We start from the raw sequence: 461,373 nt of genomic DNA, 5'->3' as shown, positions 1-461,373 counted from the left end.
TAATTTGTTTTAAAGGATACCTTTTGTGTAAACTTTACTCTTACAGGAACTCCTCTTAGTTTGCCAGGCGTCCATTTTGGCGCACTCCCTATCATCCTTTTTGCTTCTTCATCTAGAATGGGATGTACAGATTTATCTATTTTGATTTCAGAAATGCTTCCATCTTTTTCAATAGTAAAACTTGTATAAACTGTTCCGGTGATGTCGTTCTGAAATGCCTGTACAGGATACTTTGTATTCCTAGCTACAAAATCTAGCCAATCAGCTGGTCCACGTTTAAATACTGGCGGTTGTTCAATTTCTGTATAAGTATATTTCTGGCCGTCTACAATAGTCTCACCTGAAATGAATTTACCCATTGCAAACGTATCAATATATTCTTTTTTGTCGCCAACATATTGTCCCTTCCATAACCCATCCTTAAAACCATCTTTGTAATCTCCTTCTTCGATCAATTGTGATTTCCCAACCATAGATTTTTCTATCCAATGCCCGTTACCCTCCTTCACCATCACGTTACCTAAAGAATCAGCCAGATAAATTACTTTTTCTTTATCGCTCTTTAATTTTTCAGAGGTATAAATAGCCTGTTTTTTCATCTTACCATTAGTATAGTAATAATAGGCTGCACCACTTCTTGCGCCATTTTTATAATTGACGGCACTCGTCTTTACTCCATTGCGATCATAGGAAATCACATTCCCCTCAAAAACCAAATAGGGGTCAAATGACGAAACTTTGCCGAGTTTTTTCCTCTTATCGTCCATGTAAAATTCATACAGTACAAAATTGGTTTCACCAGAATCAGGTTCCTGTATAATCCGAATAAATTCAGCGCTATCTTTGGTCTTCGCTATTAGCCCTTTTTTATCTATTAGGTAGATATTTTGTTTCTTTTTTTGGGCATTTACCGTAAAAAATGCAAACAATAACACTGTTAACACGATGCTCTTCTTCATAAATTTTATTTATATTAAATATAGTTGATTATCGAATATCTGAAAGACTTTATATTAGTTAGATGAAAACTATTGTAAATTTGTACATGCCAAATGAACAAATTTCGGTTTTTGATATTTTTAAGATAGGGATAGGTCCCTCGAGTTCCCATACCTTGGGGCCATGGAGGGCTGCCCAACAGTTTACCGCATCCTTACAAAAACAAGATCTATTAGCCGAAGTAGTACAGGTTAAAATTTTGTTGTATGGTTCATTGGCAAAAACCGGGAGAGGTCATGGTACAGACATTGCCATTTTACTAGGTTTGGCAGGGGGAGATCCAGTAACGTTTGATGTTAATGCTATCGACAGTACCGTAGAAGAAATAAAGCAAACCCAAGAGTTAAATATAGGTGGCGCCCATAAAATTAACTTTTCATATAACGACGACCTCATCTTCCTATTTACCGAAAGCCTACCCTTCCACCCCAATGCGGTTACGTTTCAGGCATTTTTAGCTAGCGGAAAAGCTTTTTCAGCAACATATTACTCTATTGGAGGAGGTTTTGTGGTAAAAGATGGCGAAAATGGGAGCGAAAAAGAGCAGGTAGACCTTCCCTTTCCAGTAGAAAAAGCGAGCGAGCTGTTGCATTGGTGCCTATCCACGGGACTTAAAGTAAGTGAGGTAGTGATGGAAAATGAAGCTTCATGGCGGCCAGAAGCTGACACCAAGAAAGGAATTTTACAGCATTTCCAAGTGATCAAGGAATGTATTTACCGCGGCTGCCATACCGGAGGTTTTTTACCCGGCGGATTGGATGTGGCGCGAAGAGCTTCGAAATTAAATGAACGTTTAATAAATGGCCAAGCCTATACCGATTACGATTCGTGGCTTATTGCGATCAGAAATGGCGGCATGGGCTTTAATTATATTTTGGATTGGGTAAGCTGTTTCGCTTTAGCAGTAAATGAAGAAAATGCAGCTTTCGGGCGAGTGGTTACCGCACCTACAAACGGTGCAGCGGGGGTAATTCCGGCAGTACTTCAATATTTCATCGCCTTTTGTGATGGCTATAGCGATGAAAAGATTATACAATTTATTGCCTGTGCCTCAGAAGTAGGCAGCATTTTTAAGAAGGGTGCTACAATTTCTGCCGCAATGGGCGGATGTCAGGCCGAAATTGGCGTATCGTCTGCCATGGCTGCTGCAGCATTAACCGAGGTATTGGGTGGCTCGCAACGGCAGGTGTTGATGGCAGCAGAAATTGCAATGGAACATCACTTGGGCCTAACATGTGATCCGATAGGCGGTTTGGTACAGATTCCCTGCATCGAGCGCAATACAATGGGTGCCATTAAGGCCATAACCGCAAGTCAATTGGCGTTACAAAGCAATCCCGACAAGGCCAAGGTAAGTTTGGATGCCGTAGTAAACACCATGTGGGAAACCGCGTTGGATATGAACTCTAAATACAAAGAAACATCTGATGGTGGTTTGGCCACGAATATCCCGTTGAGCTTGCCAGAGTGCTAGGCGTAGTGAGATATGCGTATTGCGTAGTGAGACAAGATGCAAATAGTGTAACGACCGAACGAATTTTACAAAATTTGTTCCCTTAAGCGCACCGAAAAATCTTATTATCATCGTGTGTAGGTGGTAAATTGATTTGCGATCTGCCTCTGCTCCTTGTCTCAATACGCACTACGCTATACACAATACGATTAAAAGAAACCCGAATACTCCAAAACCACCCACCAAATCCCCGTGGTAATAAATGATAGTGCAATCCCAACTCCTACTATTAGATTAGAAAGTTTTGGGTTAAGGTTGTACTGATCTGCTACAATACCGGCAGTTACTAAGGTAGGCATGGCTGCTTCAAATATGGCGATTTTAGGGATCGTCCCTTTTTGTCCGAAAGCGATAGCAAAAATGGAAACGATTAACGGAGCCAACATTAACTTATAGATCAAAGCAAAGCTGATGTGTTTCACTTCGCTTAGCCATCCCCCAAATCTCAGTTGCAATCCGACAGAAAAGAGTGCCAGTGGCCCTACAGTAGATGCCAATTTATCAAATAGGATAGTTAAAGGCGACATATCAATATAATGGGGCAGTGTTAATGCCAAAACAAAACCCCAGATTGGGGGGAAGCTAACCACTTTCTTAATTAGTGTAGTTGGATTTAAGATATGGTTCTGGGATGATCTAATGGCTACAGTAATACCAATAGTAGATAATAGTGCAAAAGTAATCTGATCGCAGATAATGGCAATACCGATTTCCTTTTCACTAAAATAAGCGGTAATCAGGGCAAAGCCAACAAAGGATGTATTGCTTAGTAATCCGGTTAGTTTTAATCCGCCCAGCGTTGCCTTGCTAATCTTAGGATCTCTAGCGGCATAAATGGTAAAGTATACCCATCCAAAAACCCAAATGATAATCGGCGCGAAAATAGGCAGCAATAAATTGGAGGTAAATTCAATGTGGGGAAGATATTTAAAAGAAACTGCTGGCAGTGCAATGTTGATAATCCACGTATTAATGCCTTTATGTGCATCCTTTGGTAACGACCCAGACTTTCGGAAAAATATACCTGCAGTAATGCAGATTAGGATAAGCAAAAAATTGGACATCGCATTTTTTTAAGCAAATATAAGATTCAGAAATTAGATCTGTTGTTTAGCTTTTATGGCCAGATACCTGTTCACAACGTTTACCGTTAGTTTTTGCGGAGGGGTTAACAAGCTTAGGATCCCATGTTTGGTTAATTCTTTTACTATCAATTTCTTTTCAAAAGCAAATTTTTCGGCAATGGTTTTAATGTAAATACCTTCTACATCCTGAGCTGGTTCTTCACTCAGGGTTTTTAAGGTGGTATTTTCAAAAAATACAACGAGAAGCAAGTGGAATTTTGCAATTCTTTTGAGAAAAGGCAATTGCCTTTCGAGGGCGCTCATGCTTTCGAAATTAGTAAAAAATACAACTAAGCTTCGTTGTTTTAAGGTTGCTCTAACACTGATGTACAGAGCCTCCATATCCGTTTCCAGATACCGGGTTTTCTCTTTGTACAACACTTCCATAATTTTATTCAGTTGCATTGGCCGTCGATCGGCAGGCACCACACTCCCTGTTTTTTCGGCAACGGTAATCAGGCCAGCCTTATCTTGTTTAACTAAGGCTACACTGCTCAAAATGAGGGTGGCATTAATGGCATAATCAAGTAGGCTCAAGCCTTCAAATGGCATTTTCATGGCTCTCGATTTATCAATTACACAATAGATGTGCTGTGCTTTTTCATCGGTATAGGAGTTTACCATCAGATCACCTTTTCGAGCGGTCGCCTTCCAGTTTACGGTTCGGTAATCATCGCCCGCCACATAGGTTTTCACTTGGTCAAATTCCAGGCTATGGCCAATTCTTCGCATTTTTTTTATCCCGATATCGGTTAAGCGATTGGATATGGCCATCAATTCATATTGCCTTAACTTTAGAAAAGAGGGGTAAACGGGAATTATTTTATCTCCTACAACATTAAATCGGCGGCTAAGTAGGCCCAAAGGCGATGAAACATATAAACGTGTTAGCCCAAAATCATATTCACCACGTTTTGTTGGGCGCAAAAAATAACTGATTGCCTTTTGTTCGCGGGGCGATAGAGAGGTCTTAAACCATAGATCTCGCTTTTGGAACTGAAAAGGAATCTCGTCAATGATGCCAATCTTTACCGGAAAACTATAAAAATTCTCGAGATAGATTGTTAATTCGTTTTCATCACCATTACTTAATCTGTCTGGGACTTCCCTGCGTAAAAAAACTCCTCTTTGCGTACGATAAAGCAAAACTAGATCAACCCCTACCAGAACCATTAACACCCCAAAAACGTAATAAGGTAACTGTTTTAAGATTGGAATAAAGAAAGAAAACAAAAATAAGGCAACACAGCAGCCAAGGGCGATGAATAATCGATTGCCCAAAAACAGATCCGTATAGTAGTTTCTAAAGAATGATTTCACTTTTATGATTGCTCCGATGATTTAAACTAATTTTCACGTTGTGGTTGATTGCACCGATTAAAGGATTACACCCCTGCCTGCCGGCAGGCAGGGATTAATCTCTTCCAGCGCTATGCTCCATGCTCCCTGCTCAAAACTCCAAACTCCATGCTCCATGCTACCTCGGCACCTCAATTTTCTTAATAATCTGCCCTACCACATCAGCAGTGGTTAGGCCTTCCATTTCTTTTTCTGGGCTTAGCATAATGCGGTGTGCTAAAACTGGCGCGGCTACTTTCACAATATCATCTGGTGTTACAAAATCACGCCCAGCCATTGCAGCTATGGCCTTAGCGCCATTTATCATTGCCAGTGATGCCCGAGGTGAGGCGCCAAGGTATAGCGATTTATTGTTCCGGGTTTCGTGGGTAATCTGCGCTGCATAAGCCAATAATTTGGGTTCAACAACCAATGATTTAATGGTTGCCCTCAATGATTTCACCTGATCAGTAGAAAGTACAGGTTTGACCTCATTAAGCTGATCAACTGTCTTTAGCTGGTGCTGATTGGTTAAGATCTCTATTTCTTCCTCCAAGCTTGGATATTTAACCTCGATCTTAAACAAAAAACGATCAAGCTGTGCTTCTGGTAACCGATATGTTCCTTCTTGCTCGATAGGATTTTGAGTGGCCAACACCATAAATGGTTCTTCCAAAAGATAAGTGCTGCCATCAACGGTAATCTGCCGTTCTTCCATCGCTTCAAAAAGGGCTGATTGAGTTTTTGCGGGAGCTCGGTTAATTTCGTCAACCAAAATAATATTGCCAAAAATGGGGCCTTGACGAAATTGGAATTCTGCTGTTTTGGGACTAAAAACTGCCGTACCTAATACATCAGAAGGCATTAGATCGGGTGTAAACTGAATTCGAGAAAATTTAGCCGAGATGCATTTGGCTACTAATTTGGCACTCAAGGTTTTGGCAACCCCTGGTACCCCTTCCAATAAAAGATGCCCATCGGCCAATAAACCGGCGATCAAGAGATCGATGGTATCTTTTTGGCCAACAATGATCTTTCCAAGGGATTGTCGGATCTGATCTACTGCAGCGCTTAACTGGCTTAAATCTGTTCTTTGGTTAAACATTTCCTGTTCCATAGTTATTGGTCTTGTTTATAAAATTGTTCAATTATTTTATTAAGGCTAATCAGTTGCTTATCAGTTACCTGATAACCTCCTTTAAGATAGGTTATCTCTACAAAAAGTTCTTCTATCACCTCTGGTTTAACACTTGAAATTCTGATTAGCGATTCCTTAAATTCCTGATTAAGTTCTGTTGTTTTTATCCTGTACTTATTTCTGATATATTCAAAGAGATACGTCACCTTTTTCTCGGCAATGTCCCTGTTGTTGCGTTGTTGATAATATACCCTACCTACCACTTGAACAAATTCTACCGATGTATTTTTTAGCGCATTGATTACCGGAATGATGCGTTGTCTTCTTTTCATCTCAAAAAGTACAAAAACACACAAAGCAAATAGTGATATGTAGTAGGCCCAGCGCAATTGGTCGTAGTGAAAGAAAACCCTCAATACAGATTTATTTTGTGTATCCGGTCTTGTAAAATGTTCATCCCAGATTAAAGTTTCTGCCTTAGGCAGATAAGAAAGGGCTTTGGATGCATAATCTTGTCCATCTTCCCTTAACAAGCTGTAGTTGGTTAATAACTGAGGGTTTGGCAGAATAAATAACGACCCTTTTCCATACCGGTATTGTATGAAATTCACGCGATCATTATCTAATTTTCCTAAAACTATCGCTTTGTCGTTGGTCACATTAAAATACTGTTCACTAATTCCTTTGTCGAAATAATAATCTAACTCTCTTTTTAATACCGGGTTAACAAAGTTGATAGGGTAGTTACGTCTATTCCCAAAAGTAAAATCAGATGCGATATTTAGTTTAAGTGTATCGAGCAACACGCCCTGAATTTGGTATGCAGCTAAAAAAATATTTCCTCCTCCTCTCATATAGCTTACCATTTCGCGGTAATCAAGCTTATCTATTTTTAAGTTAGAGCCAATGATAAATAGATTAGAAGCTCCCTTTGCTTTTTCTTTTAACGTGTTGTAAATCGGATTTTGAACCGTTTTTATTTTAGTACCGGGGAAAATATCATGAATTCGCTGACGTAAAATGTATGTTCCAAAAGGGATTTTGTCTTCAGAAAGATAAGTGGGAGCCCAATTGGTTGGTTTGGGCTTAAAGTATTGCAACAGGAAATAACCGATCATAAGAAGGCTACCAAAAATTAGATATTTTTTGAAGCCGCTCATCTCGTTTGTTGGTTAAATTTTAAAAATGATTCGTTAACTACTTCAAAACTGCTTTTATCAATAAAGAACTCGCCATACCAGATATATTCAAACTGGTTGGTAAGCTTGGCAAATTCTCGTTGGATTTCTTGGTTTTCTATTTCTAAAACATAAGCCTGATTGGTTTTTTCCATCTGCCAATCGATAAACTGGGTATCGCTCAGCTTCTTCAAGGTTTTTAAGTATAACAATCTCACCGCTAACCGATAGTTGGAGTTTTGGAGCGCATTAGCGAGTTGTTCATCGAAATTAATTTCGTGAATATTTTCTAAACTTTCTTCGTAAGGAACCTCTATTGATTTTGATTTTCTGGCAAGCAACCTCAAATCCAATCCAATTATTTTAATTACGATAAAAGAAACAAGGCCAATCAGCACAACAATCAGAAACCACTTCAAGAAAACAAATAAAACTTTGCTCATTCCAGTGGCAGATTTACCTCCCCCACTAAAAATTTTATCGATGATGTGCCACACCCATCTCCAAAACCGGCCCCACCAGCTTAGCCCTTTTGGAGCTACATCATCATATATAAATTCTTTTTGCTTGCTGTATGCGTTTATTGCCTGTTCATTAAATTTCCTCAGTTCAACTTTGCTACTATCCAATTGTAAAACCACTCGTTTTTTCGTTTTCGCCACCTTTGACACTGGCTGATGTACAGCAGTTGCGTGCACAGCAGTTGTACAGCTAAAAAACATTAAAAAAACCAGCAAAAAGCGCATATTAATATTCTTCGGGTATGTTCTCTGTTGGCGGAGCTGAAGCATTCTGCCCCAAACCATCAATTCTTGAAAGCAAACCAACGCTCTCTTTACGTTCAACCAAATTAAAATAGATGAATGTTGCGCAAATAATCGGAATGATCATGAATATTTGGGAAACGTACTGTGAAATAGAGGTGACGATTACATACCCTTTAGAGATGGGCTGTTCCAAGTGCGTCAGAGAAATAGCCATTGCAATAATTACTGCAGGAATCTGGATTACCAAGGTACAGGCATAGGTGATTAACCAAATTACCAAAAAAGTAGCCGCAGTAATCCACCATTCATTCTTCAGTAAATTAAACGAACGATCAAAGGAATAACTTAGGCTTGCATTTTCCAAAATCATTATCGGATAGAACAATGATACTGCAGGGAAAACATAAACTCCTGGAAAAAAACACAACACAAAGCATAGCATTAAAAATAGGGTCATCACAAATCCACTTCCTAGCATACGCCAAAAGTAAAACTTAAAATACGACCACACTTCTGGTAATGTAGGGGCAATATTCCCTTTCTGGGTATAAATAGAGATATAGCTTAGCACTGTAACATACATAGCCGTATAATTAAGCATTACAAACAGTATGAGTAGTGCATAATTAAAACTGAAATTATAAAACATGTTAAAGGGCGAATTACTATATGAGCCTGCTATTCTTCTATTGCCCACATCTTCAAAAAAAGTTGACATTTGTAATTGGGCCATAATTTGGCTAATCATCGCTCCCAAAATAAAAATTCCGCAAAAAGAGAAAAATGCTTTTAATAAAGGTTTAAAATTTTGCTTAATAAAGAGCATGGTATCCCCAATAATTTCTCCAAAATCCCGGATTTTTTTAAATTCAATTCTTTCTTTCATAATGAGGCGTAGTGCTGCGTTTAAATAAAATTATTGGATAAAGGATAACATACCATACCATAAAAACCAGGGAACTTACCAAGATGGAAATACTTAACCAAATGGGCATATCGGTATGCCTCGTAATAAAACTTTCGAAAAATGCGGCCAACAAAATAATGGGCACAAGACCAAGGGCTATTTTTGAAGCGTCTTTTGCACTATTTTTAAAGGCAACCTTGCGTGTATACGTTTTCGGAAACAACAAACCGTGTCCCAGAGCCAGACCTGCACCCCCAGCCACGATAATCGAAAGGATTTCTAGCGTACCGTGGATCCAGATCACTAAGATAGACTGGGCTCCCAAACCTTTGCTAAAAAAATAATATTCGAAAGCTCCCAACATAATGCCATTTCTGAGCATAATAAATACTGGAGGGATAGCGAGCAGTACACCACTGATCACTGTTAATAATGTAACCTTGATATTATTGGTAGCAATAAAAAAGAACATGGAGAATTCTCCCTGTTTCTTATACACCCCGAATGGATCACCTTTTGCAATATTCTCATTGGTGCTGTTTACATAGCTATCGCCTAAAATTAACCGCAGAAAGGTATCGTCATATTTGGCCGATAAGGCGCCAATGGTTGCCGAAATAACAAAGAAAATTAGGGAATATAAAAGCTGTTTCCTGTATTTATAAAAAAGCAATGGCAATTCATATTTCCAAAAACGAATGAACCGTCCTTTTTCTTCCTTTTTGTTTTTATAGATGGCCTGGTGCAATAATGAAGCAATGCCATTTAAATAAGCAGTTGTTTGAGATTTTGGGTAAAATGTTTTAGCGTAGGCCAGATCGTTGGTAATATCGATAAAGCGATGTCCAAGCTCATCCGGATTCCCTGGTTCTCCAGTAGGACTGCCAGTGGCACTAGCTTCATAGCTCTTCCATTTCTCTGAATTCTGTTTTACAAACAGCGCCTCTCTCATAAACCAATTCGGGATTAATATTTCGTTAAAATAAAACAAAATTTCAATTAGTCAATAAAAAATAAAAAACCCTATTATATTTGGATGAGATGGAAACAGTTAAAGTAAATACCAGTCAGCACATAGATATAGATTATCCTGTGGCAGGACTTGGCGAACGTACCGCAGCAAGAGTAATAGACTTGGGGCTAGTTATTGTTTTTAGCTTTGTAGTGGGGTTCATTTTAATTTTAACTGGCTTGGCAGAATCCAGGATTGTGCTCATTGTTGCCGCAGTGGTGATTTATGGAGGCGGATTTGTTTTTTATGATCTGCTATGCGAAATCTTCATGAACGGTCAAAGTGTGGGGAAAAGGATTCTAAAGATTAAAGTCATCAGCCTTGATGGCGCACAACCTTCTTTAGGACAATATTTTATCAGGTGGGTCTTTAGGATTGTTGATTTTTCGCCCTTAACAGCAGGTGTGGGAGGATTTGTAGCGGTCGCGGTTACCGATAACAAACAGCGGATTGGAGACCTTGTAGCCGGAACAACGTTAATTAAAACTGTACCTAGAACTAAGTTCCAGCATATTGCTTTCCATCCAGTGGAAGATGAATATGTTCCTGTTTTTGATAATGTAAACAAGATGTCTGATCAAGATATCGAACTTATTCATGAAGTTTTACGCACTTATTATAAAACCTATAAACATGATTTGATTTATCATATGGCTGGGAGGGTAGCTGGTCATTTAGGTATAACCATCCCCACTGGAATGAATGAACTCGATTTCTTGAAGACAGTGGTAATGGATTATAATCAGATCACCTCAAGGAATTAATTATGGCTGTCAGTCTGAGCGTAGTCGAAGACATCAGCAAATCTTCGGGCGTACATAAATATACGGCCCTTCGACTCCGCTCAGGGTGACATTTGATTTAGTTCATCCCGGCAACTACTTTTGGTGCTACCAATGCCGCCCATTGGACATACATCTTCCCAGAGGGATGTAAGCCATCGTTTGCAATCAACGATGCGTCGGTTGCCGCTAATCTAGAGCCTGGGGTAATGTCGGTATAACTGATTCCCATTGCCAACGTAATTTCTCTGTTTACAGCATTAAAATCATCTATTTCGTTTGCGATTACCATTGGATCCCTGCCGCTTGACTGGCCAAAGGGCGTTACACCCCAATCGGGGATAGAAACCACAAAAACATGTTTTTTATTACTGCCCGCAAAGCTGATCGCGGTTTGCAACAATTCGGTAAATTCCTTCCGATATTCGTTTATCGAATTCCCTCGATATTGGTTGTTTACACCGATCAACAATGTAACGATATCATACTGAGCTGGAAGACCATTGTCTGCCTTGACCGCATATAGCAGCTCGCCCGTGGTCCAGCCAGTTTTGGCAATAATTTTAGGCGGCGAAGAAAACTTCAATCCAAGGCCATTCAATTGTTTAACAAGTTGATGAGGGAAACACTCTTGCGAACTTACTGATTCCCCAATCGTGTACGAATCGCCCAGGGCGAGGTACGTAAATGTTTTTTCGTCCGTTTTTGGCAATGAATCCATGCTATTGTCTATTGGTTTTTTACAAGCCAATAATAAGCAAATTGACAAGATAATGGTATGAAGTTTCATCCTCAATTTACGAGATAAGATGAGACGCGGTTTTTTGCCCTTAATGCAATTGATGAGTTAAAATTTTATAACCATAATTAATTACCACGATAGCCCCTGTTGTAAAGTAACAGATTTTCAAAAATTTCGACTCGGTTTCCCATTTAAAAAAAGTGGCCGATACACCCATGCCAGCACTGATCAGAAAGGGTATTGCCGGAGGATAAAGCAAAAAGCTTTGATAAAGATCTCCATGAAAAAGCGCAATAACCGCCCGCTGGAAACCACACCCCGGGCAATCCAAATGGGTAAGATATTTGAAAGGGCAAGGAATTAGAAACGAATCCGCTTTGCCTAAAATAAAAGACAAAACGGATTGAATATAAATTAATAAGTAGAGCAAAGGAATTAAGCTTGTGGTGGTGGGGGTTGATTGAAAGGGTTATTTGGACCAAAAGGATTGTTAAAGCTTTGAGCTTCTGCGGCTGACGGGCCTAAATACTTCGAATTGCCAAAAGCCAAAATTGGCCAGAAAACGAATGGTAAAAGGAGTAGACCTACTGTAAATCCTTCATCTTTGCCAAAGCTTTTACTCATTAAATTATGCAACCATATTACAAATATAAAATTAACGCAGGGTAATAAACACCATAAAAGCCAAATTGTGGGTTTTCCTGTAATTTCAATCATAATGTAGGTATTATAAATCGGAATAATTGCAGCCCAACCAGGTTTGCCCGCTTTTTCAAATACTTTCCACATAGAAACGACCACTAATACAAGAATAGCGCAATAAATAAGGATAAACACGATGCTGATGCCCGCAAAAATGCCAGCAGCACCCGCGTCATAATTTGAAGAATAGTCCATGAGAGTTTGTTTAGTTTAAGTTTATGTTAAAGATAACAGTTATCTCAAAAAAACAAAACGCATATCAAATTATTTACGTTAATAATTGACTATAAGCTGATTACCCCAATAGGTTAGTAATTAACTAGCCACAGGTTAAAAGGATTAATCATCTTAAATCTGTGGCTAAAAATTTTTAAGGCAAGTGATTAATTGGGGATTGTCTATGTCAAGGCGGACCCTACACCAGTTCCATCTTAAACAGATTAGCGATATGATTTTTCAACCTCCCTTTTACTTCCTCCATATCCAAGATCCGTCCTAATTCTCTTTGCATAGAAGTAACATCCTTATCATCAATACCACAGGGCACAATGTTTTTAAAGTATGCCAAGTCTGTATTTACGTTAAATGCAAATCCATGCATAGTTACCCACCGGCTGCACCGAACACCTAAGGCACAAATCTTACGAGCCTTATCATTATCGGCGTCGAGCCAAACTCCTGTATATCCCGGATATCTTCCTGCTGTAATTCCATAATCGGCCAAGGTTAAGATAACAGCTTCTTCGAGGGTTCGCAGATACAAATGGATATCCGTAAAAAAATGATCTAGATCCAATATGGGATAACCCACAATTTGACCAGGGCCATGGTAGGTAATATCACCTCCACGGTTAATTTTATAATAGGTTGCATGCTTTTCGATCAATCCCTGCTCATCCAGTAGCAGATTTTCTGGATGGCCACTCTTACCCAGGGTATATACATGCGGATGTTCGCAAAAAACAAGAAAATTAGGGGTAGCTATATGGCTGCCTTCTGTTCGGTTTTTAGTTTTTAGGGCTACAGTCTGATCAAAGATCAACTCCTGTTGGGTCCATGCTTGTTTATAATCCGTCAAACCCCAATCCATAAATGCAACCTTGACCCCGAAATCCCTTGGAGAATTATCCCTTACATCGTTCATGTTGATTTGACATTTAAAATTGAGCTAAACTGGAAACTGTTTATTGTAAACTGTTAACTAACAACATATCCCAACATATAGCCATCTTTGGTTTTAAAATAGTTAACCTCAAGTTCTTTGGTGCCTTCCGGTAGTTCTACTAGCGCACTTAATGAGCCTTCTTCCTTTAGTTTAAAGGGCTTGATATGGATGTGCTGTTTAAACTCCAGTCCTTTTTTACCATGCCACTTGTAAATCGCCTCCTTTGCACACCAACTTACGTACAACCCGTTGATATTATCTCCGATCTGTTTCTGCGCCAATTCTACATCAGATAAGAACTTATGCTTGATGCTTTTGATTTTCATCTTTATCAATTCGATATCTATTCCAACCTTTTTATCTTTACTGGTAATTACGGCGGCATAATCATATGAATGGCTAAATGAAATATGGGTATCAGAATTAACGAGGTATGGTTTGCCGTGTTCATCCATCTGACAGTCTATATAGTCTGCAGTATTTAACATTGTACGGAGTAATAACCTGGTGCTCAACCAATGTAAGGCTCTTTTTCCATTGCTTAACGAGGCGATTACATCAAGTTCATGCTGTTTAAGCTGTAAGCCCGCAAGCAGTTGTGCTTCGGTTTCTTCAATTTTCCATACCGCAAGTACGGAGTGATCATTAATTTTTTTGTTAAAAACTATTGGCATGTCTTATTTAGGAAATCAATGCAAAAGTATCTTAAATTAATCATAATTTAGTCCAAAATACTTCATAAAATGATCCTCTCTGATAAACGCATCCTCGAAGAAATAGATAAAGGCACCATCATTATCGAACCATTTACTATAGAGTGCCTTGGCACGAACTCTTACGATGTGCATTTGGGCAAATATTTAGCCACCTATAAGGACCGCGTTTTAGATGCTAAAGCACACAATAAAATCGAACATTTCGAAATTCCAAAAGATGGTTTTGTGCTTCAACCCGGAACGTTGTACCTTGGAGTTACGCTAGAGTACACCGAAACGCATGCACATGTCCCATTTTTGGAAGGAAAAAGTAGCACTGGTAGGTTAGGAATCGATATCCATGCCACAGCTGGAAAAGGTGACGTTGGTTTTTGCAACACCTGGACCTTAGAAATTTCTTGTGCCCAACCAGTTCGGATTTATGCGGGCATGCCAATAGGGCAATTAATTTATTTTGCCGTTGACGGGAGCATAACCAACATGTACAACACAAAAGAAGATGCTAAATACAACAATAAAACTACCAAACCCGTTGAAAGTATGATGTTTAAAAATACTTTTTAGTATGTAACTAACTTTTTAAGTGATTTATTTCCATTAAGCCTGAGGTTTTTGTAACTTGAGGCTTAATTGATTCGGTCACAACTGTGTTCCATGTTAAAGATTGGCCGAATAGTTTGAATAGAACCACACCAAATGAAAAGAAAATTCCTGATCCTCCCTCTTGCGCTCCTCACCTTTTTCTCTATATTTTGTTTTTCTGCCTTTGTTGTAGATGATGATCCTTTTTCAGCCTTACTTAAAAAGCTAGAAGAATTTGTCGCCAAAAATCCGCAAGAAAAGGTTTACCTGCACTTGGATAAACCCTATTATGCCATTGGGGATAACATTTGGTTTAAGGCCTATGTTATTGACGCACGTACTTCAGCACCATCAATGTTGAGCAGTATCTTATATGTTGAACTGATAAATGAAAAGGATTCGGTTAAAACTCAGCTCAAATTACCCATGCAAAGTGGCATTACCTGGAGTGATTTTAAACTTAGTGATTCATTAGCAGAAGGAAACTATCGCATCAGGGCGTATACCCAATGGATGCGTAATGCTGGGCCTGCGTTCTTTTTTGATAAGACTATCAAGATCGGTAATTCATGGGCAAATAAAGTCTTTACAAAAACAAGTAGTGTATATAGTCTCGAAAATACAAATCAAAAAGTGATCAGTACTATACAGTTTTCTGATAAAGCTGGTAAACCTTACGATAATGCCCCAGTTAGTTACGAAATACAGCTCAGCAATAGGAATTTAGGTAAAGGCAAGGGCGTTACCAATGCCAATGGCGAATTAAGTGTTACTGTTCTGAATACACAGCCAAACCTGTATAAATCTGGACGAATTATCGCTACCCTTACCTTACCGAATAAGCTTCAGGTAGTAAAAAGCATTCCTATTCTAAGTACTTCAACCGCTACAGATGTTCAATTTTTTCCCGAGGGAGGAAATTTGATCGAGGGACTTCCTTGTAGGATTGCCGTAAAAGCCGTAAACCCAAGTGGTTTAGGCGAAAACCTAAGTGGTTCAATCGTTGATAATGATGGGGTAGAACTTTCTAGATTTGAAACGTCATACTTAGGTATGGGTTCATTTATCTTGAATCCATTGCCCGGAAAAACGTATAAAGCAAAGATAAAATTTGCAAACGGTACCGAAACAACGTTGCCTTTGCCTAAGATAGAAAGTAGTGGTTATGTAATTGCTGTAAATAATATTGATTCGGCAAAAATGAACATCAAAGTAATGCTTTCTGCTGATTTGATGAACAAAGGCGACCTTAGAATGGTTGCGCAGCATAATGGCGCCGTATATTTCGTAACTAAGGTACCTACTTCTAAGCAATTGGTTTCGGTAGTGGCGCCAAAAGAAGAATTCCCCTCTGGCATAGTGCAACTTACTTTGTTTAATCCAGAAGGGCAGCCAGTTTGTGAGCGCATCGCGTTTGTGAATAATAACACTGATAAAATCGATTTAAAAGTCCAGAGCCTTAAATCAACCTACACCAAAAGAGAAAAAGTTCAATTGTCGTTATTGGCAACTAATACCAACAAACCCCTACAGGGAAGCTTCTCTATTGCCGTAACCAACGCATCTGTAATTACCCCTGATCCAGAAAATGAAAGCAACATTTATACCTCACTTCTGCTTACTTCAGACTTGGTTGGCTATGTAGAAAAGCCCAATCGTTATTTCTTAACTAACGACAAAAAAACTAAAGCCAATTTAGACCTGTTGATGCTTACCCAAGGATGGAGAAAAATCGAGTGGCAAAAAGTTGCGGCCTCACAATTTCCAATTATTACCTATCAACCGGAAAAAGCGATGCACATTAGCGGAACCATTACTAAAGGGGGCAAGCCAGTGTCTAGAGGAAAAGTATCATTGTTTTCTAATTCAGGTGGTTTCTTTGCGACAGATACGTTAAGCGATGCCAATGGACGCTTCAATTTTGATCAGATCGCCTTTGGTGAAAATGTGAAATTTGTTGTTCAGGCCCGTACCGATAAAAATAATAAGAATGTACAAATAGATCTTGATGTTGTACCAGGCCAGGTAGTTACAGCAAACAAAAACACTGGAGATATCGAAGTTAACGTTAACGAGGTACTCAAAACTTATTTACAACAAAGCGAAAGCTATTTTAACGAACAGGTTAAACGAGGGTTGCTAGATCAGACCATTTTGTTAAAGGAGGTTAAAATTGTAGAGAAGAAAAATCCTACACCAAACTCGCAAAATTTAAATGGGGCAGGTCGTGCCGATCAAATAGTTACCGCAAAAGATTTAGAGACCGCCTATTCCCTTTCTCAATATTTACAAGGGAGAGTAGCCGGTTTATCAATAATGAATGGAAGGGCTGTCTTGATGCGTGCAGGCGGTAGAGGATCAATGGCCATTGTTTTAGATGGAATGAACATGGGAAGCGAATTTGAATTGGATGATATAAATGTCCAAGACGTTGAAAGTGTGGAGATTTTAAAAAGCATCGGTAACACCGCCATATATGGTGGTGGTGGCAGTAATGGTGTTTTGGTAATTACTACCAAAAGAGGCGCTGGAACTAGCGATTATAATCGCTATTCGCCCGGCATTGTTACCTATTCCCCTAAAGGATATACTCAAGGGCGTGCTTTCTATTCGCCCAAAAATGATTTCAAACCAGATCCTAAAATTGATCTGCGATCAACCGTATACTGGAATCCCCACGTGGTATCAGACCCAACGGGGAAAGCCATGTTTGATTATTTTAATACCGACCAACCTGGCACCTATAGAATTGTAATAGAAGGGATAGATGCAATAGGAAATATAGTGCACAACGTCTCTACCTACCAAGTAAACTAATGAAAAAAACTCTCATCAACCTATGTATTGGACTAATAAGTGTTCTAAGTTTTTCTGCTTTTGTCTCAGACGATGACCCCTTTATCCAATTATTGAAAAAACTTGACGAATATGGGAAAGGGCAGCGCTTAGAAAAAGCCTATCTTCACTTAGATAAACCTTATTATGCTATTGGTGATGATATTTGGTTCAAGGCCTATGTTACCGATAGCAAGACATCCGCGCCTTCTACAATAAGCCATATCATCTATGTAGAATTAATAAATGAAAACGATTCGGTAACTAAACTGCTTAAACTTCCCCTGCTCGGAGGCGTTGCCAATGGCGATTTCAAACTAGAAGACAATTTAAGCGAAGGCAATTATCGAATCCGTGCCTACACTCAGTGGATGAGAAATGCAGGGCCGAGCTTCTTTTTTGATAAAACGATTAAAATTGGTAATTCATGGGCTAATAAAGTATTTACCAAAACAGATTATCAATTTAGCACGATAAATAATGTTGCATCAATAAAAGGGGTGGTAAGGTTTAGCAATAAAACCGAACAGCCCTATATAAATAATCTGGTTAATTATGACGTTCAGGTTGATGGAAAAAGTGTGTTAAAAGGAAAGGGCAATACGGATGCTAATGGAATATTAAATCTGAATATCACAACTGCCCAGTTAGAACAGAAAGCGGCCAAAATAATTGCCACTATCACCATGTCTGATGGGCAAAAAATTACGAAAATCATTCCCGTTAAATTATACCGCTCAGCACTCGATGTGCAGTTCTTTGCTGAAGGAGGGAACTTAATAGAAGGTCTTCCCTGCAAAATTGCGCTAAAGGCCATAAACGGGAATGGCCTCGGAGAGAATGTAAACGGCACGGTTATAGACAATGAAGGCAATGAAGTGGTTAGTTTTGAAACAGCCTACTTGGGAATGGGTAATTTTACGCTCACTCCTTCCGAAGGAAAAACCTATAGTGCTAAAATAAAACAGCCTAATGGTTCTGAAAGGCAATTCGCCTTGCCTAAAGTACAGAAAAGCGGATACGTACTTGCGGTAAACAATAGCGATACAGCCAAACTATCAATAAAGGTAATGTTAAGTCCAGACCTTTTGAACAAAGGCGAGCTCAATCTCATTGCCCAGCATGACGGTAATGTTTTTGTTAATACTAAAGTTGTCACCAGCAAGCAGGTTTCAACAATCGTTGTATCAAAAAAAGAATTCCCCTCGGGCATCGTTCAACTTACCTTATTTGCTCCAAATAATCTGCCCATAAGTGAGCGGATGATTTTTATAGAAAACAAATCTGATAAGATTGGGCTTGTTTCAGATAATATCAAACCGGTATATGGCAAAAAAGGAAGCGTAAGTATAAACATTTCAGCATTAAACAATAATGCCCCAGTACAAGGAAGCTTTTCTGCTTCAGTAACTAACTCAGACATCGTTGCCCCAGATCTAGACAATGAAACCAATATTCTAACGGGTCTATTACTGAGCCCCGACCTTGTGGGTTACGTAGAGAAGCCAAACCATTATTTTTTAAATGACGACATCAACACAAGAATAGAATTAGACAATCTCATGCTTACACAAGGTTGGAGAAAAATAGATTGGACTACTGTAAGCAATTGGCAGCAACCAGTTAGCAGCTATCCTGCCGAAAAATTCATGAATATTAGCGGCGTGGTAACTACCACGAATAAAAAGCCAGTAGTTGGGGGCAAAATTACCTTGCTTTCCTCTTCCAAAGGTATGTTTGTAACCACAACAACTACCAATCAGGATGGACGCTTTAGTTTTGATGATATTAGTTTTGGAGATAGCATTAGGTTTGTTGTGCAGGCAAGTACCAAAGAAGATAAAAAGAACGTAACGATTAAGCTCGATAAATTTCCCGAACAAGTGGTAAGCCAAAGTAAAAATACAGGGGATATCGAAGTGAATGTTAATGCATCCCTTTTAAACTACCTGAAAGAAAGCGAGGAATATTTTGATGATCAGAACAAAAAAGGATTTTTAAATCGGACCAACCAACTTAAGACGGTGAATATCGTTGCGCGAACGAAGCCAGAAGATTTAGCTGCTCCGAATTCATCCAACTTAAATGGACGTGGTAGGGCAAATTCAGTGATAACGGCTAAAGACCTTGAAAATTCGACTTCATTGGCGCAGTACCTTCAGGGAAGAGTGCCTGGCGTGGCCGTTTCTACGCTAGAAGATACTAGAGGTTATCCCATCCTCACTAAACCAAGACCAGCTGATTTGCTTAATCCAGCGCAGCAACCAGTAATGGCTGTATCTCTAGACGGTATGGTTTTACGGGATTTTTCGCTAGATAATATTGAAGTCTCAGATGTAGAAAGTATTGAAGTACTTACCGACGTGTCCTATTCAGCCATTTACGGCTTAGACGGCTATTTCGGGGTGCTTGTAATTACCACAAAACAAGGCAAAGGCCGAAAAATGGCTGATATTTATGCTCCCGGAATTGTTACCTTCTCTCCAAAGGGTTATGATATTCCGCGTAAATTTTATTCGCCTAAATACGATGCAAGCCCCGATAGCAAACCTGATTTGAGGACTACTGTATTTTGGGAACCTCATTTGGTAACGGATGCCAATGGCAAAACAAGCATTAATTATTACAATACGGATCAAGCCGGAAACTATCGGATTGTAATAGAAGGTATTGATGCAAATGGAAGTTTGGCAAGAAAAGTCTTTACTTACTTGGTAAAATAGAACCTATAAAACAGGTAAGAAGTTTCTAGCCGATTAGAGTTTTATCGATAAGGGAATTTAATTAATACGCTATGACAAACAGGTTAAAACTATATCTCCTTAGCCTAACTGTAATTGCTTTGTTAGGCTTCAGGACCGACGAAACGCCGCTTGAAAAACTATTGAAGCACCTGGCAAGGATTACCGCGGCCTACCCACAAGAAAAAGTTCACCTCCATCTAGACAAGCCCTACTATGCCATTGGCGAAGATATCTGGCTAAAGGCCTATCTGGTAACCACCGAAAAAAACGAGCCCTCACTGCTGAGCAGGGTACTCTATGTAGACCTGATCAACGACAAGAACGAAATCGCAAAAAAGCTAACACTGCCCGTAGACAATGGACTTGCATTTGGGAACATCAGTCTGCTCGATAGCCTTAGCTCTGGAACATACCGGATCCGTGCCTACACCAACTACATGCGCAACTACGGAAATGATTTTTTCTTTGAGAAAACCCTTGAAATAGGGAATGTACTGGACGGCCCAGTAACTGCAAAGACCGCCAAAGAAAAGAAACTGGAGCTAAACCTTCAGTTCTTCCCCGAGGGCGGAAACCTGCTTGTGGGCAACAGGACCAAGATCGGGGTAAAGGCGGTAACATCCAACGGGATGGGGGCCAACTTGAGCGGTTACATCCTGAACAGAAACCGGGAAAAGGTGGCCGAATTTACCACCGAGCATGCCGGAATGGGCGCATTTGCCTTCACGCCTCTTGCTGATGAAAGCTATACTGCAGCGGTAACCATAGCCGATGGCAGCACCGAGTCGTTCAGCTTCCCCAAGGCAATAGAAAATGGTTATGCCCTTGCAGTAAACAGCAATGAAGAATATCTTACAGTACGCATATTTGGAAGCCCTAACCTAATTAATGATAAAGAAGTCTTCTTGATAGGTCAGTCTAATGGAATTGTCTATACTTCTTTTGTGAGCAAAATGGACAGGGCAAATCTTCTGGCCCACATCCCAAAAAAGGATTTTCCTACGGGCATTGTTCATTTCACACTCTTTGATAGCGAAAGCAGACCTGTTTCAGAGCGGCTGGTATTCGTAGACCATCAGGACAGGTTAAAAATTGAGGTAAAACTGAGTAATGGCTCAACCGCCACAAAAAAGAAGGTGGATATGAACCTGCTTACCACAGACGTACATGGGAACCTCGTTGACGGAAACTTTTCGGTTGCCGTGGTAGACGAGGGAAAGGTGCCCGCTAACGAGGATGGGGAAGTGACCATCCTTTCCAACCTTTTGCTAAGCTCAGATCTAAAGGGCTTTATAGAACAGCCCAACTACTACTTCAATCCAGCAAATGCCGATAGGGAAAAGCACCTCGACCAGCTGTTGCTTACCCAGGGATGGAGAAGGTTTGTTTGGCAGGATATAGTGAACGATAAGGATCCCGTGCTTACCTTCAGGCCAGAAGAGAGCCTAGAGATCAGTGGACAGATCACCATGGGGAACAGGCCCATGGCGGATGCAAAAATAAACCTCTTTTCAACCCTTCCGACCTTCTTCCTGAACCTTGATACCGTATCCAATGCCCAGGGAAATTTCCTGTTCGACAGGCTGGAACTGCCAGACAGCGCTTCCTTTATTATCCAGGCCAAGTCAAAGAGCAACAGCAAGGACATCCTGATCAAGGTAAACCAGCGGCCGTCGGTTAGCCCCTCTACTTTTACGGCAAGCTCTATAAACATCCTCCCCTATTTACAGAGCACCAAGGAACTCTATGTGGAGCTCAACAAGTTTAATAAGCTAGACAAAGGCATTTCTTTAAAACAGGTAACAATAACAGCTCCCCACGTGCTTAAGCCAACTGTTAATGTGAAGGGTTCAACAAATGCAAGTGGCTCGGTAGATCAGGTGATTACTGCTAAAATGCTTGAAGGGGCAATCAATATTTTCAGTCCGTTTTACAAAACCCCGGGAGTAATGGTCAAAATGGTAGGCGGTAAAAGAATGATTTTTCCAACTAGGGCTCAAAAGTCGCTCACGGCAAATCCCCCCATGTTGCTCATCATAGATGGTGTACAAGTTAAACAGACGGAGGCCCCTGATTTTATTGAGAGTATCAATCCAGCTGATGTAGAGGGAATCGAGGTGCTAACGAGCTATTATAACCTTACTGTTTTAGGTCCTGATGCTTCTAGCGGGGCAATATACATTACCACTAAATCTGGTGGAGGTGCACCCATTGTTCCGGCAACAAACATTGCCAAGTTAACACACATTGGTTATACCGCTAAAAAAGAGTTTTTTTCTCCTGCCTATGATAATCCCAACACAAATCAAGAGATGCAGGATTTACGTAGTACGATTTATTGGAACCCCAAAGTTGGAACTAATGTAAAAGGAGAAACCAACTTAAGTTTTTTTAATGCCAGCGCCCCAGGAAAATATCGCATTACCATAGAAGGAATGGATGCATTTGGTAATCTTGGGAGAAAAGTCTTTACCTACGAAGTGTCCCAACTAAATTAATCTGTCCCTATGAACCAACATTTAAAAATAGGCCTTCTTAGCTTCGGAATAATTGCCCTGCTAGGCTTCAGGACCGACGAAACACCGCTTGAAAAACTATTGAGGCAGCTGACGAGGATTACTGCGGCCTACCCACAAGAAAAAGTTCACCTCCATCTAGACAAGCCCTACTATGCCATGGGCGAAGATATCTGGCTAAAGGCCTATCTGGTAACCACCGAAAAAAACGAGCCCTCGCTCTTGAGCAGGGTGCTCTATGTAGACCTGATCAACAATAAGAACGAAATCAGAAAAAAACTTACACTGCCCGTTACCAATGGCCTCGCTTCAGGAAACATCAGCCTAATAGACAGCCTAAGTTCTGGAACGTATCGGATCCGTGCCTACACCAACTACATGCGCAATTTTACCGACAATTTTTTCTTCGAGAAAACGATCGAAATAGGAAACGTCGTCGACATCAATAGTGTTAAAGCTCAGAAAAAAAGAGAAAATAAGGAGGCGCTGAACCTTCAGTTTTTTCCTGAGAGCGGTAATTTGTTGGTGGGCAATAGAACCAAGATTGGAGTTAAAGCGGTAACATCCGATGGAATTGGTGCTAACCTGAGCGGATACATTGTCAATAAAAATAAGGAAAAAGTAGCCGAATTTGCTACTGAGCATGCTGGCATGGGCGCCTTTGCCTTAATGCCCCTGGCCAACGAAAGCTATACCGCAATTATAACATTAAGTGATGGGAGTACCCAATCTTTCGGTTTGCCAAAAGCTGTAAATAGCGGCCACTCCATTGGGATAAATAGATTACCGGATAATATTAGTGTACAGATTTTCAGTAGCCAAGATCTTGTAAATGGTCAAGAGCTAAGTGTAGTTGCTCAATCTAATGGCATCGTATATGCTTCTTTCACTACCAAAATAGATGCACGAAGTTTAATTGCCCATATCCCATTAGAAAGCCTGCCAACCGGAATTTCCCACATCACTCTGTTTAATAAAGATAATGATCCATTGGCAGAACGGTTGGTCTTTGTAGATCATGATGATCAGCTTAAGATAAATATCAATAACGAAACGCCCCAAGCCTTGCCGCTAAAAAAGATGCAGCTCAATCTTGCTGTTACCGATCTCAATGGCAATCCAGTAAACGGTAGCTTCTCCGTTGCAGTTACCGATTCGAAAAAAGTAACCATTAACGAAGACGACGAAATCACAATCCTAAGTAACCTATTGCTAAGCTCAGACCTAAAGGGCTACATAGAAAGCCCAAATTATTATTTCAATACGGCAAATGCAGATAGAAAAAAACATCTTGACCATTTGTTGTTAACACAGGGATGGAGCAGATTTACATGGCAGGATATAAAAAACGGTAAAGAACCAATCCTTACGTTTAGGCCAGAAGAAAGCCTGGAAATAACGGGCAAGATTACTAACGAATACAATAAGCCTCTCGCTAATTCGAAAATCAGCTTAATCTCTACCACTCCAGGACTAATACTTAAAATAGATACCGTTACCAATGCTTTTGGCAATTTTATTTTTGATCGGTTGGATCTTCCCGATAGTAGTTCTTTTTTGGTACAGGCCAAGTCAAACAAAAATAGTAATGCAGTTACTATCCGCATGAATCATAGGCCTGAGGTTGGCCCTTTTGATTATGTTGGAGCTTCCTTAAACATTGAGCCCTACTTACAGAGCACCAAAGAAATGTACGTGGAACTGGAAAAATTTAACCTCTTGGATAAAGGAATTTCACTGAAACAGGTAACTATTACTGCTCCCCATGTACTTAAACCAATAGTTAACGTAAAAAATTCAACCAATGCTAGTGGCTCCGTTGATTATGTTATTACTAAAAAAATGCTGAAAGATGCTATTGATATTTTCAGTCCCTTTTATCGGGCCCGTGGGGTAATGGTTAAAAACGGAATGATTTTCAGAGCCCGCGCTTTAAGCTCCTTCACAGGCGGATCCCCCATGTTGCTAATAGTAGATGGAACTCAGATCAACCAGCTTCAAATGCCAGACTTCCTTAGAACAATTAATCCGGCGGATCTGGAAGGCATTGAGATTTTAACAAGTGATTATAACATTTCTGTGTTAGGACCAGACGCTGCGAGTGGAGCAATTTATATCACAACTAAAATGGGCGGGAGCGATCCAGAACTTGCTACAAATGTAGCAAAACTAACTAACGTGGGATATTCTACCGTAAAACAGTTCTATGTGCCCGCCTATAACGATCCCAAAACTAACAGAAGTATGCAGGATTTACGTAGTACCATTTATTGGAACCCAAATGTAAATACCGAAAATAATGGAAAGGCAAAGCTAACTTTTTTTAACCCGAGTAATCCAGGATCTTACAGAGTAACAATTGAGGGAATCGACTCTTTTGGCAACATTGGGAGAAAAGTGTTTACCTACGAAGTCTCCCAGTTAAATTAATCTACCCCTATGACCAAATTTTTAAAATTAAGCTTTCTCAGCATTGGAATAATCGCCCTTTTAAGCTTCAAGGCCGACGAAACACCCCTCGAAAAACTATTGAAGCAGCTGTCCAGAATAACAGCGGCCTATCCACAAGAAAAAGTTCACCTTCACCTTGACAAGCCCTATTATGCCATTGGCGAAGATATCTGGCTAAAGGCCTATCTGGTAACCGCCGAAAAAAACGAGCCCTCACTGGTGAGCAGGGTACTATATGTAGACCTTATCAACGACAAGAACGAAATCGCAAAAAAGCTAACACTGCCCGTAGACAATGGACTTGCCTTTGGGAACATCAGTCTGCTCGATAGCCTTAGCTCTGGAACATACCGGATCCGCGCCTACACCAACTATATGCGCAACTACGGAAATGATTTTTTCTTTGAGAAAACCCTTGAAATAGGGAATGTACTGGACGGCCCAGTAACTGCAAAGACCGCCAAAGAAAAGAAGCTGGAGCTAAACCTTCAGTTCTTCCCCGAGGGCGGAAACCTGCTTGTGGGCAACAGGACCAAGATCGGGGTAAAGGCGGTAACATCCAACGGGATGGGGGCCAACTTGAGCGGTTATATCCTGAACAGAAACCGGGAAAAGGTGGCCGAATTTACCGCAGAACATGCCGGGATGGGCGCATTTGCCTTCACGCCTCTTGCTGATGAAAGCTATACTGCAGCGGTAACCATGGCCGATGGCAGCACCGAGTCGTTCAGCTTCCCCAAGGCAATAGAAAATGGTTATGCGCTTGCAGTAAACAGCAATGAAGAAAACTTGGCTGTTCGCATATTTGGAAGCCCTAAGCTACTTAACAATGAGGTGTATGTGGTTGCGCAATCTAACGGAATGGCATACGCTTCTTTTACTGGAAAGATTGAAAAATCAAATCTTTTAGTCAATATCCCGAAAAAAACTTTCCCTACGGGCATTGTTCACTTCACCCTTTTTGATGCACAGAGTAAGCCTGTTGCCGAGCGCCTGGTGTTCGTAGACCATCAGGACAGGTTAAAGATAGAGTTAAAACTAGGTAACGCAGCCCCCGCTACAAAAAAGAAGGTGGATATGAACCTGCTTACCACAGACATTAACGGCAATCTGGTAGACGGGAATTTTTCGGTTGCCGTGGTAGACGAGGGAAAGGTGCCCGCTAACGAGGATGGGGAAGTGACCATACTCTCCAACCTCTTGCTTACCTCAGATCTAAAGGGCTTTATAGAACAGCCCAACTACTACTTCAATCCAGCAAATGCCGATAGGGAAAAGCACCTCGACCAGCTGTTGCTTACCCAGGGATGGAGAAGGTTTGTTTGGCAGGATATAGTGAACGATAAGGATCCCGTGCTTACCTTCAGGCCAGAAGAGAGCCTAGAGATCAGTGGACAGATCACCATGGGGAACAAGCCCATGGCGGATGCAAAAATAAACCTCTTTTCAACCCTTCCGACCTTCTTCCTGAACCTTGATACCGTATCCAATGCCCAGGGAAATTTCCTGTTCGACAGGCTGGAACTGCCAGACAGCGCTTCGTTTATTATCCAGGCAAAATCAAAGACCAACAGCAAGGATATCCTGATCAAGGTAAATCAACGACCGGAAGTTAGCCCCTATACTTTTACTACACGTTCTATTGATATCCTTCCCTACTTAAAGAGCACCAAGGAACTTTATGTTGAACTGAACAAGTTTAACCAGCTAGACAAAAGCATCGCGTTAAAACAGGTTACGATTAAAGCTAAATTAAAATTACCGCTCCCTTTAAACGTACCGGGTTCTCAAAATGCCAGTGGAGCGGCTGATTATGTGATAAAGGCTAAAGATTTAGTGGGCGCCATCAATATTTTCAGTCCGTTTTATAAGAGTCCAGGTGTTATGGTGAAAGTGGTGAACACCCATCATATGCTCTTCAGAACAAGAGCTCAGTCTTCGATTACAGCAAATCCTCCGATGTTGCTTATCGTAGACGGCGTACAGGTTAACCAACTGGAGGCACCTGATTTTATCGACGGTATCAATCCCGCAGACGTGGAGGGAATAGAGATTTTAACAAGTAATTATAATCTGACTATTTTGGGACCGGATGCAGTTGGCGGGGCAATATACATCACCACTAAATCCGGCCCCCGAGGAAATTTACCCCCCGCTACTAATATTGCTAAACTAACCAACGTTGGTTATTCTACTAAAAAAGAGTTTTATTCTCCGTCCTATGACAACCCCAAAGTAGATTTACAAATGCAGGATTTACGCAGTACGATTTATTGGAACCCTAATGTGATTACCAATATAAATGGACTGGCTAACGTAAGCTTTTTTAATGCTGGTACTCCCGGAAACTATCGGGTTACTGTAGAAGGAATGGACGCATTTGGAAACATTGGCAGAAAAGTTTATACTTACCAAGTACAATAACCAATTATATGAACACTATAGACGTAACCATCAAAGATCGTTTGGCAATAATTACCTTAAATCGAGGAAAATCAAATTCTTTAAACCGGGAAATGGTTACCGAACTTACAGATATGCTCCAAAATATCGAAACGGATGCAAACATTGGTGGCGTATTGATCACTGGAAAAGAACATTTCTTCTCCGCAGGTTTAGATCTAATCGAACTTTACGCTTATAATGAAGATGAGGCTAAAAGCTTTTGGTACCTCTTCTTAAATTTTGTCGCAAAAATAACCGCATTTAGCAAACCTTTAGTTTCTGCCATTAATGGACATAGCCCAGCTGGAGGTTGTGTTCTCGCTTTAGCCTGCGACGCCCGTGTAATGGCTGAAGGAAGATATATCATTGGTTTGAACGAAGTCCCTGTCGGAATTATCGTTCCTAATTCCATCTTCCAACTTTATTCTTTTTGGCTGGGAAAAGCGAACGCCACGAGAAGCCTACTGGAGGGAAAATTATTTAACCCAGAAGAAGCACTCACAATTGGCTTGGTTGATGAGGTTGTTAAACAAGAGAGTATATTAACGGCGGCCGAAAGAAAAGTGAGAAAATATATGGCTTTCGAAAGCCACACTTGGTCTCGAAGCAAATTAAATATAAGAAGGTCATTAATAGAAAGTACCGGGGCCGATCAGAGCGCTGATTTAGAAATTATGCTCAAACAATGGTGGTCGCCAAGTACACGCACTATCCTAAAAACCATCATTGATAGTTTACAAAAGAAAAATTAACTTAACCAAAACGCTTAACCCTAGACTATGTACAATCAACCGATGTTAAGAGACGATGCCTTAAAAGGTAAAACAATAGTTGTTACCGGTGGAGGTACAGGACTTGGTAGGGCAATGGGCACTTATTTTTTAAAACTAGGCGCCAATTTGGTTATCACCAGTCGCAAATTAGAAGTATTGCAAAAAACTGCCCAAGAAATGGCTGCCGAAACAGGTGGCGAAGTTTTAGCATTGCAATGTGATGTTAGAAATTATGAGCAGGTTGAACAGGTGCTTGCCCAAGCGTTGAGCAAATTTGGAAAAATTGATGGCTTAGTAAATAATGCAGCAGGCAATTTTATCTCTCCAACCGAAAGGCTTTCCGCAAATGCATTTTCTAGCATCATCGATATCGTTCTTAAAGGGTCCGTAAATTGTACCCTCGCTTTTGGGAAGCACTGGATTGCCCAAAAACAGCCTGCAAGCGTGCTCAACATCGTAACCACTTACGCTTTTACAGGCTCCGCCTATGTGGTACCATCAGCATGTGCTAAAGGAGGGGTATTGGCCATGACAAGATCTTTAGCCGTAGAATGGGGGAAATATGGTATCCGTACCAACGCCATCGCCCCTGGGCCCTTTCCAACTAAAGGCGCTTGGGACCGGCTATTGCCCGGAGATTTGGCAGAAAAATTTGATTTTAAAAAGAGAGTTCCCTTAAAACGTGTTGGCGAAAACCAAGAGCTGGCCAACCTGGCAGCATTTCTGATTAGCGATTTCTCTGGCTATATTAATGGTGAAGTAATTACCATCGACGGCGGAGAATGGTTACAAGGTGCAGGACAAATGAACGGATTAGAAGCAATACCTTCCGAAATGTGGGATATGCTTGAACAAATGACAAGAGCAGCAAAAGGAAGTTAGACCAACAGGAACCTAAATGTAATTTTAACGAAAACCATTTCAAAATGAGAATACTAAAAATCGCTTCTTTGTTTAGCTTATTTTTGGGTTTGATTCTCTTTATCAATACCACCGTTGTTTTTTCCCAACAACGAATTTCATTAATCGAACGAATAGAATCTTACGAAAAGAATTTTCCTAAAGAGAAACTATATTTAACATTCGATAAGCCTTATTACAATACAGGCGATACCATATGGTTTAAAAGCTTCCTGCTTAATGAAAATCTAGGACCTACTTCGTTAACTGATAGAATTTATGTAGAGCTTTTTAACGACAGTTCGAAACTGATAGAACGATTGGCTATTGCACTGAACAATGGCCTAGGTTATGGGGATATTCCTTTAGAAGCTAAATTGAGGGAAGGATCATATACCATAAGAGCATACAGCAATTGGCAACAGAATTTTGGTGAAGATTACTTTTTTCAGAAAAGTTTCTATTTAGGAAAAGTAGACCCTAAAACCTGGCTCATAACCACAAACCAACGGTTAACAACAGATGGCGCAAAACGTACATTAAACCTAAAAATTAAGCTCACAAATCTGAAGAACGAGCCAGCGGGACTAAAAGATTTAGAGGTCTCTTTTGTGAACGATCAAAAAAAATTGATGCGGTCGGATGTGCAAACAACACTCGATGGGTTAATAGAAACGAACATAACTATACCTGAAGGAAAAACCACAGGAGATTATCAACTCTATATTCTTGATAAAAAGGATAGATCTAGAAAGTTAATGGTGCCAATTAAACTGCCTGATTTATCTGAACTAGATCTACAATTTATGCCCGAAGGTGGATTATTGGTGAATGATATTTATAGCAAAATAGCCTTTAAAGCCCTTGGAACAGACGGATTATCAAGAAATATCACTGGTAGTATCGTTGATCACCAGAATAAAATCTTAGCTTCATTTGCTTCTGGACATAAGGGTATGGGCAGTTTTAATCTCTTGCCTCAAGCTGGAGAAACGTATACAGCTATCGTTAATAGCAATAACATAGAACAACGGTTTCCTTTGCCAACCGCAAAACCAAGCGGCACAACACTTCGGGTTGAATATCTTTCACATCCAGACTCAATGTATGTTTTCCTTAAAGCTACCGCGGATAAAAGTACAGACGGCTACCAATTAATTGCCCAATCTGCCGGAAAAATACTACTCGCACTGCCTATTAACTTAAAAAGGAGTTTTGTTAACCTTAAATTACCAAAATCAATCTTTACAAATCAAATAGTTCATTTTACGCTATTCTCTCCAGAGCAACAACCTTTGAACGAACGTCAGATTTTAATCAAAGGTGGCGAACACATTAACCTATCCATTGAACACTCAAATAACAGTTATCTTCCAAAAGACAGTATATCTTTAACCATTAATGCCACGAATGAGGATGGTTCCCCTTTAAGCGGAACTTTTGCCATCTCGGTAACTGATGATGGGCAAATTAAACAGCCACTGAACGAAGCTAATATTGCAAGTTATTTCCTGCTTCAAAGCAACCTAAAAGGAAATATTGAGGATGCAGGCTGGTATTTTAGAAATAACGAGCCACAAACATTTTTAGCATTAGATTATTTGTTGCTTACACAAGGATGGATTGGATATTCTTGGGATAACATGATGGATAAAAATGCTCTCCCAAAATTTGTCCCAGAAAAAGACAATTTAATTCATGGCAAACTCACTGGCTTATTCAATAAACCGGTTGAAGGAATCAGATTAATGTTACTTTCTCTTGGCAAGAATGTTTTTGCTTCAGATACCCTGAGCAATATAAAAGGAGAATTTACTTTTAAAAATCTGCCAACTCTAGATACTGCTTCCTACATCATCAAAATTAGAAAGGCTAAGGGAACTACCTCCAATGCGACTATATATGTTGATGAGTTTAATCCCGCTACAGAGACCCCTTTCCACAGACCTCTTACCCCATGGTTTTTTAACGCCGATAGCACCTTGTTAAATTATTTTAAAACAAGCGAAAAAAGAGTAATTCAAGCAGAGAAAGCGATGCAATTAGCAAATGGACAATTGCTTAAGCAAGTAGAGATATTTGCTCCGAAAAAAGATTTGTTAACCAACGAAACATGGGATGCCCGCTTTTTTAAGAGAGTTACAGAAGCAGAGCTGAAAAAAAATCCACGGAAAACAGCTTATCAAGTGTTACAAGAAGCCATGGAGGGGTTTACCATAAGTAAATATTGGCAAACATGCGGTAGTGGCACCAAACCTCATCCTAACGATAACTATGTGGTTGGAACACTGTTGGTTTCATGGATTAGAGTGGACAAGATTGTAACTGATTATGAAGAAGTCCATGAACTCATTAGTCGTTTAAATGCCGAAGATTTAAAGCAAATTGAATTCTATAAAGGGTGTAGCACCTATTACCTCGACATCACTACTAGAAGTGGTAACGGCCCCTGGTCAAGCAAACCTGCCGGAATTTATGTATACAGACCATTACCAATCCATGTTTCAAAAGATTTTTATAGTCCAAGATATACCATAACAAATTCCACGACCCCCGACTTCAGATCAACCATTTTCTGGGACGCAAATGTAGTAACCGATGAGAATGGAAAAGCTCAGCTTTCATTCTATGCAGCCGACAAACCAACAAACTACACGATAAAAATAGAAGGAACAGATCTGATGGGAAGATTTGGCTATAAGAAAGCTACTATCAAGATAATAAGTAGAACAGAATCTAAATAAACGATCATCCTATGAAACGTATCATCTTCCTTGCTTTATTGCTCTCAACAATTTCAATAGGTCTTCACGCACAAAGCAACGCCTTATCAACAAAACTCCAAGCTTACCAAAAGGCATTCCACATAGAAAAGATTTACCTTTCTTTTGATAAGCCCTATTACAATATGGGCGATACCCTATGGTTTAAAAGCTTTTTACTAAACGCCGACCTTACGCCTAGCATCAGAACCGATAAAATCTATGTAGAACTTTTTAACGACAGTTTGAAATTGGTAGAATATAGAGTGACCTTACTGAACAACGGATTGGGTTATGGCGATTTTGCTCTTAAGCCCAACCTAAAGGAAGGTACATATAACATTAGGGCTTATAGTAATTGGCAACAAAACTTTGGAGAAGATTATTTTTACCAAAAGAGCTTTTACATTGGCAAAGCCAATACTAAAACATGGCTCCTTGATTCATACCAAAAACTAACAATCAATGAAGCAAAGAAAACACTTGACCTAAAGGTCAGGATTACGACTATTCAAAAAGAACCCGTTGGATTGAAGCCTGTTGAAGTCTATCTCATGAACAAGGATAAAAAAGTGATGCATGCTAGTCTTCAAACAACTGTTGATGGAAGAATAGAAACTACCATTCCACTAGGCAGCACTAACCTTACAGACCGTTACAGCTTTCTGATTGTAGATAAAAACAACAAAACGCAAAATGCTGTCTTAGCCATATCACTTCAAGAAACCAATGAAGTAGATCTTCAATTTATGCCCGAGGGCGGTTATATGGTAAACGGCATTTATGGAAAAATAGGTTTCAAAGCCATTGGTGCGGATGGGTTGGGCAGAGAGGTGAGCGGCAATATTGTAAATAGCCAAAACGAAACAGTTATCCCTTTCAATACCGTTCATAAAGGCATGGGCAATTTTTTTCTATTGCCACTAAAAGGCGAAACGTACACAGCGGTATTAAAAATTAAGGGTACGGAAATCAGAAAACAACTTCCAATGGCCAAAGACCAAGGCACGGCATTAAGAATAGATCACCTATCTAATCCCGATTCGCTTATTATTTATGTTAAAGGCACTGAGCTTAAAAAAACCGATGGTTATCTTTTGTCTGCTCAAGCAACGGGCGAAACCCTAATGGAAGTTGCCATGGACCTAAAAAATGGTTTTTATATCCTTAAAATTCCTAAAAAAGATTTTCCAGATGGGGTAATCCACTTTACATTATTTTCTCCAGAAGGACTGCCCATCAACGAGCGGCAAGCCATGATTAATCATGCCCAAACAATTCAACTTAACATCACTCCCAACAAAAACAATTTTGCTCCAAGAGATAGTGTTAGTTTAGAAATTATAGCAACAAAAGAAGATGGTACTCCCTTGAGCGGAAGTTTTTCAATTGCAGTAACTGACGAAAGCCAGATTAAACAAGATCATCAGCAAGGAAATATTACTTCCTATTTTCTCTTACAAAGCGAAATCAAGGGTAATATTGAAGATGCGGCTTGGTACTTTTCTAGTAGGGGTGCCAGCAAATCTTTGGCATTAGATCAGCTTTTGCTTACCCAAGGATGGGTAGGCTATCAGTGGGATGACGTGCTAAAATTAGACCTGCTCCCGAAATTTAAAGCAGAAAAAGGCAACCTGATCGAAGGAAATGTGACCAAACTTTTTAAACAACCAGCACCTAATGTTAACCTCACTCTACTTTCTCATGGCAAGAATATTTTTGTAACCGATACCCTTAGCAATGAAAATGGAAGATTTGTGTTTAAAGATATGCCTTTGTTCGACTCAGTGGCCTATAGCATCAAGATTAAAAATGCAAAAGGTAAAACTTCTGCGGCAACAATTATGGTTGATGAGTTTGTGCGTGCAAAGGATATTACAACCATCGAGCCCCTTGTACCGTGGTACAATAATCCAGATAGTACATTGCTGAATTACTATAATACAGCTTCAAAAAAAGAAACTACATCTGTTTTTTCTCCTTCCGGAACTACTTTAAAAGAAGTTGAAATAAAGGGCCAGAAAAAATTGAAGGATTTTATCATGAGCACAGCGTGGGATGCAAGAGTTTTCATGAATATTAATGAAGAAGACCTAAAAAAGAACCCTAGAAAAACGCTAGTTGATTTGATCAAAGAAAAAATTCCCGCGTTTACGATAAGCACCTTTTGGACCAATGCGTGTAGCGCCAGGCCTGCACAACATACATTTAGAAACTATGTGGTGGGTGGTTCATTGGTTTCGCATATCATGATTGATAAGATAAATACCCATGTAATATCGGGTACCGAGGATGATTATAATGCCAGCCTAACCGGAACCAGTAGTACCGCCCTTAGTCCAGAGGTATTTGAGACAAATGAATATATCCTAAATCATATAACCGCAGGAGATATCTTGAATATTACTGTATATAAAGGCTGTGTATATTACTTCTTAGAAATAACCACAAGAAGTGGAAGTGGCCCATGGATAAGGCCAAGCCCAGGAATGTATGTATTTAGGCCTTTACCCGTTTACCGTTCAAAAGATTTCTATAGCCCAAAATACATGGCCGACAAAAGCGGGGCACTGCCCGATCACAGATCAACCATTTTTTGGGATGCAAATGTAGTGACCGATGAGGGCGGCAAAGCAACAATTTCATTTTACGCGGCTGATCTGCCCAGCACATATCTCGTAAAAATGGAGGGTACCGATCTAATGGGGAGGTTTGGGGTTGAGACAAAAAAAATACCTATTCTTCCTCAGAAAACAAATCCTTAACTTTAGGATAAATAATCAATTATGAAATCTCTCTTTAACCCCGCAGAACGCAATGAAATGATCCAACGCATTGCTAGCATTAACGAAAATAGTGAAAGACAATGGGGCAAAATGTCGAGTGCACAAATGTTGGCACATTGCCAACAGCCTATCAAAGTTGGAATAGGCGAGCTTAAGCTGAGCAGTAATTTGTTATTTATGATATTAGGTCCCTTTATTAAAAAGAAATTAATGAAAGAAGAGCCTTTCGACAAACATTTGCCAACTCATAAAGATTTTATAATTGAAGATGAACCTTCTTTAACAATCGAAAGACAAAAATTAATTGATCTGGTTAATAAACTTAACGACAAAAAAGATAGCCTTGCGCCTAAACATCCTATTTTCGGCAAAATGAGCCCGCAGCAATGGGATGCACTCAATTGGAAGCATTTGGATCATCACTTAAGGCAGTTTGGGGCTTAAACCTTAAAAATTACTTCCGTTGCACCAAAACCAAATTTTTCTTTGCGTGCATCCATAAAGGTTTTTACTTGGGGATGTCTGCCAATGGCCTTGTGGATATGATGCCTTAAGATGCCATTACCCACTCCATGAATAAAAATGATAGATGGCATCTGGTTTACAATAGCCGCATCCAGCATTTGCTGAAAATAGTTTAGTTGAATGGTGATGATTTCATTTTGCCCTAAAAATTGATGATCATCCCGTAATTTTTCAATATGTAGGTCTATCTCTGTTGCAGGCTTAGCGATAACCGTTTTTGGAGCCGGTGATTTGAAAAAACTCTCCTTCAATTTCTGGGCATCAATCAAGGGCACAGGTTCGTCTAATTGTAATAACCATCCGTACTTATTGATGGACTGGATCTGTTGTTTTGAGCTATTAAAATCTTTTGCCCTAAACTTTTTAACCACAACTAAAGGTTCTTGGGGTTTAAGATTAGAGGGGGTAAAATACAGTACCTGAAAAATAAATTCTGGCCATATTTCTAAGTCGCCTAAGTTTGCACTGTACACTTGAGTGTTGGTTTTAGGTTGTACAATACTGGCAAATTCTCCTCGATAAAGACCTTTTTTGTCGGTTTTTAAAGTTAGCAGCAACTGCTGAGAAGTTGAATTAACCAACGTAAAATGTACAACTGCACTCGCTTTTGAATCTTCGGCCACCGCTAAAAATATCCCAGTTTCTATAAACTCCTTCTCTATAAACTCTTCTTGCTTTTCTGAGGTTTTAATGGCTGGATTGGAGGAATGACCATGCACATGGGTCAAATTACTTGTCGCCACTGGAATCTCAAAGCCGTCTGTATCAGTCACCCCTAAAGTTAGTGGATCTATAATTCTGGTAATGTATCCTTCACGTTTTTCGTCAACAAAACGAACAAAATCTCCTAATTTAAAACTCATTTAAAATATGTTAGCAAAACTGACAACCGATAACTGTAAACTGATAACTGACAACTGATAATGATAACTTACCATCTTATCAAAGCACTGGCCCAGGTAAACCCCGATCCAAATGCAGCAAGGCAGATTAAGTCGCCATCCTTGATCTTTCCCGCCTCCCAGGCCTCACATAGCGCAATGGGCACAGAGGCAGCCGTAGTATTTCCGTATTTTTGGATGTTATTAAAAACCTGATCATCTCCCAAACCTAATAAGTGTTGTACATATTGGCTAATCCTTAGGTTAGCCTGATGTGGGATGAGTAGATTAATATCCTTTTCTGTTAAACTATTTGCTTTTAAAGCTTCTTTTATAACTTCAGGAAATTTAACTACCGCTTTTTTAAACACCGCTGGACCATCCATATAGGGCAAAGCTGCACCGCTCTCCAATTGCTCTGTGGTTAAAAATAGTCCTCCTAATTCTTGATCCGGATAGCCAGGTTTAGTGGGCGTCCATTTATTGGCATGAGATCCCGGATAAAACATGGCCAATAACTCGGCATCAGCGCCATCGCTATGTAAATGCGTACTTAAAATGCCCTCACCTTCTTTTTGGGTTGGCTGTAGAACTACTGCGCCTGCACCATCTCCAAAAATGACAGAAACATTTCGACTTCTTGTTTCAAAGTCCATCGCAAACGAATGCTTTTCGCTTCCTACAACTAAAATATTTTTGTACATGCCGGTTTTAATAAACTGATCGGCAATAGAGAGTGCATATAAAAACCCAGAGCACTGGTTGCGTACATCCAATGCGCCAACTTCTCTCATTTTCATTTCCCTTTGTAGCAACACCCCGCAGCCTGGAAAATAATAATCCGGACTTAACGTGGCAAAGATGATAAAATCAACATCTTGGTTCGTGATCCCTGCTCTTTCGATAGCAATTTTCGCTGCCTCAACCCCCATAGTAGTGGTGGTTTCTGTTAACCGATCGGCAAATCTTCTTTCTTTAATCCCAGTACGTTCTTGGATCCACTCATCATTGGTATCCATAAAACGAGATAAGTCTGCGTTGGTATATACATTTTTAGGCACATAATATCCGACACCGGCAATCTTAGAACTTTGCATATGGATTTGGTTTGAGAAGCAAAGATAGCCATTATAGATGATAGTCAATAGACTATAGTCCATGGTCTAGCTGATAAAGCTTAATACTAGAGTTGGCTTTGGTTGATGGTTGATGCCTGGGATGCCTTTGGCGTAATTACGAGATAAACCCGATGGATCCAAACCATGGACTATCGGCTATGGACTATGGACCATTGACTATGCACTATGGACTTAATTCCTTATTTTTGTACCATGTCTACAGAAACAAAGGAAGAAACATTTACGCTAGAAGAAATTCTCACTTCTTTAAAAACGGTACATCGGTTAATTTTATGGAATGATGATGTAAATACCTTTGAGCATGTAATCTGGTGCATGATGAAATATTTGGACTATAGCGAAACACAGGGTGAAAAAATTGCCTGGGAAGTACATAACAAAGGAAAATGTCCGGTATTAGAGGGCTCATTTACCGAGATGGAAGTATATCGCAAAATTTTGCAACAGGAAGGATTAACTGTATCTGTGGATTAGGGCTGAGCGTATGGCGTTAAGCGCTAGGCGCTATGAGCTATGCCAGTTGGCTTAGATATTCCGTAAGCTCAAGCTGAGTGGTTAACGTTTTATCCTTTGCATACCAGCTATGTATTTTTTCTGCTGTAATCGCATAATCCACTTCTTCCTTCTTCCATTCGGCTAATAAATGCTGTAGAACTGCTGGCCGTGGACCCCATTTGGGCAAAATAAGGTTCTTGTCTTCATCTAGCACCAGCACCACCGGGATGGCTCTTTTGCCATTAGTTAAATACTGGTCCATGATATCTAGATGTTCGTCCCTAAAAATCAGTTTCATGTTAAACTTTCCACGAGAATCCTTAACTATTTTATCTAATACAGGTAAAATCTGAGCGGCATCACCACACCATCCTTCACTAATAACCAAGAAATTATATCTGCCCTTAATATTTTTGATCAACTTGTAAATCTCATCCTTTAGTACCATTGTTTTTTCAATCCTGTTCATCCGCTGGTTATTCATTTTGGTATAGTGCAGCATGGCTTCAGAATGATCCGTTCCTGTCGCTTTTCCTTTTTGCATTAAAAGATAGATCACTTCACGATAGACTTCATAAACCATCGCATCATTATCAAAAATAGTACTGTAGTTGATCATAAATTGCTGTAATAAAATAGTTACCCCTTATTTTTTAAACCTTCATTGCCGAACTTTGTCTTCTTTTAAAGGACACCTGATGAATAGTTGATTAAATGAGTCAAATATTACATAAAGTTCTGTTATTAATGAATTTAATCTGCAAAACTTCTCATATCATTCGGTAAAACTGATATCAACTTCAAAAAAAACACAAAAACTGACGATCAAAACTTACGTCAAGACGAAGAATCATTTTAATATTTTATCTTTGCCCTATCTTGAAAAAACTGCTTCCCTATTTCTTCGTTATTATCTCGCTTGGTTTGTTTTCTTTCCGGGCTAAAAGTGCCGAAACCGGTATTATTAGAGGAAAGGTAGTAGAAGAAGTAGGCGCTTTACCTATTCCTTTTGCTATCATCTCGGTATTCGAGTCGGCTTCAGAACAACCTTTAACTGCTACACAAAGTGATGAAAATGGATACTTCAAATTCATCAATCTTAAACCCGGCACCTATAAAATCAAAGTTAGCTACATTGGTTTTGCTACCTTATTTGTAAATGAAATTATCATTACAGAAAAAGATTATGATAAAAATGTGGGCAATCTTAAACTAAGTAGTGAACAAAGTAATTTAAATGAAGTAGTAATTAGCGCCCAAAAACCTTTGGTAGAATTTGGTGCCGATATCATTACCTACAATGTGGGCTCATCTGTATTGGCCGAAGGAAGTACGGCAACAGACGTATTAAAGAATGTGCCAATGGTACAGGTTGATATTGATGGAAATGCCACCATTGCCGGCAAGAGAAGCACCCGCGTATTTATTGATGGAAAGCCGTCCGAATACATGTCTAGCAATATCGCAGATTTATTAAATGTACTGCCATCAGATGCTATTGATAAGATAGAAGTGATGACAAATCCACCATCTAAATATTCAGGCGATGGAGAAGGAATATTAAATATAGTGTTGAAAAAAGGTGTTAGAGTGGGCTTTAACGGCAATATTGGGCTTAATGCTGGATTGCAGGGCAACTATAATACGAATGCAAATGCTTCCTACCGTGGAAAAAACTATAGCGTTTTGGGTAGTGGTGCCTATCGTCAGAACATTGGCAAAGGAAACAGTGAAAGTTACAGAACAAACTTTTTTCCAGATACCACATTTTATTACAATCAGTTTAATAGCAACCGAAGTGATAATAACGGCGGGAACTTTAGGCTTGGCTTTGATTGGGACATCACTCCAAAACAGAGCTTAAGGCTTTCTACCAATTACAACCTCAGCAAGACCAGCAGCCTGGCAGGTAACGATTTCTACTATTTGGACGAGGCCCAGATTGCAACCCGGTTGCGCAACCAACAAAATTTAGGTGATGGCAATAGTGATAGTTTTGTTTTCAACGCTGATTACAGCCTCCAAATAGATACTACCGGGGCTAAACTCACCATGGGCATAACTGCAAATACCAATACCTATAATGATCTCAGGTCTTACGATCGTTCCTATGCTTTCCCCTCAAACTTGAGCCCTAGCTTGCAGCAAAACGACAATGAAACAGGAAATACAGGGCTAACCTTTAATTTAGATTTTGATAAACCTGTAGTTAAAAAACGTGATCAGTTAGAACTTGGTGTGGCCTACAGCTACCGTAAGAACGACAATGATCTCTTGGTTCAGAATTTCAATTTCAAGACCCAACAGTATGTTACCAATCTAAATTTAACCAACAAATTTTTCTATAACGAAAATATAGCCTCTGGTTATGCATCCTACAACTACCGAAAAAATGGTTGGGGCTTTAAGGGAGGGGTAAGAGCCGAATACACTGATGTTAACTTCGACTTAAACACCGGCGCTAGTTATCATGTGAAGCCTTACCTGAGCGTATTTCCTAATATTTCCATTAACCATTTCTTTAAAAAACGATATAATTATGGCGCTACCTATAGTGTACGGGTTAACAGGCCAAGAGAAAACACCTTAAATCCACAGGTTAACAATGCCGATACGTTGAATATTTCTTATGGAAACCCCGATCTAGATCCTTCCTATACTCACCAAATGGACTTCAGTTTCGGTGCTTTTGGGAAAAAATGGTCCTTTACCCCACGTATCTCCTTTTCTACCAGCGAGGGCGTGATAGAAAGATATCGAATAGTAGACAAAAGTGGGGTGTCAAAGAGTACATTCGATAATGTAGGTACCAATAATAGATTTGCCCTAATGTTGATCGGAAATTTTAGGCCTACCAATAAGATCTCTGCCAATGGAAATTTCACCGTTATCCAAAGTAAATATAGCTCAAAACTCAATTCTTCGCTAAATCGTGATGGCCTAAGTCTTACCGCTTCTTTTGGTTTCTCAATGCAGTTGCCCCTTAAAACCGCCTTCGAATCGAACCTCAATTATGCTAATATCATTAGTGCCCAAGGGCGAAATAAAAGTTCGGTTAACAGCAGTTTTGGCGCTAGAAAATCATTCTTTAAAAATGCATGGAGCGTTAGGATCAGTACAAATGATCCGTTCGGAAAGAAAAACAACAACTCCATCAGCGAAGGTCTTAACTTCTTCTCCCAGAGCCATTCTACCAACAATACCAGTAATGTGAACCTGAGCATCAATTATCGCTTTACGAATATTAAAGTTAAAAAGGTAGTTATTCCTCCACCGCCTAAGACTAATTGATTACACGGATTAACGTCCCGATAGCTATCGGATTATTATTTAATTCCTGACAAAATTATTCCAACGCTAAACGCTCAACACCTAACTCCAAACTTTTCTTATCTTTACCCCCCAACCATACAACAAGGGAAAATCTAGGAATGAGCAAGCTATTAGGATATTTTTTCGGGCCACTATTTCATATCGTATTCTTTTTGTTCTTATGCATCTTTCATCCCATACAATGGATTTGCTTTAGATTTTTTGGTTATAAAGCACATAAGGTTTCGGTAGATATATTAAACCTGTTCTTAACCTATAGCAATTGGGTTTTATTTAATTCGGTAACCTTTACCAATCATCAGCACCTTCCTTTAGACCGGCCAATTATATTTGTGGCCAATCATCAGAGTATGTATGATATTCCGGGAATTATTTGGAACCTAAAGAAACATCATCCAAAGTTTATCTCAAAAATTGAACTTACAAAGGGCATCCCATCTATTTCATATAACCTTAAGGTGGGTGGTGGCGCCAATATCGACCGAAAAGACAGTAAACAGGCCATTTCAGAGATCATTAAATTAGGAAAGAGAATGGCAGCTAATAATTGGAGTGCACTTATCTTTGCGGAAGGTACAAGGGCTAAAGATGGTAGGTTAAAACCATTTCAGGTGGGAGGAATAGCCACGCTCTTAAAAGTCGCACCGAGATCATTAATAGTTCCTATCGCCATAGAAAATTCTTGGAAAATTGTTCGTTACGGCATGGTTCCACTAACTGTTGGCAATGCCATAAAATGGACAGTTTTACATCCCATTGATCTAACCAATAAAAATGCAGAGGAGATAACTTTAGCTGCCGAGCAGGCCATAAGAACGCACCTCCATCAACCCCTTGAAAATGAGAAATAAAAATTATACCCTTCGCCAATCGCTGTTCGCCAATGGCGCATTGCCTAACCCCTTTCGCTTTTCGCCCAACGCTTTTCGCTTATCACTTATCGCCTTTCTCTTTATTATCAGCTTCACGGCTAACGCCCAAAAGAAAAAAGAAACAAATACATTATTTTGGGAGATTTCGGGAAACGGACTTACCAAGCCTTCCTATTTATTTGGCACTTACCATTTTGCCGATAAAGGTTTTGTAGATACTATGAATGTGGTAGAACAGAAGCTAAAAACAGCTGATGCGATAGTTGGCGAAATGCTGATCTTGGATAAAAGCCTTCAGATGAAACTTGCGCCATTTCTGATGATGAAAGATACTACACTCAGCACCTTATTTACTCCCGCCGAGTACAAGACCGTATCAGATTACATAAAGAAATTTCCTGGTTATCAACTCGAAATGTTTAATATGATGAAGCCTGTAGTTATCCAAACCATTATTTTGCAGCTAACCTCACCAAAAACATTTACAGCAACAAACCCCGCTATTGATGAATATTTTCAGCTTTATGCCACTCAAAACAATAAAAAAATAATAGGTCTGGAAACCGCGGAAGATCAGGCTAAAATTCTATTTGGAAGCAGCTTGCAACGCCAAAAAGAGTTATTGCTTAAATATATCAAGGAAGAAGACAAGAACTTATTGGAGAGCAAGAATCTATATCAGTACTATATTTCACAAGACTTAAAAAAACTAGAAAAGCTCTTTGCTGATAATGATAGCTATTCGGCCCAAGAAATGGATGGCATGCTCAAAAACCGCAATCAGAAATGGATGGACAAGCTTCCCGAATTGATGAAAGATCAATCCCTTTTTATCGCCGTTGGCGCAGGACATTTAATTGGGAAAGAAGGTTTAATTAAGGGCTTGCAGGCAATGGGCTATACGGTAAAACCTTTGCAGACCAATTAGTGGTTCATGGTTAATAGTCGATGGTTCATAGTTAATGGTTCATAGACATGATGCATAAGGCCCATCTATGCCATTAGCCATGTACTATCTGCTATATATTCTTTCCATCAATTAACTTAAAGAATTCGTCCCTATAGGTGTCACCTATGGGAATGATCTTACCTGTAATTGAAATCCGGCTCCTTTCGATACTCTCTATCTTATCTAGGGCAATGATATAAGATTTATGTACCCTAATAAATTCGCCCTTTGGCAAGGTCTCTTCCATTTTCTTCATGTTCTGTAAGGTAATTACCCGTTCTGATTTGGTGAAAATGGAGATGTAATCTTTAAGGCCTTCGATATAAAGAATATCATCTAATTGGATCTTTTGAATTTTATGCTCTGTTTTTACAAAAATAAAATCCTGCACTTGTTGGGCATGCGCCGATGATACAGGAGCGGCAATTGGCTCTATAGTTGAAGCCGCAGTTGGCTCAGATTTTTGCAATTGATTATGTACCTTTTCTACTGCTTTATAAAAACGATCAAAAGCGATAGGCTTCAATAAATAATCCGAAACATTCAGATCATAGCTTTCTAGGGCATATTGAGAATAGGCCGTGGTTAGAATATAATTTGATTTACCACTTGCGATCTTTAAAAACTGAATTCCTGTTAAATCAGGCATTTGTATATCCAAGAATACCAGATCAATGCCGCCGGCCTGTACCAATTGTAAGGCTTCTATTGCATTCTCGGTACGTTTAATCAATTGCAAAAATGGAACTTTTGAAATATAATCTTCAATAATATCAAGCGCTAAAGGCTCGTCGTCTACAGCAATACATTTTAATATCATAGATCTAACATCAATTCTGTGGTATAATGGGTTGCCGAATTTACAATATTTAATTTGTAACGTTCGGGATAAAGTAATTGTAACCTTCTTTCAACATTGTTTAATCCAACCCCGCCCATAGCATCCTTATTAGTTTTGCTTTTCTTATTACTTACACTAAAATGCAGTATTTTTTGATTGGCAATAATATTAATCCTTATTGGATCTTCTGGGTCGTTGGCCACACCGTGCTTAAAGGCATTTTCTACAAACGAGATTAAGATCAAGGGTACGATACGTTGCCCATCAATTTCTCCGTTGATCTTGATTTCTACCGCAGCTCCATCCTTAAATCTTAATTTTTGAAGCTCTACAAAACTCTGTACGTATTCTACTTCCTTGTTTAAGTCTACCCAGCTATCATTGCTTTCATAGATCATATAGCGCATGATTTCGGAGAGCTTCAAAATTGCATCGGCCGTTTTTTCCGACTTTTGATAGGCTAATGAATAGATATTGTTTAAGGAGTTGAATAAAAAATGGGGGTTAAGCTGAGATTTCAAAAACTGCAGTTCCATATCTTTTTTCTCACTTTCCAGATTGCGCTGGATCCGTTCGTTTGAGAACCAATCGGTAGAAAATTTCAGGAGTGAGCTTATAACAATAAAAAATCCTGTAATTAAGCAGGTGCTGATTAAAAACCCAGTGTAAGAAGCCGATTCACTTTCGCCACGGGGCCCTCTATGAGACAACATTACTTCTGGGTACATCAATGCGATGCCAAACTTAACCACCATGGTTACCGCAATCAAGCCCACAACCAATATAAGGTACAGCCATGATCGTTGCTGCTTTTGAATGATATTGGGAATAAGAATAAGATAGTTAATAAAGTAAATAGAAACATTTATAACCCCATAGTAGCCAAATTGCACCAATAGTTCAAACCAAGTTGCTTTTTCTGGACTATTTAAAATAATTAATGCTGTAAATGCTACGATTAATAACCAAAAAATCGCATTTACGATAATTGCACCTTTACTTTTCATGTTTTTTTATCCTTTATTTTGTGCTGTTAATGGATACAAAGTAAATATAGTATTTAATTTTTGGCCTCACTTTCGACGAACGGGCATTTTTTTTCTACCAATCGCCACAAATCGCCAACATCCGCTTAAAGTGCTTATTTACCCGTTTATCTAGAATTAAATCCACTTGGTCTAAAACATTTTAACAGTATTTTTTTAATTATTCTATTTGTTTCAACAAAACAAACAAATCAATCTAGAATAAAAAAATTATGAAAAAGTTATCAAATGTATCGCCATTCTTGCTTTTATTATTTCCAGTATTTATTATGATGGTATTGGCCTTCGCTACTAGCACACCTACAACTGCTAATGATGAAGTTGCCTTAAAAACTTCAGCGGCTGGGAATACTATTGTTAAAGCTACAGTTGCTATCCTAAAATAGATGAGCAATTACGCAATAGAAACTGTAGGGTTAACTTATAACTTTGGTTCGCAAACCGTAGTTAAAGATCTTTCACTCCAAGTACCCAAAGGAAGTATTTATGGTTTTTTAGGGCCCAATGGCGCTGGAAAGACCACAACCATAAAAATTCTGTTGAACTTGTTAAAATCACCGGCCGACCAAGTTTTCATTTTTGGTAAGGAAATAAATGCCAATCGCATTGCGAGTTTAAAACGAATGGGTGCCTTGGTAGAACAACCAGCTATTTATGGCCACCTATCGGGAAAAGAAAATCTGATTAACCGATGCATTTTATTAGGGATCAAAAAAAGCATTTGTGCTGAGATGCTAAGTTTAGTTGGCTTAACAGATGCCGCCGATAAAAAAGCAGGGAAATACTCACTAGGCATGAAACAACGTTTAGGCATCGCTTTAGCTTTGCTGGGAGATCCAGAATTGTTGTTGTTAGATGAGCCCACCAATGGCCTAGATCCAAATGGTATAATTGAGATCAGGAATTTAATGATCGATCTTACCACCAACCATGGCAAGACCATCCTCGTATCCAGCCATCTTTTAGCTGAGATCGAGAGAACAGCTACCTATGTAGGAATCATTAATAAAGGCGAATTGTTGTTTCAGGGAACGATTAGCGATCTACATAATTTAAGTAAGTCTACCATTAAAATAGAAACCAACAACCAAGCAAGAACCATTGAAATTTTAACAGGGGCAGGAGCTGAAATTATTCAAAAAGATAAACAATCAATTTCGATTACTTTTACCAGCAAAGAAGAAATGGGAATCCTGAACACCTTGTTGGTGCAAAATGGAATTACCGTTTATGGGTTAAGTAAGGAAAGAAAAGATCTAGAACATTTATTCTTAGACATCACCTCAAAAAATTAATAACCTATGCGCTCCTTCTTCATATCACTACAATCAGAATTTTATAAATCTAAAAAAACCCTGGCTTTTTGGGCCGCCATCTTATTACCCTTGTTAATCTGTGGCTCAATTGCTATTGGTTACTATTTTACGGATCAGGTGTTAAAGTCTAACCCACCATCTCTCCTTTTGTGGATGCAGTACATTGGCATTGCCTTAAATGTGATGGGAATGTTAATCATGCCGTTCTACGTAATCTTCATGTCCTTTTCTATCAATAACATAGAACATAGAAATGATACCTGGAAAACCTTATTTGCACAACCACTTAATAAACTCTCTATCTACTCGGCCAAATATATTTATGGGGTAGTGGTAATTTTTCTCTGCCTATTTTTATTTGCTCTCTTTACCTATGTTTTCGGACATGCTCTGGAGTTGATCAGACCGGCTTATAAATTTAGCGGCTACGATCCTTCTTTACTGTTGATCAAAGTTTATTTTAAAATGTTCTTGTCTACATTAGGCATATTATCCATTCAATTTATTTTAAGCCTAATTTGGGCCGATTTCTTGAAACCAATGGGCATAGGATTTATTGCCACCATTATGGGGATAATTATGGCAGGTATTGGATGGAAGTATGCTTACATCAATCCTTATAGCCACCCAACCTTAGCATTACAATTAACCAGAGGCAAAAAAGGAAGTTTAACCGACTTCCCAATTTTTACGCATGATATTTGGGTAGGAATTATTGTTGCAATAGCTATGTTCATCATTGGGTACTTCGTCGTCTCCAAAAAGACAATTAAATAGGTATGATTACATCGATCAAGAAGATTACACAGCTATTAACTAATTAACAAGTTAAACTTCCCTTTTCCATCTTACATCTTACATTTTTCCATCTTCCATCTTAGCTACCATCCTTTATTAATCAATTCTATTGCTTTGTCTAATAGTTCATCTTTACCCTCTCTTATTCCTTGTATTGTAGGTTTTAACGGATAATCAATTTTAACGCCCACCCGTTGTGTTGGCGTACCATCTGGATAAAAAACGCCTAATCCCGAAATCATGGTTGATATGCTCCCAGGTAAAATGATAGCCGAGACATTTCCATCAGCCCCTGCTGTGGTACTCCCGATTACTTTAACATTTGGTGAGCTTTGAAAGGCCATGGTAGTATATTCGGCGTTACTCTGGCTAGTCGAATTTACGATCACGATTACCTTACCTTTAAACTCTCCACCTCCTCCGTTTTTTATCGCCTGACCAAAAGTAAACAAGCCAGGATACGATGGATCACCTTTGGTAAATTTTACGAATGGTGTGCTCTGCTTTTTGATATATCCACCAAAGGAGAAAGGCATAAAATCTGAAGGATAGCAACGCATATCGATAACCATACCCTTTGCGTTTTCGAACATTTTTTTGATGGCTGGTAAATCCGTGTTTTTGTACTTGGCAGGATAAACATATCCGATATCATTACTCATCAGATAATATGACGTTAGTTTGGTATAATCTAGATTCTTGTAGGTTAAGGTATAATTAATTAAAGGAACGGATACTTCTATATTTTTATCCCATGCCTGTAAGGTAAACGAGAGCGACTTGTCATTGCTCCTTAACAAAAAATCCCTCGGAAGATCTCTTAGCTGGGTGTCATAGTTGGAGGCAGCGGTAATGGGCAAATACGTTTTCATCAGCTCTTCTACACTTTTACCATTTATAGCAGTAATTACATCGCCAATGTGAAGATTAGATTTTTCGGCTAATGAATCAACGTAAAAACCGGTAATTACTAAACTTCCTTCAATAAATCTGGCCTGAAAAGGAGCGGCATAAATCCCTTTTATTTCAGTTAATGTCTTGTTTCCTCCCCAAATATTGGCATGTGTATCGTTTATATTAGCAATTAAGCCTAATGTTGCCAATGTGTATTCTTTACTATCTTTTGCGGCTGTAAATTTAGGAATAAAATCACTCAACACCTTGTTCCAGTCCTTTCCAATTACATCTTTGTAGGGGAAATAGTAGTTGATCATTGCCCAATAACGATATAAGGACAATAGGCGATACCCCGCATCTGGATAAGTCATTGCTGGATACGCTCGCTCATTACTAAACTTTGGATTACCAACCATCTCTGTACCTATATAGTAATTTTCGCCAGTATTTCTGTTGTTCTTAATGTAGTCTATTTTACTAGTGAGCGATTTGCTCAAGATAGTTCCTATTAACAAAGAACCATAGTCGGGCTTAATTGCTTCTGCTTCAATTCTTACATCACAGTTTTTACATTTTGATGGAACTGGTAATTGGTCTAGGTATTTTTCAAGAGCGGCACTGAGTTCTTCATTATTTTTGGAAGCGATTACACTTGGCAAAAATCTAAATAGCTCTGCGTCCCAGTTGTAATCTCCTTTGGCAATTGCGGGATGATGGTATTTAAGAAATCCCCAGAACTGCCCTGCTAAAGTTAGATTTGTAACCTGCTGAGGAGTAATTGCGATCGAATTGATTTTTGATCCTTTGGCATAGGAGGTGTCGGTATCAGCCTTTTTCTGTACAATTAGTGCCTGTTTGGCCTTTTCGATAGGTTTACCATCAATAAAGATTTCAAATCCATCAAACCAAGCTTTACCTTTCCCAACCAACAATCCCCCAACATGAATTTCACGTGTAATTTTTGGATCGTATGCTATCTGAATGGTGTATTGCTTCCAATCTGTGGTACCCTCAACCTTTTGGTTGGCCATATTATCAATGGTTAACATTCCGTTTCTACCATCTAGCCTTACCCATAATCCGGCATACCCATTAGCTACATCTTGGGTTTTTATGTAACCACGCAGTTCGATTTTTTTTCCATCAAATTGTTGTTGTATCACATAATCTATTGCCCCATATTCAAATTCGGAACCAACCTGCTCCATAGATAGGCTATACTTACCATCATGCTTGATAGCGCTATCTAAATGTACAGGGTAGGCTTTCATCATTTGTAAATTAAAGGCATAAGCCCATCCAACCGGTCTTTGTCCAGAAGGATCAAGCTGTTCGATATTGCCATTAAACTTAAATTGGGCTTGTGCACATTGAACAAAGAATAAAGCGAAAATTAGGATGTATTTATTCATAAAATAATTCTGATGAGTGTTAATTAAATTTTTATCGTCCTTTTGGAATAATTACCAGGCTTTCATGCCCATTTTCATCAACGGCCTGAACACCGAAAAAATAATTATCTTTCGAATAATTTAATATAGCGGTATTTTCTTTAAAGAAGAACTTCTTCTCCCAAAACGGACTAGTGGTTTCTCGCATTAAGACATAATACCCTGAGGGTGCTTTTCCTTTAGGCACTTCCCATTTCAAAGTTGTTTTATTGGTTAATCCTGAGGTAACTATGGTTACATTTTCAGGTTCCTGAACAGACAAGCCTAAATTGCTCATCACAGATAGGTTCATTCGGGCTACTTTTTGCAGGTAGTTATAATCTACGTATTCTGGCAGATCCCCGTATTTGAATCCATTTTCTGTTCGCACATCCTGATGTTGCCTATTAAAATCTTCGTTCATTTCGGTAATCCGGACTGCCGCAAAACCTTGTTGCGAAAAAGGGGTATGATCACCTCCCCGTAGATAGCGGTCTCTACGGTAGATTAATTTCACCTCCAATTGGTCTACATATCTTTCGGCCACTTCTTTAATGTAACGGGCGGCTTGGCGGGCTTTCCCATCATTATCCGTACCTGCTGAGATCCGTGAAGCAGCCTGTTCCTTAGTTTCGGCAACAGAAACGCCTTCGCTAAAAACCCGCACACTTCGATTGTCCTTAAGATCGGTTTCCATACCATACGAGTTGCCAACAATATCATTATTCATTAACAAGTGTACATTCCAACCTTCTTCTTTAGCTCTTTTTGCCAAATTGGTAGCGCCGTATAGCCCTTGCTCTTCGCCTACCATGGCAACAAAAACAAGGGTGCAGTTAAAGGTCGACTTGCTCATCACACGGCACATCTCCAACACTGCAGCTACACCCGAAGCATCGTCGTTAGCACCGGGCGCAAAATCTTTGATGTTCATTACATCAGTTACCCTTGAATCATAATGACCAGAAACCATCAACATTCTTTTATCCGCTGGATCCGTCCCAGGTAAAACGGCAATCACATTTTTAAGTAGTACCGGATCCTTTATTCTACGGCCATCCGGAGCCTGTACAAAACTGTCGAAAGAAACCTGGAGCCTACCCTTACTTGCAGCTCCATATCGTTCAAATTCACTTTTTATCCAAGTTCTGGCGGCGCCGATACCGGTTGTTTTACTCAACGTATCACTTAGGGTATGCCGGGTTTGGAAAGAGACCAGTTTCTTGATCAGTTGCTCCAAATTGGATGTAGATACCTCGCTCACCATCGCACTGATTGCTGGGTCTCTTACCACGCTTTGTTGCGCCGAAACATTTATAGAAAAAAATAGAATGATTAATCCCGAAACCTTATAATATTTCATAAAAAGAAAGCATGTAAAAATATGAATAGAAAGGTACGATTATTTACCATTAACTGTAAATTCACCAAGAGTAATTATACTATTAACTTAACTAAAACTATAAAAATTATGATTAAAAGATTTACACTTAGTGCATTTGCTATAGGCCTATGTTTTTCTGCTTTTGCACAAGAGCCTATTAACACGGCCGCTGTACAAAAAATAAGGACCGAAGGTTTGGAGAAATCTAAAGCGATGGATATTGCCTATCACATTACGGATGTTTCCGGACCACGTTTGGCAAACTCTCCCGGATTAAAAAGAGCTCAGGATTGGGCTGTCAAATATTTCAATGAAATAGGCCTTCAAAATGTACATTTAGAGGCATGGGGAGAATTTGGTAAAGGTTGGCAGGTTGATAAATACTATGCGGCTACCACTCTTCCCTATTACCATGCCATTATTGCATCGCCAAAAGCATGGACGCCAAGTACCAAGGGATTAATCAAATCAGAGGTTATTTTAATTAAGGCTGATACCATTACCGATCTTGCTAAATACAAAGGAAAACTAAAAGGGAAGATTATCATGTTAGAATCTGCATTGATCCAGCCCCTAAAAAATTCATATACGCCAGACAATGTGCGTTATGCTGATGACAAATTATTGGAAATGGCCAATGCAGCGCCACAGACTGGTGGCAGGCCAGGAGGCAACCGTCAAGGTGGCGCTCCGGGGCAGGCAAATTTTGCTAATCAAAGAGCTATGATGTTGCGGATGCAAAGTATGCGTGCAGCAATCGACAGCATGTTAATGGCTGAACAAATTGGTTTAAAGTTAACTTATGCGCGTGGCAGCTACGGTACTTTCTTCACCAGTAATGGTGCGTCTTATAAGTTGGATGCTAAGCCTGTTTCGCCAGAATTAGAAGTAAGCAGCGAAGATTATCTTCACATCTTACGTTTACTGCGTGGTGGAGAACCGGTTTCGATGGAAGCAGAAGTTAAAACTTCATTTTATGACAAAGATCCAAAAGGCTATAACGTTATTGGAGAAATCCCTGGAACAGATCCATCGCTAAAAGATGAGGTAGTAATGTTGGGCGGACATTTTGATTCGTGGCACTCGGCCACTGGAGCCACTGATAATGCCGCAGGTTCTGCCGTGATGATTGAAGCAATAAGAATTCTAAAAGCAATAGATTTTAAACCAAAACGTACCATCCGTATTGCGTTATGGAGCTCAGAAGAGCAAGGTCTTTTTGGATCAAGGGGTTATGTGAAAGAACATTTTGCAGAAGTAAAAGACAAAGACACTGTTTATACCCTAAAACCAGAGCACCAAAAATTAACTGCTTACTACAACCTAGATAATGGAACCGGAACAATTCGTGGCGTTTATTTACAAGGTAATGCGGCTGTAAAGGATATTTTTCAAAGCTGGTTAAAACCTTTTGATGATTTAGGCGCAAAAACCATCACCATTGGTAACACAGGTGGAACCGATCACCAATCATTTGATGGAGTTGGCTTGCCAGGTTTCCAGTTTATCCAAGACCCAATGGATTACAATACACGTACTCACCACTCAAATCAAGATACTTTTGATCGTTTGGTTGAAGATGACCTGAAAAAATCGGCTACAATTGTCGCCTCATTTGTTTATCATACTTCTGAGCGTGCAGATAAATTGCCACGCAAGGCGATGAGCAAACCAAATGCGGGCAGATTCTAAGCTAAACTTACGAAGTTTGAAAACTTCGTAAGTTTGAAGAAATAAAAAAATCCATCACAATCGTGGTGGATTTTTTTAACGTGTATTTGAGAGCTTTAATAGATAGAGATTCTTATTCTGGTAATTGTTTTTAAACTAGAGAATGACTGCTAAGGGCGTAGCTTTTTTTTTCATGGTCAGCTGTACAACCAAATAGATTAGACTCTGCATAGTAACTCTCGGATCTCAGTGCGCCTACTTTGGCACCCAATACCTCCGAATAAGGTTCAACTCCCCCTTTCAATTGTATTGTTAATCTTTGATGTTTTACATGCCCTGACGTATTGGCGATTGTTGTGGTAATCGTTAATCTTCTCCCTTGTAGTGAAAGGTTGGTACCTAATGGATAATCGATCAAATTTCCACTTACTACATGCTTGAGCATATTGTTTAGTTTAATCAAACTGGTTGATGTTTGCTCTTCTGAGTCAACAAATAGACTTAACCTTACCATTTCGTTTGTTTGGTTGAGTATATATTTCCTCACGATTGTACTCTTATCTTCCATAGTGTTTGTTGCCTACTCTATTCACCCTTTTCGGCTTATCGGGTTATCTTGATGAGATAAAATTAAGACTATTGGCAGATGAACTGATTAGGGGAATTACCTTTTTTAATAGGGTATTTTTACGGTATAGAACCTAAGGAATTTTACGGTTGTTAATCCACTGATTATTAGCGAAGTTTATAAAAAATTAATCGCTCACAATTTAAATTTTCAACAATGTTAAAAAATGTAGAAGGCAACAGTGGCTCAGATGGTAAAGGCTTTGATAAAGCCACCTTAAAAGCAATGATAGATGCCTATAGAAAATCACCAGGGTATATAAAAGACAAATCTTTTAGGTATGCCCATTTTAATGCCTATAACGTGATTCAACTTTTGATTGCTAATGGGGTGCTAGACCAGGATAAACCAGTAAAAGATCAAGTAGCTACTATCCAACAACATGGATTAAAAATTTATTTGGGCAACCATGTTTCGCCTCAAACACTTCCGCATGGTAGTGAAAAGTACATGGGTTTTACCACCGCCATCCTTTGTAACACCATTATCAAAAATGGATATGAAGATATGTTTGGCGAACTGAATAAAGTTTCATTGGCCGAAGGCAGAGATGTAGGTCCAGGTGACGGGTTGGACCAAGCCGAATTAGCACCACCTTATCACGCTGTACCCGATGATGAAGAATATGATCTCGGATACCCAGAATAAAATATGGCCCTATTTACAATCCCCTTTTCAATTATTGCCGAATGGATTTGTTTTTTTGCATCCATTTTATTGCTAAAAGACACGAAGATTAGATTTTGGAAGTGGTTTATGCCTTATCTGGCAGTTACCGCCGGATTGGAGACCTATTGCTTTTACGTCGCGAAAACGTCAACTCAGTATATCAACAATCAGTGGCTGTACAACTACTTTTTCATGATCTATATCATTTTCCACCTGTATATTTTTTCAAAAATAATAAAGACCATACCAGGCAAAAAAATCTGTCTGGTATGCCTTTTAATTTTGATCGGCCTTTATGGGTTTGATTTAGGAACCCAGGGTATTTACAAATATTTTTACACTACCCTTACCGCTTTTGGGGCTATTGCGATTTTTCTCTCCATTTTCTATTACTACAGTCTGTTTAAACAGGAAGAATTTAATAACATCCTCGCAGAGCCCGGATTTTGGTTTGCTTCAGGGTGTCTCATCTTTTTTACCACCTCAACAGGAGTAATCGCACTGCATGAAAAAATTGTAGTTCAAAGTAATATCAATAAATTTCCAATACGATACGTGATCATCAATATTTTGAATGTGGTGATGTATGGATGTTGGGTTAAATCGTTTATATGTCTAAAGAAGAATCAGGCTTATTTTCAGTAATTATTTTAATATCACTGGTATTTTTTGTGGTAGCATTAGGTTTGATACTTTTAGTTACCATGTATAACCGTAGAAGGAAATTGCATTTCGAAGAAAAGCATTTAATGAATCAAAAGTTTGAATCCGAGCTCCTAAAAAGCCAAATCGAAGCCCAAGAACAAACGATGCAAACCATTGCCTCAGACCTTCACGATAACATCGGTCAGCTGTTAAGCTTAACTACCTTAACCTTGAACTCCATTAATTTAAAGGAGACAGAAAAATCTGAAAAGAAGATAACCACTTCCCTGGATTTAGTGAATAAATCGATCCAAGAATTACGAGACTTGGCAAAGCTTTTACAAGGCGAGCAAATTGTTGAGATGGGCCTGGGAAAAGCCGTTAAACAAGAGCTGGATAGATTATCAAGAATTGGCGAGCATAAGCTAAAGGTTAAAAATCAATTGTTGAATTCAGAAATATTTTCTCCCAATAAAGACCTTATTGTACTGCGTTTACTCCAAGAGATTATCAATAATATTATCAAACATGCTAAAGCAACCCACATCGAAGTGGAGCTTTCTTTGGCCAATGAAACCCTACGTTTAGTTGTTGCCGATAACGGGATTGGATTTGATTATGAAGTGATCAAAAACCAAAAAAAGGGACTTGGTCTTTATTCCATCCATAAGCGTGTTGAAATAATCAATGGCAAAATACAGATCAATTCTAGTCAAACTACCGGAACAACCATCCTAATTGAAATCCCCTATCCCTAATTATGTATCAAAATAAAATAGCTATAGCAATAGTAGACGATCATACCTTATTCCGTTCGGGTTTGGCTAGCCTGATCGCAGAATTTGATGAGATTGATGTTGTATTTGAAGCAACCAATGGAGTTGATTTTCAAGAAAAATTGGAAAAAAATGAAAAGGTACAGGTTGTTTTAATGGATATAAATATGAGGGTGATGGATGGCTATGCTACTACAAAATGGATCAAAGATAATTATCCAGACATCAATGTACTTGCCCTCAGCATGTTCGAAGATGAAAATGCAATTATTGGCATGTTAAAAGCTGGTGCATGTGGATATATGTTAAAAGAGTCAAAACCATCCGAACTATTATTTGCCATACAAAGTATCGTCGAAAAAGGTTTTTATATCAATGATTTAGTGTCTGGGCGACTGCTCATTTCTTTAAAACAAGAAAATATTAAGCCTGTCATTTCCGAAAAAGAACTGGTCTTTCTACAGTTATGCAGTACCGAATTAACCTATAAACAAATTGCTGACCAGATGAATATCAGTCCCCGAACAGTTGATAATTACAGGGAATCCCTCTTTTCGAAACTTAATATTAAATCTAGAACCGGCTTAGTGGTGTACGGCATCAAGCATAATCTGATTTCAATTTAGACTTACGAAGTCTACTTATAGTTCAAACTCCTCATGTCTGTCTGGAATTTCAACATTGAGAAACTCTTTTGCGATCAGTTTTTCTTTAAAAACCAGCTGGACGTCATAATCTCCATGTACCAAAAATACTTTCTTCACTTTTGCAGGGTCTTGGCAGGATAAAAAGCGAAGCAGATCCTCATAATCGCCATGCGCACTCATTGATTGGATGGATGTAACTTCTGCTACTACCTGAAACTCATCTCCATAAATATAGACTTCTTTAGCGCCGTTTTTAAGCTTTCCGCCCAATGATCGTGGTTCGCAATAGCCAACAATCAAAATGGTATTCTTGCTATCACCAATATTATTTACAATGTGATGCTTCACCCTTCCTGCTTCGGCCATGCCAGATGCCGAAATAATAATGCAGGGTTCGGGCTTCCCGTTCAGCGATTTTGATTCCTCTGCATCTTCTATATAATGTAATCCTTTAAATTCGAAAGGATGATCATCGATCTTCATAATGTCTAGCACTTCATCGTTATAACCTTCTGCATGCTGTTCGATAATTTTAGTGGCCTTGGCCGATAATGGGCTATCTACATAAACTTTAATATCGGGCAACTTGCCTTCAAGATCCAAATTATTTAAAATAAACAACAGTTCTTGAGTTCTACCAACACTAAAAGAGGGGATGATAATTTTACCCCTTTTTTTCACACAGGTATGGATAATTGTAGCTAAAAAAGCTTCTTTGGTTGGTTGAGCGTCAGCATGTAATCGATCTCCATATGTTGATTCCATTAAAATATAATCGGCTTGTGGAAAATCTTGTGGCGACCTTAGCAACATGTCTCCATATTGGCCTACATCGCCGCTAAAACTTAATTTCGTGGTCTTCTCTCCTTCGGTAATGGTTAGATGAACAGACGCACTTCCTATAATATGCCCCGCATCGATAAAAGTGACACTTACCTGATCGGACACCCTGGTTTCATTATTATAGGTTACAGATATGAAATGATCAAGTGCCTTAGCTACATCTTCTTCAGTATAGGGGGCTTCTATTTCTTGCTCACCTCTTTTTTTGCGTTTTTTGTTCTCAAACTTTAAATCTCCACTCTGGATTTTAGCCGAATCCAACAATAAAATCCTGCTCAGCTCTTTAGTTGCTTCGGTGCCATAAATCACACCCGTAAAGCCTTGGGCTAATAGTAGGGGAATTAACCCACTATGATCGATATGCGCGTGTGATAGGATCAAGAAATCTACGGTCGACGCGTCAAAACCGAGATTACTATTCAATTCTTCAGTTTCTGCGCCCATGCCCTGAAATAGGCCACAGTCTAATAAAATTTTTTGTCCATTGTTTAAAGTAATCAAATGTTTGCTTCCCGTTACGTTTCGGGCAGCGCCATGAAAGGCTATCTTCATATAGTTGGTTTTATTCAATAATAAGAAAAATAATTGTCAAAAAGTTTTGAAAACTAAAATATTAGTTTTAAGTTTAAGTAATCATATCCCTAATGGGTGATGAAATTGCGTTTAAGTTTTTAAAAAACGCTTATATTTTAGTAATAAACAACAATTATCATGGAAATTAAAGATTTAACGAAGGCAGAGGAACAAATCATGCAAATTGTTTGGCAACTGGAAAATTCATTTGTGAAAGAAGTTATGGATTATTTGCCAGAACCTAAACCAGCTTACAATACGGTCTCTACCATTATCAGGATTTTGGAAGTAAAAGGCTTTATTGGTCATGAAGCCTTTGGCAAGGCGCATAAATATTATCCGCTTATCAGTCGCGAAGAATATAAGCGACATGCAACCGAAAAATTATTGGGTAGTTATTTTGAGAATTCTGTAGAAAGTATGTTCTCTTTCTTCGTAAAGGAAGAAAAATTAGATTTAAGTGATGTGGATGAAATTTTAAAAATGATCAACAAATTTAAAAACAAACCAAAATGAGTTTGGCGCATTATCTCCTCCAGGTAAACATTTATTTGGTTATTTTTTATTGCTTTTACAAGTTGTTTTTAGATTCGGAAACCTATTTTGTGCTTAACCGTGTCTATCTTCTTGGCTCAGCTGGGCTTTCTTTGGCTATCCCGTTTTTACGATTCGAATGGTTTAGCAAACAAGAGGTAGCACAACCGATTTATATAGGGGTAGAGCAGATCAATAACTTTGTAACACAAGTTAGTGTAGTTGATGATACGGCGACAAGATTTAACTGGGGAAATTTTATTGTAATGGCATACTTGATGGGGATAGTGGTCTGTATTGGGCGGTTGGCATTCCAGTTGTTGGCGGTGCGTAAACTGATCACAACGCTAGGCAATGGTACCGCCTTCTCTTTTTTCCGTAAGAAAATTATTTCTTCGAATGTTCCGGAGCTGGCAACAGTTAATCTACACGAAGATGTCCATGTTAAGCAATTACATAGCATAGATGTGTTATTTTTTGAGGTTTTAGGCATTTTTTCTTGGTTTAACCCCATCATCTACGCGTATAAAAAAACAATAAAGAACATCCACGAATATCTTGCAGATGAAGCTGCGGCTAAATTCCAAGGTGATAAGGAAGCCTATGCCCTATTGTTATTGAGCCAGGCGTTTGGAGTGAGGCCCAATACGTTAACGAATGGGTTTTTCACCAAATCATTAATCAAGAAAAGGATTTTGATGCTTCATAAAAAACGGTCCAAAAAAACTGCCATTATAAAATATGGAATGTTTGTGCCACTTTTTGCATTGACCCTTGTTCTGTCTTCTGCTACCATCCGAAAAAACAATCAAATTTTAGCAATTGCCGACAAGATTCCGTTAGAGAATGCACGAACGGTAGTTAATGAAGCGATTGCCACCCCTTTAAGCATAGTAAGTTTTACCAAGCCAGCGTCTAAAATTGACGATAAAAGTGAGAACACGCAGGTGATTACGCTAGTGCCTACAAAAGATGTTACTACCAATGAACCAGAAAGCACCCGTTTTTTGAATGTGTTTTACAGCTATTTGGGCGCTCGGATCAAATATCCTACTGCCGCTATTGAGAAAAAAATCCAAGGAAACACCATTATCAACTTTACGGTGAAGAACGGTAGAATATTGGATGCAATAGTACAGAATGAATTACCAGAGGGCTGCGATGAAGAAGTTTTGGGGCAGATATTAAACTACCACGGTTATTTTCAAAAGGATGGTAATTATAGCTTAAAGGTTACTTTTAAATTAAGTGGATCAGACACAGAATTAAAGAATGAAAATATAGCTCCATCACCAGATTACACTGCGTTACAAAATATGGTAGTTACTGCTCTTCCACTTGTTAAAGAGAATGAAGCCGATCAAAATATTTACAGTTTTGTTTCGATGGAACAGCCTCCAACTTATCCCGGTGGAATAGAGCAGTTTTATAAATTTTTGGGCACTAACATTAAATATCCCCAAGCTGCCATAGACAACGAAATAAAAGGTAATGTACATGTTTCATTTACCGTTGAGAAAGATGGCTCGCTAAGCGATATTAAAGTTGAACGTAAATTAGGGTTTGGAACTGATGAAGAGGCACTACGCGTTCTAAAACTAACGAAGCGCTGGAACCCAGGTATGCAGAATGGCCGACCAGTTAGAGTAAAATATAACATCCCAGTTAAATTTGCTCTGGATCTTGATCAGAAAGAGCGTAAAGCGACGGTAATAGCTTCCATCCGACTTAAAACATATGCGGATAATGACGAGCCCATGGTAATCGTAGACAACGAAATTAAAAGTTACGATTATGTTAAATCAATGGATAGCAAGGATATTGAAAGTATTGACGTTTTATCAGCGGCCAATGCCGTTCAGATCTATGGAAAAGCTGCTGAAAAGGGTGCATTGATTATTAAATCAAAAAGTTATAAACCCAAAATAATTAGTGCCACTGTTATGAATAAAAACTAAACCATCAAGCCATGAAAAAATTATTTTTGTTTCTCTTCTCAGCACTTCTAACAATAACTACGATCACAGTACATGCGAATGCCCTTTTATCAGGAGGAACGGATGATCTATATAAATACTTGAGCAGCAACATTAATTATCCAGAAAAAGCAAAACTGAAAGATTTACAAGGGAACAGCATTATCCTTTTTTCATTAACAGAGGGGAAGATTAGCAATACGAGTATTTATACAGAACTTGGATCGGGATGCGATGTTGCGGTACTGAACCAAATTTTGGCCTATCCCCATTTTAGGGAGATTAAAAATGGCAGATATGCTATAAAAACAAGTTTCAGATTAAATGGTTCTACTTCTCCTATTGAAAACGAAAATGCTAAAATGCCCGAAGGATATATTGAGCTTAATGTTACCATAAACTCAATTGCTATAACCCATACAAACTCTGTTAATCTTATAAGGGCTGATTCTACTAATAATTCCTTTAAAGTTAACTGGAGTAGGAATGATAGCATAAGCAAAAACCCCAAATTGATTGTTGATGGCAAAGAAATTGCATATAATGATATAAACACCGTAGACCCTGATAATATATATTCAATAAACGTTTTGAAAGGCGAGACCGCAGTTTTAAAATATGGGACGTCTGCAGTTAACGGGGTTATTATTGTAGTAACCAAGAGTAATGTTACTCCAGTTTCCAAGAAGGAAAGTCAACCGGTGAAAAAAGAAAATTAAATATCAAGTTATTTTATAAAATCTAACCTAAAACCAAAACCCATGAAAAAAATTATTTTCTCATCGCTTATAGCGGTGCTAATGCTCGTGTCGTGCCAAAATGAGGGTAAAAAAGATTCGGGCAAAACTGACACTACAGTTGCACTCGCACCTCCTCCGCCTGTGCGCAACGACTCAAATGGAGAATCGTTACCTCCCCCTCCACCCATCGATAACACGGACCAAAATGTATATGATTTTGTAAGCCTAAAATATCCACCAACCTATCCTGGGGGGATTGAAAAATTCTATGAGTTTTTAGGAAAGAATATCAAGTATCCGCCAATGGCACAAGAACAAAATATTGAAGGTAACGTGCACGTTTCTTTCACCGTCGAAAAGGATGGATCAATAACAGACATAAAAGTAGAAAGGAAACTAGGCGCTGGAACGGATGAAGAGGCAGTAAGGGTATTAAAGCTAGCTAAAAAATGGAATCCTGGAATGCAGGATGGAAAGCCAGTAAGGGTTAAATACAACATTCCTATTCGATTCTCATTGAAAAAAATGTAATGAAACTTAAACTTCAAATACTATGAAAAAGATCTTATTATTATCGCTAATAGCAATCGTATTTAGTGTAAAACAGGTAAATGCACAACAAGATAATACCGTCTATAACTTTGTTAGTCTAGAAAACCCACCAACTTATCCTGGCGGAATGGCCAAATTTTATGAGTTTTTAGGTAGTAATATCCATTATCCTGCCGAAGCCAAAGAAGCACAGGTAGAAGGCAACGTGCATGTTTCCTTTACGGTAGAGAAAGATGGCTCTTTAACAGATATTAAAGTAGCAAGAAAACTTGGGTCAGGAACCGATGAAGAAGCTGTTCGGGTATTGACACTAAGTAAGCCATGGAATCCGGGCAGGATAAATGGTGAACCAGTACGTGTTAAATATAATATTCCGATAAAGTTTAGCCTACAAGGGAGATCGTCAGGCAATGCTGGTGGCAAAGTATTAAGCGATACCGCAATCTTTAGCTTTGTATCTGTAACCAATCCGCCCACTTACCCAGGTGGTATCGAAAGTTTTTATTCATTTTTAAATGCTAATCTGAAATACCCTAAAGAAGCAGCCGACCGTAAATTAGAGGCCACTGTTTTTGCATCGTTTGTGGTAGAGAAAGATGGTTCGATTACTAACATCAAGGTAATGGATCGTGATGGATACGGATTGGGCGAAGAAGCCTTAAGGGTGATAAAATTGAGCAAAAGTTGGAATCCGGGATTGAAAGATGGAAAACCTGTAAGGGTGAGGTACAATATTCCCGTTAAATTCTCATTAAAAAAATAACCCTATGAATAATTAATGCCTCTTAAACAAAGAACCCCAGCCATAACGGTCGGGGTTTTTCGTTGATATCTCCTGTGTCTCGGACATTTAAATCTAGCAAATTAAAAATAAAAAAACAAATCAGTTTTAAGATACGCGTTTGGCGGGAAGTGTTTGGCGAACAAAACGCCTATCGCGTAACGCCTAGCCCTGCTCACTAGCCTTCTTCTTCACTAACAAACTTTGCCGAATAGTAGTCCCTATTCATACGCGCAATATTCTCTAAAGAAATTCCTTTAGGGCATTCAGCTTCACAAGCACCTATATTTGTACAGTTACCAAATCCTTCGGCGTCCATTTGGGCTACCATGTTCTGCACACGTTTATAACGTTCAGGCTGCCCTTGAGGCAACAATGCCAACTGCGAAATTTTAGCTGAAACAAAAAGCATAGCTGATGCATTTTTACAGGTGGCAACACAAGCCCCGCATGCAATACAGGCCGCAGCTTCAAATGCAGCATCAGCTTGGGCTTTCGGAATTGGCAAGGCATTGGCATCCTGCGCATTTCCTGTATTTACTGAAATAAAGCCTCCCGCTGCAATTACACGGTCGAAGGCCGACCTATCCACCGTTAAATCTTTAATTACTGGGAATGCTTTAGCTCTCCATGGCTCAACCACAATGGTATCTCCATCTTTAAATGAGCGCATGTGCAATTGACAGGTAGTAACGGCATCCTTTGGTCCGTGAGGTCTACCATTGATAAACATAGAGCACATTCCGCAAATTCCCTCACGACAATCGTGATCGAAAACAATGGGCTCATCACCTTTGGTAATCAATTCTTCATTTAAAACATCAAACATTTCTAAAAAAGACATATCTGGCGAGATATTGGCAACTTTATAGTCGACCATGGCTCCTTTAGTTGTGCTGTTCTTCTGACGCCAAACCTTAAGCGTTAAGTTCATATTTCCTGTTTCTGTAATCATGATATTGATGTTTAATCGTGGGGCGTAGGGCATACAGCGAACAAAACGCTTTACGCGAAACGCCATGCGCTCGACTATTTATAACTTCTTTGTGCAATTTTAATGTTCTCGAACTTGAGCTCTTCTTTATGTAGTTCAAAAGTTCCATCGCCTTTATTTTCCCAAGCGGCAACGTAAGCATAGTTTTCATCGTCACGTAGTGCTTCTCCTTCTTCAGTCTGGTATTCTGTTCTAAAGTGTCCACCACAACTTTCATTACGGTTCAGCGCATCCATGCACATTAACTCGCCCAATTCGATAAAATCCGCTACACGACCTGCTTTTTCCAACTCTGGATTATATTCATCGGCTACTCCCGGTACACGAACATCACTCCAGAATTCTTTCTTGAGCTGTTGTATTTCTATAATGGCCGATCTTAATCCCTCAGCGCTGCGGGCCATTCCGCATTTTTCCCACATAATTAAACCCAATTTCTTGTGGAAATGGTCTACGGTTCTCGTTCCCTTTATCCCTATTAAGGTATCTAATATTCCTTTTGCCCTCGTTTCTGCTTCAGCAAACGCTGGATGGTCTGTAGGGATTGCCTTAACTGATATTTCTTTCGACAAGTATTGTCCGATGGTATAAGGTAGAACGAAATACCCATCTGCCAAACCTTGCATCAAAGCAGATGCCCCTAAGCGGTTGGCTCCGTGATCTGAGAAGTTGGCCTCCCCAGTACAGTATAATCCCGGAACAGTAGTCATGAGGTTATAGTCAACCCATAGACCGCCCATGGTATAGTGAACGGCTGGATAAATACGCATTGGCGTTTCGTAAGGATTTTCTCCTGTAATCTGCGCATACATATCGAACAGGTTTCCATATTTTTCTTTAACCACCTCCGTTCCGAGGCGCATGCAAGTTTCCTTATCAGGATTATGAATACCATTTTTAGAGGCTTCAATTCGTCCATAACGTTCGGTGTTCGCTTTAAAATCTAAATAAACCGCCAATTTAGAGGCCCCAACTCCGTAACCTGCATCGCAACGCTCTTTAGCGGCACGGGATGCTACATCACGTGGCACTAAATTGCCAAAGGCCGGATAGCGACGTTCCAAATAATAATCTCTTTCATCTTCCGGAATTTCTGAAGCTTTACGAGGGTCATCTTTCATTTTTGGCACCCAAATCCTTCCATCATTTCTTAATGATTCGGACATAAGTGTTAATTTTGATTGGTGATCCCCAGAAACAGGAATACAGGTAGGATGGATTTGTGTATAACAAGGGTTAGCAAAAAATGCACCCTGTTTGTTAGCTTTCCAAGCTGCGGTTACATTGCTGCCCATTGCATTGGTTGAAAGATAGAATACGTTTCCATATCCACCAGTTCCCAATATTACGGCGTGACCGAAATGACGCTCTAACTCTCCGGTTAATAAGTTGCGGGCAATGATGCCACGAGCTTTTCCGTCAATTTTAACTACTTCGAGCATTTCGTGGCGGGTAAACATTTCTACCTTACCCATTCCGATTTGTCGTTCTAGAGCACTATAAGCACCCAAAAGTAATTGCTGTCCCGTTTGTCCGGCGGCATAAAAAGTTCGTTGTACCTGTGTACCCCCAAATGAACGGTTATCCAATAATCCTCCATATTCTCTCGCCAAAGGAACACCTTGGGCTACACATTGATCGATGATGTTTGCGCTTACTTCTGCCAAACGATGAACATTAGCCTCTCGAGCACGATAATCGCCGCCCTTTATCGTATCATAAAATAAACGATAGGTACTATCGCCATCATTCTGATAGTTTTTTGCGGCGTTTATTCCACCTTGTGCAGCGATAGAGTGCGCTCTCCGTGGCGAGTCCTGAAAACAAAAGCACTTTACTTTATAGCCCATCTCGGCCAAAGTTGCAGCGGCAGATGCCCCCGCTAAACCCGAGCCTACCATAATTACTTCCAAAGTTCTTTTGTTTGAAGGATTTACCAAAGGAACCGACGATTTAAATTTCGTCCACTTATTGGTTAATTCTCCTTCGGGTATATTTGAATTTAATGCTGACATTATAATAGCTTTATTCGTTCAAAAATTAGATTATAAACTCCAGCCGAAATAAATGGCGATCGGCATCAATGCAAAAAGTAATGGAATGAGGATAGAGAACCAAACGCCTATTGCCTTGATAATTGGAGTATATTTTTTGTGGTTCCATCCCATTGTTTGAAAGGTTGAGGCAAAACCGTGCAATAAATGGTAAGCCAATGATATCATAGCCAAGACATATAAAATTACTCGCCAAAGCTCACTAAATTTTACATGCATCACCGCATATAAATCTTCGTGCCCACTTGCATCAAGAGGAGTTCCTCCGTTAAATTCTTCTATTCCGGTAAAACGAGAAACAATCCAGAAATCAGATAAGTGAACTACTAAAAAGATCAACAATAAAGTACCTAGTAAGCCCATAGATCGAGAATACCATTTGCTATTTGCATTTCCATCATTATATGCATATTTAACAGGCCTAGCTGCCTGGTTTTCGAATGTTAAGCGTGCTCCCTGCACAATGTGGAGCAGTAAACCTAACATTAGCACCACTTCCATCGCTCTGATAATCCAATTTGTTGCCATAAAATGAGCCCCTTCATTGAACAGAACACCAGTATTATCAAAAAAAACAAAAGAATTGAGGAAACAGTGAACTACTAAAAAAGAGATTAGAAAAAGGCCTGTAAGCCCCATTATTAGTTTTTTCCCGATTGATGAGGAAAAAGCATTTGCGATACTACCCATTAGCTTTATAATTTATTCAGTTAAGCAAAAGTATTTAAAATATGCCTTAAAATAGGAATGCTTTGCTTAAAAACACAAGAAAGAAGTTATTTAGAAACGTTCTAAGAAAAAATAGAATCTCTCTGAATTTTTAGAAAAAAATCTTTTAACTTTAGGTAACCTAAATTAAAAATATATGAAAAAATCATCCAAAGAACAAAAAAAGTCCCCTGGAATTATCCTTACCAAAGAACAACTTAAAAATTGTTTGGGTGGGGTAGCCGAAGACACTTATGTATGCACCGTAGAATGTGATGGGCAATATGCGTCATACTCAAGTAGCGCTCCTTGCCAAATCTACGTCGACTATGTACCTAATGGGTTTAGTAGCAACACTGAACTCGAAGTTAAGACTATTGTAGTAAACGGGCAAATTAAAAATGGATGTGCACAAGTTGTGCCTATTATTTTTTATGTCTAAACTATTGTTCCACAAAAAAGGCCAAATTCCGATTAGGGAATTTGGCCTTTTTTATTATGGCGTTTTAAACTAGAATACTTTTTTCCAGAAAACCCCTTGGTCTTTAACTCCAACTAGTGTAGTCATGCCATCTGCAGAAGTTGCCAAAGCTTTTTCTACATCAGCTGCATTGTTTACTGCTTTACCATTAATTTTGGTAATCATAGATCCTTTAGGAACATCATAATAGTCAAACAGCTTACCTTGTTCAATACCTGTTACCACAACACCACTTGAGATGTTATATTTTGCTTTCACAGCAGCTGAAGCAGGAGCAAAAGTTGCGCCTAATTTACTGATAGTAATTCCGGTAGTCGCTTCATTGCTTTTTGCGCTAGCTAAAGATACGGCACTCTCTGGCTTAAGTGTAATGTTCATATTTTTAAGGGTGCCATCAGTTCTCAATACCGTTAAGTTCACTTTATCACCAGGACGAAGGCGTCCAATTTTTTCTTGAAGATCTGGTGAGTCATATATTTCTATACCATCTACTTTTTTAATGATATCGCCAACTTTAATACCAGCGGCATCGGCAGCACCATTCTCTACTACACCGCCAACATACAGTCCGCTAATCTCCTTTGTCCCAATTTTCTCTGAATTATCGGCATTTAAAGCAGTAAAATTAACACCAATATAACCACGTTTTACACTGCCATATTGTTTAAAGTCTTCTAAAATCTTTTTGGCCAAGTTTACTGGAATTGCGAAACCATATCCTTCATTTCTTCCAGTTCCTGAAGCAATTGCAGCATTAATACCTATTAATTCGCCATTGGTATTAATCAAAGCACCTCCACTGTTTCCAGGATTAATTGCAGCATCAGTTTGAATATAAGATTCAATCGAAGAATTTGAAGGTCGTTCAGGCATTTTTCCAGTTCTTTGATATTCTTCGATTTCGGCCCTTGTAGGTTGTTGATTTTGATCTAGTATACCAATATGGCGTGCTTTTGCACTTACAATCCCTGCTGTAACAGTAGTTTGGAGGTCTAATGGGAAGCCCACTGCCAATACCCATTCGCCAACCTGTACATTATCAGAATTGCCCATTTTTACAAAAGGCAGGCCAGCAACGTCAACTTTGATCAGGGCCAAGTCTGTATTGGCGTCTTTACCAATAACGGTAGCCGTAACTTTACGACGATTTGATAAAACGACTTCGATTTTCTCGGCATTATCAACTACGTGATTGTTGGTTACAATATAGCCATCGGAGGTTAAAATCACTCCTGAACCCGATGCTTCTCTAGGAACATTGGATCTTCTGCCGCCTCCACCAAAGAAATCGAAAAAATCTTCAATTGAACCACCTTCATTATTTGATGATTTATTTCCATAAGTGGTTCTAATATGTACTACTGCAGGCGAAACCGCAGCGGCGGCCTGCACAAAATCCACCGCACCAGATGAAGCAATTTTTACTGGGTTGCTTGCAAACATCATGTTTTGTTTTTCAGCTAATGTATAGCTATCCGTATTGCGCTCCAATAGTTTATAAGCGCCAATTGCTACTGCACCACCTAAAAATGCAGCAAACACCGTTAATCCTATTTTTTTCATTTTCTAATTAGTTAAATGTTTAATTTTTATAACATAACCACTTGCCCCAATTTAAGATCTGACGTAATGATTTGTTTATTTTAAGTTATTAATTAATGTATTGTTCTTTTTTTCCGATTGATTTACCCAAATTTAATACCATATAAACGATATTTGTACACTTCGCACATCCTATTTTGTGTTAAAAAATGTTAAATCAAAATTAACCTGTGACTTATCATTCTTTTCGACAAATATTTAATACTAAAATGAAGAAATAATGAATATTAAATTCTCCAAATATCAAGGCGCAGGAAATGATTTCGTAATTATAGATCATCGCATGAGCCCGCTAAAAAACATCGAAAGCAGCCTTATTGCGCAGCTTTGTGACCGTAGATTTGGCATAGGGGCCGATGGGCTGATGTTTTTAACCAAGCATGATGACTATGATTTTGAGATGGTATATTACAATGCCGACGGAAAAATTGGGAGCATGTGCGGAAACGGAGGCCGATGTATTGTGGCGTTTGCTAAACATTTAGGAATAATTGACAGTGAAGCTAATTTTTTGGCAGTGGATGGACCACATTATGCCAAAATTACTGCCGATGGAAACTGGATAGAACTTCAAATGATTGATGTTGATGTGGTTAAAAACGATGGTGAAGCTTTTGTAATTAATACGGGATCGCCGCACTATATCAAAGAAGTAACCGAATTAGGTAAAATGGATGTCTTTACTCTTGGTAAAGAAATACGAAATAATGATACCTATAGGGAAAAAGGAATTAATGTAAACTTTGTTGAAGACAAGGGTGATCATCTATTTGTGCGCACTTTTGAACGGGGGGTTGAGGATGAAACCTATGCCTGTGGAACCGGTGTAACTGCTGTGGCGATGGCAATGGCAAAAAAGAACCGTAAAACAGGGCATATCCAAACCCCTATTAAAGCATTGGGTGATCGCCTCCAGATCAATTTCGATTATGATGGCCAAAAATTTACGCAGGTATTCTTATGCGGTCCGGCAAAAAAAGTTTTTGAGGGAGAGGTTGATTTGTAGTTGGGAGCTGGGAGTTGGGAGTTGCTAGCCAAACTTTTATTGCTTACCGCTTAACTTCTAATTATCTGCCAAATGCGCAGCAACAGCAATTTTGATCTCTCCGTAGGCGTAAGATTTGCCCAGATGCTCCTTAAGCTCGTTCAACTTTATTGATTTCAATCCATTTATCGCATCTAAGATCACATTCAGTTTATCTTCGGCTATCAGTTCATTTGCTCTGATTTCTTGCTTGGCCACAAAATGGGCGAGATGACCTTCGATCGTACTTTGCGTTACTTTCCGTTCGGCTGCAATCTCTTTGAGGTTTTTCCCTTCCCTAAATAATGCCAGAGTAACTTCTTTCGTGTCTACTTTTGGCTCCTTAGGTATTTTAGCCTTCCTCGAGCCGATAAATTTAGAATAAGAATCTTCACTAGCTGGATTAAACTCTTCTTTATTTGGCAACGTATATGCTTTTTGGATTTTGGCTGTTCGTGTTGGCAGGTCATGCAGTGCCATTACATCTTCTTTGGTAAGTTCAGTACCAGCATTTGCCGAAGTTAGCATAGCCTTTGCTTTCTTAATCTTTTTGACCTGCTCGTAAAACATGGCCTCCAAATCAAGTAATTCTGCCAAGTATTCTTTGGTTTGTTTTTGCAGTTTAACAACCTCGATAAGTTCAAAAATACGTTCACTTATGTTGGCAAGCTGTGGGTTGAAATAATTTTCGGCAGCCTCTGTTCTTTCCAAAAGTTGGTGTATACGCTCAGCATCTCCAATCACAAATAAACGTTCGATCTGCTTCATAAATTTATCCGCATTCAGTTTTAATCCCATCAGCTCTTGCTGCAGTTGGGCGGCCCAGTTTACATACGCCTGTTTGGTCGACCTTTTTTCATCTTTTGAGTAACTAAAAACATGTTCGAACACATAATTATCAAGAATAGTAAAGTCAAATCCCTTAATTAGAGATTGCTTAAGAAAGGTATTACTTTCTTTCTTGATCTGAATAGTTAGATCCTCTTGCTGATCCTTTGTTTTGGCAAAATAAGTTACATGCTGATCTTGTTTAATCCCCCTACTTGATATTAACGAGGTAAGGACTAAACCATCCAAAGAGCGCAAGCGAGATAGAGCTACATAAATCTGACCGGGAGCAAAAGCATCACCAATATCAATAATAGCTTTATCAAACGTTAGTCCTTGGCTTTTATGAACGGTAATCGCCCATGCCAATTTTAAGGGAAATTGGGTAAAGGTCCCTGCAATTTCTTCTTCTATCTCATTGGTGATCTTATTAGGTTTATACTTTATATTTTTCCAAGTATATTTTTCAATGATTAGATTTCTTGAACTACCATCAATTTGAACTTCGATAGTTTCGTTTGTTAATTTGGTAACCACGGCAATTTTACCATTAAAAAAGCGCTGCTCGCCCGTGGGATCATTTTTGATGAACATTACCTGTGCGCCTACCTTCAATTCTAATATTTTTTCGGCGGGATAGGCACTTTCTGAAAAATCTTTTTCAATACTAGCACTGTAAAAAAAAGAGTGGCCCTGTAGTTTATTTAAACTGCTTTTGTTTAATGTGTCGGCTTTAATGTTGTGTGTAGTAAGGGTAATGTAATTATCGGTTAGCAGTGGTTGATAATCTTCCCGATAATAGGTTTTCAAGAGCCTAACATCCTCTTCGTTAACCTGGTTATTTCTTAGATTGTTTAAGAGATGAATAAATGTTTCATCTGCTTGGCGATAAATTTTTTCTAATTCAATATAAACAGGCGGATTTTTTTCTAAGGCCAATGCATCAAAAAAGAAGGCGCTCCTATAGAAAGTACTTAGCAAATTCCATTCTTCATTTTTAACAACTGGTGGAAGCTGGTGCAGATCGCCAATAAACAGCACCTGAACACCGCCAAAACTTGCAGAGTTGTTTTTTCGAACATAACGCAACACCATATCTATCGCATCCAACAAATCAGCACGAAGCATGCTTACCTCATCGATAATCAGTAGTTCCAAATCGATTAAAATCCGGCGCTTTGTGGCATTCATGCTCAAATGCCGTATGATAGATTTTGGAGTATGATAATGTTGATACCCACCTGTATGATCAGATGAAAACGCTCTGGGTAAAAAAGTGCCAAAGGGCAACTGAAAGAGAGAATGGATGGTAACGCCTGCCGCATTTATCGCAGCAATACCTGTAGGCGCCACGATCACTGCCTTTTTATGGGTTAATGAAATCAGATTTCTAAGGAACGTAGTTTTGCCCGTTCCCGCCTTTCCTGTTAAAAAGATATGCCGCGAAGTTAAGTTGATAAATTTAGCAGCAAGCTGAGCTGGTTCTAGTTCTTCTATAGGTTGTAACATGGTGTTAGTTGATCACAGGTTGCTCAATATACGTCATTTGAGCATACATCAACAGTGTTAAATTGAAAAAAATAGTTTAACAAAAATAGTTTAATTTTTAGCTCTTCAATTATTCTTTACAGGCAAATGGAAAAAGATTCTCTCCGGTTGAACCGGAGAATGAAATGTTAAATTGTGTTATTTTATGTTAAAATTTTTGAACTAAGTTTTTAGTATTAAAGATTTAGTTATACATTAGGGAGACCAAACAAAAATCTAAATGAAATCAATAAGCCTGGCTATTTTGCTTTTATTATGCTCTTCTGCTACTCTCTTTGCTCAAAACCCATATGCAATAAAAGGGGTTGTAGCTGATACAGCGAACAAAAGTATGCTCCACAATGCAACAATTAGCATCTTAAATGCAAAAGATTCTACCCTCTACAAATTTACACGCGCTAATACGGCTGGTTCATTTGCAATAAACTCCATGAAAAAGGGAAATTTTATTCTTTTATTAACCTATCCAGATTATGCCGACTATGTGTCTTTATTCTCTTTGGATTCGGTTAAGAGTACTGTGGATTTTAATCAGATCAACATGAAGCTTAAAGCCACGTTATTAAAGGAAGTAATTATTAAAGGGCAGGGAGCCGCCATTAAGATCAAAGGGGATACCACAGAATTTAATGCTGCAAACTATACCATACAACCGAACGACAAGGTAGAGGATCTACTTAAAAAGTTACCTGGGATACAAATAGATAAAGATGGCAAGATTACAGCCCAAGGTAAAACCGTACCAAAAGTTTTAGTTGATGGGGAAGAATTTTTTGGTGATGACCCTACCTTGGTTACCAAAAATTTACGGGCAGATATGGTTGACAAGGTTCAACTGTATGAAAAAAGTAGCGATCAAGCTGCCTTTACTGGTGTTGATGATGGGCAAAAAACACAAACTATCAACATCAAGTTAAAAGAGGATAAGAAAAATGGCTACTTCGGGAAAGTGATGGGTGGAATTGCAACGGATGAGTATTTTCAAGGCCAGGTTATGTTTAATCGTTTTAAGGGAAAGCAAAAATTTTCATTTTATGGAACGAGCAGCAATACCGGCAAAACTGGTTTAAGTTGGCAAGATGGTGATAAATATGGAAGCAGTGGCGGGGGCGATGTTCAGTTTATTGATGGCGGAATGTATATTTCGGGCGGTGGAGGCGATGAGATTAGCGGTAATGGCGGTACTTATTATGGCGAAGGATTACCTGTGGCCCATAATGGTGGCGCACACTATGATACGAAATGGAATTCAGATAAGGAATCGTTAAATACAAACTATAAAATTGGCTCTTTGGGCGTAAAAACAACTAAAAATACCATAGAACAAAATAACATCATCACTGATATTAACAATTATAATACCGATGAGCAGAGCGATACCTATAATTTCCGTCAAAAATTGGATTTCACTTATCAGATTAAACTCGATACCACTTCCAATCTAAAGGTAAGTGCAGACGGTACATTGAGAAACAACACCAATAAATCCAATTATGCCCGGATCGGAAGAAGAGGAAATAATACATTATTAAATACATCAGATCGCGTGATAGATGGCAAAGGAAACGAAGAAGTTTTCAATATTTCGGCCTTCTATACAAAAAAGCTAAAAAAAGTGGGCAGAAATTTCTCGGTAACCGTAAGCCAGTACGTGAATGAGAAAGAAAGTGATGGTTTTTATAAGTCGAAAATTGATCTTTATAGTGAGGCCGAAGTTTTAACGAGTTCACAAATTATAGATCAGTTTAAGGAGAATACCACCAAAAGCAATGTCTTTAGCACCAACTTAACTTATTCCGAACCTTTCAGCAAGAAATTTTCTTTATTGTTAAACTATGGGATCAATATCAACAATAGCACATCCGCAAGACAAACTTTTGATCCATCCACCTCGGGCAAATATGATGTATTAAATAAAACCTATAGTAACGATTTTGAGGCTACTCAGTTTGCCCATCAAACAGGCGCTATTTTCAACTATAAAGCAGCTAAAACCACGCTAAACTTTGGCACAAAGGTAAATGCAATCAGTTTTGATCAATATGATGCCTTTGCCGATACGAAATTTAAGCGCAGCTTTATGAACTGGATGCCCCAAGCAAGATACCAATATCGTTTTTCGCAACAGAAATCACTCTCTTTATCCTATAATGGGAATACAACCCAGCCCAGCATAACACAGTTGCAGCCCGTTAAAGTAAATGATGATCCATTAAATGAGGTTTCTGGAAATGCGAATTTGAAACCATCTTATCGAAGCAATATTGGCGTTAACTTCAATTCTTACAAAGTGTTGAGCAACGAATCAATTTATTTGAGTGGGAATTTCGGGTTTACGCTTAACCAGATCGTCAATTTTGTAAGCACCGATGCGAGCGGTAAATCATTGTTTCAGGCCATTAATCTTAAAAGTAAAACGCCTTGGAGCTATAGCCTGTATGTTGACTATGGTCGGAAAATTAAGTTTTTAGGCGGAAATGGCGGTGTTGGTTTAAATAGCTATTCGAATACAAATTATAGTTATATCAATGGCGAATTAAATCAGAACACAACGAGTAACATGGATTTCAATTTTAGTTTTTATAAATCTAAAGAAAAGAAATACGATGTGCGCCTGTATGGAGGTCCGAGTTATAACCTAGAGAAAACAAAAACCTCAATTACGGTTAATAGTGATAGTTGGGGCGCAAATGCATCTGGTTATTTTAGCATTTTCTTGCCCGGAAAAACGAGCATTTCTGGAGATGCAGATTACAGCTTAACAGGATCCACCCCTACCTTAACTGGGTATTCGCAGGTAATTTTAAATGCCTCACTTAATAAAACTTTTTTTAAAACGGATAATCTAAAGATGAGTTTATCTGGAAACGATTTGTTAAACCAGAACCGCGGTTTCAGAAGAACATCTATTGGCAACTCCATTAAGCAATATTCTTACAACAATATTAAACGTTATTTTATGTTCTCTGTAACCTATGATTTTAACAAAATGGGCGGTACAGCTAAAAAATAAATCGATATGAAATTTAATACACTTATCATTTTCTTCCTGTTCCTGTTGGGGGCAGAAAAAAGTTATTCCCAAAATACCCACTTCACTACACAAGGAACGATAGAATTCGAAAGAAAGGTAAATATTTTTGCCCTGATCAAAGACTTGGTTAAGAAAAACCCAAATAGCTCATTTTATAGCAGGATGGCTGAAGAATACATGAAAAATCAGCCCCAGTTTAAGGTTATGAAGAGTACCCTCAATTTTTCAAAAGATCAGACCCTATTCAAACCAATTGAGGAAACCACAGCACCGAATATGTTTTTTGGGAATGATCCAGCTACCACGCAGATCAACGTTATCTATACCAATACTTTGGAGAGAACAAGCATTACTCAGAAAAAAGTATACGAAGAGTTGTATTTAGTAAAAGATAGCACCCGAAAGATAAATTGGAAACTTACCAGTGAAATAAGGAATATAGCGGGGTATGATTGTCGCCGAGCAAATGCATTAATTATGGATTCTATCTATGTTGTTGCCTTTTATACGGAAGAAATCCCAGTTTCTGGCGGGCCCGAAACTTTTAGCGGACTACCGGGAATGATTTTAGGAGTTGCGCTCCCTTACGAACATGTTACCTGGTTCGCCACTGCCGTTACCGACCAGCCCATTACAGACGATAAAATTAAAGCCCCAATAAAAGGTAAACCTACAGACAACAAGCAGCTGATTGCCACTCTTAAAACAGCACTGAAAGATTGGGGAGATTATGCCAAAGAAGCATTGAAGGCTTTCTTACTCTAAAATCGGTAGTTAACTAAATTAACTAGAACGCTTTGCAATTTTAACCCTTAAGTTAAGAAGAGTTAAGCATACCTATTATTTCTCCAAACTTAATGCCCTTAATTTCTTAATGGTTGATAAGTGATTTATGCTGACCGCCAAATAAATCTATCCTAATTTACAAGCAATTTATATCCTTTGCCGTGAACGTTTAAAATTTCTACTTTCGGATCTTCCTTAAGGTATTTCCTTAATTTACTCAAGAAAACATCCATGCTTCGTCCGTTAAAATAATTGTCATCATGCCAAATGCTAATCAGTGCTTCTTCTCTGGTTAAAACTGTATTTTTCTTTAAACAAAGCAGTTGCAAGAGCTCGGCCTCCTTAGTAGAGAGTTTTTGCTGTTGACCGTTAAAATTGATCAATTGTGTAGTATAATCAAATGTGTATTGTCCAATCTCAAATTGTGTTTGAGCGGGTTCATTTGAAGCATGATCTTTAGTTGCCACTCTTTTTAGCAGGGCATTGATACGGAGCAGGAGCTCCTCAATTCTGAAAGGCTTGGTAATGTAATCATCACCTCCCAAATCATAGGCTGATGCCTTATCTTCCATCATTGCTTTAGCAGTTGCAAAGATAATGGGAACCTGTTCATTAGCTTTGCGAATTTCTTTTCCCAGTGTAAAACCATCCTTTTTAGGCATCATTACATCTAAGATACAGAGGTCAAAACTTTGTTTGGTAAAGGCCTTTATACCTTCTTCGCCATCTGTACAAAGTACTACATCAAATTTACCTTTAAGTTGTAGGTAATCTTGTAAAAGCAAGCCTAAATTGGGGTCATCTTCTACCAATAAGATTTTTTTCATCGGGTTTTGTTTTTCGGGAGTATTTATTTAATGCATTTACCTTAATAGCAGTCTCTAACGTATTTTGGCAATTATTTTCATTTTTTAAATGGCAAACTCACTTCAAAAGTAGTTCCCTTATCTTTTTCGCTAACTACTTTAATTGTACCATTCATTTGTGTTACGATATCTTGCACATAGTTTAAGCCTAACCCGAATCCCTTCACATCATGAAGGTTTCCCGTAGGAACTCTATAAAACTGATCAAAAATTCGTTTTGTGTGATCTTTTGACATCCCTATACCCTGATCGGAAACTTCAATAAAAAGTCTCTTTTGGTTATTTTTGGTAGAAATAGTGATGTTAGGCTCGTCAACACTGTATTTATTGGCGTTATCGATCAAATTATAGATCAAGTTCGATAAGTGTAGCTCATCGCCTAAAATGGTATCTTCGGTTGCATTTAACGCTAACGAAACCACGGCATTGCGTTTTTGCAACTGGAGGCTCATACTATCAACTACGGCACTAACCAGTTCGTTAATTCGCACGGGTGCCATTTCTAATTTGATTTCTTTTTTCTCTGAACGGGCAACACTTAAGACACGTTCAATGTGATTTCCCAAGCGTACATTTTCATCATAGATGATATTCGCTAATCTTCCAATCCTGGTTTTATCTGAAACAATCTCAGGATCTTTTAAAGCCTCACTGGCAATCATAATTGTTGCAACAGGTGTTTTAAATTCGTGGGTCATGTTGTTAACGAAATCACTTTTCATCTCCGACAATTTTTTCTGCTTGATGATGGCATAAATTGTATACGCAAAGATAAAGATGAGCACTAGCAATAAACTGATAGAAGAAGTCATGCTCACAAACATATTGCTAAATATTAGCGAGTTTTTACTTGGAAAATACAGGTATAACATGCCCGGGTCTTTTGTGGCTACATCATTACTGAAAAGAATATGTGCATAGGTATTTTCTGGTAAAATCTCTCCTCCGGGGTTTGATACTTTTTGGTAAATGATATCTTTCTGGTTTTTCGCGGGGGTGAGCCAATAGTTATAATCCAACGTAATGTTTTTCCCTAGGAGCTCTTTTTTAATCAGTGTATCTAAGATCTCTTTTGATGGGATCCGCTCGGTTAAGGGCACGTCTTTATTTTGCATTTCCTTAGCCACATCTGCTACCAAACTTAAATTATCGCTGCTCAACAGAGTAGTGGTATCGGCATATAACTTATTTAGTTCCGTTTGATACTTATGATTTGCTTTTGCATCTTCAACTTTAAACTTAGCTGCCAAATCGGGATCCATGCTTGGGAGGAAAATCCATTGAGGAAGTCCATTAATGGGATTAAAAGCTAGGTACCTAATCGTATCTGGTAGTTTTCCATTAGATAACTCAGGGCCGTTCTTTGGTAAACGTGGCCTGATCTTCCTATCGATAACTTCCCCAGTTTTGGGGTCCCTATATTCAAGGACTTCTAATTTTAGATTTTTAGTGTTTTCTTTATTTGGATTAGAATAAATCTTAAACATTTCTTCCGAGATCATCTCGGGACGATAGTAGGTTGATCGGATTACGCTATCCTGAAAATTAAGGTAATCAATAATTTGTTGTTGCTGTTTAAACTTTCTAAGGCTTTGATTCTCCCTAAACTTTACTTTAAAAGCAACAATGGTATCGGTCTGGCTTTTTATTCCTCTCTCACGTTGAATTTTAATCTCTGTATCTTTTCTACCTATATGTCCTGCAACATTTTGTTTCTGGACTTTATTAACCACCGCATTAAGGGCCTGATTAACGTTTTGCTCGAAAAGCTGAGAATTTAGCTTATAGGATTCCCTGATGTAATACAGTTGCATTACAAATACGCCAATTAATGCCAGCGTCATTAATGCAGTAATTAACCAAAGACTTCTCTTTTTCACCCGTGATAGCTATGTTTTTTAGTGTCTAAGGCAATCATGATAGTTTATTGCCGAGGCGCTGTCATGAGAGTTTCCTTTACTTTCTCAAAAATAGCGAAGAAATAGGGAAATAGCCGTGTTTTAACACTTTTTAACACAGTAGCTATCAAAGGTTTAAACGCAAAAAAGCTCCCGAAACATAACGAGAGCTTTTTAACTTACGAAGTTTCAAAACTTCGTAAGCTTATTAAAATGGAAGATCGTCTTCTTCCCCTGCTGGAGCATTAAGATCAACTGGAGCCGCATATTGTGGTGCTGCAGCCGCACCTGCTGTATTTGTAAGGGCTGTTAAACGCCATACCACCAAACTGTTGAAATAAGAAGTAACACCCTCTTTATTTGTCCATGGACGACCCCGCAAATTGAAAGAAACCTCAACTTCGTCGCCAGCTTTCAATGTATCGAACAAAGCCGTTTTATCTTGTAACGCTTCAAATCTGATATACTCTGGATAAGTAGGGTTTTCTGCGTATTCTATAATTAAATCACGTTTCTTAAACGATTCGCTTACTTGTTGTACCGCACCAATTTCGTGCACTTTGCCTTTAATTTCCATTTCAAATACTAATAATTATACTTATCAAATCTCTAAAAATAATTTGATAAATAGGCATTTCAATTTATTTAAGTTTTCCACACCTATCCACACTAAAATCATTTAATTTACACCTTAAATTTTTGCAAAAGTAACTGGGATTCTTAACCTAAAAGACAGCGGAAAGTTAAATCTCTTTTTTATTGGTAACTTTGCCCCTAATATGATGCAAGTTTTCCAAACCAAAAGCAAGGTAATTATTACCTGCAACAAAAGACTTTCTCCCTACCTACAAGATGAAGTAACCGCTCTAGGCTATGAAATCGTTAGGGCTTTTCCAACGGGTGTTGAGTTAAATATTACATTAACAGAATGTATAAAGCTAAACCTGAATCTCAGGTGTGCAAGTCAGATTTTATATGCGATCAATAGTTTTAAGGCCAATACGCCAGATGAGTTGTACAACGCTTTGCTGGCCATGGAATGGGAAGAATTAATTGATTTTTCTGGTTATTTTTCAGTTACATCAAACGTGGATAATCCGACCATAACCACTCCTTTATTTGCTAATCTTAAAGTAAAGGATGCCATCGTAGATCGGTTTAGGGAGAAGAAAAATATCCGACCAAATTCTGGCTCGGATGCCAACAAAACCGTTGTGCATTTATATTGGAAAGATGATGAAGTTGACGTTTTTTTAGATACCAGTGGCGAAACGCTGGCCAAACATGGTTACCGTAAAATTCCGGGCAAGGCCCCCATGCTAGAGGCCTTGGCAACAAGTGTCATTTTAGCAACTCAATGGGACCAAAAATCACCTTTCATCAATCCGATGTGCGGTTCAGGAACATTGGCCATTGAAGCAGCTTTATTGGCCACCAACCGAAGACCTGGCCTATTTAGGATGAACTATGGTTTTATGCATATTTTAGGATATGATGAAGAAGTTTTCTTTGCAGAACGCAGGATATTGAAAGAACAGGTACTCAAAAATACCGATCTTCAGATTATTGCTACAGACCTATCAGAAGATGCGATAGATGTTAGTCGTAGAAATGCAAAAACGGCTGGTGTTGATACGCTTATTACCTTCGAGGTATGCGATTTCGAAGAAACAACTGTGCCCGAAGGTGCTAAAGGTGCAGTAGTATTTAACCCAGAATATGGCGAACGTTTAGGTGTACATAGTAAACTCGAGGTTACCTACAAACGCATGGGCGATTTCATGAAGAAAAAATGCAAAGGCTATTTCGGGTACATTTTTACCGGAAACCCTGATCTAGCTAAAAAGATTGGGTTAAAAGCAGATCGGAAAATAGAGTTCTACAACGGTAAATTGGATTGCAGGCTATTTGAGTATGAGCTCTACGATGGATCAAGAAGACCAGAAGACGAAAGACCTAAGGCAAGGGAGTAGAGTTTGGCGTGGAGAGTTGGTAGTTTAGAGTTGGGAGTTGGAAAGTTGAGATAGATTTTTACCTTTGATTATTCATCTCTAGGCACATAAATAACGCATATTTTAACTTAACCCTAACTTATTATGTCTAAAGAGTTCGATGATATGGATCACATGCCCGATTGGGATCGGATGTCAAATTTTTTCAAAGGAGACGATGGAGATGAATGGAAAAACCAGGCTAAAATTGAAAGAGCAAAAAAATTATATAATCAGGCCAAGGTTTTATATAAATATGCTGCCCTGTTTTGCGAAACTTTAAAAGGCGATACAGCCGAAATGACCAAAGAGCTTATCATGCAGAATGCACTGATGCTTGGTCCTAAAATTATTGGGGCCGAAGGCGGAGATTCTTATGTGATTAGGATGGAAAATGCCTCGATTATCCGCACAAATGCCCGCGAACTTGAAACTCAAGTAAAAGCCTCATTCCTTTATGGCGTTTGTACCGAAGCGGATAAAGACGTGGTAGTGGTTGAAATAGAAAGATTTCGGCAACTTTTTATAGAATGGGTTAAATATTTTGAAACGACAGAAGATGATTGGGCCGATGAATGGGGCTTGTATTAAGGCTAATGATTAAATCGGAAATTTTCTTAGTTCTCCAAATGTGCTATAAATTTCAGGTTTCTTAGGTAAGAAAAAGCAAATCCGGCTTTCTATATCTCCTTTTAATAAAGAAATCAAAACCTATAGTCGCCTTTTTACGTTTATAGAAAACATTAACCTATAATGTCCTATGAAAGACAACGTAAAAACGGAGGTGCAAGCCGTAGCGGGCACCATCAGAAAGGTAAGGGAATTTCGAAATTATACACAAGACTATTTAGCTGCAAAACTTAAGATCTCGCAAAATGCATATAGCAAAATTGAACTTGGCTACAGTAAAATAACTTTAGATAGACTATTCCATATTGCGCTAATTTTAGAAGTTGAAGTAACCCAATTGCTCTATTTTGATGCCTCAGTATTTGAGAAAACTGCGAAGTTTGCTTAATAACTTTTCAACACTATCAGGATTATCATATAATTCGGAATAAATTGCGGCATAAATTATTTTTATGCAGGATCCTATTGCTCAAACCATCAACTTCGTTAAAGAAACACTCAAAAATGCGGAAGCAGGGCATGATTGGTTTCATATAGAAAGAGTATATAGAACAGCCCACACCATTAATGCGGTAGAAAATGGCAACGAATTGGTTATTTCATTGGCTGCACTCTTACACGATATTGCCGATTCGAAATTTAATAACGGCGACGAAGAAATGGGTCCCCAGAAGGCAGAAGAATTTTTATTAAGCATTGGTGTTGCTGATGAAATCATATTCCAAGTCAAAAAAATCATCGAAAATCTATCTTTCAAAGCAAGTTTTGGAGAAATAAGTTATCAATCCAAAGAACTAAACATCGTTCAAGACGCAGATCGGCTAGATGCTATTGGAGCCATAGGCATTGCAAGGGCTTTTACTTATGGCGGATATAAAAATAGGATTTTGTACGACCCCACAATTGCTCCGAATCTTAAAATGAGTAAAGAAGAATATAAGCACACGGTTGCACCAACCATCAACCACTTCTACGAAAAACTACTGCTGTTAAAAGACCTCATGAAAACGGGCAAAGGAAGGGCATTGGCAGCAGAACGCCATCAGTTTATGCTTACCTACTTGGATCAGTTCTATGGAGAATGGGAAGGTAATAGATAGTGCCGAATAGTAAAGGACTAGATTTTGAATAAGTAGGTTCCTTGTAAATTCATTCTAAAAAGCTCTGCTAATTAACTAATATTTTTAGTTTTATTTACTATTTTTGTTAGTAAATATAAAACGGATGTCGGAAAGATTGAGCGAGAAATTAACTATTCTGGCGGATGCTGCAAAATATGATGTTTCATGTTCGTCGAGCGGTAGCGATAGAAAAAATTCAACTAAGGGTGTAGGCAATGGACATCATTCGGGCATTTGCCATACCTATACCGAAGACGGGCGCTGTGTTTCACTACTTAAAATCTTATTAACCAACCATTGCATTTTCGATTGTGCCTATTGCGTTTCCAGAAAAAGTAATGATATAGAAAGAGCTGCATTTACTGTAGATGAAGTAGTAGAACTTACTATGAACTTCTACCGCAGAAATTACATAGAGGGTTTATTCTTGAGTTCAGGTATTTTCAAAAATGCAGATTTTACCATGGAACGCTTACTTCGAGTAGTAAAAAAGCTACGTCTCCAGGAAAACTACAACGGTTATATTCACTTAAAGACAATTCCCGGCGCCAGCGATGACCTTATCAAGGAAGCGGGTTTATATGCCGACCGAATGAGCATCAATTTAGAAATGCCCACAGAAAGCGGGTTGAAATTATTAGCTCCAGAAAAAAGCCATCAAGATGTAATTAAGCCACTTCACTTTGTTCAGAACCAGATCATACAATTTAAGGATGAGAAAAAACTGATAAAAAGTGTTCCGAAATTTGTTCCTGCTGGCCAAAGTACCCAAATGGTAATCGGGGCCACTCCAGAAACCGACAAGGAAATTATGCATACCGCAGCAGCATTTTATAAAGATTTTTCCCTCCGTAGAGTTTATTATTCAGGCTATATTCCAATTAGTAACGATACACGAATGCCAATTCTGGGCACCAAGCCTCCCTTGTTAAGAGAAAACCGGCTTTATCAAACTGATTGGTTGATGCGGTTTTATGGCTTTAACGTAAATGAGATTTTAAATGATGCCAATCCCCATTTAGACATAGACATCGATCCTAAACTGAGTTGGGCATTAAGAAATCTCCATCATTTCCCGGTAGATATAAATACAGCGGCCTATAGAATGATCTTAAGAATACCAGGAATAGGTATAGGCTCGGCTAAAAAAATTGTTCAGGCCAGAAAATTTGGAAAATTGCACATCTATCAACTGCAAAAAATAGGAGTTGCATATAACAGGGCAAAACATTTTATCAAATGTGTAGATACCCCATTTCAATTAAAAGATTTTCAAGCAATGCAAATTAAGGCTTTTATCCTCGCCGAAAGCCAAAGCAAATACCTTAAAACAGATACTAACCAACTTATCCTGTTCTAGCATATGGCGACAATCCAACTGGCAACTGCAAACTGTAAACCGTGAACGGCAAACTGATCTATTTGTTCGATGGCTCTTTAGAAGGACTGCTTACTGCCATATTTGAGTGGTTTGAGCGTAAGCCGGGCGTTGTAGAATTAAAAACCCACCTTACCTTTCAACCAGATGCATTTAGTAACGCTTTTGAAGTGCATAATAGTAAAGAAAAAGCTGATCGTGTTTGGAAAGGCCTACAAAAAAGACTCGATAAGAATTGGATGAGAAAAGTATTTTGCGCTTACCTATCCGAAAAACCAGAAACATTTTCCTCCATTTTCCATTTTACGTGTTACCTCTTCCATAATCCACCCGGATGTGAAAAAAACTATGGCAATGAGCATGTTCTTGCCATTTCACAAACCGCAATAAAAGTAGAGAGGGAAAAACACAGAATGGAAGCCTTTATTAGATTTCAGCATACTGCTGATGGCATATTTTATTGCGGGATCGATCCTGATTTTAACGTCCTTCCCCTAATTTTAAACCACTTTAAAAATAGATACGCAGATCAAAAATGGATCATATACGATTTAAAAAGAAAATACGGCTTATTTTATGATCTGCTTAAGGTGGAAGAAATAACAATGGATCTCACACCAGAGGCATTAAAAAAACCTACCACACATCAACTTCATGGCAAAGAAGAAGTATATGCAAATCTATGGAGAGATTATTTTAAAAGCACAAATATCGTTCCCCGTAAAAATACTAAGCTTCATGTAAAACATGTGCCCAAACGATATTGGAAATATTTAACAGAGAAGGAAATTGGCTGAGGTAAGGAAATGGGGAATGGAAATGTAAAATAGAAAGCACAAATTATGCCTCTTCCAGCTTATTCCCTATTCCCTATTGCCTCTTGCCTTTCATAACACTAATTTAACATATAAACCGTAAATTAGTACCATGAAGCTAAGTGTACTCGTATTAATCACCGCTCTTGCTGTTGGACTTTCAATTGGGATAGTAAATTTCTATTTCCAACACAATTGGTATTATCTTTTAATTTCTTTTGGAGTTTCATTTATCACCAGCTTTTTCGTTTTCTATTATTTACTAGAGAAATATATCTATACCAAAATCAAGCTCATCTACAAACTTATCCATAATCTTAAATTGGGGAAAGATTTAAAAGAGGCTTTAGGTGAGTATGTAAGCTCAGATCCCATCAATGATGTAGAGCAAGAGGTAAAAGAATGGGCCGGAGCAAAAAAGCGAGAGATAGATCTTTTGAAAAAACAGGAACAATTTAGAAGAGAATTTCTTTCTAATGTTTCGCATGAGTTTAAAACTCCGCTTTTTGCCATTCAGGGCTATGTGGAAGCTTTACAAGATTGTATGCTTGATGATCCGGAAACCGCAGTAAAATTCCTTAAAAAAGCAGAAAGCAATATAGAAAGGCTTAGCTACTTGATCAATGATCTGGATTCAATCTCTAAATTAGAAACCGGCGAGATTCCAATTAACTTTGACAAGTTCGATTTTGTTGTTTTAGCAAAGGAAGTAATGGATAGTTTAGAAGATCGAGCTTCCGCACATAAAATTAAATTATCATTTAAAGATAAATATTCAGGCCCCACCTTAGTATACGCAGATCGAGAAAAAATTAGGCAAATCTTAATTAATCTTCTCCAAAACTCTATCAAATATGGCAATGATAACGGCTCTACTGCCATTAAAATTTTCGAGCTGCATGATCAATTTTTAATAGAAGTTACTGATGATGGGATAGGGATCGAAGAAAAACATCTTACACGACTATTCGAACGTTTTTACAGAATCGATTCGCACCGTTCTCGTGAACAGGGGGGTACAGGGTTGGGATTGGCTATCGTAAAACATATTTTAGAGGCCCATCAGCAAACCATCTCTGTACGGAGTACCCCAAACATTGGGACTACCTTTGCGTTTACCTTGCAAAAAAGTAATTAAATATATTGTTTAAGGTTGGTTTGTTAGATGGTTGAGGAGTAGGACATGACAACTAAACCACAAATAAAACAAAAGACTTAACATTAACTTAACATACTACCTTTAGCTTTGCACCATATTTAATTAACATGAATAGTATTTTTAGCTTCTTTACGCCTAAAGACAAAAAATTTCAGCCTCTTTTTGAGCAAGCTGGAACAAATGTTGTAAAAATTTCAGAAGCATTATTAATTGCAGTAACCACAAACGACCTAGAAAAGAGAAAAGAAGCCATTAAAGAGGTAGAACGTCTTGAGCATGTTGGAGACGACATTACCCATACCATATTCATTGAACTGAGTAAAAATTTCATCACTCCTTTTGACAGAGAAGATATTCATTCTTTGGCAAGTGCGATAGACGATATTGCTGATTATATCCATGCATCTGCAGGGAATATCGAACTGTACAATGTTACCAATATCGGCGATGCCATGGTAAAATTAGCAGAACTATTGGTAGAGATGTGCGGTGATTTAGAAAAGGCCATTAAAGAACTGCGGAACTTTAAGAACATTAGGGTAATCGCCGATGCTTGTGTAAGGATTAACAGCGCCGAAAATCAGGCAGATTATGTATGCAATCTAGCTATCGCGCGGTTGTTTGAATTTGAAACAAATGCTATAGAGTTAATTAAACAAAAAGAGATTTTACAGACGTTAGAAATTGCTACAGACAAATGCGAGGATGCTGCTAATGTTTTAGAATCTATTCTGGTTAAAAACGCATAAAATGACCTTAACCCTCCTTTTTGTCATCATAGGTCTGGCTTTGATTTTCGATTATATTAATGGTTTCCATGATGCCGCTAATGCCATCGCCACCATTGTAGCCACCAAAGTGCTTACTCCATTTCAGGCGGTGGTATGGGCAGCTTTTTTTAATTTTCTGGCCTATTGGGTTTTCGGATTTGGTGTAGCCGATACCGTAGCAAAAACCGCAAATACCATGGAAATCAACCTTGTGGTAATCCTAGCGGGAATTATAGCCGCAATCATATGGAACTTATTTACCTGGTGGTTTGGTATTCCTTCCAGTTCATCCCATACCCTAATTGGGGGTTTTGCAGGCGCCGCAATAGCGCATGCAGGGATTAATGCAGTAAATTGGTACCAAGAAGGTAAAAGCGGCGAAATGCCGACAGGAGTTTTGGTTATTATCGGATTTATTGTACTTGCCCCCTTTATTGGAGCTATTATCTCCTACTTCATTTCGATATGGTTGCTCCATTCTTCTAAAAAAAGCATCTGGCCAAAAATCTTTACCCTTACTTTAGTAGCAATAACTGCAGTATATATTTACAACCAGCTCCTGTTCTATGGAGAAATCAAACATCCAAGGTTTGATTCCCATTTTTTAAGCGTCGCTTTTGAACCCCATAACATTAAATGGCTATTAGTTGCGTTTATCATCTTTTCTATTAGTTTCTTCTGTCTAATCTTTAGCAGCTTAAACCAATCCCAATCAACAGCATGGCTCAGAAAAATGCAGCTCTTGTCTTCTGCTTCCTTTAGTTTAGGTCATGGTGGTAACGATTCTCAGAAAGTAATGGGAATTATTGCTGCTGCTGTAGTTGTTTATATCCATACAAGTGGGGTTTCGATGGGCGAATTGCCTTCGTGGCTTCACGTTGCATTACCTTCGCACGGACCAAATGGTGAAGAAATTGCCGCTCAGATGCCTACATGGATCCCATTAGCGTGTTACAGCGCAATCGCTGCAGGAACACTGAGCGGAGGCTGGAAAATTGTAAAGACCATGGGTTCTAAAATCACTAAGGTAACACCTTTTGAAGGGGTAACCGCCGAAACCGCTGGCGCACTAACCTTGTATTTTACCGAGCACCTAAAAATTCCCGTAAGTACAACCCACACCATCACGGGATCTATTATCGGATCTGGACTAACAAAAGGTGTATCGGCTGTAAAATGGGGGGTAACCGTTAAGCTTATCTGGGCGTGGATATTCACTATTCCTGTATCAGCTGTGCTTGCGGCTTTAGTTTATTACGTGCTTAGTGCGTTTATAAAGTAGCTATTAGTTCGGGTTTGCTATTTGAAAGAAGTATTAAACACTAAGCATTAAAGAGTTAACATTTTAAACCTTTAGGTTGTCAAATGTTCAAAACTCTTTGCATTTAAAAAGCCAATAATTCTTAATTTCCGCCTTTTAAATTTGTAATCTACCTACATGAAGTTTCGTTTACTTATCGCAGCATTTGCGCTCACTACCTTATTCCTCACCTCATGCACTTCTAAAGCTGAAAAAGCCAAAAAAGAAGCCGCAGACAAAAAGATCAGAACTAAAGAAGATGATAAGTCTGACAGTTTATTACTGGTTTACGATCCAAAAAAAGGAGATCAATGGATCGCTGATTTTGTACAGAACCTACATAAAAAATCAGGATTTAATGGCAATATGTTGGTGGCCAGAAAAGGCAAAATCCTTTATCAAACGGCAATTGGCTGGGCCGATTATCTGCATCGCGATAGTTTAAAAATCAATTCAGAATTTGAACTTGCATCCGTTACCAAAACCTTTACCAGTGTGGCAATATTGCAGTTAGTAGAAGCGGGCAAACTTAAGCTAACCGATACTGTCGGTAAGTTCTTTCCTAATTTCCCATACCATGGAATTACAGTTCAACTCCTGCTCACCCACCGAAGCGGGATGATGAACTACGTCTACTTTATCGATGACATTTGGAGAAAGGAAAAACGCGACCAGAAAAAAGGAGTATCAAACCAGGAGGTGATGGACATTATTGCCGAAAGAAAGCCTCATCCATACAGTAAACCGAATAATCGCTTCCATTACAACAACTCGAACTTTATGGTTTTGGGTGCCATTATTGAAAAAGTGACAGGAAAGCCTTATGCTGAATACATGAAGGATCATGTTTTTAAACCTGCAGGCCTGAAAAATACCCATGTTTATTCTACTACCGTCTATCCAAAAATTCCTGTTGATGTTGTTGGGCATGATAGGACATGGCGCTATTCGGTAGTCCAGAACTTTTTAGATGGCCCAGTTGGAGATAAAGGCATTTACAGCACGCTCCATGATTTATTACTCTATGACAAATATCTAAAGAATGGAAGATTATTAACACAAAAAAGTCTGGATAGTGCCTATACTGGGCATAATAAACCTGTTAATGGGCATTTTAATTACGGTTATGGATGGAGGATGTTTGACGGGGAGGGAATGGACAAAGTTGTTTATCATACGGGATGGTGGCATGGATTTCGCCACATCTATATCCGCGATTTAGATAAGGATCTTGTAGTAATTTTCTTGGGAAACTTAACAAATGGCAGTTTATTACATCTAGATGAACTATTTAAATATTTAAAAATGCCGATTATCCGTAAGGGGGCTTATACCGGTACGGGATCAATACCTGGAACGGATGAAGACTAGCGCTAAGCGTGGGGCGTTAAGCGCTAGCACACGGTTAACGCGGGACTCCTAACTTATCTTATCGAAAGCAATCGCTCTTGTTTTTTGGCCTAGGTACCTTTTAAGCAATGCATTTTCTGACCTTTCTAACATGGGGTCCTTTTCTAAAATATCGATTACGGTATTTCTTGCTTCCTGGAGGATCACCTGATCCTTGGCTAAATTTGCCATCTTTAATTCTAATACGCCACTTTGTTGTGTGCCTGTGATATCGCCCGGGCCCCGTAGTTGGAGATCAATTTCTGATATTTCGAACCCATTGTTTGTTTTAACCATGGTATCCAATCTTAATTTAGAATTGGGCCCTAGTTTATTTCCCGACATTAGGATACAGAATGATTGCTCAGCACCCCTACCTACTCTTCCCCTCAGTTGGTGCAATTGAGAAAGGCCAAATCGCTCAGCATTTTCTATAATCATAACGGAGGCATTTGGTACATTCACACCAACTTCAATTACGGTAGTAGCCACCATGATCTGGCTCTTTCCATCTATAAATTGCTGCATCTCAAACTGCTTATGTGCGTTGGGCATCTGTCCATGTACAATGCTGATTTGATAAGTGGGCAATGGAAATTCAAAGCGCATTTGTTCAACACCAGCTTCCAAATGTAGAAGATCAAGTTTTTCGCTCTCCTTTATTAATGGATATACAATATACACTTGTCTTCCTTTGGCTATTTCCTGTTTCATAAAGCCGAACATCCGTAGCCGCTGACTATCATATAAATGCTGGGTTTCAATCGGCTTTCTGCCAACGGGCAATTCATCAATAATCGAAACATCCAAATCTCCATACAAGGTCATGGCCAATGTACGAGGGATAGGCGTGGCCGTCATTACCAAGATATGAGGTGGAATTATATTCTTCCGCCATAATTTGGCACGTTGCTCAACCCCAAAACGATGCTGTTCATCAATTACCACGAGCCCAAGATTTTTAAACCTTACTTTATCCTCGATTAATGCATGCGTACCTACTAAAATGTCTATCTCCCCCTCTTCCAACTGTTGGTGCAACAGCGTCCGTTGTTTCTTGGTAGAGTTTCCGGTTAAGATAGCCACCTTTACTAAATCTTCTTTTAACAGGGAAATTAGGGATTGATAATGCTGACGTGCCAAAATTTCTGTAGGCGCCATCATGCAAGCCTGATAACCATTATCATTTGCCAATAGCATGCTCATCAGGGCTACTACTGTTTTACCGCTTCCAACATCTCCCTGCACCAACCTATTCATCTGGCTTCCCCTTTGGGTATCTAACCTTATCTCTTTAATAACTCGTTTCTGCGCGTTTGTAAGGGCAAAGGGAAGCATTGTTTTATAAAAGGTATTTACCTTCTCTCCAACAAGATTAAATAAGGCCCCTCTGAATTTTAGACTGCGCAATTGTTTATTGTATAACAACTGTAATTGGATAAAAAAAAGTTCTTCAAATTTTAACCGCCGCTCTGCGTGCTGCAACATGGAGATGTTTGCCGGAAAATGAACATGAAGTATGGCTTCTTTTCTGCCAATCAGTTTATATTTATCAAGGATGTAAGTAGGTAAAGTTTCCTTAACCTCATTGATATGAGCCTCTATGATGTAGTGGATTAGTTTTTGAATTCCTTTACTATCCAAAAAACTCTTCTTCAGCTTTTCTGTCGAATTATAGATAGGCTGCAAGGTCAAATTACCTGTTATCCCAGCTTGCCGGGGATATGTTTCCAAATCAGGGTGAGAAATACTAAAGCTACTATTAAACAAGGTTGGCTTGCCAAAGGCGATATATGTACTTCCCCTCATTATATTACCTTCTACCCATTTTAAGCTCTGAAACCACACCAAATCTATGGTCCCTGTCTCGTCTGTAAATTTGGCAACTATTCTTTTTTTATGCTTTTCGCCAATAACCTCCTTACTTGTAATCTTACCTACAACCTGAACCAAAGGTAGATCTGGATGAAGCTCGTTGATCTTATAAAATCGAGTTCGATCTATGTACCTAAATGGATAGTGATTTAAAAGTTGCTCATAGGTTGACACCCCTAACTCTTTATGCAAGAGTTCGGCGCGCTTAGGACCAACGCCTTTAAGGTAAATCAGTGCAGTATCTAAATTTGAAGCAAACAAGGAATCCTATTTTCGCTTAAAAGTAAAGATATCTTTTATCAAGTTCCAATTAAAAAGAAAAACGGCCGACAATAATAAGAGGTAAGCCAGTAGTTGGTGCATGCTAATGTGTTCACCGAAATATAAAACAGCTACGGTAAAAGCAATTATCGGATTTAGATAAATGATAATGCCCAGAGTTGAGGAAGGAATACCAATTAGCGCATACAAGCTTAAAAAAAGGGGAATAACTGTAAATAATACGGCAATTATTAAAATATTGCTCCAGAACCACATACTTGTTGGAAATCCTTGATGCTGGTGGATATAAAATGGCAGCATAAATACCACCGCCAGGGTTATTTGCAGCGCCAGCACATTTAGCTTGTCGAGATTTTGCATTTTACGTTGGATTATTAAATAGAACGCGTAAAGTGCAGCTATAATTACAGACCAAAGCACGTCTATAAAAGAGCCGGTAGCCAACATAATTATACTGAGGAGGGCAAGAGCAAGAGAAGCTAATTTAATCCCTGAAAGCTCTTCTTTTAAGATTAAAAAGCCTCCAAATGCCGTAATCAATGGGCAAACCATGTAGGCAAATGCTGCAGATTTTAAGCTTACATTATTTACGGCATAAATAAAGGTATACCAATTTAAGGTGAGCAGTATGGTAGCTCCGATAATCTGAAAAAAAATAATGCGCTTTTCTTTAGGCAGGGCTGATTTGATATAGAGCAGATCCGCTTTGAGCGCCTGTTTCCTGAACATTGCAATGGCCACCCAAATTACAAATAAGGAGGTAAATATTCGATAGTATAAGATCTCTTGAGCGGGAAATGACTTGAGGTTCCTTAATGGGATGGAGAAGAAACCCCAAATAGAAACCGATAAAAAAGCGGCTAATAGATAACGTGATTTTGATTTCAATTTAAGCTTTAAATGCTGTAACCGATATTTCTACATTAACGCCTTTAGGAAGGCCCTTCACAGCTACGGTTTCCCTTGCAGGATAGGCAGTATCAAAATAGGAACCATACACTTCATTTACTTCTGCAAACAAGCTCATATCAGAAAGAAAAATTGTGGTTTTTACAATATGCTCAAATTCATATTCTGCTTCCAACAATAGTGCTTTGATATTGCGCATTACCTGATGGGTCTCCTCGCCAATAGAACCCAGGGCAATTTCACCATTTTCGGGATTGATGGCTACCTGACCAGATGCAAATAAGAACCCATTGGCAATAATGGCCTGGCTATAAGGACCTATCGGTTCGGGAGCGCTGCTTGTATAGATTACTTTTTTCATTTCTTTTTAATTAAGGATGCGGTTCACTTTTTTAGCAGATACCACTGTACGATCTTCCAGGTTATTCCTCCTAAAAACATTAAGATGGCGATAGCATTAATTATATGCATTATTTTAATGTTAGTGTTTATTGGTCGATCCGGATTTTTCTTTCTAAAGAAGTACATAGGACAAATGTATAAAAAAAGAGCCCCGTAGCATAATGCTACAGGGCTCTTTTTTTATATTGAATTTAAGAAACTTAGTTTCTTGAAGTTTCAACACGACGGTTTTGCATACGACCTTCTTCAGTATCGTTAGAAGCAATTGGATTAGCTTCACCAAAACCTTTACCAGTTACTTGGCTAGAATTAACACCAGAGTTAACTAAGTAAGTTTTAACAGAATTTGCTCTGTCTTTAGATAATTTCATGTTGTATGCAGCAGTACCTTCGCTAGAAGCGTAACCTTTAACAGTTACTTTACTACCGTTTTCACGCAACATTGAAGATAATTTATCTAAAGTTGGATATGATTCAGTTTTTAAAACTGAGCTATTGAAATCAAATTGAATGTTTTCCCAACCTGATACCATTGGACCTGCAGGAGTAACTGTATTGTTGATTACTTGTGGAGCAGGAAGTGGACATCCTGAACCATCAACTTTAGTTCCAGCTGGAGTTCCAGCACATTTGTCAAATTGATCAGCAACACCGTCACCATCAGAATCTTTTTTCAAACCTTCAACAGATTTCTCAACGTTAGAAACACGGTTTTTCAATGCTTCAACTTCTTGACGTAATGTAGGATCTTTTAATTCATCATACATCATAGCAATTGGGTTAACCCAATCCAAGTTTGGTTTAGCTTTAGAACCTAATGAGAATTCTAAACCAGCATTACCATAAGAGAATTTATCTTTTGAAGTACCAGCGGCATAAAGACCATCTAATTGATCAGCATCTACAAAGTTCATTGTATAAGCTAAGTTAAATGATACTCTATCAGAAACTTTAAATTTAATACCAGCACCAACTGGGATGTAAGCACCTTTGATATAATCATGGTTATCACCTGGATCACCATATTTACCTGAGTTGTTAACTACATTACCATTAGCTAAAGATACAGTTGGATCATAAGCGATCAAACCATAACCAGCAGTAACGAAGAAGTTAACTGAATTCTCACGACGTAAGAAATCAACTGTTGCAACGTTAACAACACCTCTTAAATCTGCTGCATATTGAATGTCAGTTTCAAATTTAGTAGTTCCGTTTCTAACACCACCAACTGCATTTGCATTAGTAGCTTCTAATTTACCACGGAAAATGTTACCCTCTAAGCCAAATGCATGACCTAATTGTTTACGCAATGAAATTCCGTAACCAAGGTTTACTTGCCAGTTACTGAAATCATCTGTTCCACCAGTTACAACAGCTGGAGCTAAAACACCTGCGTTGAGACCTAATGACCAAGTTCTGTACTGTGCTCTTCCGCCAAATACTTTCGCAGAAGAAGTGGTTGCAGGAGCGTCCTGGGCGTTAGCGAGAGAAGTTACTCCCATTAATGCTACTAGACAGGCTACTACACCCTTTTTTAAAGTAGAATAATTCATAATTTTCTTTTTTAAGGTTAAACAAATATTAATTGTATAATTTTTTGTAAGACAAAATTACACAATTTTTTATAATCTCAAACACTTATACAAACTCTGTTCCAAACTTCTAAACAATTAATCATTTTATTACATTTGTCCAGGTGTTCTTAAATAAAGATAGTAAAATAATGAAATACAAGCAAATTAACAGTTCGCTATTCAAAAAAAATCGGACAAATTGTCAAAAACTACTTCCAAATAACGCTATAGCTATATTCCATTCAAACGATGAATTTCCACGCAGTGGTGATCAAAACTTCGTTTTTAAACAAAATCCGGATCTTTTTTATTTATCTGGTATAGATCAAGAGCAATCAATTTTATTAATTTATCCCGACTGTCCTAATCCGTTATACAAAGAAGTCCTATTTTTAAGACAGACTAATGACCATATTAGGGTTTGGGAAGGGCATAAATATACCAAAGCACAAGCTGAAGCAACTTCTGGGATAAAAAGTATTTACTGGGTAGAGGATTTTGACAATATCTTACACAGTATTATTCACTATGCAGATTATATTTATTTAAATACGAACGAAAATGATAGATACGCCCATACAGTGGCTTATAAAGATCTAAGATTTATAGATGAAATCCGCAGCAAATATCCTTTACACAAATATGAAAGAGCTGCTCCATTAATGCGCAAGCTCAGAGCGATAAAATCTGAAATAGAGATTGAACTTACTCAAAAAGCCTGCGATATTACCAAAGATGCCTTTGAAAGAGTTTTAAGATTTGTGAAACCAGATGTAATGGAGTATGAGATTGAGGCAGAAATAATCCATGAATTTATTAGACAATCTGCTACGGGTCATGCATACACTCCAATTATAGCTTCCGGAAAAAATGCAAATATTCTCCATTATATAGATAATAACCAACAATGCGAGGATGGCGAATTGATTTTGATGGATTTTGGCGCTGAATACGGAAATTACAATGCCGATCTAACCAGAACAATACCCGTGAATGGAAAATTTACCGCCAGGCAAAGAGAAGTTTATGATGCTGTGCTTCATGTGATGAAAGAGGCAAAAAAATTAATGGTTAAAGGTGCAGTATGGAACACCTACCATGACATGGTTGGAGAGATCATGACGGAGCAATTAATTAAATTAAAATTAATTTCAGCAGAAGATGTTAAAAACCAGAGCTCCACTTATCCAGCCTACAAAAAATACTTTATGCATGGCACTTCCCATCATTTAGGGATAGATGTGCACGATTTTGCAGGTAGATACACCCCTTTTGAGGTAGGCAATATCCTTACCTGCGAACCGGGAATCTATATCCCAGAAGAAGGGTTTGGAGTCCGTTTAGAGAATGATATCCTAATTACCGAAGAGGGAAATACTGATCTGATGGCGGCTATTCCGATCGAAGCAGATGAAATAGAGGATATTATGGCTAGGAACTAGGTGGTTAACTGTTTTAACTGGCTAATTGATAGTTGATAACTGATCTGGAGCAGAGCTAACTGAAAACTGACAGCTGTTAACTGAAATTGGCCACAAACTGATAGAGATTAAAATCTGGTCTTAACAACGCTTCATCTAGCTGCTGATGGAGCTTTGTTTTATCTACGTCTTTCATTCTATGATGTTGGATAAGTTTAAAGGCTTTTTCTGCCAATAATAAATGCTTTCGGTTATTAGGGGTTAATAGTGGGCTTAAAATCCAATCGCATAGTGCGCCAATCCCTTCCCCCTTATCGGCTACAGTTTTAAAAACCGGGATATGCTGATGTTGTTCATTTACGAGTTTCTTTAGATTATTAGCAAAGGTAGCGGCACCATCCCTATCTGCCTTGTTTACTATAAATGCTTGGGCTATCTCCATTAGTCCAGACTTTATGTTCTGTATTTCATCTCCAGATTCGGGTACCAGCACCACTGCAGTTTTGTCCGCTAAGCCCGCGATCTCTACTTCCGATTGGCCTACCCCAACGGTTTCAATAATGATCAGATCAAAATTTGACGCTCTCAATACATCAACCATTTCTAGGGTTTTTACAGAAATACCACCTAAAGCTCCTCTTGTGGCAATAGAACGGATGTAAACATTCGGATGATTAAATTGCTGTGCCATCCTTATCCGATCGCCCAGCAAAGAGCCGAAATTAAAGGGCGAAGTCGGATCAATGGCCAAAATGGCAATCCGCTTTCCTAAAGCTACAATCTCATTGGTAATTGCATTAACAAGGGTGCTTTTTCCGGCCCCTGGTGGACCGGTAATTCCGATTACGGGGATTTCATTATTGATCGGAAGTATAGTTAGCAAAGCGGATGAAGGTTCGATGTTATTTTCAACAAGTGTTAATGCCCGGGCCAAAACCCTGAAGTTTCCCGCCTTAATTTCACTAATTAATTTTTGCTGTTGGTTCATCAATCCAAATCTTTGACACAAATTAACATAATTTTATCAGTAAGTATTCATCAAAACTCAATCGCAAAGTTTATAGGATGTAAATTTATCGGTAGCAACAAAGCAGCCGCTAAAGCAATACACAAATTGCGTAACTTTGCACGTTATACTTTTTTAATGAAAACCTATTTTAGATTATTATCCTTCGCTAAACCAATAGAAAAGTTTGCTATCCCCTACTTGATTGCGACTATACTCTCCATTATTTTTGGCACACTGAATTTAGCCTTGCTGGTACCGCTTTTTGAAACTTTGATGCCTGCTCCCGGGAAAGGGGGAATGAGTTCGCTTACCAGCACTGCAACATCAGCATTTGATATTACCGGACAGCTACGGGATTTTGTAGCCCACTCTAAAATGGCCAATGGCGAGCAATTAACTCTTACCTATGTATGTTTAGTAATTGTTGGATCCGTATTTCTCTCAAATGTTTTCAGGTATCTTTCACAGCGCTATATGGAAGACCTACGTGTTCATACGCTGTTAAACCTTCGCAAAACCGTTTTTAATAACGTTATGGACCTTCATGTGGGCTTTTTTAGCAATGAGAGAAAAGGTGATATCATTTCTAAGGTTGCATCTGATGTGCAAGTGGTGCAGTTTACGGTTACCAATACCCTACAGGTGGTTTTTAAAGAGCCTCTAACCTTAATTTTTTATGTATTGGTTCTCTTGTCCATATCAGTAAAACTAACCTTATTTTCACTGCTAGTTATTCCAATCTCAGCATTTATAATTAGTAGAATAGTAAAACGCATCAAGCAACAAGCGAAGGAGGCACACGAATCATTTGCAAAAATGATCGGGTTTCTTGATGAGGCATTAAGTGGGATTAAGATTATCAAGGCCTTTAATGGAACGGGGAGATCGAAAGAGAAATTTCAGAAAGAAAATATTGTGTATTCTAATCTAAACCGGAAGATGGTAAGAAGGCAACAATTGGGATCTCCAGTTTCAGAGTTTTTGGGCGTGCTGATGGTGGCAATCATTGTTTGGTATGGAGGAAATTTAATTCTTAGTCATGAGCCAGACGCATTGTCTACAAGTCAGTTTATTGCTTACATCGCTTTGTTTTCGCAGGTAATGAGACCTGCCAAGGCCCTTACCGATTCTTTTAGTGCCATCCATTCTGGGATTGCAGCGGGAGAAAGAGTGTTAGATTTGATTGATACCAAACCAGAACTGGTTGATAAAGCCGATGCCCGAGTACTTCATAATTTTAGTAAGGAAATTGCTTTTGAAAACGTCTCGTTCAATTATGGCGACAAACAAGTGTTGAAAAACATCAGCATAACAGTTCCGAAAGGCAAAACCGTAGCATTGGTTGGACCATCGGGCGGGGGTAAAAGCACACTAATGGATTTGATTCCCCGTTTTCATGATCCATTAACTGGAACCATAAAAATCGATGGCCATGATTATAAAGATTTAACCGTCGAAAGTATTAGAGCTCAAATGGGAACAGTAAATCAGGAATCCTTTTTATTTAATGATACCATTTTCAACAATATTGCTTTCGCTAAACCCGATGCTACCGAAGAGGAAATAATTGCTGCAGCTAAAATCGCAAATGCACACGAGTTCATTTTAAATACTGATGAAGGTTATCAATCATCGGTTGGTGATCGGGGAAATAAACTATCCGGCGGACAAAAACAACGCATTTGTATAGCTAGAGCAGTTTTGGCCAATCCGCCAATCATGTTATTAGACGAAGCAACTTCTGCTTTAGATACAGAATCAGAAAAATTGGTTCAGGAGGCATTGAATAACCTAATGCAAAATAGGACATCTATTGTGATTGCCCACCGTTTAAGTACTATTCAACAAGCAGACCTGATCGTAGTAATCGATAAAGGTCAGGTTTCAGAACAAGGAACCCACCACGAGCTTATCGTTAAAGGGGGCCTTTACAAAAGGCTAATTGACATGCAAACCTTTAATGATTAAAGCTAATGTTGTTAGTATCCATCGCCCTGTGTACCTATAATGGAGAAAAATATTTAACCGAGCAGTTAGATACCCTGGTTAATCAAAATTATACCAATCTAGAAATTATAGTGGTTGATGATGGATCAACCGATAAAACGGTGACGATATTAAAAGATTACGAATCTAAATTCCCCTTCCTAAAAGTTTACCATAACGAAAAAAATTTAGGCTATGTTAAAAATTTTGAAAAGGCAATTTCTCTTTGTAGTGGCGAATATATTGCGCTGTGTGATCAGGACGACTTATGGAATTTAAATAAGATCAGCATACAGGTCCAATCAATAGGAGAAAATTTACTTTGCTATCACGATTCTGAATTTATTAATCAGGCTGGCGTGTCAATGCAAAAAGCACTGTCGGATGTGGTTAACATGTACGAAGGGGCTGATTTCAGACCTTTTTTGTTTTTCAACTCGGTTTCTGGACATGCCAGCCTCTTTAAAAAAGAGCTAGTTAACTATGCCTTGCCGTTTCCACAGCTTATATTCCATGATCGTTGGTTAGCCTATGTTGCCACGAATCTAGGAAGCATAAAATACTTGGATAAAAAACTAGTCCGATACAGGCAGCACGAAAATTCAGATACCAACATCCTAAAGCTTAGCCGCAAGAGAATTAAAAAAGAATTACATGGTACAGTTAAAATAAAGAATAAGATAGCTGAGCTCGAAATCTTAATGCAGTTCGAGTTTAACGCTAACCGGCCATTTGTTGAACAACTTTATCGATTATATAAAAGCAGGTTAAATTCTTATTTTTGCCCTAGGCTTGTGATTTTTATGTTTAGTTATTTTAGACCCCTGTTGTTTATTTCTAAAAAAGGTATGATCAGTAAGATCAATTTTGTTTTTAAGCATATTTGGGGATTTAAATTAAACAGAGAATAACAATCACAATTGCTTTTCAATAATGGAAAACCCAAAAGTTTCGATAATCATTCCGACATATAACTATGGTCATTTAATTGCCGAAACTTTAGATAGCCTGTTAAATCAGCATTGCCAAACCTGGGAAGCGATCATAGTTGATGATGGATCAACAGACGATACGGCCACAATTGTTGAACCCTATCTTGAAACCGATCATAGATTTAACTACATCAAACAAAAAAACCAAGGCGTTTCGGTTGCTAGAAATAAGGCAATAGAGGCCTGTACCGGAAACTATATCCAGTTTTTAGACGCCGACGATTTTCTTTCTCCTTCCAAAATTCAAAATCAGCTCGTATATCTGCAGGCCCATCCTGATGTTGATATTGTGCTAAGCGACACCCAATATTTCAGAAATGGAGATTTTGATAAAAAGTTTTCTGATTTAAGCTTAACCAACGAGGTTCAAACCACAAGAATAAATGGAAAGGGATTTGATGTCATTTCTGATTTTGTTCAACGTAATCAGATGGTGATCCAAAGCCCGCTATTTAAAAAAAAGATACTTAAGACAGTTGGTCTGTTTGATGAACGAATGCATTATTTAGAAGATTGGGATTTATGGTTAAGGTGTGCTTTCGCGAATTTTTCCTTTGCGTTTTTAAATGATCCTGAAAGCCTTTCGTTTGTAAGGGTTCATGCTATCAGTGCCTCAAAAAATTCAGATAAGCTCCAGGAGGCCGAGGCAACATTAAGAAGAAATATTACTACCTATATTTCAGCACATCCATTGTTGACCTTAAAAGAAAAATCGATTCTTAACCAACAAAACCAAAAAGAGCTTATTCGAACATTTAAAATGCTAATGGCTAAAACTCATTTCATCAATGTTAAGAGATGGATTTTCTTTTATAAACAGCTTCAAAATTTGCCTGCATTTTATTTATCGCTTCTCAAATCTTTAAATATTAAGCGTAAATTGAAATAAGTTTGCCCAAGGAAATTCTAATTCTCACCAACATGAAAACCCCGATTAAAATTGATATTATAATTTTAAGTTATGCTAAAGATGATGGTCTAAAACAAACAACCACGCAGGCGATAGATACTTTAATGGATTCGGAAGATAGTAAACATATTAACTTTAATGTAATTGTGATCGAATCTAATCATGCCCTAAAACCTTTCGAATACCCTTTCTCTAAAACAATCTATCCCAACGAAAAATTTGGATACCATAAATACATGAACATAGGCATTGGGCTTACCGTTAATCCCTATGTATGCATCTGTAATAATGATTTATTGTTCCACAAAAATTGGGCTTCAGAAATTTTAAACGTATTTAATGATGATCCTACCATTGAAAGTGCTAGCCCAGCTTGCTCTATACATCATCCAGAACATGGAATCCAATTAAACACAGGTATATATGTAGGTTATGAAATTAGAAAGGAGATTACGGGATGGTGTTTATTTTTCAAACGTGATATCCTGAAAAAAATTGGAAAATTAGATGAAAAATTCGGCTTTTGGTATGCAGATAATGATTATGCGAAAACCCTTGAAAAGAACCACATCAAGCATGCTCTGGTCACATCTTCAATTGTAGATCATTTGGAAAGTAAAACATTGAATTCGTTAAACCGCCAAGAACAATTAAAGATTACTGCCCGAGAGCGCTTCTATTATGAATATAAATGGGAGGGCAGAAGCTATCTCTCTTATTTGAACAGGCTATTAAAGTTTAGAAAGGAAATAAGACGTCAATCAAAAACTTCGTCTAATGATTAATTTTAAAACCTGAAAATACAGGTTTAAGAATAATCCGAAAGTCATTAGTTTAGACTTCCTACTGTTCCATACTACGTTAAAGAGCTCCTTTTTTGTAAATCCTTCTGCCAGCATCCTTTTAAAAATACTTTTGAAGGCTCTTTTTTCCTGTAAGTAAATTTGATGTCTGGGTAAATTTGCCAGATTTAGTGGAAGTATCTCGCTCCATTTTTTGTGGACCTTTAAAATCTCGCTCAACCACTTTTTATCAAATTTTCCTTCCGAAAAGTGTTCAATCAATATTTCGAATGTTACTGCTACCTCATACACTTGGTTAATTCCCAAAGAGAAATCAAGATCGTATCCATGAAAGCCCCGCAGTAAATTTTGATCAAAAGAATAGGTGAAATAGGCCCCTTTTGTACAACAAAACCAAGCTCCATCTATGCAGGCTACTTTTGAGAGCTTTACATCCCCAGGATTTGAATAATCTAAGGACGTTTCTTTGTTTGAAAATTTATAGTGCTGGATAATATTATAAAATTGGATATCCCCCATGATATCATAGCAATGCCATCCAGAAGGTGCGAGAGATTTATATTGGCTTCCCGCAATTCCGATAAGCCCATATGCTGGATTCTCAATAAATGTATCTTTAATGATTTTGCCCCAATTTGCGGTGTGGATTTTGATATCCTCATGCATAAAGCACAAAAAATCATATTTAGACAGCTGTGCACCCCGATTATATACTTCGCAAATCCCCATCTCTCCCTTCCTGTTATCCACGGAAATCAATTCATACTCTACCCCAATCGTTTGATCAATATTTGCAGATACCGCCGCTAATTGAGATTGGTTTACTGAAGAGATAATTATCGAGATCATTCGTTAATCCTTATATGCGAAAACGTTGATTGCCATATCAAAAGATTCACAAATGAGATTAGTATCTCTAAACGGACTTTTTCTGACACTTGATTCCTTAATGTAATAATGAAATCCTTCTTCCTTTAAAATTTCTAATAATTGATGAAGAGTTTGGTCCTTATTGATATCATTATGGTACTCAAAGAAGACAGATCCAACTTCTGAAAGTTTGGGTTTACAATCTTTTAAAACCGCGTATTCGGCTCCTTCGATATCAATCTTTAAGAAATCAACCTCCGCAGAAAGAAAATCTGCTAATCTTATAGCAGCTATTTTAGTAGGTTCTTGATTGGAATAGGAATCGAGTACTCTTCCGCCCATTCCTTTATCAGTGTAAAATTCCAAAACCTCCTCTTTTGTCCATACTGCTTTATCAAATAACTGAACATTCTTTAAATCAAATGCGGCCACATTTTCTTTTAATATTTCAAAAACAGCAGCGTCTGGTTCAAACGCCATTATGGTGTGTCCGGGATATTGTTGGGCAAAATAAAGCACGCTTAGGCCCATATTTGCGCCACAATCCAAAATAATAGTTTTGTTGGCCGAAGGTTTAAAGTTGTAGATATGATGTACAAAAATTTCCTTATAGGTATCTATGAAGCTATCAGGATCATGGAACTTGAATGGTTTATGAAAAATATGGGCGAAATCTGCAGTAAATCTTGGAAGCTCCGCTATACGCTCCAGTTCTTTCTGAATTAGCGTAAGCCTTGATTTTCTTATTCTTCTTTCAATTATACTTCTTAATCCCATAAATATGATTTAGCGCCTAAAGATACAATTAAGTAAACAAAAGCAAATATGATGGGTTTTTGAAAGAAATTTTTAAAATAAAAAAAGAGCGATAAATCGCTCTTTTTGTTATTGTTTACTAATAGTTAAGGATAGGCATAAAAAGGAATACCTACATATATCCAACCTACAAATGGTGCCGAAGCATTTCTATTGGTCGAATAAAAATGGTTTTTTGTAGATGCGTTAAAAAATTCATAAACCGGAACAGAACCTAGTACCTGCGTGCTGTGCGCATAAAACAAAACACCAGAGTTAACATAACCCGCCCACCCAGGAGCTGCGTTTGTAGTTAGGGCATGATCTCCCGTTGTTGGATTATAAAACTGATAAACTTGTGCAGTTTTAAAATATGGGGTAGAAAATGCTTTGAATGGCTGTCCATTATGGCTAAAGCTAGGGTATAAAAGTTGCATATTAGGATCTAGATTATACGCGTGTTTGTCTAGTGAACCGCTATAATATTCATATACATCTGTGGGCAACAAGTTTACTCGGTTATCTATCAAATATTGAGAAATATAGGCTTTAACAGCTGCACTTTTAACCGGATCGGTAATTAGATCCCAAAGAGGGATCAATCCATTTTCAGGTATATCAACAAGTTCGGCGTTTAATAAAGAAGAACTATTTTCCCAAGCTGTAGTACTGATCGCTGGCATGGTTCCTCCGATAGGAACATTACCAAATAAGCTGGCAGATGGCTCTCCGCCAATCGTTTCATAGAATAATCTCTGATTAACATTGTTTTGGATTTCTTGGGTAGTTACAGTATGTGAGCCATCAATATTGAAAATACCCTTGATACTGAATTCGATCCCATTAGTTGCCGCGGTTTTACGGTCTGAGTTAGTGGTTTCAGACCTGTACATGATATTTAACTTGGCACCTAAAATGATATCAGAAAGCACATGGGTTCCATATTTGCTTACGATAGACTGAGGTGTTTCATTCTGTACATCACTAATAAAACTAGGCTGCAAATATTGTTGCAATAACGCAAGGTTTGCATTAAATTTTACTCGCTTTTGTTGAATTTTTAAAGAGTAGCTACTAAATATATATTTAGATGAGTAAAAGTTAGTGCTACTGCCATCACTATTAATTGTTAATTTAACAAAAGGCACTTTAGCAATCTTTGGATCTGTTGATGGGGCTGCATTTGGATCCGGAACCGACAAACCTGAACCAAGCTTGTCTGTTAATGATCTCGAAAAACTTACCGCATCTTCGCCGGCAATAACTTCTCCAGTTTTTCTGCTAGAAAGATCCCATTCTACTCTTGTAGGCTCGGCAGCTTTCAAGGCAACAATGTTGATTACAGAAAATTTAGAAGCACTTGAGTTAGCGAATTCTCCAGTTACATCGTAACCGTAACCAAGTAAATCATTTTGTCCGTCGCCAGCGGATTTTAAGGCGTTGGGGTCTCTTGAACCGGTTAATTGATTTTCACCGCCAGAGCGAGAAGGAAGCATGTCTGTTTTAGAACACGCACTGAACAACAATGTCATTAATACAATGACATACAATAGGGGATTTTTTTTCATTGGATGATTTTTTTTTTGCAAAAAGACCAAAAACATTTTTCTTTTTTGAAAACCATTAGTTACCAAATATTAAACTACACTTATCCTATTTGAATTTCATAGTGATACTATTATCCCTAAAATAGATCACCACCTATTTGAACATCGCAATCAATTTGCTTCGAAAAATTTTTATATCTACCTTTGCACCAATTAATTGCATGGTTATACATGATAGTGATATTGGAAGGATAAAAAGAAAGAGATGATTGATATCGGCATAACACTCAGAAAACTTAGGAATGAAAAAAATTTCACCCAGCAATATGTTGCAAATTGTTTAGGGATAAGTAGAGAAGCTTATAAAAAGTGGGAAAACAACAGGGTTGATTTTTCCATTTCTCAATTAAAAAAAATTGAACAACTATACGAAATTCCCATTCCTAAGATAATCGAACTTTCAAGGTTATCAGAATTAAAATTTTTAAATAAGAGCGTTTGTTTAAAAAGCGTTTTAGTCGTTTAAAAAGATTTTTCGTTCCCTTTAACTAGAAAACCCAGCTTTCATTATGAAAACTGGGTTTTTATGCCTTATCAAATTTAACTAGAAAATTGTTTTAGTTATTATAATTTACGTTTAACCTCTACCTGTTCATAAGCTTCTACGATATCACCCACTTCGATATTATTAAAGTTTTGGATGTTCAATCCGCATTCGTAACCTTTGGCAACTTCTTTTACATCGTCTTTGAAACGTTTTAAAGAGGCTAATTCTCCAGTATAGATTACAACACCATCACGCACAATTCTGATTTTGCTGTTCCGTGTAATTTTGCCATCCAATACCATACAACCTGCAATGGTACCCACTTTGGTAATTTTAAAGGTTTCTCTTATTTCAACATTCGCTACAATCTTTTCTTCAAATTCTGGAGCTAGCATTCCTTCCATTGCCGCCTTAATTTCATTAATGGCATCATAGATGATTGAGTATAAACGAATATCAATCTGTTCAGCTTCGGCCAGTTTACGAGCACCTGGTGAAGGGCGTACTTGGAAACCAATAATGATTGCATCTGAGGCAGATGCCAACAATACATCAGATTCTGAAATCTGTCCAACAGCTTTACCAATAATATTAATCTGTATTTCCTCAGTAGATAATTTCAACAATGAATCTGCAAGTGCTTCGATAGAACCATCCACGTCACCTTTTACGATTAAGTTAAGTTCTTTAAAGTTACCGATGGCTAAACGTCTGCCAATCTCATCAAGAGTGATATGTTTCTGTGTACGTAAACCTTGCTCTCGCATCAATTGAAGGCGTTTATTGGCAATTTCTCTTGCTTCAACTTCACTTTCCATTGCATTAAACTTATCTCCAGCAGTTGGTGCCCCTTGCATACCTAATACTTGTACAGGTACTGATGGCCCAGCTTCTTCAACTTTTTGCCCACGTTCATTAAACAACGCTTTTACTTTACCGCTATAGCTACCTGCTAAAATCGGATCACCAACCCTTAATGTACCGGCTTGCACCAATACGGTAGTTACAATACCGCGGCCTTTATCTAATGTTGCTTCGATTACCGTACCGGTTGCACGTTTATTAGGATTAGCTTTTAATTCTAATAATTCTGCTTCTAAAAGTACCTTATCCAATAGTAGATCTACATTTAAACCACTTTTACTCGATATTTCTTGCGATTGGAATTTACCACCCCAATCTTCAACCAAAATATTCATGGTTGACAACTGCTCTTTTACCCTATCTGAGTTGGCTCCTGGCTTATCGATTTTTGTGAATGCAAATACCAATGGCACCCCAGCTGCTTGAGCATGGTTGATGGCTTCCTTGGTTTGAGGCATTACTGCATCGTCTGCCGCGATAACGATAATCGCAATATCGGCTACTTTTGCACCACGGGCACGCATCGCTGTAAAGGCTTCGTGACCGGGAGTATCTAAAAACGTAACCTGTTTGCCTGTGTTAGTAGTAACCTTATAAGCACCAATGTGCTGGGTAATACCACCTGCCTCGCCAGCTACTACATTCGCCTTACGGATATAATCTAGTAATGAGGTTTTACCATGATCTACGTGTCCCATAATGGTAACCACCGGCACCCTTGGCTCAAGATCTTCTGCCGCATCTTCTTCTTCGATAACGCTATCCGCCTCTTCATCTGCTTTTACAAACTGTATCTCATAACCAAACTCATCAGCAACTATGGTTAATGTTTCTGCATCCAAACGTTGGTTAATGGAAACAAACATCCCCAAGCTCATACAGGTACCAATAATTTTGGTAACAGGTACATCCATCATATTAGCCAGTTCATTAGCCGTTACGAATTCGGTAACCTTTAATACCTTAGATTGCAATTGCTCTTCGGCTGCTGCTTCTTCGGCGGTTAATGCTACATCATCACGTTTTTGGCGACGCAGTTTTGCACGTTGAGCAAATTTTCCAGATTTACCGGCACCACTTAAACGAGCCAGTGTTGCTTTAATCTGATCTTGTATTTCTTTCTCGGTAGGTTCTTCTTTTGGTCCGCCTGGTGTAGTACCACCCGGTCTGGCATTTCTAAAATTAGGGCGACCACCCGCAGTATTGTTTGTGTTGTTTCTAAAATCTGGCCTATTTCCAATTGGAGCTCCTGTACCTGCTGGTCGAGGTGCGCTTGGTCCTGGTTGTTGACCTTGGATGGGCTGTCCTTGCTGCTGTCCTTGTTGGCCTGGAGCACCTGGGTTTCCACCAGGTGTCTTCTTGCGCTTGCGTTTACGTTTTGCCGCCTCGCTATCTCCAGAAGAGGCAACGGGTTGGTTTCTACGATCTGGAGTAGTTGGTAAAACAATTTTACCAATAATATTTGGACCAGAGAGCTTTACTGAGCGTGCTTTGATCACGTCGTCGTCTCCGTTTTGTTCTGTTGCGTTGGCCACTGGCGCCACGGGTTCAACCGCTTTAGGTTTTTCTTCGATAGTTGTTTGAACAACAGGCTTAACCTCTTCAACAGGTGCTTTTACTTCTTCTACTGGAGCTGGCTTTTCTAAGGGAGCCTCCACTTTAGGTGTTTCAACTACTGTTGGCTCTTCTTTTTTGGCTTCAACTACTGGTGCTTCTTCTTTCTTAGCAGGGCGGGTTTTTGAATTTAGATCATTCAAATCTATCCTACCAACTATTTTGACACCTGGTAATCCGCCCTCTTCAGCTATTTCTTCTGGAGCTGGTGCTTTTGCGGGCTCAACAGGTTTAGCTTCAACCGGTTTTTCCTCTCTAGCTTTCTCAACTGGAGGAGCATAGGAGTGAAGGTTTTTGATTAGAATACCTTCGTTTTCGAAATCTTGTTTTTTTCTAGGCACCTCTGCAGCTTTTTCAGCTACTTCTGGCTCATCACGACGAATTTTACCTATAACGATCTGATTGGCTTCTTCTTTTACGATTTTATCCCCCTGAAACTCTCTCAATAATGCATCATACATATCTTTTGAAAGTTTGGTAGTGGGTTTATTTTCCACAGTAAAGCCTTTCTTACTTAGAAACTCTATAATTGTTGAGCTTCCAACGTTAAGTTCTTTAACTGCTTTAAATAAAATTACGGTTTTGTCGTCTGACATCTATTATCCTATTTTTTTTCTATTATATACAAAAGTAACGTTTATTCTTATTTATTCAAGCATAACACGTTATTCAAATTCCGATTGAAGAATACCTATCACCTCTTTAATGGTTTCTTCTTCAAGATCGGTACGTTTTACCAATTCATCTACCGATAAAGCCAAAACACTCTTCGCGGTATCGCAGCCGATCGCTTTTAGCTCGTCGATGATCCAGCTATCTATTTCATCCGAGAACTCTTCGATATCCACATCTTCATCTTCTTCTCCGGCTTCGCGGTAAACATCAATTTCATAACCTGTTAATTTACCGGCCAATTTAATGTTATGTCCGCCTCTACCAATTGCCAATGAAACCTGATCAGGCTTTAAGTAAACCGATGCATGTTTTGTAGTATCATCCAATTTAATAGACGTGATTTTTGCTGGGCTCAATGCACGTTGAATGTACAATGAAATGTTATTGGTGAAATTGATGACATCAATATTTTCATTCTTTAGCTCTCTCACGATCCCGTGGATACGAGAACCTTTCATTCCAACACAAGCTCCAACCGGATCAATTCTATCATCGTAAGACTCTACAGCAACTTTGGCACGTTCTCCAGGTTCACGAACTATTTTCTTGATAGTGATTAAACCATCGAAAATCTCTGGAACCTCAATTTCGAACAAACGCTGTAAAAACTCTGGTGCAATACGAGATATAATGATTTTTGGTGTGGCATTAACCATATCTACCTTTGAAATCACCGCACGTACCGAATCTCCTTTTTTGAAATAATCTGCCGGGATCTGTTCGGTTTTAGGCATCATTAGTTCGTTGCCCTCATCATCAAGAACCAAGGTTTCTTTTTTCCAAACCTGATACACCTCTCCTGTTACGATCTCGCCAACCCTATCTTTATATTTTTTAAAGATTTCATCTTTCTCTAATTCTAAAACTTTAGACACTAGAGTTTGACGAGCGGCCAAAATCGCCCTGCGACCAAAACTTTCTAACGTAATCTGTTCGATGTAATCATCACCAACTTCCATATCAGCATCTAGCTGCTTCACTTCGGCAAGCTCGATCTCTAGGTCATCATCTTCCGAAAAACCATCTTCCATTACTTTTCTGGTTCGCCAGATTTCCAAATCCCCGTTATCTGGGTTTACAATTACGTCACAGTTTTCATCTGTTCCATATTTTTTACGCAACATACTGCGAAATACCTCTTCCAGTACACTAATTACTGTAGGGCGGTCGATATTTTTGAAGTCTTTAAACTCTTGAAATGAATCGATTAAATTAATATTGCTCATTTTTCTATTTAAATGAAATTAAAACCTTTGTTTCTACTATATTATTAAACTCAATTGAGGTTTCTACTAATTGAGCTTTTTTTCCTTTTTCTTTAACTTTTTCTTCCAGCAAAATAGTTTTCTGATCAACAGCTAACAATATGCCTTCTTTTTTTTCGCCATCGGCCAGCTTAACACTCAGTTCTCTGCCTATATTTTTATGATATTGGCGATTTAACACTAAAGGCTCACCTACTCCAGGAGAAGAAACTTCTAGATTATAGGCTTTTTCTATCGTGTTTTCTTCTTCTAAATGAAAACCTACATGCCTGCTAATTGCTGCACAATCTTGAATACTTATGCCCTGATCTCCATCAACATGAATAATCAATTTGTTGGTGGGCAATAATTTTACAGCCACTAAAAACAGTTCAGGCCTATCCGCTATCTTCTCTTCAACGAGTGCTATAACTCTTTTTTCTACCTGCATATCCTAATTTGTTGCAAAAGAAAAAAGGGGACTCTGTCCCCTCTTCTTCCTCTATTACAGTGCAAATGTACTAAAAATAAATAAATAATAAAAACCTAGACTAGGATTAATAAGATTTAAGGATAAAGATTATAAAACTTACCAAGATTTAAAGGATTGAAAGATTATAGGATTATTTTAGAATGCCTATTAAGAAATAAGATGGCTAGGGATCGACCAAGACATTAATGCGCTCTAATCCTGTAATCCTAAATCTAGTCTTTCTTCTATTGTTTTACTACGATTTAACATAGCACTCCGATCTTAAAATCCTGTAATCCTAAAAATCCTAGTCCTTCTTTAGTATTTTCTGTTGCATTTTAACATGGTGCCCTACGTCTGACCTTAATACCTCTTCGGCTTTAGCAAATTTGGCATTAATGATGGTTTGGATAAGGTAATACTTGCCCTTTTTAAAAGCAGAATCTGGTGTAAAAATAAGCCGATCGTCTTTCATGTCCAGTTTCCCAGGCCATTCTATTTCCATGCTTGTTGAATCGTCTTCGGCAGGGGTTTGTAAAACACTAACCAGTTTTTGGTATGTTGTATCTGTTTTAAGATTCTTTTTAAGCTGGAATAGTCCTTCTCTATTGATATTTGAAATCACTAAGGTCTTGCCATCGGTAGAAAAATCAATCGACAAGGGTTGCTCATCTGTTGTACTACAAGCTAATGTAAAGACACATGCAATTGCTAAAAATAACTTTGTAAATTTGAACATCTTATTAAATATTATAATGAACCCCATTGATCAAGTAAGTAAGCGGGCTACACGTCTCGTTAATCATTTAACTCCATTTAATATTAAAAAATAAATATAAACAGATGAAATTAATATTCGAAATTTTGCTTATGGGTTTTGCCATGCTTATTGGAGCATATATAGTGCCCGGTGTTACAGTTGATGGTTATGGAAGTGCAATTATTGCTGCTGTACTTATTGCATTAGCTAATGCGACATTGGGTCTTATATTAAGGATTTTTACGTTTCCCTTAAATGTGCTCACGCTCGGACTCATATCCTTTATCATTACTATCCTGATGATTTTGCTTGTAGATAGCTGGATGGATGGATTTAATACATCAGGTTTTTTGGCAGCCGCCCTTCTTGCAATTGCTGTTGCGATAATTAAAATGGTGTTGGATTCGCTGTTTGGGGTAGAGAAGAAGTAGAAGTAGGGTAAAATGGAAGAGGTAAAATGGAAAATGTTGCACCATCACATTTCCGTCTTCCATCTTACATCTTCCGTTCTAACCTAGTATCCCTCTGCTGATCACCAATTTCTGGATCTCCGAAGTACCTTCATAAATTTGGGTTATTTTTGCGTCCCTCATCATTCTTTCTACGTGGTATTCTTTTACAAAGCCATACCCACCGTGTATCTGAACGGCCTCTACGGTTACTTCCATGGCAATCTTGCTGGCAAAGAGTTTGGCCATTGATCCCGCTAGGGTGTAGGGAAGGCCCTGGTCTTTTAACCATGCTGCTTTATACACCAATAGCCTCGCAGCCTCAATTTGCGTTGCCATATCTGCTAATTTAAAAGCAATAGCTTGATGGTCTGCAATGGCTTTCCCGAAAGATTTACGTTGTTGTGAATAGGTTAAAGCCAATTCATAGGCGCCAGCAGCAATGCCCAATGCTTGAGCAGCAATGCCTATCCGGCCCCCTTCAAGGGTTTTCATCGCAAATTTAAAACCGAATCCATCTTCACCAATGCGGTTTTCCTTTGGTACTTTTACGTCGTTAAACATTAGAGAATGTGTATCCGAACCCCTAATGCCCAGTTTATTTTCTTTCGGACCAACGGTAAAACCTTCCATGCCCTTTTCTACGATGAAAGCATTTATGCCTTTATGTCTTAATTTTTTATCGGTTTGTGCAATAACAATGTAAGTACTTGCCGTATTTCCATTGGTGATCCAATTTTTAGTGCCGTTTAATAAATAATAATCGCCCTTATCTTCTGCTGTTGTTTGTTGCGATGTAGCATCAGATCCCGCCTCGGGCTCAGACAAACAAAAGGCGCCAATTTTCTCGCCCGATGCCAAGGGCTTCAAGTATTTTTCTTTTTGCTCTTCATTACCAAACGCTTCAAGGCCAAAACATACCAGCGAATTATTTACAGAAACTACTACCGACGATGAGGCATCAATCTTTGAGAGTTCTTCCATTACCAATACATAAGAAACAGAATCCATGCCGCTCCCGTTATATTTAGGATCAACCATCATTCCCAGAAAACCTAATTCTCCAAGCTTTTTAACCTGTTCTGTTGGAAATTTCTGATGTTCATCCCGTTCTATCACACCCGGCTTTAGTTCGGTTTGGGCAAAATCCCGAGCCGCCTGTTGGATCATCAATTGTTCTTCGCTTAATTGAAAAAGCATAATTATAAGTTGTATAAGGTTAGACTTTCCAAATTTAGTATTTCTTTGCGAAATTACTATGGTTGCATAGTAAATTTTTGCCTAGAAAGCAGAGGGCAGGGGGCTTGGAGCTTTCAGAAGCATAAATCTAGTTTTCTAAAAATAGATTTATGGTCTAAACTGCCGAAGAGCAGCAGATAACACAATAACTAGATGTAATGAAGAGGGGGTGCATCCAAACGCCATGCGCCAAGCTCTATGCATAGACGGGTTTATTTCAGCAGTTTATTATTATCGTCTGGGAATACGAGGATGGGTTGGTATTTTTTAGCCTCTTCTACAGGCAATGAGCCGTAAGACATTATGATCAGAATATCACCAACCTGAACTTTTCGTGCGGTTGCTCCATTAAGGCAAATAGTCCCAGTACCTCGTTCGCCTCTAATGGCATAGGTTTCAAAACGCTCACCATTGTTGTTGTTAACAATCTGAACCTTTTCGTTAGGTATAATATTGGCCGCATCCAATAAATCTTCATCTATAGTTATGCTGCCCACGTAGTTTAATTCTGCCTGTGTTACTTTAACACGGTGTATTTTCGATTTTAAAATCTCGATAATCATTTCGCAAAGTTAGGACATATTATGGAAGATGTATCATGTAAAATGGAAAGATGGCTTGTAAACGACACATTTACTCATCTGATGACTTAAAGTCATCAGATGAGTTATAACAACATATTATCTATCAACCTTGTTTCGCCAACCTTTGCCGCTACTAAGGCAATCGGGTAATCGGAGTTGTCATTTTCAATGGGTAAAAGGGTTGCCCCATCTGCGATGGTAAAATAATCTAGCGTTACACCGTTAGTTTGATGGATCAATTTACTGGCCTCTGCAATCAATGCCGCTACCGGTAATTTATGGTAGTTTTCTTTAACCTCTTGAAGCGCTCTGCTCAATACTAGGGCATGTGCCCTATCTTTTGCTGATAAATGGATGTTTCTGGAACTCATGGCCAACCCATCTTCTTCTCGTATAATCGGACAAGAAATAATCTCGACAGGAAGATTAAAATGGCTAACCATCTTTTTTATCATCAGCACCTGCTGGAAATCCTTTTGGCCAAAAAAAGCCACATCCGGATTTACCGCATCAAAAAGTTTCTTTACGATTTGGGTTACCCCTTGATAATGACCTTTTCTAAATTCTCCTTCCAGTAGGAATTCGGCCGGACCCAAGTCTATGTGCCAGTTTTCTGGAACTGGAAATGAGGGGTACATTTCTTTAACCGAGGGCATAAATACTACATCACAACCTGCTTCTTCTAACATTTTAATATCGTGTGCTAATGGGCGGGGATATTTTTCTAGATCTTTGGGGTCTGTAAATTGGGTTGGATTTACAAAAATGCTACAGACTACACAATCGGCCTTTTGCTGTGCAAGCTTAATGAGAGATAAGTGTCCCTTGTGCAGCGCACCCATTGTAGGCACTAGTGCAACAACTGATTTTGCCTTTTTTAATGGGCCTATCAGCAATTGCAATGCTGAGATCGTATGTATGATTTCCAAATTATCAATTGGTTTTTATAGGGCCAAAGTTGAACATTTATCTAAAACTTACAAAGCCTATTGCATAAGTTATTGATAAATATTAATATTATACGTACCTTTGCACCTTGATAATCTTTAAATTAACATAATTTAATATACAATATGGAGATGGCAAAAACGAAGCTACTGATTGTTACACACGAGATGTCGCCTTTCCTGGAACTCACTAAAATTTCAGAAATTACCCGTCAACTGCCTCAGGCAATGCAAGAAAAAGGATTCGAAATCCGCATCTTAATGCCAAGGTTTGGTAACATCAACGAAAGAAGGAACAGGTTACACGAAGTAATCCGATTATCGGGAATGAACATTATTATTGATGATAATGACAACCCCTTGATTATTAAGGTAGCCTCCATCCCTGCCGCTCGAATGCAGGTCTATTTCTTAGATAATGAAGATTATTTTCAGCGTAAATATGTTTTCAGAGATAAAGAAAACAAATTTTATGCAGATAATGACGAGCGCACTATCTTCTTTTGCAAGGGCGCATTAGAGACAGTTAAAAAATTAGGTTGGGCACCAGATATCGTTCACTGTCATGGATGGATGACTTCGTTGGTTCCGGCTTATATCAAAACTACCTATAAAAATGATCCGACTTTTAAGAATGCCAAAGTAGTTTACTCTGTTTATGAGAACTGTTTTACAGAGACCTTAAATACCGACATGCACAAAAAAGCAGTAATGAACAACATGACGGAAGAGGATACCAAAGCATTTATCAAAGCAGACAATAGTAGCTTGCATATTGGCGCCATAACTCACTCAGATGCAGTAGTTTTAGCTGATGAAAAGCTAAATAATGATGTGTTAAAATTTGTTAAAGATTCTAATAAGCCAACTTTAGCCTTTAATTTAACCGAAAATTACGAGAACTTCTTCAACTTTTATGAAGAAATCTCTGATGAGGAATTGGTTTCAGTAGCTTAATAGAGCGCATTATTTTAATATTTAATATGAAATTTATAAAACTAGACTTATTGACCCTGTTGATAAGTCTTTTTCTTTTCGCTTCTTGCGAAAACACTTCTACAATAGGTTTACAAATAGATCCAACAAGTGCCATTCAAGGTGCATTAGTAGATACGGTAACAGTTGGTTCACGTACCATACAAGAAGATATTACATCAACTATCGGAGCGGCAAGATATCCATTGGGTTTTTTAAAAGATCCAATTTTTGGAACAACCGAGTCGAGTTTGGCATTAGCGGTTTCTCTTCCCTACAGCAGTTATAATTTCGGCGGAACTCCCGTAATTGATTCGGCTGTTCTTGTTTTGAATTATGGAGGACAATTTTATGGAGATAGCACAGCAACATATTCTGTTGAAGTGCATGAACTAGACGGTAACATAAGTCGCGAAACCTCATTTCCAAGCAATAGAAATTACACCTATTTTCCTGCTCTTCTAGGAACTAAAACTGGTAAAATCTATCCAACCACGCGATATAAGGTAACTGATGTTGTAGCTGGAAAAGCAGATACGCTTAGATCGGTTACACCTCAATTAAGGATCAGACTTGACAAAACATTTATACAAAATAATATAGCCAACACTAATACCGATAACTTAAAAAGCAATCCAGTTTTTACCCGTTATTTTAATGGCTTACATGTTCAGATTAACAAAACAGGCTCGACAGGGAATGGTGGCATAGCATTTTTTGACTTCGCTAATGTTTATTCTGGTTTGGTTATCTATTATAAAAGAACTAATGCTACCACTAGCTTAATTGATACACTACAAGAAAATTTTCCGATTGCTTCGAGTAGTGGCCCTACGGCGGCTACCATTAAGCATGATTATACCGGTACACCTGTTGCGGTGCAACTAAGCAACCCTACTCTCCAGTACCCAGTAACCTATCTACAGCCCATGGCTGGAGTAAGAAATAAGATTACCTTCCCCTATTTGAGCAAATTTGCCGCAAATGTTGGCAAAATAGTGATTAATAAGGCTGAATTGGTAATTGATTTAAGTGCAGGATCAGACCTTATCCCTTATGGCGCTGCGCCTCGACTTACTCTTTACAAGTATGACATTGCCGAAAGAAGACAAAATTTACCAGATAATAGCGTAAGTACCCAGTACGTAAATGGAGACAATAGAGCTGTTGGGGAAGCTGTATTTGGAGGATTTTATAATGCCGTAACCAGAAAATATACTTTTGTAGTAACCAGTTATATCCAAGATTTATTGGATGGAAAAACACTTGATTATGGTACTTTCTTAGCCCCAACCCCATTAACAGAGTTCGATATCTATCCTTCGATAGGTACTGCGGCTAGATCTGTAATTGGCAGCTTTAAAAAGACACCAGCCGCTGGAGACAACGTCATTAAACTGAATATTTATTATACCAAAATAAATTAGTCTAAAATCTTTTTAAATTTTATTGAATCCCCCGTGAATTAACTATTTTAGGGGGATTTTTATTAATATTATATGTGTGGAATTGTAGGTTATATTGGGTTCCGTGAGGCTTGGCCAATCGTTATAAAGGGACTAAAAAGATTAGAGTATCGTGGCTATGACAGTGCGGGTATCGCACTGATTGATCAGGATGACCTAAATATTTATAAAAAAGCCGGAAAAGTCCAGGAATTAGAAGATTACGCCCAGGGAAAAAACTTGGCCGGAACCATTGGCATGGGCCACACCAGATGGGCAACGCACGGTGTGCCTTCAGACCGTAATTCCCATCCTCACACTTCAAATAATGGTAGGTTGAGTATTATCCACAATGGGATTATCGAAAACTATGCAACTCTTAAGGAAGAATTGGTAACAAGAGGCCATACATTTAACAGCGACACCGACACAGAGGTGCTGATCCATTTGATAGAAGAGATCTATAAAAATGAACATACGGATTTGCTTGAAGCGGTGAGGCTAGCCCTTAATGAAGTAAATGGTGCTTATGCTATCGTGATTATGGACCAGGATAACCCCAATGAGCTTATTGCCGCACGAAAAGGAAGTCCGATGGTTATTGGTGTAGGGCAAGGCGAATATTTTATTGCTTCAGACGCTACGCCAATTATTGAGTATACAAAGAACGTAATTTATTTGAACGACAACGAGATTGCGCACTTACAACGTGATGAGCTCCTAATCAAAAGATTGGATAATGTAGAACAGACACCTTACATACACGAATTAGAGCTTAAATTAGAAATGCTCGAAAAAGGTGGCTATGATCATTTTATGCTCAAAGAAATTTATGAGCAACCGCGTTCGATTAGAGACTGTATGAGGGGCCGTATCTATCCCGAAGAAGGAAAAGTACAGCTAGGCGGGATAAAAGAGTTTGCTGATAAGCTAAAGAACATTGATCGCATCATTATTGTAGCTTGTGGCACGTCATGGCATGCTGGCTTAGTGGGCGAGTACCTGATTGAAGAATATGCACGTATCCCTGTTGAAGTAGAATACGCGTCGGAATTTAGGTATAGAAATCCGATCATTACAGAAAAGGATGTGGTTATTGCAATCTCACAATCTGGCGAAACTGCCGATACGATGGCTGCACTGGAAATGGCCAAAGAAAAGGGCGCTACTATTTTTGGTATTTGTAATGTTGTAGGCGCTTCCATTCCTCGAATTACGCATGCGGGAGTGTATACCCACGCCGGACCTGAAATTGGAGTAGCATCAACCAAAGCTTTTACAGCGCAGGTTACTGTACTAACATTGATGGCGTTTTACATGGCCCAACAAAGAGGTACAATTACTAATTCTAAACTTGTAGAGCTGTTAACAGAATTAGACTGTATTCCTGATAAGATTTCTATCGCATTACAATCAAACGATATTGTTAAATCCATATCAGAAAAATTTAAGGATTCTAGAAACTGCTTGTTTTTAGGAAGGGGTAGTGGTTTTCCTGTGGCATTAGAAGGAGCTTTAAAGCTGAAAGAGATTTCTTATATCCATGCAGAAGGTTACCCGGCTGCAGAAATGAAGCATGGTCCTATTGCATTGATTGATGAAGAAATGCCAGTAGTTGTAATTGCTACCAAAAATTCATCTTACGAAAAAGTGATCAGTAATATCCAAGAAGTAAAAGCCAGGAAAGGTGTTGTAATCGCTATTGTTACCGAAGGTGATGTTGAGGTGCGGAAGATAGCGGACTATTGTATTGAAATCCCAGATTCTAGCGAAGCATTTCTTCCATTATTGGCAACTATACCGCTTCAATTGCTATCCTATCATATTGCAGTTTTAAGGGGCTGTAACGTAGATCAACCCAGGAATTTGGCGAAGTCCGTAACGGTAGAATAGCTTACTCATCGGATGACTTTAAGGATACTCATCGGATGACTTAAGTCATCCGATGAGTGCTAGAACGGCAAATCACCGGTTGCATCAACTGGGCTCACAAAATCGTCTTCACTTTTAGGGGTTCCACTACTTACTGGGGTATTTTCGAAATCACTTTTTCTGCCCAACATAGTGAAATTTTCGGCAACCACTTCGGTTACATATTTTTTGATCTTTTCTTTATCCTCAAAAGAACGGGTTCGTAATTTGCCTTCTATATAAACCAGTTTCCCTTTTTGTAAGTATTTAGAAGCTACTTCGGCCAAACCCCTCCATAGCACTATATTATGCCATTCTGTTTGTTCTACCCGCTTACCATCTTTGTTGTAAGTTTCTGAAGTGGCTAATGGAAAGCTAGCTACGGTTACACCACCTTCTAAATGTCGAACTTCTGGGTCTTTACCCAAATGCCCAACTAAAATAACTTTGTTAATCCCGGACATATCAATAGCAATTTGGTTGGTTTTATAAATACATTTCGATAAAATTCTCGATTACTTTTGGGTGAGGTAATTCCTTAAATTCAGCCATAGGAACCAATTTAATATCGTTATGTAAACTAAAGTTAATCATATAATTGTCTAAAGCAAAAAATTGCACATATATAATTTGGTGGCTTAATAAATGCTTTTTATAAGAAATTTGTTTAATTTTTACCGCTTCTCCAAACATCTGTTTTATCTGGGATGTAAAATTAGTGCTGTTAACATCGGGGGATTCTGATGTTTCAATCAAGGGAAAATCATATAGCTGTTGCCAAACATCGCCAGCTTGGCGCTGCTTGATTAAAATGTGCTCATCAATATTGCAAACAAAGTAATTGAACCAGCGCTCTCTTACTTTTATCTTCTTCAGTTTAATGGGCAAAACATCCACTTTGTGCGTTCTAAAGGCAACGCAGTCTAGTTGTAATGGACAGGTGGCACACAAGGGGGCTTTTGGCTTACACTGCAGCGCCCCAAACTCCATAATGGCCTGGTTATAGAGTGCAGCAGGCTGATCATCGATCAGATGTTGAGCCAGGGCGGTAAATATATTTTTTCCCTTTGAAGAATTAATGGGCTCTTCTATTCCAAAATACCTTGCTAAAACCCGAAAGACATTTCCATCTACTACGGCTTTATTTTCGTTATTAGAGAAGGATGAGATCGCCGCCGCGGTATAATCTCCAACGCCTTTAAGATTAAGCAATTGATCATATGCAACGGGGAAAATACCATCATGTAATTCCAGAACTTGCTTTGCAGTATGAAGCATGTTTCTCGCTCTTGAATAATACCCTAATCCCTGCCAAAGCTTAAGCACCTGATTTTCTGTGGCATCAGCAAAGGATTTGACCGTAGGGAAATTTTCTAGGAACTTATTGAAATACGGAAGGCCTTGATCTACCCTTGTTTGTTGAAGTATAATTTCCGACAACCAAATTACATACGCATCTGTAGTATTACGCCATGGGAGCTCCCTCTTATTAATTTTATACCATTTTATCAGTTCATTTTGGAAGTTCATTAGGCCAAAAATACAATCAAATAATATCATTTTGGCAAAACTTGCGTTTACATGATAGATTTGATTATAAATAAATGATCTTTTATTTTCCTATCTCATTAAAAAGCAATACTTTTGCAACCCCAAAACAGTTATAATATTTAACAACAATAACTTAATAAATAGAAAAATATGACTAAGGCAGATATTATTTCAGAAATATCAACAAAAACCGGAATTGAAAAAGTAGACGTACAGGAAACAGTTGAGGCATTTTTCAAGGTAATCAAGAACAGTATGATCGGCGGAGAGAATGTATACGTTAGAGGCTTTGGCAGTTTCGTGGTAAAAAAGAGAGCACAAAAAACTGCTAGAAATATTTCTAAAAACACTGCGATCATTATTCCAGAACATTTTGTTCCTAGCTTTAAACCAGCAAAAGTGTTTGTTGATAAAGTAAAGAACAACTCTAAAAAAGTTAAGGCAGAAGCTTAATCATCATGTTAAACACTATCCGTTCAAAACAAGCCATTCTTATTTTTGCAATTGTATTGCTTGTTGGATTTTTGTTTAGTAGAGACGTGAAAGGCTTAGTAAAGCCTAAGGATGGGGCCAAACAAACGGCAATTAGCCAAGAGGCAGCCAACGATCAGCCTACCATTACAATAGAAGAAGTTTCAACCACTGCTAAGAGTACGATAAGTACTTTCACCGCTAAAGAAATTACCACTTTAGAGAGTGCTTATCAAAATGCTGATGATGCAGAGAAACCCATTGTTGCAAAACAGTTGGCAGAAAAGTGGAATGATGTTGAACAGCTCGCTCCAAGTGCGATGTACTATGAGCTTGTTGCCAAAAATGAGCCTACTTTAAAGAATTGGCTTACTACGGGAGGCCGTTTTTTAAAGGCCTTCGATGGCACCCAGGATAGTTTGGTCCAGTCTGCTATGCTTCAGAAAGCTAATTTAGCTTTTACAAACGCATTAAAGCTAGACCAAAATAACAATGAGGCTAAAACAGGCCTGGGCATTACCATAGTTAACGGAATGGGTGCTCCTATGCAGGGCATTGCGATGTTAATGGAGGTAGTGAAAAATGATCCTAAGAATTTAAAGGCAAACATGAATTTAGGAATGTTCGCCATTAAGTCTGGCCAGTTTGATAAAGCCATTGTACGCTTTGAAAATATTGTGAAAAACATTAAAGCTACGCCAGATGCCTATTTTTATTTAGCCACGGCTTATGAAAATCTAGGTAAGAACAATGAAGCAATAGACGCTTATTTAAATAGCAAAAAATTAGCAGCCAACCCAACTTTATCAACTTTTATTGATAAGAAGGTGACTGAGTTAAAGAATAAACGTTAATTAACAGATTAATAAAAACATTAAAAACTTAAAATTATGCCAAGCGGTAAAAAAAGAAAAAGACATAAAATGGCTACTCACAAACGTAAAAAACGTTTAAGAAAAAACAGACACAAGAAAAAATAGGATTCCCCTATTTGTGTATTTGCCAGAAATAAATACCAGATTAATCAGGTGTTTATTTTTGGATTCCATGTTTTTTAGTCCATGTGTAATAGGGCATTAAATTGCCTTAAAATCTATAGCTTTTGGTAAAGGAATTAATAATCGATTCGACTCCTACGGGGGTAACCATAGCTTTAATTGAAGACAAATATCTTGTAGAGCTTCATAAAGAACACATCAACAATAACTACGCCGTTGGCGATATTTATTTAGGTCGCATAAAGAAAATTATGCCTGGCCTAAATGCAGCTTTTGTTGATGTTGGTTATGAAAAAGATGCTTTTTTGCATTATTTCGACTTAGGCCCTCAAGTACAATCTTTAATAAAGCTCACAAAAATTAAGCGTAATGGTACAGTAAATGGAACTTTATTAGATAATTTTAAATTAGAGATCGATATCAATAAAGCTGGTAAGATCTCAGAGATTGTCAGCAAAAATTTGATCCTACCAGTTCAAATTGCTAAAGAACCCATTTCTACCAAAGGACCACGACTAAGCTCTGATCTTTCAATTGCAGGAAGATATATTGTTTTAGTCCCGTTCTCTAATGTGATATCCATCTCAAAAAAGATTAAAAGCAATACCGAACGTAATCGTTTAAAGAAGATTATTGAAAGTATTAAACCCAAAAATTTTGGGGTAATCATTAGAACGGTTTCTGAAGGTAAAGGCGTTGCCGAATTACAAAAAGATTTATTGGATTCTGTATCCAAATGGGAAAACTTTATAAAAAAGTTGCCCGATGCAGAGCCATCAAAAAGAGTTTGGGGAGAGATGGATCGTACTTCTACCCTAATCAGAGATATTTTAAGTGCCGATTTTGCAAATGTTTATGTAAACGATGCAAATCTGTTTGAAGATATTCGTTCTTATGTGCACGAAATTTCACCTGAAATGGAGAAAATCGTTAAACATTATAAGCATAAAGAGCCCATATTTGAACACTTTGGCGTAGAAAAACAAATAAAAAATGGTTTTGGCCGAACGGTTAACCTTGCTGGAGGAGCCTATCTTGTTGTTGAACATACTGAAGCGCTGCATGTAATTGATGTAAACAGTGGTAATAGAACTGCCAGCAAAGAAAATCAGGAAGAAAATGCCTTACAGGTAAATAAAGAGGCTGCAAAGGAGATAGCGCGTCAATTAAGGCTAAGGGATATGGGCGGTATTGTGGTAATCGATTTTATCGACATGCACAAACCTGCCAATCGAAAAATGCTGTTCGATTACCTACGTGAATTGATGTTATTGGACAGGGCCAAACACACTATTTTACCTCCAAGCAAATTTGGTCTGGTTCAAATAACCCGACAAAGGGTAAGACCAGAGATGAATATCGTTACGGTAGAGAAATGCCCTACCTGCGATGGGACCGGAGAGATCAAAGCCAGTATCGTACTTATGGATGATATTGAAAGTAATCTTACTTATATTTTACAGGAACAAAACGAGAAGAACATTACGCTTTGTGTACATCCTTACATCGAAGCTTTCATCAATAAGGGATTATTCTCCCTTAAATGGAAATGGTTCCTAAAGTTTGGTCAACGCATTAAAGTAAGATCAATTTCTTCTTATAATCTTACAGAATTTCATTTTCTCTCGTCAAAGGATGAAGAGATTAAGTTATAATAGAAAGCTTAAAGACTAAAGCAGAAAGCCTGGTTCAAATAGAATCCAGGCTTTTTTTTCACTCTTGACTTTGTCAATCTTCGTATCAAAAATTAGTGCTCATATAGAAGCAAAGGCATTTGATACTTGAGTTTAGATTTTCAGGGCAATTGAGTTTGTCAATCTCACACACTGGTTTTGTTTAAAACTTAATGCGATTTTCACTCTAAATAGATTTAAATTTGTCTCTCAACTCCTGCGAAAGAGCATGGAGTGCCCAAGATGAATTGAAAAATAGACTGTTTTCATTTATCTGTGTAATCATTTTTAATCAGTGAAATCATTTAATGGCGAAAACAAGATCAGCATATTTCTGTCAGAGTTGTGGGTACGAATCGGCCAAATGGCTAGGCAAGTGTCCGTCCTGTAATGAGTGGAATACATTTGTTGAGGAAATTATTGATAAGGGCGCCCAGAATGTCCCCACATGGAAATCAGGTTCGGGTACATCAAAGCTCAGCAAACCCAGCAAAGTAGAAGAAATCCTAAGTGCAACAGAAGAACGAACGTCAACGGGTGATTTGGAGCTGGATAGGGTTTTAGGTGGCGGACTAATCGCTGGGTCAGTAATCCTGATTGGTGGAGAACCAGGTATCGGCAAATCAACCCTGATGTTGCAGCTTGCCTTAACTATTGTAGGGAAAAAAGTATTGTATGTTTCTGGCGAAGAAAGTGAGCAGCAGATTAAAATGCGTGCCGAACGCATCACCACCAAACCAAGGGGAGATTGCTATATTTTAACGGAAACTTCTACGCAAAACATATTTAAGCAGATTGAGCAATTAGCGCCCGATTTAGTTATTGTAGATTCGATCCAAACGTTACATTCGGCCCACATCGAATCTATCCCAGGCAGCGTTTCTCAAGTAAGGGAGTGCACTGCAGAATTACTTCGCTTCGCGAAAGAAACAGCCACTCCTGTATTTTTGATTGGACATATTACGAAAGATGGGGCCATTGCCGGGCCAAAGATTTTAGAACACATGGTTGATACGGTTCTTCAATTTGAAGGAGATCGACATCACGTTTATCGCATCTTACGATCGATCAAAAATAGATTCGGTGCAGCAGCAGAACTCGGTATATATGCTATGCAAAGCACAGGATTGAGAGAGGTTTCCAATCCATCCGAAATTCTATTGTCCCAAAGAGATGAAGAATTAAGCGGCATCACCATTGGGGCTACATTAGAAGGGGCAAGGCCAATGCTAATCGAAACCCAGGCCTTAGTTAGCGTTTCGGCTTATGGCACGCCACAACGCTCTGCAACAGGCTTTGATACCAAACGTATGAACATGCTACTTGCGGTACTCGAAAAGAGATGCGGATTTAGATTGAGCGCAAAAGATGTTTTTTTAAATATTGCTGGCGGAATAAAGGTTGAAGATCCCGCTATAGACTTATCCATAATGGCGGCCATTATCTCTTCCCATGAGGATATTTTTATTTCATCCAAAACCTGCTTCGCTGCAGAAGTTGGTCTTTCTGGGGAGATCAGAGCTGTTAATCGGGTTGAACAACGTATTTCTGAAGCGGAAAAATTGGGCTTTGAAAAAATTTTTATTTCTAATTATAACCTAAAAGGCCTTATCCGCGACAAGTATAAAATACAGATCGTTACGGTGAGTAAAATAGAGGAAGTATTTTCATTACTGTTTGGATAATAAACATAAATGACAATTTCCCCAAATTGATGAAATAAATCCCCGATACGGGGTGATAGTTCCCCGTACATTGTATGGCACACTTTCAATAATTTTTAATTTAAAATCCATAACACATTGTATTTCAGTGATATAAATACGATTAAGGTCTATATGATAAAAATGGTTGGCTTATTGTCTTCTGTTAAGTGTTCTTGTCCTAAAGGGTAATAACAAAAACAATAGGGATGATTGGCCTCACTACTAATAAGTAGTGAGGTTTTTTTATATTAAAATCTCATTAAACATTCCTTTCTTAAAAGATTTTAGATACTTTTGTGTAATTAGTAGCGTGATACACAACATAATAACTATAAGCATGAAAAAAATTATTTTAATTCTTACCCTCGGTATGTTCACTTCCCTTGCTTTTGCACAGGACGCTACATCTTTTGAAGGAAAATCTTTTGGTGAAGGCGTAAAGAAGGGTGACGTAATTACTACCGCCCAAGTGGATGCGAAACTGGGAGAAAGTACCAAGAAAGATATGAAAGTTACTGGACTTGTAACATTGGTTTGCCAGAAAAAAGGTTGTTTTATGAATTTAGAAGCTCCAGACGGCAAAACCATCCGTGTGAGTTTTAAAGATTATGCATTCTTTATGCCTAAAGATTTAGCTGGTAAAAAAGTAGTTATAGATGGTTTTGCCGAAAGAACAATAACATCTGTCGAAGACCTAAAACATATTGCAGAAGATGCTAAAAAATCTCCTGAAGAGATTTCCAAAATAACAGAACCAAAAAAAGAAATTGTGTTTGAAGCAAAAGGAGTTGTAATTTTGGAAAATTAAGAAGGTTCTCCTTTTTAATATTGATTGATTTGAACCCTGCTCTCTCCGGAGCAGGGTTTTTTTTGCAGCAAGAGCAATCAACGAGCGTCTGTGATTGATTTATCCCTAAAGACAATTGTAACGTTTGGTTAGACTTTGCATCAAATATGCATAACGCAAAACTTTCTATATATTTAACTCACTCTTAAATCCAACCAAAATGATCATTGTAGCTATTATCGCCATTCTTGTCCTCATCTTCGGGATAGGTATTTATAACTCATTAATTAGTAAAAAGAACCAAGTTGCAAATGCATTCTCTGCAATAGATGTAATGCTTAAGAAACGGTTTGATCTCCTTCCAAATCTGGTAGAGACCGTAAAACAGTACATGCAATATGAGGGGGATACGTTAACAAAAATCACTAATCTCAGAGGCAAGGCCTTATCTGGAGATGTAAGCGAGGGCGATAAGCTGGCCTTAGATCAACAGATCGGAAGCGCTGTAAAGGGGTTAATGGTAAGCGTAGAAAATTATCCCGATTTAAAGGCCAACCAAAACTTTATTAATCTACAAAGTACATGGACAGAAAGTGAAGAACAGATTGCGGCCGCCAGGAGAAACTATAATGCCTCTGTAACCAATTATAACAATGCAGTAATGATGTTTCCAGGCAATATGTTTGCAGGCATGTTAGGCTATCAAACCATTGCAGTTTTGGCCACCGCCGAAGAAGAACGTAAAAACATTAGTGCTAAAGAACTCTTCAATTCGTAATGGCTAATACTTTCAGCGTCAGTTCGGCGGTAGAGAGCGTACTTTCCGAACTAGAGATTGAACGAAAAAAAATTGCCTCAAGTAAGGTTCAAGGCTGGGGCGCAGTTATATTGGGCATTACCTGTTTTGCTATAGGTTGTATTTTAAGTCAAGCTCTCATTGCCATTATAGGATTTATAATCGCTGTTCCAGGTGTAATTATATTGTTCCGCATTAGCGATACGGTTAAAGACTATAAATCACGTTTTAAGCAAGAAGTGGTGGGAGCAGCACTAAGCCATATCGATCAAAGCTTGATGATCCAGCCCCTTAAAGGAATTAGGGAGGACGAGTTCAGAAATTCGCAGTTATTTACTACCGAGCCTGATCGATACGCCACAGAGGATCTGATTACCGGTAAGACTGAGAAAACCGCTTTTTATTTCGCTGAGGTCCATGCCGAATATAAAACGGAAATCCAGACCAAAAATGGCAGGCAGGTTACCTGGCATGACATCTTTAAAGGAATTATTTTTGCTGCAGACTTCAACAAGAATTTTAATGGAGTAACCGTTGTGCGCCCCAAAGATGTGGGCAGTAGTATAGGTGCCTGGTTTTCAAAGCATGTCTATTCGTTTGGCGATAAAAATGTAATCGACCTTGAGAACGAATATTTTATGAAAAACTTTGTTACGTACAGCACCGATCAAGTAGAGGCGCAATATATTCTAACCCCTGCCATGATGGAGAAGATTAGCGACCTCAATAATCGTTCTGCTTATTGCGTTTCGCTATCATTTATTAACTCGAGCCTGTACATCGCTTTTCCGCTTGATCAAAATTATTTCGAACCGCCTGTATTCAAAACCCTGTTACGTCCTGATCTGTTGGACAATGACCTTTCAGTACTGCATTTTATGCATGACATTGTGCGGGAATTGGATTTGAATACTAGAATTTGGACTAAACAGTAAATTAAAGCCCCAAGCAAATTTTTGGTAAAGCATACATGGCATTCCATGGCAATGTTGGCCCCGCTCTTCGTTTTACTGCGTGTCCACTTCGATCGGGTTTAGAAGAGTTAGGTCTGTGCAGCTATTAAGGATTGCAAGGTGCAGAGAGATGATCGAAATGCGATACAATCGCAGTTTTCATGCATCCGCGTTTCAAACGCGGACGAGTACAAAAAATCTTTGCCGGCAAGTTTTCGGTTTGGTTTTGATAGCTCAACACCCCATGCCCTATGCTCTACGCACTATGCCCTACTTAGACAAGTACATCGATTTATCCTTAACTAATTTTCTGAAGTAAGGATCTTCTAAATCTTTGATAAAACGGATCGCTTCGCCTGTAGATTTCATTTCGGGACCTAATTCCTTGTTTACCTCAGGGAATTTATTAAAAGAAAAAACAGGTTCTTTAATAGCAAATCCTTCGAGTTTACGAATGATCGTGAAATCTTTAAGTTTATTTACGCCCAACATAATTCTTGCTGCGATGTTTATATAGGGTACATCATAGGCTTTGGCAATGAAAGGAACGGTTCTAGAAGCCCTCGGATTGGCCTCAATTACGTATACTTTATCATCTTTAACTGCAAACTGTATGTTAAGTAGTCCGATCACATTTAATGCCTTTGCGATCTTCTTCGAGTACACCTCCATATCGTTGATCACTGCTTCCGATAAACTAAAGGGTGGCAATACAGCGAACGAATCTCCCGAATGGATCCCCGCAGGTTCTATGTGTTCCATCAATCCCACTATGTGGCAATCTGTGCCATCGCTAATCGAATCGGATTCGGTTTCTTCGGCCCTATCCAAAAAGTGATCAATCAGCACTCGGTTACCAGGCAGGTCGCCCAACAATTTAACCACCGCCTTCTCTAGGTCTTCATCATTGATAACAATACTCATCCCTTGTCCGCCGAGCACATAACTCGGTCTTACCAAAACCGGATAACCTACTTGATTTGCTACTACAATTGCTTCTTCTGCATTTTCGGCAACTCCATACCTAGGGTAAGGAATGCCAAGCTCTTTTAAAAGATCCGAGAAACGACCACGATCTTCTGCAACATCCATATCATTGTAAGATGTTCCGATGATCCTTATATTATTTTCATGGAGTTTTTCGGCCATTTTAAGTGCCGTTTGGCCCCCTAACTGTACAATTACTCCTATCGGATTTTCTAGTTCGATAATTTCACGTACATGTTCCCAAAATACAGGCTCGAAATATAATTTATCAGCCATGTTAAAATCGGTTGAAACCGTTTCAGGATTACAATTGATCATAATAGCTTCGAAACCACTTTCTTTAGCTGCCAGTAAACCGTGTACGCACGAGTAATCGAATTCGATACCTTGCCCGATCCTATTTGGCCCAGAGCCTAAAACAATCACTTTTTTCTTGTCCGACACAATGGATTCGTTGGCTCCGAGCTCATCTCCATCCGAAAGTATTTCATTGCCAACCAAAGAGATTTGGATGGGAGATTCTTCAAATGTGGAATAAAAATACGGCGTTTGTGCCGCAAATTCGGCCGCGCAGGTATCCACCATTTTATACACCCTTTTTATGCCAAGGTCTTTACGTCTGTTATATACATCATCTTCGGTAACGTTGCCCAAAACCCAAGCGATCTGGATATCTGAGAACCCTCTCTGTTTTAGATTGAAGAAAAAATCTTTGGGAATGTTGTTTAGGGAATATCTTTTTAGTTCTACCTCAAGGTTTACGAGTTCTTGGATTTGAGACAAGAACCATTTATCGATTTTAGTTACTTTACGAATTGATTCTAGAGGTACCCCCATGCTCATCGCATCTTTGATCAGGAACAAACGGTTCCAGCTTGGATGTTCAAGGCCGTGCATAATTTCCTCGATGTTTCGTTTCTGACGACCATCGGCTCCTAAGCCGGCTCTACCAATTTCTAAGCTCTGGCAAGCTTTCTGAAGAGCTTCAATAAAGCTCCGGCCAATTGCCATTACTTCACCTACCGATTTCATTTGAAGGCCCAGTTCTGTATTTGCACCTTTAAACTTATCAAAGTTCCAACGTGGAATTTTAACGATTACATAATCTAAAGTAGGTTCGAAATAGGCAGAAGTTGTTTTGGTAATCTGATTTTCAATTTCATCTAGATTATAGCCAATTGCCAATTTAGCGGCTATTTTAGCAATAGGATAACCTGTTGCTTTACTGGCCAATGCCGAGGAGCGCGAAACACGAGGATTGATTTCGATAGCGATAATATCGTCATTATCTGGATTAACAGAGAACTGCACATTACATCCACCTGCAAAATTACCGATGGCCCTCATCATTTTGATGGCCTGGTTGCGCATTTCCTGATAGCAACGATCAGACAGGGTCATTGCCGGAGCAACAGTTATCGAGTCTCCGGTATGGATCCCCATTGGGTCGAAATTTTCGATAGAGCAAATGATAATCACGTTATCATTGCTATCTCTTAACAGTTCTAACTCATATTCTTTCCATCCCAAAACCGCTTGTTCTACGAGTACCTCGTGTGTAGGCGAGGCTTCTAATCCGCGTTTTAGTGCTGCGTCAAAATCCTCTTTTCTATGTACAAACCCTCCGCCCGAGCCGCCCAATGTGTACGAGGGGCGGATTACCAGAGGATAACCGATGGTTTGTGCAGCTTCTTTACCTTCTAAAAATGAATTGGCAATTTTAGACGGGGCAACACCAACTCCGATATCTACCATTAATTGGCGGAAGGATTCTCTATTTTCTGTTTTTTCAATAGCCGCAACATCAACTCCAATGATTTTCACATTGTGCGCTTTCCATATCCCACGCTCTTCTGCATCAACACACAAATTTAATGCGGTTTGGCCACCCATTGTGGGTAATACGGCATCAATTGTAGGTAGAGTGGATGAATTTGCATGTTCAGTTAAAATCTGCTCTATCGATTCTAAGGTTAAAGGGAGCAAATAAACATGGTCGCCGATTACTTTATCGGTCATGATAGTTGCAGGATTAGAATTGATAATCGACACAGCAATTCCTTCTTCTTTTAAAGAAAGTGCTGCTTGAGAGCCTGCGTAATCAAATTCGCAAGCTTGTCCAATAATAATAGGTCCGGATCCGATAATAAGTACTGAACGTATGGAAGTGTCTTTAGGCATTGTGGGTTTTTAAAAAAGTCTAAAGTATATGTCAAAAAAATGACGGATAGCCGGGAGATTCGGTGCTATGAATGAAGATTCCCAAAGCGCTGTCGGGATGCAAAGATAGGTTTTTGAACAGAGATTAGCTTTATTTTTTTAAAATTTATTGCAAGAAAAAAGAGGGCCTAAACCCTCTTTTATTTTAACACACAACTTTAAATTATTGCTGTAATTTGATTTCTCCGATGTCAGTAGTTGCGCTATCAGTAACTGCTACATTTTCGACCGAAGCATCCCTATATGGTGCATTTGCTTTTACCCAAATGGTATACGTTCCTTTTTTGACCTTAGCAAACACAAAAACCCCGTTACTAATTTGGCTTCTTAGAGTGTCAGTACCTGCAACCGCCACTACTTCTTTGGCGCCTTCAGCAGGGATAACCTTTCCTTGTATTCCACCTTCTTTAATTGATCCGAACGCAAGCAATCCAATAGATAAACCTGCAACGGCTAAAAAACTTAAACTACGTCTTTTCATGATATTGATTTTTAGTTCAACTTATAATTACTAGATGTAAATTTTTTTCATGAATGGTTATTAAGGATTTGGATTGTGGGCATTGCGAGCTTATCGCCCTGCGCACATCAGAAACTAACATAGATTTAACGGGATTGTTTGAAGGAATATTGCCCTTTGATAGAAAGGAGTCGCAAAATAGAACAATGTGTCTAAAATTAAATACACGATTATCAAAACCACAATTAATTCTATTTGTTTATTCTATATGAAAAAGATATCTCTTCTAATTGTTACAATTGCGGTAATTATGACTGGTGTGCTACGGTTCAGTCTATTATTAAATCAACCTTTCCCTATACTGCAAGTTTAATTATTCCAGCAAGCGGACAAGCGGGATCAAGTTTATCAGCAACAAGCACAGCAAGTAGTTTTGATCAGATCTTCGGAAATCAAACAGGAACTGATTATATTAAGGAAGTACGTGCGGCCTCTGTAAGATTGGACGCGAGTAATCCAAGTAACCAAAATCTAGGCGTGTTCAGGTCTATAAAGGTCTTTTTGGTAAATGGAAGCGGTGCAGAAGTCATGATAGCGTCACGAAATGATATTTCAGAAAATATTGGCAGCAATCTTGTACTAGATGTAGACAATTCGCGTTTTCTAGATGATTATATCAAAGGAAGCAATTTGAGAATAAGAATGGAATACGTGTTAAGAAGTAGTTTAACTACGGATGTGAGTGTGAGAGCGGCAGTTAATTTTAGTTCGGTGCCGAATACAAAATAGATCTAAAGCTTCCTCGGCAATATGTTGAGGATATTCTTCATAAATAGTTTGTTTGGTTTATTATCCGGTAGGGGTTGTTCCCTATCGGATTTTTTTTGTGCTGATTACACAGATTGGAAAGATTTCACCGATGCGAGCCCTACGTGTTGCGCACCACTAAGTAATCAATACTATTTCCTATTTTTGAAACATGCTATTACTTGCGAATGCCTTTACAGACAATGTGGTTCAATTTTTTAAGGCTACAACACCTTTAGAGTGGGCTGGTGTAATTACTGGATTGCTTTGTGTTTGGTTAGCAGCTAAAAATAACATTTGGAATTGGCCAATTGCGTGTATTAGCGTAATTATCTATGTGTTCATTTTCTTTGAAGGAAAACTATATTCTGATGCGGGTCTCCAAATTTATTTTTTGGTAATGAATGTATACGGTTGGTACTATTGGGCAAGCCAAAAAGATAAGAAAATTAAAGACACACCCGTTGTAAATATTACAAAAAATGAAATCATTGTTTCCTTTATTGCGGTAGTGGTATTTACGCTCGGTCTAGGTTTTACATTATTTAAAAAAACAGATGCATCCTTCCCCTTTATAGACAGCTTTTGTACGGCATGTAGTGTAGTTGCCCAGGTATTCTTGGCGAGAAAAGTTTTACAAAACTGGCTGATATGGATAGTTGTTGACATCATTTATGTGAGTGTCTATTTTTCAAAAGGACTTTATGCAACAGGAATTATGTATGCTATTTATATTATAATTGCTACTATCGGATACTTAGACTGGAGAAAAATCTACCGTGAACAAACACATTAAAAAAATAGCGATAGTTGGGCCAGAGAGTACTGGTAAATCAACCCTATCACAACAGTTGGCAAAGCATTATAACGTGCCCTGGGTGCCAGAATTTGCCCGCTATTATTGTGCTGCACTAACTGGAGATTGTACTTTACAAGATGAGATAAACATGTTTCATGGCCAAGTGGCACTAGAAGATTCCATTCTGGCTACAGCCGATGCGGGTTTCATTATTTGTGATACGACTTTCTTAACCGTTAAAATTTGGAGCGATGAAATGCTTGGAGAAACTCCACAGCTTGTGTTGGATGCCTTAGTTTCCCATCCTTATGATTTCTATGTTCTATTGGATATCGATTTACCTTGGCAAGAAGATCCCCTCAGAGATTTTCCGCACATGCGTGAACATTTTATGGCAGTTTGGCATAAAGAATTGAAAGCCTTGGATGCAACGTATGTAGTGGTGGGAGGGATAGAAAATCGATTTCAAAATGTTGTTGATGCAATAGATGCCTTTCTGAGCGCGGGGCGTAGGGCATAGAGCGTAGAGTTTTAATTAAGAAAATCATTTTTTATTATCAATCCTTTTAGTTTACATTTGTATCATCAATAAGGGGTGCCTTGTTTTGTAAAAAACGCAAATACAGGCTGAGAACATACCCATTTTGGATGGAAGATGGCCGATGTGAGATGGAAGATGGAAACATTTTAACCTCAAACATTTCAACCTTCAACCTTTCAAATGCACCTGATCCAGATAATGCTGGCGTAGGGAATGGTTTATGGAGTTAACTAAAGTCGGGAGTACCCCTACTGTCGACAGGTTTAACTAAAACGAAAAAATAGATTGAAAAAATTAATTATGGTAGCCTTCGCTGCCCTGTTGTGCCCGCTATTGACCGTGGCCCAATTTAAAGTATCCGGTAAAATTACCGAGAAGAACACCAATGCTATTCTGTCTGGAGCAACAATCCGATTAAAAGGAAAAGCAAATGTTTTAACAAGTAACAATGCAGGTTATTACGAGATTAAGAATCTTACAGCAGGCAGCTATACCTTGGTTGTTAGTTATTTAGGCCATCAAAGTGAACAGCAAACCATCAATGTAAAAGATAACACCATTATTGATTTTACATTGGATCAGCTCGCTTTTCTTGGAAATGAAATTGTAGTGAGCGCAACCCGTGCATCGGCCAACTCGGCCACCACCTACAAAAATATCGATAAGGAATGGATTGCCAAAAACAACTTCGGACAGGATCTCCCCTTTATATTGGATAATACACCAGGGGTTGTAGTAACTTCAGATGCGGGAGCTGGAGTGGGTTATACAGGTATTCGAATCCGCGGAAGCGATGCTACCAGAGTAAATGTAACTTTAAATGGTATCCCTTATAACGACAGCGAAAGCCAAGGGACTTTTTGGGTGAACATGCCCGATTTCGCCTCCTCGGTTGATAATATACAGATTCAACGTGGCGTCGGCACTTCAACCAACGGAGCGGGGGCATTTGGAGGGAGTTTGAATATTCAGACTACCACCGGCGGACTAGAACCTTATGCAGAATTAAATACAACTTACGGCTCATTTGAAACTTGGAAAAATACAGTCAAAATTGGGACTGGGCTTATTAATAACAAATGGAGTTTTGATGGTCGCTTATCAAGAATAAAATCGGACGGATTTATAGATCGTGCCGCTTCAAACCTGAAATCGTACTTTTTAACAGGGGCATACCAGGGCAAAACAAATTTACTTAGAATTAATGTCTTTTCGGGGAGTGAGAAAACTTATCAGGCATGGAATGGAATACCAGAATCCCGACTTAACGGAGATGTAGTGGGAATGAATGCCTACATCGCCCGAAATGGGCTAAGCACAGCTGATGCGGCCAACTTGCTTAATTCGGGAAGCAGAACTTATAATAGCTTTACTTATAAAGACCAAACAGACAACTATTGGCAAGATCATTACCAATTGCTTTATGCGAAACAGTTTAATGAAAAATTTTCTTTCAATGGAGCCTTGCATTATACAGCAGGCAAAGGATATTACGAAGAATCAAAAGAAGCCCAAAAATTAGTTAGTTATGGCTTATTACCCGTGGTAGTTGGAGGCACAACGATCAGTAAAACTGATCTAGTGAGGAGAAGATGGTTGGATAACGATTTTTATGGAATTACCTATGCCTTTAATTATAAACCTATTACAAAACTATACTTTACTTTAGGGGGTGCATATAACGAATACAAAGGAGCCCATTTTGGTCAGGTTATTTATGCACAATACGGAAGTAATGGCAACAACGACAGGCATTATTATGACAACGATGGTTTTAAGAGCGATTTCAATACTTTCTTTAAAGCTAATCTAAGTATAACGGAGAAATTAACGGCTTTCGCCGATTTGCAATACCGTCATATCCATTACGATGTATTGGGAACGGAGAAAAACTTAAACCCATTGAATATTGCGGATAATCTAGACTTTTTTAACCCAAAAATTGGCGCTAGTTATATTTTAGACCCTAACGCCACCATGTATGCTTCTTTTAGTGTGGCAAACAAAGAGCCCGGCAGAGACGATTACATCAACGTTAATGCGGGAACTTTACCAAAGTCTGAACGCTTAAATAATTTGGAAGCAGGATACCGATTTAAAAATGCCAATCTCTCTGCAGGTATAAATGTTTATGGCATGTGGTATAAAGACCAATTGGTGGTTACCGGGAAAATTAATGATGTTGGCGAATATTTCCGTCAAAATGTTGAACAAAGTTATCGAGCAGGGGTAGAATTAGATGTTGCTTATGCCATAAGTAAGCAATTTTCTCTTTTGGCAAACGCAGCGTTTAGTCGCAATAAGATTAAAAATTTTACGGAATTTATAGACGACTATGATAACGGTGGTCAAATTGTAAATAACTACAAAAGCACTGACATTTCGTTTTCCCCAAACACAGTTGTCTCGGGCGAACTTGTATACAATCCAATCAAATCTTTTGCTATAGGTTTGCAAAGTAAATATGTAAGTAAACAGTTCTTGGATAATACCCAGAACAATAGCCGTAAATTAAATGCTTACTGGGTAAACAATTTGCGACTTGCTTATGATATTCAAGCGAGAGGATTTAAAGGCATTAATGTTTCTTTATTAGCAAACAACATATTAAACAACAAATATGAGAGCAATGGTTATACTTTCGGGTATTTTAGTGGGGGATCTTTAACCACTGAGAACTTTTATTTCCCTCAATCTGGCACTAATTTGATGTTGAGTTTAAATTTAAAGTTTTAACAACTACTCATCCGATGACTTAAGTCATCGGATGAGTACCCTACGAATATGAAAAAATATATCGAAAAATTACATTTCATCACGCATGATCTTCCCCACTATCCTCATGTAGAGCAAGTACAGGTGGCGTGTGAGGCGGGCGCAAAGTGGATTCAGTACAGGTGCCTAAGCAAAGCCGATGATGAACTTTTAGCGGATATCCTGCACATTGCCTCCATATGCGATGATTGGGGCGCAACGCTTATCGTTACCGAACACATCCACTTAAGAGACAAAGCTGACATACAAGGGTTTCATATGGAGGATATGGCGGCTGATTTCATCGCCCTGCGCAAAGAAGTTGGCGATAGCTATACACTGGGCGGGTCGTCTAATACCATCGAAAATTTAATCCGATTGTCGGAGGAGGGTGCTGATTACGCTGGCTTCGGGCCGTTTAAATTAACAACAACGAAACCTAATAGCTCAGCATTGCTTGGAATTTATGGCTACGCCGCCGCCATGGAAGTATTGCAAGGCCGTGAAATTGATTTACCGGTTTTAGCTGTTGGTGGTGTTACGCTCCAGGATGTGGAACCATTAATGCAAACCGGGATTTATGGAATAGCGGCTTCCTCGGCAATTAACCAATCAGAAAATTTATACGAGGCTTATCAAAATTTTTATCAAAAGATTATTTAAATGTTAAATCTATATGGTTTAAAAACCATATAGATTTATTTTTCGCTGATCCAATGGACAGCTCTCTTCTCCGTAGCTCTCCTCTTCTTAAAACTTGAAATTTAATGCTAGGCCTAAACTCCCGTTAGAATGCTTAAAGGTGGGCAATACGGTTAGGTTTTGACCAAATTTCATTCGCTGTAACTTACTTTTTGCATCTTTATAACCCTCATCATTGTTTGTTTGTCCGACTCTAACCAAATGGATCAATCCACTTACAAATAGTGCCCCACCACCCAATACGCCAACAGTTTGGATTATAGCTGATGGAGTGAATGCCTCATCTGAATTTTCAGTTTTACTTAATTCATTACCTCCAATAATACACCCCGCCGCAAACACACCGGCTAAAATAGGCTGACCAATCGCTTTTCTTCTGTGCATAGCGGCAACGCTTTTGTAGGTGCTTTCAACTTTAGTATAATATTCGGTTAGCGCCTTTTTCGCCGATGGACTTTGAAACTTTTGATAAGAATCTGTTAAAAAGGTGATATAATTCGATTTTGGAACAGAATATCCATCACGTATGGTATTTAACGCACTATTCTGGACATCCAATAAATTGTAGGCTTCTATACATTGGGTTATTGCGTATTCGTTTCCTTCTTTGGCCAAAGTTAAAAAGTTGTTGAGCAGGATATTTGCCTTTGCATTTTTCTCTTTAATTTTTTCGTTTGTTCGTCTTAAATTCTCCTCTTTCCTTTCCCTATCTGCCGCAACGTTGGCCATTATGCCAGTTGCTAATTGCGCAACACCTCCTACTACAGAATTTACTTGCTCTTGGGTACGCTGCTGTTGAGCTTCATTTGCAAGGTTGTTGTTATTAATCTGCTCGTTCGCTGTAGCAATTGCTTTTTTTACTTCTTCATCTTTACTTAATTTAGGAGGTTGGGTATTAACCGTCTTATTGTCGCTAGTTGATGATCTTTTTGGTTTATTGGAAGTGGCTGTAGATGGACTGTTAGTAGTAGTTGATTTAGGGGACATTGCCCTTTCTGGTGTTGAACTTGATGAAGTATTTATCATAGGTTTTTTGATGTTCTCAACGTAAGGAATACTAAAAATGGAGTTGCAATAAGAAGAATTTTGATACTTACTTTGTGATTGTTGATAAGTAGCTATATGGCTTTTATAGTAGTTAATTGCCTGTTCAGAAGACTTCGCAGGATAAAATGCAGATTGTGTGATTTTATCTCCATATGTATTTTTTAGCCAACTTCTAAATTTTGCTTCAGGTACCAAGTTAATACCGTTCATTCCAGTTATCTTATCGCTAACATATTCATATGGCTCTGTTTTGCAAACCATCACTTCTATAATCTTATTTTCTATTCCGTACACTGCAAAATAATGAGTGTAAACGTCTTGAGCAGAAACGTGCAAGGAGTAAACAAATAGCAATGAAAATGTGAAAAATAGTTGTTTCATGATTTTAAGGTTAAAGTTATATTTATAAAAACTTGATGTGAGATAACTTGTCAAAGCTAGATGGCTGAGGAGTGAGATAAAATACCTACAAATGAGTATTTTACAGCTTAATTAAATGATAATCTTTTTGCATTTTTATCTATCTTAGTTATTGATGGGCCTCTCAAAAAGATTATCTTTTTTTGTCACTGTTTTTTTCCTTTTTATCTGTTTGCCATGCTTCAGCCAGACAGGTAAGTCGGGCGGATTTTATATCTATGAAGACAGTACAAAAAAGCTAACCGGTGAAACGGCGTACCAATTATTTCAGCAAGGAAAATTTAGGCTCGCTGATAAGAATAACCTAAACAAAGGCTTTACACAATCGATATTTTGGCTAGCCTATAAAAATGAAAAGCAGCTCCCCGCAGATTCGTTATTGCTTTATATTGGCAACCATCATATCAATCGGATTCATTTCTTTTTTGTAAAAAACAATAACGTTAAGCAACAATATATTACTGGCGATTATTTTCCTTTCAGCCAGCGACCACTAAATGCCACGGGTTTTTATTTCCCTATGACCGATACGGGGCTCTATCTAACACAGATAGATAAATCGAACGAATCCCTACAGTTATCTTTTAGATTAATATCTAAGATAGAGGCCATTTCAACAGAAGCTGATCATAAGATTATCATGGGCGTATTTACTGGGATGATAGTGTTACTCCTCATTTTTGGTGTGTACTTATTTCTTATCTCTAAAGATCTTATCTATATATTTTATATCTTATCTATCTGCGCAGGTTGGTTATGGGTATTAGCTAATGCCGGCTATGGGTTTGAATATTTGTGGCCCAATTTTCCTTGGTTTGCCAGTAAGGCAAGACCAGTATTTGCCATAGCACCACTTATTTTTTCTATGCTTTTTCTTATTCGATATATTGGAGGTATTAGAAGTAAAAAAGCATTACTGATTATAAAGGTTATGAATGTGCTATTACTTGCCTGCATCTTGTCTATTTTGTTCTTTAATGAAGAAGGCTATCAGCATAAATCATGGTTGTTTATCCAATATTTCATACCCCTTATTTCTATAGCGTATACGATCATAACCCTCACAATACTTGCTATAGAGTCTATAAAAGGCAACAGGTTGGCCCTTTTTTATCTCGTTGCCATTGTTGTATTGATAGCTTCAGCTTTACTGCAATCTTCATTTTTATTGGGCGGTTTAAATTCGTTAAGTAATTTACTTGGCAACTATGGTCTTGCTTTTGGTTATGTAATAGAAGTGATTATTCTTACGGCTGGGTTGGTGTATCGATTCAATCAATATCGGGTAGAGAAAGAAAAACTATTAATTGAAATGAACAGCCAACAGCAAAAAAATACCCGCATCATAATGGAAGTTCAGGAAGCCGAGAGAAGCCAGGTAGCTAATCAATTACATGATGTAGCGGGCTCGTTGTTATCAGCCGCCAAATTAAATTTATCTTCCATTCGGGAAAATGGGATCATTAATGAAACTGCCTCTAATCATGTACAAAAGGCAGAAGATGCGGTTGGCCTGGTGTCAGAGATGGTTCGCAATCTTAGCCATGCACTTAGCCCAGTGATGCTGGAAAAAGTAGGTTTTAAAACAGCTCTCGAAAAAGTAGCAACCATTGTTAATGCATCTGGAAAAATTAATGTACAGTTGCTTGTTCTGGGTTTTGAAAAGTATGAAACTGGCTTCAATAGGTATTATACGGCACTTTACGGAATTATATATGAATTGTTAAACAACATAGTTAAGCATTCGGGCGCTCAAAATGTATTGGTTCAGGCAGTAGAACATGAAAATTGTTTTTCCTTGATTGTTGAAGATGATGGAATTGGAATGATGCCTATTCATCCCGTAGAAAATCAAGCTTTGGGTATTTCAGGCATTCAATCCAAAGTGCTTTCGTTAAACGGAGCAATTGCTTTTGATAAAAATGAGCCTCATGGATTAATTGTAACCATTGAAATACCTGTCACTGAATATGAAAACTAAAATAATATTGGCCGATGACCATCAGTTTTTATTAGAGGGCATAACCGCTGTATTAAAAGAAATGCAGGAAGTGGAGATAACAGCTACTGCCCATAATGGGTTAGAACTCATCAGTGCTGTAGCTAAACATGTACCCGACCTTGTAGTATTAGATTTGAATATGCCGGGTTATGACGGACTTCAATGCCTGGAAAAAATAAAAGCGAATTATACCGCTATAAAAGTGTTGGTATTAACTAATTACAATCAGCCAAACCTTATAGAAAAAGTAAAGAAAATGCAGGCTGATGGATATCTTTTAAAGAATTCATCAGCTTCAGAATTAAGGTTAGCCATTGAAGCAATTGTAGCCGGCAAAAAACACTTCCCAACAGACAGTGGATTACAACCAATTGAAGTTTCTTATTTCTTTGATGATTTTTTAAAAAAATATCAGCTTACCAAACGGGAAGTAGAAATAATCAGGATGATCTGCAAAGGAATGAGTAGCAAAGAAATCGCTGCCTCACTTTTTTTAAGCGAGCTAACGATTAATACACACAGAAGAAATATTCTGCAAAAATTGGAAGTGAAGAATGTGGCCGGATTGGTGAATTTTGCAAAACAACTACAGCTGATATAAAATTCAGTATTTTTCGACTAACAATTATCCGTGTATTCCTGTTCGATGATGTATCAGAATTTATAGTGGGCCTACAACGATTTTATACTAATGGTTAAATTATTTCGCATTTTATTTACATATGGTCTATTTGATTAGCGGACTAGGTGCTGATGAACGGGTGTTCCAATTTCTAAATTTAGCTGGAATTGAGCATCGTTTTATAAAATGGAATGTGCCTGAAAAAAAGGAAAATTTAACCTCCTATTGTGAAAGATTGATTGCGCAAATAGATATTAATAAAGAAATTATTCTGATTGGTATTTCTTTTGGCGGAATTGTAGCGCAAGAAATCTCTAAAATTATCAGTTGCAAAAAGATAATTATCATCTCAAGCATAAAGTCTGAAAGTGAATTCGATTGGCCAATTAAAGTGGCGAGAAAACTACAAATCCATAGGATTGCTCCCTTATGGTTCTTAACATTTGCCAACAGGATTACTGCAGATTATTACTTTGGGGTTGAAAATAAAGAAGAATCTAAGCTTCTCCATCAAATTATAAAAGATACCGATCCTAAATTTTTGGTTTGGGCTATTGATCAAATCATGAACTGGAAGAATGAAAAAGTAGCTGAGCATATATTCCATATCCATGGAACCAACGACAGGATTTTTCCAATAAAAAATATCCAAATTTGCATCGAAATACCAAATGGAGGTCATTTTATGATTGTAAATAAAGCACCTCAGATAGAACAGCTTATATTTGACATTATTACTTAAGATCAAGATGGAAATACCCCAAGTAGATATTCTTAATATAGATGATGTTAAAGTATTAGTTAACGAATTTTACGCTAAAGTAAGGGACAATGAATTATTATCGCCTATTTTTAATGGTGTAATCAAAGATAATTGGCCTTCACATTTAGAGAAAATGTATGGTTTTTGGCAAACACTTTTATTGGATACCCCAGCGTATAGTGGAAGCCCTTTTTTAAAACATGCAAAGCTTCCTATTCAAAAAGAACACTTTGATACATGGATAAGTTTGTTCAATGCAACAGTGGATGAACATTTCACAGGTGAAAAGGCGAACGAAGCAAAATGGAGGGCAGCTAAAATGAGTGAAATGTTCCAGTACAAATTGGATTATTATAAAAACAATCCTGCAGAACCGTTGATTTAGGGTATAAGCTGTGCCAAAGGCATCCCTTTGGGAAAAGGTTAAACACCAAAGCTTAGCTTTATATAAAAATTATAAATTTGGAAGAACAAACTATCATTCCCGAACAAAGAGATTCTTTTGCTTCATTACGCTACCGCGAATTTCGCTCTTATCTGGGCATGCGGTTCTTTTTTACCTTCGCCTATCAAATGCAGGCCATAATTATTGGGGCCCATATCTATTATTTAACTAGGGACCCTCTAGCTCTTGCTTTTATAGGTCTTTCTGAAGCCATTCCGGCGATTTCCATAGCGTTATACGGAGGATATTTGGCAGATAAACTCGAAAAAAGAGCTTTATTACTGAAGATCTTCTCGGCAGTTTTGTTTGCGTCTGTAGTAATGGTTATTGTAACGAGCCATGGCATGAGTACTTACATCCACACCAATTATATAGTTCCCATCATGTACGGGATGATTTTTTGTGTTGGATTGGCAAGAGGGTTATTTGGCCCAGCAACATTTTCTTTGATGGCTTCGATCTTGCCTAAAAAACTCTATCCCAATGCTAGTACCTGGAGCAGTTCGTTCTGGCAAATGGCCTCAATTTTAGGTCCGGCGGCAGGAGGTTTAATTTATGCGCGTTTTGGCATTACCATCTCCTACTTTGTGATCATCGGTTTCATCGTTATTGCCATAACATGTATTTTCTTCTTGAAGGCTCATCCACCAACCTTTATTCCAAAAGAGAGCATTATCAAGAGTTTACAGGAAGGTATTCATTTTGTTTTTAAAAGTAAAATGATGCTAGGAGCGATGAGTCTGGATTTATTTTCAGTTTTCTTTGGAGGGGCTGTGGCTTTACTTCCCATTTTTGCTTTTGATATTCTCCACGTTGGATCAGAGGGATTGGGCTATATGCGAGCGGCAGCTTCATTAGGCTCGGTGGTTACGATGCTGGCCATGACCAGATTCTCGCCCATGAACAAGCCCTGGAGAAACTTGATCATCGCTGTTCTGGGATTCGGCACAAGCATTATTTGCTATGGCTTATCCACTAGTTTTTACCTTACTTTATTTTTGTTATTCTGTGAAGGTGCTTTTGATAGCGTCAGTGTAATTATTAGATCAACCATTATGCAGTTGCTTACACCAGACCAGATGCGAGGGAGGGTCTCGGCTGTTAACAGTATGTTTATTGGTTCATCAAATGAAATTGGCGCCTTCGAATCGGGGTTAACCGCAAAGCTGATGAGGACAGTTCCCGCTGTGGTATTTGGGGGAAGTATGACCATCGGCATTGCCATCATCACTTATTTTAAAACAAAAAGTTTATTGCCTTTAACGCTAAATGACATTAAACCGCCCGAAAAAGAAGATCAGCTGTAGTTCTCAGTTAGCAGTTTTCAGTTCCCTACTGTCTTACGCCAAGTGTTCTACTTCATTATCCAATCGCTCTCCAACCTGCTGCCTCCACATGGCGTAGTATAGTCCTTTTTCTTCCAAAAGTTCGGCATGTTTACCCTGCTCAATAATTTTTCCCCTTTCAAGTACATAAATCCGATCGGCATGGCGGATGGTTGACAAGCGGTGGGCGATGAGAATGGTAATCTGACTTGTTAAATCAGAAACATCGCGAATTGTTTTTGTAATCTCTTCTTCGGTCAGCGAATCTAATGAAGATGTTGCCTCGTCAAATACTAGAATATCTGGATTACGCAATAATGCCCTAGCGATAGACAAACGTTGTTTTTCGCCTCCAGAAACCTTAACTCCACCTTCACCAATTACCGTATCTAATCCTTTATCGGCCCTTGCCAATAGATTTTGGCATGCTGCCTGATGAAGCACCCGCATACAATCTTCATCGCTTGCAGTAGGCTTCACAAATAGGAGATTTTCTCTAATAGTGCCCGAAAAGAGTTGTGTATCTTGGGTTACGAAACCGATCTTCTCTCTTAATTGGTTAAGGTCAATTTCCTTCCCCGAAATTTGGTTGTACAATACTTTTCCTTCCATAGGCTGGTACAAACCCACCAACAGTTTAACCAAAGTTGTTTTTCCAGATCCTGAAGGACCAACAAACGCTATTGTTTCTCCATTGTTTGTGGTAAAATTAATAGCATTTAAAGCATTGGTTTTACCTGAAAGATGCTTGAAACTTACATTCTCAAAAGTTAAAGTATTTATCTTTTTAACGGTTATTGGATTAACAGGCCTATGTTCAACAGGCATACTTAATATTCTTTTGAAATTGCCCAACGAAACTTCTGCTTCACGCCATGCTAAAATTACAGTACCAATCTCTTGTAAAGGTCCAAATAGAAAGAACGAATAAAATAAAAATGAAAGGTATTGCCCTGGAGTGATATTATTTTCGAAAATGAGCATTAGGAGTACCACGATCATCGTACTGCGTACCAGGTTCACTGTGGTACCTTGTACAAAGCTCATGCTTCGAACATATTTTACTTTTTTAAGCTCTAGTCCTAATATTTTATAGGTGGTGTTATTTAAACGATCGATTTCCTGATCTGCAAGACCCAAGCTTTTAACGAGTTCAATATTTCGGAGGGATTCTGTTGTTGAGCCTGCTAAAGCAGTAGTTTCTGAGACAATGGAACGTTGGATCGTTTTAATCTTCCTGCTCAGAAACCAACTGATAAAACTAATAATTGGAATTGAGGCGGCGTACACCAACGTAACTTTATAGGAGATCGAAAGCGAGTAGACGATTACGAACATTAATCCAATAAAACTGATGAAAAGAATGCTGATAAAAGACGTGATGAATTTTTCGCTATCGGTTCTTACCTTTTGCAAAATAGACAAGGTTTCGCCGCTTCTCTGGTCTTCGAATACTTGGTAAGGCAGTTCAAGCGAGTGTTTTAAACCATCAGCATACATTCTTGCCCCTACTTTTTGGATGATAATACTGGTAAAATAATCCTGAAAATTTTTAGCAATTCTTGAAATCATGGCTACACCAATTGCATACGAAATCAGTGTGAGTACGCCCATCACATAACCGTGCTTATCAGACTGATAGAGATGAGCCTTTGTAATGTACCTATCCATTAATTTACCAGTGATAGCCGGATCCATTAAAGAAAATCCGATGTTCATTGCAGCCAAGAAAAGGGCGAGGGCCACAATCCATTGATGTGCTTTTAAATATTGGAGCAATAATTTCATGTCTTTGTGTTTGGAGTTCAAAAATAAACAAAGGGAATGAAGCCAAGCCACATTCCCTTTTATATTACATTTTACAGATAACTTTCAAAATCTTGACGATTTTAAAGTTTAGATCGTCATGATATCCTTTTCTTTAACCTCGGCATGCTTATCAACCTTAACAATGTAAGCATCCGTTATTTTTTGCACTTCTCCTTCAGCTGTTTTAATTTCATCATCAGAAATGCCCTCTCCCTTTAATCTTTGGATTTTACTATTGGCATCCTTCCTAATATTACGTACGGTAATACGGCCCCTTTCTGCTTCTTCTTTTACTTTTTTTACTAATTCTTTACGACGTTCCTCGGTTAATGGCGGTACAACTAAGCGAATAATCACTCCATCATTTTGAGGATTAATTCCAATATTGGCTTCCATTATAGCTCTTTCAATTGGTACTAATAATGCTTTTTCCCAAGGTTGAATAATCAGCGTCCGTGCATCAGGTGTATTTATGCTTCCTACCTGAGCCAATGGGGTGGGATTTCCATAATAGTCGACCATAATACCATCTAGCATTCCTGCCGAAGCCTTTCCTGCTCTTATTTTAGTTAATTCTGCTTCACAATGGGTAATTGCTTTTTCCATTGTAGATTGTGCATCGTCTAATTGTTTCTTTATGAGGTCATTCATGTGTAGTAATGTTTAATACAAAAATATAAAATTGGTTAGAATTAACCTCTTACCAATGTACCTATTTCTTCGCCATTAGCAATTTTCAAAAAGTTTCCGGTTTTATTCATGTCGAAAACAATGATTGGAACCTTATTTTCTTCACAAAGTGTAAAAGCGGTCATGTCCATTACATTTAGGCCTTTAGCATATACTTCTTTAAAAGTAATTTCGGCATATTTAGTTGCTGTGGGGTCTTTTTCTGGGTCAGCTGTATAAATACCGTCAACGCGTGTTCCCTTAAGAACGGCATCAGCATTAATTTCAATGGCTCTTAATGCAGCGGCAGAATCTGTAGTAAAATATGGATTTCCAGTTCCCGCCCCAAAGATTACCACACGGCCTTTCTCCAGGTGGCGAACCGCCCTCCTTCGTACGAAAGGCTCACAGATCTGTTCCATTTTTATCGCAGACAATAAACGGGTCTTTAGGCCAACTTTCTCAAGTGCATCTTGTAAGGCCATGCTATTGATCACTGTGGCCAACATACCCATATAATCCGCTTGTGCTCTATCCATTCCTGATTTCTCGGCACTTAATCCCCTAAAAATATTTCCACCCCCAATTACAATTGCCATTTCTAAACCCGCATCATGTACGGCCTTAATATCTTCTGCGTATTGTCTAACACGGTCGTTGTCTATTCCATATTGCTTTTCGCCCATCAACGATTCGCCACTCAATTTTAGTAAAATCCGTTTATACTTCATGACCTCAAAAATAGGATAAATGTTTTAATGTTGGTATTTTAATGTTGAAACGTTGAATTAACTTTTTCTCCTTGAAATATAACCTCTTTTACCTTAAACGATTGATCTAAAATTAGTAAATCTGCTTGATAACCAACTTCTATTTTACCTTTATATAAATCTTGTTTAATCAATTTTGAAGGATGTAGCGAAGCCATGTTAATAGCTTCAGGCAGCGCTATGTCACAAAAATTTACACAATTCCGTACAGCCTGCGCCATGGTAATATTAGAGCCTGACAAAGTTCCTTCTGCGGTTATAAATTTGTCGCCCTGCAATTGATGTTGGTACGGACCGATGTTACAGGTGGTAACAGCATCTGTAATTAGAAATAAGCGTTCTTTCATTATTCTAGAACTCATTTTAACAATCTCGAAATCTACATGGCTCCCATCAGCAATGATGCTGGCCATAGCAGTTGGATGGTTAAACACTGCTGCTGGTAAATTTGGTGTGCGATGGTGTATGGAAGGCATTGCGTTAAACAGATGGGTGGTGGTCGCAATTCCAAGGTTGTAACCTCTAGTTGCTTCGTCAAAGGTAGCATCACTATGGCCTACAGAAAGTATGATATTATTATCCAAAAGGTATTGGATTACATCGTCGTCTTGTAGTTCTGGAGCAATCGTCATGATTTTTACTACACCATCAGCTTCTTCCAACAAGGCTTTTACTTCATCCAACGTTGCTTTTTTGATGAATTCAGCAATATGAGCACCTCTTCTTTTTACATTAAGATATGGTCCTTCCAGATGGAGACCCAAAAAACCTTTGGCAACTTCTCGGTATGCTTTTGCTGCAGCAATAGATTGAGTAACAATTTCGGGGGTATTGGTAGCAACGCATGCTAAAAATCCGGTTGTACCTTTTGATATTAAATCTGCATCCATTTGTGCCAGTGTTTCTGGGCTTGGAAAGGCAGAAAACAGATTTCCTCCACTGCCATAAATTTGAAGATCTATGAAGCCGGGTACCAGATAATCTTGTTCAGCATCAATAACGGTATATCCATCTGGAATGGCACCATCGGAAAAGCCGACTATTTTTCCATTATTGATTAATACTGTTTTGTTAGCGATTAAATTACTTCCTATAAAGAAACGGCTGTTGGTTATGGCGAGCATAGACTTACGAAGTTTGATAAGACTTGCGAAGTTATAAAAACTTCGTAAGTCTTTACGAAAAAAGGCTTCCAGTTTCCTGAAAGCCTTTATCGTTATTCATCGGATGACTTAAAGTCATCCGATGAATTTTAAGAACCTAATTGTACGCGTTTAAATGCAACAACCGTTAATCCTTTAGCAGTTTCATCTAAGAATTTACGAACATCTTTAGATGAATCTTTAACAAACTCCTGGTTTAATAAAGTACTGTCTTTATAGAATTTATTTAATTTACCAGCGGCGATTTTTTCGACCATTTCTTCTGGTTTACCTTCTGCGCGGATTACTTCTTTAGCGATTTCCATTTCTCTTTCGATAGTGTGTGTATCAACATCACCTTTATCTAGAGCAACAGGGTTCATTGCGGCAATTTGCATTGCAACATCTTTACCCGCTTCTGCAGCTCCATCAAAGGCTTGGTTTAATGCCACTAGAACACCTAAGCGATAGTTACCGTGAATGTAGGGAACAACTTGTTCGCCTGTTACAGTTTCAAACTTAGAGATTCCGATTTTCTCGCCGATTTTACCAGTGTTTTCAACAATGATATCTTCTACTTTTTGCCCATCAATTTCTAAAGCCAATAATTCTGCTAAAGTAGCAGGGTTTTTATCGATAGCCAAATCAGCAAATTTATTACCTAAGGCAACGAAGTCCGCATTTTTAGCTACGAAATCAGTTTCACAATTTAATTCGATCACTATGCCGCGTTTACCATCGGCAGTAGCTTTAGCAATTACTACACCTTCGTTAGAATCGCGATCCTGACGAGAAGCAGCAACTTTAGCACCTTTTTTACGTAAATAATCAACCGCAGCTTCGAAATCGCCATTGGCTTCTACCAATGCTTTCTTGCAATCCATCATTCCGGCACCGGTTTGTTGGCGTAATTTGTTTACATCAGCGGCAGTAATTTGTACTGTAGACATTTTCTGTGTTTTTTGAAAATTTTATGAAATGCTAAGCGTATGGCGATAAGCGTTTTGCACGCCAAGCACCAAACGCTTAACTTATATTATCCCTCTGTAGAATCCTCTGTTGTAGCTTGGGCTTCAGCAGTTTCTTTTTTAGTTGGCCTCTTAGCACCAGCTTCTCTAGGCGTTGCTGCTGCTTCAGGAGAATCAGCAGCAGTTTTAGCCGCTACGGCCTCTTTTTCAGCTTCATCATCTTTTTCGCGTTTGCGCTCGTCTAAACCTTCCTCGATTGCTTTGATAATTACATCGGTAATCAATAAGATTGATTTAGTTGCATCATCATTTGCAGGAATTGGAAAATCGATATTCGAAGGATCAGAGTTGGTATCAACCATTGCAAAAGTTGGGATGTTTAATTTCATCGCTTCTGCTACGGCAATATGTTCCTTTTTAACGTCGATTAAGAAAATAGCTGCAGGTAAACGGTTAAGGTCTGCGATACCGCCCAATAAGCTTTCTAATTTGATACGCTCACGTTGGATCATTAAACGCTCTTTTTTAGAAAGGATTGAATATGTCCCATCCTTGGTCATCTTATCGATGGTAACCATCTTTTTAATCGATTTGCGTACAGTAGCAAAGTTGGTTAACATACCACCTAACCAACGTTCGGTTACGAAAGGCATATTTACTTTTCTTGCTTGCTCAGCAACGATCTCTTTAGCTTGTTTCTTGGTAGCTACAAATAAGATCTTACGACCAGATTTTACGATCTGTTTAATCGCTGCTGCAGCTTCTTCTGTTTTAGTTAAAGTTTTATTTAAATCTATAATGTGGATTCCATTGCGCTCCATAAAAATATAGGGTGCCATTTTCGGATTCCATTTGCGGGTAAGGTGACCAAAGTGTACACCTGCATCCAATAAGTCTTGATATGTAGTTCTTGCCATTGTGTTTGTCTCCTTTAAGATTAACGTTTACTGAATTGGAATTTCTTACGTGCTTTTTTACGTCCTGGTTTTTTACGTTCAACCATACGCATATCACGGGTCATTAACCCTTTAGCACGTAATGCTGGTTTTTTCTCAGCATCTAATTCAACAATAGCCTTAGCGATTGCCAAGCGAACTGCTTCTGCTTGTCCTTTTACTCCGCCACCATTTACATTTACATTTACATCGTATTTACCGGTCAATTCAGATACTTCGAATGATTGGTTAACAATATACTGTAGTGGTAATGTTGGGAAATAAACTTTGTGGTCTTTACCGTTAACGGTAATGGTGCCGTTGCCTTCTTTTAAATAGATACGGGCAACTGCAGTCTTTCTTCTTCCTGAAGTGTTTGTAACTGACATTTCTTTTCTCTTTTAATTAAAGTGTAATGGTTTTTGGTGATTGTGCAGAATGCGGATGCTCCGAACCTGCGTAAACAAAAAGATTGGTGTACAACTTTTTGCCCAATTTTGTTTTTGGTAACATACCACGAACAGCCTTCTCGATTACACGAGTTGGGTGTTTTGCCATTAATTCTTTAGGAGAAATAAATTTTTGACCACCTGGGTATCCAGTGTAAGAAACGTATTGTTTCTCGCTGAATTTGTTTCCGGTCAATTTTACCTTGTCTGCATTAATAACTATTACATTATCACCGCAGTCTACGTTTGGGGTAAACTCTGGCTTGTTTTTTCCTCTAATTATCATTGCGATCTTAGAAGACAAGCGCCCCAAAATCTCTCCTTGTGCATCAACTACAACCCACTGTTTATTAACAGTTTTGGCATTGGCAGAGACAGTTTTGTAACTTAACGTATTCACTTGCTTTTATTTAATTTGTTAAAAAATATTTATTATCCCTGTTTTTTAGGGACTGCAAAGATAGGGAGAAAAGTTTAATTGTCAAAGAGTTGAAGGAAAAAAGTTTGGGGAATTGGGCATTTTGGATTTGTAGCGCTACAGAAATTTAAAATTAATTGATTATGAGGATTTTAAAAAGGAACGAGAAACCTTTTTTACGATTCCAATAGCGGTAGAGCCTGTACAATAAACAGTAGCTGCTAAGCCCCAATAAGGTTGCCGCAGATGCGCGGATTTCCCTAAATCTTTGAGGTCACAAATTGTGACCTCAAAGATTTAATTCAAATCCAATTTGTTTACTGGCTTTGTCTTCTTTTCATGGAGTTCATCAAAATAATTAAATAATAATTCAATGTTCTTGTCATGATTATCCAGATGTTGTTTAATATCGGCAATTTGCAATTTGATCTCAGTATTTTCACTAAGCAGCTTTTTCAACCTAATAAATATCCTTACAATCTGAATGTTGGTTTGAATAGCTCTTTCACTATTTAGCACACTTGAAAGCATTAGAACACCGTGTTCTGTAAAAACAAAAGGTAATTTTCTTCTTCCTCCTCGCTTATCTTTTAACGAGATAGGTTTTGATATCACAAATTGTGATATCAAAACGTTCCATTCATCATCATTTAATTGAAACATAAAATCTTCTGGAAATCTTTCTAAATTCCTTTTAATGGCTTGATTTAAGGCTCTGGTTTCTACCCCATAAAGTTCTGCCAAATCACTATCCAGCATTACATTTTGCCCACGGATCTCATAAATCTTATTTACAACTAGGCTGCCTATCTCCGTTAGTTCTTTTTCGTTCATATACAACGAAATGTAAAACAACTTTTTGGAACAAGAATCATTTTATTTCAAACTTGAACTAAGAGGTTATAAAATTTTCTTTCGGGTATAATTTTATAATAAGAAGGAAAACCTAATGCACAAAAAAGCCCGAATGATTCGGGCTCTAAAACTTACGAAGTTTAGTAAACTTTGTAAGTTTAGTTTAGTGGACTTCGTAAGTTTAATTTCGCAAACTTCGTAAGTTATTTTGCTCTTGTAAGTTTGATAGACATCGACTTTGTTTCCTTCCCGTCTTTCGTATCAAACATTTCCATTTGTTGGGTATTTTCATCAATAAACTTAAAGGTTTCTCTGGTCAAAATATCCTTCCCCGTAACCACATCAACCGTCTTTCCTTTCATGTTCATTGTTTTTGTTGCTTCATCATATGTTCCTTCTAAATACATTATTCCAGTAGCCATATTATCGATCCATGTGCTAACATAGATTTTGCGAGAATTATCATAAGCCAAGGTACCGATCCCATCAAAAGGCATCCCCCCTATGGTTCCACTATAGGTCGACTGCTGATAACGTCCTCCTAAAATCATTTTATTAACACAAACTACCTTGTCTACCATTGGAGAATCTGGATTGTAGTAAAACGAAATCTCAGCATTCCACTTCCCATCATCTTTTGCTAGCATATGATGGTTAGCCCCTGGCGTCATATAGGCGGCCCAGGCCTTATCCATTTTTGCTTTATCTACTGGAGCGGCGGCAACTGTATCTGTTTTGGCACTATCAGTTGTCATATCCTTTTTTTCACTATTGCAGGCACATATAAAACATGCCGAAAGCAATGAAGCAATAATCAACTTTTTCATATTATTTGGTTTTTAGGTTTATAAGTTACTCAAATTTAATAAATTAACTATTATTTTCTTTATAGTTTTTTATCCAAAATAAAATAAGCATCGTGCCCACCATCACACTTAAACCTAAACTCATCACTAAAAAAAATATGGTGTCGTTACTTATATATTCAACTTCAAGCGCCGAAATCGAAATATGGATTGCGCCATAACATAGCGTTCCTGTAAAATACAAGCACCATACACCTGCTAAGTAGTGAAAGATGCCCCATTTATAGCTGTTAAGCTGATAGCTTCTTAAACTTAGCCAACTAAAAACAATAATAAAGAAAATGCCTGCCGATGAATTCAATGTCCCTGTTTTCAAGTAGATCAACAAATAAGCGATAGCCAAGATTAAATTGAAATAGGAGAGTTTTTGAAGCATTATGAACGGATTTATCATCAATATTTATAATAATAAAGAACAATTAAGTTCAATTATTGTTAGTTTTTTATAAATACAGATATTATGACAAAGCAAACGAAAATATTAACTGGACTATTAGCAGGAGCCGCATTAGGTGCCGCCATAGCACTTGTACTCGCTTCCGATAAAAATGATGTTCTTAAAGAAAAGGTGAGCGATTGGTTTTGCGATCTTTTAGATAAATCAAAGGATAAGGCAGGAATAGTTAGCTCATTGGTAAAAGATACCCTTTCTAAAGTTAAAGCCTAGATTTCGTAGATAGCAAAAGCAAAAGTATCTTTGAGACATGGATGTTTTTGGCAATGCTCTTTTAGATTTCTATAAAAATAGGGAAACAGATATCCTTTGGTTGCATAATTCTTATGATGAGCCAGAGGAGATGCCGATCGATATTTTCTTTCGAAACGAAGAAGAAATGCCGGATTTAGAACACTGTGCGCTATCCTGCTGCTATGGAAAGATATTGGATGTAGGAGCTGGAGTTGGTAGTCATGCCCTAATTTTACAAGCAATGGGCCACGAAGTTACTGCAATTGACATTTCCGCGCCGGCTGTTTCCATCATGAAAGACCGAGGAGTTAAAAATGCAATGGTTCTTGATGTGTTCAAGGCATCTGGAAAATACGATACGTTGTTATTTCTAATGAACGGAATTGGGCTTACGGGGACGCTTACTAAATTTTGTGACTTTTTAGGAGAAGCAAAAAACCTTCTGAATGCGGGTGGGCAATTAGTTTTCGATAGCTCAGACATTTCCTACCTCTATGGGGATATCCCCTTTCCAAGCAATGGCTATTTTGGCGAAGTAAGCTATTGCTACCAATACAAAAACAAAAAGGGGAACTGGTTCAATTGGCTTTATATAGATCAAGAAACACTGTTTACTATTTCCAAACAATATGGATGGAATTGTGAAATCATCTATGAAGATAAAGAGGATCAGTACTTAGCTAGACTTACGAACGCTTAAGGTAGCTAGACCTTGCGAAGTCTAAGAACGCTCCTCCCAAATGCAGGCGATAGTAACGATTGTTTGCACTGCTTTCTCCATATCCTGTACCGAAACCCATTCTTGCTTACCATGAAAAGCGTGTTCGCCCGCAAATATATTTGGGCAGGGCAATCCCATGAACGATAATCTTGAACCATCAGTGCCTCCCCTAATACTTCGCTTTATTGGCTTTAAACCAATTCTCTCAATGGCCTCAATCCCATAGGCTATAATTTGTGGATATTTATCCAATATTTTTTTCATGTTCCGATATTGCTCTGTTACCTTAAATTGATAGCTGGCATTGGGATAGGATCCTAGTACTTTTTTTACTACTTCCTCTAATTTTGCTTCATGTGCTTTTAGCAAACTATCATCAAAATCCCTAATGATAAATTGCGCTTCTGCTTGCTCTACCTGACCCGAAAAACTTACGGGATGGATAAACCCTTCTTTTTCGCTCGTGGTTTCTGGTGTTAGCTCGTGTTTTGGCAAGGCCGATAAAATCTCGGCTAAGATCTTGATTGCACTTTCCATTTTTCCTTTGGCAAAGCCTGGATGTGCACTAACTCCAGTGATAATCAATCTAACTCCATCAGCAGAAAAAGTTTCATCCTCTATTGAGCCCGCTGTTTCCCCATCCACTGTATAGGCAAAATCCGCATTTAATTTTTTTAGATCAACACGGTCTACTCCTCTTCCAATTTCTTCATCGGGAGTGAACAAAATTTTTATTTCGCCATGTCTAATTAAAGGGTTTTGGACCAGAAATGCAGCCGCTTCCATTATTTCTGCCAATCCTGCCTTGTTATCGGCCCCTAATAGCGTATCGCCACTTGCCGTAATAATGTCATTGCCCATTTGATCCTTTAGATCTGGATGTTCACTTAACTTAATTACAATCGATCTATCTTTTGGTAGTACCAGATCAGCTCCCTTATAATTACTATGGATAATAGGATCTACATTTGCTCCGCTACAATCTGGTGATGTGTCCATATGAGAGCAAAAGCAAATAACCGGAACTTTTTTTGTGGTGTTTGATGGGATAGTTGCATACACGTAGCCAAGATCATCAACCATTGCATCTGCAATTCCCATTGCTATCAGTTCGGCAACCAATAGGCTGGCCAGATTTTTTTGCTTTAGGGTTGAGGGACAGGTAGCAGAATTGGGATCAGACTGTGTATCTATTTTAGCATATCTTATAAATCTATCCTGAAGGTTTTGTTCGTGGTTTTTATATATCTTCATAATTGTAAAATTAAAACTAATAAATACAATAAAGATTATAATTTTGTGGTAGCACAGAAGAACATAAACTTGAATTATAAAGGGATTTGTTAACCTCTAAAAGACACAAATTGAATAAAATATCGCTCATTCTTATCCTATTATCGTTTACCATCATCACCTTTGGGCAAACCAATTACTACAAATTAAGTGCTGGCGCCGGTGCCGGTGGAACCCTTGCATTTGCTGAGTTGCATAAAAAAACAATAGCCTTTGCAGCTTATGGAACAGTTGATTATCACTTTACCCCCTATGTAACTTTAGGTTTGGAACTACAGAAAGGGGAACTTGCGGGTGGAGATATTTTATTTGATGTTAACAATCAACAATTTATTAATAAATATTTGGCTGGCAGTATTAATCTTAAAGTCCAATTGGGCGAATTTTTAACTTCTGAGCAACGTACCAATAAGTTTTTGGATGTGATTAGTGGGTTATATGCTGGTGTTGGGGCAGGCGTAATCAAAAACAAGATTTCTAATGTAAGGTATTACGACATCAATTACTACCCAGGCGATGATAAAAGTTCGGAACCCATCATGCCATTTAATCTGGGTATCAACTTTAACTTCGCCGACCGTTGGGGATATACCCGATATGCCATTAATCTAAACCTGCAAGGTACGATAGATTTTGGGGAGGGATTGGATGGTTACACACCTGATGTACCGAAAAACGATATCTATTCTTTTCTATCCATAGGTGTTAAATATCATTTCGGATTTATGGGATTAGATAAAAGAAGGTAATCTACCTCCTCATTCAATAAAAAAAGTAATTTAGTGTTTTAAATCTTCCATCATTTTATGAAGAAAATAGCATTAATACTAGCTTTTATGACCTCGATATCGGCATTTTCCCAGCAAACTCCCTTTGAACTGAGTAATAAAAAAGAAACCACAACCTACGAACAGGCCATTGCTTTTTATGAAGCGTTGGCTAAAAGCTATCCCCAACAAGCCAAATTATTTACCTACGGGTTAACCGATTTTGGTAAACCTTTGCATTTACTGGTACTTTCTAAGAAAAAAATATTCGACCCCATTGCATTAAGGAAAAGTGATACGCGCATTTTTTTAATCAATAACGGCATTCATCCTGGAGAGCCCGAAGGTATAGATGCCAGCATGTTATTTGCAAGAGATTTGTTAAAGAACAATACCCTTCCTGAAAATATGGTGATCTGTATCATTCCGGTTTATAATATTGATGGGAGCCATAATCGGAGTGGGACTTCAAGGGCAAATCAGAATGGACCCATCGCCTATGGTTTTAGGGGAAATGGCAAAAACTACGACTTAAACAGGGATTTCATCAAAACTGACTCTAAAAATTCTAATGCCTTTCAACAGATCTTTAACACTTGGCAGCCCGAAATCTTTGTAGATACTCATACCAGTAACGGCGCAGATTATCAATATACAATGACGCTTATTCCCACACAAAAGGATAAGTTAAATCCGATATTGGCTTCCTATTTAACAAAAACACTAGTGCCTGATCTGTATAGCCGGATGAAAGCTAAGGGTTATGAGCTTATTCCTTATGTAAATTCAATTAATGAAACCCCAGATGCTGGAATTACGGGATATATCGAATCTCCTCGCTACTCTACAGGCTATGCGGCGCTGCACAATACCATCGGCTTTATGCCAGAGACCCACATGTTAAAGGATTTCGATAAGAGAGTAGAATCTACGCAGAAATTACTGCAGACCTATGTTGATATTATCACCCGTGACGCAAAAATTATTGGCGAGCAAAAGCGCAAAGCGGATGAATATACCGCATCACAACAAGATTTTCCATTAGACTGGAAACTGAACCGCTCTGTTTATGATTCGATAGAATTTAAAGGGTATGAAGCTAAATATAAAGCCAGTGAAGTAAGCGGGATGGATCGTCTATATTACGATAGAAATGCACCTTATACCAAAAAAATAAAATATTGGGACAAATTTGAGCCAAGTTTAACCATTGGTAAACCTATTGCTTATGTAATTCCAAAAGCATGGGATAAGGTGATTGCTCTTCTAAAGCTGAACAATGTGAAAATGCAGCAGTTAACAGCCAACATAAAGCTAGATTTGGAAATGTACTACATTGCCGATCTGAAAACCGCCACTAGGCCTTACGAAGGTCATTACCAGCATTCTGGCGTTAAATTAAATACGGTAAATCAAGCAGTGCAATTTTATACTGGAGATTATGTGGTTTATGTAAATCAGGCACAGAACAGATATATCGTAGAAACGCTAGAGCCTCAGGCAATAGACTCTTTTTTTAACTGGAATTTTTTCGACTCTATTTTGGGGCAAAAGGAAGGATATTCATCCTATGTTTTTGAAGATACAGCAGCAGATCTGCTAAAGAAAGATCCTGCTCTTAAACAGAAATTCGAAACCGAAAAAGCTAAAAATCCTGATCTCTTTAAAACAGCCAACGCCCAATTGGATTTTGTTTATAAAAATTCTGATTATTTCGAAAAAACATTTAATCGTTACCCAATAGGAAGGCTACAAAAAGAAACTAAACTTAGCTTAAAATAACCATGGACTATATACAAGACACGCCAGTAGCCTCTATAATTTTTATTTTCACCGTGATAACAAGCATCTATGCTTTTAACGACCATCAGATTTTCGGGAAGTTTATGTTTCACCCTTATACCGTAAGCAGGGGCAAAAAATTATATACATTCATTACAAGTGGACTTATCCATGGCGATTGGATGCACCTCATTTTTAATATGTTTACCTTCGTATGTTTTGCTTTTACGCTAGAAAAGGTAATTGGACATTGGCAGTTTGGTTTATTATATATCGCAAGTCTAATTCTAAGTGATGTCCCAACCTTAATAAAACATAAAAATAATTTTGGGTATAACAGCTTGGGTGCGTCTGGAGCCATAAGCGCAGTTTTGTTCAGTTATATTTTCTTTAATCCCTGGGGTAAGCTTTTAGTAATGGGCATCCCTATGCCTGCCATAGTTTTCGCGGTACTTTATCTTGTGTATTCTTGGTACATGTCTAAAAATGCGAAAGATAATATTGGCCATGACGCCCATTTTTTTGGCGCCTTAACCGGAGTTATTTTTACCATTGTTTTGGTGCCTGATGCCATTCCGAACTTCATTCGTCTATTAACCAGCTGAGGGTAGATGGGGCTCCTCAAAATAGCTCATTGGAGCTGTTGGATCTTTAATAATTTCGAATAAGGTGTGTCCCCAGGGCTTCCAAAAGTTTTCGAGTACCTGTGCGTAGGTCTTGTTTGCCCATACATCAAATAGTGCTTTGTTCTGGGTGCCTTTCAGTGGCATCGCATCGATATAAATTACCTCGTCAACCGGCATAATGTTATATTCGGGTAATCGATTAAATAAATAGGCCGAATAAAAAAACCGAGCTGCCAGTTCTTCAAATTGTTGTTCGGAAAGGGGCAAATCCTTTATCGAATCAATAATTTCCTGATGGTACCTTTTATTGGTGCCATTATCCTGAAGGCACGCAATGATGCCAAAATCCTTGAATTTTAATGAAAAAGTTAAAGTATTTATCTCATCCCTAAAGCTAAAATGAGTATCAGTCTCTGCTAATGGTACAACCACTATAGACCATGGCTTGAAATCTTCTAAAACAACTTCGCGATAAATACTTTGCAGCATGGTATGCAGGTTACCAAATTTATGCATCAAACCTTGCGACATGTTCATGCCATCCCCACTTAGCTGTTGTAAGCGTATGGCTCCCTGCATTTCGATATATAAAAAGCTATACATCAATTTTCCGATCCAGTTAAAGAGATCCTTTTCCGGCAGGGCCGAAACGCCAGCATAACCTTTGCCAAATGCGAATGCAATCCTATCTTCTAATGGTGTTACAAACTGATCGTTAACCGTTGCATTGCAAGGAACGACCAAAGATTTATAACTTCTAATGGTTTCATCAAGGAGCTTTATCTGTTCATTGCCGGTTAGATTTGCCATATTCAAGAGCCAATCTGGCAAAACATTAACCGTGATTAATGGTGATGTAAAACTGTTACCACTTAAAAAACAGGTCTCGTTCTTAAAATCAAAGTTTTTGAAGGGGCGGTAGAGGGAGGTATTCATCAGACAAAATTAGGAAAAATAGTCTGGAGTCAGAAGTCCTAAGTCGGTAGTCTGATCATTATACAGACTCAAGACTTCAGACTCCTGACGGACGACTAATTAGACTATAAAAATAATTCACTTCATCTACCAGTTGGGCATAGATGGGCTGTGTAAAAGCTGTAAATAAAGTATCTGGAGAAGGAGGCATGAGCTCTCTTTTGGAGGCCATTTTTAATTGATAGCTGGTTAATGCCCGATCGTCACCTGTATAACTTGCCCAAGTATCTTTCCATACATAGGTTCCTGATAACCTTTGTTGTTTAATAATTTTGCCGGTTATCCCATCGGTTATTTTTAAACTTAGCAAGCCTGAAGAAGAAATTTGTTTATCATAACTGCTAAACCTTGCACTAACTGTACCATATATTGGCTTATTCTGGCGGGTTTGCCCAATAATAACGCTATCTCGTTTCATTTTTTCTACTTTTTCTTTCACGTAGGTTTGTCCAACAACAAAATCGTCGAAATTTAAGCTCAAAATTTGGTCGGCATTTATTTTTTGGTTTAATGCTTGTTGCTCTGAATAGAACAACACAAATTTATTTCTTTGGTAATTTCTCATAAATTCGTCTACCTGTTGTTGGAAATACTGGTTGCTTAACCTGTAATATGCGCTATTAACTTTTGCTGGCTGTACCACAACCCTTAACACTGCTGCCCAATAGGCCTCATCCATTTTTGTTTTCACATCTTTAAATGATGGATTAAGCTGTTGGGCCTTTTCGAAATCATAATACGCCTGCTTTGCACTAACGCGATTATTTTCTTTCAATAAATTGATTCCCAATGCATAGCGAACCTCTGCTGCCCTATATTTGCTTTCTTCAACCTCAGCACTAAATTTCTGCGCGTTCGGTACTATTGCTATACAGGCAGGGCAACTGTTGATCTCATCGCTCAGCTCATTTATCTGCTGGTAATCTGCTAAAATATATTCCCAGCGTAAGACATCAGAAGAGAGCTTAGCTTCATCAATTTTTCTTAAATGATCTCTTAATGCAAGTTCGTAAGCTGTTGATAAAACCTGCATTGCTTCTGTGTTTTTTGGCGAACTTTTTAATCTGTCTACAGCTTTATTAACTGATGCATCGTAATTTCCTTTTTGCAATGCATTTTTTCCGGTGGTACATCCAACAATTAGTATGGATAAATAAAGAAAATACCGTAATCTTGAAATAGTTTCCATAATGATAAAATTTAAAGCCTCATCGGATGAGTCATCCGATGACTATATTAACAAGACGATAATAAATGAAAATAAGTTGCAAGGAGTTCGAATTAGAGCTAAAACATCCTTTTTCTATTTCTAAATTTACAAGGACCAGTACCCCAATACTTTTGTTGAAGCTAGATTATGAGGGTTATATGGGTTATGGCGAGGCGAGCATGGTACCTTATATGGGCGAGAGCCAAGCTTCTGCATCTGAGTTTTTAGGCAAAGTGGATTGGAGCAGATTTAAACACCCGTTTGATTTTGGCGCTATCCACCATTACCTAGATGAGATTGCACCCGGAAACCCTGCCATTAAAGCCGCTATTGATATTGCGCTAAATGATCTCAATGGAAAGATCCTAAACCAGACCTGCGCTGCCATTTATGGAGCTGATCCCGCAAAAATGCCAATTACGTCTTATACAATTGGCATAGACACTCCAGAGGTGATAAAAGAAAAGGTGGCTGATGCCCAAGGGTTTAAAGTACTAAAGATTAAACTGGGCCGCGACAATGATAAAGAACTGATCCAAACCATAAGGAGCGTGAGCAACTTGCCCTTGTATGTTGATGCAAATCAAGGTTGGAGCGATAAAAAACAAGCAATAGACATGTGCTACTGGCTGCATGATCAAGGAGTGTTGCTTATAGAACAACCCATGGACAAGAATAATCTGGAGGGCAATGCCTGGCTTACGCAACGTAGCCCAATACCTATTTTGGCCGATGAGGCCGTACAGCGAATTGCTGATTTAGACAGTTTAAAGGGAGCTTATCACGGAATTAACATCAAATTGATGAAGAGTGCAGGGATGTATGAAGCCCATCAAATGATTTTAAAGGCAAGGAGTTTTGGAATGAAGATCTTAATTGGGTGCATGAGCGAAACTTCGATCGCCACATTGGCCGGCGCTGCATTAGCCCCACTGTGCGATTGGGCTGATCTGGATGGACCATGGCTCACCAAAAACAATCCATTTGATGATCCCCCGATTAAAGATGGACGGTATATATTAAACGATCTGCCCGGATTAGGATTAACCGGGGGAAGCAATTGCCTATTTGATGATGCGATAATTAGCTAATTATCGCATTACCCAATTATCTCATTTCTTAATACTCTTCCTAACATCTTTAACCAACTGGATCTTAAAATACAGGATGGCTACAAAGGCCGCCCCAAAGAAAGCAACAATTAACAAGCTGTTATTTTGGTAGGCCCAGATCATTCCGAAAACAGATAGGATCAATAATAAATTATAAAATACGTTTAGCGCTATTCTTTTACCCATGATTTTTAAATTAGCGTTTGGCGTTCGGCGTGGCTTACCGCCAAACGCTTACCGCATTAATATACCGGCATATTAGGATCGTATGCGTCTTGCCACGCCAAAATGCCTCCCTTAAGATTATACAGATTGTCAAAGCCATGCATTTGCTCTAACTGCATAATTGCCGCAGCACTTCTTTTACCACTACGGCATTGAATAATTACTGGCTTATCTTTGGCAATTTTTTCAGTTTCGATTAAAATGCCGCCTAATGGGATGTTCAATCCATCAAGATTAGACGTTTCATATTCGAAGGTTTCCCTTACATCGATTAATTGAAAATCTTCTTTGTTATCTATTTTTTGCTTTAGTTCTTGTACCGAAATTTCTTTCATGATAATCTATTTTTTACAAATATACGAAAACAAGGTTTGAGAAATAACATAAAAAATTGAAGTTGAGAGTAAGGAGTTAGGGTACGCACAGAATTTTAGAATGGAGCGAAGAGCAGAGAGCATGGCGATGGTTGCTGTTTCTCCGTGCTCCATGCTCTTTGCTTAAAAAAAAACGTTAGCTGTCATGATTTGCTGTAACAAGTTACGCCCTTGAGCGTTTAATATTAAATCTTGATTTATTTGCTTCCCATGAATGGCATCTCCCGCTTTTTTTGTTTCTGCGCCGGTACGCATCTTAGTACACTAGACAAACATCCAACAGAACTCAATAAATACATAGGTATTGGTGCCACTATCTTTTTTACGGGCTTATTTGCGGCATTATCTGGCGGATATGCCATGTATTTTGTTTTTAAGGGAGGAGACTTTGCCTGGCTATTTGCGCTGTTTTTTGGTTTGATATGGGGCTTAGCTATTTTCAATATGGATCGATACATCGTTTCTAGCATAAATAAAAATGCAAGTACAAATAAACAAATCTGGCAAGCTACCCCTCGGATTTTATTAGCAATAATGATCGGAATGGTTATTTCTAGACCTCTGGAACTGAAAATTTTCGACAAAGAAATTAAAGAGCGCCTAAATGTTAGCTACCTCAATGGCCAGCGTTCAAAAATTGACACCCTAAATAAAGCCTTCGATAATAAATACGCCATTGAAATTGGCAAATTAAATGAAGCCAAAGCAGAACGCGATTCCTTAGCCGCTACCATAAAAGCCGATAGACAAAAATTAAACTTTGAGATATTCGGCAATAAAACCACCGAAACTTCTGGTGTAATGGGATATGGTCCCTATGCCAAAAGAAAGGAAGCCGAACTTAAACAGCGCGAACAGAATTTAGACACCTTAACTAGGGATGTGCGCCAAATGGAAAAATTTGTGGATGGGAGAAAGCAATTTGATGGCTTAATGACCGAAAAGCTATATACCACAAAGCAATTGGACAGCCTGAGCAGCATCGCAGGCTTTGCAGATCGCAATTGGGCTTTAGGCCAGTTAGGGCGGAATATAGATGGTACACGAGACCTGAATACGGCTATCGCCATTACTTTTATAGGATTACTTTTTATATTTTTTGAATGCCTGCCTGTTTTTGTAAAACTGATGAGCAGCAGAGGTCCATATGATTATGCCATTGAAAATATAGAAATCGCACAGGTTCATGTTTCTACTAAAGACCGCGATTTTGAGATTGAAGCAACTGATGGAGTGCATGAAACTCGCGTGAGTACAGAAATCGAGAGGCGAAAGAATGATTTAAAGAGAAAATCTTTTGAAGATAATTCAAGTGAGATCTCCTAAAGAAAATTTGCATCATACACGGTATTATCCTACACCGTTAAGTTGGATAGGGTCTCAACTTATTGATCTATTCTGTACAATTCTCATAGAAATGTTTGGTAGATTGTTGCTACGAATCGTTGGGGTCTTTACGCAAATTCTCTGCTGACGCTACGTTTAAACTATCCTTCTACGTAATAATTTGCACACAATTTCCGCTTATTTGTCGAATAGCCTTAACTTAACGGCATATTTTTAATTTATGAAGAAAATTATACTGTGCTTGGGGCTGTTTTTCTTTTTGTCGCACGCAAAAGCCCAAGAAAATGCCGTTGTTTATTATGAGATTAGTTTCCCTAATGCCATACACCACGAAGCCGAAATTAACATGGTTGTTTCTGCTGCCCCAAATGGGCCATTAAGATTTAGGATGAGCCGTTCGTCTCCAGGAAGGTATGCTACGCATGAGTTTGGCAAAAATATCTACAATGTAAAGGCAGTAGGTCCAGACGGAAAAGAAGTGGCAATAAACCAGACGGCGGGAGATGTGTACGAAATTTCAAATCCCCGTAAATACACTAAAATATCCTACACCTTATTTGGAGATTGGATAGACGGGACCTACGCGGGTATAGACGAAAACCATGCACATTTAAATATTCCGGCGACATTTGCTTTTCCTATCGGGATGGATAAACTGCCCAGGACCCTGAAAATTAATATCCCTGAAAAGAAAGATTGGAAGATAGCCACACAAATGGAGGTGAAACAAAACTTATATACCGCACCCAACCTGCAGTATTTTATGGACAGTCCAATTGAGATTGCCGCTTTTAAAACCGCTAGTTTTGAGGTTAGAAACCCAGATGGCAAGGTACAAACCATCCATTTAGTTTCACATTCTAACGACGATCAAAAAACCATTGATGATTATGCCCTTATGCTCAAAAAAATGGTTGCAGAGCATATGGCGGTTTATGGAGAATATCCTAACTATGATTATGGAAACTATTATTTTTTACTTGATGTATATCCAGATTATGCCGGAGATGGAATGGAACACCGTAACTCTACTTCCATTGTGCAGCGAACACCAAAGATTTCAGGAAACGAGCTAGCATTATTGAGCACATTTTCTCACGAATACTTCCATAGTTGGAATGTTGAACGCATCAGACCCAAAGGATTAGAGCCCTTTAATTTCGAGCACGCCAATATTACAGATGGCCTTTGGGTAGCCGAAGGATTTACGCAATATTATGGCAATCTATTGTTGGCAAGAGCTGATTTTAGAACAGTAGATAACGTGGCACAAACTTTTAGTGGCCTGATCAATGCCGTTTTGAATTTGCCTGCCTCAAAAAATTATTCGCCCTTGCAGGCAAGTAGATATGCTGTATTTGCAGATGCGGGTGTAGCCATCGACCTAACCAACAAAGCCAATATCTTCACATCCTATTATACTTATGGTGCGGCGGTTGCCCTTGCCCTGGATCTTCGCCTTAGAACCGACTTTAAATTAACGCTTGATGATTATATGAAAGCGTTATGGAAATCTTATGGAAAAACCGAAATCCCTTATACCATTCCAGATTTAGAAAAAACCTTAGGGTTGTTAACAAAAAACGAGGCTTTTGCTCATTCTTTTTTTAAAAATTACGTCTATGGAACTGCAAAAGAAAATTACGAACCCTTATTGCTTAATGCAGGCTTCGTTCTGCGCAAAGCATCTCCAGGCAAGGCATACAGTGGTTTAGGAAGGGTAACGATCGATAAAGAAAAAGCAACGCTTGGCCAAACCGTAATGGGCACACCTGCCTACGCTGCCGGATTAGATATAGATAATATCTTGTTAACGATGGATGGTATAGATATCAAAGATCAGGCTGCAATTACCAAGGTTACCGATTCGCATAAACCTGGGGATGTAATTACCATTAGGTATATATACCATGGCGACGAAAAAGCCACCAAACTTACTTTTGCCGAAAACCCAACATTAGAGCTAATCCCTATAGAAAAAACCGGTGGTGTGCTAACCCTAACAATGAAAGCTTTTAGGGATGCCTGGTTAAAATCACAAGTAAAACAATAAATTAACCAAGAAAATATTAATTGAAATTTAAAATATGAAAAGTAAGACAGCGATTACGCAAAGCTTTAAAACCTTAATTTTAGTTGCGGCTCTTGGCGTGACAATAACTTCTTGTTCTACACAAAAGGGATTGAGTACCAAAGGTGATGTAATTACCAAAGAATATGTAGACCACCTGATTAAGAGTTTGAGCAGTGACGACATGCAGGGCAGGGGCACGTTCACCCCTGGGATAGACAAAGCAGCCTCATTTATTGAGAACGAATTTAAGGAAGTTGGCCTCAAACCATTAACTGGCGCCACAGGCTACCGACAAACATTTTATAAATATCAGTTAAAATTAAATGCTACGCAGGTTTCTATTGATGGTAAATCGATCGCTGATGATCACATTGTTGTTTTGGGCAACAATAGTGCGGAGCTATCTTTTGATAATACCAATGCTGATGGATGGATTAAATTTGATCCAGAAAAACCATTTATGGATCAATACCGGGCCGTAGCCAGGAGTGGCAAAAAACAGCTGGTTTTGGTTGATGTTAAATTTGTGGACGCCTTTAACCGATTAAAAACAATACCAAGCAGACCAGTTGACGAAAAAGATCTAACCTCGGCTAAACCCGGAGCGATTGTAATGGTATTAGATGTGGATACCGTGGCTAGAAATTTTAATGTATCGCTTAAAAGTGAACTTGTTAAAATGCCATTGTTTAATGTAGCGGGCATTATTCCTGGCAAATCCAAAGCTAAAGAAATGGTTATATTTTCAGGGCACTATGATCATTTGGGCATTGTGAAGCCTAAAGAGGGTGATAGTATCATGAACGGAGCCGATGATGATGCTTCGGGCACGTCAGCGATGATAGCCTTAGCCAAGTACTATAAAAAACTGAACAATAATGAGCGTACCTTGATCTTTGTTGCCTTTACCGCGGAAGAAATTGGTGGCTACGGCGCCCGTTATTTTTCTCAGCAGTTAAATCCTGATGATGTTGTTGCAATGTTTAATATTGAAATGATTGGAAAAGACAGCAAGTTTGGCAAGAACACCGCATTTATTACGGGATATGAGAGATCTGATTTTGGTAAAATCTTACAGAAAAACCTTGAAGGAACCGAATTTACATTCCATCCCGATCCTTATCCAGCTCAGAACTTATTTTACCGGAGCGACAATGCAACATTAGCTGCCCTTGGCGTACCGGCACATACCATAAGTACCGACCAAATAGATATTGATAAATTTTATCACACTAATAAAGATGAATATGAAACACTTGATGTAGAGAATATTCTATCAACCATCAAAGCGATCGCAAAAAGTGCGGTAAGTATTGTTAAAGGTGTTGATACCCCAACACGGATTCCAAAATTAGCCCAGCGTTAATTCCATCACATAATCGTTCATAAAGAAGCCGTTGCCTAGATCTAGGTCAACGGTTTCTTTTATTTTAAAACCTGCCCTTTCGTAAAAATCTTTTGCTTTATTATTTCGGTTTACATTAAGCTGCAATGTTTTTCCACCACTGCGGATAGCTAAGTTTACTACTTCGTTCATCAAGATTTTACCTACACCTTTGCCGTGCATTTCTGGCAAGACATAGATTTTATGAAGTTTATATACTTTATTTTCGGGATCGATGATCGAAAAACTCGCAAAACCAACTTCTTTTTCTTCCTCTTCGGCAATCAAGAACGTATGGCCCTTTTGCAATTGCGATAAGAGTTCTCCCTCATTGTACATCAGATCTAACATATACCTTAACTGAACAGGGCTGATGTAGGCACTATACGTATGGGGCCAAATCCTTTCGGCCAAATCGCTGATGATCGGTAGATCTTTTTCCTTTGCTTTTCTTAATAGGATCATAACAATTCGCTCAAAAATAAGAAGGGTGTACTAAAATCAAGTTTTACAAAGCCATCTTTTATAACTACAAAATCACCGTTTTCGTCTTGCTTCAAATTGGATGTTTCGAAGTAAGAAATAATATCAATTTTAAAGATCGTGCCAGCTGGTTTCCAAACGCTAAATCCGGGTTTTATCGCATAGCTTTTGGTGGTTTCTGTAAATAGCACAATGTTGATATCGTATAACAGGTGCGCCAAATCATCAAATTTATCTTCGTTGCTTATGATATTAACCGCTGGATATTTTTCTGAGATCAGGTATCGAACCGCTGTTACCAGATCATCGTTTGGCGAAAATATGAACTTTGTGTTTTCTTGGATATTTACGTTCTCCTCTTTCCCAATTACCGCATCAACTTTCAATCCCAGTGAAATGGCTTTTTCATAATTGCTTGAGGCCACCAAAAGTGTTGGACTCCATTCTAAAAGCTGACCCAAATGCTCTTCGTCAAAATTTCCAAGATGATGAATGTATAATGCGGGCTCCTGCTTTTCTCTTACAATATGATGTGATGACATGAGACGAAGTTAAAAAATTATAGCGGTCAGAAAGAAGAATTCTTGAAAGCATCCAGCATTGCTTTTTTATCTGCCTCATTGTTATAATTGATAGTAACGCTGAAATCGTTTCCCTGTAAAAGGTTCGAAAAAATTAACTGGTTCATCACTACATCACCCGTTGGCCCATATAATTTAATGTAAAAAGTATGGAATGGCATGCCACCCAAAATTTCTTTACCTGAGGCGGTGTCTATTTTAATTTTCTGTCCTGCGTAAGCATCAAAAATTGCTTTGTTCGTTAATCTATTGCTTTCGGCATAAGGCCCATTTTTTCTCTGATTATACGGTTGAAGTGTAGCAACTAACTGGTTGAACTGATTTTTCTGAAAATTCACCAAGTGTATCAAACTAGCCGTTTTCACATTTGCACCATTTGCCTTTGCAATGGCATCCCTCCCTTTCTGTTCGTTCTGCTTTACCCTGTTATCACTTAATGATTTAAAACCTTTAGGGATTTTGATAGACCAGCCTAATTCAGGGTTTACATAGGTTTCTTCTTTTTCTGGCACAGCCCGATCAGACTTCTCTATTTTTGGTGCTGGAGTACAGGCTATCCAAAAAAATATATACAGAAAGGCGAGCTTAGCTTTTATTTTCATATCTAGCTTTGACAATCTTTAAAAGATTGTCAAAGCTTCTAAAGATTGTCAAAGCTAAATAAATTCTTTATTTTAGTGTTGATGAGCAAAAGTAAATTCGAAATTTCTAAAGAAAGCGGTCAGCATTTGCGTTTGGCGAGCTTAGCCGGAAGTTGGGACGGCAATACCCGTACCTGGTTTGAGAAAGATATTTTAGCAGACGAGTCGCCTATGCGGGCAACGATATCAATCATCATGGATGGCAGGTTTTTGAGTTATGCCTACCAAGGATCTTTAGAAGGAAAGCCATACGAGGGCAAAATGTTATGGGGTTATGATCTGGGTAACCAGAAATGCCAATGCAGTTGGGTTGATACCTTCCACATGGGAACGGGAATTATGCATTCGGAAGGCCAAGAAACCGGTAATGGATTTAGTGTACTTGGCAGTTATAGTGGCCCTGGTATACCCGAACCATGGGGCTGGAGAACAGAGTTAGAAATCATCAATCCTGATCAGTTTTTAATACGTGCATTTAATATTTCGCCAGAAGGCGATGAGGCGAAGGCAACGGAAACTATTTATCACCGCATTAGGGGGTAAAGCGTGTGGCGTTGAGCGATAAGCGTTGACACAACCCCTTACGCTTATCGCCAAACGCTAGCCGACTAGTTCCTACTAAACCCCACTATTTACAAAAAATCCCCCATCTACATTTATTACCGTGCCGGTTACAAATGCTGAGGCATCACTCAACAACCATTGTAGGGCGCCGATTAACTCATCTGTTGCACCAAAACGTTTAAATGGAGTTTGTTTAATCACCAAATTTCCTCTTTCGGTATAAGAACCATCTGTATTTGTTAAAAGCGCCCGATTTTGTTCGGTAAGAAAAAACCCAGGAGCGATCGCATTCATCCTTACCTTATCACCGAAGCGATTGGCCAACTCTACAGCAAACCATTGGGTGTAGCAATCAATCGCTGCCTTGCCCATACTATAGCCCAATACCCGTGTGATTACCCTTTTTGAGCTCATCGATGAGATATTTACAATACTTCCTTTACCAGAATCGACCATGGCTTTTCCAAAAATCTGCGTAGGCAACAACGTTCCCCAGAGATTAAGGTCCATCGCTTTGCGCATACCATCCATGTTGATCCCAAAAATATCATCGTCTTTTTGGATAATCGCCTCCGGAATATTCCCTCCCGCAGCATTAACCAAGCCATCTATTCTTCCAAATTCATTCAGCACCTTATCCTTTGCTTTTTCGAGCGCTACTTCATCCAGCACATCTGCAATCAATGCAAGGGCTCGGCCCCCATTTTTAATCACTTCTTCTGTTCTGGAACGGGCAACCTGCTCATTTCTGCCCAAAATACATACGGTACCGCCAGCCGCAGTTATTCCCTTTATGAATGATTTGCCAATGATGCCCGTTCCTCCTGTTAAAACGATTACTTTATCTTTTAAAGAAAATTGATTATCCATGTATTGTAGTTTTCTAATGTTTAGTTGATGTAATTTCGATTATGTATCATTCTATGATAGACCGCTTAATCCCCAGCTCTAGTCCGCGGAGTTCTGCAAGGCCCTTTAGCCGTCCAATTATTGAATATCCGGGATAGGTGTTTCGGTTATAATCGTCTAATATTTTATGTCCATGATCAGGTCTCATCGGAATAGCTACATCCTTCCTACCTTGTTTTTCTCGTTTTTGCTGCTCTAAAATAATGTTTTTCATTACTGCATACATATCTGTACTTCCACTTAAATGTTCTGCTTCATGAAAACTTCCATTGCCTTCACGCTGGACATTCCTTAAATGCACAAAGTGGATATGTGTTCCCAAACGTTCAACCATTCCAGGAAGATCATTAGCAGGATTTGCGCCCAAAGAACCTGTACAAAATGTAAGCCCGTTACTTGGTGATGGGGCAAAATTTACAATATCGGTTAAATCTGATTCAGTGGATACAACTCTTGGTAAACCCAAAATTGGGAAGGGCGGATCGTCCGGATGGATACACATTTTAATTCCGGCTTTTTCGGCCGCCGGCATAATCGCATTGAGGAAATAGGATAAATTCTCTTTTAATTTTCTAGCGTCAACTTGGGCATACCGCTTTAGATGATGTTTAAATTCTTCAACCGTAAACACTTCGTCTGTTCCCGGCAAACCAGCCATTATGGTGTTGGTTAAAAGATCAATCTCTGCTTTCGTTAAACCATCCAAATATTTTTTTGCTACTTCTTGCTCATAAGGAGTGTTGCTTTCAAAAGCTTCCCCCCTTTTTAAAATATAGAGATCAAAAGCAGCCAAAGCAATGGCATCATACCTTAATGCACTTGCATTGTTCTTTAAACGATAATCGAGATTGGTTCTAGTCCAATCCAATACCGGCATAAAATTATAGCACACCACCTTTAACCCATTTTGGGCAAGATTAACTAGAGATTTAATATAGATCGCGATGTAATGATCCCGCTCTGGCTCACCAATTTTAATACTTTCGTGAATATTAACACTTTCTACCACAGACCACGTTAAACCAGCGTCTTCGATCATTTTTTTTCTTTTGATGATTTCCCCGACGCTCCATTCTTCTCCACAGGGGATATGGTGGAGGGCAGTAACAATGCCTGTTGCTCCAGTTTGACTAATATCTGCTAGGGTAACTTCGTCGTTAGGACCGAACCAGCGAAAGGTTTGTTCTAAATTTTGCATTATAATCTAGTTGTGATTTGACTTAATTATTATGCAATGTAACAAGAACAGTCGAAATTTTTACTGTAAATAAATCATAAGCACAGGTCGGCGTGGACAATTGTGAGTGCTTAGTCCATACAAATCCCAAGGGGCAATAGTGGCTGTGCAGCTCGGAAGCCTGGCTGGTATTTCGGAACCACATAACAACATAGTACACCTAATGAGATAAGCTTATGTTTTCTATGGATATAGCTTCTATTTCTTTTTCGGGACATTTGCTCCATCCTTTCTGGCTTCTGAGAGGCCAATTGCTATTGCTTGTTTCTTAGAGGTAACCTTTTTTCCTGAGCCCGTTTTTAATGTGCCTTTCTTTTCTTCGTGCATGGCCTGTTCTACTTTCTCGCCAGCTTTTTTTGAATATTTCGCCATTTTATTTTGATTTTAGAATTTAAATTATGAGAGCGATGGTGGATTAACATTTCAGTAAAAAAATGGTTTTAGGGAAATACTTTTTGTTTACACACCGAGCTCCCTAAATTTTCGGTGATTTTTTTATTGGTACTCACTCCAGATTGCTCTTTTTATGAAAACTGAAAATTGAATTAACCAAATCTTTTAATAAATTAGCCTCAAAAACAGCGGTTTCAAATCTCAGTTTAATGAGCAATCAAATTTCAATAGGTTACGCAGATATTTTTAAGCACAGCGTTGTTGCCATCTTAGTTATAGCTGTTGATGAAGTTTATACGATGATTGATGTGAATGATGCTTATCTGGCATCAACCAATACAACACGTGAAGATTTGATAGGAAAATCAGTTTTCAGCGTTTTTCCAGGCAATCCTACCGACGAAGTTTCCAAAAATATCGAAAGAACAATTTATTCTTTTGAACAGGCCATCGCTACCAAAAAGCCGCATACCATGAGCAATTATAGGTATGATATCCCGATCAGGGGAACCGATCAGTTTGAGGAACGATATTGGACCACCACCAATACCCCAATTTTAGATGAGGAGGGGAAGGTGAATTATTTTATACACTCGCCATCAAATGTAACCGAATTAAACCAGCTAGCAGAAAGAGAAAAAGCGGGCATCGAAGCCTTAAAACAGCAGCGAAAAAGACTATACGCCACATTTATGCAAGCTCCAGTAGGGATTGCCATTCTTAGAGGTGCGGATTATATCATAGAACTGATCAATCCGCCGCTTTGTGAAATCTATGGGAAAACCCTCGAAGAAATGAAGGGAAAACCGATTTTTGAAATACTTAGTCATACCAAAGGTCTTGGTTTTGAGCAGCTGATTGATGATGTCCGTTTAACGGGCATCCCTTTTAGAGGAAATGCGTTGCCGGCACCTCTAATGCGGAACGGCAAATTAGAAACGGCGTATCTCAACTTTGTTTACGAGCCTTTTCATGAAGATGATGGATCCATTAGTGCCGTAATTGCAATGGCTACAGAAGTTACCGAAGAAGTACTCGCCAAACAATTGATAGAGGAAAGTGAAGAAAGGGCAAGGCTTGCAGTAGCTGCTGGGGGTTTGGGCACTTTCGATCTAAATCTTGAAACTGGAGAGATGGTTACTTCTACCTTGTTCGCCAATATTTTTGGTTTTGAAGTGCCAGTGCCCAGAAGGGAATATGTAAAGGTGTTTCATCCAGATGATCTTGAAATGCGGGATCGTGCGCATGCAGAGGCCATTAAAACGGGAAAATTACTGTACGAAGCAAGGGTTATCTGGCCAGATAAATCACTCCACTGGGCACGTGTAGAGGGGAAGGTTATGTACAACAACAAGGCCAAAGCCACCCGTATTTTGGGTACCCTTTTAGACATTACCGAACAGCGCCAAGCAAGGGAAGAGCAAGAAAAGCTAATCACCTTGGTAGCAAATAGCGTAGATCTCATGTCTATTTTAGATATGAACGGCATCAATTCTTATATCAATGAAGCGGGAAAGAAGTTGTTGGGGTTTGAAACTGATGCACAAGTTTTAAGTACACCCATTTCTCAGCTTCATGCTCCACAAGATTATGACCTTGTTCAGAACGAAGTACTTCCAACCGTAATGAAGGAGGGCAGATGGGCGGGTAGGATGCTGGTTAAGCACCTTCAAACGGGTGAAATCATTCCGGTTTTTAACAATTGTATCCGGATAAATGATCCGATAACGGGTGAAATGATAGCCATTGGGGCGGTAATGAGAGATCAAAGGCCAGAGATAGCTGCCAAACAGGCATTGGCCGAAAGTGAAGAACTATTACGAAGTGTTACCACTGCCGCTCCCACAGGTTTATGGATGTCGGACGAAAATGCAGCGATTACCTACGTTAACAAAACCTGGATAGATTGGATCGGTTTAAGCTTCGAATCTCAGCTAAAAGATGGTTGGATCTCTGCACTACACGATGATGATAGAGAACGCGTTACCGAAAAATTCATCAATGCTACCTCTAGCAGGAGCTTTTATGAAGCCGAATTTAGATTTATCCATGTTGATGGTACCATCCACTGGTGTGTGGCAACAGGAAAGCCCCAATATTTTAATGGTGTTTTTACAGGTTATGTAGGTGCATGTGTAGATATTACCGACCAAAAACATCTGCAACAACAAAAAGATGATTTTATTGGCATCGCAAGCCACGAACTAAAAACCCCAGTTACGAGCATCAAAGCCTATACCCAAGTTTTAGAACGGATGCTGCTCAAAAAAGGTGAAGAGAAGGAAGCCAGCATGATCAATAAAATGGATGCACAAATTAATCGTTTAACAAGTTTAATAGGCGATTTATTGGACGTAACCAAAATCAATTCGGGCAAATTACAGTTTAACGATCGAGCATTTGATTTTAATGAATTGGTAAGCGAGATGGTCGAAGAGCTGCAACGTACTACGGATACCCATACTTTGGTTGAAGAGCTTGTACCAACAGGTATCGTATTTGGGGATAAGGAACGAATAGGTCAGGTAATTACCAATCTCATCACAAATGCCATAAAATACTCGCCGAACGCACAAAAAATTATAATCCACACCCAGGTTTCGGCCCGTGAGGTGACCTTGTGCGTCGAAGATTTTGGAATTGGAATTGCCGACGATAAGCTGAACAAAGTGTTCGAACAGTTTTATCGTGTAAGTGGCGATATGCAGCATACTTTCCCTGGCCTAGGCTTAGGACTGTATATTTCTGCCGAAATCATCAAACGAGAGCATGGCCGAATTTGGGTAAATAGCAATTATGGCAAGGGCAGTACTTTTTGCTTCTCTCTCCCTGTGAGGAGATGATTTTTGAGCTAGGAGATCGGAGTTGGGAGTTGGGAAAGCGGAGTTGGTTTAATATATCAGAATCTAATTGATTTTGCTGAAAGGCATTATGCAACTCCAAACTCAACATTACAAACTCCATACTTATCCTACACCACCCTTCCCATTACCGGGTCGGTTTTTCCAATAGCTCCGGTTTCCACCCTTCCTGCAAAACGCTCTTCAAAAGCATTGCTTTCTTTTACGTTCAGTTTAACAGAAAAATCGTACCAGTTATAATCCTTGCCTAGGCTCAGCAACACTTCGCCCACTTCACCTGGATTAATGGTTTTAAAAAGGTCAGTAGCTTTATAGCCATTGTCTTTTATAACTACATTATGAATCTTAGTATCTTCATTAGCAATGTAGAGCAACAGATTTCCGGTTAATTTTCCATCTTTCTGCTCATACTTGTAGGTAATGGCCAGTTTAGGTCTTTTCTGGTCGCCTTTAAATTCTCTGTAAAATCCGTTCGGACCATTTACACAAAGTTGATATATTCCATTTTCGAATGCATCGAGTGGCCAGCTATAGCTTAATTTATCCCCTGCTTTTACTGCGAAAGACCAATTTCTGGCAATCTCTGATTCGTTGTTGTTCTCTGTGAACTTAACCGGAACAGAAACCGTAAAGGGTGATCCTGCCGATTTTTTTCCAAAAACTTCATCCCCAACAGCAAATTTAATCTCCATTTTTTTTTGATCTTTCGTTATCCCTCCCGTACAATATAGCTCGTAAGGGAGCGCACATGCAGCGCGTATTCCCTTTTCTTGTAAAGTAAACAAATTTGGTTGTGCACTTATTTTTGCAATTTCTTGTGCCGATAATTTTTTAAATGAAGTTGGTTCCTCTTTAAATTTTGCATTAAAAATGGTCTCAATATTCTTATTTCGATTAAGGAATGGGAGTTTTTCAAGTGCAGCATCATTATATGGAGTAAATGCAGAAGTAAGGTCTCCACAAATGGTACGGCGCCATTCACTGACCGAACTGCTTTTTACCTTTTTTCTAAATTTTTGATTTACAAATCCCTCTAAAAACTGGATGGTTGAAGTATGATCAAAAAGTTCGGAGCATACTTTTCCGCCTCTGCTCCAAGGAGAAGCAATTAGCATGGGCACTCTAAATCCTAGTCCTATGGGTGCTTCACGGGCCTGGCTCTTCGGAATTCCCTGTTTAATTTCATTGGCTATGCGCACATGCTCTACCTCTGTCTCGATGCCAGCAGATACTTTTCCGGTTTCCGGCAGCTTGTTGTCTGGGATGGAGAAGGGAGGAACATGGTCGTAATAACCATCATTTTCATCGTAGGTTACAATAAAAATAGTTTTTTTCCATACTTCGGGGTTCTTGGTTAAAATATCCAAAATTTCTGAAACATACCATGCACCGTACCAAGGGGCGCTCGGGTGATCAGAAAAATTCTGTGGTCCCGCCAACCATGATACAGTGGGCAGTTTCCCTGTATTTACGTCTGTTCTAAATTGATGCAGCACATCGCCCTTTGGCACCACTACCTTCCGCTCTACACCCTTATCCATATAGGTTAATGATGCAATGCTGCGGTAGTTAGGGTCGTTTGCGTTTACTGTAAATGCATTATGATATAGCTTCTTTTGCTTTTCAGTTAACTTTTCATAACTTTCCCTGTTCCAGGTCTTAAGTTCGCTACGGGCATTATCAAGTGCTTCTTGTTTGCTTTTTAGCGCTTCTCTTGCTTTTGCAGCTGCGGCGGCATCGTCAGGGCTGGCTTCTTGGATCTTATCTATTTCAGCAGGGAGGGTATCAACCAGTTTCTGTAAATTGGTGATGTATCTTTCTGAAAATTTAACGTTGTATGCTTTAAAAAACTCTAGTAGATTACAGCCAAAATTAGATAACCAAGCTCTTTCTTCACCTACAAAACCCCCACCGCAGCTAATTTCATTTTGATAAAACTTCCAGGCAATATCCTGATCCGTTAGCAGTTCAGGAAAAGTTTCCCAACCTAGTGTAGCATGTCCATAATCTGTATTTCTTATGTGCGCTTTCGGAATGCCGTCTATATCATGGGTAATCTTACCGCTCCAAAAGAACGAACGGTTTGGCGTGGTACTAGTCATGGCCGAGCAAAAATTCTGATCGCACACGGTAAAGGCATCAGCCATTGCATAATTAAACGGAAGGTCTTCCCGGGTATAATAGCCCATGGTTAAAGGCATCTCCGCATATTTTTTATTGCTCGATTTTTTGGCCAACAACCATTTATCATGCTTTCCAAAATTATAGGCATCAACCTGGCTGGCTCTTGAATGTGGCAATGAGCCCATCCAAGTTACTTTTGTATCTTTAATATCCAGTCTAAATGGCGCATAAGTATTTCCTACAGCATCGGTTTGTAGCCATACCGGTTTTTGATCAGGCTGACGAATAGCTCTTGGATCATTAAACCCTCTTACACCCTGCAAGGTGCCGAAAGTATGGTCGAACGACCTGTTTTCTTGCATCAAAATCACCACATGCTCTGCATCAAGGTAGGTACTGCCTAGGGCAGGATTAATGGCCAAAGCCCTTTGTATAGCTGGTGGCAACATATTGGCCATCATAGCGCCACCTGAAAGCAAAGCTGCCTTTTTTAGAAAATCTCTTCTAGAATCCATTTCGAAATAATGTGAAAGTTTAAATATACCAATTCTTCGATTTTATGAGCAAAATGAATGTTTTCCATCAAAAAAATTACCGAAATGAAAGTATTCGAAGTTAGAGTAGGAAAGTTAAGTTTAGTTTAAGGGAGGGTTAAGAATAGTAATTGTTTAATTGTTTCGACTAAAGGCCAAAAACATTTATCCCTCCATAAACGTTATCGAGCATAACTATTCACTAATAACCCTTATACCTATGAAAAATTTTAAGACCTTATTTATTGCGGCTTCATTAGTAGCTGCTCTTCAATTTCCTTCATGTAAAGGTGGGAACAAAGACAAAACCGCTACTGATACAACAGCAAATGTAGCTCCACCTCCAGCACCTGTTGTTGTTGCCACTGACGATACCCTAACTACAAGAACAACAGATGCAACAAAAGATTATCCAGGGGTTACCGCTACTGTTAGCAATGGCGAAATTACATTAACAGGAAATATAGACAGAGCAAAACTGCCAAATCTGATGAAAGGTCTAAATGCTTTGCAAGCCAAAAAAATAAATAACAATTTAACTATTAAATAAAAACACATGGCTTTACAAGATAAATACAGTGAACTTATTACTGCAGCCCAAAATGGCGGCATCAGCAATTTACAGGTTAGAGAACAAGGCAATGTGTTATATATCGATGGCACCTCATCAAGTGGGGAGCTGAAAGATAAACTTTGGGAAATCTACAACAAAATAGACCCTGATTTTAGGGCCGGAGACCTTATCTTGAACATCGATGCTTCGGCCGCTGCCGGAACCCAAGCAAAGGTAACTACTGAATCTTCTAACCTAAACATAAGGAAAGGTCCGGGTACAGACCAAGAAATTGTGGGCAAGGCCGCTCATGGCGAAACCATTACCGTCGTGAGTAGGGCAAATAACCAATGGAGCTTGGTACGAACAGCCAATGGCGAAGAAGGCTATGCGTATAGCCAATACCTCACCCAAGTTTAAGACAGCCATGGTCGGTGTCTCACCGACCAATAGTAATGAGATGGCAAACAATTAGCATAAACACAAAAGGCACTCGTGCGGGTGTCTTTTTGTATTAGTAATGGTCAGTGAGACACTGACCACTGCCACTGAACACGGCATTGACCATGCCTCTACCTATGGCTAATAAGGCATTGCCCCAATCCCCCATTTTTCATTTGCCTTAGGCCCCATCACCAAGGTTAGCTTTCCACCTTTTAACAATTCGCTAGCCTTAAACCAGAAGTTGGTTAAGGGCTTGCCGTTTAGGGTTGCACTTTGAACATATTTATTTTCTCTAGAAGAATTAATAGCTTCGATATCAAAAGTTTTACCACGGCCATATTGTTGGTCAAGGTTTAAGGTAACTTTTTTAAAGATCGGACTACCGATTTCGTATATAGGGTCTACACGTGTGCCACCATCCATCTGGAACAGACCAAGGGCGGCCATAATAAACCACGAGCTCATCTGGCCTTGATCTTCATCGCCCAAATAAGCGTTGGCCACCCCATAGCCATAGTAACGATCTACAATAGAGCGACTCCATTTTTGTGTAAGCCAAGGTTGTTTCACATAGTTAAACAAGAATGCAAAGTGCATCGATTGCTGGTTGCCCTGTGTAACTGGATAATCCCAATATTGATCGTTAGGTGCATTGAAACGCCATTTTACACTTTCATTAAATCCCCAGCTCAATCTTTCTTTGAAGCGCGATTCGCCTATCATCTTTGCTAGGCCAGTAACATCCTGAGGCACAAAATAGGTTAGCTGCCAAGCATTTCCTTCTACATATTGTTCGTTTCGGCCCGATTGGAAAGCATCGAAATTTGGAAACCAGGTACCATCAGATTTTTTCATCCGCGCGTATCCGGTTTCGGTGTCAATAACATTCTTCCACCATGTGCCACGATCTGCATACTCTTTAAATTTAGACGTTTTTCCCAACGCTTTTGCAAATTGTGCTACGGTATAATCATCAAAGGCATATTCCAATGAATTACTGAACCTTCCCTTATCATAAGGCACAAAGTGATACTTGATATAGGCTTCAAAATCCTGGTTTCCTGCCAAGGCACCTCCCACTTTGGTTTGGGGCGTAGATACAGTTTTATCAGCCGCAGCAAAGGCTTTATCTGCATCATAATCTCTAATTCCCATCTGATAGGCGCTTACAATTAACGGTACTTCATGTTCTGCAACCATTACGGGAATATATTCCATCCCAGCAGGACCTTTTGCTAGCCAACCATTGGCATCATACATCGCCAATTGAGATTTTACCCATTTAGACGACCATTCTGGAGTTACCAAGTTCCAAAACTGGTTTAAGTTCCAAAAGGTATTCCAAAAGGCATCGCAACCTAGTGCGATGCCATCAGGTGTTTTAAACTGTTGTAATTGCTCGGTGGCATCGATCCATTTTCCGTCTACATCGCTAAACGTATTTCTGCTGCAGAGGGCGCGGTACATGTTGGTATAAAAACGGACTTTCTCCCTTCGGTCGTTACTAGTGGTGGTTACTCTACCCAACAATTGATCCCATACATTTAACTGGTTTTGCTGTACCTTCTCGAAACTCCATCCAAAAGGTTTGCTAATTTCCGTTTCCAAATTTAAGGACGCTCCTTCGATGCTTACATAAGAAATGCCTGTACGCATCTGTACAACTTGGTTTGTTCTGGTATCAAATTCTACAAAAGCACCAGCATCTTTCGCATCCTTAATATTGATCAGGTCTCCTGAACCCACCTCATCGTTTACCCAATTGCCAAACTTTTTAATGGGCTGGTCAAATTCGATTACGAAATTGACCACATATTCCTGTTCGCTCGATCCAGCTTGTGCAATCCACACCTGTGGCGCAAATTGTTTGCTTGTGCCTTCGATTCGATAATCGCTCACCTTTTTTAAGGTAACTTCGGCCAATTTATATTTGTTTTCTGCCGGAGTCTGTAAATCAATCATGATTCGCGAATCGGTTCCCTTGGGATAGGTATAGCGCATAAAACTCGCCCGTGTTGTGGCCGTAACTTCGGCCTTGATGTTGTAATCGGTTAAAGTAACTTTATATGCACCCAAAGGCGCTTCCTCGGTTTCCTTATCAATACGTGACCGATAGCCTACACCCGGTTCGCTGCGCTGATCGCCAACCTTTGTTTTTAATGGGCCATTTACAGGCAGTACCCCCAAGCCACCCATCGTCCATTCGTGGATGTGGCTAAAAGCTCCAATGCTCTCAAAGGTGGGATCATAACCCGCCTGCCATCCATCGTTCTGGTTATCTGGACTTAATTTAACCATGCTAAATGGCATCCATGGTCCAGGAGCGATCATCCATCTGGAGTGGGCGGTGCCGATGCGGGTATCTACATAATGCGAAAATGAAACCAGTTTATTCGGACTGCGTTTTATCGTTCCGCTTGCGATAAGCTGCCCGTCGGATAACACTTCGTATTTACTCGATTTGCCCGATTTAACCGCAGGCATAGGGGCTTCAAATTGATACTTCCCTGTTTCTAGTTTTTCGTTAAAAATTGCTACTCCGTCTAAGCGTACCGTCAAGTTAGGTTTGCCAGTTAGGCGTTCAACTTCTATTAGCAAGGGCTGAAACCGCGTACTTTTTAAAGTAACCTCATAATCTGCTGGCAACACCGACCGCACATAACTGTTCTTTGGAGCTTTTATGGTGGTACCCGATGGGCCCTCTAATCTGATCTGGTCAAAAACCATCCACGAACCATCCAGAGAGGTGAGTTGGATTTCGTTATTTCCGACATGCAAAGATTTAGCCGCAATGGGAATTTCTATTTTATGTTCTTTGGCAGCCGTTAAATCGCCCGAGTAAACCATGCTTTTATCGCCTTTGGGCAATTGCATTACCGTGGCTTTTCCGTTGATGCTTACTTTAAACAATGGGGGTTTCTCGGCATTATAACCAACCAGATCAATGATAAGATTAGAATTGGTAGCTTCTGAAACTTTATCAAGATCAAAAAGTATAGTGGCTAAGTGCGCCCTGATGCCCGCAGTTGGTGCAGTACCTCCCCAGCTATCCTTTGGGCCCGGCAAAATATAGGGGAATTCTTTTTCAGTCTTCGAAAATCCTACCAGATAAAACCGATCCTCCCAACCAAAATCATATTCTAGAAACCGTTTATAATCTGATGGGGCCAATGCCATACCTGTGGCCTGATTATCAGATTCGCCAATTTTCCATATAACCTTTGTCTGGGCATTGGCCGATAAGGTAATAATAGCAATGAATAAACTGAGTAGGGTTTTGAACTTTCTCATTTTGTTGATTTAAATATTTTAACCATATAAAAACATAGCCTATAACTATATGTACTTGTTTTTGCAGCCATCCTGATAGCTATCGGGATGTTTATTTTTTCCCTACAACATAGGCACATAGATACTATCCAATGAGCACTATGTTTATATGTGGGTTTAATAATTATCTTTCGGTGTGCTGCCCATCTGAAGCACTAATTTACCGCCCTTTTGAAGATCCTTCAATTGCATAAACGGTGTGGTTAATGCTGTTCCATTTAATGTAAATGATTGTACATATAGGTTGGTTGAACTATTATTATTTACCTCTATAGTAAAATCTTTTCCGTCATAATACTTTTTATTTCCTTTAATTATAACCTTATCAAAGAGGGGACTTCCCAATCCTACTTGCGGGTTAATATCAGTAAATCCTTTCACATCAAATAGACCCACGCTCGAAATTACATACCAGGCACCCAGTTGGCCTTGGTCTTCATCTTGTCCGTAACCATAACCATGGATTCCATCGGTTCCATAAAATTCATTTTCTATTGCCCGCACCCATTTTTGTGTTAACGAAGGTTTACCAGAAAAATTAAAAAGCCATGAGATATGAAGATTAGGCTGATTACCATGATTGTACAACCCTTCGAGCCCCGAAAATGCATCTATCTTGGTGCCTCCTCCAAAGGTGTTTTTTTGTGAGGTGGTAAAAATGCTATCCAAACGGATGTTAAAGTTTGACCGGCCCATTTTTGCGATCAGGGCTTCGGGCTCATGCGGTACATAAAAAGTGTACTGCCATGCATTTCCTTCCTGAAAGCCTCTCCAACTTTCGCTAGGTTTAAAATTTTGCATCCAAGAGCCATCGGCAAGTTTAGGATGGATTAAATTTAACTTCGGGTCATACAATTGTTCCCATCCTTTTGATAGCGCCATCAGTTGTTTATAATCTGAATCCTTGCCCAATAATTTAGCCCATTGGGCTACCGAATAACAGCTGAATGCATATTCAAGTGTGTGCGAAGCAGAATATTGCCATCTTTCGCCACCACCTACACCTTTATCCAGATGCGGAACATACCCATACTTTACAAATTGGGCAACATCTAATTTACCTGCCCCATGAGGTCTGTTTTCGCCCACCAATTCGTTTTTTAAAGATGCTTCGTAAGCTAAATCCACATCAAAATCACGAATGCCAGACATGTATGCGCTAGCCATGGCCAAACTTACAAAGTTGGTTCCAACACCAGAAACATAGCGGCTATTTGCAATCCCATCAGCAAGCCAGCCAGAGTCCTTATAAATCAAGAGTTGACTTTTTATCCAATCCGAATAATATTCTGGATAAGCAATTGCCCAAAGTTGTGTCAAGTTCCAAAATCCTCCCCAAATTGCATCGGTGTTGTAATGGTTATGCAGTGGCAGATGGTTGGGTCCTAAAGGGATCTGACCAACCGAACCATCATTTTTAGGATAAGCTCCATTAACATCACTAGCTAAACCCCGGCCCAAAAGTGAGTGGTACAAACCGGTATAAAACTTTGTCATATCGGTTATATTGGTCGATTGAACCTTGATTCGTCCCAAGTAATCGCCCCAGGTTTTTATTGCATTTTTATGGGCCTTATCAAAAGAAAGATGGGGGGCCTCAGTTAACAGATTTAACCTTGCGTTTTCGATTGAAGTGTAGGATAAACCGGCTTTGATTACAATACTTTCTTGTTCTTTTGTGGAAAAAGTTAGATACAATCCTGCACCCTTTCCGGTAATTTCATTTTTATCAGCAAAGATTTCAGCGCCTTTAAACGTGCCATGGGCATCAGGTTTTTTATCCAGCACAGCTGAAAAATACATTTTCACATCGCCACCCGGCTGATATTTCTGCACATAAACGGGATTTGTAATTACATATCCTTCAATTTTTCCCTCTGATGTAAGGTAAACTTTTGCGTCTTTTATCTCTCCTCCTTCGCCCTGCTTATGGCCGATATCAAAAAGGATGTGGGACTCTTTAGAAGCAGGAAAGGTATAGCGATGAAAAGCTACACGTGGGGTAGAGGTAAGCTCGGCTTTAATGCCATAATCCTTTAATAAAACCGAGTAATAACCTGGTGAGGCGATTTCATCTTTTCTGTCGAACCGGGAGCGGTAGCCATCATCTGGGGTTTCCAGTTTTCCGGCTAGGGTTTGTAGCTTCCCCGTGATTGGGGCAAACACTATCCCTCCAACCTGAAATTCATGAAAATTAGCAAAGCCTTCTATAGATGTATGTCTTTCATCATAGCCAACCGCATCCCACCCGTGGGCATTGCCGTAAGAACCATTGGTTGAGGGTGCCGGCTTTGCCATGGCGAAAGGTACAGCGCCAGGCGTAAAGAAAAACCATCTGCTGTGCGCCGTGCCAATTCTGGGGTTGACATAGTTTAATAATTCTTTGTTGTTTTGTGCTCTTACTGAAATAAAAGCAGCTATGATCAACAAAATAACCAGTGAAATTCTGATGATATTTTTCTCGAGATTCATTATATATACACTTAATGTAGAATAACTGGGGCATCTTCCCCATCCTTCCAATCGCTTTCGATTTCTTCTAAAGATTTGCCCTTTGTTTCTGGTAATAGTTTAAAAACAAAAATAAAGGCCAACACACAGAAAAATCCGAAGAACCAAAACGTTACAGGGCTTCCAAATTCCTTTAATAAAAATGGTGTAATAGAACCCACAATAGTGTCTGCTACCCACATCACCATGATACTGATCGCTAATGCACGACCCCGAATGGCGTTTGGAAATATTTCTGAGGCAACAACAAACTTCAATGGCCCGATAGAAAAAGCAAAACAAGCTAAGAAACCCAATAAACAAACCAGGGTCCAAATGCTTTGTGTTGCACCATAATAAAAGCAAATGCCGGTTAAAACTAAAGTAATAGCTGCACCTGCAGTTCCGTATAGGTACAATGGCCTACGTCCCCAACTATCAACTTTCCATACTGCGATCAGGGTAAATAACATATTCGCCACCCCAAAAACAACCTGGCCCAATAAAGCATTATCTACTGATACCCCTGCGGCACTTAAAATACTGGGCCCATAATACATGATCGCATTAATGCCACTAAATTGAGAGAAAAGTGGCAGCATAATTCCTATTAACAACGCTCTACGCATGTTGGGAGCAAACAGTTCCTTATAAGTAGCTTTTGCCAGGGGGACTTTGATTTTAGATTGTTCAATGTGCACATCCGTTGCACTCTGACCTGTAATACTGCTAATGATAGCCACTCCCTCTTGGGTTCGGCCTTTACTAAATAGCCATCGAGGGCTTTCGGGCACCATCAACAGTCCGATAAAAAACAATATGGAGGGGATAATACCCACACCCAGCATGCCACGCCAAACTTCGGCATTAAAAATACTTGCTAATCCAGATGTAACTTCAGGATTGGCCCCACTTAATAAAGCTGCATTACTTAAAAATGCTACTAAAATTCCAAAAGTTAAGGCAAATTGATAATACGTAACCAATCTGCCTCTTATCGCCGCCGGAGCAATTTCAGAGATATATAAAGGAACTACATTAGATGCGATTCCCACACCTATACCTCCAATTAAGCGCGAAATGATTACACCAGATAAAGTGGGCATAACCGCACATCCTATCGCAGAAAGAGCAAAAAGCGTGGCCGTAATTAGCAACGGCTTTCTCCGGCCAAGTCGATCGCTCAACTCGCCCGAAAAAACAACCCCTATAATGCACCCTACCAAAGCTGAGGATACAAACATGCTTGTTTCCAAGGTAGTTAAGGCAAATTGTTTGTCCAAGAGCGGGATAACTCCAGAAACCACAACCATGTCGAAACCAAATAAAAAACCACCTAGGGAGGCTACAAGTGTGATGGCGAGGAGACTAATTCGTTTTTGTTCATTGTTCATACGGTATATATTTAGGTGTGGTTAATTGTTGTTCGTTTTAGGCGACATAGAGGGCGGGGCATCTTCTGCTCTACTTCCCCAGTTTTGGTTTGGTTTTGGCCCCATCTGCAATACCAGTTTACCGCCATCAACCAGCTCGCTGTGGTAAAACCAAGGTTTAGCCAAAACCTTTCCGTCAAGCTGTGCCGATTGGATATATCTATTGGTATCTGAAGATTGAGGAGCTTCGATCACAAAGGTTTTGCCCTTGTAATAGTTGTTATCCAATGTAATGGTAATCTTTTTAAAAATGGGGCTTCCCATTTCATAAAATGGTTTTTCTGCCACTCCTCCATCGGTTTGAAACAATCCCATTGCTGCCATTACATACCAGGCACCCATTTGGCCTTCATCCTCATCGCCTAGCCATCCATGGTAAGGTGTTGCACCATAATACCTGTTCATGATCTCCCTCGTCCATTTTTGTGTTAGCCAAGGCTTGCCGCTGTAATTAAATAACCATGCTGCCTGCATATTAGGCTGGTTGCCATGGTTTACTGGTACCAGATCGTATTGATCGCCTTCGGCATTAAAATTGTATGTTACCGATTTTTGAAATCCATCATTTAACCTGGTATTAAATTCAGCTGTGCCCATCAGATTTAAAATACCTTGCACATCGTGTGGATTAAAGAAACTGTATTGCCAGGCATTTCCCTCGAGGTATCCAGGGCCGCTAAAATTGGTGCAACAGAAAGGACTCCATTCTTTAACCCAACTTCCATCGCGGTTTTTCATTCGGATGTATTTCACGGCTGGATCCCAGACATTTTTATAATTACCGGCTCTTTTTAAGAACTGTTCGTATTCCTTATTTTTTCCGAGTGCCTTTGCAAATTGGGCTACGCACCAATCGTCGTATGCATATTCCAAGGTGTTTGAAACCTGGCCTTCTTCGTTGGGCACATAACCTAGCTCTAAGTAAGATTTATAAAATCTGTTTCCCGCGAACCCGTTTTCTGGTGTCCTTACTCCCGGTGTGGTCTGTTGATGCATCATGGCTTCGAAGGCCAAGTTTACATCAAAATCCCTAATCCCTTTCTGATAAGCGGCCACGATGAGCGGGATTTCATGCGAAGCCTCCATAATGCCAGAATACTCTATACCTGCTGGTCCTTTAGGCAGCCATCCTCCAGTTTTATAGATTTCGAGAAGAGATTTTGCCCAGTTACTGGTTAGGTCTGGGTTTACCAGTCCCCACAGTTGGTTAAGGTTCCAGAACGTATTCCATAGGGCGTCCGAACCATAAACTGGTGATGAAGCCTGTCGAACTTTTTCATTGACATCAACATATTCGCCATTTACATCACTCCATGTGGTCCGGGCAACATAAGAGCGATAAAAGTTACTGTAAAATTTCTTTTTATCTATTTCTGTTCCGCCTTCTACTTTAACTTTACTAAGCATACCATTCCACACCTTTTTGGCATTTGCCCTCACCGCATCAAAACTCCAGTTAAACGGATCCATTTCCGATTTAAGATTTAAACGGGCGTTAGCAATGCTCACCAAAGAAATCCCAGTCTGCATAAGTATTATATCACCTGCGTTTACCTTAAAATCAGCAAATGCCCCAACCCTGTCCTTGCCCAAGATTTCCTTTATGTTTTGCTGTACTTTATCTCCATTCCATCCTCCAAAGGCTTTCATGGGCTTATTAAAGCGCACCACAAAGTGGACGGTATATTCGTTCCAGCTCCATTTCTGATGGGAGTACCCTTCGATTTCGGTTTCAGAAACCTTGGTGATCTTGGCATCAAGAATGGCAGTTTTAGCTTCGCCAGGGATATCCAGATCAAAGAGGATGTGCGCTTCTTCGTGTGCTTCGGGGTAGGTAAACCTAAAAAATCCTGCACGTGTGGTGCTCGTTAGCTCGGTATGGATATTACCGTTCATTAATGTAACGCCATAGTAGCCAGGGCTAGCTGATTCTGTTTTTTTCTCGAACCGCGATCGATAGCCCGATGTCCATCCTGTAGTTGGTGCATCTGCAGCGCCGCGGTATGTGCTCAGCAGGCCTACCGTGGGCATTACCGAGAGGCCTACCATTGTCCACGAATGGATATGGCTAAATCCGCCGATATTGTTAAGGGAATATTCGTATCCTGATTTCCAAACATCACCTTGGTTATCGGGACTGAGCTGCACCATCCCGAAAGGTAAAGTGGCTCCCGGATTTAGCATCCATCTAGATTCTGAAGTGCCCAACAGGGGATCAGCGTAATCTACTGGTTGTTTTTGTTGGGCATAGCCTGCTACTCCCACTATGTTTAGGAGCACAAGAACCAGTAAATCCTTTAACTTTAAGCCCATTGGTTTTTATTTATTTTTTGGCAGGCTTACATTATCTTTCACAAAAGCTTTTACAACTTTGGCCCTTCCTTTGCCGGTATTAACGATGGTATAACTTTTGGCAGCGGCGGGAATCACAAAGGTTTCTGCATAGTGGAAGTTTAGGGTAGTGCCATCAGCGGTTTGTACCGTTATGGTGGTTCCCTCTACCAACATTAGTATATGGCAGACATTATTTGTTTCTATAGCTACCTGAAAATCAAATTCTATACGGTGTATATCATAAAAATGTTCCTTGTGCGTGGGCAGATGAAACAGTTCATAATAAGCTCCTTTTTCTATTAAGGTGGGCTTCGAGATCAGTTCATTTTTTACTTTTTCTCCTTTTCTATCAAAGTTAAGGTTTTTAAATGCGTGATCAATGTTAATGGGCCTAGGATGTCCATCTAGTCCTAAACGCATCCAATCGTACATCTTAAAAGTAAAAATATAGGGGGTTGCACTAATTTCGAGCACTAGATTGTTTGCCCCAGCACTATGTACTGTACCATTAGGGATTAAAAATAGATCGTGCTTTTTAGCGGTGTGCGACTGCACATATTTTGTAATGTCTATTTCTTTACTAAATTCTTGACTATCCTCTAGTTCTTTTTCGAAACTATTGGGATTAATATCTTCTTGGAAGCCTAAAAATACTTCTGCATCATCTTTACAATCGAGGATATAATAGGTCTCATCCTGGGTAATGTTTTCGCCAAATTCTTTTCTGATGTAATCTAAGGTAGGATGGCATTGGATTGATAGATTGCCACCATCAAAGGTATCCAGAAAATCAAAACGTATGGGAAATTCTGTGCCAAAAATTTCGGCATGTTTGCCCAGTATGGCCTTATTTTCCCTGTACATTAAAAAATCAAATGGGACTTCCAACAGGTTGCCGTCGCTTTCGAAAAGAACACCGTTCTCTGGAACGATGAGTTCAAACGACCAAGCATAATTTACTTCCTGTTTGTTTAATCCTTCAATACGTTCTTGCATCCAGTGTCCGCCCCATGCGCCTGCTTCAAACCATGGGCGTACGCGAAATACCGATTGGCTTAATTCTTTTAATCCTTTTTGCAGATCTCGATTAAAAATCCAGTTGATAGAGTCCTTCCATTGCGCGTCGGCAACAATGGTGATCGTGTTCAAAATTTGTTGCTTGTGTGTATTTAGTACTACCCAATCCACAAAAAAGGAGCGCTTATATGTTTCTGTCGGACTTTCCTTTTTATCCGTTCCAAAATTGGTTACGGCACCCGCCCGAAAGCGATACTGCAGTTCGTTTTTTGGCAGTTCCAGGTAAATTATTGGCGCATCCCAGTTTAATAGGGCAGCGCCGATACCAATAGCGATATTTACATCACATTGTGGATCTAGTTCTAGACTATCGAACTGATCGATATGGAAAAAATCAGTAATGTTTAAGGTGCATTTTGTGCCCCAAACACTTTTAGGTTCGCCCAAAAAAGGCTCAACCATTTTTTGGATTTCGGTATTTCCTTTAAGTTTATCGGCAATATTAATCCATTTTACGGAAACATTCTTTTTTAGAAGTTCTTGATGAAGTGAATGTTGAACAGCTTCCCAAAAGACACCGATATAACCATCTATTACTACATTTTTTTGTTCAATGATCCAATTTGCAAGAGATTCGTAACCACTGTTGATTTTTCCACTTCCTAATCCATGATAAGGATATATATCGTAACCGGGATCTATCTTAGTTCTGTTGTTAATATTTTGGGGTAAAATAGTTTCTGAACTTGATCTCCAATTGCTGATCACCGACTCGCCATTCTCTATTATTTTAGCTTTCACTTCCATATAAACGTCGTTTCTCTTGATTTAAAACAAATGTATGTATGTATATACATATTTCCTAATATTTTCTTTGTGCTTCTATTTTCGCCGTTAATCTGAGGTTCGGCCTTATTTAAAAATCTTGGTTTCATATCATACGAAATATTAAAATTCTATTCTAAAACTATAAGTGCTATAAGGAAGCATGTTTATCACATCGTTTTGCTTAGTTATTATTTCTTCATTTGGCTGGCAACTGTACATTGCTTTTGGCGTTTGGGCAAGCCAATGAAAGCTAAGTTTTTCAGCATCACTCGATATAGATCTAAGGTTTACAATAATTGCCTTATTATCTTCGCTCTTTTTTATAGTAGAAACCATAATTTTCTGATTGTTCAAGCTAAATAGTGGTTTTTTGATCGGGTTACGGTCTGTTTCAACTAGAATCAAGGGCCGATGTTTCGACATCCCAAATTGGTTGGCAATAGCCGGGTCATATCCCCCTTTATGGGGAAGAATAAAATAGTTTATCGCAATTATTCCTGACTGTTCAAGCGGAAAATTAGTATCCCAATGGTTATTAACCGGCCAAGAAACAAGTGTTTGCGTTGGATTTAGCTTTTTAATCCACTCTCCAGCTAAGCGGGCACCATCAAGAATTGTTCCTGTAATATCACCAAACTCAACAATAGGCGCTTGGATCGACGTCCATGTTATGCCATAATCTTCATTAGAAATATCAATCCACCGTTGAAAGCTGAACCAATTTTTGTTAGAGTAAGGAATCTGATCCATCTCTGGTGTCATTACGCCAAAGGGGATGTCAATTTTTATAGTTCCCTTCGGCACATTAAACGGAAAACTATAATGGATTCCTTCTTTTGTACGCGTGGCGATTTTATCAAGGGTATTAATAAGTTCCAGATAGGGCTGGTTTTTGGTGATTTTAACTTCTTGTTGAAGCCATTTACAACCCTTGGCTTGGGAATTTACCACTATTGATGCGATGAGAGGGCCATTTTCTTTTACTTTGATTGAAATAGCTGTAGCTTTCGATAATCCGCCAATCGAAATGCTTCCGTTTTTTACCCCTTCTAGGTAATTATAACCATTAAATCCAAAAGTAGATTTTTGGTCTACAATTTCGCGTTTGGAAAGAAGATCGATAAAACTTGTAATATTTCCATTCTTTGCATCGAGAGTAACCGAGATGAGTTGATTGTTCAGCGTATTTTCACTGTACATAGTAGAGCCAGCCTTTGCCTTTCCTGGCAAGATCTTAAAAAATCGAGAGCCAAGAGCAGGAATTTCCTTTGCTTCGAATGCCAATTCGCCCGTGGTTAATCTCTGACTAATTACAGGGTTGTTTTGCTCGTCTACCATCCTGTCGCCCTTTACACTTTGCTCTGGCGTAAGGATTACAATACCGTCTCTGGGCCAAGAAAGAGTATTGATTACCGCAAAGCTATTGGTTCCTTTCTTTTGTATGGGCTGCAACGCTAAATGTAAGATCGAATCTGCTTGTTGTAGGGTACCTGTAAAATAAGCAGCTTTATTTGCTTCTACCTTTTTGGCCAAAGGAGCATTGGGATCTTGATAGCCCCAAGTATGTTCGGCAGATAGTAAAGCCATCTCCCACGCTGAATTAAATTGTTGGATAGGGGCTATTGCATGTATATTAAGCATAGGCCAAAGTGTTTCGGCCTGTACAAGATCTTCTTTGCCTTTTCTTCCTTTGGCAACGCTCTTTGCATCAGAACCTAAACCTTGTGTCCAAAATTCCGAAAGATCTCCTCGATAGGTAGGGATAATTTCTTTAAACTTCTCTTCGTACGCTGCCAAGATTTCTTTAGTTCCGGCAATGATCAATTTAGGATAGGCATATTTTTGATTCCATAATTTTACAGCCTCTGGCAGATCTGCATCAATCAGACAATTATCGGCCATAGACCAGGTCATAGCGAATATATCATAAGGAGAGTTTCTTCTTTCTAATTGTGCTGTTTCTTCAAAGATGAAGGGATCAATAAAATTTGCGGATGGGTTATCAGTAGTTAATCGGTCATATTCTGGCGTAAGCGCTTGTATTTTTCCTAAGCCATATATTCGGCCTTTGGCTTTAAATCCATAACCATAAGATGTAGCTTGCAAATAAAATAGTTTACTTTTTCCATCTTGGCCTTGCCAGTAAAAAGGTTTGTTTTCCCAGCGGTGACGAAGGTCGAAGTAATTTGGAAAGCTAAAAAATCCTTCGATACCATTTGCAACAGCAGCTTGGACCATCCCCCATGTAGCGCCAGGATTATCCATTTGTACCATTGTATTTATAGGAACACCCGTTAAATCTTCGATTGCCCTGCTGTCTTTAAACATCCTAAGCAATTCTTCATCAGAACAGGTACTGGTATTTATATTTGCATAGGCAGCATCAATTTGCAGCCACCCTTTTTTTACTGCGTTTATAAGTGTTGCTTTTTGTTTAGCGTCGGCTTTTTTAAGGTATTGGCTTACAACCCAAGTTGCTTCTGGGTTCCAAACGAATTTGGCCCCACTCGGATAATCCTTCGTTTGATTAGCAATATCGATACCCACATCTATATTTCTGATATGGAGTTTTTCTACGGTATCCTGCAAATTAGTGTAGCCAATATCAACATGAGAGTGAGGATAGATGTAAACCGTCCACTGTTTTTTGGCGGGAATAGCGATTGTTTCCGTTATTGTATTGTTACCACTAGTTAATGTAAGTGCAGCTTTTGTTGCTTTGATACCTGTATTTGGTGGTAAAAGGACAGCTAGCGAATCAATTGGTTGAGTGGGAACAACAACGTACTCACTCCTTTCCCCTTCGCAAGAAATGGAAACCAATAAACTGTCTTTTCGTTTATGAGCACCAAAATAAAGCATCACTTCTCGTCCTGGTTTCCCGTTTTTATGGTATTTGTACCATGGTTTAACCTCATACCCTATGGTTTGCTGATCAATAGAAATTCGTTTGCCGTAAACTGCATAAACAAAATTCACTATCACGATAGAAAGTGCAAGTGCGCAGCAGAGCTTAAGCAATGGATTAAATTTCATCAATAACACTAAATAAGTAGGAAGTTTTTGGCAATACTTAGTTATTCCCAAGAATGAATTGGATCGATACAAATAGATAATGGGGCTTTTGGGTTGCCCCACTATCATTTGTAATTAACCTGTATGAAGTTTTATCTAGTTTGGTACCGTAACTACTTTAATCGAGCTGTAATTATAAAGCCTTGAACCAATTCTTGCGCCTACCCTTAAGTAGATATCTCTACCTTTTGGCACTACCGGGCTAGTTACCGTATTGGTTGTATTTAATGGTCTATCTGCAGCTGCAGGTCTGGTAAACAAGGTAAAGTTTGAATTTCCTAGATACTGGGTATTATTAAGGTACAATACACAATCTCCCACGGCATCCTGAAAACCTGCATTAGCGGTACCCCTTACAAGCGTATATTTTGCAGTAATTGTTCCATTTGAATTTAATGTAGGTTCTCCTACCCACTCTATATTAAGAAAGGGTTCAACAGAGAAATTAACTTCAGTAATACCTCCTTTAACTTCCACGGTTTTAGCAGCCGGTGGAACAAAAGCACCTATTGGCAACACGCTGTAGGTTGCGGCAAAGAGTTTGGTATTGATATAACTTCCATCTTGATGGGTACCTAAGAATTGAGCTGGGGCAGCGGTACTGTAACTGACTTCATTTAATTGAATCCTTGTTCCAGCAGTTAATGCATTATCTGTTGTAGTTACTTCTGATTGTACTCCTTTGCCAGTTGCCACGTCTACAACGACCCCTTTTACAGTTTGATCTGGAGCATCATAATTATCGAACTTGGAGCACGAACTTGCAGTTAATATGGCAAGGCATAATGCGGTATAATATGTTATTCTTTTCATAATATTAAAATTACCATCCTGGATTTTGTACAAGGTTTAAACTTTTAGCGATTGCGGCTGTAGGGATCTGAAAATAATACCATCTTACTTGATAAGTATATTGAACAGCACGTTCTTCAAATCTTACATCCATAATATATTTACTTTGGTCTTGTAACATGATCGGCAATAAAGCTTTATAGATGGTGTTGTTTTGCTCTAAGTTAGCCACACGCCATCTTTTTAAATCCCATTGGATTTTATTTTCAAATGCCAATTCTCTTCTACGTTCCATACGGATATCGTTAATGCCGCTGATTGCGCCAAATAAGGAAGCTCCAGCACGATCTCTAATCGAGTTTACAGCAGTTAAAGCATCAGTTGCATAATTTCCACCTTGTCCTAATAAGAACAGTTCATATGCTGCTTCAGCTTTATTTAACACCACTTCTCCATAACGGAACTCCATAAACCATTGGTCTGAGCGACCTGGGATAGTTTCTGATATTGGTTTTTCTGGACTTAAATATTTTCTAAGATAAAATCCTGTGTAAGTACCACCAGTAGCATTCGCAGTGATATTGGTAAATACACCACTTAATCCCGATCTCGAAAGTTTAGTTCCGTTAGATAAGGTGAGGAAAGTGGTAGGGTCATTATTTAATAACACCGTAGCTGATCCTAAAACTGAAGACGGATATGCTGTAGTCGTATTTGCTGGAGTTAATTTACTTAACCCTCCTATAGAACTTCCATTAAAAATTCCTCTACGCACTTCTATCGGTGTACCTTTAAACTGATCGCCAGGTAAAATTACAGTTGCTCTTAACCTTGGTTCTACATTGGCAAAAATTTCCATGGTAGTATTGTATGTCAAGTATTTGCCGCCTGCATCCATGGTCATGATTGTTCCATCAGGATTTTTAGGGAATCCTTCAAACATTTCTACAAAATTTAAAGTAGGTAAGGTTTCTGATGAATAGTTGCCCTGAGGTCCTTCCAATTGCTTAGGAACGTTTAATGCATCCCACATGTGTGTTAAATCGGGATATTTAAACTGTCTTACAAAGATTGCTTCTTTGTTAGTAGTTGAGCTATTATCCGAGAATAAACTGATATAGTTCTGGAATTGCGCTTCTCTATCTCCGGCAACCCATTTGTTTTTATACAGAGAAAATTTACCGTTTAATAAGTTTGCGGCATCATAAGCAGCTTTGAAATAAATAACCGCTTTGGCTGATGGAATACCGCACAAACGAACGCCACCTGTAGTAAGATCGATAGTATTGTATTTTGCAATGGTACCAGCAAATAACATTGCTCTTGATTTTAGGGCAGCTGCTGCGTATTTATTCGCTCTACCGGGTACGTTTGATTCAGGCAATCCCGCAAACGCTTCATCACAATCTTTACCAATGAAATCCCAAACCGCTTCTTCACTAGCGCGAGGAATTTTTAGTTCTTCTATTTCTGAAGCAAGCTCTGAAATTGTTTCTCCTGGCTTAGCTAAAAGTTTGTCAACAATTGGCACACCACCATAACGTTTAACTAGTGAATAATAGGTAAACGCCCGAATAAACTTCGCTTCGCCTAACCAATTTGCAACTAAATCAGGCTTATAGCTACTTGCATAGCTAGGTAATGTAGCTAAAAAGTAATTACAATCACGGATTAGCGTATAAGCTGCACTCCAATAATTAAATGTTTCTGAAGCGTTACCCATATCTCTACTCACTGCTTCTCCGGTAACCGCATGTGGCGAACCAATCGGCGCGCTTTGGTTAAAGCCTAAAGTTTGAAGATACCTAAAATCTTCAATTGGAGTATTGATATAAATCCTTGCCATATAGGCGTTTATACCCGCTTCAGTACCGAATATATCTGGATCCTGTACAATGTTTACAGGTGGAACATCCAGTTTCTGGCATGCTGTGAAGGAAATCATCAGCACTGCTAAAAATGCATATAGTGTCTTTTTCATAAGTTTCTAATTATAATTTGAGGTTAAGACCAAAAGTGAATTTTTTATCCAGTGGGTAGGTATAACCAAATTCGTTACGTCCTTCTGATGTGCCTGGCGGGTGCTCTGGGTCTAGAGATAATATGTCTGTAATGGTAAGTATGTTATAACCATTGGCATAAAACCTTAGTCCTTTGATTCCTACTCTGCTAAACCATTTTTTAGGTAAACTATATCCTAATTCGATCGTTTTAATCCTAAAATATTTTGCATTTTGAGCATTAGCTAACGTATTTGTAAATGGTACTGTACCAGTATAAGAATACGTCCCTGAAACCCAAGCTGTATTTGGATCATATGGGTCTGCATTTGGATCAACTGGATGATATCTATCTAAAAATTGTCTCAAGGCATTACCTCCAGCCCATAGTGGTTGGTTTAATTGCTCAAAATATGAAGCATACACATTTCCAGCTCCACTAATGGTGGTATTGAAATCCCAGTTTTGATAACTTGCAGCAAGTGTAAGACCATAAGTTAACGTAGGGTAGCCTGATGTAGCAATTGGATGCGAATCTTGTGAACTGATTACACCATCGCCATTCCAGTCTTCATATCTAGGGTCCCCAACAACGGTACTTCTATTTACATAGATCGCACTATTTTTAATGGCTCCATAGTTTTCAAACTGTCCTGTGCTTCCATAACCCCAATATAAGTTATTCCAACGATTGGCTGTAAAATTGCTATTTTCCCAGTTTAGGTACGAATTACCGGCACGTGCTTGTACACGTGTAGTATTCATAGTCCTGGTAATACTCATTGTACCTTTTACGGTATAGAAGAACTTTCCTAATTGGTTACGATGATTAACCTCAAGATCGACACCCCTTGTTAAGTCGCCATTTAAGTTTTCTTGAGGGAAACCAACACCAACCACATCAGGAAGGGTGGTAGCCTGAGAAGCTAACAAACCTGTACGGTTACGTCTGAAATAATCAACTGTAAAACCGAATAGACCGTTCCACATCTCAGCATCAACACCAATATCCAGTTGTTTTGAGGTATACCAAGTGATAGCCGGGTTAGCTAAGCCTTTACTAGCTGCACCAGTTACGAATGTTCCATTAAATACGGCACCACCACTTGGGTAGTTATAACCTGTAATAAACTGGTAAGCTGAAGACACATCATCACCTTGTTTACCGTAAGATGCACGAACCTTAAAGTTATTTACAAATTTAAGTGGAGAATTTTTCCAAAACGGCTCTTCTGATAAACGGTAACCAACCGAGCCATAAGGGAAGAAACCCCATTGCTCATCTACGGCAAATTTTGAAGTTCCATCAGCTCTAAACCCACCTTCTAATAAATATTTTCCTTTATAGTCATAGGTAAATTTACCCACATAAGAAGCTGTCTGGTTATTGAATAAACTTGCTTGTGCAGTAGACATGAAACCAAGCTGATTTTCAGTTGAACCAGCCAATAACTGATCTAATGGAATAGCTACGTTTCTTGCCGCAAAGAAGTTGTCGCCTTTCAGCGTATTTCTTTCATAAAGGAAAAGCCCACTTACATTATGTGAACCAAAAGACCTGTTGAAGTTTGCTGAAGCTTGGAATAAAATTGATGGGTATTCATAAAATTCTCTTCTCAAAGTTCCTAAACCTCCAGAGGTTTGTGGGGCTGGAGTATAAATATCAGCTGTTGCATTATACGAATATAAATTATAGGCTTTCGTATAATATTTGTTGGTAGCAATCTGATAATCATAACTAAACAATCCCTTTAAGCTTAAACCTTTCAAAAACGGCGCATCATAGTTTAAACTTGTACTCGATTGGAACCATTTGTTTTGAATGTTACGGTAGCCGCTGATATCTGCATTCGAATGCGCAATACCATTTAATCCACTTGGAACATTATAAAGGTAAGCAGGGTTATTATTGGCATAAAACGGCTGAACTGGGGCTTGATACCACGTACTTCTGATGATCCAGTACGTATCCTCTTTCAATTGATTTTTTTGATCAACTATTCCGGTTAATGCAACATCAAATGTTAAATTCTTGTTCAGTTTGGTAGTAAGGTTTGCCCTCAAGTTATACCGGTTATAGTTCAAATCGCCCGATTTGAAAAAACCTTCTTGGTCTTGAACACCTAAGCTGGCAAAATAATTAGTGGTTTCACTACCGCCTGAAGCGCTGATATCATGTTGAGATTGAGGCGCCGTATATCTTAATACTTCTGAATTCCAATCTGACGCCACTTTTGTGCCATTGGCATAAGCTGCAAAATCTGCTGGCGTATAAAGGATAGAACCTTTCACAAAGTTACCTGTATTGTGTACCTGTAACTCGTTTACTAAAGTCATGTATTCGAAAATATCAACCGATTTTGGCATATAAGAGGGTTTTTGAAGTGAGTAAGAACCATTATAATTTAATTCTACACTTCCTTTTTTACCTTTTTTGGTGGTAATCAGAACCACGCCATTTGCCGAACGCACTCCATAGATTGCTGCAGAGGCATCTTTCAGTACAGTAATACTTTCTATATCTTCTGCACTTAAACGAGAAAAATTGTTCCTCACTACCCCGTCAACTACAACTAACGGTGCACCCATACCCCTTACATCAAAGTAAGTATTCATAGCACCAGGCTCACTACTGGCCTGTACCACACGTACACCGGCAATCTTACCGGTTAACATATTCTGTACGTTTTCGTTTTTGGTGGTTACAATTTCTTTGCTGGTTACACTGGATACCGCACCTGTTAAAGTGGCTTTCTTTTGTTGACCATAACCCACTACTACTACTTGATCAAGATCGGAAGTGGTAGAATTTAAAGTTACTTGAATGTTGTTCTGCGACCCCACAGTTACTTCTTTAGTTGCATAACCGATCATTGAAAATACCAATGTTTCGCCCACTTTGGTTGAGATGGAGAACTTACCCATACCATCAGTTCCAGTTTTATTATTGGTTCCTTTAACGGTTATGCTTACCCCTGGAAGAGTAATTCCGGTCTCATCTGAAACAGTACCATTTAAGCTTACCGAAGTTTGTGCAGCTACTGAAAGTGAAATGAGCAGTCCGCAGAACAAGGCGAGGCCTGGTTTTAAAAATGGTTTCTCGCCTAGTTGGTTCCAGAAAGATTTTATCTTCTGCCCAGGCAAATAACGATGTTGTAAAAAATTGTTCATAAAAATGTTGCTAACGGTTTGTTGATTATATGAATTTTTAGATTGACAAATAGGTTGTCATAAACACGATTCATGCGTTTATATGCCGAAGTGTCTAAGGATAATCTTCAACAAAGCGGATGTTGTAAAAGAATCTGCCGCCTTTGGTTGGATGGTGGACTACTCGTTTCATAGTGAGTTTAATAAGGTTTATACAATGGTTATGTACAAACATATAAACATTTAAATTAAAAACAAATTTTTTTATAATTTCGGTTGAACATATCTATATTAGTAACAGTTGCTTAACATTCCTATTACATGAAGTTCTCTATAGACCATAAAAGTCATATCCCTCTACACATACAAGCAGAAGAATTATTGCGCAATCTGATCAGGGATCCGCAGTATGCCACCAAGTTTTTGCCAAATGAAGTTGATATGGCAAAACAACTGGCCATTTCTAGGACAACGCTCAGGCAGGCACTAAACAAGCTGGTTTACGAAGGGCTATTGATCAGAAAAAAAGGCATTGGAACTAGGGTTGCAGAGGTGTCTGTAAGTTCTAAATCGAACAATTGGCTCAGCTTTTCTCAAGAAATGCAGGCTAGAGGTATTCCGATAAAAAACTTCGAGCTTCATATTAGTTGGGTCCAGCCCGACGATAAGCTCGCCCACTTTTTCGATATAAGTACCGACAAAAAGGTGCTTAAATTAGAGCGTTTGAGGGGGCGTACCGAGGGTGCTTTTGTTTATTTTATCTCTTACTTCCATCCCCGGGTGGGCCTAACCGGCGAAGAGGATTTTAAACGTCCTCTTTACGAAATACTAGAAAAAGACCATTCGGTAATTGCAAACCTATCAAAAGAAGAAATCAGTGCTAAAGGAGCTGATAAATTCATAAGCGCTAAGTTAGAGGTAGAACCTGGAAGTCCGATTCTCTTTAGAAAGAGGTTCGTTTATGACCAAGGCGATAGACCGATCGAATACAATTTAGGCTATTACAGGGCTGATAGCTTTATTTATACGGTTGAGAGCAGAAGGGATTAGGTGGAGTTCTCAGCTTTCAGTTGACGCTTAACGCCTAACGCTTTACTTTATCTTCATCCCCTCCACATCCTTGTACTTTACCTGTAAAGCTGTTAATCTTTTTTTTAGCAGGGCGATGGTAGGTTGATACTTGGGCTCCTCATACAAATTGTGCATTTCTTTAGGATCTTTCTTCAGATCATAAAGCTCCCACGAGTTTACTGGATCATAGAAATGGATGAGCTTATATCGGGTAGTTTTAATGCCATAATGCCTGGTTAAACCAAAAGATTTCTCGTAATAATGATAATAGACTTCATCCCTCCATGATTTATCCTTACCATTAACCAAGAGCTTCTTCATAGAACTGCCTTGCATATCCCCGGGTATCTCAATATTAGAAAGATCCAATAACGTGGGTGCAATATCTAAATTAAGCACGTAGGCACTTGTTTTTTGATTGCCTTTAAATCCTGCTGGGTAGCGGATCATCATAGGTGTGCGGAAGGATTCGGTATACATAAACCGCTTATCGTACAACCCATGCTCTCCTAAATAAAATCCTTGATCAGAAAGGTAGATCACAATGGTGTTTTCAGCCAGATGATGATCGTCAAGATAATCTAAAACCCTCCCAATATTATCATCCAATGATTTTACTACCCTAAGGTAATCTTCCATGTAACGCTGGAACTGAAACCTTACGATTTCATCCTTGGTTTTTAACGTTTTAAAAATATCATATTCCTTTTGGTAAGCTAAGTCCCAAACCTTTCGTTCCTTAGGTGTTAACCGCTCCAGTTCTCGCTGATACTCTGCGGGGGCCCAACTATTTACCGGGTTGATTGGGCAAGTATCACAGGGGATTTTACTGTCGTAGCGGATATCCAAATGGTCTTTCATCGTAACCTGCTGTATTTGCAAAGCCTTCCGCCCTGCGTAATCATCATAAAAGTTACTGGGAAGGGTAAAAGTCCTATCATTAAACTTATCCAGGTATTTTAATGGTGGCATCACATTACGGTGAGGGGCCTTGTGGTGGATCATCAAGAAAAAAGGAGTATCGCTAGTACTTTGACCCATCCAATCAAGCGCCATATCGGTAATCACATCCGTTACGTATCCCGTATAGGCCGTATCTTTTCCGTTCCTTATAAATTTGGGATTGTAATAGTTCCCTTGGTCTGGCAATACATTCCAATAATCAAATCCCGTTGGAGTACTAAATAGATGCCATTTGCCTACAATCGCTGTGCGATATCCATTGGCCTTATAGATTTTGGGGAGGGTTTGCTGTGCTCCATTAAAATAGGTGCCATTATCTTTCATCCCGTTCATATGTGAATATTTCCCAGTAAGCAAAACGGCTCTACTTGGACTACACACAGAATTGGTAACCGCAGCTTCCTTCATCAACATCCCTTCCCGAGCAATCCGATCAATATTCGGGGTTTGAATCAATTTTGATCCGTACGCGCTTACGGCTTGATAAGCATGATCATCTGCAACAATTACGATTACATTTGGCTTTTTGACCTGCGCTTTTGTCCCCAGGCTTAACAATACCAGAATTAAGCAGCCTAATCCAAGTTTCTGCAAAAAATTTTGATTGTTCATAGCTCCTTTTTTTGATTATATCACCTCAAATCTATGATAATATGTGTGTACATGCAAATCAGCGTTTTGAAGCTTGCATTATCTTTTAATTTCAACCCTCTTAGACATCTAAGTCACATCGAACAACGAGAACCTAAGACAAACTGAATACGAAAACTTGTAACTGTTAACTGAAAACTGGTAATTGGTAACTGTTAACTGCACCTATCTCTCCTTTTTCAACTTTTCTCGATGCATCGTCCCCCAGTTGGCCAACGAAACTAGCACTTCACTTAATGTATCTGCGTAGGGCATAAGTTCATACTCTACAATTACAGGGGTTTGTGTATGCACCGTCCGTTTTACAAAACCATTCATTTCTAATTCTTTCAGTTCGCTAGATAAAACCCTTGCCGAAATGCCTTCAACTGTACGCTGGATTTCATTAAATCGCATTTTCCCCTCCCGTAATGATGCTATTACGCGGAGCTTCCATTTTCCTCCGATCACATAGAGCGCATCTCCGATAGGAGCCAGCACACTGTTACATTCTTGCGAAATGACGCGATTCTCGCTTTCCATAACTAATTGATTAAGAAATAACTATACAAAATATTACCACTAACCTTTTGTATACTACTAACATTTTATAACCAAATGTAAGTAGTTTTGTCCACATTAAATTTAAAAAGATGAAAAAGATCCTACATATTATTTCGAGCCCTCGAGGTGAGGCTTCATTCAGTATTAAATTGGGCAATGCCATAATAGAAAAAATTCAGTTGGCCTATCCAGAAAGTACAGTTACCGAGCACAACCTGGTTACCAAACAGTTTCCACATTTGGAAGAAGCGCACCTTACCTCATTCTTTACCCCAGTAGAAAAAAGAACTCCAGCAAACCTATTGGCGATCAAGCATTCTGAAGATGCGATAGATGAAATTATGAAGGCGGATATCATCGTAATTGGGGCTCCGCTTTACAATTTCAGTATCCATTCTACACTAAAAGCATGGATAGACCATGTAGTAAGATCTGGCATCACCTTCAAGATTGGAGAAAATGGTCCTGAGGGATTAATAAAGGACAAAAAAGTATACATTGCCATGTCGTCAGGCTTTATTTACTCTGAGGGGAAGATGAAGTCGATGGATTTTGCAAGCCCTTACCTGCGTTCATTGTTCGGTTTTTTGGGGATGACAGACCTTTCCATTATTAGAGCAGAGGGAACTTCGATACCGGGTATCCAGGATCATGCGTTGGAAAAAGCGATAGCTAGTATCAGGGTTGGTTAATCTTACTAGAAGTAGCTCGGTTTATAATTAATGAAATGGGGAATAGGAAATGGGCGAGTTTCATTATCTATTTCCCATTCTTAATTCCTTTTTTTCGGCACCGATCCTTCAGTTTTATCCAAAAGCTGATAAAAACCGGTAGTGGCTGTGTCAGCCAGCCGCCCATCAGATTTATGATAGATTAAATACGCCGCTATCTTGTGCTCGTTGGCAAAAGCGATGGCTTCATCTACCGTCATCGCCATTAGTGGATTATCGTATCCATCTGCTGTAATCGCATTTTCGGCAATAACGGTTACGCTTACCATTTCGCCTCTGATGGGATAACCAGTTTTGGGATCGATTAGGTGGGCGATTCGTTCCTTTCCACTTTCTATGTATTTTCGGTAATTGCCTGATGTGGTAACTGCGGCATCGGTAATGGTAATGATTTTCGATATTACTGGCTCGTCGCAGCCATTGGCTGGGGGCGCTTCGATTCCAATTTTCATACCTTCCCCATTGGGTTTTCTTCCCTTGGCTTTCAATTCTCCGCCAATTTCTACGAGGTAGTTCGTAATTCCTTTGGTGCCAAGAAATTTCGCCACTACATCAACCGAGTATCCTTGGGCTATTCCATTCACATCTATTTTTACACAGGGTGAAGTTTTAGATAATACCCCATTGATCAGTTTTAGCTTTTCGCTTCCGATACAGGGCAAAATCGCCTTAATTTGTGATGAATCTGGCAATGCCGTAATCTTTTCATTCCCAAATCCCCAGGCATTAACCAAAGGACAAACAGTGATATCAAATTTCCCACGGGTTTCCTTATAAATTTCGAGCGCTTTTTTTACAACTATTTCCAAGTGCTCATCAACCTTTATGCCCACCGGCTCGTTATTAAATGTTGTAATAAGCGAGTAATTTTTATAAATTGAAAGTGAGCTATCCAACTGCGATAGCACCCCTTCAATTTCAAGTTTGGAAACCAAACTATCAGCCGCCCAATAAGAAATATGATAGGTAGTTCCCTGTGCAGTTCCACTGATGTGAAACACCCGATCATCTTTAGCGCTATAGCCGTAGGTAATAAAAATCACTAGCACTAATAAAGTATTTCTGATAGTCATATATCTTTAAATAAGATGGTAAAACTAGTGCCATCTACCTAATTTAGCATTAATTTTAATAGGGCTATTGCGAGATGATCGTTAGTTTTTTCTTCATCAGCAATAAGCTAGAAATAACAGTGGTAATTGTTCCCAATGCAAGTATCGTTAACATCATCATGCAGAAGTTTAAGATAGGATTATTTGATAACACTAACTGTTCTTTCGTTTCTTTTACTTTGATGGCAAAGTCTGCTGGAGACAAGGTTTTGCGGTATTGCTCGATATCATATTGCGCAATTTTTTCATAGAAATCGGGCTCGATATAAATCACAAATACCGTTTCTACTATCGCAAATGCAATGGCCGGAATTACCACAATCAACAATCCAATTTTAAGTGCTTTCATAAAGGTGATCTGTCCATTGTTAAACTGGTCGCGGTAGTAGCGGACACCAAAATAGACGAACACTAGCGGAAATAATAGGTTTACCCAACCGATGTATCCCTGTATGGTATGACTTGGGTTAAACAGCCAGATCACAACCCAGATCAGAACAAATATGAGCAGTTCGGCAAGTGCGGCATAGGCACCATAACGTAAGATAATTTTTTTCATCGTGCTTTTATTTTTTTCTAAAAGTAGAGCTGTAATCTTAAATTAAACTACTACTAAAGCATTATTTTCGGAAAACTGCAAAAAATACAACTTTAGTAGTAGGCTGTTTTTAGGTTGTCGACGATAATTCTATCGCACGTTTAATTGCTTCGGTGCGCCGCTCTACATTTAGCTTGAGAAAAATATTGGAAATGTGTTTTTTGACGGTGTGTTCTGAGATAAAAAGTTGGTCGGCTATTTGCAGATTGGAAAGCCCTTCGTTAATTAGTCGTAAGATCTCTGCCTCGCGCCTACTTAATCCATTTTCCTGAAGTTTAGCATCATTGATCAGGCCAATGGTTTGTGGGGTAACAGTGATCGTTTTTTGAAATAGTTTTCTGCTCAGCACAATTCCAATCATCAAAAACAGTAGGCTAAAGCCACTGATCCAGAGCTCGTTATGATTGCCTTGGAAGTTATATCGCCCTGCGATGCCAAATAGCACCAGTAAAGCTGTAATTAACAAGCCAAAGGCGATGATTACCTGTTTCAATTGAATATAATTTATCTAGAGCTAACTCTAAAATACTAAAGATTTATTATATACTACCTTTCGTATTTTGCAAGGGCGTGGAAAGACTTGAAGGGTATATCTGCACCATCAAAATCTGATGCTCCTTTTTAACCCCTATAAAAATTTGATGTAAAAATCAGAACCCATACAGCAAAGCAGGGGCAAATTTTGAGGTTAGTTCACTTTGAATTGGTAAACGCCCGAATCTGAAGTGTTGCCCTGCAAATCCCTCGTTATTACTTTCCAATAATAAGTATTGCCTGCATTTACAGTAATATTATTTGCAAACATTTCTGAAATGTTATTTTTAATCATCGGAAGACTATTTGCTACGGTTCCAAAGTAAACATCGTAGCCAACAATATCGTTGTCAACATCACTTCCGGTCCAAGTTAAATTCACGGTCCCCGAAACTGGCAATACTGCACCAAACGAAGGTGAGTTAATGGTTGCCGGAAATGGGGAATAGGATACAGCACCTTCTCCAGCGAGATAAAATTTCCATACATCTGATTGAGCGGTAGCTGCTACTAGATTAGACTTTGACGTTACAAACCAAGAATATGGGGTGTTGCGTTGTAATGTTATTGATAGTTGATTTACCGTTGTTGATTGCACGATTGAAACCCCAGTTACCAGGTTTTTAATAGTAAAATCATAACTATTGGTGTTCGCACCAATAGACCAAGTAAATATAACAGTGCTTTGAGTTGGAGAAACTATCGTACCGCTGGTACACAAAGAATTTTGTGCCGGAAAGGTAAGATCAACTTTAGTAGGTGGTGATGGCGGATCTTTATGGCAACTTCCTATCAATAGTCCGACTACCAATAGCAATAAGGTGCTTTTTAATTTGCTGTTTGCTGTAATTAACATCTGCAAGGAATTTAATTTTTAATGATCTTGTAGCTGGTTCTTCTACCGTCAGCGTCTACTTTCAAGATATATAGACCCTGATCCAGCTTTTGCAAATCAACCTGTATACTGCCCGAACTATTAGTGTATTGTTTTTTATAAATCAAAAGATTAGTGGTATTATACACCTCTATGGTCGTATTTTTAACTGCATTATAACCAAGATTTACATTTATAAAATCAACAAATGGATTTGGATACGGTGTAAAATTATCGTTTAAAATCAAGTCTCTGGTAATTACTCCTTGACACTCTTTGTCAGTAGTAACCATTAATTTGTTAAGACCATTTTTAAGGGTAAGGGTTACCTGTCCATCACTAGAAGTAGTAGTTACGCCATTGAGGCTGATATGGTATATCGCTGCTCCATCCATAGACAAAACCACCTGATTGCTCCCTTTAACCATTGTGCTATAAAGCGATAAGGCTTTAGGTTCAGTAATGGTAGAAGTGAAACATTGTTTATATGCAGTTTGTCCGGCCACGCTCAAACAAACTTGATAAGTTCCTGCCGGAAGATTATTTATATCTAGTGTAGTGGTAAAGGGATATGAGGTGCTAACGTTACTACTATTGGTTACAATAGCTGTATAATTTAAACTCTGGACAGCTGTAATATTTATTGCGCCGTTGGTTGATCCAATGCAGGTAGAGGATGTATTGGTAACCTTAAAGTTATTTGGAGGCAAAGCAAATGTTACATTCACTACAATTGGTTGCGAGGTTTGACTTACACCGTTCAATGTAATTTTTAAAGCATAAGAACCACTTGCTGTAGCACTATACGTAGCTGTTGTTGCACCAGAAATCCCAGTCCCATCTTTTAACCATTGATAAGTATAAAGAGGATCAGAAATGGTAGATGAAAAGCTAACACTCCCCCCACTTAATAAATTTGTGGTACCATTTGCGGTAATAACAGGCATTGGCACGAAAGTAAAGCCCGAAATAACAGAGTTGCCGTATGGTGTAGTAACAGAGACGTTTCCGCTAGAACCATTTCCAACCGTTGCCGCTATACTAGTTCCTGAACTTAATGTAAATGATGCTGCGGGCGTTCCACCAAAACTAACCGCTGTTGCTCCTGTAAAATTGGTGCCAGTAATAGTAACGTTTTGTTGGCCACTTGCTGTTGTTGGGGAGAAAGAGGTAATGATTGGAGGAGGTAGATAAATAAACCCGTTAAGGCTTGCCGCCCCTGCAGGTGCAGAAAGAGTGATGGCACCCGAAGCACCGTTGCCCACAACTGCCGTCATAACCGTATCAGAAACCACAGTAAAGGATTGCGCTGCAACCCCGCCAAATGTAACCCCCGAAACATTGCTAAAGTTAAAGCCCTTGATGTTAATTGAAGTACCTTTAGCAGCTGACAAGGGAGTGGCCGATGAAATTTTTGCAGGAAGTGTTGCGGATGGGATTTCGTATCTATAAATAGTTCCAGATATCGCTACATAAAAGTCGCCATTATAAAAATATACCCGACCTAAGTCACTTTGAACGGCTTTTGCGGTTGTTAAGCTATCAGCGTAAAATCTAAGTCCACCGCTAGAGAAAATTACCCTTCCATTGTTACCTATGCCATCAGGCTTGCTTGCATTTGAAACAAAAGAACTGAGCTGCTTAAAGGTTTGCCCAGGCGACACTAACCAAACCTGATCTACACCATTACCGTCTGCCTTTACAAATGCCACATACTTATTTGCCAGTAAGTAACTCCTTATAGGCACGAAAGAATTATGATTTCCCAATACAATGTCGGTCGTGCCATTGTATAAATGCGTTTCTTGATCTCCGCCCGTTTGTTTTTTAATGGTATAAACGATATTATTTTGGTCGATAGATGGAAGTATAGCAATACCAGAACTTGTTATCGTCTGTTTAGTACCGCTTGCTTTAATATACTTTTCAATCACATAAAGTGAAGTGCCAATTGATCGGCTATAAATTATATCACCATTATCTGCCAGTTTAGGCCCTTCACCTAAGTTTGATGATATCACTGTGTTATTAAGCGTAGTTAGATCTGTTAAATAAAGCCAACCACCCTCTCCTAGCCAAATCAAATTATTCCCTCTTGCCTCTATAACGCCCGAACCACTAATACTTAAAGGTCTACAAATGTTTGTTAATGTACTGTTCTTCCAAACGTACACAGAGTCGGCGCCTCCATACTCTAAATACAAAGCTGCTCCAGTATCAGTCAATATGCCAGATCCAAAAGTTCTGTCACTTACGCCACTGCCTAAATTTATGGATTCTGTAACCCCCGTAGTGATATCTATTATTTTTAGGGCAGGGATGTCTAACGAATCTTTTTCGAGAAATAAAGCCCTAGTTCCCTTAAAATCAACTATCGTTCCTGAGCTTGAGAAAACATATTTTAGATAACTGCTCGTATCAAAATATACTGAAACTGTTTTCCTATTTGTTTGATTTTTATTATCTCTCGCCTCAAAAATGATGTCAATAATACTAGATGTTTTTCCAGCAGGTAAGATATCTACTAGTGTATCAATAGCATTTATATAAGTAAAACTTGAATTTCCATAATATACTGTGCCTGTACAATTAGCATTGCCCGGATCACTTACAGAAGCCTTGATCCTTATCTTAGCTTGTTGATACGATGCTCCGTTTATTGGGCTTATTACATTAACATTGGGAATTCTATCAAAATCGAAGATCTGAATTTTCGTCTGGGTGTTGCCCAGAATATCTTGTACAAAAAAATTAAACTGTATTTCGCCTTGTGCAAATCCTTGCAAACTTAGATAAGTTGCGTAAAAATTGCCCTCGCGCACCAAATTTACAGTCGTGGTACCCACTTTCATTTTAACCACGTCTACCGCATTTGTTGATGTTACGGCAACTACGATCCTGAAATTATCAACCCCTGGGTTCCATTTTGTTGGGGGAAAGGTTGTAATCGATATACTGGCTTTAGCGAAAAACGATAAAGAAAGGAAAAATATTAAGAAGAGTAATTTTCTTTTCATAAGCTAAGGCGGTTAGTGACCTTTATACATTTAAAACACAGCAGGCTGCTAAAAGGCTAAAATACAAAATAATTATTAAAAAAAGCCAAAAATTATAACTAAGGGGTTGATATACATTAGCATACTTAACAAACATGGGCAAGTTGGGCAAGCAGTCGATTCTTCGTGATTTGCGTAATTTTGTGTTTTAGAATCCAGTAAATGATCTTTAAAAACAAGGCCGCCGAATTTGGGGGGCTTGTGTGGTCCAACATTCTCCATTTCTAATACAATGCAAAAAGGCGACAAATTGGTGGCCTTGCTAACCTAGAGCAAAACGGATAATCGATAATTTTTCATTTTGTAAGTTAGTTAACCGTTTCACGCCTGAACACAAATCTCTTAGCATTACAACCCACTATTTAACAGACGCTATTTTATAATTCTCACCTTCCTTAACTACCCCAACATGGAGCGTAACCTTCTTATTCACTGGTTTACTGGGCGAGACAGGATAGGACACGACAATATAAGAAACAGCAAAAGCATGTTCTTTTGCTGTTTCTTTTTCTATTGTCATTGCTTTCAATGAATTATTATCGATCCCCCAGTCATTTGTCAATAAATCTTTACCATCACTAAACCATTCTTTTGCTTCTTTTCTTAACTTTTGGGTGCAATATATTTTTTGCAACGAATCCAATTTAGTTGAAAGTACCTTGGGAGCTACCTTTGCAGTCCATACGGCTTGGTGTGCCTTATAGTACTGGGCTATCACTTGCATGGCTTTTTTATCTGAAACAGTATTTTGGGCATGCGCGCAATTACTGCTAGTTATAATTAAGGTACAATAAAAAAATAAATAGGTTAACTTTTTCATTAGTTGTTTCTTTTTAAAATAGTTGGTCATATTTATCATCCAGATCACCCATATACTTCATAAGTTGATTTATACTTTTCATATCCCCTATCTGGATAAAAATCTAATTTGGTTAAAATATGCATAAACTATATAAACATCCTCCATATTTTTATACAATGTAAAAAGCCACCGAACTGGTGGCCTTGTGGTCCCGACGAGAATGATTGAAGTATTTCCCCGTTACCTATAATGAGGTTTTTTGCAACGATTTCGACCAATGTGCTCACCAAAACGGTTTGACGTGCTTTGGCTCCAAATGATATACTAAGATAGGAAATGTTTTTTAAAAGAGGAAATTTTGAGTTTTCCCTCAAACATAGGTATACAAAATGTATTCTGGTTTCCCGTAATGATTGATCTAAATTTAGAAATATCTTAGTCATTAAATATTAAAACTAAAGTTATGCCACAACGAATTTTAAATGAGGATTGGGAAGACTATGACAATCGCAAAATCAGAGACAACAGGGACGGTCGTTATTTCTCATGTGAAGAACCATGGGAAGTAGATTATCTCGTAAAGCAAATCAGAAAGCACAAAAGCAACTCGGATCAGGAGATTAGAAATGCCATTGCTTCTTGTTGCAGAACAGTTGCCGCACCAAGGCCAAGAAAGGTATTTGTTGAATGCGTCATGTCGAAATTGTAATAACAATTAGGGAAAGATAACTTTCCCTAATTGTTAAATATGATTGTTAGGAGTTCTTTTCTTATCAGATCAGATAAAAGACTTTAGAAAATACAAGAACTTACGGAAACGATTTTCCGTTTTAATGCCTTTCTTTTTGGAATGATATTTCTGCTTGTTAGCGCTATCATCGGCTCTTCCCCTATCAATTTGTTTTTTATTCCACTGATCAGCCCATCTAATCTCATTTCTTATTATCCAGTAATGTGATTGACATGGAAAGCTCCAATTTCCAATAGATGGCTCTAACGTAATGCTCTTTCCGTCATATTTCAATTGCCAATCTGTTGGTGTTATTGGAGTTATTACCAAACGACCACAACCACATGCACACTTGTGCCTAGCTGCCTTAAACTTCATTGATATATATAGAATCCCGTCATCTAACTCCTCAGGGAGTGATTCTAAAAATTTAAGCTGCAAAGTCTTCATTGATTAGTTTTCCAGTGTTAATAAAATAGAGAGAATTATGTGCCTTTTTCAAATCCTGATAAAACCCGACATACCTTTTCCAGGCTATAACCGCCATCGTGGCATTCATGCAATTCAGGTCCGCAATCTGAATATTTGAAGCATATTCATTTATATCGGTTTCATCCTCACCGATCCTATCCTTCAGATGGCTATTCATCGTTTCGGTACCAGTTGTTACTCTTATACTTCCCAAAAGAGCTCCCTCAACGGCATTAACACCTAACCCTACATCAATAAAGGGCACTGATATGGAAATTAAATGATTCGTAATGAAATAGCGAACTGAATTTTTATCAACACTAATAAAGACGAAATCATAATCAGCTAATAAAGACATGTTTTCCGTAGTGATATACTCGCGATGCGGAAAAATGCCGTTGTGCATTTCGGAGTAAATTTCGTGATAGTAATCCACTTTATACAGATCATCTTCCCCTTCAAATTTCTTTACGGGGGTTGCCCCTGGTGCACGAAAGGCATTATGTAGTTGAAATACATCACCGTCATAAATATGGATTTCTGAGACAGGCGTTTTAGAAATCAGGTCTAGCATATAAGCACCGGTTCCACCGGTGCCTATAATGCATATCTTCAATCCTTCAAACTTTTGATTAATCATCTCAATCTTAGCTCTTGAAGAATTGGTATCAGGGTATTTAAAAATGTTTTTGCTCATGATTTAATTGCTCTTTAAAGGTTTCCATGTTACTGTTGGATCAATAGACTGGGCTTGGGAGCCCAGTATTTTTGCATAAGTCGATATCTTCTCATAAAAATCTGGATAATTGCCAGAAGTTGGTCTACTAGAAAAGAAATGATCCACAGTAATTGAATTGGTTAATTGCTGTTTGAGGCTCTGGTTGATAATAGATGTTAGCGCATTACCATCCGCATCGCATGGGATAGTCCCGATAAAGTAGATAGTATGGTCTTGCGGACTCCCCACGCGAGTGGGTGTAGCTAACGTTAATAAACAAACCAAAGTACCATAAAGTACCTGCTTATCCGAATTAAGGTATGGTAGATTGCGCGCAAAAAGATACGCCTCATCTACCTCAATTTCATACCCTTCATCCTGAAGCCTTTTAAGGTCGGGACTATGACTTATCAGTTGCTGTTGCATGGAAAATCATTAAATGTTTCACAAATACTTCTGAACCTTTGATCATTGAGCCCTCTGGATTTTTCTTTGGCCCATCTTCGTAAGCAACGGTATAGACCATAGTTGACCTATCTTCATAGTTCCCATATGCTAATATTACAACCTCTTTGAATGAAATTTTCTTTTTATCCCACTCTTTCAAAACGCCGCTAATATAGATGGAGACTTTCTTGTTGTTCTCCTTGGTATAAAACTTCTCTATACCTGGCTCTAAAAGGTCTACCTTGTCATCTTCTCCAATGAGCTGATCAATCCTATTGTCGACAGTTTTAAAAAAAAGCAAATCGTCATCTTCGAGATTGGCTAGTTTTATTACCTGTTTGCCAGTAATATAGCGTTGCTTCCAGTGGAAAACAGCTTCGTTAACCTTTAGCTGAAAGTCTTTCTCTATGAAGAAGTATTCCAAGCCTTCGCGTGCTAAATCTACCTCTTCATCATTTTCGATAAGGTTGTCTACCCAAGGTTTTCTGTTCTGCAAGAATAATTTTGTATCGAGCGGTATTCCTGCCAGTTTTTTGATTTCATGGCCAAACAAGATTTGCTGACCTGTTACATAAGTGCGATCTTCTACAATAAAAGAAAGCGTGTTGGAGCCCTTAGACTCATTTTTAGATGGATTCATGATAAAAAAATTAATTATAAAATTTATTTTACCAGAGGATAGCCCAGACTAGCAAGAATCTTAATAATTCTTGTAAATTGCATGAGCTTTTGAGGTACAGCCGGGAACTATTCCCGGAGAGTCGCCAAACTTTGTCCTCTTTGTTAGCCCAATCGCCCCTCTGATGGAGATTGGGCTTCATTTTGTTATGTCCCGTTTTTCATTTCTTTATAATTAAATTAAAAAATTGAAGGTTTAAATTCACATTAAATCCTTTATCAAATGGGTTCTCACCTTTGACTCTACAAATATAACTAGTAAATCTTATTTTATCAAGTAAAATAATTAGATTATCTCAATTTAGAATGATAATAATTAGCGGCCTTTGTTATAATGAGAATAAATACTATATTTGTGGTCAAAACCAATAGCCATGAAATCATTAGGAAAAACTTTAAAGGACGCCAGAGAACAGGCGACCTTTACACTAAAACAAGTGGAAGAAGCAACCGGAATTTCAAATGCCTACATCAGTCAGGTTGAAAATGAAAAGATCAAAAAGCCATCTGCCAGCGTTTTACATAAATTAGCTACTGTTTATAATATAGAACTAGAGGTACTACTTGCCGCAGCAGGTATTATCGAGGCATCAAATACACCTAAGACCAAAATGTTAAATTCCATCGCTATGTCTACCCAACAATTATCTGAGGATGAGGAGGAAGCCTTAATGAAATATCTGAAATTCTTGAGACACGAAAAGCGAAATGGTTGATCAGTTCACAAAAAAGGAAATAGAAAAGATATCGTACGATATTTTAAAATCTAGCAAAAGCTGGGGCAAATTTCCAACTCCAGTAGAAACAATCGTAAATTATTCAGATTTAATTGTAAATAAAACGATTGATGTTTCTAAGATACACCATGGGTATCTCTCAAAAGTTTCAGATTCATTGTTAAGCGCTCTGTCTAAAGTTAGGGGAATTTTTGATAGGCGTGAAAAGACAATCTATCTAGATCTTTCACAAAACGACAAAAAGAAAAATTTTGTTCAGCTTCACGAGGTTGGCCATGGTGTGCTGCCATGGCAGAACAAAACTACTGAGTTCGTTGATGATGATGACACATTGAGTCTCGATTATCGTGAGCAGTTCGAAGCTGAAGCGAATATTTTTGCGTCCTCAACACTGTTTCAACTGGACCGCTTTGAGGATGAAATGGAGAAGCTTCAATTTGGACTTAAGAGCGCCATGGCTTTAGCTAAACTTTTTGGCGGATCAAATCATGCAGCAATAAGACGTTTTGTAGAATGTTCTCCAGTTAGATGTGCTCTTTTGGTTTTGAAGGATGTTAGCCCAAAGGGAGAGGTGGCAATCTGTACAGTGCGGGATTACTTTGAATCACCAAAATTTACCAAGGCTTTTGGACAGGTTAAATGGAATAAACAGTTAGGCTTCACATGGCCATTTGTTCAAGATTATTACTTCAAAAAGAAGATGAGGTTTGCACAAAATCTTACTCTAAATACCAACCAAGGTACAGTAGATTTCCAGTATGATTTTTTCGATACGTCCTATAATGCATTCGTTTTGGTCTACCCTAAAGGAGAAAAAACTGGAGGAAAAACAAAAGTTATCATTACCAACACAAATACTGCTGTGGAAAACTTATATATTTAAAGTATTCATAAACAATAATTTACATAACTTTTATTTCAGTTGTTAATAACTCTTGTGGACAAATTAACAACATCTCGGCTAGCTTGGTATTTATTTAGCATGCATTTCCTATATTTATTCACTAAACAATCTCTATCATGTTAATGTCGCACAATTCATCGGATCAGGAAGTTGAGTTTTTTCTTTCATTTCTTTATAATGCGATAAACGGAGATGAAAGATACACACCAATCATAATCTCATTATTAGAAGACGCAAAACGATTAGCATCAGGCAAGTCTGTTTATGATCTTGAAAAGACTTCATTGGATCTTAAAATCCTGATTGATAGATTTGCTCACGATTGGTTATTAAAGGTGGACGTTAGCAAGCCATCGCCAGAAGAACTTAAGCAACTACAGGAAATTATTAGCGTCAATAAAAATTATGCTATCGCATAACATTTAGCCTAAAATGCTCCCTGTTAAACGCCTCTTATATCTTCAGCTTTATCAAGCGGAAACACTAATCTCAAGCTCAAGAAAATATTATTTTTCCGACAAGCATAAAGACCAATACCTAAATACTCTGGTTGAACTTTTTAATAAAATTAAGATAAGTATCGACGAAAATCTTGATGATTCAAAAATATTCGAGAAAAAAAACCACTTAGACTTTATTTTCAAAAGCTTGGAGTTTCTAAAGGATAGCACTTTAAATACAATTCCTTTTGAAGTAATTGGATGTTTGGACATAGCAATGAGCGACTGGATCGATCCTGAAAAATTTATTATCGTCACTAGCCTTCAAAATAACTTGTATTCGTTTAGCTATGACTTGAACTACGCGAAAAAAGATATATTCTATCAGTCTCTTGCAACGGAATATGGAATCGTCTTCGAACGAAAACTCGTTCAGATTAACCTACCGTTAAGTTTGTCTAAGGATTATCTTTCATCCGTTGCTTTGTATCATGAGTTGGGTCATTTTGTGGATCTGCAACATTCTATTACCTATGCTGCTGAATATGAAATCTATTCAAATAATTTTGGTGATAAGAAAAGTCTTGAGAAATATTTGCCCATGTTAAAGAATACAACTTATGATCGATCAAAGTTGTATTATCACCTTGGTGAATATTTCTGCGACTTATTTGCAGCCCAATATATTGGCGAGACTTTAGGCCAATTTTTAGAATATATCACTGGCAATAGTGCAACGGATAGCCTTACTCACCCAGCCACAATTAATAGGATTGAAGTCATTCGCGACTTTGTTAATGGCAAAGACAACCCTGTGGTTGATTATTTACAATCTGTCATTGCATTAATCACTGGAAAAAAGCTAGAAAACCGATTCGATAGAATTACATCTGACGACTTTTACAAGCTTGTGCCTTATAATATCGAAAATGATCGACAACTACATGGAACCATTGTGTATGGTTGGGATGTATGGATGGAAGATTTCAAGAAGTTTAACGACGGAATGGGGTATGATGTAAAATTACCAGAAGGAACCGTTTATCGGGTAATCAATAATTTAGTTGAAAAGACTATTGCTAATTACTTCACAGTACAAAATTGGAAAAATAGTAAGGCATGAGCAGTATAATAACTTCGGAGGCAATTAAGAATCTTATAAAAGATGAGAAGCTAGTTATTAGACCCTTGCTTGAGGAAGACCAGATAACTTCAATCGGAATCGACTTCCGGTTAGGAGGCAATTTTCTGGTATCCGTCCAAGGCAGAGACCCGCTTATCAATGCATCCCTTAATGAAGAATTTGGCAAGGGCAATTCAAAGCACTTTTTTCAGGAAACAAGACGGCAGTTAGGAGAAACTTTTATTCTACATCCAAATCAAACTGTATTGGCTACAAGCTTGGAATATGTTAAGCTGCCAGAAAATTATATCCTAGTTTTGTGTATGAGAAGTTCCTATTCTAGATTGGGGTTGACTATGTCTACGATTGCCCAACCTGGGTACTGCGGATGCCTATCTATCGAACTTACAAATTACAATAACAATCCTATTAACCTTTCTATCGGGGCTCGAGTATTCCAAGGTCTATTTTACGAAACCGATGAGGAAACAAAATATTTTGACAAATCTAGAAAATACGTATGCAATGTTCGCCCAGAGCCTTCGGCAGTCACAAACGATGGTGATTTAAATGTTTTAAATAAGCTTTGGAGAAAGAATAATCATATTTGATTATTAAAATCGCATCCTTTTAGCTAACTTTTACTACGCTATATTTAATGGGTTCTTTTGTTTGAAACTAAGAGTTCCCCAGCCTCAACATCCAAATATTTGGCTACCTCAAACAATTTCTTAACCGATGGCTGGGCAGAATTAGTGCACCAACTGGAAACGGTTTCAGGTGCAATCTTAAGCGCATCGGCCAAATCCTTATTAGTCCTTCCCTTTTCTGCTAGTACTGCTTTAATACGATTATAAACTGTTTTACTCATATCAGAATGATGTATAACAAATATAGTACTCGAAAAATAATCGAATTCATCTTTAAAACAATGTAATATGTCAATGTTAAAATGTTTTTAACAATATAATTGACGTTTTACATTATTATTTTATACCTTTAACAAAAGTTATATAAACTTAAATATTATACTTTTGTAATTCTAAAAGTGAAAATTAGGATTGCATACGAGCCTCGCAGCTAAATCTGGTAAATTTAATCTCAGCGAGCGTAAGTGTAGCATCCATCACCCTATAAATAAATAGGGCTGGTGCTCGCTTATGTATGTTGTTGAGATCCACTCCGAAAGGATTGGTGGTTTACCAGAACCAAGCTACAATGTACTAAGTGAGTTGCCAGCCCTATTTTTCGTAAGCAGCCACTTATTGAGGCTTATTTAATATGAAAATTAAATGAGATCAATATGGAACCAAACTTATCGCCCGACGAAAATCACGCAGCATATTTCAGAGAGTTTATACTGAGACTTGCTCAAAAATTTGAACCACTTCAAATCTTCAGCTTTTCTAGAAGTAGCTCCACCCACGCTGACGATGGTTGCTTTAGCAATAATCTAGTTTCTTTCCGTTGCAACTACTGTCTATTGTTGGTTACAGAAAGTGCTACCCGAATAGATTATGAGGTACAGGACTTTGTCAATTCACAATACAATCAAGGACTGATAACAGTTATTTGCCATGGTGAGAAAACCATTTGGGAAGCAATACAGGCAAACAACCGCTTTTTTATTTCGGTGTTTACCACTGGAGAACTTCTCTATAGTAAAGACGGCATAACCAGTGTACCTTTTATCCCATTATTTATTCCTACAAATGCTGCCTCAAAAGCATTTAAACATTATTGCCATAGACTACCCCTAGCGGAAGGCTTTCTATTATGCGCATCGGAATGTCTAGAAAAAGAGCAATATGGGATAGCTGCCTTTATGCTCCATCAGGCAGTAGAACAGACCTGCATTTGCTTGGTCAGGGTTCATATCGCCTACCGTTCGGAATTCCACAACCTCCACCGACTATTGCGGCTGTGCCTATGCTTTTCTAACCGTCCATATAAACTATTACTTTCCACACCAGAAGACGAAAGACTGTTCGATGTAATGGCGAAAAGCTATTCGGGCGCTCGCTATAAAGATGATTTCTCAGTATCAAAACCAGATGTAGAAACGCTGTTTCAACGAACGAGGTCTTTTATTGCCTTGGCAACGGAGATGTGCGAAGCTAAGATAGAACAACTCAAACAGCAGGCCGCACATTTTGAAGGCATGGAACAAAATCAACCATACCATACCGAAACCGTAAAGAACAGAGATGCCGAGGTTATACAAAGCAATTGATAAAGACATGAAAGAGCACTCAATCAAACTACCCAAAAATAGGCTTGTCTATCTGGACAATGATGAAATAGCTGAGCCGACCAAAGTAATACACGACTTTTTTAGTTCTTCATGGCTAACAGACCATCTGAAGACGTTGAAAGAATGGCGAAATGAAGCTGCCTTTGAATCCGTTGGTTGTCAAGGCAGGAATCCAGTTGCCATACTCTACGGTCATGAACTAATTATAAAACTCATTGAGGCAGCTTGGCTTTTAAAGGACAGGAAGCTAGGCGGGATTGGCATCAAAGAAAATGAGGAACTTTCCAAGTTGTTTATAGAAATGGAACGGAAAAAACTCCATGATTATCCGCAACATCTCACCACACGCGAACTGATGAGACCATCATCTGTGCTTAAAGAAACATTCCAGCTCCATAAGCTTCGTAACTATAGAAAGATACTTAATATCTGGCTATATGATTCGCTCAGCACTACATTCATGGAAGAAAGCCTTTCCAAATCCGAAGTGATCATAGTGTATGAGCAACTAGTCAAACTTTTCGAAGCAATGTGGCTGATCAACGAGCGTATCAAATCCAAATCTTAACCAACTACTCCCGTCAGTTTACAAATGGCGGAAAAAGCAGGCAACCGCCAAAACTTTTTCCGTAAACACCAGAGCAAAAACTGCTTCGGCCATGCGGGCGGGGTTTTTGCAGGCCGCAAATGCGCGAGGGGGAAAATTGGACTAACGACCAAGGCCATGACCTTGTTCTACTTGCTGTTTTCTTCTTTTCCTTTCAGCCTGATCAAAGGGGGTGATATACGGTTCATTCGAGTGCGCTGGTTCCATCATTACTTTAAGAAATCCATCGATCGTTTTACCCACATCTTTCAACATATCGTTAATTGATGTAAATCGATCTTTGCCCACTTCTCTTGCAAGTTCGTTTCTGATGTGCCTTGCCCTATCCTGTTGTGGAGCTACACGTTCCAAGACCCTTAGCTGTTCTCTCTGCAATCGTGTCCCGTTCTTTTGGGTGTTCGCATAGGCCAGCATTTCCTTAAGCCCCCTTTCAAAGCCGAATATTTTATCGAACAATAGTTCACCAAATTGTTTGAAAGCAAGCCTGTTGAACTGCCCCAATTTTTTGGAATGGACTTCGTTCTTCCCTTTTGAATTGTTCATCGGACTAAGCTTGATCTTATTGGTAATATCCTTTCTGCTCACGATAATCTGGATATGCAGCTGCTCCCCCTCCTTGGCCTCACCACGTTTCTTGGTTCCATTAATTACTTCCCTGTCCTTATAAGTGTAATAACGATGGTTTTCCATTTTGCCGAACCAAAGCAAGTCTTTTGAACTTTCAATGCCAGTACGGTTAAAGTTTCTTGCGTATTCGTCCATTACCCTAACTGCGAAACTTTTCATGGCAGCTGCCATATCTTCGCCAAACTCCCGTTTTAAGTGGGCGATTTCCCTTTGGCTCGGACTGATATTAACGAGAAAGAACTTGGTATCGTTTCGGGAAAGCTTTGCTACGTTGCTGTCCAATGCGTGCTTTACGCGGTACGACTTGATGTCTGCTCTTTCACCATTGAACCAAAGCTCTTTTTCTTGGTCGAAAAGCCTGTTCTCCTTGTCGAGATAGTGCACGAGCTGTCCGCTAGAATCCTTATTGTTTCCCGATTCGCTGCTTGTGATATTGATGAACATATTAGAGGTTATTTACCTGCCTGATGGTTTCGGCTACCAATTGCTCCCTCTCTTTTGCGTTGAACATGACATTAACCTTCTCCCTTGAACTGATATAGTTGTTGAGGATGTAAAGGAAACTCTCCTTCAGTTCCTTTTTAGTGTTAATTTGTCCGTCGAAATTGTTTATCAAACGGTGCAGCTCCACAAGGTATTTCATCTGTTTTTTGTGTTCGTCCACACGCACCCGATTGGCCTGCAGAACCTGCTCATCAAAAGCTTCTAGGATTTCTTCCTGCTGCTGCGATACCTCACCAATTTTTTCGTTCATTGGCAAAAGGAAGATCTTTTCCTGTGTTTTCAGAAAGCCCATTTGGTTCTGTGCATTCTTTAGGATTGAACTTTTCAGCATCTCATCGTTCAGGTCTATAGGATCCTTTTTAGTTCGGTAAAAATAATCGACCATCTGGGCGAACACCAATGTTTGCGGCCTGCCCAGTTTAGCAGAAAGTTTCTGCAGCTTATCATGTACCGCCAATGAAAACCTGATGGACTTTTCTGCCGCTTTTGCAGTTTCTTCTTTTGCTGATATACCCATAAGTATATTGATTTAATGATTTCCGTCACTTTAAAAAAGGAGAAGTATACCTGGAGTATACTTCTAACCCCCGTAGCGCAGCGCAGGGCAAGCAAAGTAGGGCGCAGCCCAACTTCCGCTTGCTCCTTTTCTTTTTGGGAAAAGGACTGCACGATGCAGACCAGCGACAGTGCAAAATGTAGGTCTAGAGAATCGAAATCCTGCTTGCTCGGATTGGGTCATAGGACGGCGAATAGGTGATATAGCCAAAGGCGACCAGTTCCGACATGCATTTGTGATAGGTGCCGAGTGATTTTATCCGTGAATATTGCATCAGCTCTCTGCGACAGACCTGAAATTCTGCTTTCGCATCGTCGCTGCTATAAAAGAAAATGGCCATGAAAAGCGAAAGATGGGTCGGAAAAAGTCGTTCGTCGGCCGCTGCTTTCTTTATGAAGTTATCTACTGGAAATGAAAGTTTCATAGGATAGGTTTTAGTTAAACATTATTGACCTAAGCGGTTTTGCTCTATCATGTTGTTAATGTCCTCACGCTTATAAAAGAACATTTTGCCAACAACACTATAGCGGATGGTTCCATTAATCCTGAGCGTCTGTAATGTTCCCGCCGAAATCCTGAGGAGCTTCCTCACATCTGCCGTTCGCAGCCAGTCATTGTTCTCATTGGGAGCACTAATTTGTTTAAGCGTCCTTTTCATCTCTGCGAAAATTTCAGTTTTAAACTGATCGAGATCTTCTTTCGTGATTAGGTCTAATTTCATAGTATCTAAATTTTACGTTTTACATGCTTTGTCTTTCCATTTCATTGGTTCGTTTCAAAATTAAAATGGCGGGTATTCACTTTTGGGCAATAACCTCGGTTATAACCTTACATTTCAAATGTCGGCAAGCCAATAATTTTGAACACGTCAGTATCACGGTAGGTACGTGATTTTCCTGCTCTTATCAGGATGTGAATTTAGAAAGGATGAGGGGCGTACTTTGACAAGTACATAGGGAGGCACTATTAATAATGTAGAAAGGTATGCCCAGACTCATGGGGCGAAGTGAACCAATCTCTAATTAACTCTAATTAAAAATCCGTCTTTAAGGCCACATTAGTGGCTTTTTTATTAAAAAACTACAATAGATTTTAAGCTAATAACCAATTACTATTAGAGTTTAATAGTAATTTGAATTTTTTGCTCTTCCTCTAGTTTATAAAGGGCCGCTAACATTTGGATTCTAGCTATCCGTTCAGGTGTGCACTGGCTATGAATCTCTTGTGCTCGTTTATTAGCCAATTCCTTTATCTCATCACTCCATTTGTGTCCATCGTTTGGGGCGATGGTTGCATCGAAGTCTGCTCTGTCATTATTCTTAGAAGCACTCATATAGAATTTCAAGTATTAGATGTTAACAGAATGATAAAATTAATCCCTACTTAAATATAAACATTAAAATGGATGGTTCAAAGTGTTTTATCTCATTCAAACATTCGGCAATAAAACCTAATTACTGTCGAATGTTTGAGTAAATTTTTAGGTCAAATAAAAAATAATAACTAGGACATCAATTAATAAACTACTCAGCAAAAAAGGATAGGCTCTTTGGAGAAAACACAGGACAGAAGTATTATTGTTAGGCGGCTATGGGAAGCTGACGGATTATGAAAAGGCATAATTCGAAAATGATTCCTGCTAACTTGCAAAAATCTTTCTTAGGCATATTAATTCTATATGATTTAAAGGTCAATATATTCAAATAATTTTGCGACAAATTTTTGCGGTGCTCCATCTTCATTATAAGAATCTATAATTTTGGTTAAATTCCCTGCAAGAGATGTTCCATTAAGAATATATTTCCCAAGCTTATCTAGTGAAGATTTCGCATCATTTTTCTTTTCATTTTTAAGATTATTTAATATTTCATTAAGTGAGTTCTTTATATCTTCTAAATCCGTTTGTCCAAGAATTTTGTTAACTATTTTTAAATCTTCATTCGTAATTTCATCGATTTTTAAAAATTCATTACTAATAGAAACATCGAAAAAATCATCTGCATAAATACTTTCACCTGATGGAAATGAAGTGTTGGATACCCTTTTTGCTTTACATTTAAACCCGAAGCAAACATTTTGATGTATATTAAAAACTATTGCACTTCGTTTTGCGTGTTTATTATATAGAATCTGGAATTGACCTTGAGCATTAGATGTAAATTGTCCAGATAAACCAATTGGAATGATAGGTTTGTCTTTAAATTTTAAAACGTCTGGGATGTAATTTTTTGGAAATAGTATTGCGATCGTAAAACCACCCAAGACAGCGTAATCATCTGCGAAAATAATTTCATTTTTTTTTACGGAGATTCTAGTTTCAGCCCCCGGCGGCCTAGTAGTAACCTTTACCTTATCACTTTCGATAATAAATGGGAAATATTCAGAGTCCGCCTGCGTAGAAGCCCTACGATTTTCAAACATCCATTGAATGTAGTCTGACCTTAAAAGATGGAAGTCTGCTTTCCCATCATCTTCTAATTTTTGAATTAAAAGATATTTTGTAAACATATTTATAAAATTATTTGATGAGCAAATGCTTTAACACTAGTCTATCTTTTCCATCTAGTTATCGCCCAGTTAGCAATAGCTTGATTCCTTGACCTTATAGAACTTTCATTCCATATACTATATTCATCAGTTAATCTTCTGCCTGATGCATACATAGAGTCTTTTGATATAGCATCATTTTTTATGTCGTATAAACTTTGAGATAAGACTTGATTCATTTGAGAACTAAGCGGAATAAGATTCCCCCATGTATGCACAAGTTTTTCATGTAGTTCTTTAGTGAATATTTTCTCCCAGTCACTTGTTAGTTTCTGGGGCAAGACATGCTCTATCCATGGATTCGAAATCTCTGGGAAATCTGCGTTTAAAGACTTCTCGTATTCTAGTATCGCATATTTAGCTATATGCCCAGAATAGATTGACCGTGATTGAATTGAGTTTTTAAACTTTTCGTCATCTGGCCACTCCACCGTTGACCGTTTGTTTATAGAGTTAAATAATTCTTCCCTGCTCGGATTATTTTTAATATTGTTCCATAATGTTCTGAACATTACAAGTAATCCGGTAGGCTCAATTCCACATAAAGCTCTTCGCACCAAAAAAGATTCAATTCCATCCAAAATTTCAATAGTTAATCTAACATCAAGGGTTTCGTTTTTATACTCTTTCAACACTTTCATTAAAAAAGGATAGGTTGAACTTGGATTGTTTGCCTGACGAAGGTTTTTTAATCTTTTGACTATGTCTTTATCGTAAAAACTTGGAAATTGATTTGCACATAAGGCTAAGTATTCTTCAGAATACTCATCTAACTTTTCTATGATATCTTTTGGGTCAAAACTCTCTTTTTTCCAAATTTTTTGGAGTTCCAAAAATAAATCGGCATTCTTTGTTCCTGGCTCATATATTATAGAAAAAGGGAAAAAATAATTATCGAAGTGATCTCCCAGCTTCTCTCTAAATGGCAACCAATAGTCTCTATGAATGGCGAAGGCCTCATCAGGTTTTTCAGATACTTTAGAAAACACCTCGTTTCTAATTAAATCGCCTATCCCAATAGGAATACCAGGATCATTAAGACCTTTAAAAACGGTTGTAGCATTTGAAGGGTCGCGTAGAAGAATAAAAACAAATGTCAGTTTTGTAGTTGCTGCCTCCACTAAATTTTGGATATGCTCAATACCGAAATCGTTATGGCGTTTTTGGAGAATTTTTCTGATCCTATCAAATTGATTTGTTAGTTTGCCATTTAGTTTTCCAGATGGTTCTGGAAGTTTTGTTTTAGCCCCCAGCCAATCTGACAATTTACCAGAATTAAATAACTGCTTGTAGATTGTATTTAATTGGGCTCTATCTGAATATGACGTTATTAGCTTAGTATTTGAACTATTCTGCCACCAAGTTAAAACTAGACTAGTATTTACCAAACCTGTTGCATAGTCGTCATGACCATTCTTTGCCGCAATGAATGCTGCCGCTACGACCAGCAGATATAAAGTTGTAAGCCTTTGTTGGCCATCAACTAATTCAAAAATCTGTGGAGCTGCGGGGTTCGAGGCTCTTCGTACACCTATGACAGCACCTAAAAATCTATTAGCATCTTCGCCATCAATGACAGCATCCAACTCATTTAGCATTCTAATTAACTGTTTGTCTGTCCATACATATTCCCGTTGAAATAACGGTATCTGCAATTGAGCAGATTGAGAAAGTAGCTCGTGAAAGCTCATCTCGTGAGTATTGTCCGTAACTTTAGATTGGTTCATTGCGAGTAGTTAAATTCCAAGCAATTTAATATTTCGAGACGACAATTCTTCTCGTTTAGAGAAAAGTTATTTCAATATTGCTTAATTAACAAGACATAAAAGATAGGAAGCTGTCATGTGTTTAAAAAAAAGCACCTACTTGGATAAACATGTGCCATTTTGCGTAAAACTTTCAATTTGCGCCTGATAAAGATCGTAAGGTTACATACCCAATCCCCGATCACGATTCTTGTCCTTACTCTTTTTCAGATCAGGATAGTTAGTCTTCTCTTCTTTTAGATTAGGTTCTAGAATTCACTGACTTCCTTCCATGTTCAGCCATGGTTTGTTTGATGCTTGCTTCTATATCTTTCCATTTTAACTTGGAATCCATTAGCATAACTGGAACGCTAAGGTCAATATCATTATGGTATAAGAGAGAAGACCTTGCTGTATTGGCGTCTACATTAGGATATTTTTCACAATAATATTTGAGTATATCCTCCAATGATATTTCCTTAAGCAGATAATAAATATCAATAAAATCTTTAATCCTTTGTCCGCTATTAACAATTGCATTGATTTTCATTGCTGAAATATCAGCATTGGACATCATTCTGATTCCCTCTATGGTTTCGATAGGTTTATTGGACGGATATTTATGTGAAATAAAATCGAAATCTACCTCTCCGATGCTTCCACTAACATAATTTGCTTTGTGGTGTTTTACAACTGCATCGTAATTGTCTTTGAGATATAGGGCGAGCGCATCACCATCAAAATCTACAGAGCTGAATAGGTCAATGTCAATGGATAGCCTGTGACCAATCCTCAGCGATAATGCTGTAACACCAACAAGGTAAAATGAATTAAGTTGCTGATCTTGCATCAGCCTTTGAATTAAATCCAGTGTCCCTGGTGTAACTGTTTCTTTGTGTAACATCTAAGTTTTTCCTTTCTCAACTGAAAATATTTACAAACGGCTTCGGTGGTCATGTCAGAAAGGTAGGTGATGTCATTTTTAAGCGCCTTGATTACATTTTCTCTTCCGTAAAACTTGATCATCTCTTCCCAGTCTTTAAAGTCGCCTTTATCAAGCACTCTTTCGATAATGGTCCGATAGCTTCTGTTCCAATCCAACTTGTCAAAATCAAAGTCCCAGAATAACACCTTTGGCAAATCTGGCCGTTTAACCTTCTGAATTAACGGCTGCCTTTCGATTCTGATATCATCGTTTTCAAATGGAATTTTCTTTTTGGAAAGATAGTTGCTCAAGGTATGGTAGTTATAACTAGGGTAGCTATCACAAAATCCCTTAAGACTGGAAAACACATCTACATCGGTTCCTGCAAACCGTTTCCATTGTACTACAACCACTCGCTTATTTAGTTCCTTTAACATCATACAAATCTAAAGAACATACCTATAAATGCCTAATATTTTTAAATATTTGTCAGTTTATGGTTTTACACCTTCACTATCATTACCTTTTGCTCCCTCATTTGCTACATCTTTTTCTTCTGTTTCTTTCTCTTGTCCTCTACAAAAGCTCCGTTTCCATTTGCTCCCTCATTTTCTCATCTTTGCTCCCTCATTTACTAATAAGAAGACGGCTTCGCACAGCTTCCATTTAAAAGAATGATTACTTCCTAACGATATAGCCTGATCACCTTCGTCTCCTCCCTATTTGACCAATCCTTTTTTGCTTTCTCGTCCAACTTCTCCTGTAACTGGCTCATATCTTCCGCAATCTTCACGTCCAATATTTTTGCATAATGCTGTGTGGTAACAATGCTCCGATGTCCGAGCATTTTTGATACCGTTTCTATGGGCACACCGTTGGTCAGCGTTACCGTTGTGGCGAACGTATGGCGAGCCATGTGGAACGTGAGGGTCTTTGTAATGCCACAGGCATCGGCAATCTCCTTCAGGTAACTGTTCATCCGCTGATTACTGGCTACTGGCAACAGAAGCGACCGAAATGCACAGGAAGGATGGTCGCGATAAATATCCAATATCGCCAAGGCCTCATTCAATATCGGAATCCGAGATGGCGTATCGGTCTTTTGGCGCTTGATGAAAATCCATTTCTTGCCGTCCTCGCCTATTCCGATTTCATCTTTATTGAGCTTCTTTACGTCGGCATAAGACAGGCCTGTATAACAACAGAAAACGAAGATATCTCGAACATGTACCATTCTATCTATGGTGAATTGTTTTGTGCGGATAGCTTCCAGTTCATGTGATGTCAGATACTCACGTGGCGATGGCCTAGCCGTAAGCTTTACGAACAGGAATGGATTTTCGATAATCCATTTTCTGGAAAGTGCCAAAAGAATAATCTTCTTCAGGTGCTTTAGGTATTTGTCGGCAGAAATGGGAATACAGTTTCTGTTGTTCCTCAGAAACTTTCTGTACTCGTTGATAAAATTGACATCGATCTTTCGGATCTGGATATCCTCGCTCTTATACTTCTCCAGAATGAACCGCTTCAGGTGCGAGTGGGTGCTCCTCCAAGTCTTCAAGGTATTCAAACTAAATCCGTTCTCCTTTCCGATTTCGTTCTGCATCTCGAGGTTGTGTTCCGCAACAACATCCAATAGGAACTTGCCGCTACTTCCCCTTCCCAAAAATTCGTCCTTAAGTTCTTCAGCTGTATAGGAGATTTCGTCCTTTTCCAGTTGGCTCTGGAGGGCCTTCAGCTTTGTCGAAATGCTATCGATATGTCGGTTAAGTTCGATTGCCTCTTCTTTGTTGCCCCTCGCTTTTTCCTTTTTCATGTCCCAATTAAGGGGGTCGATATCGCGGCTAATACCTACCTCACTCCGCTCTCCACGCACCGTAATCCTCAGATAAACAGGTACGTTACCAGATTGATAGTTGCTTCTCTTCTTAAGATAGAACAACAGGCTAAATTTCGTTTTCATAAAGTGCTCACCAGAAATGATAAAAAATGTTAAACAAATGTACCTTTGGAGGCCTAAAAACACAAGATGTTCGATGTTAGAACATGTTGATATTCAATTCGTTAAACCATTTCTGGTGAGCACTTTTGATTTTTCGGATTTGCTCACCAATTGCTCACCAGAATGGGCTAAAAAGGGGGCAAAAACCGGGTTTTTCTGAAAAAACAAAAAGCTGTAAATCATTCATTTACAGCTTTTTAGTCTATTTTGTTACAAAAGGGTGTGGTCCCGACGAGAATCGAACTCATATCTAAAGTTTAGGAAACTTCTATTCTATCCGTTGAACTACGGGACCAAATTATATTCAGATTGAAGATTTACGTTTTGGAGTATCTATCAAACTAACGGGCGCAAATATATAAAATTATCGGTGTTTAAATCATTCTAATGTTGTAATTTGATTTGCATACATTATATTAGATCAATGAAAAAATTCTTTGGTGTTCTTTTAATTGTTGCAGGATCTTTTCTTAGCCTTGCTACTTTAATATCAAATCTACCGCTCTTATTCAAAAGCTTTTTTTCCTTATTACACGATCCTAGCGCATATACATTTGGCGGCTTTATTGGGGCAATAGTCATATTTCTATTGCTTATGGCCTTAGCGCTCTTTTTGATCGTTAAAGGTGCAAAATGGGCTAAAAGCACAAAAACTAAACAGACTGAACCTTTAGAGGAATACTAAGGGCCTCGCGAGATTCCGACCTTTCGCTTCGCGGATGATCCTTTTCCATCTTACATCATCCATCTTACCTTACAACACTCCCATTCTCAAACTTTCCGGTAGGTGCAACAAAAGTTAATTTGCCTTTAGAATCTTCGGCCATTAGAATCATCCCCTGAGATACGATGCCCTTTATTTCTCGAGGTGCAAGATTTACCAATAGGCTTACTTGTTGCCCGATAATATCTTCGGGTTGATAATATTCTGCTATGCCAGAAACTACAGTGCGTTCATCCAGCCCCGTATTAACGGTAAGTTTTAAAAGCTTTTTGGTTTTATCCACTTTCTCTGCAGCAACGATGGTGGCAACGCGGATATCCATGGCCCCAAAATCATCAAATTGGATATTTCCTTTTGCCGGTACCAGCGCCGCATTAGCTGCTTCATTAACCGTTTTGCTGTTGTTCAATTTATCGATCTGTGCCTGTACCTCATCATCTTCGATTTTGCTGAACAGCAGTTCGGGTTCGTTTAACTGGTGACCTCGTTTCAAGAGGTTAATCGAACCTGCATCTTCCCACATGTGACCGCCATAATTTAACATTTTCATCAACTTATCAGCAGTGAAAGGTAAAAATGGTTCAATCATTATTTCGATGTTCGCCGCAATCTGCAGGCTAATATTAAGGATGGTCCTTACCCTATCTTCGTCGGTTTTAATGGCCTTCCAGGGCTCAGTTTCCGCTAAATATTTATTACCCAAACGAGCAATGTTCATCACTTCGCCCAATGCCTCCCTAAATCTATAATTCTCTATGGATGAACTGATTTTTGCCGGAAAGCTCGCCAACTCATCAATTACAGCCTGATCCTGATCGGTGATTTCCATTATTGTAGGCACCTTACCATCAAAATATTTATGGGTAAGCACGGTTACACGATTAATGAAATTCCCCAAAATGGCAACAAGTTCATTGTTGTTTCTCGCCTGAAAATCTTTCCAGGTAAAATCATTGTCCTTGGTTTCTGGGGCAGTAGCGGTTAACACATAACGCAATACATCCTGTTTGCCTTTAAACTCTTCTAAATATTCATTTAACCAAACAGCCCAATTTTTAGACGTTGATATTTTTTGACCTTCAAGATTTAAAAATTCGTTTGCGGGTACGTTATCGGCTAAAATATAATCGCCATGCGCCATCAGCATTGCAGGAAAAATGATACAGTGAAACACAATGTTATCTTTCCCGATAAAGTGGACCAGCTTGGTTTCTTCATCTTTCCAATATTCTTCCCAATCGCATTTATCAGAATCTATTCCAGTAATATAATACTCTTCGGCCTTGGGATTCCACACGTCTAAAGAAGCATAATTACACAGTTCTTTAGTGGCCGAAATGTAACCGATTGGCGCATCGAACCAAACGTACAATACCTTTCCATCAGCCCCTTTGATCGGAACTTTTACGCCCCAATCCAGATCTCTTGTCATAGCCCTTGGCTGCAAACCAGCGTTTAACCAGCTTTGACATTGTCCATATACATTTGGGCGCCATTCTTTATGACTTTCAATATATGTTCGTAATCTATCTTCATACTTATCTAATGGTAAAAACCAGTTCTTGGTTTCCTTACGAACAGGTGGCTCGCCGGATAAAGTAGATTTTGGATTGATCAGATCCGTTGCATTTAAGGTGCTTCCACAGTTTTCGCATTGATCGCCATAGGCATTTTCGTTGCCACAACGTGGACAAGTACCTGTGATGTAGCGATCTGCCAAAAAAGTTTGTGCTTTTTCATCGAAGTACTGCTCGGTAACCTCTTCCGTAAAAACCCCTCCTTTATAGAGCTTTTCGAAAAAGCGAGAAGCCGTTTGGTGGTGGGTTAAGGATGAGGTACGGTGATAAATATCAAATGAAACCCCAAATTCTTTAAAGGAATCGCCAATAATCTTATGGTATTTATCCACTACTTCTTGGGGGGTAATGCCTTCTTTTTTTGCTTTTAAAGTAATAGGGACCCCATTTTCATCAGAGCCGCAAATAAATTTTACGTCTCTTTTGTTTGAGCGTAGATAGCGTACATAGGTATCAGCGGGCAAATAAACACCTGCCAAGTGTCCAATATGCACGGGACCATTGGTATATGGCAAAGCTGCCGTTACGGTATATCTTTTAATTTTACTGTTATCCAAAACTATTTTTTTATTTTGCCAAAGATATTGATTTATGCATGATTAAACAGCCACCTTATTTAAAAAACAACGACAAAATCGCAATTGTTTGTCCAGCTAAGTTTTTGCCCAAATCTATCGATGCGGCTGTTATTACCTTAAAGGGATGGGGGCTCGACGTGGAGATCGGTGAAACGGTTGCTGGTTCGTTCCATCAATTTTCTGGCACAGATGAGGCGAGGTCTGAAGATCTGCAGCGCTATCTGGATGATCCTAGCATAAGGGCAATTATTGCGGCAAGGGGCGGCTATGGCACCATACGCATCGTTGATGAACTTGATTTTACAGAATTTAATAAAAATCCCAAATGGCTGGTGGGATTTAGCGACATCACCATTCTGCTTTCGCATGCTTTTGCAGCGCTTCAAACCCAGAGCATCCATGCACAGATGCCCTACACTTTCGACAGCAGCACGCCAGTTGCACTTGAAAGTTTAAAAGATGCACTCTTTGGTAACCCCATTACGCACTGCTCCCAAAGCGGATGTGAGAACCGAGATGGCAAGGCCGAAGGAGTGCTGATTGGTGGAAATCTAACCCTGCTTATTGCAGTAGAGGGTTCTGTTTCTGAAATGGATTATGAGGGCAAAATCCTATTTTTAGAAGACGTAGGTGAGCATGAATATGCAATTGACAGAATGATGCGCATCCTTAAAAGAAAAGGTAAACTGAATAAATTAAAAGGTTTAATCGTGGGCGCCTTTAATGAAATAGAAAAAGAAAAGATTCCTTTTGGGCAAACGCCCGAAGAAATAATCTGGGAGCTGGTTAAAGAATATGATTATCCGGTTTGTTTTAATTTCCCTACCGGGCATATTGATGATAACAGAGCGATGATACTTGGAAAAACGGTAGCTTTAACCGTAAACCAACAGAATGTTGAGCTTAAATTTTTATAGCGGCATATGGGCGTTTGGACCTATGCCAGCCATGCGCTTAACGCCAAATGCTAATCATGTTGAACTTAAATTTTTATAACGATGGCAATTTTTGATAGTTTAGGCAAGTACCGCAATACGGGATTGCTTATTTTAAGATTAGGTATAGGAGCCATGATGATGGTTCATGGCCTCCCGAAAATTATGGAAGGACCCGATGGTTGGGCAAAGCTTGGCGGAAGCATGGACGTAGTACACATTAACTTTTTGCCTACTTTTTGGGGTTTCATGGCAGCGATAACCGAAGGCCTAGGTGGCTTTTTGCTGATATTGGGATTATTTTTCAGACCAGTAAATATGTTATTGGTTATTAACATGGTTATAGCCGCATTGGTGCACTTCAATAAAGGTGATGGTATAAATGGTGCAGGACATGCAATGGAGTTGGCTATTGTATTCTTTGGTTTAATTTTTATAGGTCCTGGGAAGTATAGTATCGATAAGAAATAAGGTTAACGTATCATTTTCTTTTTTTCATCCATTGTCGTTCTTTTTTTAGCATTTCCTCAGGCGTATCTGGTAGTGGAAACCCAAGTCTTCGGTCTTTATTCCACGTAATTTTATTGGGATATAGTGGTTGATAGTATAAGGTCATTAACGCCCCGATCATACTTAAGGCTAACTCAATAGACTGAACACTATCTTCTCCAAACGCAACCTGAACATTTTCTTCCCCTATTCCGCATATGTTAAATGGGCAATAGTATCCCCCGCCCGCTAAGTCCTTTCGTGGTTTTCCGATTTTTATATTTATTTTATTTTGTATACCGTTATTTAAGAATTCTAATTGGCGCTTTGCTATTACAATACCAAGCGTGTACTTTTCTATTTCATCCATTATTAAATATAGTGGTTTTCTAATTATACGATAGTATTACCTCGTCAGAGCGGGTCAATTTCCTAATAATTTTGGTGTAATGGTTCATCATAAAAATGCCGCGTTCAAGCCACAATGTCTTTAGGTTCATCATTGCTTTGTATAGCTTATTCAATTATTTCTTCCTTATGGTACTCATCTATATAGATTGTCATCGGTTCTTGCATCAGATCCCTATACAAACCAGTTTTAAAATAAAAGGTCCCAGGTTCATTATAGCCGTTTTTGGATGAATAACAAGTCACTCCTTTAAAGTTAATAATCTGCTTCTCGTTTATCCAGGCCTCAATTTGCCCGTTTGCCAGCCTCGAAAATCTTACTTTAATCTTAAAATCGAGCCACTTATTCCTTATCTCGTCTGTAGTTTGATAGATCGTTGTCTTTCTTCCGGTATCGGTTTGAAGAGTAATAAAGAGCTTCCCAGAAACATACCGTATGGCTATTGGCGGATTATTGTTAGCACAGGTATCTGTTCCACAATTTTGCTTCCATTGTGCAATTACCAATCTCACGGGAACAATTGGAAAACTATTTGGAAGAAAAAGACTGAATTTATATTCATATAATTTTCCTTCGTTAGAATAATATTTTTTTGACTCCCTTAATTCATCACGTTCTGTATCGATAGTACCTTTAGATCCGGGCTCAAAAACGTCCCCTGGTTTTAAAGTTATCTTAGCCGCATAATGCCCTTTTCGAACAATTTCTGTTTGCATTTCAAGAGCACCCTTAACCATACGGTCTTTTGTCCATAACTTACTAAGTTCTGTTGTCTCAAATCCGTCGTAAACATTTATCTGAGCTTGACAGGATGCAGATACAAATAAAGACAGGAAAAGAACAAGTCTATTTTTTTTGATGGTAAGCATTTTCATTACGCTATTTTGTTTTTAAGTAGAAAGTTAACCATTCGATTTATTATTTAATCTTGAAAAAGGTTTCCTTTAACCCTTTTTCCATCAGGTAATCTTCCAGTTCTTTTGCATTTCCTTTTTTAGCATGATGGAGCAAAGTAAATCCGTGAGGCCCCTTTGCAAAGATTAGTTTGGGATATGCTTCTAAAACAGGTTTTACAAAATCTGTTTTTCCCAACATCGTTAATACAAAAAGATTAGGCCTCGCTCCCTGAGAAATTAGAAAATTAGCGATTTCTTTATCCCCCATGTGGCCTGCACCTTCAAGAGCTTCTTCATAATCGCCACTACCCCAATCATAGCTGCTATAAAGCAGATTGGGATGCTCATTAAGCATTTCTTTCACCAAGGGCAGGTTTTTATGCCCCGCGACTACAAAATCTTTGACCAATTTTATATCCAATGGCTCGGGGTCGGAGGAAGGTTGCGCAAATCCTATTTTAGGCATAATGCTCGACAAGAGTAGTCCAACAAAAGTTTTTTGTAAAAATTCGTTTCTTTTCATTGTTGCAAATATTCGTTTATATCTATTTTTAGGCAGAGCTGGTTCTACATCTTCACCTTAGTTTATTCTGTATTACCTATCCAGCCACATTTTAAACGCTGAAACCTTTTCGCGGCTTACTAATACTTCTTCGTGATGCTGGTTTTTGAGCAAAAGTTTCATGCGATTCCCAGAATAGCTTAATATGGAAGTAATAGAGTCGATGTTCACCATACAGGTACGATTAACTCTGAAAAAATATTTCGGTGACACCATCTCTTCCAATTTTTGTAATGAGTATTCCATATCATACTCCTTGCCGTTAAACGTCCTTAAAAAAGTGTAATGACCTACAATGTAGAAGCACTCAATATCATTGGTCAATATGGAAATAAAATGAAGTCCAATTTTTATCAGAAAACGTCTTTTGGGGCCTTTTGAAAAGGTCTCGTAAACCAGTTTTATCTTTTTATTGTCTGTTTTTTGTTGTCTATATAACGCCTTGTATTTGCTAATTGCCTGGGCAAGCCCCTCTTCATTAATTGGCTTCAAAAGATAATCCACACTGTTTACTTTAAAAGCCTTGAGCATATATTCATCATATGCTGTAGTAAAGATAATTGGCGTATCCACCTCTATACTTTCAAAAATCTCAAAGGAAATTCCATCACTAAGCTCAATATCCATCAATATCAGATCGGGAACTGGATTAGCCTGTAGCCAGTTAACTGATTCTTCTACTGTGCCAAGTGAATCGAGTACAATTATCTTGGGATCAATTTTTTGCAATAATTGTTGCAATTTGTTGACTGCCGGCCTTTCATTTTCAACAATCAAAATGTTCATGTTACTACAATTAGAGGTATAACAACATTGAAATCAGCCTTTGTTTCTGTTATTTCTAATTCTCTCCCGGTCCAATGTTTAACTCTTTGGCGCAGGTTTTCGAGACCGATTTTTCCTGAATGCAGCACAGTATTCTTTTGTTGAAGATTGTTTTTTACCACAACAGTATCCTTCACCAGATGTATCGTTATGTTAAGAGGCCTTTGGCTGGTTGCCAAATTATGTTTCAGCGCATTTTCAACAAGTAATTGTAGCGAGATAGGTAGTATCTTATATTTTGGCGAATCTTCAACCTCAATGCTCAGGCTTATCGTATCTTCATCCCTTATTTGCTGTAAGTAAAAATAGTCTTTTACAAAATTGATCTCTGCCATAAGATCAACAGTATCTTTCTCCTGGTTTTCCAAAACATAATGATAAATATCAGATAGTTTCTGGATAAAGCGCTCGGCCATTAAAGCATCAGTGCTTACCAACAAGGATAAAGTGTTGAGGCTATTGAACAGGAAATGCGGGTTTACCTGACTTTTTAGTGTCTCGAACTGAAATAACAGCTTTTCTTCACGTAATTTTTGTTCTCTGTTCAATGCATCACGCCACAAAAAGTAAAAATGGACCAATGCGCTTAACAACAAACAACCAAAGTACATTTTCACAAAGCCCATAAATTCTATGGCTAAAAGATATTGTAACTGAATTTTTAAATCTTTGTTATTTACTACTGCAAAAATTCCGATGACCAACAGTACCGTCAAAATAGAAAGAAAGAAAACAGAAAGGTAAAATTTAAACAATGACATAATCGTTCGTCGTATAAACTCCTTTGTAGTAAGGGGCGCCAACTGTTTAGCCTTGAGTATTTTAGTAGTGAGTCCCAAAAATATTTTCAGCTGTAGGCATAACATGATAAAACAAAGCAAAAAAATAGGGAGTAATGGTTTTTCTCCACGTAGCCAGATAAAAAGCCCTGAAAGTACTAAGCTCACAAGAATAATCTGAAGAAAATGGCCCTTTATAACCCATTGAATTGACAAGAATTTATTAGATTTCATCGATCGGACTATTGCTACTAACTAAGTTATGATGTAATTTAATCATCCGTCTTTTCAAGGGTAACTTTTTTGATGATATTGATCAATTGTTTGTTTCCTTTAAAATTGACTTCCATCACTACATCTTCGTTCATCCATGCCCCCTCCAATTGCTTATTGTTTAAATTCACCCAAATATCGCCCCAGTAATGGCTTCTGCCCTTGGCATCCATTCCTGTTGTTTTGATGTTTACAGCATTTCCAATCGCTTCAAACTGGATCAACGCGCATGGCTTGCCGTTTATAAGAGATGTGCTCGTCCAAGTGAGCGTAACATCTTTATGCACAAAGCTTCCCGATCCCCCGAGCTGTATACTGGTGTTAAATTCGCGGGCATGGTACGGGATGTTCAATTTTAAATTGTCGAAGTTCTTCCATCCATACTGTTCGAATGTATAAACGTCCCAAATCAAAGCTTTACCTTGCATACTGTCTTCTGGGAATCCCTTAAAAAAGGTATTATCTATTATGTTGGCGGTAGGTTGATAGGTGAAATTTTCCATATAATTCTGTTTTATGCCTTCGGTAAATTGGTCATCATTCGATCTCCCGTCTGCAATACTCACATTATTCCATTGTACTTTCCCGCCAGGTAATCCACGGGTATAACGGCCCTTCACCCTGGTTTTGCTAGAAAAGCTTCCGAATATCTCTTGGCTAAGGTAATCCGTAACCACATGATAGCTTACCGGCCTTTCTTCGCGTAATGTTAGGTTTACGGGCAGTTTTGCAATATTGCCATTGGTAACTTGGCTATTTGCAGATGTGTTGCCCAGCAGAAGTTCTATCGCTATTAGGACCGCGATTTTGCATACTGGTGTTAAACTAAAGGTCGGCTTCATGCGAGAAGAATTAATTGCTAGTTGCCAAAAGTCATCATAACAACTAATGCAAACAAAAAAAAAACCGCGAACGGTTGATATTTAACCCTAAACTGTGAGTAAAGCCAGGCGAATGTTTAATTAATTCCAGTCAAGCCTTTTCCAGGCAAATATAGTATAGATAAGCGTTGAGGGCGGGGCGGAGGGCGTTTTGGATTCATACCCGCCAACCCGCCAGACGCTCAGCGCTTTAGTTCACCAAAAACAGCGCATTCGTAAACAATTGCTTTCCGTTCTCCCAAAAAGACCTAAAGAGCACATCGTTGGCTAGATAAACTATAGTTCCTTTTCCCGATTGTTGTACGCCATACAATAAACCTGTGGTTAATTTCTTTTTTACCTTATCGCCAGCGATACCCGCCATGTAACTGTTTGCTTTTAGCGTGCCTACATTCCAGCCATTTTCTAGAGGTTCGTAAATCTTCTCATCGGTTTTGAGGGTGTAGTAATATTTGCCAAGGCCTATGGATAAAGGATGGCTTTGATCTAGGCTTACCTTATAAATAGCCCCAGGAATGGAGTTTTGCAGATCGTCCTTATCCTTTTCAGCGTACCTCCGTTCATTAGGTTCCTTGTCTTCTTTCTTGGGTTCTTTCTTTTTGATATCAAAAGGTCTTTTCCCAATCATTGATCCAATGGCATCTTCCATTAGGATCAGTTTTCCGCCGGCGGTAACCCATGGCGCCAATTGTTCGGCAACCTTATCTCCATAAGACCCATCTGGTAAAATAAGTACGTTCACTTTGTTGATGTCTAAATAGGCGATGCTTGCCATACTGATCATGGCTATGGGGTAATTTAATTCCTGTTCAAAGAAATGCCACACTTCTCCCACGGCAGTAGAAGAAACATCCTGTCCAGAAACAACAGCAATCTTGGGCGCGCTAAGCAATCGGTAAACAGAAGATCCAAAATCCTTGCCTTTTTCTACATAGCCGCTTGCCAAGGGATAGAATGAAATACTGTGGTTTTTGCTTACATCAGCCATTATTCTAGAAAATGCTTTATTGTTACGTTCATTCTCGGTTCTATAAATTAATAATGAGCCCGCCGGATAAACTTTTCCCGACGTGGTAAAACCTTCATCCGCTATGCGAACTTTAACTCCCATCTGCTGCAGTTCGACCAAAATTTGTGCATCCTTTATGGCTGTCCATGGCATTACCCATGCATATGGCTTAGCCATTACAGGAATGATTTCCTTTTTCTCATCTATAAAGGAATAGGTACCTGATAGGGCTTCCCTAACTGCATAGGCGTTTAATCCATAAGCATAGGGTATGGCCCAAGCCGTAATATCATAGGTATTCGAATCGGTTACCATAGTTTGGGGCTCAAAAAGCACATTGGCCATCACCGAATGGGGTTGTTGCAGGTTAACGATCAGATCATTGCGTTCGACCTTAAAATTTTCCAATTTTTGTGTCTCGTAGTTATATCCGTTTAACGTTCTATCGGCGCCAAAAGCAAAGCTGATGTTATTTCTCTTTAAGAGTTCGGCCATTTTATGTAAACGATCCGTATTTTGGGCTTTCACTATATAAGTTTTATATAATCCTGGCGGATTGCTTGCACTCTGTTCGAAATACTTCTTAAATTCTATAAGTAATCTCTCGGAGTTTGTTGCCACGGTTTCTAATGTAGCCATTGATGTGGTAAAATGATGATCGATACGATCTTTCAAAGTAAGTGTATCACCATCAGTTGTAACTACTGCCAATCCTGCCCTGATGCCCCCCTGCTCGTAGGTCATTCCGATTGCGCCGTTATACAAAGGATAGGTATCACCATAAGAAGGATACAAAAGATCAAATCTTTCTTTGGTAAAATACTGCCAGCCATTTTCATCGAAATACTTGGCATTATTTTTTCCTACAACCACCTGGAATTCCCTTTGCCAAGGCGTAATGTCTTGGTGAACAGGTTCTGCTGCAGGCGCAAAGTAATAAGGCTCGTTATAGCTCTGCTCATGAAAATCTACATGCACTTGGGGCATCCATTTATGGTAGGCAACTAATCTGCTTTGGGTTTCTATTTGTGTTTGCCAGGCCCAATCTCGATTTAGATCATAATAATAATGGTTTGGTCTCCCGCCTGGCCAGGGCTCGCTATGTTCGCGTGCCATCGGATCAGGATTGGGCACCTTCCCGCTTACCATGTTGAAGTAGTTCACATATCTTTCCCGTCCATCGGGATTTAGGCAAGGATCTATGATTACAACGGTATTTTTTAACCAAGTTTTGATATTGCTATCTTTTGCTTCGGCCAAGGTGTACAGCACTTTCATCGCCGTTTCTGTAGAATTAGCTTCGTTGCCGTGCACATTATAGCTTAACCATAAAATTGCAGGCTGTTTACTAAGTTTTGCTCCGCCTTTTTCGGCATTTGCGAGATTAAGGTTCGTGGCGCGGATCTGTTCTAACCTTTCCATATTGGACGGATCAGAGACAATGGCCATTAGGAGTTCGCGTCCTTCATAGGTTTTTCCATATACCTGAAGCTGAATGTTTTTGTTGGTTGCGGCTACTTTTTTAAAATAGTCTACTACCTTTTGGTGTGCAGTAAAACGGGTGCCCAATGGATAGCCTAAAAACTCATCAGGGGATGGGGTTTGTGCTAAACCAATTAGCGGTGCCAAACTTATAAAAAACAGAACAAACAGGTGTTTTTTCATGCAAAGGGGAATATTTATCAATATTACTAAAAAGAATAGTTGTATTTATCTTTGCATTTGTAATTTTACGCTGATATTTATCCGCTTTGCGAAATGGTTACAACCGAACAGCTCTATTCCCATTATTTAAAACATTCTGTAATTTGTACAGATACTAGGACCATCACTTCGGGCTGTTTATTTTTTGCACTAAAGGGCGAAAATTTCGATGCTAATACCTTTGCCGAACAAGCTATAGCCCAAGGCGCCGCTTTCGCCATTGTAGACAGTGAGGGGCATGCAACTAACCCGCGATGTTTAGTTGTGCCCGATGTTTTAACCTCCCTTCAGGAACTGGCAAAACATCATCGTAAACTGTTAGACATTCCGGTAATTGGTTTAACGGGGAGCAACGGGAAGACAACAACCAAAGAACTGATCAGGGCGGTTTTAGCAGAGCGATTTAAGACCTTTGCAACCAAGGGTAATCTAAACAATCATATCGGAGTGCCCATCTCTGTGTTGTCCATTCACGGCGATGTTGAAATTGCAGTGATAGAAATGGGCGCAAACCACCAGAAAGAGATTGAGTTTTTGTGTGAGATTGCACAACCAACCCACGGCATGATCACCAATATAGGGATGGCTCATCTGGATGGTTTTGGTGGGTTCGAAGGCGTTAAAAAAGGGAAAGCCGAACTGTATGCCTACCTTAAATTACACCATGGCTTGGCATTTATCAACCGTGATAACCCTTACCTCTTAGAAATGAGCCAATTAGCGGGGCTTACCAAAGTGGTTTACTATGGAACAGAAAAAGATAATGCCATTAGTGGGAAGCTACTACACAGCGATCCCTTGATCGAGTTTCAGTGGGCAGACAAGGAAGCGACTTATCAGGCTAATGCGAATCTTACTGGTACCTATAATTTTGAGAATATTTTGGCAGCAATCTGCATCGGACATTATTTTAAATTAACACCAGTTGAAATCAATAATGGCCTGGCTAATTATTTTCCAAACAATAACCGATCGCAATTAACAAAAACCGAAAATAATACGATAATCTGCGATTTCTACAATGCCAATCCAAGCAGCATGACGGCGGCTTTAAATAATCTAAAGAGTTTAAATTCGTCCAATAAAACTGCCATTATTGGTGATATGTTTGAGTTAGGCCCTGAAGCTGCCGAACAGCATCAAAACATCATTAAATTGGCGTTAGCAAATCAGATCGGTCAGGTACTATTTATAGGAAAAAACTTTTATGAATTCAAAGATCAGTTTGAAGGAGAGTTTTTTGATACTCCTGCAGCAGCCGAAGCTTATTTAAAAAGTAATCCCATAAAAAATCATCTCATCCTGCTAAAAGGAAGTAGGGGCATGGCGCTTGAACAGTTATTGCCGAGGCTTTAGGCGTTTGGCGTGGAGCGTATGGCGTTTGGCGCTGAGCGTTTGGAGCTAAGCGTTGCAGAACGCCACCTACCAGGCTCACAAAATGGCTTACTTAGCATAACTATTGTACCTGTCTAGAAACCTAATAATTCTATCGTTTAACGTCAAACCGTATCGAAATGTCCGCTTAGTGCCGGGCGCCAAACGCCTATCGAAAACCTCTGGGCACTTTGTACGCCCAACACCAGACGCCAAACGCTGTTCGCCTACTGTTGCTTCATCTTATCAAGCGCGGCTTGCAGATCATCTTTTACGCTTTGCGGAGTGCCTGCACTTGCGATCATCGCTTTGGCTACGGTTTCAAACTTGGTAAAATCTTTCGCTTTGATATAGATAATGGCTTTCACGAACTCTTTCATGTAGGCCTTTGATGCGTCTGGAAATTGAACCGCATCAAACTTTTTTAATATTCCATCAAGCTTACCTTTTTCGAAGAGAAAAGGTCCCATATTCATCAAGGCATTGCCTAGCTGATCTACATTTACTTTTGCGGGGGTATTAGTGATGATCAATTCCAGATCCGCAATTCCCTCATCTATTTTTTCGTTATCGAACGCATATTGTGCCTTAAAATATTGGTATACGAAAAATGATTTGTCGCCCGGAATATATTTATCCAGAATAGCTTTTAGGGCAACAAAATCAAGAGCGCTCTGATCTGTTTGAACATGATCAGAAATTGCGTAATCGATGGTTAAACCTATCAGACGTTCCTGAAAATCAGCAGCCGTATATTTGCCCGATGCGGTAATTTTAGCTTCATTCTTGGCAAAATACCCTAGAGCAGTTTCATTTGGCAACACATCAATAGATTCCATGATCAAGCCTATCAGATCTCCATTGGCAAGGATATCTGTTTGTTTGGCCAGGTAATCCGCTCCAAGTTGCTCCAAATCTTCATCTTCGAAATTTTTTGCCATTGCGGCGAATTTTGAAAATTGGGCATTGCTTAGCTGTATCGCATTCTTTTTTAAGGTGTAATATTGAGAGGCCGGATCTTTAGCGTCCTTTCCTAGATCAACAAATTCAGCAGCTTCTAGGAAGCCAACGCCTTTGTGGAGCATTACCCCATCTGAATTAATAAACATTAAGTTTGGATATGCTTCTACAAGGTATTTTTCGGCCAATGTTTTTCCTTCGCCCTGCTCCATGTCGTACTTAACATTGATAAAATTGGCATTAAAAAAATCGGCAACCGCCTGATCTTTATAGGTCTCTGCGTCCATCTTTTTACATGGGCCGCACCAAGTGGCGAATCCATCTAGGAAAATCAATTTATTTTCTTGTTTAGCTTTTGCTAAAACGGTTGCCCAAACGGGGTTTTCCAAAAATTTGATCTCTGCGGCAAAAGCTGAAGTTGCGATTACCAAAAGGCATACTGCCAAAATTAGTTTCTTCATTTGGTTTAAATTATGCGTTACGCGTGTGGCATTGAGCGTTATTCTGTTTGTGCCACTGTAATTCCCGCATCACTAATTCCAACAAGTGGGTTATCTCTCATATTCTGCTCAATTTCTATTTCATACTTTCCGGCTTTTGGGAAGTGATAATCTGTTAATAAGGAGAAATTATAGGTATAAATATCACCGGATCCTTTGCCTAGCCACTCCCCATCCTGTCTGGCCAACTTAAACTGGTATCTTGTATGTTTATCTAAGCCCTCTCCTTTTAGGTGCATCAAAATATAGAGATTAGCATAACGATAAGAGGTGGTATGACGTAGCTTAAAACGAACTATATAAGATTTATTGCAGTCTTTAATCTCCACATTGGCCTTTATGCTTTTGGCATATACCCAGTTGTTTTCGGCGATTGCTACGTTGGTATCTACTAGATAACTATCCGTACATCCATTTAAGACAAAAACGAGTACAAACATGGGCAATATAAACCTCAATTTATTCATTGCTTGGCTTTTCAGATGATTGGTCTGTAGGTCTATTTTTATTTCGGTTCTTATTTCTATTTTTATTACGGTTGCCTTGTTTATTTGGATTAGGACCATTTTGTGCTAGAGGAGCGGCACCTTCTATTGGTGGTCGCTGACCTTGATTTTGAGGCCTAGGCTGCTGGTTTGATTTATTTGGCTGCACCGGTTTAGCCGCCTGCGGTGCCCTTTGCGGTTGTGCTCCTTTTGGGGCCTGTGTACGGTTCCGATCGTTACGGTTAGACAGGTTTCGGTTCTTCTGGTTGGCGTTTCGGTTTTTATTCCGGTCGTCTAATCGCGTTAAACTATCCTGGCCAACCACATTTTCATAATCATGTACTTTCTCAACAATTACTGTGCTTTTCAGTTCAACAGCTTCATCTTTTAGGTTTACCGGTTTCTCTCCCTTTTTGTTCATCGCCATAATTTCCTTAACGCGATCTACTTTTAACGGGATCCAATCTTCCTGATTGGCATAGCTAAACCACATCAATTTTTTGAAAATATCAGTTTTCTGATGGCGGGCAACGCCAACTTCGGTCTGCAAAGATTCAATACGATCGGGAATATCCTTCAACGCATCCAGATAGGTATCCAGTTCATAATTTAAGCAGCACTTAAGTTTGCCGCATTGTCCGGCAAGTTTTAAGGTATTTAAAGAAAGGTTTTGATATCTGGCTGCCGCCGTAGAAACGGTCTTAAAATTGGTGAGCCACGTAGAACAGCATAATTCTCGTCCACAAGAGCCAATTCCACCTAAGCGACCTGCTTCTTGGCGCATACCGATCTGGCGCATTTCGATTCTGATGCGAAAGGTTTCGGCCATTTTTTTGATCAGTTCCCTAAAATCAACGCGACCTTCTGCTGTATAAAAAAAGGTGGCTTTTGTTTTATCGCCCTGATAATCTACATCACTGATCTTCATCGATAAGCGAAGATCCAGCGCTAAAGTACGAGCCTTGTGCATGGTTTCCCATTCCATGTCCTTCGCTAATTTCCATTTATCCACGTCAGCTTCTGTAGCCTTGCGGTAAATTTTACGCGTAACCTGATCTAAGGGGGTTTTGCGACGCTTCATTTGCATACGCACCAGTTCTCCGGTTAAAGAGACGTGCCCGATATCATACCCACCTGTGGCGCCCTCTACGGCGATGAGCTCCCCTATCTCGAGATAAATATTATCGTTATTTAAAAAGAATTCTTTTCTGGCACCCTTAAATTTTACTTCAATAACCTGAAAAGGTTTATAATTAGCAGGCATATCCAAATTTGATAGCCAGTCGTGTACTTCCATTTTCTGGCATCCACCCGTAAGGCATGAGCCATTACTTTTGCAGCCTGAGGGGGCGCAACCGCCACCTGTAGAACAACTTCCACATCCCATATTAATTGTATATATGTTGAGTCCCTTCCGGGAGCGTTTTAAACTTAATTATTTTAACTAATTGTAAAGATACATCTAAAAACAGAATTTTCGGATTCGCATTACGTTCGATATGGTAATGAGCCTGTTCAAGCTCGTTGATCAGGGCCTCAACCATCGCTAAATTTAATACATTGGTTGTTAATTTAACCGCTACCTCCAAATTTTGATGGGGCAGTTTCACGAGGTCCTCAGCACCGCTTAGCAATAAGCTGCATTCTCTTAAAAAGTTGATCCCGTATTTCAAAAAATTTTTTTGGTTTTCTCTTCCCCAACTGGCTGCGGTATCGGTAAAGGCAATCATTGCGGGCACCTTGTTTCCAAAACCCATTCTTAACCATTCTGTAAAATAACTCGCATTATTATTGGTCGTATCATTCAATAGGGCTTTCGCCTCAATCAGATTTCCATCGGCTAAAAAAGCATATTCTTCGGCCTGATGCGACGGCAATTGTGCTTTTTCTATCAAATACCCTTCTATTGCTGAGGCAGGAAGTTTCGGAACTTTTACAATTTGTGTACGCGATAAGATAGTAGATAAGATCTGCTCCTGGTTTTGGGCTACTAAAATAAACAAGGTGTTTTCTGGTGGTTCCTCAATTATTTTTAAAAGCGCATTTCCCTCCCGATCCAAAAATTCGGGCAACCACATAATCAGTACCTTGGTTTCTGCCTCAAACGCTTTATAACTTAGTTTCTTAATGATATCATGACATTCGGCAATATTAATATTTGCTTGCTTATTCTCGGCATTCAATTTAGAGCGCCAAATGTCCAAGTTAAAATAAGGATCAGCAAGCAGCATGTTGCGCCATTCTTCAAGTACATCCGTGGCAATTTTAACATCTTTCGATGCAAAAAAAGGATAAGAGAAATGAAGATCGGGATGAATGTACTTTTCGTATTTTCGGCAGGATGAACATGATCCACAACTATCAGAATCAACCCGGTTCAAGCAATTTATGTACTGTGCATAGGCTATAGCCAATGGCAATGCTCCACTCCCTTCGGCCGACAAGAACAATTGGGCATGGCTTACCCTATTCTCTACAACGGTTTGAACGAGCTGTTGCTTCACTACTTCTTGACCAATTATTTCTTTAAACTGCATTGGTGCAAAATAATAATAAGATTTGAGATTTGAGACGGGAGATTTGAGATTGTAAGACGCAGAGCGGTTGGCGTTAAGCGGGCAGGGTTGAGATAGCATGACGCCCTAAGTTAACCGCAGAGAAAAGAAGAACGCAAAGTTGGCAGAACACCTTTGCGCACTTAGCATCCTTCGCGGTTCAATTTGTTGCCGCAGATGCGCAGATTTCTTGTGTTAAACCTATGCGCCCAAAACGCCAAGCACCAACCGCTTATCGCTATGGCCATTGTAAAATATTTGTTGATATATCAATTATTGCTATCGCATTTATATGTTTGTAAAACTTATTATGGAAAAACTTAATGACACCTTACTTTACACTTTAGATAAGTGCTTTAGGACATACAACCAATTTGCGCAGCGAAACGTCCGCAAAGCAGGGTATGAGATTACAATTGATCAATGGTTGATCTTAAAAAGTGTGGGCGAAAACCCAAACATCACTCAAAACGACATCAGTAAGATTGTTTTTAAGGATACGGCCTCTATTACACGGATTATCCAGTTATTGGTTGGTGCTGGTTATTTGGTGAGGGAGGTTCACCCGACAGATAGACGGAGAATGAATTTAACGTTAACCGAAAGCGGAAAGAAAATAACCGTTGATGTGAACGAAATTGCCATTAAAAATAGAGCTGCTGCATTAAAAACGCTTAATGAAGCCCAGATCAACGAAATGAAAAACTTGCTATTGCAGATTATAGACAATTGCAATAACAGATAAATCCCCCCAACAGGGTGAGTGCCTATTTTTATAGTTCCCGTATTATTGCCACACATACACATATCCAATGAAACCTTTTTTTACACTTTTACTCTTAATATGCTGCTTTTACAGCAGTACCCTTGCTCAAAACGTGGGTTTAGATTTTAGCATTGTTGTTTTAGACGAACAACAAAAACCCATAGAAAACGCCACAGTAGAATTGCGCAAAGCTGATAATAAATTGCTGGTGAAAGCGGCAATTACAAATCAGAAGGGCATTGCAGAATTTAGGATCGCTAGTGAAGGTAACTATCAATTTACGGTTATTTCTATTGGTTACGCTACGAAAATTTCTGGTGCTATTAAGATTCCTGCCGCTGATAACATGCTTAAGATCACGTTGAGCGCCAGCGCACGAAACTTACAGGAGGTGGCAATTACGGCCCGTAGGCCCTTTGTACAACGTGCGCAAGGTAAAACCATTATTAATGTTGATGCATCAGTTACCAATGCCGGAACTACAGTGTTGGAAGTGCTTGAAAAATCGCCCGGTGTAATGGTTGATAAAAATGGAGGACTTAGTTTGCAGGGAAAGCCAAGCGTTTTGGTAATGATTGATGATAAACCCACCTACCTCTCAGGAACCGAACTAACGAATCTTTTAAGCAGTATGAATTCTTCGCAGGTTAATACCATAGAACTGATTACAAGTCCATCAGCTAAATATGACGCTAGTGGAAACGCAGGTATCATTAACATCAAAACCAAAAAAAATAGGCAGGAAGGTTTTAATGGAACGTTAATGGCAAATGTTGGTCAGGGAAAATATTTAAAAAACAACAATTCGTTAACCTTAAACTTTAGAAAAGGCATGTTTAACACTTTCCTTAACTATGGTTTTAACTATAACAAGAGCTTCACTTCCATCTACGCGTACCGGCAATATTTTAATACGCAGGGCGATGTGATCTCGGCCCTCGACCAGCCTTCTTATTTAGGAAACCGGGGGAAGAATAATAACCTAAAAACAGGGGTCGATTTTTATGCTTCACAAAAAACAACCTTTGGACTAACCCTTTCGGGAAGCGTAGTTTCACGCAAGGGAAGTGGAGATGCGGTTGCCACTTGGCTAAGTGCTCAAAAGGTAGTCGACTCGGCAATTACTACCTATAGCGGGAGCGATTTTAAACTAAGAAATGGAGCGGTAAATGTGTATGGTAGGCATAATATCAGCAAAACACAGGATATAGGTTTCGATGTGGATTACTTAAGGTACGGCATTGATAATGACCAGGCTTTTGAAAATATTCGTACTGGAGTAGTTTCCTACAACCAAGGTTCTAGAGGAGATATTCCTTCTAAACTTAGCATATTTGCTGCAAAGGCCGATTATACTTTGCAATTGGGAAAGAATGCAAAGTTTGAAGCAGGGGCAAAATCATCAACTATCAACACTGATAATACCGCAGACTATCAACTATTTAATGGTACAAGCTGGACGGCAGATCTCAAAAAAAGCAATCACTTTTTGTACGAAGAAAATATCAACTCGCTGTATAGCAGCTTGGAACATAAAGTTGGAAGATTAAGCTATCAGATTGGGGTTAGATACGAAAACACCACCTATACCGGCAATCAATTGGGCAATGCCATCCAAGCAGGAAGCGAATTTTCTAAAGATTACGATGATTTCTTCCCCTCTGGATATTTAACCTATCAGGCTGATTCATCGAACTCGTTTTCTTTCACTACAGGTCGAAGAATAGATCGGCCCGCCTATCAAAAATTAAATCCTTTTGTATTTATCATTAACAAATACACGTATCAAAAGGGAAATCCTTTCTTTTTACCGCAGTACACCTGGAACTTCGAATTAAGCCATTCTTTTAAAGAGGTGTTAACCACGGCCGTATCTTACAGCAGCATTAAAAACTATTTTTCCCAGTTATTCCTTTCCGAGGGTAACGATATCCTGATCTATACCGAGGGTAACGTAGGCATGATGCACAACTTAGGCTTTTCGGTCTCAACACAGGTTTCACCATTTAAATGGTGGTCGTTAACTGCACAAAGCAATTTTAACTATAAAAAATTAAGTGGTTATCAAAATGTTACTTATAAATCGTCGGTAAAGCAGGTACATACCAGTATGAACAACCAGTTTAAATTGAGCAAGACTGTAAATGGCGAGATTTCTGGATTTTATACCACACGCAACCGAAACGATCTGCAAGAACTATTATCGCCCACTGGTCAATTGTCTGCAGGCTTATCAAAAACCATCCTAAAGGGCAAAGGCACGTTGAGGTTAACCGCTAGAGATATTTTCTATACCCAATCTATGGAAGGGATGACAGATTTCCCGGGCGCCAATGAGTATTTCATTTTATGGAGAGACAGTCAAGTAATTAATGCTGGCTTTAGTTATAGATTCGGCAAGCCGCTTAAAGCCGCTAAACGGAGTACGGGTGGTGCGGGTGATGAGATCAATAGAGCGGGATCTTAAGCTGGGAGTTGGGGATAGTTGGGAGTTGGATTACAGTTAGCAATTTTCAGTTAACACATTGACTCCTTACCAATTTTGGTTAACTTGTTGGCTATATTTATTCCGACTCTCCGACTCTCCGACTCTCCGACTCTCCGACTCTCCGACTCTCCGACTCTCGGACTCTAAACTCCCAACCCCAAACTTTTCTTACCTTTATCCCATGGCACGTATCCTTGCTTTTGATTATGGCACTAAGCGTCTCGGCATTGCCGTAACAGACCCCTTACAGCTAATCGCCACGGGTTTAGGCACTATTCATCCTAAAGATGTGATCGATTATCTAAAAAAATACATGTTGACCGAATCGGTTGAAGCCTTTGTAATTGGCGATCCCAAACAAATGGATGGCTCTGACTCAGAGTCGAAACAACATGTTAAAGGATTCTCAACGCTATTAAAAAAGAATTTTCCTTCTATTCCACAACATTGGATTGACGAAAGGTTTACCTCTAAATTGGCCCAACAGACCATTATGCAAAGCGGATTGAAGAAAAGCGATCGACGAGATAAGGAAAGGGTAGACACGATTGCAGCTACAATCATATTGCAATATTTTATGGAAAGTAGGCCATAATTTGTATATTTGTAATTACATTATAATTACTTATGCAGGTTAAATTAATCCATATTGGCAATTCTATGGGATTGCGACTACCCAAAAGCTTGATTAAACAATTTAGTTTGGATAAAGGTGAAATAGAAATCGTAATTGAAAAAGACGGGATTAAAATAAAGCCATCTGCCAATACCCCTCCTTTAGAAACTTGGGATTTGCTTTTCAAACAAGCTATCGCGAAAGGCGAGCAGCCCGAAGACGATGTCTTTAACGGAATGAAAAATCAAAGTGATGAAAAGGAATGGGAATGGTAGTTAAACAATTTGAGGTTTGGCTTATCGAATTAGATCCAACTAAAGGCAGCGAAATAAAAAAAACCAGGCCTTGCTTGGTTATTTCACCCGGTGTGGCGAACAAGCACCTGAATACGGTTTCAATTGTTCCGATGACGAGTAGTTTTAGGTCTTATCCTACTCGTGTCAATTGTATTTTTAATGAGAAAGAGGGTCAATTAATGATTGAGCAAATGAGGGGCGTTGATAAAATCAGGTTGAAAAAGAAATTAGGCATCTTGGATCCAGCATATTGTAAATCTGTATGTGATCTTTTAGTTGAAACCTATAAATGGAGAGGTGCTGAAACGATATAATTGCAATATTTTATGGAACAACATCGTTTATGAACAGAATGATCAGCGAAGAACTACAAGAACTCCTGCTTAACTATTGCGGTCCAGAAGACGACTTGCTTCAGCATATCAATCGGGAAACACACCTAAAAGTATTGATGCCTCGGATGCTGAGCGGCCATTACCAAGGGAGGGTGTTGAGCATGCTCAGCAAAATGAACAATCCAAAACGAATTCTAGAAATTGGAACTTTTACAGGCTATGCTACATTATGCTTAGCCGAAGGATTAACCGATGATGGACTAATCTACACACTGGACATTAATGCCGAACTGGAGGATATGGTGCGAAGTAATTTTGCTAAATCTCCGCTAAATACCAAAATCAACTACCTTATCGGCGATGCCCAACAAAGCTTAAAAAACATAAATGAAGTATGGGATCTAGTTTTTATAGACGCGGATAAAAAAAATAACCGCACCTATTACGAGATGGTTTTTGAACAGGTAAGGCCAGGTGGAATAATCATTGTTGATAATGTACTCTGGAGTGGAAAAGTCTTAAGCAATGCGCAGGATAAAGACACAAAAAACATTAGTACCTTTAATGATCATGTTGCTGCCGACAAGCGTGTAGAAAAATTAATTCTCCCGGTGAGAGATGGATTGTTGGTGATAAGGAAAAAGTGATCAAGTGTCATTGCGAGATATGAAGCAATCTGCACAGCGCGCGGGCTACCTCGCAATGACAACAAATAAAAAGCAATGAAAAAAATAATTACCGTTTTAATTTTGTGCATATCTGGCCTATCGGTTAAAGCTCAATCAACAGAAGATTATATTGCTGCACATGTTGTACACGCCCAAGAATTGATGCGTATTAACCAACTTCCGGCCAGTGTAATTTTGGCTGTAGCCATTCATGAATCAGCGGCCGGAAAAAGTAAAATTGCCCGATACCTTAACAACCATTTCGGGGTAAAGGGAAGCAATACCAATACCGAAATCCGTTCTGCTTACCGAGATTATCCAAGCGTTGATTCTTCTTACAACCATTTCGTTTCATTTTTGCACAGCCGAAGTTATTTTAACGTGCTTTTTAGCAAATACAACCAATATGATTTTAAAAATTGGGCACTTGGCATTCAACGTGGAGGTTACGCCCACAGTAGAACCTGGGCATCGCAAGTGATTGCCCTGATCAATAAATATGAGCTTTTTAAGTATGACGAAAGACCAAACGATTACATTTCGACCGTACTGCCAAGTGCAGAAGTGGTGAATATCCAGCCCATAAAGACTACACGAAAACCAAGTACAAACACGCTAAAAAGTAGCTTTTATAGCGTAAAAAAAGGGGATAACCTCAACCAAATTGCGTTAAGAAATAAAACTACCGCGGCCATATTAATGCGTAAAAACAACCTTAAATCGGCTATACTGCAACCCGGGCAGAAGATTAGGTTGTAACGCTTTGACAAGCTATATGCATCATGCCGAAGCTTTGTCAAAGGTAGTAGGAGTTGAGAGTAGGATATTTGGAGGGCCCTAACAATTGAATCACAAAGTGACCCCTTTGGGGCAATAAAACAATTTAACGATGAAACTAAGATTACTCCTTTTCTTTTTAGCCGCAACCCAATTTTTAAGCTCTTGTAAAACCAAGCAATACAGCCGTAACAATAAGCAGATAGAAAAGGAAGCTAATAGGGAAAATCCGAACTTTACCACGTATACCACGATAAGCTACATTGAAGCTTTTAAAGGGGTGGCCATCCAAGAGATGAATGCAAGTGGTATTCCGGCAAGCATTACTTTGGCACAAGGGATTTTAGAATCAGGTAGTGGAAATAGTTCGTTGGCACGTTATGCAAATAATCATTTCGGCATAAAATGTACTGCCGAGTGGAAGGGAAAAGCATATTACAAAGACGATGACCAGAATAACGATTGTTTTAGGGTGTATAAAGATGCAAGGGATTCGTATAGGGACCATTCCGAGTTTTTGAAACGAAAACGTTATAGCTTTCTATTTGAACTGGACAAAAACGACTATAAAAATTGGGCCCTTGGTTTAAAAACCGCAGGCTATGCTACTAACCCGAAATACGCCGATATGGTGATCGGAGTAATCGAAAAATACAAGCTAAATCAATACGATCAACCTGAATCAGAGCGGGAAAAAATTGCCCGTGAAGACCGGGTTTTTACAGAGATAAATGCAAATATTCCGGTAGAAAAGAAAAAATTCGCACCTGTAGATGTTGCGCCAAAAGATCCTCCTACAGCTCTTAGTACCGATAATTATTATACCGTAAAACAAGGAGATACACTCTTTAAAATTGCGCAACAGTTTAAATTGAGCGTAGACGAACTAAAGATTTTAAACAAGCTGAGCGATACAAATATCAAAATCGGTCAGAAACTTTTAGTAGTTAAATAATGTTAAGATAAGCATTTCATACTTTCTTAAATTGTAGTTTTGTTTTGAAATCTATGAGACTTTCAACACTTTTATTTCTTCTCTCCATTTGCGGTGTCCAGCTTTTTGCACAAACCAAAACGGTTCAAGGCTTTGTTGTGGATAAAGACAGCAAATTACGTTTGGCGAAAGTATACATCTTCAATCCAAGCAATGATGATGGAATCTACAACAATAATAAAGGAGAATTTACAACCAAAGCAAAGGTTGGCGACACCATATTTGCGGCATTAAGCGGATATGGAATGGATACTGTGGTGTATAAAGGCCAAAGTGCGGTTATCTTTCAACTAAAATCCTTAAGCATTAAACTAAAGGAAGTCCAGATTTTTGGAAAAACACTTACTCCTACAGAGCAATATTCCAATAAGCTAAAAGAATATAAATATGCCATAGATAGGGGAAGCACAAAAGATCTGTTAAACTTCGGACCCAGGGGAGCGGGCCTAAGTATTGATGCCATCTATAATTTATTAAGCAAACAAGGGAAAAATGCAAGGCATCTGCAGGCAATCTTAGAACGCGATTACCATGAGCAGATCATCGATTACCGGTTCAGGCCCGATTATGTAAAAGCCATTACTGGAGCAAATGATACAGAACTAAATGATTTTATGTTGCAATATCGACCAACCTATCAGTTTACGTTAACAGCTTCAGACTATTCTTTTGTACTGTTTATTAAAAACAGTTATGCTTCTTATAAACGAAATCCAGCAGCATTGAGACTACCAAAACTGCTTCGGTTATCTAGTTCCGGCCAATGAAATATTGGATAATTGCCTGGCCAAACTTGCCAGCCAATGGAATGGCGTTATATCCATTTATCTTACTCAAGAACAAGGAACAACAAAGAGATGCCGTTTTAATCAATCATGAGAAGATCCACCTTAAGCAACAGCTTGAACTATTGATCATTCCTTTTTATATCCTCTATCTTTTACACTACCTCATTAATTTGATCCGTTACAAAAATCACTATTCGGCCTACGTTAATATTGTATTTGAACGAGAGGCCTATAAATTTGATCATGATCTTAATTACTTGGCTACTCGAAAGTTATTTAGTTGGGCGCAATAACACGAGCAGGAATACTCGGCAAAAACTTTTATTCCGTATAATTTTTGTTTTTCTTTGTAGGAATGAAGAATTTACTGCTTACTTTTTTAATCGTAACCGCGCTTTCTTTTCATCTTGCTGCTCAAGAAATAGATACCATTCCTATTCCAACCAAAGATTTGGATATTAAATTAAAGCGAAGCCCACTCCCATCTCGAATGGGTAACCTTCAATTTAAACCTGTTACACTTCAACCTGCCCTCGTAGATGCAAAGGTTAATTATTGGAAAACCAAAACTTCTGTTGGGATTAATGTAAATCAAGCCGCATTTAGCGACAATTGGAAGGGCGGAGGTGTAAACTCATTGGCTATCGGCGGACTCATCAATTACAAGGCAGAATACAGTAAAGAAAGCTACAGCTATGTAAGCGAAGTGATTTTACAGTATGGCAAGATTAAAAATAAAAGTCAACTGCAAAAGAAAACAACCGATAGAATCTATTGGGACAATAAAGCAGCGGTGCAGCTTTCCAAAAACTGGTATTTCTTTGGCTCAATGAATTTTGAGTCCCAATTCGATAAGGGTTTTTCCTATCCCAAAGATGCCCTAGGAAACGAAACCGAGAATCTGCTTTCAAAATTCATGTCGCCGGGTTATTTAACCGAATCAATCGGTTTTGAGTACAAACCGAATAAATTTTTTTCCACTCGGATTGGTACCGGTACGGCTCGCCAAACATTTGTGTTGGATACCGCATTATTTCGCACAAACCCAAAGAATTTTGGGGTAACCCCAGGGAAAAGATTCAGGAATGAACTCGCATTTCAGATCGTAACCAATTTCGAAAAGGAGATTTTCAAAAATGTAACGCTTAAATCAAAGTATAACATGTTTATCCCCTACGATAATTTTGGGCACATAGACCATCGCCTCGACATTAATATCTTAGCTAAGATAAACCGATACATGAATGTTTCCGTTACCGGCGTTGGTTTGTACGATAGGGATACCGACCCTAAAATACAGGGAAGCCAAACATTAGCGCTGGGTTTGATGTTTGTTTTTCCAAGGTAGGCGTTTTGCAATAAGCGATTGGCGGCCAGCGTTTAGGATGATCGAGGGTTTGATATCCTTTTTGTTCTTCCGCCTTTTAGGATAACGTGCCTTAAATAAATTATGATAGAAAAACACATCAAAAAATTTAAACCCTTTATTTGGGGCTTTTTATTCTCCGTTTTAGTAAACACCTCCACTTTATTAATCAATATCTTTTGGTGGAAGGTACAGCTCAGACTAGACTGGATTTATTTTCTTGGGATGTTTATCCTCTGTGTGATTGTTGGTTTTCTATTTCAATTTATTCAACGGCCAAAACCCCGGGCTTAACTTTTCTTCTTTTTCATTAAATTTAAATAATCCACATAGTACAATACCTTTATCGACAGGCTGTTATTTTGTGGCCCTGATAAAATGTTATCAAAATTGCGATTATACCTTTTGGTCAAAAATTTATCATTGGTTTCTGCCGCATCCTTATAGGTGATACTGAGTTCACTTCCTGGCGTAAATTGCCATACATAAGCCAAATCAATATTAAATACATTATAATTTCGATCAACATTTGTTAAAGCCGGGCCTGTATATGGCGATAAGGTTCCGTCGCTATTTAAAGCGAAAAAGTCTTTGTTTCTGCGGTCCGACCAATAATGTCTAACTCCCAATTGCAGTCCCATTTTATTTGAAAAACTATATTTTGCATCCATCGTATTTTCAACGGTATTCCTGTCGTAACGTGAGAAAACTGATTGAGCACCGTTAAAGCCTACCCAGTTTACCGCGTTATAACTAGGACCAAAGTCAAGATCTAAACCAAAGGCTAGCTTATCGTTTACCCTGTAATTCTGGTATAGGTAAAAATTATACTCCTCGCTATTAAATCTTGCTTTTTTGATCCTTGAAATGTTCCCGCCTAAATTATATGCTTTCGCCCGGTTTCCGTTTACATAAATACCCACTCGATAACTTTCTGGCGCTTTATATACCTGTCCATTTCTGGATTCGTAAAAGTCGTTTGCATCCCCCAGCCAGTTTCCCTCTACATCTACCGACCATTGATTTTTTAATTGAACGAATATCCCTGGAAAGATACCAAAACTCTGAAAATCGCCAGGGTTAAATCTTCTCGAGTATTCTATCTCCGTCCATGCTTCGATAGAGTTATACCACTTGCCGGGCTTATAAACATTGTATCCAAGATTCACAGACTGATCAAAGAAGTTATTATTGGTATAAAAACCCATATCTGATGGATCAAACTTAGTATCTGAAAATTCCTGCCCGTATTTAAATGTAAACGTTCCGCTTTTCTTTCCTGCACTAAATTCATAGCTATATCCGTTCCTGTTGGCTTTGATGGGATCGGCATTAACATAGCTCATCTTTCCAGCTCCATCAACATAATACGTATTTTTCTTGTCGTTAAGGTTAAAGAGTGCGGCTGTTACATTCGCATCATAGGCACTTCCTTGCCTTAAAACGTTAGTATTGATAAAACTTATCGAACTGTTATTTTTTAAGGATTGATCCAGTACAAAAATATTATAATTGGTTAGAGGTTGACTTTCAAATTTGCTTCTATTGCCATTTGCATCTTCCACTTCGGTATACATTTTATTGGTAATAGCGTTAAATACTCCCAAGCCAAATCCACTTGCGGTACGGCCCGAGATTTTGGTTGCATTTAACACTTTACCTTCCTGTGGATCCTTAATTATTTTATCTCCGGGTCTTAAGCCGCTCCTGTCAAAATAGGATGGAATAGAACCGATTCTTTTTGAATAAAAGAGATCCCCCTTGTTAAAAAGCTCTGTACCTTCGGTAAAGAATTGCCTGTTTTCGTTAAACTTTACCTCAAATGGTGTAAGGTTCAGTACCCGATAATCGCTCTGCACCTGTCCAAAATCAGGAATAAGGGTCATATCCAAGGTGAAACTTTGGTTAATACCATATTTCACATCCATCCCTCCATTAATTGATGCCTGCGTGTTTTTAACTCCTGGCGTGTTGTAGGGATAGTTATTCATTAAAGTAGAAACATAGGGCGAGAACGATAAGCGCAATGGCGCCTTAATGCTTTGCAATCCTTCAAGTATTCCACTTTGGTTTACGTATCCGTTAATTTTCGGATCAACAAAATTCCACGAAGTTTGTCTGTTGGTTCCCGTTCTTTTTCTAGTAATGTTAAATCCCCAGTTCTGCAGATCTTTGCTAGAAAAACGGAGTGCCGAATAGGGAATTTTCATTTCTGCTGTCCATCCTTTTTCATCAATTCTTACATTACTTTCCCAAACGGCATTCCAAGTATCATCTTCACCACCAATTAGTGAGTATTTGGCATCAAACTGTACGCCTGCTGCGGTAACATAAAACCCGTATCCGTTTACACCATCTAGGAAAGTATCGAAAATTACTCCAATAAAATCGGCATTGCCTATCTGGTCCCTTGCTACTAATTCGTGTACAACACTATCTGGTTTATCGTACATCCTGGCTGAAATGTAAATGGCATAATCATCATATAAAACCTTTATTTCAGTGCTGCCATCCTTGGTTTCAAGGCGGCCAGGTACAGGCCTCATTTCAATAAAATCTCCCGCAATAGGTGCACCATCCCAAACAGCATCATCTAAAATGCCATCAATTTTAGGGCTGGTAATTGTTCTTTTTGCTTGTATTTTCTTTTTTAGCTGAGCATTTTGCGCAAAGCCGTTTGTAATACACAATGTGATAATTATGCTGGTAAAGAGTAGTTTCATTTGTTTGGTTTGTTGATATAAGACCAGTTTTGGAGAAAAATGTTGCACCTTTTGGAAAATAAATTATTAGATCCACAATAGTAATCTAATGCCAAATCAGAAAAAAAAATAGTAGACGAACAACCGGTATAATAGATTTTTAGGGCACAAAAATGTCTGGGAGGGTAAATGCGACCCTCCAAAACATATGTAGAATGAATTTTTTTTGAGTTTGATTAATCCCCGCCGAGGGCAAGAACTTTCAATTGGATATACTTGTCTATAGTAGCATAGTTATGTCCTTTTTTCTTCATTGCATTGATAAAGGTAGGCGTAGTGCCGGTGGCCTTAGCGCCAGATACATCACCAATATCAAGTTTCTTGAACCCAAGGTTTTGGTATTCTTTGTACTCTTCTGCTGTGAAACCTAATGCTTTAAGGCTAAGGTAATTTTCTACTTCTAAATTGGTTAGTCCAATGGCTTCAAAACTTTTGCAAAAAGCTGGAGTAATGCCCAATGCCTTGATGGATACATACTCTTCATCGCTAAATTTAAATCCGGCATCAGTAAACGATTTGATAAACTCGGGTGTAATGTTCATCACCTTTTTGGTAATCATTTGGGCCAAGGCATCATCATCGTCGTTCTCATTGTCATTTTTGCTTGGTTTCGCATTGGGACGAGATGCTGGATTAGCATTTGCCTTCGAGTCGTTTCTGGCGATCCTGGCATTTTTGATGGTCTCTCCATCAATCCCCTGTGCCTTTAGCGAAATTAATTTTGCGGCGGTTAGATCTTTGTAACCAGATTTCTTAATGTCGGCCACAAATGCAGCATCGATAGCCAAAGCTTTAAGTGGAATTAAATTCTGTAAGCTAAGATCCTCCAATCCAGCTGTTTTTAAACTGGTAATGTAATCGGCGCTTACGTGTAGGGCCGCGAGAGGGATAAGGTCATTTTTTGCAAGTTGTGTATATCCCTGTGCCTTTAGCATTCTTACAAAGTCCTTTTTTACGTTTACCAAGTAATAAATCATTAGATCTTTATCCTTATCAACTTTAACTCCTTCTTTTTCAAGAAATGTTACAAAACTTTCGTCCGCATTAAATTGATAACTTCCCATTCCCGCATTACCTTCAAACTTTCCGGTAAAAACCGTGGTACCAGCATCACGTGTTAACGAAAAAGTACCTCTGCTATCTCTTGGTAAATCCTTAAACTCCGAAAGTTCGAAATCAGTGTTGCTGTTACTTTTACGGTATTCATCGTCGTCTGATTCGAAGCGGATTTTTATCTTATTATCTTTAATAGTGGCAAACCAAGTCCCTTTGTTTGGGATATCGGTATATTCATTAGAGGTAGTTATTGTTTTAGGAGGAGTGGTCATTGCCCTTCCGTAAACTACGGGCTCGTTAAGTAGTGAGATAAATACGAGCAATAATGGAACGATACAGAGGTATTTCCATGTTGAATTGAGGCTGGATTTTTTTGCGTTCATCATGATTAATCTTTTTTTAAGAATGGATTGGTTATAATTTGTGGTTAAACTTATCGGGAAATGTGGGGCTGATACCTTTACCAAGCTCAGTTGATAGCTTGTTTTTTCTACATCAGCATGTTCCAATAGTTCGTTATCGGTTAAAAACTCAAGGTTATCCTCCATCGCTTTGCGGTAAAACCAGGCAAAGGGGTTAAACCATTGGAAAATAAGTGCCAGTTCTGCGAAAATAATGTCATAGCTATGCCCTTGCTGGATATGGATCTTTTCGTGCAGGATAATCTGACTATAGGTATCCCAATCGTATTTTTCGGGATTAATAAAAATGTAGTTTCCAAAAGAACAAGGTGCCTTCTCGCCGCTAAGTTCTACAATGCGGAAACGACCATCCTGAATAAAAGGACTTTTAAAGCTTCGATAAAGCAATAAGCAAAGCTGAAATAAAAAATTAAGTCCAAATACTCCAACTCCCAACCAATAAGCCCAAATTACTACGTTACTAATAGAAATCTCCTTAAAAATAGATCCCTGTTTTACCGGAGCCTGAGCTGAAGCGGAATTAGATTGCACGGTATACCCAGGAACGGAAATTTGAGGAGAGGACTTTTCACTCGGACCTAATACCGAAGCGATGGTATGGTTATCCGGGTTACGGAAAGACCACTGTTGGGGGATAGGGATAAGTGGCAGGCTGAAAGATAAGGCCAAACAGCTTAAGAGCACAAATCTGTTCAAAGGGAAAAATGTTTCCTTTTGCAATAATATCTTATAGAACAAGAAGCATCCCGCAAGGATGAGGGCAACGTTTATGGCATAAAACATCATGATTTCTTATTTTTAATGAGATTAACGATTTCTGAAAGTTCGTCTTCCGAAAGATTTTGCTCTTTAGCGAAAAAGGCCAGCATCCGGGGATAGGAGTTATCAAAATACTGACTTACCACATCCTTAAGGGCATGCTTCTGATATTCTTCCCTGCTGATCAGTGGAAAATAACAGAACATGTTGCCTATTACATCATGACCTAAAAAACCTTTTTCTTCCAGGATCTTAACCATGGTAGCTACACTGTTATAATGGGGCTTCGGATCCGGCAGCAAAGGAATGATATCCCTTATAAATCCCTTTTCCACATCCCAAAATGTTTGCATAATTTGTTCTTCTCTTTTTGCCAGTTTAATCATCTTCCTATAATTTAATAAACGAAGTTAATACTAATTAGTTAATAACAAAACTAATTGATTAGGAGATAAGTAACTTTTTTGATACTTAAGGGAGTCCGTGGACCATGGTCAATAGCTGATAGTCTGGATTCAGAAGGATACTCTTGCATAAATCTGCGTTAACGATTGAAGCGGCATCCCCCCGACTTCATCGGGGGTATAGCGGAAAGCGTGTTAAAATGTCCTAATTCATAATAATTTTTAAAATGAGAAAATTTGGAATTTGCTTATGCACCCAATCTATGGACCATCGACTATGGACTATCGACCATTTTTTAATATCTTTGCCCTTTACAATTACATCATTATGTTTGAAAATTTACAGGATAAGCTAGATAGAGCATTTAAAGTTTTAAAGGGACAGGGAAGTATTACTGAAATCAACGTGGCCGAAACCATGAAAGAGATCAGGAAAGCATTATTGGACGCCGATGTAAATTATAAAACCGCTAAATCTTTTACAGACGACGTGAAAGAAAAAGCGCTAGGATTAAATGTACTTACAGCGGTTTCTCCGGGGCAGTTGTTAACCAAGGTAATGAATGATGAACTAGCTGCTTTAATGGGCGGTGAGGTTACAGAACTTGATCTAAAAGCAAGTCCGACGATTATTTTGATTGCCGGATTAAACGGTGCCGGTAAAACGACTTTCACAGGTAAACTTGCCCTTCACCTAAAAAACAAAGGCAAAAAACCAATTATGGTAGCTGGTGATGTCTATCGCCCTGCTGCGGTAGACCAGTTGCAGATTTTAGGTGAGCAAATTGGGGTGCCCGTATATGCAAACATAGAGTCTAAGGATCCGATAGCTATTGCCCTGGAAGGCATAGCCGAAGGTAAAAAGAACAACAATAATGTTATTATTATTGATACCGCGGGCCGTTTATCAATTGATGAAAGCCTGATGAACGAAATATCGGAGGTGAAAGCACAAACTAAACCTCATGAGATTCTATTCGTAGTTGATTCGATGACCGGTCAGGATGCCGTAAATACAGCTAAAATATTTAACGACAGGTTAGATTTTACTGGTGTTGTTTTAACTAAACTGGATGGTGATACCCGTGGTGGTGCAGCTTTATCCATTAAATCGGTAATTAACAAACCCATTAAATTTATTGGTACTGGCGAGAAAATGGAGGCGCTGGATGTGTTCTATCCTGAAAGGATGGCATCTAGGATCTTAGGAATGGGCGATGTGGTTTCGTTGGTAGAACGCGCGCAACAACAATTTGATGAGAAAGAAGCGGCCGAACTACAGAAGAAAATCCGTAAGAACAAATTCGATTTCAACGATTTCTATAACCAGATCCAGCAGATCAAGAAAATGGGAAACATGAAAGATCTGATGGGAATGATTCCTGGAGTTGGTAAAATGATGAAAAACATAGACATTGAAGATGATGCCTTTAAAAATGTAGAGGCCATTATCCAATCGATGACCCCTTTCGAAAAAGAAAACCCAGATAGCATACAGCAGAGCCGAAGATTACGCATTGCTAAAGGATCGGGCAATAAGGTTGAAGAAGTAACCAAACTGATCAAACAATTTGAAGATATGCGCAAGGTGATGAAGCAATTCTCAAATCCAGCCGCCGCTGCAAAAATGATGAGGAACATGCCAAAGATGCCTCAGGGAAGGTAGTTGAGTTGGGAGATGGGAGTCAGAAGTCAATAGTCAATAGTCGATAGTCTTGGGTCTGCTAAGCGAATAGCTTTTATGTCCTTATATTTCTTATATGGTTAACGATTAGCCATGCTATACTTATCTTAGCGGTTTACCTTCTGCGCCATGCGCTTAGCTCTTTGCCTAATTAAACTTGTTAGCATCCAACTTTGCGTCCTTAGCGGTTCCATTGCGCCATGCTCTCCGCCCCTTGCCACTTCCTTTATTAGTATCCACTTTGCGCTCTTTGCGTCCTTAGCGGTTTTATCTTCTGCGCAATGCTACGCTAATCGCCGCACGCTATTCATAAACGCAACTTCCTCTCTTAAAAATTAGACATTTTTCTTCCCACTTTCAATTTTAACATAAAATTTCTACACTCATTTTCCATTCCATACATTTAAAATTATGCTTGGAAAAACATTAGGAGGAGCCGTTTATGGGGTGGACGCGTTAACCATAACCATTGAGGTAAATGTATGTGGTGGAAAGCCTGCCTACTTTTTAGTTGGCCTGCCAGATAGCGCTGTAAAAGAAAGCTTGTTTCGTGTAGAAAGCGCTCTAAATGCCGTGGGTTATCGCATGCCCCGGCAGAAGATTGTAGTAAATTTGGCACCAGCCGATATCAGGAAAGAGGGGTCAGCATACGACTTACCTATTGCCATCGGTATTTTGGCCGCATCCCATCAAATAGAGGATGATCTACTAAACGATTATTTCATCATGGGCGAACTTTCTATGGACGGCGGATTGCAGAGCATTAGGGGCGCGCTACCTTTGGCCATCCAAGCAAGCAAAGAAAATTACAAAGGATTTATTTTGCCCAAGGTAAATTCTCGTGAAGCCGCCATTGTGAACGGAATTGAGGTTTATGGTGTAGAAAACCTGAACGAGGTAATCGATTTTTTTAATGGCAAATCGAAACCTGACTTAGTTGCAGTAGACACGAGAGCAGAATTCCTTAAGCAAATCAACAGTTATGAGCAAGATTTCTCGGATGTTAAAGGCCAGGAGAATATAAAACGTGCCTTAGAAATTGCCGCAGCTGGTGGGCACAATGTGATATTGATTGGTCCGCCAGGGGCCGGAAAAACCATGCTCGCCAAACGTTTACCCACCATTTTACCACAGCTTAACCTTCAAGAAGCATTAGAAAGCACCAAAATCTATTCTGTTGCAGGTAAACTACCCGAAGCCAATGCCTTAATGACCGAACGGCCATTTAGATCGCCACATCACACCATCTCTGATGTGGCCCTTGTGGGAGGAGGCATTAATCCCCAACCTGGCAAAATCTCATTGGCACATAATGGTGTTTTATTTTTAGATGAACTTCCGGAGTTTAAACGGGCAGTGCTCGAAGTAATGCGGCAGCCTTTAGAAGACCGAAAAATAACCATCTCAAGGGCGAGGTTCTCCGTGCAGTATCCGAGCAGCTTTATGTTGGTGGCTTCTATGAATCCCTGCCCTTGTGGATTTTTTAACCACCCAGAAAAAGACTGTCTGTGCGGTCCGGGTGTCGTTCAAAAGTACCTGAGCAAGATCTCGGGCCCATTATTAGACCGGATAGATCTACACGTAGAAGTAACGCCCGTTAACTTTACCGAATTGGCCTCATCCCGCATAGCGGAAAAAAGTAGTTGTATTAGAGAACGGGTAATGAAAGCAAGGCTGATACAGGATCAACGCTTTGTTGACAATGAAACCCTTCATTTTAATGCCCAGATGAGCCCCAATATGGTGAGGCAGGTATGTACCATCAACGAAACGGGTCAAATACTGATTAAACAGGCGATGGAAAAATTAGGCCTATCGGCCCGGGCCTATGATCGGATCTTAAAAGTTGCCAGAACCATTGCCGATCTGGCAGAAAGCGATGAAATTGAAATAGAGCATTTGGCAGAGGCGATACATTACAGGAGCTTGGATAGGGATAGTTGGGCAGGGTGATTGAACCAGCAATTATTTTGCTATATTTAAGTTTAAAGAGTTTATCATGATGTTCTATGTCTAAAAAAATAATCCTATCAACATTCCTTTTATGCTTTGTCTGTTTATCTTCCGTCTACGCCGAAGGCAGTACGGGTTACTAATACATTTATAGGAAATGGCATTGGGATGGGGAGTGCGCTAGCTATTTGCATCTGCTGGTCCAGAACACATTCGGTGCTCACTTCTATTATAGCTGGGATATTCGGCTGGCTCTATGTAATTTATTTTCTTCTTGTTAGATAGATGAAACTCAAGAAAATTTATCTCACAATTCTACTTTCCTGGATATGCGCGGGTTTTTGCCATGCACAACGTGGAGACTCATCTACAATCAAGGTAATAGCTTTCCAATCTAAATTTAAGAGCTACTATAACAATGGCTTTATTGAAGATTTTGGACAAGACAAAAAAATAGCCTTTTATAAGGATCTGATCTTATACAAAGTTCCAACAATTCATTTCGAACCCAAGCATGGCTATATTAATTTTGACGGCACTAAAGATGGCGATACCATAGAGATACAAGATACTGTTCCGTCTAAAATTGAAAGGATTACTTACGAGTACTTTATTTATAGAAATGGCAGCAACACCGGGCTGAGCTATGGGGATTTAAATCTAAAAGGCAACATATTTTTTACGGATACCCTGCTTATGCATAGCAATAACGATCATAAAAACCAAGAGTCTAATGGCATAGATTTAGGCCCTCCCAAACAAACCAAAAAACTCTCCAGTAAAATAAGGTTAGAAAAATTCTATGATCTTGATACTTCGAAAGGAATGCCAGATTCTGTATTCAGATATTATGACGATGGTTTAATAGGCATTAATTTCTCTCTATCGCCGAAACTAGACCGCGAAAAGAAAAGTAAACTAGTTAAGTCTCTTTTTGTAATTAAATACCAAAATGAAAAACAACAAAGGATTTATCCATATAAACTCGAAATTTTAGCCGAATTCAGTGTATTTACCAAAAGTTGCACAAAAAGAGAAATAGAAATCTTTATGAGCTATTTTAAGAAGTTTGAACTAGACTATGGCTCATCACCTTAAACTTTCCTCCTCAAATCCTTCAAACTAGCCTCCTCAAGTACTACTCTTGTAGGCACTTCATTGTGGTATTCCCATTTGATGAGTTTTATTTTGCCTCCGCAGATCTCTAATCCGGTAATATCTCCATCATTAAAACAGCAGCATCCGCTATTAAAATAATTGGGCTGGGTGGCCTTAGGTTTTGGGATTTCTGTGCCATATATGATCTTTTCGATTTCCATTTGTTGCTTTAACTTTTGTTGGGCAGCTTCATCTTTATTTGTAATGGCTTCATTTAATTGGTTATAGATCCGCTCTAAATGCGTAAGCGAATTAAACACGGGCTGGTGTGTATGACCGGTTATCAATACCGCTTCCTGCTCGGCTGCCCATTCGTACATCAACTGGTTATGGGCCGATTTAAATTGGTTGTTATAGGCAGGTGTATTCGGGTTGATCCGCAAATAAGCCTGAAAAGGCGCCCAAATGGTAGATACAAACCACTTGCTGAACCAGTTTCCATCGCTCTGCAAATCGCCTTGATGCCCATGCGTTAAAAAGAATTGCAGGGGCATTTCACCTTGGGTAGTGGTTAAAATCAGGCCCTCATAAATCTTCACTTTTTGCCCATAGATTTTTTCTAATTGGAAACCTGCCAAGGGATCATTGTCCCAATAAAGATCATGGTTGCCAAAAATTTTGATGAAAGAATTTCGCAGTAGAAAAAGCTTCTCTGCTTCAAACGTATTTTTGTTGTGCTTTTTAACTGTTTCTAGGGTGTTTTCCCAGAGCTCTTCGCTATCGCCCAAGCAAATGAGTTGGTAATTATTTGCGTTGTAATAGGCTAAAGCCGATAGGTAATTTTGTTCGTTAGTGGTAAAATCATCCGCAAAATCACGTCCTCCCTTATGTTGGTCCGAAAATATGATAAAGTTATCCTGATTTCTAAAGTTGATCATCAAACCTTTTTTGCCCGGCTTTTCGATTATGCTTTTAAAAAGCTTGTTTAATGCATCATGAATACGTTCTCGATTAGGTCTTGATGCATATTTATTGGCCATTCTAACCACAAACGGACCAAGTAGCTTTTGTAAGAGTTTACGCATTGAAAATGTTCATGGTTAATGGATCATAAGTTAGTTGCTGGATCATACTTGATAGCTATAAAGCACCATTAAGATTTATTCAAAAAGGAACACATGAACTAATGAACAAGTAAACGACTAAACAAGTTTCAATTCTTAAATTTTCTATCAATCACTGCTCCTAAATCTTCAACCTCATCATTTTCTTCCAGTATGGGAAGATCGGTCTTGTAATCGATCCGCATCCATTTGTTATTTTTATTTCTCACGATCTGGATGTATTCATCATCCCATTTGAAAATGGTAAACGTATCCCCCTCTTCTGGTACAATTTCATAGATGATACCATTTAGTTTAACATGAAAGGACTCTAGCATAGGATCATTGGTTTAAACGCAAGGTAGGGAGAAAAATTAACACGATAGGCGTTAGGCGCTACGCGATTGCCTTCAAACTTAGGTGTCTAAGGAGCTTAGGGTGGTTAAAAACATAATTATTCTTCTTCGGGTTCTTCCTTATACGAATCAATCAGTTTACCCAATTGGTTAATCTCTTCATCGTAATCAAACAGCGGAAGTGCTGTTTCCTTATCAAATTTGATCCACTGCGACGCATCATCCTTTTGGATCTGGGCATATTCTTTTCCTTCTTTATACACTACGTAGATATCATTCCCCTCGGGAAAAATAGCATAATTAATTGTTCCTATTTCGATGTCAAATGGTTGTTGCATGGCTTGCTAATCAATTGTTTTCAGTTTGCTAATAAAATCAATAAATTTCTTGCTCGAATAATCCGCAGCGCCTTCTCCCTGAAAAGAAATCCGCCCCTGCTTATCAAATACCACTGTAGTGGGTAGCGAGCCCTTGAAAATGCTTTTTGGCAGATTGCTGGCAAAAGTATAAATAGGCATCTTATATCCCTTTCGGTCCATAAAAGCCTGGGCCTTGCCGAAATCGCCATCCGCATCAACGAGGATAAAAACCACATCCTTCTCTGCTTTAAATTGTTCGTAAAATGCATTAACCGAAGGCATTTCTGCTAAGCATGGAGGGCACCATGTTGCCCAAAAGTTTAAAAAGACGACTTTACCTTTAAAATCAGCTAAGCTCACCACTTTACCTTTTGCATCTTTAAACTTTATTGATGTTAAATCTCCGTCAAGATTTACGGGGGTTTTGGGAATGGATGGGCTAAACAATCCGATTTGCATTAATCCTCTAATCACCATGGCTTTTGCCGACGGAACAAAAACAACCGCTAGAACAAGCAGGATCAGCAGAGCATTTAGGATATACTTCCGCGTAGATCTTATTTTAGGTTTATCCATGATTGTTAATGGTTGGTTGGATTCAAAGTTAGACATCTTTCTTTAATTCGATTACGGTAATCTCTGGCCAAATGCCCACCCTCCCAGAAAATCCAATAAAACCGAAGCCACGGTTTACATTCAAAAACCTGCCCAATTCTTCCTTAATTCCCGCCCAGTGTTGATACCTAAACTTTACAGGGCTCCACTTCAAGCCAAATGCTTCGATCCCAAACTGCATCCCATGGGTATGGCCTGCCAAAGTTAGGTGGACTTTTGAAGGATTGCCTTTCACCTGCGCTTCCCAATGGGATGGATCATGGGAAAGCAAGATCTTAAAATCAGAAAGGTTGGTATGCTGCAATGCTTTTTGCAGGTCGCCCCGCTCGCCAAAACCCAATCCCCAATTTTCTATGCCCGCCAAAACCAAGTGTTGCCCATCTTTATGCAAAACCACATGTTCATCCAATAGAAGTTGAAATCCTAACTCTGCATGATACTTTTTGAGCTGATCAAGGTTCGCTCTTTTTAGTGCGTCATTTGGCCATTTAACGTAATCCCCATAATCATGGTTACCCAATACAGAAAACTGGCCGTAAGGCGCTCTTATCTGCGAGAAATGCCCTATCCAGGGCTTAATTTCTTCGGCCTTATTGTTTACCAAATCTCCGGTAAACACAAAAAGATCGGATTTCTGTGCTTTGATAAGGTCTATTCCTTTTTGAACTTCCTTACTATCGGTAAAGCTCCCGGCGTGGATATCCGATATTTGGGTTAAAGTAAACCCATCAAAAGCAATGGGGAGATCTTTAAAATATAGGGTGTGTTTAATTACCCGATAAGCATACTTACCTTTTAAAATTCCATAAAAAAACAATAAAACAGTAAGTCCAAATAGGATTAGTGCAAAATCTATCCAATAATTACTTCGAGAGGGTAGCCAAAATCCATGCTGGCTTATCCATCCTATTATTGCTATAAATAAACGATACATATCGCCCAAAAGCAACATCAGCCCAAATAAGATTTCACTCACAAAAAGGATCAGAAAGGCATGGGTGGCAAACTTGAAAAAATTCCCCATTCCTCTTTTTTGAATTCCCTGAAGCGCAAAGATTAGCGCACCCAGACTTATCGTTATAACAGACCAAAAAATATAGGGTACCAAATGGTGCTGCATTACCACTTGCAATCCGCCAAGGATATACCAGTTAAGGAGAAAGAACAGCGCAGCAAAGATGGAGATTGGTAAAAGTTGGAATCTTCTTTTCATTTGGATAAAAAATTAAACCACATAGGCACATAGGAACATAGCTAAAAGGTGAAACTATGTGATCTATGTATCTATGTGGTAAAAAAATTAACTAATCTATTTGTTATTAAACCACATAGGCACATAGGAAACATAGCTATACGTTGAAACTATGTGATCTATGTATCTATGTGGTAAAAAAATTAACTAATCTATTTGTTAGATTAATTCTACACTACGACTTACAAATGCCGTTAATTCGGCCCCTGTGAGCATACCTTGTGAGAGCAATGCCAAATCAACCGCTTGTTTTGCGAATTTGCTCTGTTCTGCTTCATCTTCAGTAGTTAAAATTTTGCTCACTAATTTATGGTTGCCATTGATTGCAACTTTATAGCTATCGGGCATATTGCCATAAAAGCTCATTCCACCTCCCATTTTTGCCATGTCCTTCATCCTGCGCATAAACTCGTCCATGGTAATGGTAACCGGACTATCATCCGGACTTAAACCCACAACCTCAACTGTATAGCCTGGTTTGGTTATTGCTTTTTCGAAAATTGTTTTTACTGCAGTTGTTTGCTCTTCGCTGAGCACTGATTCTGCAACTTCATCTTTTTCTATGAGTTTGTTAGCTACACTGGCATCAACCCTTTTCAACTGTGTTTTCTCTAGTTTCTGCTCCAAACTGCTCACAAAATGCCCATCAATCGGCGAGTTCATCACAAGCACATCATATCCTTTTTTCTCTGCCGATTGGATAAAACCATCCTGTTTCTCTGGGTCTGTTGTATATAAATAAACTACCGATCCATTTTTGTCGGTTTGGTTAACTTTAACTTTTTCGTTATATTCTTCGAAAGTAAAATTATCCCCCTTTGTATTGGTTAGCAACGCAAAATCTTTTCCTTTCTCGTAAAATTTCTCTTCGCTGATCATTCCGTACTTAACAAAAAGACCAATGTTACTCCATTTTTCTTCGTAGGCTTTACGATCTTTAGTAAATAGTTCGGCTAGTTTATCCGCTACTTTTTTAGTGATGTAGCTATTAATTTTCTTCACATTGCTATCTGCCTGCAAGAAACTTCTTGAAACATTTAGTGGAATATCAGGCGAATCGATTACACCGTGCAACAACATCAAAAATTCTGGAACGATGTCTTTAACTTCATCCGTGATAAATACCTGACGGCTAAACAACTTAATTTTGTTGCGCTGCATATCAAAATCATCCTTCACTTTAGGGAAATATAAAACACCCGTTAAATTGAATGGATAATCTACATTAAGATGGATCCAAAATAGCGGATCTTCAGAAAATGGATAGAGTTGTTTATAGAAGTCGAGGTAATCTTCATCTGACAAATCAGCAGGTGCTTTAGTCCAGATTGGATTTGTGGTATTGATGATGTTATCTACTTCAACCGATTTATATTTTGGCTTCCCTTCGTCATCCTCACCGTCTTCTTCCTGCTCTGTTTTAACCCCAAACTTAATGGGTACGGGCAAAAATTTAGCATACTTATCTAAAATTGTCTGAAGTTTTTGCTCACTTAAAAACTCTTCTGATTCGGCATTAATGTGCAGGATGATACTCGTACCACGTGTGGTTCTGCTACCATCAGAGATTTCGAATTCTGTACTTCCGTCGCAGGTCCATTTGGCTGGAGTAGCACCTTCTTGATAGGATAGGGTTTGGATTTCGACTAGATCGGCCACCATAAAAGCGGAGTAAAAACCCAATCCAAACTTACCAATGATCTCATTGGCATCTTTGGCATCCTTAAATTTCTCTACAAACTCACTAGCCCCTGAAAAAGCAACCTGATTGATATATTTCTTGATCTCTTCGGCTGTCATACCCAATCCATTATCGCTAATGGTAATGGTTTTGGCTGTTGCATCTACACTCACCTCAACCATTGGCTCGCCAAGTTCGCCATTGTATTGGCCCAAAGCAGCCAAACGTTTTATTTTTTGAACCGCATCAACTGCGTTAGAAACTAATTCCCTTAAAAAGATTTCATTGTCCGAATACAGGAATTTCTTGATGATAGGGAAAATGTTTTCAGTGTGTATGGAAATACTTCCTTTTTCTGTTGTCATAATTAATTTATAATTTTTTTGATTATACCTATGCTTATCAATGCCTGTTCCAAAGTTATTTACAAGTCAAATTGACAGGGTCGATAAGAAGATGGATATTGGCTATCGTTAGTTTATGCACCCAATATTGTATATTTGAAGCCGATAAAGACAATAACTATGTCACAACTAAAGACCATTCAAATTATACACTTTGCTTTCTGCGCATCTATATTTTTATTTGCTAGTGTTGTTTTGCTTTTAACAAAAGATAAGACGTATTTCAGTCTTAATTTTAACAATCCCGACCCCATAACTTTTGTAGCGCCCCTTGTTGCTATTTTTGGAGTGAATATAGGCCCATGCCTATTTAAGAAAACACTTGGCAATACTGCCCAAGAGAATCTGGAAACAAGTTCAAAACTGGTTAGGTACCAAACTGCATTTATAATTAAGATGGCATTTTTAGAAAGCGGTGCCTTGATTAATATTGTGGCTTACTTCATTACATTTAACTTATTTTTTATGCTATTTGCAGCGCTATGTTTTACTGCAATAGTATTAAGTAGACCTTCAAAAGATAGCGTGTACACTACTTTGGGCATTCAAGATACCGAAATATTTTAATGGAATATAACGTACACACTTTAGGTAATGGTATAAGGCTTTTGCATGTTCCGGCAGCGTCGCCAATCTCGCATGCTTGTATCATCATCAATAGTGGTTCGAGAGATGAGGATGAAAGTCAGATGGGTCTGGCCCATTTTATTGAGCATTTGGTTTTTAAACGTACTGCAAAGCGAAATACCAATCAGATTTTAACCCGCTTAGAAAGTGTTGGTGCTGATTTAAATGCCTACACTACAAAAGAATATACCTGCATCCATGCTTCGTTCTTAAATCCTTATTTAGACAGAACACTTGAACTTTTTAATGATATCGTTTTCCATTCTGTTTTTCCAGAAGATGAGATCGAAAAAGAAAAGGGAGTGGTATTGGACGAGATCACTTCGTATTTGGATCAACCAGAAGAGGCAATCAACGATGATTTTGAAGATCAGCTTTTTACCGGCCACGCATTGGGAAGAAATATTTTAGGCACGCCCGAAACCGTAGGGAAGCTAAGTCGAGAAAACATTTTGAAGTTTATAAAAGAGAATTACCGAACGGATGAAATTATTGTGGCCGTACTTGGAAATTACACGTTCAATAAAATCATTAGCGTTGGCACCAAACATTACGAGACTGTGCCGGTTAATCTCTCGCCCAAGAACAGGATTGTACCCGTTTCCAATCCGGCACAAAACAATACAGTTAACAAACAGATATCCCAAGCACATGTAATGATGGGAACGCAGGCGTATTCGTTGCACCATCCCTACAAAGCGGGTTTATTGTTGCTCAATAATATGCTGGGTGGAACAGGAATGAGCTCTATTCTTAACCTACAACTGCGTGAAAGATATGGCATTGCCTATACCATAGAAACCAATTATAGTCCGCTGAGCGATACAGGAATTTTTGCGCTCTATTTTGGTACCGATAAAGAAAAACTAGATAAGGCCTTTAGCTTGATTGCCAAGGAGTTTAAGAAGATCAAAGGGAATCCCCTAACAGAAATCCAATTGCAAAAAGCAAAAAATAAATTCATCGGACAGATTGCTTTAGGGGAGGAAAATAGAATTGGCTTGATTATTTCGATGGCAAAAAGCTTGATCGATTATCATAAAATTGATGATCTGGAAACCGTATTCAATAAAATTAGAAGCATTAGCACAGCTGATATGGCGAATATCTCCAATGAGATTTTGGATGAAAAACGGTTAAGCTCGCTAACGTTTTACCCAACTGAAGGATAATCGTACTGCACTGAGCGTTTGCACCGCTTATCGCCAAACGCCTTAGGCTTGCACAAATTCATGGATTTTCGTATTTTTGCAGCATGAAGTTACCAATAGTAGCCTACGGCGATCCCGTTTTAAAAAAAGTTTGTGTTGAAATTGACGAAACATATCCTGATTTACAACTACTCATTAGCAATATGTTTGAAACCATGTATAATGCTAATGGGGTTGGTTTAGCTGCTCCCCAGATTGGGCTTCCTATTCGTTTATTTATTGTGGATACCAAAGGCGATGAAGAGGAAGAAGCGTACGTAAAGGTATTTATCAATGCGCAAATCCTTGAAGAAACCGGCGTGCCCTGGGCTTTTAACGAAGGTTGTTTAAGCATCCCCGAAGTTAGAGAAGACGTAATGCGAAAACCTAACATCTTAATTAGCTATTACGATGAGCATTGGAAACAACATAAAGAAAAAGTTACCGGTTTTCCTGCCCGTGTAATTCAGCACGAATACGATCATATAGAGGGTAAATTATTTACCGATAAGCTAACCCTACTGCGTAAACAGTTGCTCAAGAGCAAGCTCGATGCCATTTCAAAAGGAAATGTACAAACGGATTATAAAATGCGTTTTCCGAAACAAAATAAGAAACGGTAATTGATTAGCGAATTGGTGGATGTGATAATTAGCTAATGGCCTGCAAACACCTTACAAATCATCTTAGTTTGAGGATCGGCTTAGCTAATATCAAATTTGCACATTATCAAATTGGTGACTGATTATTTTGTCTCAGTTCTCAACTTATCGCCAGCAAAGATAGTCTGCATTAATTTACCCCAATTAAACGGGTTTAGCAAGGGATTGGTCTGACGCATGTTCACATTAACCATCCTATCAAAATTATTTCTGTAATTGGAGTTGCCAATTTCTTGGGCATCCCGGCTTAAGGATAAAGACATTCCCCTAATGCTTTCTGGAGATAAATTTTTCTTGGCAATGGCCATATCATCGTCTGCAACTTTCATCGACAGGAAATCTTTGGTAAATTCCTCTACGGTTGCCCATGGATATACCCTCACGGTTTGGAGGTATTGGATTTCTGATTTGATCTGTATTTTAGCCGTATACTTCCGGTCTACTACTTCTTGGGGCAGCACAATTGTTTTGCTGGTAAAGCCTACAGCCGAAAATACAAGGGTATCGCCCGTATGGGCAACAAAAGAAAAATAGCCCTGATAATTGGCCAAGTATCTTTGCTCCTTGTAACTGATGTTGGTAATGGTTACATAGGGCACAACCGCATTGCTGTCGGCATCGGTTATGATCCCCGAAAACTGCACCAATTTATTACTCTTGGTGTCATCTTGGGCAAAAACCGAAGCAACAAAAAACAACAATATGATTGTTAAACTATACTTCATTTTACAAAAATAGGTGTAAATGCCTTTATTTGTTAGTTAAATTGTGTTAAAATAACTAAACCTGTTCTGCCAAATCAACGGCAACAACTCCAGTAATTTCAGGAACGGCTTTCATAATTGCCTGTTCAATGCCGGCCTTCATGGTCATAAAGCTCATTTTACAGTTGCCACAATTACCCAATAATCTTAATTTAACAACATGCTCTGGCGTTATCTCTTCTATGGCAACATTTCCCCCATCAGCAATTAAATATGGTCTGATGGTTTCTAATGCTTGCTCAACTTGTTCTGTTAAACTCATCTTATATTTTTTAAAGTATAAAAATAGTAAATTTTTAGCAATTCGCTGTGAATACGTTATTTATAGAAATCTGCTGGGCCATTTTTCTTGCTATTTCGGTAAATGCCAGAGCAAGGGGGCTTTCTTTATCCATTGATATGGGTTGTCCGTTATCACCCGCAGCAGTAATGCTTTGCACCAAAGGAATTTCTCCCAAGAACGGCACATCATATTGTGCAGCTAATGCCTTGCCACCATCTTTGCCAAAAATGTAATATTTATTTTCCGGTAGTTCGGCTGGTGTAAAATAAGACATGTTTTCTATTACCCCTAGAACCGGAATATTAATGCCCGGCATCCTAAACATCGCCAAGCCTTTTCTGGTATCAGCCAAGGCTACTTGTTGTGGGGTGGTTACAATTACCGCTCCAGCGATCGGGAAACTTTGGCTGATAGTAATGTGGATATCCCCGGTTCCTGGCGGAAGATCTACGATCAAATAATCCAATTCTCCCCAATCTGCATCATTAAATAACTGTTTGATAGCATTCGAAGCCATTGGTCCCCGCCAAGGCACTGGCTGATCGGGGTCTGCAAAAAAGCCTAAAGAAAGTAATTTAATTCCATATTTTTCAATGGGCAAAATCAGGGTTTTCCCTTCCTCGGTTTCTCGGGCACTTGGTTTTGCTCCAATTAAGCCAAACATAATGGGTACGGATGGCCCATAAATATCAGCATCAATTAAACCTACCTTTGCCCCATCAGCAGCTAACGTTACGGCTAAATTACTTGCTACAGTTGATTTTCCAACCCCACCTTTTCCGGATGAAACCAAAATTATATTTTTGATCGCCTTTAATTGCGTCGTATCTAATGGTCTGGTTACTCTCGAAGTAATATTGATATTGATAATAGCATCGGCTGCAACAAAATGTTTGATTGCGTTGGTACACGCATTCTTCAACATTTCCTTCATCGGGCAAGCGGGGGTAGTGAGCTCTAAGGTAAAACCAACAGTCATACCTTCTATATTAACATCTTTGATCATGTTAAGCGTAACCAGATCTTTCTTCAAATCTGGATCTTCTACATTTCTTAAGGCTGTTAAAACTTGCTCGGCTGTAATTATCATTCCCCAAAATTAACAAAACATGGGCATAAAAAATTTGCGTTCCCCCTTTTTGTTGTAATTTTAACACGAACTGGGACAAATCTGACAATTATTTGTCAGTTGTCGAACTCCTTGTGGCAGATGAAATACAATTAATATCTTCACAGGAACTGAGACGAGGCAAACAATTTACTTGTAACTTCGTCGAACTCCGTGTGACAGATGAAAACATGAATAACTTCACACGAAATAAACATTTGCCATAAGCGTTTGTTTAACAATTACTTCTAAATTAGTTTATGCAGCTACCAAAAATTAATATTCCTAAAAAATACGTGAAGATTGGTGTGTGGGTTTTAGGTGTCTTTTTATGCTTATTTATTTCTCTGGGCGCATTGGCCTATAGTAAACGCGAAGCCCTGCTAAAAAAAATGATGGCTAAAGCAATCGCAAAAGCGGATGCAAACTATGGGCTTAAAATAAAAATTGGGTCTGCAGGATTTACCGGATTAAGTACCGTAAACATGAAGAATATTTCTGTTGTACCGAAAGATCGAGACACGCTCTCAACCATCAACGACATCACTATCGGGGTAAAAATATTCCCTTTGCTTTTTGGTACGGTAAAATTATCAGAAATTAACCTTAACGAGGGAAAATTAACCGTGGTTTTGAGAGACTCGCTAACTAACATTGATTTCATCCTCAAAAGAAAAAAGAAGGATAGTGTAAGTACCCACAAAGTAAATCTAGGCGATTTGGCCAACGATTTATTGAATGAGGTTTTTTATAAGATTCCCGATGATATGGAAGTTAAAAACTTCTTGCTTAAATTGAACGATAATGATACAGCTTCCCTTAAATTCCTAACCACAAAAGCAACAATAGATAATGGTAAGTTAATATCGAATATCACGGTTAATGATACTGTTGCAACTTGGCATCTAAACGGCAAGTTAAATCCAGGCAGTAAAAGGCTAAACGTAATGCTTTTTGCAGAGGGAAAAAAGGTAGAGCTTCCCCAATATCTCGAACAAAAGCTGCATACCAAAGTTAGCTTTGATACCGTTACCACAGAAATGAAGGAGGCCGATTATAGTGGCGACGATTACAAAATTTCTGGGGCATGGTCTGTAAAAAATCTGGTGATCAATCAAAAGCGGATCTCTAACGCTGATGTTATCGTGCCCCGTGCAAAAATTGATGCAGATATGCTGATCGGAGAGAATTACATCAGTTTAGATAGTACCTCAACTGTATTTCTAAAAAGTGCTTCGGTACACCCCTATTTAAAATATACCCTCTCTCCTAATAAAATTTACGAGCTCAAAATCAAAGCCGATGAACAGGATGCGCAGGCTATTTTTGATTCTTTCCCCTTGGGACTGTTCGAATCTTTAGAAGGCATTAAAGTTCAAGGAAAGTTAAAATACAACCTTGATTTTTACCTGGATTCTTCGATCCCAGATAGCGTAAAATTTAACTCCACCTTAACGCCCACCAATTTCAAAATTGTGAAATGGGGCAAAAACAATCTGCAAAAAATTAATGCCGACTTTGTGTATACCCCGTACGAATATGGGAAGCCAATGCGGAATATCACCATCGGGCCCTCAAACCCGAATTTTACAAGATTGGAAAACATTTCACCCAACTTTAAAAATGCGCTCTTAACTTCAGAAGACCCTTCGTTTTTTAGGCACCATGGTTTTGTAGAGGAATCGATCAGAAAATCCATAGCTGTTAATTTTAAAGAAAAACGCTTTAAAAGAGGGGGGAGTACCATTTCTATGCAATTGGTTAAAAATGTCTTTTTAAGTCGCCAGAAAACTTTAGCCCGCAAAGCGGAAGAAATCCTAATTGTTTGGCTGATCGAGAATAACCGATTAATAAGTAAGCAACGCATGTTGGAGGTTTATTTCAACATTATCGAAATGGGGCAGAATGTATATGGAATTGGAGAGGCCTCCCGTCATTATTTTGGTAAGACACCAGCCGAACTAACCATAGGTGAAGGGATTTTTCTGGCTAACATTGTTCCAAAGCCTAAAGCCGCACTGTATAAATTTATGAGTGATGGAAGCTTAAAGGAATATCTTTATAAATACTTCACCTTTATAGGAAACACGATGGCCCGTAGAGGCTTAACTCCTGTAGATAGCGCAGGATATGGTTTTTATGGAGTAAGGCTCCGTGAGGGATTAAGACAGTATCTCCTTCCCGATTCAGTGGTAATTGATACCGCAAAAATAGAAGCTGATGAGGACGAGGCCATGCCACCAGGCGGAATGCAGGACAAATCAAAGAACCTGTTCGATCGTTTATTCGGACAACCCAAAAAAGATACGATAACCAAAGCCCCACCTAAAGCGGATACGGTTAAAACTAAGAAACAATTACGGCAAGAAAAGAGAGAAGAGCGAAAGAAACAAAAAGAAAATCCTACCTAGACTTATGAAGTATTAAGACTCGTAAGTCTGAATTAAAAATATGAACAAAATACAGATCCACGATAAAGACTTCGAAATCCTGTTAGAAAATGACATGATTTCTAAGCGCACACGATTAATCGGCATCCAGTTAAATGTAGATTACGAAGGCCGTTGCCCTGTTTTTATCGGCGTATTAAATGGAAGTTTTTTATTCATGGCCGATCTGCTAAAAGAGATAACCATTTCTTGCGAAGTAGGATTTATTAGGGTTGCGTCTTACCTCGGTACCGAAAGCACTGGTCAAATTCAGGAAGCATTTGGTTTGCCCGATGACCTGAACAACCGCGATATAATTATTGTAGAAGACATTGTAGATACGGGCCTTACCCTAACCTATATCTTAGAAAAAGTGTATGCCCAAAAACCTGCATCAGTAACTATTTGTAGCTTATTATCTAAGCCCGCAGCCATAAAAGAACCTATTAATGAACTAAGGTACGTGGGTTTTGAGATTCCCAATGAGTTTGTGGTAGGTTATGGCTTGGACTATAACGGGCTTGGCAGAAATTTGAAGGATATTTATCGGGCTATCTAAGGCTCCTAGAGTCATCGGATGATTTAAATCATCCGATGACTACCTAAAACCATAAATTTTTCCGAATTTTGCATTCAAATCAGAAATCAATGACTATCCATAAAGAAGGTTATACCACTATTGCACTTACCATTTTGTTTATTTTCGTTCTCAACGCATTTGTTGATTATAAATTTGCTGATCTGGGTTGGTTGCGCTGGTTAATCTACATCGTGTCCTTTGCACTATTTATAATTGTACTCCAATTTTTCAGAAACCCTACGCGTACTTTCACTAATGGTGAAAATTTAGTGATCTGCCCTGCTGATGGAAAGGTTGTAGTAATTGAAGAAACAGAAGAAGACGAATACTTTAAAGATAAGCGCTTACAGGTTTCGATTTTCATGTCGCCCATTAACGTGCACATTAACCGTAATCCTATTTCTGGTATCGTTAAATTTTTCAAATATCATCCAGGTAAGTATTTAGCGGCCTGGAACCCAAAATCTAGCACCGAAAACGAACGTACCACCACAGTTGTTGAACATAAAAATGGAACGCCCATCCTTTTCAGGCAAATAGCTGGTGCATTGGCCCGTAGAATTGTATGGTACGTTAAAAAAGACGATCAGGTAGTACAGGGCGAGCAGTTTGGCTTTATCAAATTCGGCTCAAGGGTTGATATTTTCTTGCCTGTAGGTACTGATGTTAAATTAGTCCTTGGCGAAGTAGTTAAAGGAGGAGTTACTGTTTTAGCAGAATTAAGCTAGATATCTACTTAGTAAAGGATCTGTGTAGCTTTAATTTCAAAAGATTATTTTTCCAAATTGCGATACAATCGCAGGTTTCATACATCCTCGTTGCAAACGAGGACGAGTTAGGGGAGGAGTTACTGTTTTAGCAGAATTAAGCTAGATTATCTACCTCTTAATGGTCTTAATTTCTTAATGGTCAAAGTCGACCTAACATCTCCTCCTTTTCGTTTGTAATTGTAACAAAGGTAAGCAGACACATGACTACCAACTCCAAACTTAAGACTTCTCTACAACCACAGTCCGCTGTGTTGGATAAGCGAAATCTGAGCCATGTTGCTGAACAATTTCGATGATTTTAAAATTAACCTCTTCTTTAATTTTAAGGTAATCGTTAAACTCAATGTTTTCTACCAAATACAACACTTGGATATTTAGCGCCGAATCGGCAAAACTATCAAAAGTTACCGCAGCATCGGTTGTATGTGGGTTTTGGGCTAAAAACTGATTGATATCTGCTATGATGTCCTTGATCTTGTCCGCTCCTGTTTCGTAGGTAATGCCTATATTAAATTTAACCCTACGGAAATTTCTTCTCGTCATATTTTCGAGTACACCATCAATCATCGCCCGATTGGGGATAATAATGGTTGTTTTATCCGTACTCCGTAAAACTGTACTCCTAAAGCCCACTTTTTCGATGGTTCCTTCAACGCCATCAACTTTTATCAGATCGCCTACTGTAAACGGCTTGTCTATAAATATGGTAAATGAAGCAATTAGATTCTCTAGGGTCTCTTTTGCTGCTAGCGCGATGGCAATACCTCCAATACCCAGACCCGTAATAAGACTAAGTGCGTTTACTTCAAAAACATATCCCAATAAAACAAAGAAACCAATAAAGTAAATGACAAACTTAAAAAGTTCTTTTAAAAAAGGAACCAATTGATCATCGGCCCTATTTTCAGACTTAATAGCTTTGTACGTAAACACATGTGCTATAAAATCTATGATCCTTAAAATGATCCAAAAGAATGAAAGAATAATAAAAAATAAAAATGTCTTGTCTAATAATTCTCCCCAAGTAAAGGCCTGTAGAACCTTTACATTATCAACTAGTTTATAGTAGTGGAATACTTCAACTTCAAGGGGGTGTTCGAGTTGGTTTATTGCCAAATACAGCGTTGACAGGGTAATGAAAAACTCGAAAGGTTTTAGAAGAAGCGCAATAAAAGTGTCTATTTTTACCTCATCGGCAAATTTTTTGAATAACTTAAATAAAAGTTGGCTTAAAACTCTAGAAACAAATCTTTTCAATATCAAGCCCAGCAAAATGATGCCTACAAACCAAAAATAAGCTTGTACGGTATTTCCCCAAATTACTTGTTCAAAAAACTGATTGTCCATTATACTAACTGTTTCAGTGCAATTTCAAATGCTGTACTTGATAGGTTTGTTCTTTTATTAGATGTGGTATAAACGGCTTGCAAGGCGTTTTGAATAATGTATGAAGCGTCAGAAAATATCGCATCGTCGCTCATTTCTACATTTCGTTGCATAAGGTAGGCAAAAACCCTCGCCATGCCACAGTTGGCGATAAAATCTGGTATTACGGCAACATGATTATCGGCATGCTCCATAATACTTCCGAAGAAAATTTCCTTATCCGCAAAGGGTACATTGGCGCCACAGGAAATTACCTCTAGTCCGTTGCTGATCATTTGATCTACCTCCGCTTGTTGAACTAATCTAGACGAAGCTGCTGGTACGAAGATCTCTGCACCCACGTTCCATATTTTTTCATTAGCCTCAGCAAAAGGAATTAAATTATCGGCGATAAGCGTATTATTTACTCTATTATTAAATAACGTTTTTACCTCCTGCTCCGTAAATCCTTCTGGCTTTATTAATCCGCCTACTCGATCTATAATACCAACAATTTTTACGCCCTGTTGTGCCAAATAATAACCTGCTGCCGCTGCAACATTCCCCCATCCTTGGATAATTGCTTTTTTTCCGTTCAATTCTCCACCCCAGATATTATAGTAGTGCCTAATAGCTTCTGCTACGCCATAGCCGGTAATCATATCGGCTACCTTATATTTTCTTTTGATATCAGGTGTATACGCTAGATCTTCCAATACTTTTGAAACACCGTAGCGTAATTGTCCGATCTGATGGATTCTTTCGTTCTCCCTAGCCTGGTAATGCCCACTGATCACACCTTCTTGCGGGTGCCATAATCCATAACTTTCTGTAATGGGGATTACCTCATGAATTTCATCAATATTTAGATCTCCACCAGTACCGTAATAGCTTTTCAGCAAAGGCATTACCGCTTTGTACCAACGTTCCAATACTTCTTTTTTTCGAGGATCTGCGGGATCAAAGTTTATCCCCGATTTCGCGCCCCCAATTGGCGGACCAGAAACAGTAAATTTTACTTCCATGGTTTTGGCCAGCGATTCGACCTCACGTTTGTCTAATCCTTTTCTCATCCTGGTCCCACCACCGGCTGCACCGCCGCGTAAAGAATTGATCACCACCCACCCTTCGGCCTCCGATTCTTTATCTTTCCATTCGAAAACAATCTCGGGCTGTTTCTCTTCGTATTTTTTTAACAATGCTTTCATTTCAATTTATTTGGTGGCGCAAAGGTAAGAATAGTTTGGCGTTTGGCGCTAAGCGTCTAGCGATGTCCATCGTTAATAAACAAAAAAACCTCCACGATTTAATCGTGAAGGTTATATCTTTTGTTGAAGGATATTATTTTCTTAAAGATTTGATACGCGCAGCTTTACCAGTTAATTCACGTAAATAGAACAACTTGGCTCTACGTACTTTACCGTAACTGTTAACTTCTACTTTATCGATGTTTGGAGAGTTAATTGGGAAGATACGTTCTACGCCAACTCCATTACTCATTTTACGCACAGTAAACGTTTCGTTTGCACCAGCGCTGTTACGTTGGATAACAACCCCTTGATAAATTTGAATACGTTCTTTATTACCTTCGCGAATTTTATAGTGAACACTCACTGTATCTCCTGATTTGAAAGAAGGAAACTCATTTTTCGCGATTACCTGCTCTTCTACAAATTTTACTAAATCCATGATTTTAAGCTATTAAGCCGATTTTTTGTTGTTTAAAATCGGACTGCAATATTAGGGATTTTATTTTAAAAATAAAAGTGAAGTGTGAAATAAATTTATTTTCTAACAATTTAGGTTTTTTCAACATCTCGCTTTGCGGATGATTACGCACCTGCCTGCCGGCAGGCAGGGATTATAGATGATTACACCGATTTGAGCTAAGCTCACAACTCCCAACTTTCGCTTCGCGGATGATTTCACAGTCCCGATAGCTATCGGGATAAAGATTACTCAGATTTTATACCTTTATAAGTTAAAATTTTTTCAGACTTTCAGACTTTCAGACTTTCAGACTTTCAGACTTTCAGACTTTCAGACTTTCAGACTTTCAGACTTTCAGACTTTCAGACTTTCAGACTTTCAGACTTTCAGACTTTCAGACTTTCAGACTTTCGGACTTTCGGACTTTCGGACTTTCAACTCCCAACTACTCTAGCAAATCAGGTCTTCTCTCTCGGGTTCGTTTAACCGCTTCATCGTGTCTCCATTCGTTAATTTTTGCTTCGTGTCCGCTTAACAACACATCAGGCACTTTATGCCCGCGCCAATCAGCCGGACGGGTATAAATGGGTGCATCCAGTAGATCTCCCTGAAAACTGTCGGATAAAGCTGAGGTTTCATCGTTCAACACTCCAGGAACCAAACGCACCACTGCATCAACCAAAACCGCAGCTGGCAACTCTCCACCAGATAACACGTAATCGCCAATTGAGATTTCCCTCGTCACATAAATTTCTCTAATGCGCTGATCAATTCCTTTGTAATGTCCACATAAAATGATGATGTTCTTTTGGATGGAAAGCTGGTTGGCTATGCCCTGATCTAAGGTTTCACCATCGGGGCTCATAAATATCACTTCATCGTACTTACGTTCGCCCTGCAGTTTCTCAATACATGCTGCAAATGGCTCAATGCTCATCACCATTCCGCTTCCCCCTCCATAAGGATAATCGTCTACACTTTTTTGTTTGTTGGTAGCATAATCCCGTAGATTATGAACCACAATTTCGGCAATTCCCTTCTTCTGTGCCCGCTGTAAAATAGAGTGGGCAAATGGACTGATCAATAGATCGGGCAAAACGGATATGATATCGAAACGCATGGGGCAAATGTAAGAATAGTTTGGCGTATGGCGATAAGCGTCATGCGATCGCACATCGCCAAACGCATAACGCCTAACTATAGTCTAGCTCCTCCAGCTCAAAGATCTCCTCAACCGGTTTATCAAAAACCTTTGCCATTTTTAAGGCCAACACAGTTGAAGGCACATACTTGCCAGATTCGATGGTATTTATCGTTTGACGGGAAACCTGGATCAGATCAGCTAACTCAGCCTGGGTAATATTTTTGATGGCACGTTGTACCCTTAGGTTATTTTTCATGATTCAGTTCTCCTTCAAAGTTTTTTAATAATTGGTTGTTTTTGTAGTTGATATATTCCATTCTGATTACAAAGAACAGTAATAAAGAAAGGGAGGAAAACCCAAGCACAAATAAATAGTCTACAGAATAAAACAACAAGGTTCCCACCAACAAAAGGGCGTAATTAAAGTAGATAGCCAATTGCAAACTTTCTAAACGAAGTTGCATCGTCATTTCATCTTCAATTTTATTTTTAGAAAAAGACCAAATAAATAGCCCAAGAATACAGCCCGAATAAGCATAATCATCTACGCTGTTACCGAAAGTAAACTTGTAAAACGTTGTAGAAATTAAGAGTGTCAAACTTACAACCGACAGGATAATGCCAATGACCTTAAAGGGTCGGTTTGGCAGAAATCTCAGTTTACCCATACCGTAACTTTCTTTTCTTATTACGCTTAAATAGGTAAACCGTGCGATAAAAATAATCAGTACCATAAAGATCGTGAGCTCAAATGTATGATCTCCAACGAAGGGAATCTCTCCTACTGTTATTCCGCTAAGAACGTTTAAAAAGAGCAGAATGTAAAAAATCATCACGCTCCAGTACAACGAATTGAGCCTTACCTTAGCACTTAATTCATCTTCTTTTCTGTTCTTCGAAAATGCGATTAAAAGTAGGCCAATAACCACAAGAAAGACGGCCAGTTCATTGGTAAAATTTTCAAATGCCTTCTCAAATAATCTATCCTTCTCCCGCAACCGAAATCCAAAACCCGGAATTTCATAATTTTTAAGTACGCTCAAATAGCCCAAGATAAAGCCTGGGATTGCCAATAAATATCCAACAATACTGCACCATATTGGAAACAGGAATTTACTTTTCATTTTGAAATCCTCCTTCCTTTTTCAAAAACCTTGGCTTTAAAAATACGACGTAATTAAACCTTAGTAGAAATGCCGCAAATGCGATCATTACATAATAGGCAATACGTATATCTGGAACATACACATATTCAACAAATAACCCTGCCCTAACAACCGCCTGTGGATTAAATTCGTAATAAATTCTAAAAATTGCTAAAATAGTACCGCAAAAAAATAGGGTCCAGATTAAGGATTCGAGTCTCAGCTTAGAAATAAGTTCATCTTCGATTTTTAATTTCGAACAGACAATAAGGATCATTCCCAAATAAAAAATCAAAAAGTTAATCCGGTCAAACCGATCTCTTATCTCAAGCTGCTTATGAACTTTATAATTATATCTAAATTCTTCAATAGACCTTGCACTGAACATTAATTTTTTTTCATTCTTAAAAAAATAGTACTTATAGGGCCGATTTCCCTTTGCAAACGAAGCATTTAGCTTAGTATCCATTGGTGGTGTATAGCTCTCGGCATAATAATTGGAACCTAAGGTCAACAGAAATAAAACTAGTCCGATCTTAATAAAATAATTTGGCAATAAGTATTTTGTTTTCATCTCTTAAATTTTTAAGTTAAATAATAAACCCAAGTTGCGCATCAAGTTTGTTTTAACAAATGTAAAACAAAGTTTACAACAATGTCAAGTAAAATTTACAAAAAGATTAAATTATTTTACAAAAATTAGAACTTTAATATAATTGAGCCCTTATTAGCACAACTACTCCAAAGTCTCCGGGCACGAAAAAAGGATATTTAGCTTAACCCTCTAATATCTTTACTACGATTTCCATATGGTGAAAAGGAAACCGCAGAGAAACGCAAACCTGAGTTCATAACCTGAGGTGCCTAAGCCGCCTAAGGTGGTTGAGAAAGAAGATCTTAAAATTAAACAACATTCCCTAGTGTCGCCGTGGCTCTGGGGTTAGACATCGGCATCTTGCATTGGCAGTTTAAGGGGCCGCTGTGCGCCAAACACTTCCCGCCAAACGCTATATCGTCCATTGATCATGAATAACCGCCACCAAAAAGTACTGTCCATCCTGTTTTTCGAATACTAGTTTTAGGCTTGTCCAATCCATCCCTTCATTTTTTTGGTCGAACCCGCTAAAATAATAATCGATAAAATGGTGCTTTGGGTAAATGGATTGAAGGTTAACCTGTGTATTTCCTTTTTTAATAATCTCATCGTAGCCTACCGCTTCGGCATTCAGGTAATCGGCATTGTACACGAATTTTTTGAGGTAGTTTTTAACCGTCAACCTAATCGGATCACCAGTCCCGTCAGCATTTCCCCAGGTGAGCACCCAATTTTTATTTATGGATTCTAAAAAATCTGAGGGAGCTAATTTTTTACACTTTGGCGTGTCTACATAGCCATAGGGCGAAAATAGTACTCCTTCGTTTGAAAAATACTTGATCAGTTCTGCATAATTTCGATTTTTTAAGAAGGCCAATACTTGCTGACCTGTAGCCTTAATCGAATCTTGCTGACTGATCCCTACGCCTTTTTCAGCGACTGAAGGAACTTTAACTGCTGTATCTGGATTACTAGTAGACGATGGTTGTTGGGGTTCTTGCCTATTGTTTCCGCAACTGCAGAAAAATGCAATGATAATGAGAAGTAGTAGGGAATGTTTCATCATAACCTACCCCCAAAAACTGCACCATAATTTCGGTTAACGGTATAATCCCGATAGCTATCGGGAGATGAACTGGTTAAACTGAAAGTGAACAAACAGTTAACCAGTTTAAACAATTACCCAATTATCCGTTTAAATAAAGATCAAGCAATCCCTCAGGCAAATCGACTATTAAGGTTTTGGCTTCTTCATCGATCTCTACGATCATATCTTCATTTAATGGGAACAATACTTCTTTCTCTTTGTAGCGTACCGTGGCAACAAATTGCTGTGGATATTCATTAATATCGATAATTTCTCCCAATTCACCATGGGTTTCATCTGTTACCGTAAATCCTTTAAGGTCATTATAGCTAAAATCATCTTCCCCACGTTCGGGCATTTTGCTTAATGGTAGATAGATTTTCTTTTTGACCAATGCCTGAGCCTTATCGATATGGTCTACGTCATCAAAATAGAACAAACCCGTTTGGTTGGGGTATAATTTATGTGATTCTACAAAAAAAGGAACCATTTTGCCGTTCATATCTGCAAAAAGCACATCCAGATCCAAATCTTCGTACGCATCAAACTCAAAATACAATTGTACTTCTCCCTTTAACCCTTTGGTTTTTGTAATGTAACCGATATAAAATGATTCTTCTTTATTCATAAACTCATTTCCCTTAGGGGGACTTAGGGGTTAAATAAAAATAGCGTTCTGAATACCAGAACGCTATTATAAGTTAAAACAAAAATCTTAAGACTATGCTTCTTCTTTTGTTTCTTTTTCTGTTGAAGCATCGGCCACTGGTGCCTCTTCTGTAGCAGTCTCAGCAATTGGCGCTTCCTCTACAGCAGGAGTTTCTTCAGCAATATCTTCCGTTGCAGTCTCAGCAACAGCTTCCTGCGTCGCTGGAGCTTCTTCTACCGGTGCTTCTTCAGCAACTTCTTCCGTTGCAGCTTCAGCAACCGGAGCTTCTTCAGCAACAGCAACTTCTTCTTCAACAGATGGAGTTTCAGCAACAGCCTCTTCAGTTGTAGTTTCAGCAGCAGCTTCAGCAACTGGAGCTTCTTCCGCTACTTCTTCTTCTTCAACAACCTCTTCTACCGGTGCGTTTTTTAACGCAATTGCCGCAGCGCGATCAGCATTTTTCTTAGCTTCAGCAGCTAATGCAGCTTTTCTAGCTTCGCCTTTAGTTGCGGTTAAACTTTCTTTTTTACCTTCAATCTGACCACCTTTAGCTTGCAACCATTCAGCAAATTTAGCATCAGCTTGTTCTGCAGTTAAAGCGCCTTTTTTAACCCCACCTTCTAAGTGTTTTTTATACAAAACACCTTTGTAAGATAGGATAGCACGTGCGGTATCTGTAGGTTGTGCACCTTTATTTACCCAGTCTAAAGTTTTTTCGAAGTTAATTTCAATGGTAGCTGGATTGGTATTTGGGTTATAAGAACCTAAACGCTCAATAAATTTACCATCTCTTGGAGAGCGAGAATCCGCTACTACCACGTGGAAAAAAGGTTTCCCCTTTTTACCGAATCTTTGCAATCTGATTTTAGTTGCCATTTTTCTTTTAAGTTTATGTATTCAACATAGTTCCCGGAGCTTCGTGCTTGCGGGGATGCAAAAGTAAGTAAATGATTGATTATAAGCAAATTTTTTAGTCATCGGATGACTTAAGTCATCCGATGACTATATTTGCGCAATGAAAATAGCCATAGACATGGATGAAGTAATTGCAGATCCAATTGCCAAATTCATCGAACTTTATAATAGGGATTACGGTATTCCATTAGACCTAAAACTTGAACCCGGTAATGAGATCTATCACCATGTGCCTGAACACATCAATAACAAATGGTTCGATTATATTAATGAAAAGGGCTTTTTTAGAAATCTTCCCATCATTGAGGGCAGTATCGAAGCCATCCAAAAACTGCAGGAAAAACATGAGGTATATATCGTTTCTGCTGCAATGGAATTTCCAAACTCGCTCGAAGACAAATACCATTGGCTAGCTGAGCATTTACCTTTTATCAGCTGGAAAAACATTATCTTCTGTGGAGAAAAAATCGTAAGTACTGATGTCATGATTGATGATAGAGCCAAAAATTTTATCAATTTTAAAGGCAGATCTTTATTATTCACTTCTCCACATAACCTCTTGCTCACCGATTATGAAAGGGTAAACAACTGGGATGAGGTGTTGGAAAAACTATTGTAGGGCTTTCACTCTTTCACCACCTTAGCGCACCTGAGAAACCTAAGGATAACTGGACTAAAAATATTAACTCGTCTTAGGTGCATTCCTTAGGTTTCTTAGCATTCTAAGGTGGTGGAAAGTATGACCCCATTTGTAACATTCTCCCCTTCAAAGCATCTGAATATAAACCGAACAACGATCGGTGAAATCAACCTCAAAAACCATGTTAATAACAACAACAAACACAGTAGAAGGCAAGAGAATAGTAAAATACATTGGTCTTGTAACCGGAGAAACCATTATTGGCGCTAATATATTTAAAGATTTATTTGCAGGTATACGGGATATCGTAGGCGGAAGATCTGGATCCTATGAACAAGTATTGCGTGAAGGAAAAAACACTGCAGTAAATGAAATGCAGCAATATGCAGCCTCATTGGGCGCAAACGCAATTATTGGGGTAGACCTAGATTACGAAACCGTAGGTAACGGAGGAAGCATGCTCATGGTTACCGCTAGTGGAACCGCGGTGGTGCTTGAAGACTAGGTGCGTGGGGCAAAGAGCGCAGGGCTACCATGCTCGGTGCCCTATGCTCCCTGCTACAACGAAAGTATCTCAACCAACCTTAACCAAGTGGGTGTAATTTTTTGTGCATCAATGTGTTTAATGGCCTGAGAAAATGGGGTAAATACAATTTCCTTATTGATCTGACCTGCCATTACATCGGTTTTACCATTTAACAATCCCTCTACGGCAGCCACGCCTAAACGGCTAGCCAAAACTCTATCCATACAGCTTGGCTTGCCTCCCCGCTGGATATGGCCAAGAACTGAAATCCGAATATCTGTATTTGGGAACTTTTTCTTTAACACTTCGCCAACATTATAAGCTCCTCCTGCTTCATCGCCCTCGGCTACAATAATGATTTTAGAAGCCTTATCCTTTCTTCCGTTTTCTAACCTAAAGATCAGATCCTCTACATCCATTTTCGCCTCGGGAATCATGATGGCTTCGGCGCCAACCCCAATTCCGCTTCTCAATGCAATTAGTCCCGAATCGCGACCCATAACCTCTACGATAAATAATCTATCGTGTGATTCGGCAGTATCCCTAATTTTGTCGACCGCATTTACTACGGTATTGATGGCTGTATCGTATCCTATCGCAAAGTCTGTTCCTGCTAGATCATTGTCTATGGTGCCCGGCAAACCAATTACCGGAAAATTAAATTCTCTAGCAAATACATCTGCTCCGGTAAAAGTACCATCTCCTCCAATAACAACTAGGGCATCAATATCGCTCTCCTGTAAGTTTTTATAGGCGAGCTCTCTTCCTTCCTTTGTTTTAAACGCTTCGCTTCTGGCAGTTTTAAGGATGGTTCCTCCACGTTGGATGATATTTGCCACCGATTTGATATCCATAGGCATAAAGTCCGCATTGATCAATCCCTCGTAGCCCTTCAAAATTCCCGTCACATTTACATCGTGGTATAAACTTGCTCTAACAACAGCTCGAATGGCTGCATTCATCCCCGGCGAATCACCTCCTGAGGTTAATACCCCTATATTTTTGATCGTACTCATTTATTTGTTGTTCGCTTTAAATTTATCTAAGCCACTTTGCAAATATGCCGCATATTCCTTTTCATCAAAGATAGCACCTTGCGGATCTACCAATGGAACCAGGTCATGGCCAACCAATACATAATAAGGCTGAGAGTTAGCCCCATATTTTGTGGCTTGAAAATCTAAGTTCCATCTTCCAAGATCATCGGTGTCATGCCTTAAAATTTCGGAATAATGAACTTTGTTTGCTGGCATTTTTATCTTGCGATCGTCAGCATAAAGCTGGATTAATACAAATTCTTCTTTAATTAGCTTTCCAACGGAAGGTTTTACCCAAACTTCATCTTCCATCCTCCTGCAGTTTACACAAGTATGCCCAGTAAAATCGAGCATAATTGGCTTGTTTACAGTTTTTGCATAAGCAACCCCCTCTTCTAGGTCAAAGAATACTTTAAACCCTAATGGTGGGTGCAGTACATCATCGTATTTAACCTTTTTTGGAAAATCTAAAGATGCTTTGGAGTTATCGCTAGCTGAATCTCCGCTCGATAAAATAAAATCTTGGGTATTCATTGGGGGTGCTAAGCCACTTAACACACTTACCGGAGCCCCCCACAATCCTGGTACCATATAAATTGAAAATGAGATAGACAAAATTGCCAACAAGAGTCTTGGCACGCTTATATACGCTAAGTCGCTATCGTGAGAGAATTTCAATTTACCTAGTAGATACAATCCCATCAGGGCAAATATTACAATCCATAAAACCAAGAAGATTTCGCGATCAAACCATTCCCAATGCCAAACCAAATCTGCTGAAGACAAAAACTTAAGCGCCAAAGCTAACTCCAGAAAACCGAGACAAACTTTAACGCTGTTGAGCCAGCCACCAGATTTTGGCATGCTATTTAAAAAACCCGGGAATATGGCCGATAGTGTAAATGGCAATGCAAGGGCTAGGGCAAAGCCGAACATCCCAATTGCAGGGCCAAGCAATTCGCCTTTAGAACTGGCATCAACCAATAAAGTGCCTATAATTGGTCCGGTACAAGAAAAAGAAACCAATGCCAAAGAAGCAGCCATAAAAAAAAGTCCTCCAAGTCCCTTTGTATTATCTGCCTTTGCATCTATTTTATTTACAAAAGAACTCGGCAAGGTAATTTCGAAAGCACCAAAAAAGGAGACCGCAAAAATGACAAGGAGTATAAAAAATACGAAATTAAATGTGCCACTACTACTGAGTTCGTTCAATTTTGCTGAACCAAAAAGCACGGTAATTAGCAATCCGAACGCAACGTAAATTACGATAATTGATAGACCATAAATGATAGCCTGAGCAACTCCCTTTTTCCTGCTACCGCCTTTTTTCATAAAATAACTTACGGTTAAAGGCACCATAGGGAAAATACAGGGCATTAAAAAGGCTAGAAAACCGCCTAACAATCCTTTTACAAAGGTTTCCCAAAGTGTTAGTTTCTTCTTATTCTGGATTATTAGCTTTGCTACTGTTTTAGATGCGGCTGCAGTATCTTTCTTTACGGTGTCATGTTTGATGTTGTTCGCTATACTATCTTCCTTCGATCCAACAGTTGTAAATCCATCATCATCAGCTCCTACATTTGTAGTATCTTTCTGTAATTTACTTGCATAACAACTCGTGCCACTAGCAACTAAAAGAAGGCTAACAAAAAACAGGAGTAGGCTTATCTTTTTCATACCTATAATTTAAAAGCCGTGAAATTAGTCATTATTTTTTCTAATCAATAGATGAATGGGTTCAAGTGCCGAAGTTTGACTGCCCACAAACAAAAAAAGCTCCCCAAATTGGGAAGCTTCTTAATGTTAAATTGATTATTTAACCGGTATACTAAAAGTTACATCGCTTGGTGGTAAACACTGTGTATCATCACAAACCATAAACTCTATCTTGCCTTTTACCGCAGTAGTGCCTTTATTCAGTTTTACTTTCTGTTGAAAGATTACTTCATCCTTAAAATACGCAATATCCATTTTAAATACCTTTTCGTATTTGCTGATCGGCTTAGGTTCTGTAGTTTTCCCAACTAACGTAAAATCTTTGGAAGGACTAAAAGAAATGATTGTTTTGCTTGGCCCCCCAGGTTTAACATTTTGAGAATACAGATGCCAACCATCTTCTATCGTAGCCTTTAAGTAGATCACCGCCTCGGTTTTACTTATTTTTTTTGCTTTATAAGACCAAGATACAGGGTTTTCCAATTGGGCAAATGCACCAAGCGTACTCATAAATACCAAGGTTAATATTAATGTTATTTTTTTCATTGTATGTTTATTGTTTAATTGGAATGGTGGTTTAAAAATTCTATTTCTTTAAAGTTAAAATGGAACAGTTCCCCGTTTCTTTCTACCTGCAACAATCCCGAATCTGCTACTCCAACTATTTTTCCTTCAAATACCTCTTCGTTTTGGCGATAAGGAGAGGGTATATTAATTTGGTATAGCTTATCAACGTAGGCAGATCTCAAAAATGTATAATTGCCCGCTTTTAGTTGTAGGTACAAACTTTCTATTTGACTGCAAAAATCAATCAAAAGTAATTCCAAATTGACATCTTCTTGTAAAATTCCACTCAGCGAGGTTGCCTTGTGATTTAAAGATGGATCAAAGTTAAGCTGATTTACATTAATCCCTATGCCAATAACGGCAGTTTTAATGGCATTGCCCACAATCACATTCTCTATTAACACGCCCCCCAGTTTTAGGTTTTTGTAGTAAATATCATTTGGCCACTTAATAGTTATTCCTTGGGGTACATACCTAGTTAAAACATTATTTAAAGCAACGCTGATAGCCATATTCAACAAAAACTGCTTCTGTAATGGCAAAAATTTGGGCTTCAGCAAAATGCTGATTGTTAAATTTTTTCCCGGCTCGGCATGCCATGTGTTTTCCTGTTGCCCCCTTCCTGCATACTGATGGTCTGCCATTATTACAGTCCCTTCAGGTAATGGCTCGGATTTTGACACCAAGTTCTTTAAAAAGTTATTAGTAGAATCGACCGCTGATAATTTGATAAGATTTTGACCAACAAATAATGTTGAAAAAGTGTTATTTTGCAAGTGTTGATTTATATTTGTTGATTATCAAAATTAAAAATTTTTAATGGTAAAAAAGAAAACCGCAAATCTTTCTACATACCTCTCAGAAATAGCAGTTCACGGCATCCAGGAAAAAAAGGGACACGACATTGTACGTTTAGATTTAAGAGAACTAAACAGCTCGGTTTCTGATTATTTCATAGTTTGCAATGCCGATTCATCTACGCAGGTAAAAGCAATTGCCGATAGTGTTGAAGATGAAATCTATAAAACCACCCAAACTAATCCATGGCGCAAAGAAGGATTAGACAATGCCGAATGGATTATCCTTGATTACTTTGATATCGTGGTTCACATTTTCAGAACAGAAAAACGTGATTTCTACGGAATTGAAGATTTATGGGGCGACGCAGAAACCACAACTTATAAAAGTGCCTAGTCCCAAATTATTTAAACAAGCAATGAAACTCACATGAAAGAAAATCAAAATACAGATAACAAACCAAAATTAGAAAAACGTATTCCCAATATCCCCAAGAAACCCCAAAAAGGCTCTAAATTTAATATATTCTGGGTTTATGCCGTCATCATAATTGGTCTGATTACTGTTCAAGTGCTTTATTCTTCAGATACTTCCAAAGAAGTTTCTTACCAAACTTTTGAGCAAGACATGCTGTTGCCTGGTTATGTATCAAAAATTGAAGCGTATAAAGCTGACGAAATTGCAAGAGCTGATGTCTATATTACTGAAGAAGGTCTAAAAGATCCAAAAATTAAAAAATATGTTGTCACAAATAATTTTGGCGGAAAAAGCAAAGGACCATTGGTATATTTTAGTGGAAATTCTTTAGACGATATCAGCAAGAAAATTACCGAATCAGAAAAAAAGTTGCCTGTTGGGTCTGTTTTGCCTGAAGTTAAGCCTGTTTCTAAATCTAGCCCGTGGAGTGGTGTCTTCATCAATTTCCTTTTACCCTTACTTTTATTGGTCGGTATCTGGATTTTTATGATGCGCAGAATGGGCGGCGGTGGAGGCGGCGGCGGAGGCCAAATCTTCAATATCGGTAAATCTAAAGCCACCTTGTTCGACAAGGAAAGTCAAGTAGGAATTACCTTTAATGATGTTGCCGGTTTAGAGGAAGCTAAACAAGAGGTGATGGAAATCGTAGATTTCCTTAAAAACCCCAAAAAATATACCGACCTAGGTGGTAAAATACCTAAAGGCGCCTTATTAGTAGGTTCTCCAGGTACAGGAAAAACCCTATTGGCGAAAGCAGTTGCAGGAGAAGCACAGGTTCCATTTTTCTCCCTATCGGGTTCAGATTTTGTGGAAATGTTTGTAGGTGTGGGCGCTTCGCGTGTTCGTGACTTATTTAAACAAGCCAAAGACAAATCGCCCTGCATCGTCTTCATTGACGAGATTGATGCCATTGGTCGTGCTCGTGGAAAAAACAGTATGATGGGTGGTAACGACGAGCGTGAGAATACATTAAACCAGTTATTGGTTGAAATGGATGGTTTTGGAACCAATACACATGTAATTATTCTTGCAGCAACTAACAGAGCTGATGTTTTGGACAAGGCATTGTTAAGAGCAGGAAGATTTGATAGGCAGATCTATGTAGACCTACCGGATGTGATCGAACGTAAACAGATTTTCGAAGTTCACATCGCCCCTTTAAAAAGAGAAGGTTTATTGGATACCGAATTTTTAGCAAAACAAACTCCTGGGTTTTCTGGGGCTGATATTGCAAATGTATGTAATGAGGCAGCACTGATCGCTGCTCGTAAAAATAAATCGTTCGTTGAGAAGCAGGATTTCTTAGATGCCGTAGATAGGATAGTTGGTGGATTAGAGAAGAAAAACAAAATTATCACTGCTGCAGAAAAACAGGCCATTGCTATCCACGAAGCCGGACACGCTACAGTAAGCTGGTTATTGGAACATGCCGCGCCATTGGTTAAAGTTACTATTGTACCTAGGGGCCAAAGCCTCGGGGCTGCCTGGTATTTGCCAGAAGAGCGCTTAATCGTTCGCCCACATCAAATGCTCGATGAAATGTGCGCAACAATGGGCGGAAGAGCAGCAGAAAAGGTAATGTTTGATACCATTTCTACAGGCGCTCTAAGTGACCTTGAAAAGGTAAACAAACAAGCTAGGGCCATGGTTACCATTTATGGTTTGAACGAAAAATTAGGAAACATTACCTATTATGATTCTTCTGGTCAGAATGAGTATAATTTCTCAAAACCTTATTCGGAAGATACTGCCTTAACTATTGATAGAGAAATTTCTAATTTAATTGAAGGTCAGTACCAAAGGGCTATTAGCTTATTAAACGACAACAAAGACAAGTTAATCCAGCTGGCCGATATTTTGATCGAAAAAGAAGTATTATTTAAAGATGATTTGGAAGAAATTTTCGGAAAGCGATTATTTGAAAGCCCTGCAACAGGAAATGAAATCCAAGGTGGAACCACTGGCCATATTACTCCAGTAGAAGCCTAACTCAATTTTAACATTGGCAGGGAAGCAGTTTTATAGATAAGACTGCTTCTTTGTTTATATCCACTAGGTTAAGTAATTTTGATCTCTACTATGAAAGAGAATGTTTCGTCTAAAGAATTGATGCTAAAAAAAATTAGAAAGGCCTTGCTCGAAAAGCGAGATAATCCTTACCCTAATTTAGAAGAGAGCCAGCTTTACAAAACCAATACCGAAGAACTTGAAATCCTCTTTGCAGAGCAGCTAACCGCTGTGGCTGGAAATTTTATCTTTTGCGAAAACGGCATGGATTTCATCGAAAATATCTTAACCCTTGCCGATCAGTTTAAGTGGAGAAAGATCTACTGCTGGGAACCCGAACTTCAGGCTTTATTGTCACATTATGAATTCCCCTTTTACCAAACCGATAAGGATTTTGAACAAGCTGAGGTCGGTATAACGCTCTGTGAAGCACTAATAGCTAGAAACGGATCCGTAATGGTAAGCAATCAGCATGCCGCAGGGCGAAGATTGAGCATCTTCCCCCATCAACATATTGTAATCGCCAGAACAGGCCAATTGGTATTGGATTTGAAAGATGCTTTCCAAATGCTTAAAAACAAATATGGCACACATATTCCATCTATGGTGAGTACAATAACTGGACCTAGCAGAACTGCAGATATTGAAAAAACCTTAGTGCTAGGCGCCCATGGCCCAAAAGAATTATTTGTATTTTTAATTGATGATTTCTCTTAATTATTTTTAAATTCAATTAAAATATAATATTTTTATACTATATACCAAATTAGTATACGGTACAGAATGAGCAATATGAACAAAATATATTCAGTTATTACTGGTACAGGAAGCTATATACCTGAAAATATTATCTCTGGCGACCATTTTATGGAAGCCTCTTTTTTTGATAACGGCATTAAGCTAGACAAAGAAAATAAAGAGATCATCCACAAGTTTAGCGAGATTACCGAGATTGTTGAACGACGCTATGTTGATCTTGATCTACAAAACAGCGATATCGCTACTATAGCTGCCAAAAAAGCTTTAAGTGCTGCGCACTGCGATAAAGAAACACTAGATCATATCATCTTCTGCCACAATTTTGGCGATGTAAGAGCAAATACAAACAGGATGGACATGCTCCCTGCGCTTGCCGCAAAGGTTAAGCAAGAGCTTGAAATAGAAAATCCGGATTGTGTGGCCTACGACATTATCTTTGGGTGCCCTGGATGGGTACAAGGCGTTATACAGGCTGATTATTTGATTAGAAGTGGTGATGCAAAAAAAGTATTGGTAATTGGTTCTGAAACCCTCTCTAGAATTATCGATCCGCACGATAGAGACAGCATGATTTTTTCTGATGGCGCCGGGGCAGTAATTTTTGAGGCCCAAGAATCAGTAGAGCCCATTGGTATTATTGCCCATAAAAGTCAGACCTTTGCTAGTCATGCCTCCTTATTAACCATGGGAAGCAGCAATAATCCGGCAGAGAACAATGGCAATATGTATTTAAAAATGAACGGACGAAAACTGTACGAGTTTGCCGTTATTAATGTTCCTCAAGTGGTTAAAAAAGCCATAGACAAGGCTGGAGTTTCCATTGAACAGATAAAAACAGTATTTATTCATCAGGCCAATGGTAAAATGGATAATGCCATTATGAAGCGTTTATTTAAATTATACGATCTGGAAAATGTACCCGAAAACTTGGTGCCCATGACGATCTCCTGGCTTGGAAATAGTTCTGTAGCTACCATCCCAACATTGATAGATTTAGTGATGAACAACAAAGTGGAGGGATATCAAATTAGAAAGGGGGAGTATGCCGTTTTCGCATCTGTTGGAGCTGGCATGCACATTAATGCTATAGTTTATAAGTTTTAGCGTTGGGCGGTAAGCGATCAGCGTCAGTTTAAATTCGAACGATAATATTAGGTAGTTTACCAACTAGCTAATTCCCTAATCTTCTCAGGCCCTGCTTGGCTTCGTTGTCAATGCTGCTTTTTTGCTCATCATTATTCATATTGATTGCCATATTATAGCTTGATCTTGCCTTTGCTGGATTTTTTTTGTTCTCGTAAATTTTACCAACCTGTACGGCTGCCTTTGCTGCGTAATAATATTTCAGCTCTTTTCCATTGGATATCGCACTCTGATAATTGATTAAGGCAACATCATCCCTTCCCAGGGCATCATTAATTCTGCCTAGGCGATAAAAGTATTCTGTTTTATCTTTTGTAGTGCTAAAATCATCTGATTTATTATCTGATAATGAGGTTATGGCCTTGGTATAATAACCTCCATCAAACAACAGTCTCGCCCTTAATAATTCTTTATTAGGGCTGGGCGCATTGGCTTCTTTTACAGCCTGCTTATCTCTTTCATGATAGCTATAACCATTATTTTTCGTCTTCGACATGAAGGCTGAAAACCCCGCATCATCATTTTTAAATAACGCTATCCATCCCAAATGTAGATAGGTATCCTTGATATAGTTTACGCCTTTATTGGTCTGTAAAAAGCGTTCAAAAAAAGTCGCCGCTGTTAAATCCAACTTGTTTAATTTAGCTATACCCATCAGGTAATCAAGATAAGGAAATGCCTGATAGGCTGTCCCGGTAGGCCTGCTGGCCAATATTTCTATGGCTTCATCGTTATGTGCATTTCTTGCGCAAACATAGGCCTGTAAATAGGATTTTAACAAACTACTGTCTGCAATTCTTGCCGTATATTTCATTGTTTTAGCATAGGCTTGAGAGCTGTGGGCAACATCAGACAATACATAGGCGTAGTTAAACACGGTTTCTTCATAAAACGGTTCGTAGGCAGATTTAGGAAGATTTTCGGCAAGTTTATCTAACATGCTCAACCCGGTTTGCAAATTACCTTTTAGTCCTAATGTAGAAAGTGTGCTCTTCAGAAAACCATCTGGTAGGGCACCCATAACTGCGTTAATTAACCCAAGTCCCATGCCATTTAAATGAAACCCTGGAAACTTTTTGGTATTTTCTTGCAGTTGGCTATTCGCCTTATTAATTTCTCTGGCGGCGGTAAGATACGATCCATACCTTCCTCTGATTAGTGCCCACTGAAGATTTATTTGAGCTTGGGCATATAAATAATAGGGAGAACCCTTATCATCGCCACTAATCTGGTCTATCCTATCATCTTTATTTTCCTCCAGTCTTTCGAATTCTGATTTGCTTTCTGAAGTTAACAGGTAGAAGTAATCTACATAGTTCTCTAACATGGGTACGATGGCATTCCTGGGGTGGGCTTTTTTCTCGGCTTGGAGGAGTTGCCTTGCGGCATTTAGTTTAAGCTCGAATATATTTTGGTAGGCCTTTTGGCAGTTGGCATTAAAATCAAAATTGGCTGATGCGCTTAAAGAAAATAGAAAAAGGATAGAGAATAGGAAATAGGAAATAGAAGTGATTTTGGTTTGACGCATAGTTGTTCGATGCCGATTAAAAGTTGAAGTTAGTAATTTTATATAACGCACAAAAGTAGCTGTTGTTTTACGTTGAATATGATCACACAGATCTTAAACGATTACACAGATTTCGCAGGCCATAGCTCATCACCTAGCCATCCCACGAATCAATCCTATTGCGCCTTTCAAATTTTTGTTATTGAAAGCAGTTAACGTATAACCGTATCGGTATAATCCCTTCAATCGGTGAAATCCCCTTTTAAAAAAAAGCCCCGTTAGCAAAATGCTCCGGGGCCTAGTTTAATATTTGGTTTTCAATTTCTTATGCTTCTGCTAATTCATGGGTTAATGCCTCATCAACCAAAATTCTTCCACAATGTTCGCAAACGATAACTTTTTTACGCTGGCGGATATCTAATTGGCGTTGAGGTGGTATTTGATTGAAACAACCCGAACATGAATCTCTATCGATTGTAACAACTGCTAAACCATTAACTGCATTTGTTCTTAATCTGTTATAAGCAATTAATAATCTTTCTTCAATTTGGGTTTCAGATTTATCTGCTTTTTTAACAAGAGTTTGCTCTTCCTTTTCAGTTTCAGCGGTAATTGTTTCCAATTCGCCCTTTTTAAGCTCTAAATCTCCTTTTCTTGCTTCAAGATTTGCCAATGCCTGATCATATATTTCCGTTTTAGAGGCAATATCAAAGCCATATTCTTTTATCTTCTTCTCGCAAACCTGGATTTCTAAGTTCTGTATTTCTACTTCCTTAGTTAATGCATCATATTCGCGGTTATTTTTTACATCCTTTAATTGTGTTTCGTATTTTTTGATCAAGTTCTGTGCGTCTTTGATCATGTTTTTACGATTTACAATTGCATCTTCAGTATCATCTAGTTCGGCTTTGATTTTTTGGATCCTAGTTTCTAATCCTGCCACTTCATCCTCTAAATCAGATACTTCCATTGGCAATTCACCACGGATCTGACGGATTTTATCAATCTTTGTATGTAGGTTTTGTAATTCGTATAAAGCTTTTAGCTTTTGCTCTACTGTTTGTTCCATTAAATGAAATAATTTATGGGGTTTGTATTATGCTCCGTTAAACGGATTGCAAAGTTAGGAAATTTTTCTTGAATATTATCAATCAACAAATTAGATGTAAATTGTTCACTTTCATAATGGCCAATATCACAGATGATCAAGTGGTTTTCGGCATCAAAAAATTCGTGGTATTTAAAGTCTGCAGTTACAAATGCATCAGCCCCTGCTGCAATGGCATCTTTAAGCAGGAAGCTCCCGGCCCCTCCACAAACAGCAACTTTTTTGATTTTTTTATTCAATAACGCCGTATGCCTAATTACCTTGGCCTGCATTTTTTCCTTTATCAGACTTAAAAAATCTGAAGCCTCCAGTTCTTGAGGAAGCCATCCAATCATGCCGGCACCAACCTGGTCTAACTTATTGCTTAAGGGATAAATATCGTAAGCAACTTCTTCATAGGGATGATTTTCTAATAATGCCACAATTATTTTCCGTTGTTCCTGTACCTTAAAAATCACTTCTATCCTAACCTCTTCTTCTTTATGCAAAATTCCCCGCTCACCAACATAAGGATTAGAATTTTCGTTAGCCTTAAAGGTACCTGTGCCTTCGGCATTAAAACTGCACTCGCTATAGTTTCCAATATTTCCGGCACCTGCGCTAAACAAGGCATTTCTTACTTCATCAGCATTTGCTATAGGGCAAAAAACAACCAATTTATTAAGGAGACCTGCTTTTGGAGCTAAGATCTTTCCGTTTTCGATGCCCAATTTTTTACAGATCATTCCGCTAACCCCATGAGCTACATGGTCAAGGTTAGTATGTATGGCATATAGGGCAATATTGTTTTTGATTGCTTTTAGCACTACTCGCTCTACATAGTTTTTGCCGTTTAGCTTTTTCAGTCCCTTAAAAACTATGGGGTGATGGGTAATAATCAGGTCGCAGTTTTTAGCAATCGCCTCATCAACAATTTCTTCGGTACAATCCAAGGCCACTAAGGCTGCATTAATTTCATCGTTACCGCTCCCTATAATTAATCCGGCATTATCGTAGTCTTCTTGGTAATTAAGCGGAGCTAAATTCTCCAAATATTCGGTTATTTTACTTAATTTCATTTTTAAAGTTAACCATATCGATCAAATTAATAGCCCGGTATGCTTAATTATTCTTCTTTAATCCGAATTAACAACGTGTCATGACTATTAAGCGAACCACTTTAATTATCAAAAATTATAGAATCATCACTGTGTTTGTATTCATCGCTTTGTTTTCAATTGTCCATCCCGCTAGGGCACAGGTGAAGTACAGTGGTAAATTTGAATTTGGCTACTTGAACTATCTGTCGCGTACGTTAATTGTAGAGGCTGGTCCTGGTTGGAAAGGGTATCCATTGGAAAAAGGGCAGAGCGGCATAGAAGTTAGCGCAATAAATGGCATTACTTTAAAGCAAAGATTTTTTATCGGAATAGGTATTGGATATTTAAATTATGAGGGCACGCCGGGCTATTCTATATACGGTGATATAGAGTTTTTAACCTCTAAAAAATCCCTATCTCCTTTGTTAGGCTTCAAGGCAGGGCATTCGAAAATTAATAATCAATATGAAAATGGGAGTAGATCTGGCAGCGTAGAATTGGATCTCGGATTAAATTATAAACCTACGGGGAAGTTTAGCGTCTATCTTAAAAGCGGAGTAGAATTTGTTTATGGTGCTTCGTTCGTCCCTATTCGGATTGGTTTAAGCCTATAAAAAATCCTTATCCGGGTTAGCAGATAAGGATTAGTACTCGATGATTTAAGTCATCGGATGAGTACATTAAGCCATCGGATGGGTAAATCCGCCCATTCTGATCATCTGTAGACTTTCGAAAACCATTTTTTGGTTGTATTCGAACGCCAATTCCTTGTGGTTTACAATATCTACAATGGTTCCGATTAAGCATAGTCCCCAAGTAAAGGTGTATAAAATCCCCATGCCTATCTGTCCAAGAATAAATCTGTGGAGTGCAGGAAATACGAAAAGCGCTACGATACAAAAAAGCAAAATATCACTTGGGTTTTTTCTTTTGCCCGAATAAACCATTAAAAAAGTGCTTATCTGCTGTTCGTTCAAACCGTTTGTTGCGGTTTGCAAATAGCTATATTCTTGGGGAGTTATACCCGGTAGCGACATAAATTGTGAGTCAAACATTGTTAATCCTCCTTAAATTTTAAATTAAATTCTTTATTAAATAATTGTTTGCTGAGCTGATACATGCGGTGGGCGATTAAAAGCAGGGCTGGAATGCCAAACCAATGATGCGCAAAACTCGCTCGTACGTCTCCGTGGAACAATGAAGAAATTGATCTTCCCAAACCACATCCCGGACACCATGTTATTCCTAAATTTGCCAATGGGCATAGGGTAAAATGTTGCGCATGTGGATCTGAAGTGGCCAACAATACCAAAGCGATTGTCCAGAATACTAATTCTAAAGGAAAGCTTTTAAGGTACTTCATGTTCCGCGTTTTATATTAATTAGAAACAATGATAAGTTTTTTGTTACGACTGCTAAACTACATTCGACAAACCGAAAAAAAATCTCGACAAACGCTTGTTTAGGATAGACTTGCGAGGAGCATGGAGCATAGGGCATGGGGCTGGGACATCCCAGCGCTCTATGCTCTATGCTTAAAACAATTCCTTTCTTCTAGGGTTACTCCTTTCCACAATACTTTATTACATTTGCCCAGTGAACATTCGCGACCTGATTAACAGATACAAAACAGACGAGCGTGTTATTGCTGCCGCAAAATCGTTGAACAAAGGGAAGGGGAGTAAAACCCAACTAAGGGGATTGGTGGGTTCGTCTGATGCCGTAATAGCCATTTCTACTTATTTCTTGCTGCACAAACCTCAACTTTTTATTTTACCAAATAGAGAAGAAGCTTCTTATTTCTTGTCGGATTTGGAGGGCATTTTAGATAAGGAAGTACTGTTTTTTCCCTCTTCATTCCGCAAAGCATTCGAGTTTACCCAAATAGACACCGCTAATGTGCTGGCAAGGGCCGAAGTTTTAAACGAGCTCAACCATCTCCCGACAGGCGTCGGGACCACTTATGGTAGAATAGTGGTAACCTATCCAGAAGCGTTGGCCGAAAAGGTGATAGACCGCTCTGTGCTGGAAAAAAACACACTGGAAATTGCCGTGGGAACAACGTTGGGTATCGATTTTATCAATGAATTTTTGTTTGAATATGATTTTGAACGGGCCGACTTTGTTTATGAACCCGGTCAGTTTTCTATTCGTGGCGGGATTGTAGATATATTTTCGTTTTCGCATGAGCTGCCCTACAGGATCGAATTTTTTGGCGATACGGTAGAAAGCATCCGAACCTTTGAAATCGAAAGTCAGCTTTCGGTTGATGATGTGAAGAGCTTAACCATTGTTCCAAATGTACAAGCAAAGTTCTTGACCGAAAATAACATCAGCCTACTCGATTATATCGAAAAGGATACACAGCTCTGGTTTAAGGATGTTGAATATACCATCGACATTGTTAAAGCTGGATATAAAAAAGCGATAGAGCTTTGGAAAGCTCTGGGCATAGCCGAAAAGCAACAAAACCCAAACTGGTTAGATCCAAAGTTTTCGTTTACCGACGAAAAAATGTTAGCTGATCTTTTTCAGGATTTTGCCTTAATTGAATTCGGGAAACAGTTTTTTTATACTACCGGAGAAGTTTTCAATTTCGAAACAAAACCACAGCCTTCATTTAATAAAGATTTTGACCTGCTGATCAAAAACTTAAAGGAAAATGAAACTGCAAAGATCCATAACTTCATTTTTACGAATTCGGGTAAACAGATTGAGCGTTTATATGCCATATTAGACGACATTGATAAAACAGCAACGTTTACGCCGATCCATATCCCACTTCGGGAAGGATTTTTAGACCCTACACAAAAAGTGGCGTTTTATACAGATCATCAGATTTTTGATCGATTTTATAAATATCAGCTTAAAAAAGGGTATCAACGAAGTCAGGCGATTACGCTAAAAGATTTACGAGAATTAAAACCCGGAGATTTTGTAACCCATATCGACCATGGAATTGGAAAATATGCAGGGCTAGAAAAGGTAGAGGTAAACGGTAAAATACAAGAGATGATCAGGCTTGTTTATGCTGATAATGATCTGCTTTATGTGAATATCAATTCCTTAAATCGTATTGCTAAATTTAGCGGTAAAGATGGGACCCATCCCAAAATGAACAAATTGGGAACTGAGGCCTGGGATAAGCTAAAGAAAACCACAAAAAAAAAAGTTAAGGATATTGCCCGAGACCTCATTAAGCTCTATGCCATGCGGAAGGCTCAAGTAGGGACAGCATTTGCACCAGATGGTTATTTAGAAACAGAGTTGGAAGCTTCATTTATTTATGAGGATACACCTGATCAGGTTAAGGCAACGGCCGATGTGAAAAAGGACATGGAAGCGCCCCACCCGATGGATAGGTTGGTTTGTGGAGATGTGGGATTTGGTAAAACAGAGATTGCTATCCGAGCGGCATTTAAGGCAGTAGCCAATGGAAAACAAGCCGCCATTTTAGTGCCCACCACCATTCTGGCTCTCCAGCATTTTAAAACTTTTTCTTCAAGACTAAAGGAATTTCCTTGCACGGTAGATTATATCAATCGATTCAAATCCTCAAAGCAAATAAAAGAAACATTGGAACGTTTATCCCAGGGCAAAGTAGACATCGTAATCGGAACGCACAGGTTACTTAGCAAAGATGTAAAGTTCAAAGACTTGGGCATTATGATTATTGATGAAGAACAGAAGTTCGGTGTTGCTGCAAAAGAAAAATTAAGGGCTTTACGCGTAAATGTAGATACACTCACGCTTACCGCTACCCCTATTCCAAGAACGTTGCATTTTTCTTTAATGGGCGCAAGGGATTTGTCGATTATGAGTACACCGCCACCCAATAGACAGGCGGTTAATACGGAACTGCACGTTTTTAACGACAAGTTAATTCAAGAAGCGGTTCAGTTTGAACTTGATCGTGGAGGCCAGGTTTTCTTTATCCACAACCGTGTGAACGATTTAAAGCAATTGGGCGGACTGATCCAAAAACTGGTACCCAAAGCAAGGATTGGCATCGCACATGGGCAGTTGGATGGCGATCAGTTGGAAGATGTAATGCTTGATTTCATTAATGGAGAAAAAGATGTACTTGTGGCCACTACCATTATCGAAGCTGGGCTAGATATTCCGAATGCAAATACCATTATCATTAACCATGCGCATATGTTTGGTCTGAGTGATCTTCACCAAATGCGGGGAAGGGTAGGTAGATCGAACAAGAAAGCTTTTTGTTACCTGTTAAGTTTGCCTTTGTCTACACTAACGAGCGAAGCAAGAAAAAGATTGAGTGCGATTGAAGAGTTTTCTGATCTGGGAAGCGGTTTTAACATCGCCATGCGGGATCTTGATATTCGTGGTAGCGGAAATCTTTTAGGTGGCGAGCAAAGCGGATTTATTGCGGAAATTGGATTTGAAATGTACAATAAGATTTTAGATGAGGCTATCCAAGAATTAAAAGATGCCGAATTTAAAAATTTATTTAAGGACGAGCCGCAAAGGGCGTTTGTGAACTTTACCCAAGTAGACACCGATTTGGAACTACATATTCCTGATGATTATGTAACCAGTATCACCGAACGCTATAACTTATACACCGAACTGTCGAAACTAGAAAACGAGCAGCAACTGTTGGCGTTTGAGGAAGAGTTAAAAGATCGTTTTGGAAAGGTTCCTCCGCCAGTAAAAGCCATGCTAAAGGTGCTGAGGTTACAATGGGTAGGCAAGAGACTGGGCTTTGAGAAATTAAGTTTCAAGAAAAATATTTTGCGTGGCTATTTTATTAGCGATAAACAATCGAGGTTTTTCGATTCGGAAATCTTTAATAAGATTCTTGCCTTTGCGCAAATGCATCCACGGCTGTGCAACTTAAAGGAAGTAAAAGATTCGCTGCGTATTTCTTTTGATAACATTGCTAATGTTGACGAGGCCATCGAGATGTTGGAGCTGGTGTAGAGATAGAGTAGAGAGCATGGGGCATGGAGCGGGGAGCATGGAGTTGGGGGCAGTGAGTTATAGGCTTGATGTATTATATTATTCCCAATTTATTGATCCTTTATGCTATATTGCTATTTGACTGCGCAACTCCAACCTCATAACTCCAAAAACGCCACTCCCAACTCACCCATGGATCCAGAACTCCTAAAAGAACTTGTTGTTTTCAAAATGCCTTTCGGCAAGTACAAGGGATGGATTATTTCCTCTCTTCCCGAGTCTTATCTTGTTTGGTTTCAATCTCAAGGTTTCCCGCCAGGCAAATTGGGCAATCTGCTGGGCACGATGTACGAGATTAAATTGAATGGATTAGAGTATTTGTTAGGACCGCTTAAAAAATAGTCTGGAGTCCCGAGTCCAAAGAGTCCGATCATACTATAAAGATGTAAAGCGCATGGCGCTTGGAGCAGAGCGATTGTGCAACTTAGATGCTTCTTGATGTCTTAGATGGTGAAAAAGAGACGGAAAGTCCGGAGTCTGAGAGTCCGATGACAACGACCTAAAGTCTTAGGTTTCTAAGCTGCCTTAGGTGGTGAAAAATTAACGAACCATTACCGAGGTCATCGTTAGCGAACCACCAATGGCTTTATCATTAAACAAAATTGCTTCTTCATTTTCATTTTGAAGTCCGAGCGTATACATTAAAGGTAAATAATGTTCTGGTGTAGGAATGGCCATCAATGCATCCGCTCCCATGCGTTGATAGTTAATTAATGGCTGATGGTCTTTATTAGAAATTAAAGTTTTAAACTTTGAGTTCATTTCCAATGCCCAATCATAGCCCCCTCCATCCATCATCTCCCAGCTTATCATCCGCAAATTATGCACCATGTTTCCGCTGCCCAGAATAAGTACTCCTTTTCTTCGAAGAGCGGATAATTCTTTTGCTAAATTATAATGGTACTGCGCATCTTTGGTATAATCGATGCTCAATTGTAGCACGGGAACATCTGCTTTGGGGTACATATGCTTAATCACTGACCATGCGCCGTGGTCTAATCCCCAATCATGCGCCAAAACAACATCTGTTGAAGTGATCAATTTAGCCGTCTCCTGGGCCAAAAAAGGGTTTCCAGGGGCAGGGTATTGCACATCGAATAAAGCCTGTGGAAATCCACCGAAATCATGGATTGTTGAAGGAAAGTCCATTGCAGTAACTTTTGTTCCTTTGGTAAACCAATGTGCAGAAATTACCAGAACAGCTTGTGGAACCGGAATTTCGCTTGCTATTTGGCTCCATTTTGAACTAAACTCATTGATCTCTATTCCATTCATGGGTGATCCATGACCCATAAAAAGCACGGGCATTAATGGCGTTTGATTTAAGTTGGCGGTAAAATTTTTGAAATCTACAGCTATCGGGTTATTAAATGAGGTCATCTCTTTGCAATTAGCAATACAAAGGTAATGAGCTACCTCTTTCTAAACATTGACATAAGATAAGAATACGTTTAATCACCACCTTAGACACCTGAGGGCTCCTAAGATATCGAACCATATAAGACATATAAGGACATATAAGAGCAACACTATTACTTATATGCTCTTATATGTCTTATATGGTTTGATTTTTAAGGGTAATACTTAAGCGTTATTTCTTGGTTATCGTTGACGTTACTTCACCACAATCGTACATTTTGCTGCCGTAAAACGGATTTTGTATCTCTTCATCTTCGTTTAGCCAACTTTTCTTTGCCATTGGGCAATACTGGATGTACACATCATTATTGTTAAAGTTAAAAGACTTTACCAATTTGATCATTGCATAGGCTACTCCCTCAAAGCTTTTACGTTGTTTTTTCAGCTCTTTTTCGAACACAATTGGTTCTGCAAATTTCCTAATTTCAGTGGTCTGCATTTTCCAATCAATTTGTTGGGAAATAACCAATTTCTTAACTGGAAATGTCTTTAAACTCGCGATTAAGCTTTTAGCGTTAATTCCTGCCATATTCACATTGTCTGTTGCCAATGCGTTTTTTAGGTCGAAATATGCGCTAAGCATTTTGTTAAATTCTGTCCTGGCAGTTTTATCTTGAGCCTGCGCCCTCGGTAAAATCAGTGCTACCATAACGGTAATCAGTATAATTGTTTTTCTCATATCGCTATTGTTTCTTACTTAATGCATTAAAAAAATTAAATTCTACTCTTGCCAAATACATGTTCTTCATGTACCTATTGGCTATATTTCCATTTATTTGAAAGCGATATCCGAAATCTATTCTCGTTTTACTATTTAAGATAAGTTGTACCGCAGGAGCCAAATCTAAATAAGAATTTCCATCAACGGGATCGGTTTTTCCCAACATTTCTACATACAGGTTAAAGTTAGGCTGATTATAGTTTTTATAAATAAATGGCAGTAATAAATAGCCAGAAGAAATACTGTAATTGAGCATTTGATCTGGGGCAGCTAAATCTGATAGTTGTTTAGCTGTTTTCCAATTTGCTTTGCTATACCCTACTGTAGCAGATAACGCCAGCTTATGCGTCAATTGTGTAAAGATCAAGCCCCCTTGAACGCCCGAATTGTCGCCCTCCAAATTGATATCTGAGGTATAGGTAGGTCTTTTACTAGTGCTTATCCTGCCATAAATTGCGGCTCTAGAATGGCTCTGCGATCCATCTAAGGAAAGAAATCTATATTTGGCGTACAAACTCCCTCCCTCCAGTCTATAATTGCCATCCATATCAGAAAAGAAGGCCTGTGCATGGAACATGAGGTTTTTACTTGCCCCCACCATTACTTCGGCTATGCTTCTGTTAGCATAATTTTTGTTAAAGCTGCCCTCATTTGTAATCCTAACTCCAATAGCATTGGTGGGCATATTACTTGCAGGCTCGGTAAAAACATACAGTTCTTGCGCATAGATCAAGTTAGCTGTACCCATTAAGAACAGAAAAAACAGGATTGTTCTTTTCATAACCTAAATGCTGAGATGATAGATCCTGGTTTTTTGCCCATTGATTAGTCCTGTACCGCTGGGGTAGGAATCAAATTTAACGGTAGCTAATTTTTGCTTAAAGGAAGCGTTAGAAATAAAATTCTTATCAATAACACTCACTTTAACCGGTCCGTTTAACACCTTGTTTTTTGCGTTGGTAAATCGGTAAACATTTGGCCCTGAGATCGCCTGGCCGTTATCATCTATCTTTACCTGATTAAATGTAACTGTAGCATCAAGTTTGCCTACCGAAAACCCAGCATCCCTAACCTTTTTATTTATTTGGTCGAAATTAACTTGACTCCCCTTTTTAAAAGTTATTAAAAATAAGTTTTTGTTTAGATCTGGGGTTACCTGATCTACATAAGACAAGGTACGTAGCGATTTTTCGGTAGCTTGGGAGCACATTGAGCAGGTTAAGCCCGTTACTTGAATTTCTAAGGTAGTAACCTGCTGTGCAGATGTTTTAATTGCAAAAAGCAATAAAAAAAGAATGGATATTTTAATGGTTTTCATATCGAATTTTTTTTAAAATGAATAAAACTCCCGATGTGGGAGACAATTGCTGGGCGAAACGCCAAACATCATTTTAACTAATTCCTGAAAACGCAGTTGAGCACATGTATGGCTACACTACTGGCGGGAGGGGCTTTATTTTCTGGTATACGGGGATAAAAAGCGGGTATCTTTTCAAAGGCCAGCGTTAGAAATGGCTGAAATAAAACCTCAACGCTTACTAACTTTGGGAGTTTGAATGAGGGTGTTGTTTGATGGTTGTCCTTAACCTTTACCTCAACCTTCGTGTTTTTACAACAGCCGTCGTCTTTTTTATCTACTGCCTCTGTTTTGCAGAATTGGCAACTACTTTTACTGGAGTAGATCGCTACCGAAGCAAGCTTACCCCCGCAAAAATGCATGCTAAGCGCCACACCAATTACACTAAAGAGGTAAAAGGTGCATAAACCTAATGCTAATTTTTGCTTCAACTTCATTGATACAAAGTTAGGGATTAATTTGTAATCGATAGGTAAAATGATTTAGATTCGCGTTGGGCGTTTGGCGACACTTACGCTTTACGCAAGACGCCATACGCTAATTTTTAATACCTTAGCGATAAATCGGTTAACCATGAAGAAACTCCTATTTCTCCTGCTCTACTTTTGTTGTCTAAACACCTTTGCGGCAAAGCCAAAAAATCAATATGTTAAGATCAGCACTTCAAAAGGCGAGTGCATCATTAAACTTTACAACGAAACCCCTTTACATAGAGATAATTTCTTGAAATTGGCAAAAGAAGGGTTTTATAATGGTACGTTATTTCACAGGGTGATCAAAGCCTTCATGATCCAAGGGGGAGACCCGACCTCAAGAAATGCAACGCCAGAAGCGTCTTTAGGGGATGGAGGGGATGAAAAAAGAACCATCCCGGCAGAGTTTAGGGATAGCTTATTTCATAAAAAAGGGGTTTTGGCCGCAGCAAGAGAAGGTGATGAAGAAAATCCAACTAAAGCCTCAAGTTATTCTCAATTTTATATCGTCCAGGGAAAAGTGTTTACTGATTCTATGTTAAATGTAGTGGAAGAAAAGCGTTTAAAATTCAAGCTCCCCGCCTATCAACGCGAGGTGTATAAAACCATCGGTGGTACGCCCCATCTTGATCGCAATTATACCGTATATGGTGAAGTGGTGAAAGGATTAGAAATGGTAGACGCCATTGCCAGTGAGCCTACCGGGAAAGCAAATCGACCTATCACCGATATAAAGATGACGGTTACGGTACTGACTAAAAGGGAGGCAAAAAAACTAGAAAAAGAACTGGCCAAAACAGCTACGAATAAAAAGTAACATTGCAATGAAAATTATTTCCTACAACGTAAACGGTATTCGTGCTGCTGCCACAAAAGGTCTTTTTAATTGGCTCCAGGCTACTGATGCCGATATGGTATGTTTCCAGGAGGTGAAGGCTTTAACTGAACAGATTCCTGAGATCATCGCTTTAATTGAGCAGTTGGGATACCACCATTATTGGTTTCCGGCAGAGAAAAAGGGATATAGCGGTGTGGCAATCTTAACCAAAATAAAGCCCATTCACATCTCTTACGGATGCGGTGAGCCATGGATTGATGCAGAGGGAAGAATTCTAAGGGCAGATTTTGATACTTTTTCGCTCATGAGCCTCTACATGCCTTCTGGATCAAGCGGTGATGAAAGACAGATCAAAAAATATGAATTCATGCGCTTTTTTGATGTCTACATTGATGAAATAAGGAAAGAACATCCCAACATGATCATCTCCGGCGATTACAACATCTGCCATCAGCCCATCGACATCCATAATCCAAAATCAAATGCTAACTCTTCGGGCTTTTTGCCAGAAGAAAGAGAGTGGATGGATCTATTTATGAATAATGGTTTTATCGATTCTTTCAGGCATTTTAACAAAGATCCGCATCATTATACCTGGTGGAGCTATCGTGCAGGCTCTAGGGGCAAGAATTTAGGTTGGCGAATCGATTATCATTTGGTAACACAGCCAATGGAAAGCCGATTAAAAAATGTAAGGATTTTGCCCGATGCTTTGCATTCTGATCATTGTCCGGTACTGTTAGAGTTAATGTAAGATGGAAAATGTAAGATGGAAGATGGAAGTAGTTCCCTGTTCGCATTCCGCCAAACGCCAAACGCTATGCTAATCACAAACATCAAAGGCCTCGTAGGCATTCATCCAAGAGAAAAACTGCTACTTCGCGGGAGCGAAATGGCTACTTTGCCTGTTTTGGAAAATGCCTGGCTCTTATTAGAGGATGGGTTGATCAAAGATTTTGGCGAGATGAGTTCAATTCCATCTTCCATCTTACCTGCCCGTCCGGCAGGCGGGCATCTTACATCTATAGATGCTAGCGGTAAATACGTTCTTCCCACTTGGGTTGATAGCCACACACACATCGTTTTTGCCGCTCCGCGTGAAGAGGAGTTTGTACTAAAAATTGCAGGCAAATCTTATGAAGAAATTGCCGCGGCTGGTGGTGGGATCTTAAATTCGGCCGAAAAACTTGCCATCGCTACTGAGGATGAGCTTTTCGCGAGTGCCAGCATCCGCCTAAGCGAAATGATTAGGCAAGGCACAGGTGCGATAGAAATAAAAAGTGGTTACGGGCTAACGGTTGAGAGCGAAATTAAAATGTTAAGGGTGATCCAGCGGTTAAAAAATACGTTCCCTATTCCGATTAAAGCAACGTTATTGGCAGCCCACGCCTATCCGCAAACCTATAAAAATGACCATCAAGGCTACATTAAGTTAATTGTTGAGGAGCTTCTTCCCTTGGTTGCGGCAGAAAAATTGGCCAATTACATGGATGTTTTTTGCGAAAAAGGCTTTTTCTCGACCCCGGAAACTGAAGAGCTCTTATCCGCCGCTGCGCAGTACGGATTAAAACCAAAAATACACGCTAACCAACTTTCTGTTTCGGGAGGTGTGCAAATAGGCATTAAACATCACGCTGTTTCGGTAGACCATTTGGAGAAAACTGACGATGAAGTTTTGCAGAGTTTAGGCGATGGCAACACTATCGCTACGCTGCTTCCCTCATGCTCTTTTTACCTCAACATCCCTTTTGCCGATGCCAGGGGATTAATGAATGCCAATGCGCCGGTTGCACTGGCCACAGATTATAATCCTGGTTCTACGCCATCCGGAAATATGAATTTTGTGGTTTCACTAGGCTGTATCAAATTAAAAATGATGCCCGAAGAAGCCATCAATGCGGCTACTTTAAACGCTGCGGCCGCAATGGAACTGAGTGGTGAGATCGGGAGTATCGCCATTGGTAAAAAAGCGAATGTATTCATCACAAAAAAAATTCCATCACTTGCTTTTTTGCCCTATAGTTTCGGACAAACTCAAATCGAGACGGTAATTTTAAATGGGGAGGTTTATCATGGATAGCTTAAAAGTATATATTCCCGAGGATATTTTGGGCTTGGTAAATGTACGGGAAGGCGAAGAAAAATTGGGCCAACACGTTCGGTATCTCGATACGCTCGAAAATATTAAGGATTCGCCCGCAGCATTTGTACTTATCGGCATTCCTGAGGATATCGGCATACGGGCAAATTTTGGTATTGGAGGAGCAAAAACAGCCTGGAAAGCTGCCTTAAAATCTTTGCTTAATATACAGAGCAATCCTTTTTTAAGGGGCGACGAAATTCTGGTTCTTGGCCATTTTGAAATTGACGAACCCAAGGATCAAACCGTACAGGGGCTGCGAAACAAAACAAACGAAATCGATGTCCTGGTTTATCCTGTGATCCAAAAAATTATTGCTGCTAAGAAAATTCCAATTGTAATTGGCGGGGGGCACAATAACGCCGCACCTATTCTGGCCGGCGCGGCTATTGCGTTAAATAAACCGATAAACGTAGTTAATATTGATGCCCATGCCGACTTACGAGAAACCCGCGAGGGCAGACATAGCGGTAATGGTTTCAGCTATGCCCTACAACATGGTCATTTAAACGAATACCGTATATTCGGACTTCACCAAAACTATGTGCATCAAGATTTAAAAGTGGAACTAGAGAACGACCCAAAATTAAATGCTTTTTACTTTGAGGATTTACTAAAGAGTAATACATCAATAGTAAGGAACTGGGCCGAATTTACCACCCCTTTAAATGAACCTTGTGGTTTGGAAATAGATTTGGATAGTATTTCGAACATGCTCTCGAGTGCTATCACGCCAAGCGGATTTACCTTAAACGATATTCGTAAACTATTGATATCCGGGAATAAAACTTATACCTATCTCCACATCTGTGAGGGGGCGATAAGTCTAAACGATGAGAGAACAGACCCAGCAACGGGGAAAGCTATTTCTTACTTGGTGAGCGATTTTATTAAAGCTCTTCTGCCTCGTATTTCTCCGCGGCTTTGATCATCAACTCCATTTCTGCTTTTTGCTTCTCAGTTAATGGGTCTTCCTGTTCTTGCATTTCGAAAATCGTAATCATCGTTTCTTCGTAATGCTGAGCTGAGGTAATGGTGAATGTTTTCATGGTGTGCTGTTGGGCGCTAAGCGTATGGAGAGGCTAATCGCTTTGCGCCAAACGCTCATCTTTAAATTCTACAATCCGGTCTGGCGTAATGCATTTATCCAATCGGATGTCATTCAAATGTACGTCATTAATTTTTGTTACCGCATCAAAAAAAGACAAACCTATTTTCTGGGTAGGTATAGCCTGTAAAAATCTGTCGTAAAAACCTTTTCCATAACCTACACGGTTTCCGTTTTGGTCGAAGGCAAGCAACGGAACGATAACTAGATCGGGTATTTGGGTAAAAGGCTTAGCGTTTTGGGGTTCAGATATCTGATAGGAATTGATTAAGAGATCGGCTTTATCTTTAAAGGAAAAATGCGTCATTACCATTGACTCGAAATCGGCTTTAGGCACTACAATTTCAATTTCTGGATGGTTATGCTGTAGCCATTCGATCATTAAAAAAGTATTTGGCTCTTTTTTGGGTAGGATGGGAAGAAAGATGTGAATGCTTTTTGTTGCTGAGAAATCGAGCGTTTTAAACTGCGCCAAGAGCTTTTCGTTTAACGAAAGAAGTTGATCCTCAGTTAAGGCATTTCTTTGGGCTAAGGCCTGCTTTCTTAATTCGGCTTTGAGCATAGCTGGGCATTTGGCGTTTGACATTTGGCGACGCTAATCGCCAAACCCATTACGCTTATCTTATTTAACTCTCTCCACATACTCGCCGGTACGTGTATCTATCTTAAGTTTATCGCCTTGATTAACAAAAAGCGGTACTTTTATCTCTACTCCGTTTTCTAGGGTAGCGCTCTTAAGCGCATTGGTTGAGGTATCGCCCTTTACCGCCGGCTCAGAATAGGTTACTTCAAATTCTGTAAAATTAGGGATTTGGGCAATTATCGGTTCCTCACTTTCCATAGAGACCAAAATGCTCATACCTTCTTTGAGGAAACGGATTGACGGACCGAACATCGATTTTGGCACATTGAACTGTTCGTAAGAAACATTGTCCATTACCACCAAATAATCCCCATCTTCATATAAATATTGATAATCGTTGGTTTCCACCCTACAAATTTCTACCTGTTCGTCTGTGTTCATACGAGCTTCTACTAGTCTGCCCGTTTTGATATTACGAAATTTGCCTGTGTAAAATGCTCCGCCTTTACCTGGCGTGCGGTGATTCCATTCGTCTACAGTAACCAATTCCCCGTTTACGCGAAGGATGTTACCGATTTTTATTTCTGATGCTTTTGCCATAATACTTTTTTAAAAGACTTAGGAAGTCTTAAGACTTCCTAAGTCGGCGCAAGGTAAAAATAAACTATAAATACTACAAGGATTTTAAGATTAGACCAGGATTTTTAGGATGGGCAGAATTATAAGATAAATTCCCAACTGCGCTTATACATTACCCTAATCCAGCTCTTATTTTTTATAGAACATAATCATCATTCTATAATCCTAAAATCTTGGTAAAAAAAATGGCTTCGGGAACCACTCCGAAGCCACAATCAACCTAAACCTAAACTAAACTATGAAAATTCTTATATTAATAACCTCAATATCTTCCTAAATTGGAATACGAAGGGTTATGTTTTAATCAATTTGTACGATATTAGCCATATATTACGTCTTATTTCGTGGCGCAAAGATATAAACTAATTGTTAATTCTGCAATAGCTAAAGAAAAATATTTTTATAACCTAGTTTTAAACTGAGATAGGCGTGTTTCTTTCAAGATTTTTACAATAGACGCATTACTCGATGGTTTAATCATGGTGTTTTCGAAAGATTTTTGATAAGTGAATTGCTTAAATGCAAAAAGTTAGCGGCGCAATTAGGAGCATGTATATTGGCCTCATATTAAGGGTAGATCTAAAAATTAATAGCCCACAGATTGAAAAGGATTATCCGTTGGTAAACTGCTGTGCCACCTCCTGATAATAGCTATCCTAAATCCTATAAATCCTAGTCTATTTATAATGGCTAATATTAAGCCTATGCGCGCAGAACCCATATTCATGCGCCTGGTTAGAGCCAACAATCACCAATTTATCTGCAGCAAATTTACCGATCAGTTCGAGGTACCACGCTACGCCCTGCTCATCCAGATTGGAAGTAGGCTCATCCAAAATTAGGATAGGTGTTGCTGCGCAGCAGGCCAAAGCAAGCTTGGTTCGCTGTTTCATTCCGCTCGAGAAGTATTTTAAGGCTTTGTCCTGCGATTTTTCGAGCCCAAGCAAGCTCAACACCGATGCAGCGTTCATCCCTTCGGCATAAGGTTTAAATTGAAAGTGGAAGGCTATTGTTTCCTCCAGCGTAAATTCCTCAACTAAATCTAAATAAGGCGCAGCAAAACTTATCTTTTGGAATACATCCTCAACAGGAATTTCTTTAGTATCAAAATAGTTCACCTCCCCCTCTGAAGTGGTTAAGCTCCCTAATAAAACACTTAATAATGTAGACTTTCCAGAGCCATTAGGGCCAAGGACAGCATATTTTTTATTACCCTCAAAGCTGTAGGTAATGTTCTTAAAGATCCATTCTTTGTTAAACCGGCGACCAACGTTGTCGAGCTTGATTATCATCTGGTATTGGGATATGAGATGTGAGACACGAGATATGGGACTAGCAAAACATCTTCTGCCAAAGGCATCCCTTTGGGACATTTTACCTCTTCCATTTTACATCAAGAGCCTGTTCCAAAACCGCGCATTACCCCTCTATTAGAGTTGCGGATAAAATCAACGATCTCATCGCGGATTTCTGTGGGCTGAAACTCTGCTTCAATAATATCTAAGGCCTTGGTTACATTGTTGTTTTTCACGAACAGAACCCGGTAGATTTCTTGGATTTCGTTGATTTTTTCTGGAGAAAACCCTCTTCTTCTTAATCCAACAGAGTTGATACCTACGTATGAGAGTGGCTCTCTTGCGGCTTTAACGTAAGGGGGTACATCTTTGCGCACCAATGATCCGCCAGTTACAAAGGCATGGGATCCTACTTTTACAAACTGGTGGATGGCAACTAGCCCAGCTAAAACCACATAATCTCCAATGGTAATATGTCCAGCTAAAGTAGTACTGTTACTAAATATGCAATAATTGCCCACTTCACAATCGTGCGCAACATGAGAATAGGCCTGAATTAAACAGTTGTTTCCAATTACGGTCTTCCATTTATCCTTTGTGCCCCGATTAATGGTTACGCATTCGCGGATGGTAGTATTATCCCCTATTTCTGCAGTTGTTACTTCCCCGGCAAATTTCAGGTCCTGGGGAACGCCTGAGATAACCGATCCGGGAAAAATCCGGCAATTTTTTCCAATCCTTGCGCCATCCATGATCACCACATTGGACCCAATCCACGTGCCTTCACCAATTTCAACGTCTTTGTGTATTACAGCAAATGGTTCTACTACAACATTATCTGCAATTTTTGCTTGTGGGTGTATGTATGCTAAAGGTTGTATCATTATGCTGGTTCGCTATCTTTAACTCTTGAAATTTGTGCCATCATTTCGGCCTCTACCACTATCTTATCCCCTACCATCCCAATGCCTTTCATTTGCGCAATTCCTCTTCTGATGGGCTCCATTAAATCACATCTAAAAATAATCGTATCTCCAGGTAAAACCTGTGCCCTAAAACGAACATTGTCTATTTTTAAGAAGTAGGTCAGATAATTTCTAGGGTCAGGGACTGTACTCAAAACCAGAATTCCTCCTACTTGCGCCATTGCCTCAATTTGGATTACTCCCGGCAAAACCGGAGCACCCGGGAAGTGACCTCTAAAGAAGTCTTCGTTCATGGTTACGTTCTTTACACCAACTACGTGTGTTTTAGAAAGCTCCAACACTTTGTCTACAAACAAAAAAGGCTGTCTGTGCGGCAAGATATCCATAATCTGCACTACATCATACAATGGTTTTGCATTATGATCGTACACCTTTTGGATTTTTTTGCCTTTCTCTTTTTTAATGGCGGCTTTTATTTTTTTCGCGAAAGCTACATTGGCTGCATGCCCTGGCCTTGCTGCCATAATGTGGCCTTTTAAATGAACCCCAACCAACGCTAGATCCCCGATCATATCCAATAATTTATGTCGAGCGGGTTCGTTCTGATAGCGCAGCTCCATGTTGTTTAAGATCCCCTGTGGGGCAACATCAATCGCTGATCGCTTAAATATTTTGGCCAAATGGTCCAGTTCGTCCCTAGTTACTTCCTTATCAACAATTACAATCGCATTGTTTAGATCGCCACCTTTGATCAGGTTATTTTGGAGTTGGTATTCCAGTTCGTGCAGAAAGCAAAACGTGCGACAAGAAGCAATATCTTTTTTGAATTCGGCAATACTCGAAATTCCCGCATGCTGACTTCCCAGAACCGGAGAATTATAATCGATCATACAGGTAAAACGATAATCGTCTAATGGCATGGCTACAATTTCTACCTTACGATCTTCTTCTGTGTAGATAATATTATGCGGAATGGTAAAATATTCCCTATCTGTATTTTGGGCTATTACTCCTACTTCTTCCAAAGCTTCAACAAATTGGATGGCACTTCCATCCATTATAGGTGTTTCAGGACCATCTAGTTTTAAAAGCACATTATCCAGGTCCATTCCAACCAATGAAGCCATTACATGTTCTACCGTACTTACACTTGCGCCATTTTGGGAAATAGTAGTGCCACGAGCGGTATCGGTTACATTATCACAGTCGGCATCAATTGTGGGTTGACCCTCTAGATCTATACGTTGAAATTTAAATCCATGATTATCGGGGGCCGGACAAAAAGTTAAAGTAACGTTTGCTCCAGTATGCAAACCAACACCTTTTACAGAAATCTCACCTTTTATAGTCTTTTGCTTAACGTTCATTCTTATTTTTGTATTGTACCAATTTGTTCGATGATAGCGGATAGCTCAGCGATTTTGGCTTCGAGATCCCTAATCCTCCTATCAACTTCTGGCAGTTTTTTAAATATCACCGTACTTCGCATCCATTCTTTTAATGGTTGTGCCGGACTACCATGCCATTGTTTATTCTCTTCAGTATTAAAGTTTATTCCGGCCTGGGCACCAATCTGTGTTCCCTTGCCCAGATTTAAATGCCCTGCAATTCCCACCTGTCCACCAATAACAGAGTTATCCCCCAATTTGGTACTTCCAGAAATACCGGTCTGCGCTGCAACTACGGCATGCGAACCAACATCCACATTATGTGCGATCTGGATCAGGTTATCAAGCTTTGCGCCTTTGCGGATAAATGTTGAGCCCATTGTAGCTCTATCAATCGTTGTGTTTGCGCCTATTTCTACATCATCTTCAATTACTACATTTCCGATCTGAGCAATCTTATTATAGGTGCCATCGGGCTGTGGAGCAAAACCAAATCCATCACTGCCAATTACGGCGTTAGAGTGGATAGTAACTTTATCGCCCAATATACTGCGGTTGTAAATTTTTACACCTGGATAAAGGATGCAATCTGTTCCGATTTTGGTATCAGAGCCAATATAAACCTGGGTATAAATTTTGCAATTGTCTCCAATTACTACATTTTCTTCAATTGAACAAAAGGCGCCAATAAACACATTTTTCCCAATTTTTGCTGTCGGATGAATAAAACAGGGCTGATCTATCCCCGGGGTATTTTTATCTTGATTAAGGGCTTCGTTATATTTCTCTAGCAGCAAAGAAAATGAACTATAAGGATCTTTAACCTTGATCAACGTGCAGGTTACGGGTTGGGATGGCACAAAATCGTTTGAAACAATAACAACAGATGCCTTAGTGGTATAAAGATAGCTTTCGTATTTAGGATTAGACAGAAAACACAGTGAGCCCTCACTACCATTTTCAATTTTAGAAAGCTCTCCAACTTTTACAGTTGCATCCCCCTCGATGGCACCATCTAAAAATTCGCTTATCTGCTTGGCAGTAAATTGCATCTTACAAAGTTAAATGTTAAATTGATATGGACAAATAAACAACAGTTGTTAATCTAATACAAGGATAACTCCTCCAACGCTACAAAAGGTATAATATTTGTTAAAAAACGCTAAATATCCCTAGTATAACAAAGAATATGCTTTTTTACTGTCTTATCCAAAGATTCTAAGTTAGACAAATCTGAGGCTTTTGCAATATCTACCAGTTCATTATTCTTCATTAAAATATTGATGTTGCTATTTCCCGCATTGTACGCTCTGTTTCGGATCGTATCGGTAAAAACAAAATAGGCAACATCATCTTCGTCTAAGTTTAAGGCTACCGCCGTTTGGACGGCAAGATGCTCAATCCGTTCTACCGATGGTTCGGTATTGCTAATTTCTACCTTGTACAGTTTCCTGGAGTTTAACATTTTGCAGAGCCTGGCTAAAATAAGATCCTCGTCGTTTTCCCATACCTTAATTGCAGCATAGATGTCCTGATCATCTAATTTTGAGAACTGCAGCAGATGGTTTTCGTCTTTAAAAAAATTAAGCTCTGTGATATCCTGTTGTAGAAAATGTTGCAGTGCAGGGGTAGCAAAAAGTTCGGCCCCTCCAGATGCCAGTTCCTTTGCCCTCTCTAAAATTTTAACCAGTAATTGTTCTGCAGCGATCACCGTTTTGTGCAGATAGACCTGCCAGTACATCAACCTTCTGGCGATTAAAAATTTTTCTATAGAATAAATCCCCTTTTCTTCAATTACCAGCTGATCATCTACTATATTAAACATTTTAATAATCCGGTCAAAGCTGATTACGCCCTCGCTTACTCCGGTAAAAAAGCTATCGCGGTTAAGGTAATCCATCCTATCTAGATCAAGCTGACCGGAAATAAGTTGGCAAAAGAATTTTCGATGGTAGTTTCCTTTGAAGATATTTATCGCAGGGGTTAATAGCCCGTCGAATTCTTGGTTTAACTTATCCATCATTAACATAGAAATGTCTTCGTGCTTAATGCCATTGACCAGTGTATGCTCCAATGCGTGCGAGAAAGGTCCATGTCCTATGTCGTGCAATAAAATAGCGATGGTTGCGGCTTCTTCTTCTTCCGGAGTAACCCGATGTCCTTTGTTTCTCAGCACTTCGAGAGCTAGGCTCATTAAATGCATCGCCCCAATGGCATGATGAAAACGTGTATGCAGTGCCCCTGGGTAAACAAGGTGCGTCATCCCAAGCTGTTTGATATAGCGTAATCTTTGAAAATAGGGATGCGAAATCAGATCGTAAACTAATGCAGAAGGGATGGTTATAAATCCATAAACAGGATCGTTAATTATTTTCTTTTTGTTCAATTGCCAAATTTAAATTATACGGTACAAAAATTGCTATTTTTATCGATACTAAAGAAGACCAGGCGCTTTTAAAAATTCAATTTACATAAAAAGTATAGATAATGCAGGAAACCAAAATTTTATGGGCTGATGACGAAATCAACTTACTAAAACCACATATATTATTGCTAAACGAAAAGGGCTACCATGTTACCACTTTTACCAACGGAAACGATGCGCTCGAAGCGTTCGGGAAATCCCATTTCGACCTTGTCTTTTTAGATGAGAATATGCCAGGAATGAGCGGGCTCGAAACCCTATCGGCCATTAAAAATCTTCGTTCTGATGTACCCGTAGTACTGATTACAAAAAGTGAGGAAGAAAACCTCATGGAAGACGCGATCGGTTCGAAAATAGACGATTACCTGATCAAGCCAGTTAACCCAAAACAAGTATTATTGACCATTAAAAAAATCATCGACAATAAACGATTAGTGAGCGAAAAAACATCTTCAGCATATCAACAGGATTTTAGGCGTTTAGGAATGACCTTAAATGATAAATTGAGTTATGAGGAGTGGGTTGATGTGTATAAAAAATTAATCTTTTGGGAATTAGAGCTAGAAAAGTTGGATGATCCACAGATGCATGAAATTTTAACCATGCAGAAATCTGAGGCCAACACCCAGTTCTGTAAATTTATTGAAGACAATTATTTGGGCTGGGTTAATGGAAAGGAGCAAGCGCCCTTGTTGTCAAACGAATTATTAAAAAAGAAAGCCTTTCCATTAATTAACGAAAATACACCTGTATTTTTTATCCTGATAGATAATTTACGTTATGACCAGTGGAAGATCATCAACCCGCTAATTAGCGAATACTTTAGGCTAGATGAGGAAGATACCTATTCGAGTATCCTGCCTACGGCAACGCAATATGCCCGTAATGCGATTTTTTCTGGATTGATGCCCTTAGAAATGGAAAAAAGATTTCCCTCTTTATGGCAGAACGACGATGACGAAGGGGGCAAAAACATGCACGAAGAAGCTTTTTTGGCCGATCAGATCAAGCGCAGCTTACGTAAGGACTGTAAATTTAGCTATCACAAGATATTAACCTTCGATCAAGGAAAGGAACTTACTGAGAAGGTAAACAATTTAATGGATAATGAGTTCAATGCCATCGTTTATAACTTTGTTGACATGCTATCTCATGCCCGAACGGATATGCAGATGATCAGAGAATTGGCAAATGATGATGCAGCATATCGATCGTTAACCCTATCTTGGTTTGAACATTCGCCCTTATTGGAGTTGTTGAAGAAAATCTCGCAAAAAAGGGTTAAAGTAATCATCACTACCGATCATGGTACCATACGGGTTAAACATCCGAGTAAAGTGATTGGGGATAGAAATACAAATACCAATTTACGCTACAAACAGGGAAGAAACCTTAATTACAATGCAAAAGAGGTGTTTTTAATCAAGAATCCGCACGAGGCTCAGTTGCCTAAGATAAATATCAGTTCTAACTATATTTTTGCCAAAGAAGATCAATATTTCGTTTATCAAAACAACTACAATCAATTTGTAAACTATTATAACGAAACTTTTCAGCACGGCGGAATATCTTTAGAAGAAATGATCATTCCGATTGCAACTTATAGTTCAAGATAATTTCACCGCCTTAAAAGCCTCAAGCTACTAAGAATGACCACATAGACACAGAGAGAACATAGACAAACGCCCAGCTATGTGTTCTATGTTTCTATGTGGATTAATTAATCCTTAAAGTTCGCATGAATAATTAGCCAATTATCACATTAGCCAATTAGCTAATTATTGTATTTTTGCCTAATGAGCAGTATTTCTATCAACAGTCTTTCAGAATTAGGTACCGCAGCAGCGCAATTGCTCCATTTTGCCAATGGCGAAAAATTCTTTGTTTTTGAGGGAGAAATGGCTGCAGGAAAAACCACATTTACAAAAATTTTTTGTGAGCATTTGGGTGTTCAAGATGTGGTAAGCAGTCCAACTTTTTCTATTGTAAACGAATACGAAAGTGCAAATGGGGTAATCTATCATTTTGATTTTTATCGGCTTAAAAGCATTCAGGAAGCATTTGACATAGGCTACGAAGAATATTTTTATAGCGATAGGTATTGCCTGGTAGAATGGCCCCAAAAGGTGGAAGAGCTATTGCCCGATACTTACATTAAGGTAGAAATTGAGATTACGGGAGATAAATCCAGACGGTTTAGCTTTACTCGAATTGGTTCATAGTTCATGGTTCATAGTTCATAGTTCATGGCAAGGGAGCAAAAAAACCGTTCATGATTCGGTGTATTCCAATCATCCAAACCATGAACTATAATCCATAAACCATCAACCTTAAGATTTTCGTCTCCCTTTGGTTATTCTCTAGAATTTCCGTATCTTCAAACACCTAAAAACTACCAGATTACCATGGCTACAGGATTACGAGAAGGGATGGCTGCTATCGCTCAAAGAGGTTTAATACAACCCCAAGAATCGATGCTGGAAACCAACAAAAAAAGCAACAGCTTATATATCGGCATTCCAAAAGAAATCTCGTTTCAAGAATGTCGGATAGCGCTAACGCCATTATCGGTTGCTTTACTGATCAATAACGGGCACAAAGTAATTATCGAATCGGGGGCGGGCGTTGGGGCCAATTTTACCGACAAGGATTATAGCGAGCAGGGAGCTCACATTTCCTTTAGCAAAAAAGATGTGTATGATGCAGACATCATTGTAAAAATTGCACCCCCTACAATTGAAGAAATTGGGCTAATGCATAAGGGACAGACATTAATTTCGGCCCTGCAGATTGGTACCTTAAAAGACGCCAACCTAAAAGCGATCCTACATAAAAAAATAAATGCCCTTTGCTTTGAAAACCTTCGTGATGAAGGTAATGTGCTAAGTGTAGTGCGGGCTATGGGAGAGATTGTTGGTGCCGCGTCTATTTTTATTGCTGCAGAATATTTAAGTAGTGCATTTGGAGGAAAGGGCTTAATGTTAGGTGGTTTTACCGGTGTACCGCCTACCGAAATTGTAATTTTGGGCGCAGGTACCGTTGGCGAATATGCAGCAAGAACGGCGCTTTCCCTTGGCGCAGAAGTTAAGGTTTTTGACAGTTCTATTTTTAGACTGCGCCGTCTACAGAATAATTTGGGAAGCCGGGTTTTTACCTCTGTAATGCAACCTATTGTTTTGGCTAAGGCGATAACAACCTGCGATGTGGTGATTGGCGCCATTAGATCAGAGCACGGCCGTAGCCCCTGCTTGGTAATGGAAGAAACAGTTAGTAAGATGAAGCCGCATTCTGTGGTGGTTGATGTAAGTATTGATCAAGGAGGGTGCTTCGAAACCTCACAAGTAACCAACCATAAAGAACCGGTTTTTATTAAACACGATGTAATTCATTACTGCGTGCCAAATATCGCGTCTAGAGTGCCCAGAACAGCTTCTTACGCGCTAACCAATATATTTGCCCCAATTTTGGTTGATATTGGCGACATGGGAGGTTTAATGAATATGGTGTGGAACAGGCCCGGCATTCGCGAAGCATTGTACTGCTATCAAGGTCATTTAACCAACAAGGATCTGGCAAATATGTACAACCTTCCTTTCAAAGATCTGGAGTTATTAGTGGTGTCTAATCAGTAACCGATGAAAAATTTTATTGTTGCTTTCTTTCTATTAGCCTGTTTCAGCTCATGCGCGCAAAAAAATGCACAAAATCCTTATGGTTTAACTATTGTTAACGATTATAAGGCCTATAAAGCCGATTATAAAATTAACCCTAATAATGAGCTGGTAGAGATTAAAAAAGCAATTCCCTCTGTTGTACTAGATATTAGATACGCCACCAAAAACAACTTCATGAAAGAAGTAATGTACAAGCAGGCAAAAGCATTTGCGCGAAAGCCAGTGGTTGAGCACTTAAAAAAGATACAGGAGATTTTGAAAAAACAAGGATACGGGCTAAAGATCTTTGATGCCTACCGTCCTTATGCTATTACGGTTGCATTTTATCAGAAAGCCAGTGATAAAGATTTTGTTGCCAATCCGAACAAAGGTTCTAAACACAATCGGGGCTGTGCCGTAGACCTTACCATAATTGACCTAAAAACCGGCAAAGATGTCCCGATGCCAACCCCATATGATAGTTTTGCTCCCGAAGCAGCTCCCCATTTCGAAAATCTCCCAGCTGCGATCATTAAAAATCGCGACTTTTTAATCGCCACTATGCAAGCTAATGGATTTAAGGTGATCTACAATGAATGGTGGCATTTCGATTTTAATGGTTGGCAGGATTATAACCTAATGGATATCCCGTTCGAAAAATTGTGATTAATTTTTCACCACCTAAGACAGCTTAGGCACCTAAGTGCCCTCGCTCATTTGCCAGTCTGAGCCTGTCGAAGACCAAGCTAAGTCTTTGGATCATCATCTGACTCTCGGACACCAGACTTTCCGACTCTTTCACAACTAACGGTTCGCCATGCGGCAAGCGCAATGCCCCTTACATCTTTGTTTTGGTCTCCGTTTTATCTTCTTTCGCGTGATGGTCTGCGCCATAACGGCTGGTTTTAACATCAACCTTGTTCCCTTTAACGGTTAGCTCAAAAAGGTAATCGTAGTCATCGTCTGTTAATTCTTTAACTGGCTTAACGCCTCCAAAGGCCTCAATAATCTCAAGTACGGTATTAGAGTGGCCTACGATCACCAAATTTTTTCCTGTTGCATTTTCTGTCCATTCTTTTGCCAGCACTTTGATTTTTGCAGGATCATAGGTCTTAATGGCAATCCCGATTTTATCTGCTAAAGGGAACCCCGTTAGTTTTGTTCTTTTATAATTTGTTGCAAAAATAGAGTCGATTCCTTTTCCTTTTAGTTCTTTCATTAATGCATCAGCTCTTAGTCTGCCCTCTTCCGATAATTCTGGATCTTTATCTTTAGGATCTACTGTCAATTTTTCTGCGTGCCTAACCACCCAAACCTTTACGGCTTTTTGTGCTATTACGTTTTGCTGTCCCAACAAAACCAAAAGGAAAATAAAGATTAAATTCTTCATGTGTTAATTAATGAGTTTATCAATTGTGTAATATCTGCTTTTTTATGCCAACTACTTAAAACTATGCGGTTTATCAGTTCCCCATCCTTATCTGGATAAGGGAAAGAAGAAATCACAATCCCTTGTTTTAATAATCTTTTGCTAATGTCTGTATTTTTGCATAAAAACACTGGAAAATTCGGAATAAAATGCCAATCTGCCTTTCCGTGCAATGCACTACTCAATTGTGCTATATTCGAATTGAGGTTTTCCCATTCTTTACGGTAGATTTTTTCTGCCTTCATAAATGCAAATAAACCCGCAGCGGCAGGTGGCGAAGCTCCCAAAAAAGCTTGGGTCTGCTTCAATTGGTTTATCAAAGCTGCATCGCCTATGATCATCCCGGCATCAACACCTAGTGCCTTTGCCATGGAGGCGATGATCAATGTTTTTATATTTTCACCCTGTGGAACAATAGAAAGTGCACTTAAACCATGATTATTAATCCCAATCCCATGCGAATCGTCTATCAATAATATAATCTCCTTTTCGCGGCTGATTTTCTTCAGAAAAGAAAAATCGTAAACCTCTGGATAAAGATTGTTCATGGAGTTGCTGATCACGATCCAGTTTTTTTGGCGACTATTGTTAATTTCATCAACCACTACCTTAGACCAAGAGCTAAATGAACCTTTGATTTCCGGTGGTCCGTTTAGCCACAATGCAGGATGCGTAGCGGGGGCGTAGCACATTTCTCCAAGATGGCATACATGCTGTATTGCAATTTGTGCGGCTAAAAACCCGCTTGATGTAATTAAAGCTGCGGCAGCCCCGTATTTCTTAGCGGCATAAGTTTCAACCTCGTCGTAAACGGACAGCTGAACATTATTATTTCTACTTGTTCCATTGTTAAGTCCGAATTTTTTAATCCCTTTAAGATAGAGTTTTAAGAACTCTTCCTGTTGTGGAATGCCCAAATACGCGGTACCCCCAAAATAAAGATAGTTTTTGCCGTTACTTGTAAGAGTTGCCCCTAAAGGACGTCGCAAATGACAAAAAGAGGCCTCGTTTTGCATTAATATGACCTTCCTAATTGATCATTGGCGGCCCTGATCAATGATTTCGTACTGTTCGAGTCGAACGAGAATTCCCAAAACATGATTCCGTTTGCCCTTTCTTTGGCCATTTGTGCTTTTTGCCAAATTAACTGGATACCGTTATAGCCGTAATCGGTACCGTTAACCTTTGCAAGATTCGGATATACATTCGCGCCACTTGCCTCTATGTCGCGATAGGCGATAGCCGAACCGGCTGCGTTTTCGCCATAAAGCGGGATCCCCAAAATGGCTTTTTCTTTCGGCAGGCCTTTTTCAACCAGGTAAACGTCTAAGCTTTTTTCGGTTAATTTCATAGAAGCATGGTTTAACGGCTCGGATGTATCGTAATTCGGCCCATCATATTGCATGAGGTTCAAGAAATCTATGTATGGAAAAACTTCAGGTTTAATTCCGCTTTTGATATTTCCGGCGTATACGCCCGGGGTTACCGCAGCACTTAAAAATTTGCCTTCAGGACGCAATGCTTCACTTAATTCCTTCATCAACAGCACAAAGTTATCTGCCGAAGCATCTGCGGCTGTTGGATACTCCCAATCGATATCGGCTCCATCAAGGTTATTCGTTTTAACAAAGGCCAGAACTTGTGCCGTAAATTTTGTTCTCGCAGCAGCTGATGCGGCAATGGTTGCGAAAATAGTTTTATCGCCCGAAACTGAAATTCCAGTCTTAACGCCAAAACTTTTTGCTTTCGTGATAACGGTTGTAAATCTTGTAGGTTGTAAAACTGTATTTAAAGAGCCGTCTCCACTCGCATTTGGATTGATAAAAGCATATAATAAATGTGTGATCATTTTATATTTGCTGTCGTCTACCGTAGCAGGATCTTTATAACTTGGCATATAGGCTACGATCTTGAACGTTCCAGGAATCCAGGGGGTTCGCGTAGGGGGCGTAGGAATGGTAGGAGTTGTTGGTACAGGAGGATCTGGTGTAGGCGTTGGATCGCTTTTTTTGCTACACGAACCAATGGTTAGTAAGATAGTAAGCGCAAGGAGTAAGTTTTTTAATTTCATAACGATAGGGATTAATGGGGATGAATATTAGGGCTTTAACTGATTTTTAAAAAATTCAAACTGTTGCTGAATAGACTTTGCCCAATAGGCTTTATTGTGGGCGCCGGGTTGAGAAATATAAGTGGCATTTAATTTAAGTGAATCACACTTTTGCTTGAGCAGGTTGTTAGAGGCATAGAACATATCAGACGAGCCACAATCAAAAATAATGGGTTTAGGGTTCCCTTTTAAACGATCGATATTTTCGTAAACCGAATATTTTTTCCATAGCCCACTATCTGCAGGGGGATTTCCCAATACCTCTCCTAATCCGTATTTACCAAATCCATCGGAAAGCCTAATACCTCCACTTGTACTTCCTGCCGCGCTAAAAAGAGAGGGCTGTTGAATAAAAAGATATAAAGCTCCATGACCGCCCATGCTTAGGCCACTTATAAAAATGTTTTGATCATCTGTTTTATATTTCTTTTTTATATCCGGATAAAGTTCTTCGAAAAAGAAGCGCTCATATTGCCAGTCGGCCTTTGCCGGACTATTTACATACCAACTGCTAAATAAGCCATCGGGGCAAACAATAATGAAACCGTACTCATCTGCATACTTTTGGGCATTCATGATGTTGTTCCACTGTTTGTAGTTCCCACTGTATCCATGCAGCAAAAAGATAACTGGCATTTTGTCTATCTTTTTATAATTTTTAGGCGGAAAAACCCATGTGGTATCGGCCTTTGGGAGGTTCTTGCTTTGGTATATCAGTTGATCTTGGGCGGAAACCGCATTACCAATGAAGAGAAAAATGGAAAGTATAACTAATTTCATGTTTTCGGGAAGGTGCAATGTTTTCTAATCTAAAGGCACTCTACCTCTAAATTCCGGAAAAAATTCCAAAAACCTGCACTTATTTGCAGTTTTATTTTTAAATCCCGCAAATTAACGCACTGAAGAACAAAGTTGATTATGCTCCCTAAAAATTTTCGTGGATATAGGTCATTATTCTAACCATCTCTTTCCTTACATCAGCTGTTGGCAACACAAAGCTATTGTTCATAAAAGAAAACAGCAGGACTCTCCCTTTTTTTGTAACTACGTATCCGCTTTGATTATGATTATTAGACAGACTTCCGGTTTTCCCAAATACGAAAGGGGAATCGGTTTTAGGGTAGGCATTCTTAAGCGTTCCGGATTTGCCCCCAGCCGGCAACATGCTAAATAATTTTTCTTTATTGTTTACTTCATCATAAATCAGCTCCAGTAGTTTGATCATATCCCTAGGCGTAAAGAGGTTACCCCTGGATAGCCCTGAACCATCAACCCATCTTGGTTTATCAGGCAATGCCGATAAATAATTTTTATTTACATAATCGATCACCTTTGCGGTATTTAGTTCTTCGCCTAATTTATTGCCATACACAACCAAGAGCTGTTCGGCAATGAAATTGTCGCTGGGCAAAAGCATATGTTTAAACACCGAATCGCTTTTTACGTTATAAATTGTTTTGGCGTTGGGTGGCATCTTCATCTTAACTATTTCGATATACTTATGAAGGGTATCAGATAGCAAGGTTACCGTGGTGAGGTTGCTTACTTTATAGGGCACCTGCTGTTCGTAGTTTGCAGGGATAGCGGTTAATGGGTAGGTAAAGCGATTTGTTGTAAAATCTCTGATCACTTTAAAGGGCTTGGTATTTGAACTATCCTTTACAAAACAGGTTCCAAAATTTTGGGGCAGGATCTGCATCGCCCCTGCTGTTTTAGCACTTACTAGCACCACATTATCCATTATGGGCAGTTCGTTAATCTCTGGCTGATAATAATCGTTATAATCATCCCATTGCCATCCGTTGCCGTAAAAATCTCCCGTGTACCTTCCTGGAGCAAAATAGAGCTTTTTAGAAGTATTCTTTAATAGATTAAATGCATTTGTACCTTTTAATTGCGTGTGTAAAAACGAAGGATCTCCTGTTCCCCAAAAAATAAGCGAATCACCTCTTTCTACATAACGTAATCCCGGGATCGAATCGGGCATCATTTTTAATCCCGCATAAAATGTATAAAGTTTGGTATTAGATGCTGGTGTATAATACTTGTTCGCATCTTTTTGGAAGATCATTTCTTTTTTTTCCCTATCGTACAGCGCAAACCCAACTTGATATTGGCTAATAACCGTTGAGTTTTTAAATTCTTTTTTTACTTTGTTAGCGATGATTTGGTTTGGGGCACAGGCCGTGAGGCAGGTCGCTAAAATAAGACATAAATATATTAGGTGCTTTTTAGGGGTTAGGAAGGGGTTTTCCATTTATTAATCGGTTAATGATAAAAATGTGCGCCCTAATTTATTAATTTAGTTTCATGAACCGCCGAACATTAAAATAATTACAGCCAATTATTTACTGTTAGAAACTCCGATTGACTGTTAAAATCAACATACAAACCAAATGAAATATTGGCAAAAGACAATAAAATTACCTCTTCTGATCCTGGTTATCGGATTAATTTTATTGCAGATTTTATTTGCTAATCCTTCTTTCGGGCAACAATTTACATTCGAAAACGGTCTCAAAAGGGACAAGATGATTTTTACCCTCGTTAAGAATTTAATTGTGATCCCTATTTATATCAACAAGAAAGGCCCATACAATTTTATTTTGGATACAGGGGTAGGCTCAATGGTAGTAACCGATCCTTCGTTATTAGATAGCTTAAAACCTAAAAATTTAAGAACAACCAAAATATTTGGATTTGGGGAGGGGGAAGAAATCGAAGCTTTTTTAAGCAACGACATTAATGTTCAGCTTAAGGGAGCGCATATAGAAAAAATTCCGACCGCCTTTTTGAAGGAAGATATATTTGACCTCTCCAATTATTTGGGGCTAAAAATTTACGGTTTGATCGGATATCCGTTTTTCAACAGTTTCGTGGTTAGGATCAACTATACCAGCAACCGGTTAACGTATTCCCTTCCTTCGGCTAGGGCCAGAAGAAAAGGAGAAAAGTTTCCCATCATACTTGAAAATAACAGGCCCTATATTTTTGCCGACATCGAAACGGCTGATCATAAAAATGTAACCGCCAAGTTAATCATCGATTGTGGCGCAAGCCATGCCCTATCATTAGATGCGTTGGATGGGAAAGCTTGGCCTCTACCAAAGGATACGATTTCGGCAAATCTTGGAGTGGGCTTAAACGGGCTGATTAATGGGAACATTGGTAGGGTTCCCCAATTAACGTTAGGAAAATATAAGTTTAAAAATGTACTTTCCGGCTTTCCTTCCTTTGAAGCTATGGCCTCAAAAATAGGGTACAATCAACGGAACGGAAATTTGGGCGCCGAGGTTTTAAATCGCTTCGATGTAACCTTCGACTATCAGGGCCTGGCGATGTACCTTACCCCAAACCAAGAATTTAAAACTCCCTTTGAGCACGACATGTCGGGGATAGAAGTGATTTCGGATCCAAAAACAAAACACATGTTTATTGGGCGTATAGAGAAAGATTCGCCGGCCGCAAAAGCGGGATTTATGGAAGCAGACGAAATCGTGTCAATTAACCTAGGGCTGATCGAAGGTTATACCTTAGAAGACGTGTGTAAATTATTTAAGTCGCAAGATGGGAGAACAATCCTGATCGAAATTGTGAGAAACAAGAAAAACATTGTTAAGCCATTGAGGCTGAAGCGAAGAATTTAGGTTTGCTAATCAATTGTAATATTTCTTTTACGAGGAACGAATTGCACCGGTACAACTCTATTTTTATTGCCGACCATACAAATTAATTAAATAAAATGATTAAAAGTAAAAATTTACTAGCCATTGCTAGTTTGGCTTTTCTATCTGTGGCAGGCAGTAATGCGTTATTTGCCCAAGATAGGAGAACAGTTCCGCCAACAACACCCACAGGAACCACTACGCCGCCTGCTTCTGCAATGGCGCCCAAAAAAGAAGGAATTAAACCTTATTCAGAGGTTATCACTTCAAAAGCAAAGAGCAAAACTGGCTTATTTAAAACCCACAGAGTGGATGATAAATGGTATTTCGAAGTTCCGGATTCGATGCTAAACCGTGAAATGCTGGTAGTAACCCGCTTAGCGAAAGTTCCTGCTAACGTTAAAGTTGGCAACCAGCAATACGGAGGAGAGGAACTGAACGAACAAGTATGGCAATGGGAGCGACGCGGAAAGCAGATCTTTATTCGCGTACCTAGCTATTCGATTCGTGCCGATCAGAATTCTGATATGTACCAATCCGTTAAAAACTCTAATTTATCGAGTATTTTAGCTTCATTTGATATTAAAGCCTATAATAAAGATACAACAGGCGTAATTATCGATGTTACAGATTTCTACAATGGCGATATCATGGCCATCGGCATGTCTGATGCACTAAGAAAAGCATTTAAAACCACGATGTTTGATCCCAGCAGATCGTATGTGGATACCATTAAAACATTTCCTCTCAACATTGAGGTAGTAGCTGCAAAAACATATAAATCTGTTGAATCTCCTGTGGATAATAGCATTGGAGCCGTAACCTTCGAATTTAATACTTCAATGTTATTGCTTCCAAAAACACCCGTTAAAGCTCGATTAATGGATGCCAGGGTGGGGTTTTTTGGTCAGGGTCAAACCGATTATGGAACCGACGCACAAAAAGCAGAACGTACGGCTTACATCCACCGTTGGAATTTGGTTCCTAAAGATACCGCAGCCTATAAACGTGGCGAATTAGTAGAACCGGTTAAGCCAATCGTAATCTATATAGATCCTGCAACACCTAAAAAATGGGTTCCATTTTTAATTGCCGGAATTAACGATTGGCAGGTTGCTTTTGAGGCCGCAGGCTTTAAAAATGCCATCATTGGCAAGGCAGCCCCTACCGCTGCACAGGATCCAGAATTTAGTGTTGATGATTCGCGCTACTCGGTGGTGAGGTATTTTGCATCCGACATTGAAAATGCCTACGGACCACATGTCTCTGATCCAAGAACCGGCCAAATTTTAGAAACACACATAGGCTGGTACCACAATGTGATGAACTTATTGAGAAATTGGTATTTCGTTCAAACGGCGGCAGTAAATCCAGAAGCTCGTAAAGCCAGATTTAGCGATCAGCAAATGGGAGATCTGATCAGATTCGTTTCTTCGCATGAAATTGGCCATACGTTAGGTTTACCGCACAACTTTGGATCAAGCTATGCCTATCCTGTAGACTCTTTACGCTCTAGAACATTTACCAATACACATGGAACCGCTCCTTCGATTATGGATTATGCACGTTTCAACTACATTGCACAACCAGGAGACGGGGTAACAAAATTATATCCTGGAATTGGAGAATATGATAAGTGGGCCATAAAATGGGGCTATACTTGGTTTCCGGGAAGCCTAACAGCACAACAGGAAAAAGATAAATTAGATACTTGGACCAAAGATAAAGCAGGTAATCCGCTTTACTTTTACGGTCGCCAAGGCAATAGTTACGATCCGCGTGATCAGAATGAGGATTTGGGCGATGATGCTATGAAAGCAAGTGCCTATGGAATTGCCAACTTAAAAAGGATTTTACCTAATATCGAAAAGTGGACCTATCAAGCCGGTAAAGATTATAGCGACCTAAGTGCGCTCTACGGGGAGGTAATCGGACAGCTAAATCGTTATATGGGCCACGTAGCCTTTAACATCGGGGGTTTAAGTGAGAACTACAAAACCTATGATCAATCAGGCGCTGTATATAATTATGTTTCAAAAGCGAAGCAAAAAGAAGCAGTAGCGTTTTTAAATCAACAGATTTTTACCACCCCTCTTTGGTTAATTAACAGCGAACAATTAAATAAATTTGATAACGGTGCCATGTTAACACGAATTAAAAGTGTTCAAACAGGTACAATCGGTAACATTCTTTCTGCCTCTAGATTATCGAGGATGTTAGATAATGAAACTAAAAATGGTTCATCTGCTTACACCATGCCCGAACTGTTTACTGATTTAAGAGGCACTATCTTCGCCACTGGCAGACCCGATGCATTTAAACGTAACCTCCAAAGAGGATATGTTGACAAATTAGGAAGCCTGATGGTTGATGCTCCTGCGCCGATTGGTTTACCACCGGGATTTGTGTTTACGCCGGTTAATATTTCGTTAACCGATATTAGACCATTCGTTAGAGCAGAGTTAAAAACTTTATTGGCAACAGCCAAATCAAGAGTTGCAGCAGGTGATGCCACAACAAAGGCGCACTATGATGATCTGGCGTTTAGAATTAATGAAATTTTAGACCCGAAAAAATAATTTCCCCAAAACCCGTTCTTAATCAGAGCGGGTTTTTTTATGTTTAAAAATTATGCTAAAGAGAAGTCTTCTTATCCTATTGGTGTTACTTGGCCAACTTTCATTTGCACAAAACGCCGATTCTATTGCAGTGGTTAAAGCCAAATGGACCAAACAAAAAATTGCACCAAAAACAAAGTTGATTACGCATCACTTTAACCAGAAAGATCTTTTTTTGGCCAATCAGTATATCGCATTTGTTGAGATTAAACGCAAAGGAAATGCTCCGGTATTTGCTTTCGGAAACGAAGTGAAAGTAAAAAAGACAACTTCTAGCTTTGGAAAGGAGCTCAACGCTCTTGCGGCCATAAACGGCACTTTTTTCGATGTTGCAAACGGCGGTTCTGTTGATTTTGTTAAAATGGACGGCACCATAATTAAACAGAATGTGCTTGATAAACAAGGGAACAGAGCGAGGCATCAACGAGCAGCCATTGTACTTAATGAAGGAAGACTAGACCTTAAAAAGTGGGACGGAACTCCTAATTGGGAGAATGGACTCACCGAAAAAGAGGTGATGCTTAGCGGCCCAATGTTGCTTTGGAAAAACCAAATAGAAGAGTTAGACACTGCCGCATTTACGCGTTTGCGAAATCCGAGAAGCGCCATTGGCATTAAGAGAAATGGAAACGTTATCTTATTAACTGTTGATGGAAGACACGAAAACTCGGCGGGAATGAGCCTTCACGAATTAGAAAAGGTGATGCGATGGCTGGGCTGCACAAGCGCCATAAACCTAGATGGTGGCGGCTCAACTACGTTATGGGTAGATAGTGAAAAGGCTAAGGGCGTAATCAATTATCCCTCAGACAATAAGAAATGGGACCACGAAGGCGAACGAAAAGTAGCCAACGTGATTGTGCTGAAGAAGCGTTAGGCGATAAGCGTCTAGCGATAAGTGATAGACGGTAGGTGAGAAATGATTTACAAAACGCTTTCCGCCAAACGCAAAACCTTTTATATTTGCCGCTGTTATTTTTACGTATGCGATCTAAAATCCAGTTTTTTATTTTTCCAGTAATTGTATTTTTTGTAGGGACATTTTTAGTGTCCTGTAATTCTAAAAACGCCAAATCAAAAAACGAAAAACAAGACTTAACTACCACTAATGAAGGTTTTAGAAATGTAAATGGTATTCGCTTTTTTGAAATCAACCGAAGGTTTAAAAACGGCCTATCCTTTAATAAGGACGGTTTTTATCACCAGCCCACCTGGGTGATAGAATATAAAGCTCCAGATAGCATGTTGGCCTACAGTCCCCAAAAAAACAAAATGGAAGCTTTCTACCTGCAGTTTGACCATGGGCAGGTCTATAATTTTGCAAGGGAGTTTTTTAGGGCCAAGGTGATTACAAAAGATAGTTTGGTATTACAGCGCTTACAGGTTAACGGTAGGGTTATCGCTGGTGATGAGGACGTCCGTTCTGATGTGTTTAGCACCTACTACAGCAAAGATTATATTGAAAACAAGTTGCACACCACCGTTGGCGAATTACAAAAGCCCACTAAGGCCGATACCCTTTTTATTCAAGACTTGGCCAACAAAACCTATCGCAATCCATCCAGTGCGGATACCGCCTTTGCGGCCATAGAACCCGTGGTTTTTAAGCCAAAAGGGCAATTTGTAAGCGTAGAAAAAATAAGTACAGTAGACGAAACAAACAACAGAAACCAATCTGTTGATTATATGTATCCCGAATATAGGCTTACTATAGCAAGGTCTTATAAAGAATTTGCCTACAGCTTTACCATGGTGGTTGATGCTAATGGCAAAATGTATGTAAATAGGGTAGAAGGGGTAATGCCCGAAGACATGCCGCCCCGAAAAAGACTGCTCCAGGGTATCGCCGATGTTTACCTTAAAAATCTTTTTGGCGTTATCCCTGGTAAAACATTAGGCATTCCCCATTCTAGTGAAGTATCCATTTTTTTGATTGGGAATAAGTCTAAATAATGCGTTTCAGATTTATATTCCTCAAAAAATGAGGTATTTGCATTTTTTAAAAATTAATTGCGTACCTTGCGCACTTAATTTTAATATACAATACAATGCAAGAAGGAACAGTAAAATTTTTTAATGTAACTAAAGGTTTCGGATTTATCATCCCTGCAAACGGCGATAGCGAAATTTTTGTACATTCAACAGGCCTTATCGATGAAATTCGTGAAAACGACAAAGTTGAATACGATGTTGAAAGCGGTAAAAAAGGCTTGAATGCCGTTAATGTGAAAGTAATCTAATTATTATCATATTTACCAAAAGCCTCCCGAGCAATCGAGAGGCTTTTTTTATGCGCTGTCATCGGATGAATATAGGCATGGCGCCCGCTCATCCGATGACTACTCAATAAATGCCCAATTCCTCGTTTGTTGAAGAATCTACCGTGCCGCAAAACCTCTGTGCTTTTCATAAAGAGTTAACTCGTAATGAGCTATGCCAAAAAATCTAATATGTTTAATTTATTCCGTTTGCTCGCGCCCTTACTTCTTAAACGTTACCCCGTTTAGCAACTTATAAAGCAAGGCCTTTGCCTTTTGCTCGTCCCCATCAAGAAACTGTATCCCCCCAGACAATAGTTTTGCCTTTGTAGGGTCTTGAACAAGAAAACTATACCTGTTTGCCTTTCCTTTTATCAAGGTAATTAGAACAGTATTATTTTTGATTACTTCTATCGAAGATCTATAAATCGAGGGTCTAGACGAAGCGAACAGCTTATCATTAAACTCTTTAGTGAGGGCTATGATGTTCTTATCCTTGTTCTCGGGTTGATAGATTTCCAACAACATATTGTTAATGTCATAGGTTTTTCTTTCGATAATATTATCTGGACGTACAAAGCCTTTAAATTTATCCTTCCTAAGGGAAGTTTCTTCGTTTTTTGACAGGCTTGTGAGTTTATCGGGCACGTTTAAACGTCCTTGTTGATAATTATTTCTTGTGCACAGGCATTAAAACTAAAAAGAATGGCCACTGCTAAAAAGATGATATATTTCATGTTCCAAGTATTCAAAATGTATGCCCTCAAAAAGTTATAATTTTTTTGAGCAGCAACATTAAATAGAGGTTGTATAATTTAATGGTTAACTATTTAAATTTTATACTAGAAATAATAGTGTACAACACTGTCTTTGCCTTACTTTCATCAGTTTTGGGAAACTCTAGTCTACCTGTTACAAGCTTTGAACCAGTAGAATTCATTGCGGTGAAGGTATAATAATTGAAATTTGGATGGATTAGGTGGTTGATAAGAACCTTTATTCCGTTAATCGTCTTGATTTCCGAAGAGTATGTTTGATTATCTGGATCGGAAAACATTATGTCATACTGTCTTTTGGTTTCCTCAAGGCGGTCCGGCTTTGCCTTACCTTCTGCTGCATTGATATAAATTAATATATCCTCTGATTTAAAAAAATCGCCAGAACGAACTTTAAGGCTCATCGTCGTGTTTTTTCTTTTATCGAGATAGGACTGGAATTGTTGCCCATCTGGTTTCTCCGTTCCCTTTGGAACGCTGTAACTGATTATTTTTTCAACCTTATTTTGTGCCTGCGCAGCACAGGAGACGATTAATAGCGTAGTTATAAATATTAGATTTTTCATGTCCATAAGCATTGAGCTTATAAGGTTCATATTTATTTGCTGCTGTATTAGATGTCGAAGATAAATATTTCTGTTTATAAGTTCTGTAAAGTAAAGTAATGATTTTCTAGATTGGAAAAATATAGAGCAATAGCCCCAACAAAAAGCCTCACCATAAAGATGAGGCTTTAAAAATCTAACTTACGAAGTTTTAGAAACTTCGTAAGTTTACTTCCCTCTCTTCGCTATCGTTTCAAATAAAAGTTCAGGTTCGTTGGTAGTGAGGTAATCAACATCGTTGTCTAAAAAGAAGTTCATATCCTCTACTTTATTTACTGTCCACGCATTTAAAACAAGGCCTAATTTTTTAGCTGGCTCAAACCAATTGTTTTTTCTAAAGGCGCCAATCGGGTAATCCATTCCGGTTAGGCCATCAGCTTTTATCTTTGCGGGTTCTACATTTCCTTCTAGGTAATGGGCTTTTGCGGTAGGGTCTTTGGCTATAATATACTGGCAGATGTCGTACCCAAAGCTGATGTATTCTACCCATCGCTCTGCTTTCAGTTTCTTTACCAGCTGCATACATCTTTCGGTAAGGTACATATCGCGCTCCTTGCCAAGTTTTTGCTGTTTGATTTCGAAAATAAGCTTGGTGTGTTTTTGTTTGATGCCTGCTTTTAAATAGGCTTCGGCGGTAGGGATAGATTCTCCATTTGAAAGTTTCTTGGTAAGCAGCTCGGCATAGGTGGAAGTGGCAATGGGTAATCCCTGAAAATTGGGATCATGATTTACTACCAGCACACTGTCTTTGGTTAAGTGAACATCGAATTCAGAACCAAAACAACCTATCTTAATGGCCTGTTTAAGGGAGGCAATTGAGTTTTCGGGCAGGCCTAGTTTTTTCCATGCTCCACGGTGTGCAATCACCTTGTTTTTGTTCCAAGAAGTGATGGGCTTTTGGGCATTTGCTATCGTATTAATCATAACGATCGATAAAACTGCCAGTATAAGTTTTTTTCTGTACATACATTTGGGTGTTAAAAGTATTGCTTTGGATTAAAATTTCTCTCAATTTTTTGCTAACTTATCCAATTGAATTGAAAAACGATAAAATAAAGCGAAAATTGCAGTTTTTGATACACAATTTTTACTTTATTTTCGTTAATTGGATATGGGGAATAGTTACGACCTTCTGCTTGCAAAAATCAATGAATTTACGAGAAAGTTTTACCTCAATAAACTTTTACGAGGAAGCATTTATGCCGCAGCCTGTATTTTAGCCCTCTACCTCTTTCTTTTTGTGCTTATTTATTACGCCCATCCAAATACGGCAACCAAGACCGCCCTCTTTTTTTCGTTCATCTTTATAGGTTTGGCTGCAATTGCATTTTGGATCATCAAACCCGCACTTTCTTATTTTAAACTAAATAAAACGCTCAGCGTTGAACAGGCGGCCGGGTTGATCGGCAATCATTTCTTTACAGTTAAAGACCGTTTGCTAAATACTCTACAGTTAAAAGCTTTGGCAGACAAGTCTCCCCAAAATAGCGAACTGATCCTGGCTGGAATCGATCAAAAAATTGGTGATCTAAGGCCCATTCCCTTTGCAAGTGCAATTAATCTAAACGATAATAAAAAGCATATTAAGTATATAATTGTCCCGTTGGGGATAATTATGTTCATCGGCATTATTGCGCCAACGATCTTAAAAGAAGGGACATCAAGCTTTATTCGTTATAACGAAGAAGTATTGCCAAAAGCTCCTTTCAACTTTGTTATCGCTAACAAGAGCTTAGTGGTTACGCAGGGCGATGATATTAGCTTAAAACTAGCGCTAACTGGCGATGAATTTCCTCAAGATATATACCTGGAAGATGGTGCAAACACCTACAAACTAGAGAAAGAAAAGATAGACCATTTTAACTATACCTTTAAAAACATCCAAAAAAATAAATCCTTACATTTTTTTGGGGGCGGTTTCAATTCTCCCACATTCACTATTGAAGTTAAGCCCCGCCCATCACTATTAAATATGATGGCAAGGTTAAGCTATCCAGCCTATTTGCATCGTCAGAATGAAACGCTAAGTAACGTGGGCGATCTGCTCATCCCCGAAGGCACTAAGGTAAGTTGGGAAATGCATACCGAGAACAGCGATCAATTGGCCTTTATTTTTCAAAACCAAGCCCATCTCCTTGATGTTGCTGATAATAGGGCCAGTTTTAGCACAACCGTGCGAAGAAATGGATCATACCGTATCGTGCCAAAAAATGCTTTTGTTAGCAATAGCGATTCGTTAGATCACCAAATTTCGGTGATAGCAGACCAGTTCCCTAGCATTTCGGTAGTAGAAACGCCCGACTCAGTTAGTACCAAAGCCATCTATTTTTCGGGCAACATTGCTGATGATTATGGCTTTTCGTCATTAAAGTTCAAATTTCAGGTTAAAGAGAACGGAAAGACAATAAGCGAGCAGACTAAGCTGATTTCAATTAAGAACAATCAGATTGAAGATGCCTTCTTTTACTTGTGGAACTTAAAGGATCTTGAAGTAAAACCAGGTCAAGTGTTGACTTACTTCTTTGAGGTTGCCGATAACGATGGGGTAAACGGAGCTAAAGTGTCACGTTCTGAAATTAAAACCTATCGGGTTCCTACCCAACAGCAGGTTGCAGAAAAATTATCGGAAAGCAGTGAGGCCCTTAAACAAAAAATGGAGTCGACCATTAAACTGGCAAATAGCATAGAAAAAGAAAGCAAGAAATTAAGTCAAAATCTATTGGATAAAAAACAGCTCACATTTGAGGATAAAAAGCAGATTGAGCAATTATTGGATAAGCAAAAACAATTGGAAGACGCCGTAAAAGAGATTAAAAAACAGAATGCAAAAAATACGGTCGAAAAATCTGAAAACAACCAGTTTAATGATGAACTCCAAGAAAAACAAAAGCAAATAGACGACCTCTTTAATAATGTACTTGATGAGAAAACCAAAGAACTGTTGCAGAAACTGCAAAGATTGATGGAAATGAACAATAAGGATCTTACCCGGGAAGAATTGGCTAAGATGCAGATGGATAATAAAACACTGAAAAATGAACTAGACCGCATTTTAGAACTGTACAAGCAGCTAGAGTTTGAGCAAAGTCTCCAGAATAAAATTGATCGTTTAGAAGAAATGGCCAAACAACAAAAGGACCTTTCCAAAAAAACACAGGATAAAAACTCCACCATCAACGATGTTAAAAGCAAACAAGATGAGCTGAACAAAGATTTTAAGGACCTTAAAAAAGAGCTGGGCGATTTAGACGAGAAGAACCAACAGCTAGATAAACCCAACGACTTTAAAAATCCAGAAAAAGAAACAGAGCAGATTGAAGAGAAACAGCAGGAAAGTAAAGAGGCATTAAGTAAAAACGAAAAGCAGAAGGCTTCCGAGAAACAACAGCAAGCTGCACAACAAATAGAACAACTTGCCCAAAAGCTTACAGAAGAGCAGCAGCAGGGCCAAGAAAAGGAAGATCAAACCAATGCCGAAGAATTGAGACGGCTTTTAGAAAACCTGTTGACTACCTCTTTCGAGCAGGAAAAAGTAATGATGGCCTTGAGAAAGATGAGCAACAATGACCCCTCGTACATTGCCAATGTTCAGCAACAAAATACGATTAAAGACAACATGAAAACTATTGCCGACAGTCTTTATTCGCTCAGCAAACGCGTGCCCCAAATAGAAACTACCGTTAATGCAGAAGTTGATAAGATTAATTTTAACATCAATAAAGCGATTGATTATTTGGGCGATAGGCGCACAGCAGAAGCTAATAGGGCACAACAATTTGCAATGACCTCGCTTAATAACCTGGCATTGATGATGAATGAAGCCTTGGAATCGTTGCAAAATGCACAGAAAAATGGCAAACCGGGCAAAGGCAAGGGAGGCAAAGGAGGTGGAGCAAGCGGAATGAAAAAACTCCAGCAGATGCAAGATCAATTGAACAAGCAAATGCAAAATGCCCGCGATAAAATGCAAAGAGAAGGGAACATGGGTACGGTTCCCAAAGGACAGATGAGCCAGGAATTTGCAAAGATGGCGCAACAACAGCAGATGATTAGAGAGGCGCTCCAAAAAATTAACAAAGAAGAAAATAAGGATGGAAAAAATGCGCTTGGCGATTTAAATCAGCTTACCAAAGACATGAAGCAGACAGAGATGGATTTGGTGAATAAAAAACTGACCCAAGAAATGATGGACCGCCAAAAAACACTCCAAACCAAGCTCCTTGATGCAGAAAAGGCGCAACGAGAACAAGACCAGGATTCGAAAAGAGAAAGTAATGCCGCCAAAGAATTTCCGCCGTCTTATAAACAATTGCTGGATAAGTTTAAAAAAGAACAGCAGGGCCAAACAGAAATGATCCAAAGGCTTCCACCAACTCTTAATTATTATTACAAAAATAAAATTGCAGAATATTTTAAACTGTTAAATTCGCCGAATTAAATTTAAGGTCAAAAACCTTTAGCCCAAATTTGTAATAGAAATAGATGCCTACAATTAGTTTTTTTACAGAAGACACTACCTATCTAATCAAACACAAAAAAAAGATTAAGGACTGGATTAAGGAAACAATTATAGCCGAAGGATATAAGTTATCGGAATTGAATTTTATTTTATGTTCTGACGGCTATTTATTGCGTATAAATCAAGATTACCTCAAACACGACGACTATACCGACGTAATTACTTTTGATAACTCTGAGGAGCTTAAAATGGTTATAGGAGATATTTTTATTAGCATTGATCGCATCAAAGAGAATGCAGCTAGTTTTAATTCTGCAATCCCCGTAGAGCTGTGCAGGGTAATGGTGCATGGTACGCTGCATTTGTTGGGCTATAAAGACAAATCCAAGGGCGATAAAAAACAAATGACGGAGAAAGAGGATTTTTATTTGGATAGATTAGCGTTGGGCGTTTAGCGATACGCGTTCAGTCACAGTTATCGCCAGGCACCTAACGCTCTACTTTACGGCACGAAAATCAAATAGATCAAATAGCATAGCACAAGGCCAATGGCACCTGTGATCAGCCCCGCTACCTTTCTTTTCTTAATAAAAAAGAGGAGGATTAGTCCACTAAGGGAAACCAGGATCAAAAAGATTGCAGAAATGTCGATGATCCATCCCCAACCAGAGCCTGAATCTCTGCCCTTATGCAGATCGTTCATAACGGCAACAATTCCCATTTTTATTTCTGAGATTTCATAGATTCCTTTTTCACGATCTATAAATGCATCACAGGAATAGGCTGGTCCCTTAAACACAACGCTAACTTCTGATTCCTCAATCCTGAACTCGCTTACCGCTCCTTTAATGCTATATTTCTTCCTAAGAAACTCTACTATTTCTAGCTTAGCTATTTTAGCTGTATCTGGGCTATTTACCCATTTTACGTTCAGATTGCCTTTATTTTTAACTACAACCTGCTTATCTCCACCAAACCACGAGGGGTGATTAAGCGTAAGCCCGGTAAAAGAAAAGAAAAGCACAACCGCAAAACTTACCATAGAAAGGTAAATATGCAGCCACCGAGAAAGTTTTGCAACTTCTTTCTTAGGGCTTGATGGTTTTGTAGCAGTTTTCTTCTTTGAAGTAAATGCTAGGGGCAGTTGATTATTTTTTATGGAAGTCAAAGGTTACGTTTGAGATTTCTACATTGCCAACTGCATTCGCTTTTTTGGCTGATTTTTTAAATTCCATATCCTGACGAAGAATTTCATCTGTACCGTGTTCTTTAGATGTTTCTATAATGATGGTGTACTTTCCTTGAGGAACAAATTGGCCCTTATCATTCTTACCGTCCCATTTGACGGTATATTTTCCAGGGTTTCTGGTTGCGCCGGTTACAGAGGTATAATTATTTTTATCCGCTTTAAAACTATCTCCATTAATACGATACCAGTTTCTTAGATCCGGGATCCATTTTGGCTTATTATACCATAATGCGAGGTTACGAACGGCTACCTTGTTTGCGTCTTCAACCCAAATTGCTGCAAAGGGACGGTGGCTATTACCTGCGATAGTATTAAATTCAAAGTTAATATCCAATTCAAATTTGGGATCCCATGGCTTTTCAGCGCCAGCCAACACAGGCTGTGAGACCGTTTTTTTATCCGTTACTGCGCTTTTGTTCACAAATGCACCCCATCCTTTACTTTCGATTCTTTTACCCTCGGCAGTGATAATCATATATTCAGCACTATCTACCGTAGCAGCAAGCGCTTTGCTTTCTTCAATTGTTAGCACATTAAATGCAGTAGCTAAGGCACCTGCATCTGTAGCGTTTGGAGAAATTACAGTAGCACTAATCACACCTTCAACTGGTTTTGCGGTCCGAGGATCAACAATATGCGAATACCAATGTTTGCCAATCTGCTCACCTCTACGGTAATTACCGCTTGTTGCAACGGCCCTATTGCTTACTGTTAAATAGGCCAAAGGAACATCATTTTCGGCATTTGCCTGAGGATTGGTAACGTTAACTAAATCCTTCACATCTCCTTTAATTACTAAGTCGCCCCCAATGTTTACCACTACCGAACTTACTTTAGAAGACGCCAAAGCCGCATCACAGGCTAAATTAATGATATAGCTTTTAGCAAAAGTGTTCATCACCAATGGTGTATTGGTTAATCGTGTTGCGGTTAAATTAACTTTATCCAGCTTATAATTTTCTTGTTGCATGGTGGCAACAGCAGTTTTTAATGCCGCCGTACTTGGAATTTGTTGGGTTTTAGCTGCATCGTTCCACAGCTTCCCTGCTACAGCAGCAGAAGCATTTAAGGCTCCATTTGTGCGCTGTTTCCATTCCTCAAATAAATTTAGCATTCCAAATAGCTCTTTAGAAACCTTAACTGGTTTATTAAGATCCTGTTTCATCCAATTACTAAATTCACTCTGGGTATCATAAGCACTAAAAACCGCCGATAATCTTTCGATTTCCTTAAGTGCTGCATCTTCGGCCTTCTCTACCTCCTGCTCCGAAACGCTAGTAATTTTAAATTCTAACGATGTTCCCAATACATTTTCATAATGCGAAACATACAAGCGTTGTTTACTTTTATGATCTATGGTTGATTTTGGTGAAGAGCTAATTAACAGTAAACCAGCGAGTAAAGGCGCTATTATTTTCATATCATTATTAAGTTTAATTCTAAATAGAGTGCAAATGTAAAATCTAAATTCGGATTCTACCCTATTATGACTGTTTTTTTTAGTAAAAAGTTTAATACTACAATTACTCAACACCTAAGGATGCTTAGAAACCATTGACTATTGAAAGGGAGAGAAGTGCTCGGCTCCTCTTAGGTGTCTAAGGCGTCTTAGGTGGTAAAAAATAAGCGTGTAGCTAGTGGGCAAGAGTATTGAGGTATCTGAAGTCTGTTCCCTCCTAATGGTAGGCGGCCATGTTAAAATTCTCAACGTGTTCGTCGAAATATTACAGGCGTTCGTCGAGAGTTACCCTATGCTGGTATAATACAGTTGATTGCGTTGCAACCTTTTGGGGCTTTGGTCGTCTTATATTCGAAACCAACCTGATAATGGGGAGGCAAACAAAAAGATTTAAAAAAATATAAAATATAAAAAATTATGAAAACTTCTATCAAAACCTTGATCGCACTAACATTAACTGCAGTAGTATTAACAACATCAACAGTAGCAACATTTGCCGCCGACGGAAATAAGGAAACACTTTTAACTACAGTTAAAAAAGTAAACAAAATTGACGTATCAGGAAATGTTGAGTTGATCTTGGTACAAAGCTCAGACGAAAGCGTAAAAGTTTATGATGATTATTATGCTAAAAATGCTTTGGTACAACAAAAAGATGGCGTATTGCGCATCAGTTCTTTCAATAAACAACCATTAACAGTTGTAGTTTATGTGAATAACCTAACAGAGATTAACGCCGCCGACAATGTATCCGTTAAAACCTTTGGAAAATTTAGCGCATTGGCACTAGAGGTTAACCTAAAAGATAAAGCAACAGCGAACCTGAACATGAATACAGTGAGCCTGTTTACTTCGGTTACCGGCGATGCCAACTTGACCTTAACAGGTTCAACAGAAGATTACTCGAGCTTAATGGGAGGATTTGCTAAAGTTAACACTGCCCAGTTTACTGCCCAAAGCACAACGATCCAATCTAAAAATTCAGTAGTAGCGAGAGTTTCAGCTCCAGTTCAATTGCCGGATGCAGAATAGTACAACATTTAAAATTCATACACACATATAAATTTAGTTTAGTTTTAGTTTAGTTAATAAAAAAGCGGATGGATGTCCGCTTTTTTTATGGATATATTTGTAGCGTAATTATCATTTCTTTTCTATTAATTGTCCTTTAAAGGGCTTTTTATTATTTTGCTTGTTAATTAATAGATATATGAACCTCCCTTTTTCCTTTAAGCAAAAAATTAAGATTGCATTATTACTTTTTTGCATCATGCTATGCACTATAGTGATCCGGTTTCTGGAAGATAAAACTTTAAAGAATATGGGCAAGACCTTTGCGTCTATGTACAATGATCGTTTAATCCCTGCCACCGATCTTTTTCAGATTTCTGAGCATATGATAGCAAAGGGTAGAATTGTCGATGCTTATCTACACCAAGACCACAAGCAACCAGGAATAACAAAATTAACTATACGAAAATATGATTTGAAAATCGACTCTTTACTTGATAAGTATCAATCAACTTTTTTAGTTGCTAGCGAAAAAGACAACCTCAAGGTTTTGAAAAGACTGATCAACGAACATACCGAGATAGAGAATGCTGTTTTAGCAAACTACAATCAAAGGGCTAACCCAATAAAGATGGCCGATCACAAAAAACAATTGGATCTTTCTTATGGCAACATTTTTAAAATCCTTTCGGATTTAACTAAAATACAATCAGAGGTGGGAGAAAAGCTTAGTCTAGAATCACAAAGGCTAATAGGCGGAAGTAAGCTATACTCTATGCTACAGTTTGTATTGGTAATATGTATAGGGGTATTGATCGTTTCCATCATTTTTACAGCTAACCTGATCAAAATTAAACCAGAAAATTTCCATTTAAATTAATTTGGCCCATAGTATTTGGGCGAATTGGGCTTCTTTACTTTGCTTCGACCTTTACCAAATTATAAATCCGTACTTTTGCGGATAATTTTAGACTATATAAATCGTTAAAATATACTTTGAGTACACTAATTGCAGCAGAAGGCCTTGGCCACGCCTATCATGACGAATGGCTTTTTAAAAATCTAACCTTGGGTATTAATCCCGGTCAGCGTGTAGCGTTGGTTGGCATAAATGGCGCAGGAAAAAGCACCTTATTAAAGTTATTGGCCGAAAGATTCTCGCCTCTTGAAGGGAAAATTGTTAAAAATAAGGCTGTAAAGATTGGTTTTCTAGGTCAAGACCCCTCATTTCCGGCAGATTATTCGATTAGCGATTTCATTTTTTCTTCAGAAAACAAACAGCAACAGCTGATTAGAGAGTATGAAGAATTGATAGAGGATCCTAATCCAGATGAGAATAAACTTAACCGTTTGTACGAGGAGTTGAGCGAGCATAATGCTTGGGAATACGAGCATCAGATAAAAACGATTTTGAGCAGAATGGGCATTAACCATTTACAGCAAAAAATTTCTACGTTATCTGGCGGACAGAAAAAACGTTTGGCCTTAGCTAAATTATTAATAGAGGATCCTGAAATTTATGTATTGGACGAGCCCACCAATCATTTAGACATTGATACCATAGAGTGGCTAGAAAAATTGCTCACCTCTGGCAACAAAACTATTTTATTGGTTACCCATGATCGTTATTTTTTGGATAACGTATGTAATACTATTGTTGAGCTTGATAGAGGAAAAACATATAACTACAACGGAAACTATGCTTATTTTTTAGAAAGAAAGGCAGAGCGTGAGGCGGCGGATGATAGTACTTTTCAAAAGAACAAAAATCTACTGAAAAAAGAATTGGAATGGATGAGGAGAATGCCTGCTGCACGTACCGTTAAATCGCAAAGCAGAATAAATTCGTTCTATGATTTAGAAGAAAAAACAAGTCAACGATCTGATAATCAAATAGTTACATTAAATGTTAAAATGGCTCGTCAAGGAAATAAAATTCTTGAGCTGAACCATATAGGGCAAACTTTTGATCATAATGCGATCATAAACGATTTTAGTTATACCTTTAAAAGAGGTGATAGGATTGGTTTGGCGGGTAAAAATGGAACGGGCAAATCGACATTGCTGAATATCATTACTGGATTTCTTAATCCAGAAAAAGGTGTGGTTGATGTGGGTGATACAACTGTTTATGGCTATTACAAACAGGGTGGATTAGCATTCAATGAAAAAGAGCGCGTTATCGATATAGTTAAATCTGATGCTGAATACATTAAAATGGCTGATGGGCAAACGATATCAGCCTCAGCTTTGCTAACCCTGTTTTTGTTTCCTCCAAAGAAACAACATGGTATGGTTGAGAAATTAAGCGGCGGAGAAAAGAAAAGGCTGCATTTAATGAAGGTATTAATGCAAAACCCTAACTTTCTTATTTTAGATGAGCCCACTAATGATTTGGATATAGATACACTGAATGTATTAGAAGAGTTTCTGGAGAACTTTCCTGGAGTATTAGTATTAGTTTCTCACGATCGTTACCTCTTGGATAAAATGAGCGAGCAATTATTTATAATGGAAGGTGATGGGAGAGTAAGCATTTATAATGGGAACTATTCCGAATATCGCATAAGTTTGGATAATGCAAAGGATGTGCCTGTTTTGAAGTCTAAGATAGAGGAACCCATTGTTGCAAAGGCTCAAAAAAAATTGTCTTATAAAGAACAGATTGAACTCGAAGAAATAGAACACAAGGTTTCGCTCAAGGAAAATGAGATTGAAAAACTCTCCTCTTCCCTTTTGGTTATTCCTCCCGCCAATTATCAAGAGATAGAACTTATATCAAAGTCGATTGATAGCCTTAATCTTGATCTCGAACATATCATACAGCGTTGGGTGGAACTTTCGGATAAAACAAATTAAAAATGACAATATCAGACATAATAGCCACTATAGGGGTTTCCCTATTACTAATTGCCTTCTTCTTGCAGAGTTTAAAAGTAATAAAAGCAGAGAGCCTTAGTTATGGTCTTTTAAATCTATTAGGGGCAGGAATTGCAGGATATGCTTCTTGGATAATCCATTTTATGCCTTTTGTAATTCTAGAAGCTGTATGGAGTGCGGTGGCGTTATTTGGCATAATTAAATTACTTTCAAAAAATAATGTTTCACGTGGAACGGAATAGTACACTCTCTTGGTTTCACGTGGAACGAAAAAAATATAATGTTTAAAGAATACGATGTTTTAGTTGTTGGTGCGGGGCACGCGGGGTGTGAAGCTGCCGCTGCTGCTGCTAATTTAGGCTCCTCAGTCCTATTGGTAACCATGAACATGGAAACAATAGCGCAGATGAGCTGCAATCCGGCTATGGGAGGCGTGGCAAAAGGGCAAATTGTTAGAGAAATAGATGCAATGGGCGGTTATTCTGGCATAATAGCGGATAAAACGACCCTGCAGTTCAGAATGCTTAACAAGTCAAAGGGACCTGCAATGTGGAGCCCACGAGCTCAAAACGACAGGAAAAGATTTGCTGAAGAATGGCGTTTGATGTTAGAACGTATCCCAAACGTAGACTTTTGGCAAGAAATGGTGGGAAGTCTTATCATAGAAAATAAGACCGTTGTTGGAGTTAAAACAGCTCTTGGCGTTGAAATTAGAGCTAAAGCTGTAGTATTAACTAATGGTACATTTCTAAATGGTTTGATCCATATTGGCGAAAAGAAATTTGGCGGCGGTAGAACGGGTGAAAAAGCTGCTACTGGTATTACAGAACAATTGACTTCTTTAGGTTTTGAAGCGGGGAGAATGAAAACAGGAACTCCTCCAAGAGTAGACGGAAGATCCTTAAATTATACGGTAATGGAAGAACAATGGGGCGATAAGAACCCTGGTCGTTTTTCTTTTACTAACGTTGAGCGGCCCACCGAACAGCGCTGTTGTTGGATCACGTACACAAATGCAAGAGTACACGAGGAACTAAAGGAAGGCTTTGAAAAATCTCCTATGTTTACTGGTCGTATCAAAGGTCTAGGGCCACGTTATTGTCCCTCAATTGAAGACAAAATAAATCGTTTTGCAGAGAGAGATAGGCATCAAATTTTTGTTGAACCCGAAGGGTGGAATACCTGTGAAATCTATGTTAATGGTTTTTCTACCTCCCTGCCGGAAGACGTACAATATAAAGCCTTGACCCAAATCCCGGGATTCGAGAATGCAAAAATGTTTAGGCCCGGGTATGCCATAGAATATGATTATTTCCCGCCCACACAGTTAACATTAACCCTTGAAACAAAACTAATCGAAAATTTATTTTTCGCAGGGCAGATTAATGGTACAACAGGATATGAAGAAGCTGCTAGTCAGGGATTTATAGCTGGTATAAATGCACATCAGAAAATAAAAAACCAACACGAACTTGTGATGAAACGCTCTGAATCTTATATTGGTGTGTTAATCGATGACCTGGTAACGAAAGGTACTGAAGAACCCTATAGAATGTTTACCTCAAGAGCAGAGCATCGCCTATTATTAAGACAAGATAACGCCGACATTAGGCTCTCTCCTATCGCGCATAAATTAGGTCTAATAAATGATGAACGATTGGCGCTTGTAAACGACAAAATAAAAAATGCGGATGCTATAGTTGATTTCACGAGAAAACAAGGAATTGAAATGAGTGAGGTAAACTCTTTGCTTGAAGACTTAGGAACGGCAACCTTAAATCAAAATGTGAAATTGGTAAATTTATTGAGCAGGCCCCAAGTTGGAATTAATGATATACGAAAGGTGAGCCCGATGTTTAACGAACTACTAAATAAATTCGACCAGGAAACCGTGGAACAAGCTGAAATAAAAATTAAATATGAAAGTTATTTTGATAAGGAAAACGAAATTGTAAACAAAATGCAAAAGATGGAAGACAAATCCATTAATCCAGATTTTGATTATAGCAAGCTTCTTTCTCTTTCGAAAGAAGCGAGAGAAAAGTTGTTAAAGATTAAACCAAGAACCTTAGGCCAAGCCTCAAGAATTTCGGGAGTTTCACCTTCAGACATCTCTGTTTTAATGGTACATATCACTAGATAATCGTAATTATTTGATTTTCAGCTGGTTAGACTAAATAATAAATCGCGCGTTGCAAAGCCCTATAAAGCGTCTTTTTGTTTTTTTAATGATATCCATCAAAAACAATATAAATTTAAATACAGACCATATAAATGACGAAATTTAAAGGTTTAGGAAATGTGTTGAGTTATCAATCCTTTTTTTGGATTGCCTGTCTACTTTGCGGCTGTGCAGCAATGCAAACTCCACAAGGCGGTCCTAGAGATACTACTCCTCCGAAGGTTGTTAAAATGGAACCGAAAAATTTGACCACAAATTTTAATACCAAAAAGATAATCATAGATTTCGACGAGTATATAAAACTTGATAACGAGTTCAAGGAATTTACCATATCACCCGAGCAAGAAAAACCCCCCATTCTAAAAGCAAAACTTAAAAGGCTTGAGATTCAACTGCAGGATAGTCTTGAAAAAAATACAACCTACACCTTAAACTTTGGAAAAGCAATTGCCGATATCCACGAGAGTAATGCCATCAAAAATTTTACCTATGTTTTTTCTACTGGAGCAACGCTTGATTCTTTAAGTATCAGCGGACGTATAAGAAACAGTTTAACGGGCGAGCCAGAGTTAGAAGCGATAGTTCTTCTTTTGCCATTGGCCAGGGATACTATTTTTGGAAAAAGAAAGCCCTCTATCTATACCTATACAGATAGTAGCGGCATTTATAAACTAACAAATCTTAAAAAAGGTTCATACAAAATATATACGATAAAAGAACCTAACGGGGGCGATAAAATCTATCAGCAGTTTAATGACCAGGTGGGATTTATTAAGGATCCAATCCTACTGGATAAAAATCTGGATAGTATAAATATGAGCACCTTTAAAGAGTTGTCTCCAGTTTTTAGGGTCGTAGATCGGAAATTAAATACTGATGGTAGTATTAGCATGAATTTTAATCAGCTGTTGCGGAAACCGGAAATTACAATTTTAGAACCCGCATCGATAAATAATGATAAAAAAGTACAATTTAACGCCACTAATGATTCTGTAAAGGTGTGGCTGGCTGATCTAGGTTTCGATTCTATTAAAGTAGTAGTTAAAGATGAAGGAAAACCTTTGGATACCATTAAGATTTCTAGGGGCAAAAAAGACATCTATACCCGAACCATAACGGCAGGCGACAACCTGGAAAACGGAATGGTTAACCCAAACAAAAATCTTAAGCTAAATTTTAATCTTCCTGTAGATAACGTTGATCTGAGTAAAATTACTTTATTAGAGGATTCTATTCCAAGGAAAGGGCTTACGGTAGAAAAGGATAGTTCTAACCTTTTAAACTATATATTTAAGTATCCCTGGAAAACAAAAGAAAAATATATCCTCAAACTCGCAGATGGGGCCGTAACAGGAATCTTCAGCTCAAAAAATAAGGAGATAACCAAAAGTTTTGTCTTGGCAAATGCTGATGATTATGGCACACTTATGTTAACGGTGCAAGTTCCCGATAGCAGCAAAAACTACGTGCTTCAAATTGTAAATGAGAAAAAAGAACACGTCATATCAAGTCAGCAGATAACCAAAAACACGATCGTCACCTTTTCAAATTATAGAACGGGAATTTATTATGCCAGGATTGTATATGATGAAAACAAAAACGGAATGTGGGACACGGGGAATGTAAAGGAAGGTATCCAACCAGAGAAGATCATATACGAAAAAAAGGAACTTTCAATTAAAGCAAACTGGGACAGGAAAGAGATTATTGTTATTCCGCCATCTAAATGAAAAAGTATACTTTATATATCCTGCTTTTTCTTCAATTTGTAGCATTGGTGATTATGATAAAAAATCTTAACAAATGGACAATCTTAGCACCCTTTGTTATTACTTCCCTTATTTGCCTAAACGTTATAGTTAAAGAAAAAACAAAAGCCATCACCCTTCTAATGAGTATCATTATTATTATTGGCTTTATATTTTATTTCTATATACTAAGTCTGAACAACTTTAATTAGTTAACCCTATCACATGTTGCGTGCTACGATTGCTGATCTTTTGCACCATTGCAAAGTTAAAACCAACCCGCGTACATCATATAATTATCAGGTAATTTACCCAACAGAGCACGTTGCTCATCAGTAATGGGCTTTATCTTTTTTGCGGGAGTACCGGCATATAAGAAACCACTTTCGCATTGCGTATTTTCCAATACTACCGCTCCGGCCGCTATGATGCAATACTCTTCAACCACAGCATGATCCATCACTATTGCTCCCATTCCTATCAGCACGTGATCTTTTACGGTACATCCATGTACAATCGCATTATGTCCAACAGAAACGCGGTTACCAATATGAGTAGATGCCTTGAGATAAGTAGCATGGATAACTGCACCATCCTGGATATTGGTCTCATCGCCGATGGTAATTTTATTTACATCTCCCCTAATTATGGCATTGAACCAAATGGAACAATTATGGCCCATCACTACATCGCCCACAATGGTTGCATTAGGAGCTATAAAACAATTTTCTCCCCATTGGGGATATATTTCTTTAACAGGTAAGATTACTGGCATAGTATAAATTATTAGCTGATTGGCTAATTAGTGAATTAGCTAATTAAATTATTGTATCTATTAATTCTTTGGCGTGTTGGGGATAATCCGTGGTGTAATGCAATCCTCTACTTTCTTTCCTGGCAACGGCAGATTTGATGACCATATAAGCTACCTGTATTACGTTTCGGAGTTCACATAGTTTAACCGAAACCTTATTTTTCTTATAAAATTCTTCAGTTTCTTCATACAAAAGAAATAATCTTCGCATTGCCCTATCCAACCTAAAATCAGAACGAACAATACCAACATAGTCGCTCATTATCTTTTGGGTTTCGCGTAGGTTGTGGGTAACCAGAATATCTTCATTAGACTGGGTTACGCCCTGCTCATCCCATTCGGGAATATGTTCTGGAATAGTATTATTTGTATAGCTTTCCATAGCGGATAAAAATATCCTGTGTGCAAAAACTGTAGCCTCCAGCAAAGAATTTGATGCCAAACGGTTAGCCCCGTGCAAACCAGTAGAAGATACTTCACCACAGGCATATAAATTTTTGATGGAAGATTTTCCAAACTCATCTACAAGGATACCACCACACATGTAGTGCGCTGCCGGGGTTACAGGAATAAAATCTTTGGTCATATCAATACCTATAGATAGGCATCGGGCATAGATATTAGGAAAGTGCGTTAAAATGTCTGCTTTCTTGCGCATGGTGATATCAAGATAAACAAAATCATCACCAGACTTTTTCATTTCGGCATCAATTGCACGAGCTACAATATCACGGGGAGCCAATGATCCACGCTCATCATATTCGTACATAAACTCTTCCCCATTTCTTCTCCGCAATACGCCACCAAATCCCCTTACGGCTTCGGATATTAAAAAGGAGGGATATTCGCCCGGATTATAAAGTGCTGTTGGATGAAACTGGATAAACTCCATATTTCTGATTTTACCTTTGGCCCTATATACCATTGCCATACCATCGCCTGTGGCAATTACAGGATTTGTAGTTGCAGCATACACATGGCCGGCTCCGCCAGATGCCATTACAGTAACACTTGCTAATATCTTTTCAACATCGTTAAGCTCTGTGTTAAAGGCATATATACCATAACAGTTGATATCATCACTACTCTTATCCACATGCTTACCAAGGTGATGTTGGGTAATGAGCTCCAAACAAAAGTAATGTGTTAATATCTCTATGTTTTCATTTTCATGGATCTGCTTCAATAACACACTCTCTATTTCGTATCCCGTAATATCCTTATAATGTAAAACTCTATGTTCGGAATGGCCACCTTCTTTGGCCAGATCAAAAACTCCTGCTGTATTTTTATCGAAATTAATACCGTAATCTATAATCTCTTGTATACGCTGAGGGCCTTCCCTTACTACAATTTCAACAATTTTTTCATCACATAATCCATCGCCGGCTATCAAGGTATCTTCGATATGTTTTTCGAAAGAATCGGATTCATCCACCACTACTGCTACTCCACCCTGTGCATATTTAGTATTGGATTCGTCTTCATTTGATTTCGTAACGATTAATACTTTTCCGTGTTGGGCGGCTTTCAAGGCAAAACTTAATCCGGCAATACCCGATCCAATCACTAAAAAATCAACTTTCTTCATTAAAATAAACGTAAATAAACAAATTGTTAAGAATAGCTGTAATTGTGTTAACAGAATGTCTAAATAAAACCAACAACTATTTTTGAATCTTTAAAGCTAAGGTAAAAAGGTAATTTGACACAATCTTTTACATTATTTTTAAGCAACTTTGTATAGTTTATCAACGTTTTATAGGCATACTAACAATACACATTTTAGTATTGATAAGTTTATAGCTAAAGTAGTATAACGTTGTAAATCAGCTTAAGTTTAAAATATAAATGAATAATAATTGTTGGTAAATATAGGATAACTCATATCGCACTATTTTAAAATAGAATTTGTTCACATTACCAACACCTTAATAAGTAATAAGATTCTTTATATATAAAATTAATTATAAATTATTGATGTGTTGAGTACCGTATCTTTACCCTTGATAAAAGAATTGCAAATGGACATTGTTGAAGAATTAAATAGAAAAGGATTTATAGAGGAAGAGATTGATCCTACACTTGATCTTTTTGAGGAAATAGAAAAACTAAAGAAGGAAAAAAACGCAGTTGTTCTTGCTCATTATTATCAAGAACCTGATATACAGGATATTGCAGATTATATAGGGGATAGTTTAGGTTTATCACAAGAGGCTGCCAAAACTGATGCAGAAGTTATTGTTTTTGCTGGGGTACATTTTATGGCAGAAACGGCAAAGATATTATCACCTCAAAAGAAAGTTCTTTTACCCGATTTAAAAGCAGGATGCTCTTTGGCAGATAGCTGCCCGCCTCATTTATTTAAAAAATTTAAGGAGAAATACCCTGATCATTTGGTGATCACCTATGTAAATTGTACGGCAGAATTAAAAGCGCTGAGTGATATTGTTTGCACCTCAACAAATGCTGTTCAGATTGTTGAAAGTTTACCGAAAGACCAAAAGATAATTTTTGGTCCTGATAAAAATCTGGGAGCCTGGGTAGCAAAGAAAACAGGCAGGGAACTGGTGTTGTGGAATGGTGCCTGCATGGTTCATGAAATATTTTCTAGAGAGAAAATCACAAAGTTAAAGGAGCGACATCCGTTTGCTAAATTTATTGCACATCCAGAATGTGAAGAAGCGGTTTTGGCAATGGCCGATTATATTGGATCTACTACTGGATTATTAAAATATTCGATCAATAATGAGGCCCAGGAATTTATAGTTGCAACCGAAAGTGGTATTATCCACCAAATGGAAAAGGCAAATCCTAACAAAACTTTTATTCCGGCTCCGCCAAACAATAGTTGCGCATGTAACGATTGCCCGTACATGAAAAGAAATACGCTCGAAAAATTATACCTGTGTTTAAAAAATGGATTGCCAGAAGTTAGCGTTCCTGCAGATATTATCGATAGGGCACGTAGACCGATAGAAAGAATGTTGGAGATATCTGCAAATTTGGGGTTGTAGTCAGACTTTCAAAATCTTAAAGATTTTGAGTCTTAATTTAAAATTATGTTTGAAAATAAAGAACGCACAGCAATATCAGAATTAGGAGAATTTGGATTAATTAAACATTTAACCACTAATTTTAAAATTAAGCACGAGACCAGTATAATAGGTGTTGGCGATGATGCTGCTGTACTGGATTTTAGTGATCAGGTATTGATTTCTACCGATCTATTATTGGAAGGTATTCATTTCGATTTGGCCTATGTGCCCTTGATGCACTTGGGTTACAAGGCGGTGCAGGTAAATTTGAGCGATATTTATGCCATGAACGGGATTGCTACCCAAATCACGGTATCGATAGGGATTTCGAGTAAATTTCCGTTAGAAGCTGTTGAAGAAATTTATAAGGGGATTGAGTTGGCCTGTAATAAATTTAATATAGACCTGATAGGTGGAGACACTTCATCCAGTAAGCAGGGTCTGGTTATCAGTATTACGAGCATTGGCCATGCCGCAAGTGCTGATATCTGTTATAGAAATGGGGCCGAAGAAGGCGATCTGCTATGTGTTTCTGGTGATTTGGGTGGGGCCTATGTAGGATTGCAGATTTTAGAAAGAGAAAAACAGATCTTTTTAGAAAACCCGCAATTGCAACCCGATCTTGAAGGAAAAGATTATATCATAGAACGTCAGTTAAAACCAGAGGGAAGAAGAGATATTGTTGATCTGTTGGCCCAAATGAAGATTAAGCCAACGGCGATGATAGATGTTTCTGATGGTTTGGCCTCTGAGATTTTGCATATCTGTACACAATCTGAAAAAGGATGTACTTTGTACGAAGAAAAATTGCCCATAGATCCCATGACCTACGAAACTGCTCGTGAGCTTGGTTTGGATCCCACAGTTTGTGCATTAAATGGTGGTGAAGACTATGAGCTTCTCTTTACCATTAAACAGGCTGATTACGCTAAGCTTAAAAATGATGTGGATATTAGTATTATTGGTCATATCACCGATAAAAATTCAGGATGTAATATGATCTCTAAGTCTAATGTTGTACATGAGCTGAAGGCACAGGGGTGGAATGCTTTTAAAGGATAAAATATGAATAAAGCTCTCGCTATTATTTTCGGTATATTATCATTTGGTGCTATAAAAGAAACCTTTAGGATTGCAACATCTACTGCTCCTGATATATCCGTAAATAGAGGAGAACTTTTGCCAATGGGATTTATAATATCAATCGTTTTTATTGTATTAACAATTGTTTTTTGGAGAAGATCAACAGTAAAAAAACTTTAGTGCATCATATAAACTGGCACAGCGATCCCTTAACTTTATCAACACCCATTGATAAAGATTATAAAATGTCGCAAAATGTACGTCGGTTTTTTAAATCACATTTAGGTGATGAATTTCATTTTAATCGATCATTTATGGCCTGGATAAAAGAAAGTACCGGTAAAACCTTGGCTGAAGCTATAGAAGAATGGAATAAAAAGAAATAATGTAGCGTTTTGATATCAAGTTACGTATCGGGAACATGAAAAAAATGGGGTTTATTTTATGGTTTTTAATCTTTGGTTTAGGGTCTTGCAAAGAAAATGATGTTATTGATGACCCCCAAGAAGACTGCATATCCTGTCAAATAGCTTCTCTTAATCAGGCAGATGCGGATAAATATTTGGTTGATAAGCTTAAAGAAATCCAAAACCTCTCCACTAGTGTGCCATGCAATGATGCAACAGAATGGTTAATTACACCAATTGGAGCTAAAGCTTGTGGCGGACCCACCGGTTTTATCGCCTATTCTACAACAATAGATAAGGTAGCATTCTTAAAAAAAGTTGCTGATTATACCCAAGCACAAAATGAATATAACAAAAAATGGCATGTCATTTCAGATTGTTCTGTACCCATTGCGCCAACAAAAGTCTTATGTCAGGACGGAAAACCAAAACTCACTAATTAATTTTGCTTTTTAAATCAATACACTTAAATTAGGGTAATGATTAACCAAAGTAAACAGCAGCAAGATCACAAACCCCAATTTAGTGGGAGATTGCTTATGGTAAGTATTCTGTTTTTCATACCTTCTGCTATCTTGGTTTATTCTACGTTTTTTTTGCACAATGGCGTATTTGTAGAATCACAGCTTGCTGGATATATCTTTTTCATAACCTTTGCGTTTATCTATATTGGGATAATCAAGGCTATTACTTGGATTTTATCCCGTTTTGGCATCATAATTAGATAAGTTTTCTTTGTTCCTACCCTACTCCTCTTCCAAAAACTTAGAATCAATCTGTTTGTTGGATTTTGTTTTTGCACCTAGTTTTTTGATCTTTTCTACTTTTCCGATCAGATTACCATTACCAAACTGTAATTTTTTAAAAGCATCATCATGTGCTTTTTGAGAAAGGTCAAGATGCTTTCCAATTTTTTCCATATCCTCTAAAAAACCAACAAATTTGTCGTACAGCGCCCCCGCCTCTTCGGCAATTTCGAATACGTTTTTATTCTGTCGGTCTACCTTCCAGATACTGGCAATAGTACGTAGGGTTGCTAACAAGGTTGTAGGACTAACAATCACCACTTTCCTGTCCCATGCATAATTAAAAAGTTCTGTATCGGCCTGTACGGTTACACTAAAAGAAGACTCGATGGGCATAAAAAGCAATACAAAATCTGGAGAATTAATTTGGTACAGGTTTTGGTAATTTTTGCCCGCTAACCCGTCGATGTGGTTTTTAACAGAAAGCAAGTGTTGCTTTAGATTTATTATTTTTTCTTCATCAGCTTCTGCGCTCATCATCCTTTCATAGGCAATCAATGAAATTTTTGCATCCACTATCAGGTGTTTTTCATCAGGAAGGTCAATTACTACGTCTGGCTGTAATCTATTGCCTTCAGCGCTATTTAAACTTGCCTGGATGCGATATTCCCGGTCTTTAACCAGCCCAGATCTTTCCAACACTCTTTCCAGTATCACTTCACCCCAATTTCCCTGTTTTTTATTATCTCCTTTTAATGCCTTTGTTAGATTGTTAGCATCAATTTGGATCTGCTTGCTTTGATCCATCAATTGAAATATCACGCCTTTTAATTGGCTTCTTTCCAATGCTTCGTCCTTATAGGCTTTATCTACTTTTTCTTCAAAAGATTTGATATTTGCTTTGAGCGGAGTTAAGATCTGATCAAGATTGGTCTGGTTTTGGGCCGTAAACTTTGCTGATTTTTCATCCAGAATTTTGTTGGCAATAAGCGAAAATTCAAGTGTAAATTTTTGTTGTAGATCTTCCAGAATTTTCTGTTGCTCGTTCAGTTTTTCTCGATGGGAGGCTACTAGGGCTTCGGCCTTGATAAGATTGCTTCGCTCTGCGCCAAAACGTTCGCGAAGATCATTTAGCTCATCTTCGAGCTTTTGCTTTTCTTCTTTAAGATAGTTGAGGGTTTCATTACTTTGGTTAGCGGCGGGTTTTCGCAGCAAGAGCACCAAAAGGGCGATTAGGATAACGACCAATAAAACAACACCTGCGATTTCCATTTGCTACGAAATTTTATCAAAAATATAAATTTATACAAGCTTTATTTATGGAATTCTTTAACATTTTTTATCATTTGGAGTAAAGGGCATAAGGTATATTTGATAATCCAATTTAAAAAATGAAATATTTTATACTGTTTATGGTAATGGTTACAGCTTCCGTTCCCAAAATTTCTTTCTCTCAAAGAGAAGCCCCCATTTTTAAATTCGACAAGAGATTTATTGAGGGACTGGATAAATGGATTGTACTTCCAATGAATAAAGACAGTACATTCCTTTATGGATTTGTGTATTTGGACAATAGTGCCGGGTTAACCTTTAATCTAGAGGGATCATTTAAAATCGAGGGAAATAAGCTGGTCCCCACGAAGGATAAAAATAATATGATTAAAACCCGATTACAGCCATCCAACTTAAAGGCAGCCATTATTGACACTTCGTTATTTAAAGAACTAGAAATTGAGGAGCTTCCATGGTGGTATAAAAACTATAATCCGGATCCGAATTCGGCACAAAGACAATACCGGCTAGGCTTTGTTTTTAACGAATGGAACGAATGTGCCCTAGCCTTGCCCTATTTAGAAAGAGCAAAGGCCATTGACCCGAACCATAAGGGACTCAAAGCAGAGTTTGCTTTTGCCTACAATGCCTTAGGGCGCTTTGATAAGGCAATTGTGGTGCTAAAAGAAGCGTTAAAAGAGGCCACGGGCGATTGTTATTTGTATAAGGAACTGGTATATGCTCAAATGCACTTAGGCTTGGTTGACGATGCAAAAGCAAGTGCAATTAAAGGAATTGCAGATTGCAACAATAATGAACTTAAGGGAGAAATGGCCTTTAATATTGCTTATCAATACTTTAAAGTAAAGGATAAAGAACAGTTTCAAGCCTGGGCAACCGAAGCATCAAAATGGATTAAGCCAGATTCGGAAATGGTTAAGGCATTAACAGATTTAAAAACGAAAATTGATAATTAGAATGAAGAAAATTACGGCTCTGATTTTTGTATTAGTCGCTACAGTTAGTGTGTATGCCCAAGAGATCAATCAAACAAAAATCAGGATTGAAGTTAAGCCAATTGATCCGAAAAAGGGCTATTCTTTTGAGCTTATGAAATCAGGAAACGAAGTAAAGATCTATTATAAAAGAGTAGATAGCATTGCTAAATTTTCTTTTGCCGACAAAGATCAGGCTACGTTGAAAAGATTGATGGGCAAGAACGACCTGTATTTTGATTCATTGACCCAAGATTCTTTAGCCTATTTCCAGCACAAGGTAGACTCAATAAGAACCATTAATACCTCTTATAAAACAGACAGTGCCACTATTTATAAGAGTTCCCATCCAGCTTATTGGAAATATATAGAAACCCTATTGCAAATACCAAATTCTACTTTAGAGGCCAAAAGGACGGAAAATCCAAGTATAGATCAGACCTTTTCGTTTTTTACCTTTGTTCAAAATAATCAGGAAAGGCAGTTATTTATAGATTCTTTGGACCCAACTAATTATCCGCTTTTAACAAAGTTGATAAATGATACGATAGAGGTGATGAAGGCATTTAAGCAGATCAAGGATATAAAGCATTGATATTATAATTCAGTGCGAAGAGGTATTGGATAAATACTTTTATGGTTTACAAGGATTGTAGTACCATCTCTCCTGCTTCTTCGCCCGTAAAACTTCCAATAGCGATCCCCATCCCATTGCATCTAACCGCAGCAAAAACATGCGGACTAACCTCCGTTATAATGGGTGCCAATTGTGGCCCAAAAGCCATGATTCCGCTCCAACCGTGTTCTATTTCGAAATCGGTATCTGGAATAATTACTTCCTTTAACAGTTTATGTAGTGCCTGTTGAACCAAATCAGTAGCGCCAAATGTTGTGGTTTGTTCTGCCTCAAAATCTAAATTTCTACCGCCCCCCAACAGGATTCGTCCGTCAATATTCCGGAAATAATAATATCCCTTATCGTAATGGAAGGTTCCCTTTATTTTTAGATTTGGGATTGGACTGGTTACAACAACCTGCCCTCTACCGGGCACAACCGCTAGATCAGGCAATAATTGATTGATAAAAGCATTGGTGGTTAACAATGCTTTTTTACAGATGAACGTTCCTTGATCGGTTTCTATAATTACTCCCGAGCCTTCTTGATGGAGCTTTTGGACCGAACATGTATTTAAAATTTGAATCCCCAACGCTGTACAGGCTGCGATTAAGGCTTTCATCATTAAACCGGGATCAAGTTGTGCCTCAAATTTATTTTCTATCAGCACATTGACATTGCTAAGACCAAAGGAACTAATCTTCGCATTCGCTTCCTTAAAAGCAGTCTTATCTAGTACAATATCATCAATTAACTGGTTAAAATGGCTCAATTTTGATACACATTCTTGTGCCAGTTGATGTTGTTCTGGTTTAAATAACTCATATCCACCAAGGTTTTTAAAATCAATTTTATCTTCTCCCAAGAGGCTCCGCAGCTTTAAAAGCCCCCTCCAGCGTTTGCTGATTAATTGATGCAATCCATCGGTTCCTGTTGATTTTTCTTGCTCTATCAGTTCGGAGATGCTGCCAAAACAGGCAAATCCAGCGTTTTTTGTGCTTGCGCTACTTGGTAAAAAACCCCGTTCTAACACCAATACGTTAACTTTTGGTTGTGCTTTTTTAATCGAGAGCGCTGCATTTAAGCCAACAATACCACTACCCACAATAACCACGTCTGCAGTAAAAAAATTCTTCTTCTCCCAGTATGACAAATTAGAAATCATATTTAAATGTATTGTAATTTTTTGAGGTGCCTAAAATAAGGGAACACTTTTTGATTAAATAAAAGTGAAAAACATACTAAGCGATATGGGAACTTACTTAATTTTAATTATCCCCGTGCTGCTGTTGAGCATGTTTGTGCAGTGGCGATTTAGAAATAAATTCTCAAAATATGCAGAAATGCAGCTCAACTCGGGCTTGTCGGGAAAAGAAGTAGCAGAAAAAATGCTACAAGACAATGGCATCTACAATGTAAATGTACTGAGCTTGGAGGGACAACTTACGGATCATTATAATCCTTCAACACATACGGTTAACTTAAGCACCGATGTGTATTATGGGCGGAGCGTAGCTGCGGCTGCCGTTGCTGCGCATGAATGTGGCCATGCAGTACAACACGCGAAATCTTATGCATGGTTAAACTTAAGGTCGAGCATGGTGCCGGTGGTAAGCATTTCGAGCAATTTATTGCAATGGGTGCTGCTGATAGGAGTAATAATGATTGGCTTCACAGGAAATCCTGCGGTATTGGCCGTGGGCGTTGCCGGACTAGCACTGGTTACTATTTTTAGTGTAATAACATTACCGGTAGAATTTGATGCCAGCAGACGAGCATTGATCTGGTTAAAAAATAACAGAAACGTAATGTACAGTGATGAGGAAAATGTACAGGCAAAAGACGCGCTTTGGTGGGCCGCAATGACATACGTTGTAGCAGCATTGGGCGCATTGGCAAATTTACTCTATTATGCTTCCATGCTTTTTGGAAGAAATAGGGATTAATTATCACAAAGTGATGCCTTTAGCAATAATTGTGATGAACTTCAGCTAATTTAAGATTAAATCTTGTATAGTTATTTCTTAGCTACGCTATCTGCCAAAATGATTGTTTTGTCTATTTCTTTTATATGCCCTATTATAGGTTTATTCGTGGGCCTATCCTTAAGTTGATACTTTTTGATGATTGGAAGTGTTTTTGAGATTTTTAAAAATATATGCAAATCATTTAAATTAGCGTTTTTACTATCAATCTGTTTAAGCAAAGTTGTATCAGGGGCTATGGAAGCTTTGTATTGTGATTGGCTTTTCTCTATCATTACCCGCAGCCGGTTTTTAAGAACAGAATCTGTTAACTGTTCAATCATATCATTAGCGTTTTTATAATAGGAATTATTTTTATCGTTAAAATGATTAAATGCCTGTAACGAGTCGCTTTCGCTATCAGAAAGCCGACTAATTTTTTCTTCTAGCTCATTTAGTGCGGGTGTTTTTTTTGCCAGCTCAGCATACAGTACATTTACCAAATTATCATTACCACGCTTATAGCTGCTAAAATCAACCTCAGAATTTTTATCCTGTAATGCCTTTGGTGTATCTGGATTATTTTCGGAACTAGAACAAGAAGTTACGATTAGAATGATGAGGGCGAGATGAATATATTTTGCTTTCATGACAAAGTTTTATTCTTAAATATAATAAGAAAATCTTTGTAAGCACTTGCTCTTTGGCAAGAATTAATTCAATTTATAAGGAACAATCAACTGGAATTCTGGGATGTCAACGTTGAAAGGGGTATCATCAACCATTCTACTCATCGTATAATGGCCTTTCATGCTGCCGATATCTGTTTTAAGGTTACACCCAGAAACATAAGAGTAGCTTTTTCCAGGCTCAATAACTGGCTGAACACCCACCACACCTTCTCCTTCTACCTCTCTTAACGAGCCGTTCGAATCGAAAATAAACCATTGTCTGCGCATTAATTGAATAGCATAATCAGACAGATTTTCTATTTCTATGCGGTAAGCGAACATAAAATGCTCATTAGCGGGATTAGAATGCTCGTCTTGGTAAATGGTTTCTACCGAAATTTTTACACCTTGTGTTATAGCTGTAACCATTTGTTAAATTTATAAATTGCTTTTCAATAATCAAGCCATTTCAGAAAAAGGCATAACATGCTCGTATTTTTCTGCCACTTCGTCTAATATCTGATGGATGGTTTCAATATTTTCTTCCTTTACCAATAGCATTCTATAAGGTTTAAAATCAGGTAATCCTTTAAAATAATTGGCATAATGCCTTCTCATTTCGAAAACACCCACTTTTGGGCCTTTCCATTCGATTGATTTATCGAAATGGGTTCTACACGCCACTATTCTTTCATCTAACGTAGGACCAGGCAAGATTTCACCTGTTTTAAAGAAATGTTTAACTTCCCTAAAAATCCACGGGTAACCTATCGCGGCCCGCCCAATCATAATCCCGTCCACTTCATATTCCATCCGCCACGCGGCAGCTTTTTGTGGGCTATCTACATCGCCATTGCCAAAAATCGGGATTTTGATACGTGGGTTACGCTTGATCTCCCTGATCAATGTCCAATCGGCGTCACCTTTGTACAATTGTGCTCGGGTTCGTCCGTGAATAGTTAATGCTTGAATTCCTATATCCTGTAATCGCTCTGCTACTTCAGCAACGTTTTTTGTGTTATCATCCCAGCCTAAACGGGTTTTTACAGTAACGGGTAAATGAGTCGCTTTTACAACAGCATCTGTCATTTTTACCATTTTGTCTATATCCTGCAACAAACTTGCACCCGCCCCCCTGCAAGCAACATTTTTAACGGGGCAACCATAGTTGATATCCATAATGTCTGGCCCGGCTAGTGTTGCAATTTCTGTAGCCTCACGCATGCTTTCGATATCGCTTCCAAATATTTGAATACCAATAGGTCTTTCATACTCGAAAATATCCAGTTTTTGCCTGCTTTTTGCAGCAGACCGGATCAATCCTTCAGACGAAATAAATTCTGTGTACATCAAATCGGCCCCGCCCTGTTTGCACACGTAACGGAAGGGTGGATCGCTTACATCTTCCATTGGCGCCAACAATAAAGGGAACTCTCCCAAATCTATATTTCCTATCTTTACAGACATTTCTTTATCTTCAAAAACCTAATTAATTTTACAAAGTTACGAAAATTCAAAATAATGCAGTTCATCCCCACAACAAGAGAAGAAAATCATCCTTTTCTGCAACTTTTAATATTAACCACTGGAGCAATGGTTGGGGTTTTTGTTTTCGTTCTAATTGGTTTCGGAATATGCATAGCTATTTACGGATTTGACATAATGAGTAACACGGAGTGGGTAACAGGGAAAGATTTAAGGTATGTAGCCGCGTTAAAAATTTTGGTTACAGCACAACAATTTGGCCTATTTCTTTTTCCAGCGTTAATTTTATGTGTTTTTGAAAGAAAAAAACCTCAACAATTTTATGGGATTAAAACCCCTCAGGTACACGTATTGCTTGTTGTATTTTTGCTAATGCTCTGCTCAACCCCATTATTGGGCCTAGTAAATGAGTGGAATATGAACCTGCATCTGCCAAAATCTTTAAAAAGTATTGAAAGCTGGATGAGAAAGATGGAGGATGATGGAGCCACAACCACAAAGGCAATTCTAGCCGGAAAATCTATTTCTGCCTTAGCCATCAACCTTGCAGTGGTTGCCCTGGTTCCGGCAATTTGCGAAGAACTGATCTTTAGAGGGGGATTACAGAGAACGCTTATAAGGTGGATAAAAAATCCTCATGTTGCCATTTGGGTAGCCGCAATAATATTTAGCACCATACACTTTCAATTTTTTGGTTTTTTCCCAAGATTATTATTGGGAGCCGCATTTGGCTATATCTATTATTGGACCAACAATATTTGGTATACTGTTTTTGCACACTTTTTAAACAATGCCTATGCTGTGGCAGTAATGTGGTACTTTCAAAAAAACAACATGAACATTGATAAAATAGATGAAACGAACATTGCATGGTATGGCTATATAATTAGTGGGATTTTAACTTTAGCTTTGTTTACGCTTTTGCGAAGCAGCACAAAAAATAAAATAGACGATAGCCAGCCTACTTAAAAAAAGATGCATTTACCTAACCACAAAGGCACGAAGAACACAAAGATGCTACTTAAGCCTACTGCTTTGTATATCCAATCTCAATACGGCTCTCACATCTCATATCTCACATCTCTTCTCTAATGAAAATCCGTGCCATAACCGCCTTCTTTTTTACTATCGTGATGTTAGGGTCTATTTTTTTGGGGCCTTATACTTTTACGGGATTTTATCTCTTGTTAAGCATTGTTTCACTATTAGAGTTCTATAAATTAACCAGAATCGGGGGCATCAGGCCTCACAGAAATGTTGGTGCGATTGCTGCGGCGATAATATTTTTGATTACAGCCAGCTATCATTTTTTTAAGTTTGAAGATAAATACCTCTTATTGATTATTCCGGTAATTTTTTCGGTTTTCATCTCTGAGCTCTATAAAAAAGAAAAGATCCCATTCGCTAACATTTCGTATACGTTTGTGGGATTTGTGTATGTTACTATTCCCTTTTGTTTTTTTTATTCTTTAGGGTATTTAGCTGATTTTAACACGTATGATTTTCATCTTCCTTTAGCGTTTTTATTAATGCTTTGGGCAAGTGATACCGGCGCCTATCTGTTTGGGATGAACTTTGGTAAGCATCGATTATTTGAGCGCCATTCTCCCAAAAAATCATGGGAAGGCTTTTTTGGAGGGATGGCAACCAGCATTTTGGTTTCTTATCTAATTTCTTTACTATTTAAAGAAATGAGCCCTCTTGTTTGGGGCGGAATGGCAGTATTGATCGTATGCTTCGGCACCCTTGGAGACCTGGTAGAATCGATGTTAAAAAGAAGTTTGGACGCCAAGGATTCGGGCAGCTTTTTACCGGGACACGGAGGGTTCCTAGACCGTTTTGATGGCTTGTTAATCGCAGCGCCTATAGTTTACGTTTACTTGTATCTGATCCTGTATTAATCTCCAAATTCCATAAAGGGGACTTGCCCTTATCGTTCCTGTAATATAGTTTATGCATGCCCCCTTCAGGGGGTTGCGGGTCTGTAACAAAATTACAACAGCGGCATATCTGCTACGTTTCTTTCTATATTTGGTTTAAACTAAACTCATTTCCATGATTAAACGTTACCAATCCCTTTTGGTGCTTTCGCTGCTTTTTTGGTTTCAAACAGCGATAGCACAACAGATTCCTACGCCAAAAGAACACTTTGGCTTTGCGATCGGCGATGATTATCAGCTTGCAAATTACACGCAAACAGAAGCCTATTTTAAAAAACTTGCCGAAACTTCTAACAGGGTTAAATTGGTTGATATTGGTAAAACCGAAGAAGGGAGAAGCCAGTACATGATGATCATCACCTCGCCAGAAAACCATAAAAATTTGGCCAGATACAAAGAGATTTCGCAAAAATTGGCACATGCCGAAGGACTAACCACCGAACAGGCAAAAGCTTTGGCCGCCGAAGGAAAAGCGGTGGTTTGGATAGATGGCGGCCTCCATGCCAATGAAGTTGTTGGGGCACATCAGCTTATTCAAATGGCCTATAACCTTGCTAGTAGCACAGATCCTGAAACCACGAAAATATTAGACAAGGTGATCGTATTAATGACGCATGCTAATCCTGATGGTCAAGAACTGGTAAGCAACTGGTATATGCGAGAAAAAGACCCTAAAAAAAGGAGTTTAAATGGTATCCCACGATTATATGAAAAATATGCGGGGCATGATAATAATAGGGATTTCTTTATGCTTAACCTTAAGGAGACCCAAAATATAGGCCGACAATTATTTGTAGAATGGCTTCCGCAGATCATGTACAACCATCATCAGGCTGGGCCCGCAGGCACCGTGGTGGCTGGCCCTCCTTATCGCGACCCTTACAATTATGTTTTTGACCCTATCATTTTAACAAGCCTCGATGCTGTTGGAGCCGCAATGCACAACCGCATGAATGTTGAGTCTAAACCCGGCTACACCCAGCGTGGAGGATCCGTTTATTCTACTTGGTACAACGGCGGATTGCGCACCACCACCTATTTTCATAATATGATAGGGTTGTTAACAGAAATAATTGGCGGACCAACACCTACAGATATCCCCTTGGTACCATCGCGTTTATTGCCAAATGGCGATTCCCCAAACCCGATCTTACCACAGAAATGGTATTTCAAAAATGCAATAGATTACTCGGTTTCATTAAATTATGCCGTGTTAAATTATGCACAGCGTTATAGTGATGAACTGTTGTTTAATATCTACCAAATGGGTAAAAATTCTATTAATAAGGGTGGCAAAGATACCTGGTCTTTTTCTCCTAAAAAGATAGATGCGATTAACGATGCCTATCAAAAAGATAGGAGCACCACTACCGCTACAAATAGATTTGGAGGAGGTTCTATGCCGCTCAAATATTTGGACACAGTAATGAAAGCACCAACAAACAGAGATGCCCGTGGATATATTTTGCCGGCAGATCAGCCCGATTTTACCACCGCCATCCGTTTTTTAAATGCCCTGATCAGAACTGGGATCTCAGTACAAAAAGCAACAGCAGCTTTTAATGTTGAAGGGAAGAATTATCCCGCAGGAAGTTATATTGTAAAAACAGACCAGGCATTCAGGCCCCATGTTTTGGATATGTTTGAGCCGCAAGACCACCCCAATGATTTTAAATATGAAGGTGGGCCTCCAATAGCGCCCTATGATGCGGCCGGGTGGACGTTGGCCTACCTAATGAACGTCAAATTTGATCGAATTTTAAATTCATTTTCTGGACCCTTTGAAAAACTTCCCTATGGCGAATTATTAAACGCCACGCCTAAACCTCTTCCATCGGGCGGGGGATATGCATTAAGCGCAGCAGCAAATGAAAGCTACCTAGCCGTAAACGAATTGTTAAAAGGTGGAGCAGAAGTTTACCGGAATACTGCTGATGGGTCTTTTTATGTTCCTGCCTCAGCAAAAGCAAAAACTATTCTCAATAAAGCAGAGCATGGCTTTGGGATGAGGATCACAGTAGCCCAAAAACCAGCCAAAGCTATTAAGATGGCACCATCAAGAATTGCACTTTGGGATGTTTACGGAGGTTCGATGGATTCGGGATGGATCCGGTTTATCATGGAGCAATACCATTTTGATGCCACTGTAATTTATGCTCCAGATATTGACGCAGGAAACCTAAAAAGCAAGTATGATGTTATCGTGTTTGTAGGGGGATCTATTCCTGCTTTTAGCGCCAGCCCAACACAAGCAGGCAATAGAGGAGGGTTCGGTACGCCCGCTTTAGAAACCATTCCTGAAGAATACAGGGCAAGGGTGGGAAGAACGAGCCAGGATAAATCAATCCCACAATTAAAACAATTTTTGGAAGAAGGTGGCGATATCGTAGCTATTGGCAGTGCAACAAATCTAGCCGCACATTTAAATTTACCGGTACGCAATGCGATAGTAGAAATGGTTGGCGGTGCCGAAAAGCGATTACCCGCCGAAAAATATTATGTACCGGGAAGTGTATTAAATGTTGCGGTTGATAAGGGCCAACCCGCCAATTGGGGCATGGACAGCACGGCTGATGTCTACTTTGATAATAGCCCTGTCTTTAAGCTAAGCGCAGATGCTGTATCTAGTGGTAAAATAAAACCATTGGCCTGGTTTGCAACCGCAACACCATTAAGAAGTGGTTGGGCCTGGGGGCAGAGCTACTTACAAGATGGCGTTGTTGCTTTCGAGGCTGATTACGGGAAAGGAAAATTATTCGCCTTTGGCCCAGAAATTACCTTCAGGGCACAAACCCACGGCACCTTTAAATGGATGTTTAACCAATTGTATAAGTAATCCAACCCCATCAAATATTAAAAGCCAAGTCTATAAAATGATTTGGCTTTTCTTTTAAAACTATCTTTGGGGCGTTTTAGCTTGAAACATCATCTATCCGGAATCAAGGGATTTATTTTAGAGTTGAGCTGATGTGTGCTAAATGGTGTTTTCCATGCCATGCGTAATTTCCCAGCAAATAGCCCATTGTATATTCCTTTTCGGTTTCGGGATGGATGTAGGTGCGGGCAAACTTATCAGGGTATAAATTAGTTAAAAGAAAGACCAATCGCTCGTGTATTGCTTTTAAAATGGCAATAGAAAATGAAATATCACCATTTTTTCCATCTGGAAGCTCGGCCCATCTATCCTCATGGTAAGGCCTTATCATGGGCTTTTCTTCGGTTAGTGTTAAATGGAAACGGGTATATGCATTAATATGGCTATCGGCCAAATGATGTACAACCTGCCTAACATTCCAGCCGTCTGGTCGATAAGCAATTGCCAATGCGTGATCATCCAGCCCATCGGTAATAGCGGCTATCTGTTCAGGGAGTTTCGCTAAATCCTCAATCCATACGGATATAAGTTCTGAGGTAATCTCTTTTGGAGGAGCATATCTTCCTATAGGATATTTTAATTCTTCCAGTTCGCTCATATTATAAGTTTGTTTAACCGCTTTACGCTCCACGCTATTACATTATTCTCTTCAGTAATTTCAGTATCCATTTCTTGTCAAAATAAGGAGGATAGATTAAACCTGTAAAATTTATTTTTCGTTGAAAAACAACGGCTCTTTCGTGTGAAAAACTTTTAAAACCATAAACGCCATGGCTACTTCCCATCCCGCTTCCGTTTACACCCCCAAAAGGCAGCTTTGGATTAGAAATATGGATCAGTACATCATTTACACAGGTTCCTCCCGCACTGGTGTTCTTGATCAAATTTCTAATGTTTTTTCGGTCGTTACTAAAAATATACAAGGCCAATGCCTTGCTCCTCGAATTAACCTCATCAATAACCTCGGTCAAATCTGTATAGGTTATTAGGGGTAATATAGGGCCAAAGATTTCTTCTTCCATTACTTTAGCACCCTTTGGCACATTGCTTAATACCACAGGATGAACAGTTTGGCTGTGCTCGTCAAAAGTACCCCCATAATTTAATGTTGCACCTTTTTCTACCGCTTCGTTCACCAAGTTTTTTAATCGCATAAAGTGTTTGGGGCTAACGATTTTCCCATAACCTTCCTCGTCTATTTTTTGATCTTTTTTGAAGAACATTTTTGTCGTAGCAATTTTATACTGATCAATAAATTCCTCAAGCTGTTCTTCGTGTATAAAAACATGATCTGGGGCAATACATGTTTGGCCGCTATTCACAAGTTTGCCCCAGGCAATTTTTGTTGCCACCTTGCTCAAATCTACTCCTTGATCTATAATTGTTGGCGATTTGCCCCCAAGCTCTAAAGTTACCGAAGAAAGGTTTAAGGCCGCGGCCTGCATTACCACTTTTCCTATTTCTGTACTTCCTGTAAAAAAAATATGATCAAAGGGTAAGCTCAACAGCTGTTTTGCTAGAGTTGCTCCACCTTCAAAACACGCAGCTTCATGCTCTTCAAAAGCTTCTGCAATAATTTTATTTATAATCCCACTTGTTGCGCCACTTATTTCAGACGGCTTGATAATCACGCAATTCCCTGCTGCTATGGCCGAAATCAAGGGACTCATGGTTAATTGAAACGGATAATTCCATGGTGCAATAATTAAACACACACCTTTTGGCTCGTAGTAAAGTCTGTTCTTTGTAAATGGGCTGCTAGTCGTTTTTCCAATTCGTTTAGGAGCTACCCAATCACTCAAATTTTTGATGGCGAAATCAAGTTCGCCATAAACAAAAAAGAGTTCGGTTACCGCTGTTTCAAAAGAGCTCTTTCTGAGGTCTGCTTGGAGAGCAATATAAATTTGGGTTTCATATTTTTCGATAGCATCCCTTAATGCTCTTAACTTAACTATTCTTTGGGCCGCATTACTTTTTCTAAGCGTATATTTGTAAGCTTGTTGTGCTTTAAATACAAGCTGAATTTTTTGTGCCATGTAATTGAACTATATAGGGTTGTAATTGTTAAATATAGTTAAATGAAAAGGAAATTTATTAAAACCAAATCCATTTGAAGCATATTGCGTATATAAAAGTAAAATTTATAAATATGAAGAAGCAATTATTTTTTGTTTTGATTTTGAGTACCCTTTTTGTGTCGGTAAAAGCCCAAACTTCTAGACCAGACGTACTGGTAATAGGAAATGGAAATGCGGCTTTTGGGGCAGCGTTGCAATCGGCAATTTCAGGCGTAAAAACTACCATATTATTGCAGGCGGGAGGCTTTGATATTACCCCATTAAATGAAGAAATAAACTCAGGGATACAAGCAGATTTTATAAAAAAATACCGGAACAGTTTACCCACTAGCGACAGTACAAAAGCTATTATTTTAGACAAGCAAAAAGCTAACAGTGTATTGAGCACTTGGACAGACAGTATTAAAAACTTAACCATTATAAAAAACGTAATGTGGGTTAGTGCAGATCGTTCTGGAAATAATTGGAGTTTTAAATTAAATAATGGGAGTACAATTAGGCCAAAGGTTTTGATTAATCCCGGAGACACCAAGCTCAACGCGGCATTAAAGATAACTGGTGCCACAGCTAAAAACTGGACCACGCTCAACTATAATTCAACAATCTACAGAACTAGTGTTGCAGCGGGTAAAAACAGTATGGGGGCCACCCAGACCATATTTTCAATGTATCAGTTTTTTATTCCGTTTCAAGAAAACCTAATCTGGATCAGTGATGATGAAAGCATGCTACTAGGTCAGGCTGCAGGCGCTACGGCTGCCTATGCCGCATTCTTTAACACAAAAACATCACTTTCCAATCTAAGAAAGATCCAAGGAGAACTTATCCACTATAAATTAAACTTATTGCCATTGACTGATGTAGCCGTTACTGATACCACTTGGAGAGCCATTCAGCAGCTAGCAATAACAGGAATTTTAAAAGCAGAGGTAGAAGGTAAAACAGTTAAATTTTCTCCAGAAAAACTGGTTACAACAGACGAGATCAAAGAGCCCATTAAGGAATACTATTATAAAGCCCAAATTTGGTTTGATGATTATAAAAATCCAGTAATGACGATAGGCTCAACACTAGATATGATCTCTTACGTAGGCAATAAATCTCTAGAAACCATTAAAAAGGAAATAGACAAAAATTGGAAAACAAGCTATCAATTTAAAACATCCTTTGATCTAAACAGGCAAATCAATAGGCGCGAGTTTGCGGTCCTGTTGCAAGATTATATGCCTCCATTTAACGTTAATATCAACGAAAATGGGAAAGTTGTTCGTTAGAGTGGCTTTTAGTCGATAGATTTTGTGAGGATGGGTCTTGAATTTCAAGACCCTTCTTACTTACCCCAAATGGCGCTCTATCTATTAGTTACCTTTCGGCAAAAATGTAACAATTATAAAACTTCATTCTCGTGAAGGTTAATGCAGCTCTTTTTTCTATAAATTGCATGCATAACCAAACAACTAATGAAAAAACTATACCTTTTTAATGTGTTTTTTCTGCTCTTTCTATGCGTTGCAACAGCGCAGAACCAACAAGACTATAGCAGTAACACAACACTCGCTCAACGTGTAAGAGCACTTAGCGTTAAGTATCCCCAGTGGGTAAAGACAAAATCCATAACCCAAACTACAGCGGGTAATGAAATTTGGATGATAACAATAGGCACAGATAATACCACACAAAAACCTGCTATTGCTGTAGTGGGTGGTGTTGAAGGTAAACATCTCTTAGGCGTAGAAATGGCTATTGGTTTTGCCGAAAAATTAATGGCATTAACAACCGTGGATAGTGTAAAAAGCCTGCTCAATAAGCACACTTTTTATGTTTTCCCAAATATGAGCCCAGATGCAACCGAAAACTATTTTGCAAAGATAAAATCAGAACGAAGTGGAAATGCAACCAAAACCGACGATGATCGAGATGGCAAGATTAACGAGGACGATGTTGATGATTTAGATGGAAATGGGAAAATCACATGGATGCGGATTATGGATCCAACAGGGAAATATAAGCTAAACACCGATGATCCACGCTCCTTGTTGCTGGCAGACGCCGCTAAAGGCGAAACAGGAAAATATATCCTCCTTCCAGAAGGCATAGATAACGATAAGGATGGGGCATTTAATGAAGATGGTCCAGGTGGGGTTGATTTTAACAAAAACGCCAGCTATAACTATAAAAATTTTATCCCCGGAGCAGGAGAATATGCGGTATCAGAAAAAGAGAACAGGGCGCTTTTCGATTTCCTTTTCGACGCATTTAATGTGTATGCCGTAGTTACCTTCGGGCCAAAGAACAACCTGTCTACTCCCGTTACATTTAATCCCACAGCAATTTCTAAGCGTGTAATTACGGGATGGTTTGATACTGATGCAAAGGCCAATGCCCTCGTTTCGGAACGCTACAATAAAATAACAAAAACAAAAGACGCGCCTAAAACGCAAGCAGAAAGTGGTGATTTTTCTCAATGGGCCTATTTTCATTACGGGCGTTTAAGTTTTAGTACGCCTGGGTGGTGGGTGCCAAAAGTGCTTCCCGATTCGGCTCGCACGGAAAAGAAATTTGTAAATGACGATCAAACAGCGTCTTATTTGAGATGGGCCGCAAGCCAAGGTATAAGCAACACCTTTACCCCATGGAAAGCAGTTAATCATCCAGATTTTCCGGGCCAAACCGTTGAAGTTGGAGGAGTGGATCCATTTGTGTTGATCAACCCGCCGTATAAACTGGTTGATGGGATAGTTAATAGACATACTGATTTTGTACTCGGACTGGCGGCAATGGCGCCATCGCTAGAAATCGTAAATGTTAAAACAGAAAAAGTGGCTGACGGCCTTACCCGAATTACATTGAGCATAATAAATACCGGAGATTTACCAACCTATACCAAAATTGGTGACAGAAGCTATTTTTTAAAAAAGTTAGTGGTAAAAGTTAACACCACTACCAATCAAACCGTGGTAAGCGGAAGAAAAACCCAAGCACTAGAAGGAATCCAAGGCAAGGAATCCAAAGAATTAACATGGTTGATCAAAGGTAACGGTAAGGTAACAATTGATGCAGGAAGCCCAACTACCGGAAGCAAATCAGTAACCGTTAACTTATAAAATCAGAACCTGAGATGAAAACTAAACATACTATTCTTTTGGCTGCAATGATTTTGTTGACCGGAATTTTAAAAGCTCAACAACCAGAAAACGTCTTAGCGGCTGTTGGCAGCCCCCCAAATCCTAAAGTGCAGATCAGCTGGAACCGATATAACGACCATACAGCCATCACAGAAATCTGTAAAAAATTGGCGGCGGCACACCCTAATTTGGTTAAACTAGAATCGATGGGGAAATCGTTCCAAGGCAAGGAGCTTTGGGTACTGACCATTACCGATAGCAAAATAGGCTCAGCGGATAAAAAACCTGCAATGTATATCGATGGTAACATCCACTCCAATGAAATCCAGGGCAGCGAATTTGCATTGTACACCGCCTGGTACTTAGCAGAGATGTACGCTGCAGGAAACAAGGCAATTATGTCGCTATTGGCCGATAAAACATTTTATATCGCACCAACCATTAATCCAGATGCAAGGGATAATTTCATCCATCAGGCCAATACCGCCCACTCTCCCCGTTCAGGTATGATCCCGATAGACAATGATCGGGATGGTGCAACAAATGAGGACGGCTTTGATGATCTGGATGGCGATGGGAATATCGTAATGATGCGCCGTAAAAGTGAGACAGGGCGTTTTAAGGTCGATCCAACCGATCCAAGAAGAATGATTTTGATTGGACCAGAAGAAAAGGGAGAATATGAACTCTTGGGATCAGAAGGAATTGATAATGATGGGGATGGTTTTGTGAATGAGGATGGAGAGGGAGCCTACGACCCCAACCGGGATTGGGGATGGAATTGGCAGCCTAATTACATCCAGGGCGGCGCGTATAAATATCCTTTTTCCATTCCCGAGAATAGAGCGATTGCAGATTTCGTAATGAAACATCCAAATATTGCTGCGGCCCAATCTTACCACAATAATGGAGGCATGATTTTAAGAGGGCCAGGGGCGATTGAAGATCTGGACACCTATAATGCACAAGATATCAGAGTATACGATGCACTTGGAAAAAAAGGGGAAGAGATGTTGCCGGGGTATAAATATTTGGTGGTATATAAAGACCTGTATTCTGTATTTGGAGGCGAGCTAGATTGGTTTTATGGTGTGAGAGGAATTTACACCTTTTCTAACGAGCTGTGGACAGGTTATTCCATGTACAACAAACAAGATGGAGAGGATAGCCAAGCCCAGCTCTATACTTTTGATAAGGACCTATTAATGAAAGATGCTTTTGTGGATTGGCATCCTTTTAAACATCCGCAGTATGGCGACATAGAAATTGGGGGATTTAAGAAAACATATACCCGTTTGCATCCTGGATTCTTGCTAGAGAGCGATGCGCACCGAAATATGTCATTTAGTGTGTTTCATGCCTATAATACTCCCAAGCTAAACGTTAACGAAATTGAGGTGAAAGAAATTGGGGGAGGGCTAACCCAGGTTACCGCCGTGGTAACCAATGATAGGATGATCCCCACACATGCTAGCCAAGACCTCAAAAATAATATTGAAACACCGGATATCATCTCTTTAACCGGGGGAACCGTTGTAGCGGGAATGGTGGTAAACAATCGCGACATGAACTTTACTACAGAGCAAAAAATGGACCCGGCAAATGTTAGGGTCAATAACATTGCGGGCAATTCTTTTGTTACCGTCCGCTGGTTAGTAAAAGGAGGAAGTAAGTTTACGGTTAGTGTTAACAGTAAAAAAGGCGGCGTAGCCAGTAAAAGCAATTAAATAAAACAAAATCCCTGTCGGCAGGCAGGAGTGAAATCATCTTTCCCGATAGCTATCGGGACGGTGATATCAAACGCAAATCGAGCAATATGAAAAGATTAATCTTATTATTTTTAGCAATATCATCAATTGCGCAAGCGCAGCAACTTGGCGCGTTAACTGTTCAAAAAATTATGCGCGACCCTAAATGGATGGGCGTTGCCCCGTCTAATTACCGGTGGTCTGAAGACAGCAAAACCGTTTTTTTTAATTGGAATCCCGAAGGAAAAGAAAAAGACCAACGCTATAAAATTGACGTAACAGGCGGAAAACCAGTGCTAACGCAAGATAGCATAGCCGAAAAAGCGATAGGCCTTAACTACACTTATAATAAGGATAAAACCCTTGCTTTAAGCGAAAAAGGAGGGGACCTTTATTTTCATAATTTAAAAAATAAAACCACAACTCGGCTTACAAACACCGTTGATCGTGAAAATGGCGCTTATTTTTTGTCCAATAACGATATCGTTTTTACGAAGTCTGAAAACGTTTTTCAATTAAGCCTATCCACCAATGAGCTGAAACAGCTCACCAATTTTGTGAGGGGAAAAAGACCTACACTGCCCGAAAGAACAAATCCCACTGTTCAGGATGTCTGGTTAAGGAATGAACAAACAGATCTGTTCGATATCATTAAAAAGCGAAACAAGCAAGGTCCAAGGCAGGCTTTTGGTGGCGGAAGAAGATTTAGCGGAGGAGCTAACGACGCAGGCCAACGGACGATCAAACCCATTTATTTAGAAGAAAAATTTTTATTTGGCGCAAGGGTTAGCCCAGATGGGCGGTTTATCAGTTATGGTCTCACCACTCCGGTTACATCTAATCACAACACTATTGTGCCTAATTATGTAACATCATCTGGTTATACTGAAGATATCGCAGGGCGTACCAAAGTAGGCGAAAATTTAACAATCACCGAAAACTATCTATATGACGTAGTAAAAGACAGTGTTTACCTGATACACAAAGAACAGATCCCGGGCATCAAAGATTTACCAGATTACCTCAAAGATTATCCTAAGCAACTAGAAGAGCGTACTAAAAAGAATGAAGACCGTAAGGTAAGCCTGGGCTTTCCAAGCTGGAATGAAAACGGTACAATGGCCATAATCACCGCTGAGTCCCAAGACAACAAAGACCTATGGATTTTGAAATTAGACGCGGCAACGGGTAACCTTCAGGTGTTAGATCGGCAAAGGGATGAGGCTTGGATAGGAGGGCCTGGGATAGGTAGAGATATTGCATGGATAGACAATAACAGGTTTTATTACCAGAGTGAAGCTACTGGTTTTTCTCATTTATACGTTTTCAATGTCGTAACAAACGAAAAGAAACAGCTTACATCAGGTAAGTGGGAGGTGCAAAGAGTGCAGCTTTCGAAAGATAAGAGCACCTTTTATATCAGTGCCAACAAGGAACATCCAGGAGTTACGCATTTTTATAGATTAAGCGTAAATGGAGGTGATCTGTTACAGATTACATCAATGAAGGGTGGCAATGAGATAACCATGTCTCCAGACGAGAAATGGTTGGCCATCAATTATTCGTATATGGATAAACCTTGGGAGCTCTATCTCCAGGCGAATAAACCAGGGGCTAAGGCCGTTCAGGTTACCAAATCTACTACTGCCGAATTTGAGAGCTACAAATGGCGCCAACCAGAGCTGGTTTCTTTTAAAAATCGCTACGGCGCGGATGTATACGCAAGGGTTTATCCGGCAGCCAACCCCCATCCCAATAAACCTGCGGTAGTATTTGTGCATGGGGCAGGGTATCTCCAAAATGTACACTTCTGGTGGAGCCAATATTTCAGGGAATATATGTTTAATAATCTATTGGCAGATAACGGATACACGGTAATAGACATCGATTATACGGGAAGTTCGGGTTATGGTAGGGATCATCGTACCGGGATTTATAGAGATATGGGGGGAAAGGATTTAACAGATCAAGTAGATGGTGTTAAGATGCTTGTTGAGAAGTATGGCGTAAATCCTAAGCACGTAGGTCTATATGGAGGTTCTTATGGCGGTTTTATTACCTTGATGGGACTATTTAAAGAGCCAGACGTTTTTGCTGCTGGGGCAGCGCTCCGATCGGTTACGGATTGGGCGCATTATAATCATGGATATACAGCCAATATCTTAAACGAACCATTTAATGATCCCATAGCCTATAAACGTAGCTCACCTATTTACTATGCAGACAAACTAAAAGGAAATTTAGTAATGCTGCACGGTATGGTTGACGAGAATGTTCACTTCCAGGATATCGTAAGGTTAACCCAGCGCTTTATCGAATTGGGCAAAGACAATTGGGAACTTGCCGTTTATCCGGTAGAAGACCATGGCTTTGTTGAGCCGAGCAGCTGGACAGATGAGTACAAGAGAATCTTTAAGCTTTTCGAAACAACGTTAAAGAAGTAGGTGTAGCGCAAAGGGCATGGAGCATGGCGTTTTAAGCCATACGTTTAATGCAAACGTAGCATAAATAGATATAGACGAAATCTAATAAGTAATAATTTTATTATAGATTTTATCTATATGGTTATCAACATTAAGTATGTAGAATTACTTCAAATTGGTTGGCGGCTTAGTTATATAGCCTTATCTTTGTGTAAGATAAAAAAATAAGATTATGGCAATTGTAGGAAAAAAGTTCCCAAATGTAAGCATAGACGCAATGTCTGAAATGGGTGATGATTTAAAGATCAATCTATTTGAAGAAGCGGTTAATAAACAAACTAAGGTGTTGTTATTCTGGTATCCAAAAGACTTTACGTTTGTATGCCCAACAGAATTACATGCTTTCCAAGAAGCATTACCTGAATTCGAAAGCAGAAATACGATGGTGGTTGGCGCTTCGTGCGATACCAATGAAGTTCATTTTGCGTGGTTAAACACACCAAAAGATAATGGTGGCATTGAAGGCGTAACCTATCCGCTATTAGCTGATACGCACAGACATTTATCGAGCATCTTAGATATCCTGGATCAGGAAGTAAACTATGATGAAGAAGGAAACGAATCTTTTGGTGGATCTAATGTTACCTATCGTGCTACATATTTGATTGATGAAACCGGTAAGGTGTTTCACGAAAGTGTAAATGATATGCCATTGGGCAGGAACGTAAAGGAATACTTGCGTTTGATTGATGCTTATAGCCACGTACAAAAACATGGTGAGGTTTGCCCAGCAAATTGGGAAGAAGGTAAAGACGCAATGAATGCCGATAGAAAAGGCGTTGCCGAATACCTAAGCGCACACTAAATTAAACCTAAAAGTGGAAAGTCTAACATGTTATAATGCTATAAGTTTTCGCTTTCACCTAAATAACTTAACATAAAATTATGTTTTTAGAATTAACAGAAGATAACCTTCAACATTATTTGACAGAGAACACCAAAGTGATGGTGCAGTATGCGGCGTCTTGGTGTGGGAACTGTAGAATTATGAAGCCAAAATTCAAAAAACTGGCTTCAGAAAACGAAAATGTTGCATTTTTGATTGTTGATGCCGAAAAATATCCCAATTCAAGAAAGTTCGCAAACGTAGATAATCTACCCACCTTTGCCGCTTTTGAAAATGGCGAATTGGTTGATCAGGTGCAGACCAATAAAGTAGAAGGGTTAACAGAATTATTTACCAAAATTAAATAGGAGCTAAAAGCCCAAGCGTAACACCTTAAGCTTTTGCTTTTATCTTATAAAAGGTCTTAAAAAAATAAATTATGAAGATTCCTGTAATCAGACAGTTTTTCCAGAACAATACTCCTGAGCAGTTGGAAACAACCCTCGAGGTATTAGAAGCATTTTGCGAATTTAGAGGGGTAAACGAAGTGGAGGTCGATGTTGCTGGAGAGATGATCACCAATATATGTGGCGCTCTAGAAGTACACGCAAAAGTGAGCGAAGGCGTGTTGGAGAAAGATGCATTAAACGCTTTTGCCCAACGTGTAATGGGCTCGATAGATCGATAATCTACGCAGTAATTTTTAAGCCACAGATTAAGAAGATTGATATTCCTTAACAGTGAAGGAAATCTATTTTAATCTGTGGCTTATTAATTTATCAAATAAACCTACAGCTCTCCTCCAGGCAAAATAAAAGCTACCTTCAACTAGAACTAGTTTTTTGATCTGCCAAAAGTAATTCCTCTACCGTGGTCCATTTGATTTCTGGATACATATCATTGTTATAGTGGTATTGTTTTGCCCTTCCCTCCATCATATCTTTCATGTACTGCATCCCTTGCCATGCCGGATAAAGCTCATGCTTAGCAGGATTAAAAAATTTGGCAACTTTAGTTATCAACGTTAAAAATTTTAATCCACCAGGTCTAAATAGGATAAAGTCATGCCCTGTTACCCTACCTGCAACTTTGGCCATTTCCCTGGGTGTAACCTGATCACCAGCGACATGTAAAAAACGGGGCGCTTCATTTTCAAGCGCTACGTTTGCAGTAAATTGAGCGGTATTATCCATGGTTGTGAAATCGATGGACTGATCAGCATTGCCCCAATATAAAAGTTTCTTTTTCTTGAATAGGATCATGGGTATTTGATCGGTAAGCATATCCATAAACGCACCATTAAAGATAGAAACTGAGGCTATATCAACCTGATCTAAATACTGCTGAAATTCTCGCCTTAAATCTAAATTTCTATTCTCACCAGGCCTTAAATTTGTAAAATCAATCGAGAAATCTGAGGGGATAAATCGTTTAACTCCAGCTAAAACACAGGCATCTACCAGCTGCTTTTGAGTATCAATAATTGTGTCACGAAGTCCAGACAAGGCAGAAATAACACAAAATGTGCCCTTTAAAGAATCAACAAGACTTTTTGTATCGGAATAGTCTATTTCGAAAATCTTAGCTCCTAGATTTTTAAGCTCATTTGCTTTAGATTGATTGCTCCCACTGCGAATAAACGCATGTACAGCTGCTCCTTTGTGGACGAGTGCTTTTACTATTCGTGTGCCAAGATTACCTGAGGCACCCGCAACTACTATTATTTTTTCCATTTATGTTAGCTCTAACAAAAGCATAACAGCGTACATTAAAGATAGTTTCATTATAGAACACTTGGCAAGATTTGATGTCTTTAGCGACCTAATATAATTAAGGTTACATTAACGAAAACAGCATCCAAAACGCAAGCACGAAACAAAAGATAGATGTTATTTTTGAGAAAAGCTTTAGACCGGGCTCTTTTCTAAGTGTTATAAATAATAGTCCGGACGCTATAAAGCAACCCATCATTAGAAAAGTATGCACAATAGAATTTTGCAAAAAACCCGGTAATACTTGGGTATATTCAGCTTTAGTTGCTTCGAATGAAAGATCTTTTCCAACTACTATAAACCAACGTACCAATTCTTCGATACCGATGGCAAGTAATAAAAAGGCAGATACAAGCTTTAAGGTTTTCATTTTTTTGGTTTAAGGTTAATAGCTTTGGTACGACGAAACGGAGACTAATAGGTAAGTTAATTCCTATGTGATCTTGTTTATGCCAAATTCCGCCCTGCGTTTACAATTCCATATACCGTTCTAATGGCAAGCTTTTCGTAAGATTGTTGCATCTCATCACTTAATTTATGTTGTAGTTTTTCTAGCGCATAGTGTTGGATCAGCACTAATGGAAGGATAATTTTTTCTCTAACAGCGATAGAACGTTTCTCAACGGGATAGTTTTCCATCAGTTTTTCATGCCCAGCCAATTTTAACAACATTTCTTTAGAAAGCTCAAATTCTTGATGGAGCATCTTCCAGAACTTACCAAATTTTTTGTCGTTTGCCAGATAGGCTGTAATGGCAAAATCAGATTTGCTCATAGACATCATGCAATTGTCGATAATGGTTTTAAAATAGCCTGATTGGTGATATGTCTTTTCTACCTGCTCCCAATTTCCTGCTTTTTCTTGATTTTTTAACGCAGTACCTACGCCATAATATCCAGGGATATTCTGCTTTAACTGGCTCCATGAGGTAACAAAACTAATTGCCCTTAAATCTTCTAGTTTTAACGCTTCTCCTGAATTTCTTTTTACTGGCCTACTACTAATCGTAATCTTCGAAAGTAAACTTAAAGGCGAGAGGGTTTCTAAATAGGGCAAAAATAGGGGGTGCTTACGCAGGGCCAAAAAAGACTCATAGCTATCAACGGCCATGGTCTCCAGCGTGTCGTGATTAGCTTTATCTAACAAAACATTATGTTTTTCTTTCACTCCTGCGGAGATACCCGCATTAATTAATTGTTCTATATTAAAAGCTGCGCTATCGATAGATCCGTATTGTGAACTAATGGTTTGCCCTTGTATGGTTAATTGAATATTTTTATTAGCGATCTCTTTTCCCATCGAAGCATAAAATCGATGGGTTTTACCACCACCTCGAGAAGGGGGCCCGCCACGCCCATCAAAAAATGCCAATTTGATATTATGTTTTTCAGAAACAGTGGTTAAACCTACTTTTGCTTTAAAAATAGACCAGTTAGCCATCAAATAGCCTCCATCTTTAGTGCTGTCAGAAAAGCCCAACATAATATCCTGTTTTCCGCCCCTGCGAGCTAAATGGGTTTTATAAAAGGAGTTAGCGTAAAGGGTTTCCATAATTTCGGCGGCGCCTGAGAGATCGTTTACCGTTTCGAACAAAGGCACAAAATCTATAGTCAGTTCGTTCGCTTCCCAGCCGTTCCACAAGAAAAGTTCAATAAGTTGTAAGATATCACTAGCTTGTTGGCAGTTGCTGATAATAAAACGATGGCAGGCCATTTCGCCATTGCTTTGCTGCATTTTCTTGATCTGTGCAATTGTTTCTAAGGTATCCTTAACCAGGCTGTCCTGTTCATCAGTATAGATAATTTTTGCATGTCTAAAAGAAAGGGCCTTGATTTTCTCGGCTTCCGGCAAATCACCGTAGCCCTCACTAAATAAAGCATTAATTGGCTTTTGATTGCGGCAATAAGCATGTACATCCCTCAAAATGCGGCTATCTTGCCTAATATCTAGAGAGGCAAAATGGCTGCGGTATAGTTCTACTTTTCGGGTGAGGTTATCTACCAGGTCAACAAATAAACCGTCATGATCTTTAAGAAGGGTTTCGTGGATCTTGTTTAAGTTTTCTATCAATAATTCGGAAATATCTTCGGGCTCTAAATTGCTATCAAACGCATTTTTATAAAGTATGTCTTGTAGAAGAGAAATGCTTTCTTCTACACCCCTAAACGTGATGCGGCGTTTTAGGTTCCTAAAATCTCTGTAATAACACCTGAAAAGAATTTGGCGCAACATCTGAGAAACCTTTAAGGTGGTTTCTGAGTGGACGTTTGGATTTCCATCTCTGTCGCCCCCTGGCCAAAAACCCAGTTCTATTATTTTTTTAGGGTCGATATGATACTCGCTCAATAGCTGATTTAAACCGCTTTGAATATTTGCTGCCGCGAAATAGAAAACGTTTTCCAAATACCAGGCCAAGCTTAAGGCTTCATCAACAGGGGTGGGCGATTTTTTATTGAAAAAAGGGGTTTTGCCCAATTGTTGGAGGAGCTGATTAATAGTACTGATATCATTTTTACGGATAGCCAAGGTTAAGTCGTTGATAATGGCCAACACGCTTCCCGGATAAAACTGAGTAGGATGTGCGGTTAAAACCAACCGGAGCGAAAACTCTTCGATCAAATGGTCAACTTTATCATGCAAACCTTTATCGTCGTTAGCTTTTAAAAACAACGCCCGCAGCGAACTTTGCTCATCTGTTACGTTTAGCTTGTTAAAAGAAGCATCTTCAACCGCGTCAAAGAGTACCACTTGCCGTTCTATATATTGGATAAACCTAAATAGAAGGTCTACTATTGATTTCGAATCGGTGTTAGGGGTGTATTTTTCAAAAAAAGCTTCTATCAGCTTTGCTGGAGTTTCATGTTTTTTAACACCTTCTTCACAACTTTTTATAAATAGCGGCAGTAAAGTTCCGGTGTCTTTAATCTTATAAAACGGGAGGGTTAGGAATAAACTATTGTACAATTCGAAGCGAGAAACTACCTCGTTATTGAATATAGATTCGCGCTGACTAGTAGGTTGGAGTGCTTGCATGCTGAAAAGGTAAGAAAATTGAACCTTAACAACAAAAATAATACAAAATCAGCCTAAAAATACGAATGATAAAAATTTTGAACTTTTATAAAAAAGTCTTACCTTGTAACTATTAAAGGTTAAACAAATCTTTTAAAAGTATCCACAAAGTTCGTGTAAGAGGGCTTTGTAAAATTGTTAATTTTTTGGGAAAGAGATCCCCGGTATTTATATCGGGGATCTTTTGTTTTAATGAACGTCTGTGGGGATATTCGTATTCTTTTTAAATTTCTGTAAATACAGTAAAGGGATAGAGCACAGCATGATCATCCCGGCCACCCAATAGGCATCACTGTAGGTAAGCAACATACTTTGCTTAATTACCGATCCCTCAATCGCTTTCATGGCCATTAATTTTGCATCTAGGTAAGATGAGCCTTTTGCCATGAAACCACTGATCATTTTATTTAATCTTTCGGTAAAGGCAGGATTATATTCATTTATATTGGAAAGCAGATTGCTTCTGTGGCCTCCTAAGCGCACATGGATCAATGTGGTTAAGGCAGCTATCCCAAAAGAGCCGCCCAACTGCCTGCTCATATTGTTCAAACCAGAGCCCTGGCCAATTTCCGAGCCTTTAAGATCTTGCATTGCTAAAGTGGTTAGGGGCACAAAAAGGAGGGCCATTCCGAAACCTCTAATTACTAATGGCCAAAAGAAGTCGCCCGTTCCGGATGCCAGCGTAGATTTGCTCAACATCCAGCAGAACACAAAAAACAAGAACATTCCACCTGTCGCCATAAACTGGGCCGGGACCCCCTTCTTAAGCATAATACCTATAAATGGCATCATAGAGATCGTACAAATCCCGCCGGCTATAAAAAGTTTTCCGGTTTGTAATGCCGTAAACCCTAAAAGATTTTGTGCAAAAACAGGGAAAACAAACACAGAACCATATAAGCCAAACCCTAAAATGAAAGAGGTAAACATGCCGATCGAAAAGCTTCGATGCCCCATGATCTTAAAATTTACGATGGGATGGTCGGTACTTAACTCTCGCCAAATAAACAGCAATAAGCCAAAAACAGCCGCTACAGCTAAGGCCGTAATGTATGGGGTAGAAAACCAGTCTTGGCTTTCTCCTTTTTCTAGTAATGTTTGTAAACTGCCTACGGCAATGGCCAATAACCCAATTCCCCACCAATCGATTGGTAGCCCTTTTCCATCTTTTGGCGTCTCTCGTATATAGGTAATGGTACAGTATGCGGCCAAAATCCCGACGGGAATATTCACATAAAAAATCCAGGGCCAATTTCCATCGGTAACTTCCAAAATATAACCTCCAATTGTTGGGCCAACTGTTGGGCCAACTACAGCGCCCAAGCCGAATAGTGCGGTGGCAATACCCACATCTTCACGAGGCCATGTTTCTATTAAAATGGCTTGCGCCGTAGAGATCAATCCGCCTCCGGCTAATCCCTGTAAGATCCTAAAGAGGATCAGTTCTTCTAATGAGGTGGCATTACCACATAAGAACGATACGAGGGTAAAAACGATTATGGAAGTTAAAAAATAATTTTTACGGCCAAATCTGCTCCCAAGCCAGCCCGACATAGGCAAAATAATTACATTGGCAACAGCATATCCGGTTGATAACCAAGCTATATCTTCTAGGGTTGCACCCAGATTGCCTTGAATTTGAGGAATCGCAACGTTTACAATGGTGGTATCAATCAGCTCCAACAAAGAAGCGGTGATTACCGTAAACGTAATAATCCATTTTTTAAAACCTACTTCGGCCATGTTATTTAGTTATAGATACAGATACTTTTACGCTCATTCCTGGACGTAATTTATCTAATAGCGCTTTATCGCTAGACTTAAATTTGATTTTTACGGGCACACGTTGAACCACTTTCACGAAATTCCCAGTAGCATTATCTGGCGGAAGTAACGATCCTTTTGCTCCAGTAATTGGAGAAAAATTATACACTTCGCCCTTAATTGGCTGGTCTGGATAAGCATCTACCTTAATTTCTACAGGTAAGCCCACGCTTAATTTTTCTAGTTGGGTTTCTTTGAAGTTTGCAGTAACAAACAGGCTGTTTTCATTTACGATAGCAAATAACGCTTGGCCCGGTTGGATCAATTGTCCCTTTTGAATATTCTTTTTAGAAACGATCCCCGTAGTTGGCGCTTTGATCTGGGTATATGAAAGTTGTAATTTGGCAAAATCAACATCGCTCTGATGTTGGGTTACTCCCGAGCTGCTTACGCCAAGTTGCGATTGGGTTGTACCTACTTGCTTAACAGCCGCATTATATTGATCAACCGCTGCAGTGTAAGTTGCTTGAGCAGTTTCTTTTTGTGCTTTTGCCTGATCAAATGCTTGTTGGGTAACTGCCCCATCTTTGATTAGATTGGCATAACGTTCGAAATCTTTTTGGGCCAGATTAAGCCTTACCCTAGCGGCTTCGATGTTTGCTTTTGCAGTGCTGGTATTAGCCGAAGTAGCAGCAATTTGTGCCTGCGAAACACCTACATTGGCATTCGCACCCACTTGGCCAGCTTGAGCCTGTTCTAATTTAATTTTATAGTCGCGATCGTCTAGAGTTACCAATACCTGATCCTGGTTAACGGTAGTGTTTTCTTCAAAGTTAATGTCTTTAACATATCCGCCTACGCGGGCTACTACAGGACTGATATCGCCATCTATTTGCGCATCATCGGTATCAACGTGCTTACTTGAGTAAAGGTACTCATTGATACCAAAGGCTGCGCCCAAAATTACGAGTACGGCAAGTATAATGGGTAAAACTTTGTTTTTCTTTTTTGCTGGTGTTGTCATTATATAAATTTGTTAGGGTTATGTTATTGAGTAATTTTTCCGGTTGATTTTAGCAACGTATAATAGGCTAATTTGGCATCGGCTTTTGCCAATTCTAAATTGATCTTAGCCTGATACAGCAAAGTTTCGGCATCAATTCTGTCTGTTACCGAAGCAATGTTGTTTTTATATTTTGATTCTAATAATCGATCGTTTTCTGTTGCTTGGGCAATGGAGGTTTCTAAAATGCTTATTTTATTTACCGCTAGCGTGTAGTTCTGATAGTTTTTGTTCAGTTCAGATTTGATATTATCTGATAAAATATCTTTCTGAAGACCTATTTCCTGTTGTTGAACCCTAGCTTCTGCAACTTTATTTTTGTTGGTCCAGAGAGAAGCAATGTTCCAAGAAACATTTGCTCCAAGGGTGATCGGGGCAACAAACTGGTTGGCCTGTGGAATAAAGCTGTTAGGGTTGATATAATACAGATTAGCACCCACTCCTATGGTAGGCTTTTGGCCGGCCTTAATGGTTTTGATGTTATAGTCGGCCACCTTATTTTGCAGATCCAATTGTTGCAGCTCTTGTCTGCCGGCATAGGCCTGCGAAATATAAGTACTTAATGGCGCTACAGCCTTTAATGGCAAATCAGTTTCTGCAATTATAACCTCGGTATCATCTGGCAGTCCTAGGAGGATATTAAGGTTATAGTTAATAATTTTTCGGTTATTCTCTATCTCCATAGAGGTTAAAGAAACATTCGCCTGTTGCAATTGGAACCTTAGCACGTCATTTTTGGTTACGATCCCCTGTTCGAAAAAGCGTTGTGCTTGGTTAAGCTGACCGGCTATTGCCGTTAAGTTCTGTTCAACCACTTTTTTGCTCTGCATTACCTTATATAAGGAGAAATAGGTATTAATGATTGCATAGCCGATTTCTTCTTTGTTTTTATCAGCATCCAAACGCGCAACCTCAGTTAGCAATTTGGTTGATTCCTGTGCGAACTTATATCGGCCACCGCCATAAATTACTTCCTGAATGGCTGCGGTACCAACAAATGCATCAGCTCTGTTTGGTAACTGGATAGTGCTTCCACTGCCAATGGTTAACTTATTGGCTGGGATTTCGGCGTGATTGTATAAAAATCCCGCTGTTGCGGTTGGTAGGGCGCTATCATTGATAACCGCGAGCCTTGCAATTGATTCGTCGATTTTATTTTGAGCAAGTTTTAGATTTTTGCTGTTAGCTGTGCCCAAATCTATAGCTTCTTGTAAGGTTAATTTTTTTACTGATTGTGCGTGTAAAACCGCAGGGAGCAATAAAACAATAAGTAAGGATTTAAATTTAGTGGTAATCATTATTTTACTAAGGTTAAGTGGGTAAGGACAAGATCTTTTAAATGGAGAACTAAACGCTCTTTTAGCAATTCTCTTTGGGCATCAACTTTAATATCAAAATTAGGTTCGGTAATTACTTTGGTAGGCGAAGTGGTAACCATACTGATGGTGCCCATAATGGTTACAATAAGCATGCGCACATCAACCTGCCTAAATTTTCCTTCTTTGATGCCCGCATTAATGATGGATTCGATGATCAGTAAATTTTGAGCCATCGCATCCTTAATTTGCGTAAACATTTCGGGACGCTGGGTTTGCAACAGCTCTCTATGCATCATTTTATGAAAGCAAACATTAGAGAAAATACGCGCTGCGTATACTTCAACAACCTTTAATAACTTTTCTTGTGCAGGAATATGTTCTTCGTTAATTAAATTAAGCTGCGATTTAAAGCCAGAGATGCGGCTTTCCATAATTTCTAAAAATACACCCTCTTTACTCCCAAAATAATAATTGATCATCGCCATATTGGCACCTGATTCTTTAGCAATCTGGCGGGTAGAAGTTCCTTCATAACCAAATTCTGCAAATAGCATTTCTGCAGCCTTTAGAATATCGGATCGTTTATCGCTTTTTTCCATGATCAATTTTAACTCGACAAAGTTAATCAATCGATTGATTAACAACCAAGCAAAATAAGCACACTTGACAATTGGATGATAAAAATAGGGCGCTTAGGCGATAGGTATGAGGCGAGAACACACTTAGCCTAAGTTTGCTGAAGCAAGCTATATGTTAATAACACCTCTTACACGCTCTCAATTTATATTTTTTGATTGCGTCTGATTTAATAGTTTTAACAATCTTGTGGCTACAGACTTGAAGACCACCGCAGGCAAGTTTTTGGTGGTAAGCTACTGCACCACTGCTGACACATACATACACCACTTCATCTTTAGTGGGATTGATCACCAATGAGTTGGCGAAAAGAATAAAAGCAATAAGAAATTTCATTGTTGAGAGCGCCTCTAATGGATCGGCATAACAAACTTAATCATATTAACTTATAATTAAAAAGGCATTGGTTCGTGTCTCACGATTCAAAAGTCCCAACAAAAACACTAACTTTAATTGTCAAACTCCGCTCCCCTAATGAAGAAACTAGCCTTAGTTGCTACCCTTACCATAGTGATCCTATCCGCGTTCACACCAAAATCAACAATAGACCCAAGCAACAGCTGGATAAGAATTAACCTTTTGGGCTACCAACCAGCATCGAGCAAAGTGGCTATCTGGGCAAGCAAAACAAAAGAAGTACCTACTAAATTTGAGCTAGTGGATGGTAAAAGCGGGAAAGTCGTATATACGTCAACTAATATCACGTCATTTGGCGCTTATGGCCCTTTTACGGCAACCGCAAGATTAAATTTCTCTGATTTCAAACTTCCTGGAAAATACCTGTTGAGGGTAGGAGATATTGTTTCACCCCCAATTCATATTGATGTAGATGTTTACCGGCAAACGGCAGACTTCGCGCTGCGTTACATGCGCCAGCAGCGGAGTGGATTTAATCCCTACTTGAAAGACAGCTGCCATACGGACGATGGGTATGCGTTATATGGTTCAACAGCCGGAATTAAAGATAGTACGCATTTCGACGCATCCGGCGGATGGCATGATGCGAGCGACTACCTCCAATATTCCACTACATCAGCCAATGCTACCTATCATTTGTTAATGGCCTATCGCGATTTTCCGGCTGCGTTTGGGGATGAGAAACTAGCCAATGGCTTGGATGGCAAAAATGGCATCGCCGATGTATTGGACGAAGCCAAATGGGGTTTGGAGTGGCTGGTTAAAATGCATCCTAAGAACGACATTATGTTTAATCAATTGGCTGATGATCGGGATCATATTTCTATGCGTATCCCTAAAATGGATAGCCAATATGGAAAAGGCTTTGAACGCCCTTTGTACTTTATCAATGGCGAGCCCCAACAACGAGGCAAGTTCATGAACAATACAACCGGAACAAGTTCTACGGCTGCAAAATTTACCAGCGCATTTAGCTTAGGATCCATCATTTTTGCAAAGAACAACCCAAATTACGCCTCTCTATTAGCTGAAAAAGCAAGAACGGCACTGGCTTATGCCAATATTAAAAAAGGTGTTACCCAAACGGTATCGGTAAAATCGCCCTACATTTATGCAGAAGATAACTGGGTTGATGATATGGAGTTGGCCCATGCATCCATGGCTTTAATACAGAAAAAAGAGCAGGAAAAGAATTATCGCTTAGCTTTTGATTATGCGATAAAGGAACAGACCACACCATGGTTTGCTTCAGATACGGCAAAACACTATCAATATTATCCTTTTGTAAATCTTGGACACTATGCACTGGCAAAAGCAAGTCCATCACGCCGTTATCAACTGATCCATTATTATAAACAAGGGATTGAGCAAGTTTGGGAAAGGGCAAAAAAAAATGCATTCTATCGTGGTGTTCCATTTGTTTGGTGCAGCAATAATTTAACAACCTCATTCGCAACACAATGCTTTTGGTATAAAGAACTAAGTGGGGATTTAAGTTTTAACGAGTTGGAACAGGCAAATTTCGATTGGCTTTTTGGATGTAATCCATGGGGAACGAGCATGGTGTATGGGCTGCCCACCTGGGGCGATACGCCTAGTGACCCACATTCGGCATTTACCCACTTAAAGCAATATCCTATTGATGGGGGACTGGTTGATGGGCCGGTTTATACCAATATTTATAAAAATCTGATCGGCATTAAATTGGCAGAGGCCGATGAATATGAAGCGTTCCAAAGTGATCTAGCCGTTTATCACGATGATTATGGAGATTACAGCACGAATGAACCAACCATGGACGGTACTGCATCATTGGTGTACCTACTGGCCGCGTTCGACAGTAGAACCCCGGATTTAGAGAATTTCAAAGGCGCGATAACCAGGGGCGATCGAAATAAAAAGCAAGTGGCGCTGGTTTTTACTGGAGATGAATTTGGTGATGGAGGAAAAGTGATCAATGCTGCCCTTAAAGAAAACCAGATCAGCGCATCCTTTTTTCTTACGGGAAGGTTTTATCGCAACCCAGCATTTAGTGCAACCATCAAAAATTTAAAAGCAAACGGTAATTACCTGGGTGCACATTCTGATCAACACCTGTTGTATAACGATTGGACAAAAAGAGATAGTTTATTGATAACGCCACAACAATTTACCAAAGATCTAGCCGCTAATTACGAAGCAATGAAAAGATTTGGGATTTCCAAAAATGAGACTCCTTATTTCTTGCCGCCATACGAGTGGTATAATCAAACCATAGCTAACTGGACAAGCCAAATGGGATTACAATTGGTTAATTTCACTCCCGGAACGCGTTCTAATGCAGATTACACCTACCCAGAGATGGGCAAATCGTACCGGAGTAGCGATGAAATTTATCAATCGATCTTAACTTACGACAAAAGTAATCCGACCGGGTTAAATGGATTTATCTTATTGTTGCACATCGGAACAGATCCAAAACGAAAAGATAAGTTTTACAATAAATTGCCCGAATTGATCAAATACCTTAAATCTAGCGGCTATGCAATGGTAACTATCACCCAATTATTAAAAGGAGCACGTTAACGCAATAAAATTTTTAAAATAAATATTTACCTTTGGCACAAATAAATACCATTAGCGTAGAAGAAACGATTGTTGCCATCTACAAATTAGGAAGATGTTAATGATAGCTTCACAATAGAAAAAATTATGAATACAAGCGAAAATAAAAACAGTTTTGAGTGGGTTTGGTATGTTATAGGTCTATTTACAGGAATATTATCTGTTTTAGCGGTAACCTCTAACTTTGGTTGGGTTGTTTTAGGTGGTATTTTGGGTCTGATCTTTGCAGGCGTATTTTTAAATAGCATTGTAAAGGGCCGTCATTATTAGACTGTAATTAACCATTAAGATAGTTAAAAAATTAAGGCGACTTAATAAGTTTAACTTACTAAGGTTTAAAAACATAACAATCTTTTCCAGATGATCAAAAAACTAAGCTTAGGCCTATTAATAGTACTGCTTGGCATTTCTGCACAAGCCCAAGATGTTTCGCCGGTTATTAAATATCCTATTATGGATTCGAGTCCGATGGATGCATTGTATTACCCAATCAATGCACCAAAGGTTAAAAAGGATGATACCTCGCTCCCCCTTATAAAAGTGCTCTATTCTCGTCCTCAAAGGAAAGGAAGAGAAATTTTTGGCGTTTTGGAACAATTTGATAAAGTTTGGCGATTAGGTGCTAATGAAAATACCGAGATCTATTTTGCTAAAGCAGTAACCATCGGCGATAAAAGGATTAAAGCAGGCACCTACAGTTTGTTTGCCGTCCCCAACAAAGATAAATGGACGCTCATTGTAAATAGGCAAACCGACAGATGGGGAGCCTTTACCTACAACCAAAGTATGGATCTTGTTCGTTTAGATGTACCCATCACCAAACTCGACAGAATTATAGAAGTTTTTTCAATGACATTTGTTGATACTCCAGATGGAGTTAATTTAATGATGGCCTGGGACACCACCCAGGTGGCGCTGCCAATTAATTTTAAGAAATAACTTACGAAGTTTTATAACTTCGTAAGTTTAAAATCTCTTAAGCGTCCTCACTCCCTTCGCTTTCCGCTTAACACTCTCCCTTTTCTAAGGTAACTATCCAAGTAAAGCAAGGCCAATATGGTATCAACAATTATAAATACAGTTAAATATGTTGGACTAAAGGTTTCGAAAGCTTTAAAATTCATATCCATTTTAGGAAGGGCAAAGTCAAAACTTAAATTGCTTATTGAAACCACATACCCGAAAATACAAAGTAACGAAAGCGCAAAAAAGCCTCCTATTGCATAAGCTATTCGGTTATCGACTTTTGTTTTTAACGCCACGGGGCGAAGCTCATGACTTACCTGCTCCATCACATTTCGGGTAAACGATAGGGATGGCTCTTCAAAATCCAACTTGTTAAGCTCGGCATGTACCGCCAACAGTTCTTGATAAATGGCGTTATACTGTAAATTAGAAGCTATTTTAGCCTCCATTTCAGTTTTTTCAACGGCATTACAGTTTCCGTCTATGTAGTTCCAAAGTTGCTCTTCTATCGTGTTCATATCAATTCCTTAACTTCATCCTTTAACAAATATTGTAATTTTTCTTTTAACCGGTGCCTAGCCCGATGTAATTTTACCTTAATCGTATTTGCCTCCATATTTAGGGCTTCGCCAATCTCTTCCAAGCTTTGCTCGCCCTTATAAAATAATGTGATAATAGCCGCATCATCAGGCAATAGCAGATCTATGGCTTGATTTAAATATCCATAGCTTGATTTTCGCTCTACGAGGTTGGCATCAAAATCAATACCACTATTGGCAATCTGCAATACATTTTCGTCGTCGTTTATGGATTGTGTATCCAAGCGCTTTTTACGGAGGAATGTCATTGCCGTGGTGTAAGTTATAGTATACAGCCAAGTAGAAAACTTTGATGTTTGTTTAAACGTTCCTAAAGCGCGATAGGCCTTTACAAAGCAGTCTTGAGCAATCTCTTCAGCATCTTCCCTGTTTTTTGCGAAACGCATGGCCAGGGTAAAAACAAACCGCTGATGACGCTTCACCAACACCGAATATATTCCGGTATTGCCTTCCAACACTTGAGTTATTAAGGCCAAATCTGTTTCTAATGCTTGCATATACTAACCATAAGACGCAGCTTCTTGAGAGCAGGTTACACTTAAAGTAAATATACTATTAGTATTGCGTATTGCGTAAAGCGTAAAGCGTATTAGGGCGGCATCCAAATAGCGAGGTGCTAATTAAATGGGGCTCTCAAAGGTGTCTAAAGCTTAAGGGGCGTCGGAGCTTTCGGATAATGGCACTAGAAAAAAATTTAACCTAAGATGTAACCTAATTTTTTTTCGTGTTGTCATAGAGTTCAGAACACATAAGAAACAAATTATTAACCTTAAAAAATAAACATCATGGATGGAGCATTAGTAGCAATATCATTATTCTTAGGTGCCTTTGCAATGGTATTTGGCATTAGATACTTCTCAAACAAAGAGAAGATGGCAATGATCGAAAGAGGCATTGATCCCGGCACACAAAAAGCCACTCCCAAACCCTTTATAAGCCTAAAATTTGGCCTGCTATTAGTTGGGTTGGGCATAGGATTACTAGTTGCCTTATTTACCGTTAGAGGTATATTTGGCAGCAACATGAACAACGGCGAAGAAGGACAGGCCGTAGCGGTATATTTCGGTTGTATCGGAATATTTGGAGGCCTAGGATTAATCGGCTCTTATGTAATCGAGAAAAAATGGCTGGATAAACACAGTTAGTACAAAACGAGTCCGAAAGTCAGGAGTGCGAGAGTCCGTGGTTTAACTTAAACTTCGGACTCTCGAACTTTCCAACCCCAGGACTCTATGTGACCTATGTTCCTATGTGGTCATTGTCTTCGGACTCTCGCACTTTTCTGCTCCGGAATCCATGTGGCCTATGTTCTATGTGGTCATTGTCCGTGGACTCTCGGACTTTTGCAACTTCCGCACTCTATGTGACCTATGTTTCTATGTGGTCATTGTCTTTGGACTCTCGGACTTTTCCGACTCTCGGACTCTCTATTTGGGCAAAATTGCAACAGTTAACCTACTTACGCAATTCATTTTTCCTTTATTGTTGTAGATTTTAATTTCCCATACTTGGGTTTTTCCACCAATGTGCAAGGGTTTACAGATGCCTTTTACCAAGCCGCTACTTACAGGCCGTAGGTGATTGGCATTAACCTCCAAGCCCACGGCAATATACTTATTGGGGTCAATACACATGTACGATGCGATACTTCCTAACGTTTCCGCTAGTACAACCGAAGCTCCTCCATGCAAAATGCCTACCGGTTGGTGGGTTCTTTCATCAACTGGCATTGTTGCGCAGACGTAATCTTCGCCTATTTCGGTAAACTCTATTCCGAGCAAAGCACCAAGATGGTTTTTTGGCCTATCGTTTAACATTGCGGGGATAAACTCGCGAAACCAGATCATAGATAGCGCTCTTTAATCACCTGTGTATGATGAACGATATGTCCAGCAAGAATAAATACTAAGGCCCTAACCGTAATTTGTTTTCCATTAGCATTACCAACCCTATTAAGGTCGTGTTCCTTTAAAGAGCGGATCAGATAAAGGTTAGCTTTTCTTAATAAACTAAATTCTTCGGCCATGCTTGTTAAGTTGCTATCTACAAAATGGGCGTTTGCAACATAATCATCCTCTTCAAAACCCGGTAAGGGGGCTTCTTCGCCCCTGGCAAAACATAATAGCCTATATACTAAAATCCTTTCGGTGTCTATAATATGGCCAATCAGTTGTTTGATGGTCCACTTGCCTGGTGCATAGGCATAATCTGCCTTTGAGGCAAGAGTATGGATAAAACTGGCAAAATCATCGGCCTGTGCCGTTAAAATCTGAACAACATCGCCTTCAACTTTGCTAATGTAGGTTTCTCCCCATACTGGGTATTCCTGTGTTTGTGGTCGGTTCATATGTTAAACTACTTTTTAAAACGATCCTGAATGTGGTGCCTTTTCCAAGTTGTGAGTCCTTTACAAAAATCTGTCCGCTATGGTAATTTTCGATTATTCTTTTGGTTAATGAAAGCCCCAAGCCCCAGCCTCTTTTTCGTGTGGTATAACCTGGCTGAAAAACAGTGTTGAACTTAGAGAACGGAATTCCTTTGCCCGTGTCACTCACATCAATAAACACCTCTTCTTTTGCTAGATTTTCGATGATATTGATGGTAATCGTACCTTCGTTCTCTATGGCGTTGGCGGCATTTTTAAGCAAGTTTTCGGTTACCCAATCAAACAAAGGGATACTTAACAATGCACGAACTTGGTTATCGCCTGTAATCACAAAGTTGATTTTATCTGAGGTGCGCACCTTAAAATAATCAACAAAATTTTGGATCACTACAAATACAACATGGTCTTCTAGCATTGGCTTAGAGCCAATTTTCGAAAACCGATCTGTTATGATCTCAAGTCGATGGATATCGTTCTCCATTTCGGCAACGAGCGGGTCGTCTTGGGCATCGAATCTAGATTTAATAAGTTCAACCCATGCCATTAGAGAAGAAATAGGAGTGCCCAATTGATGTGCCGTTTCTTTGGCCATGCCTACCCACACCTGATCCTGCTCTGCCCTCCGAGCCGAACTAAAGGCAACGTAAGCCGTGGCTAGAAACAATCCGATTACACCCAATTGGATGTAGGGGAAAAACCTCAATTGCGTTAAAATAAACGAATCTTTGTAATAGATAATCAACTTCTCATCGTTAGGGCCCGTCATGATTGCCGGTTTATGTTGCTTCTTCATTTTTGCCAACTGACGAACAAAATAGAGAGAATCATACTGCTTTGCTTTGTCGGTTGAATAAAAAGTTTTTGTAGTATCTAACCCGTAGTAAGTTAAGATGGAGCCATCTTGGTAAGTGATGATGACATCCATATTATTGTTTTTCTTGATAGTTTCGAAAATGGGCATTAGCCGATCATCTTCCATCATCCGCATCTGTTGCTCGAGCACTTTTACTTTTAACTGAAACTGGGCCGCTTCCTCTCTCTCCATCTTTTTTACAAAGAAATCGGAATAGAAAACAGAGGCCGCACCAATTACGATAGCAAAAACTAATAAAAAAACTTTCCAGCGTCGCTTTTTTTGATATGGGTTCATAACGGTGGTGGCAAATTACAAAAAAATGGAAGATGTAAGGTGGAAAATGTGAAATGTACCTCTGCAAACGCTATAATTTGTATATCTTCTGCCAAAGGCATCACTATGTGACATTTTACCATCTTACATCTTACATTGAAATCTTATCTTTGCCCCGTAATGGAAAAGAATATCAGAGTTAGATTTGCACCAAGCCCAACAGGGGGCTTACACTTGGGCGGTGTTCGTACAGCCCTATTCAATTATTTATTTGCCAAACAGCACAAGGGAACATTTATTCTACGTGTAGAAGATACAGACCAAACCCGCTTTGTCGAAGGCGCAGAACAATATATCGTAGATTGTTTGGATTGGTGCGGCATTACGCCGGATGAAAGTCCACAGCGTCCAGGCGCATTTGGTCCATACAGACAAAGTGAGCGGAAAGCAAGTTACAAGCAATATGCAGAGCAATTGGTTGCAAACGGATATGCCTATTATGCCTTTGATACTCCCGAAGAATTAAATGCCAAAAGGGCCAGTTATCCCAACTTTTTATATGGCCAGCAAAGCCGAATGGAAATGCGAAATTCATTAACCTTAACACAGGGTGAAGTGGAAGAACTGCTAGCGCAAAACGCCCCTTATGTGGTGCGGATCAAGATCCCGGAAAATGAGCAGGTGTCCTTTACCGACATGATAAGGGGAGTAGTTAGTTTTGATACCAATCTGGTTGACGATAAAGTACTATTAAAAGCTGATGGCATGCCTACTTACCATCTTGCTGTTGTGGTGGATGATAAGGCGATGGAAATTTCTCATGCCTTTAGGGGCGAAGAATGGCTGCCTTCTGCTCCAATCCATTTATTGTTGTGGAAGTACCTTGGCTGGCAAGATTCGATGCCCCAGTGGGCACACACGCCGCTGATCCTGAAACCGGATGGCAATGGAAAATTAAGTAAAAGGGATGGAGACCGTTTAGGCTTCCCCGTGTATGCGATGAACTGGACAGATCCAAAAACAGGCGACGTGATTAAAGGCTTTAAGGAACTCGGCTTTATGCCAGAAGCCTTTGTAAATCTTTTGGCCATGTTGGGATGGAATGACGGATCAGATAAAGAGATTTTTACCATTGAAGAACTGATCAGTTCATTCTCCATTGAGAGAATTAGCAAAGCGGGTGCAAAATTTGATTTCGAAAAGGCAAAGTGGTATAATCAGGAGTGGATCAAACGATCATCAGCTGCTAGTTTACAGCTTGCAGTTAGCAGCTTGCTTAACAAAGAGGGCATTGAAATTACAGATAAGCCACTTTTGCTAAAAGTGATAGATTTGGTAAAAGACCGGTGCCAATTGTTAGGCGATTTTGTAGCCCAATCACAGTACTTTTTTAATGCCCCAACCGCATTTGATGAAGCCGCGGTGAAACCAAAATGGAGCGAAGAAAAAGCGGCATTTTTCAAGGAATTTTCGCAAAACCTTAACGATGAGGCCTCGGCTACACAATGGGAAGAACAGTTTAAGGCCCTTGCTGAAAGCAAAGGCATAAAACCCGGAGAATTAATGTTGCCTTTAAGGATTATGCTTGTTGGCGGTAAATTTGGACCGGGCGTGTTCGATATCGCGAAATTATTGGGCAAGAACGAAACCCAAAATAGGATTGCAAAAGGAATTATCGTTTTTAGCTAAACAATTTGGCTTCCTAATTTGTCCTTACATTTTAATTAAATCAACGAAATTATGCAATGGTTTGGTAGAGGTAGCGAAAACGTAGACGATAGACGAGGAATGAAGGGCGGCGGCTTAGCAATAGGCGGTGGTTTTAGTGTGGTTATTGTAATCCTAGGATTAATTTTTGGCAAAGATCTCACCGGGCTTGTTGGTCAAATGCCCGCGGGCCAAGAACAGCAACAAGGCAAACGTGGGATCCCTACAGACGCCCAAGGGAAATTTGTATCCGGAATTTTGGAATCCACAGATTCGGTTTGGATTGAACAATTTAAAGCGATGGGAATGGATTATGAAAGACCAACGCTGGTTCTCTTTGATGACGCTGTTCAATCGGCCTGTGGAAATGCTAGCGCAGCGGTAGGCCCTTTTTACTGCCCAGGCGACCATAAAATATATATCGATCTTACTTTTTATAATGAGCTAAAAGACCGCTTTGGTGCAGCGGGAGATTTTGCACAGGCCTATGTAATTGCGCACGAAGTTGGCCATCATGTTCAAAACCTGTTGGGCACATCGGGCAAAATGGATGAAGCAAGAGGCAGATTAAGTGAAGTAGAGTACAATAAGCTTTCTGTGATGTTGGAACTGCAAGCCGATTTTTATGCAGGGGTTTGGGCCAATCAGACCCAAAAAACTGGATTATTTAAAATGGATGCAGGCGATATCGACGAAGCACTTAATGCAGCCAATGCAATTGGTGATGATAAGCTTCAACAACAGAGCCAAGGCCAAATAGTACCCGATGCCTTTACCCACGGCACCTCGGCCCAACGGATGTACTGGTTTAAAAAAGGATATGAAACCGGCGATGTTAAACAAGGAGATACCTTCAATGCTTCTAGGTTGTAGAAGTTAAGCGTGTGGCGTTAAGCGTTCCGACTTAAAATCAGCCTGGAAATCAAAAAACGTTAAAACAATCTTTAACTTTTTTTGTTTTCATTTCTTATAGCGGTTTTATTAGTTTAAAATTGCTCTGAAACCAAACAAACAACAACAAAGAGCCAGCTTTAACAAATTTTGTGAATGATCCTTATTGTAGATGATACACCAGAGAACCTAATTTCTTTAAAAAAGGTACTCGAAAAACATGACTTTGAAGTAGATACGGCTTCGTCTGGTGAAGAGGCACTAAAGAAGGTTTTAAAAAATTCTTATGTATTGATCATTCTTGATGTTCAGATGCCTGGTATGGATGGCTTTGAAGTTGCCGAAGCCATTTCTGGTTATAGCAAGGCCAAAGAAACCGCAATCATATTTTTATCAGCAGCCAATACCGAATTTAGATTTATTGCAAAAGGATATTCGTCTGGAGGTTTGGATTACATCACCAAGCCGGTAGATATGAATATTCTGCTGCTCAAAGTAAAGACGTTTTACCGAATTTATGATCAGAACAGGAAGCTTAACGAAATGCAAAAATCCCTGCTTGAAGAGATCGAATTTCGTAAAGATGCGGAACGTAAAAAAGATGAATTCATCAGCATTGCTAGCCACGAATTAAAAACACCCTTAACCAGTGTCAAAGGGTATGTACAATTGCTCGAAAGAAGTGTCCAAAAAGGAGATACCGATACGGTTAAAAAGCACCTTAGCAAAGCACAATCGCAACTCGAAAAACTCAATAGTCTTATTGCCGATTTACTTGACATCTCAAAAATTGAGAGTGGGAAGCTAAAGTTCAACAAGAAGAACTTTGATGTAAATACCCTTGTGGATAACGTGATCGAAGTAATGCACCAATCCAATCCCGAGTTTACAATTCGCAAAAAAGGCAGTGCTAACTGCCAAATATACGGCGATGAAATGCGGATCGAACAGGTGATCGTTAACTTTTTAACCAATGCGATAAAGTATTCTCCGGGAACAAACCAAATAGAACTTACGCTAAATGTTAACGAAGACAAATTATATGTTGCCGTAAAAGATTATGGTATTGGCATGTTGCCAGAACAATTAACGCATGTATTTGATAAATTTTACCGAGTAGAAGAAACCTCCCAAAGGTTTCAGGGGCTGGGCATTGGATTGTATATCTCGTCTGAAATTATTAGTAGACATGGCGGCCAAATTGGTGTAAGAAGCGAATTCGGACAAGGATCAGAATTTTATTTCTTTATGCCAACTAACTTAATAACAGATTTTGATGATTCTAAAACTAGCTCTTAATGAAATTATCGTTGAAAAGTAACCTTCGCTTAGGCCTTGGTTTATCATTGATCATTCTGATCATTAGCTCTCTCGCCTCCTTTATCAGCATCAGAAACTTGATTAGAAGTTCTGATCAAGTATCACATAGTAATGAGATCATAAACGGGGTAGACAATATCATCTCTTATTTAAAAGATGCAGAAACCGGACAAAGGGGTTATCTCCTAACAGGCAATAATGTATTCTTAGAGCCTTACACCGGGGCCACAAGAAAAGTGAACAGCTTGTACCTAAGGTTAAGCAACCTAACAAAGGACAACTCGTTTCAGCAGCAAAAATTAAAAGATTTAAACAGAATTATTGTTGATCGTTTAAAAATCATCGACGAAACCATTGAGATCAAACGAAAAGGAGGCAAAGTAGAAGAATCCACTTTGTTGAATGGCAAAACCTATATGGATAGTGCTAGGCGAATTATTCGCGATATGCAAGATGAAGAAAAAAGGTTGCTTAACAATCGTACCGCAGATTTAAATAGATTAGCGGGGTATACGCCTTTGCTTATTATTCTAGCTTCGATTTTATCGTTATTGATTACTATTTTCTTTTACAGAAAGGTAGCCTCTGATTTTGATGAGCGCATGAAGCTACAACAGAAACTTCAGGATGTTAATGATGAAACAGAGCACAGGATCCAGGTAATCCAAGGCATTGCCTACCAAATTTCTAGTGGTGATTATAAAATCAGATTAGATGAGGTTGCAAAAGATGGTCTGGGAAGTTTAGCAGGATCCCTCAATTCAATGGCAGAATCTTTACAATATTCTTTCAGCCTACTTGAGGATAAAGATTGGCTCCAATCTGGGGTTGCTAAACTCAACAACAGTATTGTTGGCGAAAAAGATGTAAGAACACTCGCCAACGACATGTTAATTGATATTGTTGAACATACCAAAAGCCATGTAGGAGCATTTTATGTTCTAGAAGAGGATAGGAATCTATATCTAGCAGGCGGATATGCATTAGATGAAAATGAAAAAAGAACAAAAATAGCGATTGGAGAAGGCTTGGTAGGGCAGTGCTTTCAATCTGATAAATTGATGGTGTTAGAGAATATTCCCGATAACGAGTCTACCATCAGCTATGGTACAGGGCATACCAGACCAAAAAATGTGCTGGCGTTTCCTCTTCACAGGGATGGATTTGTAATAGGGGTAATCGAATTGGCATCGTTAAATATCTATACTCAGCGAAAATTTGATTTTTTAAATAGCATCTCTAACAATATTGGCATTGCCATACATGTTGCACAAAACAGAAAGAAGTTACAAGACTTTTTAGAGGAGACACAGGCACAGGCCGAAGAACTACAGGCACAGCACAGCGAACTAGAGGGACTGAATGCCGAATTGGAAGCGCAGACGCAAAAAATCCAGGCCTCAGAAGAAGAGCTGCGGGTACAACAAGAAGAGCTTCTTCAGAGCAATCAAGAGCTAGAAGAAAGATCAAGCTTATTAGAAGAAAAAAATCAACTGATCCAAGAACGGAACCTCGACATACAACAAAAGGCAGAACAGCTAGAGCAAAGCACAAAGTACAAATCTGAGTTTTTGGCAAACATGTCTCACGAGCTGCGAACTCCGCTCAACTCTATTTTATTGCTTTCAAAATTGATGGCCGATAATGCAGACCTGGAGAAAGAATACACCGAATATGCTTCTGTGATCCAAAGCTCAGGCCAGGGATTATTGAGCCTAATAGACGAGATTTTAGATCTTTCTAAAATCGAAGCCGGTAAAATGGATCTCGAAATAGTAGAGGTTAAGGTTGAAGAGGTGGTTACCGACCTTCGTTCGCTGTTCAGTCCAATTGCAAAAGACAAGCAGTTAGAATTGTTGGTTGACGTAGACAAAAATGTGCCCCCAATTATTGGTACCGATAAAATGCGGGTTGAGCAAATCTTAAAAAACCTACTTTCAAATGCTTTTAAATTCACATCAAAAGGCTCGGTTAGCCTTCATGTTAGCTCAGATCAAGCCTATAGAACACTAACATTTAAAGTTAAAGATACGGGTATCGGCATTGCAAGAGATAAGCTTAACATGGTATTCGAAGCGTTCCAACAGGCTGATGGATCTACTCGCCGGAAGTTTGGAGGTACCGGGCTAGGGCTATCCATTAGCAAGCAATTGGCAATATTATTGGGCGGCGAAATTGTTTTAACCAGCGAAGAAGGAGTTGGAAGTGAATTTGCACTAACTATTCCGATTAATTTTTCGGATAACGATTCTTTTTTAGAAGAACAGCGTGTTAATAAAGAAATACAAGAAAGGAACAGGTTTGCCAACCTATTGCCTCCTCCTGCAGAGCGGTTTACGGTAGAACATATTCCAGGAGATGTAGAAGACGATAGGAATAGCATCGTTCCCGGTGATAAGGTTATTTTAATTATCGAAGACGATACCTCATTTGCTAAATTATTGTTAGAATTTACCAGGAAAAGAAATTATAAAGGATTGGTAGCGGTAAGGGGGGATGCGGGCATAGAATTAGCAAACCAATATCATCCTTTGGCTATCTTGTTGGATATCCAATTACCAATTAAAGATGGATGGCAGGTAATGGAAGAACTGAAGTCGAACCCTAATACCCGACCAATTCCTGTACATATCATGTCATCCCTTTCGGTTAAAAGAGAAAGTTTATTAAAAGGGGCGGTAGATTTCATCGATAAGCCAGTGGCACTGGACCACATGAAGCAGATTTTCGAAAAACTGGAAACCGTGCTGAGTAGACATCCCAAAAAGGTGCTGATAGTTGAAGAGAACGAGCAACATGCAAAAGCGTTAAGTTATTACCTAAGCCGTGCCAACTTACAAACACTAGTGGTTCGTAATGTAAACGAAAGTATTGAAGCGCTACAAAAAAACGAGGTTGATTGCGTAATCTTAGATATGGGTGTGCCAGATAAGGGAGCTTATGAGACCTTAGAAACCATTAAAAAAAGCGAAGGTCTAGAAAATCTGCCCATCATTATTTTTACGGGTAAAAGCTTATCAAAAGGCGAGGAAGCCCGAATTAAGCAGTACGCGGATTCTATTGTTTTGAAAACAGCCCATTCGTACCAGCGGATTTTAGACGAAGCTGGTCTTTTCCTGCACTTGGTAGAAGAGAACAGTAGGCAAGACAAACCGCTAACCAGAGATTTGAATGGACTTAACGAAGTGCTACGGGACAAGGTTGTACTCATTGCCGACGATGATGTGAGGAATATATTTTCGCTAACAAAAGCCTTAGAGCAACATAAAATGAAGATTTTGGCGGCTACTGATGGGAAAGAAGCTTTAAAGGTTCTAGCCGAAAATCCAAAAGTTGATGTAGTATTAATGGATATGATGATGCCAGAATTGGATGGCTACCAAACCACTAGCCAGATTAGGTCGATGCAAGGCTTCAAACAATTGCCAATTTTGGCTGTTACCGCCAAGGCAATGATGGGCGACAGGGAAAAGTGCATTGCCGCGGGGGCATCAGATTATATCTCAAAGCCTGTTGATATCGATCAATTGATTTCTTTATTGAGAGTATGGTTGTATGATAGAGTTTAAAGATGGTTTTAAAAATTTATGGAAGTTAAAGCAAAAAAAATATTAATAATAGACGACGATAGTAGAAATATTTTTGCCTTAAAAGCAGTACTAAGGGCTAAAAAATACGAATGCTTAGACGCAGCTAGTGCAGAAGAGGGGTTCGATATGTTGGTTTCCAATAAAGACATAGGAGTGGTATTAATGGATATGATGATGCCCGATATGGATGGGTACCAAGCGATGAGTAAAATGAGAAAAGACCCAGAAATGAGAGATGTTCCTGTTATAGCCGTAACTGCGCAAGCTATGTTGGGGGATAAAGAACGGTGTTTGGCTGCCGGTGCAGTTGGCTATATTTCCAAACCAGTAAATGTAGATGAGCTTGTACTTCAGTTAAAGAATTATATCTAGTGCCAAATTTAGCTATCATAACCGACGAGCAGGTAGAAACCTTGATAACTGATGTCTTAGAACAATATGGTTATGATTTTACGGGCTATTCTAGGGCTTCCTTAAAAAGAAGATTAGTTAGGCTGTTCTCATTGGATAAGCATTTAAGTTTTGCAGAATTTAGGTATCGGATTGGAAACGACAGCATATATTTTAGAAGATTTGTAGAACAGATTACCGTAAATGTTACCGAGATGTTTCGCGATCCCGGATTCTACAGAGCACTTCGAGAAAAGGTGCTGCCTAAACTAAACACCTATCCCTTTATCAGGATCTGGTTAGCGGGATGCTCTACCGGAGAAGAAGTATATTCTATGGCAATTGTCTTAAAAGAATTAAATTTACTTCAGAAGTCGCTTATTTATGCTACAGACATTAACCCTACCGTATTGGAAAAGGCCGTGCAGGGAATGTTTCCTTTAAGCCAAATGAAACAATACTCAGAAAATTATATTGCATCTGGGGGTACGAAAGATTTTTCGTCCTATTACAGTGCAAACTATTCGCTGGCAAAATTTGATACGGACCTTAAAGAAAAGATGATATTTTCTACCCATAACCTCGTTTCTGATCGTTCTTTTAACGAATTTCAGTTGATATTATGTAGAAATGTACTTATTTATTTTGATCGCGACCTGCAATTTAAGGTATTGCAGCTGTTTGATAGCAGTTTAGAGAACCTTGGGTTTTTAGCATTAGGGACTAAGGAAACAACCGATTTTTCGCCTATTAGCAAACGTTATAAAAGGTTGGAAACCGAAAAAATTTGGAAAAAAATTAGCGGATAATTACCGAAATAAACAGAATGACAAATTGTATGGCATTGGTTATTGGCGGCTCGGCCGGAAGCTTGGATGTATTGATCAAAATACTTCCGGCAATCCGATTGGATATACCATTCCCCATCATAATTGTTGTTCATCGCAAACAGGGCACTGATTCGCTATTAACAGACCTCTTAGCTGCCAAAACGAAATTAAATGTAAAGGAAGTAGAAGAAAAGGAATCGATTTTACCCAAAACTATTTATATTGCACCATCAGATTATCATTTGTTGATTGAAAAAAACTTCACGTTCTCGCTCGATTATTCAGAAAAAGTTAATTACTCAAGACCATCAATAGATGTAACTTTCCAGTCGGCGGCAGAGGTATATGCCGATAAACTTGTCTGCATGTTGCTCTCTGGTTCTAATGCGGATGGGGTAAATGGATTAAATACCGTAAACAACTTCGGAGGTAAAGTGATAGTACAAGACCCAGATAGTGCCCAAGTATCGTATATGCCGGCACAAGCTATCCTAAAAACAACGGTAAATCGTGTACTAACTATCGAAGGAATGGCAGCTTATATCAACGCACTAAATTAACCTCAACTAATGGCAAAAAAAGTATTTATTTTTGATGATAATATCGACATATTAGAACTGTGTACATTAATATTGGAAGACGCAGGTTACGAGATCAGAACCTCTGCCACTTCAAATGAAATCGTAGCGCAGGTGGCTGCTTTTATGCCCGATATCATCTTCATGGATAATTGGCTGCCTGATATTGGCGGTATTGAAGCCACACAAACCCTAAAAGGTCATCCCGATCTGAAACATATTCCAGTAATTTACTTTTCTGCCAACAACGATGTAAGTGTTTTAGCAGAAAAAGCGGGAGCAGACAGTTACCTATCTAAGCCCTTTGATATCGAAACTTTAGAAGAAATGGTTAAGCGCCATATCGGTTAAGCGCATAGCTAAAAGCGTTGCAGCAGTCGGCCAGACGCCCAATCAGACCATCTTTTAATTCTTCATCCTTCCCTGTTCTGTTTCGGTTCCCGTGGCTCGCCTGCGTGCCGGTTTTATTTCATTTTTGCCGAAACGATAGGTGAAACTTACACGTCCCACTTGTGATTCGTTTTTCTGATAGACATCGTATTTCAAACCTGGATATGCGCTTGTTAATTTCGTATTGCTTATGTTAAATAGATCACTTAGCCCAAATTTCAAACTGGCCTTTTTATTAAATAAGGATTTACTTAAACCCATATCGATATAATAACGTGCCTCAAGGCTCAGGGTTCCATAATCAAGAGGCGATTCGTAGTTGCCGCTCAACTCTGCCGTAAAACCACTAACTATGGTAAAGCTCTGTTGAGATTTGAACTGAAAGGATGTTTTACCAGTTTTTAACGCCTGTCCGGCTAAGTTTGGAGTTTCAAAGCTAAGGTGGAATATGTTAAGATTGTTATTCATTTCCCACCATTTTGCAACTTTAACAGGAATATTCAAGTTAGCGCCATAGCTAATGTTTTGGGCGAGATTGGCGTTTGTTTGGTAAAGCGCCTTTTGTGCAGAATTAGGTAAGAGCACCTCTGTAATTACATCGTTAACACGGCTATAGTTTATAGAGAGCAAATACTTTTGCATTAAGGTATAAGAAACTTCAAAGTTATGGGTGTACTGTGGGTTTAAGAAAGGATTTCCTTCGCTGTAGGTATATTGATCTAGATAATAAACAAAAGGGTTTAAGGCATCATAGCTCGGCCTATCAATCCGATGGTCATAAGAAAAGCCAATTTCATTATCTTTATCCAGCTTTTGCTGAATATATAAAGTAGGGAAGAAATCCAGATAACTTCTTTTAACTACATTATTACTGGTAATTAGGTTACCTTTCGAATTGGTTTGTTCTACCCTTAAACCAAATTGCACACTGATGTTTTTGTATTGTTTATTTAAGTTGATATATGCCGCATTTACGTTCTCATCGTAAACAAACTGATTGCTGCGGCGCATGTCATTTTGCCAAACGCTTGCTTTGTATTCTTCGGCCCTTAAGTCATTATTCGTTTTAACCCAACTGCTTTTTAATCCAGCCTCTAATTTTAAACTTTTACTTAACGAAACATTGTAATCTACCTTAAATGCCTTAATATCTATTTTTGCTGGTGTCGAATTCCTGATATAGTCTATTGGTCTGATGGGTGTGCCATTTGCATATAAGTAATTGTTCGCATAATTTGCGCCATCATTCCCGTTATAAAGCGAATAATCTAGATCGGCAGAGATTTCTGATCCAGCGCTATCTAATATTGATTTATAGTTAAGGTTATAAGAAAGGTTGTTGTATTTGTTGGTCTGTAAGGTTGAAGCAACAACAGAAGAATCTATCTGCGTATAATTCGGGCCAATACGAGTATAGTTTCTCGTGTCTTCATAACCATTGTTTAAGTAGCCATTTACCAATACGCCAATCGTATTCTTTTTATCGATAAAAACATCCACTCCCGCTTTAAAATTATTGTTTCTCATTTTACGGAACATATTCCCTTCCTGCATAAAATAGGTGTCGGGCGTGCCGTTAGAAATGCGATCTATGGCGATATAATTTCTTCTCCCGCCCTCACTAAAGTTGTAATTTCCAAAAATATTTACCGACTGGGTTCTATGGTTAAGGTTTAGTCCGGCACTTTCCCTAAAGCTCTTTCCATAACCAGCGCTTGCGGTAACACTTCCGTTTGTACCTCCATTTTTATTCTTTTTGGTTTTGATATTGATGATGCCTGAGTTACCCGAAGCATCGTATTTAGATGAAGGATTAGTGATTAATTCGATGCTTTCCAGTTGAGAGCTCTGCATATTCCTTAATAGATTAGCCACATCAGCACTGCTCATGTAGGTTTGTTTACCATCTATCAGAATAAGTACGCCTTGTTTTCCCTGCATGGCAATCTTGTCGTTCTGATCTACCGTAACCCCAGGGGCTTTTTGAAGCACTTCTAATGCCGTAGAGCCTGACAGGATACTGCTATTCTCTACATTTATTACCAATTTATCCGTTTTACGTTCTATTAAAGGCTTTGTGGCGGTGATGCTAACTGCATTTAAAGTTTTGCTGGTAGCTTGTAAACGAATCTCATCGATCTTAATAGTTAAATCAGTTTCTGATAAAGTAAATGATTTCCCTTTATAAGCAGCATAACCCATCATCGTTGCTTTGATATAATAGGTTCCCGTATTGATGTTTATAAATTCATACTTCCCATCTGGAGTTGTTAAGGCGGTTTTTACCAATGTAGAATCAGAGGATTTAAAAAGCCCAACAGTAACATAGTCTATGGGTTTGTGTTGGTCGTCTACAATGGTGCCGCTAATTGTTCCTAATTTAGAATTGGCAGAAGCGGTATATCCAATAAATAATGCTAGCAATAAAATGTATAAAGGTCTCATAGTTGTGTTTGTTTGGGTAAAAAAAGCATAAAAATTCCATCGCGTTCTCACGCAAATTTTTTTAATTCATAAATTTCATTGCTTAGTTTTAGAAAGGGCCAGCCCTTCTGTTAGTTTGTACCTTATAGACGAGGGTTAGCTTAAAAAGGTTACAAGGATTTTGTTTTTTTTAAAATAAGGTGCTTTCTTGAGTTAAAAGCAGAAAGACCAAAGCCCAAAGGAGGTTTTTTTTGCCCACTAAGATCTTTGGTCTTTTTGCGTTAAGTTGGTGCTATCTATTTAATCCCCAATACGTCTACTCCCTGTTCAAAGATGATATCTACAGGAATTCCTTTTTTGCTCAATCTATCAAGATCTTGTTGTAATTCTGGCTGGATAATTCCGCGTTGTTGTTGGGCTTTTTCTACGGCCCCTTTGTCGCCATTTCCCTGTAGGGTAAGGATGTAACTACTCAATTCATTCATCGCGACGGCAAATTTATCAAAATCTACCTTGTAGGTTCCATTCTCATTTCTACTAAAGGCACCCTTTTCTTTAAAAAAGTTAAAGCATTGCATATTGGCTTTTCCGTGTGATTCTGATGCACCGAATCTAACGGATCTTAATAGTCCAGCCATAAAGGTGGTATAATAATCTTTGATATCACCAGTTAGCTCTCCTTTTTTAAGCAATCCTGTAACCATATAAAGTCCCAAAATATCGGCTTTGCCTTCTTCTAGCCAAGAACTCTGTTCTTTTAGCGCCGACCTCACTGTACCCTTCCCGTTAATTGTATTTTTGATGCCCAGTCCATGTGCCACTTCGTGAAACATTACATTTGCAAAAAAGGCGTCGAATTTGATGTACTGTTGCTGATCCTTATCGATGAGTTCTTTCGCTATTGGCACTAAAATCTTATCAAATTTAGCTTTCATTGCATTTTTAAGCTGCGATCTTCTCGTGCCTTTTTCTTGTTGTATTTTTTCGTCGTTAGGTAAATTAACGGCTATGGTTTTGGATCCTGCATTGCAATCGCCAGCATAGTAAACCACATCATATGCGTTTAGCTCTGAATCTGTTCCCGGCACTTCTTTTTTATAGGCAGCGGCCACCGGAAGTCCTTTTTGTAGTTCGGGCAACATGCCAACATATTTTGCCAAGCGCTTGCTCCAAACCTTATCTTTAACCAAAACATATGCTTCGAAAGCAGCACGAGCATTAAATAGTTTATCTTCATAATTCTCTATTGGCCCAATGATCAGATCTAATCCGTTGGTTTTCATGTCTAACCATGCATAATCACTTGCCGTATAATTATCTGTTACCAAAGCCTCTGCCCTAAGGTTTAAATACTTTTTAAAAGCGGCATCATCGGTAAGGAGAGCAGCCTGTTTTAATAAGCCACTTGCTTTTTCCAATTCTGGGGCATATAAGACGTGATAGGGAACTGAAACCAATTTGCCTTTATCTGATTTGATTACAGAATAGAGACCATATTTGTCGGCTACGTCAGAATTCTCTAACGTTTCTTTTGTCATTCCTTCAGGATAGAAATTGCCCACATCTGATTTAGCTCCTACGCCGGCCACAAAGGGCTTGTCGCCATTTAGCCTATCCCAGGGGCCATAGTTAATCATGATAAACTCTTTCGTTTTTTCGTCCTTAACCTTATTTAATAAGCTATCGCGCTGCGGATAGGCTTGTTTCCAATACAGTTCGTCCATTATTTTGGCTGCCTCGATCAGGTAGGGCAATACTTTTCGTTCACTCTCCGTGAGCTGATCTAAATCAGTAGTTAACCTTACCTTTTCATAGATCGGGAGTCGCTTCGCAACATATTCCAGTAAGGTATCCCCTTCTTTTTTGTCGGCCTGTTTAGACGACTGATCAGAATTGTTACAAGAAAAAAGGACAGCTGAGAGCGAAAATCCTAAGATTAGTCCGGTTGTGGCAGTAATTTTCTTCATTTGCTTAAGAAATTTTCTTCAATTTACGTCAATACACTAAATTAGCAAAATAAACTGCAGAAGTAATTTGAAATCTATCGATTACTCGCTAGTTAAATCACAAGAACCGAACTTATGTTTTCACAAAAATTAATGCTTAAGCCCATCCTTTTAGTTGCCGTTGTCCTTTTATTAAGCAATTGTTCACCTGGCAAATATGCCGCTACCGATAAAGTGTATAAAAAGATGGCAAATGAATTTTCAAATACCATAAAGGCTTTCCCTCCCGAAGGACAAAAAATAGATTCATTAAATAACGAGCAGTATTTTGTGGGTACCGTAAATATGGGAATGCGCAAGCCAAACTATGTGATTATTCATCATACCGCACAAGACTCAACAGCGCAAACTCTTAAAACTTTTACCATTGCTAGAACGGCGGTAAGCGCCCATTATGTGGTTGGTAGAGATGGCAAGGTAGTGCAAATGGTAAACGATTATTTACGTGCCCAACATGCGGGCCTGGGGAAATGGGGTACCATAACCGACATGAATTCTTGCTCTATTGGTATTGAACTTGATAATAATGGTACTACAGATGTGTGGACTGACGCACAGATTAATAGCCTTTGCTCTTTATTGGCAACCCTGAAAAAGAAATATAGCATACCAACAGCTAACTTTATAGGCCATGCTGATTATGCCCCAGGTCGTAAACCAGACCCAAATAATTTTCCTTGGAAAATACTGGCCAACAAAGGATTTGGATTGTGGTACGATGATGTATTACAAATGCCGCCAGCAGATTTTGATACCACTTCAGCCTTGCGTATTATTGGATATGATGTAAAAAATTTGGGTGCTGCGATTACCGCTTTCAAACGCCATTGGGTAGGTAATGATATCACACCTAAATTAACGGAACCGGATAAACTGATTTTGTATAATTTATATAAGAAGTTTATGTAGAGCGTGGCGCGCAGAGCGATGAGCGTTGGTTCTTTTAATCTGCGCATCTGTGGCTGCTTTGGCGTCATGCTTGTATGCATCATGCTCGCCAGACGCTTTACGCTCAGCGCGAACCGCTCAGCGCCCTACGTCTTCGGCTTCCAGGCTTCTTTTAACGAAACCGTTCTGTTAAACACCAATTGGCCAGGCTTCGAATCGCGGTCTACACAAAAATATCCCTTACGTATAAACTGATAGCCCACGCCTTGATCTGCGTTAGCTAAATAAGGTTCTATGTAAGCCTTGTTAATAACCGCAATACTCTCGGGATTAAGGTACTCTTTAAAATCACCATCTTCACTGTCTGGAGATTCGACTGAAAATAAACGATCATAGAGCCTAACTTCGGCGGTGTGAGCATGTTTAGCACTTACCCAATGGATCGTTCCCTTCACATTAATTCCACTTGTATCTTCTCCGCTTTTTGACTCGGGTATATAGGTGCAATGAATTTCGGTTACGTTGCCATTCTCGTCCTTCTTAAAGTCATCACACTTTACAATATAGGCGTGCTTTAACCTTACGGTGGCACCTGGAGCTAAACGGAACCATTTTTTAGCAGGCTCTTCCATAAAATCTTCGCGTTCTATCCACAATTCGTTACCGAAAGGAATTTCGCGTGTACCACCTTTATCCTCGGCTTCGGGATTGTTTTCGCCGATCAGGATCTCTTCTTTTTCGGCCGGATAATTTGTTATGATCAATTTTATGGGATCAAGAACTGCCATTACCCGATTTGCTCTTTTATTGAGGTCTTCGCGGATACAGAATTCTAATAAGCCTAGCTCGATCAGATTTTCGCGTTTAGCGATGCCAATCCTTTCACAAAACTCTTTGATGCTTTCTGGAGTGTACCCTCTTCTGCGCAGTCCGCTAATCGTTGGCATCCTGGGATCATCCCAGGCGCTTACTAAACCTTCGTTAACCAACTGCATCAATTTGCGTTTGCTCATTACCGTGTAGGTTAAGTTAAGGCGAGCAAATTCGTATTGTTTTGAAGGGAAGATCTCTAATTGCTCAATAAACCAATCGTAAAGCTCTCTATGCGATACATATTCTAAAGTACAGATAGAATGGGTAATATTTTCGATGCTATCACTTTGTCCGTGGGCAAAATCATACATCGGATAAATACACCATGCATCGCCCGTGCGGTGGTGATGCGCATGTTTAATGCGATAAATGATCGGATCACGCATCAACATGTTAGAGCTGGATAAGTCTATTTTGGCTCTGAGAATGCATTCGCCGTCGGCAAATTCGCCATTTTTCATGCTTGCAAATAACGACAGGTTTTCTTCCACACTGCGGTCCCTGTACGCACTTGGCCTTCCAGGTTCTGTTGGTGTACCTTTTTGCTCTGCAATTTCTTCAGCTGTACTATGATCTACATACGCCAGATTTTTTTCTATCAGTTTAACGGCAAAGGCATGCAGCTGATCAAAATAATCGGATGCATACAATTCGTTTTTCCATTCGAAACCTAACCAATGGATATCTTCCTGCTGACTGTTTACATATTCTGTTTTTTCGGTTACAGGATTGGTATCGTCAAAACGCAAGTTGGTATAACCCCCATATTTTTGGGTTAACCCAAAGTTAAGGCAGATCGCTTTAGCATGGCCAATGTGTAAATATCCATTGGGCTCTGGCGGGAAACGGGTAACCAAGGTTTCATATTTCCCACTATTTAAATCATTCTCTATTAGTTCTTCAATAAAGTTTAATGATTTTTCTTCACTCATAAATTTTAAATTATACCCCCAAAGTTAACAAGATTAAGGGTATTTAAGGTTGTTTTTAGTGCAACGGGTAATAAAACCGCTAATTTCTTTACATTTACATCCTACTTTAGGATCAAATATGAACAAAACACTAAATAGACCCATTCGGGTTTTGGTAGCAAAAGTGGGCCTGGATGGACACGATCGAGGTGCAAAGGTAATTGCTACCTCACTTCGGGATGCCGGGATGGAGGTAATTTATACGGGATTGAGGCAAACGCCCGAAATGGTGGTTAATACGGCATTGCAGGAAGATGTGGACGCCATTGGAATATCTATCCTTTCTGGAGCACACATGACTGTTTTTCCAAAGATAGTAGCGATCATGAAGCAAAAAGAGCTTACAGACGTGCTGCTTACTGGAGGCGGTATTATCCCCGAAGCAGACATGAAAAAACTTCAGGAAATTGGTGTAGGAGAACTTTTCCCTCCAGGTACACCAATGGCAAGTATTGTAAGCTATATCGAAGAATGGGTAATCACAAACAGAAATTTTTAAAGATGAACTATCAGCAAATTATCTCAACAGTTAAGGAAAATATACTTTATATCACGATCAATAGACCTGAAAAACTAAATGCTCTAAATAGGGAGGTGTTAACAGAGTTGGCCGATGTAATCGCATTTGCAGCTAATAGCGATGAAGTAAGAGGGGTATTGTTAACAGGTGCTGGCGAAAAGGCATTTGTAGCTGGAGCTGATATTTCTGAATTCCAACATTATAGCTTGGAAGAAGGAAAAGAATTAGGGAGAAAAGGTCAAGCTACTGTATTTGATGCAATAGAAAATTGTCCAAAACCCGTGATTGCAGCTATCAATGGTTTCGCCCTGGGCGGAGGATTAGAACTGGCAATGGCCTGTCACATCCGCATTGCGAGCACAAATGCAAAGTTAGGGCTACCAGAAGTAACCTTGGGGCTAATTCCTGGATATGGAGGCACCCAACGCTTAACCCAATTAGTGGGTAAGGGACGAGCGATTGAAATGATTACCACAGCCGAAATGATCACTGCCGAAAAAGCAATGCAGATAGGCTTGGTTAATGAAGTGGTTAACCAGGAAGATCTGGTAACAAAGGCCGAAGAAATGCTGAACAAAATAAAATCTAGGGCTCCATTGGCAGTTGCAAGTGCCATAAAGGCGATAAATTCCTCATTAAAAAATAATATCAACGGGTTTGATGCAGAAATCGAAGAGTTTGGAAATTGCTTTCAAACAGAAGATTTTAAGGAGGGTGTATCCGCATTCTTGGAGAAGAGAAAAGCAGTGTTTAAGGGGAAGTAAGGTATCGGGAATTAATTTGGCGCTGAAGGATCGTAGTTGATGGTTCATAGTTAATGGATCATGGTCTGGATGCATGGCCTTTCGGTTGCTATACATTTTTAGCCATACATGCTTGCCAGCCATTTTTTACTTGTTTTTGGACATGCATCTTTGCACCCAGTCTATCAACTATGAACCAGCCTCCATTTTCTCCTCTTCTCGCACCAGTCCTATCTCCTGTGGGTAACTACTGACCTGAAAACTACCTTTTGTTTCACGAGAAATTATTTTAAAAAAAGTGTAGAAAATATTGCCCAAATTAAATAATTCTTTATCTTAGCTATTATTAAGATTGCAGACGTTTTTTATGAAAAAGATACTAATAGTAGATGATGAGGTTAATATAGGGTTATTGCTGTCGAAATTTTTAACAAGAAATTCTTTCATTGTAGAAACAGCTACTAGTGGTAATGCGGCAATGGAGTATCTGGCAAAGCAAAAATTTGACTTGGTATTGTGCGATTATCGTTTGGAAGATACTGACGGTAAAGAAATGCTGATCAAAATAAAGGAGAATTATCCAAGTACGGGAGTAATTATTATTACGGGTTATTCAGATATCAAATTAGCAGTAGAACTGATTAAACTAGGAGCCTATGATTATATTACTAAGCCCCTTTATCCGGATGAGATCTTAAATACAATTAATAAAGCTATAGAAACCCAAATCGCGTTAAATGCAAATGCTTCAGAAAGCGAACTTGGAGTAAAAAAAGATAAAGAATCTAAACCAAAAGCAGAAAATGGAGATTTTGTTGTTGGCCAAAGTAGCGCCTCTAAGGAACTGAATAAACAGATTATGCTTGTTGCGCCAACAAATTATAGCGTAATTTTAACGGGTGAAAGCGGTACGGGAAAGGAATCGGTAGCTAAGACAATTCATTTAAATAGCCCTCGCAAAAATAAGCCTTTTATTGCGATGGATTGCGGTTCCCTTACCAAAGAGCTTGCAGGGAGCGAATTTTTTGGTCATGAAAAAGGATCTTTTACGGGTGCGCTGTATACCAAGATAGGGCATTTTGAAATGGCAAATGGCGGCACCTTGTTTTTAGATGAAGTAGGCAATCTTTCTTATGAAATCCAGGCGGCCTTGTTAAGAACGGTACAGGAAAGAAAAATAAAACGCATTGGTAGCACCAAAGAAATTGATCTTGATGTAAGGATAATCGTTGCAACCAATGAAAATTTAGGAGACGCGATCCAAAAAGGGAGGTTTAGAGAGGATCTATACCATAGGTTTAACGAATTTTCTATTCATCTGCCACCAATAAGCATGCGTGGAAGAGATATAATGGTTTTTGCAGCTACCTTTCTGGTAAAAGCAAATGAAGAATTGAACAGAAATGTGCAGGGATTTTCAGAAGAAGTTGAAGAATGTTTTTTAACCTATAATTGGCCAGGAAATGTTCGGGAACTTAAAAATGTGGTTAGAAGGGCCACCTTATTAACAGAAGCAAACGAGATCCAGCTTAAGGCACTTCCATTAGAAATCTCTACCTATGCCAAAGCTACAGCGATAGAAAGCGCTGTTGAAAATTCGATTGCTCGAGCGGCTAATTCTAATAGGCCCAGAGACCTAAAAAATGCCGCTCTAGAGGCAGAATATGACACAATTTTAAGTGTGTTAAGGGAGGTAAATTTTAACAAGACTAAGGCCGCTAAAATTTTAAATATCGACAGAAAAACGTTGTATAATAAAATGAAGGCCATTGATCTGGATAATTGAGTTTGGCGTTGTGCGTATGGTGTTTTGCGGCGCTATTCGCCAAACGCTTATCGCAAGGCGATTAAAACAATTTAGGTGCTTTTGTTATTTATAAGCATATCCATTAAAGCTCCGTATGTCTATTTTTAGTTATAAACAGCGTAACTACATCAACCTTGTTATTATTATAGCATTAGGCTGCTTAATTGCCTATTCTTTAACCGGTATTTTTGGCTCTTTATTAAGTACACTTATACTGTATACCATTTTAAGACCAGCCTATATTTACTTAACAGAAGAGAAAAAGTGGAGACGCGGCTTTACTGCTATTTTACTGTTGTTTATTTCTATTATCGTGATTGTTCTTCCATTTTATGCTTTGAGCAGCATGGTAATTGAAAAGATTACCGAGCTTAAAAATGATCAGATCTATTTTAAAAATCTGCTCTATAAAATCCAGCACCTGCTCCCGGTGGGTGGAAATGCCCAGCAAATGATAGAAGATGGATTAAAGAGTATAGGAACCTGGGCTACAGGGCTATTTCCTTCTCTAATTTCGGGCCTGTTTAATATCGTATTGGGCCTATTACTTATGTATTTTTTGCTTTATTTTATGTTGGTAGAACGAGAAACATTTGAAAATGCATTGGTTAAATACGCTCCTTTTAGAGAACAGAATGCCTTACGCTTTGCAGAGGAGATGCGAAATACCACGTATGCAAATGTAGTTGGCCAGGGTTTCATTGCAGTGGTACAGGGTTCATTGGTTAGTTTAGCTTTTTATGTATTGGGCTATAACGATCCTTTGTTCTGGGGAGTGGTTACTTCTTTTATTTCGCTTGTACCTGTTTTGGGTCCCCCGGTAATCTTTGTTCCGGCCGCTTTACTGAAGCTGGCGGATGGAGATAATTTTGCGGCCTGGGCCATGCTCATCTTTGGGTTTGTAGTGATCATTAATATAGATAACGTACTTCGATTTATGATCGCAAAAAGAGTTGGAAACATTCATCCCATAATTACCGTTCTCGGCGTGGTTGTTGGTATTCCTTTATTCGGTATCTTAGGACTTGTTTTTGGGCCTTTATTGCTATCTTATTTTTTCTTATTGATTAAAATTTATGAAACCAGTTCAATGGCAACAGAAAGATTAGAAAGAATTAAAACAATTAATGAACATGATGAGTTATAAATTAAGAACAGGGCCAAAAGCTTTGTTAGAATTAAAAAATTATTAACCTTAAAATTAAAATACCATGAGTGATAATTCAAAAGTATTAGTAGCATTATTAGCGGGCGTTGCAGCAGGCGCAGCATTAGGATTGTTATTCGCTCCAGAAAAAGGAAGTGAAACAAGGGACAAGCTAGGACAATCTCTAAAAGATTTTGGTGATTCGATAAAAGATAGAGCTGCTGATGAAATCAATAACTTGAGCAGCTTAAAAGACAAAGTCGTAGATTCTATTAAAAGTAAACTGCGTGATGTAGAAGACGAATATTCTTCTGAAGTTGAAAACGTTTGAGCTATTTAATCCTAACAAATAATGGAAGAAAATAAAGAAAAAGGTCTTGAGGAACTTTTTTTAGATGCCAAAGTCTATGTAGAAACAAGGATAGAATATACCAAACTTTCTGCTGTAGAAAAAGGCTCTAAAATCTTTGCTGATTTAATTACCAATGCGGCCGTAATTATCTGCTTTTTATTGGCGTTCTTGTTCGCCTCTTTTACGTTGGCCCTTTACCTTTCTGAAGTATTGGGAAGCCATGCTAGAGGATTTGGTTGTGTTGCAGGTATTTATTTATTGCTGTCTATTATTGTTTATTTAACTAAAGACAAGTATATCGAAAGACTTTTGGTGAACCTGTTCATTAGAAAATATTTTGATAAAGTTGCTGACAAGGAGGAGTTCGATGAAAATAAATTATAACCATATAAACACTTTAGAGGACCTTCATAATCAGGTACAACTATTAAGGGCCGATTATATCCAAAAGGGCGAAATGCTTAGGGTTGATACTAAAACCTATGTAAAACAATTTACATTAAGCAATCTGATCAAAAGGTTCGCAACACCCAGTGGATTTATGAAGTTGGATGAGAAAACCAACATCAGCGGTAAAATCATGTCTATTGCTTTGCCGTTATTATTAAACAGTACAGTTTTTAGAGGGTCGGGTATTATTACCAAGGCACTTTCTGCATTAGTATCCCGTAAAGTTGGAAAATCATTAGATGCTGAACATATATCGGGTATTTTTAATGCTGTCAAATCTATATTCACAGGAAAAAAAGCTAAGAAAGACGGAACTTTTGTTGATTATGGCATCCCGCCTGATAGCGAAACTTATTAAGTATGTAGTCGGAAGTCGATAATCTGACCAGATTTAATCACATAAAAAGGACTCAATTTATTGAGTCCTTTTCTGTTTAAAAGAATAAAAAATAAGGTTAAATCAGGCCTCTTTTTTTTCTCTAATTTATTGTGAAGAAAATCATTTAATTAACCGGAAAAAAGCAATAATTGAAAGTAGAATTTCATTTTTTTTGATCCGGATCTTAGCGTGATATTGTAACTTTCAACTACAGTAGCAACACTAAACATCTAAATTAAATTATGAAAACACTACTTATTTTTGCCTTTACTTTATTTAGTATAACGGCTTTTGCGGTTTCATTACCGAAAGATTACAAAATTAATGCTAATTCCAACAACACCATTATTTCTGATAAGTGCACCACCACTTTAAGCATGACCGTTTCGTCCACAGTCAACGGATCATATTTTGGGTTGGTCGGTGGCTCGATAACAACAACTGTAACGGGGTCGGTTACAGTTAACTGTGCTGAAATAGTTGCCGCTGGGAAAAAACTTCGCGCTCAGTTAATTGCCATGTTGCCAAAAAGAGCGGATGGACCAGACGATGACGTTCAATTGCCGCTGAGCTTAGAATTACCAGCTGAACAAGCAGCCCTACTCATAGGAGAATCAAGTCCTTTTTAAAATAACCGGTTGCTACTGTATTAACGCAATCCTCATGAAAACTATGTTAACACTATTAGGTCTGATAACCATTAACGTTGGTTATAGTCAAACAAATACTGCCTTAAAAGTTACATACGGTAATTTTTATCAAGGCAAGAACCAACAACTCTATTCCATTCTGACGGCATTTAAAGATAAATCTATTTTTGAAACCCATTCCAACTACAAGAGCACAACAGAAATGTCTACAAAGGATGGCCCAAAGAATACGGAGATAACTGAGCTGCCCCAAAACTATGTTTATATCTACACCGATTTCACTAAAAATATTTCCGTATCAAATGAATACGTTGGAAGTTTGTCTAATCGATTTACGGTAACAGATACGGTGAATATAGTTTGGCATTTACTTACTGATCAAAAAAAAATCGACGATATACAGTGTGAGAAGGCAGAAACTGTTTTTAAGGGCAGAAAATATATAGCATGGTATGCCAAAGCTATTCCATTGGGGGTTGGACCATGGAAGCTCAGCGGATTACCTGGCTTAGTAATGGAGGTTAGCGAGATAGGTAGTCCATACCTCACCAAAGCCCTTAAAATAGAATGGTTGCAAAATGCAAAAGAGATCGCCCTCCCGGCAAATAAATATAAAAGTATTACTTGGGCCACCTATAAGAAGTTATGGATAGAGTGGAAGACTAAGCTACAAAAAAGTATGAACACAAGTTCAGATCCAAGTATGGTAATTGAAGGAAAAATAGAGATTGATTTGCCTGAAAAAACTATTTTTCAATAATGACGAAAGCACTTTTATTAACTATAATCGCATTTGTTTCTTCATATGTTCTTGCCCAAACAAACACGATAATGGGCCGAACGTTCGGCGCCAACCAAGAAATATTAGCTAATGTTTCCATCACCTGCAAAAGCAAAAATTCCAGAAATATATTGGCCTATACCTTTAGTAGTGTAAATGGTTATTATAAAATGGTTATTCCTGCCAAGAGGGATACGGTTGAACTAATAGCTTCCGCTTTAGGTTATGCCAGGGATAGCATAACGGTAACTTTTGATCAGCTTGACAAGAACTATACGCACGACTTTTTATTAAAGCCTGTAACTATTGGTTTAACGGAAATAAACATTTCTGTTAAATCTCCGCCAATTTCTTCAATAAAAGACACCACAACATTTAGCGTAAGTGCTTTTATAGATGGCACTGAAAAGGTTGTAGAAGATGTCTTGAAAAAACTACCAGGGATAGACGTCTCAGAAAATGGCGATATAAAATTCAAAGGAAAAAAAATCGATGAAGTTCAGTTTGAAGGAGATAACCTTTTAGGAAATAACTACAAATTGGGAACTAAAAACCTATCGGCCATAATGATCGATAAAGTACAGGCTATTGAAAACTATAATAATACTACCCTTTTAAAAGGAATAAAAAAGGGGAACAAAACCATATTGAATTTACAATTAAAAAATAACTTTAAAAAGCCATTGGCCTTAAATAATAACGCAAATATTGGTATAAATAGTAAATACGATATAGGAATAAACTTGATTTCCATCACCAAAAGATTTAAGGGATTTGCTATTGCTAATGGTAATAACGTTGGAGAGGATAACACTCCTTTCAACTTCACTATGGATGAAATGGAGGATGATGATGAGACTTTGCTTCTGGGTTCAGCTTCTAAAATTATTTCAAATCAGGTTGTCTTTCCAGAGATCAAAGAAAGCCGATATAATTTTAACAATAGAATATTATTTTCTCCCGCTGCTCTCTATAAATTTTCTGATCGCTTTCGGTTTAAATTATCAGGATATTTTATCCATGACAATGATCTGAAATCCAGTCTCGCTAACACCACTTTTGTTTCGCATTATAATGTTCTTAATTTATTAGAAAATAGAATACAACAATCAAACAAGGAGTTTTATTCTAGCGACGTTGACTTGTACTTTAAACCATCTGCAGCATTGGAGCTGAGTTATGTCAGCAAAATAAATAACTTAAATGAAAGAACTATTGGTGAGATAGCAATAATGGATGATAATATTTCAGATCGATTGGCAGGGAACCAACGTTCATTGCTAAACCGTTTTACGCTTTTAAAAAGATTAAATAGCAAGCAGGCAATTTCTATTTTAGCAATGTATACTCTCCAAAAAAACCCGCAAAATTATTTGTTAAGTACACAAAATTTCTTTGTTCCAAATAAGACCAATCTTATACAATCGCTTAACAATGAAAATAATGGCTATCAGGTTAAGGCCACATTAACGGGAATATATAAAAATCTGAACTATCAATTTATATTAGCCACTATACAAAGTGATGAAAAGCTTAGCTCTAATCTTAACTTAACAGAGAGCAGTATGGGTAAATTTGATAATAAACTAAAACAACAGCAAATAGATAATCTCATAAGTGCTACCACTTCCAAACAATGGGGAAAATTTACGATTCTTGCTAAGCTTAAGCTCCATCATTTAAACAAGGTCCTTTCTGATGGTCTGATTAACCAGCGTCTGAAATCTGCATCAAATTATATCGAACCTAACGTAACATTCAGTTTCTGCCCAGGCGAAAAAGCCAAATTCAATCTGTTTTACGAATATTCTTTAAACAACTATGGTATTGATAATCTCTACACCGGATATATTTTAACAGATTATAGATTACTATCTAATAATGATGTTAATTTTAACTCACAAAACGCAAACAATATTGGCTTTAGTTATGCGTATAGTGATTTTGTTGAGCGTCAATTTCAATTTTATGTATTAACAAATTATACTTGGCATAATAATAGTTTAGGTTCCGAACTAGCACTTCGGCCAAATTATAGCTTAAGCAAACACGTAATGTTTCCTGGAAATAGAGATTTTTTAGGATTGATGAGCGTGTCGAAATACATCGACTTCATTAGTTCAACAATAAAGCTTAATTCATCGTTTAATATTTCATCCAGAAGTAATATCATAAATTCAGTTACTAGAGAAAGCCAACTTATCCGTTTGCTGAACGAACTGAGTTCAAGAACATTATTAGCTAAGGGCATAACCTTAATTCTTAGCGCTAAAGGTAGCTTGTTTTACTCCAAATCAAACCTGCTCCAAAGCCCTAGCGTTCATAATTTGTCGTCCTATTGTGGGATTGTTATAAAACCAATGAAACAGTTTTTAATTAATTTAAGCGCTGAAACTACTTGGGGTGATGTTTATTCAGAAAATAAAAACACTATAAATTTTGTAGACTCGAGTTTAAAATACACGTTTTCAGAAAATAAATTAGCTGTAAAATTATCAGCCACAAATATTTTTGATCAAAGGTACTATGATAATATAGCCTTGACCGATTATCAGATTAATCAAATCCAGTATAAAATATTACCAAGAACCTTAATGGCCGGTATTGAATATAGATTGGGAAAATAGTAAAATTAAAGATCCGTTTTAATCTTCAGTTCTTTCAGTTGTTTGCCGTCAATTGTGCTCGGACTATCAATCATCACATCTCTGCCCGAATTGTTTTTAGGGAACGCAATTACATCACGGATGCTATCTAGGCCAGCAAAAATAGAGCACAACCTATCAAATCCGAAAGCGATACCGCCATGTGGAGGTGCGCCAAATTCGAAAGCGTCCATTAAAAATCCGAACTGTTTCTGCGCTTCTTCGGTACTAAAACCTAAATGTTTAAACATTAAGGCCTGCAATGCCCTATCGTGGATTCGGATAGACCCACCACCTATTTCAGTTCCATTGACAACCATGTCGTAGGCATTAGCACGAACATTCCCTGGATCGGTATCTAACATCGAAATATCTTCAGGCTTTGGCGATGTAAAGGGATGGTGCATAGCATGGTAGCGCTCTGTTTCTTCATCCCATTCTAAAAGAGGAAAATCTAAAACCCAAAGTGCCGCAAATTTATCCTTGTCCCTTAGTCCTAAACGGTTTCCCATTTCCAAGCGAAGTTCGCTCAACTGCTTACGCACCTTGTCTGTTGTTCCGGCCATTACCAAAACTAGATCTCCCGCTGTTGTATTACAAGCAGCAGACCATTTTGCAAGCTCTTCTTCATTATAGAATTTATCAACGGAAGATTTTAATGTACCGTCATCATTATGTCGCAAATAAATTAAACCTGTAGCCCCAATCTGCGGACGTTTGATAAAATCCGTTAACTCATCTAGCTGCTTACGGGTATAGTGGGCACAACCTTTGGCATTAATGGCAATTACAAGGTCAGCATTATCAAAAACAGCAAAATCTTTTCCCTTAACCACATCATTCATTTCAATAAACTGCATATCAAAACGAGTATCTGGTTTGTCAGAACCATACCATCGCATAGCATCTGCATACTGCATCCTTGGTACTTCTGGCAGATCGTAATTACGAACTTCTTTAAATAATGTTCTGATCAAACCTTCGAACGTATTTAAAATATCTTCTTGTTCAATGAAAGACATTTCACAATCAATTTGTGTAAACTCTGGCTGCCTGTCTGCTCTAAGATCTTCATCCCTAAAGCATTTTACAATTTGGAAATAACGATCAAAACCAGAAACCATTAATAATTGCTTAAAAGTTTGTGGCGATTGTGGCAGCGCATAAAACTCGCCAGCATTCATACGGCTAGGCACTACAAAATCCCTTGCTCCTTCGGGAGTTGATTTGATCAGCACTGGGGTTTCTACCTCAATAAAATCTAATGCATCTAAATATCTACGAACAGATTGTGCCATTCGGTGGCGTAAGATCATGTTGTTCCTAATTGGATTTCGGCGAAGGTCCAAATAGCGATATTTCATTCTAAGATCATCACCCCCATCAGTTTTATCCTCAATTAAAAACGGAGGTAATTTTGCGGCATTTAAAATTTCTAACGCGGTTACTTTAATCTCTATTTCTCCGGTTGGGATTTCTTTATTCTTATTTGAACGTTCAACAACAGTACCACTTACCTTGATTACAAATTCGCGGCCAAGGCTTCGGGCACCTGCACATAAATCTTCATTATCATTCATGTTAAAAACCAATTGGGTAATACCATAACGATCTCGGATATCAATAAAAGTCATCCCGCCTAAATCCCTTGAATTCTGCATCCATCCACAAAGTGTTACATTCTCGCCTAAATTTTGCAACGTTAATGCGCCGCAAGTAGTTGTTCTTAACATTTTTATATTACAATTTGAGCGCAAAAATACCGATTTAGTTTTAAAGCTGAAAGGATAAAGCCAAAAGACCCAAGCTTTAGTCTTTACGATTTAAACTTTCTGCTCGATTTTTTTCTAACTTGATGCAACGTTTTAAAAAATACATTGTCTTTTATATAGACGCTTAAGATTTGGAAACAGTATACGTAGATAAGCACGTTTCGTTGATTAACGACTGCCGAAATGGGAGTAGGAAAGCACAATTTGAATTATACAAATTGTATGCCCATGCTATGTACAATGTAGCGTTGCGTATAGTTAATGATGATGCTGAAGCGGAAGACGTTTTACAGGAAGCATTTTTGGATGCGTTTAATAGATTGGCAGATTTTAGACAGGAAACCACATTTGGTTTATGGCTTAAGCAGATTGTAATTAACCGGTCTATTAATTACCTAAGAAAGCGAAAAGCAGAATTTGTGAGCCTTGACGAAGTAGAGGTGGCAGAAGAGCCGGTTGCAGAAGAAGAAGAGGCGCAGTTAAAAGTTGAAGCAATCAAAGCAGCAATGACCGAATTGGCAGACGGATATCGGGTGGTTTTAACACTTTATCTGTTCGAGGGATATGACCATGAAGAAATTGCACATATTTTAAAAATAACAGAAAATACATCACGGTCGCAATATATGCGGGCTAAGAGAAAGTTGAATAGTTTATTAGAAATGAAAGGAGTAGCAAGATGAGCAATAAATTAGAGGGATTTGTAAAAGAGAACAAAAAGGAATTCGATACAAAAGGACCATCAAACCAATTGTGGAGCCGAATTGAGGCCGAATTGGATAGAAAGCAACAAAAAAAAACAATTAGAAGGTATCAATGGATGAGCATTGCCGCCATGCTTGTGATTAGTTTAGGTGGCTATTTTACCTACAATTATCAACAGGTACACCGCACCATTAATGTGGCAGATGTAAGCAAATCTTTTGGACAAAAAGAATTTCACTTGGCCAGTTTAATTGAAGAAAAAAAGGATAGCCTACAGGTGTACGCAAAAGACAATCCAGCCCTGTACAATAAATTTATAGCCGATGTAAGTAAGTTAAATGCCGACTACGAAGAACTTAAACAACAACTTCAAACCAGTCCGAACAGTCAGGTTGTAGTACGCGCAATGATGAAAAACCTAGACATACAACTGCAAGTTCTTAATCAGCAGTTAATGATAATAAATCAAGTCAATCAATATAAAAAGGAGAATTCAATATGAAAAAATTAATTTTAAGTATCACAGCGCTGTTGTTGTTCCTTACACAAGTGAATGCACAAATAACTGGCGGAACAACAGAGGCAATCCCAGCACCTAAAGCGGGTTCTGCAACTAAAGTTTCCGGGAAGGCAAGACAATCTGTACCGGCACCGGCTACTGCGCCCACTATTTCGGGTACCACAAATTCTGTGGGTGTTGGAGCCTCAATTCCTTCGCCCTCTTCAACCTATAGCGTATCAGGAACCATCACCGGAGTTGGTGTTGCAACAGGACCCGCGCCACAGGCCTTTTCTTACAGTACTTCAGGCACTGTAAGCGCAACTGGTACTGGTGTTTATACCTGGAATGATAATCAGGATCAAAGTGATGATCCCATGAAGACAAAAACTTTCACCAAATCTTTTGTCTTAGATAAGAACGATAAGGTAAACTTATTTAATATGTATGGTTCTATAACCATCAAAACCTGGGATAAAAACGAGATTAAAGTGGATGCAGATATTAAAGCTTATGCAAACACGGAGGGCGATGCCCAAAAATTGTTGGATGATGTTTCTATTAAAGCTGCCAAAGACGGAGACCAGGTAACTTTTAAAACAAATATGGAAGAGCATAACGGAAATTGGGGCCGCGGAAGTTATAACGGCAAAAAATGGAGACGAGAGGTTAAGATCTATTACACGGTTTATATGCCAAAAAATAATGCGCTAAACTTATCCCAAGAGTATGGCAGCATAATAATGGATGATTACAATGGACCAACATCTATAAAAGTCCAATATGGTAATCTAACCGCAGGAGATCTAAATAGTGCAAACAACTACATCAATGTGCAATATGGTTCAACTAATGCAAAAGATGTAAACCAAGTAAAAATTAAACAACAATACGGCTCGGGTGTAACGATAGCCACGGTTGGCACTTTAGACATCGATGCACAGTACGCGGCAGTAAATGTTGGTACGGTAAAAGGGAGCGCGGTTGTAAAGCAACAATATGGTTCTGGTGTTACTTTTGGTACTATCGGGAACCTAAATGTAAACGCACAATATGCTACCGTAAAAATTGGGACCTTAAAAGGTAATCTGATAAGCAAACAGCAATATGGGAAGTTAATTATTGATCAGACCGAAGCCGGTAAAAACATAGATGTAGATTCTCAGTATACAACCGTGGATCTAGGGTTTGCCGATAATTATAATGGCGATTTCGATGTGGAAACAAGTTATGCTAACTTTAAATATGGATCTAATGTTACTGCAAAAAGAGAAGGTAGTGATGATGAGAAAAGGTATAGTCAGAATAAAAGATACAGTGGCCAAATTGGTAAGGGAGGTAGCACCAAAGTTGTTGTGAAAGCCCAATATTATAGCGTTACGTTTAAATAAGAGTAAAACCAAACAAATAATAGCCAAGCCTCCGATAATTGTCGGGGGCTTTTTTTATCTTCGTGGCTAGATAAAATTAAAATATGGAACTACTAACAAGCCCAGAAGCCTGGATCTCCCTCCTAACATTAACCGTATTAGAAATAGTTCTGGGTATAGATAATGTAATATTTGTTAGCATTATTTTAAATCGAATTAAAGAAAATACCCAAAAAAGGGCCAGGATCATATGGATGATAACCGGAATAGCTTCCCGCTGTTTGATGCTTTTTGGACTGAGCTGGTTGTTGAGCCAAAAAGGCAATTACATCGTTCCCGAAGAATGGTTTGGTAAAGGGTTTGACCTTGCAAGTTTGGTAATGCTTTTTGGCGGACTGTTTCTAATCTACAAATCCGTGATGGAAATTCACCATAAGCTAGAAGGAGAAGACCCATCAGTTGATGTTAAAAACGTAAAAGCACTGAGCTTTGGCAAAGCGATATTTCAAATCATGTTAATTGATGCGGTTTTCTCATTTGATAGCATCATCACCGCTGGAGGTACAGCAAAACATCTAGAAGTAATGATTACGGCGGTGGTTATTGCTATGATCGTAATGTTTACGTTCAGCCCTAAAATCTCTGCATTTATCCATAAGCACCCAACCCTAAAAATGTTGGCCCTTTCCTTTTTGGTAATGATTGGTCTAAGCTTGGTTATCGAAGGATGGGATGCCAATGCCGCCCATGAAATGCACCTTAAAAATTACATCTATTTCGGAATGGCATTCTCGGTAGGGGTTGAGGTTCTAAATATGGTTTTTAGAAAAAGGCAAAAGAATAATCGTTTGGTAGAACTTAACGAGCCGCAGCCAACGGGCAAAGAAATTGCTCATGCTAATTTTTTAAACACTATTTATGCTGATTTTAACAACGCTGATGAAAATGGGTATATTAGGCTAAATGCCAATGGCACTTTTACAGATTTAAAACAAAAAGAAATCGAATTGAAATCAAAGATGAAAATCATTATAAATGATGGGAAAGAACTTGTTCGATTCGCGGAGGTACTATTTTCAAAAAAGGAACGGATTTGGGTGGCAAAATTAGAAAACTAGAATTAACCCAAGTTTTTGTTATGATGATAATGCCAAGGTGATCGTAACTTCTCTCATATCTCACATCTCATATCTCACACCTCAATGATCACCTTTTTTGAAGCCACACTAGCTGAACTTTCTATCCATAGAATCGGCAATAAACTGCATGACGAATTTTATGTGCTGTCAGAAAACTCATTGCACCTTAAAGATGAAATGCTGAATAAATTACTACTCCAGTATTTTTTATCCCCCTACGAAAAAGTGAATGAGATCTATAGGTTCATGCATCCAAATAATGATCTTAATCTAAATGAAGTATATCATTTTGCCCAAGAAATCTTTGCTGATGGCAGTTCTTTCCATGAAAACAGCAAAAAGTTGGCCACCTATTTATATGAGATTTCTAACCACCCTAAAATTAAATCTGGAGAACTATATGTTGCCTATTTTGAAAATGTACAGATTGAAGGCAACTTGCACGATGCCATAGGTGTTTTTAAATCCGAAACCAAAGAAAGTTATCTAAAGGTTTATCCAGAAAATAATGGGTTTGGTATCACATATGAAGAAGAAGCAATAAATATCAGTAAATTAGATAAAGGATGCCTCATTTTTAATACCGATACCACCGAGGGATATAAAGTTGCCGTGATTGATCAAACCAATCGCAGTGCTGAAGCCGTCTACTGGAAAGACGAATTTTTAAAACTCAAAATCAGAAACGACAATTATAACCAGACCCAAAATGTGCTTGGGGTTTATAAAAATTTTGTAACCGAAAGGTTAGAGGAGGATTTTGAGATTTCGAGAACAGATAAAATTGATCTGCTCAATCGCTCGATGAAATACTTTAAAGAGAAAGAAAGCTTTGATATTGATGAATTCTCTAATGAAGTAATCGCCAATAAAGAAGGGATAGAATCTTTTAAGAACTATAAAAAGAACTATGAAGAAGAATTTGAGACCACCATTGCTGATAACTTCGATATCTCTGATGCTGCGGTTAAAAAGCAGGCCAAGTCTTTCAAAAGTATATTAAAACTGGACAAGAATTTCCACATTTATATCCATGGCAATAAAGAATTAATAGAGAAGGGATTTGACGATGATAGATCGATGAATTATTATAAGGTTTATTTCAGAGATGAACAGTAAGATTTATTGTTGAATTGTTTTATTGCTATAATGTTAATACAACTTGATAAGCAATTATACGTAAGGAAATGGAAATACAAACACAAAAAATCGCGCTGGTTACTGGTGGTAGCCGCGGACTAGGAAAGAACATGGCTTTGGCCCTTGCAAAAAAAGGAAATGATCTGATCTTAACCTATAACAATAATAAAGCAGCGGCTGATGAAGTGGTATCTTCCATTGAAGCAATGGGGCAAAGCGCAATGGCGCTACAGTTTGATGCCTCTAATATTAAAACCTTTGATGATTTTGTGTTACAGTTAAAATCAACCTTGCGGTCGAAGTGGCAAAGGGAAGATTTCAACTTTTTAATCAACAATGCGGGTATTGGCCTTAATGTTCCGTTTGCAGATGTTACCGAAGAACAGTTTGATCTGTTAAACAACATTCATTTTAAAGGCGTATACTTTCTTACGCAAAAAACGCTACCACTTATCGCCAATGGCGGAAGAATAATTAATATTGCTACAGGTTTAACACGTTTTGCCTTTCCTGGCTCTAGTGCTTATGCAGCAATGAAAGGAGCAGTAGAAATCTTTACCAAATATTTAGCAAAAGAACTTGGTGGTAGGCAGATTGCCGCAAATGTGGTAGCACCAGGTGCAATAGAAACAGATTTTAATGGTGGTGCCGTAAGAGACAATGAACAAATGAATACCGTTATCGCCTCAAACACAGCACTTGGTAGAGTGGGACTGCCCGATGATATTGGCGGAGTAGTAGCATTTCTATGTAGCGAAGAAGGTCGGTGGGTTAATGCACAACGAATTGAGGTGTCTGGCGGGCAGATGATTTAGCGTAAGGCGTTTGGCGTTGAGCGATAAGCGAATTGAACGGGCGGTTGGTATCGCTTGATGAACGCTAAACGTCTAACTCGAGACGCGTCCCGCAAGTATTTCTTGTTAATTAATTATTAAACCATTAGTTTTAGAAATATGAACAATGAAATCAAACCAAACAGTATTTTCAAAGTAATAGGCGCATCGTCTCTCGGGACATTAATTGAATGGTACGATTTTTATATTTTTGGCAGTTTAGCCAGTATAATTGGTGCACAACTCTTTCCCGCTGATGCAGGAGCCTCGGCACTGATTAATACCCTCGCCATTTTTGCGGCAGGTTTTATAGTTCGTCCGTTTGGGGCCTTGGTATTTGGTAGGCTAGGCGACTTAATTGGCCGAAAATATACCTTTCTCTTAACGCTTGTGCTTATGGGCGGTTCTACATTTTTAATTGGCCTTATCCCATCTTATTCTTCAATTGGCTACGCTGCGCCAATTTTGGTTTTGATCCTTCGCTTGATACAAGGTTTGGCCTTAGGTGGCGAATATGGTGGCGCAGCAACCTATGTAGCAGAGCATGCACCAAAGGGAAAAAGAGGTTTTTTTACCAGCTGGATCCAAACTACCGCAACGCTAGGGCTGTTCCTTTCTTTGGGCATCATTGTTCTCTCAAAAAATCTGATTGGCGCTACGGCATTTGCAGATTGGGGATGGAGAATCCCTTTTCTTCTTTCGATTCTGTTAGTGGGCGTTTCTATTTATATCAGACTTAAAATGCACGAATCGCCAATGTTTGCTAAGCTTAAAACAGAAGGCAATATCTCCAAAAACCCACTAAAGGAAAGCTTTAATAAAAAAGGGAATTTTAAAATGGTATTGTTGGCGCTGTTTGGGGCCACTATGGGCCAAGGGGTGATTTGGTACACCGGACAATTTTATGCGCAATCTTTTATAGAAAACACCTGTAAGGTAGATTTTAACGATTCGAGGTATATCCTGCTCTGGGCAATTGCCGGTGCTACACCCTTCTTCGTAGTTTTTGGTTCTTGGAGCGATAAAGTTGGACGAAAGTGGATAATGTTAACAGGAATGTTGTTGGGTATTATATTTTACCGACCAATTTATCAGGTCTTCCTAGATAAAACCGATACTGCTAAAATAGAAATCTCTGCTGTTAATTCCATTGCCGAACCAGTGATTACAAGAACTGCAATCCATGATAAAGGTGATAGTATAATCACAAGCAGCGTTAGAGTAAGCTTAAAAAATGGCGGATCTTTTAATAAAGTACAGGTTGACACCGTTTATGCCGACACAAGCAAGACGATTGGACTTTCGAAAGAGCTTTTTAAGGATAAAAAACTGGATACCGGTACTTTTTGGTTATTTGTAGGATTGGTATTCTTCCAGATTTTATTGGTAACCATGGTTTATGGACCTATTGCTGCATTCTTGGTAGAACTATTTCCAACTAAAATACGCTATACGTCAATGTCTTTGCCATACCATGTTGGTAACGGCGTTTTTGGAGGCCTTGTACCTTTTGTTGCGACGCTTATTGCAAGCTTTGCAGGCTCTACGCCACTCTCTGGCCTGTGGTATCCTATCGGGATAGCAACGCTTAGTTTTATTATTGGAGCTATTTACCTATCGAATAAAAGAGACGAAAACGTTAACGATTAATGCAATAAAAATTACTAATTATTAAAACATTACTATGAAAAGAATATTAGGTTTGGTTTGGATAATCTTAGGGCCAGCAGCAATGATCTTTATGGCCTGGCAAGCTTATGATAAGGTAAGCAAAGCTGAAGCAGGTGTGGCACAAACCAACACCGCATTGCAATGGGGAATTATTTTATTAATTTTTATACCGATAGCTATCGGATTGGTAATCTTTGGAAAATATGCATTAGCAGGCGAGTATGATAAATTGCCCGAAAGTTCGGATGAGATAGATTAAGGTAAGATGTAAAAATGTAAAACGGGAGAATCGTTAGCTCCAATTCCATCTTCCATCTTCCATTTTCCATCTTCCATTACAAAACTCTTACCAGCAGTCCCTTTAAATACTCTCCTTCAGGAAACGATAAGCGAACAGGATGGTCCTCTGGTTGTGAGAACTGGCGGATAACCTGTACTTCCTTCCCAGCATCAAGTGCAGCCCAAGCAATAATCTGTTTAAAAGTTTCGATATCTACTGCTCCAGAACAAGAAAAGGTTGCCAATAAACCACCGCTTTCTAAAAGCAATAATCCTAAACGGTTTAAATCTTTGTATGCCCTTGCTGCACGGTCTAACGCCGAGCGGGATGGCGCGTATTTTGGTGGATCCAGTACAACAATATCAAATTTTTTGCCTTCATCTTTAAAGGCCCTTAACTGCTTGTTTACATCAGACTGAATGGCGATATGGTTTTTAGAAGCGAACTTATTAATGGCTATATTCTGATTTAGGGTGTCGATAGCTAGTGCAGAACTATCCACACTTGTTACTTCAGTTGCCCCATTTTTAAAAGCGTTTAAGCTAAATCCTCCACTATAGCTGAAGCAGTCTAAAACCGTTTTTCCTTGCGTATAGCCCGCTAAAATCTTACGGTTATCCCGTTGATCGCAATAAAAACCAGATTTTTGACCTTCCGCAATATTTATGTGGTAGGTAATTCCATTTTCTTTAATAGCAATAAATGCTGCAGGAGCTTCACCCCATAGCAATCCATTTTCGGCTGTAATGCCTTCATGTGTCCGAGCTGTTGCATCGCTGCGGTCGAAGATTCCCTTCGGCTTTAAAAGCTTCACCAATAGGCCTATGATTATTGGTTTTGCTTTCTCAATACCTGTACTTAAAATTTGTACGGATAGAAAATCGGCATACCGATCTACAATTAGCCCGGGTAAAAAATCAGCTTCGCTAAAAATAAGTCGGTAAGCGTTGGTATCCTTGTTCACTAAAAAATGAGCCCGGGATTCAATAGCTTGTTTAATTTTTTGCTCGTACCAAGCTTCATTTATAAGTTGATCTTCATCCCATGCCAACAAACGGATTGCCACTCTTGATTGATCGTTAAAATACCCGTAAGCCAAAAAATCATCTTTCGCATTGCAAACTTTTACCACTTCTCCGTTTTCGGGCTTCCCTTTAATCTGATCTATTGCTCCAGAAAATACCCATGGATGACGCTGTAAAACTGCTTTCTCCTTTCCTTTTTTTAGCTTTATTTCTATCATGGCGTAAAGATAGTCATCGGATGACTTAAGTCATCCGATGACTGTTAAATTTTGTATTTTTGATCCATGCAAGAGATTAATTGGGGAGATTTCGAAAAAGTAGAGCTCCGTGTTGGTACGGTGCTCGAGGTTCTGGATTTCCCGGAGGCAAAAAAGCCTGCCTATAAGCTTAAGGTTGATTTTGGGAAATTTGGGGTCAGAATGAGCAGTGCCCAGATTACGAAACACTACACTAAAGATGAGCTCGTAGGCCGACAAATTATCGGGGTTATCAATTTCCCTAAAAAGCAGATCGGAAAATTTATGAGCGAATTTTTGGTCACGGGTTTTTCAGATGATAATGGGGATATTGTTTTAAGCACAGCAGATAAGCTTGTGCCAAATGGTAGTAAGTTAATCTAATCATGCTGTAACGCTAAACTCAATTAACCAATTCAACAATTAACCAGGCAAATATAAAATGTCCTATTTCAACTTCGAAGAAAATACCGATCCAACTGTAGCTGACGAGCATTTTATGCGATTGGCGTTACATGAAGCTAAGAAAGCATATGAAATGGACGAAATACCAATAGGAGCTATTATCGTGTGCCAAGGCAAAATTATTGGGCGTGGATACAATTTAACAGAACAGTTAAACGATGTTACGGCCCATGCCGAAATGCAGGCGTTTACCGCTGCTTCACAAACCTTGGGGGGCAAGTATTTAAAGGGCTGTACCCTATACGTAACCATAGAGCCGTGTACGATGTGTGCGGGGGCTAGTTACTGGACCCAAATTAGTAGGATCGTGTTTGGGGCTAAAGAAGATAAATTTGGGTTTACAAGGATTGGCCAAAACCTTTTACATCCCAAAACGTTGTTAAAAGAAGGGGTCTTAGCCGCAGAATGTGGCGAATTAATGACGGCCTTTTTTAAGAATAAACGCAAAGAAAGTTGACAAACAATTGAATAAAACTTAACCTTTGTAAGTTATATTTGTACATTAACATTTTAAAAACTTAAATAATAAAATTATGGCTTTTGAATTACCTGCGTTGGCATACGCAACAGACGCATTAGAACCGCATATTGACAAATTGACCATGGAAATTCACCATGGTAAACACCACCAAGCTTATGTTACCAATTTAAATAAAGCACTAGAGGGCAAGCCGGAAGCGAATTCGAGCATTGAAGATATTGTTAAAAACATTTCTAAATATCCCACTGCAGTACGAAATAACGGTGGTGGACATTACAATCACTCTTTATTTTGGACAGTTCTCGGCCCAAATAAGGGAGGGGAGCCTACTGGCGATTTAGCACAGGCAATCAATACGGCATTTGGGTCATTTGCTGACTTTAAAACAAAAATCCAAGAAGCTGGTGCAACCCGTTTCGGATCTGGTTGGGCATGGCTTTCTGTAGGTGCCGATAAAAAACTAATTGTTTCTTCAACACCAAACCAGGATAACCCCCTAATGGATATCGCCGAGGTTAAAGGTACTCCGATTTTTGGTATCGATGTTTGGGAACATGCTTATTATTTGAAATATCAGAATAAACGCCCTGATTATCTAGCTGCAATTTGGAATGTTGTAAATTGGGATGCGGTAGCCGAACGCTATAAAAAAGCGATTTAAGGCAGTTTAATTAAGATTTTAGGGCTTATGGATGTCAAAATTCATAAGCCCTATTTTTTTAAACGAGAATTACGTAAATTGCGCCTTGATTCTTTTGGATTAAATACGTATAACGAGCTGATAAGAGATAGATAATGAAAAGAATAATCTTAATGATATTGTTTGTGCTGGGAATTGCTTTTACCGGTAGTGCACAAAAAGTCCCTACTCCTGATGAGTTAGCGAAAAAGAATGTTGATGAGTTGGAGAAAAGGCTAAAATTAACGCCAACCCAGAAAAACGTAATCTATAACTATGCGTATGATTTTGCAAAGGAACAATTTGCATTGTATAAAAAACAGCAAGCAGGAACTTTTAAAGAAGAGGATGAAACCAAATTTTTTAAAATGCAGGCTGATCTAAATAAAAACATCAAAACCGTTTTAAAAGGGGATCAGATAGCCGAATACGATAAGGTAGTTGAAGAACGTTTAAGCGGCATAGATCCTACCAAGAAAAAGAAAAAACTTAAAAAGGGCGAAGAAGAAGAGAAGGTTGTTGGTATAGAGGGCCTTAAGACAAAACCGACTAATAATTAAATTCCGATTACATCTTTCTTTTTTCGTTGTTTCATAGCCTTGGGAATCACAGTTAAAACCTCCTCCTTTAATGCGGTTAACATTCTTTTCTTAATGAAATTTTTATGGGTAACCAAGCTAATCTCTCGCACAGGCTCTGGCGATTTAAAGTAACGTACCTTGTTAAGCTGTTTAGCACTCAAATCAGCTAAGGCCAATTCAGGCAGTAGCGTGGCACCACTATTGATATCAACCATTCTGATAAGTGTCTCCACACTTCCCGTATTATACGTTAAGGATTGGAGACGATTGTTCTTCGTAGATCTGCATATATTCAATACTTGCGTACGCATGCAGTGCCCTTCATTTAACAGCCAAATATTCTCGTCTGCCAGATCATCAGCATCTATGGCCTTTTTTTTATAGAGCTTACTGTTCTTGCTAATGTAGCTTACAAAGTTTTCGTAGTACAATGGCATTTCAACGATGCTATCATCCACAAGAGGAGTTGCTAAGATCCCACAATCGATCACCCCTGTTTTTAAATGGTGGATGATATCTTCAGTAGTATATTCCCAAATTAACAATTTTAGTCCTGGATATTTTTCGAGCATAGCAGCAATCACCTCTGGGAGTAAATAAGGCGCAATAGTTGGAATAATGCCAATTTTTAACTCGCCAATTATATCTTGTTGCTGACTGCTGATCAGTTCTTTTATTTTCTTGTTTTCTTGAAGTACGATACGTGCCTGCGCAATAATCTGACTTCCAATTTCTGTTGGAATGATTGGTTGCTTGCTTCTGTCGAAAATCTTCACATTTAAAAATTCTTCTAGTTTTTGAACCTGCATGCTTAGCGTAGGTTGGGTTACAAAGCACTTTTCGGCCGCGCTAACAAAACTTCTATAGGTGTCTACTGCGGTGATGTATTCAAGCTGAATTAATGTCATATAGCTAAAATTGATAACTAAAGATAAATATATAAATTTTAACTATATAATTTTTTTACCTTTATTTTTCGCTTTTGAAGCAATTTTTTAATTGGGATAACAATCCCTACTTGTATAGAAATTTGATTTAGAAGATATGAAGATTGTTTTAGAAAATGCAGAAATAAGCCAATGTATAAGACAGTTAGACTTATTGCTTTATTAAAATTTTATGAAAATCGCTTAAAAATGTTGTAATTTTAAATATCTTTATATAATTAGAAACTAGATAATCGCCTTTGCTATTATAAACCTCATGAATAAATTAATCCATCTTAAATTCCCTATTAGATTTTTTTACTTATTTGTCCTTGCTTTAAGCGTTTACTACCCGAAGAAATCTTTCGCGCAACTAAGTGGTAATGAGTTTGAAAGTAATATAAGGCTAAAATTAGACTCTTTAAGGGCGGAGAAGGAAGTTGGTATATTTGGAAATGGGCTATTATTGCCCAATGGGGCTGTAGCAAGTGTGATGACCCCATCGGGGTGGGGCGGTGGTAATACCACGTATATTTATGTTGTTGTTGGGGGCATTTTTCCGGCAGAATACAAGACCCCTGCAACTGCAGATTTGATTACCGCCGCAGGATTAAGTTTCGGAGATCCGAAAAAGTACGTCAATTTTTCTGGTAGTGTAAATGTTGGCCGCGTATCTGAGTTAAAGGATCTCTCTGGAAATATTATATTGAGTAGACAGATTTTTAAGTCGAGCAGTATAGCTGTAGGGGCGCTTCAGCTATTTGCTAGCTCTGCTATTTCAGATGCTCCAGATGCTACTTTTTATGTAGCATTTAGCCATTCTGTCCAAACACTCCGTTCTAAATCGGGGCACTCCGCTGTAGGTTATACGATTGGAATTGGAAATGGACGTTTTTTGTATAAAAGCCCAAGAGATATTGCCAGTGGCAAGGGAAAGTATGGTACAGCGGTTTTTGCAAATGTGTCTTACGAAATATTTCCAAATATGAACATCAACGCTGAATGGTCTGGACTAAACCTGGCTTTTTCCAGCGGTTTTAGGCCTTTCAAAAAATCGCCCTTAACTTTTGGATACGGAGTTTACAATATAACAAGAAATTCAGCAGACCGTATTTCGGTGATAGGTACCTTAGCCTATCCTTTTATTTTAGATAGAAAAACAAATAAACAAAATTAATAAGCATATGAAAAAACTATTTTTGGTTTTTACAGTAGTTTTCGCTTTAATAGGAATTAACAGCGCAAAAGCCCAGAATGGCACAGGAACCAATTCAGATTTTAAGGTTCCAGTACCCGTTATTACACCCCAAATTACGCCGCCTCCCGCTACCGTTACACCGGTAGTAGTTCCGGCTGCCCCAACTATGCCTAGTTTGCCGGCTACAACCAATTCTGCGGCAGCACCAACTATACCAGATGCGCCTGTAGCGCCGCCAGCCCCAGAGGTCGGAGCCACTCCGCCTGCAACTGGAACAGCACCCTCTATTACTTTACCCGTACTTACTATATTGCCTCCGATCCCACCTATACCGCCAAGCCCGAGTTTGCGTTTGGCTATAGGTTCTAATTAAGCCTTAGGATTTGGTAATACATAACGTAATCAAGAATGAATAAAAGTATAAACTATTTATTAAGGGGAGCTCTGTATGCATCGCTGTTCTTATGGAGTAACTTCTCACAGGCGCAAGCAGGCCACCGTACCTTTGATTTTAAGGAAGGAGATGAATATGAAACAGAAATGTTAACCAGTTCTAATGCAGTCCTTAAAAGAGGCACTCAATCCATGAACATTAACTCTGTTACAAAAGCAACAAAAAGTTATAAAGTAACGGGGTCTACAGCTCAGGGCTATACCATAAATATTGAAATAAAAAAAATGGACAATGTAATCGATGCACTTGGCAAGACATTACATTATGATTCTGGTAACCCTTCCTTTGATACTACTTCCACTATCTTGAAGGCATTGGATTTTATGATTAAAAAACCCATCAGTTTAACTATTGATAAATATGGGGTAATACAAGGTTCAACAGATTATAGAGCTGAAATGGCTACTGATACCTTGGTTTCATTTGCAGGTTTGCAGCCCGAAGTGTTTGAAAAACAAACGATGTTTACCCTGCTCGCCGATATTACCTATAACCCTCGGTTAGCAAAAGGGTATACTTGGGGGGATTCCGTTGTGGTTGATAAGCAGAAATTATCCACAAAATTTTTGATAGAGGAAGCCAATGAAAATAATATCGTTGTTAAATTTAGCTCCATAATTGGTGGTAAAATGATTAATAGTAGTACCAATGGCACCTATGTAATCAATACTAAAACAGGGTTGATTACCGAAAAACTCTTCTATTCTGTTTCTGTGGGTTATCAAATGTCTGCCGGAGGAGTTGTATATGCAGTTTCCCGATCTACCAGCATCTCCGAACGAACGAGGCAGGTGAAGTGACGGGCTGGGCCCCCTTTTGCTTAAATTTTTTATTCCCAGAAAGTGGGTGTTTAATCACATTAAAGACTTAGGTTATCAAATAAATTTTATTTTTGTGCCTTAAAGTTTTAAAGTGGGTAAAGATAAATTAAGAAAATTTGCTGAAATAGATACTTTTCCAAACGTATATCAATTGCATTTAGGCAAAGTGATGAAAGGGAAATGGGCATCCGATCATTTTAAGAACTCTAATCCTGTAGTAGTAGAACTGGCATGTGGAAAAGGAGAATATTCCGTTAACCTCGCAAAACTTTTTCCAGAGAAGAACTTTATTGGAGTAGATTTAAAAGGTAATCGGATTTGGCGTGGAGCCAGAACGGGGGTGGACGAAGGAATAAAAAACCTAGCTTTTCTGCGAATCCAAATAGAAGATATAATGCAATATTTTGAGGCTGGAGAAATAGACGAAATCTGGATTACGTTTGCAGATCCACAGCCTCAAGAAGGGAGAGAAAGAAAGCGTTTAACTTTTCCTGGATTTTTGGATAAGTATAAAACCTTGTTAAAAGAAGGGGGTAAAGTAAATCTTAAAACAGATAATGATGGATTATACGCTTATACCTGTGAAAAAGTGAGTGACCTAAATTTGATAACCCATAAAAATACGGCTGATCTTTATAAATCTGAATTTGCCGATGAGGTATTATCCATTAAAACTCACTATGAAAGGATTTATCTTAAGCACAACAAAAATATCAACTATATCCAATTCTCATTCAGCTAGGCGCAAGTTAAAAGTTTAAGGATTTAGGGATTTCAATTCGCAATATGGAAGATTCTTTTTATGAGCAGGTTTTTGAAATAGCTCGTCTGGTACCGAAAGGTAGAGTTACCTCTTACGGCGCTATCGCTAAGGCTTTAGGTGCGGGAGGATCAGCTAGAATGGTAGGCTACGCAATGAGCAATGCAGGCCTAGCCCACCCAAAAGTACCCGCCCATCGCGTAGTGAACAGCAGCGGCCTCCTTACCGGAAAATTCCATTTCTCGCCACCAGAACTCATGCAACAATTATTGGAGCAGGAGGGCGTAAAAGTAGAAAACGATAAAATAAAAGACTTTAAAAAGATATTCTGGGATCCGCTTCTTGAATTATAGTCTTAAGTCGAAAGTCGAGAGTCTGTTTGCGATCCAAGAATTTCCAAAGGAAAACTAATCCTATTTAATGTTTTTTGTTTTTGATAACAACACACACTAATCAAAATTTATACCTTTATATGGGTAAATTTAGAGAACTTATCGCATATAAAAGGGGCTTCTCATTATTAATGGAGATATTTGATTTAACGAAGACTTTTCCTAAAGAAGAAATCTATAGTTTTACAAGCCAGATAAGACGCTCATCTAGATCTGTATGTAGTAGCATTGGAGAAGCGTATAAGAAGCGTAAATATCCAAATCATTTTATTAGTAAATTAACAGATGCTGATATGGAAATGGAGAACGAAGGTATGGTTAGATGTCGCCATTGCTTGTGAATATATATCGAAAAAAACGTATGATGACTAGATTTAAAATGCGAAGAAATAAGCAAACTTTTAAATTATATGATAAAGAACCCCGATAAATTCTCTTAAATAATCAGACTACCGACTATGGACTTATGACTACAGACTTAATTCAAAAGCGCTGCTCTTGGTGCGGCAATGACCCGCTTTATATCAAATACCATGATGAGGAATGGGGCAAACCAGTTTATGATGATAAAATACTTTTTGAATTTTTAATATTGGAAGGTGCTCAGGCAGGTTTGAGCTGGATAACCATCCTCCGGAGAAGAGAAGGTTACCGTAAAGCTTTCGCCAATTTCGATGTAAAAAAAGTGGCCGCTTTTACTGGAAAAGACCAAGAACGTTTGATGCAGGATGAAGGGATTATCAGAAACAGATTGAAGATAGCATCTGCAATTAGGAACGCTCAACTTTTTATCGAAATACAAAATGAGTATGGTTCATTTGCAGATTACATGTGGGCTTATCTGCCCGGTCGGAAACCCATAGTTAACGACTTTGAGACTGGTGGAATCCCGGTAAGCACATCTATTTCTGACGAGATTGCAAAGGACATGAAAAAAAGAGGGTTCAAATTTTTCGGTACAACCATTTGCTATGCACATATGCAAGCTACCGGAATGGTTAACGATCATATTATTGGATGTATAGCAAGATGAGCTGGGAGTTGGAACTAACTCAAAACTTCCAGCTCCTAACTCCCAACTATTTATGACTATTATAAGCCTTGATGTAGGCGGTCAGGTTTTTTATGTCGAATACTTCTGTTGCCTTAATGCTCTCTGCTAGATCCTCATCATTGGTTAGTTTTTGCAGAAGTAAGCTTTTTACAGCATTGGTATTTTCTAAAGAGATTTCCTGCATTGGTCCGCTTCCCTGCTTTTCCAGGAAATAACTAACCCTACCCTTTAAATTAGCGTTGGCTTGGTCGTCATTTCTTCGGCCACCGCCAAGGCCAATAGAAATACCCCCTCCTAGGCCACCAAAGCCCCCTGAGCCCATGCCAATCCCAATGCTTGGCCTAACCTTAGCCCGCTGTTGAACGGGCTGTTCGGTACCGCCCTTGTCGCCGTATGAATATAAATTTACGATACCTGTTTCGATAAGCTTAAAAAAACGATACTCCATTTTTTTCTTGATCACCATTGGTTTACTGGCATAGGTTTCGCCATTCCATACAAAAGACTGGATATCTTTTGCAAAGTACTCTTTAACTGTCTGATCATCCTGCACGATAGAAACAGAGCTAAAATTTGTGCTCTGTATAACTCCTCGCACAAAATTTCCATCACTAATCAAAACAGCATCTTGGGCTTTTGTAGTCGTACAAATGGTTAGGAGCAAAAACGTTGCTAAATAAATATTCTTCATATTGTTGTAAATAACGCAAAATGTTTCAAGATTGTTATAGCTTAAATTAAAATATGATTTAGCTCCGAAAAATTTTATAATTTCTTAAAGGGCCCTTAATTTAATTGCTTTAAGTTTTACATCACTTTTAGCGTAATTTTTGGCAGATAGTTTCTTTAAACCATTAACTTTACATTCACGCCGAAATCGGTGTAATCTTTAATCATTTTATGAAAAAATTATTTCTTTTGGATGGGATGGCGCTAATTTACAGAGCGCATTTTGCACTTAGTAAAAGTCCACGTTTTACATCAACAGGCGTAAATACCTCAGCTGTTATGGGTTTTGCGAACACGCTGATGGAAGTGCTAAGAAAAGAAAAACCTAGTCATATCGCAGTAGTATTTGATACCGAAGCCCCCACAGAAAGACATACTGATTACGTAGCGTATAAGGCTCACCGAGAGGCGATGCCCGAAGATCTTTCCAAAGCGCTTCCCTATATTTTTAAACTGATAGAGGGATTTAATATTCCTGTAATTACCGTAGACGGATTTGAGGCGGATGATATCATTGGTACTATGGCAAAGGAGGCAGAGCGAAAAGGATTTACCGTTTTTTGTATGACACCGGATAAGGATTTTGCTCAACTGGTATCCGACAATATTTTTATTTACAAACCTGCCAGAATGGGCAATGAAATGGAAATCCTAGGAGTGAAGGAGGTTTTGTCCAAGTGGGAAATCGAGAAAGTAGAGCAAGTGATCGATATATTGGGCTTATGGGGCGATGCAGTTGATAATATCCCCGGTATCCCCGGCATCGGAGAAAAAACCGCAAAATTGCTGATCAAGCAATATGGCAGCATGGAAAATATTATCGCCAATAGTCATGAGCTTAAAGGAAAACAAAAAGAGAATGTAGAAAATTTTGCAGAGCAGGGCTTGATTTCTAAAAAATTAGCGACGATTATTTTAAATGTTCCGGTAGAATTTAATGAAGAGAAATTACTATTGGAAGAACCAAGTAGGGAGTTGTTGGAGCCGCTTTTCGCTGAGCTAGAATTTAGAACGATTGGAAGAAGGGTATTTGGTGAAGATTTTAGCGTAAACGATCCTAAAACACCTACTAATCAACAAAAAGACCTGTTTGGAAATGATGTAGAAACCAAAAAAGATTTTAATGCACAACCTTCGTTATTTGATCAGCCAATTGATGCAAAAAACATCAGCAATACCCCGCATGAGTATTTTTTAATTGATACAGCAGAGAAAAGAAAAGAACTAATCGAGCTATTGCTCAAACAACCAAGTATTTCATTTGATACGGAAACCACGGGTACAGATGCAAATTTAGCCGATTTGGTTGGATTATCATTTTCGATAAAAACTGGTGAAGGCTATTATATTCCACTGCCTGAAGAGAGAGCGGTGGCCCAGGCTCTGGTGGATGAATTTAGGGTAGTATTAGAAAATGAAGACATCGTTAAAATTGGGCAGAACATCAAGTATGATATGCTGGTGCTTAAATGGTACGATGTACAGGTAAAAGGAAGATTGTTTGATACCATGTTGGCACATTATTTAATTGATCCAGATACTAGGCATAATATGGATGTACTCTCCGAAAATTATTTGGGTTATACACCAATATCAATAACTTCATTAATTGGGGCTAAGGGAAAATCGCAGGGGACTATGCGTGATGTTCCCGTAGAAAACGTAGTGGATTATGCTGCAGAAGATGCCGATGTAACCTTACAATTGGCCAATATTTTTGAGCCGATGCTCAAAGAACGTAACGCTACTAAATTGGCCGAAGAAATAGAAAATCCATTGATTTTTGTATTGGCAGAAATTGAAAAGGAAGGTGTAAAAATTGATATTGAAACATTAAAAGCCTATTCCATAGAACTTCAGCACGAAATTACCAAGGCCGAACAGAGTGTTTATGAAAAAGCAGGGCTGAAATTTAATCTTGCCTCACCAAAACAACTTGGAGAGGTTTTATTTGACCATTTGAAACTTGATCCTAAGGCTAAAAAAACAAAAACCGGGCAGTATCAAACTGGGGAGGATGTACTTACACTGCTGGCTCACAAAAGCGATATCGTACAGGATATTTTAGATTTTCGTCAATTGCAAAAGCTGAAATCTACTTATGTGGATGCACTTCCTTTATTGGTAAACCCTAAAACCGGAAGAGTGCATACCAGCTTTAATCAGGCGGTTGCCGCAACCGGTAGATTAAGTTCGAACAACCCGAATTTACAGAATATCCCTATTAGAACAGAGCGGGGAAGAGAAGTGCGAAAAGCATTTATTGCGAGAGATGAAGATCATATTTTGCTGTCAGCAGATTACTCACAGATCGAACTGCGCATCATAGCAGAAATTAGCAAGGAAGAAAACATGCTGGAGGCTTTTAGCAAAGGTATTGACATCCACACCGCAACGGCGGCTAAAGTATATGGAATTGGTATTGACGAGGTTGATCCTAACCAACGGAGAAATGCAAAGGCGGTTAACTTCGGGATCATTTACGGACAATCAGCGTTCGGGCTTTCCCAAAACCTTAATATTCCACGAAAGGAAGCGGCAGAAATTATAGAACAATATTTTACCCAGTATCCGGGCATAAAACGCTACATGAGCGATACCATGAATTTTGCCCGCGAAAACGGTTTTGTGGAAACGATTATGGGCAGAAGAAGATATTTAAGAGATATCAACTCGGCAAACCAAACAGTAAGGGGCTATGCAGAGCGAAATGCGATAAATGCACCCATCCAAGGCTCTGCAGCAGACTTGATCAAGATTGCGATGATCAACATCCATAAAGACATGCAAGACCAAAGGCTGGGATCTAAAATGACCATGCAGGTGCATGATGAGCTCGTATTTGATGTACTGAAGACAGAAGTAGACCAAATGAAGGCTATTATTACCCATAGAATGAAAACCGCCATCAAGACCCAAGTCCCTATCGAAATTGAAATCGGAGAAGGCGAAAACTGGTTAGCAGCACATTAAATAATATGAGAACGATTCTTTTTTTGACATTCTTTCTTACTGCTTCCGTTGGCTACGCACAACGTGATACCTCATTCATGTATACAGATTCTAATCTTAATCAAGTAAAACCTGCGTTAGCTAAATTGATTTTTAAAGCATATCAAAAAGATAGTACCAGTTGGGTGTTCCTAAAATATAATGATAAGAAAGAATTACTGTTAAAAGAGGTATACGGCGACCCAAACCTTACCATCAAGCACGGAGTATCAGTTGAATACAAATATGGAAAACCTTTTAGAAAAGGGATTTATGTGAATAATAAGAAAGAAGGCAATTTTATTAGCTATGATACCTTAGGAAATACAACTGACATCAACTTTTACAAGCTTGATTCTCTCAGTGGAACAAGCTATTCATTTTGGCCTAGTGGCAAAAAAATGAAAGAGGAAATCTACGGTGATAAAGAACAGAAGTTACAGCGATTTCTTTTTTACGAAAATGGTAATATCGCACTAAAAGAAACGTTTTCAAAACAAGGCAAACTCACTGACAGTGCTTATTTAGATGTGGATGGCAATCCTGTCGAAAAGACAATTGTCGAATCCCCTCCTAAATATCCTGGGGGTATCCAAAAATTTTACGAACTGATAGGGAGAAATATTAAATATGCCCAAGATGCTGCGGAGGCCAATGTTCAGGGTTATGTTCACATTTCGTTTACCATTACAAAAGAGGGTAATGTAACAGATGTGAAGGTTGAAAAAAAACTTTATCCCAGTTTAGATAACGAAGCCATAAGAGTGGTTAAACTTTCTCAAAAATGGATCCCTGGAAGTTATTTTGGCCAACCTGTTAGGGTTACCTATAGCATCCCCATTAAGTTTAGTATTAGTCGATAATTTTAAGCAACATGATCATGAAAAAAACCTACATCGTATTTGCTTTCCTGCTTTACACAGCTAATGTCTTTGCACAGCAAGATACTACACTTGTTTACTCGCGTCCAGGTTTTGAAAAAGACGCTCTTCGCGCTACGTTAAACAAAACGATAACAAAAAAGGATAGTGTTTGGGAACTGAATTTAACCGATAATAACAAGACACTGTATGAGACGGTAACCTTTGCCGATGAGAAATTGGAAGTTCGAAGAGGTCCTTATGCTTATTATGAAAAAGCGGTCTTAATAAAAGAAGGTCAGTATAACCGTGGCTATCAAGTTGGGGATTGGAAAACGTATTACAGCACTAAACAATTAAAGGAAGAAGTACATTTTGTTTGGGGCAAGAAGCAAGGCCCTTACAGAAGTTATTGGGATAACGGAAAGATCAAGAGAGATGGCAATTATGAGAACGACTTAAGGGTTGATGAATGGAAATTATACCGTAAAACGGGAGAAATAGCCCTTATCCAAAAATATAATTCTGCTGGTGAATTAGTTGAAAGCGAATTTTTTAATCAGAACGGAGACAATGTTCAACAAGGACCAAGCTATACTGGGGGCTTAACCACTTTTTATAAATTTGTTAAAAAGGAGATGAATTATCCAAGAGAAGCATTAAAACAGAACGTTAAAGGAGAAGTAACTTTGGTGTTTACTGTTAAAAGTGATGGTTCGATTAGCGATATTAAAGCAATGGAAAGCCCAAGCCCCATCCTTTCTAAAGAAGCAATCAGGATACTCAGCAAATCAAGTGGTTGGATCCCGGGCACCCAGTTAAACGAGCCGGTAGACATGCGTTTTTCGCTTCCTATAGTTTTTGCAATAGCTAAGGCAAATTAAGTTACAATGCAATTGTTTCGCCTATGGCAGGTAAAAACAATGTTTTTTGCGCTCTTTTAAAACTATCAACTGCCATCTTAGAATCGATTTTAATAACGGGGAAGGTGTCATAATGCACCCCAATAATCTTATCGCAATCGATATAACTACTTGCAATCACTGCATCATCAACGTCCATTGTATAATTTCCTCCGATTGGAAGGATGGCATAATCAAGGTTGTATAGATCAGCAAGTAATTTCATCTCAAGGGTTAGCCCGGTATCTCCGGCAAAATAGATCTGCCTGCCTTCTAGCTCAAGTACAAATCCTGCGGGATTGCCACCATAACTTCCATCCGGTAAACCTGCAGAGTGGGTTGCCCAAACCATGCGGACAGTACCAAAATCAAAAGTATATTTTCCAAAATTCATGGGATGCACGTTATCAATCCCCTGTTTCGTGAGCCAACCAATTACTTCAGGAATGGCAATAACCTGGGCCTTGGTTTGCTTTGCAAGGGCGATCAGATCTCCAACATGATCTCCATGTCCGTGGCTTACCAAAATATAATCAGCTTCGATCTTGGTGATATCAATATTCTTGGCTAGCGGATTTTGGCTAATAAAAGGATCGAATAAAAATTTATGGGTCGCGGTTTCTAATAAGAAACAAGATTGACCGTAATAGGTGTATGTCATAGTATTGCGTATTGCGATTAGCGTATTGCGATAGTTTAAACCTGAGTTGGTTTATCCTCCGAACATTCCGCCCAAACCGCCCAACATGTCTTTTGTGGCCGATTGCATTTCTGCGGCACTTACCAGTTCTGCTTGGATGAGGGCTTTATTTACAGCAGTTAATAAAAGTTCTTCCAACTCTTCTTTGTCGGCCTGTTTGTAAAAATCCTCTTCAATTTCTATGGCGGTAACAGCCTTATTCGCTGTGGCGGTAACTTTAATTGCTCCTCCTTCTACCTCTCCAAATACCGATATGGTATCTAATCTTTTTTTAATTTCGTCTGCCTTTTGTTGGGCAGCTATTAATTTATCAAACATGATTTTTTAGTTTGTAGTATAATCCTAAAATAACAAAAATTGTTTTGTGAAACTTATATTTCCGATTCTCAATATCTTTAGAGCCTTAAGCCCAGCGTAAACCCAGTAACCGCTTTGGTTAGTTCGAACTGAAAAGAGAGCTGTCCGGAACTTAGATCAATTTGGTAGACATTGTTCTTTCCACCTACTGAAAATATTCCATAGGCAATATTTCCAGAGCTGCTTACGATATCAAAACCATTTGTTGCGCCGACATCTATTTTTTGGTCACCTATCTTCAGTTCTCCTAATTCTGACAAGGCCCCTGTAGCCGTATTAAGGCTGTAAAGCTTATCCGTAGTATGGTCGATTACAAAAAGTGTTGTTGTGCTTGTTCCTCTAAAGTTATTGCTGTAGGCAGCAGCGCTTATAGTTGCGGTTGTTGAAGTTAAGCCTACGTCAGCGGTAACTGCGCCCGTAAGAGGGTTAATGTTTAAATTCTGCCTTGTATTACTTACCACACGAATGAGATCGGTTAATGGATTAAAATCAAAGCCAAAACTAGTACCTACTAGCGGTATATTAAATGTGCCTGAGCCCACTTGTGTGCATACGCCCGTTCCGAGGTTTATCGTATATAGCCTATTGCTTGTCCCCAGCGCATATAACTGCGCATTTAATGGCCTCATATCAATACCCACAATTGTTTCACCAGATGGTAACCCCGTAAGTGCTTTTATGGTGGTTGCAGCTGTTTTTGATGTGGGGTTAAAGATCAATAGATTATTCGCGTCGTCAACGGCATAGGCTACAGGAGTTGTTGGAATGGCAATACCCCTAATGTTGGTGCCGGGGATGAATTTACCAGCTACTGCAGCCTTGCCCGTGGTTAGGTTGATGGTAAATAATTTAGTGCTGTCCCCAAGCTTTCCTATAGCCAAAGCTTTGGATCCATCCGGCGAAATATCAAAACTTACGTTTTCTCCTAAACTTAGATCAAGGTTGCCTACTGCCACTAAAGTGCCATTATCTGGCGGGTCTTGCTTGTAAAGTTTTCTGGCCAAAGGGTCTAAATCGTACAAAATAGTACTTGTTGCACCGGCGATACTATTGGAATAAGCAATGCCCGAAATGCTTGTACTGGAAATAGCTGGATCAGAGGCTACCACTAGTCCTGTTTCTGGATTTAATCTTAAATTTTGCCCTGTACTGGTTACGATCCTGATCCGATCTGTAGTGGGGTTAAAATCTAAACTAACGGTTGTGCCATTCAGGTTTGGAGTAAAAGCATTTGTTGAAACAGCTTTTGCAATGCCCGTGCCAATGTCTATAGTATAGATCTTGCTCAGACTACTCACTCCATATAATTCTCCTGTGCTGGGTCTAAAATCTATACTTAATAAGGTTTCTCCTTGGGCAAAGCCATTCAATATCGTCTTTGATCCAACGCTACGCACATCTTTCGCATTGAAGGCGGTTAGGGTGTTGTTATCAGAAAGCGCATAAAATGCTTGTGTTGGGCCAAAAACTGGTAAATTGATGAAAGTGCTCTCTTTATTGCAGGATAAAATAGTAATTAGCACTAAAACAAGGCCGCTCATTTTTAACCAAAAAAGATTTTTGTACATCATACTCGTCATTTAACTCTATGCCCCATGCTCTCTGCTTTTACTCTGCTTTACTCTGCAAGGTAACAATTTTCAGCGTTGCTTTCTGGGTTTTGCTCTTTCATATTGTGAGGGCCATTTAACTTCTTCCTCTAATATCGTGGCCGCATGCAGCGGAAAATAGGGATCTCTTAATAGCTCCCTGGCCATGAAAATAAGATCGGCATCTCCTTTTTCAAGGATCTCGTTAGCCTGCTGTGCTTCGGTAATCAGACCAACTGCACCTGTTATTATTCCGGTTTCTTTTTTAATTGCCGATGCAAATTGCACCTGATAACCCGCGAAAAGGGGAATATCCTGAGCTAATGTTAAACCTCCAGAAGAGGTATCTATTACATCAACGCCCTTTTCTTTTAGCAAGGCTGATAATTGAACCGACTCTTCTGCCGACCAACCTCCTTCGGCCCAATCGGTGGCAGAGATTCGCACAAACAAAGGGTTTTCTTGTGGCCAAACCTCTTGAACGCTGTTAACCGTTTCAACTAATAATCGAATTCTGTTTTCAAAAGGTCCACCATACTCGTCAGATCTATGGTTACTTAGGGGAGATAAAAATTGATGCAACAAATAACCATGTGCCGCATGGATTTCTATGATATCAAACCCAGCTTTTATCGCTCTTTCGGCCGCCAGTTTAAAGTCGCTCTTTACTTTTTCTATCCCTTGCCGATCAAGCGCTATGGGCAATTTATCGGTAGGGTTAAAGCGTTCGGCACTAGCCGCAACAGTTGGCCATCCTCCCTGTTGATCATCTAATTGCCTAGGGTTTTCCCAAGGGATATCAAAACTTGCTTTTCTTCCGGCATGCGCTAACTGAATTCCTGCGATTGAATGGTTAGCATGTATAAAATCTGTAATCTCTTTAAGTTTGGTAATGTGATCGTCTTTCCAGATTCCCAGATCAGCAATAGAGATCCGGCCCTCTGGAGAAACTGCCGATGCTTCGGTGATCACCAATCCGGCGCCGCCAACCGCTCGGCTTCCTAAATGCACCAAGTGCCAATTATTAGCAAAGCCATCAATGGAAGAATATTCGCACATAGGCGAAACGACAATTCTATTTTTAAGGGTTATATTTTTAATGGTAATCTCACTGAATAGTAACGACATGCAATATAGATTTAGCGGTGAGCGATAAGCGTTTGGCGATTTGCGTTGCTTTACGCACGTGATAGTTATTTTTCAATCCTTATGACTGACAAACAAATTAACGATATGTATTTGATTTTGTTTAGCCAAGAAGAAAACTAAACAAAAGAATGACATGGACAATTAGCTAATAGGGTAAATCGTTAACCCCTTTCTAATTCATCAAAGCTTTATTGAACCCAACAAAGAGCTTAAATAAATTTTCATACACGGTAAATGGTAATGTTTCTGATTTGTCGAAAACATCGTGATAAGCTGAAATTCCACCCTGTGTATATAAGAAAAATGCAGGGACTCCTTTCTCGGTAAAGAAGTAATGGTCGCTATTGGCAGCCTTTCCCCGCGGATTAATTTTTATCAACAGTTTACCAGCATCATTAATCTTGTTCAATAAAGCAAATTCTTTTGGATATTGAGTAGCGTTCACCACTGTTGCGCCACCTTCACCAGTTCCAACCATATCTACATTGATTAGGAAACGAATTTTTTGCAGATCAATCAATGGGTTTTCCGTAAAATATTTCGAACCTAAAATACCAGCTTCCTCACCTGCAAAGCAAATAAAGGCTATGGTGTATTTCGGCGGATTTGCGGCATAATATTTTGCTAAGCTTAATAAAAAGGACACGCCACTTCCGTTGTCGTTTGCCCCAGGAAAAAAGGTCTCTCTTCCCATACCACCCAAATGATCGTAATGCGCAGTAATTACGATTATAGAATCCGGATTAACCGAACCCTTTACATGCCCACAGATATTGGCTGCCTTAAAATTTGGAACCATTAGATTCTCTATATTAGCTTCAATAGAATTTGGCACCTCGGTTAAGGCAGATTTATTGACCAAGATTTGGGTATAATCGTTTTCATGTTGCGCTACAGACCACGTTAACTTATTCTCTAGCTTCACAATTGTTCTTTCGGCAGCTGCTAAAAATGTGACGCTATCCGTTTGCACGAGTGTTGCCTTTAAATTAACGCCCTTACTTCCCTGGCTAACTATAAAATCTTTTCCAGGGATGAGCTTTTTACCATTAATCATAAGTTCCATCTTTCCAGGGAAGGTGTTTACTGAAAATTCGAAGGGTTGCTTAAAATCGTTCCCATTCATAGGGGCTAGTCCGAACGATTTAAATTCTGATACAATAAAAACTGCTGCCTTGCCCATGCCATTTTTGGTGTATCCTCTTCCCCAAAAATCGGCACTGGTTAAAGTCTTTAGTGTTTTACGAGCATAGCTTATATCTTGTGCAAAACTAGTAACACTAAGAAATAGGAACAGACATAAAAGTAGTTTCTTCATACGATTTATTTTCCAAACAAGGTTTTATAGATAGAATATTTATAATTATCAGGTACTTCGCTAGCCACAAAATAGGGAGCTTCGAATAACTCGGTTAATTTCTTTCTAAGTTCACTCATAAACTCGGGCTTTATTTCTTCTAAAAAATCTCCTGATAGATTTTGTCTTCCAGTTTTGAACCAAATGCCTTCGGTTCTCATTGTTTTAACGATGTACAAATTTGGTTCTACACAGGTTTTGCCCGCAAACTGTTCGTAAACATAGGTGTACAATAAAGTTTGGATCAATGCCTTATTGATGTGTTTACCATGTGAGTTGAAAAGCTCCGGGATGTCTTTGAAGGTTAACTTATCACTTCCCGTCTTATAATCGATAATCTTGGTCACCCCATTTTTTAGATCAACCCTGTCTATATACCCAAATATTTTTACACTAGCTTCTTTACCGTTTAAGGGGAAACTTACTTCTGCCTCTACTTTCTGTTCTAAACTAATGATCTCAAAAGGCGCCTGTTTCAGATCCTGATCTAGAATAATCTGAACATAAGCATCTACGATGGCCAAAATTACTTTTTGCATACCTTTATATTCTATTACCTTATCCGGGTGATTAAACATTACGGCATTAAAGGCTTTTTGGATCAGCTCGGGGACTTTTTTTCTACGTTCGTTAATCAGCGTTTCCGTAATCTCGGCAATGCTCAACTCTTGATAGAAATATTCCATCGCTTTGTGCAGGATCGAACCAATTTCATTGGCCTCTACTATTGCACTTACCTCTTTGGGCTCTTTGATCTGAGCAATATAATTGAAGAAAAAATCTATGGGATTGGCGATGTACTGCGTGAGTGCCGAAGGGGATAGAATCTTAGTCTTATCCAGGTACTTTTGAAGGGTTTCCTGAATAAAGGGATTTCCTGTTTTCTCAATTTTAAGATCTTTGAAAGGCTCTGTCCTGATATTTAGGTTAAGTTCGTTATAGGTAAATTTAAAGCCACTTTCGAACTCTAGCTGTTTCAATATCCTGCTGGCTTCACCTGAGGTAGATTCGTCTGTTAAGCTATTATAAACAAAGTTGATGTTCGGTGCACGCTGCAATAAACGATACACCATGTAAGATGAGATGGCATCTAGATTCTCCAAAACAGGTAAACCATACACCCGGCGAATGCTGTCGGGTATAAAACTATTACCGATTGACGATTTTGGAATAATCCCTTCATTAAAGCCCAATATGATAACCTTATCAAAATTAAGGTTTCTTGTTTCCAATAAGCCCATTACCTGAATCCCATTTAACGGATCACCAGCCAAGGGAACGGCAATAGCCTGTAAAGATTTCTGCACAAGGTAAATGATGAAAGGAATTTCTTCGTTGTTAATGTGCTTGCCAAAGGTATCATTTAATCGGTTCAGGTCCTGAATGGTTTTTACAAAGAGTTCTGCATCAATTTTCTTAAGCGTTTTTGCGTTTGATAATCGGGTTAGCACATGATCTAAAACGGCCAATAAATAGGGAACCACATTTGTTGGGGCATCTATTTTTTTATAAAAAACAGCAAACAATCCGCTTTGCCTTACCAACCTATCGTATGCTATTTCTACTACGTTTTCTGTTAACAGTGCAGTTTGGATCTTATCTTTCATTTTTTGGCTGAGGCCCGATAATGGATGCGTAATAAACGCCTCAACATGCTTGTAAGAAACCATATCATCGTGCAAGATTTCTAGTTGGCTTGTTAACCAAAGATCGGCCAATCCGAAAATGCTTGATGTAGCCAATGCAAAACCCATGGTTACATTTAAATTGATTTCTTTGCCATTAATGCTAGTAGGGATGGTTTGTAAGGTTGGAACGAGCAAGCCCTCATCAGCCAATACCACAACGGTGGATCCTACTTCTTCGCTGTTTCCATAGTTCTCGGCTAAAATAGTGTTAAGGATTTTTGCTTGCGAAGATTGTCCTTGTACCTTAAAAACATTAACCTGATGGAGCTCTGATCTAAGTAAACTAGTGTTATTATCAAATACATTTTTAAGCCCGAACTGATTTAGATTTTTTCTTAAAAATAATCCGGCCTCTTGTAACGGATCGCTTAAATAATAATCGTCTGTATCAAAATAGAACAAGGCTTTTCCAGCTTCCTGCAAATGGGTAAATATTTTGGCTTCGGCATTGGTTAAGGCATTAAAACCAACGAAAATAATCCGATCTTTTCCAAAACTTTCCAAGAAGGGCTGGTCATTTATATTTCCTTCTGCCAATTGGCGATAGGCATACCCATTGGTGATTTTATTTTCGGCCTTCAGGGCAGCGTGAAACTGATGATAGAGTTTTGGCATTCTGCGCCACATTTTGATAAAGAGCTCTTGCTGCTTTTTATGCTTACCTTCTGAATAGGAGGTCCAAAATTGGGAAAGGAATTCGTATTGCTCCGGACTTAAATAATCAAATTCTTTGTTGATTACGGAGATATCTTCCAAATCTTGGTACAATTTTTCGGCATCAACCAAATCACTATCGATTTGGTTAAAATCGCTTAGGATAATTTTTGCTAGAGGGAAAAATTTATGACTTGCAATGGGATCTAATCTTTCTTCTACTAACAATTTATTATAAAGTTGATGAAGCGTAAAAAATTGCTGATAGAAGTCGGCAATCTTATGACTTGTTGCTTTAGCAAAAAATTCTTGGATTGTAAAAAAAGAGGGACTAAAAAAGGGTTTTTGGATCAGATCTGCCAAGTGTTTTTGAAGGTAGGCTGCGGGTCTTTTATTATTAAAAATGATGGCACAATGTTGCAATTGAGAACCAAATTTCTCGATCAGATCTTCTGCTACTTCTTTTAAAAATGGTTTCATCTACGCTAAATTCTTTCCTGTCATTTCTCTGTGATGGGCTACATGATAAATGGTGAAATATATCATTTCTCTTAAAGTTAATTTCCCCAATAAGGGATGGGGCAAAATCAAGCTGTCCAATTCCTCTTCTGAGAAATTAGCTAATTTTTTGTTTAATCTTTCAACTTCGCCTGCAACTAATTTCAGCCATTTTTCCTTTTCTACCAATGCAACTCCATCTGGGGAGAAACGAGCAGTAGCAACACCTCCATTTTCTAGTTTCGAATGGTATTGAGCAACCAGTTCGGTGTAGGTTCTACTGGGTCTGTTTGCTTTTCCGAAAAGTAAACCAAGAGAGAACTTTGGCAAGCCCAGCGCCGTATTTAACGGTTTAACTGACAGATAAATGTGCGCCAATTGTTGACCAGCTGTCCATTTATTATTGTTGCTTTGCATAAATTGTTCATCGGCCAAAGACCCGACAAAATCCAAGAATGCGTCATGATTTAAGGTTAATTGTTGGCTAAGTTCTTTACTGTTCATTTTAAACCAATTTTAACTCGCCCTTTGCCGCGTAAAATAAATAAGTTTTTATGTTCGAATAACCCATCGCGAGTAGCAAATCTTTATATCTATCCACTTGTTCTATATGCTTATCACTTTCTTCCAGTGTAAATTTATAATCTAAAACAATCACTTCATCTTTGGTCATCAAAACCCGATCAGGGCGGTGTAATTTTCCTTTTTCATCGATAATGCTTTTTTCGGTTATGCTTTCGGTGGCCATTTCTAAAAGGGCTTTTAATTCGGGATGTTTAAGCACATCAAGAACGGCCAATTTCAGGTCGTCTTGTTCCTCTTCCTTTATAATTCCTTGCGTTGCTAGCTCCCAAATATAGGTATCCACTTCTTTTGTTGTACTGGCATTTGCCAAGATATCATGTAGCACGGATCCTTTTCTGCCCGATTTTTCAATGTTTACCAAATGTTTCAAGTGCTTTTCTTCAGAGGAAACGTAAAGTTCAGCTAATCGATCTGTAGTTGGATATTCATTAAGAGCAATAAAATTGGTCTCATCCGGTTGGTTAGGCAATATTACATCGTCAACAATAGCGTACAAATTATTTTCATCAAACTCCTTTTCGAAGGTGAGGTTAATCACATCACCCATATTGGATAGTTTTCCACTATCTTTTTTTGCCATGGTGGCGATGTATAGATAATCTTTTGATCGGGTTGTAGCTACATATAACATGTTTAGCGCATCCATATTGTTATAAAGCAACTCTTCGTAGTAGGCTTTTGAAATAACCGAATCGGCCAGATCTTCGGTATATTTTAAGGGTATGCCACGTAGTTCCTTGTAGACCGTATCTGCTGATGAGACCCAAAACGTGGAGTTTGCTTTTCCCTTGATTTCCCAATTACAGAACGGCACAAATACTGCCCTAAAGGCCAAGCCCTTAGATTTGTGGATGGTGATAATTTGAATGGCATCTGCACCTTCTGGGGAGGGCAATGATTTTTTAATCCCATCTTCTTCCCACCAGGTTAAAAATGAGATCATTCCTTTTTCTCCCAGTCTACTGGCATTTGCGGCTAGATCTCTAAACGCCAACAGATAGGGCAAGTGTTCTGTTAAGGTGGTTAATCTGTACGATGAGATTAATATTTCTACCAATTCTGGCAAAGGCAACTGCACCCAGCTCAGCCAATTTTCGCACAATACGGAGGGAAGGACATTCTTCAAGCTGCTTAATGAAACGCCGTTAAGATTTAAATAGTGATTGGCATTAGGCTCATTATTGTGCAATGAGTGATATAGTGCAATGCAATTGGCCTTGTATAATGCCGTTTGTGTATCTATACCAATTAATACTTTAAGCGTGTTGATGATCAATTGCACGGCAGAGTTGTTCGAGATCAGTAAGGCATCACCTGAGAGAACAGGTAAATTCTGCTCCATTAATCGTTGAACAGTAAGCATGGCTTCGCTATTGGAGCGTACCAAAATAGCAATGTCCTTTAAGGCATATTGCCTTTCGTTTTTAAGGAAGTTTATTTCTGAGATGACTTCTGTTAAAGCCAATTCCCTAAAGGTTGTCTCCGTAAACCGGGCTTCATTTGGAGAATCCTCTTTCCCGAATTTTTTAATTTTTATGGTTCCCCCTTTTAACGTATTTGAGGCAAAATTCTGTGTAGATGCACCATAAATATCAGTTATGATCTGGTTGTAATTCTCTGCTTGCCACCACAACGCAATGCTTTCGGCCCTACTGGCTAGATTTTGGTTTAATTCTTCCTGTAAAGTAATAGGAATAGATTTATACAAGAAATTATTGAAGGTGATGATATTTTCTGCACTTCTATAGTTTTCGGTTAAACTTTCTTCCAAAACATTCTCCATGCCTACATCAACTTTGGCGTGTTTGTGCAAAATATTCCAGTCGCCATTTCGCCAACGATAAATGGATTGCTTGGTATCGCCAACTATGAGATGGTCTATTACCTCTTGGTTAGGGGTAGCAATGGCATTGGTTAATAATGATTTGAAACTTCCCCACTGGCTTGTAGAAGTATCCTGAAACTCGTCGAATAAAAAATTACGGTACCTGTTGCCCACTTTCTCCCAAATAAATGACGGGTTGTCGCCCGCATCTGCTGTTATTCCGGAGATTAGTTTCTGCGCATCGCTAATTAAAAGGTTATCGTTTTCTGCTCGATATTGCTTTAATAAACCTGCTATTTCTTGCATTAACCTCAAATAATATAAGTTTTTGTTAAAAGCAATGGCAAGCCTATAGTTAGGTAAGTGGGTTAAATAATGTGCTTTTATTTTTTTTAAGATCGGATTGACCGTTTCATAGGCCTCCTGATGATCGGCCCCTTTCTGAAACCATTCTCCGGGCTCGTCTATAAGGGTAAAGAGCGGTTCTATCTTAGAAAAATCTCCACGGGCAACCAGGACGATTTTGGCCAAACTACTTCTAGATTTGCCCTTTAAATGCTCTGTTTCTACTCCGGATACTTGCAATGCATCATGCGCATCGGCAGCAAGGGCGATAATTTCTCCTTCAAAATTTTTAATTTCTGCTTTGGTAACACTGATGTACTTTTTGAACAGCTCATTAATGTTTTCCAATCCCAGCTCTTCTACTGCCGTTTCAAAAATTTGGAAACGTTCCGAAAAAATTTCACCGATTAAATTATAGAGCTCGATCTTATAGTTCCAGCTCTTGTTATCGCCTATGCGCTCAATCGCAAGATCTATAATCCACTGCAGAAGTTCTTTGTTATGGTTTAACGCTTCATCCAGTTTGTTCACAAGATCATCTTTAACCTTGTCATAATTCATTTCTAAATTATAATCTGCATTAAGGCCTAGTTCAAAAGCAAACCCACGGATTACCTTTTGCACAAAACCATCAATTGTACTTACAGAAAAACGGCTATAATCGTGTAAGATCTTACGGTAAACTTCTTCTGCTTTGAGCTGCAATTCTGGTGCAGCCAATTTGGGGTGGGCAGCTAGAATAAGTTTTCGATAATCTTCTGTTCTGCTCGAAACATCACCTTGTGCCAAACCCAATAGTACCTGTAAGATGCGCGTTTTCATCTCTTCTGTGGCCTTGTTTGTAAAAGTAACCGCCAAAATTTCACGGTATTTATTGGGGCCACTAAAAAGCAGGATAAGGTAATGGGCGGTTAAACTAAATGTTTTGCCTGAGCCTGCTGATGCCTGAAGGATTTTGAGTGGTTTGTTCATTTAGGTTAGAGGAGAGGATTTGATGAATTTTTCCAATTGTTTTGGATCTTTTCTACAGTCCCAGATAAATAAAATTAATATTCTCTCATCCAATATTTCATAGAATATAATGTAATTGAGTACAATAAATCCTCTCAAGTTTTTATCGCTCGTTGAGATGCCGCTAAATGGATTTTTTTGAATTAATTTGGCAGATTCCTTAAATGTTTTTAGCAGCTTGGCGCTGTAATCTGTACTTGCATTTCTTTGATCAAAAAACTTTTTAATTTCTCGTAAATTCTTTCTTGATAAAGCAGACCATCTAACATCCTTAATCATTTTTCTAAATCATCGAACACCTCATCGGTTGAGAAGTGATCACCTTTCTTGTATTCTTCTCTTGCTTCGTTAACCCTCATTTGCTGCTCTTCATTCAAAATAACATATGATTTTTTATTTCCAAAATTCAATAATAAATTTTGAACTGCTATTAAAATGTCGTTATTCTTAACTTCATTAAGTTCAGAAATAATTTTTTCCTTTAGAGTTGTCATACTTTATATTTTACCCCAAGTTACGAATTTTAGTGCACAGTGACCCATCGAATTTTCAACACTATTTTACACTACCAAAACACTAGACATTATTTATTTTTTTACTTTTGCATTCTATTTAAATCAATTATGAAAAAACTATTCACCTTATGCTTCGCCGTCATTATTACCAGTGCGGTATATGCTCAGGCACCTAAAGAAGCCGTTCATCTGTATAATCCCAAGGCAAATGCAGAAGCTGATATCAATGCTGCGGTTGCGAAGGCGAAAAAGGAAAATAAGCATGTTTTTGTTCAGGTGGGAGGCAATTGGTGTATCTGGTGCATTCGGTTCCATGCTTTAGTCGATTCTGTTCCAGAACTTAAAACCTATCTAAATACCAATTATGAGACCGTAATGTTAAACTGGAGTCCGGAAAACAAGAATGAAGCCATCCTTAAAAAATATAATTACCCAGGTCGTTTTGGTTTTCCAGTGTTCCTGATTTTGGATGGGAACGGGAAATTATTGCATACCCAAAACTCAGCCTATCTTGAAGAAGGAAAGGGCCACAGTGCTAAAAAAGTATTGGAGTTTTTAAAGAACTGGAATTACGGGGCACTTTTGCCAGAAAACAATAAGTATTAGCGGCAAGCGTTTGGCGATTCGGGAATGCTTTATCGCCAAATGCCAACTATTTATCTATACTAGAGACCCACTGGTTTTCTGTTCCAAATTTAATGTTTGGTGTTTTCGAAGCAGTGATGGTTAGCTCTCCGCCATTGGTGATTTCTTCTTGTGTAATCCAATTCGATTTAAGCTTTTGCCGTTTAGCGTTACTTCAGCGATATAAACATTGTCTTTTGCGAAATTAATAACTCTAATATTGAACCGTTTGCCGTTTGCCACTTGGTAGGTAATCGTTTTAAACAGGGGTACATTAAGGTAGTAGATAGGCCATCCTACACAAGCCGGAGAAAACCCGCTAGCGGTAAAGATGTACCATGCAGACATTGCCCCCGCATCATCGTCCATTGTTCTTATATAGGCTTTAGGCTCGTTTTTATAGATCCTATCTATAAAAGGGTCTATCCCCCGGCTGTTTTCATTAAAGTAATATTGTACTACAGTATCTGCCGCCAATTGGTGCATCCATTTCTGCGATACCCATGGGGTTGATGTGGTATTATGCATTAATGGAACCTGCAGATCAGGCTCGTTGGCATGATTGTAATAATCTTTTTTATAGAACGTATTCAATTGGGAAAGATAAGCTTCATCGCCACCACATAGCATTTTCAACCCCTTAACGTCAAAGGGAACAAACCATCGATATTGCCAA

General features: G+C 38.8%; 421 protein-coding genes, 1 tRNA gene and 1 pseudogene (2 of these 423 cut by a window edge). 212 read left to right on the top strand and 211 right to left on the bottom strand.

The window, feature by feature from the left end; translation table 11 throughout:
* Window positions 1-959: the 5' portion of a TonB family protein gene (locus AC6H0V_RS16570; protein WP_497561314.1), read on the bottom strand. Its footprint begins 4 nt before the window's first position; the window shows 959 of its 963 coding nt (coding positions 1-959); its start codon is at window positions 957-959; the stop codon falls past the left edge of the window.
* An 86-nt stretch (window positions 960-1,045) separates the two neighbouring features.
* On the opposite strand from AC6H0V_RS16570, the gene AC6H0V_RS16565 reads away from it, so the two are divergent.
* Window positions 1,046-2,473, top strand: coding sequence for an L-serine ammonia-lyase (locus tag AC6H0V_RS16565; protein WP_497563389.1), 1,428 nt, complete (start codon window positions 1,046-1,048; stop codon window positions 2,471-2,473).
* Window positions 2,474-2,661: 188 nt separating this feature from the next.
* Here AC6H0V_RS16565 and AC6H0V_RS16560 read toward each other — a convergent pair whose 3' ends face one another.
* The 7 genes from AC6H0V_RS16560 to AC6H0V_RS16530 form a co-directional block, all read right to left on the bottom strand.
* The gene (locus tag AC6H0V_RS16560) at window positions 2,662-3,576 is read right to left on the bottom strand and encodes an AEC family transporter (RefSeq protein ID WP_497561313.1); all 915 of its coding nucleotides are present in this window, start codon (window positions 3,574-3,576) and stop codon (window positions 2,662-2,664) included.
* Window positions 3,577-3,609: 33 nt separating this feature from the next.
* Window positions 3,610-4,956, bottom strand: coding sequence for a DUF58 domain-containing protein (locus AC6H0V_RS16555; RefSeq protein WP_497561312.1), 1,347 nt, complete (start codon window positions 4,954-4,956; stop codon window positions 3,610-3,612).
* Window positions 4,957-5,113: 157 nt separating this feature from the next.
* Complete coding sequence (locus AC6H0V_RS16550; RefSeq protein ID WP_497561311.1) at window positions 5,114-6,091, bottom strand: AAA family ATPase; 978 nt, start codon at window positions 6,089-6,091, stop codon at window positions 5,114-5,116.
* Window positions 6,092-6,093: 2 nt separating this feature from the next.
* Window positions 6,094-7,272, bottom strand: coding sequence for a DUF4350 domain-containing protein (locus AC6H0V_RS16545; RefSeq protein ID WP_497561310.1), 1,179 nt, complete (start codon window positions 7,270-7,272; stop codon window positions 6,094-6,096).
* Window positions 7,269-8,012: a hypothetical protein gene (locus AC6H0V_RS16540; protein WP_497561309.1), complete on the bottom strand. Its 744-nt coding sequence runs from the start codon at window positions 8,010-8,012 to the stop codon at window positions 7,269-7,271. Before AC6H0V_RS16540 ends, AC6H0V_RS16545 begins: the two co-directional genes overlap by 4 nt.
* Window positions 8,013-8,037: 25 nt before the next feature.
* Window positions 8,038-8,943 carry a hypothetical protein gene (locus AC6H0V_RS16535; RefSeq protein ID WP_497561308.1) on the bottom strand — a complete coding sequence of 302 codons (906 nt, stop codon included), beginning with the start codon at window positions 8,941-8,943 and terminating at the stop codon, window positions 8,038-8,040.
* Window positions 8,927-9,916, bottom strand: a complete 990-nt coding sequence (locus AC6H0V_RS16530; protein ID WP_497561307.1) for a stage II sporulation protein M — start codon at window positions 9,914-9,916, stop codon at window positions 8,927-8,929. The genes AC6H0V_RS16535 and AC6H0V_RS16530 overlap by 17 nt, the downstream gene beginning before the upstream one ends.
* 89 nt (window positions 9,917-10,005) lie before the next feature.
* Between AC6H0V_RS16530 and AC6H0V_RS16525 the strand changes: the two genes are divergently transcribed.
* Window positions 10,006-10,740: an RDD family protein gene (locus AC6H0V_RS16525; RefSeq protein ID WP_497561306.1), complete on the top strand. Its 735-nt coding sequence runs from the start codon at window positions 10,006-10,008 to the stop codon at window positions 10,738-10,740.
* Window positions 10,741-10,837: 97 nt separating this feature from the next.
* On the opposite strand, the gene AC6H0V_RS16520 is transcribed toward AC6H0V_RS16525, so the two are convergent.
* The 5 genes from AC6H0V_RS16520 to AC6H0V_RS16500 all read right to left on the bottom strand — a co-directional run bounded on the left by AC6H0V_RS16520 (window position 10,838) and on the right by AC6H0V_RS16500 (window position 14,041).
* Entirely contained in the window at window positions 10,838-11,548 is a 711-nt protein-coding gene (locus tag AC6H0V_RS16520; RefSeq protein WP_497561305.1) for an SGNH/GDSL hydrolase family protein, read from the bottom strand.
* A gap of 40 nt (window positions 11,549-11,588) precedes the next feature.
* The gene (locus AC6H0V_RS16515) at window positions 11,589-11,897 is read right to left on the bottom strand and encodes a DUF2752 domain-containing protein (RefSeq protein WP_497561304.1); all 309 of its coding nucleotides are present in this window, start codon (window positions 11,895-11,897) and stop codon (window positions 11,589-11,591) included.
* A 38-nt stretch (window positions 11,898-11,935) separates the two neighbouring features.
* Window positions 11,936-12,397 (bottom strand): DUF5684 domain-containing protein, encoded by a 462-nt coding sequence (locus AC6H0V_RS16510; protein ID WP_497561303.1) that lies wholly within the window; start codon window positions 12,395-12,397, stop codon window positions 11,936-11,938.
* Between the two features lie 220 nt (window positions 12,398-12,617).
* The gene (gene lipB / locus AC6H0V_RS16505) at window positions 12,618-13,346 is read right to left on the bottom strand and encodes a lipoyl(octanoyl) transferase LipB (RefSeq protein ID WP_497561302.1); all 729 of its coding nucleotides are present in this window, start codon (window positions 13,344-13,346) and stop codon (window positions 12,618-12,620) included.
* Window positions 13,347-13,399: 53 nt separating this feature from the next.
* The gene (locus AC6H0V_RS16500; protein WP_497561301.1) at window positions 13,400-14,041 is read right to left on the bottom strand and encodes a 4'-phosphopantetheinyl transferase family protein; all 642 of its coding nucleotides are present in this window, start codon (window positions 14,039-14,041) and stop codon (window positions 13,400-13,402) included.
* Between the two features lie 69 nt (window positions 14,042-14,110).
* On the opposite strand from AC6H0V_RS16500, the gene dcd (AC6H0V_RS16495) reads away from it, so the two are divergent.
* The 11 genes from dcd (AC6H0V_RS16495) (at window position 14,111) to AC6H0V_RS16445 (ending at window position 35,321) form a co-directional block, all read left to right on the top strand.
* Entirely contained in the window at window positions 14,111-14,647 is a 537-nt protein-coding gene (gene dcd, locus AC6H0V_RS16495) for a dCTP deaminase (protein ID WP_497561300.1), read from the top strand.
* A gap of 132 nt (window positions 14,648-14,779) precedes the next feature.
* Window positions 14,780-17,482 carry a carboxypeptidase-like regulatory domain-containing protein gene (locus AC6H0V_RS16490; protein ID WP_497561299.1) on the top strand — a complete coding sequence of 901 codons (2,703 nt, stop codon included), beginning with the start codon at window positions 14,780-14,782 and terminating at the stop codon, window positions 17,480-17,482.
* Complete coding sequence (locus tag AC6H0V_RS16485; protein ID WP_497561298.1) at window positions 17,482-20,223, top strand: TonB-dependent receptor plug domain-containing protein; 2,742 nt, start codon at window positions 17,482-17,484, stop codon at window positions 20,221-20,223. Before AC6H0V_RS16490 ends, AC6H0V_RS16485 begins: the two co-directional genes overlap by 1 nt.
* A 71-nt stretch (window positions 20,224-20,294) precedes the next feature.
* Window positions 20,295-22,742 carry a TonB-dependent receptor gene (locus tag AC6H0V_RS16480; RefSeq protein WP_497561297.1) on the top strand — a complete coding sequence of 816 codons (2,448 nt, stop codon included), beginning with the start codon at window positions 20,295-20,297 and terminating at the stop codon, window positions 22,740-22,742.
* A 9-nt stretch (window positions 22,743-22,751) separates the two neighbouring features.
* A complete protein-coding gene (locus AC6H0V_RS16475; RefSeq protein ID WP_497561296.1) occupies window positions 22,752-25,190 on the top strand; it encodes a hypothetical protein in 2,439 nt (812 codons plus the stop codon).
* A gap of 9 nt (window positions 25,191-25,199) precedes the next feature.
* Window positions 25,200-27,635 (top strand): TonB-dependent receptor, encoded by a 2,436-nt coding sequence (locus AC6H0V_RS16470; protein WP_497561295.1) that lies wholly within the window; start codon window positions 25,200-25,202, stop codon window positions 27,633-27,635.
* 8 nt (window positions 27,636-27,643) lie between these two features.
* On the top strand, window positions 27,644-28,408 hold the full coding sequence (locus tag AC6H0V_RS16465) for an enoyl-CoA hydratase/isomerase family protein (protein ID WP_497561294.1): 765 nt from the start codon (window positions 27,644-27,646) through the stop codon (window positions 28,406-28,408).
* Window positions 28,409-28,435: 27 nt separating this feature from the next.
* Entirely contained in the window at window positions 28,436-29,311 is an 876-nt protein-coding gene (locus AC6H0V_RS16460; RefSeq protein ID WP_497561293.1) for an SDR family oxidoreductase, read from the top strand.
* A 44-nt stretch (window positions 29,312-29,355) separates the two neighbouring features.
* Window positions 29,356-32,073 carry a hypothetical protein gene (locus AC6H0V_RS16455; protein WP_497561292.1) on the top strand — a complete coding sequence of 906 codons (2,718 nt, stop codon included), beginning with the start codon at window positions 29,356-29,358 and terminating at the stop codon, window positions 32,071-32,073.
* Between the two features lie 11 nt (window positions 32,074-32,084).
* Complete coding sequence (locus tag AC6H0V_RS16450) at window positions 32,085-34,856, top strand: hypothetical protein (protein ID WP_497561291.1); 2,772 nt, start codon at window positions 32,085-32,087, stop codon at window positions 34,854-34,856.
* A 21-nt stretch (window positions 34,857-34,877) separates the two neighbouring features.
* Window positions 34,878-35,321, top strand: coding sequence for a DUF1569 domain-containing protein (locus AC6H0V_RS16445; protein ID WP_497561290.1), 444 nt, complete (start codon window positions 34,878-34,880; stop codon window positions 35,319-35,321).
* On the opposite strand, the gene AC6H0V_RS16440 is transcribed toward AC6H0V_RS16445, so the two are convergent.
* Window positions 35,318-36,265: a Smr/MutS family protein gene (locus AC6H0V_RS16440; protein ID WP_497561289.1), complete on the bottom strand. Its 948-nt coding sequence runs from the start codon at window positions 36,263-36,265 to the stop codon at window positions 35,318-35,320. The genes AC6H0V_RS16445 and AC6H0V_RS16440 overlap by 4 nt on opposite strands.
* Window positions 36,266-36,333: 68 nt before the next feature.
* Window positions 36,334-37,380, bottom strand: coding sequence for a 3-oxoacyl-ACP synthase III family protein (locus tag AC6H0V_RS16435; RefSeq protein ID WP_497561288.1), 1,047 nt, complete (start codon window positions 37,378-37,380; stop codon window positions 36,334-36,336).
* 234 nt (window positions 37,381-37,614) lie between these two features.
* Here AC6H0V_RS16435 and AC6H0V_RS16430 point away from each other — a divergent pair, with 234 nt between their 5' ends.
* The gene (locus tag AC6H0V_RS16430; protein ID WP_497561287.1) at window positions 37,615-37,896 is read left to right on the top strand and encodes an ATP-dependent Clp protease adaptor ClpS; all 282 of its coding nucleotides are present in this window, start codon (window positions 37,615-37,617) and stop codon (window positions 37,894-37,896) included.
* A 37-nt stretch (window positions 37,897-37,933) separates the two neighbouring features.
* On the opposite strand, the gene AC6H0V_RS16425 is transcribed toward AC6H0V_RS16430, so the two are convergent.
* Window positions 37,934-38,536, bottom strand: coding sequence for a thioredoxin family protein (locus AC6H0V_RS16425; protein WP_497561286.1), 603 nt, complete (start codon window positions 38,534-38,536; stop codon window positions 37,934-37,936).
* 260 nt (window positions 38,537-38,796) lie between these two features.
* On the opposite strand from AC6H0V_RS16425, the gene AC6H0V_RS16420 reads away from it, so the two are divergent.
* From AC6H0V_RS16420 to AC6H0V_RS16410, 3 genes are all read left to right on the top strand, one after another.
* Window positions 38,797-41,208 (top strand): TonB-dependent receptor, encoded by a 2,412-nt coding sequence (locus tag AC6H0V_RS16420; RefSeq protein WP_497561285.1) that lies wholly within the window; start codon window positions 38,797-38,799, stop codon window positions 41,206-41,208.
* A 140-nt stretch (window positions 41,209-41,348) separates the two neighbouring features.
* Complete coding sequence (locus AC6H0V_RS16415; RefSeq protein ID WP_497561284.1) at window positions 41,349-42,101, top strand: lysophospholipid acyltransferase family protein; 753 nt, start codon at window positions 41,349-41,351, stop codon at window positions 42,099-42,101.
* Window positions 42,091-43,050 (top strand): TraB/GumN family protein, encoded by a 960-nt coding sequence (locus AC6H0V_RS16410; protein WP_497561283.1) that lies wholly within the window; start codon window positions 42,091-42,093, stop codon window positions 43,048-43,050. Before AC6H0V_RS16415 ends, AC6H0V_RS16410 begins: the two co-directional genes overlap by 11 nt.
* A gap of 91 nt (window positions 43,051-43,141) precedes the next feature.
* Here AC6H0V_RS16410 and AC6H0V_RS16405 read toward each other — a convergent pair whose 3' ends face one another.
* Together AC6H0V_RS16405 and AC6H0V_RS16400 are read right to left on the bottom strand one after the other, a co-directional pair.
* The gene (locus AC6H0V_RS16405) at window positions 43,142-43,891 is read right to left on the bottom strand and encodes a LytR/AlgR family response regulator transcription factor (protein ID WP_497561282.1); all 750 of its coding nucleotides are present in this window, start codon (window positions 43,889-43,891) and stop codon (window positions 43,142-43,144) included.
* On the bottom strand, window positions 43,888-44,919 hold the full coding sequence (locus tag AC6H0V_RS16400) for a sensor histidine kinase (RefSeq protein WP_497561281.1): 1,032 nt from the start codon (window positions 44,917-44,919) through the stop codon (window positions 43,888-43,890). The genes AC6H0V_RS16405 and AC6H0V_RS16400 overlap by 4 nt, the downstream gene beginning before the upstream one ends.
* Window positions 44,920-45,170: 251 nt before the next feature.
* On the opposite strand from AC6H0V_RS16400, the gene AC6H0V_RS16395 reads away from it, so the two are divergent.
* From AC6H0V_RS16395 to AC6H0V_RS16385, 3 genes are read left to right on the top strand one after another with little or no spacing between them, the layout of a single operon-like run.
* A complete protein-coding gene (locus AC6H0V_RS16395; RefSeq protein WP_497561280.1) occupies window positions 45,171-45,344 on the top strand; it encodes a hypothetical protein in 174 nt (57 codons plus the stop codon).
* Window positions 45,345-46,253, top strand: coding sequence for an ABC transporter ATP-binding protein (locus tag AC6H0V_RS16390; protein WP_497561279.1), 909 nt, complete (start codon window positions 45,345-45,347; stop codon window positions 46,251-46,253).
* 6 nt (window positions 46,254-46,259) lie between these two features.
* Complete coding sequence (locus AC6H0V_RS16385; RefSeq protein WP_497561278.1) at window positions 46,260-47,051, top strand: ABC transporter permease; 792 nt, start codon at window positions 46,260-46,262, stop codon at window positions 47,049-47,051.
* 104 nt (window positions 47,052-47,155) lie between these two features.
* On the opposite strand, the gene AC6H0V_RS16380 is transcribed toward AC6H0V_RS16385, so the two are convergent.
* The gene (locus tag AC6H0V_RS16380; RefSeq protein WP_497561277.1) at window positions 47,156-49,381 is read right to left on the bottom strand and encodes a S41 family peptidase; all 2,226 of its coding nucleotides are present in this window, start codon (window positions 49,379-49,381) and stop codon (window positions 47,156-47,158) included.
* A 31-nt stretch (window positions 49,382-49,412) separates the two neighbouring features.
* Entirely contained in the window at window positions 49,413-50,762 is a 1,350-nt protein-coding gene (locus tag AC6H0V_RS16375) for a M20/M25/M40 family metallo-hydrolase (protein WP_497561276.1), read from the bottom strand.
* 108 nt (window positions 50,763-50,870) lie between these two features.
* Here AC6H0V_RS16375 and AC6H0V_RS16370 point away from each other — a divergent pair, with 108 nt between their 5' ends.
* Window positions 50,871-52,475, top strand: coding sequence for a M28 family metallopeptidase (locus AC6H0V_RS16370; protein ID WP_497561275.1), 1,605 nt, complete (start codon window positions 50,871-50,873; stop codon window positions 52,473-52,475).
* A gap of 130 nt (window positions 52,476-52,605) precedes the next feature.
* Here the strand turns inward: AC6H0V_RS16370 and AC6H0V_RS16365 are convergent, their stop codons facing one another.
* Complete coding sequence (locus AC6H0V_RS16365) at window positions 52,606-53,022, bottom strand: hypothetical protein (protein ID WP_497561274.1); 417 nt, start codon at window positions 53,020-53,022, stop codon at window positions 52,606-52,608.
* Between the two features lie 216 nt (window positions 53,023-53,238).
* Between AC6H0V_RS16365 and AC6H0V_RS16360 the strand changes: the two genes are divergently transcribed.
* From AC6H0V_RS16360 to AC6H0V_RS16345, 4 genes are read left to right on the top strand one after another with little or no spacing between them, the layout of a single operon-like run.
* The gene (locus tag AC6H0V_RS16360; RefSeq protein ID WP_497561273.1) at window positions 53,239-53,730 is read left to right on the top strand and encodes a hypothetical protein; all 492 of its coding nucleotides are present in this window, start codon (window positions 53,239-53,241) and stop codon (window positions 53,728-53,730) included.
* 3 nt (window positions 53,731-53,733) lie between these two features.
* Window positions 53,734-54,396, top strand: a complete 663-nt coding sequence (locus AC6H0V_RS16355) for a hypothetical protein (protein ID WP_497561272.1) — start codon at window positions 53,734-53,736, stop codon at window positions 54,394-54,396.
* Window positions 54,363-55,154 carry a sensor histidine kinase gene (locus tag AC6H0V_RS16350; protein ID WP_497561271.1) on the top strand — a complete coding sequence of 264 codons (792 nt, stop codon included), beginning with the start codon at window positions 54,363-54,365 and terminating at the stop codon, window positions 55,152-55,154. Before AC6H0V_RS16355 ends, AC6H0V_RS16350 begins: the two co-directional genes overlap by 34 nt.
* 2 nt (window positions 55,155-55,156) lie before the next feature.
* A complete protein-coding gene (locus AC6H0V_RS16345) occupies window positions 55,157-55,798 on the top strand; it encodes a response regulator (protein ID WP_497561270.1) in 642 nt (213 codons plus the stop codon).
* A 15-nt stretch (window positions 55,799-55,813) separates the two neighbouring features.
* Here the strand turns inward: AC6H0V_RS16345 and AC6H0V_RS16340 are convergent, their stop codons facing one another.
* The gene (locus AC6H0V_RS16340) at window positions 55,814-57,214 is read right to left on the bottom strand and encodes an MBL fold metallo-hydrolase RNA specificity domain-containing protein (RefSeq protein ID WP_497561269.1); all 1,401 of its coding nucleotides are present in this window, start codon (window positions 57,212-57,214) and stop codon (window positions 55,814-55,816) included.
* A gap of 159 nt (window positions 57,215-57,373) precedes the next feature.
* Here AC6H0V_RS16340 and AC6H0V_RS16335 point away from each other — a divergent pair, with 159 nt between their 5' ends.
* Genes AC6H0V_RS16335 through AC6H0V_RS16315 form a run of 5 tightly spaced genes read left to right on the top strand, consistent with a single transcriptional unit; the run spans window position 57,374 to window position 61,800 of the window.
* The gene (locus AC6H0V_RS16335) at window positions 57,374-57,751 is read left to right on the top strand and encodes a BlaI/MecI/CopY family transcriptional regulator (RefSeq protein ID WP_497561268.1); all 378 of its coding nucleotides are present in this window, start codon (window positions 57,374-57,376) and stop codon (window positions 57,749-57,751) included.
* Window positions 57,748-59,727, top strand: coding sequence for a TonB family protein (locus AC6H0V_RS16330; RefSeq protein ID WP_497561267.1), 1,980 nt, complete (start codon window positions 57,748-57,750; stop codon window positions 59,725-59,727). Before AC6H0V_RS16335 ends, AC6H0V_RS16330 begins: the two co-directional genes overlap by 4 nt.
* An 11-nt stretch (window positions 59,728-59,738) precedes the next feature.
* Window positions 59,739-60,464 carry a TonB-dependent receptor plug domain-containing protein gene (locus AC6H0V_RS16325; protein ID WP_497561266.1) on the top strand — a complete coding sequence of 242 codons (726 nt, stop codon included), beginning with the start codon at window positions 59,739-59,741 and terminating at the stop codon, window positions 60,462-60,464.
* A gap of 42 nt (window positions 60,465-60,506) precedes the next feature.
* Window positions 60,507-61,016 carry an energy transducer TonB gene (locus AC6H0V_RS16320; RefSeq protein WP_497561265.1) on the top strand — a complete coding sequence of 170 codons (510 nt, stop codon included), beginning with the start codon at window positions 60,507-60,509 and terminating at the stop codon, window positions 61,014-61,016.
* 22 nt (window positions 61,017-61,038) lie between these two features.
* On the top strand, window positions 61,039-61,800 hold the full coding sequence (locus AC6H0V_RS16315; protein WP_497561264.1) for an energy transducer TonB: 762 nt from the start codon (window positions 61,039-61,041) through the stop codon (window positions 61,798-61,800).
* Between the two features lie 196 nt (window positions 61,801-61,996).
* On the opposite strand, the gene AC6H0V_RS16310 is transcribed toward AC6H0V_RS16315, so the two are convergent.
* The 3 genes from AC6H0V_RS16310 to AC6H0V_RS16300 form a co-directional block, all read right to left on the bottom strand.
* Window positions 61,997-62,773, bottom strand: a complete 777-nt coding sequence (locus AC6H0V_RS16310) for a succinate dehydrogenase/fumarate reductase iron-sulfur subunit (RefSeq protein WP_497561263.1) — start codon at window positions 62,771-62,773, stop codon at window positions 61,997-61,999.
* Between the two features lie 74 nt (window positions 62,774-62,847).
* On the bottom strand, window positions 62,848-64,827 hold the full coding sequence (locus AC6H0V_RS16305; RefSeq protein WP_497561262.1) for a fumarate reductase/succinate dehydrogenase flavoprotein subunit: 1,980 nt from the start codon (window positions 64,825-64,827) through the stop codon (window positions 62,848-62,850).
* A gap of 30 nt (window positions 64,828-64,857) precedes the next feature.
* A complete protein-coding gene (locus tag AC6H0V_RS16300; RefSeq protein WP_497561261.1) occupies window positions 64,858-65,556 on the bottom strand; it encodes a succinate dehydrogenase cytochrome b subunit in 699 nt (232 codons plus the stop codon).
* A gap of 175 nt (window positions 65,557-65,731) precedes the next feature.
* Here AC6H0V_RS16300 and AC6H0V_RS16295 point away from each other — a divergent pair, with 175 nt between their 5' ends.
* Window positions 65,732-66,016, top strand: a complete 285-nt coding sequence (locus tag AC6H0V_RS16295; protein ID WP_497561260.1) for a hypothetical protein — start codon at window positions 65,732-65,734, stop codon at window positions 66,014-66,016.
* Window positions 66,017-66,085: 69 nt separating this feature from the next.
* Here AC6H0V_RS16295 and AC6H0V_RS16290 read toward each other — a convergent pair whose 3' ends face one another.
* On the bottom strand, window positions 66,086-67,618 hold the full coding sequence (locus tag AC6H0V_RS16290) for a trypsin-like peptidase domain-containing protein (protein ID WP_497561259.1): 1,533 nt from the start codon (window positions 67,616-67,618) through the stop codon (window positions 66,086-66,088).
* 259 nt (window positions 67,619-67,877) lie between these two features.
* Between AC6H0V_RS16290 and dapF the strand changes: the two genes are divergently transcribed.
* Entirely contained in the window at window positions 67,878-68,663 is a 786-nt protein-coding gene (dapF, locus tag AC6H0V_RS16285) for a diaminopimelate epimerase (RefSeq protein WP_497561258.1), read from the top strand.
* Window positions 68,664-68,720: 57 nt separating this feature from the next.
* Here the strand turns inward: dapF and AC6H0V_RS16280 are convergent, their stop codons facing one another.
* Window positions 68,721-71,018 carry a helix-turn-helix domain-containing protein gene (locus AC6H0V_RS16280; protein ID WP_497561257.1) on the bottom strand — a complete coding sequence of 766 codons (2,298 nt, stop codon included), beginning with the start codon at window positions 71,016-71,018 and terminating at the stop codon, window positions 68,721-68,723.
* A gap of 259 nt (window positions 71,019-71,277) precedes the next feature.
* Here AC6H0V_RS16280 and AC6H0V_RS16275 point away from each other — a divergent pair, with 259 nt between their 5' ends.
* A complete protein-coding gene (locus tag AC6H0V_RS16275; RefSeq protein WP_497561256.1) occupies window positions 71,278-74,070 on the top strand; it encodes an outer membrane beta-barrel protein in 2,793 nt (930 codons plus the stop codon).
* A 6-nt stretch (window positions 74,071-74,076) separates the two neighbouring features.
* Window positions 74,077-74,856: a GLPGLI family protein gene (locus tag AC6H0V_RS16270; protein ID WP_497561255.1), complete on the top strand. Its 780-nt coding sequence runs from the start codon at window positions 74,077-74,079 to the stop codon at window positions 74,854-74,856.
* A 152-nt stretch (window positions 74,857-75,008) separates the two neighbouring features.
* Here AC6H0V_RS16270 and AC6H0V_RS16265 read toward each other — a convergent pair whose 3' ends face one another.
* From AC6H0V_RS16265 to AC6H0V_RS16255, 3 genes are all read right to left on the bottom strand, one after another.
* Window positions 75,009-75,704, bottom strand: a complete 696-nt coding sequence (locus tag AC6H0V_RS16265; protein WP_497561254.1) for a response regulator transcription factor — start codon at window positions 75,702-75,704, stop codon at window positions 75,009-75,011.
* Window positions 75,705-75,781: 77 nt separating this feature from the next.
* Window positions 75,782-77,623, bottom strand: a complete 1,842-nt coding sequence (locus tag AC6H0V_RS16260) for a sensor histidine kinase (protein ID WP_497561253.1) — start codon at window positions 77,621-77,623, stop codon at window positions 75,782-75,784.
* A gap of 226 nt (window positions 77,624-77,849) precedes the next feature.
* Window positions 77,850-78,218 (bottom strand): DUF3127 domain-containing protein, encoded by a 369-nt coding sequence (locus tag AC6H0V_RS16255; protein ID WP_497561252.1) that lies wholly within the window; start codon window positions 78,216-78,218, stop codon window positions 77,850-77,852.
* A gap of 205 nt (window positions 78,219-78,423) precedes the next feature.
* On the opposite strand from AC6H0V_RS16255, the gene AC6H0V_RS16250 reads away from it, so the two are divergent.
* The 10 genes from AC6H0V_RS16250 to AC6H0V_RS16205 all read left to right on the top strand — a co-directional run bounded on the left by AC6H0V_RS16250 (window position 78,424) and on the right by AC6H0V_RS16205 (window position 88,176).
* The gene (locus tag AC6H0V_RS16250; RefSeq protein WP_497563388.1) at window positions 78,424-79,614 is read left to right on the top strand and encodes a THUMP domain-containing class I SAM-dependent RNA methyltransferase; all 1,191 of its coding nucleotides are present in this window, start codon (window positions 78,424-78,426) and stop codon (window positions 79,612-79,614) included.
* Between the two features lie 123 nt (window positions 79,615-79,737).
* Window positions 79,738-80,223, top strand: coding sequence for a hypothetical protein (locus tag AC6H0V_RS16245; RefSeq protein ID WP_497561251.1), 486 nt, complete (start codon window positions 79,738-79,740; stop codon window positions 80,221-80,223).
* Between the two features lie 169 nt (window positions 80,224-80,392).
* Window positions 80,393-80,650, top strand: a complete 258-nt coding sequence (locus AC6H0V_RS16240; protein ID WP_497561250.1) for a helix-turn-helix domain-containing protein — start codon at window positions 80,393-80,395, stop codon at window positions 80,648-80,650.
* A gap of 64 nt (window positions 80,651-80,714) precedes the next feature.
* The gene (locus AC6H0V_RS16235) at window positions 80,715-81,362 is read left to right on the top strand and encodes an HD domain-containing protein (RefSeq protein ID WP_497561249.1); all 648 of its coding nucleotides are present in this window, start codon (window positions 80,715-80,717) and stop codon (window positions 81,360-81,362) included.
* A 124-nt stretch (window positions 81,363-81,486) separates the two neighbouring features.
* On the top strand, window positions 81,487-82,743 hold the full coding sequence (locus AC6H0V_RS16230; protein WP_497561248.1) for a putative DNA modification/repair radical SAM protein: 1,257 nt from the start codon (window positions 81,487-81,489) through the stop codon (window positions 82,741-82,743).
* 41 nt (window positions 82,744-82,784) lie between these two features.
* On the top strand, window positions 82,785-83,558 hold the full coding sequence (locus AC6H0V_RS16225) for a TIGR03915 family putative DNA repair protein (RefSeq protein WP_497561247.1): 774 nt from the start codon (window positions 82,785-82,787) through the stop codon (window positions 83,556-83,558).
* A gap of 130 nt (window positions 83,559-83,688) precedes the next feature.
* Entirely contained in the window at window positions 83,689-84,714 is a 1,026-nt protein-coding gene (locus AC6H0V_RS16220) for a sensor histidine kinase (protein ID WP_497561246.1), read from the top strand.
* A 128-nt stretch (window positions 84,715-84,842) separates the two neighbouring features.
* Window positions 84,843-85,484 (top strand): DUF47 domain-containing protein, encoded by a 642-nt coding sequence (locus tag AC6H0V_RS16215; RefSeq protein ID WP_497561245.1) that lies wholly within the window; start codon window positions 84,843-84,845, stop codon window positions 85,482-85,484.
* A gap of 1 nt (window position 85,485) precedes the next feature.
* The gene (locus AC6H0V_RS16210) at window positions 85,486-86,787 is read left to right on the top strand and encodes an inorganic phosphate transporter (RefSeq protein ID WP_497561244.1); all 1,302 of its coding nucleotides are present in this window, start codon (window positions 85,486-85,488) and stop codon (window positions 86,785-86,787) included.
* Between the two features lie 156 nt (window positions 86,788-86,943).
* On the top strand, window positions 86,944-88,176 hold the full coding sequence (locus tag AC6H0V_RS16205) for a serine hydrolase domain-containing protein (RefSeq protein WP_497561243.1): 1,233 nt from the start codon (window positions 86,944-86,946) through the stop codon (window positions 88,174-88,176).
* A 48-nt stretch (window positions 88,177-88,224) separates the two neighbouring features.
* Here AC6H0V_RS16205 and recG read toward each other — a convergent pair whose 3' ends face one another.
* The 5 genes from recG to AC6H0V_RS16180 all read right to left on the bottom strand — a co-directional run bounded on the left by recG (window position 88,225) and on the right by AC6H0V_RS16180 (window position 93,218).
* On the bottom strand, window positions 88,225-90,330 hold the full coding sequence (gene recG / locus AC6H0V_RS16200) for an ATP-dependent DNA helicase RecG (protein WP_497561242.1): 2,106 nt from the start codon (window positions 90,328-90,330) through the stop codon (window positions 88,225-88,227).
* 6 nt (window positions 90,331-90,336) lie between these two features.
* Complete coding sequence (locus AC6H0V_RS16195; RefSeq protein ID WP_497561241.1) at window positions 90,337-91,239, bottom strand: EamA family transporter; 903 nt, start codon at window positions 91,237-91,239, stop codon at window positions 90,337-90,339.
* Between the two features lies 1 nt (window position 91,240).
* Window positions 91,241-91,621, bottom strand: coding sequence for a RidA family protein (locus tag AC6H0V_RS16190; RefSeq protein ID WP_497561240.1), 381 nt, complete (start codon window positions 91,619-91,621; stop codon window positions 91,241-91,243).
* 23 nt (window positions 91,622-91,644) lie between these two features.
* Window positions 91,645-91,788: a DUF6728 family protein gene (locus tag AC6H0V_RS16185; RefSeq protein ID WP_497561239.1), complete on the bottom strand. Its 144-nt coding sequence runs from the start codon at window positions 91,786-91,788 to the stop codon at window positions 91,645-91,647.
* A gap of 74 nt (window positions 91,789-91,862) precedes the next feature.
* Window positions 91,863-93,218: an OmpA family protein gene (locus tag AC6H0V_RS16180; protein WP_497561238.1), complete on the bottom strand. Its 1,356-nt coding sequence runs from the start codon at window positions 93,216-93,218 to the stop codon at window positions 91,863-91,865.
* A gap of 170 nt (window positions 93,219-93,388) precedes the next feature.
* On the opposite strand from AC6H0V_RS16180, the gene AC6H0V_RS16175 reads away from it, so the two are divergent.
* The gene (locus tag AC6H0V_RS16175) at window positions 93,389-94,681 is read left to right on the top strand and encodes an aminopeptidase P family protein (protein ID WP_497561237.1); all 1,293 of its coding nucleotides are present in this window, start codon (window positions 93,389-93,391) and stop codon (window positions 94,679-94,681) included.
* A 76-nt stretch (window positions 94,682-94,757) separates the two neighbouring features.
* On the opposite strand, the gene meaB is transcribed toward AC6H0V_RS16175, so the two are convergent.
* Window positions 94,758-95,648, bottom strand: coding sequence for a methylmalonyl Co-A mutase-associated GTPase MeaB (gene meaB / locus AC6H0V_RS16170; RefSeq protein WP_497561236.1), 891 nt, complete (start codon window positions 95,646-95,648; stop codon window positions 94,758-94,760).
* 156 nt (window positions 95,649-95,804) lie between these two features.
* On the opposite strand from meaB, the gene AC6H0V_RS16165 reads away from it, so the two are divergent.
* The 4 genes from AC6H0V_RS16165 to AC6H0V_RS16150 are packed head-to-tail and all read left to right on the top strand — an operon-like array spanning window position 95,805 to window position 100,342.
* The gene (locus AC6H0V_RS16165) at window positions 95,805-97,637 is read left to right on the top strand and encodes an ABC transporter ATP-binding protein (RefSeq protein ID WP_497561235.1); all 1,833 of its coding nucleotides are present in this window, start codon (window positions 95,805-95,807) and stop codon (window positions 97,635-97,637) included.
* Window positions 97,638-97,642: 5 nt separating this feature from the next.
* Window positions 97,643-98,566, top strand: coding sequence for a glycosyltransferase family 2 protein (locus AC6H0V_RS16160; protein ID WP_497561234.1), 924 nt, complete (start codon window positions 97,643-97,645; stop codon window positions 98,564-98,566).
* A gap of 22 nt (window positions 98,567-98,588) precedes the next feature.
* Window positions 98,589-99,536: a glycosyltransferase family 2 protein gene (locus AC6H0V_RS16155; protein WP_497561233.1), complete on the top strand. Its 948-nt coding sequence runs from the start codon at window positions 98,589-98,591 to the stop codon at window positions 99,534-99,536.
* Window positions 99,537-99,568: 32 nt separating this feature from the next.
* Window positions 99,569-100,342 carry a glycosyltransferase family 2 protein gene (locus tag AC6H0V_RS16150; protein WP_497561232.1) on the top strand — a complete coding sequence of 258 codons (774 nt, stop codon included), beginning with the start codon at window positions 99,569-99,571 and terminating at the stop codon, window positions 100,340-100,342.
* On the opposite strand, the gene AC6H0V_RS16145 is transcribed toward AC6H0V_RS16150, so the two are convergent.
* The 3 genes from AC6H0V_RS16145 to AC6H0V_RS16135 all read right to left on the bottom strand — a co-directional run bounded on the left by AC6H0V_RS16145 (window position 100,319) and on the right by AC6H0V_RS16135 (window position 103,593).
* Complete coding sequence (locus AC6H0V_RS16145; protein WP_497561231.1) at window positions 100,319-101,209, bottom strand: glycosyltransferase; 891 nt, start codon at window positions 101,207-101,209, stop codon at window positions 100,319-100,321. The two genes, AC6H0V_RS16150 and AC6H0V_RS16145, sit on opposite strands and share 24 nt — an antisense overlap.
* A 3-nt stretch (window positions 101,210-101,212) precedes the next feature.
* Entirely contained in the window at window positions 101,213-102,007 is a 795-nt protein-coding gene (locus AC6H0V_RS16140; protein WP_497561230.1) for an FkbM family methyltransferase, read from the bottom strand.
* Between the two features lie 125 nt (window positions 102,008-102,132).
* On the bottom strand, window positions 102,133-103,593 hold the full coding sequence (locus AC6H0V_RS16135) for an MAC/perforin domain-containing protein (protein WP_497561229.1): 1,461 nt from the start codon (window positions 103,591-103,593) through the stop codon (window positions 102,133-102,135).
* 244 nt (window positions 103,594-103,837) lie between these two features.
* Between AC6H0V_RS16135 and AC6H0V_RS16130 the strand changes: the two genes are divergently transcribed.
* The gene (locus AC6H0V_RS16130; protein WP_497561228.1) at window positions 103,838-104,098 is read left to right on the top strand and encodes a helix-turn-helix transcriptional regulator; all 261 of its coding nucleotides are present in this window, start codon (window positions 103,838-103,840) and stop codon (window positions 104,096-104,098) included.
* Window positions 104,099-104,196: 98 nt separating this feature from the next.
* On the opposite strand, the gene infB is transcribed toward AC6H0V_RS16130, so the two are convergent.
* From infB to AC6H0V_RS16110, 4 genes are all read right to left on the bottom strand, one after another.
* Window positions 104,197-107,193: a translation initiation factor IF-2 gene (gene infB / locus AC6H0V_RS16125; protein WP_497561227.1), complete on the bottom strand. Its 2,997-nt coding sequence runs from the start codon at window positions 107,191-107,193 to the stop codon at window positions 104,197-104,199.
* Between the two features lie 69 nt (window positions 107,194-107,262).
* The gene (nusA, locus tag AC6H0V_RS16120) at window positions 107,263-108,498 is read right to left on the bottom strand and encodes a transcription termination factor NusA (protein ID WP_497561226.1); all 1,236 of its coding nucleotides are present in this window, start codon (window positions 108,496-108,498) and stop codon (window positions 107,263-107,265) included.
* Window positions 108,499-108,502: 4 nt separating this feature from the next.
* Entirely contained in the window at window positions 108,503-108,967 is a 465-nt protein-coding gene (gene rimP / locus AC6H0V_RS16115) for a ribosome assembly cofactor RimP (protein WP_497561225.1), read from the bottom strand.
* A gap of 328 nt (window positions 108,968-109,295) precedes the next feature.
* The gene (locus tag AC6H0V_RS16110) at window positions 109,296-109,727 is read right to left on the bottom strand and encodes a hypothetical protein (protein WP_497561224.1); all 432 of its coding nucleotides are present in this window, start codon (window positions 109,725-109,727) and stop codon (window positions 109,296-109,298) included.
* Window positions 109,728-109,831: 104 nt separating this feature from the next.
* Here AC6H0V_RS16110 and AC6H0V_RS16105 point away from each other — a divergent pair, with 104 nt between their 5' ends.
* Window positions 109,832-110,179, top strand: a complete 348-nt coding sequence (locus AC6H0V_RS16105; RefSeq protein WP_497561223.1) for a phage holin family protein — start codon at window positions 109,832-109,834, stop codon at window positions 110,177-110,179.
* A gap of 78 nt (window positions 110,180-110,257) precedes the next feature.
* On the opposite strand, the gene AC6H0V_RS16100 is transcribed toward AC6H0V_RS16105, so the two are convergent.
* The 3 genes from AC6H0V_RS16100 to panC form a co-directional block, all read right to left on the bottom strand.
* The gene (locus AC6H0V_RS16100) at window positions 110,258-111,397 is read right to left on the bottom strand and encodes an acyl-CoA dehydrogenase (protein ID WP_497561222.1); all 1,140 of its coding nucleotides are present in this window, start codon (window positions 111,395-111,397) and stop codon (window positions 110,258-110,260) included.
* A 251-nt stretch (window positions 111,398-111,648) separates the two neighbouring features.
* Window positions 111,649-111,999: an aspartate 1-decarboxylase gene (gene panD, locus AC6H0V_RS16095; RefSeq protein WP_497561221.1), complete on the bottom strand. Its 351-nt coding sequence runs from the start codon at window positions 111,997-111,999 to the stop codon at window positions 111,649-111,651.
* 104 nt (window positions 112,000-112,103) lie between these two features.
* Window positions 112,104-112,949, bottom strand: a complete 846-nt coding sequence (gene panC / locus AC6H0V_RS16090) for a pantoate--beta-alanine ligase (protein ID WP_497561220.1) — start codon at window positions 112,947-112,949, stop codon at window positions 112,104-112,106.
* 150 nt (window positions 112,950-113,099) lie between these two features.
* Here panC and AC6H0V_RS16085 point away from each other — a divergent pair, with 150 nt between their 5' ends.
* The 3 genes from AC6H0V_RS16085 (at window position 113,100) to glmS (ending at window position 117,280) form a co-directional block, all read left to right on the top strand.
* The gene (locus AC6H0V_RS16085) at window positions 113,100-113,924 is read left to right on the top strand and encodes a glycogen/starch synthase (RefSeq protein ID WP_497561219.1); all 825 of its coding nucleotides are present in this window, start codon (window positions 113,100-113,102) and stop codon (window positions 113,922-113,924) included.
* A gap of 26 nt (window positions 113,925-113,950) precedes the next feature.
* Window positions 113,951-115,369 carry a DUF4270 domain-containing protein gene (locus tag AC6H0V_RS16080; protein WP_497561218.1) on the top strand — a complete coding sequence of 473 codons (1,419 nt, stop codon included), beginning with the start codon at window positions 113,951-113,953 and terminating at the stop codon, window positions 115,367-115,369.
* A 72-nt stretch (window positions 115,370-115,441) separates the two neighbouring features.
* On the top strand, window positions 115,442-117,280 hold the full coding sequence (gene glmS / locus AC6H0V_RS16075; protein ID WP_497561217.1) for a glutamine--fructose-6-phosphate transaminase (isomerizing): 1,839 nt from the start codon (window positions 115,442-115,444) through the stop codon (window positions 117,278-117,280).
* 59 nt (window positions 117,281-117,339) lie between these two features.
* Here the strand turns inward: glmS and AC6H0V_RS16070 are convergent, their stop codons facing one another.
* On the bottom strand, window positions 117,340-117,762 hold the full coding sequence (locus AC6H0V_RS16070; RefSeq protein WP_497561216.1) for a single-stranded DNA-binding protein: 423 nt from the start codon (window positions 117,760-117,762) through the stop codon (window positions 117,340-117,342).
* 22 nt (window positions 117,763-117,784) lie between these two features.
* Window positions 117,785-118,858, bottom strand: a complete 1,074-nt coding sequence (gene mutY / locus AC6H0V_RS16065; RefSeq protein WP_497561215.1) for an A/G-specific adenine glycosylase — start codon at window positions 118,856-118,858, stop codon at window positions 117,785-117,787.
* Between the two features lie 141 nt (window positions 118,859-118,999).
* On the opposite strand from mutY, the gene AC6H0V_RS16060 reads away from it, so the two are divergent.
* The 7 genes from AC6H0V_RS16060 to AC6H0V_RS16030 all read left to right on the top strand — a co-directional run bounded on the left by AC6H0V_RS16060 (window position 119,000) and on the right by AC6H0V_RS16030 (window position 126,215).
* Window positions 119,000-119,302 carry an HU family DNA-binding protein gene (locus AC6H0V_RS16060; RefSeq protein WP_055133196.1) on the top strand — a complete coding sequence of 101 codons (303 nt, stop codon included), beginning with the start codon at window positions 119,000-119,002 and terminating at the stop codon, window positions 119,300-119,302.
* 5 nt (window positions 119,303-119,307) lie between these two features.
* Window positions 119,308-120,174, top strand: a complete 867-nt coding sequence (locus AC6H0V_RS16055; RefSeq protein ID WP_497561214.1) for a tetratricopeptide repeat protein — start codon at window positions 119,308-119,310, stop codon at window positions 120,172-120,174.
* A 248-nt stretch (window positions 120,175-120,422) separates the two neighbouring features.
* The gene (locus AC6H0V_RS16050; protein ID WP_497561213.1) at window positions 120,423-121,973 is read left to right on the top strand and encodes an Rne/Rng family ribonuclease; all 1,551 of its coding nucleotides are present in this window, start codon (window positions 120,423-120,425) and stop codon (window positions 121,971-121,973) included.
* Between the two features lie 326 nt (window positions 121,974-122,299).
* On the top strand, window positions 122,300-123,676 hold the full coding sequence (gene radA, locus AC6H0V_RS16045) for a DNA repair protein RadA (protein WP_497561212.1): 1,377 nt from the start codon (window positions 122,300-122,302) through the stop codon (window positions 123,674-123,676).
* A gap of 358 nt (window positions 123,677-124,034) precedes the next feature.
* Window positions 124,035-124,505, top strand: a complete 471-nt coding sequence (locus AC6H0V_RS16040; protein WP_497561211.1) for a DUF4920 domain-containing protein — start codon at window positions 124,035-124,037, stop codon at window positions 124,503-124,505.
* A 199-nt stretch (window positions 124,506-124,704) separates the two neighbouring features.
* On the top strand, window positions 124,705-125,262 hold the full coding sequence (locus AC6H0V_RS16035; RefSeq protein ID WP_497561210.1) for a LemA family protein: 558 nt from the start codon (window positions 124,705-124,707) through the stop codon (window positions 125,260-125,262).
* The gene (locus AC6H0V_RS16030; RefSeq protein ID WP_497561209.1) at window positions 125,262-126,215 is read left to right on the top strand and encodes a DUF3137 domain-containing protein; all 954 of its coding nucleotides are present in this window, start codon (window positions 125,262-125,264) and stop codon (window positions 126,213-126,215) included. The genes AC6H0V_RS16035 and AC6H0V_RS16030 overlap by 1 nt, the downstream gene beginning before the upstream one ends.
* Before the next feature lie 288 nt (window positions 126,216-126,503).
* Here AC6H0V_RS16030 and carB read toward each other — a convergent pair whose 3' ends face one another.
* Entirely contained in the window at window positions 126,504-129,401 is a 2,898-nt protein-coding gene (gene carB, locus AC6H0V_RS16025) for a carbamoyl-phosphate synthase large subunit (RefSeq protein WP_497561208.1), read from the bottom strand.
* 202 nt (window positions 129,402-129,603) lie between these two features.
* Window positions 129,604-129,921 (bottom strand): peptidase associated/transthyretin-like domain-containing protein, encoded by a 318-nt coding sequence (locus AC6H0V_RS16020; RefSeq protein WP_497561207.1) that lies wholly within the window; start codon window positions 129,919-129,921, stop codon window positions 129,604-129,606.
* A gap of 234 nt (window positions 129,922-130,155) precedes the next feature.
* Here AC6H0V_RS16020 and AC6H0V_RS16015 point away from each other — a divergent pair, with 234 nt between their 5' ends.
* The 5 genes from AC6H0V_RS16015 (at window position 130,156) to AC6H0V_RS15995 (ending at window position 135,464) form a co-directional block, all read left to right on the top strand.
* Window positions 130,156-130,689, top strand: coding sequence for a hypothetical protein (locus tag AC6H0V_RS16015; RefSeq protein ID WP_497561206.1), 534 nt, complete (start codon window positions 130,156-130,158; stop codon window positions 130,687-130,689).
* 190 nt (window positions 130,690-130,879) lie between these two features.
* Window positions 130,880-131,503 carry a nicotinamide riboside transporter PnuC gene (pnuC, locus tag AC6H0V_RS16010; RefSeq protein ID WP_497561205.1) on the top strand — a complete coding sequence of 208 codons (624 nt, stop codon included), beginning with the start codon at window positions 130,880-130,882 and terminating at the stop codon, window positions 131,501-131,503.
* Window positions 131,487-132,026, top strand: a complete 540-nt coding sequence (locus AC6H0V_RS16005) for an AAA family ATPase (protein WP_497561204.1) — start codon at window positions 131,487-131,489, stop codon at window positions 132,024-132,026. Before pnuC ends, AC6H0V_RS16005 begins: the two co-directional genes overlap by 17 nt.
* Window positions 132,027-132,332: 306 nt before the next feature.
* On the top strand, window positions 132,333-134,783 hold the full coding sequence (locus AC6H0V_RS16000) for a TonB-dependent receptor (protein ID WP_497561203.1): 2,451 nt from the start codon (window positions 132,333-132,335) through the stop codon (window positions 134,781-134,783).
* 48 nt (window positions 134,784-134,831) lie between these two features.
* Window positions 134,832-135,464 carry a thiamine phosphate synthase gene (locus AC6H0V_RS15995; protein WP_497561202.1) on the top strand — a complete coding sequence of 211 codons (633 nt, stop codon included), beginning with the start codon at window positions 134,832-134,834 and terminating at the stop codon, window positions 135,462-135,464.
* Window positions 135,465-135,551: 87 nt separating this feature from the next.
* On the opposite strand, the gene AC6H0V_RS15990 is transcribed toward AC6H0V_RS15995, so the two are convergent.
* Complete coding sequence (locus AC6H0V_RS15990; RefSeq protein ID WP_497561201.1) at window positions 135,552-136,931, bottom strand: hypothetical protein; 1,380 nt, start codon at window positions 136,929-136,931, stop codon at window positions 135,552-135,554.
* A gap of 211 nt (window positions 136,932-137,142) precedes the next feature.
* Here AC6H0V_RS15990 and AC6H0V_RS15985 point away from each other — a divergent pair, with 211 nt between their 5' ends.
* The 5 genes from AC6H0V_RS15985 to AC6H0V_RS15965 all read left to right on the top strand — a co-directional run bounded on the left by AC6H0V_RS15985 (window position 137,143) and on the right by AC6H0V_RS15965 (window position 142,109).
* On the top strand, window positions 137,143-138,951 hold the full coding sequence (locus AC6H0V_RS15985) for a sensor histidine kinase (RefSeq protein WP_497561200.1): 1,809 nt from the start codon (window positions 137,143-137,145) through the stop codon (window positions 138,949-138,951).
* Window positions 138,941-139,573: a response regulator gene (locus AC6H0V_RS15980; protein WP_497561199.1), complete on the top strand. Its 633-nt coding sequence runs from the start codon at window positions 138,941-138,943 to the stop codon at window positions 139,571-139,573. The genes AC6H0V_RS15985 and AC6H0V_RS15980 overlap by 11 nt, the downstream gene beginning before the upstream one ends.
* 121 nt (window positions 139,574-139,694) lie before the next feature.
* Window positions 139,695-140,336, top strand: coding sequence for an alpha/beta hydrolase (locus tag AC6H0V_RS15975; RefSeq protein WP_497561198.1), 642 nt, complete (start codon window positions 139,695-139,697; stop codon window positions 140,334-140,336).
* 7 nt (window positions 140,337-140,343) lie between these two features.
* The gene (locus AC6H0V_RS15970; RefSeq protein ID WP_497561197.1) at window positions 140,344-140,742 is read left to right on the top strand and encodes a group III truncated hemoglobin; all 399 of its coding nucleotides are present in this window, start codon (window positions 140,344-140,346) and stop codon (window positions 140,740-140,742) included.
* A 77-nt stretch (window positions 140,743-140,819) separates the two neighbouring features.
* The gene (locus tag AC6H0V_RS15965; RefSeq protein ID WP_497561196.1) at window positions 140,820-142,109 is read left to right on the top strand and encodes an MFS transporter; all 1,290 of its coding nucleotides are present in this window, start codon (window positions 140,820-140,822) and stop codon (window positions 142,107-142,109) included.
* Between the two features lie 33 nt (window positions 142,110-142,142).
* On the opposite strand, the gene AC6H0V_RS15960 is transcribed toward AC6H0V_RS15965, so the two are convergent.
* The 11 genes from AC6H0V_RS15960 to AC6H0V_RS15910 form a co-directional block, all read right to left on the bottom strand.
* Entirely contained in the window at window positions 142,143-143,915 is a 1,773-nt protein-coding gene (locus AC6H0V_RS15960) for an ABC transporter ATP-binding protein (protein WP_497561195.1), read from the bottom strand.
* A 108-nt stretch (window positions 143,916-144,023) separates the two neighbouring features.
* Window positions 144,024-144,587, bottom strand: coding sequence for a ribosome recycling factor (gene frr / locus AC6H0V_RS15955; RefSeq protein ID WP_497561194.1), 564 nt, complete (start codon window positions 144,585-144,587; stop codon window positions 144,024-144,026).
* A 41-nt stretch (window positions 144,588-144,628) separates the two neighbouring features.
* Window positions 144,629-145,336: a UMP kinase gene (gene pyrH, locus AC6H0V_RS15950; protein ID WP_497561193.1), complete on the bottom strand. Its 708-nt coding sequence runs from the start codon at window positions 145,334-145,336 to the stop codon at window positions 144,629-144,631.
* A gap of 38 nt (window positions 145,337-145,374) precedes the next feature.
* Window positions 145,375-146,499, bottom strand: a complete 1,125-nt coding sequence (gene nagA / locus AC6H0V_RS15945) for an N-acetylglucosamine-6-phosphate deacetylase (protein ID WP_497561192.1) — start codon at window positions 146,497-146,499, stop codon at window positions 145,375-145,377.
* Window positions 146,500-146,627: 128 nt separating this feature from the next.
* Window positions 146,628-147,467 (bottom strand): translation elongation factor Ts, encoded by an 840-nt coding sequence (tsf, locus tag AC6H0V_RS15940; protein ID WP_497561191.1) that lies wholly within the window; start codon window positions 147,465-147,467, stop codon window positions 146,628-146,630.
* Between the two features lie 86 nt (window positions 147,468-147,553).
* Window positions 147,554-148,402 (bottom strand): 30S ribosomal protein S2, encoded by an 849-nt coding sequence (gene rpsB, locus AC6H0V_RS15935; protein ID WP_497561190.1) that lies wholly within the window; start codon window positions 148,400-148,402, stop codon window positions 147,554-147,556.
* Between the two features lie 20 nt (window positions 148,403-148,422).
* Window positions 148,423-148,809 carry a 30S ribosomal protein S9 gene (gene rpsI / locus AC6H0V_RS15930; RefSeq protein WP_131551445.1) on the bottom strand — a complete coding sequence of 129 codons (387 nt, stop codon included), beginning with the start codon at window positions 148,807-148,809 and terminating at the stop codon, window positions 148,423-148,425.
* A gap of 16 nt (window positions 148,810-148,825) precedes the next feature.
* A complete protein-coding gene (gene rplM, locus AC6H0V_RS15925) occupies window positions 148,826-149,269 on the bottom strand; it encodes a 50S ribosomal protein L13 (RefSeq protein WP_497561189.1) in 444 nt (147 codons plus the stop codon).
* A gap of 315 nt (window positions 149,270-149,584) precedes the next feature.
* Entirely contained in the window at window positions 149,585-150,121 is a 537-nt protein-coding gene (locus AC6H0V_RS15920) for an ORF6N domain-containing protein (RefSeq protein ID WP_497561188.1), read from the bottom strand.
* Between the two features lie 224 nt (window positions 150,122-150,345).
* Window positions 150,346-150,969: a DUF1579 domain-containing protein gene (locus tag AC6H0V_RS15915; RefSeq protein ID WP_497561187.1), complete on the bottom strand. Its 624-nt coding sequence runs from the start codon at window positions 150,967-150,969 to the stop codon at window positions 150,346-150,348.
* A gap of 43 nt (window positions 150,970-151,012) precedes the next feature.
* Window positions 151,013-151,384: a hypothetical protein gene (locus tag AC6H0V_RS15910; protein ID WP_497561186.1), complete on the bottom strand. Its 372-nt coding sequence runs from the start codon at window positions 151,382-151,384 to the stop codon at window positions 151,013-151,015.
* Window positions 151,385-151,468: 84 nt separating this feature from the next.
* Here AC6H0V_RS15910 and AC6H0V_RS15905 point away from each other — a divergent pair, with 84 nt between their 5' ends.
* Together AC6H0V_RS15905 and AC6H0V_RS15900 are read left to right on the top strand one after the other, a co-directional pair.
* Window positions 151,469-151,675 (top strand): YtxH domain-containing protein, encoded by a 207-nt coding sequence (locus AC6H0V_RS15905; RefSeq protein ID WP_497561185.1) that lies wholly within the window; start codon window positions 151,469-151,471, stop codon window positions 151,673-151,675.
* Window positions 151,676-151,712: 37 nt separating this feature from the next.
* Window positions 151,713-152,396, top strand: a complete 684-nt coding sequence (locus AC6H0V_RS15900) for a class I SAM-dependent methyltransferase (protein WP_497561184.1) — start codon at window positions 151,713-151,715, stop codon at window positions 152,394-152,396.
* A gap of 21 nt (window positions 152,397-152,417) precedes the next feature.
* On the opposite strand, the gene pepT is transcribed toward AC6H0V_RS15900, so the two are convergent.
* A complete protein-coding gene (pepT, locus tag AC6H0V_RS15895) occupies window positions 152,418-153,671 on the bottom strand; it encodes a peptidase T (RefSeq protein WP_497561183.1) in 1,254 nt (417 codons plus the stop codon).
* 110 nt (window positions 153,672-153,781) lie between these two features.
* On the opposite strand from pepT, the gene AC6H0V_RS15890 reads away from it, so the two are divergent.
* The 3 genes from AC6H0V_RS15890 to AC6H0V_RS15880 are packed head-to-tail and all read left to right on the top strand — an operon-like array spanning window position 153,782 to window position 156,864.
* The gene (locus tag AC6H0V_RS15890; RefSeq protein ID WP_497561182.1) at window positions 153,782-154,459 is read left to right on the top strand and encodes a hypothetical protein; all 678 of its coding nucleotides are present in this window, start codon (window positions 153,782-153,784) and stop codon (window positions 154,457-154,459) included.
* A gap of 57 nt (window positions 154,460-154,516) precedes the next feature.
* Window positions 154,517-156,259 (top strand): M14 family metallopeptidase, encoded by a 1,743-nt coding sequence (locus AC6H0V_RS15885; RefSeq protein WP_497561181.1) that lies wholly within the window; start codon window positions 154,517-154,519, stop codon window positions 156,257-156,259.
* A gap of 2 nt (window positions 156,260-156,261) precedes the next feature.
* Window positions 156,262-156,864 carry a rhomboid family intramembrane serine protease gene (locus AC6H0V_RS15880; RefSeq protein WP_497561180.1) on the top strand — a complete coding sequence of 201 codons (603 nt, stop codon included), beginning with the start codon at window positions 156,262-156,264 and terminating at the stop codon, window positions 156,862-156,864.
* On the opposite strand, the gene AC6H0V_RS15875 is transcribed toward AC6H0V_RS15880, so the two are convergent.
* Together AC6H0V_RS15875 and AC6H0V_RS15870 are read right to left on the bottom strand one after the other, a co-directional pair.
* Window positions 156,853-157,821 (bottom strand): hypothetical protein, encoded by a 969-nt coding sequence (locus AC6H0V_RS15875; RefSeq protein ID WP_497561179.1) that lies wholly within the window; start codon window positions 157,819-157,821, stop codon window positions 156,853-156,855. The two genes, AC6H0V_RS15880 and AC6H0V_RS15875, sit on opposite strands and share 12 nt — an antisense overlap.
* 76 nt (window positions 157,822-157,897) lie before the next feature.
* The gene (locus AC6H0V_RS15870; protein WP_497561178.1) at window positions 157,898-159,049 is read right to left on the bottom strand and encodes a hypothetical protein; all 1,152 of its coding nucleotides are present in this window, start codon (window positions 159,047-159,049) and stop codon (window positions 157,898-157,900) included.
* 65 nt (window positions 159,050-159,114) lie between these two features.
* Here AC6H0V_RS15870 and AC6H0V_RS15865 point away from each other — a divergent pair, with 65 nt between their 5' ends.
* The gene (locus AC6H0V_RS15865; protein WP_497561177.1) at window positions 159,115-160,161 is read left to right on the top strand and encodes a dipeptide epimerase; all 1,047 of its coding nucleotides are present in this window, start codon (window positions 159,115-159,117) and stop codon (window positions 160,159-160,161) included.
* Between the two features lie 21 nt (window positions 160,162-160,182).
* On the opposite strand, the gene AC6H0V_RS15860 is transcribed toward AC6H0V_RS15865, so the two are convergent.
* Both AC6H0V_RS15860 and AC6H0V_RS15855 read right to left on the bottom strand, forming a co-directional pair.
* Window positions 160,183-160,368, bottom strand: coding sequence for a DUF6358 family protein (locus AC6H0V_RS15860; protein WP_497561176.1), 186 nt, complete (start codon window positions 160,366-160,368; stop codon window positions 160,183-160,185).
* 56 nt (window positions 160,369-160,424) lie between these two features.
* The gene (locus AC6H0V_RS15855) at window positions 160,425-160,742 is read right to left on the bottom strand and encodes a rhodanese-like domain-containing protein (protein ID WP_497561175.1); all 318 of its coding nucleotides are present in this window, start codon (window positions 160,740-160,742) and stop codon (window positions 160,425-160,427) included.
* A 249-nt stretch (window positions 160,743-160,991) separates the two neighbouring features.
* Here AC6H0V_RS15855 and AC6H0V_RS15850 point away from each other — a divergent pair, with 249 nt between their 5' ends.
* The 3 genes from AC6H0V_RS15850 (at window position 160,992) to AC6H0V_RS15840 (ending at window position 165,568) form a co-directional block, all read left to right on the top strand.
* Window positions 160,992-162,107: a DUF4407 domain-containing protein gene (locus tag AC6H0V_RS15850; RefSeq protein ID WP_497561174.1), complete on the top strand. Its 1,116-nt coding sequence runs from the start codon at window positions 160,992-160,994 to the stop codon at window positions 162,105-162,107.
* A 241-nt stretch (window positions 162,108-162,348) separates the two neighbouring features.
* Window positions 162,349-164,181 carry a M61 family metallopeptidase gene (locus AC6H0V_RS15845; protein WP_497561173.1) on the top strand — a complete coding sequence of 611 codons (1,833 nt, stop codon included), beginning with the start codon at window positions 162,349-162,351 and terminating at the stop codon, window positions 164,179-164,181.
* 34 nt (window positions 164,182-164,215) lie between these two features.
* The gene (locus tag AC6H0V_RS15840) at window positions 164,216-165,568 is read left to right on the top strand and encodes a M20/M25/M40 family metallo-hydrolase (RefSeq protein WP_497561172.1); all 1,353 of its coding nucleotides are present in this window, start codon (window positions 164,216-164,218) and stop codon (window positions 165,566-165,568) included.
* Here AC6H0V_RS15840 and AC6H0V_RS15835 read toward each other — a convergent pair.
* Genes AC6H0V_RS15835 through AC6H0V_RS15825 form a run of 3 tightly spaced genes read right to left on the bottom strand, consistent with a single transcriptional unit; the run spans window position 165,554 to window position 167,252 of the window.
* Window positions 165,554-166,051, bottom strand: a complete 498-nt coding sequence (locus AC6H0V_RS15835) for a GNAT family N-acetyltransferase (RefSeq protein ID WP_497561171.1) — start codon at window positions 166,049-166,051, stop codon at window positions 165,554-165,556. The genes AC6H0V_RS15840 and AC6H0V_RS15835 overlap by 15 nt on opposite strands.
* Complete coding sequence (locus tag AC6H0V_RS15830) at window positions 166,048-166,611, bottom strand: thiamine pyrophosphokinase (RefSeq protein WP_497561170.1); 564 nt, start codon at window positions 166,609-166,611, stop codon at window positions 166,048-166,050. The genes AC6H0V_RS15835 and AC6H0V_RS15830 overlap by 4 nt, the downstream gene beginning before the upstream one ends.
* 26 nt (window positions 166,612-166,637) lie before the next feature.
* Window positions 166,638-167,252: a hypothetical protein gene (locus AC6H0V_RS15825; RefSeq protein ID WP_497561169.1), complete on the bottom strand. Its 615-nt coding sequence runs from the start codon at window positions 167,250-167,252 to the stop codon at window positions 166,638-166,640.
* A gap of 81 nt (window positions 167,253-167,333) precedes the next feature.
* Here AC6H0V_RS15825 and AC6H0V_RS15820 point away from each other — a divergent pair, with 81 nt between their 5' ends.
* Window positions 167,334-167,834 carry a DUF1579 domain-containing protein gene (locus AC6H0V_RS15820; protein ID WP_497561168.1) on the top strand — a complete coding sequence of 167 codons (501 nt, stop codon included), beginning with the start codon at window positions 167,334-167,336 and terminating at the stop codon, window positions 167,832-167,834.
* Between the two features lie 75 nt (window positions 167,835-167,909).
* On the opposite strand, the gene AC6H0V_RS15815 is transcribed toward AC6H0V_RS15820, so the two are convergent.
* The 3 genes from AC6H0V_RS15815 to AC6H0V_RS15805 all read right to left on the bottom strand — a co-directional run bounded on the left by AC6H0V_RS15815 (window position 167,910) and on the right by AC6H0V_RS15805 (window position 170,373).
* The gene (locus AC6H0V_RS15815) at window positions 167,910-168,725 is read right to left on the bottom strand and encodes an SDR family oxidoreductase (RefSeq protein ID WP_497561167.1); all 816 of its coding nucleotides are present in this window, start codon (window positions 168,723-168,725) and stop codon (window positions 167,910-167,912) included.
* A 46-nt stretch (window positions 168,726-168,771) separates the two neighbouring features.
* Window positions 168,772-169,962: a mannonate dehydratase gene (uxuA, locus tag AC6H0V_RS15810; RefSeq protein ID WP_497561166.1), complete on the bottom strand. Its 1,191-nt coding sequence runs from the start codon at window positions 169,960-169,962 to the stop codon at window positions 168,772-168,774.
* A 237-nt stretch (window positions 169,963-170,199) separates the two neighbouring features.
* Complete coding sequence (locus AC6H0V_RS15805) at window positions 170,200-170,373, bottom strand: DUF6496 domain-containing protein (RefSeq protein ID WP_497561165.1); 174 nt, start codon at window positions 170,371-170,373, stop codon at window positions 170,200-170,202.
* A gap of 230 nt (window positions 170,374-170,603) precedes the next feature.
* Here AC6H0V_RS15805 and AC6H0V_RS15800 point away from each other — a divergent pair, with 230 nt between their 5' ends.
* Entirely contained in the window at window positions 170,604-173,237 is a 2,634-nt protein-coding gene (locus tag AC6H0V_RS15800) for a PAS domain S-box protein (RefSeq protein WP_497561164.1), read from the top strand.
* 128 nt (window positions 173,238-173,365) lie between these two features.
* On the opposite strand, the gene AC6H0V_RS15795 is transcribed toward AC6H0V_RS15800, so the two are convergent.
* On the bottom strand, window positions 173,366-175,894 hold the full coding sequence (locus AC6H0V_RS15795; protein ID WP_497561163.1) for a phosphocholine-specific phospholipase C: 2,529 nt from the start codon (window positions 175,892-175,894) through the stop codon (window positions 173,366-173,368).
* A 238-nt stretch (window positions 175,895-176,132) separates the two neighbouring features.
* Between AC6H0V_RS15795 and AC6H0V_RS15790 the strand changes: the two genes are divergently transcribed.
* Both AC6H0V_RS15790 and AC6H0V_RS15785 read left to right on the top strand, forming a co-directional pair.
* Window positions 176,133-176,462, top strand: a complete 330-nt coding sequence (locus tag AC6H0V_RS15790) for a hypothetical protein (protein ID WP_497561162.1) — start codon at window positions 176,133-176,135, stop codon at window positions 176,460-176,462.
* A 6-nt stretch (window positions 176,463-176,468) separates the two neighbouring features.
* Window positions 176,469-176,885, top strand: a complete 417-nt coding sequence (locus tag AC6H0V_RS15785; RefSeq protein WP_497561161.1) for an SH3 domain-containing protein — start codon at window positions 176,469-176,471, stop codon at window positions 176,883-176,885.
* Between the two features lie 162 nt (window positions 176,886-177,047).
* Here AC6H0V_RS15785 and AC6H0V_RS15780 read toward each other — a convergent pair whose 3' ends face one another.
* The 9 genes from AC6H0V_RS15780 to AC6H0V_RS15740 form a co-directional block, all read right to left on the bottom strand.
* Window positions 177,048-180,200 (bottom strand): GH92 family glycosyl hydrolase, encoded by a 3,153-nt coding sequence (locus AC6H0V_RS15780; RefSeq protein ID WP_497561160.1) that lies wholly within the window; start codon window positions 180,198-180,200, stop codon window positions 177,048-177,050.
* A gap of 156 nt (window positions 180,201-180,356) precedes the next feature.
* On the bottom strand, window positions 180,357-182,711 hold the full coding sequence (locus AC6H0V_RS15775; protein WP_497561159.1) for a GH92 family glycosyl hydrolase: 2,355 nt from the start codon (window positions 182,709-182,711) through the stop codon (window positions 180,357-180,359).
* A gap of 11 nt (window positions 182,712-182,722) precedes the next feature.
* A complete protein-coding gene (locus AC6H0V_RS15770; RefSeq protein ID WP_497561158.1) occupies window positions 182,723-184,123 on the bottom strand; it encodes a sugar porter family MFS transporter in 1,401 nt (466 codons plus the stop codon).
* 21 nt (window positions 184,124-184,144) lie between these two features.
* Complete coding sequence (locus AC6H0V_RS15765) at window positions 184,145-186,475, bottom strand: GH92 family glycosyl hydrolase (RefSeq protein WP_497561157.1); 2,331 nt, start codon at window positions 186,473-186,475, stop codon at window positions 184,145-184,147.
* Window positions 186,476-186,481: 6 nt separating this feature from the next.
* The gene (locus tag AC6H0V_RS15760; protein ID WP_497561156.1) at window positions 186,482-188,314 is read right to left on the bottom strand and encodes a class I mannose-6-phosphate isomerase; all 1,833 of its coding nucleotides are present in this window, start codon (window positions 188,312-188,314) and stop codon (window positions 186,482-186,484) included.
* A 147-nt stretch (window positions 188,315-188,461) separates the two neighbouring features.
* Window positions 188,462-191,377, bottom strand: a complete 2,916-nt coding sequence (locus AC6H0V_RS15755; RefSeq protein WP_497561155.1) for a glycoside hydrolase family 38 C-terminal domain-containing protein — start codon at window positions 191,375-191,377, stop codon at window positions 188,462-188,464.
* Between the two features lie 135 nt (window positions 191,378-191,512).
* Window positions 191,513-192,229 carry a hypothetical protein gene (locus AC6H0V_RS15750; protein ID WP_497561154.1) on the bottom strand — a complete coding sequence of 239 codons (717 nt, stop codon included), beginning with the start codon at window positions 192,227-192,229 and terminating at the stop codon, window positions 191,513-191,515.
* Window positions 192,230-192,239: 10 nt separating this feature from the next.
* Window positions 192,240-194,189, bottom strand: coding sequence for a RagB/SusD family nutrient uptake outer membrane protein (locus tag AC6H0V_RS15745; protein ID WP_497561153.1), 1,950 nt, complete (start codon window positions 194,187-194,189; stop codon window positions 192,240-192,242).
* Window positions 194,190-194,199: 10 nt separating this feature from the next.
* Entirely contained in the window at window positions 194,200-197,379 is a 3,180-nt protein-coding gene (locus AC6H0V_RS15740; protein WP_497561152.1) for a SusC/RagA family TonB-linked outer membrane protein, read from the bottom strand.
* Between the two features lie 300 nt (window positions 197,380-197,679).
* On the opposite strand from AC6H0V_RS15740, the gene AC6H0V_RS15735 reads away from it, so the two are divergent.
* The gene (locus AC6H0V_RS15735; RefSeq protein ID WP_497561151.1) at window positions 197,680-198,408 is read left to right on the top strand and encodes a GntR family transcriptional regulator; all 729 of its coding nucleotides are present in this window, start codon (window positions 197,680-197,682) and stop codon (window positions 198,406-198,408) included.
* Window positions 198,409-198,450: 42 nt separating this feature from the next.
* Here AC6H0V_RS15735 and AC6H0V_RS15730 read toward each other — a convergent pair whose 3' ends face one another.
* A complete protein-coding gene (locus AC6H0V_RS15730) occupies window positions 198,451-200,004 on the bottom strand; it encodes a sulfatase family protein (RefSeq protein ID WP_497561150.1) in 1,554 nt (517 codons plus the stop codon).
* A 204-nt stretch (window positions 200,005-200,208) separates the two neighbouring features.
* On the bottom strand, window positions 200,209-200,565 hold the full coding sequence (locus AC6H0V_RS15725; RefSeq protein ID WP_497561149.1) for a winged helix-turn-helix transcriptional regulator: 357 nt from the start codon (window positions 200,563-200,565) through the stop codon (window positions 200,209-200,211).
* Window positions 200,566-200,675: 110 nt separating this feature from the next.
* Between AC6H0V_RS15725 and AC6H0V_RS15720 the strand changes: the two genes are divergently transcribed.
* Window positions 200,676-201,278, top strand: coding sequence for an FMN-dependent NADH-azoreductase (locus AC6H0V_RS15720; protein WP_497561148.1), 603 nt, complete (start codon window positions 200,676-200,678; stop codon window positions 201,276-201,278).
* 80 nt (window positions 201,279-201,358) lie between these two features.
* Here the strand turns inward: AC6H0V_RS15720 and AC6H0V_RS15715 are convergent, their stop codons facing one another.
* From AC6H0V_RS15715 to AC6H0V_RS15690, 6 genes are all read right to left on the bottom strand, one after another.
* Window positions 201,359-202,390, bottom strand: a complete 1,032-nt coding sequence (locus AC6H0V_RS15715) for an FAD:protein FMN transferase (protein WP_497561147.1) — start codon at window positions 202,388-202,390, stop codon at window positions 201,359-201,361.
* Window positions 202,391-202,454: 64 nt separating this feature from the next.
* A complete protein-coding gene (locus AC6H0V_RS15710) occupies window positions 202,455-202,988 on the bottom strand; it encodes a DUF4199 domain-containing protein (RefSeq protein WP_497561146.1) in 534 nt (177 codons plus the stop codon).
* Window positions 202,989-203,097: 109 nt separating this feature from the next.
* The gene (locus AC6H0V_RS15705; RefSeq protein WP_497561145.1) at window positions 203,098-203,520 is read right to left on the bottom strand and encodes a response regulator transcription factor; all 423 of its coding nucleotides are present in this window, start codon (window positions 203,518-203,520) and stop codon (window positions 203,098-203,100) included.
* 195 nt (window positions 203,521-203,715) lie between these two features.
* Window positions 203,716-204,417: a hypothetical protein gene (locus tag AC6H0V_RS15700; protein WP_497561144.1), complete on the bottom strand. Its 702-nt coding sequence runs from the start codon at window positions 204,415-204,417 to the stop codon at window positions 203,716-203,718.
* An 11-nt stretch (window positions 204,418-204,428) separates the two neighbouring features.
* Complete coding sequence (locus AC6H0V_RS15695) at window positions 204,429-207,452, bottom strand: T9SS type A sorting domain-containing protein (protein ID WP_497561143.1); 3,024 nt, start codon at window positions 207,450-207,452, stop codon at window positions 204,429-204,431.
* 397 nt (window positions 207,453-207,849) lie between these two features.
* Complete coding sequence (locus AC6H0V_RS15690) at window positions 207,850-208,311, bottom strand: hypothetical protein (protein WP_497561142.1); 462 nt, start codon at window positions 208,309-208,311, stop codon at window positions 207,850-207,852.
* Window positions 208,312-208,756: 445 nt separating this feature from the next.
* Between AC6H0V_RS15690 and AC6H0V_RS15685 the strand changes: the two genes are divergently transcribed.
* Complete coding sequence (locus tag AC6H0V_RS15685) at window positions 208,757-209,002, top strand: hypothetical protein (protein WP_497561141.1); 246 nt, start codon at window positions 208,757-208,759, stop codon at window positions 209,000-209,002.
* A 69-nt stretch (window positions 209,003-209,071) separates the two neighbouring features.
* Here AC6H0V_RS15685 and AC6H0V_RS15680 read toward each other — a convergent pair whose 3' ends face one another.
* The 4 genes from AC6H0V_RS15680 to AC6H0V_RS15665 are packed head-to-tail and all read right to left on the bottom strand — an operon-like array spanning window position 209,072 to window position 211,299.
* A complete protein-coding gene (locus tag AC6H0V_RS15680; RefSeq protein ID WP_497561140.1) occupies window positions 209,072-209,473 on the bottom strand; it encodes a ubiquitination-like system serine protease family protein in 402 nt (133 codons plus the stop codon).
* Entirely contained in the window at window positions 209,454-210,191 is a 738-nt protein-coding gene (locus AC6H0V_RS15675; protein WP_497561139.1) for a ThiF family adenylyltransferase, read from the bottom strand. The genes AC6H0V_RS15680 and AC6H0V_RS15675 overlap by 20 nt, the downstream gene beginning before the upstream one ends.
* Before the next feature lie 3 nt (window positions 210,192-210,194).
* Window positions 210,195-210,638 (bottom strand): DUF6791 domain-containing protein, encoded by a 444-nt coding sequence (locus AC6H0V_RS15670; protein WP_497561138.1) that lies wholly within the window; start codon window positions 210,636-210,638, stop codon window positions 210,195-210,197.
* The gene (locus tag AC6H0V_RS15665; RefSeq protein ID WP_497561137.1) at window positions 210,613-211,299 is read right to left on the bottom strand and encodes a multiubiquitin domain-containing protein; all 687 of its coding nucleotides are present in this window, start codon (window positions 211,297-211,299) and stop codon (window positions 210,613-210,615) included. Before AC6H0V_RS15665 ends, AC6H0V_RS15670 begins: the two co-directional genes overlap by 26 nt.
* A 412-nt stretch (window positions 211,300-211,711) precedes the next feature.
* Here AC6H0V_RS15665 and AC6H0V_RS15660 point away from each other — a divergent pair, with 412 nt between their 5' ends.
* The 5 genes from AC6H0V_RS15660 (at window position 211,712) to dcd (AC6H0V_RS15640) (ending at window position 215,152) form a co-directional block, all read left to right on the top strand.
* Window positions 211,712-212,053: a helix-turn-helix domain-containing protein gene (locus AC6H0V_RS15660; protein ID WP_497561136.1), complete on the top strand. Its 342-nt coding sequence runs from the start codon at window positions 211,712-211,714 to the stop codon at window positions 212,051-212,053.
* On the top strand, window positions 212,046-212,957 hold the full coding sequence (locus AC6H0V_RS15655) for an ImmA/IrrE family metallo-endopeptidase (protein WP_497561135.1): 912 nt from the start codon (window positions 212,046-212,048) through the stop codon (window positions 212,955-212,957). Before AC6H0V_RS15660 ends, AC6H0V_RS15655 begins: the two co-directional genes overlap by 8 nt.
* Before the next feature lie 143 nt (window positions 212,958-213,100).
* Window positions 213,101-213,397, top strand: coding sequence for a hypothetical protein (locus tag AC6H0V_RS15650; RefSeq protein ID WP_497561134.1), 297 nt, complete (start codon window positions 213,101-213,103; stop codon window positions 213,395-213,397).
* Between the two features lie 13 nt (window positions 213,398-213,410).
* Entirely contained in the window at window positions 213,411-214,541 is a 1,131-nt protein-coding gene (locus AC6H0V_RS15645) for a hypothetical protein (RefSeq protein ID WP_497561133.1), read from the top strand.
* Complete coding sequence (dcd, locus tag AC6H0V_RS15640) at window positions 214,538-215,152, top strand: dCTP deaminase (RefSeq protein ID WP_497561132.1); 615 nt, start codon at window positions 214,538-214,540, stop codon at window positions 215,150-215,152. Before AC6H0V_RS15645 ends, dcd (AC6H0V_RS15640) begins: the two co-directional genes overlap by 4 nt.
* Window positions 215,153-215,196: 44 nt before the next feature.
* Here dcd (AC6H0V_RS15640) and AC6H0V_RS15635 read toward each other — a convergent pair whose 3' ends face one another.
* A complete protein-coding gene (locus tag AC6H0V_RS15635) occupies window positions 215,197-215,412 on the bottom strand; it encodes a helix-turn-helix transcriptional regulator (protein ID WP_497561131.1) in 216 nt (71 codons plus the stop codon).
* Window positions 215,413-215,844: 432 nt separating this feature from the next.
* On the opposite strand from AC6H0V_RS15635, the gene AC6H0V_RS15630 reads away from it, so the two are divergent.
* On the top strand, window positions 215,845-216,774 hold the full coding sequence (locus AC6H0V_RS15630; RefSeq protein ID WP_497561130.1) for a HEPN domain-containing protein: 930 nt from the start codon (window positions 215,845-215,847) through the stop codon (window positions 216,772-216,774).
* Window positions 216,775-216,781: 7 nt separating this feature from the next.
* The gene (locus tag AC6H0V_RS15625; protein WP_497561129.1) at window positions 216,782-217,363 is read left to right on the top strand and encodes a hypothetical protein; all 582 of its coding nucleotides are present in this window, start codon (window positions 216,782-216,784) and stop codon (window positions 217,361-217,363) included.
* A gap of 141 nt (window positions 217,364-217,504) precedes the next feature.
* On the opposite strand, the gene AC6H0V_RS15620 is transcribed toward AC6H0V_RS15625, so the two are convergent.
* From AC6H0V_RS15620 to AC6H0V_RS15575, 10 genes are all read right to left on the bottom strand, one after another.
* Window positions 217,505-218,473, bottom strand: coding sequence for a DUF5712 family protein (locus AC6H0V_RS15620; protein WP_497561128.1), 969 nt, complete (start codon window positions 218,471-218,473; stop codon window positions 217,505-217,507).
* Window position 218,474: 1 nt separating this feature from the next.
* Window positions 218,475-219,050 carry a BfmA/BtgA family mobilization protein gene (locus AC6H0V_RS15615; protein ID WP_497561127.1) on the bottom strand — a complete coding sequence of 192 codons (576 nt, stop codon included), beginning with the start codon at window positions 219,048-219,050 and terminating at the stop codon, window positions 218,475-218,477.
* A 184-nt stretch (window positions 219,051-219,234) separates the two neighbouring features.
* Window positions 219,235-219,513, bottom strand: a complete 279-nt coding sequence (locus AC6H0V_RS15610) for a hypothetical protein (protein WP_497561126.1) — start codon at window positions 219,511-219,513, stop codon at window positions 219,235-219,237.
* A gap of 21 nt (window positions 219,514-219,534) precedes the next feature.
* Window positions 219,535-219,810: a helix-turn-helix domain-containing protein gene (locus AC6H0V_RS15605; RefSeq protein ID WP_497561125.1), complete on the bottom strand. Its 276-nt coding sequence runs from the start codon at window positions 219,808-219,810 to the stop codon at window positions 219,535-219,537.
* Between the two features lie 962 nt (window positions 219,811-220,772).
* The gene (locus AC6H0V_RS15600; RefSeq protein WP_497561124.1) at window positions 220,773-221,597 is read right to left on the bottom strand and encodes a hypothetical protein; all 825 of its coding nucleotides are present in this window, start codon (window positions 221,595-221,597) and stop codon (window positions 220,773-220,775) included.
* 41 nt (window positions 221,598-221,638) lie between these two features.
* Window positions 221,639-223,363, bottom strand: coding sequence for a DUF262 domain-containing protein (locus AC6H0V_RS15595; protein WP_497561123.1), 1,725 nt, complete (start codon window positions 223,361-223,363; stop codon window positions 221,639-221,641).
* A 280-nt stretch (window positions 223,364-223,643) separates the two neighbouring features.
* Window positions 223,644-224,285, bottom strand: coding sequence for a nucleotidyl transferase AbiEii/AbiGii toxin family protein (locus AC6H0V_RS15590; protein WP_497561122.1), 642 nt, complete (start codon window positions 224,283-224,285; stop codon window positions 223,644-223,646).
* Window positions 224,243-224,746 (bottom strand): DUF6922 domain-containing protein, encoded by a 504-nt coding sequence (locus AC6H0V_RS15585; RefSeq protein WP_497561121.1) that lies wholly within the window; start codon window positions 224,744-224,746, stop codon window positions 224,243-224,245. Before AC6H0V_RS15585 ends, AC6H0V_RS15590 begins: the two co-directional genes overlap by 43 nt.
* A 245-nt stretch (window positions 224,747-224,991) precedes the next feature.
* Window positions 224,992-226,332: a site-specific integrase gene (locus AC6H0V_RS15580; RefSeq protein WP_497561120.1), complete on the bottom strand. Its 1,341-nt coding sequence runs from the start codon at window positions 226,330-226,332 to the stop codon at window positions 224,992-224,994.
* Between the two features lie 199 nt (window positions 226,333-226,531).
* A tRNA-Arg gene (locus AC6H0V_RS15575) sits at window positions 226,532-226,603 on the bottom strand.
* 129 nt (window positions 226,604-226,732) lie between these two features.
* Here AC6H0V_RS15575 and AC6H0V_RS15570 point away from each other — a divergent pair.
* Window positions 226,733-226,993, top strand: coding sequence for a hypothetical protein (locus AC6H0V_RS15570; protein WP_497561119.1), 261 nt, complete (start codon window positions 226,733-226,735; stop codon window positions 226,991-226,993).
* 64 nt (window positions 226,994-227,057) lie between these two features.
* Here the strand turns inward: AC6H0V_RS15570 and metG are convergent, their stop codons facing one another.
* Window positions 227,058-229,166: a methionine--tRNA ligase gene (metG, locus tag AC6H0V_RS15565; protein WP_497561118.1), complete on the bottom strand. Its 2,109-nt coding sequence runs from the start codon at window positions 229,164-229,166 to the stop codon at window positions 227,058-227,060.
* 38 nt (window positions 229,167-229,204) lie between these two features.
* Between metG and AC6H0V_RS15560 the strand changes: the two genes are divergently transcribed.
* Together AC6H0V_RS15560 and AC6H0V_RS15555 are read left to right on the top strand one after the other, a co-directional pair.
* The gene (locus AC6H0V_RS15560) at window positions 229,205-230,104 is read left to right on the top strand and encodes a S66 peptidase family protein (protein ID WP_497561117.1); all 900 of its coding nucleotides are present in this window, start codon (window positions 229,205-229,207) and stop codon (window positions 230,102-230,104) included.
* Between the two features lie 81 nt (window positions 230,105-230,185).
* Window positions 230,186-230,593 carry a DoxX family protein gene (locus AC6H0V_RS15555; RefSeq protein WP_497561116.1) on the top strand — a complete coding sequence of 136 codons (408 nt, stop codon included), beginning with the start codon at window positions 230,186-230,188 and terminating at the stop codon, window positions 230,591-230,593.
* Between the two features lie 10 nt (window positions 230,594-230,603).
* On the opposite strand, the gene AC6H0V_RS15550 is transcribed toward AC6H0V_RS15555, so the two are convergent.
* The 7 genes from AC6H0V_RS15550 to AC6H0V_RS15520 all read right to left on the bottom strand — a co-directional run bounded on the left by AC6H0V_RS15550 (window position 230,604) and on the right by AC6H0V_RS15520 (window position 237,910).
* On the bottom strand, window positions 230,604-230,981 hold the full coding sequence (locus tag AC6H0V_RS15550) for a DUF6968 family protein (RefSeq protein WP_497561115.1): 378 nt from the start codon (window positions 230,979-230,981) through the stop codon (window positions 230,604-230,606).
* A gap of 146 nt (window positions 230,982-231,127) precedes the next feature.
* Window positions 231,128-231,889, bottom strand: coding sequence for a polysaccharide lyase family 20 protein (locus AC6H0V_RS15545; RefSeq protein WP_497561114.1), 762 nt, complete (start codon window positions 231,887-231,889; stop codon window positions 231,128-231,130).
* Window positions 231,890-231,938: 49 nt separating this feature from the next.
* Window positions 231,939-232,439 carry an ankyrin repeat domain-containing protein gene (locus AC6H0V_RS15540; protein ID WP_497561113.1) on the bottom strand — a complete coding sequence of 167 codons (501 nt, stop codon included), beginning with the start codon at window positions 232,437-232,439 and terminating at the stop codon, window positions 231,939-231,941.
* A 72-nt stretch (window positions 232,440-232,511) separates the two neighbouring features.
* Window positions 232,512-233,264 (bottom strand): LytR/AlgR family response regulator transcription factor, encoded by a 753-nt coding sequence (locus AC6H0V_RS15535; RefSeq protein WP_497561112.1) that lies wholly within the window; start codon window positions 233,262-233,264, stop codon window positions 232,512-232,514.
* Entirely contained in the window at window positions 233,261-234,064 is an 804-nt protein-coding gene (locus AC6H0V_RS15530; RefSeq protein WP_497561111.1) for a sensor histidine kinase, read from the bottom strand. The genes AC6H0V_RS15535 and AC6H0V_RS15530 overlap by 4 nt, the downstream gene beginning before the upstream one ends.
* 290 nt (window positions 234,065-234,354) lie before the next feature.
* The gene (locus tag AC6H0V_RS15525) at window positions 234,355-235,197 is read right to left on the bottom strand and encodes a hypothetical protein (protein WP_497561110.1); all 843 of its coding nucleotides are present in this window, start codon (window positions 235,195-235,197) and stop codon (window positions 234,355-234,357) included.
* Between the two features lie 229 nt (window positions 235,198-235,426).
* Window positions 235,427-237,910 (bottom strand): M14 family metallopeptidase, encoded by a 2,484-nt coding sequence (locus AC6H0V_RS15520; RefSeq protein ID WP_497561109.1) that lies wholly within the window; start codon window positions 237,908-237,910, stop codon window positions 235,427-235,429.
* A gap of 93 nt (window positions 237,911-238,003) precedes the next feature.
* Here AC6H0V_RS15520 and AC6H0V_RS15515 point away from each other — a divergent pair, with 93 nt between their 5' ends.
* On the top strand, window positions 238,004-239,305 hold the full coding sequence (locus AC6H0V_RS15515) for a UDP-N-acetylmuramoyl-tripeptide--D-alanyl-D-alanine ligase (RefSeq protein WP_497561108.1): 1,302 nt from the start codon (window positions 238,004-238,006) through the stop codon (window positions 239,303-239,305).
* Window positions 239,306-239,550: 245 nt separating this feature from the next.
* Here AC6H0V_RS15515 and AC6H0V_RS15510 read toward each other — a convergent pair whose 3' ends face one another.
* Genes AC6H0V_RS15510 through AC6H0V_RS15495 form a run of 4 tightly spaced genes read right to left on the bottom strand, consistent with a single transcriptional unit; the run spans window position 239,551 to window position 243,805 of the window.
* A complete protein-coding gene (locus AC6H0V_RS15510) occupies window positions 239,551-240,744 on the bottom strand; it encodes a thioredoxin family protein (protein WP_497561107.1) in 1,194 nt (397 codons plus the stop codon).
* A 38-nt stretch (window positions 240,745-240,782) separates the two neighbouring features.
* Window positions 240,783-241,250, bottom strand: a complete 468-nt coding sequence (locus AC6H0V_RS15505; RefSeq protein ID WP_497561106.1) for a gliding motility lipoprotein GldH — start codon at window positions 241,248-241,250, stop codon at window positions 240,783-240,785.
* Complete coding sequence (locus AC6H0V_RS15500; RefSeq protein ID WP_497561105.1) at window positions 241,243-242,655, bottom strand: PSP1 domain-containing protein; 1,413 nt, start codon at window positions 242,653-242,655, stop codon at window positions 241,243-241,245. Before AC6H0V_RS15500 ends, AC6H0V_RS15505 begins: the two co-directional genes overlap by 8 nt.
* 1 nt (window position 242,656) lies before the next feature.
* Window positions 242,657-243,805 (bottom strand): DNA polymerase III subunit, encoded by a 1,149-nt coding sequence (locus AC6H0V_RS15495; RefSeq protein ID WP_497561104.1) that lies wholly within the window; start codon window positions 243,803-243,805, stop codon window positions 242,657-242,659.
* A 328-nt stretch (window positions 243,806-244,133) separates the two neighbouring features.
* Here AC6H0V_RS15495 and AC6H0V_RS15490 point away from each other — a divergent pair, with 328 nt between their 5' ends.
* From AC6H0V_RS15490 to AC6H0V_RS15440, 11 genes are all read left to right on the top strand, one after another.
* The gene (locus AC6H0V_RS15490; RefSeq protein WP_497561103.1) at window positions 244,134-244,568 is read left to right on the top strand and encodes a MarR family winged helix-turn-helix transcriptional regulator; all 435 of its coding nucleotides are present in this window, start codon (window positions 244,134-244,136) and stop codon (window positions 244,566-244,568) included.
* Between the two features lie 67 nt (window positions 244,569-244,635).
* Complete coding sequence (locus AC6H0V_RS15485) at window positions 244,636-247,056, top strand: outer membrane beta-barrel protein (RefSeq protein ID WP_497561102.1); 2,421 nt, start codon at window positions 244,636-244,638, stop codon at window positions 247,054-247,056.
* A 202-nt stretch (window positions 247,057-247,258) separates the two neighbouring features.
* Window positions 247,259-247,672: a Holliday junction resolvase RuvX gene (gene ruvX, locus AC6H0V_RS15480; RefSeq protein ID WP_497561101.1), complete on the top strand. Its 414-nt coding sequence runs from the start codon at window positions 247,259-247,261 to the stop codon at window positions 247,670-247,672.
* A gap of 32 nt (window positions 247,673-247,704) precedes the next feature.
* Entirely contained in the window at window positions 247,705-247,968 is a 264-nt protein-coding gene (locus tag AC6H0V_RS15475) for an AbrB/MazE/SpoVT family DNA-binding domain-containing protein (RefSeq protein ID WP_497561100.1), read from the top strand.
* Window positions 247,962-248,303, top strand: coding sequence for a type II toxin-antitoxin system PemK/MazF family toxin (locus tag AC6H0V_RS15470; protein ID WP_497561099.1), 342 nt, complete (start codon window positions 247,962-247,964; stop codon window positions 248,301-248,303). Before AC6H0V_RS15475 ends, AC6H0V_RS15470 begins: the two co-directional genes overlap by 7 nt.
* Before the next feature lie 29 nt (window positions 248,304-248,332).
* Window positions 248,333-248,971 (top strand): O-methyltransferase, encoded by a 639-nt coding sequence (locus AC6H0V_RS15465; RefSeq protein ID WP_497561098.1) that lies wholly within the window; start codon window positions 248,333-248,335, stop codon window positions 248,969-248,971.
* A gap of 75 nt (window positions 248,972-249,046) precedes the next feature.
* Complete coding sequence (locus AC6H0V_RS15460; protein WP_497561097.1) at window positions 249,047-249,751, top strand: glucosaminidase domain-containing protein; 705 nt, start codon at window positions 249,047-249,049, stop codon at window positions 249,749-249,751.
* A gap of 130 nt (window positions 249,752-249,881) precedes the next feature.
* Window positions 249,882-250,724 (top strand): glucosaminidase domain-containing protein, encoded by an 843-nt coding sequence (locus AC6H0V_RS15455; protein WP_497561096.1) that lies wholly within the window; start codon window positions 249,882-249,884, stop codon window positions 250,722-250,724.
* A 53-nt stretch (window positions 250,725-250,777) separates the two neighbouring features.
* Complete coding sequence (locus tag AC6H0V_RS15450) at window positions 250,778-251,530, top strand: hypothetical protein (protein WP_497561095.1); 753 nt, start codon at window positions 250,778-250,780, stop codon at window positions 251,528-251,530.
* Window positions 251,527-251,844 carry a hypothetical protein gene (locus tag AC6H0V_RS15445; RefSeq protein WP_497561094.1) on the top strand — a complete coding sequence of 106 codons (318 nt, stop codon included), beginning with the start codon at window positions 251,527-251,529 and terminating at the stop codon, window positions 251,842-251,844. Before AC6H0V_RS15450 ends, AC6H0V_RS15445 begins: the two co-directional genes overlap by 4 nt.
* A 62-nt stretch (window positions 251,845-251,906) precedes the next feature.
* Window positions 251,907-252,899, top strand: a complete 993-nt coding sequence (locus AC6H0V_RS15440; RefSeq protein ID WP_497561093.1) for a DUF3078 domain-containing protein — start codon at window positions 251,907-251,909, stop codon at window positions 252,897-252,899.
* Between the two features lie 308 nt (window positions 252,900-253,207).
* Here the strand turns inward: AC6H0V_RS15440 and AC6H0V_RS15435 are convergent, their stop codons facing one another.
* The 3 genes from AC6H0V_RS15435 to AC6H0V_RS15425 form a co-directional block, all read right to left on the bottom strand.
* Window positions 253,208-255,640, bottom strand: coding sequence for a DUF5916 domain-containing protein (locus AC6H0V_RS15435; RefSeq protein ID WP_497561092.1), 2,433 nt, complete (start codon window positions 255,638-255,640; stop codon window positions 253,208-253,210).
* Window positions 255,641-255,855: 215 nt separating this feature from the next.
* Window positions 255,856-257,943 carry a M56 family metallopeptidase gene (locus AC6H0V_RS15430; RefSeq protein WP_497561091.1) on the bottom strand — a complete coding sequence of 696 codons (2,088 nt, stop codon included), beginning with the start codon at window positions 257,941-257,943 and terminating at the stop codon, window positions 255,856-255,858.
* The gene (locus AC6H0V_RS15425; protein ID WP_497561090.1) at window positions 257,940-258,302 is read right to left on the bottom strand and encodes a BlaI/MecI/CopY family transcriptional regulator; all 363 of its coding nucleotides are present in this window, start codon (window positions 258,300-258,302) and stop codon (window positions 257,940-257,942) included. Before AC6H0V_RS15425 ends, AC6H0V_RS15430 begins: the two co-directional genes overlap by 4 nt.
* Before the next feature lie 346 nt (window positions 258,303-258,648).
* Here AC6H0V_RS15425 and ffh point away from each other — a divergent pair, with 346 nt between their 5' ends.
* From ffh to AC6H0V_RS15410, 3 genes are all read left to right on the top strand, one after another.
* Window positions 258,649-259,986: a signal recognition particle protein gene (gene ffh, locus AC6H0V_RS15420; protein WP_497561089.1), complete on the top strand. Its 1,338-nt coding sequence runs from the start codon at window positions 258,649-258,651 to the stop codon at window positions 259,984-259,986.
* A 429-nt stretch (window positions 259,987-260,415) separates the two neighbouring features.
* Window positions 260,416-261,957, top strand: coding sequence for a YifB family Mg chelatase-like AAA ATPase (locus AC6H0V_RS15415; protein WP_497561088.1), 1,542 nt, complete (start codon window positions 260,416-260,418; stop codon window positions 261,955-261,957).
* A 285-nt stretch (window positions 261,958-262,242) separates the two neighbouring features.
* Window positions 262,243-263,055 carry a hypothetical protein gene (locus tag AC6H0V_RS15410; RefSeq protein ID WP_497561087.1) on the top strand — a complete coding sequence of 271 codons (813 nt, stop codon included), beginning with the start codon at window positions 262,243-262,245 and terminating at the stop codon, window positions 263,053-263,055.
* Here the strand turns inward: AC6H0V_RS15410 and AC6H0V_RS15405 are convergent.
* The 6 genes from AC6H0V_RS15405 to htpG all read right to left on the bottom strand — a co-directional run bounded on the left by AC6H0V_RS15405 (window position 263,052) and on the right by htpG (window position 268,786).
* Window positions 263,052-264,140, bottom strand: coding sequence for a metallophosphoesterase (locus tag AC6H0V_RS15405; RefSeq protein ID WP_497561086.1), 1,089 nt, complete (start codon window positions 264,138-264,140; stop codon window positions 263,052-263,054). The genes AC6H0V_RS15410 and AC6H0V_RS15405 overlap by 4 nt on opposite strands.
* Window positions 264,141-264,268: 128 nt before the next feature.
* Window positions 264,269-264,496, bottom strand: coding sequence for a hypothetical protein (locus tag AC6H0V_RS15400; RefSeq protein WP_497561085.1), 228 nt, complete (start codon window positions 264,494-264,496; stop codon window positions 264,269-264,271).
* Between the two features lie 116 nt (window positions 264,497-264,612).
* Window positions 264,613-264,852, bottom strand: a complete 240-nt coding sequence (locus AC6H0V_RS15395) for a hypothetical protein (RefSeq protein ID WP_497561084.1) — start codon at window positions 264,850-264,852, stop codon at window positions 264,613-264,615.
* A 6-nt stretch (window positions 264,853-264,858) separates the two neighbouring features.
* A complete protein-coding gene (locus AC6H0V_RS15390; RefSeq protein WP_497561083.1) occupies window positions 264,859-265,449 on the bottom strand; it encodes a TlpA family protein disulfide reductase in 591 nt (196 codons plus the stop codon).
* A gap of 28 nt (window positions 265,450-265,477) precedes the next feature.
* On the bottom strand, window positions 265,478-266,701 hold the full coding sequence (locus tag AC6H0V_RS15385) for a metallophosphoesterase (protein ID WP_497561082.1): 1,224 nt from the start codon (window positions 266,699-266,701) through the stop codon (window positions 265,478-265,480).
* Window positions 266,702-266,899: 198 nt separating this feature from the next.
* Window positions 266,900-268,786 carry a molecular chaperone HtpG gene (htpG, locus tag AC6H0V_RS15380; protein ID WP_497561081.1) on the bottom strand — a complete coding sequence of 629 codons (1,887 nt, stop codon included), beginning with the start codon at window positions 268,784-268,786 and terminating at the stop codon, window positions 266,900-266,902.
* Window positions 268,787-268,945: 159 nt separating this feature from the next.
* On the opposite strand from htpG, the gene AC6H0V_RS15375 reads away from it, so the two are divergent.
* The 3 genes from AC6H0V_RS15375 (at window position 268,946) to def (ending at window position 271,265) form a co-directional block, all read left to right on the top strand.
* Complete coding sequence (locus AC6H0V_RS15375; RefSeq protein ID WP_497561080.1) at window positions 268,946-269,392, top strand: hypothetical protein; 447 nt, start codon at window positions 268,946-268,948, stop codon at window positions 269,390-269,392.
* Window positions 269,392-270,624, top strand: a complete 1,233-nt coding sequence (locus AC6H0V_RS15370; protein ID WP_497561079.1) for a M16 family metallopeptidase — start codon at window positions 269,392-269,394, stop codon at window positions 270,622-270,624. The genes AC6H0V_RS15375 and AC6H0V_RS15370 overlap by 1 nt, the downstream gene beginning before the upstream one ends.
* 83 nt (window positions 270,625-270,707) lie before the next feature.
* Window positions 270,708-271,265 carry a peptide deformylase gene (def, locus tag AC6H0V_RS15365; RefSeq protein ID WP_497561078.1) on the top strand — a complete coding sequence of 186 codons (558 nt, stop codon included), beginning with the start codon at window positions 270,708-270,710 and terminating at the stop codon, window positions 271,263-271,265.
* 122 nt (window positions 271,266-271,387) lie between these two features.
* Here the strand turns inward: def and AC6H0V_RS15360 are convergent, their stop codons facing one another.
* Genes AC6H0V_RS15360 through AC6H0V_RS15350 form a run of 3 tightly spaced genes read right to left on the bottom strand, consistent with a single transcriptional unit; the run spans window position 271,388 to window position 273,441 of the window.
* Window positions 271,388-272,029 carry a peptidase associated/transthyretin-like domain-containing protein gene (locus AC6H0V_RS15360; RefSeq protein ID WP_497561077.1) on the bottom strand — a complete coding sequence of 214 codons (642 nt, stop codon included), beginning with the start codon at window positions 272,027-272,029 and terminating at the stop codon, window positions 271,388-271,390.
* Between the two features lie 55 nt (window positions 272,030-272,084).
* A complete protein-coding gene (locus AC6H0V_RS15355) occupies window positions 272,085-272,330 on the bottom strand; it encodes a NifU family protein (protein WP_497561076.1) in 246 nt (81 codons plus the stop codon).
* A 34-nt stretch (window positions 272,331-272,364) separates the two neighbouring features.
* Window positions 272,365-273,441 carry an Mrp/NBP35 family ATP-binding protein gene (locus AC6H0V_RS15350; protein WP_497561075.1) on the bottom strand — a complete coding sequence of 359 codons (1,077 nt, stop codon included), beginning with the start codon at window positions 273,439-273,441 and terminating at the stop codon, window positions 272,365-272,367.
* A gap of 278 nt (window positions 273,442-273,719) precedes the next feature.
* Between AC6H0V_RS15350 and AC6H0V_RS15345 the strand changes: the two genes are divergently transcribed.
* The 3 genes from AC6H0V_RS15345 (at window position 273,720) to AC6H0V_RS15335 (ending at window position 277,196) form a co-directional block, all read left to right on the top strand.
* A complete protein-coding gene (locus AC6H0V_RS15345) occupies window positions 273,720-275,870 on the top strand; it encodes a transglycosylase domain-containing protein (protein ID WP_497561074.1) in 2,151 nt (716 codons plus the stop codon).
* A gap of 40 nt (window positions 275,871-275,910) precedes the next feature.
* Window positions 275,911-276,447, top strand: coding sequence for a hypoxanthine phosphoribosyltransferase (gene hpt, locus AC6H0V_RS15340; RefSeq protein ID WP_497561073.1), 537 nt, complete (start codon window positions 275,911-275,913; stop codon window positions 276,445-276,447).
* Between the two features lie 89 nt (window positions 276,448-276,536).
* Window positions 276,537-277,196 carry a phosphatidylserine decarboxylase family protein gene (locus AC6H0V_RS15335; RefSeq protein ID WP_497561072.1) on the top strand — a complete coding sequence of 220 codons (660 nt, stop codon included), beginning with the start codon at window positions 276,537-276,539 and terminating at the stop codon, window positions 277,194-277,196.
* A 261-nt stretch (window positions 277,197-277,457) separates the two neighbouring features.
* On the opposite strand, the gene AC6H0V_RS15330 is transcribed toward AC6H0V_RS15335, so the two are convergent.
* The 10 genes and pseudogenes from AC6H0V_RS15330 to AC6H0V_RS15285 form a co-directional block, all read right to left on the bottom strand.
* Entirely contained in the window at window positions 277,458-278,585 is a 1,128-nt protein-coding gene (locus tag AC6H0V_RS15330; RefSeq protein WP_497561071.1) for a mechanosensitive ion channel family protein, read from the bottom strand.
* Window positions 278,585-279,811 carry a Glu/Leu/Phe/Val dehydrogenase dimerization domain-containing protein gene (locus AC6H0V_RS15325; RefSeq protein WP_497561070.1) on the bottom strand — a complete coding sequence of 409 codons (1,227 nt, stop codon included), beginning with the start codon at window positions 279,809-279,811 and terminating at the stop codon, window positions 278,585-278,587. Before AC6H0V_RS15325 ends, AC6H0V_RS15330 begins: the two co-directional genes overlap by 1 nt.
* 133 nt (window positions 279,812-279,944) lie before the next feature.
* Window positions 279,945-280,292: a 50S ribosomal protein L19 gene (gene rplS / locus AC6H0V_RS15320; protein WP_497561069.1), complete on the bottom strand. Its 348-nt coding sequence runs from the start codon at window positions 280,290-280,292 to the stop codon at window positions 279,945-279,947.
* A 466-nt stretch (window positions 280,293-280,758) separates the two neighbouring features.
* On the bottom strand, window positions 280,759-281,433 hold the full coding sequence (trmD, locus tag AC6H0V_RS15315) for a tRNA (guanosine(37)-N1)-methyltransferase TrmD (RefSeq protein WP_497561068.1): 675 nt from the start codon (window positions 281,431-281,433) through the stop codon (window positions 280,759-280,761).
* 73 nt (window positions 281,434-281,506) lie between these two features.
* Window positions 281,507-281,713 carry a helix-turn-helix transcriptional regulator gene (locus AC6H0V_RS15310; RefSeq protein WP_497561067.1) on the bottom strand — a complete coding sequence of 69 codons (207 nt, stop codon included), beginning with the start codon at window positions 281,711-281,713 and terminating at the stop codon, window positions 281,507-281,509.
* Window positions 281,703-282,581, bottom strand: a complete 879-nt coding sequence (locus tag AC6H0V_RS15305) for a hypothetical protein (protein WP_497561066.1) — start codon at window positions 282,579-282,581, stop codon at window positions 281,703-281,705. The genes AC6H0V_RS15310 and AC6H0V_RS15305 overlap by 11 nt, the downstream gene beginning before the upstream one ends.
* Entirely contained in the window at window positions 282,571-283,176 is a 606-nt protein-coding gene (locus AC6H0V_RS15300) for a hypothetical protein (RefSeq protein WP_497561065.1), read from the bottom strand. Before AC6H0V_RS15300 ends, AC6H0V_RS15305 begins: the two co-directional genes overlap by 11 nt.
* A gap of 433 nt (window positions 283,177-283,609) precedes the next feature.
* Complete coding sequence (locus AC6H0V_RS15295; RefSeq protein WP_497561064.1) at window positions 283,610-284,263, bottom strand: hypothetical protein; 654 nt, start codon at window positions 284,261-284,263, stop codon at window positions 283,610-283,612.
* 121 nt (window positions 284,264-284,384) lie between these two features.
* Window positions 284,385-284,912, bottom strand: a complete 528-nt coding sequence (gene rimM / locus AC6H0V_RS15290; protein WP_497561063.1) for a ribosome maturation factor RimM — start codon at window positions 284,910-284,912, stop codon at window positions 284,385-284,387.
* 357 nt (window positions 284,913-285,269) lie between these two features.
* Window positions 285,270-285,809 (bottom strand): annotated as a pseudogene (locus AC6H0V_RS15285) (30S ribosomal protein S16); the annotation flags it as partial.
* 139 nt (window positions 285,810-285,948) lie between these two features.
* Between AC6H0V_RS15285 and AC6H0V_RS15280 the strand changes: the two are divergent.
* Both AC6H0V_RS15280 and AC6H0V_RS15275 read left to right on the top strand, forming a co-directional pair.
* A complete protein-coding gene (locus tag AC6H0V_RS15280; RefSeq protein ID WP_497561062.1) occupies window positions 285,949-286,467 on the top strand; it encodes a 5' nucleotidase, NT5C type in 519 nt (172 codons plus the stop codon).
* A 202-nt stretch (window positions 286,468-286,669) separates the two neighbouring features.
* The gene (locus AC6H0V_RS15275) at window positions 286,670-286,993 is read left to right on the top strand and encodes a heavy metal-binding domain-containing protein (RefSeq protein WP_497561061.1); all 324 of its coding nucleotides are present in this window, start codon (window positions 286,670-286,672) and stop codon (window positions 286,991-286,993) included.
* 53 nt (window positions 286,994-287,046) lie between these two features.
* Here AC6H0V_RS15275 and pfkA read toward each other — a convergent pair whose 3' ends face one another.
* The 4 genes from pfkA to AC6H0V_RS15255 form a co-directional block, all read right to left on the bottom strand.
* On the bottom strand, window positions 287,047-288,030 hold the full coding sequence (gene pfkA, locus AC6H0V_RS15270) for a 6-phosphofructokinase (RefSeq protein ID WP_497561060.1): 984 nt from the start codon (window positions 288,028-288,030) through the stop codon (window positions 287,047-287,049).
* On the bottom strand, window positions 288,031-289,728 hold the full coding sequence (locus AC6H0V_RS15265) for a protein-disulfide reductase DsbD family protein (protein WP_497561059.1): 1,698 nt from the start codon (window positions 289,726-289,728) through the stop codon (window positions 288,031-288,033).
* A gap of 135 nt (window positions 289,729-289,863) precedes the next feature.
* Entirely contained in the window at window positions 289,864-290,313 is a 450-nt protein-coding gene (locus AC6H0V_RS15260; protein WP_497561058.1) for a protein-disulfide reductase DsbD N-terminal domain-containing protein, read from the bottom strand.
* A gap of 14 nt (window positions 290,314-290,327) precedes the next feature.
* On the bottom strand, window positions 290,328-291,110 hold the full coding sequence (locus AC6H0V_RS15255; RefSeq protein ID WP_497561057.1) for a biotin--[acetyl-CoA-carboxylase] ligase: 783 nt from the start codon (window positions 291,108-291,110) through the stop codon (window positions 290,328-290,330).
* 43 nt (window positions 291,111-291,153) lie between these two features.
* On the opposite strand from AC6H0V_RS15255, the gene rsfS reads away from it, so the two are divergent.
* The 4 genes from rsfS to AC6H0V_RS15235 all read left to right on the top strand — a co-directional run bounded on the left by rsfS (window position 291,154) and on the right by AC6H0V_RS15235 (window position 295,479).
* The gene (gene rsfS / locus AC6H0V_RS15250) at window positions 291,154-291,528 is read left to right on the top strand and encodes a ribosome silencing factor (RefSeq protein WP_497561056.1); all 375 of its coding nucleotides are present in this window, start codon (window positions 291,154-291,156) and stop codon (window positions 291,526-291,528) included.
* Between the two features lie 33 nt (window positions 291,529-291,561).
* Entirely contained in the window at window positions 291,562-293,598 is a 2,037-nt protein-coding gene (gene ftsH, locus AC6H0V_RS15245) for an ATP-dependent zinc metalloprotease FtsH (RefSeq protein ID WP_497561055.1), read from the top strand.
* 90 nt (window positions 293,599-293,688) lie between these two features.
* Window positions 293,689-294,333 (top strand): LutC/YkgG family protein, encoded by a 645-nt coding sequence (locus AC6H0V_RS15240; protein WP_497561054.1) that lies wholly within the window; start codon window positions 293,689-293,691, stop codon window positions 294,331-294,333.
* Window positions 294,334-294,408: 75 nt separating this feature from the next.
* Window positions 294,409-295,479 (top strand): 3-oxoacyl-ACP synthase III family protein, encoded by a 1,071-nt coding sequence (locus tag AC6H0V_RS15235; protein WP_497561053.1) that lies wholly within the window; start codon window positions 294,409-294,411, stop codon window positions 295,477-295,479.
* 67 nt (window positions 295,480-295,546) lie between these two features.
* On the opposite strand, the gene AC6H0V_RS15230 is transcribed toward AC6H0V_RS15235, so the two are convergent.
* From AC6H0V_RS15230 to AC6H0V_RS15220, 3 genes are all read right to left on the bottom strand, one after another.
* Window positions 295,547-297,046: a tetratricopeptide repeat protein gene (locus AC6H0V_RS15230; RefSeq protein WP_497561052.1), complete on the bottom strand. Its 1,500-nt coding sequence runs from the start codon at window positions 297,044-297,046 to the stop codon at window positions 295,547-295,549.
* A gap of 304 nt (window positions 297,047-297,350) precedes the next feature.
* Window positions 297,351-298,094 carry a zinc ribbon domain-containing protein gene (locus AC6H0V_RS15225; RefSeq protein WP_497561051.1) on the bottom strand — a complete coding sequence of 248 codons (744 nt, stop codon included), beginning with the start codon at window positions 298,092-298,094 and terminating at the stop codon, window positions 297,351-297,353.
* Entirely contained in the window at window positions 298,094-299,191 is a 1,098-nt protein-coding gene (locus AC6H0V_RS15220) for a Nif3-like dinuclear metal center hexameric protein (protein WP_497561050.1), read from the bottom strand. Before AC6H0V_RS15220 ends, AC6H0V_RS15225 begins: the two co-directional genes overlap by 1 nt.
* 80 nt (window positions 299,192-299,271) lie before the next feature.
* Here AC6H0V_RS15220 and AC6H0V_RS15215 point away from each other — a divergent pair, with 80 nt between their 5' ends.
* Window positions 299,272-299,826: a hypothetical protein gene (locus tag AC6H0V_RS15215; RefSeq protein WP_497561049.1), complete on the top strand. Its 555-nt coding sequence runs from the start codon at window positions 299,272-299,274 to the stop codon at window positions 299,824-299,826.
* Between the two features lie 66 nt (window positions 299,827-299,892).
* On the opposite strand, the gene AC6H0V_RS15210 is transcribed toward AC6H0V_RS15215, so the two are convergent.
* Both AC6H0V_RS15210 and AC6H0V_RS15205 read right to left on the bottom strand, forming a co-directional pair.
* Window positions 299,893-300,267 (bottom strand): TM2 domain-containing protein, encoded by a 375-nt coding sequence (locus AC6H0V_RS15210; RefSeq protein WP_497561048.1) that lies wholly within the window; start codon window positions 300,265-300,267, stop codon window positions 299,893-299,895.
* Between the two features lie 2 nt (window positions 300,268-300,269).
* Complete coding sequence (locus AC6H0V_RS15205; RefSeq protein ID WP_497561047.1) at window positions 300,270-300,575, bottom strand: DUF2752 domain-containing protein; 306 nt, start codon at window positions 300,573-300,575, stop codon at window positions 300,270-300,272.
* A gap of 233 nt (window positions 300,576-300,808) precedes the next feature.
* Between AC6H0V_RS15205 and mfd the strand changes: the two genes are divergently transcribed.
* Both mfd and AC6H0V_RS15195 read left to right on the top strand, forming a co-directional pair.
* On the top strand, window positions 300,809-304,159 hold the full coding sequence (mfd, locus tag AC6H0V_RS15200) for a transcription-repair coupling factor (RefSeq protein ID WP_497561046.1): 3,351 nt from the start codon (window positions 300,809-300,811) through the stop codon (window positions 304,157-304,159).
* Window positions 304,160-304,330: 171 nt separating this feature from the next.
* Window positions 304,331-304,540: a DUF3820 family protein gene (locus AC6H0V_RS15195; RefSeq protein WP_497561045.1), complete on the top strand. Its 210-nt coding sequence runs from the start codon at window positions 304,331-304,333 to the stop codon at window positions 304,538-304,540.
* A 198-nt stretch (window positions 304,541-304,738) separates the two neighbouring features.
* Here the strand turns inward: AC6H0V_RS15195 and ygiD are convergent, their stop codons facing one another.
* The 5 genes from ygiD to AC6H0V_RS15170 form a co-directional block, all read right to left on the bottom strand.
* Window positions 304,739-305,578 carry a 4,5-DOPA-extradiol-dioxygenase gene (gene ygiD / locus AC6H0V_RS15190; RefSeq protein WP_497561044.1) on the bottom strand — a complete coding sequence of 280 codons (840 nt, stop codon included), beginning with the start codon at window positions 305,576-305,578 and terminating at the stop codon, window positions 304,739-304,741.
* A gap of 211 nt (window positions 305,579-305,789) precedes the next feature.
* Window positions 305,790-306,296: a DUF3347 domain-containing protein gene (locus tag AC6H0V_RS15185; protein ID WP_497561043.1), complete on the bottom strand. Its 507-nt coding sequence runs from the start codon at window positions 306,294-306,296 to the stop codon at window positions 305,790-305,792.
* Window positions 306,297-306,300: 4 nt separating this feature from the next.
* On the bottom strand, window positions 306,301-307,119 hold the full coding sequence (locus AC6H0V_RS15180) for a hypothetical protein (RefSeq protein ID WP_497561042.1): 819 nt from the start codon (window positions 307,117-307,119) through the stop codon (window positions 306,301-306,303).
* Between the two features lie 3 nt (window positions 307,120-307,122).
* The gene (locus tag AC6H0V_RS15175) at window positions 307,123-307,656 is read right to left on the bottom strand and encodes a heavy-metal-associated domain-containing protein (protein WP_497561041.1); all 534 of its coding nucleotides are present in this window, start codon (window positions 307,654-307,656) and stop codon (window positions 307,123-307,125) included.
* Window positions 307,657-307,733: 77 nt separating this feature from the next.
* On the bottom strand, window positions 307,734-308,132 hold the full coding sequence (locus AC6H0V_RS15170; protein WP_497561040.1) for an HYC_CC_PP family protein: 399 nt from the start codon (window positions 308,130-308,132) through the stop codon (window positions 307,734-307,736).
* Between the two features lie 136 nt (window positions 308,133-308,268).
* Between AC6H0V_RS15170 and AC6H0V_RS15165 the strand changes: the two genes are divergently transcribed.
* The 4 genes from AC6H0V_RS15165 to AC6H0V_RS15150 all read left to right on the top strand — a co-directional run bounded on the left by AC6H0V_RS15165 (window position 308,269) and on the right by AC6H0V_RS15150 (window position 312,074).
* Window positions 308,269-308,985, top strand: a complete 717-nt coding sequence (locus AC6H0V_RS15165) for a peptidylprolyl isomerase (RefSeq protein WP_497561039.1) — start codon at window positions 308,269-308,271, stop codon at window positions 308,983-308,985.
* 7 nt (window positions 308,986-308,992) lie between these two features.
* Window positions 308,993-309,760 carry an exodeoxyribonuclease III gene (locus AC6H0V_RS15160; protein WP_497561038.1) on the top strand — a complete coding sequence of 256 codons (768 nt, stop codon included), beginning with the start codon at window positions 308,993-308,995 and terminating at the stop codon, window positions 309,758-309,760.
* Between the two features lie 66 nt (window positions 309,761-309,826).
* Complete coding sequence (gene hutI, locus AC6H0V_RS15155) at window positions 309,827-311,086, top strand: imidazolonepropionase (protein ID WP_497561037.1); 1,260 nt, start codon at window positions 309,827-309,829, stop codon at window positions 311,084-311,086.
* Window positions 311,079-312,074, top strand: coding sequence for a formimidoylglutamase (locus AC6H0V_RS15150; protein WP_497561036.1), 996 nt, complete (start codon window positions 311,079-311,081; stop codon window positions 312,072-312,074). Before hutI ends, AC6H0V_RS15150 begins: the two co-directional genes overlap by 8 nt.
* Here AC6H0V_RS15150 and AC6H0V_RS15145 read toward each other — a convergent pair.
* The 8 genes from AC6H0V_RS15145 to AC6H0V_RS15110 all read right to left on the bottom strand — a co-directional run bounded on the left by AC6H0V_RS15145 (window position 312,037) and on the right by AC6H0V_RS15110 (window position 319,471).
* Window positions 312,037-312,195 (bottom strand): hypothetical protein, encoded by a 159-nt coding sequence (locus tag AC6H0V_RS15145; RefSeq protein ID WP_497561035.1) that lies wholly within the window; start codon window positions 312,193-312,195, stop codon window positions 312,037-312,039. The genes AC6H0V_RS15150 and AC6H0V_RS15145 overlap by 38 nt on opposite strands.
* 33 nt (window positions 312,196-312,228) lie before the next feature.
* Window positions 312,229-312,816, bottom strand: a complete 588-nt coding sequence (locus AC6H0V_RS15140; RefSeq protein ID WP_497561034.1) for a 5-formyltetrahydrofolate cyclo-ligase — start codon at window positions 312,814-312,816, stop codon at window positions 312,229-312,231.
* Between the two features lie 60 nt (window positions 312,817-312,876).
* Window positions 312,877-313,437 carry an elongation factor P gene (gene efp / locus AC6H0V_RS15135; protein ID WP_497561033.1) on the bottom strand — a complete coding sequence of 187 codons (561 nt, stop codon included), beginning with the start codon at window positions 313,435-313,437 and terminating at the stop codon, window positions 312,877-312,879.
* Window positions 313,438-314,153: 716 nt separating this feature from the next.
* Complete coding sequence (locus AC6H0V_RS15130; RefSeq protein ID WP_497561032.1) at window positions 314,154-314,768, bottom strand: ABC transporter ATP-binding protein; 615 nt, start codon at window positions 314,766-314,768, stop codon at window positions 314,154-314,156.
* A 101-nt stretch (window positions 314,769-314,869) separates the two neighbouring features.
* Window positions 314,870-315,655 (bottom strand): acyl-ACP--UDP-N-acetylglucosamine O-acyltransferase, encoded by a 786-nt coding sequence (lpxA, locus tag AC6H0V_RS15125; protein ID WP_497561031.1) that lies wholly within the window; start codon window positions 315,653-315,655, stop codon window positions 314,870-314,872.
* Complete coding sequence (locus AC6H0V_RS15120) at window positions 315,655-317,064, bottom strand: bifunctional UDP-3-O-[3-hydroxymyristoyl] N-acetylglucosamine deacetylase/3-hydroxyacyl-ACP dehydratase (protein WP_497561030.1); 1,410 nt, start codon at window positions 317,062-317,064, stop codon at window positions 315,655-315,657. The genes lpxA and AC6H0V_RS15120 overlap by 1 nt, the downstream gene beginning before the upstream one ends.
* 2 nt (window positions 317,065-317,066) lie before the next feature.
* Complete coding sequence (lpxD, locus tag AC6H0V_RS15115; protein ID WP_497561029.1) at window positions 317,067-318,137, bottom strand: UDP-3-O-(3-hydroxymyristoyl)glucosamine N-acyltransferase; 1,071 nt, start codon at window positions 318,135-318,137, stop codon at window positions 317,067-317,069.
* 110 nt (window positions 318,138-318,247) lie between these two features.
* The gene (locus tag AC6H0V_RS15110; RefSeq protein WP_497561028.1) at window positions 318,248-319,471 is read right to left on the bottom strand and encodes an HD domain-containing protein; all 1,224 of its coding nucleotides are present in this window, start codon (window positions 319,469-319,471) and stop codon (window positions 318,248-318,250) included.
* 101 nt (window positions 319,472-319,572) lie between these two features.
* Here AC6H0V_RS15110 and porX point away from each other — a divergent pair, with 101 nt between their 5' ends.
* From porX to AC6H0V_RS15090, 4 genes are all read left to right on the top strand, one after another.
* A complete protein-coding gene (gene porX, locus AC6H0V_RS15105) occupies window positions 319,573-321,126 on the top strand; it encodes a T9SS response regulator signal transducer PorX (RefSeq protein WP_497561027.1) in 1,554 nt (517 codons plus the stop codon).
* A 180-nt stretch (window positions 321,127-321,306) separates the two neighbouring features.
* Complete coding sequence (gene tsaE / locus AC6H0V_RS15100) at window positions 321,307-321,732, top strand: tRNA (adenosine(37)-N6)-threonylcarbamoyltransferase complex ATPase subunit type 1 TsaE (RefSeq protein WP_497561026.1); 426 nt, start codon at window positions 321,307-321,309, stop codon at window positions 321,730-321,732.
* 183 nt (window positions 321,733-321,915) lie between these two features.
* Complete coding sequence (locus AC6H0V_RS15095) at window positions 321,916-323,142, top strand: alanine dehydrogenase (RefSeq protein ID WP_497561025.1); 1,227 nt, start codon at window positions 321,916-321,918, stop codon at window positions 323,140-323,142.
* 3 nt (window positions 323,143-323,145) lie between these two features.
* The gene (locus AC6H0V_RS15090) at window positions 323,146-323,829 is read left to right on the top strand and encodes a M15 family metallopeptidase (protein WP_497561024.1); all 684 of its coding nucleotides are present in this window, start codon (window positions 323,146-323,148) and stop codon (window positions 323,827-323,829) included.
* Between the two features lie 172 nt (window positions 323,830-324,001).
* Here the strand turns inward: AC6H0V_RS15090 and AC6H0V_RS15085 are convergent, their stop codons facing one another.
* The 5 genes from AC6H0V_RS15085 to AC6H0V_RS15065 all read right to left on the bottom strand — a co-directional run bounded on the left by AC6H0V_RS15085 (window position 324,002) and on the right by AC6H0V_RS15065 (window position 328,959).
* The gene (locus AC6H0V_RS15085) at window positions 324,002-324,553 is read right to left on the bottom strand and encodes a histidine phosphatase family protein (RefSeq protein WP_497561023.1); all 552 of its coding nucleotides are present in this window, start codon (window positions 324,551-324,553) and stop codon (window positions 324,002-324,004) included.
* Window positions 324,550-325,608, bottom strand: a complete 1,059-nt coding sequence (locus tag AC6H0V_RS15080; RefSeq protein ID WP_497561022.1) for an aminotransferase class I/II-fold pyridoxal phosphate-dependent enzyme — start codon at window positions 325,606-325,608, stop codon at window positions 324,550-324,552. Before AC6H0V_RS15080 ends, AC6H0V_RS15085 begins: the two co-directional genes overlap by 4 nt.
* Window positions 325,608-326,663: a glycosyl hydrolase family 18 protein gene (locus tag AC6H0V_RS15075; RefSeq protein WP_497561021.1), complete on the bottom strand. Its 1,056-nt coding sequence runs from the start codon at window positions 326,661-326,663 to the stop codon at window positions 325,608-325,610. Before AC6H0V_RS15075 ends, AC6H0V_RS15080 begins: the two co-directional genes overlap by 1 nt.
* Window positions 326,664-326,690: 27 nt before the next feature.
* Window positions 326,691-327,482, bottom strand: a complete 792-nt coding sequence (locus AC6H0V_RS15070; protein ID WP_497561020.1) for an alpha/beta hydrolase — start codon at window positions 327,480-327,482, stop codon at window positions 326,691-326,693.
* A 145-nt stretch (window positions 327,483-327,627) separates the two neighbouring features.
* Window positions 327,628-328,959: a D-alanyl-D-alanine carboxypeptidase gene (locus AC6H0V_RS15065; RefSeq protein WP_497561019.1), complete on the bottom strand. Its 1,332-nt coding sequence runs from the start codon at window positions 328,957-328,959 to the stop codon at window positions 327,628-327,630.
* A gap of 139 nt (window positions 328,960-329,098) precedes the next feature.
* Between AC6H0V_RS15065 and AC6H0V_RS15060 the strand changes: the two genes are divergently transcribed.
* From AC6H0V_RS15060 to AC6H0V_RS15040, 5 genes are all read left to right on the top strand, one after another.
* Window positions 329,099-330,349 carry a pepsin/retropepsin-like aspartic protease family protein gene (locus tag AC6H0V_RS15060; protein WP_497561018.1) on the top strand — a complete coding sequence of 417 codons (1,251 nt, stop codon included), beginning with the start codon at window positions 329,099-329,101 and terminating at the stop codon, window positions 330,347-330,349.
* Window positions 330,350-330,444: 95 nt separating this feature from the next.
* Window positions 330,445-332,946 carry a zinc-dependent metalloprotease gene (locus AC6H0V_RS15055; RefSeq protein ID WP_497561017.1) on the top strand — a complete coding sequence of 834 codons (2,502 nt, stop codon included), beginning with the start codon at window positions 330,445-330,447 and terminating at the stop codon, window positions 332,944-332,946.
* Between the two features lie 52 nt (window positions 332,947-332,998).
* Window positions 332,999-333,862, top strand: a complete 864-nt coding sequence (locus AC6H0V_RS15050) for a phosphodiester glycosidase family protein (protein WP_497561016.1) — start codon at window positions 332,999-333,001, stop codon at window positions 333,860-333,862.
* A gap of 107 nt (window positions 333,863-333,969) precedes the next feature.
* Window positions 333,970-334,938 (top strand): hypothetical protein, encoded by a 969-nt coding sequence (locus AC6H0V_RS15045; RefSeq protein WP_497561015.1) that lies wholly within the window; start codon window positions 333,970-333,972, stop codon window positions 334,936-334,938.
* 95 nt (window positions 334,939-335,033) lie between these two features.
* On the top strand, window positions 335,034-335,225 hold the full coding sequence (locus AC6H0V_RS15040; RefSeq protein WP_090993574.1) for a cold-shock protein: 192 nt from the start codon (window positions 335,034-335,036) through the stop codon (window positions 335,223-335,225).
* A gap of 240 nt (window positions 335,226-335,465) precedes the next feature.
* On the opposite strand, the gene AC6H0V_RS15035 is transcribed toward AC6H0V_RS15040, so the two are convergent.
* The 3 genes from AC6H0V_RS15035 to AC6H0V_RS15025 all read right to left on the bottom strand — a co-directional run bounded on the left by AC6H0V_RS15035 (window position 335,466) and on the right by AC6H0V_RS15025 (window position 337,548).
* The gene (locus tag AC6H0V_RS15035; RefSeq protein WP_497561014.1) at window positions 335,466-335,891 is read right to left on the bottom strand and encodes a hypothetical protein; all 426 of its coding nucleotides are present in this window, start codon (window positions 335,889-335,891) and stop codon (window positions 335,466-335,468) included.
* A gap of 178 nt (window positions 335,892-336,069) precedes the next feature.
* The gene (locus AC6H0V_RS15030) at window positions 336,070-336,585 is read right to left on the bottom strand and encodes a hypothetical protein (protein WP_497561013.1); all 516 of its coding nucleotides are present in this window, start codon (window positions 336,583-336,585) and stop codon (window positions 336,070-336,072) included.
* Between the two features lie 207 nt (window positions 336,586-336,792).
* Window positions 336,793-337,548 (bottom strand): glycerophosphodiester phosphodiesterase family protein, encoded by a 756-nt coding sequence (locus AC6H0V_RS15025; RefSeq protein ID WP_497561012.1) that lies wholly within the window; start codon window positions 337,546-337,548, stop codon window positions 336,793-336,795.
* 187 nt (window positions 337,549-337,735) lie between these two features.
* On the opposite strand from AC6H0V_RS15025, the gene AC6H0V_RS15020 reads away from it, so the two are divergent.
* Together AC6H0V_RS15020 and ybeY are read left to right on the top strand one after the other, a co-directional pair.
* Window positions 337,736-341,062: a DUF4175 family protein gene (locus tag AC6H0V_RS15020; RefSeq protein ID WP_497561011.1), complete on the top strand. Its 3,327-nt coding sequence runs from the start codon at window positions 337,736-337,738 to the stop codon at window positions 341,060-341,062.
* A 44-nt stretch (window positions 341,063-341,106) separates the two neighbouring features.
* Window positions 341,107-341,538, top strand: a complete 432-nt coding sequence (ybeY, locus tag AC6H0V_RS15015; RefSeq protein WP_497561010.1) for an rRNA maturation RNase YbeY — start codon at window positions 341,107-341,109, stop codon at window positions 341,536-341,538.
* 47 nt (window positions 341,539-341,585) lie between these two features.
* On the opposite strand, the gene AC6H0V_RS15010 is transcribed toward ybeY, so the two are convergent.
* Together AC6H0V_RS15010 and AC6H0V_RS15005 are read right to left on the bottom strand one after the other, a co-directional pair.
* On the bottom strand, window positions 341,586-342,251 hold the full coding sequence (locus AC6H0V_RS15010) for a PepSY-associated TM helix domain-containing protein (RefSeq protein WP_497561009.1): 666 nt from the start codon (window positions 342,249-342,251) through the stop codon (window positions 341,586-341,588).
* Window positions 342,232-343,752: a DUF2271 domain-containing protein gene (locus AC6H0V_RS15005; RefSeq protein WP_497561008.1), complete on the bottom strand. Its 1,521-nt coding sequence runs from the start codon at window positions 343,750-343,752 to the stop codon at window positions 342,232-342,234. Before AC6H0V_RS15005 ends, AC6H0V_RS15010 begins: the two co-directional genes overlap by 20 nt.
* 456 nt (window positions 343,753-344,208) lie before the next feature.
* Here AC6H0V_RS15005 and AC6H0V_RS15000 point away from each other — a divergent pair, with 456 nt between their 5' ends.
* The 6 genes from AC6H0V_RS15000 (at window position 344,209) to AC6H0V_RS14975 (ending at window position 351,594) form a co-directional block, all read left to right on the top strand.
* A complete protein-coding gene (locus tag AC6H0V_RS15000; protein WP_497561007.1) occupies window positions 344,209-344,823 on the top strand; it encodes a GIN domain-containing protein in 615 nt (204 codons plus the stop codon).
* Between the two features lie 178 nt (window positions 344,824-345,001).
* Window positions 345,002-345,682, top strand: a complete 681-nt coding sequence (locus tag AC6H0V_RS14995; protein ID WP_497561006.1) for an MCP four helix bundle domain-containing protein — start codon at window positions 345,002-345,004, stop codon at window positions 345,680-345,682.
* A 116-nt stretch (window positions 345,683-345,798) separates the two neighbouring features.
* Window positions 345,799-347,661, top strand: coding sequence for an ABC-F family ATP-binding cassette domain-containing protein (locus tag AC6H0V_RS14990; protein WP_497561005.1), 1,863 nt, complete (start codon window positions 345,799-345,801; stop codon window positions 347,659-347,661).
* 2 nt (window positions 347,662-347,663) lie between these two features.
* On the top strand, window positions 347,664-347,924 hold the full coding sequence (locus tag AC6H0V_RS14985) for a CBU_0592 family membrane protein (protein ID WP_497561004.1): 261 nt from the start codon (window positions 347,664-347,666) through the stop codon (window positions 347,922-347,924).
* A 38-nt stretch (window positions 347,925-347,962) separates the two neighbouring features.
* Window positions 347,963-349,825 (top strand): tRNA uridine-5-carboxymethylaminomethyl(34) synthesis enzyme MnmG, encoded by a 1,863-nt coding sequence (gene mnmG / locus AC6H0V_RS14980; RefSeq protein ID WP_497561003.1) that lies wholly within the window; start codon window positions 347,963-347,965, stop codon window positions 349,823-349,825.
* Window positions 349,826-349,956: 131 nt separating this feature from the next.
* Complete coding sequence (locus AC6H0V_RS14975) at window positions 349,957-351,594, top strand: Ig-like domain-containing protein (RefSeq protein ID WP_497561002.1); 1,638 nt, start codon at window positions 349,957-349,959, stop codon at window positions 351,592-351,594.
* A 286-nt stretch (window positions 351,595-351,880) separates the two neighbouring features.
* Here AC6H0V_RS14975 and AC6H0V_RS14970 read toward each other — a convergent pair whose 3' ends face one another.
* The gene (locus tag AC6H0V_RS14970) at window positions 351,881-352,387 is read right to left on the bottom strand and encodes a gamma carbonic anhydrase family protein (protein WP_497561001.1); all 507 of its coding nucleotides are present in this window, start codon (window positions 352,385-352,387) and stop codon (window positions 351,881-351,883) included.
* Window positions 352,388-352,430: 43 nt separating this feature from the next.
* Complete coding sequence (gene nadB / locus AC6H0V_RS14965) at window positions 352,431-354,017, bottom strand: L-aspartate oxidase (protein WP_497561000.1); 1,587 nt, start codon at window positions 354,015-354,017, stop codon at window positions 352,431-352,433.
* A 433-nt stretch (window positions 354,018-354,450) separates the two neighbouring features.
* Between nadB and nadA the strand changes: the two genes are divergently transcribed.
* From nadA to AC6H0V_RS14940, 5 genes are read left to right on the top strand one after another with little or no spacing between them, the layout of a single operon-like run.
* Window positions 354,451-355,443: a quinolinate synthase NadA gene (nadA, locus tag AC6H0V_RS14960; protein WP_497560999.1), complete on the top strand. Its 993-nt coding sequence runs from the start codon at window positions 354,451-354,453 to the stop codon at window positions 355,441-355,443.
* A 45-nt stretch (window positions 355,444-355,488) separates the two neighbouring features.
* Window positions 355,489-356,526 (top strand): thiamine-phosphate kinase, encoded by a 1,038-nt coding sequence (gene thiL, locus AC6H0V_RS14955; RefSeq protein WP_497560998.1) that lies wholly within the window; start codon window positions 355,489-355,491, stop codon window positions 356,524-356,526.
* Window positions 356,527-356,529: 3 nt separating this feature from the next.
* Window positions 356,530-356,727: a hypothetical protein gene (locus AC6H0V_RS14950; protein ID WP_497560997.1), complete on the top strand. Its 198-nt coding sequence runs from the start codon at window positions 356,530-356,532 to the stop codon at window positions 356,725-356,727.
* Window positions 356,697-356,933, top strand: coding sequence for a DUF6434 domain-containing protein (locus tag AC6H0V_RS14945; RefSeq protein WP_497560996.1), 237 nt, complete (start codon window positions 356,697-356,699; stop codon window positions 356,931-356,933). The genes AC6H0V_RS14950 and AC6H0V_RS14945 overlap by 31 nt, the downstream gene beginning before the upstream one ends.
* 35 nt (window positions 356,934-356,968) lie before the next feature.
* A complete protein-coding gene (locus tag AC6H0V_RS14940) occupies window positions 356,969-357,397 on the top strand; it encodes a hypothetical protein (protein WP_497560995.1) in 429 nt (142 codons plus the stop codon).
* A gap of 303 nt (window positions 357,398-357,700) precedes the next feature.
* Here the strand turns inward: AC6H0V_RS14940 and AC6H0V_RS14935 are convergent, their stop codons facing one another.
* On the bottom strand, window positions 357,701-358,972 hold the full coding sequence (locus tag AC6H0V_RS14935; RefSeq protein WP_497560994.1) for a DNA recombination protein RmuC: 1,272 nt from the start codon (window positions 358,970-358,972) through the stop codon (window positions 357,701-357,703).
* A gap of 119 nt (window positions 358,973-359,091) precedes the next feature.
* On the opposite strand from AC6H0V_RS14935, the gene AC6H0V_RS14930 reads away from it, so the two are divergent.
* Entirely contained in the window at window positions 359,092-359,949 is an 858-nt protein-coding gene (locus AC6H0V_RS14930) for a tetratricopeptide repeat protein (protein WP_497560993.1), read from the top strand.
* Between the two features lies 1 nt (window position 359,950).
* On the top strand, window positions 359,951-360,562 hold the full coding sequence (locus AC6H0V_RS14925; RefSeq protein ID WP_497560992.1) for a hypothetical protein: 612 nt from the start codon (window positions 359,951-359,953) through the stop codon (window positions 360,560-360,562).
* 46 nt (window positions 360,563-360,608) lie between these two features.
* Here the strand turns inward: AC6H0V_RS14925 and AC6H0V_RS14920 are convergent, their stop codons facing one another.
* Window positions 360,609-361,748 carry an NAD(P)/FAD-dependent oxidoreductase gene (locus AC6H0V_RS14920; RefSeq protein ID WP_497560991.1) on the bottom strand — a complete coding sequence of 380 codons (1,140 nt, stop codon included), beginning with the start codon at window positions 361,746-361,748 and terminating at the stop codon, window positions 360,609-360,611.
* An 85-nt stretch (window positions 361,749-361,833) separates the two neighbouring features.
* Between AC6H0V_RS14920 and AC6H0V_RS14915 the strand changes: the two genes are divergently transcribed.
* Complete coding sequence (locus tag AC6H0V_RS14915; RefSeq protein ID WP_497563387.1) at window positions 361,834-362,529, top strand: zinc metallopeptidase; 696 nt, start codon at window positions 361,834-361,836, stop codon at window positions 362,527-362,529.
* Window positions 362,530-362,600: 71 nt separating this feature from the next.
* Here the strand turns inward: AC6H0V_RS14915 and AC6H0V_RS14910 are convergent, their stop codons facing one another.
* The 3 genes from AC6H0V_RS14910 to dusB form a co-directional block, all read right to left on the bottom strand.
* Entirely contained in the window at window positions 362,601-363,197 is a 597-nt protein-coding gene (locus tag AC6H0V_RS14910; RefSeq protein WP_497560990.1) for a hypothetical protein, read from the bottom strand.
* A gap of 63 nt (window positions 363,198-363,260) precedes the next feature.
* Window positions 363,261-363,647, bottom strand: coding sequence for a Co2+/Mg2+ efflux facilitator ApaG/CorD (gene apaG / locus AC6H0V_RS14905; protein ID WP_497560989.1), 387 nt, complete (start codon window positions 363,645-363,647; stop codon window positions 363,261-363,263).
* Window positions 363,648-363,677: 30 nt separating this feature from the next.
* Window positions 363,678-364,685, bottom strand: coding sequence for a tRNA dihydrouridine synthase DusB (dusB, locus tag AC6H0V_RS14900; RefSeq protein WP_497560988.1), 1,008 nt, complete (start codon window positions 364,683-364,685; stop codon window positions 363,678-363,680).
* A 54-nt stretch (window positions 364,686-364,739) separates the two neighbouring features.
* On the opposite strand from dusB, the gene AC6H0V_RS14895 reads away from it, so the two are divergent.
* The 3 genes from AC6H0V_RS14895 to AC6H0V_RS14885 all read left to right on the top strand — a co-directional run bounded on the left by AC6H0V_RS14895 (window position 364,740) and on the right by AC6H0V_RS14885 (window position 369,479).
* Entirely contained in the window at window positions 364,740-365,672 is a 933-nt protein-coding gene (locus tag AC6H0V_RS14895) for a CPBP family glutamic-type intramembrane protease (protein WP_497560987.1), read from the top strand.
* A gap of 122 nt (window positions 365,673-365,794) precedes the next feature.
* Window positions 365,795-366,604, top strand: a complete 810-nt coding sequence (locus tag AC6H0V_RS14890) for a phosphatidate cytidylyltransferase (RefSeq protein ID WP_497560986.1) — start codon at window positions 365,795-365,797, stop codon at window positions 366,602-366,604.
* A 154-nt stretch (window positions 366,605-366,758) separates the two neighbouring features.
* Window positions 366,759-369,479: a M14 family metallopeptidase gene (locus tag AC6H0V_RS14885; protein WP_497560985.1), complete on the top strand. Its 2,721-nt coding sequence runs from the start codon at window positions 366,759-366,761 to the stop codon at window positions 369,477-369,479.
* A gap of 112 nt (window positions 369,480-369,591) precedes the next feature.
* Here AC6H0V_RS14885 and AC6H0V_RS14880 read toward each other — a convergent pair whose 3' ends face one another.
* Entirely contained in the window at window positions 369,592-370,116 is a 525-nt protein-coding gene (locus tag AC6H0V_RS14880; protein ID WP_497560984.1) for a YfiT family bacillithiol transferase, read from the bottom strand.
* A gap of 37 nt (window positions 370,117-370,153) precedes the next feature.
* Window positions 370,154-371,554 (bottom strand): aldehyde dehydrogenase family protein, encoded by a 1,401-nt coding sequence (locus AC6H0V_RS14875; protein ID WP_497560983.1) that lies wholly within the window; start codon window positions 371,552-371,554, stop codon window positions 370,154-370,156.
* A gap of 113 nt (window positions 371,555-371,667) precedes the next feature.
* On the opposite strand from AC6H0V_RS14875, the gene AC6H0V_RS14870 reads away from it, so the two are divergent.
* The 7 genes from AC6H0V_RS14870 to AC6H0V_RS14840 all read left to right on the top strand — a co-directional run bounded on the left by AC6H0V_RS14870 (window position 371,668) and on the right by AC6H0V_RS14840 (window position 380,466).
* Complete coding sequence (locus AC6H0V_RS14870; protein ID WP_497560982.1) at window positions 371,668-372,870, top strand: hypothetical protein; 1,203 nt, start codon at window positions 371,668-371,670, stop codon at window positions 372,868-372,870.
* 186 nt (window positions 372,871-373,056) lie between these two features.
* On the top strand, window positions 373,057-374,700 hold the full coding sequence (locus AC6H0V_RS14865; protein WP_497560981.1) for a M14 family metallopeptidase: 1,644 nt from the start codon (window positions 373,057-373,059) through the stop codon (window positions 374,698-374,700).
* A gap of 14 nt (window positions 374,701-374,714) precedes the next feature.
* A complete protein-coding gene (locus tag AC6H0V_RS14860) occupies window positions 374,715-376,448 on the top strand; it encodes a M14 family metallopeptidase (protein ID WP_497560980.1) in 1,734 nt (577 codons plus the stop codon).
* Between the two features lie 89 nt (window positions 376,449-376,537).
* Window positions 376,538-378,913, top strand: a complete 2,376-nt coding sequence (locus tag AC6H0V_RS14855; protein ID WP_497560979.1) for a S9 family peptidase — start codon at window positions 376,538-376,540, stop codon at window positions 378,911-378,913.
* Window positions 378,914-379,124: 211 nt separating this feature from the next.
* A complete protein-coding gene (locus AC6H0V_RS14850; RefSeq protein ID WP_497560978.1) occupies window positions 379,125-379,757 on the top strand; it encodes a peroxiredoxin in 633 nt (210 codons plus the stop codon).
* An 80-nt stretch (window positions 379,758-379,837) separates the two neighbouring features.
* Window positions 379,838-380,146: a thioredoxin family protein gene (locus AC6H0V_RS14845; protein ID WP_497560977.1), complete on the top strand. Its 309-nt coding sequence runs from the start codon at window positions 379,838-379,840 to the stop codon at window positions 380,144-380,146.
* A gap of 71 nt (window positions 380,147-380,217) precedes the next feature.
* Complete coding sequence (locus tag AC6H0V_RS14840; protein ID WP_497560976.1) at window positions 380,218-380,466, top strand: DUF6952 family protein; 249 nt, start codon at window positions 380,218-380,220, stop codon at window positions 380,464-380,466.
* A 136-nt stretch (window positions 380,467-380,602) separates the two neighbouring features.
* On the opposite strand, the gene AC6H0V_RS14835 is transcribed toward AC6H0V_RS14840, so the two are convergent.
* The 7 genes from AC6H0V_RS14835 to AC6H0V_RS14805 all read right to left on the bottom strand — a co-directional run bounded on the left by AC6H0V_RS14835 (window position 380,603) and on the right by AC6H0V_RS14805 (window position 389,367).
* Window positions 380,603-381,511 carry an aromatic alcohol reductase gene (locus AC6H0V_RS14835; protein WP_497560975.1) on the bottom strand — a complete coding sequence of 303 codons (909 nt, stop codon included), beginning with the start codon at window positions 381,509-381,511 and terminating at the stop codon, window positions 380,603-380,605.
* Between the two features lie 103 nt (window positions 381,512-381,614).
* Entirely contained in the window at window positions 381,615-381,920 is a 306-nt protein-coding gene (locus tag AC6H0V_RS14830) for a hypothetical protein (RefSeq protein WP_497560974.1), read from the bottom strand.
* Between the two features lie 77 nt (window positions 381,921-381,997).
* On the bottom strand, window positions 381,998-384,583 hold the full coding sequence (locus AC6H0V_RS14825) for a phosphoenolpyruvate carboxylase (RefSeq protein WP_497560973.1): 2,586 nt from the start codon (window positions 384,581-384,583) through the stop codon (window positions 381,998-382,000).
* Between the two features lie 228 nt (window positions 384,584-384,811).
* Window positions 384,812-386,365 (bottom strand): DHA2 family efflux MFS transporter permease subunit, encoded by a 1,554-nt coding sequence (locus tag AC6H0V_RS14820; RefSeq protein WP_497560972.1) that lies wholly within the window; start codon window positions 386,363-386,365, stop codon window positions 384,812-384,814.
* 1 nt (window position 386,366) lies between these two features.
* Window positions 386,367-387,410 carry an HlyD family secretion protein gene (locus AC6H0V_RS14815; RefSeq protein WP_497560971.1) on the bottom strand — a complete coding sequence of 348 codons (1,044 nt, stop codon included), beginning with the start codon at window positions 387,408-387,410 and terminating at the stop codon, window positions 386,367-386,369.
* A 23-nt stretch (window positions 387,411-387,433) separates the two neighbouring features.
* A complete protein-coding gene (locus AC6H0V_RS14810) occupies window positions 387,434-388,747 on the bottom strand; it encodes a TolC family protein (RefSeq protein WP_497560970.1) in 1,314 nt (437 codons plus the stop codon).
* Complete coding sequence (locus AC6H0V_RS14805) at window positions 388,747-389,367, bottom strand: TetR/AcrR family transcriptional regulator (protein WP_497560969.1); 621 nt, start codon at window positions 389,365-389,367, stop codon at window positions 388,747-388,749. The genes AC6H0V_RS14810 and AC6H0V_RS14805 overlap by 1 nt, the downstream gene beginning before the upstream one ends.
* 511 nt (window positions 389,368-389,878) lie before the next feature.
* Between AC6H0V_RS14805 and AC6H0V_RS14800 the strand changes: the two genes are divergently transcribed.
* The 3 genes from AC6H0V_RS14800 to AC6H0V_RS14790 all read left to right on the top strand — a co-directional run bounded on the left by AC6H0V_RS14800 (window position 389,879) and on the right by AC6H0V_RS14790 (window position 393,364).
* Complete coding sequence (locus tag AC6H0V_RS14800) at window positions 389,879-392,386, top strand: bifunctional glycoside hydrolase family 9 protein/polysaccharide deacetylase (protein WP_497560968.1); 2,508 nt, start codon at window positions 389,879-389,881, stop codon at window positions 392,384-392,386.
* Window positions 392,387-392,512: 126 nt separating this feature from the next.
* On the top strand, window positions 392,513-392,695 hold the full coding sequence (locus AC6H0V_RS14795) for a hypothetical protein (RefSeq protein WP_497560967.1): 183 nt from the start codon (window positions 392,513-392,515) through the stop codon (window positions 392,693-392,695).
* A gap of 90 nt (window positions 392,696-392,785) precedes the next feature.
* Entirely contained in the window at window positions 392,786-393,364 is a 579-nt protein-coding gene (locus tag AC6H0V_RS14790) for a DUF2911 domain-containing protein (RefSeq protein WP_497560966.1), read from the top strand.
* A 47-nt stretch (window positions 393,365-393,411) separates the two neighbouring features.
* On the opposite strand, the gene AC6H0V_RS14785 is transcribed toward AC6H0V_RS14790, so the two are convergent.
* Both AC6H0V_RS14785 and AC6H0V_RS14780 read right to left on the bottom strand, forming a co-directional pair.
* Window positions 393,412-393,909: an anti-sigma factor gene (locus AC6H0V_RS14785; RefSeq protein ID WP_497560965.1), complete on the bottom strand. Its 498-nt coding sequence runs from the start codon at window positions 393,907-393,909 to the stop codon at window positions 393,412-393,414.
* A complete protein-coding gene (locus AC6H0V_RS14780; RefSeq protein WP_497560964.1) occupies window positions 393,906-394,487 on the bottom strand; it encodes an RNA polymerase sigma factor in 582 nt (193 codons plus the stop codon). Before AC6H0V_RS14780 ends, AC6H0V_RS14785 begins: the two co-directional genes overlap by 4 nt.
* A gap of 288 nt (window positions 394,488-394,775) precedes the next feature.
* On the opposite strand from AC6H0V_RS14780, the gene AC6H0V_RS14775 reads away from it, so the two are divergent.
* Window positions 394,776-395,135, top strand: a complete 360-nt coding sequence (locus AC6H0V_RS14775) for a DUF6249 domain-containing protein (RefSeq protein ID WP_497560963.1) — start codon at window positions 394,776-394,778, stop codon at window positions 395,133-395,135.
* A 282-nt stretch (window positions 395,136-395,417) separates the two neighbouring features.
* Here AC6H0V_RS14775 and AC6H0V_RS14770 read toward each other — a convergent pair whose 3' ends face one another.
* The 3 genes from AC6H0V_RS14770 to AC6H0V_RS14760 are packed head-to-tail and all read right to left on the bottom strand — an operon-like array spanning window position 395,418 to window position 397,526.
* Entirely contained in the window at window positions 395,418-395,837 is a 420-nt protein-coding gene (locus AC6H0V_RS14770; protein ID WP_497560962.1) for a hotdog fold thioesterase, read from the bottom strand.
* Complete coding sequence (locus tag AC6H0V_RS14765; protein ID WP_497560961.1) at window positions 395,834-396,337, bottom strand: DinB family protein; 504 nt, start codon at window positions 396,335-396,337, stop codon at window positions 395,834-395,836. Before AC6H0V_RS14765 ends, AC6H0V_RS14770 begins: the two co-directional genes overlap by 4 nt.
* Window positions 396,285-397,526 carry a sensor histidine kinase gene (locus AC6H0V_RS14760; protein WP_497560960.1) on the bottom strand — a complete coding sequence of 414 codons (1,242 nt, stop codon included), beginning with the start codon at window positions 397,524-397,526 and terminating at the stop codon, window positions 396,285-396,287. The genes AC6H0V_RS14765 and AC6H0V_RS14760 overlap by 53 nt, the downstream gene beginning before the upstream one ends.
* 159 nt (window positions 397,527-397,685) lie before the next feature.
* Here AC6H0V_RS14760 and gltX point away from each other — a divergent pair, with 159 nt between their 5' ends.
* The 8 genes from gltX to AC6H0V_RS14720 all read left to right on the top strand — a co-directional run bounded on the left by gltX (window position 397,686) and on the right by AC6H0V_RS14720 (window position 407,162).
* Complete coding sequence (gene gltX / locus AC6H0V_RS14755; RefSeq protein ID WP_497560959.1) at window positions 397,686-399,194, top strand: glutamate--tRNA ligase; 1,509 nt, start codon at window positions 397,686-397,688, stop codon at window positions 399,192-399,194.
* Window positions 399,195-399,245: 51 nt separating this feature from the next.
* Window positions 399,246-400,085, top strand: coding sequence for a KPN_02809 family neutral zinc metallopeptidase (gene ypfJ, locus AC6H0V_RS14750; protein WP_497560958.1), 840 nt, complete (start codon window positions 399,246-399,248; stop codon window positions 400,083-400,085).
* Window positions 400,086-400,259: 174 nt separating this feature from the next.
* Window positions 400,260-401,402 carry an ATP-binding response regulator gene (locus AC6H0V_RS14745; RefSeq protein WP_497560957.1) on the top strand — a complete coding sequence of 381 codons (1,143 nt, stop codon included), beginning with the start codon at window positions 400,260-400,262 and terminating at the stop codon, window positions 401,400-401,402.
* Window positions 401,402-404,992, top strand: a complete 3,591-nt coding sequence (locus tag AC6H0V_RS14740) for a response regulator (RefSeq protein ID WP_497560956.1) — start codon at window positions 401,402-401,404, stop codon at window positions 404,990-404,992. The genes AC6H0V_RS14745 and AC6H0V_RS14740 overlap by 1 nt, the downstream gene beginning before the upstream one ends.
* An 18-nt stretch (window positions 404,993-405,010) precedes the next feature.
* Window positions 405,011-405,385 (top strand): response regulator, encoded by a 375-nt coding sequence (locus AC6H0V_RS14735; RefSeq protein ID WP_497560955.1) that lies wholly within the window; start codon window positions 405,011-405,013, stop codon window positions 405,383-405,385.
* Window positions 405,385-406,212: a CheR family methyltransferase gene (locus AC6H0V_RS14730; RefSeq protein ID WP_497560954.1), complete on the top strand. Its 828-nt coding sequence runs from the start codon at window positions 405,385-405,387 to the stop codon at window positions 406,210-406,212. The genes AC6H0V_RS14735 and AC6H0V_RS14730 overlap by 1 nt, the downstream gene beginning before the upstream one ends.
* A 17-nt stretch (window positions 406,213-406,229) precedes the next feature.
* On the top strand, window positions 406,230-406,793 hold the full coding sequence (locus tag AC6H0V_RS14725) for a chemotaxis protein CheB (RefSeq protein ID WP_497560953.1): 564 nt from the start codon (window positions 406,230-406,232) through the stop codon (window positions 406,791-406,793).
* A gap of 9 nt (window positions 406,794-406,802) precedes the next feature.
* Window positions 406,803-407,162 (top strand): response regulator, encoded by a 360-nt coding sequence (locus tag AC6H0V_RS14720; protein ID WP_497560952.1) that lies wholly within the window; start codon window positions 406,803-406,805, stop codon window positions 407,160-407,162.
* 54 nt (window positions 407,163-407,216) lie between these two features.
* On the opposite strand, the gene AC6H0V_RS14715 is transcribed toward AC6H0V_RS14720, so the two are convergent.
* Entirely contained in the window at window positions 407,217-409,646 is a 2,430-nt protein-coding gene (locus AC6H0V_RS14715; protein WP_497560951.1) for an outer membrane beta-barrel protein, read from the bottom strand.
* Between the two features lie 275 nt (window positions 409,647-409,921).
* On the bottom strand, window positions 409,922-411,592 hold the full coding sequence (locus AC6H0V_RS14710; RefSeq protein ID WP_497560950.1) for a DUF8614 domain-containing protein: 1,671 nt from the start codon (window positions 411,590-411,592) through the stop codon (window positions 409,922-409,924).
* Between the two features lie 114 nt (window positions 411,593-411,706).
* Here AC6H0V_RS14710 and AC6H0V_RS14705 point away from each other — a divergent pair, with 114 nt between their 5' ends.
* Window positions 411,707-412,540 carry an N-acetylmuramoyl-L-alanine amidase gene (locus AC6H0V_RS14705; protein ID WP_497560949.1) on the top strand — a complete coding sequence of 278 codons (834 nt, stop codon included), beginning with the start codon at window positions 411,707-411,709 and terminating at the stop codon, window positions 412,538-412,540.
* A 125-nt stretch (window positions 412,541-412,665) separates the two neighbouring features.
* Here AC6H0V_RS14705 and AC6H0V_RS14700 read toward each other — a convergent pair whose 3' ends face one another.
* Entirely contained in the window at window positions 412,666-414,324 is a 1,659-nt protein-coding gene (locus AC6H0V_RS14700) for a glutamine--tRNA ligase/YqeY domain fusion protein (RefSeq protein WP_497560948.1), read from the bottom strand.
* Between the two features lie 118 nt (window positions 414,325-414,442).
* Here AC6H0V_RS14700 and AC6H0V_RS14695 point away from each other — a divergent pair, with 118 nt between their 5' ends.
* The 10 genes from AC6H0V_RS14695 to AC6H0V_RS14650 all read left to right on the top strand — a co-directional run bounded on the left by AC6H0V_RS14695 (window position 414,443) and on the right by AC6H0V_RS14650 (window position 423,819).
* Entirely contained in the window at window positions 414,443-414,862 is a 420-nt protein-coding gene (locus tag AC6H0V_RS14695) for a cobalamin B12-binding domain-containing protein (RefSeq protein WP_497560947.1), read from the top strand.
* 2 nt (window positions 414,863-414,864) lie between these two features.
* Window positions 414,865-415,647 (top strand): enoyl-CoA hydratase/isomerase family protein, encoded by a 783-nt coding sequence (locus AC6H0V_RS14690; RefSeq protein WP_497560946.1) that lies wholly within the window; start codon window positions 414,865-414,867, stop codon window positions 415,645-415,647.
* Window positions 415,648-415,993: 346 nt separating this feature from the next.
* Window positions 415,994-417,412: a sigma-54-dependent transcriptional regulator gene (locus AC6H0V_RS14685; protein WP_497560945.1), complete on the top strand. Its 1,419-nt coding sequence runs from the start codon at window positions 415,994-415,996 to the stop codon at window positions 417,410-417,412.
* A gap of 115 nt (window positions 417,413-417,527) precedes the next feature.
* The gene (locus tag AC6H0V_RS14680; RefSeq protein ID WP_497560944.1) at window positions 417,528-418,580 is read left to right on the top strand and encodes an AI-2E family transporter; all 1,053 of its coding nucleotides are present in this window, start codon (window positions 417,528-417,530) and stop codon (window positions 418,578-418,580) included.
* A gap of 64 nt (window positions 418,581-418,644) precedes the next feature.
* Window positions 418,645-418,911, top strand: a complete 267-nt coding sequence (locus tag AC6H0V_RS14675; protein WP_497560943.1) for a YtxH domain-containing protein — start codon at window positions 418,645-418,647, stop codon at window positions 418,909-418,911.
* Between the two features lie 21 nt (window positions 418,912-418,932).
* Window positions 418,933-419,316, top strand: a complete 384-nt coding sequence (locus AC6H0V_RS14670; RefSeq protein WP_497560942.1) for a phage holin family protein — start codon at window positions 418,933-418,935, stop codon at window positions 419,314-419,316.
* Window positions 419,300-419,740, top strand: a complete 441-nt coding sequence (locus AC6H0V_RS14665) for a hypothetical protein (RefSeq protein WP_497560941.1) — start codon at window positions 419,300-419,302, stop codon at window positions 419,738-419,740. The genes AC6H0V_RS14670 and AC6H0V_RS14665 overlap by 17 nt, the downstream gene beginning before the upstream one ends.
* A 263-nt stretch (window positions 419,741-420,003) precedes the next feature.
* A complete protein-coding gene (locus tag AC6H0V_RS14660) occupies window positions 420,004-420,390 on the top strand; it encodes a hypothetical protein (protein ID WP_497560940.1) in 387 nt (128 codons plus the stop codon).
* A gap of 34 nt (window positions 420,391-420,424) precedes the next feature.
* Window positions 420,425-421,171: a GLPGLI family protein gene (locus AC6H0V_RS14655; RefSeq protein WP_497560939.1), complete on the top strand. Its 747-nt coding sequence runs from the start codon at window positions 420,425-420,427 to the stop codon at window positions 421,169-421,171.
* Complete coding sequence (locus AC6H0V_RS14650) at window positions 421,171-423,819, top strand: porin family protein (RefSeq protein ID WP_497560938.1); 2,649 nt, start codon at window positions 421,171-421,173, stop codon at window positions 423,817-423,819. Before AC6H0V_RS14655 ends, AC6H0V_RS14650 begins: the two co-directional genes overlap by 1 nt.
* Window positions 423,820-423,824: 5 nt before the next feature.
* On the opposite strand, the gene aspS is transcribed toward AC6H0V_RS14650, so the two are convergent.
* Window positions 423,825-425,570 (bottom strand): aspartate--tRNA ligase, encoded by a 1,746-nt coding sequence (gene aspS / locus AC6H0V_RS14645; RefSeq protein ID WP_497560937.1) that lies wholly within the window; start codon window positions 425,568-425,570, stop codon window positions 423,825-423,827.
* Between the two features lie 170 nt (window positions 425,571-425,740).
* Between aspS and AC6H0V_RS14640 the strand changes: the two genes are divergently transcribed.
* The 8 genes from AC6H0V_RS14640 to AC6H0V_RS14605 all read left to right on the top strand — a co-directional run bounded on the left by AC6H0V_RS14640 (window position 425,741) and on the right by AC6H0V_RS14605 (window position 433,225).
* Window positions 425,741-426,292 carry an RNA polymerase sigma factor gene (locus AC6H0V_RS14640; protein ID WP_497560936.1) on the top strand — a complete coding sequence of 184 codons (552 nt, stop codon included), beginning with the start codon at window positions 425,741-425,743 and terminating at the stop codon, window positions 426,290-426,292.
* Complete coding sequence (locus AC6H0V_RS14635; protein WP_497560935.1) at window positions 426,289-426,816, top strand: hypothetical protein; 528 nt, start codon at window positions 426,289-426,291, stop codon at window positions 426,814-426,816. The genes AC6H0V_RS14640 and AC6H0V_RS14635 overlap by 4 nt, the downstream gene beginning before the upstream one ends.
* Window positions 426,813-428,204 (top strand): hypothetical protein, encoded by a 1,392-nt coding sequence (locus tag AC6H0V_RS14630; RefSeq protein WP_497560934.1) that lies wholly within the window; start codon window positions 426,813-426,815, stop codon window positions 428,202-428,204. Before AC6H0V_RS14635 ends, AC6H0V_RS14630 begins: the two co-directional genes overlap by 4 nt.
* Before the next feature lie 83 nt (window positions 428,205-428,287).
* Entirely contained in the window at window positions 428,288-429,301 is a 1,014-nt protein-coding gene (locus AC6H0V_RS14625) for a TerC family protein (RefSeq protein ID WP_497560933.1), read from the top strand.
* Window positions 429,302-429,385: 84 nt separating this feature from the next.
* Complete coding sequence (locus AC6H0V_RS14620) at window positions 429,386-430,441, top strand: nucleoid-associated protein (RefSeq protein WP_497560932.1); 1,056 nt, start codon at window positions 429,386-429,388, stop codon at window positions 430,439-430,441.
* A gap of 68 nt (window positions 430,442-430,509) precedes the next feature.
* Window positions 430,510-431,277: an SDR family oxidoreductase gene (locus tag AC6H0V_RS14615; RefSeq protein WP_497560931.1), complete on the top strand. Its 768-nt coding sequence runs from the start codon at window positions 430,510-430,512 to the stop codon at window positions 431,275-431,277.
* Between the two features lie 138 nt (window positions 431,278-431,415).
* Entirely contained in the window at window positions 431,416-432,945 is a 1,530-nt protein-coding gene (locus tag AC6H0V_RS14610) for an MFS transporter (protein ID WP_497560930.1), read from the top strand.
* 34 nt (window positions 432,946-432,979) lie between these two features.
* Window positions 432,980-433,225 carry a DUF6814 family protein gene (locus tag AC6H0V_RS14605; RefSeq protein WP_497560929.1) on the top strand — a complete coding sequence of 82 codons (246 nt, stop codon included), beginning with the start codon at window positions 432,980-432,982 and terminating at the stop codon, window positions 433,223-433,225.
* A 76-nt stretch (window positions 433,226-433,301) separates the two neighbouring features.
* Here AC6H0V_RS14605 and AC6H0V_RS14600 read toward each other — a convergent pair whose 3' ends face one another.
* On the bottom strand, window positions 433,302-434,489 hold the full coding sequence (locus AC6H0V_RS14600) for a class I SAM-dependent rRNA methyltransferase (protein ID WP_497560928.1): 1,188 nt from the start codon (window positions 434,487-434,489) through the stop codon (window positions 433,302-433,304).
* 66 nt (window positions 434,490-434,555) lie between these two features.
* On the opposite strand from AC6H0V_RS14600, the gene AC6H0V_RS14595 reads away from it, so the two are divergent.
* The 4 genes from AC6H0V_RS14595 to AC6H0V_RS14580 all read left to right on the top strand — a co-directional run bounded on the left by AC6H0V_RS14595 (window position 434,556) and on the right by AC6H0V_RS14580 (window position 436,692).
* A complete protein-coding gene (locus AC6H0V_RS14595) occupies window positions 434,556-434,891 on the top strand; it encodes a tRNA-binding protein (protein WP_497560927.1) in 336 nt (111 codons plus the stop codon).
* Between the two features lie 58 nt (window positions 434,892-434,949).
* Window positions 434,950-435,429 carry a nucleoside deaminase gene (locus AC6H0V_RS14590; RefSeq protein WP_497560926.1) on the top strand — a complete coding sequence of 160 codons (480 nt, stop codon included), beginning with the start codon at window positions 434,950-434,952 and terminating at the stop codon, window positions 435,427-435,429.
* A gap of 76 nt (window positions 435,430-435,505) precedes the next feature.
* On the top strand, window positions 435,506-436,114 hold the full coding sequence (locus AC6H0V_RS14585) for a superoxide dismutase (protein WP_497560925.1): 609 nt from the start codon (window positions 435,506-435,508) through the stop codon (window positions 436,112-436,114).
* 134 nt (window positions 436,115-436,248) lie between these two features.
* A complete protein-coding gene (locus AC6H0V_RS14580) occupies window positions 436,249-436,692 on the top strand; it encodes a hypothetical protein (RefSeq protein WP_497560924.1) in 444 nt (147 codons plus the stop codon).
* Here the strand turns inward: AC6H0V_RS14580 and AC6H0V_RS14575 are convergent.
* A complete protein-coding gene (locus AC6H0V_RS14575; RefSeq protein ID WP_497560923.1) occupies window positions 436,689-437,621 on the bottom strand; it encodes a hydrogen peroxide-inducible genes activator in 933 nt (310 codons plus the stop codon). The genes AC6H0V_RS14580 and AC6H0V_RS14575 overlap by 4 nt on opposite strands.
* 295 nt (window positions 437,622-437,916) lie before the next feature.
* Between AC6H0V_RS14575 and AC6H0V_RS14570 the strand changes: the two genes are divergently transcribed.
* The 7 genes from AC6H0V_RS14570 to AC6H0V_RS14540 all read left to right on the top strand — a co-directional run bounded on the left by AC6H0V_RS14570 (window position 437,917) and on the right by AC6H0V_RS14540 (window position 442,297).
* Window positions 437,917-438,816, top strand: coding sequence for a hypothetical protein (locus tag AC6H0V_RS14570; RefSeq protein WP_497560922.1), 900 nt, complete (start codon window positions 437,917-437,919; stop codon window positions 438,814-438,816).
* A gap of 7 nt (window positions 438,817-438,823) precedes the next feature.
* Window positions 438,824-439,210, top strand: coding sequence for a hypothetical protein (locus AC6H0V_RS14565; protein WP_497560921.1), 387 nt, complete (start codon window positions 438,824-438,826; stop codon window positions 439,208-439,210).
* A gap of 35 nt (window positions 439,211-439,245) precedes the next feature.
* Window positions 439,246-440,091, top strand: a complete 846-nt coding sequence (locus AC6H0V_RS14560; RefSeq protein WP_497560920.1) for a hypothetical protein — start codon at window positions 439,246-439,248, stop codon at window positions 440,089-440,091.
* 112 nt (window positions 440,092-440,203) lie between these two features.
* Window positions 440,204-440,854 (top strand): tRNA (guanosine(46)-N7)-methyltransferase TrmB, encoded by a 651-nt coding sequence (gene trmB / locus AC6H0V_RS14555; RefSeq protein ID WP_497560919.1) that lies wholly within the window; start codon window positions 440,204-440,206, stop codon window positions 440,852-440,854.
* Window positions 440,855-440,898: 44 nt separating this feature from the next.
* Window positions 440,899-441,225: an MGMT family protein gene (locus AC6H0V_RS14550; RefSeq protein WP_497560918.1), complete on the top strand. Its 327-nt coding sequence runs from the start codon at window positions 440,899-440,901 to the stop codon at window positions 441,223-441,225.
* Between the two features lie 119 nt (window positions 441,226-441,344).
* Entirely contained in the window at window positions 441,345-441,605 is a 261-nt protein-coding gene (locus tag AC6H0V_RS14545) for a four helix bundle protein (protein ID WP_497560917.1), read from the top strand.
* 125 nt (window positions 441,606-441,730) lie between these two features.
* Entirely contained in the window at window positions 441,731-442,297 is a 567-nt protein-coding gene (locus AC6H0V_RS14540; protein WP_497560916.1) for a DNA-3-methyladenine glycosylase I, read from the top strand.
* Window positions 442,298-442,343: 46 nt separating this feature from the next.
* On the opposite strand, the gene AC6H0V_RS14535 is transcribed toward AC6H0V_RS14540, so the two are convergent.
* Window positions 442,344-443,009 carry a hypothetical protein gene (locus AC6H0V_RS14535; RefSeq protein WP_497560915.1) on the bottom strand — a complete coding sequence of 222 codons (666 nt, stop codon included), beginning with the start codon at window positions 443,007-443,009 and terminating at the stop codon, window positions 442,344-442,346.
* Window positions 443,010-443,218: 209 nt separating this feature from the next.
* Here AC6H0V_RS14535 and polA point away from each other — a divergent pair, with 209 nt between their 5' ends.
* From polA to AC6H0V_RS14520, 3 genes are read left to right on the top strand one after another with little or no spacing between them, the layout of a single operon-like run.
* Window positions 443,219-446,020: a DNA polymerase I gene (gene polA / locus AC6H0V_RS14530; RefSeq protein WP_497560914.1), complete on the top strand. Its 2,802-nt coding sequence runs from the start codon at window positions 443,219-443,221 to the stop codon at window positions 446,018-446,020.
* Between the two features lie 5 nt (window positions 446,021-446,025).
* Entirely contained in the window at window positions 446,026-446,901 is an 876-nt protein-coding gene (locus AC6H0V_RS14525) for an energy transducer TonB (protein ID WP_497560913.1), read from the top strand.
* Between the two features lie 17 nt (window positions 446,902-446,918).
* Complete coding sequence (locus AC6H0V_RS14520) at window positions 446,919-447,782, top strand: TonB family protein (protein ID WP_497560912.1); 864 nt, start codon at window positions 446,919-446,921, stop codon at window positions 447,780-447,782.
* A 1-nt stretch (window position 447,783) separates the two neighbouring features.
* Here AC6H0V_RS14520 and AC6H0V_RS14515 read toward each other — a convergent pair whose 3' ends face one another.
* The 10 genes from AC6H0V_RS14515 to AC6H0V_RS14470 all read right to left on the bottom strand — a co-directional run bounded on the left by AC6H0V_RS14515 (window position 447,784) and on the right by AC6H0V_RS14470 (window position 460,052).
* Window positions 447,784-448,461, bottom strand: coding sequence for a metal-dependent hydrolase (locus AC6H0V_RS14515; RefSeq protein WP_497560911.1), 678 nt, complete (start codon window positions 448,459-448,461; stop codon window positions 447,784-447,786).
* A 51-nt stretch (window positions 448,462-448,512) separates the two neighbouring features.
* Window positions 448,513-448,818 carry a YbaB/EbfC family nucleoid-associated protein gene (locus tag AC6H0V_RS14510; RefSeq protein WP_497560910.1) on the bottom strand — a complete coding sequence of 102 codons (306 nt, stop codon included), beginning with the start codon at window positions 448,816-448,818 and terminating at the stop codon, window positions 448,513-448,515.
* Between the two features lie 77 nt (window positions 448,819-448,895).
* Window positions 448,896-450,428, bottom strand: coding sequence for a DUF4394 domain-containing protein (locus AC6H0V_RS14505; protein WP_497560909.1), 1,533 nt, complete (start codon window positions 450,426-450,428; stop codon window positions 448,896-448,898).
* A 69-nt stretch (window positions 450,429-450,497) separates the two neighbouring features.
* A complete protein-coding gene (gene namA, locus AC6H0V_RS14500) occupies window positions 450,498-451,574 on the bottom strand; it encodes an NADPH dehydrogenase NamA (protein WP_497560908.1) in 1,077 nt (358 codons plus the stop codon).
* A gap of 193 nt (window positions 451,575-451,767) precedes the next feature.
* The gene (locus tag AC6H0V_RS14495) at window positions 451,768-452,913 is read right to left on the bottom strand and encodes a M28 family metallopeptidase (protein WP_497560907.1); all 1,146 of its coding nucleotides are present in this window, start codon (window positions 452,911-452,913) and stop codon (window positions 451,768-451,770) included.
* Between the two features lie 5 nt (window positions 452,914-452,918).
* Window positions 452,919-455,774: a PD-(D/E)XK nuclease family protein gene (locus AC6H0V_RS14490; RefSeq protein WP_497560906.1), complete on the bottom strand. Its 2,856-nt coding sequence runs from the start codon at window positions 455,772-455,774 to the stop codon at window positions 452,919-452,921.
* Window positions 455,775-456,296, bottom strand: coding sequence for a DinB family protein (locus tag AC6H0V_RS14485; protein WP_497560905.1), 522 nt, complete (start codon window positions 456,294-456,296; stop codon window positions 455,775-455,777). It abuts the gene before it with no gap.
* A 1-nt stretch (window position 456,297) separates the two neighbouring features.
* Complete coding sequence (locus AC6H0V_RS14480; protein ID WP_497560904.1) at window positions 456,298-459,519, bottom strand: UvrD-helicase domain-containing protein; 3,222 nt, start codon at window positions 459,517-459,519, stop codon at window positions 456,298-456,300.
* Window positions 459,520-459,837 (bottom strand): type II toxin-antitoxin system RelE/ParE family toxin, encoded by a 318-nt coding sequence (locus AC6H0V_RS14475; RefSeq protein WP_497560903.1) that lies wholly within the window; start codon window positions 459,835-459,837, stop codon window positions 459,520-459,522.
* Window positions 459,834-460,052 carry a hypothetical protein gene (locus tag AC6H0V_RS14470; protein ID WP_497560902.1) on the bottom strand — a complete coding sequence of 73 codons (219 nt, stop codon included), beginning with the start codon at window positions 460,050-460,052 and terminating at the stop codon, window positions 459,834-459,836. Before AC6H0V_RS14470 ends, AC6H0V_RS14475 begins: the two co-directional genes overlap by 4 nt.
* A 129-nt stretch (window positions 460,053-460,181) precedes the next feature.
* Here AC6H0V_RS14470 and AC6H0V_RS14465 point away from each other — a divergent pair, with 129 nt between their 5' ends.
* Window positions 460,182-460,679 carry a thioredoxin family protein gene (locus AC6H0V_RS14465; RefSeq protein ID WP_497560901.1) on the top strand — a complete coding sequence of 166 codons (498 nt, stop codon included), beginning with the start codon at window positions 460,182-460,184 and terminating at the stop codon, window positions 460,677-460,679.
* A 120-nt stretch (window positions 460,680-460,799) separates the two neighbouring features.
* Here the strand turns inward: AC6H0V_RS14465 and AC6H0V_RS14460 are convergent, their stop codons facing one another.
* A protein-coding gene (locus AC6H0V_RS14460) for a glycoside hydrolase domain-containing protein (RefSeq protein WP_497560900.1) crosses the window boundary here: on the bottom strand, window positions 460,800-461,373 show its final stretch. Its footprint extends 1,409 nt past the window's final position; 574 of the gene's 1,983 nt are visible here — the last part of the coding sequence; the start codon falls outside the window, past its right edge — the gene reads right to left on this strand; the stop codon is at window positions 460,800-460,802.

It is taken from the genome of Pedobacter sp. NO84 (genome assembly GCF_059703915.1).
This window is presented reverse-complemented; position numbering and strand designations above follow the sequence as displayed.

Excerpts from the sequence above, each read along its gene's own strand:
- AC6H0V_RS16450 (WP_497561291.1), top strand. The coding sequence starts at position 32,085 with ATGAAACGTATCATCTTCCTTGCTTTATTGCTCTCAACAATTTCAATA.
- AC6H0V_RS15625 (WP_497561129.1), top strand. The coding sequence starts at position 216,782 with ATGAAAGAGCACTCAATCAAACTACCCAAAAATAGGCTTGTCTATCTG.
- AC6H0V_RS15785 (WP_497561161.1), top strand. The coding sequence starts at position 176,469 with ATGGCTTTACAAGATAAATACAGTGAACTTATTACTGCAGCCCAAAAT.
- dusB (WP_497560988.1), bottom strand. The coding sequence starts at position 364,685 with ATGTCTGTAAAGATAGGAAATATAGATTTGGGAGAGTTCCCTTTATTG.
- AC6H0V_RS15720 (WP_497561148.1), top strand. The coding sequence starts at position 200,676 with ATGAAAAAGATCCTACATATTATTTCGAGCCCTCGAGGTGAGGCTTCA.
- AC6H0V_RS14825 (WP_497560973.1), bottom strand. The coding sequence starts at position 384,583 with ATGCAAGCACTCCAACCTACTAGTCAGCGCGAATCTATATTCAATAAC.
- AC6H0V_RS15845 (WP_497561173.1), top strand. The coding sequence starts at position 162,349 with ATGAAGAAAATTATACTGTGCTTGGGGCTGTTTTTCTTTTTGTCGCAC.
- AC6H0V_RS15790 (WP_497561162.1), top strand. The coding sequence starts at position 176,133 with ATGAAAAATTTTAAGACCTTATTTATTGCGGCTTCATTAGTAGCTGCT.
- AC6H0V_RS15535 (WP_497561112.1), bottom strand. The coding sequence starts at position 233,264 with ATGAACATTTTGATTGTTGAAAATGAAAGGCCGGCAGTCAACAAATTG.
- AC6H0V_RS14760 (WP_497560960.1), bottom strand. The coding sequence starts at position 397,526 with ATGAACCCATATCAAAAAAAGCGACGCTGGAAAGTTTTTTTATTAGTT.
- AC6H0V_RS14655 (WP_497560939.1), top strand. The coding sequence starts at position 420,425 with ATGAAAACTATGTTAACACTATTAGGTCTGATAACCATTAACGTTGGT.
- AC6H0V_RS16525 (WP_497561306.1), top strand. The coding sequence starts at position 10,006 with ATGGAAACAGTTAAAGTAAATACCAGTCAGCACATAGATATAGATTAT.
- ybeY (WP_497561010.1), top strand. The coding sequence starts at position 341,107 with ATGCCTACAATTAGTTTTTTTACAGAAGACACTACCTATCTAATCAAA.
- AC6H0V_RS16295 (WP_497561260.1), top strand. The coding sequence starts at position 65,732 with ATGAAAAAATCATCCAAAGAACAAAAAAAGTCCCCTGGAATTATCCTT.
- AC6H0V_RS15770 (WP_497561158.1), bottom strand. The coding sequence starts at position 184,123 with ATGAACAATGAACAAAAACGAATTAGTCTCCTCGCCATCACACTTGTA.
- AC6H0V_RS15710 (WP_497561146.1), bottom strand. The coding sequence starts at position 202,988 with ATGAAAAAAATTATCTTACGTTATGGTGCCTATGCCGCACTTGCCGAA.
- AC6H0V_RS15755 (WP_497561155.1), bottom strand. The coding sequence starts at position 191,377 with ATGAAATTTAATCCATTGCTTAAGCTCTGCTGCGCACTTGCACTTTCT.
- AC6H0V_RS15750 (WP_497561154.1), bottom strand. The coding sequence starts at position 192,229 with ATGAAAAGAATAACATATTATACCGCATTATGCCTTGCCATATTAACT.
- AC6H0V_RS15520 (WP_497561109.1), bottom strand. The coding sequence starts at position 237,910 with ATGAAAAAACACCTGTTTGTTCTGTTTTTTATAAGTTTGGCACCGCTA.
- AC6H0V_RS16235 (WP_497561249.1), top strand. The coding sequence starts at position 80,715 with ATGCAGGATCCTATTGCTCAAACCATCAACTTCGTTAAAGAAACACTC.
- AC6H0V_RS16315 (WP_497561264.1), top strand. The coding sequence starts at position 61,039 with ATGAAAAAGATCTTATTATTATCGCTAATAGCAATCGTATTTAGTGTA.
- AC6H0V_RS15525 (WP_497561110.1), bottom strand. The coding sequence starts at position 235,197 with ATGAAGCCGACCTTTAGTTTAACACCAGTATGCAAAATCGCGGTCCTA.
- AC6H0V_RS14490 (WP_497560906.1), bottom strand. The coding sequence starts at position 455,774 with ATGAAACCATTTTTAAAAGAAGTAGCAGAAGATCTGATCGAGAAATTT.
- AC6H0V_RS14690 (WP_497560946.1), top strand. The coding sequence starts at position 414,865 with ATGAACTATCAGCAAATTATCTCAACAGTTAAGGAAAATATACTTTAT.
- AC6H0V_RS16220 (WP_497561246.1), top strand. The coding sequence starts at position 83,689 with ATGAAGCTAAGTGTACTCGTATTAATCACCGCTCTTGCTGTTGGACTT.
- AC6H0V_RS15905 (WP_497561185.1), top strand. The coding sequence starts at position 151,469 with ATGACAAAGCAAACGAAAATATTAACTGGACTATTAGCAGGAGCCGCA.
- AC6H0V_RS15880 (WP_497561180.1), top strand. The coding sequence starts at position 156,262 with ATGGACTATATACAAGACACGCCAGTAGCCTCTATAATTTTTATTTTC.
- AC6H0V_RS15995 (WP_497561202.1), top strand. The coding sequence starts at position 134,832 with ATGAAAAAATATATCGAAAAATTACATTTCATCACGCATGATCTTCCC.
- AC6H0V_RS15160 (WP_497561038.1), top strand. The coding sequence starts at position 308,993 with ATGAAAATTATTTCCTACAACGTAAACGGTATTCGTGCTGCTGCCACA.
- AC6H0V_RS14855 (WP_497560979.1), top strand. The coding sequence starts at position 376,538 with ATGAAAAGATTAATCTTATTATTTTTAGCAATATCATCAATTGCGCAA.
- rimM (WP_497561063.1), bottom strand. The coding sequence starts at position 284,912 with ATGAATAAAGAAGAATCATTTTATATCGGTTACATTACAAAAACCAAA.
- AC6H0V_RS14510 (WP_497560910.1), bottom strand. The coding sequence starts at position 448,818 with ATGTTTGATAAATTAATAGCTGCCCAACAAAAGGCAGACGAAATTAAA.
- AC6H0V_RS15540 (WP_497561113.1), bottom strand. The coding sequence starts at position 232,439 with ATGAAAAGAAACGAATTTTTACAAAAAACTTTTGTTGGACTACTCTTG.
- AC6H0V_RS15465 (WP_497561098.1), top strand. The coding sequence starts at position 248,333 with ATGAACAGAATGATCAGCGAAGAACTACAAGAACTCCTGCTTAACTAT.
- AC6H0V_RS15265 (WP_497561059.1), bottom strand. The coding sequence starts at position 289,728 with ATGAAAAAGATAAGCCTACTCCTGTTTTTTGTTAGCCTTCTTTTAGTT.
- AC6H0V_RS14725 (WP_497560953.1), top strand. The coding sequence starts at position 406,230 with ATGACAAATTGTATGGCATTGGTTATTGGCGGCTCGGCCGGAAGCTTG.
- AC6H0V_RS15775 (WP_497561159.1), bottom strand. The coding sequence starts at position 182,711 with ATGAATCTCGAGAAAAATATCATCAGAATTTCACTGGTTATTTTGTTG.
- AC6H0V_RS15175 (WP_497561041.1), bottom strand. The coding sequence starts at position 307,656 with ATGAAAACCATTAAAATATCCATTCTTTTTTTATTGCTTTTTGCAATT.
- AC6H0V_RS15635 (WP_497561131.1), bottom strand. The coding sequence starts at position 215,412 with ATGAGTAAAACAGTTTATAATCGTATTAAAGCAGTACTAGCAGAAAAG.
- AC6H0V_RS15280 (WP_497561062.1), top strand. The coding sequence starts at position 285,949 with ATGAAAATAGCCATAGACATGGATGAAGTAATTGCAGATCCAATTGCC.
- meaB (WP_497561236.1), bottom strand. The coding sequence starts at position 95,648 with ATGAACCAACAGCAAAAATTAATTAGTGAAATTAAGGCGGGAAACTTC.
- AC6H0V_RS16470 (WP_497561295.1), top strand. The coding sequence starts at position 25,200 with ATGACCAAATTTTTAAAATTAAGCTTTCTCAGCATTGGAATAATCGCC.
- AC6H0V_RS15735 (WP_497561151.1), top strand. The coding sequence starts at position 197,680 with ATGAAGTTCTCTATAGACCATAAAAGTCATATCCCTCTACACATACAA.
- AC6H0V_RS15655 (WP_497561135.1), top strand. The coding sequence starts at position 212,046 with ATGGTTGATCAGTTCACAAAAAAGGAAATAGAAAAGATATCGTACGAT.
- AC6H0V_RS15355 (WP_497561076.1), bottom strand. The coding sequence starts at position 272,330 with ATGAGTTTAACAGAACAAGTTGAGCAAGCATTAGAAACCATCAGACCA.
- AC6H0V_RS14995 (WP_497561006.1), top strand. The coding sequence starts at position 345,002 with ATGAACCTCCCTTTTTCCTTTAAGCAAAAAATTAAGATTGCATTATTA.
- AC6H0V_RS16445 (WP_497561290.1), top strand. The coding sequence starts at position 34,878 with ATGAAATCTCTCTTTAACCCCGCAGAACGCAATGAAATGATCCAACGC.
- AC6H0V_RS15795 (WP_497561163.1), bottom strand. The coding sequence starts at position 175,894 with ATGGATTCTAGAAGAGATTTTCTAAAAAAGGCAGCTTTGCTTTCAGGT.
- AC6H0V_RS15665 (WP_497561137.1), bottom strand. The coding sequence starts at position 211,299 with ATGAATCCATCTAAAAATGAGTCTAAGGGCTCCAACACGCTTTCTTTT.
- carB (WP_497561208.1), bottom strand. The coding sequence starts at position 129,401 with ATGCCTAAAGACACTTCCATACGTTCAGTACTTATTATCGGATCCGGA.
- AC6H0V_RS16540 (WP_497561309.1), bottom strand. The coding sequence starts at position 8,012 with ATGTTTTTTAGCTGTACAACTGCTGTGCACGCAACTGCTGTACATCAG.
- AC6H0V_RS14970 (WP_497561001.1), bottom strand. The coding sequence starts at position 352,387 with ATGCCAGTAATCTTACCTGTTAAAGAAATATATCCCCAATGGGGAGAA.
- AC6H0V_RS15585 (WP_497561121.1), bottom strand. The coding sequence starts at position 224,746 with ATGATGTTAAAGGAACTAAATAAGCGAGTGGTTGTAGTACAATGGAAA.
- AC6H0V_RS15180 (WP_497561042.1), bottom strand. The coding sequence starts at position 307,119 with ATGAAAAGAACAATCCTGTTTTTTCTGTTCTTAATGGGTACAGCTAAC.
- AC6H0V_RS14515 (WP_497560911.1), bottom strand. The coding sequence starts at position 448,461 with ATGACATACACCTATTACGGTCAATCTTGTTTCTTATTAGAAACCGCG.
- AC6H0V_RS15835 (WP_497561171.1), bottom strand. The coding sequence starts at position 166,051 with ATGATCCTATTAAGAAAAGCAAAGGAAAAAGATCTACCGATCATCAGC.
- AC6H0V_RS16435 (WP_497561288.1), bottom strand. The coding sequence starts at position 37,380 with ATGCAAAGTTCTAAGATTGCCGGTGTCGGATATTATGTGCCTAAAAAT.
- AC6H0V_RS14625 (WP_497560933.1), top strand. The coding sequence starts at position 428,288 with ATGGAACTACTAACAAGCCCAGAAGCCTGGATCTCCCTCCTAACATTA.
- AC6H0V_RS16160 (WP_497561234.1), top strand. The coding sequence starts at position 97,643 with ATGTTGTTAGTATCCATCGCCCTGTGTACCTATAATGGAGAAAAATAT.
- AC6H0V_RS15910 (WP_497561186.1), bottom strand. The coding sequence starts at position 151,384 with ATGCTTCAAAAACTCTCCTATTTCAATTTAATCTTGGCTATCGCTTAT.
- AC6H0V_RS14720 (WP_497560952.1), top strand. The coding sequence starts at position 406,803 with ATGGCAAAAAAAGTATTTATTTTTGATGATAATATCGACATATTAGAA.
- AC6H0V_RS14565 (WP_497560921.1), top strand. The coding sequence starts at position 438,824 with ATGAAAAAACTATTTTTGGTTTTTACAGTAGTTTTCGCTTTAATAGGA.
- AC6H0V_RS14975 (WP_497561002.1), top strand. The coding sequence starts at position 349,957 with ATGACGAAATTTAAAGGTTTAGGAAATGTGTTGAGTTATCAATCCTTT.
- AC6H0V_RS16510 (WP_497561303.1), bottom strand. The coding sequence starts at position 12,397 with ATGGACTATTCTTCAAATTATGACGCGGGTGCTGCTGGCATTTTTGCG.
- AC6H0V_RS15500 (WP_497561105.1), bottom strand. The coding sequence starts at position 242,655 with ATGGGATGTGGAAGTTGTTCTACAGGTGGCGGTTGCGCCCCCTCAGGC.
- AC6H0V_RS15165 (WP_497561039.1), top strand. The coding sequence starts at position 308,269 with ATGAAGAAACTCCTATTTCTCCTGCTCTACTTTTGTTGTCTAAACACC.
- AC6H0V_RS15620 (WP_497561128.1), bottom strand. The coding sequence starts at position 218,473 with ATGTTCATCAATATCACAAGCAGCGAATCGGGAAACAATAAGGATTCT.
- rpsI (WP_131551445.1), bottom strand. The coding sequence starts at position 148,809 with ATGTCAGTTACAAACACTTCAGGAAGAAGAAAGACTGCAGTTGCCCGT.
- AC6H0V_RS15445 (WP_497561094.1), top strand. The coding sequence starts at position 251,527 with ATGAAATATTGGATAATTGCCTGGCCAAACTTGCCAGCCAATGGAATG.
- AC6H0V_RS14540 (WP_497560916.1), top strand. The coding sequence starts at position 441,731 with ATGACTACAGACTTAATTCAAAAGCGCTGCTCTTGGTGCGGCAATGAC.
- AC6H0V_RS14525 (WP_497560913.1), top strand. The coding sequence starts at position 446,026 with ATGAGAACGATTCTTTTTTTGACATTCTTTCTTACTGCTTCCGTTGGC.
- AC6H0V_RS15875 (WP_497561179.1), bottom strand. The coding sequence starts at position 157,821 with ATGAATACCTCCCTCTACCGCCCCTTCAAAAACTTTGATTTTAAGAAC.
- AC6H0V_RS15850 (WP_497561174.1), top strand. The coding sequence starts at position 160,992 with ATGAATGGCATCTCCCGCTTTTTTTGTTTCTGCGCCGGTACGCATCTT.
- AC6H0V_RS15460 (WP_497561097.1), top strand. The coding sequence starts at position 249,047 with ATGAAAAAAATAATTACCGTTTTAATTTTGTGCATATCTGGCCTATCG.
- lipB (WP_497561302.1), bottom strand. The coding sequence starts at position 13,346 with ATGAACGATGTAAGGGATAATTCTCCAAGGGATTTCGGGGTCAAGGTT.
- AC6H0V_RS16110 (WP_497561224.1), bottom strand. The coding sequence starts at position 109,727 with ATGTTCAAATTTACAAAGTTATTTTTAGCAATTGCATGTGTCTTTACA.
- AC6H0V_RS16500 (WP_497561301.1), bottom strand. The coding sequence starts at position 14,041 with ATGCCAATAGTTTTTAACAAAAAAATTAATGATCACTCCGTACTTGCG.
- AC6H0V_RS14675 (WP_497560943.1), top strand. The coding sequence starts at position 418,645 with ATGAGTGATAATTCAAAAGTATTAGTAGCATTATTAGCGGGCGTTGCA.
- ftsH (WP_497561055.1), top strand. The coding sequence starts at position 291,562 with ATGAAAGAAAATCAAAATACAGATAACAAACCAAAATTAGAAAAACGT.
- AC6H0V_RS14835 (WP_497560975.1), bottom strand. The coding sequence starts at position 381,511 with ATGGAAAAAATAATAGTAGTTGCGGGTGCCTCAGGTAATCTTGGCACA.
- nadA (WP_497560999.1), top strand. The coding sequence starts at position 354,451 with ATGGACATTGTTGAAGAATTAAATAGAAAAGGATTTATAGAGGAAGAG.
- AC6H0V_RS16165 (WP_497561235.1), top strand. The coding sequence starts at position 95,805 with ATGAAAACCTATTTTAGATTATTATCCTTCGCTAAACCAATAGAAAAG.
- AC6H0V_RS16385 (WP_497561278.1), top strand. The coding sequence starts at position 46,260 with ATGCGCTCCTTCTTCATATCACTACAATCAGAATTTTATAAATCTAAA.
- AC6H0V_RS15240 (WP_497561054.1), top strand. The coding sequence starts at position 293,689 with ATGAAAGAGAATGTTTCGTCTAAAGAATTGATGCTAAAAAAAATTAGA.
- AC6H0V_RS16490 (WP_497561299.1), top strand. The coding sequence starts at position 14,780 with ATGAAAAGAAAATTCCTGATCCTCCCTCTTGCGCTCCTCACCTTTTTC.
- AC6H0V_RS16345 (WP_497561270.1), top strand. The coding sequence starts at position 55,157 with ATGTATCAAAATAAAATAGCTATAGCAATAGTAGACGATCATACCTTA.
- AC6H0V_RS15395 (WP_497561084.1), bottom strand. The coding sequence starts at position 264,852 with ATGCAACAACCATTTGACATCGAAATAGGAACAATTAATTATGCTATT.
- AC6H0V_RS15385 (WP_497561082.1), bottom strand. The coding sequence starts at position 266,701 with ATGAAAAGAAGATTCCAACTTTTACCAATCTCCATCTTTGCTGCGCTG.
- AC6H0V_RS14485 (WP_497560905.1), bottom strand. The coding sequence starts at position 456,296 with ATGAACAGTAAAGAACTTAGCCAACAATTAACCTTAAATCATGACGCA.
- AC6H0V_RS15855 (WP_497561175.1), bottom strand. The coding sequence starts at position 160,742 with ATGAAAGAAATTTCGGTACAAGAACTAAAGCAAAAAATAGATAACAAA.
- AC6H0V_RS15550 (WP_497561115.1), bottom strand. The coding sequence starts at position 230,981 with ATGGATGAAATAGAAAAGTACACGCTTGGTATTGTAATAGCAAAGCGC.
- AC6H0V_RS15415 (WP_497561088.1), top strand. The coding sequence starts at position 260,416 with ATGCTTGGAAAAACATTAGGAGGAGCCGTTTATGGGGTGGACGCGTTA.
- AC6H0V_RS15920 (WP_497561188.1), bottom strand. The coding sequence starts at position 150,121 with ATGAACGAAAAAGAACTAACGGAGATAGGCAGCCTAGTTGTAAATAAG.
- AC6H0V_RS16535 (WP_497561308.1), bottom strand. The coding sequence starts at position 8,943 with ATGAAAGAAAGAATTGAATTTAAAAAAATCCGGGATTTTGGAGAAATT.
- AC6H0V_RS15305 (WP_497561066.1), bottom strand. The coding sequence starts at position 282,581 with ATGAAAAGTAAATTCCTGTTTCCAATATGGTGCAGTATTGTTGGATAT.
- AC6H0V_RS16360 (WP_497561273.1), top strand. The coding sequence starts at position 53,239 with ATGTTAAAAAATGTAGAAGGCAACAGTGGCTCAGATGGTAAAGGCTTT.
- tsaE (WP_497561026.1), top strand. The coding sequence starts at position 321,307 with ATGAGCAGTATTTCTATCAACAGTCTTTCAGAATTAGGTACCGCAGCA.
- AC6H0V_RS15690 (WP_497561142.1), bottom strand. The coding sequence starts at position 208,311 with ATGAAAAAGTTAACCTATTTATTTTTTTATTGTACCTTAATTATAACT.
- AC6H0V_RS16080 (WP_497561218.1), top strand. The coding sequence starts at position 113,951 with ATGAAATTTATAAAACTAGACTTATTGACCCTGTTGATAAGTCTTTTT.
- AC6H0V_RS15485 (WP_497561102.1), top strand. The coding sequence starts at position 244,636 with ATGAAACCTTTTTTTACACTTTTACTCTTAATATGCTGCTTTTACAGC.
- AC6H0V_RS15195 (WP_497561045.1), top strand. The coding sequence starts at position 304,331 with ATGGATCCAGAACTCCTAAAAGAACTTGTTGTTTTCAAAATGCCTTTC.
- AC6H0V_RS16305 (WP_497561262.1), bottom strand. The coding sequence starts at position 64,827 with ATGTCAGCATTAAATTCAAATATACCCGAAGGAGAATTAACCAATAAG.
- AC6H0V_RS16565 (WP_497563389.1), top strand. The coding sequence starts at position 1,046 with ATGCCAAATGAACAAATTTCGGTTTTTGATATTTTTAAGATAGGGATA.
- AC6H0V_RS16055 (WP_497561214.1), top strand. The coding sequence starts at position 119,308 with ATGTTAAACACTATCCGTTCAAAACAAGCCATTCTTATTTTTGCAATT.
- AC6H0V_RS14575 (WP_497560923.1), bottom strand. The coding sequence starts at position 437,621 with ATGACATTAATTCAGCTTGAATACATCACCGCAGTAGACACCTATAGA.
- AC6H0V_RS15150 (WP_497561036.1), top strand. The coding sequence starts at position 311,079 with ATGGATAGCTTAAAAGTATATATTCCCGAGGATATTTTGGGCTTGGTA.
- AC6H0V_RS15745 (WP_497561153.1), bottom strand. The coding sequence starts at position 194,189 with ATGAAAAAGACACTATATGCATTTTTAGCAGTGCTGATGATTTCCTTC.
- AC6H0V_RS14685 (WP_497560945.1), top strand. The coding sequence starts at position 415,994 with ATGAAAAAGATACTAATAGTAGATGATGAGGTTAATATAGGGTTATTG.
- AC6H0V_RS14925 (WP_497560992.1), top strand. The coding sequence starts at position 359,951 with ATGAAGAAAATTACGGCTCTGATTTTTGTATTAGTCGCTACAGTTAGT.
- AC6H0V_RS16475 (WP_497561296.1), top strand. The coding sequence starts at position 22,752 with ATGAACCAACATTTAAAAATAGGCCTTCTTAGCTTCGGAATAATTGCC.
- AC6H0V_RS15685 (WP_497561141.1), top strand. The coding sequence starts at position 208,757 with ATGCCACAACGAATTTTAAATGAGGATTGGGAAGACTATGACAATCGC.
- dcd (WP_497561132.1), top strand. The coding sequence starts at position 214,538 with ATGAGCAGTATAATAACTTCGGAGGCAATTAAGAATCTTATAAAAGAT.
- AC6H0V_RS16150 (WP_497561232.1), top strand. The coding sequence starts at position 99,569 with ATGAAAACCCCGATTAAAATTGATATTATAATTTTAAGTTATGCTAAA.
- AC6H0V_RS15390 (WP_497561083.1), bottom strand. The coding sequence starts at position 265,449 with ATGGATAAACCTAAAATAAGATCTACGCGGAAGTATATCCTAAATGCT.
- AC6H0V_RS16275 (WP_497561256.1), top strand. The coding sequence starts at position 71,278 with ATGAAATCAATAAGCCTGGCTATTTTGCTTTTATTATGCTCTTCTGCT.
- AC6H0V_RS15060 (WP_497561018.1), top strand. The coding sequence starts at position 329,099 with ATGAAATATTGGCAAAAGACAATAAAATTACCTCTTCTGATCCTGGTT.
- AC6H0V_RS14635 (WP_497560935.1), top strand. The coding sequence starts at position 426,289 with ATGAGCAATAAATTAGAGGGATTTGTAAAAGAGAACAAAAAGGAATTC.
- infB (WP_497561227.1), bottom strand. The coding sequence starts at position 107,193 with ATGTCAGACGACAAAACCGTAATTTTATTTAAAGCAGTTAAAGAACTT.
- AC6H0V_RS15130 (WP_497561032.1), bottom strand. The coding sequence starts at position 314,768 with ATGATAATCAAGCTCGACAACGTTGGTCGCCGGTTTAACAAAGAATGG.
- AC6H0V_RS16520 (WP_497561305.1), bottom strand. The coding sequence starts at position 11,548 with ATGAAACTTCATACCATTATCTTGTCAATTTGCTTATTATTGGCTTGT.
- AC6H0V_RS14520 (WP_497560912.1), top strand. The coding sequence starts at position 446,919 with ATGAAAAAAACCTACATCGTATTTGCTTTCCTGCTTTACACAGCTAAT.
- AC6H0V_RS16410 (WP_497561283.1), top strand. The coding sequence starts at position 42,091 with ATGAGAAATAAAAATTATACCCTTCGCCAATCGCTGTTCGCCAATGGC.
- tsf (WP_497561191.1), bottom strand. The coding sequence starts at position 147,467 with ATGTCTACAGTACAAATTACTGCCGCTGATGTAAACAAATTACGCCAA.
- AC6H0V_RS16060 (WP_055133196.1), top strand. The coding sequence starts at position 119,000 with ATGACTAAGGCAGATATTATTTCAGAAATATCAACAAAAACCGGAATT.
- AC6H0V_RS14600 (WP_497560928.1), bottom strand. The coding sequence starts at position 434,489 with ATGATAGAAATAAAGCTAAAAAAAGGAAAGGAGAAAGCAGTTTTACAG.
- trmD (WP_497561068.1), bottom strand. The coding sequence starts at position 281,433 with ATGCGTTTCGATATCATATCCGTTTTGCCCGATCTATTGATCAGTCCA.
- AC6H0V_RS14585 (WP_497560925.1), top strand. The coding sequence starts at position 435,506 with ATGGCTTTTGAATTACCTGCGTTGGCATACGCAACAGACGCATTAGAA.
- AC6H0V_RS15335 (WP_497561072.1), top strand. The coding sequence starts at position 276,537 with ATGACTATCCATAAAGAAGGTTATACCACTATTGCACTTACCATTTTG.
- AC6H0V_RS14845 (WP_497560977.1), top strand. The coding sequence starts at position 379,838 with ATGTTTTTAGAATTAACAGAAGATAACCTTCAACATTATTTGACAGAG.
- AC6H0V_RS15085 (WP_497561023.1), bottom strand. The coding sequence starts at position 324,553 with ATGAAGAATTTAATCTTTATTTTCCTTTTGGTTTTGTTGGGACAGCAA.
- ypfJ (WP_497560958.1), top strand. The coding sequence starts at position 399,246 with ATGCAATGGTTTGGTAGAGGTAGCGAAAACGTAGACGATAGACGAGGA.
- AC6H0V_RS15095 (WP_497561025.1), top strand. The coding sequence starts at position 321,916 with ATGGCTACAGGATTACGAGAAGGGATGGCTGCTATCGCTCAAAGAGGT.
- AC6H0V_RS15430 (WP_497561091.1), bottom strand. The coding sequence starts at position 257,943 with ATGATGTTTTATGCCATAAACGTTGCCCTCATCCTTGCGGGATGCTTC.
- thiL (WP_497560998.1), top strand. The coding sequence starts at position 355,489 with ATGTTTGAAAATAAAGAACGCACAGCAATATCAGAATTAGGAGAATTT.
- AC6H0V_RS14610 (WP_497560930.1), top strand. The coding sequence starts at position 431,416 with ATGAACAATGAAATCAAACCAAACAGTATTTTCAAAGTAATAGGCGCA.
- frr (WP_497561194.1), bottom strand. The coding sequence starts at position 144,587 with ATGAATGACCTCATAAAGAAACAATTAGACGATGCACAATCTACAATG.
- ruvX (WP_497561101.1), top strand. The coding sequence starts at position 247,259 with ATGGCACGTATCCTTGCTTTTGATTATGGCACTAAGCGTCTCGGCATT.
- AC6H0V_RS15455 (WP_497561096.1), top strand. The coding sequence starts at position 249,882 with ATGAAACTAAGATTACTCCTTTTCTTTTTAGCCGCAACCCAATTTTTA.
- efp (WP_497561033.1), bottom strand. The coding sequence starts at position 313,437 with ATGGCAAAAGCATCAGAAATAAAAATCGGTAACATCCTTCGCGTAAAC.
- AC6H0V_RS14695 (WP_497560947.1), top strand. The coding sequence starts at position 414,443 with ATGAACAAAACACTAAATAGACCCATTCGGGTTTTGGTAGCAAAAGTG.
- AC6H0V_RS15185 (WP_497561043.1), bottom strand. The coding sequence starts at position 306,296 with ATGAGAAAAACAATTATACTGATTACCGTTATGGTAGCACTGATTTTA.
- AC6H0V_RS15450 (WP_497561095.1), top strand. The coding sequence starts at position 250,778 with ATGAGACTTTCAACACTTTTATTTCTTCTCTCCATTTGCGGTGTCCAG.
- AC6H0V_RS15610 (WP_497561126.1), bottom strand. The coding sequence starts at position 219,513 with ATGAAACTTTCATTTCCAGTAGATAACTTCATAAAGAAAGCAGCGGCC.
- AC6H0V_RS15400 (WP_497561085.1), bottom strand. The coding sequence starts at position 264,496 with ATGCTAGAGTCCTTTCATGTTAAACTAAATGGTATCATCTATGAAATT.
- AC6H0V_RS15215 (WP_497561049.1), top strand. The coding sequence starts at position 299,272 with ATGACTATTAAGCGAACCACTTTAATTATCAAAAATTATAGAATCATC.
- AC6H0V_RS16190 (WP_497561240.1), bottom strand. The coding sequence starts at position 91,621 with ATGAAAAAAGTAATCTATACAAGCAGCGCTCCCGAACCGATAGGTCCT.
- AC6H0V_RS15230 (WP_497561052.1), bottom strand. The coding sequence starts at position 297,046 with ATGCGTCAAACCAAAATCACTTCTATTTCCTATTTCCTATTCTCTATC.
- AC6H0V_RS15300 (WP_497561065.1), bottom strand. The coding sequence starts at position 283,176 with ATGAAAACAAAATACTTATTGCCAAATTATTTTATTAAGATCGGACTA.
- AC6H0V_RS14930 (WP_497560993.1), top strand. The coding sequence starts at position 359,092 with ATGAAATATTTTATACTGTTTATGGTAATGGTTACAGCTTCCGTTCCC.
- AC6H0V_RS15065 (WP_497561019.1), bottom strand. The coding sequence starts at position 328,959 with ATGGAAAACCCCTTCCTAACCCCTAAAAAGCACCTAATATATTTATGT.
- AC6H0V_RS16210 (WP_497561244.1), top strand. The coding sequence starts at position 85,486 with ATGACCTTAACCCTCCTTTTTGTCATCATAGGTCTGGCTTTGATTTTC.
- AC6H0V_RS16240 (WP_497561250.1), top strand. The coding sequence starts at position 80,393 with ATGAAAGACAACGTAAAAACGGAGGTGCAAGCCGTAGCGGGCACCATC.
- htpG (WP_497561081.1), bottom strand. The coding sequence starts at position 268,786 with ATGACAACAGAAAAAGGAAGTATTTCCATACACACTGAAAACATTTTC.
- AC6H0V_RS14480 (WP_497560904.1), bottom strand. The coding sequence starts at position 459,519 with ATGAACAAACCACTCAAAATCCTTCAGGCATCAGCAGGCTCAGGCAAA.
- AC6H0V_RS15330 (WP_497561071.1), bottom strand. The coding sequence starts at position 278,585 with ATGGACAATCAGTTTTTTGAACAAGTAATTTGGGGAAATACCGTACAA.
- AC6H0V_RS14770 (WP_497560962.1), bottom strand. The coding sequence starts at position 395,837 with ATGATCTGGTTTCGCGAGTTTATCCCCGCAATGTTAAACGATAGGCCA.
- AC6H0V_RS16340 (WP_497561269.1), bottom strand. The coding sequence starts at position 57,214 with ATGAAGATAGCCTTTCATGGCGCTGCCCGAAACGTAACGGGAAGCAAA.
- AC6H0V_RS14985 (WP_497561004.1), top strand. The coding sequence starts at position 347,664 with ATGACAATATCAGACATAATAGCCACTATAGGGGTTTCCCTATTACTA.
- AC6H0V_RS15730 (WP_497561150.1), bottom strand. The coding sequence starts at position 200,004 with ATGAACAATCAAAATTTTTTGCAGAAACTTGGATTAGGCTGCTTAATT.
- AC6H0V_RS16460 (WP_497561293.1), top strand. The coding sequence starts at position 28,436 with ATGTACAATCAACCGATGTTAAGAGACGATGCCTTAAAAGGTAAAACA.
- AC6H0V_RS16245 (WP_497561251.1), top strand. The coding sequence starts at position 79,738 with ATGTCTAAAGAGTTCGATGATATGGATCACATGCCCGATTGGGATCGG.
- AC6H0V_RS15870 (WP_497561178.1), bottom strand. The coding sequence starts at position 159,049 with ATGGAAACTATTTCAAGATTACGGTATTTTCTTTATTTATCCATACTA.
- AC6H0V_RS16415 (WP_497561284.1), top strand. The coding sequence starts at position 41,349 with ATGAGCAAGCTATTAGGATATTTTTTCGGGCCACTATTTCATATCGTA.
- AC6H0V_RS15675 (WP_497561139.1), bottom strand. The coding sequence starts at position 210,191 with ATGAGCAAAAACATTTTTAAATACCCTGATACCAATTCTTCAAGAGCT.
- AC6H0V_RS14895 (WP_497560987.1), top strand. The coding sequence starts at position 364,740 with ATGCAGTTCATCCCCACAACAAGAGAAGAAAATCATCCTTTTCTGCAA.
- AC6H0V_RS15700 (WP_497561144.1), bottom strand. The coding sequence starts at position 204,417 with ATGTTAATTACAGCAAACAGCAAATTAAAAAGCACCTTATTGCTATTG.
- AC6H0V_RS16335 (WP_497561268.1), top strand. The coding sequence starts at position 57,374 with ATGGAAATTAAAGATTTAACGAAGGCAGAGGAACAAATCATGCAAATT.
- AC6H0V_RS15360 (WP_497561077.1), bottom strand. The coding sequence starts at position 272,029 with ATGAAGTATAGTTTAACAATCATATTGTTGTTTTTTGTTGCTTCGGTT.
- AC6H0V_RS16280 (WP_497561257.1), bottom strand. The coding sequence starts at position 71,018 with ATGTTACAACCTATAGAAGAACTAGAACCAGCTCAGCTTGCTGCTAAA.
- AC6H0V_RS15660 (WP_497561136.1), top strand. The coding sequence starts at position 211,712 with ATGAAATCATTAGGAAAAACTTTAAAGGACGCCAGAGAACAGGCGACC.
- AC6H0V_RS15765 (WP_497561157.1), bottom strand. The coding sequence starts at position 186,475 with ATGGGCTTAAAGTTAAAGGATTTACTGGTTCTTGTGCTCCTAAACATA.
- AC6H0V_RS14465 (WP_497560901.1), top strand. The coding sequence starts at position 460,182 with ATGAAAAAACTATTCACCTTATGCTTCGCCGTCATTATTACCAGTGCG.
- AC6H0V_RS15055 (WP_497561017.1), top strand. The coding sequence starts at position 330,445 with ATGATTAAAAGTAAAAATTTACTAGCCATTGCTAGTTTGGCTTTTCTA.
- AC6H0V_RS14880 (WP_497560984.1), bottom strand. The coding sequence starts at position 370,116 with ATGAGCGAACTGGAAGAATTAAAATATCCTATAGGAAGATATGCTCCT.
- AC6H0V_RS15530 (WP_497561111.1), bottom strand. The coding sequence starts at position 234,064 with ATGTCATTGTTTAAATTTTACCTTTCTGTTTTCTTTCTTTCTATTTTG.
- nagA (WP_497561192.1), bottom strand. The coding sequence starts at position 146,499 with ATGCTCGCCATAACCAACAGCCGTTTCTTTATAGGAAGTAATTTAATC.
- AC6H0V_RS14665 (WP_497560941.1), top strand. The coding sequence starts at position 419,300 with ATGAAAATAAATTATAACCATATAAACACTTTAGAGGACCTTCATAAT.
- AC6H0V_RS15075 (WP_497561021.1), bottom strand. The coding sequence starts at position 326,663 with ATGAAATTAAAAAACTTACTCCTTGCGCTTACTATCTTACTAACCATT.
- AC6H0V_RS14710 (WP_497560950.1), bottom strand. The coding sequence starts at position 411,592 with ATGAAGAAAATTACTGCCACAACCGGACTAATCTTAGGATTTTCGCTC.
- apaG (WP_497560989.1), bottom strand. The coding sequence starts at position 363,647 with ATGGTTACAGCTATAACACAAGGTGTAAAAATTTCGGTAGAAACCATT.
- AC6H0V_RS15475 (WP_497561100.1), top strand. The coding sequence starts at position 247,705 with ATGCAGGTTAAATTAATCCATATTGGCAATTCTATGGGATTGCGACTA.
- AC6H0V_RS16130 (WP_497561228.1), top strand. The coding sequence starts at position 103,838 with ATGATTGATATCGGCATAACACTCAGAAAACTTAGGAATGAAAAAAAT.
- AC6H0V_RS16175 (WP_497561237.1), top strand. The coding sequence starts at position 93,389 with ATGAAATACAAGCAAATTAACAGTTCGCTATTCAAAAAAAATCGGACA.
- AC6H0V_RS16390 (WP_497561279.1), top strand. The coding sequence starts at position 45,345 with ATGAGCAATTACGCAATAGAAACTGTAGGGTTAACTTATAACTTTGGT.
- AC6H0V_RS14590 (WP_497560926.1), top strand. The coding sequence starts at position 434,950 with ATGTCCTATTTCAACTTCGAAGAAAATACCGATCCAACTGTAGCTGAC.
- AC6H0V_RS15680 (WP_497561140.1), bottom strand. The coding sequence starts at position 209,473 with ATGAAGACTTTGCAGCTTAAATTTTTAGAATCACTCCCTGAGGAGTTA.
- AC6H0V_RS15505 (WP_497561106.1), bottom strand. The coding sequence starts at position 241,250 with ATGAATAAATTGAGGTTTATATTGCCCATGTTTGTACTCGTTTTTGTC.
- AC6H0V_RS16405 (WP_497561282.1), bottom strand. The coding sequence starts at position 43,891 with ATGATATTAAAATGTATTGCTGTAGACGACGAGCCTTTAGCGCTTGAT.
- AC6H0V_RS15630 (WP_497561130.1), top strand. The coding sequence starts at position 215,845 with ATGGAACCAAACTTATCGCCCGACGAAAATCACGCAGCATATTTCAGA.
- AC6H0V_RS16310 (WP_497561263.1), bottom strand. The coding sequence starts at position 62,773 with ATGATTACAGAAACAGGAAATATGAACTTAACGCTTAAGGTTTGGCGT.
- AC6H0V_RS16250 (WP_497563388.1), top strand. The coding sequence starts at position 78,424 with ATGCAAGTTTTCCAAACCAAAAGCAAGGTAATTATTACCTGCAACAAA.
- namA (WP_497560908.1), bottom strand. The coding sequence starts at position 451,574 with ATGTCGTTACTATTCAGTGAGATTACCATTAAAAATATAACCCTTAAA.
- AC6H0V_RS16040 (WP_497561211.1), top strand. The coding sequence starts at position 124,035 with ATGAAAAAAATTATTTTAATTCTTACCCTCGGTATGTTCACTTCCCTT.
- AC6H0V_RS16085 (WP_497561219.1), top strand. The coding sequence starts at position 113,100 with ATGGCAAAAACGAAGCTACTGATTGTTACACACGAGATGTCGCCTTTC.
- AC6H0V_RS14475 (WP_497560903.1), bottom strand. The coding sequence starts at position 459,837 with ATGATTAAGGATGTTAGATGGTCTGCTTTATCAAGAAAGAATTTACGA.
- lpxD (WP_497561029.1), bottom strand. The coding sequence starts at position 318,137 with ATGCAATTTACTGCCAAGCAGATAAGCGAATTTTTAGATGGTGCCATC.
- hpt (WP_497561073.1), top strand. The coding sequence starts at position 275,911 with ATGAACAAAATACAGATCCACGATAAAGACTTCGAAATCCTGTTAGAA.
- AC6H0V_RS15885 (WP_497561181.1), top strand. The coding sequence starts at position 154,517 with ATGAAGAAAATAGCATTAATACTAGCTTTTATGACCTCGATATCGGCA.
- AC6H0V_RS16440 (WP_497561289.1), bottom strand. The coding sequence starts at position 36,265 with ATGAGTTTTAAATTAGGAGATTTTGTTCGTTTTGTTGACGAAAAACGT.
- AC6H0V_RS14920 (WP_497560991.1), bottom strand. The coding sequence starts at position 361,748 with ATGATTTCTAATTTGTCATACTGGGAGAAGAAGAATTTTTTTACTGCA.
- AC6H0V_RS15960 (WP_497561195.1), bottom strand. The coding sequence starts at position 143,915 with ATGAAATTATTGCTCCAATATTTAAAAGCACATCAATGGATTGTGGCC.
- AC6H0V_RS15830 (WP_497561170.1), bottom strand. The coding sequence starts at position 166,611 with ATGTCATCACATCATATTGTAAGAGAAAAGCAGGAGCCCGCATTATAC.
- AC6H0V_RS14745 (WP_497560957.1), top strand. The coding sequence starts at position 400,260 with ATGATCCTTATTGTAGATGATACACCAGAGAACCTAATTTCTTTAAAA.
- AC6H0V_RS15715 (WP_497561147.1), bottom strand. The coding sequence starts at position 202,390 with ATGACTATCAGAAATACTTTATTAGTGCTAGTGATTTTTATTACCTAC.
- AC6H0V_RS14785 (WP_497560965.1), bottom strand. The coding sequence starts at position 393,909 with ATGAACACGATAGAAGAGCAACTTTGGAACTACATAGACGGAAACTGT.
- ygiD (WP_497561044.1), bottom strand. The coding sequence starts at position 305,578 with ATGACCTCATTTAATAACCCGATAGCTGTAGATTTCAAAAATTTTACC.
- AC6H0V_RS15050 (WP_497561016.1), top strand. The coding sequence starts at position 332,999 with ATGCTAAAGAGAAGTCTTCTTATCCTATTGGTGTTACTTGGCCAACTT.
- AC6H0V_RS14550 (WP_497560918.1), top strand. The coding sequence starts at position 440,899 with ATGGAAGATTCTTTTTATGAGCAGGTTTTTGAAATAGCTCGTCTGGTA.
- AC6H0V_RS15800 (WP_497561164.1), top strand. The coding sequence starts at position 170,604 with ATGAGCAATCAAATTTCAATAGGTTACGCAGATATTTTTAAGCACAGC.
- nadB (WP_497561000.1), bottom strand. The coding sequence starts at position 354,017 with ATGAAGAAAGTTGATTTTTTAGTGATTGGATCGGGTATTGCCGGATTA.
- AC6H0V_RS15000 (WP_497561007.1), top strand. The coding sequence starts at position 344,209 with ATGAAAACTTCTATCAAAACCTTGATCGCACTAACATTAACTGCAGTA.
- AC6H0V_RS16545 (WP_497561310.1), bottom strand. The coding sequence starts at position 7,272 with ATGAGCGGCTTCAAAAAATATCTAATTTTTGGTAGCCTTCTTATGATC.
- AC6H0V_RS14660 (WP_497560940.1), top strand. The coding sequence starts at position 420,004 with ATGAAAACACTACTTATTTTTGCCTTTACTTTATTTAGTATAACGGCT.
- AC6H0V_RS14545 (WP_497560917.1), top strand. The coding sequence starts at position 441,345 with ATGGGTAAATTTAGAGAACTTATCGCATATAAAAGGGGCTTCTCATTA.
- AC6H0V_RS15900 (WP_497561184.1), top strand. The coding sequence starts at position 151,713 with ATGGATGTTTTTGGCAATGCTCTTTTAGATTTCTATAAAAATAGGGAA.
- AC6H0V_RS15090 (WP_497561024.1), top strand. The coding sequence starts at position 323,146 with ATGAAAAATTTTATTGTTGCTTTCTTTCTATTAGCCTGTTTCAGCTCA.
- AC6H0V_RS16030 (WP_497561209.1), top strand. The coding sequence starts at position 125,262 with ATGGCTAATACTTTCAGCGTCAGTTCGGCGGTAGAGAGCGTACTTTCC.
- AC6H0V_RS15650 (WP_497561134.1), top strand. The coding sequence starts at position 213,101 with ATGTCGCACAATTCATCGGATCAGGAAGTTGAGTTTTTTCTTTCATTT.
- AC6H0V_RS15600 (WP_497561124.1), bottom strand. The coding sequence starts at position 221,597 with ATGTTTACAAAATATCTTTTAATTCAAAAATTAGAAGATGATGGGAAA.
- AC6H0V_RS16320 (WP_497561265.1), top strand. The coding sequence starts at position 60,507 with ATGAAAAAAATTATTTTCTCATCGCTTATAGCGGTGCTAATGCTCGTG.
- AC6H0V_RS16350 (WP_497561271.1), top strand. The coding sequence starts at position 54,363 with ATGTCTAAAGAAGAATCAGGCTTATTTTCAGTAATTATTTTAATATCA.
- AC6H0V_RS15560 (WP_497561117.1), top strand. The coding sequence starts at position 229,205 with ATGATTAAACAGCCACCTTATTTAAAAAACAACGACAAAATCGCAATT.
- AC6H0V_RS15370 (WP_497561079.1), top strand. The coding sequence starts at position 269,392 with ATGGAATATAACGTACACACTTTAGGTAATGGTATAAGGCTTTTGCAT.
- AC6H0V_RS14470 (WP_497560902.1), bottom strand. The coding sequence starts at position 460,052 with ATGACAACTCTAAAGGAAAAAATTATTTCTGAACTTAATGAAGTTAAG.
- AC6H0V_RS15980 (WP_497561199.1), top strand. The coding sequence starts at position 138,941 with ATGAAAACTAAAATAATATTGGCCGATGACCATCAGTTTTTATTAGAG.
- AC6H0V_RS14865 (WP_497560981.1), top strand. The coding sequence starts at position 373,057 with ATGAAAAAACTATACCTTTTTAATGTGTTTTTTCTGCTCTTTCTATGC.
- AC6H0V_RS14815 (WP_497560971.1), bottom strand. The coding sequence starts at position 387,410 with ATGACAACACCAGCAAAAAAGAAAAACAAAGTTTTACCCATTATACTT.
- AC6H0V_RS14875 (WP_497560983.1), bottom strand. The coding sequence starts at position 371,554 with ATGGCACAAAAAATTCAGCTTGTATTTAAAGCACAACAAGCTTACAAA.
- AC6H0V_RS15325 (WP_497561070.1), bottom strand. The coding sequence starts at position 279,811 with ATGAAAGCATTGTTAAAAAAATACGAAGAGAAACAGCCCGAGATTGTT.
- AC6H0V_RS15570 (WP_497561119.1), top strand. The coding sequence starts at position 226,733 with ATGAAAAAATTCTTTGGTGTTCTTTTAATTGTTGCAGGATCTTTTCTT.
- mnmG (WP_497561003.1), top strand. The coding sequence starts at position 347,963 with ATGTTTAAAGAATACGATGTTTTAGTTGTTGGTGCGGGGCACGCGGGG.
- AC6H0V_RS15040 (WP_090993574.1), top strand. The coding sequence starts at position 335,034 with ATGCAAGAAGGAACAGTAAAATTTTTTAATGTAACTAAAGGTTTCGGA.
- AC6H0V_RS16380 (WP_497561277.1), bottom strand. The coding sequence starts at position 49,381 with ATGAATAAATACATCCTAATTTTCGCTTTATTCTTTGTTCAATGTGCA.
- AC6H0V_RS16155 (WP_497561233.1), top strand. The coding sequence starts at position 98,589 with ATGGAAAACCCAAAAGTTTCGATAATCATTCCGACATATAACTATGGT.
- polA (WP_497560914.1), top strand. The coding sequence starts at position 443,219 with ATGAAAAAATTATTTCTTTTGGATGGGATGGCGCTAATTTACAGAGCG.
- AC6H0V_RS14715 (WP_497560951.1), bottom strand. The coding sequence starts at position 409,646 with ATGAGACCTTTATACATTTTATTGCTAGCATTATTTATTGGATATACC.
- AC6H0V_RS16365 (WP_497561274.1), bottom strand. The coding sequence starts at position 53,022 with ATGGAAGATAAGAGTACAATCGTGAGGAAATATATACTCAACCAAACA.
- AC6H0V_RS15555 (WP_497561116.1), top strand. The coding sequence starts at position 230,186 with ATGGCAATTTTTGATAGTTTAGGCAAGTACCGCAATACGGGATTGCTT.
- AC6H0V_RS15695 (WP_497561143.1), bottom strand. The coding sequence starts at position 207,452 with ATGAAAAGAAAATTACTCTTCTTAATATTTTTCCTTTCTTTATCGTTT.
- AC6H0V_RS15205 (WP_497561047.1), bottom strand. The coding sequence starts at position 300,575 with ATGAAGTACCTTAAAAGCTTTCCTTTAGAATTAGTATTCTGGACAATC.
- AC6H0V_RS16300 (WP_497561261.1), bottom strand. The coding sequence starts at position 65,556 with ATGGGTAGTATCGCAAATGCTTTTTCCTCATCAATCGGGAAAAAACTA.
- panD (WP_497561221.1), bottom strand. The coding sequence starts at position 111,999 with ATGATTATCGAGATTTTAAAATCGAAAATACACCGTGTTAAAGTAACA.
- AC6H0V_RS14535 (WP_497560915.1), bottom strand. The coding sequence starts at position 443,009 with ATGAAGAATATTTATTTAGCAACGTTTTTGCTCCTAACCATTTGTACG.
- mutY (WP_497561215.1), bottom strand. The coding sequence starts at position 118,858 with ATGATATTATTTGATTGTATTTTTGGCCTAATGAACTTCCAAAATGAA.
- AC6H0V_RS16325 (WP_497561266.1), top strand. The coding sequence starts at position 59,739 with ATGAAAAAATTATTTTTGTTTCTCTTCTCAGCACTTCTAACAATAACT.
- AC6H0V_RS14840 (WP_497560976.1), top strand. The coding sequence starts at position 380,218 with ATGAAGATTCCTGTAATCAGACAGTTTTTCCAGAACAATACTCCTGAG.
- AC6H0V_RS16035 (WP_497561210.1), top strand. The coding sequence starts at position 124,705 with ATGATCATTGTAGCTATTATCGCCATTCTTGTCCTCATCTTCGGGATA.
- def (WP_497561078.1), top strand. The coding sequence starts at position 270,708 with ATGAAGTTACCAATAGTAGCCTACGGCGATCCCGTTTTAAAAAAAGTT.
- AC6H0V_RS16020 (WP_497561207.1), bottom strand. The coding sequence starts at position 129,921 with ATGAAAAGACGTAGTTTAAGTTTTTTAGCCGTTGCAGGTTTATCTATT.
- AC6H0V_RS15670 (WP_497561138.1), bottom strand. The coding sequence starts at position 210,638 with ATGCAACAGCAACTGATAAGTCATAGTCCCGACCTTAAAAGGCTTCAG.
- AC6H0V_RS15975 (WP_497561198.1), top strand. The coding sequence starts at position 139,695 with ATGGTCTATTTGATTAGCGGACTAGGTGCTGATGAACGGGTGTTCCAA.
- AC6H0V_RS15070 (WP_497561020.1), bottom strand. The coding sequence starts at position 327,482 with ATGAAATTAGTTATACTTTCCATTTTTCTCTTCATTGGTAATGCGGTT.
- AC6H0V_RS15860 (WP_497561176.1), bottom strand. The coding sequence starts at position 160,368 with ATGGGTAAAAGAATAGCGCTAAACGTATTTTATAATTTATTATTGATC.
- AC6H0V_RS14595 (WP_497560927.1), top strand. The coding sequence starts at position 434,556 with ATGCAAGAGATTAATTGGGGAGATTTCGAAAAAGTAGAGCTCCGTGTT.
- AC6H0V_RS14915 (WP_497563387.1), top strand. The coding sequence starts at position 361,834 with ATGGGAACTTACTTAATTTTAATTATCCCCGTGCTGCTGTTGAGCATG.
- rpsB (WP_497561190.1), bottom strand. The coding sequence starts at position 148,402 with ATGGCAAGAACTACATATCAAGACTTATTGGATGCAGGTGTACACTTT.
- AC6H0V_RS15915 (WP_497561187.1), bottom strand. The coding sequence starts at position 150,969 with ATGAAAAAGTTGATTATTGCTTCATTGCTTTCGGCATGTTTTATATGT.
- AC6H0V_RS15295 (WP_497561064.1), bottom strand. The coding sequence starts at position 284,263 with ATGATGAAACATTCCCTACTACTTCTCATTATCATTGCATTTTTCTGC.
- AC6H0V_RS16480 (WP_497561297.1), top strand. The coding sequence starts at position 20,295 with ATGACAAACAGGTTAAAACTATATCTCCTTAGCCTAACTGTAATTGCT.
- AC6H0V_RS15865 (WP_497561177.1), top strand. The coding sequence starts at position 159,115 with ATGAAAATAAGTTGCAAGGAGTTCGAATTAGAGCTAAAACATCCTTTT.
- AC6H0V_RS15310 (WP_497561067.1), bottom strand. The coding sequence starts at position 281,713 with ATGAAAAATAACCTAAGGGTACAACGTGCCATCAAAAATATTACCCAG.
- AC6H0V_RS15595 (WP_497561123.1), bottom strand. The coding sequence starts at position 223,363 with ATGAACCAATCTAAAGTTACGGACAATACTCACGAGATGAGCTTTCAC.
- AC6H0V_RS15590 (WP_497561122.1), bottom strand. The coding sequence starts at position 224,285 with ATGTTACACAAAGAAACAGTTACACCAGGGACACTGGATTTAATTCAA.
- AC6H0V_RS14800 (WP_497560968.1), top strand. The coding sequence starts at position 389,879 with ATGAAGAAACTAGCCTTAGTTGCTACCCTTACCATAGTGATCCTATCC.
- AC6H0V_RS14805 (WP_497560969.1), bottom strand. The coding sequence starts at position 389,367 with ATGGAAAAAAGCGATAAACGATCCGATATTCTAAAGGCTGCAGAAATG.
- pfkA (WP_497561060.1), bottom strand. The coding sequence starts at position 288,030 with ATGAGTACGATCAAAAATATAGGGGTATTAACCTCAGGAGGTGATTCG.
- AC6H0V_RS16105 (WP_497561223.1), top strand. The coding sequence starts at position 109,832 with ATGAAATTAATATTCGAAATTTTGCTTATGGGTTTTGCCATGCTTATT.
- AC6H0V_RS15490 (WP_497561103.1), top strand. The coding sequence starts at position 244,134 with ATGGAAAAACTTAATGACACCTTACTTTACACTTTAGATAAGTGCTTT.
- AC6H0V_RS14700 (WP_497560948.1), bottom strand. The coding sequence starts at position 414,324 with ATGAGTGAAGAAAAATCATTAAACTTTATTGAAGAACTAATAGAGAAT.
- AC6H0V_RS14680 (WP_497560944.1), top strand. The coding sequence starts at position 417,528 with ATGTCTATTTTTAGTTATAAACAGCGTAACTACATCAACCTTGTTATT.
- gltX (WP_497560959.1), top strand. The coding sequence starts at position 397,686 with ATGGAAAAGAATATCAGAGTTAGATTTGCACCAAGCCCAACAGGGGGC.
- AC6H0V_RS14810 (WP_497560970.1), bottom strand. The coding sequence starts at position 388,747 with ATGATTACCACTAAATTTAAATCCTTACTTATTGTTTTATTGCTCCCT.
- rimP (WP_497561225.1), bottom strand. The coding sequence starts at position 108,967 with ATGCAGGTAGAAAAAAGAGTTATAGCACTCGTTGAAGAGAAGATAGCG.
- AC6H0V_RS16070 (WP_497561216.1), bottom strand. The coding sequence starts at position 117,762 with ATGTCCGGGATTAACAAAGTTATTTTAGTTGGGCATTTGGGTAAAGAC.
- AC6H0V_RS14570 (WP_497560922.1), top strand. The coding sequence starts at position 437,917 with ATGAATAAATTAATCCATCTTAAATTCCCTATTAGATTTTTTTACTTA.
- AC6H0V_RS15350 (WP_497561075.1), bottom strand. The coding sequence starts at position 273,441 with ATGATAATTACAGCCGAGCAAGTTTTAACAGCCTTAAGAAATGTAGAA.
- AC6H0V_RS14820 (WP_497560972.1), bottom strand. The coding sequence starts at position 386,365 with ATGGCCGAAGTAGGTTTTAAAAAATGGATTATTACGTTTACGGTAATC.
- AC6H0V_RS15545 (WP_497561114.1), bottom strand. The coding sequence starts at position 231,889 with ATGCTTACCATCAAAAAAAATAGACTTGTTCTTTTCCTGTCTTTATTT.
- AC6H0V_RS16205 (WP_497561243.1), top strand. The coding sequence starts at position 86,944 with ATGAAGTTTCGTTTACTTATCGCAGCATTTGCGCTCACTACCTTATTC.
- AC6H0V_RS16265 (WP_497561254.1), bottom strand. The coding sequence starts at position 75,704 with ATGAAAAAAATCTTATTGGTAGAAGATGACCCCAATTTAGGCTTGCTT.
- AC6H0V_RS15220 (WP_497561050.1), bottom strand. The coding sequence starts at position 299,191 with ATGAAATTAAGTAAAATAACCGAATATTTGGAGAATTTAGCTCCGCTT.
- AC6H0V_RS15615 (WP_497561127.1), bottom strand. The coding sequence starts at position 219,050 with ATGGGTATATCAGCAAAAGAAGAAACTGCAAAAGCGGCAGAAAAGTCC.
- AC6H0V_RS14580 (WP_497560924.1), top strand. The coding sequence starts at position 436,249 with ATGAAAAGAATAATCTTAATGATATTGTTTGTGCTGGGAATTGCTTTT.
- AC6H0V_RS16230 (WP_497561248.1), top strand. The coding sequence starts at position 81,487 with ATGTCGGAAAGATTGAGCGAGAAATTAACTATTCTGGCGGATGCTGCA.
- hutI (WP_497561037.1), top strand. The coding sequence starts at position 309,827 with ATGCTAATCACAAACATCAAAGGCCTCGTAGGCATTCATCCAAGAGAA.
- AC6H0V_RS16550 (WP_497561311.1), bottom strand. The coding sequence starts at position 6,091 with ATGGAACAGGAAATGTTTAACCAAAGAACAGATTTAAGCCAGTTAAGC.
- AC6H0V_RS16255 (WP_497561252.1), bottom strand. The coding sequence starts at position 78,218 with ATGGAAATTAAAGGCAAAGTGCACGAAATTGGTGCGGTACAACAAGTA.
- AC6H0V_RS15170 (WP_497561040.1), bottom strand. The coding sequence starts at position 308,132 with ATGAAGTTGAAGCAAAAATTAGCATTAGGTTTATGCACCTTTTACCTC.
- AC6H0V_RS16560 (WP_497561313.1), bottom strand. The coding sequence starts at position 3,576 with ATGTCCAATTTTTTGCTTATCCTAATCTGCATTACTGCAGGTATATTT.
- AC6H0V_RS16400 (WP_497561281.1), bottom strand. The coding sequence starts at position 44,919 with ATGAAAAGTAAAGGTGCAATTATCGTAAATGCGATTTTTTGGTTATTA.
- AC6H0V_RS15815 (WP_497561167.1), bottom strand. The coding sequence starts at position 168,725 with ATGGATAATCAATTTTCTTTAAAAGATAAAGTAATCGTTTTAACAGGA.
- AC6H0V_RS14940 (WP_497560995.1), top strand. The coding sequence starts at position 356,969 with ATGAAAAAAATGGGGTTTATTTTATGGTTTTTAATCTTTGGTTTAGGG.
- AC6H0V_RS16185 (WP_497561239.1), bottom strand. The coding sequence starts at position 91,788 with ATGTACTTCTTTAGAAAGAAAAATCCGGATCGACCAATAAACACTAAC.
- AC6H0V_RS15030 (WP_497561013.1), bottom strand. The coding sequence starts at position 336,585 with ATGAAAAATCTAATATTTATAACTACGCTATTAATCGTCTCCTGTGCT.
- AC6H0V_RS16370 (WP_497561275.1), top strand. The coding sequence starts at position 50,871 with ATGATTAAAAGATTTACACTTAGTGCATTTGCTATAGGCCTATGTTTT.
- AC6H0V_RS16140 (WP_497561230.1), bottom strand. The coding sequence starts at position 102,007 with ATGGGATTAAGAAGTATAATTGAAAGAAGAATAAGAAAATCAAGGCTT.
- rplS (WP_497561069.1), bottom strand. The coding sequence starts at position 280,292 with ATGGATTTAGTAAAATTTGTAGAAGAGCAGGTAATCGCGAAAAATGAG.
- AC6H0V_RS15495 (WP_497561104.1), bottom strand. The coding sequence starts at position 243,805 with ATGCAGTTTAAAGAAATAATTGGTCAAGAAGTAGTGAAGCAACAGCTC.
- AC6H0V_RS16530 (WP_497561307.1), bottom strand. The coding sequence starts at position 9,916 with ATGAGAGAGGCGCTGTTTGTAAAACAGAATTCAGAGAAATGGAAGAGC.
- AC6H0V_RS14735 (WP_497560955.1), top strand. The coding sequence starts at position 405,011 with ATGGAAGTTAAAGCAAAAAAAATATTAATAATAGACGACGATAGTAGA.
- AC6H0V_RS14620 (WP_497560932.1), top strand. The coding sequence starts at position 429,386 with ATGATCACCTTTTTTGAAGCCACACTAGCTGAACTTTCTATCCATAGA.
- AC6H0V_RS15045 (WP_497561015.1), top strand. The coding sequence starts at position 333,970 with ATGCGATCTAAAATCCAGTTTTTTATTTTTCCAGTAATTGTATTTTTT.
- AC6H0V_RS14650 (WP_497560938.1), top strand. The coding sequence starts at position 421,171 with ATGACGAAAGCACTTTTATTAACTATAATCGCATTTGTTTCTTCATAT.
- AC6H0V_RS15820 (WP_497561168.1), top strand. The coding sequence starts at position 167,334 with ATGAGCAAAAGTAAATTCGAAATTTCTAAAGAAAGCGGTCAGCATTTG.
- AC6H0V_RS15375 (WP_497561080.1), top strand. The coding sequence starts at position 268,946 with ATGTCACAACTAAAGACCATTCAAATTATACACTTTGCTTTCTGCGCA.
- AC6H0V_RS14870 (WP_497560982.1), top strand. The coding sequence starts at position 371,668 with ATGAAGAAGCAATTATTTTTTGTTTTGATTTTGAGTACCCTTTTTGTG.
- AC6H0V_RS15515 (WP_497561108.1), top strand. The coding sequence starts at position 238,004 with ATGGTTACAACCGAACAGCTCTATTCCCATTATTTAAAACATTCTGTA.
- AC6H0V_RS16465 (WP_497561294.1), top strand. The coding sequence starts at position 27,644 with ATGAACACTATAGACGTAACCATCAAAGATCGTTTGGCAATAATTACC.
- radA (WP_497561212.1), top strand. The coding sequence starts at position 122,300 with ATGGCGAAAACAAGATCAGCATATTTCTGTCAGAGTTGTGGGTACGAA.
- AC6H0V_RS14630 (WP_497560934.1), top strand. The coding sequence starts at position 426,813 with ATGAAAAAATTAATTTTAAGTATCACAGCGCTGTTGTTGTTCCTTACA.
- uxuA (WP_497561166.1), bottom strand. The coding sequence starts at position 169,962 with ATGCAAAATTTAGAACAAACCTTTCGCTGGTTCGGTCCTAACGACGAA.
- AC6H0V_RS15990 (WP_497561201.1), bottom strand. The coding sequence starts at position 136,931 with ATGAAACAACTATTTTTCACATTTTCATTGCTATTTGTTTACTCCTTG.
- AC6H0V_RS14830 (WP_497560974.1), bottom strand. The coding sequence starts at position 381,920 with ATGAAAACCTTAAAGCTTGTATCTGCCTTTTTATTACTTGCCATCGGT.
- AC6H0V_RS15645 (WP_497561133.1), top strand. The coding sequence starts at position 213,411 with ATGCTCCCTGTTAAACGCCTCTTATATCTTCAGCTTTATCAAGCGGAA.
- AC6H0V_RS15120 (WP_497561030.1), bottom strand. The coding sequence starts at position 317,064 with ATGAACGTTAAGCAAAAGACTATAAAAGGTGAGATTTCTGTAAAAGGT.
- lpxA (WP_497561031.1), bottom strand. The coding sequence starts at position 315,655 with ATGATACAACCTTTAGCATACATACACCCACAAGCAAAAATTGCAGAT.
- AC6H0V_RS15440 (WP_497561093.1), top strand. The coding sequence starts at position 251,907 with ATGAAGAATTTACTGCTTACTTTTTTAATCGTAACCGCGCTTTCTTTT.
- AC6H0V_RS15145 (WP_497561035.1), bottom strand. The coding sequence starts at position 312,195 with ATGAAAACATTCACCATTACCTCAGCTCAGCATTACGAAGAAACGATG.
- AC6H0V_RS16425 (WP_497561286.1), bottom strand. The coding sequence starts at position 38,536 with ATGATCAACTACAGTACTATTTTTGATAATGATGCGATGGTTTATGAA.
- AC6H0V_RS15780 (WP_497561160.1), bottom strand. The coding sequence starts at position 180,200 with ATGAGAAAGTTCAAAACCCTACTCAGTTTATTCATTGCTATTATTACC.
- AC6H0V_RS16375 (WP_497561276.1), bottom strand. The coding sequence starts at position 50,762 with ATGAAATATTATAAGGTTTCGGGATTAATCATTCTATTTTTTTCTATA.
- AC6H0V_RS16395 (WP_497561280.1), top strand. The coding sequence starts at position 45,171 with ATGAAAAAGTTATCAAATGTATCGCCATTCTTGCTTTTATTATTTCCA.
- pyrH (WP_497561193.1), bottom strand. The coding sequence starts at position 145,336 with ATGAAGTATAAACGGATTTTACTAAAATTGAGTGGCGAATCGTTGATG.
- AC6H0V_RS14935 (WP_497560994.1), bottom strand. The coding sequence starts at position 358,972 with ATGGAAATCGCAGGTGTTGTTTTATTGGTCGTTATCCTAATCGCCCTT.
- AC6H0V_RS14885 (WP_497560985.1), top strand. The coding sequence starts at position 366,759 with ATGATTAAACGTTACCAATCCCTTTTGGTGCTTTCGCTGCTTTTTTGG.
- AC6H0V_RS14495 (WP_497560907.1), bottom strand. The coding sequence starts at position 452,913 with ATGAAGAAACTACTTTTATGTCTGTTCCTATTTCTTAGTGTTACTAGT.
- AC6H0V_RS15225 (WP_497561051.1), bottom strand. The coding sequence starts at position 298,094 with ATGGAACAAACAGTAGAGCAAAAGCTAAAAGCTTTATACGAATTACAA.
- dapF (WP_497561258.1), top strand. The coding sequence starts at position 67,878 with ATGAATATTAAATTCTCCAAATATCAAGGCGCAGGAAATGATTTCGTA.
- AC6H0V_RS16270 (WP_497561255.1), top strand. The coding sequence starts at position 74,077 with ATGAAATTTAATACACTTATCATTTTCTTCCTGTTCCTGTTGGGGGCA.
- AC6H0V_RS15140 (WP_497561034.1), bottom strand. The coding sequence starts at position 312,816 with ATGCTCAAAGCCGAATTAAGAAAGCAGGCCTTAGCCCAAAGAAATGCC.
- AC6H0V_RS16215 (WP_497561245.1), top strand. The coding sequence starts at position 84,843 with ATGAATAGTATTTTTAGCTTCTTTACGCCTAAAGACAAAAAATTTCAG.
- AC6H0V_RS14775 (WP_497560963.1), top strand. The coding sequence starts at position 394,776 with ATGGATGGAGCATTAGTAGCAATATCATTATTCTTAGGTGCCTTTGCA.
- AC6H0V_RS15260 (WP_497561058.1), bottom strand. The coding sequence starts at position 290,313 with ATGAAAAAAATAACATTAATATTAACCTTGGTATTTATGAGTACGCTT.
- pepT (WP_497561183.1), bottom strand. The coding sequence starts at position 153,671 with ATGAAGATATATAAAAACCACGAACAAAACCTTCAGGATAGATTTATA.
- AC6H0V_RS14850 (WP_497560978.1), top strand. The coding sequence starts at position 379,125 with ATGGCAATTGTAGGAAAAAAGTTCCCAAATGTAAGCATAGACGCAATG.
- AC6H0V_RS16355 (WP_497561272.1), top strand. The coding sequence starts at position 53,734 with ATGGCCCTATTTACAATCCCCTTTTCAATTATTGCCGAATGGATTTGT.
- AC6H0V_RS15235 (WP_497561053.1), top strand. The coding sequence starts at position 294,409 with ATGAACAAAATATATTCAGTTATTACTGGTACAGGAAGCTATATACCT.
- AC6H0V_RS14705 (WP_497560949.1), top strand. The coding sequence starts at position 411,707 with ATGTTTTCACAAAAATTAATGCTTAAGCCCATCCTTTTAGTTGCCGTT.
- AC6H0V_RS15020 (WP_497561011.1), top strand. The coding sequence starts at position 337,736 with ATGGGGAATAGTTACGACCTTCTGCTTGCAAAAATCAATGAATTTACG.
- AC6H0V_RS15470 (WP_497561099.1), top strand. The coding sequence starts at position 247,962 with ATGGTAGTTAAACAATTTGAGGTTTGGCTTATCGAATTAGATCCAACT.
- AC6H0V_RS15805 (WP_497561165.1), bottom strand. The coding sequence starts at position 170,373 with ATGGCGAAATATTCAAAAAAAGCTGGCGAGAAAGTAGAACAGGCCATG.
- AC6H0V_RS15825 (WP_497561169.1), bottom strand. The coding sequence starts at position 167,252 with ATGAAAATAAAAGCTAAGCTCGCCTTTCTGTATATATTTTTTTGGATA.
- AC6H0V_RS16135 (WP_497561229.1), bottom strand. The coding sequence starts at position 103,593 with ATGAAAAAAAATCCCCTATTGTATGTCATTGTATTAATGACATTGTTG.
- AC6H0V_RS15840 (WP_497561172.1), top strand. The coding sequence starts at position 164,216 with ATGAAAAGTAAGACAGCGATTACGCAAAGCTTTAAAACCTTAATTTTA.
- AC6H0V_RS14780 (WP_497560964.1), bottom strand. The coding sequence starts at position 394,487 with ATGCAAGCATTAGAAACAGATTTGGCCTTAATAACTCAAGTGTTGGAA.
- AC6H0V_RS14860 (WP_497560980.1), top strand. The coding sequence starts at position 374,715 with ATGAAAACTAAACATACTATTCTTTTGGCTGCAATGATTTTGTTGACC.
- porX (WP_497561027.1), top strand. The coding sequence starts at position 319,573 with ATGCAGGAAACCAAAATTTTATGGGCTGATGACGAAATCAACTTACTA.
- AC6H0V_RS15410 (WP_497561087.1), top strand. The coding sequence starts at position 262,243 with ATGAAACTCAAGAAAATTTATCTCACAATTCTACTTTCCTGGATATGC.
- AC6H0V_RS16330 (WP_497561267.1), top strand. The coding sequence starts at position 57,748 with ATGAGTTTGGCGCATTATCTCCTCCAGGTAAACATTTATTTGGTTATT.
- AC6H0V_RS14765 (WP_497560961.1), bottom strand. The coding sequence starts at position 396,337 with ATGAACCGACCACAAACACAGGAATACCCAGTATGGGGAGAAACCTAC.
- AC6H0V_RS15345 (WP_497561074.1), top strand. The coding sequence starts at position 273,720 with ATGCAGCTACCAAAAATTAATATTCCTAAAAAATACGTGAAGATTGGT.
- AC6H0V_RS15210 (WP_497561048.1), bottom strand. The coding sequence starts at position 300,267 with ATGTTTGACTCACAATTTATGTCGCTACCGGGTATAACTCCCCAAGAA.
- AC6H0V_RS15435 (WP_497561092.1), bottom strand. The coding sequence starts at position 255,640 with ATGAAACTACTCTTTACCAGCATAATTATCACATTGTGTATTACAAAC.
- AC6H0V_RS15740 (WP_497561152.1), bottom strand. The coding sequence starts at position 197,379 with ATGAACAATTTTTTACAACATCGTTATTTGCCTGGGCAGAAGATAAAA.
- AC6H0V_RS14740 (WP_497560956.1), top strand. The coding sequence starts at position 401,402 with ATGAAATTATCGTTGAAAAGTAACCTTCGCTTAGGCCTTGGTTTATCA.
- AC6H0V_RS16455 (WP_497561292.1), top strand. The coding sequence starts at position 29,356 with ATGAGAATACTAAAAATCGCTTCTTTGTTTAGCTTATTTTTGGGTTTG.
- AC6H0V_RS16100 (WP_497561222.1), bottom strand. The coding sequence starts at position 111,397 with ATGCTTTTTCAATTAAGCGAAGAACAATTGATGATCCAACAGGCGGCT.
- AC6H0V_RS14505 (WP_497560909.1), bottom strand. The coding sequence starts at position 450,428 with ATGATGTACAAAAATCTTTTTTGGTTAAAAATGAGCGGCCTTGTTTTA.
- AC6H0V_RS15425 (WP_497561090.1), bottom strand. The coding sequence starts at position 258,302 with ATGATTAAACTGGCAAAAAGAGAAGAACAAATTATGCAAACATTTTGG.
- glmS (WP_497561217.1), top strand. The coding sequence starts at position 115,442 with ATGTGTGGAATTGTAGGTTATATTGGGTTCCGTGAGGCTTGGCCAATC.
- AC6H0V_RS16180 (WP_497561238.1), bottom strand. The coding sequence starts at position 93,218 with ATGAATTATTCTACTTTAAAAAAGGGTGTAGTAGCCTGTCTAGTAGCA.
- AC6H0V_RS16430 (WP_497561287.1), top strand. The coding sequence starts at position 37,615 with ATGTCTACAGAAACAAAGGAAGAAACATTTACGCTAGAAGAAATTCTC.
- aspS (WP_497560937.1), bottom strand. The coding sequence starts at position 425,570 with ATGTTAAGAACAACTACTTGCGGCGCATTAACGTTGCAAAATTTAGGC.
- AC6H0V_RS15005 (WP_497561008.1), bottom strand. The coding sequence starts at position 343,752 with ATGAAAATAATAGCGCCTTTACTCGCTGGTTTACTGTTAATTAGCTCT.
- AC6H0V_RS15405 (WP_497561086.1), bottom strand. The coding sequence starts at position 264,140 with ATGCGTAAACTCTTACAAAAGCTACTTGGTCCGTTTGTGGTTAGAATG.
- AC6H0V_RS14795 (WP_497560967.1), top strand. The coding sequence starts at position 392,513 with ATGAATACAAGCGAAAATAAAAACAGTTTTGAGTGGGTTTGGTATGTT.
- AC6H0V_RS14560 (WP_497560920.1), top strand. The coding sequence starts at position 439,246 with ATGAATAAAAGTATAAACTATTTATTAAGGGGAGCTCTGTATGCATCG.
- AC6H0V_RS14950 (WP_497560997.1), top strand. The coding sequence starts at position 356,530 with ATGAATAAAGCTCTCGCTATTATTTTCGGTATATTATCATTTGGTGCT.
- AC6H0V_RS16145 (WP_497561231.1), bottom strand. The coding sequence starts at position 101,209 with ATGATCTCGATAATTATCTCTTCAGTAAACCAATCTCAATTAGCGGCG.
- AC6H0V_RS15025 (WP_497561012.1), bottom strand. The coding sequence starts at position 337,548 with ATGATTAATACGATAGCAAATGCCCAAAAGCCCATCACTTCTTGGAAC.
- AC6H0V_RS15725 (WP_497561149.1), bottom strand. The coding sequence starts at position 200,565 with ATGGAAAGCGAGAATCGCGTCATTTCGCAAGAATGTAACAGTGTGCTG.
- AC6H0V_RS14615 (WP_497560931.1), top strand. The coding sequence starts at position 430,510 with ATGGAAATACAAACACAAAAAATCGCGCTGGTTACTGGTGGTAGCCGC.
- nusA (WP_497561226.1), bottom strand. The coding sequence starts at position 108,498 with ATGAGCAATATTAATTTAATCGATTCATTTCAAGAGTTTAAAGACTTC.
- ffh (WP_497561089.1), top strand. The coding sequence starts at position 258,649 with ATGTTTGAAAATTTACAGGATAAGCTAGATAGAGCATTTAAAGTTTTA.
- AC6H0V_RS15080 (WP_497561022.1), bottom strand. The coding sequence starts at position 325,608 with ATGCAAAACGAGGCCTCTTTTTGTCATTTGCGACGTCCTTTAGGGGCA.
- AC6H0V_RS15275 (WP_497561061.1), top strand. The coding sequence starts at position 286,670 with ATGTTAATAACAACAACAAACACAGTAGAAGGCAAGAGAATAGTAAAA.
- AC6H0V_RS15510 (WP_497561107.1), bottom strand. The coding sequence starts at position 240,744 with ATGAAGAAACTAATTTTGGCAGTATGCCTTTTGGTAATCGCAACTTCA.
- rsfS (WP_497561056.1), top strand. The coding sequence starts at position 291,154 with ATGGTAAAAAAGAAAACCGCAAATCTTTCTACATACCTCTCAGAAATA.
- AC6H0V_RS14670 (WP_497560942.1), top strand. The coding sequence starts at position 418,933 with ATGGAAGAAAATAAAGAAAAAGGTCTTGAGGAACTTTTTTTAGATGCC.
- AC6H0V_RS14890 (WP_497560986.1), top strand. The coding sequence starts at position 365,795 with ATGAAAATCCGTGCCATAACCGCCTTCTTTTTTACTATCGTGATGTTA.
- AC6H0V_RS16290 (WP_497561259.1), bottom strand. The coding sequence starts at position 67,618 with ATGAAAAAAATAGGATTAACGGTGTTTGCTGCATTTTTAGGTGGTGCA.
- AC6H0V_RS14790 (WP_497560966.1), top strand. The coding sequence starts at position 392,786 with ATGATCAAAAAACTAAGCTTAGGCCTATTAATAGTACTGCTTGGCATT.
- AC6H0V_RS14605 (WP_497560929.1), top strand. The coding sequence starts at position 432,980 with ATGAAAAGAATATTAGGTTTGGTTTGGATAATCTTAGGGCCAGCAGCA.
- AC6H0V_RS16485 (WP_497561298.1), top strand. The coding sequence starts at position 17,482 with ATGAAAAAAACTCTCATCAACCTATGTATTGGACTAATAAGTGTTCTA.
- AC6H0V_RS14910 (WP_497560990.1), bottom strand. The coding sequence starts at position 363,197 with ATGAAAGCAAAATATATTCATCTCGCCCTCATCATTCTAATCGTAACT.
- AC6H0V_RS15605 (WP_497561125.1), bottom strand. The coding sequence starts at position 219,810 with ATGAAATTAGACCTAATCACGAAAGAAGATCTCGATCAGTTTAAAACT.
- AC6H0V_RS15970 (WP_497561197.1), top strand. The coding sequence starts at position 140,344 with ATGGAAATACCCCAAGTAGATATTCTTAATATAGATGATGTTAAAGTA.
- pnuC (WP_497561205.1), top strand. The coding sequence starts at position 130,880 with ATGCTATTACTTGCGAATGCCTTTACAGACAATGTGGTTCAATTTTTT.
- dcd (WP_497561300.1), top strand. The coding sequence starts at position 14,111 with ATGATCCTCTCTGATAAACGCATCCTCGAAGAAATAGATAAAGGCACC.